Origin of the sequence: Streptomyces sp. NBC_01320 (assembly GCF_035974375.1) — a bacterium.
Taxonomy (GTDB): domain Bacteria; phylum Actinomycetota; class Actinomycetes; order Streptomycetales; family Streptomycetaceae; genus Streptomyces; species Streptomyces yanii.
The window spans coordinates 458,624-917,795 of sequence record NZ_CP108390.1 but is presented as its reverse complement, the minus strand read 5'-3'; the positions used below and the strand labels follow the sequence as shown (position 1 = coordinate 917,795).

393 protein-coding genes, 1 tRNA gene and 63 pseudogenes (2 of these 457 cut by a window edge) are annotated in these 459,172 nt (G+C 68.6%); 228 read left to right on the top strand and 229 right to left on the bottom strand.

The window, feature by feature from the left end:
• From OG395_RS04660 to OG395_RS04615, 10 genes are all read left to right on the top strand, one after another.
• On the top strand, positions 1-1,768 hold the 3' portion of the coding sequence (locus OG395_RS04660; protein WP_327241726.1) for a hypothetical protein. Its footprint begins 86 nt before the window's first position; only the last 1,768 of its 1,854 coding nucleotides appear in the window; the start codon falls outside the window, past its left edge; it ends in the stop codon at positions 1,766-1,768.
• Between the two features lie 3 nt (positions 1,769-1,771).
• On the top strand, positions 1,772-3,295 hold the full coding sequence (locus OG395_RS04655; RefSeq protein WP_327241725.1) for an SCO6880 family protein: 1,524 nt from the start codon (positions 1,772-1,774) through the stop codon (positions 3,293-3,295).
• On the top strand, positions 3,295-4,848 hold the full coding sequence (locus OG395_RS04650) for a type VI secretion protein (protein ID WP_327241724.1): 1,554 nt from the start codon (positions 3,295-3,297) through the stop codon (positions 4,846-4,848). Before OG395_RS04655 ends, OG395_RS04650 begins: the two co-directional genes overlap by 1 nt.
• Complete coding sequence (locus OG395_RS04645; RefSeq protein WP_327241723.1) at positions 4,848-6,578, top strand: type IV secretory system conjugative DNA transfer family protein; 1,731 nt, start codon at positions 4,848-4,850, stop codon at positions 6,576-6,578. The genes OG395_RS04650 and OG395_RS04645 overlap by 1 nt, the downstream gene beginning before the upstream one ends.
• Positions 6,571-7,086 carry a hypothetical protein gene (locus OG395_RS04640; RefSeq protein WP_327241722.1) on the top strand — a complete coding sequence of 172 codons (516 nt, stop codon included), beginning with the start codon at positions 6,571-6,573 and terminating at the stop codon, positions 7,084-7,086. Before OG395_RS04645 ends, OG395_RS04640 begins: the two co-directional genes overlap by 8 nt.
• 48 nt (positions 7,087-7,134) lie before the next feature.
• Positions 7,135-9,729, top strand: coding sequence for a hypothetical protein (locus tag OG395_RS04635; protein ID WP_327241721.1), 2,595 nt, complete (start codon positions 7,135-7,137; stop codon positions 9,727-9,729).
• 348 nt (positions 9,730-10,077) lie between these two features.
• Positions 10,078-10,440 carry a hypothetical protein gene (locus OG395_RS04630; protein WP_327241720.1) on the top strand — a complete coding sequence of 121 codons (363 nt, stop codon included), beginning with the start codon at positions 10,078-10,080 and terminating at the stop codon, positions 10,438-10,440.
• Positions 10,441-10,638: 198 nt separating this feature from the next.
• A complete protein-coding gene (locus OG395_RS04625) occupies positions 10,639-11,286 on the top strand; it encodes a transposase (RefSeq protein WP_327241719.1) in 648 nt (215 codons plus the stop codon).
• A 57-nt stretch (positions 11,287-11,343) separates the two neighbouring features.
• The gene (locus OG395_RS04620) at positions 11,344-11,781 is read left to right on the top strand and encodes a DUF4259 domain-containing protein (RefSeq protein WP_327241718.1); all 438 of its coding nucleotides are present in this window, start codon (positions 11,344-11,346) and stop codon (positions 11,779-11,781) included.
• Between the two features lie 475 nt (positions 11,782-12,256).
• Positions 12,257-13,072 carry a hypothetical protein gene (locus OG395_RS04615; RefSeq protein ID WP_327241717.1) on the top strand — a complete coding sequence of 272 codons (816 nt, stop codon included), beginning with the start codon at positions 12,257-12,259 and terminating at the stop codon, positions 13,070-13,072.
• A 399-nt stretch (positions 13,073-13,471) separates the two neighbouring features.
• Here the strand turns inward: OG395_RS04615 and OG395_RS04610 are convergent, their stop codons facing one another.
• The 3 genes from OG395_RS04610 to OG395_RS04600 form a co-directional block, all read right to left on the bottom strand.
• Positions 13,472-14,914, bottom strand: coding sequence for a hypothetical protein (locus OG395_RS04610; protein ID WP_327241716.1), 1,443 nt, complete (start codon positions 14,912-14,914; stop codon positions 13,472-13,474).
• A 156-nt stretch (positions 14,915-15,070) separates the two neighbouring features.
• Positions 15,071-15,487: an outer membrane protein assembly factor BamB family protein gene (locus OG395_RS04605; RefSeq protein WP_327241715.1), complete on the bottom strand. Its 417-nt coding sequence runs from the start codon at positions 15,485-15,487 to the stop codon at positions 15,071-15,073.
• Between the two features lie 26 nt (positions 15,488-15,513).
• On the bottom strand, positions 15,514-15,822 hold the full coding sequence (locus OG395_RS04600; protein ID WP_327241714.1) for an outer membrane protein assembly factor BamB family protein: 309 nt from the start codon (positions 15,820-15,822) through the stop codon (positions 15,514-15,516).
• A gap of 92 nt (positions 15,823-15,914) precedes the next feature.
• Here OG395_RS04600 and OG395_RS04595 point away from each other — a divergent pair.
• The 3 pseudogenes from OG395_RS04595 to OG395_RS04585 all read left to right on the top strand — a co-directional run.
• Positions 15,915-16,172: pseudogene (locus OG395_RS04595) on the top strand (ISKra4 family transposase); the annotation flags it as partial.
• A gap of 33 nt (positions 16,173-16,205) precedes the next feature.
• Positions 16,206-16,359 (top strand): annotated as a pseudogene (locus tag OG395_RS58070) (ISAzo13 family transposase); the annotation flags it as partial.
• Positions 16,360-16,646: 287 nt separating this feature from the next.
• Positions 16,647-16,823, top strand: a pseudogene (locus tag OG395_RS04585) (putative Ig domain-containing protein); the annotation flags it as partial.
• Between the two features lie 106 nt (positions 16,824-16,929).
• Here OG395_RS04585 and OG395_RS04580 read toward each other — a convergent pair.
• Positions 16,930-19,299: an Ig domain-containing protein gene (locus OG395_RS04580; protein WP_327241713.1), complete on the bottom strand. Its 2,370-nt coding sequence runs from the start codon at positions 19,297-19,299 to the stop codon at positions 16,930-16,932.
• A gap of 512 nt (positions 19,300-19,811) precedes the next feature.
• Between OG395_RS04580 and OG395_RS04575 the strand changes: the two genes are divergently transcribed.
• The 5 genes from OG395_RS04575 to OG395_RS04555 all read left to right on the top strand — a co-directional run bounded on the left by OG395_RS04575 (position 19,812) and on the right by OG395_RS04555 (position 24,801).
• On the top strand, positions 19,812-21,104 hold the full coding sequence (locus tag OG395_RS04575; RefSeq protein ID WP_327241712.1) for an ABC transporter substrate-binding protein: 1,293 nt from the start codon (positions 19,812-19,814) through the stop codon (positions 21,102-21,104).
• A 209-nt stretch (positions 21,105-21,313) separates the two neighbouring features.
• Positions 21,314-22,102, top strand: a complete 789-nt coding sequence (locus OG395_RS04570; RefSeq protein WP_442818731.1) for a carbohydrate ABC transporter permease — start codon at positions 21,314-21,316, stop codon at positions 22,100-22,102.
• Positions 22,099-22,932, top strand: coding sequence for a carbohydrate ABC transporter permease (locus tag OG395_RS04565; protein ID WP_326791543.1), 834 nt, complete (start codon positions 22,099-22,101; stop codon positions 22,930-22,932). The genes OG395_RS04570 and OG395_RS04565 overlap by 4 nt, the downstream gene beginning before the upstream one ends.
• Before the next feature lie 34 nt (positions 22,933-22,966).
• Entirely contained in the window at positions 22,967-23,947 is a 981-nt protein-coding gene (locus OG395_RS04560) for an aldo/keto reductase (protein WP_327241710.1), read from the top strand.
• Between the two features lie 11 nt (positions 23,948-23,958).
• Positions 23,959-24,801 carry an amidohydrolase family protein gene (locus OG395_RS04555; protein ID WP_327241709.1) on the top strand — a complete coding sequence of 281 codons (843 nt, stop codon included), beginning with the start codon at positions 23,959-23,961 and terminating at the stop codon, positions 24,799-24,801.
• Between the two features lie 80 nt (positions 24,802-24,881).
• Here the strand turns inward: OG395_RS04555 and OG395_RS04550 are convergent, their stop codons facing one another.
• Positions 24,882-25,925, bottom strand: a complete 1,044-nt coding sequence (locus OG395_RS04550) for an enolase C-terminal domain-like protein (protein WP_327241708.1) — start codon at positions 25,923-25,925, stop codon at positions 24,882-24,884.
• 674 nt (positions 25,926-26,599) lie between these two features.
• On the opposite strand from OG395_RS04550, the gene OG395_RS04545 reads away from it, so the two are divergent.
• Positions 26,600-26,821 carry a hypothetical protein gene (locus OG395_RS04545; RefSeq protein WP_327241707.1) on the top strand — a complete coding sequence of 74 codons (222 nt, stop codon included), beginning with the start codon at positions 26,600-26,602 and terminating at the stop codon, positions 26,819-26,821.
• On the top strand, positions 26,818-28,125 hold the full coding sequence (locus OG395_RS04540) for a beta-galactosidase (RefSeq protein WP_327241706.1): 1,308 nt from the start codon (positions 26,818-26,820) through the stop codon (positions 28,123-28,125). Before OG395_RS04545 ends, OG395_RS04540 begins: the two co-directional genes overlap by 4 nt.
• A gap of 28 nt (positions 28,126-28,153) precedes the next feature.
• Here OG395_RS04540 and OG395_RS04535 read toward each other — a convergent pair whose 3' ends face one another.
• Entirely contained in the window at positions 28,154-29,323 is a 1,170-nt protein-coding gene (locus tag OG395_RS04535; RefSeq protein WP_327241705.1) for a Gfo/Idh/MocA family protein, read from the bottom strand.
• Between the two features lie 337 nt (positions 29,324-29,660).
• Between OG395_RS04535 and OG395_RS04530 the strand changes: the two genes are divergently transcribed.
• Together OG395_RS04530 and OG395_RS04525 are read left to right on the top strand one after the other, a co-directional pair.
• The gene (locus tag OG395_RS04530) at positions 29,661-30,440 is read left to right on the top strand and encodes a FadR/GntR family transcriptional regulator (RefSeq protein ID WP_327241704.1); all 780 of its coding nucleotides are present in this window, start codon (positions 29,661-29,663) and stop codon (positions 30,438-30,440) included.
• Between the two features lie 597 nt (positions 30,441-31,037).
• Positions 31,038-31,484 carry a hypothetical protein gene (locus OG395_RS04525; RefSeq protein ID WP_327241703.1) on the top strand — a complete coding sequence of 149 codons (447 nt, stop codon included), beginning with the start codon at positions 31,038-31,040 and terminating at the stop codon, positions 31,482-31,484.
• 162 nt (positions 31,485-31,646) lie between these two features.
• Here OG395_RS04525 and OG395_RS04520 read toward each other — a convergent pair whose 3' ends face one another.
• Positions 31,647-32,297: an ABC transporter permease subunit gene (locus OG395_RS04520; protein ID WP_327241702.1), complete on the bottom strand. Its 651-nt coding sequence runs from the start codon at positions 32,295-32,297 to the stop codon at positions 31,647-31,649.
• A gap of 313 nt (positions 32,298-32,610) precedes the next feature.
• Here OG395_RS04520 and OG395_RS04515 point away from each other — a divergent pair, with 313 nt between their 5' ends.
• The 5 genes and pseudogenes from OG395_RS04515 to OG395_RS04500 all read left to right on the top strand — a co-directional run bounded on the left by OG395_RS04515 (position 32,611) and on the right by OG395_RS04500 (position 39,783).
• Complete coding sequence (locus OG395_RS04515; protein ID WP_327241701.1) at positions 32,611-35,292, top strand: SpoIIE family protein phosphatase; 2,682 nt, start codon at positions 32,611-32,613, stop codon at positions 35,290-35,292.
• A 297-nt stretch (positions 35,293-35,589) separates the two neighbouring features.
• A pseudogene (locus tag OG395_RS58065) lies at positions 35,590-35,683 on the top strand (DUF5655 domain-containing protein); the annotation flags it as partial.
• A gap of 119 nt (positions 35,684-35,802) precedes the next feature.
• Positions 35,803-37,272, top strand: coding sequence for a MocR-like pyridoxine biosynthesis transcription factor PdxR (gene pdxR / locus OG395_RS04510; RefSeq protein WP_327241700.1), 1,470 nt, complete (start codon positions 35,803-35,805; stop codon positions 37,270-37,272).
• Between the two features lie 130 nt (positions 37,273-37,402).
• Entirely contained in the window at positions 37,403-38,488 is a 1,086-nt protein-coding gene (locus tag OG395_RS04505; RefSeq protein ID WP_327241699.1) for a sugar phosphate isomerase/epimerase family protein, read from the top strand.
• A complete protein-coding gene (locus OG395_RS04500) occupies positions 38,485-39,783 on the top strand; it encodes an MFS transporter (RefSeq protein WP_327241698.1) in 1,299 nt (432 codons plus the stop codon). The genes OG395_RS04505 and OG395_RS04500 overlap by 4 nt, the downstream gene beginning before the upstream one ends.
• A gap of 172 nt (positions 39,784-39,955) precedes the next feature.
• On the opposite strand, the gene OG395_RS04495 is transcribed toward OG395_RS04500, so the two are convergent.
• The 12 genes and pseudogenes from OG395_RS04495 to OG395_RS04440 all read right to left on the bottom strand — a co-directional run bounded on the left by OG395_RS04495 (position 39,956) and on the right by OG395_RS04440 (position 55,289).
• Positions 39,956-40,102 (bottom strand): twin-arginine translocation signal domain-containing protein, encoded by a 147-nt coding sequence (locus tag OG395_RS04495; RefSeq protein WP_327241697.1) that lies wholly within the window; start codon positions 40,100-40,102, stop codon positions 39,956-39,958.
• 177 nt (positions 40,103-40,279) lie between these two features.
• Positions 40,280-40,447: a hypothetical protein gene (locus tag OG395_RS04490; protein ID WP_327249250.1), complete on the bottom strand. Its 168-nt coding sequence runs from the start codon at positions 40,445-40,447 to the stop codon at positions 40,280-40,282.
• 99 nt (positions 40,448-40,546) lie between these two features.
• Positions 40,547-44,587 (bottom strand): glycoside hydrolase domain-containing protein, encoded by a 4,041-nt coding sequence (locus OG395_RS04485; protein ID WP_327241696.1) that lies wholly within the window; start codon positions 44,585-44,587, stop codon positions 40,547-40,549.
• Positions 44,588-44,691: 104 nt separating this feature from the next.
• Positions 44,692-47,577, bottom strand: a complete 2,886-nt coding sequence (locus OG395_RS04480) for a LamG domain-containing protein (RefSeq protein ID WP_327241695.1) — start codon at positions 47,575-47,577, stop codon at positions 44,692-44,694.
• A 241-nt stretch (positions 47,578-47,818) separates the two neighbouring features.
• Positions 47,819-48,448 (bottom strand): bifunctional 4-hydroxy-2-oxoglutarate aldolase/2-dehydro-3-deoxy-phosphogluconate aldolase, encoded by a 630-nt coding sequence (locus OG395_RS04475; protein WP_327241694.1) that lies wholly within the window; start codon positions 48,446-48,448, stop codon positions 47,819-47,821.
• 259 nt (positions 48,449-48,707) lie between these two features.
• Positions 48,708-49,487 (bottom strand): annotated as a pseudogene (locus OG395_RS04470) (sugar kinase); the annotation flags it as partial.
• A gap of 128 nt (positions 49,488-49,615) precedes the next feature.
• The gene (locus OG395_RS04465) at positions 49,616-50,566 is read right to left on the bottom strand and encodes an aldose 1-epimerase (protein ID WP_327241693.1); all 951 of its coding nucleotides are present in this window, start codon (positions 50,564-50,566) and stop codon (positions 49,616-49,618) included.
• A 6-nt stretch (positions 50,567-50,572) separates the two neighbouring features.
• Complete coding sequence (locus OG395_RS04460; protein WP_327241692.1) at positions 50,573-51,439, bottom strand: SMP-30/gluconolactonase/LRE family protein; 867 nt, start codon at positions 51,437-51,439, stop codon at positions 50,573-50,575.
• Positions 51,440-51,472: 33 nt separating this feature from the next.
• Positions 51,473-52,243, bottom strand: a complete 771-nt coding sequence (locus OG395_RS04455; RefSeq protein ID WP_327241691.1) for an SDR family oxidoreductase — start codon at positions 52,241-52,243, stop codon at positions 51,473-51,475.
• 92 nt (positions 52,244-52,335) lie between these two features.
• Complete coding sequence (locus OG395_RS04450; RefSeq protein ID WP_327241690.1) at positions 52,336-53,325, bottom strand: substrate-binding domain-containing protein; 990 nt, start codon at positions 53,323-53,325, stop codon at positions 52,336-52,338.
• 93 nt (positions 53,326-53,418) lie between these two features.
• Positions 53,419-54,474, bottom strand: coding sequence for an ABC transporter permease (locus tag OG395_RS04445; RefSeq protein WP_327241689.1), 1,056 nt, complete (start codon positions 54,472-54,474; stop codon positions 53,419-53,421).
• The gene (locus tag OG395_RS04440) at positions 54,471-55,289 is read right to left on the bottom strand and encodes an ATP-binding cassette domain-containing protein (RefSeq protein ID WP_327249249.1); all 819 of its coding nucleotides are present in this window, start codon (positions 55,287-55,289) and stop codon (positions 54,471-54,473) included. Before OG395_RS04440 ends, OG395_RS04445 begins: the two co-directional genes overlap by 4 nt.
• Positions 55,290-55,430: 141 nt before the next feature.
• On the opposite strand from OG395_RS04440, the gene OG395_RS04435 reads away from it, so the two are divergent.
• The 4 genes from OG395_RS04435 (at position 55,431) to OG395_RS04420 (ending at position 59,105) form a co-directional block, all read left to right on the top strand.
• The gene (locus OG395_RS04435; RefSeq protein ID WP_327241688.1) at positions 55,431-56,150 is read left to right on the top strand and encodes a GntR family transcriptional regulator; all 720 of its coding nucleotides are present in this window, start codon (positions 55,431-55,433) and stop codon (positions 56,148-56,150) included.
• 97 nt (positions 56,151-56,247) lie between these two features.
• The gene (locus tag OG395_RS04430; protein ID WP_327241687.1) at positions 56,248-57,099 is read left to right on the top strand and encodes a fumarylacetoacetate hydrolase family protein; all 852 of its coding nucleotides are present in this window, start codon (positions 56,248-56,250) and stop codon (positions 57,097-57,099) included.
• Complete coding sequence (locus OG395_RS04425; protein WP_327241686.1) at positions 57,096-58,130, top strand: mannonate dehydratase; 1,035 nt, start codon at positions 57,096-57,098, stop codon at positions 58,128-58,130. The genes OG395_RS04430 and OG395_RS04425 overlap by 4 nt, the downstream gene beginning before the upstream one ends.
• Before the next feature lie 255 nt (positions 58,131-58,385).
• Positions 58,386-59,105 (top strand): GntR family transcriptional regulator, encoded by a 720-nt coding sequence (locus OG395_RS04420; RefSeq protein WP_327241685.1) that lies wholly within the window; start codon positions 58,386-58,388, stop codon positions 59,103-59,105.
• 186 nt (positions 59,106-59,291) lie between these two features.
• Here the strand turns inward: OG395_RS04420 and OG395_RS04415 are convergent, their stop codons facing one another.
• From OG395_RS04415 to OG395_RS04405, 3 genes are all read right to left on the bottom strand, one after another.
• The gene (locus OG395_RS04415) at positions 59,292-59,669 is read right to left on the bottom strand and encodes a hypothetical protein (RefSeq protein ID WP_327241684.1); all 378 of its coding nucleotides are present in this window, start codon (positions 59,667-59,669) and stop codon (positions 59,292-59,294) included.
• A 4-nt stretch (positions 59,670-59,673) separates the two neighbouring features.
• Positions 59,674-60,225 carry an extracellular solute-binding protein gene (locus OG395_RS04410; protein ID WP_327249248.1) on the bottom strand — a complete coding sequence of 184 codons (552 nt, stop codon included), beginning with the start codon at positions 60,223-60,225 and terminating at the stop codon, positions 59,674-59,676.
• A 325-nt stretch (positions 60,226-60,550) separates the two neighbouring features.
• On the bottom strand, positions 60,551-61,768 hold the full coding sequence (locus tag OG395_RS04405; protein ID WP_327241683.1) for an RNA-guided endonuclease InsQ/TnpB family protein: 1,218 nt from the start codon (positions 61,766-61,768) through the stop codon (positions 60,551-60,553).
• A 25-nt stretch (positions 61,769-61,793) separates the two neighbouring features.
• Here OG395_RS04405 and tnpA (OG395_RS04400) point away from each other — a divergent pair.
• Positions 61,794-62,204 (top strand): annotated as a pseudogene (gene tnpA, locus OG395_RS04400) (IS200/IS605 family transposase); the annotation flags it as partial.
• Between the two features lie 69 nt (positions 62,205-62,273).
• Here tnpA (OG395_RS04400) and OG395_RS04395 read toward each other — a convergent pair.
• Positions 62,274-62,408 carry a hypothetical protein gene (locus OG395_RS04395; protein WP_327249758.1) on the bottom strand — a complete coding sequence of 45 codons (135 nt, stop codon included), beginning with the start codon at positions 62,406-62,408 and terminating at the stop codon, positions 62,274-62,276.
• Between the two features lie 638 nt (positions 62,409-63,046).
• Between OG395_RS04395 and OG395_RS04390 the strand changes: the two genes are divergently transcribed.
• From OG395_RS04390 to OG395_RS04375, 3 genes and pseudogenes are all read left to right on the top strand, one after another.
• A complete protein-coding gene (locus OG395_RS04390; protein WP_327241682.1) occupies positions 63,047-63,808 on the top strand; it encodes a FadR/GntR family transcriptional regulator in 762 nt (253 codons plus the stop codon).
• A gap of 30 nt (positions 63,809-63,838) precedes the next feature.
• Positions 63,839-64,877 (top strand): annotated as a pseudogene (locus OG395_RS58060) (enolase C-terminal domain-like protein).
• Positions 64,878-64,952: 75 nt separating this feature from the next.
• Entirely contained in the window at positions 64,953-65,282 is a 330-nt protein-coding gene (locus tag OG395_RS04375; protein WP_326791483.1) for an L-rhamnose mutarotase, read from the top strand.
• Positions 65,283-65,346: 64 nt separating this feature from the next.
• On the opposite strand, the pseudogene OG395_RS04370 reads toward OG395_RS04375, so the two are convergent.
• Both OG395_RS04370 and OG395_RS04365 read right to left on the bottom strand, forming a co-directional pair.
• A pseudogene (locus tag OG395_RS04370) lies at positions 65,347-66,187 on the bottom strand (amidohydrolase family protein).
• A 61-nt stretch (positions 66,188-66,248) separates the two neighbouring features.
• Positions 66,249-66,777: pseudogene (locus tag OG395_RS04365) on the bottom strand (aldo/keto reductase); the annotation flags it as partial.
• Between the two features lie 319 nt (positions 66,778-67,096).
• Between OG395_RS04365 and OG395_RS04360 the strand changes: the two are divergent.
• Positions 67,097-67,928: pseudogene (locus tag OG395_RS04360) on the top strand (IS5 family transposase).
• A 209-nt stretch (positions 67,929-68,137) separates the two neighbouring features.
• Here the strand turns inward: OG395_RS04360 and OG395_RS04355 are convergent.
• From OG395_RS04355 to OG395_RS04345, 3 genes are all read right to left on the bottom strand, one after another.
• Positions 68,138-68,932, bottom strand: a complete 795-nt coding sequence (locus OG395_RS04355; RefSeq protein WP_327241679.1) for a carbohydrate ABC transporter permease — start codon at positions 68,930-68,932, stop codon at positions 68,138-68,140.
• Between the two features lie 41 nt (positions 68,933-68,973).
• Positions 68,974-69,870, bottom strand: a complete 897-nt coding sequence (locus OG395_RS04350; RefSeq protein ID WP_327241678.1) for a carbohydrate ABC transporter permease — start codon at positions 69,868-69,870, stop codon at positions 68,974-68,976.
• A gap of 173 nt (positions 69,871-70,043) precedes the next feature.
• Positions 70,044-71,333 carry an ABC transporter substrate-binding protein gene (locus OG395_RS04345; RefSeq protein ID WP_327241677.1) on the bottom strand — a complete coding sequence of 430 codons (1,290 nt, stop codon included), beginning with the start codon at positions 71,331-71,333 and terminating at the stop codon, positions 70,044-70,046.
• Positions 71,334-71,830: 497 nt separating this feature from the next.
• Between OG395_RS04345 and OG395_RS04340 the strand changes: the two genes are divergently transcribed.
• The 3 genes from OG395_RS04340 (at position 71,831) to OG395_RS04330 (ending at position 75,897) form a co-directional block, all read left to right on the top strand.
• Positions 71,831-73,621: a glycoside hydrolase family 35 protein gene (locus tag OG395_RS04340; RefSeq protein WP_327241676.1), complete on the top strand. Its 1,791-nt coding sequence runs from the start codon at positions 71,831-71,833 to the stop codon at positions 73,619-73,621.
• Positions 73,622-73,756: 135 nt separating this feature from the next.
• Entirely contained in the window at positions 73,757-75,541 is a 1,785-nt protein-coding gene (locus OG395_RS04335; RefSeq protein WP_327241675.1) for a transposase, read from the top strand.
• A 197-nt stretch (positions 75,542-75,738) separates the two neighbouring features.
• Complete coding sequence (locus OG395_RS04330; RefSeq protein ID WP_327241674.1) at positions 75,739-75,897, top strand: hypothetical protein; 159 nt, start codon at positions 75,739-75,741, stop codon at positions 75,895-75,897.
• 13 nt (positions 75,898-75,910) lie between these two features.
• Here the strand turns inward: OG395_RS04330 and OG395_RS04325 are convergent, their stop codons facing one another.
• Positions 75,911-80,749: a DUF7402 domain-containing protein gene (locus OG395_RS04325; protein ID WP_327241673.1), complete on the bottom strand. Its 4,839-nt coding sequence runs from the start codon at positions 80,747-80,749 to the stop codon at positions 75,911-75,913.
• 347 nt (positions 80,750-81,096) lie between these two features.
• Between OG395_RS04325 and OG395_RS04320 the strand changes: the two genes are divergently transcribed.
• Together OG395_RS04320 and OG395_RS58055 are read left to right on the top strand one after the other, a co-directional pair.
• Positions 81,097-81,255, top strand: coding sequence for a hypothetical protein (locus tag OG395_RS04320; RefSeq protein WP_327241672.1), 159 nt, complete (start codon positions 81,097-81,099; stop codon positions 81,253-81,255).
• A gap of 292 nt (positions 81,256-81,547) precedes the next feature.
• A pseudogene (locus OG395_RS58055) lies at positions 81,548-81,832 on the top strand (helix-turn-helix domain-containing protein); the annotation flags it as partial.
• Here OG395_RS58055 and OG395_RS04310 read toward each other — a convergent pair.
• Both OG395_RS04310 and OG395_RS04305 read right to left on the bottom strand, forming a co-directional pair.
• A complete protein-coding gene (locus OG395_RS04310) occupies positions 81,758-83,029 on the bottom strand; it encodes an IS4 family transposase (protein WP_442818511.1) in 1,272 nt (423 codons plus the stop codon). The pseudogene OG395_RS58055 and the gene OG395_RS04310 sit on opposite strands and share 75 nt — an antisense overlap.
• The gene (locus OG395_RS04305) at positions 83,030-83,278 is read right to left on the bottom strand and encodes a hypothetical protein (protein WP_327241670.1); all 249 of its coding nucleotides are present in this window, start codon (positions 83,276-83,278) and stop codon (positions 83,030-83,032) included. It lies immediately after the preceding gene.
• 662 nt (positions 83,279-83,940) lie between these two features.
• Here OG395_RS04305 and OG395_RS04300 point away from each other — a divergent pair.
• Positions 83,941-87,768: a discoidin domain-containing protein gene (locus OG395_RS04300; protein WP_327241669.1), complete on the top strand. Its 3,828-nt coding sequence runs from the start codon at positions 83,941-83,943 to the stop codon at positions 87,766-87,768.
• 168 nt (positions 87,769-87,936) lie between these two features.
• Here OG395_RS04300 and OG395_RS04295 read toward each other — a convergent pair whose 3' ends face one another.
• Positions 87,937-89,667, bottom strand: a complete 1,731-nt coding sequence (locus tag OG395_RS04295) for an IS1182 family transposase (RefSeq protein WP_327241668.1) — start codon at positions 89,665-89,667, stop codon at positions 87,937-87,939.
• A gap of 120 nt (positions 89,668-89,787) precedes the next feature.
• Here OG395_RS04295 and OG395_RS04290 point away from each other — a divergent pair.
• Together OG395_RS04290 and OG395_RS04285 are read left to right on the top strand one after the other, a co-directional pair.
• Positions 89,788-90,234 (top strand): annotated as a pseudogene (locus OG395_RS04290) (ISAzo13-like element transposase-related protein); the annotation flags it as partial.
• 129 nt (positions 90,235-90,363) lie between these two features.
• Positions 90,364-90,963: a helix-turn-helix domain-containing protein gene (locus OG395_RS04285; RefSeq protein ID WP_327241667.1), complete on the top strand. Its 600-nt coding sequence runs from the start codon at positions 90,364-90,366 to the stop codon at positions 90,961-90,963.
• A 224-nt stretch (positions 90,964-91,187) separates the two neighbouring features.
• Here the strand turns inward: OG395_RS04285 and OG395_RS04280 are convergent, their stop codons facing one another.
• The 5 genes and pseudogenes from OG395_RS04280 to OG395_RS04260 form a co-directional block, all read right to left on the bottom strand.
• Positions 91,188-93,557, bottom strand: coding sequence for a hypothetical protein (locus OG395_RS04280; RefSeq protein WP_327241666.1), 2,370 nt, complete (start codon positions 93,555-93,557; stop codon positions 91,188-91,190).
• Between the two features lie 118 nt (positions 93,558-93,675).
• Positions 93,676-93,814, bottom strand: a pseudogene (locus OG395_RS04275) (carbohydrate ABC transporter permease); the annotation flags it as partial.
• Between the two features lie 53 nt (positions 93,815-93,867).
• On the bottom strand, positions 93,868-96,285 hold the full coding sequence (locus OG395_RS04270) for an Ig domain-containing protein (RefSeq protein WP_327241665.1): 2,418 nt from the start codon (positions 96,283-96,285) through the stop codon (positions 93,868-93,870).
• A gap of 134 nt (positions 96,286-96,419) precedes the next feature.
• A pseudogene (locus OG395_RS04265) lies at positions 96,420-96,950 on the bottom strand (carbohydrate ABC transporter permease); the annotation flags it as partial.
• A complete protein-coding gene (locus tag OG395_RS04260; protein WP_327241664.1) occupies positions 96,908-98,065 on the bottom strand; it encodes an ABC transporter substrate-binding protein in 1,158 nt (385 codons plus the stop codon). The gene OG395_RS04260 and the pseudogene OG395_RS04265, both read right to left, overlap by 43 nt.
• 118 nt (positions 98,066-98,183) lie before the next feature.
• Between OG395_RS04260 and OG395_RS04255 the strand changes: the two genes are divergently transcribed.
• Positions 98,184-99,407 carry an ROK family transcriptional regulator gene (locus OG395_RS04255; protein WP_327241663.1) on the top strand — a complete coding sequence of 408 codons (1,224 nt, stop codon included), beginning with the start codon at positions 98,184-98,186 and terminating at the stop codon, positions 99,405-99,407.
• Positions 99,408-99,441: 34 nt separating this feature from the next.
• Positions 99,442-101,595 carry an alpha-galactosidase gene (locus OG395_RS04250; protein WP_327241662.1) on the top strand — a complete coding sequence of 718 codons (2,154 nt, stop codon included), beginning with the start codon at positions 99,442-99,444 and terminating at the stop codon, positions 101,593-101,595.
• 230 nt (positions 101,596-101,825) lie between these two features.
• Here OG395_RS04250 and OG395_RS04245 read toward each other — a convergent pair whose 3' ends face one another.
• The 4 genes from OG395_RS04245 to OG395_RS04230 form a co-directional block, all read right to left on the bottom strand.
• Entirely contained in the window at positions 101,826-101,978 is a 153-nt protein-coding gene (locus OG395_RS04245; protein WP_327241661.1) for a hypothetical protein, read from the bottom strand.
• 261 nt (positions 101,979-102,239) lie between these two features.
• Entirely contained in the window at positions 102,240-103,220 is a 981-nt protein-coding gene (trxB, locus tag OG395_RS04240) for a thioredoxin-disulfide reductase (protein ID WP_327241660.1), read from the bottom strand.
• Positions 103,221-103,225: 5 nt separating this feature from the next.
• Positions 103,226-103,642, bottom strand: a complete 417-nt coding sequence (locus tag OG395_RS04235) for an arsenate reductase ArsC (RefSeq protein WP_327241659.1) — start codon at positions 103,640-103,642, stop codon at positions 103,226-103,228.
• A gap of 44 nt (positions 103,643-103,686) precedes the next feature.
• Positions 103,687-104,325, bottom strand: a complete 639-nt coding sequence (locus OG395_RS04230; protein ID WP_327241658.1) for an arsenate reductase ArsC — start codon at positions 104,323-104,325, stop codon at positions 103,687-103,689.
• A 75-nt stretch (positions 104,326-104,400) separates the two neighbouring features.
• Between OG395_RS04230 and OG395_RS04225 the strand changes: the two genes are divergently transcribed.
• The 3 genes from OG395_RS04225 to OG395_RS04215 are packed head-to-tail and all read left to right on the top strand — an operon-like array spanning position 104,401 to position 106,595.
• Entirely contained in the window at positions 104,401-104,715 is a 315-nt protein-coding gene (locus OG395_RS04225) for an ArsR/SmtB family transcription factor (RefSeq protein WP_327241657.1), read from the top strand.
• A gap of 42 nt (positions 104,716-104,757) precedes the next feature.
• Entirely contained in the window at positions 104,758-105,540 is a 783-nt protein-coding gene (locus OG395_RS04220; RefSeq protein ID WP_327241656.1) for an MIP/aquaporin family protein, read from the top strand.
• Positions 105,537-106,595 (top strand): ArsO family NAD(P)H-dependent flavin-containing monooxygenase, encoded by a 1,059-nt coding sequence (locus OG395_RS04215; RefSeq protein WP_327241655.1) that lies wholly within the window; start codon positions 105,537-105,539, stop codon positions 106,593-106,595. Before OG395_RS04220 ends, OG395_RS04215 begins: the two co-directional genes overlap by 4 nt.
• Here OG395_RS04215 and OG395_RS04210 read toward each other — a convergent pair.
• Complete coding sequence (locus tag OG395_RS04210) at positions 106,578-107,051, bottom strand: MerR family DNA-binding protein (protein ID WP_327241654.1); 474 nt, start codon at positions 107,049-107,051, stop codon at positions 106,578-106,580. The genes OG395_RS04215 and OG395_RS04210 overlap by 18 nt on opposite strands.
• A 41-nt stretch (positions 107,052-107,092) precedes the next feature.
• On the opposite strand from OG395_RS04210, the gene OG395_RS04205 reads away from it, so the two are divergent.
• Positions 107,093-108,289 (top strand): RNA-guided endonuclease InsQ/TnpB family protein, encoded by a 1,197-nt coding sequence (locus tag OG395_RS04205; protein WP_327241653.1) that lies wholly within the window; start codon positions 107,093-107,095, stop codon positions 108,287-108,289.
• 151 nt (positions 108,290-108,440) lie between these two features.
• Positions 108,441-109,763: an IS701 family transposase gene (locus tag OG395_RS04200; protein WP_327241652.1), complete on the top strand. Its 1,323-nt coding sequence runs from the start codon at positions 108,441-108,443 to the stop codon at positions 109,761-109,763.
• A 323-nt stretch (positions 109,764-110,086) separates the two neighbouring features.
• Here the strand turns inward: OG395_RS04200 and OG395_RS04195 are convergent, their stop codons facing one another.
• Entirely contained in the window at positions 110,087-111,328 is a 1,242-nt protein-coding gene (locus OG395_RS04195) for a PP2C family protein-serine/threonine phosphatase (protein WP_327241651.1), read from the bottom strand.
• 278 nt (positions 111,329-111,606) lie between these two features.
• Positions 111,607-111,780 (bottom strand): hypothetical protein, encoded by a 174-nt coding sequence (locus OG395_RS04190; RefSeq protein WP_267008580.1) that lies wholly within the window; start codon positions 111,778-111,780, stop codon positions 111,607-111,609.
• A gap of 536 nt (positions 111,781-112,316) precedes the next feature.
• Between OG395_RS04190 and OG395_RS04185 the strand changes: the two genes are divergently transcribed.
• Positions 112,317-112,454, top strand: coding sequence for a hypothetical protein (locus tag OG395_RS04185; protein WP_327241650.1), 138 nt, complete (start codon positions 112,317-112,319; stop codon positions 112,452-112,454).
• 20 nt (positions 112,455-112,474) lie between these two features.
• On the opposite strand, the pseudogene OG395_RS04180 reads toward OG395_RS04185, so the two are convergent.
• Positions 112,475-113,520, bottom strand: a pseudogene (locus OG395_RS04180) (integrase core domain-containing protein).
• On the opposite strand from OG395_RS04180, the gene OG395_RS04175 reads away from it, so the two are divergent.
• Both OG395_RS04175 and OG395_RS04170 read left to right on the top strand, forming a co-directional pair.
• Positions 113,413-113,925, top strand: a complete 513-nt coding sequence (locus tag OG395_RS04175) for a PadR family transcriptional regulator (RefSeq protein ID WP_327241649.1) — start codon at positions 113,413-113,415, stop codon at positions 113,923-113,925. The pseudogene OG395_RS04180 and the gene OG395_RS04175 sit on opposite strands and share 108 nt — an antisense overlap.
• 216 nt (positions 113,926-114,141) lie before the next feature.
• The gene (locus tag OG395_RS04170; RefSeq protein WP_327241648.1) at positions 114,142-115,617 is read left to right on the top strand and encodes a multicopper oxidase family protein; all 1,476 of its coding nucleotides are present in this window, start codon (positions 114,142-114,144) and stop codon (positions 115,615-115,617) included.
• 126 nt (positions 115,618-115,743) lie between these two features.
• On the opposite strand, the pseudogene OG395_RS04165 reads toward OG395_RS04170, so the two are convergent.
• A pseudogene (locus tag OG395_RS04165) lies at positions 115,744-116,028 on the bottom strand (phosphatase PAP2 family protein); the annotation flags it as partial.
• Positions 116,029-116,055: 27 nt separating this feature from the next.
• Entirely contained in the window at positions 116,056-117,333 is a 1,278-nt protein-coding gene (locus OG395_RS04160) for an APC family permease (RefSeq protein ID WP_327241647.1), read from the bottom strand.
• Between the two features lie 171 nt (positions 117,334-117,504).
• On the opposite strand from OG395_RS04160, the gene OG395_RS04155 reads away from it, so the two are divergent.
• The 3 genes and pseudogenes from OG395_RS04155 to OG395_RS04145 all read left to right on the top strand — a co-directional run bounded on the left by OG395_RS04155 (position 117,505) and on the right by OG395_RS04145 (position 119,043).
• Entirely contained in the window at positions 117,505-117,789 is a 285-nt protein-coding gene (locus OG395_RS04155) for a hypothetical protein (RefSeq protein WP_327241646.1), read from the top strand.
• A gap of 3 nt (positions 117,790-117,792) precedes the next feature.
• A pseudogene (locus OG395_RS04150) lies at positions 117,793-118,803 on the top strand (DNRLRE domain-containing protein); the annotation flags it as partial.
• Between the two features lie 117 nt (positions 118,804-118,920).
• Positions 118,921-119,043, top strand: coding sequence for a hypothetical protein (locus OG395_RS04145; protein WP_327241645.1), 123 nt, complete (start codon positions 118,921-118,923; stop codon positions 119,041-119,043).
• A 583-nt stretch (positions 119,044-119,626) separates the two neighbouring features.
• On the opposite strand, the gene OG395_RS04135 is transcribed toward OG395_RS04145, so the two are convergent.
• Complete coding sequence (locus OG395_RS04135) at positions 119,627-120,295, bottom strand: transposase (RefSeq protein ID WP_327241644.1); 669 nt, start codon at positions 120,293-120,295, stop codon at positions 119,627-119,629.
• 54 nt (positions 120,296-120,349) lie between these two features.
• On the opposite strand from OG395_RS04135, the gene OG395_RS04130 reads away from it, so the two are divergent.
• Positions 120,350-122,287 carry a hypothetical protein gene (locus OG395_RS04130; RefSeq protein WP_327241643.1) on the top strand — a complete coding sequence of 646 codons (1,938 nt, stop codon included), beginning with the start codon at positions 120,350-120,352 and terminating at the stop codon, positions 122,285-122,287.
• A gap of 177 nt (positions 122,288-122,464) precedes the next feature.
• Here OG395_RS04130 and OG395_RS04125 read toward each other — a convergent pair whose 3' ends face one another.
• Positions 122,465-123,805, bottom strand: coding sequence for an IS701 family transposase (locus OG395_RS04125; RefSeq protein ID WP_327241642.1), 1,341 nt, complete (start codon positions 123,803-123,805; stop codon positions 122,465-122,467).
• 101 nt (positions 123,806-123,906) lie between these two features.
• On the opposite strand from OG395_RS04125, the gene OG395_RS04120 reads away from it, so the two are divergent.
• From OG395_RS04120 to OG395_RS58050, 3 genes and pseudogenes are all read left to right on the top strand, one after another.
• The gene (locus OG395_RS04120) at positions 123,907-124,044 is read left to right on the top strand and encodes a hypothetical protein (RefSeq protein WP_327241641.1); all 138 of its coding nucleotides are present in this window, start codon (positions 123,907-123,909) and stop codon (positions 124,042-124,044) included.
• Positions 124,045-124,138: 94 nt separating this feature from the next.
• Positions 124,139-124,348 carry a hypothetical protein gene (locus OG395_RS04115; RefSeq protein ID WP_327241640.1) on the top strand — a complete coding sequence of 70 codons (210 nt, stop codon included), beginning with the start codon at positions 124,139-124,141 and terminating at the stop codon, positions 124,346-124,348.
• Between the two features lie 95 nt (positions 124,349-124,443).
• Positions 124,444-124,635: pseudogene (locus OG395_RS58050) on the top strand (DNA polymerase III subunit beta); the annotation flags it as partial.
• Between the two features lie 24 nt (positions 124,636-124,659).
• Here the strand turns inward: OG395_RS58050 and OG395_RS04110 are convergent.
• The 3 genes from OG395_RS04110 to OG395_RS04100 form a co-directional block, all read right to left on the bottom strand.
• Positions 124,660-126,495 (bottom strand): glycoside hydrolase family 15 protein, encoded by a 1,836-nt coding sequence (locus OG395_RS04110; protein WP_327241639.1) that lies wholly within the window; start codon positions 126,493-126,495, stop codon positions 124,660-124,662.
• Between the two features lie 61 nt (positions 126,496-126,556).
• A complete protein-coding gene (locus tag OG395_RS04105) occupies positions 126,557-127,102 on the bottom strand; it encodes a hypothetical protein (protein ID WP_327241638.1) in 546 nt (181 codons plus the stop codon).
• Entirely contained in the window at positions 127,099-128,379 is a 1,281-nt protein-coding gene (locus tag OG395_RS04100; protein ID WP_327241637.1) for a molybdopterin-dependent oxidoreductase, read from the bottom strand. Before OG395_RS04100 ends, OG395_RS04105 begins: the two co-directional genes overlap by 4 nt.
• 574 nt (positions 128,380-128,953) lie before the next feature.
• On the opposite strand from OG395_RS04100, the gene OG395_RS04095 reads away from it, so the two are divergent.
• Together OG395_RS04095 and OG395_RS04090 are read left to right on the top strand one after the other, a co-directional pair.
• A complete protein-coding gene (locus OG395_RS04095; protein ID WP_327241636.1) occupies positions 128,954-129,670 on the top strand; it encodes a methyltransferase domain-containing protein in 717 nt (238 codons plus the stop codon).
• Between the two features lie 141 nt (positions 129,671-129,811).
• Positions 129,812-129,961 carry a hypothetical protein gene (locus tag OG395_RS04090; protein WP_327241635.1) on the top strand — a complete coding sequence of 50 codons (150 nt, stop codon included), beginning with the start codon at positions 129,812-129,814 and terminating at the stop codon, positions 129,959-129,961.
• Here the strand turns inward: OG395_RS04090 and OG395_RS04085 are convergent.
• Together OG395_RS04085 and OG395_RS04080 are read right to left on the bottom strand one after the other, a co-directional pair.
• Positions 129,930-130,229 carry a hypothetical protein gene (locus OG395_RS04085; protein ID WP_442818510.1) on the bottom strand — a complete coding sequence of 100 codons (300 nt, stop codon included), beginning with the start codon at positions 130,227-130,229 and terminating at the stop codon, positions 129,930-129,932. The two genes, OG395_RS04090 and OG395_RS04085, sit on opposite strands and share 32 nt — an antisense overlap.
• Positions 130,230-130,320: 91 nt before the next feature.
• Positions 130,321-131,505 (bottom strand): trans-sulfuration enzyme family protein, encoded by a 1,185-nt coding sequence (locus OG395_RS04080; protein WP_327241634.1) that lies wholly within the window; start codon positions 131,503-131,505, stop codon positions 130,321-130,323.
• Between the two features lie 155 nt (positions 131,506-131,660).
• Between OG395_RS04080 and OG395_RS04075 the strand changes: the two genes are divergently transcribed.
• Complete coding sequence (locus OG395_RS04075; protein WP_327241633.1) at positions 131,661-132,098, top strand: Lrp/AsnC family transcriptional regulator; 438 nt, start codon at positions 131,661-131,663, stop codon at positions 132,096-132,098.
• Between the two features lie 87 nt (positions 132,099-132,185).
• On the opposite strand, the gene OG395_RS04070 is transcribed toward OG395_RS04075, so the two are convergent.
• The gene (locus OG395_RS04070; RefSeq protein ID WP_327241632.1) at positions 132,186-133,034 is read right to left on the bottom strand and encodes a PhzF family phenazine biosynthesis protein; all 849 of its coding nucleotides are present in this window, start codon (positions 133,032-133,034) and stop codon (positions 132,186-132,188) included.
• Between the two features lie 174 nt (positions 133,035-133,208).
• Positions 133,209-133,472 (bottom strand): hypothetical protein, encoded by a 264-nt coding sequence (locus OG395_RS04065; protein ID WP_327241631.1) that lies wholly within the window; start codon positions 133,470-133,472, stop codon positions 133,209-133,211.
• A 173-nt stretch (positions 133,473-133,645) separates the two neighbouring features.
• Here OG395_RS04065 and OG395_RS04060 point away from each other — a divergent pair.
• Together OG395_RS04060 and OG395_RS04055 are read left to right on the top strand one after the other, a co-directional pair.
• A protein-coding gene (locus OG395_RS04060) for an IS5 family transposase (RefSeq protein ID WP_442818509.1) occupies positions 133,646-134,483 on the top strand; the annotation gives its coding sequence in 2 pieces (ribosomal slippage) (positions 133,646-133,879 and positions 133,881-134,483; 837 coding nt in all).
• Positions 134,484-134,904: 421 nt separating this feature from the next.
• Positions 134,905-135,171, top strand: a complete 267-nt coding sequence (locus OG395_RS04055) for a hypothetical protein (RefSeq protein WP_327241629.1) — start codon at positions 134,905-134,907, stop codon at positions 135,169-135,171.
• 130 nt (positions 135,172-135,301) lie between these two features.
• Here OG395_RS04055 and OG395_RS04050 read toward each other — a convergent pair.
• Positions 135,302-135,511 (bottom strand): annotated as a pseudogene (locus OG395_RS04050) (SMI1/KNR4 family protein); the annotation flags it as partial.
• A gap of 13 nt (positions 135,512-135,524) precedes the next feature.
• On the opposite strand from OG395_RS04050, the gene OG395_RS04045 reads away from it, so the two are divergent.
• Positions 135,525-135,764 (top strand): integrase core domain-containing protein, encoded by a 240-nt coding sequence (locus OG395_RS04045; protein WP_327241628.1) that lies wholly within the window; start codon positions 135,525-135,527, stop codon positions 135,762-135,764.
• Positions 135,765-136,012: 248 nt separating this feature from the next.
• Here OG395_RS04045 and OG395_RS04040 read toward each other — a convergent pair whose 3' ends face one another.
• The 4 genes from OG395_RS04040 to OG395_RS04025 all read right to left on the bottom strand — a co-directional run bounded on the left by OG395_RS04040 (position 136,013) and on the right by OG395_RS04025 (position 139,732).
• Positions 136,013-136,777, bottom strand: a complete 765-nt coding sequence (locus tag OG395_RS04040; protein WP_327241627.1) for a hypothetical protein — start codon at positions 136,775-136,777, stop codon at positions 136,013-136,015.
• A gap of 95 nt (positions 136,778-136,872) precedes the next feature.
• Complete coding sequence (locus OG395_RS04035) at positions 136,873-139,281, bottom strand: hypothetical protein (protein WP_327241626.1); 2,409 nt, start codon at positions 139,279-139,281, stop codon at positions 136,873-136,875.
• Between the two features lie 202 nt (positions 139,282-139,483).
• Positions 139,484-139,597: a mycothiol transferase gene (locus OG395_RS04030; RefSeq protein WP_442818730.1), complete on the bottom strand. Its 114-nt coding sequence runs from the start codon at positions 139,595-139,597 to the stop codon at positions 139,484-139,486.
• A 9-nt stretch (positions 139,598-139,606) separates the two neighbouring features.
• Positions 139,607-139,732: a hypothetical protein gene (locus OG395_RS04025; RefSeq protein ID WP_327249757.1), complete on the bottom strand. Its 126-nt coding sequence runs from the start codon at positions 139,730-139,732 to the stop codon at positions 139,607-139,609.
• 478 nt (positions 139,733-140,210) lie between these two features.
• Between OG395_RS04025 and OG395_RS04020 the strand changes: the two genes are divergently transcribed.
• Positions 140,211-141,074: a hypothetical protein gene (locus OG395_RS04020; RefSeq protein WP_327241625.1), complete on the top strand. Its 864-nt coding sequence runs from the start codon at positions 140,211-140,213 to the stop codon at positions 141,072-141,074.
• Positions 141,075-141,146: 72 nt separating this feature from the next.
• Positions 141,147-141,323: pseudogene (locus OG395_RS04015) on the top strand (group II intron maturase-specific domain-containing protein); the annotation flags it as partial.
• Between the two features lie 179 nt (positions 141,324-141,502).
• Here OG395_RS04015 and OG395_RS04010 read toward each other — a convergent pair.
• The 6 genes and pseudogenes from OG395_RS04010 to OG395_RS03985 form a co-directional block, all read right to left on the bottom strand.
• A complete protein-coding gene (locus tag OG395_RS04010; protein WP_327241624.1) occupies positions 141,503-144,145 on the bottom strand; it encodes an NPCBM/NEW2 domain-containing protein in 2,643 nt (880 codons plus the stop codon).
• Positions 144,146-144,881: 736 nt separating this feature from the next.
• Positions 144,882-145,263 (bottom strand): annotated as a pseudogene (locus OG395_RS04005) (fumarylacetoacetate hydrolase family protein); the annotation flags it as partial.
• Between the two features lie 113 nt (positions 145,264-145,376).
• Positions 145,377-146,315 (bottom strand): alpha-L-fucosidase, encoded by a 939-nt coding sequence (locus tag OG395_RS04000; protein ID WP_327241623.1) that lies wholly within the window; start codon positions 146,313-146,315, stop codon positions 145,377-145,379.
• A gap of 38 nt (positions 146,316-146,353) precedes the next feature.
• Positions 146,354-146,527 (bottom strand): hypothetical protein, encoded by a 174-nt coding sequence (locus OG395_RS03995; RefSeq protein WP_327241622.1) that lies wholly within the window; start codon positions 146,525-146,527, stop codon positions 146,354-146,356.
• A 523-nt stretch (positions 146,528-147,050) separates the two neighbouring features.
• Positions 147,051-149,108: an NPCBM/NEW2 domain-containing protein gene (locus tag OG395_RS03990; protein WP_327241621.1), complete on the bottom strand. Its 2,058-nt coding sequence runs from the start codon at positions 149,106-149,108 to the stop codon at positions 147,051-147,053.
• 495 nt (positions 149,109-149,603) lie between these two features.
• Positions 149,604-149,693: pseudogene (locus tag OG395_RS03985) on the bottom strand (VOC family protein); the annotation flags it as partial.
• Between OG395_RS03985 and OG395_RS58045 the strand changes: the two are divergent.
• Positions 149,682-149,849, top strand: a pseudogene (locus OG395_RS58045) (hypothetical protein); the annotation flags it as partial. The pseudogenes OG395_RS03985 and OG395_RS58045 overlap by 12 nt on opposite strands.
• A gap of 78 nt (positions 149,850-149,927) precedes the next feature.
• On the opposite strand, the gene OG395_RS03980 reads toward OG395_RS58045, so the two are convergent.
• The 4 genes from OG395_RS03980 to OG395_RS03965 all read right to left on the bottom strand — a co-directional run bounded on the left by OG395_RS03980 (position 149,928) and on the right by OG395_RS03965 (position 153,313).
• Positions 149,928-152,168, bottom strand: a complete 2,241-nt coding sequence (locus OG395_RS03980) for a recombinase family protein (RefSeq protein WP_327241620.1) — start codon at positions 152,166-152,168, stop codon at positions 149,928-149,930.
• Complete coding sequence (locus tag OG395_RS03975; protein ID WP_266977829.1) at positions 152,104-152,283, bottom strand: hypothetical protein; 180 nt, start codon at positions 152,281-152,283, stop codon at positions 152,104-152,106. The genes OG395_RS03980 and OG395_RS03975 overlap by 65 nt, the downstream gene beginning before the upstream one ends.
• Positions 152,284-152,377: 94 nt before the next feature.
• Complete coding sequence (locus OG395_RS03970; protein ID WP_266977828.1) at positions 152,378-152,881, bottom strand: helix-turn-helix domain-containing protein; 504 nt, start codon at positions 152,879-152,881, stop codon at positions 152,378-152,380.
• 174 nt (positions 152,882-153,055) lie between these two features.
• The gene (locus tag OG395_RS03965; protein ID WP_266977827.1) at positions 153,056-153,313 is read right to left on the bottom strand and encodes a DUF5372 family protein; all 258 of its coding nucleotides are present in this window, start codon (positions 153,311-153,313) and stop codon (positions 153,056-153,058) included.
• 47 nt (positions 153,314-153,360) lie between these two features.
• On the opposite strand from OG395_RS03965, the gene OG395_RS03960 reads away from it, so the two are divergent.
• Positions 153,361-153,528 (top strand): IS3 family transposase, encoded by a 168-nt coding sequence (locus tag OG395_RS03960; RefSeq protein ID WP_327241619.1) that lies wholly within the window; start codon positions 153,361-153,363, stop codon positions 153,526-153,528.
• A 178-nt stretch (positions 153,529-153,706) separates the two neighbouring features.
• Here the strand turns inward: OG395_RS03960 and OG395_RS03955 are convergent, their stop codons facing one another.
• The 9 genes from OG395_RS03955 to OG395_RS03915 all read right to left on the bottom strand — a co-directional run bounded on the left by OG395_RS03955 (position 153,707) and on the right by OG395_RS03915 (position 162,562).
• The gene (locus OG395_RS03955) at positions 153,707-154,693 is read right to left on the bottom strand and encodes a sugar kinase (protein ID WP_327241618.1); all 987 of its coding nucleotides are present in this window, start codon (positions 154,691-154,693) and stop codon (positions 153,707-153,709) included.
• An 11-nt stretch (positions 154,694-154,704) separates the two neighbouring features.
• Positions 154,705-155,574: an SMP-30/gluconolactonase/LRE family protein gene (locus tag OG395_RS03950; RefSeq protein WP_327241617.1), complete on the bottom strand. Its 870-nt coding sequence runs from the start codon at positions 155,572-155,574 to the stop codon at positions 154,705-154,707.
• Positions 155,571-156,218 carry a bifunctional 4-hydroxy-2-oxoglutarate aldolase/2-dehydro-3-deoxy-phosphogluconate aldolase gene (locus OG395_RS03945; RefSeq protein WP_327241616.1) on the bottom strand — a complete coding sequence of 216 codons (648 nt, stop codon included), beginning with the start codon at positions 156,216-156,218 and terminating at the stop codon, positions 155,571-155,573. The genes OG395_RS03950 and OG395_RS03945 overlap by 4 nt, the downstream gene beginning before the upstream one ends.
• Positions 156,206-157,072 carry a hypothetical protein gene (locus OG395_RS03940; protein ID WP_327241615.1) on the bottom strand — a complete coding sequence of 289 codons (867 nt, stop codon included), beginning with the start codon at positions 157,070-157,072 and terminating at the stop codon, positions 156,206-156,208. Before OG395_RS03940 ends, OG395_RS03945 begins: the two co-directional genes overlap by 13 nt.
• Positions 157,069-158,214 (bottom strand): galactonate dehydratase, encoded by a 1,146-nt coding sequence (gene dgoD / locus OG395_RS03935; protein ID WP_327241614.1) that lies wholly within the window; start codon positions 158,212-158,214, stop codon positions 157,069-157,071. The genes OG395_RS03940 and dgoD overlap by 4 nt, the downstream gene beginning before the upstream one ends.
• A complete protein-coding gene (locus tag OG395_RS03930; RefSeq protein ID WP_327241613.1) occupies positions 158,211-158,954 on the bottom strand; it encodes a FadR/GntR family transcriptional regulator in 744 nt (247 codons plus the stop codon). The genes dgoD and OG395_RS03930 overlap by 4 nt, the downstream gene beginning before the upstream one ends.
• A 40-nt stretch (positions 158,955-158,994) precedes the next feature.
• On the bottom strand, positions 158,995-159,753 hold the full coding sequence (locus OG395_RS03925; protein WP_327241612.1) for an SDR family NAD(P)-dependent oxidoreductase: 759 nt from the start codon (positions 159,751-159,753) through the stop codon (positions 158,995-158,997).
• Complete coding sequence (locus OG395_RS03920) at positions 159,750-159,989, bottom strand: twin-arginine translocation signal domain-containing protein (RefSeq protein WP_327241611.1); 240 nt, start codon at positions 159,987-159,989, stop codon at positions 159,750-159,752. The genes OG395_RS03925 and OG395_RS03920 overlap by 4 nt, the downstream gene beginning before the upstream one ends.
• Before the next feature lie 425 nt (positions 159,990-160,414).
• On the bottom strand, positions 160,415-162,562 hold the full coding sequence (locus tag OG395_RS03915; RefSeq protein WP_327241610.1) for a right-handed parallel beta-helix repeat-containing protein: 2,148 nt from the start codon (positions 162,560-162,562) through the stop codon (positions 160,415-160,417).
• Positions 162,563-162,862: 300 nt separating this feature from the next.
• On the opposite strand from OG395_RS03915, the gene OG395_RS03910 reads away from it, so the two are divergent.
• From OG395_RS03910 to OG395_RS03855, 12 genes and pseudogenes are all read left to right on the top strand, one after another.
• Positions 162,863-164,125, top strand: a complete 1,263-nt coding sequence (locus OG395_RS03910) for an ABC transporter substrate-binding protein (protein WP_327241609.1) — start codon at positions 162,863-162,865, stop codon at positions 164,123-164,125.
• A 124-nt stretch (positions 164,126-164,249) separates the two neighbouring features.
• A complete protein-coding gene (locus OG395_RS03905) occupies positions 164,250-165,092 on the top strand; it encodes a carbohydrate ABC transporter permease (RefSeq protein WP_327241608.1) in 843 nt (280 codons plus the stop codon).
• Positions 165,089-165,925, top strand: coding sequence for a carbohydrate ABC transporter permease (locus tag OG395_RS03900; RefSeq protein WP_327241607.1), 837 nt, complete (start codon positions 165,089-165,091; stop codon positions 165,923-165,925). The genes OG395_RS03905 and OG395_RS03900 overlap by 4 nt, the downstream gene beginning before the upstream one ends.
• 2 nt (positions 165,926-165,927) lie before the next feature.
• Positions 165,928-167,871 (top strand): hypothetical protein, encoded by a 1,944-nt coding sequence (locus OG395_RS03895; RefSeq protein WP_327241606.1) that lies wholly within the window; start codon positions 165,928-165,930, stop codon positions 167,869-167,871.
• A gap of 1 nt (position 167,872) precedes the next feature.
• A complete protein-coding gene (locus OG395_RS03890; RefSeq protein ID WP_327241605.1) occupies positions 167,873-168,661 on the top strand; it encodes a ribonuclease activity regulator RraA in 789 nt (262 codons plus the stop codon).
• Positions 168,658-169,596 (top strand): aldo/keto reductase, encoded by a 939-nt coding sequence (locus OG395_RS03885; RefSeq protein ID WP_327241604.1) that lies wholly within the window; start codon positions 168,658-168,660, stop codon positions 169,594-169,596. The genes OG395_RS03890 and OG395_RS03885 overlap by 4 nt, the downstream gene beginning before the upstream one ends.
• A complete protein-coding gene (locus tag OG395_RS03880; RefSeq protein ID WP_327241603.1) occupies positions 169,593-170,474 on the top strand; it encodes an amidohydrolase family protein in 882 nt (293 codons plus the stop codon). Before OG395_RS03885 ends, OG395_RS03880 begins: the two co-directional genes overlap by 4 nt.
• Complete coding sequence (locus OG395_RS03875) at positions 170,474-171,154, top strand: GntR family transcriptional regulator (protein WP_327241602.1); 681 nt, start codon at positions 170,474-170,476, stop codon at positions 171,152-171,154. The genes OG395_RS03880 and OG395_RS03875 overlap by 1 nt, the downstream gene beginning before the upstream one ends.
• Before the next feature lie 102 nt (positions 171,155-171,256).
• On the top strand, positions 171,257-172,288 hold the full coding sequence (locus tag OG395_RS03870) for an NAD-dependent epimerase/dehydratase family protein (RefSeq protein ID WP_327241601.1): 1,032 nt from the start codon (positions 171,257-171,259) through the stop codon (positions 172,286-172,288).
• A 72-nt stretch (positions 172,289-172,360) separates the two neighbouring features.
• Positions 172,361-173,323, top strand: a complete 963-nt coding sequence (locus OG395_RS03865; protein WP_327241600.1) for a 5-dehydro-4-deoxyglucarate dehydratase — start codon at positions 172,361-172,363, stop codon at positions 173,321-173,323.
• Positions 173,324-173,352: 29 nt separating this feature from the next.
• Entirely contained in the window at positions 173,353-174,639 is a 1,287-nt protein-coding gene (locus tag OG395_RS03860; protein ID WP_327241599.1) for a glucarate dehydratase family protein, read from the top strand.
• A gap of 139 nt (positions 174,640-174,778) precedes the next feature.
• Positions 174,779-175,336: pseudogene (locus tag OG395_RS03855) on the top strand (peptide-N4-asparagine amidase); the annotation flags it as partial.
• Between the two features lie 48 nt (positions 175,337-175,384).
• Here the strand turns inward: OG395_RS03855 and OG395_RS03850 are convergent.
• The 3 genes and pseudogenes from OG395_RS03850 to OG395_RS03840 all read right to left on the bottom strand — a co-directional run bounded on the left by OG395_RS03850 (position 175,385) and on the right by OG395_RS03840 (position 177,170).
• Positions 175,385-175,570 (bottom strand): hypothetical protein, encoded by a 186-nt coding sequence (locus tag OG395_RS03850; protein WP_326791727.1) that lies wholly within the window; start codon positions 175,568-175,570, stop codon positions 175,385-175,387.
• Positions 175,571-175,593: 23 nt separating this feature from the next.
• The gene (locus OG395_RS03845; protein ID WP_327241598.1) at positions 175,594-176,082 is read right to left on the bottom strand and encodes a hypothetical protein; all 489 of its coding nucleotides are present in this window, start codon (positions 176,080-176,082) and stop codon (positions 175,594-175,596) included.
• Positions 176,079-177,170, bottom strand: a pseudogene (locus tag OG395_RS03840) (integrase core domain-containing protein). The gene OG395_RS03845 and the pseudogene OG395_RS03840 overlap by 4 nt, the downstream one beginning before the upstream one ends.
• 280 nt (positions 177,171-177,450) lie before the next feature.
• Between OG395_RS03840 and OG395_RS03835 the strand changes: the two are divergent.
• Positions 177,451-177,603: pseudogene (locus OG395_RS03835) on the top strand (GNAT family N-acetyltransferase); the annotation flags it as partial.
• A 182-nt stretch (positions 177,604-177,785) separates the two neighbouring features.
• Here the strand turns inward: OG395_RS03835 and OG395_RS03830 are convergent.
• Together OG395_RS03830 and OG395_RS03825 are read right to left on the bottom strand one after the other, a co-directional pair.
• Positions 177,786-178,358, bottom strand: a complete 573-nt coding sequence (locus OG395_RS03830; RefSeq protein WP_327241597.1) for a dihydrofolate reductase family protein — start codon at positions 178,356-178,358, stop codon at positions 177,786-177,788.
• 372 nt (positions 178,359-178,730) lie between these two features.
• A complete protein-coding gene (locus OG395_RS03825; protein ID WP_327249246.1) occupies positions 178,731-179,012 on the bottom strand; it encodes a hypothetical protein in 282 nt (93 codons plus the stop codon).
• A gap of 173 nt (positions 179,013-179,185) precedes the next feature.
• On the opposite strand from OG395_RS03825, the gene OG395_RS03820 reads away from it, so the two are divergent.
• The 3 genes from OG395_RS03820 (at position 179,186) to OG395_RS03810 (ending at position 181,525) form a co-directional block, all read left to right on the top strand.
• On the top strand, positions 179,186-179,695 hold the full coding sequence (locus OG395_RS03820) for a hypothetical protein (RefSeq protein WP_327241596.1): 510 nt from the start codon (positions 179,186-179,188) through the stop codon (positions 179,693-179,695).
• Positions 179,696-179,819: 124 nt separating this feature from the next.
• Positions 179,820-180,785, top strand: a complete 966-nt coding sequence (locus OG395_RS03815) for a DNA-processing protein DprA (protein WP_327241595.1) — start codon at positions 179,820-179,822, stop codon at positions 180,783-180,785.
• Between the two features lie 41 nt (positions 180,786-180,826).
• The gene (locus tag OG395_RS03810) at positions 180,827-181,525 is read left to right on the top strand and encodes a ComF family protein (RefSeq protein ID WP_327241594.1); all 699 of its coding nucleotides are present in this window, start codon (positions 180,827-180,829) and stop codon (positions 181,523-181,525) included.
• Between the two features lie 224 nt (positions 181,526-181,749).
• On the opposite strand, the gene OG395_RS03805 is transcribed toward OG395_RS03810, so the two are convergent.
• Positions 181,750-182,670 (bottom strand): hypothetical protein, encoded by a 921-nt coding sequence (locus tag OG395_RS03805; protein WP_327241593.1) that lies wholly within the window; start codon positions 182,668-182,670, stop codon positions 181,750-181,752.
• Positions 182,671-183,084: 414 nt separating this feature from the next.
• Between OG395_RS03805 and OG395_RS03800 the strand changes: the two genes are divergently transcribed.
• On the top strand, positions 183,085-183,459 hold the full coding sequence (locus tag OG395_RS03800) for a reverse transcriptase domain-containing protein (protein ID WP_327249245.1): 375 nt from the start codon (positions 183,085-183,087) through the stop codon (positions 183,457-183,459).
• Positions 183,460-183,468: 9 nt separating this feature from the next.
• Here OG395_RS03800 and OG395_RS03795 read toward each other — a convergent pair whose 3' ends face one another.
• Together OG395_RS03795 and OG395_RS03790 are read right to left on the bottom strand one after the other, a co-directional pair.
• On the bottom strand, positions 183,469-185,676 hold the full coding sequence (locus tag OG395_RS03795; protein WP_327241592.1) for a recombinase family protein: 2,208 nt from the start codon (positions 185,674-185,676) through the stop codon (positions 183,469-183,471).
• Positions 185,669-185,863: a hypothetical protein gene (locus tag OG395_RS03790; RefSeq protein ID WP_327241591.1), complete on the bottom strand. Its 195-nt coding sequence runs from the start codon at positions 185,861-185,863 to the stop codon at positions 185,669-185,671. Before OG395_RS03790 ends, OG395_RS03795 begins: the two co-directional genes overlap by 8 nt.
• A gap of 620 nt (positions 185,864-186,483) precedes the next feature.
• Between OG395_RS03790 and OG395_RS03785 the strand changes: the two genes are divergently transcribed.
• The 4 genes from OG395_RS03785 to OG395_RS03770 are packed head-to-tail and all read left to right on the top strand — an operon-like array spanning position 186,484 to position 190,374.
• Positions 186,484-187,017 carry a hypothetical protein gene (locus OG395_RS03785; protein ID WP_327241590.1) on the top strand — a complete coding sequence of 178 codons (534 nt, stop codon included), beginning with the start codon at positions 186,484-186,486 and terminating at the stop codon, positions 187,015-187,017.
• 45 nt (positions 187,018-187,062) lie between these two features.
• Complete coding sequence (locus OG395_RS03780) at positions 187,063-188,076, top strand: hypothetical protein (protein ID WP_327241589.1); 1,014 nt, start codon at positions 187,063-187,065, stop codon at positions 188,074-188,076.
• A gap of 19 nt (positions 188,077-188,095) precedes the next feature.
• On the top strand, positions 188,096-189,430 hold the full coding sequence (locus OG395_RS03775; protein WP_327241588.1) for a Dyp-type peroxidase: 1,335 nt from the start codon (positions 188,096-188,098) through the stop codon (positions 189,428-189,430).
• Between the two features lie 59 nt (positions 189,431-189,489).
• Positions 189,490-190,374 (top strand): hypothetical protein, encoded by an 885-nt coding sequence (locus tag OG395_RS03770; protein ID WP_327241587.1) that lies wholly within the window; start codon positions 189,490-189,492, stop codon positions 190,372-190,374.
• 30 nt (positions 190,375-190,404) lie between these two features.
• Here the strand turns inward: OG395_RS03770 and OG395_RS03765 are convergent, their stop codons facing one another.
• Both OG395_RS03765 and OG395_RS03760 read right to left on the bottom strand, forming a co-directional pair.
• Positions 190,405-192,486, bottom strand: a complete 2,082-nt coding sequence (locus OG395_RS03765) for a SpoIIE family protein phosphatase (protein WP_327241586.1) — start codon at positions 192,484-192,486, stop codon at positions 190,405-190,407.
• A gap of 100 nt (positions 192,487-192,586) precedes the next feature.
• On the bottom strand, positions 192,587-193,837 hold the full coding sequence (locus tag OG395_RS03760) for an IS110 family transposase (RefSeq protein ID WP_327241299.1): 1,251 nt from the start codon (positions 193,835-193,837) through the stop codon (positions 192,587-192,589).
• A 398-nt stretch (positions 193,838-194,235) separates the two neighbouring features.
• On the opposite strand from OG395_RS03760, the gene OG395_RS03755 reads away from it, so the two are divergent.
• Positions 194,236-194,544, top strand: a complete 309-nt coding sequence (locus tag OG395_RS03755) for a transposase (RefSeq protein ID WP_266366366.1) — start codon at positions 194,236-194,238, stop codon at positions 194,542-194,544.
• A gap of 206 nt (positions 194,545-194,750) precedes the next feature.
• Here the strand turns inward: OG395_RS03755 and OG395_RS03750 are convergent.
• A pseudogene (locus OG395_RS03750) lies at positions 194,751-195,326 on the bottom strand (transposase); the annotation flags it as partial.
• A 190-nt stretch (positions 195,327-195,516) separates the two neighbouring features.
• Entirely contained in the window at positions 195,517-197,058 is a 1,542-nt protein-coding gene (locus OG395_RS03745; RefSeq protein WP_327241585.1) for an HAL/PAL/TAL family ammonia-lyase, read from the bottom strand.
• Positions 197,059-197,672: 614 nt separating this feature from the next.
• Between OG395_RS03745 and OG395_RS03740 the strand changes: the two genes are divergently transcribed.
• The gene (locus tag OG395_RS03740) at positions 197,673-198,602 is read left to right on the top strand and encodes a transposase family protein (RefSeq protein ID WP_327241584.1); all 930 of its coding nucleotides are present in this window, start codon (positions 197,673-197,675) and stop codon (positions 198,600-198,602) included.
• 136 nt (positions 198,603-198,738) lie between these two features.
• On the opposite strand, the gene OG395_RS03735 is transcribed toward OG395_RS03740, so the two are convergent.
• The 3 genes and pseudogenes from OG395_RS03735 to OG395_RS03725 all read right to left on the bottom strand — a co-directional run.
• Positions 198,739-199,224 carry a hypothetical protein gene (locus OG395_RS03735; RefSeq protein ID WP_327241583.1) on the bottom strand — a complete coding sequence of 162 codons (486 nt, stop codon included), beginning with the start codon at positions 199,222-199,224 and terminating at the stop codon, positions 198,739-198,741.
• Entirely contained in the window at positions 199,221-199,637 is a 417-nt protein-coding gene (locus OG395_RS03730; RefSeq protein ID WP_327241582.1) for a hypothetical protein, read from the bottom strand. The genes OG395_RS03735 and OG395_RS03730 overlap by 4 nt, the downstream gene beginning before the upstream one ends.
• Positions 199,638-199,841: 204 nt before the next feature.
• Positions 199,842-199,931, bottom strand: a pseudogene (locus tag OG395_RS03725) (transposase); the annotation flags it as partial.
• A gap of 234 nt (positions 199,932-200,165) precedes the next feature.
• Here OG395_RS03725 and OG395_RS03720 point away from each other — a divergent pair.
• The 3 genes and pseudogenes from OG395_RS03720 to ltrA (OG395_RS58040) all read left to right on the top strand — a co-directional run bounded on the left by OG395_RS03720 (position 200,166) and on the right by ltrA (OG395_RS58040) (position 204,602).
• A complete protein-coding gene (locus OG395_RS03720) occupies positions 200,166-201,365 on the top strand; it encodes an RNA-guided endonuclease InsQ/TnpB family protein (RefSeq protein WP_327241581.1) in 1,200 nt (399 codons plus the stop codon).
• Between the two features lie 835 nt (positions 201,366-202,200).
• Positions 202,201-203,661, top strand: a complete 1,461-nt coding sequence (locus OG395_RS03715) for an IS1380 family transposase (RefSeq protein WP_327241580.1) — start codon at positions 202,201-202,203, stop codon at positions 203,659-203,661.
• Positions 203,662-203,745: 84 nt separating this feature from the next.
• Positions 203,746-204,602: pseudogene (gene ltrA / locus OG395_RS58040) on the top strand (group II intron reverse transcriptase/maturase).
• A gap of 5 nt (positions 204,603-204,607) precedes the next feature.
• On the opposite strand, the gene OG395_RS03705 reads toward ltrA (OG395_RS58040), so the two are convergent.
• Entirely contained in the window at positions 204,608-205,873 is a 1,266-nt protein-coding gene (locus OG395_RS03705; RefSeq protein ID WP_327241578.1) for an ISL3 family transposase, read from the bottom strand.
• A gap of 96 nt (positions 205,874-205,969) precedes the next feature.
• On the opposite strand from OG395_RS03705, the gene OG395_RS03700 reads away from it, so the two are divergent.
• Positions 205,970-206,425, top strand: coding sequence for a group II intron maturase-specific domain-containing protein (locus OG395_RS03700; protein ID WP_327241577.1), 456 nt, complete (start codon positions 205,970-205,972; stop codon positions 206,423-206,425).
• Between the two features lie 340 nt (positions 206,426-206,765).
• On the opposite strand, the gene OG395_RS03695 is transcribed toward OG395_RS03700, so the two are convergent.
• A complete protein-coding gene (locus OG395_RS03695) occupies positions 206,766-206,939 on the bottom strand; it encodes a hypothetical protein (protein ID WP_327241576.1) in 174 nt (57 codons plus the stop codon).
• Between the two features lie 114 nt (positions 206,940-207,053).
• Positions 207,054-208,175 carry a PP2C family protein-serine/threonine phosphatase gene (locus OG395_RS03690; protein WP_327241575.1) on the bottom strand — a complete coding sequence of 374 codons (1,122 nt, stop codon included), beginning with the start codon at positions 208,173-208,175 and terminating at the stop codon, positions 207,054-207,056.
• Between the two features lie 272 nt (positions 208,176-208,447).
• Here OG395_RS03690 and OG395_RS03685 point away from each other — a divergent pair, with 272 nt between their 5' ends.
• The 4 genes and pseudogenes from OG395_RS03685 to ltrA (OG395_RS03670) all read left to right on the top strand — a co-directional run bounded on the left by OG395_RS03685 (position 208,448) and on the right by ltrA (OG395_RS03670) (position 211,820).
• On the top strand, positions 208,448-208,612 hold the full coding sequence (locus OG395_RS03685; RefSeq protein WP_327241574.1) for a hypothetical protein: 165 nt from the start codon (positions 208,448-208,450) through the stop codon (positions 208,610-208,612).
• A gap of 351 nt (positions 208,613-208,963) precedes the next feature.
• On the top strand, positions 208,964-209,467 hold the full coding sequence (locus OG395_RS03680; protein WP_327241573.1) for an IS3 family transposase: 504 nt from the start codon (positions 208,964-208,966) through the stop codon (positions 209,465-209,467).
• A gap of 44 nt (positions 209,468-209,511) precedes the next feature.
• Positions 209,512-209,721 (top strand): annotated as a pseudogene (locus tag OG395_RS03675) (transposase); the annotation flags it as partial.
• Positions 209,722-210,425: 704 nt separating this feature from the next.
• Positions 210,426-211,820 (top strand): group II intron reverse transcriptase/maturase, encoded by a 1,395-nt coding sequence (gene ltrA / locus OG395_RS03670; protein WP_327241572.1) that lies wholly within the window; start codon positions 210,426-210,428, stop codon positions 211,818-211,820.
• Positions 211,821-212,289: 469 nt separating this feature from the next.
• Here ltrA (OG395_RS03670) and OG395_RS03665 read toward each other — a convergent pair whose 3' ends face one another.
• Positions 212,290-212,859 (bottom strand): ATP-dependent DNA ligase, encoded by a 570-nt coding sequence (locus OG395_RS03665; RefSeq protein ID WP_327241571.1) that lies wholly within the window; start codon positions 212,857-212,859, stop codon positions 212,290-212,292.
• Positions 212,860-213,165: 306 nt separating this feature from the next.
• Here OG395_RS03665 and OG395_RS03660 point away from each other — a divergent pair, with 306 nt between their 5' ends.
• On the top strand, positions 213,166-213,735 hold the full coding sequence (locus OG395_RS03660) for a hypothetical protein (protein WP_327241570.1): 570 nt from the start codon (positions 213,166-213,168) through the stop codon (positions 213,733-213,735).
• Positions 213,736-213,928: 193 nt separating this feature from the next.
• The gene (locus OG395_RS03655; RefSeq protein ID WP_327241569.1) at positions 213,929-215,707 is read left to right on the top strand and encodes a S8 family serine peptidase; all 1,779 of its coding nucleotides are present in this window, start codon (positions 213,929-213,931) and stop codon (positions 215,705-215,707) included.
• Positions 215,708-215,885: 178 nt separating this feature from the next.
• On the opposite strand, the gene OG395_RS03650 is transcribed toward OG395_RS03655, so the two are convergent.
• Positions 215,886-216,284: an IS3 family transposase gene (locus OG395_RS03650; RefSeq protein WP_327241568.1), complete on the bottom strand. Its 399-nt coding sequence runs from the start codon at positions 216,282-216,284 to the stop codon at positions 215,886-215,888.
• A complete protein-coding gene (locus OG395_RS03645; RefSeq protein ID WP_327241567.1) occupies positions 216,281-216,586 on the bottom strand; it encodes a transposase in 306 nt (101 codons plus the stop codon). Before OG395_RS03645 ends, OG395_RS03650 begins: the two co-directional genes overlap by 4 nt.
• A gap of 385 nt (positions 216,587-216,971) precedes the next feature.
• Here OG395_RS03645 and OG395_RS03640 point away from each other — a divergent pair, with 385 nt between their 5' ends.
• Both OG395_RS03640 and OG395_RS03635 read left to right on the top strand, forming a co-directional pair.
• Positions 216,972-218,111, top strand: coding sequence for a PP2C family protein-serine/threonine phosphatase (locus tag OG395_RS03640; RefSeq protein ID WP_327241566.1), 1,140 nt, complete (start codon positions 216,972-216,974; stop codon positions 218,109-218,111).
• Positions 218,112-218,159: 48 nt separating this feature from the next.
• Positions 218,160-219,953, top strand: a complete 1,794-nt coding sequence (locus OG395_RS03635; RefSeq protein ID WP_327241565.1) for a transposase — start codon at positions 218,160-218,162, stop codon at positions 219,951-219,953.
• Positions 219,954-220,079: 126 nt separating this feature from the next.
• Here the strand turns inward: OG395_RS03635 and OG395_RS03630 are convergent, their stop codons facing one another.
• The 6 genes from OG395_RS03630 to OG395_RS03605 all read right to left on the bottom strand — a co-directional run bounded on the left by OG395_RS03630 (position 220,080) and on the right by OG395_RS03605 (position 222,607).
• Positions 220,080-220,436, bottom strand: coding sequence for a hypothetical protein (locus OG395_RS03630; protein ID WP_327241564.1), 357 nt, complete (start codon positions 220,434-220,436; stop codon positions 220,080-220,082).
• Positions 220,411-220,776, bottom strand: coding sequence for a hypothetical protein (locus tag OG395_RS03625; RefSeq protein ID WP_327241563.1), 366 nt, complete (start codon positions 220,774-220,776; stop codon positions 220,411-220,413). Before OG395_RS03625 ends, OG395_RS03630 begins: the two co-directional genes overlap by 26 nt.
• 196 nt (positions 220,777-220,972) lie before the next feature.
• Positions 220,973-221,185 carry a hypothetical protein gene (locus OG395_RS03620; protein ID WP_327241562.1) on the bottom strand — a complete coding sequence of 71 codons (213 nt, stop codon included), beginning with the start codon at positions 221,183-221,185 and terminating at the stop codon, positions 220,973-220,975.
• Between the two features lie 17 nt (positions 221,186-221,202).
• On the bottom strand, positions 221,203-221,829 hold the full coding sequence (locus OG395_RS03615; RefSeq protein ID WP_327241561.1) for an ATP-dependent DNA ligase: 627 nt from the start codon (positions 221,827-221,829) through the stop codon (positions 221,203-221,205).
• Positions 221,830-221,855: 26 nt separating this feature from the next.
• Positions 221,856-222,257 carry a DUF6233 domain-containing protein gene (locus tag OG395_RS03610; RefSeq protein ID WP_327241560.1) on the bottom strand — a complete coding sequence of 134 codons (402 nt, stop codon included), beginning with the start codon at positions 222,255-222,257 and terminating at the stop codon, positions 221,856-221,858.
• Between the two features lie 2 nt (positions 222,258-222,259).
• Positions 222,260-222,607 (bottom strand): hypothetical protein, encoded by a 348-nt coding sequence (locus OG395_RS03605; protein ID WP_327241559.1) that lies wholly within the window; start codon positions 222,605-222,607, stop codon positions 222,260-222,262.
• A gap of 542 nt (positions 222,608-223,149) precedes the next feature.
• Between OG395_RS03605 and mobF (OG395_RS03600) the strand changes: the two genes are divergently transcribed.
• Positions 223,150-224,754, top strand: coding sequence for a MobF family relaxase (gene mobF / locus OG395_RS03600; protein ID WP_327241558.1), 1,605 nt, complete (start codon positions 223,150-223,152; stop codon positions 224,752-224,754).
• Between the two features lie 215 nt (positions 224,755-224,969).
• Here mobF (OG395_RS03600) and OG395_RS03595 read toward each other — a convergent pair whose 3' ends face one another.
• The 3 genes from OG395_RS03595 to OG395_RS03585 all read right to left on the bottom strand — a co-directional run bounded on the left by OG395_RS03595 (position 224,970) and on the right by OG395_RS03585 (position 228,450).
• Positions 224,970-227,012, bottom strand: coding sequence for an ATP-binding SpoIIE family protein phosphatase (locus tag OG395_RS03595; protein ID WP_327241557.1), 2,043 nt, complete (start codon positions 227,010-227,012; stop codon positions 224,970-224,972).
• A 300-nt stretch (positions 227,013-227,312) separates the two neighbouring features.
• Positions 227,313-227,498 (bottom strand): hypothetical protein, encoded by a 186-nt coding sequence (locus OG395_RS03590; protein ID WP_327241556.1) that lies wholly within the window; start codon positions 227,496-227,498, stop codon positions 227,313-227,315.
• A gap of 184 nt (positions 227,499-227,682) precedes the next feature.
• A complete protein-coding gene (locus OG395_RS03585; protein ID WP_327241555.1) occupies positions 227,683-228,450 on the bottom strand; it encodes an SDR family NAD(P)-dependent oxidoreductase in 768 nt (255 codons plus the stop codon).
• 499 nt (positions 228,451-228,949) lie between these two features.
• Between OG395_RS03585 and OG395_RS03580 the strand changes: the two genes are divergently transcribed.
• A complete protein-coding gene (locus OG395_RS03580) occupies positions 228,950-229,519 on the top strand; it encodes a transposase family protein (protein WP_327241554.1) in 570 nt (189 codons plus the stop codon).
• Positions 229,520-229,726: 207 nt separating this feature from the next.
• Positions 229,727-230,017, top strand: coding sequence for a hypothetical protein (locus OG395_RS03575; protein ID WP_327241553.1), 291 nt, complete (start codon positions 229,727-229,729; stop codon positions 230,015-230,017).
• A 191-nt stretch (positions 230,018-230,208) separates the two neighbouring features.
• Here OG395_RS03575 and OG395_RS03570 read toward each other — a convergent pair whose 3' ends face one another.
• Positions 230,209-230,370, bottom strand: coding sequence for a hypothetical protein (locus OG395_RS03570; RefSeq protein ID WP_327249756.1), 162 nt, complete (start codon positions 230,368-230,370; stop codon positions 230,209-230,211).
• Between OG395_RS03570 and OG395_RS03565 the strand changes: the two are divergent.
• From OG395_RS03565 to OG395_RS03555, 3 genes and pseudogenes are all read left to right on the top strand, one after another.
• A pseudogene (locus OG395_RS03565) lies at positions 230,299-231,204 on the top strand (ISAzo13 family transposase); the annotation flags it as partial. The gene OG395_RS03570 and the pseudogene OG395_RS03565 overlap by 72 nt on opposite strands.
• Positions 231,182-231,664: pseudogene (locus OG395_RS03560) on the top strand (IS6 family transposase); the annotation flags it as partial. The pseudogenes OG395_RS03565 and OG395_RS03560, both read left to right, overlap by 23 nt.
• A gap of 242 nt (positions 231,665-231,906) precedes the next feature.
• On the top strand, positions 231,907-232,266 hold the full coding sequence (locus OG395_RS03555; protein WP_327241552.1) for a transposase: 360 nt from the start codon (positions 231,907-231,909) through the stop codon (positions 232,264-232,266).
• A gap of 26 nt (positions 232,267-232,292) precedes the next feature.
• On the opposite strand, the gene OG395_RS03550 is transcribed toward OG395_RS03555, so the two are convergent.
• Entirely contained in the window at positions 232,293-233,501 is a 1,209-nt protein-coding gene (locus OG395_RS03550) for an ROK family transcriptional regulator (RefSeq protein ID WP_327241551.1), read from the bottom strand.
• Between the two features lie 209 nt (positions 233,502-233,710).
• On the opposite strand from OG395_RS03550, the pseudogene OG395_RS58035 reads away from it, so the two are divergent.
• The 4 genes and pseudogenes from OG395_RS58035 to OG395_RS03530 all read left to right on the top strand — a co-directional run.
• Positions 233,711-233,836, top strand: a pseudogene (locus OG395_RS58035) (ATP-binding cassette domain-containing protein); the annotation flags it as partial.
• Between the two features lie 393 nt (positions 233,837-234,229).
• Positions 234,230-239,908 carry a ThuA domain-containing protein gene (locus OG395_RS03540; RefSeq protein WP_327241550.1) on the top strand — a complete coding sequence of 1,893 codons (5,679 nt, stop codon included), beginning with the start codon at positions 234,230-234,232 and terminating at the stop codon, positions 239,906-239,908.
• A gap of 208 nt (positions 239,909-240,116) precedes the next feature.
• A complete protein-coding gene (locus OG395_RS03535; protein ID WP_327241549.1) occupies positions 240,117-240,731 on the top strand; it encodes a hypothetical protein in 615 nt (204 codons plus the stop codon).
• 2 nt (positions 240,732-240,733) lie between these two features.
• Positions 240,734-241,246, top strand: coding sequence for a hypothetical protein (locus OG395_RS03530; RefSeq protein ID WP_327241548.1), 513 nt, complete (start codon positions 240,734-240,736; stop codon positions 241,244-241,246).
• On the opposite strand, the gene OG395_RS03525 is transcribed toward OG395_RS03530, so the two are convergent.
• The 4 genes from OG395_RS03525 to OG395_RS03510 all read right to left on the bottom strand — a co-directional run bounded on the left by OG395_RS03525 (position 241,241) and on the right by OG395_RS03510 (position 243,771).
• Positions 241,241-241,453, bottom strand: a complete 213-nt coding sequence (locus OG395_RS03525) for a hypothetical protein (protein WP_327249755.1) — start codon at positions 241,451-241,453, stop codon at positions 241,241-241,243. The two genes, OG395_RS03530 and OG395_RS03525, sit on opposite strands and share 6 nt — an antisense overlap.
• A 295-nt stretch (positions 241,454-241,748) precedes the next feature.
• Positions 241,749-241,919, bottom strand: coding sequence for a hypothetical protein (locus OG395_RS58030; protein ID WP_376669692.1), 171 nt, complete (start codon positions 241,917-241,919; stop codon positions 241,749-241,751).
• Between the two features lie 268 nt (positions 241,920-242,187).
• Positions 242,188-243,057 carry a class I SAM-dependent methyltransferase gene (locus tag OG395_RS03515; protein WP_327241547.1) on the bottom strand — a complete coding sequence of 290 codons (870 nt, stop codon included), beginning with the start codon at positions 243,055-243,057 and terminating at the stop codon, positions 242,188-242,190.
• A 144-nt stretch (positions 243,058-243,201) separates the two neighbouring features.
• On the bottom strand, positions 243,202-243,771 hold the full coding sequence (locus tag OG395_RS03510) for a helix-turn-helix domain-containing protein (protein ID WP_327241546.1): 570 nt from the start codon (positions 243,769-243,771) through the stop codon (positions 243,202-243,204).
• A 94-nt stretch (positions 243,772-243,865) separates the two neighbouring features.
• Here OG395_RS03510 and OG395_RS03505 point away from each other — a divergent pair, with 94 nt between their 5' ends.
• Positions 243,866-244,876: an NAD(P)/FAD-dependent oxidoreductase gene (locus OG395_RS03505; RefSeq protein ID WP_327241545.1), complete on the top strand. Its 1,011-nt coding sequence runs from the start codon at positions 243,866-243,868 to the stop codon at positions 244,874-244,876.
• Between the two features lie 126 nt (positions 244,877-245,002).
• On the top strand, positions 245,003-246,601 hold the full coding sequence (locus OG395_RS03500; protein WP_327241544.1) for an MFS transporter: 1,599 nt from the start codon (positions 245,003-245,005) through the stop codon (positions 246,599-246,601).
• Positions 246,602-246,805: 204 nt separating this feature from the next.
• Here the strand turns inward: OG395_RS03500 and OG395_RS03495 are convergent, their stop codons facing one another.
• Positions 246,806-247,528, bottom strand: coding sequence for an IS6 family transposase (locus OG395_RS03495; protein ID WP_327241543.1), 723 nt, complete (start codon positions 247,526-247,528; stop codon positions 246,806-246,808).
• A gap of 207 nt (positions 247,529-247,735) precedes the next feature.
• Positions 247,736-248,557 (bottom strand): TniB family NTP-binding protein, encoded by an 822-nt coding sequence (locus OG395_RS03490; RefSeq protein WP_442818729.1) that lies wholly within the window; start codon positions 248,555-248,557, stop codon positions 247,736-247,738.
• Between OG395_RS03490 and OG395_RS03485 the strand changes: the two genes are divergently transcribed.
• The gene (locus OG395_RS03485) at positions 248,539-249,816 is read left to right on the top strand and encodes an ISL3 family transposase (RefSeq protein ID WP_327241542.1); all 1,278 of its coding nucleotides are present in this window, start codon (positions 248,539-248,541) and stop codon (positions 249,814-249,816) included. The genes OG395_RS03490 and OG395_RS03485 overlap by 19 nt on opposite strands.
• A 27-nt stretch (positions 249,817-249,843) precedes the next feature.
• Here OG395_RS03485 and OG395_RS58025 read toward each other — a convergent pair.
• Positions 249,844-250,143: pseudogene (locus OG395_RS58025) on the bottom strand (ATP/GTP-binding protein); the annotation flags it as partial.
• A gap of 325 nt (positions 250,144-250,468) precedes the next feature.
• A complete protein-coding gene (locus tag OG395_RS03475) occupies positions 250,469-250,684 on the bottom strand; it encodes a hypothetical protein (RefSeq protein ID WP_327241540.1) in 216 nt (71 codons plus the stop codon).
• A 456-nt stretch (positions 250,685-251,140) separates the two neighbouring features.
• On the opposite strand from OG395_RS03475, the gene OG395_RS03470 reads away from it, so the two are divergent.
• Together OG395_RS03470 and OG395_RS03465 are read left to right on the top strand one after the other, a co-directional pair.
• Positions 251,141-252,535 (top strand): hypothetical protein, encoded by a 1,395-nt coding sequence (locus OG395_RS03470; RefSeq protein WP_327241539.1) that lies wholly within the window; start codon positions 251,141-251,143, stop codon positions 252,533-252,535.
• 205 nt (positions 252,536-252,740) lie between these two features.
• Complete coding sequence (locus OG395_RS03465) at positions 252,741-253,499, top strand: IS6 family transposase (RefSeq protein ID WP_442818508.1); 759 nt, start codon at positions 252,741-252,743, stop codon at positions 253,497-253,499.
• Positions 253,500-253,798: 299 nt separating this feature from the next.
• Here the strand turns inward: OG395_RS03465 and OG395_RS03460 are convergent, their stop codons facing one another.
• A complete protein-coding gene (locus OG395_RS03460; protein WP_327249244.1) occupies positions 253,799-254,167 on the bottom strand; it encodes a hypothetical protein in 369 nt (122 codons plus the stop codon).
• Here OG395_RS03460 and OG395_RS03455 point away from each other — a divergent pair.
• Positions 254,108-254,344 (top strand): annotated as a pseudogene (locus OG395_RS03455) (helix-turn-helix transcriptional regulator); the annotation flags it as partial. The gene OG395_RS03460 and the pseudogene OG395_RS03455 overlap by 60 nt on opposite strands.
• A 4-nt stretch (positions 254,345-254,348) precedes the next feature.
• Here the strand turns inward: OG395_RS03455 and OG395_RS03450 are convergent.
• Positions 254,349-255,149 (bottom strand): hypothetical protein, encoded by an 801-nt coding sequence (locus tag OG395_RS03450; RefSeq protein WP_327241537.1) that lies wholly within the window; start codon positions 255,147-255,149, stop codon positions 254,349-254,351.
• Positions 255,150-255,399: 250 nt separating this feature from the next.
• On the opposite strand from OG395_RS03450, the pseudogene OG395_RS03445 reads away from it, so the two are divergent.
• The 4 genes and pseudogenes from OG395_RS03445 to OG395_RS03430 all read left to right on the top strand — a co-directional run.
• Positions 255,400-255,630 (top strand): annotated as a pseudogene (locus OG395_RS03445) (IS6 family transposase); the annotation flags it as partial.
• A 226-nt stretch (positions 255,631-255,856) separates the two neighbouring features.
• Complete coding sequence (locus OG395_RS03440) at positions 255,857-257,053, top strand: IS110 family transposase (protein ID WP_327241536.1); 1,197 nt, start codon at positions 255,857-255,859, stop codon at positions 257,051-257,053.
• Between the two features lie 16 nt (positions 257,054-257,069).
• A pseudogene (locus tag OG395_RS03435) lies at positions 257,070-257,554 on the top strand (IS6 family transposase); the annotation flags it as partial.
• 284 nt (positions 257,555-257,838) lie between these two features.
• Positions 257,839-258,297 (top strand): hypothetical protein, encoded by a 459-nt coding sequence (locus OG395_RS03430; protein ID WP_327241535.1) that lies wholly within the window; start codon positions 257,839-257,841, stop codon positions 258,295-258,297.
• 272 nt (positions 258,298-258,569) lie between these two features.
• Here OG395_RS03430 and OG395_RS03425 read toward each other — a convergent pair whose 3' ends face one another.
• From OG395_RS03425 to OG395_RS03395, 7 genes and pseudogenes are all read right to left on the bottom strand, one after another.
• A complete protein-coding gene (locus tag OG395_RS03425; RefSeq protein WP_327241534.1) occupies positions 258,570-259,409 on the bottom strand; it encodes a ParB/RepB/Spo0J family partition protein in 840 nt (279 codons plus the stop codon).
• A 137-nt stretch (positions 259,410-259,546) separates the two neighbouring features.
• Entirely contained in the window at positions 259,547-259,861 is a 315-nt protein-coding gene (locus OG395_RS03420; RefSeq protein WP_327241533.1) for a ParA family protein, read from the bottom strand.
• Positions 259,862-259,901: 40 nt separating this feature from the next.
• Positions 259,902-260,198, bottom strand: a pseudogene (locus tag OG395_RS03415) (DEAD/DEAH box helicase); the annotation flags it as partial.
• A 64-nt stretch (positions 260,199-260,262) separates the two neighbouring features.
• Positions 260,263-260,724, bottom strand: coding sequence for a hypothetical protein (locus OG395_RS03410; RefSeq protein ID WP_327241532.1), 462 nt, complete (start codon positions 260,722-260,724; stop codon positions 260,263-260,265).
• 444 nt (positions 260,725-261,168) lie between these two features.
• A pseudogene (locus OG395_RS03405) lies at positions 261,169-263,070 on the bottom strand (Helicase associated domain protein); the annotation flags it as partial.
• Between the two features lie 95 nt (positions 263,071-263,165).
• Positions 263,166-264,482, bottom strand: coding sequence for an IS701 family transposase (locus tag OG395_RS03400; protein ID WP_327241531.1), 1,317 nt, complete (start codon positions 264,480-264,482; stop codon positions 263,166-263,168).
• 154 nt (positions 264,483-264,636) lie between these two features.
• Positions 264,637-265,419: pseudogene (locus OG395_RS03395) on the bottom strand (ISAzo13-like element transposase-related protein); the annotation flags it as partial.
• Positions 265,420-265,914: 495 nt separating this feature from the next.
• Between OG395_RS03395 and OG395_RS03390 the strand changes: the two are divergent.
• Positions 265,915-266,640, top strand: coding sequence for a reverse transcriptase domain-containing protein (locus tag OG395_RS03390; protein WP_327241530.1), 726 nt, complete (start codon positions 265,915-265,917; stop codon positions 266,638-266,640).
• A 9-nt stretch (positions 266,641-266,649) separates the two neighbouring features.
• Here OG395_RS03390 and OG395_RS03385 read toward each other — a convergent pair whose 3' ends face one another.
• Entirely contained in the window at positions 266,650-267,801 is a 1,152-nt protein-coding gene (locus tag OG395_RS03385; protein ID WP_327241110.1) for an ISAs1 family transposase, read from the bottom strand.
• Positions 267,802-267,942: 141 nt separating this feature from the next.
• Here OG395_RS03385 and OG395_RS03380 point away from each other — a divergent pair, with 141 nt between their 5' ends.
• Positions 267,943-268,644, top strand: coding sequence for a group II intron maturase-specific domain-containing protein (locus OG395_RS03380; RefSeq protein ID WP_327249242.1), 702 nt, complete (start codon positions 267,943-267,945; stop codon positions 268,642-268,644).
• 169 nt (positions 268,645-268,813) lie between these two features.
• Here OG395_RS03380 and OG395_RS03375 read toward each other — a convergent pair.
• Positions 268,814-269,002 (bottom strand): annotated as a pseudogene (locus tag OG395_RS03375) (ISAzo13-like element transposase-related protein); the annotation flags it as partial.
• Positions 269,003-269,150: 148 nt separating this feature from the next.
• Between OG395_RS03375 and OG395_RS03370 the strand changes: the two are divergent.
• A complete protein-coding gene (locus tag OG395_RS03370; protein WP_327241529.1) occupies positions 269,151-271,142 on the top strand; it encodes a hybrid sensor histidine kinase/response regulator in 1,992 nt (663 codons plus the stop codon).
• A complete protein-coding gene (locus tag OG395_RS03365) occupies positions 271,139-271,777 on the top strand; it encodes a response regulator transcription factor (RefSeq protein WP_327241528.1) in 639 nt (212 codons plus the stop codon). Before OG395_RS03370 ends, OG395_RS03365 begins: the two co-directional genes overlap by 4 nt.
• Here the strand turns inward: OG395_RS03365 and OG395_RS03360 are convergent.
• Positions 271,755-273,023 (bottom strand): MFS transporter, encoded by a 1,269-nt coding sequence (locus OG395_RS03360; RefSeq protein WP_442818507.1) that lies wholly within the window; start codon positions 273,021-273,023, stop codon positions 271,755-271,757. The genes OG395_RS03365 and OG395_RS03360 overlap by 23 nt on opposite strands.
• Before the next feature lie 104 nt (positions 273,024-273,127).
• On the opposite strand from OG395_RS03360, the gene OG395_RS03355 reads away from it, so the two are divergent.
• A complete protein-coding gene (locus tag OG395_RS03355) occupies positions 273,128-273,580 on the top strand; it encodes a winged helix-turn-helix transcriptional regulator (protein WP_327241526.1) in 453 nt (150 codons plus the stop codon).
• Positions 273,581-273,689: 109 nt separating this feature from the next.
• Here the strand turns inward: OG395_RS03355 and OG395_RS03350 are convergent, their stop codons facing one another.
• The 3 genes from OG395_RS03350 to OG395_RS03340 all read right to left on the bottom strand — a co-directional run bounded on the left by OG395_RS03350 (position 273,690) and on the right by OG395_RS03340 (position 277,085).
• Positions 273,690-275,177, bottom strand: coding sequence for an FAD-dependent monooxygenase (locus tag OG395_RS03350; protein ID WP_327241525.1), 1,488 nt, complete (start codon positions 275,175-275,177; stop codon positions 273,690-273,692).
• Complete coding sequence (locus OG395_RS03345; protein WP_327241524.1) at positions 275,174-275,683, bottom strand: EF-hand domain-containing protein; 510 nt, start codon at positions 275,681-275,683, stop codon at positions 275,174-275,176. Before OG395_RS03345 ends, OG395_RS03350 begins: the two co-directional genes overlap by 4 nt.
• Before the next feature lie 307 nt (positions 275,684-275,990).
• Positions 275,991-277,085: an endonuclease/exonuclease/phosphatase family protein gene (locus OG395_RS03340; protein ID WP_327241523.1), complete on the bottom strand. Its 1,095-nt coding sequence runs from the start codon at positions 277,083-277,085 to the stop codon at positions 275,991-275,993.
• Between the two features lie 278 nt (positions 277,086-277,363).
• On the opposite strand from OG395_RS03340, the gene OG395_RS03335 reads away from it, so the two are divergent.
• From OG395_RS03335 to OG395_RS03325, 3 genes and pseudogenes are all read left to right on the top strand, one after another.
• The gene (locus tag OG395_RS03335) at positions 277,364-278,086 is read left to right on the top strand and encodes a response regulator transcription factor (RefSeq protein ID WP_327241522.1); all 723 of its coding nucleotides are present in this window, start codon (positions 277,364-277,366) and stop codon (positions 278,084-278,086) included.
• Between the two features lie 10 nt (positions 278,087-278,096).
• Positions 278,097-279,188: a sensor histidine kinase gene (locus tag OG395_RS03330; protein ID WP_327241521.1), complete on the top strand. Its 1,092-nt coding sequence runs from the start codon at positions 278,097-278,099 to the stop codon at positions 279,186-279,188.
• A 372-nt stretch (positions 279,189-279,560) separates the two neighbouring features.
• A pseudogene (locus OG395_RS03325) lies at positions 279,561-279,719 on the top strand (DapH/DapD/GlmU-related protein); the annotation flags it as partial.
• 144 nt (positions 279,720-279,863) lie between these two features.
• Here the strand turns inward: OG395_RS03325 and OG395_RS03320 are convergent.
• Entirely contained in the window at positions 279,864-281,042 is a 1,179-nt protein-coding gene (locus OG395_RS03320) for an IS701 family transposase (protein WP_442818506.1), read from the bottom strand.
• 104 nt (positions 281,043-281,146) lie between these two features.
• Between OG395_RS03320 and OG395_RS03315 the strand changes: the two genes are divergently transcribed.
• From OG395_RS03315 to OG395_RS03300, 4 genes are all read left to right on the top strand, one after another.
• On the top strand, positions 281,147-281,269 hold the full coding sequence (locus OG395_RS03315) for a hypothetical protein (protein WP_327241520.1): 123 nt from the start codon (positions 281,147-281,149) through the stop codon (positions 281,267-281,269).
• On the top strand, positions 281,266-282,198 hold the full coding sequence (locus OG395_RS03310; protein WP_327241519.1) for a Vgb family protein: 933 nt from the start codon (positions 281,266-281,268) through the stop codon (positions 282,196-282,198). The genes OG395_RS03315 and OG395_RS03310 overlap by 4 nt, the downstream gene beginning before the upstream one ends.
• The gene (locus OG395_RS03305) at positions 282,195-282,542 is read left to right on the top strand and encodes a YciI family protein (protein WP_266992427.1); all 348 of its coding nucleotides are present in this window, start codon (positions 282,195-282,197) and stop codon (positions 282,540-282,542) included. Before OG395_RS03310 ends, OG395_RS03305 begins: the two co-directional genes overlap by 4 nt.
• A gap of 113 nt (positions 282,543-282,655) precedes the next feature.
• Complete coding sequence (locus tag OG395_RS03300) at positions 282,656-283,591, top strand: GNAT family N-acetyltransferase (RefSeq protein WP_327241518.1); 936 nt, start codon at positions 282,656-282,658, stop codon at positions 283,589-283,591.
• 62 nt (positions 283,592-283,653) lie between these two features.
• Here the strand turns inward: OG395_RS03300 and OG395_RS03295 are convergent, their stop codons facing one another.
• From OG395_RS03295 to OG395_RS03275, 5 genes and pseudogenes are all read right to left on the bottom strand, one after another.
• The gene (locus tag OG395_RS03295) at positions 283,654-283,968 is read right to left on the bottom strand and encodes a hypothetical protein (RefSeq protein ID WP_327241517.1); all 315 of its coding nucleotides are present in this window, start codon (positions 283,966-283,968) and stop codon (positions 283,654-283,656) included.
• 184 nt (positions 283,969-284,152) lie between these two features.
• On the bottom strand, positions 284,153-284,614 hold the full coding sequence (locus OG395_RS03290; protein ID WP_327241516.1) for a hypothetical protein: 462 nt from the start codon (positions 284,612-284,614) through the stop codon (positions 284,153-284,155).
• Between the two features lie 749 nt (positions 284,615-285,363).
• Positions 285,364-285,498 (bottom strand): annotated as a pseudogene (locus OG395_RS03285) (IS21-like element helper ATPase IstB); the annotation flags it as partial.
• A gap of 291 nt (positions 285,499-285,789) precedes the next feature.
• On the bottom strand, positions 285,790-286,086 hold the full coding sequence (locus OG395_RS03280) for a DUF6225 family protein (protein WP_327241515.1): 297 nt from the start codon (positions 286,084-286,086) through the stop codon (positions 285,790-285,792).
• Positions 286,087-286,222: 136 nt separating this feature from the next.
• Positions 286,223-286,438 (bottom strand): ParB N-terminal domain-containing protein, encoded by a 216-nt coding sequence (locus OG395_RS03275; RefSeq protein ID WP_327241514.1) that lies wholly within the window; start codon positions 286,436-286,438, stop codon positions 286,223-286,225.
• Between the two features lie 444 nt (positions 286,439-286,882).
• On the opposite strand from OG395_RS03275, the gene OG395_RS03270 reads away from it, so the two are divergent.
• The 3 genes from OG395_RS03270 (at position 286,883) to OG395_RS03260 (ending at position 288,347) form a co-directional block, all read left to right on the top strand.
• Positions 286,883-287,263, top strand: a complete 381-nt coding sequence (locus OG395_RS03270; RefSeq protein WP_327241513.1) for an RNHCP domain-containing protein — start codon at positions 286,883-286,885, stop codon at positions 287,261-287,263.
• A gap of 21 nt (positions 287,264-287,284) precedes the next feature.
• A complete protein-coding gene (locus tag OG395_RS03265) occupies positions 287,285-287,716 on the top strand; it encodes an RNHCP domain-containing protein (RefSeq protein ID WP_327241512.1) in 432 nt (143 codons plus the stop codon).
• A gap of 109 nt (positions 287,717-287,825) precedes the next feature.
• Positions 287,826-288,347, top strand: coding sequence for an FBP domain-containing protein (locus OG395_RS03260; RefSeq protein ID WP_327241511.1), 522 nt, complete (start codon positions 287,826-287,828; stop codon positions 288,345-288,347).
• 232 nt (positions 288,348-288,579) lie between these two features.
• Here OG395_RS03260 and OG395_RS03255 read toward each other — a convergent pair whose 3' ends face one another.
• Together OG395_RS03255 and OG395_RS03250 are read right to left on the bottom strand one after the other, a co-directional pair.
• Positions 288,580-288,930, bottom strand: coding sequence for a phosphotransferase (locus OG395_RS03255; protein WP_442818505.1), 351 nt, complete (start codon positions 288,928-288,930; stop codon positions 288,580-288,582).
• Positions 288,927-290,180, bottom strand: a pseudogene (locus OG395_RS03250) (IS701 family transposase); the annotation flags it as partial. The pseudogene OG395_RS03250 and the gene OG395_RS03255, both read right to left, overlap by 4 nt.
• A gap of 106 nt (positions 290,181-290,286) precedes the next feature.
• Between OG395_RS03250 and OG395_RS03245 the strand changes: the two are divergent.
• Together OG395_RS03245 and OG395_RS03240 are read left to right on the top strand one after the other, a co-directional pair.
• Positions 290,287-290,601, top strand: a pseudogene (locus OG395_RS03245) (transposase); the annotation flags it as partial.
• Between the two features lie 685 nt (positions 290,602-291,286).
• Complete coding sequence (locus tag OG395_RS03240; protein ID WP_327241510.1) at positions 291,287-291,991, top strand: transposase; 705 nt, start codon at positions 291,287-291,289, stop codon at positions 291,989-291,991.
• Positions 291,992-292,168: 177 nt separating this feature from the next.
• Here OG395_RS03240 and OG395_RS03235 read toward each other — a convergent pair whose 3' ends face one another.
• Positions 292,169-292,486, bottom strand: a complete 318-nt coding sequence (locus OG395_RS03235; protein ID WP_327241509.1) for a hypothetical protein — start codon at positions 292,484-292,486, stop codon at positions 292,169-292,171.
• Positions 292,487-292,884: 398 nt separating this feature from the next.
• On the opposite strand from OG395_RS03235, the gene OG395_RS03230 reads away from it, so the two are divergent.
• Complete coding sequence (locus OG395_RS03230) at positions 292,885-294,036, top strand: ISAs1 family transposase (protein WP_327241110.1); 1,152 nt, start codon at positions 292,885-292,887, stop codon at positions 294,034-294,036.
• On the opposite strand, the gene OG395_RS03225 is transcribed toward OG395_RS03230, so the two are convergent.
• The 3 genes from OG395_RS03225 to OG395_RS03215 form a co-directional block, all read right to left on the bottom strand.
• Positions 294,002-294,562: a hypothetical protein gene (locus OG395_RS03225; RefSeq protein WP_327241508.1), complete on the bottom strand. Its 561-nt coding sequence runs from the start codon at positions 294,560-294,562 to the stop codon at positions 294,002-294,004. The two genes, OG395_RS03230 and OG395_RS03225, sit on opposite strands and share 35 nt — an antisense overlap.
• A 414-nt stretch (positions 294,563-294,976) precedes the next feature.
• Entirely contained in the window at positions 294,977-295,426 is a 450-nt protein-coding gene (locus OG395_RS03220; RefSeq protein ID WP_442818504.1) for a DEAD/DEAH box helicase family protein, read from the bottom strand.
• Positions 295,427-295,528: 102 nt separating this feature from the next.
• On the bottom strand, positions 295,529-295,792 hold the full coding sequence (locus OG395_RS03215) for an AAA family ATPase (protein ID WP_327241507.1): 264 nt from the start codon (positions 295,790-295,792) through the stop codon (positions 295,529-295,531).
• 67 nt (positions 295,793-295,859) lie between these two features.
• Between OG395_RS03215 and OG395_RS03210 the strand changes: the two genes are divergently transcribed.
• Positions 295,860-297,365, top strand: coding sequence for a hypothetical protein (locus OG395_RS03210; RefSeq protein ID WP_327241506.1), 1,506 nt, complete (start codon positions 295,860-295,862; stop codon positions 297,363-297,365).
• Positions 297,366-297,487: 122 nt separating this feature from the next.
• On the opposite strand, the gene OG395_RS03205 is transcribed toward OG395_RS03210, so the two are convergent.
• The 13 genes and pseudogenes from OG395_RS03205 to OG395_RS03150 form a co-directional block, all read right to left on the bottom strand.
• Positions 297,488-297,898 carry a hypothetical protein gene (locus OG395_RS03205; RefSeq protein WP_327241505.1) on the bottom strand — a complete coding sequence of 137 codons (411 nt, stop codon included), beginning with the start codon at positions 297,896-297,898 and terminating at the stop codon, positions 297,488-297,490.
• On the bottom strand, positions 297,895-298,476 hold the full coding sequence (locus OG395_RS03200; protein ID WP_327241504.1) for a hypothetical protein: 582 nt from the start codon (positions 298,474-298,476) through the stop codon (positions 297,895-297,897). The genes OG395_RS03205 and OG395_RS03200 overlap by 4 nt, the downstream gene beginning before the upstream one ends.
• A 95-nt stretch (positions 298,477-298,571) precedes the next feature.
• On the bottom strand, positions 298,572-300,098 hold the full coding sequence (locus OG395_RS03195; protein WP_327241503.1) for a hypothetical protein: 1,527 nt from the start codon (positions 300,096-300,098) through the stop codon (positions 298,572-298,574).
• A 74-nt stretch (positions 300,099-300,172) separates the two neighbouring features.
• Positions 300,173-300,550, bottom strand: a pseudogene (locus tag OG395_RS03190) (transposase); the annotation flags it as partial.
• 172 nt (positions 300,551-300,722) lie between these two features.
• On the bottom strand, positions 300,723-300,998 hold the full coding sequence (locus tag OG395_RS03185; protein ID WP_327241502.1) for a hypothetical protein: 276 nt from the start codon (positions 300,996-300,998) through the stop codon (positions 300,723-300,725).
• A gap of 679 nt (positions 300,999-301,677) precedes the next feature.
• The gene (locus tag OG395_RS03180; protein ID WP_327241501.1) at positions 301,678-302,019 is read right to left on the bottom strand and encodes a hypothetical protein; all 342 of its coding nucleotides are present in this window, start codon (positions 302,017-302,019) and stop codon (positions 301,678-301,680) included.
• 360 nt (positions 302,020-302,379) lie between these two features.
• The gene (locus tag OG395_RS03175) at positions 302,380-302,889 is read right to left on the bottom strand and encodes a hypothetical protein (protein WP_327241500.1); all 510 of its coding nucleotides are present in this window, start codon (positions 302,887-302,889) and stop codon (positions 302,380-302,382) included.
• Positions 302,890-303,058: 169 nt separating this feature from the next.
• Positions 303,059-303,526 (bottom strand): group II intron maturase-specific domain-containing protein, encoded by a 468-nt coding sequence (locus tag OG395_RS03170; protein WP_327249240.1) that lies wholly within the window; start codon positions 303,524-303,526, stop codon positions 303,059-303,061.
• An 18-nt stretch (positions 303,527-303,544) separates the two neighbouring features.
• Positions 303,545-303,628 (bottom strand): annotated as a pseudogene (locus OG395_RS03165) (hypothetical protein); the annotation flags it as partial.
• Positions 303,629-304,488: 860 nt separating this feature from the next.
• A complete protein-coding gene (locus OG395_RS03160; RefSeq protein ID WP_327241499.1) occupies positions 304,489-305,691 on the bottom strand; it encodes a tyrosine-type recombinase/integrase in 1,203 nt (400 codons plus the stop codon).
• The gene (locus tag OG395_RS58020; protein ID WP_442818503.1) at positions 305,688-305,846 is read right to left on the bottom strand and encodes a DUF5999 family protein; all 159 of its coding nucleotides are present in this window, start codon (positions 305,844-305,846) and stop codon (positions 305,688-305,690) included. Before OG395_RS58020 ends, OG395_RS03160 begins: the two co-directional genes overlap by 4 nt.
• A 158-nt stretch (positions 305,847-306,004) precedes the next feature.
• On the bottom strand, positions 306,005-306,415 hold the full coding sequence (locus tag OG395_RS03155; RefSeq protein WP_327241498.1) for a DUF6415 family natural product biosynthesis protein: 411 nt from the start codon (positions 306,413-306,415) through the stop codon (positions 306,005-306,007).
• 91 nt (positions 306,416-306,506) lie between these two features.
• Positions 306,507-306,977 (bottom strand): ATP-binding protein, encoded by a 471-nt coding sequence (locus OG395_RS03150; RefSeq protein ID WP_327241497.1) that lies wholly within the window; start codon positions 306,975-306,977, stop codon positions 306,507-306,509.
• 254 nt (positions 306,978-307,231) lie between these two features.
• Between OG395_RS03150 and OG395_RS03145 the strand changes: the two genes are divergently transcribed.
• Positions 307,232-308,566 (top strand): DNA-binding protein, encoded by a 1,335-nt coding sequence (locus tag OG395_RS03145; protein WP_327241496.1) that lies wholly within the window; start codon positions 307,232-307,234, stop codon positions 308,564-308,566.
• Here OG395_RS03145 and OG395_RS03140 read toward each other — a convergent pair whose 3' ends face one another.
• The 7 genes from OG395_RS03140 to OG395_RS03110 form a co-directional block, all read right to left on the bottom strand.
• Entirely contained in the window at positions 308,567-309,580 is a 1,014-nt protein-coding gene (locus tag OG395_RS03140; protein WP_327241495.1) for an NAD-dependent epimerase/dehydratase family protein, read from the bottom strand. It lies immediately after the preceding gene.
• 69 nt (positions 309,581-309,649) lie between these two features.
• Positions 309,650-310,027, bottom strand: coding sequence for a toxin Doc (locus tag OG395_RS03135; RefSeq protein WP_327241494.1), 378 nt, complete (start codon positions 310,025-310,027; stop codon positions 309,650-309,652).
• Positions 310,028-310,031: 4 nt separating this feature from the next.
• Entirely contained in the window at positions 310,032-310,283 is a 252-nt protein-coding gene (locus tag OG395_RS03130) for an antitoxin MazE7 (protein WP_327241493.1), read from the bottom strand.
• A 68-nt stretch (positions 310,284-310,351) separates the two neighbouring features.
• Complete coding sequence (locus tag OG395_RS03125) at positions 310,352-311,098, bottom strand: tyrosine-type recombinase/integrase (protein ID WP_327241492.1); 747 nt, start codon at positions 311,096-311,098, stop codon at positions 310,352-310,354.
• A complete protein-coding gene (locus OG395_RS03120) occupies positions 311,095-311,553 on the bottom strand; it encodes a hypothetical protein (protein ID WP_327241491.1) in 459 nt (152 codons plus the stop codon). The genes OG395_RS03125 and OG395_RS03120 overlap by 4 nt, the downstream gene beginning before the upstream one ends.
• Complete coding sequence (locus OG395_RS03115; protein WP_327241490.1) at positions 311,550-311,735, bottom strand: hypothetical protein; 186 nt, start codon at positions 311,733-311,735, stop codon at positions 311,550-311,552. The genes OG395_RS03120 and OG395_RS03115 overlap by 4 nt, the downstream gene beginning before the upstream one ends.
• A 38-nt stretch (positions 311,736-311,773) precedes the next feature.
• Positions 311,774-312,100, bottom strand: a complete 327-nt coding sequence (locus tag OG395_RS03110) for a hypothetical protein (RefSeq protein ID WP_327241489.1) — start codon at positions 312,098-312,100, stop codon at positions 311,774-311,776.
• A 317-nt stretch (positions 312,101-312,417) separates the two neighbouring features.
• Between OG395_RS03110 and OG395_RS03105 the strand changes: the two genes are divergently transcribed.
• Complete coding sequence (locus OG395_RS03105) at positions 312,418-312,999, top strand: winged helix-turn-helix domain-containing protein (RefSeq protein ID WP_327241488.1); 582 nt, start codon at positions 312,418-312,420, stop codon at positions 312,997-312,999.
• Between the two features lie 207 nt (positions 313,000-313,206).
• Here the strand turns inward: OG395_RS03105 and OG395_RS03100 are convergent, their stop codons facing one another.
• A complete protein-coding gene (locus OG395_RS03100; protein WP_327241487.1) occupies positions 313,207-313,764 on the bottom strand; it encodes a GNAT family N-acetyltransferase in 558 nt (185 codons plus the stop codon).
• Positions 313,765-314,099: 335 nt separating this feature from the next.
• Here OG395_RS03100 and OG395_RS03095 point away from each other — a divergent pair, with 335 nt between their 5' ends.
• The 3 genes from OG395_RS03095 to OG395_RS03085 all read left to right on the top strand — a co-directional run bounded on the left by OG395_RS03095 (position 314,100) and on the right by OG395_RS03085 (position 315,585).
• Positions 314,100-314,372, top strand: a complete 273-nt coding sequence (locus OG395_RS03095; RefSeq protein WP_327241486.1) for a hypothetical protein — start codon at positions 314,100-314,102, stop codon at positions 314,370-314,372.
• A 257-nt stretch (positions 314,373-314,629) separates the two neighbouring features.
• Complete coding sequence (locus OG395_RS03090; protein ID WP_327241485.1) at positions 314,630-315,085, top strand: RRQRL motif-containing zinc-binding protein; 456 nt, start codon at positions 314,630-314,632, stop codon at positions 315,083-315,085.
• A gap of 26 nt (positions 315,086-315,111) precedes the next feature.
• Complete coding sequence (locus OG395_RS03085; protein ID WP_327241484.1) at positions 315,112-315,585, top strand: hypothetical protein; 474 nt, start codon at positions 315,112-315,114, stop codon at positions 315,583-315,585.
• Between the two features lie 458 nt (positions 315,586-316,043).
• Here the strand turns inward: OG395_RS03085 and OG395_RS03075 are convergent, their stop codons facing one another.
• Positions 316,044-316,214: a hypothetical protein gene (locus OG395_RS03075; protein ID WP_327241483.1), complete on the bottom strand. Its 171-nt coding sequence runs from the start codon at positions 316,212-316,214 to the stop codon at positions 316,044-316,046.
• 60 nt (positions 316,215-316,274) lie between these two features.
• Here OG395_RS03075 and OG395_RS03070 point away from each other — a divergent pair, with 60 nt between their 5' ends.
• The gene (locus OG395_RS03070) at positions 316,275-316,487 is read left to right on the top strand and encodes a hypothetical protein (RefSeq protein ID WP_327241482.1); all 213 of its coding nucleotides are present in this window, start codon (positions 316,275-316,277) and stop codon (positions 316,485-316,487) included.
• Positions 316,488-316,596: 109 nt separating this feature from the next.
• On the opposite strand, the gene OG395_RS03065 is transcribed toward OG395_RS03070, so the two are convergent.
• Positions 316,597-317,694 (bottom strand): MerR family transcriptional regulator, encoded by a 1,098-nt coding sequence (locus OG395_RS03065; RefSeq protein ID WP_327249239.1) that lies wholly within the window; start codon positions 317,692-317,694, stop codon positions 316,597-316,599.
• Between the two features lie 331 nt (positions 317,695-318,025).
• Between OG395_RS03065 and OG395_RS03060 the strand changes: the two genes are divergently transcribed.
• The 5 genes from OG395_RS03060 to OG395_RS03040 are packed head-to-tail and all read left to right on the top strand — an operon-like array spanning position 318,026 to position 323,415.
• The gene (locus OG395_RS03060) at positions 318,026-319,342 is read left to right on the top strand and encodes an IS701 family transposase (RefSeq protein ID WP_327241481.1); all 1,317 of its coding nucleotides are present in this window, start codon (positions 318,026-318,028) and stop codon (positions 319,340-319,342) included.
• Positions 319,343-319,383: 41 nt separating this feature from the next.
• A complete protein-coding gene (locus OG395_RS03055; RefSeq protein WP_327241480.1) occupies positions 319,384-320,052 on the top strand; it encodes a tyrosine-type recombinase/integrase in 669 nt (222 codons plus the stop codon).
• 17 nt (positions 320,053-320,069) lie between these two features.
• Positions 320,070-320,414 carry a helix-turn-helix domain-containing protein gene (locus tag OG395_RS03050; protein WP_327241479.1) on the top strand — a complete coding sequence of 115 codons (345 nt, stop codon included), beginning with the start codon at positions 320,070-320,072 and terminating at the stop codon, positions 320,412-320,414.
• Positions 320,411-322,837, top strand: coding sequence for a site-specific integrase (locus OG395_RS03045; RefSeq protein ID WP_327241478.1), 2,427 nt, complete (start codon positions 320,411-320,413; stop codon positions 322,835-322,837). The genes OG395_RS03050 and OG395_RS03045 overlap by 4 nt, the downstream gene beginning before the upstream one ends.
• A gap of 32 nt (positions 322,838-322,869) precedes the next feature.
• A complete protein-coding gene (locus tag OG395_RS03040) occupies positions 322,870-323,415 on the top strand; it encodes a GNAT family N-acetyltransferase (protein ID WP_327241477.1) in 546 nt (181 codons plus the stop codon).
• Between the two features lie 59 nt (positions 323,416-323,474).
• Here OG395_RS03040 and OG395_RS03035 read toward each other — a convergent pair whose 3' ends face one another.
• Positions 323,475-323,699 carry a hypothetical protein gene (locus OG395_RS03035; protein ID WP_327241476.1) on the bottom strand — a complete coding sequence of 75 codons (225 nt, stop codon included), beginning with the start codon at positions 323,697-323,699 and terminating at the stop codon, positions 323,475-323,477.
• 295 nt (positions 323,700-323,994) lie between these two features.
• Here OG395_RS03035 and OG395_RS03030 point away from each other — a divergent pair, with 295 nt between their 5' ends.
• Complete coding sequence (locus OG395_RS03030; protein ID WP_327241475.1) at positions 323,995-324,390, top strand: helix-turn-helix domain-containing protein; 396 nt, start codon at positions 323,995-323,997, stop codon at positions 324,388-324,390.
• Positions 324,391-324,675: 285 nt separating this feature from the next.
• On the opposite strand, the gene OG395_RS03025 is transcribed toward OG395_RS03030, so the two are convergent.
• The 4 genes from OG395_RS03025 to OG395_RS03010 form a co-directional block, all read right to left on the bottom strand.
• A complete protein-coding gene (locus tag OG395_RS03025) occupies positions 324,676-325,257 on the bottom strand; it encodes a dihydrofolate reductase family protein (protein WP_327241474.1) in 582 nt (193 codons plus the stop codon).
• A gap of 65 nt (positions 325,258-325,322) precedes the next feature.
• Positions 325,323-325,586 (bottom strand): helix-turn-helix domain-containing protein, encoded by a 264-nt coding sequence (locus tag OG395_RS03020; protein WP_327241473.1) that lies wholly within the window; start codon positions 325,584-325,586, stop codon positions 325,323-325,325.
• Between the two features lie 133 nt (positions 325,587-325,719).
• Positions 325,720-326,106, bottom strand: a complete 387-nt coding sequence (locus OG395_RS03015) for a DUF6233 domain-containing protein (protein ID WP_327241472.1) — start codon at positions 326,104-326,106, stop codon at positions 325,720-325,722.
• Between the two features lie 2 nt (positions 326,107-326,108).
• Complete coding sequence (locus tag OG395_RS03010; RefSeq protein WP_327241471.1) at positions 326,109-326,453, bottom strand: hypothetical protein; 345 nt, start codon at positions 326,451-326,453, stop codon at positions 326,109-326,111.
• A gap of 384 nt (positions 326,454-326,837) precedes the next feature.
• Between OG395_RS03010 and OG395_RS03005 the strand changes: the two genes are divergently transcribed.
• The gene (locus tag OG395_RS03005) at positions 326,838-327,341 is read left to right on the top strand and encodes a hypothetical protein (RefSeq protein ID WP_327241470.1); all 504 of its coding nucleotides are present in this window, start codon (positions 326,838-326,840) and stop codon (positions 327,339-327,341) included.
• A gap of 218 nt (positions 327,342-327,559) precedes the next feature.
• Positions 327,560-328,090, top strand: a pseudogene (locus OG395_RS58015) (relaxase domain-containing protein); the annotation flags it as partial.
• Positions 328,091-328,219: 129 nt separating this feature from the next.
• Here OG395_RS58015 and OG395_RS03000 read toward each other — a convergent pair.
• Positions 328,220-328,378, bottom strand: a complete 159-nt coding sequence (locus OG395_RS03000) for a hypothetical protein (protein WP_327241469.1) — start codon at positions 328,376-328,378, stop codon at positions 328,220-328,222.
• Between the two features lie 59 nt (positions 328,379-328,437).
• Here OG395_RS03000 and OG395_RS02995 point away from each other — a divergent pair, with 59 nt between their 5' ends.
• On the top strand, positions 328,438-328,566 hold the full coding sequence (locus tag OG395_RS02995) for a hypothetical protein (RefSeq protein WP_327241468.1): 129 nt from the start codon (positions 328,438-328,440) through the stop codon (positions 328,564-328,566).
• Between the two features lie 72 nt (positions 328,567-328,638).
• Here the strand turns inward: OG395_RS02995 and OG395_RS02990 are convergent, their stop codons facing one another.
• The gene (locus OG395_RS02990; protein WP_266993514.1) at positions 328,639-329,406 is read right to left on the bottom strand and encodes an IclR family transcriptional regulator; all 768 of its coding nucleotides are present in this window, start codon (positions 329,404-329,406) and stop codon (positions 328,639-328,641) included.
• 81 nt (positions 329,407-329,487) lie between these two features.
• On the opposite strand from OG395_RS02990, the gene OG395_RS02985 reads away from it, so the two are divergent.
• The 4 genes from OG395_RS02985 (at position 329,488) to OG395_RS02970 (ending at position 335,799) form a co-directional block, all read left to right on the top strand.
• Positions 329,488-331,158 (top strand): HAL/PAL/TAL family ammonia-lyase, encoded by a 1,671-nt coding sequence (locus tag OG395_RS02985; RefSeq protein ID WP_327241467.1) that lies wholly within the window; start codon positions 329,488-329,490, stop codon positions 331,156-331,158.
• A 218-nt stretch (positions 331,159-331,376) separates the two neighbouring features.
• Positions 331,377-333,092, top strand: coding sequence for a urocanate hydratase (locus OG395_RS02980; protein ID WP_327241466.1), 1,716 nt, complete (start codon positions 331,377-331,379; stop codon positions 333,090-333,092).
• On the top strand, positions 333,085-334,299 hold the full coding sequence (gene hutI, locus OG395_RS02975) for an imidazolonepropionase (RefSeq protein WP_327241465.1): 1,215 nt from the start codon (positions 333,085-333,087) through the stop codon (positions 334,297-334,299). The genes OG395_RS02980 and hutI overlap by 8 nt, the downstream gene beginning before the upstream one ends.
• A 102-nt stretch (positions 334,300-334,401) precedes the next feature.
• Positions 334,402-335,799, top strand: a complete 1,398-nt coding sequence (locus tag OG395_RS02970; protein WP_327241464.1) for a formimidoylglutamate deiminase — start codon at positions 334,402-334,404, stop codon at positions 335,797-335,799.
• 326 nt (positions 335,800-336,125) lie between these two features.
• Here the strand turns inward: OG395_RS02970 and OG395_RS02965 are convergent, their stop codons facing one another.
• From OG395_RS02965 to OG395_RS02930, 8 genes are all read right to left on the bottom strand, one after another.
• Positions 336,126-337,391, bottom strand: a complete 1,266-nt coding sequence (locus OG395_RS02965) for an ISL3 family transposase (RefSeq protein ID WP_327241463.1) — start codon at positions 337,389-337,391, stop codon at positions 336,126-336,128.
• A gap of 338 nt (positions 337,392-337,729) precedes the next feature.
• A complete protein-coding gene (locus OG395_RS02960; protein WP_327241462.1) occupies positions 337,730-338,728 on the bottom strand; it encodes an ABC transporter ATP-binding protein in 999 nt (332 codons plus the stop codon).
• Between the two features lie 4 nt (positions 338,729-338,732).
• Positions 338,733-339,584, bottom strand: coding sequence for an ABC transporter ATP-binding protein (locus OG395_RS02955; protein WP_266993526.1), 852 nt, complete (start codon positions 339,582-339,584; stop codon positions 338,733-338,735).
• A complete protein-coding gene (locus tag OG395_RS02950; protein ID WP_266993528.1) occupies positions 339,581-340,522 on the bottom strand; it encodes an ABC transporter permease in 942 nt (313 codons plus the stop codon). The genes OG395_RS02955 and OG395_RS02950 overlap by 4 nt, the downstream gene beginning before the upstream one ends.
• Positions 340,519-341,553: an ABC transporter permease gene (locus OG395_RS02945; protein WP_327241461.1), complete on the bottom strand. Its 1,035-nt coding sequence runs from the start codon at positions 341,551-341,553 to the stop codon at positions 340,519-340,521. Before OG395_RS02945 ends, OG395_RS02950 begins: the two co-directional genes overlap by 4 nt.
• The gene (locus OG395_RS02940; RefSeq protein ID WP_327241460.1) at positions 341,550-343,142 is read right to left on the bottom strand and encodes an ABC transporter substrate-binding protein; all 1,593 of its coding nucleotides are present in this window, start codon (positions 343,140-343,142) and stop codon (positions 341,550-341,552) included. The genes OG395_RS02945 and OG395_RS02940 overlap by 4 nt, the downstream gene beginning before the upstream one ends.
• Positions 343,143-343,196: 54 nt before the next feature.
• Positions 343,197-344,795, bottom strand: coding sequence for a hydantoinase/oxoprolinase family protein (locus tag OG395_RS02935; protein ID WP_266993534.1), 1,599 nt, complete (start codon positions 344,793-344,795; stop codon positions 343,197-343,199).
• Positions 344,792-345,865, bottom strand: coding sequence for a DUF917 domain-containing protein (locus tag OG395_RS02930; RefSeq protein WP_327241459.1), 1,074 nt, complete (start codon positions 345,863-345,865; stop codon positions 344,792-344,794). Before OG395_RS02930 ends, OG395_RS02935 begins: the two co-directional genes overlap by 4 nt.
• A gap of 90 nt (positions 345,866-345,955) precedes the next feature.
• On the opposite strand from OG395_RS02930, the gene OG395_RS02925 reads away from it, so the two are divergent.
• Complete coding sequence (locus OG395_RS02925; RefSeq protein ID WP_327241458.1) at positions 345,956-347,431, top strand: PucR family transcriptional regulator; 1,476 nt, start codon at positions 345,956-345,958, stop codon at positions 347,429-347,431.
• Between the two features lie 230 nt (positions 347,432-347,661).
• Here OG395_RS02925 and OG395_RS02920 read toward each other — a convergent pair.
• Positions 347,662-348,003, bottom strand: a pseudogene (locus OG395_RS02920) (transposase); the annotation flags it as partial.
• 133 nt (positions 348,004-348,136) lie between these two features.
• Here OG395_RS02920 and OG395_RS02915 point away from each other — a divergent pair.
• Positions 348,137-349,234: an integrase core domain-containing protein gene (locus tag OG395_RS02915; protein WP_327241457.1), complete on the top strand. Its 1,098-nt coding sequence runs from the start codon at positions 348,137-348,139 to the stop codon at positions 349,232-349,234.
• A gap of 673 nt (positions 349,235-349,907) precedes the next feature.
• On the opposite strand, the gene OG395_RS02910 is transcribed toward OG395_RS02915, so the two are convergent.
• The 6 genes from OG395_RS02910 to OG395_RS02885 all read right to left on the bottom strand — a co-directional run bounded on the left by OG395_RS02910 (position 349,908) and on the right by OG395_RS02885 (position 357,631).
• Complete coding sequence (locus OG395_RS02910; protein ID WP_327241456.1) at positions 349,908-350,666, bottom strand: hypothetical protein; 759 nt, start codon at positions 350,664-350,666, stop codon at positions 349,908-349,910.
• Between the two features lie 9 nt (positions 350,667-350,675).
• On the bottom strand, positions 350,676-351,515 hold the full coding sequence (locus tag OG395_RS02905; RefSeq protein ID WP_327241455.1) for a TniQ family protein: 840 nt from the start codon (positions 351,513-351,515) through the stop codon (positions 350,676-350,678).
• Positions 351,512-352,567, bottom strand: coding sequence for a TniB family NTP-binding protein (locus tag OG395_RS02900; protein WP_327241454.1), 1,056 nt, complete (start codon positions 352,565-352,567; stop codon positions 351,512-351,514). Before OG395_RS02900 ends, OG395_RS02905 begins: the two co-directional genes overlap by 4 nt.
• Positions 352,567-354,609 (bottom strand): Mu transposase C-terminal domain-containing protein, encoded by a 2,043-nt coding sequence (locus tag OG395_RS02895; RefSeq protein WP_327241453.1) that lies wholly within the window; start codon positions 354,607-354,609, stop codon positions 352,567-352,569. Before OG395_RS02895 ends, OG395_RS02900 begins: the two co-directional genes overlap by 1 nt.
• Positions 354,606-355,364, bottom strand: coding sequence for a TnsA-like heteromeric transposase endonuclease subunit (locus OG395_RS02890; protein ID WP_327241452.1), 759 nt, complete (start codon positions 355,362-355,364; stop codon positions 354,606-354,608). Before OG395_RS02890 ends, OG395_RS02895 begins: the two co-directional genes overlap by 4 nt.
• 614 nt (positions 355,365-355,978) lie before the next feature.
• The gene (locus OG395_RS02885) at positions 355,979-357,631 is read right to left on the bottom strand and encodes a PucR family transcriptional regulator (RefSeq protein WP_327241451.1); all 1,653 of its coding nucleotides are present in this window, start codon (positions 357,629-357,631) and stop codon (positions 355,979-355,981) included.
• Between the two features lie 144 nt (positions 357,632-357,775).
• Between OG395_RS02885 and OG395_RS02880 the strand changes: the two genes are divergently transcribed.
• From OG395_RS02880 to OG395_RS02860, 5 genes are all read left to right on the top strand, one after another.
• On the top strand, positions 357,776-358,663 hold the full coding sequence (locus OG395_RS02880) for an ABC transporter substrate-binding protein (RefSeq protein ID WP_327241450.1): 888 nt from the start codon (positions 357,776-357,778) through the stop codon (positions 358,661-358,663).
• Positions 358,660-359,607 carry an amino acid ABC transporter permease gene (locus OG395_RS02875; RefSeq protein ID WP_327241449.1) on the top strand — a complete coding sequence of 316 codons (948 nt, stop codon included), beginning with the start codon at positions 358,660-358,662 and terminating at the stop codon, positions 359,605-359,607. Before OG395_RS02880 ends, OG395_RS02875 begins: the two co-directional genes overlap by 4 nt.
• Positions 359,604-360,431 carry an amino acid ABC transporter ATP-binding protein gene (locus tag OG395_RS02870; RefSeq protein WP_442818502.1) on the top strand — a complete coding sequence of 276 codons (828 nt, stop codon included), beginning with the start codon at positions 359,604-359,606 and terminating at the stop codon, positions 360,429-360,431. Before OG395_RS02875 ends, OG395_RS02870 begins: the two co-directional genes overlap by 4 nt.
• Positions 360,428-361,606, top strand: coding sequence for an alpha-hydroxy acid oxidase (locus tag OG395_RS02865; protein WP_327241448.1), 1,179 nt, complete (start codon positions 360,428-360,430; stop codon positions 361,604-361,606). The genes OG395_RS02870 and OG395_RS02865 overlap by 4 nt, the downstream gene beginning before the upstream one ends.
• Before the next feature lie 84 nt (positions 361,607-361,690).
• A complete protein-coding gene (locus tag OG395_RS02860; protein ID WP_327241447.1) occupies positions 361,691-362,098 on the top strand; it encodes a RidA family protein in 408 nt (135 codons plus the stop codon).
• Here OG395_RS02860 and OG395_RS02855 read toward each other — a convergent pair.
• Positions 362,095-362,370: pseudogene (locus OG395_RS02855) on the bottom strand (HNH endonuclease); the annotation flags it as partial. The gene OG395_RS02860 and the pseudogene OG395_RS02855 sit on opposite strands and share 4 nt — an antisense overlap.
• Positions 362,371-362,471: 101 nt before the next feature.
• Between OG395_RS02855 and OG395_RS02850 the strand changes: the two are divergent.
• Together OG395_RS02850 and OG395_RS02845 are read left to right on the top strand one after the other, a co-directional pair.
• Positions 362,472-363,038, top strand: coding sequence for an SUKH-4 family immunity protein (locus tag OG395_RS02850; RefSeq protein ID WP_327241446.1), 567 nt, complete (start codon positions 362,472-362,474; stop codon positions 363,036-363,038).
• Between the two features lie 386 nt (positions 363,039-363,424).
• Positions 363,425-364,774, top strand: a complete 1,350-nt coding sequence (locus tag OG395_RS02845) for a tetratricopeptide repeat protein (RefSeq protein WP_327241445.1) — start codon at positions 363,425-363,427, stop codon at positions 364,772-364,774.
• 287 nt (positions 364,775-365,061) lie between these two features.
• Here the strand turns inward: OG395_RS02845 and OG395_RS02840 are convergent.
• Both OG395_RS02840 and OG395_RS02835 read right to left on the bottom strand, forming a co-directional pair.
• Positions 365,062-366,147: pseudogene (locus OG395_RS02840) on the bottom strand (integrase core domain-containing protein).
• Between the two features lie 282 nt (positions 366,148-366,429).
• Positions 366,430-367,299 (bottom strand): polysaccharide deacetylase family protein, encoded by an 870-nt coding sequence (locus tag OG395_RS02835; RefSeq protein ID WP_327241444.1) that lies wholly within the window; start codon positions 367,297-367,299, stop codon positions 366,430-366,432.
• 101 nt (positions 367,300-367,400) lie between these two features.
• On the opposite strand from OG395_RS02835, the pseudogene mobF (OG395_RS02830) reads away from it, so the two are divergent.
• Positions 367,401-368,333 (top strand): annotated as a pseudogene (gene mobF / locus OG395_RS02830) (MobF family relaxase); the annotation flags it as partial.
• Between the two features lie 69 nt (positions 368,334-368,402).
• Positions 368,403-369,803, top strand: a complete 1,401-nt coding sequence (locus OG395_RS02825; protein WP_327249237.1) for an SMI1/KNR4 family protein — start codon at positions 368,403-368,405, stop codon at positions 369,801-369,803.
• A gap of 130 nt (positions 369,804-369,933) precedes the next feature.
• On the opposite strand, the gene OG395_RS02820 is transcribed toward OG395_RS02825, so the two are convergent.
• A complete protein-coding gene (locus tag OG395_RS02820; RefSeq protein WP_327249236.1) occupies positions 369,934-370,425 on the bottom strand; it encodes an NUDIX hydrolase in 492 nt (163 codons plus the stop codon).
• 823 nt (positions 370,426-371,248) lie between these two features.
• On the bottom strand, positions 371,249-371,812 hold the full coding sequence (locus OG395_RS02815; protein WP_327241443.1) for a dihydrofolate reductase family protein: 564 nt from the start codon (positions 371,810-371,812) through the stop codon (positions 371,249-371,251).
• Between the two features lie 208 nt (positions 371,813-372,020).
• On the opposite strand from OG395_RS02815, the gene OG395_RS02810 reads away from it, so the two are divergent.
• From OG395_RS02810 to OG395_RS02800, 3 genes are all read left to right on the top strand, one after another.
• Positions 372,021-373,136 (top strand): aldo/keto reductase, encoded by a 1,116-nt coding sequence (locus tag OG395_RS02810; protein WP_327241442.1) that lies wholly within the window; start codon positions 372,021-372,023, stop codon positions 373,134-373,136.
• A gap of 78 nt (positions 373,137-373,214) precedes the next feature.
• A complete protein-coding gene (locus OG395_RS02805; protein ID WP_327241441.1) occupies positions 373,215-373,385 on the top strand; it encodes a hypothetical protein in 171 nt (56 codons plus the stop codon).
• 20 nt (positions 373,386-373,405) lie between these two features.
• Positions 373,406-374,335, top strand: coding sequence for a transposase family protein (locus tag OG395_RS02800; protein ID WP_327241440.1), 930 nt, complete (start codon positions 373,406-373,408; stop codon positions 374,333-374,335).
• Positions 374,336-374,422: 87 nt separating this feature from the next.
• Here OG395_RS02800 and OG395_RS02795 read toward each other — a convergent pair whose 3' ends face one another.
• Complete coding sequence (locus OG395_RS02795) at positions 374,423-374,587, bottom strand: hypothetical protein (RefSeq protein WP_327241439.1); 165 nt, start codon at positions 374,585-374,587, stop codon at positions 374,423-374,425.
• A 122-nt stretch (positions 374,588-374,709) separates the two neighbouring features.
• On the opposite strand from OG395_RS02795, the gene OG395_RS02790 reads away from it, so the two are divergent.
• A complete protein-coding gene (locus tag OG395_RS02790) occupies positions 374,710-374,979 on the top strand; it encodes a hypothetical protein (RefSeq protein WP_442818501.1) in 270 nt (89 codons plus the stop codon).
• 385 nt (positions 374,980-375,364) lie between these two features.
• Here OG395_RS02790 and OG395_RS02785 read toward each other — a convergent pair whose 3' ends face one another.
• Entirely contained in the window at positions 375,365-376,819 is a 1,455-nt protein-coding gene (locus tag OG395_RS02785) for an IS701 family transposase (RefSeq protein ID WP_327241438.1), read from the bottom strand.
• A 473-nt stretch (positions 376,820-377,292) separates the two neighbouring features.
• Between OG395_RS02785 and OG395_RS02780 the strand changes: the two genes are divergently transcribed.
• Positions 377,293-377,979 (top strand): hypothetical protein, encoded by a 687-nt coding sequence (locus tag OG395_RS02780; RefSeq protein WP_327241437.1) that lies wholly within the window; start codon positions 377,293-377,295, stop codon positions 377,977-377,979.
• A 1,615-nt stretch (positions 377,980-379,594) separates the two neighbouring features.
• On the opposite strand, the gene OG395_RS02775 is transcribed toward OG395_RS02780, so the two are convergent.
• From OG395_RS02775 to OG395_RS02765, 3 genes are all read right to left on the bottom strand, one after another.
• On the bottom strand, positions 379,595-380,401 hold the full coding sequence (locus tag OG395_RS02775; protein ID WP_327241436.1) for a hypothetical protein: 807 nt from the start codon (positions 380,399-380,401) through the stop codon (positions 379,595-379,597).
• 191 nt (positions 380,402-380,592) lie between these two features.
• On the bottom strand, positions 380,593-381,798 hold the full coding sequence (locus tag OG395_RS02770) for an MFS transporter (RefSeq protein WP_327241435.1): 1,206 nt from the start codon (positions 381,796-381,798) through the stop codon (positions 380,593-380,595).
• 1,173 nt (positions 381,799-382,971) lie between these two features.
• Positions 382,972-384,249 (bottom strand): ISL3 family transposase, encoded by a 1,278-nt coding sequence (locus OG395_RS02765; protein WP_327241434.1) that lies wholly within the window; start codon positions 384,247-384,249, stop codon positions 382,972-382,974.
• A gap of 508 nt (positions 384,250-384,757) precedes the next feature.
• Between OG395_RS02765 and OG395_RS02760 the strand changes: the two genes are divergently transcribed.
• A tRNA-Trp gene (locus OG395_RS02760) sits at positions 384,758-384,834 on the top strand.
• 211 nt (positions 384,835-385,045) lie between these two features.
• Here the strand turns inward: OG395_RS02760 and bla are convergent.
• The 5 genes from bla to OG395_RS02740 all read right to left on the bottom strand — a co-directional run bounded on the left by bla (position 385,046) and on the right by OG395_RS02740 (position 390,889).
• Positions 385,046-385,921, bottom strand: a complete 876-nt coding sequence (gene bla / locus OG395_RS02755; RefSeq protein WP_327241433.1) for a class A beta-lactamase — start codon at positions 385,919-385,921, stop codon at positions 385,046-385,048.
• Between the two features lie 238 nt (positions 385,922-386,159).
• A complete protein-coding gene (locus OG395_RS58010) occupies positions 386,160-386,537 on the bottom strand; it encodes a zinc ribbon domain-containing protein (RefSeq protein WP_442818728.1) in 378 nt (125 codons plus the stop codon).
• Positions 386,537-387,022, bottom strand: coding sequence for an RNA-guided endonuclease InsQ/TnpB family protein (locus OG395_RS58005; protein ID WP_442818500.1), 486 nt, complete (start codon positions 387,020-387,022; stop codon positions 386,537-386,539). Before OG395_RS58005 ends, OG395_RS58010 begins: the two co-directional genes overlap by 1 nt.
• Positions 387,023-387,860: 838 nt before the next feature.
• The gene (locus OG395_RS02745; protein ID WP_327241432.1) at positions 387,861-388,331 is read right to left on the bottom strand and encodes a transglycosylase SLT domain-containing protein; all 471 of its coding nucleotides are present in this window, start codon (positions 388,329-388,331) and stop codon (positions 387,861-387,863) included.
• 1,517 nt (positions 388,332-389,848) lie between these two features.
• Positions 389,849-390,889 carry a hypothetical protein gene (locus OG395_RS02740; protein ID WP_327241431.1) on the bottom strand — a complete coding sequence of 347 codons (1,041 nt, stop codon included), beginning with the start codon at positions 390,887-390,889 and terminating at the stop codon, positions 389,849-389,851.
• A 1,595-nt stretch (positions 390,890-392,484) separates the two neighbouring features.
• Here OG395_RS02740 and OG395_RS02735 point away from each other — a divergent pair.
• The 4 genes from OG395_RS02735 to OG395_RS02720 all read left to right on the top strand — a co-directional run bounded on the left by OG395_RS02735 (position 392,485) and on the right by OG395_RS02720 (position 393,974).
• Positions 392,485-393,072, top strand: coding sequence for a hypothetical protein (locus OG395_RS02735; protein WP_327241430.1), 588 nt, complete (start codon positions 392,485-392,487; stop codon positions 393,070-393,072).
• Positions 393,073-393,298: 226 nt separating this feature from the next.
• Entirely contained in the window at positions 393,299-393,640 is a 342-nt protein-coding gene (locus OG395_RS02730) for a hypothetical protein (protein ID WP_327241429.1), read from the top strand.
• Between the two features lie 53 nt (positions 393,641-393,693).
• Positions 393,694-393,816: a hypothetical protein gene (locus OG395_RS02725; protein WP_327249754.1), complete on the top strand. Its 123-nt coding sequence runs from the start codon at positions 393,694-393,696 to the stop codon at positions 393,814-393,816.
• Positions 393,801-393,974, top strand: a complete 174-nt coding sequence (locus tag OG395_RS02720; RefSeq protein ID WP_327241428.1) for a zinc ribbon domain-containing protein — start codon at positions 393,801-393,803, stop codon at positions 393,972-393,974. The genes OG395_RS02725 and OG395_RS02720 overlap by 16 nt, the downstream gene beginning before the upstream one ends.
• Before the next feature lie 40 nt (positions 393,975-394,014).
• Here OG395_RS02720 and OG395_RS02715 read toward each other — a convergent pair whose 3' ends face one another.
• Positions 394,015-394,596 carry a hypothetical protein gene (locus tag OG395_RS02715; RefSeq protein ID WP_327241427.1) on the bottom strand — a complete coding sequence of 194 codons (582 nt, stop codon included), beginning with the start codon at positions 394,594-394,596 and terminating at the stop codon, positions 394,015-394,017.
• Positions 394,597-394,715: 119 nt separating this feature from the next.
• On the opposite strand from OG395_RS02715, the gene OG395_RS02705 reads away from it, so the two are divergent.
• Together OG395_RS02705 and OG395_RS02700 are read left to right on the top strand one after the other, a co-directional pair.
• Positions 394,716-395,207, top strand: coding sequence for a hypothetical protein (locus OG395_RS02705; RefSeq protein WP_327249753.1), 492 nt, complete (start codon positions 394,716-394,718; stop codon positions 395,205-395,207).
• A gap of 161 nt (positions 395,208-395,368) precedes the next feature.
• Complete coding sequence (locus OG395_RS02700; protein ID WP_327241426.1) at positions 395,369-395,491, top strand: hypothetical protein; 123 nt, start codon at positions 395,369-395,371, stop codon at positions 395,489-395,491.
• A gap of 205 nt (positions 395,492-395,696) precedes the next feature.
• Here OG395_RS02700 and OG395_RS58000 read toward each other — a convergent pair.
• Positions 395,697-395,799 (bottom strand): annotated as a pseudogene (locus OG395_RS58000) (RidA family protein); the annotation flags it as partial.
• 276 nt (positions 395,800-396,075) lie between these two features.
• On the opposite strand from OG395_RS58000, the gene OG395_RS02695 reads away from it, so the two are divergent.
• From OG395_RS02695 to OG395_RS02685, 3 genes and pseudogenes are all read left to right on the top strand, one after another.
• Complete coding sequence (locus OG395_RS02695) at positions 396,076-397,134, top strand: NAD(+)/NADH kinase (protein WP_327241425.1); 1,059 nt, start codon at positions 396,076-396,078, stop codon at positions 397,132-397,134.
• 184 nt (positions 397,135-397,318) lie between these two features.
• Positions 397,319-399,163: a glycoside hydrolase family 15 protein gene (locus OG395_RS02690; protein WP_327241424.1), complete on the top strand. Its 1,845-nt coding sequence runs from the start codon at positions 397,319-397,321 to the stop codon at positions 399,161-399,163.
• Between the two features lie 389 nt (positions 399,164-399,552).
• Positions 399,553-399,654, top strand: a pseudogene (locus OG395_RS02685) (MerR family DNA-binding transcriptional regulator); the annotation flags it as partial.
• A 132-nt stretch (positions 399,655-399,786) separates the two neighbouring features.
• Here the strand turns inward: OG395_RS02685 and OG395_RS02680 are convergent.
• Positions 399,787-400,806, bottom strand: coding sequence for an alcohol dehydrogenase (locus OG395_RS02680; protein WP_327241423.1), 1,020 nt, complete (start codon positions 400,804-400,806; stop codon positions 399,787-399,789).
• Between the two features lie 1,347 nt (positions 400,807-402,153).
• Between OG395_RS02680 and OG395_RS02675 the strand changes: the two genes are divergently transcribed.
• Positions 402,154-402,639, top strand: coding sequence for a lamin tail domain-containing protein (locus tag OG395_RS02675; protein WP_327241422.1), 486 nt, complete (start codon positions 402,154-402,156; stop codon positions 402,637-402,639).
• A gap of 938 nt (positions 402,640-403,577) precedes the next feature.
• Here OG395_RS02675 and OG395_RS02670 read toward each other — a convergent pair.
• Together OG395_RS02670 and OG395_RS02665 are read right to left on the bottom strand one after the other, a co-directional pair.
• The gene (locus tag OG395_RS02670) at positions 403,578-404,738 is read right to left on the bottom strand and encodes a DUF3103 family protein (RefSeq protein WP_327241421.1); all 1,161 of its coding nucleotides are present in this window, start codon (positions 404,736-404,738) and stop codon (positions 403,578-403,580) included.
• A 600-nt stretch (positions 404,739-405,338) separates the two neighbouring features.
• Positions 405,339-406,223 carry an LLM class F420-dependent oxidoreductase gene (locus OG395_RS02665; protein WP_327241420.1) on the bottom strand — a complete coding sequence of 295 codons (885 nt, stop codon included), beginning with the start codon at positions 406,221-406,223 and terminating at the stop codon, positions 405,339-405,341.
• An 817-nt stretch (positions 406,224-407,040) separates the two neighbouring features.
• Here OG395_RS02665 and OG395_RS02660 point away from each other — a divergent pair.
• The gene (locus tag OG395_RS02660; protein WP_327241419.1) at positions 407,041-408,069 is read left to right on the top strand and encodes a serine hydrolase; all 1,029 of its coding nucleotides are present in this window, start codon (positions 407,041-407,043) and stop codon (positions 408,067-408,069) included.
• Positions 408,070-408,253: 184 nt separating this feature from the next.
• Here OG395_RS02660 and OG395_RS02655 read toward each other — a convergent pair whose 3' ends face one another.
• A complete protein-coding gene (locus OG395_RS02655) occupies positions 408,254-408,997 on the bottom strand; it encodes an SAM-dependent methyltransferase (protein ID WP_327241418.1) in 744 nt (247 codons plus the stop codon).
• Positions 408,998-409,479: 482 nt separating this feature from the next.
• Positions 409,480-410,535, bottom strand: a complete 1,056-nt coding sequence (locus tag OG395_RS02650; protein ID WP_327241417.1) for a LacI family DNA-binding transcriptional regulator — start codon at positions 410,533-410,535, stop codon at positions 409,480-409,482.
• A 191-nt stretch (positions 410,536-410,726) separates the two neighbouring features.
• On the opposite strand from OG395_RS02650, the gene OG395_RS02645 reads away from it, so the two are divergent.
• The 5 genes from OG395_RS02645 to OG395_RS02625 all read left to right on the top strand — a co-directional run bounded on the left by OG395_RS02645 (position 410,727) and on the right by OG395_RS02625 (position 415,560).
• Positions 410,727-411,629: an ABC transporter substrate-binding protein gene (locus tag OG395_RS02645; protein ID WP_327241416.1), complete on the top strand. Its 903-nt coding sequence runs from the start codon at positions 410,727-410,729 to the stop codon at positions 411,627-411,629.
• Positions 411,626-412,738 carry an amino acid ABC transporter permease gene (locus OG395_RS02640; protein ID WP_327241415.1) on the top strand — a complete coding sequence of 371 codons (1,113 nt, stop codon included), beginning with the start codon at positions 411,626-411,628 and terminating at the stop codon, positions 412,736-412,738. Before OG395_RS02645 ends, OG395_RS02640 begins: the two co-directional genes overlap by 4 nt.
• Before the next feature lies 1 nt (position 412,739).
• Positions 412,740-413,483, top strand: coding sequence for an amino acid ABC transporter ATP-binding protein (locus tag OG395_RS02635; protein WP_327241414.1), 744 nt, complete (start codon positions 412,740-412,742; stop codon positions 413,481-413,483).
• On the top strand, positions 413,480-414,250 hold the full coding sequence (locus OG395_RS02630) for a type 1 glutamine amidotransferase (protein ID WP_327241413.1): 771 nt from the start codon (positions 413,480-413,482) through the stop codon (positions 414,248-414,250). The genes OG395_RS02635 and OG395_RS02630 overlap by 4 nt, the downstream gene beginning before the upstream one ends.
• Before the next feature lie 323 nt (positions 414,251-414,573).
• Positions 414,574-415,560, top strand: coding sequence for a winged helix-turn-helix domain-containing protein (locus OG395_RS02625; RefSeq protein WP_327241412.1), 987 nt, complete (start codon positions 414,574-414,576; stop codon positions 415,558-415,560).
• 268 nt (positions 415,561-415,828) lie between these two features.
• On the opposite strand, the pseudogene OG395_RS02620 reads toward OG395_RS02625, so the two are convergent.
• The 3 genes and pseudogenes from OG395_RS02620 to tnpA (OG395_RS02610) form a co-directional block, all read right to left on the bottom strand.
• Positions 415,829-416,383 (bottom strand): annotated as a pseudogene (locus OG395_RS02620) (IS5 family transposase); the annotation flags it as partial.
• A 103-nt stretch (positions 416,384-416,486) separates the two neighbouring features.
• On the bottom strand, positions 416,487-416,840 hold the full coding sequence (locus tag OG395_RS02615; RefSeq protein WP_327241411.1) for a hypothetical protein: 354 nt from the start codon (positions 416,838-416,840) through the stop codon (positions 416,487-416,489).
• 760 nt (positions 416,841-417,600) lie between these two features.
• Positions 417,601-418,017 (bottom strand): IS200/IS605 family transposase, encoded by a 417-nt coding sequence (gene tnpA / locus OG395_RS02610; RefSeq protein WP_327241410.1) that lies wholly within the window; start codon positions 418,015-418,017, stop codon positions 417,601-417,603.
• A gap of 25 nt (positions 418,018-418,042) precedes the next feature.
• Here tnpA (OG395_RS02610) and OG395_RS02605 point away from each other — a divergent pair, with 25 nt between their 5' ends.
• The 3 genes from OG395_RS02605 (at position 418,043) to OG395_RS02595 (ending at position 420,555) form a co-directional block, all read left to right on the top strand.
• Positions 418,043-419,266, top strand: coding sequence for an RNA-guided endonuclease InsQ/TnpB family protein (locus tag OG395_RS02605; RefSeq protein ID WP_327241409.1), 1,224 nt, complete (start codon positions 418,043-418,045; stop codon positions 419,264-419,266).
• Positions 419,267-419,300: 34 nt separating this feature from the next.
• A complete protein-coding gene (locus OG395_RS02600; RefSeq protein ID WP_327241408.1) occupies positions 419,301-419,804 on the top strand; it encodes a hypothetical protein in 504 nt (167 codons plus the stop codon).
• A gap of 253 nt (positions 419,805-420,057) precedes the next feature.
• Positions 420,058-420,555: a hemerythrin domain-containing protein gene (locus OG395_RS02595; RefSeq protein ID WP_327241407.1), complete on the top strand. Its 498-nt coding sequence runs from the start codon at positions 420,058-420,060 to the stop codon at positions 420,553-420,555.
• 212 nt (positions 420,556-420,767) lie between these two features.
• Here OG395_RS02595 and OG395_RS02590 read toward each other — a convergent pair whose 3' ends face one another.
• Positions 420,768-421,118 carry an MFS transporter gene (locus OG395_RS02590; protein WP_327249235.1) on the bottom strand — a complete coding sequence of 117 codons (351 nt, stop codon included), beginning with the start codon at positions 421,116-421,118 and terminating at the stop codon, positions 420,768-420,770.
• Positions 421,119-421,194: 76 nt separating this feature from the next.
• On the opposite strand from OG395_RS02590, the gene OG395_RS02585 reads away from it, so the two are divergent.
• Entirely contained in the window at positions 421,195-421,773 is a 579-nt protein-coding gene (locus OG395_RS02585) for an IS607 family transposase (RefSeq protein ID WP_327241406.1), read from the top strand.
• The gene (locus OG395_RS02580; protein WP_327241405.1) at positions 421,766-423,409 is read left to right on the top strand and encodes a transposase; all 1,644 of its coding nucleotides are present in this window, start codon (positions 421,766-421,768) and stop codon (positions 423,407-423,409) included. The genes OG395_RS02585 and OG395_RS02580 overlap by 8 nt, the downstream gene beginning before the upstream one ends.
• On the opposite strand, the gene OG395_RS02575 is transcribed toward OG395_RS02580, so the two are convergent.
• Positions 423,389-424,327: an MFS transporter gene (locus tag OG395_RS02575; RefSeq protein WP_327241404.1), complete on the bottom strand. Its 939-nt coding sequence runs from the start codon at positions 424,325-424,327 to the stop codon at positions 423,389-423,391. The genes OG395_RS02580 and OG395_RS02575 overlap by 21 nt on opposite strands.
• A gap of 210 nt (positions 424,328-424,537) precedes the next feature.
• On the opposite strand from OG395_RS02575, the gene OG395_RS02570 reads away from it, so the two are divergent.
• The 9 genes from OG395_RS02570 (at position 424,538) to thpR (ending at position 432,044) form a co-directional block, all read left to right on the top strand.
• Positions 424,538-424,861, top strand: coding sequence for a rhodanese-like domain-containing protein (locus OG395_RS02570; RefSeq protein WP_327241403.1), 324 nt, complete (start codon positions 424,538-424,540; stop codon positions 424,859-424,861).
• Positions 424,862-424,951: 90 nt separating this feature from the next.
• On the top strand, positions 424,952-426,340 hold the full coding sequence (locus tag OG395_RS02565) for an MBL fold metallo-hydrolase (RefSeq protein ID WP_327241402.1): 1,389 nt from the start codon (positions 424,952-424,954) through the stop codon (positions 426,338-426,340).
• Between the two features lie 128 nt (positions 426,341-426,468).
• Positions 426,469-427,053 (top strand): rhodanese-like domain-containing protein, encoded by a 585-nt coding sequence (locus OG395_RS02560; protein WP_327241401.1) that lies wholly within the window; start codon positions 426,469-426,471, stop codon positions 427,051-427,053.
• Positions 427,050-427,988: a sulfite exporter TauE/SafE family protein gene (locus OG395_RS02555; RefSeq protein ID WP_327241400.1), complete on the top strand. Its 939-nt coding sequence runs from the start codon at positions 427,050-427,052 to the stop codon at positions 427,986-427,988. The genes OG395_RS02560 and OG395_RS02555 overlap by 4 nt, the downstream gene beginning before the upstream one ends.
• 54 nt (positions 427,989-428,042) lie before the next feature.
• Entirely contained in the window at positions 428,043-428,309 is a 267-nt protein-coding gene (locus OG395_RS02550) for a metal-sensitive transcriptional regulator (protein ID WP_327241399.1), read from the top strand.
• 573 nt (positions 428,310-428,882) lie between these two features.
• Entirely contained in the window at positions 428,883-429,029 is a 147-nt protein-coding gene (locus OG395_RS02545) for a hypothetical protein (protein WP_327241398.1), read from the top strand.
• 323 nt (positions 429,030-429,352) lie between these two features.
• Entirely contained in the window at positions 429,353-430,717 is a 1,365-nt protein-coding gene (locus OG395_RS02540; protein WP_327241397.1) for an MFS transporter, read from the top strand.
• Positions 430,718-430,749: 32 nt separating this feature from the next.
• A complete protein-coding gene (locus OG395_RS02535; protein ID WP_327241396.1) occupies positions 430,750-431,355 on the top strand; it encodes a TetR/AcrR family transcriptional regulator in 606 nt (201 codons plus the stop codon).
• A gap of 92 nt (positions 431,356-431,447) precedes the next feature.
• On the top strand, positions 431,448-432,044 hold the full coding sequence (gene thpR, locus OG395_RS02530; protein ID WP_327241395.1) for an RNA 2',3'-cyclic phosphodiesterase: 597 nt from the start codon (positions 431,448-431,450) through the stop codon (positions 432,042-432,044).
• Between the two features lie 373 nt (positions 432,045-432,417).
• Here thpR and OG395_RS02525 read toward each other — a convergent pair whose 3' ends face one another.
• Positions 432,418-433,998: an alpha/beta hydrolase gene (locus tag OG395_RS02525; RefSeq protein ID WP_327241394.1), complete on the bottom strand. Its 1,581-nt coding sequence runs from the start codon at positions 433,996-433,998 to the stop codon at positions 432,418-432,420.
• Positions 433,999-434,454: 456 nt separating this feature from the next.
• Between OG395_RS02525 and OG395_RS02520 the strand changes: the two are divergent.
• Together OG395_RS02520 and OG395_RS02515 are read left to right on the top strand one after the other, a co-directional pair.
• A pseudogene (locus OG395_RS02520) lies at positions 434,455-434,789 on the top strand (RNA-guided endonuclease InsQ/TnpB family protein); the annotation flags it as partial.
• A gap of 184 nt (positions 434,790-434,973) precedes the next feature.
• A complete protein-coding gene (locus OG395_RS02515) occupies positions 434,974-436,290 on the top strand; it encodes an IS4 family transposase (protein WP_327241393.1) in 1,317 nt (438 codons plus the stop codon).
• A 17-nt stretch (positions 436,291-436,307) separates the two neighbouring features.
• Here OG395_RS02515 and OG395_RS02510 read toward each other — a convergent pair whose 3' ends face one another.
• Positions 436,308-436,535, bottom strand: coding sequence for a hypothetical protein (locus OG395_RS02510; RefSeq protein ID WP_327241392.1), 228 nt, complete (start codon positions 436,533-436,535; stop codon positions 436,308-436,310).
• 91 nt (positions 436,536-436,626) lie between these two features.
• Positions 436,627-437,793: a permease gene (locus OG395_RS02505; protein ID WP_327241391.1), complete on the bottom strand. Its 1,167-nt coding sequence runs from the start codon at positions 437,791-437,793 to the stop codon at positions 436,627-436,629.
• A gap of 178 nt (positions 437,794-437,971) precedes the next feature.
• On the opposite strand from OG395_RS02505, the pseudogene OG395_RS02500 reads away from it, so the two are divergent.
• The 6 genes and pseudogenes from OG395_RS02500 to OG395_RS57995 all read left to right on the top strand — a co-directional run.
• Positions 437,972-438,255 (top strand): annotated as a pseudogene (locus OG395_RS02500) (zinc ribbon domain-containing protein); the annotation flags it as partial.
• A gap of 137 nt (positions 438,256-438,392) precedes the next feature.
• On the top strand, positions 438,393-439,136 hold the full coding sequence (locus OG395_RS02495) for a VOC family protein (protein ID WP_327241390.1): 744 nt from the start codon (positions 438,393-438,395) through the stop codon (positions 439,134-439,136).
• 423 nt (positions 439,137-439,559) lie between these two features.
• Positions 439,560-440,231: a DUF4232 domain-containing protein gene (locus OG395_RS02490; RefSeq protein ID WP_327241389.1), complete on the top strand. Its 672-nt coding sequence runs from the start codon at positions 439,560-439,562 to the stop codon at positions 440,229-440,231.
• A 588-nt stretch (positions 440,232-440,819) separates the two neighbouring features.
• On the top strand, positions 440,820-441,287 hold the full coding sequence (locus OG395_RS02485; RefSeq protein ID WP_327241388.1) for an SRPBCC family protein: 468 nt from the start codon (positions 440,820-440,822) through the stop codon (positions 441,285-441,287).
• Positions 441,288-441,853: 566 nt separating this feature from the next.
• Positions 441,854-443,440 carry a Na+/H+ antiporter gene (locus OG395_RS02480; RefSeq protein WP_327241387.1) on the top strand — a complete coding sequence of 529 codons (1,587 nt, stop codon included), beginning with the start codon at positions 441,854-441,856 and terminating at the stop codon, positions 443,438-443,440.
• Between the two features lie 48 nt (positions 443,441-443,488).
• Positions 443,489-443,715, top strand: a pseudogene (locus OG395_RS57995) (hypothetical protein); the annotation flags it as partial.
• On the opposite strand, the gene OG395_RS02475 reads toward OG395_RS57995, so the two are convergent.
• The 6 genes and pseudogenes from OG395_RS02475 to OG395_RS57985 form a co-directional block, all read right to left on the bottom strand.
• Entirely contained in the window at positions 443,693-444,241 is a 549-nt protein-coding gene (locus OG395_RS02475) for an oxidoreductase C-terminal domain-containing protein (protein WP_327241386.1), read from the bottom strand. The pseudogene OG395_RS57995 and the gene OG395_RS02475 sit on opposite strands and share 23 nt — an antisense overlap.
• Before the next feature lie 179 nt (positions 444,242-444,420).
• Positions 444,421-446,094: pseudogene (locus OG395_RS02470) on the bottom strand (IS200/IS605 family accessory protein TnpB-related protein); the annotation flags it as partial.
• Positions 446,087-446,662, bottom strand: coding sequence for an IS607 family transposase (locus OG395_RS02465; RefSeq protein WP_327249234.1), 576 nt, complete (start codon positions 446,660-446,662; stop codon positions 446,087-446,089). The gene OG395_RS02465 and the pseudogene OG395_RS02470, both read right to left, overlap by 8 nt.
• A gap of 147 nt (positions 446,663-446,809) precedes the next feature.
• Positions 446,810-447,964 (bottom strand): Gfo/Idh/MocA family oxidoreductase, encoded by a 1,155-nt coding sequence (locus OG395_RS02460; protein ID WP_327241385.1) that lies wholly within the window; start codon positions 447,962-447,964, stop codon positions 446,810-446,812.
• Positions 447,965-448,174: 210 nt separating this feature from the next.
• Positions 448,175-448,767 (bottom strand): annotated as a pseudogene (locus OG395_RS57990) (Tn3 family transposase); the annotation flags it as partial.
• 54 nt (positions 448,768-448,821) lie between these two features.
• Positions 448,822-448,902 (bottom strand): annotated as a pseudogene (locus OG395_RS57985) (hypothetical protein); the annotation flags it as partial.
• Between the two features lie 295 nt (positions 448,903-449,197).
• Between OG395_RS57985 and OG395_RS02445 the strand changes: the two are divergent.
• The 5 genes and pseudogenes from OG395_RS02445 to OG395_RS02425 all read left to right on the top strand — a co-directional run.
• Positions 449,198-449,686, top strand: coding sequence for a (2Fe-2S)-binding protein (locus OG395_RS02445; RefSeq protein WP_327241382.1), 489 nt, complete (start codon positions 449,198-449,200; stop codon positions 449,684-449,686).
• Position 449,687: 1 nt separating this feature from the next.
• On the top strand, positions 449,688-450,668 hold the full coding sequence (locus OG395_RS02440) for an FAD binding domain-containing protein (RefSeq protein ID WP_327241381.1): 981 nt from the start codon (positions 449,688-449,690) through the stop codon (positions 450,666-450,668).
• Entirely contained in the window at positions 450,665-452,857 is a 2,193-nt protein-coding gene (locus tag OG395_RS02435) for a xanthine dehydrogenase family protein molybdopterin-binding subunit (protein ID WP_327241380.1), read from the top strand. Before OG395_RS02440 ends, OG395_RS02435 begins: the two co-directional genes overlap by 4 nt.
• 85 nt (positions 452,858-452,942) lie before the next feature.
• A complete protein-coding gene (locus OG395_RS02430; protein ID WP_327241379.1) occupies positions 452,943-453,464 on the top strand; it encodes an XdhC family protein in 522 nt (173 codons plus the stop codon).
• Positions 453,465-453,544: 80 nt separating this feature from the next.
• Positions 453,545-453,718, top strand: a pseudogene (locus tag OG395_RS02425) (XshC-Cox1 family protein); the annotation flags it as partial.
• A 159-nt stretch (positions 453,719-453,877) separates the two neighbouring features.
• Here the strand turns inward: OG395_RS02425 and tnpA (OG395_RS02420) are convergent.
• The gene (tnpA, locus tag OG395_RS02420; protein WP_327241366.1) at positions 453,878-454,306 is read right to left on the bottom strand and encodes an IS200/IS605 family transposase; all 429 of its coding nucleotides are present in this window, start codon (positions 454,304-454,306) and stop codon (positions 453,878-453,880) included.
• 51 nt (positions 454,307-454,357) lie between these two features.
• Here tnpA (OG395_RS02420) and OG395_RS02415 point away from each other — a divergent pair, with 51 nt between their 5' ends.
• From OG395_RS02415 to OG395_RS02400, 4 genes and pseudogenes are all read left to right on the top strand, one after another.
• Complete coding sequence (locus tag OG395_RS02415; protein ID WP_327241378.1) at positions 454,358-455,557, top strand: RNA-guided endonuclease InsQ/TnpB family protein; 1,200 nt, start codon at positions 454,358-454,360, stop codon at positions 455,555-455,557.
• A 711-nt stretch (positions 455,558-456,268) separates the two neighbouring features.
• Positions 456,269-456,900: pseudogene (locus OG395_RS02410) on the top strand (reverse transcriptase domain-containing protein); the annotation flags it as partial.
• Positions 456,901-456,933: 33 nt separating this feature from the next.
• The gene (locus tag OG395_RS02405) at positions 456,934-457,443 is read left to right on the top strand and encodes a group II intron maturase-specific domain-containing protein (protein ID WP_442818723.1); all 510 of its coding nucleotides are present in this window, start codon (positions 456,934-456,936) and stop codon (positions 457,441-457,443) included.
• Between the two features lie 936 nt (positions 457,444-458,379).
• On the top strand, positions 458,380-459,172 hold the 5' portion of the coding sequence (locus tag OG395_RS02400) for a multicopper oxidase family protein (RefSeq protein ID WP_327241376.1). The gene runs 632 nt beyond the window's last position; 793 of the gene's 1,425 nt are visible here — the first part of the coding sequence; it begins with the start codon at positions 458,380-458,382; its stop codon lies off the right edge, out of view.

Below are 459,172 nucleotides of genomic sequence, written 5' to 3'. Positions count from 1 at the left end.
CCTCGCTGCGGACGACCCGTTTGCGACGCACAAAGACTACGGACCCCCCAAACCCCCACCCAAAGAATGGGACGCCGACGTCGGCCTGGACAGCAAGAACCACTACTGCCTGCTGTACAAGGACGACGACTGCAGCCCGGCCGATGCGGGGGAGATCCCTAACCCGGGCGTGACCGGTGACATCTGTGAAGGCGCCGACGGACGTGGCGCCGCCAACTGCAGCAAAGAAGAGCGCCTGGCGTACGAGAAGCGGCGCTTGGAGAAGTGGCGCAAGGACTACAAGGACAAGTCCGACGACCCGAACTACGAGAAGCTGAACAAGTTCATCGCCGCCTGCATCGACAAGGGCGGAGCCTTCGAGGACTGCAAGCAGGACGCCTCGTACAAGTACCCGCCCAAGGCGAAGACCCCGTTCACGTGGGTGGCCGGGAAGATCTCGGAGATGGCCTCGAACGCTCTGAAGGAGGCCGCCCGCTACATCGGCAAGGCCGTGGTGTGGCTGCTGGAGGAGTTCGCGAAGGTCTTCAACGAATCGTCCACTATCGATCTGGCCAAGACCGGCATCGGCAAGCCGAAGGGGATCATGACGGTCCTCTCCCTGCTGATCGCGACGTTCTTGCTGCTGCTGCAGTTCGGGAAGGTGGCGATCAGTCAGCGAGGCGAGCCAGCGGCGACCGCCGTGACAGGGCTGGCGAAGTGGGGGATCATCTCGTCGGTCTACGTGATCGCCACGCAGACCGCTCTGACCTGGTCGGATGCCATTTCCACCTGGATCATTAACTACAGCTTCCACGGCGGCGGATCGGGCGCGGGCGATGCGACCAAGGCGATGCAGCAGCAGCTGGGCACCCTGTTCGGCGGGCTGATTACCGGCGGAGGCGGCGCGGCGACCGTGGGCACGGCACTCATTACCGGTGAGAGCGTGGCGGCCGCGGCGGTCGGCGTGATCATCGTGGTCGGCGTCGTGTGCATCCTGGCGATCGCCGCGCTGTGGATCGAGGTGCTGCTGCGGCAGGCCGGAATCATGATCCTGGTGGCGACCATGCCCGTGGTGCTGGCCGGGCAGATGTCCGACGCGACGCAGGAATGGTGGCCCAAGGCCAGGAACGCGCTGATCGCGCTGATTCTGATGAAGCCGATGATCGTGCTCTGCTTCGCGATCGGGTTCGGTGCCATGTCCGAGGGCGACGGCGTGCAGAACATGTTCGTCGGTCTTGTCATCTTTATCCTGGCCTGCTTCGCGTGGCCCGTCCTGGCGAAGTTCATGACGTTCTCCACCGTCGGCGGCGGCAGCGCGATCGCGTCCGGACTCATGAGCTCGATTGGCTCGTCCGCCGCATCGATGAGCGGCGGCTACCGGCCCGAGATGGGCGGAGCCGGGGCGGTCGGCGGCGGCAGCGCCTACACCCGAGCCTTGGAGCAGGACACCGCCCAGACCTCAGCCAGCGGCTCCAATGCCATGCAGAGCGCGGGCAGCGGCACCGGGGCGGGGAGCGCGAGCGGGCGGACCTTCGGGCGCCGGGTCATGGGCACGGTCGGCCTGCCCCTGCAGGTCCTCGCCGCGGGCAAGGACACACTCGAGTCCGGCATGGCGAGCACCGCGGGCCACGCCGGTCTCGACCACGGTGCGGCTGGCGGCCGTCACGTCGTCATCGCGCAGCGGCGCCATTCCGCCTCCGCCGGACAGCCGCAGGAAGCGGACGACAGTTCCCCGCTACAGATCCCACGGCAGCCGGTGCAGCCTCCCAGCCCTCCGACTCAGGGATAGCCGATGACACAACCCATCACCTACAGCGGATGGCAGTCGGAGAAGTCCGGTTTCATGGGGCGGCTGTCCGGGCCCGGTTTCGCCTTGGTCGCCGTGGCCTGCGCGCTGTTGCTCACCCCCGTCAACCTGTCCAGCTGGGCCGCGGCCGCCGTGTGCGTGCCGCTGGCTCTGCTGTTGCTTCTGCTTGCCTTCGGGCGGGTGAGCGGGCTGAGCGCCGATGAATGGATCCTTCTGGCAGTGAGGCATCAGATCGCCGTGGCAAGAAAACAGAACATCTTCTTCAGCGGGCCGTTCGCCCCCCGATCCGCCCGCACCGGGCACCAGCCGATGGATCTGCCCGGCACCCTGGCCCGGCTGCGGATCCTCGAGGCCCCGGACGGGCTGGGAGGGTTTCTCGGTGTTGCGCACGATCCGGTGGCCGGTACGTACACCGCGGTTGCCCGTGTCTCCTTCCCCGGCCTTGCGCTGGTGGACAGTGACAAGCAGGCGGCCCGGGTTTCCTCCTGGGCTGCGCTGATGCGTACGTTCTGCACCGAGGACTCGCCCGTCACCCGCCTGTCCGTACACCAGCGGTGCCTGCCCGACGACGGGGCCGCCCTGCGGTCATGGACCGCGCAGCACATCACCGCTGACGCCCCGCCGGCAGCAGTGAGCGCCCTGGCCGATGTCATGGAAGGAGCCGGTCCCGCGGCGACCTCCCGGGAGACGTACCTGTCCATCACCCTGTCGGCGGCCCGGGCCCGTCTCGCCATCAAGGGCGCCGGCGGCGGCCAGGTCGGCGCCGCCGCCGTCCTGGTGCGCGAGCTCCACGCGCTCGGCGGAGCACTGAGCACCGCGAGCCTGCAGGTCGTCGAATGGCTCTCCCCGCGGGGGCTGGCCCAAACGGTGCGCACCGCGTACGACCCCGACGCCCAGGTCGCCCTCGCCACCGCCAACGCCGCCGCCCGGACACCCGGATGGGAAGGCACCGAAGAAGGCGTCGACCCGGACCTCGCCGGGCCCGCGGCCGCCGAGACCGGATGGGGCACCTACCGCCACGACGGGGCCTGGACGGTCACCTATCAGGTGCGTACCTGGCCGCAGGCCCAGGTGTACGCGACGTTCCTGCAGCCGCTGCTGCGCCCCCGGCGCAACGCCCGGCGCTCGATGAGCCTGGTCTACGAACCGCTCGGCCCGCGCCGGGCCCGCCAGGAGCTCGCGAAGGAGAAGAGCAAGCGGTCCTCGGCCCGGTACCTGCGGGCCAAGACCGGCCGGGACGAGAGCGAGGACGAGCGCCGCGAGGTCAACCTCGCCCGCACCCAGGACATGGCCCGGGCCTCGGGCCAGGGCGTGGTGCGGATGACCGCGGTGCTGTCGGTGACCGTCACCGACCTGGAGGAGCTGGAGACGGCCTGCGCGGAGATGCAGGCCGACGCCGCAGCGGCCGGCCTGGAGCTGCGGCGTATGTGGGGCGCCCAGGACGTCGGGTTCGCCGCGGGGGCGCTTCCGCTCGGCCTGGGGCTGCCGGACCGACGGACGGGATTCTGATGGGCCTCCTCACCCGTCGCCGACAAGGCGATGACACCCTGCTGGACGCCGCCGGGATCGGCGAGGCCACCGGCATCAACACGGCGCTCGTCCCCGCTCCGGCCGGGCCGACGGCGGCCGAGCAGCGCGCCGCCCGCCGGCTCGAACACGCCGACACGGTGATGCGGATCGCTCCCCGCAAGGGGTGGTCGCACCCGTATGCGGGACGGTCCGCATCCCTGCCCCGCACGGAGGTGGTGCGCGCCGACACCGGCAACGCGGCCGGCGCCTACCCGTTCCTGCACGCCGGGGCGCTGCCGCCGGTCGGCGCGTACATCGGCCACAACACCCTGACCACGCAGGCGTTCTCCGCCCATCCGGCGGTCTGGGTCCGCGAAGGACTGTGCACCAACCCCAACGTCATGATCACCGGCATCCCCGGCAGCGGTAAGAGCGCGCACATCAAGGCGTTGTGCTTCCGGCTGATGGCGTTCGGGCACCGCACCCTGATCGCGGGCGACGTGAAGGGCGAGTACGCGGGGCTGTGCCGCCACCTGGGAGTCGAGCCGGTCCGGCTCGGCCCCGGCCTGCCCGGCCGCCTCAACCCGCTGGATGCCGGACCCCTCGGCGCGGGCCTCGAACGGATCACGGACTCGGCCGAACTCCGCAGCCGCCTGCAGGAAATCCACCGCCGCCGCCTGACCCTCCTCAAGGCCCTGCTGGAACTCCAGCTCAAGCGGACACTGCAGTCGCAGGAGGAAGAAGCCCTGGACGTCGCGGTGCGAGAGGTCACCGGCGAGCTGTACGGGCAGACCCGGCTCGCGGTGCCCACCCTGCCGCTGGTCTACGACAAGCTGCGCGACCCCACCGACGCGATGGCCCAAGAACTCCGCGTCCGCGACGGCGAAGTGCAGCGGGCCCGCGAGCAGATGGCCACCATCCGCTCGGCACTCGGCTCCATGGTCAACGGCCATCTGGGTGGGCTCTTCGACCAGGAGACATCCATCGGACTGGACTGGGAGGCCCCCATCCAGTCCGTCGACATCTCCGCCCTGGAGCAGTACGGCGACGAGACGGTCGCCATGGTGCTGTCCTGCGTCTCCTCCTGGGCACAGGCGGCGATCGACCGGCCCGGACAGCGGCCGTGGGTCGTCGTACGCGACGAACTGTGGCGCCAGATGCGCTCCGGCGGTGCGGCCATGGTCCGCAAGATCGACGCCGACCTCAGGCTCTCCCGGGCGACCGGCACCATCCAGATCCTGGCCACCCACCGCCTGTCCGACTTCGAGAGCGTCGGCGCGGCCGGCTCGGAGGCCGTGGCAATCGCCAAGGACCTCATCTCCTCCTGCGAGACCCGCATCCAACTCGCCCAGGACACCCGCCCGCTGCAGATCACCCGCGAGGCAATCGGACTCACCGACGCCGAATGCGACCTGATCGGCTCCTGGGGTGCCGGCCAACGCGGCCGCGCCCTGTGGAAGGTAGGCCGCGGCGGCGGCTCCCACGCCGTCCAGCTCGTCCTCTCCCACACCGAGCAGAAGCTGTTCGAGACCGACGAGCGAATGGTCGTGTGATGGCGACGCAGAAGAGCGGCCCGTCCACCGCCGCCATGGACGACAACACCCTGCTCGCCGCCTACGGCGCGGGCGCCCTGGTCGCGGTCGGCGGCGCGGTGCTGCTGGCCGCACCCCTCGCCTCCCTGCTGTCCGGACGCGGATGGGCGACGCGCACCGACAGCATCCCCGCGACCGTCCTCACCGCCCTCGTACGCGGCCCGGGCGCAGCTTACGATCCGGCCCCGCCCGCCTGGCTGTTCTACCTGCTCGCCGTCCTCCTGGTCGTCGCCGTCCTCGCCCTGGCCGTCAAAGCCGTCAGCCTCCTCGACCGCAGCGGCCGCACCGGCGGCGCCCAGTGGGGCGGCGCGAAGGTGGAACGAAAACTTGCTGCACCGCAGGACCCGGTCAGGCGCGCCAACCGGATCACCGCCGGGCGCGGGATGCGGACCAAGAAGATCGTGGCCGCCCAGCCCAACATCAGTGCCACCGTGTTCGGGGTGCCCGGATCGTCGAAGACGACAGGGCTGGTGCTGCCGAACGCCGCCGAGTGGCAGGGGCCCCTGGTCGTGACGACCACCAAGGCCGCCGATCTGGACATCATTTACGCCCGCCGCCGCCACTTCGGCCCGGTCTGGGTGATCGCCCCCGCGGGAATCCCCGGCCGCACCACACAGAAGTGGTCCCCGGTGGACTACTGCACCGACGCCAAGGCCGCCGACCGGATGGCCGCGTGGATGGCAGAAGCCTCCTCCTCCGGCGACGACAAGCGCGCCGCCCCCTGGATCGACCAGGCCAAGAGCGTCCTCAAGGGCGTCCTGCTCGCCGCGAACCTCTCCAGCGGCGGCGTCAGCACGATGCGCCGCTGGCTCGGCCTCGGCAAGGACGCCGTCGACCACGTCCGCGCCGTCCTGCTGCAGCACGGCTACACCGAAGCAGCCGACGACTACGCATCCCCCTGGCTACGACTCCACGAAGACGGCATCGGCAGCATCCAATTCAGCCTCAACGTGCTGGCCCGCGTCTACGCCGACGAAGAAGTCCGCGAAACGTGCTCAGGCACCGACTTCACCGTCGAGGAGCTCCTAGACCAGAACGGCACCGTCTGCCTCATCGCGTCCGAAGCCGACGCCGAACGCTTCGCCCCGCTACTGACCTCGATCATCGCGTCGATCATCCACGGCGCCGAAGTCCGCTACAACACCACCGGAAAGCCCCTGAACCCCTCGCTGGGCGTCATGGTCGACGAGGCCGGCAACATGCTCCGCTACCCGAGGCTGCCGAACATCCTCACCACCGGGCGCGGCATGGGCATCGACGTCCTGACGGTGTGGCACGACCTGTCCCAGCTCCGCTACCGGCTCGGCACCCAGAAAGCCAACACCGTACTCTCCGCAAGCGGCCTGCGAATGCTGCTGCCCGGCTGCGGCGACCTGGAGACCCTGCGCTACTTCTCCGGCCTGTACGGACGCACCGAAGTCATGCGGACCTCCCACGGCCGCTCCCGCGGCGAGTACTCCACCAACACCTCCGCCACCGAGACCGACCTCGCCCCGGTCCACTCCCTGCAGCAGCTGCCCGACTTCACCGCGATTGCCCAGTACTCCAACCAGCCCCCGATCAAGGTCCGGATGCGGCTCACCTTCCGCGACAAGGATCTCAAGAAGCTGCTGACCGCCCCCGTTCCTCCGACGGGGACGGTCAGCTTCACCAAACCCGCCGCACCCGGGAAGGCCGGCACCCGTGTCTGACGCCCTCGACAACCCCGCCTCCCTGTGGCCGACACCACCGGCCGCTGCCACGCAGGAGCCTCAACGATGGGTGTGGGCGGCGATGGACCCGCCCGAGCGGCGTGCCCGGATGCGTGACCTCGCGATCTGGGTCGACTGGCTGCGCCGCACCTTCGAGCTCCACAACAACATCCCGCCCTGCTGGTACCGCCACCCGCCCGTCGTCGAGCACCTGACCGCCCTGTACGCCGGCTGGCTGCGTACCTATGCAGGCGAGCAGGCAGCCGGGCGGGAGCTCGCCGAGGCCGACTGGATCAACACCCTGCACAACTTCACGCCCCGACTGCAGCTGGCCGCCTGCGCCAGCGGCCGCCACCAGGACCCGCCGCCGCTGGTGCCGCCACCGCCCGACGCCGACGAGGCGTTCGAGGTGTACCTGGTCACCGCCGAGGCCACCACCACGGCGGCCGCGCATCCGGCCGCCGCCGAACTGGCCCGGCGCACCGCCGAACTGGACGCGCCGCTGTAGAGGCGCAGTCGCGCCGCGGAGACCGTACGCACGCGAGGGGAGGAATCGATGGGGGACGAGGGACGGTTTGCGACTGAGGGGGTGGCCCTGCAGGCCGACGCCCGCCCGACGGAACTCACCGCCTCCGAGCAGCAGCCCGGGGAACCCGCAGCCCTCGCGATCGCCCCGGTACCCGCCGTCCCCGAGGCCCCCGTACAGCAGCAGGCCCCCGAGCCCTCGGCACCGGCCGTCTCTGCGGACGCGCCTGGGTTCCGTGAAACCAGCGTCGGCGTCTGGCCGCGACGCGCGGTCGTCCGCACCGAGCAGACCGGCAGCATCGCCCGTCTGGAGCGCGAGCACACCAAGGCGGTGCGCGAGACCCTGCTCGCCCTGCACGTCCAAAACGTCGATGTCCATGAGACCGGCGAGATCGCTGCCGTCCACAGCCGGGAGTGGCCGGACAAGGAGGGCTTTCCCGGCTCCGGCGAACGCGCCCGCACCGAGGTGCTGCAGAACATCGCGGAACACGCCGCACGCGCCCGCAAGCGAACCTTCAAGGCGCCCCGCACCAACTGGGAAGACGCCCGCAAGGGATGGCCAGCGGTGCGGTTCAACCTCGACGTCGCCGATTCCCGCGTCAGCGAGTACCACGAGTACGTGCCCGAAACCGTGACGACGCCGGCAGCCCCAGAACCTCCGCCACCCACCGAGCCGGACACTGCGACACCGAACGCCGGCCCCGTGCCGGAAAGCGTGGCCGCCGCTGCCAGGCAAGCCCAGCCCGGCCTGTTCACCCCCAAACCCGCGGTCCGGGTGCCCAGTGCGGCCGTGCCACCCGCCACTTCTGAAACGCTCGGCCCGGGCACCGCACCGGCCAGCAGCCCGTTGCCTGTGGTGCTGACCCCCGGCGCACACCTCGGCCTCTTCGCCCAGGACGAGGACGCGGCCCCCATGAGCACCCCCACCGAGGAAGCCGAGCTGGCCACCGTCGACGTGATACGCCCTGCACGCACCCCGCCGCACGCCGAAGAGATCACCCAACAGCGAGATGACGTCCCGGAGATCGCCGAACCGCCCCTGCCGGCCAATGCTCCGGAGCCGCTGCTCCCGTCCGTGACACCCGACCGTATGGAGGAAGCCCCCATGGCCACACCCACCGTTGACCCCATCCAGGCGGCCGCCGAGGTCTCCCGGGTCAGCCAGCCGCCCGTCCCTGCCCCGCAGGCGGCGCCGCCAGCCCCGCTGGAGGAGCGGGCGCGGTTGAATGCCGAGGCGGCGATGCCCGAGGCGCAGCGCGAGCTTCCGCTGTGGACCGGAAACGACCTCCCGGGCGGGGCGGGGTGGACCGCACGTGACGGGGTCCTGTACGACGGCTACGGCGCTCCGACATGGAAGTTGAAGACACCCGCTGGCGTCCCGAACCCGACGCAGGTGCCAGCGGTCCCGCCCGCACCGGCCGCTGCTTCCCCGGAAGTGGGCCGCACCGATCCGGGGAACGCCTACGATCCCGCGGACCTGTGGGCCGCCGACCTCATCGAACCGGTGGGCCTGCCCGAGGCGTTCGAGCGGGTGAAGGAGGCATGGGCCGACATCGTCCCGCCCGTCCTGGGCACCGCCCAGGACCTCCGCGCCGCCGTCGACAACGACCTGCGCACCCTGGAACAGCAGTGGCGGCGCACGGTGCCCAGCCCACAGGTCGCTACGGACAGTGTGGGTCCGCAGCCCGCGGCCGCTGCCTCCGCCCCCGCCAGTGCGGCCGACGCCCAACAGGCAGCCGCCGCGGTCAACACCGCCCTGCAGGAAGCCGATCGTCATGCTCCGGCGCTCAAAGACTCGCCGCAGTGGCAGCAACTGCAGACCGTCCGCGGCGCTGCTGCCCATCTGTGGGACGTCATCAAGGAGAAGGCCGGCCCCTACTTCGAGCGGCTGGCCGACGACGTGCGCGTCCAGGGGTTCTGGCGGACAGTCTCCGCCCGCACCTGCGACACCATCGCCCGCTGGGCGCAGGCCGGGGCCGACCGGCTGCGCAGCGGTGTCAAGCGCCCAGCCCTGCCGGCGGCCGAAGCGCTGCTCAAGGTCTCCGACGCGGCCCTGGCCTACAGCAGTCCGCGCAGTGAGCGGCCCGATGCCGTCACTGTGGCCGCCGAGGACTCGAATCTCGCCGAGATCCGACAGCTGCGCAGCACCCTGCGGTCCAACGCCCCGCTCCTGTACGCCACGCGGGACGACGCTGTGGAGGCCTCCCGCGAGGTCGCCCGGGCATTTCAGGCATGGGCGGGCACCGACATGGGCAAGGAGCTCGGCGCTTCCACGCACCGCCGGGTAGCGGAGTTCCGCGAGGCATGGCAGCAGCTGCCGCCCTCACAGCTGCCCGGCGGTCCCGGGCCGGCGGCCGGGCCCTACAGCGCAGTGGCCGAACACGCGCAGGGAATCGTGGAGCGGGCCCAGGCCCAGCCGGGCCGGTTCGCGCCCTCCGATCTCGCCGCCCTGCAGACGGTGGCCGATCTCGCCGAGCACCACGGCGGACGGCTCGCGGCGACCCTCCCACTGGACCTCACCGGCCCCGCCACCCCGGCCGCAGTCGTCCAGCAGAGTGCTCCGTGCCCCGCGGTGGCGAACCCGGGACCGGCCGCCCGTCCGGGGTCACCCCGTCTCTCGGCCTGAGCCCGTGATCTCAGAAAGATGTCGTCGCGGATATCCCACCGGACCCGTAGGCGGCGGAAGCCGTTGCTCCAGGCGTTCGTGTGCCCCGATCCGCCGGCGCAGCGTCCACGCCGCGGGCGGCGGCCGTGGCTCATTCGTAACCGCCTGACCGGATTGGGAAGTTGTCCGCACCCGGACGGACCGAGACCCCCCGAACAGCCAGGCACGCTGCCACGCTGGCCTCGCCATGAACATGGCCGACACTCACGCGTCACCGTACGTCGGAGGGAAAGACCTTTGGATTCCCATGGAAGACCACGCGGCAGATTCGCCCGCCTCGTCGCGCTGGGCGCAGCTGCCATCACCGCCTTGGCCGTGCAACTGCCGGCCCAGGCGGTCGCCGCGAGCACAGTCAAGGCGGCCAACCCCAGTGCCACCCACGCGCCCAGCCCCACCGCTCGGCGCGATCACCCCTCGCACCGGGTCTGTGCGTTGCCCAAGCGCGCCTCGCAGATGAGTTGCCGCTCCTTCGAGCGGGATGACGTCAAGGTCCCCAAGGCACAGTTGGCAGCTGCCGCGACCCCGTCCGGCTTCGGGCCGGCCGACCTGCAGAGCGCCTACAACCTGCCCGCGTCATCCGCAGGCGGGGGGCAAACGGTAGCGATCGTGGACGCCTTCGACAACCCCAACGCCGAAGCGGAGCTGGCCGTCTACCGGCAGTGGTTCGGGTAGTCCTGCGCAGTCAGGTCTGCGCGTCCTGGTCTCCGAGGCGCCCGAGACCGATTCCCAACCCGCCACTATGGAGGGGGCGTCCGGTTCGTCCTGGCCGACGGGGCACCGGTTTGCTTACCGCACCGGGCCCGACACGCCACAGTCCACGCGCTGGTCGAGGCAGGGCACAGCCGCCGCGCGATCCCACGGCAGCTCGGCATGACCTGCCGAACCGTCCAACGCTTTGCCGACGCCGCCACGCCAGAGGAACTCTTCACCGGCCAGTGGCAGAACTGGGCCTCCGTCCTCGACGAGTACAAGACCTACCTCGACGGCCGCTGGAGCGAGGGCTTCACCAACGCCTGGAAGCTGTGGGAGGAGATCGTCCCGCTCGGCTACAAGGGCAGCTACCAGCGCGTTCGCGCCTACCTACGGCAGAAGCGCATCTCACCCCGGTCCGTGATGGCCCGGCCGTCCTCGCCCCGCGCCGTCGCCGGGTGGATCCTCCGTCGCCCAGAGACCCTCACCGAGTCCGAACAGCTCCATCTCAAGACCGTGCGAGCCCACTGCCCCGAACTGGATGCCCTGGTCCGGCATGTCCGGTCGATCGCGACCATGCTGACCGAGCGTCGAGGCGAGCGCCTGCCGGACTGGCTCGACGCCGTCAGGCAGGACGACCTGCCCAGCCTCCACACACTTGCCGCGGGCATCGATCGTGATCGCGATGCCGTCATCGCCGGCCTGACCCTGCCCTGGAACTCGGGCGTCGTCGAAGGACATGTCAACCGGATCAAAATGCTGAAGCGCCAGATGTTCCGCCGAGCCGGCTTTGATCTACTGCGCACACGCGTCCTGCTGGCCTCGTGACCCACTGTCGGCGGCCGATGCGACGATCCTCAGATCAGTATCTGGGAGGAGATCACCATGGGCACCTGGGGAGTCGGCCCCTTCGACAACGACACAGCCGCCGACTTTGCCGGCGACCTGGATGAGGCAGCCGTGGACGACCGCGAGTCTATGATCCGCAGCGCGCTCAGACGCGCCGCCAACCCTGCAGACCAACTGGAAGCACCCGACGCCGAGCGAGCCGTGGCCGCGGCAGCCCTGGTCGTCGCACAGCATCCTGACGGCGAAGCTACGTGTTCGAACTACGGCCCCTCGGGACCGATGCCGCAGTTTCCCGCAGACCTCCAAATGCTCGCCGTCGACGCCCTGGACCAGGTGGTTGCCGAGCCGTCTGGACTCGCCGAGCTGTGGGGTGAAGCCGTGAACGGCCCGAAATGGCGCCAGGACATCACCCGCCTCCGCGACGTCCTCGACCCTCCGATCCCGCCACAAGAGGAAACCCTCTTCGAGATCTAACCGGTGACGCACGATCGCGGGCCACAGAACCTGAGCCAAAACCCGAGTTTCGACTGCACCGTGCTTGCCTCGGGCCGGCTGAGGCACGGTGTCGTCGCTCCTCCGGATCGTTCGCCGCAGCGCGCGTCTTGGCGATCACCCCGGGCCGGAACAGTCCGAAAGAGACGGCCTGGACGCGATGATCACGGTATTCACAAACTCCGCTATCGCGCCGATACTGAAAGTAACGGATCAGCAAGGGGCCAAAGGACGGTTCCGCCAGACAAACGGGGAACCCATGATCTTCATTGTTTCCACGGTGGTTGTGCTCGCGGCCGCGGTCGGGGTGTGCTTGGTCGTACTGCGGCGCAGAGGCGGCTCGGGGGAAAGCGCGGCACCGCAGCGTGGGGCAGCGGACCAAGGACTCGCACAAGGGCTGGGCATGGCCCCCAGGGCATAACTACCACCCCATACGGACAACCTCTGGAGTGGCGAAATGTCACTGCCTGCCGACCGGACCGCCCTGGACCTGTTCGATGCGCACCTGGAGGCGCTCTGGGACGGAACGGACCTCCCGCTCCCGCTCCCGCAGGGGCTGGTCTGCCTTGCAGCGGAAGGAGGGGGCGAGCTCGCCCACTGGGCCCTCGACCAACTCCGGCGTATCCCCTGCGAGCCGCAGGACACCTTTGCCCGCCAAGTCGGCGGTCTGCTGGCAGAGTTCCGCTGCCGTCGCTGTCCCTGGAACGCGGCGGCGCTGCGGCTGCTCGACGACACGTACACCTTCGTGGCTACCGGCCCCCGGCGGCACGAGGACTGGGCGCACGACGCCCACGCCGTGCTGCACCGGTCGGTCCCTGACCCCCGGGGCTGGGTCCGACTGGACTGGGACCGCACCAACGCCGCTCGCCAGACGGTGCCCGCGTACCCCTTCGACCCCCCGGACGCATCAGAGTTCCCCGACCGCCTATACCCCCTGGAGGCGGAGGCGGCGGTCGCCGCGCTCGCCATCATGGCCGAGGAATGGCAGCCGGAGCCCGCCCCCGTCCGCTCCCGCCCGGACCGGGACGCCGTGCTGGCGGATGCCCGAACCCTGCTCGATCGGTACGGGCCCACCGCGCGCTACTGGACCAACGCGACGGCCGCCGCCTCTGACCCGGCCCAGGACTTCCTCGCAGCAGGCCTCCAGGGCACGGAATCCCGTGGTTTCCTCACCTCCGAATACCTCAACGGCCTCGACTTCTTCGAGAACCTGGGCCTGATCGCGGTGACCGACGACGAGGTGGGCGTCTTCTGGTCGTTCGGGGCGTACTGATGACGTTCGGAGAAGGCCACCCAGCGACCGTCCACCACCGCCTTGGCGACCCCGCGGCCGGGCACCACCGCCGTTGAGGCGGGCCGCGCCCTGGCCGACCGTTCCGACATACGCGGCCTTCCAGTCACTCGTATCGCTGATGCAGCCGCAACATCGGCGTCAGTCATCGCTCGTAGAGTCAACATCTCGGCACCGTGGGCGGGCCGCCCCGCCCGCGCCTGCCTCCTGGGGCTCCGAAGCGCAGGGTCTGCGAGGCAGAGCGGCCCGTCGTCCACCGGCAGGCCGCGCTGCTCCCGCCGTGCTGCGCGACCCGTTCCGAGTGCGTGCGTACGAGCAGGCTCACGGCGTGTGCCTACGCCACGCCCTGATCGGCGCATGCCCGTCGCGCCGCCCTTCAGGTCAGTTGTCCGCCGTCCACACAGTCGCCTCCGGAGCCGACTGCGTAAGCGTCCTTTCGCCCGTCCAGTCGATGAAGGAGGTGCCGGGCAGATAGTCCTGTTGGAGGAAGAACGCCCGTGTGATGCGTGTGACCGCCACGGACGCGCCGGTCTCCTGGACGGGTGTACGCAGCCCGACGACCTCCGCGACGTCCGACGGCTTCGTCCCCACAGGCAGCTCGATCGTGGTCGCGGCCGCGCCATTGCGCGTGATGGACCACGAGGCGACGTCGTGGTTGGACGTGTACAGCTTCTCGCTCCCCTTCAGCCGCACCCCGATGGACAGGCCCACGTTACCGGCCTGGTTCGACGGCGAGGTCGTGTGGGACACCGCGAGGTACAGGTAGGTGCGCTGATCGCCAAGGTCCGGAGTATCCGGGTTCGAGGGGGATTCGATCTGGCCCTCACGGGTCATCTCCTGCCCCATGACGGGGTAGAGCCACGGATTCATGTCCATCATGTGCTCCCGCGTCCGACCTGCGGGCAGCGACTCGATCGGTGCGAGGGAGAACCGCATGGGGTCGTCGACCTTGTCGCACAGGTTGTTGTTGGAGGTGCAGGTCTCCAGCAGCGGGCGGCTGTTCTCGTACGAGCCGGCGAATTTCAGCGTTTGGTGGTTGGGTGCCTGGTAGACGCCCGTGCCCGGGACCGGCTTGCCCTGGGCGTCGACTTCGACACGGTAGGCCCACTCGATGTCGGTGGTCCGGCCCCAGCGTGCCATCAGCGCAGGCGAGTTGGTACCGCCGTCCTCGTTGCTCCAGATCACCGTGTACTGGATCACCTTGTGGCCGGCGGTCTGCGCCGGGGAGATCTCGTGATAGGCGAAGACCGGGGTGTCGGTCGTGCTGCTCTGGAACCGATCACCCAGATCCGGCAGGTTCCGGCCATAGAGTACGGGTGCGTTCTTCAGCACGAGTGCTTCATCGCTCTCCTCCCCGTACATCCGGACCGAGACGTCGTCGAGCCGCGCGCTGCTCGCTCCCTGCGGAGAGCGGTCGTCGGCGAAGCGGAACCGCAGCTTGTGCGGCCCCTTCTTGAGGTGGCCCAGGGTGAAGCTGCGGGTGATCGGCTGATCCGAGGGGATCACGATGTCGGTCGCGTAGCGCCCGTCGACGTATGCCGATACGACCGCGGACTCACTGCCCTTGATCCCCCAGAGGACCCCGGGCGCCCGGGAGTTCAGCGATACCACAGCCTCCCCCGCCCGATCCGCGACGAAGGGAACGGTCCGTGCGGGCTTGCCGCGCATCACGGTGACGGTGGGTGTGTCCGGCTTCCGCACGTCTGTTGCCGCGGCCGGAGGTGTGAACAGCCCGACTGCCGATACGGCAAGGAGGACCGCTGCCGCGCCGCTCCCCAGCCCGACCGAGGCGGTACCGAGCCGTGACACGCGAGTCTCGTTCATCGTTGATTTCCTTTCAGGTTTTCTTACGCATGAAGCCTTGACGAGGGTGCAGCAGACCGGTGTCGGCCGGGCGATGTGAACGCCAAGCGCAGTTGAACTTCCCGGTCGGCGACGTCGTGACTTCGCCCAGGTTCCAGGGGGGTGAGCCAGGCGCGTTCACGGCAATGCGATGCCGTGCACGACGCCGTCCTGATCACCCACCACCAGAGTTTTGTTGATGATCGAGGGGCTGCTGAAGGTGAAAGCGAGCGTGTGCTGCAGCCACCCCCGCCGCGTGCCGTCAACGATTCGTAGGCCGATGAGTTTGCCGTCCACGGATTGGACCCAAGCGGTGTTCTCGTGGACGATCGCGCCCGCGTTGAACACTCGGACGTCCAGGGAGGTCTGCCAGATTGTGTGACCCGTGGCCAGTTCAACGCGGCTGACGAAGCCGTATTCGGTGGTGAACAAGGCCGTGGCGTCCCGGAGAACGACGGTAGGGGCGTACATAGCGCTCCCCGAAAACGTCCACCGCAACGCTCCGGTGGCGGCATCGAGTGCGTACGAGCGGGAGACGTTTGCGACAATGGCCACGTCGTCGCCGAGGCCACTACGTCGTCCTATCCGCTGTGCAGCGCCAGCGAGAACTCGTCGCCCGAGGCCAACTGGTACGACCACAACTCCTTTCCGGTGGCGGCGTCGTGGGCCCGCGCGTAGCCGTCGTCGGCCGCAGTGTAGACGCGTTGACCGTCGCATGCGGCCCGCCCTGCGGAGAACCCGCGGTCGGCCACGGACCAGACCTTGCGGCCCAAATCTATGGCGAGCGGCCTGGTGCCTGCACGACAGCGGCGATGCCTCCGCCGAGAGCTGGGTCGCCCGCCACGCCCGCATGCTGCTGGGCGGCGGCGTGCAGCAGACTGCCACCGCACTCGAGGCAGCCGCCCGCACCGCTGGACTGCGTGGCGCCCAGCGCAAGGGCATCGACGAGGCCGTGAACTACCTGACCGGCAAGGCCGAGCACCTGCACTACGACACCGCCCTGGAACGCGGCTGGCCGATCGCCACCGGGATCATCGAGGGAGCATGCCGGCACTTGATCGGCGACCGCCTGGACATCACCGGCGCCCGCTGGGGCCTCTCCGGTGCGGAAGCCGTGCTCAAGCTGCGTGCCGTCCGCGCCAACGGCGACTTCGACGCCTACTGGGCCTGGCACGAGCAGCAGGAATTCATCCGCAACCACCAGGCACGCTACCGCGACCGGCTCATACCCACCGCCTGATCGACAGCACCCTCATTGGATCTGCACCCATGGGGGATTGCGGCGGTGGCCCGGCTGGCGGAGGTTTCGGAGTCGACCATCGTGCGGGGCCGCGACGAGCTCGCGGGCGGTGCTTCGGTGCTGGAGCGGGTGCGCCGCCCCGGCGGCGGACGCAGACCGGCCGCCGAGCGCGCCCCACGTCTCCTTCCAGCCCACGGGCACTTCACGGAGCGCCATCCGCACGGCCGCGGTCTTGCCCCGGCCCGGGTCGCCGAACACACACACCGCGCCCTCCGCCGCCATCGCCCGCCCGACCGCATCGAACACTGAAGCAAGCGCCGCTTGGCCCACTACCCGAACCGATCAACGTGCCGGCGCAGATCAGGTATCTGGAAGTCCGCCGACGAAACCGACTCGGCGGCACCTCCACGAGTGCCAACATGCCGCCTGAACAGGCCGGATGATTAATCGGCACTCGCAACGCCGCAGACGGTCCGGTACGAGATCACGTCCGGCGTGCTGCCGGCCGGACTGACGCTCAACAAGGACACCGGCGGTGTCACCGGGATCCCTGCCAAGAAGGGCGCCGCCACGTTCACCGTCACCGCCCGCAACAGCGGCGGCGCCCCGGACGCTTCGGCCAGCTACCGGATGAACATGCAGGCCACGTAGGTGGGTTGACCCTCTCGGCCATGTGAAAGGACGCCCTCCGACATCGGGAGGGCGACCTTTCGGCTACCCGGCGGGTCATCGGAGCGACGCACCGCCGAGCGCTCGTTCACGGCGCCGTCGTCACCCGGTAGGTGATCCGTGCGTCCTCGACTCCGCCACTGTTGCGGGCGGTGATCGTGAACTTGCTGGTGCCCTTCCGGGTGGGCACGCCCGTGATGCCGCCGGTGTCCTTGTTGAGGGTCAGTCCGGAAGGCAGGCTGCCGGAGGCGATCTCGTACCGGACCGTCCGCGGCGTGCTCGACGTGACCTTGAACGCGTACAGCGTGCCGACCCGGGCGTCGGGCGGCTGCGGCGTGGTGAATCCCGGCGTCGGGGCCTTGACCGGCTGCGGCTCGCCGGTCGGCTGCCCCGAGGAGTCCGTCTGCTGCAGCGACCACTCCTGACCGGCTGTCACCTCGCTCAGGTGCCAGTACGAGTCCGGATCGCCCAACCGTGCCTTCTGATCGGCGCTGAACGCACCCGCCCCGCGCGCGGCCTCCCACACCCTGACCGCTTCCAGTAGCGCGGCCGTGTTCGTCCCCGAGGTCAGCGTCTGCACACTGGTCTCGAAGTTGATGCCCGCGTTCAGGGACGCGGCGCGCGCCATGGTGACTTCGATCTTCTGCAGGCTGTCGTTGCCGGAGAAGCCCTGCTGCCCCATCATCCCGGGCAGATAGTTGGCGCGGTAGAAGGTATTGCTGCGCAGCAGCTGCGCGTAGTCCGTCCTGCCGATCTCGCCCCAACTGGCCCGGGACTGGGCGTCCCAGGTGTTGGACGCGAGGTTGCTGCACTCCGTGACGAATTCCTTGGAGTTGAGCTGCCGGTAGACGCCGTTGACCAGGTGCGCGAAACCGTAGCCGCCCCAGCCGTTGTAGCCCGCCGACTCCAGGCCGTCGTACGACGTGGCCCGGATGCCGGTGTCGTTGTAGGCCGTGGCCAGCCGGGTCGCTATCTCGTCGATGATCGGCAGACCGCCGAGCGCGCCGCCGTAGCCGTCCTGGATGAGCCGGCTGACGCGGGTGCCGGCCGGACAGGCCAGTGCCGTCGATCCCCACTGCGCCCGCGCCAAGCCGTTGACCTGCCACTCACCGTCGCTCACCTTCGTGACGGAGCCGTACGTGAGGATCTCGTCGCCGATCCGCAGCCGCTGCCCGTCGACGCCCGGGCCGAGCGGGCGGTCGCCGTCCGCGTACAGCGTGGTGTCCGAGGCGCCGAGCGGACGGGTGAGCCCGACGCTTCCGCCCACGGCGAGGCGCGGATCCGCCGGGGCCTTCACATACGGGTCGTTCGCATCGATGAAGTCGGACAGGGTGTGCACGCCGACCTCGGTGTTCTCCTTCTTCGCCGCGGACACCAGCTGGGCCGCCGCGGCGTCGGAACCGCCGAACGCGCTGTTGAACTGGTAGTGCCCGTGCGAAGTCCAGGGCCCGTCACCGGAGATGGCGTAGATGTTTCTGACCCCGGCCTGCGCGGCGAACCGGCTCGCGGCCGTGACATTGCCCGTGTTGAGGTCGTGCACCCAGAAGTGGGACTGCGAGGTGCGCTGCGCCGCCTTCTGCCACTGGCCGTCGAGGGTCGGGTACGCCTGACCGTGCTGCGTGGCGATGTGGCTGAGCACGGTGAGGGCGAGATCCGGTGCGCTGCCGAACAGGGCGATCTTCGACCCGGCGATCCGGCCCTCGGGTGCGGGCAGCGGCCCGAGCGGGATCTCGTACCCGTTGGTTCGCTGCCGGACCCGCACCTGGCTGTAGTCGTAGGTGGTGGCGCGCAGCACGCTGCCCCAGGTCGTCTTCGCCGCGACATTGCTCGCCAGCCACTCGTCCTTCTCGCCGGTCTGCAGGCCGTACGGATTCCAGACGAGGTCAGGGCCGAACCCGTAAGCCAGATGCTCGTTCGGCCAGCCGCCGACGGTCTTGTCGTTGAGCGGGCGGACCCCCACGACGAAGTCGTCGCCGACGACCACACCGGCGGTCTCGCCGATCGTCTTGGTGAGCGTTGTCGGCAGCGGTCCCCACAGCAGGGTCTGCACATCGACACCGGGAGCGGCTGTCAGGCCGACCACCTCGAGCGTGGCGTGGGTGGGGTAGCTGACGACCTTTACCTCGACCGTCACCTTCTCACCGGTGAACACCAGTACGCGGCGGTCCCGCGGCGAGACCTTCACCTTGGCAGGGACCTCCTGCCGGCCGTCGGCCACCACGCTGACCAGCGGCACCGACCGGCCTGCCGCCAGGTGGTCGGTACCGCTGCGCAGGTCCACCAGGCTGGTCACCCGGCCGGAGCCGCTGAGGCCCAACGACAGGAAGCCCGCGGTGATCCGCTCCGCGCGGGGCGCCTCGCCGGTGGCGGCGTACACCGTCTGGGCGGGGGCGGCTGCGAGTCCCATCGCGGTGATCGAGCTCAGGCCGCTGACGGCCAGGAAGTGCCGTCTGTCCATGTTTCCTCCTCGTGAGGTGAATTTCGGCGAAGCATGTACGTGCTGAACGCGCTGCGAAGGGGGTGGTGAACGGCGCCCCTCCCCGCATAGTTCGTACTCTTGGGTGCGGGGCGGGGGTGCGAGGGCGGTGAATCGGTGCCCTCCGCAGTGCCTTGCCAGGAGGGTGAATCCCTTGTCCCTTACGGGTGGATGCTCAGCGCAGGCGCGATCTAGCGTGCAGTCGAGCCGGGGACTAGTCAAGACTTAGTTAGTATCTATCTTCTCGTTCTTTGATCGATGGTTATGTTTCATCCCTTGACACTGTCGCAAACCCGCTTCGATACTTAGGGCGCTCTCGACAGAGGAGCGCTCGGGAAGAGCGGTCGCGTTCGGGAGGGGGAGGACTCGGCCAAGAGTCTGAACCATATGGACGATTCGGCGGACGGCCGGGAGCGGACTCCCACCTCGTCGTGGCACGACAGGGCAGCCACACACCACCGCCTCCGACAACGACGGGCAGGGACAGAAACCACATGACTCGCTATTCGATGGTTCTGAGGGGCGCAGCCCTGGCAAGTGCTCTTCTCATCACCGGGTGCACGGCAGGCAGCGGCGGCGGCAGTGCGTCGTCGGGCGACAAGGTGACCCTGACCTTCCTCACCTTCGAGACGCCCAATCTCGACGCGAAGTACTGGGACGCCGCCATCGCCCGCGCCTCGGCGAAGGTGCCCGGAGTGAAGATAAAGAAGCTCGTCTCGCCCAGCGCCGACCGCACCGGATACGCGAAGCAGTTGGACAGCACCGGGCAGTTCCCGGACGTCATGATCGGGCTGAACCCCGCCGGATTCGCCGAATCGGGCAAGCTCGCGCCCTGGACGGACAAGGAACTCGCGACGTACGAGAACCCGCACGCCAACACCTACGGCGGCAAGGTCTACCAGCTGCCCTATGCCGCCCAGACCACACTGGTCTACTACAACAAGAAGGACTTCGCCGCCGCCGGCATCGCCACCCCGCCGCGCACGTACGCCGAACTGCTCGACGCAAGCGCCAAGTTGAAGAAGAAGGGCATCAACCCCTTCGTGGTCGGCGGTGGTGGCAAGGACTCCTGGGCCGACATGTTCCCGCTGATCTGCACGGTGGCCACCGACGTCTACAAGAAGACGCCGGACTGGCTGTCCCAACGCGGCAAGGGCAAGGTCAAGTTCACCGACGAGGCCTTCGTGACCGCCGCTCAGAAGGTTGCCGACCTGGCCGGCAAGGGCTACGTGGACCGGGCGGGGCTGTCTCGTTCCTACGCCGACACCGAGCAGGCCTTCCGCGACGGCAAGGGCGCCATGTACCCGATGGGCAGCTGGTTCTCCGCCTCGGCCGACGCGAAGAAGCCGAGCTTCGACACCGGGGTATTCGCATGGCCGACCGACCAGGGAGCCCCGGCGCTTCCCGGCGTCCTCGGCGGCGGGATGACGGTGAGCTCCAAGGCGTCGGACGTGCCGCTGGCCAAGAAGTGGGCGAAGGCGTTCATGGAGGACCAGAAGAACCTGGACGCCGGCGTCAAGGCCGACGGGCTCATCATCGACATCAAGGGCTACACCGCGCCGGACAATATGGGTCCGGTCTACAAGGACACCGTGAAGGCGTACCGGGAGGCCCAGAAGGGCGAAGGAATCGTCAACTCCTTCTCCCAGGAGACCGGTGACGGCTCCCTGCCGCCGGGCATGGCCGACAAGGCCGCCGCCGGCATGCAGAAGCTCCTCAGCGGACGCATGACGGCCAAGGAATTCGGCGCCTACATGGACGAGCAGTGGGACAAGGCCACCCGGTGATGCGAGTGCGTACCCCCAACCGTCCGGAAGCTTCTCCTGCCGAACCCGAGAAACTGGTGACGGCAGGCGTACGACAGCGGGACACGCAGGTGAAGCGGCCCGCGCCGGCGCCCCGGCAGGCCCGTTCGAAAGGCGGATTGAGCCGCTTCGCCGTCTTCGCGGCCCCGGGACTGCTGGCCTACCTGGCCCTCGTGCTGGTGCCGATCGGCATGACCATCGGCTACAGCCTCACCAACAAGAACCCGTTCAATCCGCCGACCCGATGGGTGGGCCTGGACAACCTGACGAGCCTGGTCTCCGACGACGATTTCCTCAAGGCACTGCAGAACACCGTCGTCATCACCGTGATCGTGACCCTCGTGACCAACGCGGGCGGGCTCGCGATCGCTCTGCTCCTCGACCGGCGCGGCTGGCTGTACAACGCCCTGCGCAGCGTGTTCTTCGTGCCGGTCGTGCTCAGCTCCGTGGTGGTCAGCGTCATCTGGCAGGCGATCCTCGTCGACGACGGTCTGCTCAACTCCATGCTGAGCCGACTGGGCGTGAGCCATCCGCCGGGCTGGCTGTCCGATCCGAGCCTCGCCCTCTACACGGTCTCGTGGGTCATCGCCTGGCAGGGACTCGGCTTCTGCGTGGTGATCTATCTGGCCGGACTCCAGGGAATCCCGCAGGAGTTGCACGAGGCGGCCGCGATCGACGGCTGCGGACCGCTGATGCGGTTCCGCCATGTCACCTGGCCGATGCTGGCACCCGCCGTCACCATCAACACGGTCATGTCGCTGATCGGAGGATTCAAGGCCTACGACCAGATCCAGGTCCTCACCAACGGCGGCCCAGGACCCGGCACCACCTCCACGCTCGCCTTCCAGGTGATCCAGACCGCGTTCAACGGCAACCACGTCGGCTACGCCTCCGCGATGGCCGTGGCGATGCTGGTCCTGGTCGCGGCGGTCTCCGTGGTCGCGCTCGGGCTGCTGCAGAAACGCGAGGTCTCATCGTGAACGTCAACAGGGCCCGGGCCTGGATCCGTCCGGTCGTCGCGCTGCTCGCGGGCGTCCTCTTCTTCCTGCCCATCTACCTCGTCCTGGTCAATGTGTTCAAGGACGGTTCGGCGATCGTGTCGAACCCGGTCGGCCTGCCGACCTCACCCAGCCTGGACAACATCCGCAGTGTGCTGGACCGCCCCGACCATCTCTTCTGGTACGGGCTGGTCAACAGCACGGAGGTCACCGTGATCTCCATCCTCGTCATCACCGCGATCTCCGCCATGCTCGGCCACTATCTGGCCCGGTCGACCGGCATCCTCGCCAAGGTCGCCATGGTCATGCTGCTGTGCGGCCTCATGGTGCCGCCGGCGGTCATCCTCACCCCGATCACCGAAGTACTGCGGGCGCTGGGGCTGATGAGCAGCGTGCCCGGGCTGATCCTGGCGTACGTCGGCTACTACATGCCCTTCGGGGTGTTCGTCTTCGCGGGCTTCGTCAAGACCATCCCGAAGGAACTGGAAGAGGCCGCGGCGATCGACGGAGCCGGCGCGTTCCGCGCCTTCTGGCAGGTCGTCTTTCCCCTGATGCGACCGGCGTCGGCCAGCGTACTGATTTTCCTCGGCGTCTGGATCTGGAACGACTTCCTCAACCCGCTGATCGTCCTGGGGCCGGCCGCCGGCACCACGGTGACCGTCGGCATCTACCGCGCCATCGGCGAACACCAGGCGGACTACGGCTCGGTCTTCGCCCTCATGTTCCTGGCGACCCTGCCCATCCTCGTCTTCTACCTGGCCTTCCAGAAGCAGTTCGTCAAGGGCCTCACCGGAGGAGCGACGAAGGGCTGACCAGTGCTCCTCAACGAGAGGTGAAAGCGAACTCATGCGCACCACCACTGTGGGCGGCGAACTGACCCTGGGCGCCGCCCCCTTGGGCAACCTTTTCCACGCGGTCAGCGACGAGGACGCCGTCGCCACCGTCGAAGCTGCCTGGTCCTGCGGGATCCGCAGCTTCGACACCGCCCCGCACTACGGCCTCGGCCTGTCGGAGCGCCGCCTGGGCGCTGCCCTGCGCACCCGGCCGCGCGACCAGTACACGCTCTCCACCAAGGTCGGCCGCCTGCTGCGCCCACGAGGCGTACCGTACGGGGACGACCTGGCGAACGGCTTCGACGTCCCGGCCACCCACGAGAGGGTGTGGGACTTCACCGCCCGCGGCGTACGCGTCAGCGTGGAGGAGAGCCTCACCAGGCTCGGCCTCGACCGGGTCGACACCGTCTACCTGCACGACCCCGACCAGCACGAGCGCGAGGCCCTCGACCGCGCCTACCCGGAGTTGGAGCGGATGCGCGCGGAGGGCACGGTCGGCGCCATCGGCATCGGCATGAACCAGACCGCCGTGCCGGCCCGGTTCGTCCGTGACACCGACATCGATGTGGTCCTGCTGGCCGGCCGTTACTCCCTGCTCGACCAGAGCGGAGCGGCGGACCTCCTGCCGCTGGCCGCGCGACGCGGGGTGTCCGTACTGGTCGGCGGGGTCTTCAACTCGGGTCTGCTGGCCGACCCCCGGCCGGGTGCGCGCTTCGAGTACGCCCCCGCCCCTGCGCCTTTGGTGGAACGAGCTCTGGTGCTGCGCACCGTGTGCGAGGAGTTCGAGGTGCCGCTGCGGGCGGCCGCACTGCAATTTCCGCTCGGGCACCGGGCGGTCGCCGGTGTCCTGCTCGGCGCGCGTACCGCTGCCGAGGTGACGGACGCGGCCGCGATGTTCCGCCACCCCGTCCCCCCGGAGATGTGGCGTGCCCTGCGCTCCAGGGGCCTGCTGCCCCGGAACGTGCCGGTACCCGACCCGAACCACCATTCCTAGGGGGAGTACCCGTGACCGTCATCGATGCGCACCAGCACGTCTGGGACCTGTCGGTCCGCGACCAGGACTGGATCGAAGGACCCGAACTCGCCCCATTGCACCGCGACTTCACCCTCGACGAGCTGCGCCCGCAGGCCGCGGCCGCCGGCGTCGATGCCACGGTGCTGGTGCAGACGATCTGCGTACCCGAGGAGACACCCGAGTTCCTGGCCCTGGCCGCAGCCGACCCATTGGCGGCCGGGGTCGTCGGCTGGACCGATCTGACCTCTCGCGCGGTGGGCGAGGCGCTGGCCGCACTGCGGGCACGGCCCGGCGGCGAGTATCTGGTCGGCATCCGCCACCAGGTGCAGGGGGAGGATGACCCGGACTGGCTGCTGCGGCCCGACGTGGACCGCGGCCTGGCCGCGGTCGCAGCCGCAGGGCTCGCCTACGACCTGGTGCTGCGCCCCGAGCAGCTGCCGTCGGCGGTGGCGGCGGCGCGTGCCCGGCCCGAACTCACCTTTGTCCTGGACCACTTGGGCAAGCCTCCGGTCCGCCCCCGTGCGCAGGACACCTGGGCCGCGGACCTGCGTTCCCTGGCCCGGCTGCCCAACACCGTGGCCAAGCTCTCCGGACTGCTCACCGAGGCCGACCGGCACCACTGGACCCCCGCGGATCTGCGGCCCTTCGTGATGGCCGCACTGGAGGCCTTCGGCCCGCGGCGGCTGATGTTCGGCTCGGACTGGCCGGTGTGCACGCTCGCGGCCGACTACGGGCAGGTGATGGACACGACCCGCGAGCTCTTGGAGGAACTGGCGGAACACGAGCGCGCGGAGGTGCTCGGCGGAACGGCCACCCGGATCTACAACATCTGATACGCGGCAGGCAGGGACAGGAGGGGCGGGCGCTTCGGCGCCCGCCCCTCCTGTCCCTGCCTGCCGGCCGTGGGCGAACGTCACCAGCCGGCCTGGTCGAACCCGATGCCGGGTGCCGTCGGCGCCAGGACCAGCCCGTCGGCACCCACCGAAGGCTCGCGTACCACGGGATTGGTGTACACCAGGGACTCGTAGTACGTGGTGTTCGGTATCGCCATGCACAGATGGGCGTTGACCACGCCGCTGCCGTGCACCTCGGCCCGCAGCTGGTAGCTGTCGGCCAGATGCGCGATGCGCATGGCCCCGGTGATCCCGCCCTTGTACTGCGCGCTGGTACGGACCCGGCCCGCCGCGCCCGCCATGATGAAGTCGCCGGCGTTGAAGTGCGCGCCGTCGGAGGTCTCCGCGACCAGCAGCGGAACGTCGACCTGTTCGGCCAGCCAGCGGTAGGAGGTAACGCTGAACTCGCGCATCGGCTCCTCGTACCACAGGTAGCCGGCTTCGCCGATCGCGCGGCCGAGATACACCGAGTCCGCGAGGTCGAACCCGGCCGAGCCGTCGTACATGAGGGGAACCTCGTCGCCGACGTGCGCCCGCAGCCTCTGGCACAGCTCCGCGTCCGCCTTCACGTCGCCCCAGCCGTGCAGCTTGATGCCGATGTACCCCAACTCCAGGCATTGGTCGGCCACATCGAGGTACTCCTTCACACTGCCGAAGGTGACCGTACTCGCGTAGGCGGGAACGGCCTCGCGGTACCCGCCAAGCAGCCGGTGCACCGGCAGCCCGGCCGCCTTGCCCGCCAGGTCCCACAACGCCACGTCGACCAGGCCGAGGGCGTAGATGGGCAGCTCCTCAATGCGGTCCAGCTCCCACAGCCGCTGCCACAGCAACTCGCGCATCAGCGGGTCGCGGCCGGTCAGATCCGCGCGGATGCGACGGGCGACCAGGTCGGAGACGATCAGCCCGCGCCTTGTGTGGGCCTCGCCCACGAGTCCTTCGTCGGTATGGATGCGCAGGATCCCGCCCACCACCGCCGGCTCCGAGCCGGGCAGCCCGGCCCTCCACCGGAAGGGCGGTTGGGCGGGCAGGTCGACCATTTTCACAGTCACATCGGTGATTCGCATGGATGTCCTTCACGGCTGGAGGTCTGGGGAGGAGGGCCGGGTGTGAGTGTCAGGCAGTGCATCTCATTGCCGGGTTCCCCCCTTGTGGGATCGCTGTACAGCATGGTCCGACCTGGACGTTCAGCGTATGTTTCCTATACATGCTGCGATCGTGGTTCAGTGAATCACATCCAATCCCTTGACGCCAGAATCCGGTAACCTCAGACTCTTGCCCGTTGCGGCCGGGGTCTTCTCTCGGCGGTGAGGTCAAGTCCTCCCTGGTGAGTGGATATTGAGTCCTCGTATATGTGTGACGGCCCACCAGGGAATATCCGTGCGATCCCCGCGTTTCGGACTCGGCATGTATCGGATCTATGTTCTTCCTGGGTTGTGTGTACGGCACCGACCGGTTCCACCACGGCGTCACCGACGAAAGGAGCGGGGATGGCTGCGACGCGAGCCGCGCCCGAGCAGGCGCACCGCGACACTCACCACGGCCCACGCGCCAAACTGAGCGCGGGCCGGTCCTTCCTGCTGCGCCGCCTGGGCTTCTACCTGGTGACCTCGTGGGCGGCTGTCACCTTGAACTTCCTGACCCCGGGCTTCATGCCGGGCGACCCCGCCGTCGCGCTGCTGAAGCACCTTCAGCAGACCACGGACAGGCACCGAACGCGGCGGCGGTGCAGGTGGTGCGGATGTTCTACGGGAACCCCCGGCAGAACCTCCTCCAGCAGTACCTGGAGTACTGGAACAGCCTGGCGCACTTCGACTTCGGGCTCTCGGTGAGCCACTACCCGACCCCGGTCTGGGATGACCTTGCAGCACCTGCGTTCGGCCTCTTGAGAACCCGGTGGGGCGAGCGGCTGACCGCCCGCCGCTCGCCCCACCGCCACATGACTTTTGGGGAACAGTTGTGACCAACCCCCGTCCCGCCACCGAGCTGACCGCCATCGATCGTGGCTTTCTGCGCGACGGCCACCCCCACCAGATCATCTCTGCGGCCATCCACTACTTCCGGGTCCACCCCGACCTGTGGGAGGACCGGCTGCGGCGCCTGCGGGCCATGGGCGTCAACACCGTCGAGACGTACATCGCCTGGAACCTGCACCAGCCGACGCCTGACCGGACGGAGTTCTCCGGTCCGGCCGACGTCGCGCGTTTCATCCGGAGCGCGGAACACCTCGGCCTGGACGTGATCCTGCGGCCCGGCCCCTATATCTGCGCCGAGTGGGAGTTCGGCGGGCTGCCGGCCTGGCTCCTCGCCGGCCCCGCGCCTCGGCTGCGCCGCACCGACGAGCGGTATCTGGCCGCCGTGGACGCCTGGTTCGACGAGTTGATCCCGGTGCTGCGTCCGCACCTCGCCAGTCAGGGCGGGCCGGTGGTCGCGCTGCAGATCGAGAACGAGTACGGCAGCTACGGCACCGACACCGACTACCTCGACCAGCTGCGCCGGGGCCTGATCCGGCGCGGGGTGGACTGCCTCCTGTTCACGGCCGACGGCGCCACCGACGGCAGCGTGGGGCTGCTGGACTCGCTGGATGCACTGTCCACCCGGGTTCACCGGCTTTCGCCCGAGGCGGTGGAGGCGCTGGGCCAGTCGCTCGGGTTGATTCATTACCGCACTAGGTTGGGCGGCCCGTTCCCCGACGCGACCCTGCGCGTGCACGGCCTCGCCGGCCGTGCTCAGGTGTTCCTGGACGGCGAGCCGCTCGGACTCCTGGAGCGCGACAGCCCGTTGGACGCGCTGCCGATCGACCTTCCCGAGGCCGGTGCCCGACTCGACCTCCTGGTGGAGAACATGGGACGGATCAACTACGGCCCCTGGCTGGAGGACCGCAAGGGCATCAGCGGCGGGGTGTGGATCGACGGCCAGTATCAGTTCGACTGGGAGATCCGCCCTCTGCCGCTGACCGGTACGGATCTGACCGCGCTGCGGTTCGGGGCCGCGCAGGCCGTCGAGGGCCCGGCGTTCCACCGGTCCGAGGTGGAGATCCTGGCCCCGGCCGACGGTTTCCTCGCCCCGCCGGGCTGGACCAAGGGCCAGGTCTGGCTCAACGGATTCGCCCTCGGCCGGTACTGGGACCGCGGCCCGCAGCGCATGCTGTACGCCCCGGCCCCGGTCTGGCGGGCCGGGCGCAACGAACTGGTGATCCTCGAACTGCACCGCCCCGGTGAGCGGGTCGAGATCCTGGACGCGGCGGATCTGGGCCCGACCGGCTGAGCTGCTGCTGCCCGGCCGGGCCACTGACTCAGCGCTGGCCGTGCGTGAAGTACGCGGCGACGTCCGGTGCCACGGGGGCGATGTCGACGGGCCTGCCCCCGTCCCGCAGCGACATCGTCGCCGCGTACCCGGCGGCCACCGCCTCGCGGGCCGCCACCGGCGAGGTGACGGTCGCCCCGCCCTCCCGCACGAACCGCAGGAACTCCGCGGCCAGGACCGGATCGGCACCCCCGTGCGTGCCGGTCGGGGTATGGACAGGCACGACCTGGTCGGCCTCGGCGCGGTAGTCGGAGCGGCGGTTCCACACCCGGACCTCCGCTCCCTCCGAGTCGCCGAAGTTCTCCAGGCGTCCCTCGGTGCCGATGACGGTGTAGTTGCGCCAGTAGTCCGGTGTGTAGTGGCACTGCTGGTAACTGGCGAGGACGCCGTTGTCCAACTGCATCTGCATCATGCTCAGGTCCTCCACGTCCACAACCGGGTGGAGGCCGGTCAGGCTGAGCGGGGGCCAGTTGTCCACCGACAGCCAGTCGGTCATCCGCTGGCCCGTGCGCTCGTCGCGCGACGTGATGTCCCCGTAGACGGTCAGCCCGCCCATCGCGTTCACGCGCCGGGTGTACCCGCCCGCCAGCCAGTGGATGACGTCGATGTCGTGGGCGCCCTTCTGGAGCAGCAGGCCGGTGGTGTTGCGGCGGTCGGCGTGCCAGTCCTTGAAGTAGAAGTCCCCGCCGTGGCCGACGAAATGACGGCACCAGACGGCCTTCACCTCGCCGATCGCCCCGCTCTCGATCAGTTCGCGCATGGCCACCACGACGGGCATGTGCCGCATGTTGTGGCCCACATAGAGCCGGGTCCGGTGTGCGCGGGCCGCGCCCAGCAGCCGGTCGCAGCCCTCGACGGTGATCGCCATCGGTTTGTCGAGGAACACCGGGACACCGGCTTCGAGGAAGTCCAGGCCGATCTGCTCGTGGGTGTGGTCGGGGGTGAGTACGAAGACGCCGTCGAGCTTGGCGTCGAGCAGCTCGCGGTGGTCCAGGGCGGTCCGCACCCCGGTGCCGAAGCGCTCCTCGGCGCGTGCGAGCAGCCCGGGATCGCGGTCGCAGACGGCGGCCAGCACGGAGCCCGCGCCGGGCCGGTGGACCAACTCCGCCAAGTCGCTCCGGATTCCCATGCCGATGAGACCGAGCCTGATGTCATCCAACGATCTGTCCTTTCAAGGGAGTTCAACGGTTACGGTTGCTGCTGGTGAGGGTCGACCCGGGAACCGGCAGGAAGGGCCCACGAGCGGAGCTCTGAAGTAGCGTTCATCCAATCCGTTCGCCCTACGATGACCAGAGATAAGTCTCATATATGTCGTGGTTGCTGGGGCGGGCCGGTGCGATCGAGGCGAGGAAGGCTCTGGGGTTGCCGGATTCTGGCGTCACGAGTGTGCGTGTGATTCACTGAGTATGGCTCACAAGATATATCCGAAACATATGGTCGGCGTCGAGACTGAGAGGCTCGGTCGGTGGCCTCAAGTGGGAAGCGAGGGAGAGCTGGTGACCGTGTCAGAGAAGACCTCCGCGTCTGCGTCCGTGCCGGCGGGTGTGGAGAGCGGTTACCGCCCGGGGTACGAGGTCGCAGCCGAACGCATCCTTGAGTACGTCGTCCGGACGGGGCTGCAGCCCGGCGACCGGCTGCCCACCGAGAAGGACCTCGCCGACGAGGTGGAGATGAGCAGGACCGTGGTGCGGGAGGCGGTGAAGATCCTCTCGGCCCTGGGTCGGCTGTCCGTGCAGAAGGGGCGCGGCATCTATGTGTCCATGCCCGAACAGTCCTCCTGGCAGCAGTCCCTCGCCAACTTCCTGCCCGCGGACCTGAGGCAGGTCGACGAACTCTTCGAGTTCCGGCGCCATCTGGAGACCACTACGGCGAACCTGGCGGCGCAGCGAGCCACTCCGGCACAGGTGAAGGCGGTACGGGAAGCCGCTCAGGAGTCCACGCGCGCGGCGCAGGAGGGCGACATCCATGCCTTCACGCTCGCCGACGAGATCTTCCACACGGGGATCGCGGCGTCCGCCGCCAACATGTTCTTCGCCTCCACCGTCGATGCCGTGCGGCGCCTGCAGCGCCAGGTCATGACCATAGGGATGGCCGGCGTCGCGGGCGGATCCCTGCAGGTGGCTGCCGCCCAGCACGAGGCCATCGCCGAGGCCATCGCCGCCGGCGAGACCGGCCGGGCCGAGGCGCTCATGGCCGAACACATCGACATGACCGCCCAGCAGTTCCAACAGGAGATCTGGCGTCGAGTCGTACCCGGGGACGACACCCACGCCTGAGTCGGGGACGTGCGGCGGGACCCGGCCACAGCCGCCTGGGCGGCCGTGAATGGTTCGCGGCGCCCAGGAGGCCATCGGGTGGGTCTCCTGGGGTCGTGGGGACGGCCGGATCCGCGCTGCGGCGTTCTCACAGGGAGGCGCGGCCGGGATCGGCCAGGCCGAGCCGATCACCGGCTGGCGAAATCCCGGAAGACCAGTCATCAGGACGGACCCCCGCGACCCGGCTGGTCTGCTCAGGAAACTCACGCGTCGACCGCGGCCACAAGGGTGTCGAGGCCCCCACCAGATCCCCACGCAGCCCGTATCTCTCCCAGTTCCGTGCGAGGGTGACATTTACCGAGGCGGTCATCTGAGGGGACCGGCAGGGGCGGATTGCGGGGAATCGTCAATAGTCGCTCACCCCTTGTTGGCCCCAACGTCAGGCCGCTGACGAACTGGCGCTGGAGGGCGAAGCTGCGGCCGGGCTGCGCGGCGTGAAGATCAAGGTGGGCAGGCCGTCTCCGGCCGAGGACGCCGAGCGGCTCGCGGCCGTCCGCGCGGCCGTGGGCCCGACCTCTTGGCGGCAGGAGCCGACATCCACGAGGAGTACCGCGCCAGGTGCTGCGTCGTCTCCGGCCTCTGGTACGTCCGGACACGGTGCTGCGGTGGCACCACATCTTGGTGAAGCGGCGACGCGCCCGCATCCGCCGCCCCAAGCGGCCCGGACGGCCGCGTACCGTCCGCTCGATCCGGGCGCTGGTCCTGCGCCTGGCCTGCGAGAACAGCGGCTGGGGCTACCGCCGTATCCACGGGGAACTGGCTGTGCTCGGCAACCTGGTCGCCCCGTCCACCGTCTGGGAGATCCTCGAGGCCGAGGGGGTCGACCCGGCGCCGGAGCGGACCGCCACCACCTTGGCCGGCTTCCTGCGCTCCCAGGCCGACGTCCTGCCGGCCATGGGCTTCATCGAAATCATCACCCTGACCGGTCAGCGGCAGTACATCCTGGCCGTCATCGAGCACGCAACCCGCCGCTCCAGGGAGTGCAGGGTGACCCCGGCACCTTGATCGTGCACACCAGCGCTCCGCAGCCGCTGCTGATGGCGAGTGTGACCGACCACCTCGGCGGGTGCGTCGATAGCAAACGGCAATTGCCGTCACAGCCTGGCCGGTGGAACCCTGACCTGGTTCTGCCGACGCATCCACGTCTCAGCCTCGGTTATCCGGTCATCAAGAGGGCTCTTTCCCGCCGCTCCGCCCGCGCGTGGTGCCGCAGGTCGGGTGTGCGCGGCAGTCGGGCAGACCGACGGCGCGCTCACTGTTGCGACGCTGCTGGATGACGACGGGGATCACCAGCAGGGCTCCCTCGGCGACGTTCTGCCAGAATGCGTTGACGCCCTGGACGCTCAGTCCGTTCTCCAGCGCGCCGAGCAGTGCGACGGCCAGTAGTGTGCCGCCGACGGTTCCCTTGCCGCCCTTGAGTACGCAGCCGCCGCGCGCAGCCGCGGTGATGGCCTTGAGTTCCAGGCCCTTACTGCCGGAGGTGGGCTGGCCGGAGCCGGTGCGCGCGGTCAGCAGGACCCCCGCCACGGCGGCCACGACGCCGATCACGGCGTAGACGGCGATCAGGTACTTGTTGATAGCGCACCGCAAGCTGCACGCCGCCGGGGCGACCGGGGCATGGGCAACCGCGACGGTGTCGACGGGGTCGGACTTGGAACCGGCGGCGACGTGCAGCTTGCGGTGGGCGGCCATGAGCCGGGGAACCCAGAGCACCTCGTGGCCGGCCAGCAGCAGGCCGTCGGCCAGGCGCCGGGCGAAGCCACGGCTGTCTCGATGGCCCAGCTGACAGGCGTGTCGTCGGCGATCGAGCGGATCCACTCGACAGGCGGGTTGGTCGGCCACTGATCATCAAGAACGACGTGGCTCTGATCGGCACCCTGAAGGTATCCGACCGCCGCCATTCGCCTTGCGGCGTATCGGTCGCCTCCCTGTGATCGGCAACACTGGACCTATGGATGCGCTCAGAGGTTTCCGCCGATCCTCGATACCGTATTCCCGCCGGTTCGCTGGTTGGCGTGCGCGGAGGCGGTGTGAGGTTCCACGTCCGGGAACGGAGCAGCCGACTCGTCCCGCGGACGAACGGGAGATCCAGCACCGGTCGCCCGGGCGGCGCCTGCGCTCCCTGGTGAGCGTGCGGAGCGTCGCCGGTCAGGTGTTCCTCCTGCAGCTGGCGGTCGTGGTGCTGCTCGTGGCCGCGACGGTGGTGACGCTGGCGGTCCAGGCCCGGCACCAAGGGACGGAGAAAGCCCGCGACGAGGTGCTTGCCGTCGCCGAGGCGTTCGCGAACTCCCCGGGGATCGTGCAGGCGCTGGACAGCCGCGATCCGAGCGCGGTGCTGCAACCGCTCACCGAGAGGGCCCAGAAGCGGTCCGGCGTCGACAGCATCGTGATCATCAGCCCGGACGGGATCCGGTACACCCACCCCGACCCGCACCAGATCGGGAAACACGTAGTCAAGGGCGACCCCTACCGGAAGGCGGTGAGGGGTACGGCCCTCACGGACTCCGAGGTGACTCCGCTGGGCGTTACGGTCTTCGCGGAGGTCCCCGTCTTCCGGCCTGACGGCTCGGTCGCCGGCATCGTGTCCCCCGAGATCAAGGTCAAGAAGGTGAACGAAGCGGTGGCCGGGCAGCTTCCGGTGCTCTTTGGCGCCGCGGGCGGCGCGCTCGCCCTGGTCGCGGGCGGGTCCGCGCTGATTGGCCGGCGGCTGCTGCGCCAGACCCGCGGACTGGGCCCCGCCGAGATGACTCGCATGTACGAGCATCATGACGCGGTGCTGCATGCGGTGCGCGAGGGCGTGCTCATCGTCGGCGGTGACGGGCGGCTGCTGCTGGCCAACGACGAGGCGCGGCGGCTGCTGGAGCTGCCGGCGGACGCGGAGCAGCGCCAGATCACCGACCTCGGCCTGACTCCGGGCGCCGCCGAGCTGCTTTCCTCGGGGCGGACGGCCACCGACGAGGTCCATCTGGCTGGCGACCGGCTGCTGGCCGTCAACGTGCGGCCCGTAGAGCGGTACGGCGGCCCGGCGGGCAGCGTGGCCACGCTGCGCGACACCACCGAACTGCGCACACTCGCGGGCCGGGCCGAGGTGGCCCGCGAGCGCCTGCAGTTGCTGTACGACGCGGGAGTGCGGATCGGCACCACGTTGGATGTGGTGCGCACCGCCGAGGAGCTGGCGGAGATGGTCGTCCCGCGGTTCAGCGATTTCGTCACTGTGGAGCTGCTGGAACCGGTGCTTCGTGGCGAGGAGCCGGCCGAGGCAAGCACCGAAATGTGCCGCACTGCCAGCAGGGGCGTCCGTGGCGACCCGCCTCTCTACCCCGTGGGGGAGCTGATCCGCTTCGCCTCCACCAACCCCATCGCCGCTGGGGCGGCGGGCGGCCACGCTGTGCTGGAGTCGGACCTCGCCGACTCCGACGGCTGGCGGGCCCAGGACCCGGAGCGGGCGCGGCGGGTGCTGGAGTACGGAATCCATTCCCTGATCTCGGTGCCGCTGCAGGCCCGCGGGGTGGTGCTAGGGATGGCCGACTTCTGGCGGGCGGACGCCTCCCCTCCCTTCGGGGAGGAGGACCTTTCCCTCTCCGAGGAGCTGGCCAGACGTGCTGCGTTGTGCATCGACAACGCCCGCCGCTACACCCGCGAGCACACCCTGGCGGCCACTTTGCAGCGCAGTCTGCTGCCCCGCACCCTGCCCGAGCAGACCGCCGTCGAGGTCGCCCACCGCTACCTGCCCGCCCAGGCCGGGGCGGGCGGCGACTGGTTCGACGTCATCCCCCTGCCCGGCGCCCGGGTGGCCCTGGTGGTCGGCGACGTCGTTGGCCACGGCCTGCACGCCGCCGCCACCATGGGTCGGCTGCGCACCGCCGTGCACAACTTCTCCGCCCTGGATCTGGCCCCGGACGAACTCCTGAGCCACCTGGACGAGCTGGTCGCCCACATCGACCACGACGAGGCCGATGGCCAGGGGGTCACGGGGGCCACCTGCCTGTACGCCATCTACGATCCCGTCTCCGGGCGATGCACTGTGGCCCGGTCTGGCCACCCCGGCCCCGCCCTGGTCGACCCCGACGGCACCGTCAGCTTCCCGGACGTACCCGTCAGTCCCCCGCTGGGCCTGGGCGGCAGCCTGCCCTTCGAGACAGCCGAACTCACTGTGCCCGAGGGCAGTCAGCTGGTCCTCTACACCGACGGGCTGATCGAGGACCGGGACCGCGACCTCGACACCGGAGTCGAGCGGCTGCGCACGGCCCTGGCCGATGCTGTGGACCGCACCCCGGAGGCCACCTGCCAGACCGTCTTCGCCACCATGCTCCCCGAGCGCCCCCGCGACGACATCGCCTTGCTGGTGGCCCGGACCCACCTGCTGGACCCGGCCCGGGTCGCGGACTGGGAGGTGCCCTCCGACCCGGCGGCCGTCTCCCACGTCCGTACCGACGTCACCCGCCAGCTGGAGACCTGGGGCCTGGACCAGGTCGCCTTCACCACCGAGCTGATCGTCAGCGAACTGGTCACCAACGCCATCCGATACGGCACCCAGCCCATCCGGCTGCGCCTGCTACACGACCGCAACCACCTGATCTGCGAGGTCACCGACGGCTCCAGCACCTCCCCCCACCTGCGGCGGGCGGCCACCACGGACGAGGGCGGCCGCGGGCTGTTCCTCGTCGCTCAGCTCGTCCAGCGCTGGGGCACCCGGTACGGCGCCCGCGGCAAGGTCATCTGGACCGAACAATCCCTCCACGACGCCGCAGCCGAACTCGGTGCAGGCCTCGGCGACAACCTGTTGGATCTATGGACTGACACAGAGCTGTGACCGCCCGTGTTGGCGCGAACTGCCGCGAGATCGATCCGCGCCTGTGCGAGCGGCGTTTTTGACCCGGAACCGACCGCTGCCACCGCAGCGGGTACTGCATTGATCAACTTCTGGGCAGAGGACCGGGTCCGCCTGGGACCGGGAGCTTCGCGCTCTGGCGCTGTGAAGACCTCAGTCCTGTGCCTGCGGCTGTAGTCGTGGAGCAACTGCCGTACACAGAACTGGGTCCGCCTACCTACGGGGCTCGGGGCCCTGGGCCTGTGTAGACCTTGGCTCTGCGGCCGCTTCGGTGCCCATTCGGCGCTGTGGAGCGGACCGAGGCTGATCTGTGTCGTCGGCGACTTCACGCGATGCGCCGGTGCACGCCGTGCGCGAGCACCGGCGCAGCGTCACCGCACAAGCCTGCCGCAAACGCCACCCACCATATGGGAGACACGCCCTATCTAGGATGAGGGCATGTCGTCAGACCCACCGGCGCGCTCGCGCATCATGAAAGGTGCCGGGGGCAGGATGCTGGCCGCGGTCGAGCTCGACCGCGGTAGCGTCCTGCCGCTGCACCTGCAGCTGTATCGGCAGCTGCGGGGACTCATCCTCGACGGCACCCTGCCGCCGGGAACCCGATTGCCCTCGACGCGGACGCTCGTCGCCGAGCTCGGCGTCTCGCGGCTGACCGTGGTCACCGCGTTCGAGCAGCTCACGGCCGAGGGGTTCTTGCGTGCACGCCGGGGGGACGGCACGTATGTGGACGCACTGTTGACGGCCGCGATGGCACCGGCGCCTGTTGCGCGCCCGCAGCTGTCCGAGCGCGGCGCAGCGACGTCGGCACGCGGTGCCAGTCTGTTCAGCGAGGTGCCGCACTCGTGGGATCCGAAAGAAACCGAGTCGTTCGTCCCCAGCCAGGTCGCGGCATCCGCGTTCCCTGCCGGCGTGTGGCGGCGGCTGCTGGCGCGGCACGCAGCGCGCACCGACTCAGCCGCCATCGGGTACGGCGACCCGCATGGGTACGAACCGCTGCGCCAGGCGATCGCCGACTACCTCAACGACGTGCGGGGCCTCGGCTGCGGCGCCGAGCAGATCGTGGTGACCTCCGGTGCCCAACAGGCCTTCAATGTCCTCGCGGTGCTGCTGCTCGACCCCGCCGACACGGTGCTCGTCGAAGACCCCGGCCACATCTCCGGAAGGCTCGCCTTCCAATCGCAGGGATGCCGCGTCCAGGGCGTGCCGGTCGACGACGCGGGCGCAGTGGCGGCAGGGGGCGACCCATCGGCACGCCTCGCCTACCTCACGCCGTCCCGGCAGCATCCCCTGGGCACGGTCATGAGTCCGGCGCGGCGCGGGGAGTGGATCGCGTGGGCGCAGGCGCACGGGAGTTGGATCGTCGAGGACGACTGCGACAGCGAGCTTCGTTATCATGGCACGCTGCTGCCCCCGCTGTTCGGACTCGACCAAGCGCGACACGTCATCTACGTCGGCACATTCAGCAAAGTGCTGGCGCCGTCGCTGCGACTGGGCTACGTCGTGCTGCCCCACGACCTCGTCGAGCCGTTCACGTCGGCCTGCTCGGTGATCGGTCGCACCCCCGCGACCGTGATGCAGGCGGCGCTCGCCGACTTCCTCGCCGAAGGGCACCTGCACACCCACCTCCGGCGCACGCGCCGACTGTACGCCGCCCGCCAGGACGCCTTGCTCGAACAGCTCGACACGCAGCTTGCGCACCGGCTGACGGCGAGGCCGGTCGCCGCCGGGCTCCACGTGATGGGGTGGCTCGAGGCATCCGCCAACGACATCGACTGCGCACGCAGCCTCGCCCGGCAGGGCGTCTTCACGTATCCCCTGGGGGAGTATCGCGTGCAGCGCCGGCTGCCGCCCGCACTGCTGATCGGTTTCGCCGGCACCGCAGCCGAGCACATGGCGCGTGCCGTAGCGCGGATGGCAGAGGCGTTCGAACGGCTCGAACCCGGCGGGGCTGCCGAGGCGTAGCCCGAGAGGCGGACCCGCCGAATTGGTCTACAGAACTGGGCTGTCAATGGCTCTAACGCACCATCCATTGCGTTGTTAGGAAGGGGGTGGCGGCGACGCACGGTCGCGACCCGCTTTCTAAGGAGACAACGTGCCCCATCTCGATGCGCAGTTCCGAGCGCTCCTGAGTCCGAACCTCACCGCAGCTGAGATCGAACAGATCCCCGACCTGACGATCGAGCGCGCGCGGGTGCTGATCGACCGGATCGACCGGGTCCGGCTCTTCGGCCACGCGTACGCCCTGCTCACCAACCTCACCTACGGCGCCTACGGCCCCGACGACGTCCTCGACTTCGCCCGAGAGCACGATCTGGCCGGCGTCTGCATCCACGTCCTCGACGGCGAGGAGCGCAGCCTGAGCCGAATGAACGACGACCAGCTTCGGGCCTTCGCCGCCCGTGCCCGCGGCTACGGCCTGGCCTTGCACCTCGAGATCAGCACGACCGAGCGTGAACCCGTGGACGAGGCCGTCCGGATCGCCGGCATCCTCGGCGTCCAGCACATTCGCGTCTACTCCCGTTACGAAGGGCAGCTGTCGCAGGTGCTGTCGCGCATCGAGGACGACCTGCGCCGCCTCGGCGACCTCGCCGACACTCACGGCCTGCACTTCTCATTCGAGCAGCACGAAGAACTGCGCTCCGGCGAGATCGCTCAGCTGCTGCGCACCGTCGGCCACCCCCGCCTGCACGCGATGTTCGACTTCGGCAACATGATCAACGCGTGCGAACGGCCGATGGACGCCCTGGCCCAGCTGGCCCCGCATATCCTGCAAGTGCACCTGAAGGGCGTGCACGTCCTTCCTGAGGGCGACGGGTTCGGCCACCGCGGCGTGCTGCAGGGCAGCCCGGAGGATGACCTGCCGGGGGCGCGGATGTTGTTCGACCTGCTCATGCTCGGCGACGACGAGCCGCAGGTCATCACCTTCGCGCTCGAACAGGAGAACCTGTACTACGCGCCCGCCTTCCGCCATCACAGCGAAGGCGACGACCCCTTCATCCCCTACCGGGAACTGAGCACCACGGGCCTTCCCGAAGGATGGACGCTGCACGACCTGCTCGCCGCCGAGCCCGGCTGGAGCGTCGACCAGGTCGTCCACGTGCGCGGGCTGCTTGCCCGGATGCGCGAACTCGCCGCGGCTCGCCTGTCCGCCGCCGACGCCCTGGCAGGTGCGCAATGACGAACACCATGATGAAGACCGCGCCGGCCAAGACCGGGTTCGACAAGGCCAAATGGGCGCGCTTCGCGGTCCTCGTGATGGCGGGCGGCACCATCTACAAGCTCGCCAACATCAAGGACGTCTTCTACGTCCCGATGCAGCAGCAGATGGGGCTGAGCAACACCGAGATCGGTGCGCTACTGAGCGTGAACTCGATCGTCGCGACAGCACTGTTCGTGGTCGGAGGGTACCTGGCTGACCGGTTCTCGACCCGCATCCTGATTCCGCTCGGACTGATCGGCGCGGGCGGGCTCGGGCTCTATATGAGCACGTTCCCCGGGTACGGGCAGCTGGTGCCGATCTTCGCGGTGCTGGCCGTCTGCTCCGACTGCCTGGTCTGGCCGGCACTGCTCAAGAGCACCCGGCGCCTGGGTGGGCCGGAAGAACAGGGGCGGCTGTTCGGCTTCCTCGAGGGCGGTCGCGGCGTCGTCGACACACTGGTTGCCTTCTCGGCCCTCGGCGTCTTCGCCCTGCTCGGCTCGGACGCCGCCGGCTTCCGTGCCGCGATCGCCTTCTACGCGCTGATTGACATCGCCGTCGGCGTGCTCCTGTTCTTCCTGCTGCGTGACCAGGGCCCCGAGTCCGCCGTGGATACGCCGAAGAAGAAGCGCGTCGGCCGCAGCGAGATCCTGCATGCCGCCCGGCTGCCGCAGCTGTGGTGGGTCAGTGCAACCGTGTTCATGGCGTACGTCGTGTACTGCGGTCTGACATACTTCATCCCCTACCTCACGTACGTGTACGGACTGCCGGCCGCCCTCGCCGGCGCCTACGGCATCATCAACCAGTACGGCCTCAAGATCCTCGGCGGCCCGCTCGGCGGCGTACTCGTCGACAAGGTCTTCAAGGGGGCCAGCAGGTACCTCCGTCTCGCGTTCGTGTGCCTGATCCCCATCGCAGCGATCATCCTGCTGCTGCCGGCCGGTGGGCAGAACCAGATCCCCGCGATGGCCGCCTGCCTGCTGTTCTCACTGATCATCTTCACGATACGCGGTGTGTTCTGGGCGCCCATGGACGAGGTCGGCATCCCCAATCAGGTCAGCGGCACCGCGTTCGGCATCGCCTGCCTCGTCGGTTACGCCCCCGGGATGTTCGCCTTCCTGGTGTACGGCGCGATCCTCGATGCCAACCCGGGTGCGGCGGGGTACCACCTGGTGTTCATCCTGATGGCCGCACTCGCACTGGTGGGTGCGGGAGTCGCAACAGGCCTGGCGCGTGTGGCTCGCGCGCATCGTACCGCCGCAGTGCGGGAGGGCTGAGCCCGCTCCGCGCACCGAGTTGACCTACAAGCATCCGGACCTGAGCCTAACGGACCCGACGAAGGGCTTCGCCCACTTCGTCCCCTACACCGAGCCATCTGCTGCACCGTCTGCGTGCTGTAGAAGACGCCGGTCGGGGTGGGCGCCTCGATGGTCAGGGCGGCCGCCGACGTCAGCCGGTAGCCCTCCGTGCCGAGGCCCCGGTCGTGCCCGTGGCCGCGTTGGCGAGGGCGGCCGGCAGGGCGGGCGCGAGCCAGGCCGCGGCAGCGGTGACCGCCGACCACTTCAAGACACTGCGACGGGTGGGGTGATGAGCCACGACGAGCCTCCTCAGGGCTGGGTGGAGCCGGGACGGGTGGGAAGGGAATCCCCTTGCCCGCACCCGGCCTCACTCGTCAGTTGAGGCCGGGCACGGGCAGGGGGTTCCGGGGTCCTGTCGCGATCTGCGCCCGCGGTGACCGCGGACGCCGGGGTGGTGAGAGAGCGGCGGCGCGGTTCACCGAGCGAGGGCAGCCATGAAGGATTTGGCGCGCCGGGTGACCTCCGCCCAGTCGCCGTTCGCGACCGCGTCCGGGGGAACCACGCCGGTGCCCGCACAGACGGCGGCGGCGCCGTGCGCCAGGTATGCGGCGGCGTTGTCGGCGTTGACGCCGCCCGAGGCGATGAGCGGGACGTCCGGGTAGGGGGCCGTGCAGGCCCTTCAGGTAGTGGGGCCCGAAGCCCCCCGCCGGGAAGATATTTCGGTCTTGGTTGTGCTTGCTGGTTATGGGGTGGTTTCGCGGATGGCGATGGCGTCGTAGACGTGCCATGAGCCGGTTTGGGTGGTGATGGTGATGACGTTCTTCCCGGCGCGGAGTTGGCTGGCGGGCAGAGGGAAATCGATGGTGGTGGGGCGGATGTTGCCACCGCCTCCGTCGCCCCAGTGGTAGCCGTCCCCGCCGCCTGCCGGGAGCTGGATGGTGGTGGCGGTTTGTCCGTTCAGGCTGAGGGCCAGTTTCGGAGGGGCGGAGGGGTGGGTGTCGACCAGCCATGCGGTGAGGGCGAGATCGTTTTCGGGGGTTTGGGGGAGGTCGAAGCGCAGAGTGAAGGTGTGGGATCGTTTTCCGGCCCAGGCGTCGTCGGGTCCGGGGTGGATGTAACTCCACGCGGATGCGGGGTCGCTGCTGCCGACGGTGAAGTCGACATCGTTGGGGAAGGTGCTGGGGTAGGCGGAGTAACGGTTGGGGGTGAGAGCGAATCCCGCGGTCGCCACATCGATGGTCCCGACCAGGGCGATCGCGTGGTGGACGGTGGCGGGGACTTCGTGGTTGGACGTGCCTGTCCCGTTCTTGACCTTCACGACGAGAGTCTGCGTCCCCGAGGCGTTCGCCGGCGGGGTGACGGTGAAGGTCGTGGTCGCAGTCGCGCCGGCGGCGAGTCGCTGCGTACGGGTAGCGGGTTGGACCTGCCAGCCCTCAGGAGCTTGCAGCGAGACTTCCGTGTCCTGGGCCTGGCTGTCGTTGTTGACCAGCTTGACCTGGAACGTGGCCGGGGTGTCCTGCAGCAGGCGCAGCTCCGCGGGTGTCGATACCGTGATCGCCGGTATGCCGTTCGCGTAGAGCACGCCGTCGGGGAGTTCGGTTCCGTCGGCGGCGAGGGCGGTGAAGGTGATCCGGTGAAGGTCTTCCGGAGTGCCCTCGGCGACCTGCAGGGTGAGGTCCTGGCCGGTTGTGCCGCCTGCTGGGATGGTCAGTGTGCCGTTGGCCGGTTCGGTACGCAGACCTGCGGGGGCGTTGGTCCGCCAGTTCACCGTGACCGCTTCGCCGGTGAGGTTCATCGCCTCCACCCTGATTGTGCGGTTCTCGCCGGGACCCACCCGGACCTGGTCAGGCGTGGAGTAGATGACCGCGGGTGCCTGTGGTGAGTGGGAGGGCGGCAGTTGCCCCACGCCCCATGCCTTGTTCGGCTGGTCGCCCATCCACAGTTCCAGCGTTCCGCCGCCGGTCAGCTGGTCGTGGTAGAACCAGGCCTGGTCCAGCTCCTGCCCGTTGAGCGTGGCGCGCTGGATGTACATGTTGGCCGCGGAGTTGTTGTGGGTGATGATGCGGAACTGCCGGCCGTCGTAGTAGCCGGTGTTGAGGTTTATGGTGACCTTGTCGAAGATCGGTGAGGTGATGTCGATGACCGGCCGTGACAGGCTCGCTCCGGTGACTTCGAACAGGCCGATCGCCATCAGTGCGCTGAGCGATCCCATCTGGCCCTGGTCCTCGTCGTGGTGGCCGTACCCGTCAGTGGTGGATATGGAGGAGTAGACCTTTTCCTTCACCTGTCGCACCCAGTACTGGGTCAGCCACGGTTTGCCCACGTAGTTGAACAGGTGCGCCAGCTGCAGTCCGGGCTGGTTGCCGTAGTTGACGTAGGCGCCGTCGTCGCCGTTCCCGCCCTCTTCGCCAATGAAATTGGTACCTTTGGAGTGGTCGAAGGCGTAGTTGAGTTTGTCGGCGTAGGCGTCCCTGCCGCCCAGCCGGTTGGCCAAGCCCTGCACATCGTGCGGGGTGTACCAGGTGGCCTGCCAGGAGTTGGCCTCCACGAATTCGTTGCTGGACAGCGGGTTGAACCCCGAGAGCCACCGTCCGTCAGAACCCCTGGGCCGGATGAACCCGGTGGACCTGTCGAACAGGTTCTGCCAGCTGCCTGACCGCTCGATCAGGTAGTCGCCGGTGTCGGTGGTGTCCCATACCTCGATCTCGTTCAGCCCCACGTTCTCGCCGGTGCCGCCGGTCACATCGAACCGTATCCAGCTGACCTTCCTCGGCCGGAAGGCCACCATCTTGTTTCTGCCGTCGGTGGGGATATTCTTCACCGCGACCGTCGTCCCGTCGCTGAATGTCAGAACGCCGGAGTTCGCGTTCGATCTCGGGTCCGCCCGATCGCTGATCACCACCTTGTGGACGCGCTTGTCCTCACGCCAGCTCAGCTTGATCCACGGGTTCTGTTCCGTGGACGCCCACTCCACATTCTGAGAGGGCACCATGCTGGAGCGGATCGGCCGACCGTCCACCGCCCGCACACCGGCGAAATTCGAATTGTTCACCTGCGAGGACACCGACACCCCGGCGAACTGCGAGATGTTGAGCCCCGACTTGCCCAGCCGCCGGGCCAACTGTCCCAACGTCCAGTCCTGGAACGCGAACTCCAGCGTCTCCCCGGCACCACGCGACTTCCAGGAATCCGGCATGTTGTGCGGCACATACCCGTAATCGAGATACGGGCGGGCAACCCCACCGTCTCCCATCCAGGACGCGTTCGCGTACGTGGCCTTGTCGAACAGGCCGCCGATGGACTGGGCGTCGAGCATCGCGTCGAAGGCCAGGTCGATGTCGAAGTCGCGGATGCCCTTGTTCCAGGCACCGGTGATGAACGACGTCACCGCCGAGCCAGTCATCACCAGCGAATCGTCGCCGAAGCGCGGGCCGCGCGGCAGCAGGCCGCCGTCCTTGTACATCTGCAGCTGCGAGTGGACGAAGCTGCTGTAGATTTCCGGATACGCGAAACCGAGCACGGTGTTGAGGTTCCACTGGGTCAACCAGATCGCGTCGTAGTTGTACATCGCGAACCGCGGCACACCGCGGTCATCCAGCGGGATCTGCTTGACCTTGCCGTTCCGCCAGGTGTTGTCCAGGTACTTGCCGTCCACGTCGCTGATCGTGCTGCGTCCGCACAGCACGTGGAACAGGTCGGTGTAGAACTTGACCTGCTGCTGCTCGGTGCCGCCCTCGACGTTGATGCGTCCCATCATCGCGTTCCAGTGCTGCTGGGAGGCCTGCTTCACCGCCTCGAAGTCCCAGCCCGGCAGCTCCGCTTCGAGATTCTTGCGCGCCCCCGCCGCCCCGGTGAACGACAACCCCACCTTCATCTGCACGACCGCACCGGCGTCCAGCTGCTCGTAGCAGGCGTACACCCCCATGTTGTCGCCGGACAACTCATCGATCGCCGCACCGCCGTTGGCCAGGCTCCCACCCGCCCAACCACGCAGCGAATCAAACGGCTTGTCGAACCGGATGCTGAAGAACAGTCGGTTCTTCTCCGGCGGCGTTTGGGGCCAGTAGAGGCCGTCGGTGAGATATCCCCCCTGGTCGACGTAGCCCTCGATCTCATTGTTACTGACCCTGGTGACCTGGGCGCCCTTCATCTTCGCTTCGCCCAGCATGCCGCCGAGGTTGATGATGATCTCACTGCGGCCAGCGGTGTCGTAGGTATAGCGGTGCAGGCCTACCCGGTCGGTGCACGTCAGCTCGGCGGTGACGCCGTACCGGTCCAGATGCAGCCGGTGGTAGCCCGGCTCGACGACCTCACTCACGTCGTGCTTCACAGACGACTGCCAGCCGGTATCGCCCTGCAGCTTCGACACACCCGCACCGGTGGTGGGCATCACCTGCACGCCGGCAATCTGCCAGCAATGCAGATGGCTGAAACCCTTGACGTTGTTCTCGTCGTGCCGATAGCCCGTCCCCCAAAGAGTGTGCGTGCTCGTGTCCGGCCGAAGCTTGATCATGCCGAACGGGTTGCTCGCCGACTGGAAGAAGAAGAACCGGCCCCGATCCGCTTCCACCCACGGATTCACCAGACTCATATAATCCCGGCCCGCCTCGGCCGAAACCGCACCCGGCTCGGCTGCCCAGGCGATGCCGCCGGAACCGCCAACTCCCGCAACGCCCGCGGCCAGCACTCCACCGGCGGACAACAGAAGACGACGACGGGCCAACTGACTACTTGCCTTTGACTCGGGCATTTCGTACTTCCCTTCGAGATTGATTCGGGTCATGAGGGGATGATCGGGGCCGCCTCACCCGCTGGCAGGCCTCACGGATCTCCTTGCAGGGCTATCCTCTGCGGAGCATGGGGGAGTTGGGGCGCGCCGCAGACGGCTCAGGCGAGCGACAGGCCGTCGGGGCCGCTGGTGATCGTCTGGCTCTTGCCGTTGAGGACGACGCCTTCGAGTGTCGCGGTGATTCCTCGGGGCTCGCTTGCGTTCCGCAACTTGGCGGTGGCGCCTTCGGGGTTGTAGCCGAACAGGTCGCTGATGATCACGTCTGCGTAGTTCCCGCCGGCGCAGTTGACGAAGACCTGCGATTCGCTGGCTGGGGCGATGACAGCGTGGTAGTCGGCCGTCGCGTCGGAGAGGGCCAGTGCGGAGCCGAATCCGGTTCGGCTACTGCCCCATGTTGCCCCTTCGATGGTGACGGCCTGGGCTGTGACCGACTCGGTGGTCTTTGTGCCGTCGCCTTCGTTGAACGGCAGGTGGAGTACCAGGGAGCTGTCGGTGGCGCCGGTGGCGGGGGTGGTGGCTTGGTACTGGGCATTGATCTCGGTGGCTGACAGCGCCCGCGTGTAGACACGGGCCTCGTCGATGCTGCCACTGAAACGGCGGTTGGAGTCGCTGGGGCAATTCCCCACGATGACCGGGGTGCCGGTGGAGGGGGTGATCTTCCCGGTGGCCGCTCGTGTGGCCTGGACGGTACCGTCGATGAAGATCTGTACCTTTTCGCCGTCGTAGACACTCGCGACGTGATGCCACCCCGACGTGGGGACCGTGGCGGTGGTGATCACATCGATGAAGCTGCCGTTGAGGGCGAGGACGAAGGAGATCTTGCCGCCGGCGCCGCCGCGGAGCACGTAGCCGACGTGCCCGCTCTCCCAGGAGTCCTTGGCGATGATGGTGCCCTGCCAGTGGTTCTTCGGCCAGCTCGAGGGATTGATCCATGCGGAGACCGTCACGGCTCCGGCGGGGTTCAACGCGGGCCGGCCGGTGACATACACCCCCGCGGATTGGACTATCTCGAGAGACTGGCCGAAGGGGCCGTTTCTGGTCACGCCCGCAAATCGTTTGAGCAGCGAGAGGAACGCCGGGTAATCGCCGAACCGGGCGAAGGTCTGGGCAGTGAGTGAGGGCCAGGCGTCGAAGGCGCCGCTGGTGCCGTGGTCGGTACGGGCGACCGGCGCCTGGGAGTCGGCAAAGGACAGGGCGCGCAGCCAGTCCCCGGCCAGCAGTTCGTCGGTGACGAAGTGCTTCATGTCGGTCTTCTGCTCGTCGGTCAGCGACGGGGCGAGCAGGTTGCCGGCGATGGCGAAGTCGAGGACATGCCGTACCGCAACGGTGGTGCCGTCAGGGTACCTGCAGTTCCAGACGCCCTTGTTGGCTTTGTCGTACAGCTTGAGAACCTCGCTCCGCAGGGCTTCGGCCCTGTCGGTGAGGTCTTCGGCGGTTGCCTTGTCACCCGCACGGTCGAACAGGCCGGCGGTCTGCTGCATCATCCACACATTGGCCGCGTTGAACGACGGCACCTGGTGGACGTATTTCGGCAGAACTTCCAGGAGGTTGTGGTTCTCGCCGTAGTCGGCCAGCGACTGCCCCTGCCGTAGCAGTCTTTGCCAGTTGGTGGCGATGGATTTCAGGTGTTCGAGGACGGTCTTACCGGAGCTGGAGATCGTGGTGTCGAGGAAGGACACGTCGCCGCTGTAGTTGACGTAGTTGAGAATCGTCGTGAAGACGGTGAGGTCGTTCGCGCTGTACCACGGGCCGACGGTCCTGCCCGACATCCAGTCGATGGCATATCCGGCATAGATGTCCTTGGCGAGCCAGTAGGCGGCCTTGGCCTTGATCATCCGCGGATCGAGCAGCGTCAGGATGATGGAGGAGTAGGAGGTGTCCCAGAAGTAGCTGACCGTATTCGCCCACTCGGGCGCCCCCGTCACATAGACGCGGTCGAGCCCTTGGAAGGTGCCGGGTGTGGTGGGTCTGCCGAGAAGGGTGGAGAACTCGGAGGAGAGATTGGTGCGCTCGAGTGCCAGCACTGACAGGACGCTCATGTAGTACAGGCGGGCGATGTCGGTGTCTTTGGTGTCCGTCAGGACGGGCAGGGATCCCGAGAAGTGGCCGTTTTCGGGTGTGAAGGCGTCTTGCCAGCGCTTTTCCCAGCTCTTGCGGGCGGTGCTGAAGGCCGCTCCGAAAGCGCCCAGCGTGGCGTTGCAGGCGTCTACCACGCCGTTGCCGTCGTTGATGTCCGCCAGTGGCGCCCCCGTCGAGGTCTCGCCCACCTCCATGACGATGTCGATCGTCGCTGACTGCCCCGCGGCGACCGACCACTCGGCGCGTCCGCCCGCCGATGCCATGGTGAGCGTGGGTGCCGGGGTGAACGCGAACGCCGTCACCGCCGAAGAGCGGCTGTCGGATATCAGCAGGTTCGATCCGGAGACCTTCGCGGAGGTGCGGTTGCCGCCGGGCCGTGGGGCACCCCACGACCAATCGGCCGGAATCGTCGCCTTGGCAATGCGTGCATTGGCATTGACCGATACCGTGATCGGTGCCGCGGTGGGGTTGGAGACGGCGATGTGCAGCAGCAGCTCGTTGCGTTCGAATGCGAGCCGGGTCTTGGTCTGGATCTCCACCCCCGAGGCGGTGGTCGCCTTACGCGCGATCTCATAGGCCGACCAGCGCGACTCGCTGGTGGTGACCGGCACGCCGTCCACGCTCAGCACGCAGGAGTCACTGCCGCTGTCCAGATAGGGCGCAAGGGTGAAGTTGCGGATCCCCAGCACATTGGGGGAGGACCCTACGGCTCCCCAGAAGTTGCTGACCGCGGGGAGGTGCTTCACTTCCCGCGCCAGCAGCCAGTCACTGGTCAGCGAGTCCAGTTTCGGCGGCCGGCCGGGTGCCGCTGCGGCCAGCCCCGCTCCGAACAGGGGGGTACTGAAGGCCGCCGCGCCTACCACGGCGGACCAGGTGAGGAAGGTACGGCGATTGACTTGCGACATGATCGTCTCCAGGAGGTAGACGCACAGGACGTTGGCACGTCCCGGTGGGAGATGCGGAAATCGGTTGGCGGGGCCGCCCCCGCTGTACGGCGGAGAGGACGCGACCGGCGGCTGTCTCAGGCGATGCCCAAGGCGTTGAGCACGCCTTGAGGCTGTTCAGCGCGGCGCCGGTAATCGCCCGGACCGTGGGCATGCAGGCGCCTGTGGCTGCGCGCCTTTGAATGCCCCCGGCGCGTGGGGACTACCGGGAGAGGGAGTCCATGAACGCTGCGGCACGGTGCGTGATCTCATCCCACTTCCCTTCGGTGACGGCTGTCGGGGGAACGACCTCGGTTCCGGCGCAGACGGCGAGGGCTCCGTGGGCGAGGTATTCGGCGGCGTTGGCGGCGTTGACTCCACCGGAGGCGACGAGGGGGATGCCCGGGTAGGGGCCGTGCAGGTCCTTGAGATAGCGGGGGCCGAATCCGCTGGCGGGGAAGATCTTCACGGCGGCTGCGCCCAGGTCGACGGCTTTGGCCACTTCGGTGGGAGTGAGGGCGCCGAGGACGACGGGCAGTCCCGCCTCGTGGGCGGCTTGGGCCACTTCGGGGCGGCAGCCGGGTGTGACGAGGAAGCGGGCGCCGGCTTCGATGGCGAGTTCGGCTTGCTGGCGAGTCAGGACGGTGCCGATGCCGACGTGGGCGCCAGTAGCGGCTGCCAGGGCGAGATGCCGGGTGACGTCGGGTGTGGTGAAGGTGAACTCGACGTGGTGGATGCCGCCTTCGGCGAGGGCCGCGCACAGGGCCGGCGCGTCGGCGATGTGGGGTGCGCGGACGACGGCGATCACTGGGGCGGCGGCGAGCTCCGCCGGAAGGGACAGCGGCGTGGTCATGGTCTGGTGCTCCCTGGTCGGGTTGTTGTTGTGGTGTGGGTGCGGAGGCCGATCCAGCTGTGCGGTCAGGGCAGGGCGGGTGAGTGGATTCCGGCGGCGGTGACCCGGGTCGCGGCCCATTCGTCGGGGGAGGCGGCGAGAAGGGCGGCGGTGAGGTCGGCGGAGGGCGGGGTGCCGTGGTCGCCGTGGGTGGTGAGGGCGCGGTTGCGGCGGTGAGGTGGCCCAGGCGCAGGCGGGAGCGCTGGTCCAGGCCGCGCAGGGTCGCGGCGAGATATCCGGCGGCGAACGCGTCGCCGGCGCCGGTGGGTTCGACGACCTCGACGACGAGCGCGGGTTCGCTGACGGTGGTGCCGTCCGCGTTCAGCGCGGTGACCTGGTGCTCGGAGTTCTTGACGACGACGGTCGCGGGGGCGGGGAACGCTGCCCGGATGGCGGTGTGGCTGCTGAGGCCGAAGGCGGCTTCGGCCTCGTCGGCTCCGAGGAGGAGGAGGAGGAGGAGGAGGTCGGCGGCGTTGGCGAGTTCGAGGAGGACGGCCGGGTCGCGGTCGCGCCAGAGGGCGGGCCGCCAGTTGAGGTCGAAGCTGACGGTGCGGCCGGGGCGGGGGGTGGTGAGCAGGGCCCGGATCAGGCTGAGGCAGCTGTCGGAGAGTGCAGGGGTGATGCCCGACAGGTGCAGTAGTGGGGCGCCGGACAGGAGTTGGCTGAACGCGGGGTTGGTGAAGGTGTCGGGGCCGAGGGCGGAGGCGGCGGAGCCGGTGCGGTAGTAGCGCATCCGGCTGTGCGGGTGGGTTTCCTTGAGGTAGAGGCCGGTCGGACGTACAGGATCGACTGCGACGGCCGAGACGTCGACCCCGCGTGCGGTGAGCTCGCTGGTGATGCGTCGGCCGAAGCCGTCGTCGCCGACGCGGCTGACCCAGGCGGTGGCGATCCCGTGCCCGGCAAGGCCGCAGGCGACGTTGGACTCGGCGCCGCCCACGCCGACCCGGAACTCTTCGACGGACTCGGTGGGGCCGGGGTGTCCGGGCAGCAGGACGGCCATGGTCTCGCCGAGGCACACCGCTTGCGGGTTGCGGACTGCCTTTTCGGTGCCGACGTAAGCCATGGTCTGTGGTCCATCCGTGTTCCATCCGGTGCCAGGGGGCGGTGTGCTGCGTGCGGCCGCCGGCTTCAGGGGAGGTCGGTGATGCTGAGGGTGATGTCGCTGGTCCAGCTGGTGCCGGCCGGCAGGAGGGGTGCCTGGCCGCGGGTGGGGCAGGCCGGGGAAGGGTCGCCGGGCAGGATGTTGGCGGGTTCGATGGCGACGAGGTAGGCGCGGCGGTACCAGGGGAAGCCGCTGCTCGCGTGGCATTCCTGCCACAGCCAGGCATGCGGCAGGACCGACACGTCCCACTCGACGCGGATGCCGAATCCCGCGCTGGGGCTTTCGATGGCGAAGAAACCGGACTCGAAGTCGGTGAGGCAGGCGAACACGGCGCGCCCGCTGTCCGGTCCGGGGCACTGCCGCAGGTCCAGGACGTCCCCGTCGACGGCGGGCGCGAGCGGGAACTCCGCGCGGACATCGGGCGGCAGGACCGTGCCGGGCTGCTCGGCGTCCGTGAGGACGGTGCGGGCCGCGGCCGTGATGGTGCAGTGCTCGTCGATGAACGGTGCCCCGAAGCCCGGGTGCTGGACCCACATCACCGGTACCGGTTCCCGGGAGGTGTTGTGGACGGTGTCGCGGACGTGCAGGGTCGGCCCGTCCAGGCGCAGGCTGCGGGTGAGGCGGAGCGGGGCCGTGATCAGGTCGGTGGCGAGACGGACTTCGGCCTCGTCCGCGCTCTCGACCGTCCAGGCGACGACGGCCGCTTCGCCGTGGTATCCGCGGCGGACGCCGTCGACGGTCCGCTCGGCGCCGGCGTTGGGCACGAGCTGCTGCCAGCCGCCGCCGTAGCGGGCGAGCCAGTCGGTCTGACTGTCGCCGGTGACGGGCGCCCCGGCCAGGTCGCGGCGCCCCCACGGCGTGCGCCACAAGACGTCGATGCCGCTGGTGCGTTCGGTGATGGACGTGATGTCCGCGCCCTTGCCGGGGCGTACTTCGACCGACAGGCGGTCGCCGTGCAGCCACACAGAACTGGTCATGGCTGGTCAGCCTCCGAACCGGTGGGCGGGCAGGCCGTGGACGCCCAGGCCGCGCACGGCCAGGACGGAGCCGGCGGGCCCGGCGGGGCTGGGTCCGAGGCCTTCGCGGGCCGTGGTGACGTAGAGGACGTCGAGGTCCGGGCCGCCGAAGGCGCAGGAGGCGGGCTGGTCGACGGGAAGGGGGACTTCGGCGAGGACGCCCCCGTCGGGAGAGAGACGGAGCAGCCGGCCGCCGCCCCACAGGGCGATCCACAAGCAGCCGTCGGCGTCGACGGTCATCCCGTCAGGTTCTCCGGCGGCTTCGGGGAAGCGGGCGAGGGTGCGGCGGCGGGCGGGGGCGAGCCGGTCGGGCGGTACGTCGAAGGCGTTGACCTCGTGGGCGACGGTGTCGATGAGGTAGAAGGTGCGGCCGTCGGGGCTCCAGCCGAGGCCGTTGGGCTGCGTCAGGCCGTCGAGGACCGGTTCCGTCGCCCAGTCCGGGGTCAGGACATGGAGAGCCCCGCGGCCGGCGGCGAAGTCCATGGTGCAACTGCCGGCCCACAGCCTTCCTTGCGGGTCGCACTTGGCGTCGTTCATACGGTGCCCGGGCGGCAGGACGGACAGGCGGGTGGTCCAGGTACCGTCGGCGCGGACATCCGTGAACCCCTCGGTGGTGGCCGCGACGTATCCGCCGGACGCCTTGGGTACCGCGGCGCCGACGAAGGTCGGCAGGGTGAGGGTGTGCGGGCGGGGCGCGGCGGGGTCGGCGGTGTGGACGCGGCCGGCGAGGATGTCCACCCAGGTCAGCTGTCCGGTCTCACCGTCCCAGAACGGTCCTTCTCCGACGCGGGCCTTACCGGGTATCGCGACGGTGATGTCGATGCTCAACTTCACTGCTCCGATCGTGGGTTGAAGAATCGTCGGTGATCAGTCGGGGAGGGCCACGGCGACTTGGGCGAGCAGGCCGCCGTCGACGGGCAGGGCGATGCCGGTGATGAAGGCGGCGCGGTCGCTCGCCAGGAAGGCGATGGCCTCGGCGATCTCCTCGGGACGGGCCACCCGCCCGAGTGGGTGGCTGCGGCCCCAGGTGGCGACGAGTTCGTCCGCGTCCTTCGGGCTGCCGGCGAACCCGGTGGCGGCGGTGCGCAGCATGGGGGTGTCGACGGAGCCCGGGCAGACGGTGTTGGCGCGGACGCCGAAGGCGGCCTCGTCGACGGCGAGAGAGCGGGCGAACGCGTTGAGGGCGCCCTTGCTGGCGGTGTACGCGGCGACGTTCTTCTGGGTGACGAAGGCCTGGACGGACGAGACGAGCACGATCGAACCCGCGCCGCAGGCGCGCAGGGCGGGCAGGGCGTGCTTGGCGGCGAGGAAGGCGCCCTCGACGTTGACTGCCATCACCTCCTCCCAGGTCGTGCGCGGGGTGTCGGCGGCGGTGCCGTAGCGCTGGATGCCGGCGCAGGCGACGAGGACGTCGAGTCCGCCGTGGTGCCGGACGGCGTGACCGACGGCGGCGGCGACCGAGGACTCGTCGGTGACGTCGGTCTCGACGTAGGTGATCGCGTCGTGGACGGCGGCCTCCGGCGGTGTGACGGACGCGCACACCACCCGCGCGCCGCGGGCGGCCAGGAGCTCGGCCGCGGCCAGGCCGATGCCGCTGGACCCGCCGGTGACCAGTGCGGACTTGCCCTCGAATTCCATGGGTGTGCGGTCCTTCTGCGAGGAGGCTGCGGGAGGAGGTCCCGGGGCCGATGGGGGGGCGGCCCCGGGGACGGAGCGCGGGAGGTGCGGTGTTACTTGTACAGGGCGGTCTGTGAGGCCGGGTCGTTCAGGTTGTCCTTGGTGATGACCAGCGGGGGGAGCGGCTGGTCCTTGGGGATGCTGCGGTCGCCCTCGATGTACTTCAGCGCGTTCTTTACGGCCAACTGGCCGATCTGGTACGGGTTCTGGGAGACGAGGGCGGTGAGGGTGCCGTTCTTGAGCTCGCGGGCCTCCTGCGGGCTCGCGTCGTAGCCGAGTACGGCGATCTTGCCGGTCTTGCCGGCGGCCTTGACGGCGTTGGCCGCGCCCTCCGCGGTGATGACGTTCGAGGCGAAGACGGCGACCAGGTCGGGGTGGGCGGTGATGGCGGACTGCACCAGGCCGGCGGCCTGTGTGGCGGAGTCGTTGCCGGCGTACAGGTTGGGCAGAACCTTGTACTTGGACTGGCCCTTGAAGGCCTCCCGGTAGCCCTTCTCGCGGTCGTCGAGGGAGCTGATGCCCGGCTTGATGTGGACGAACACCACCTTGCCGCCTTCGGGCTTCTGCTTCATGAGCTCCGCGGCGCCCAGCTTGCCGCCCTGGATGGAGCTGGCCGCGATGGCGGTGAAGATCTTGTCGCTGTTGACGTTGTTGCCGGTCGTCATCACCGGGATGCCCTGGGCGACGGCCGCGGCGATCGGGGCGGCGAGCGCGGTGGCGTCGGTCGGGTCGATGACGATGGCGTCAGGCTTCTTCTGGACGACCCCCTGGAGGACGGGGATCTGCTCGGAGGCCTGGAAGTTGGCCGGGCCCTGCACGATCGAGGTGACCCCGGCGGCCTTGGCCGCGGCCTTGAAACCGGCGATCTCGGTCGAGTAGTACGGGTCGCAGGTGCACCCGGGGATGAAGGCGATGGTGCGGTGCTTGCCGGAGCCGCCGCCGGTCGCGCTCGCGGGGGCTTGGGAGGAGGAACAGGCCGATAGGGCGAGGGCGGCGGCCGTGGCCGTGGCCGCCAGCGCGGCCCGGGTGATTCTGCGGGACATGGGCTGATCCGTTCGGTGTGTGCGGGGGAGGTCCGGGGTGGTGCGGGGTCCGGGGTGGTGCGGGGAAGGTGCGGGGTGGTGGAGCGGGGGAGGTCAGGACGCGCGCAGTTGCTGACGGCGTTTGATGTCGTCGATGGCGACCGCGACGATGAGGATGGCGCCGATGGCCACGGTCTGCCAGAACGGCTGGACGTTGACGATGACCAGTCCGTTGTTGAGTACGGCCGGGATCATGACGCCGACTGCGGCGCCGAAGATGGTGCCGCGGCCGCCGAAGAGGCTGGCCCCGCCGATGATGACGGCGGCGATGGCGACGAGATTGTCGGCACTGTGGCCGCTGACCTGGGTGGTGGTGTACCGGGCGACGTCCAGGACGGCGGCCAGGCCCGCGAGGGCGCCCATCATGGTGAAGAGCACGACCTGATGGCGGGTCACCTTGATGCCGCTGCGGCGGGCGCCTTCGGCGTTCGAGCCGATGGCGTAGGTGTACCGGCCGAACTGCGTCGTGGCAAGGACGAGGCCGGCCACGACGGCCACGACGGCGGCGATCCACACGGGCAGCGGCAGCCCGAGCACCTGGCGCATGCCGATGCCGGTGACCAGCTGCGGCGGCAGCCCGGTGACGTCGGTGCCCTTGGTGATGACCTGTGCCAGGCCGAGGCCCATGCCGAGGGTGCCGAGTGTGATGATGAACGAGGGGATCTTCAGCCGGGTGACAAGGACGCCGTTGAGCAGGCCCCACGCCGCGCCGACGGCCACGGAAACGGCGATGCCGAGCGCGATGGCAACACCGGCGTTGGGGTAGCCGCTTTCCGCGGACCCGCTGACCGCGACGATCGTCTTGGCGGCGATCACCTGGCTGAAGACCAGCACGGATCCGATGGACAGGTCGAGCTGGCCGCCGATGATCAGAAAGGCGGTGCCGACGGCCAGCAGGATCGTCCCGGAGGCGTTGAACAGGACGTTGCGGAAGTTGTCCGCGTTGAAGAACGTTCCGCCGGCCAGAACCGAGAAGGCCAGAACAAGGACGACCAGCGCCAGGAAGACCCAGTTGCTCGTCAGTGCGGCGACTGCGCGGCGCACACGGTTCGCGGTGTCCGGACCGGACACGTCCGCGCCGACCGTGGGGATGGGGAGATGGGGAGTCATGACGTGCTTCCCTGCGGGTCGGTCGGGGTTCCGGTCGCCGCGCCTGTGATGGCGGCGACGATCTCGGCGTGCGAGGTGGTGGCGGGCGACAGCGTCGCGGCGGTGGAGCCCAGACGGAGCACCACGATGCGGTCGGCCACGTCGGTCACGAACGGCACGCTGTGGCTGATGACGACGACGGCGATGCCCCGGTCCCGGGTGCGCTTGATCAGCTGGGCGACCTGCTCGGTCTGGACGAGGCCCAGCGCGGCGGTGGGCTCGTCCATGATGACCAGCTCGCGGGCCCAGATCCCGGCCCGGGCGATCGCCACGGTCTGGCGCTGGCCGCCGGAGAACATACGCACCGGGGCCTGGTAGTCCGGAACGCGGGCGCCGAGGGTGCGCAGGTAGTCCTCCGCCTCGGTCTGCATCCGCTTGTTGTCGAGGACGCCCAGCCGGCCCAGCGGCCCCGGCTTACGGCGCTCACGGCCCAGGAACAGGTTGGCGGGGGCGGACAGGTCGTCGGCCAGCGCGAGGTCCTGGTAGACGGTCTCGATGCCGGCGGCGCGGGCGTCCGAGGGGTTGGTGAAGTGGACCTGTTCGCCGCGTACGCGCAACTCGCCGCTGTCCGGAGCGAGAGCGCCCGAAAGGATCTTGATCAGCGTGGACTTACCCGCGCCGTTGTCGCCCATCAGGGCCACGACCTCGCCGGGGGCCACCTCCAGGGACACGTCGGTCAGTGCCGTGACGTGGCCGAAGCGCTTGGAGATCCCGGTGGCCGAGAGCACGGGGACGTCCGGGCCGGAGGGGCCGGGGGGTGGTGTCGATAGATGCATCAGCACGAGTCTTCCTCTCTCATTTGGCGACTCAGCTGCTCTCCGCAAGAAGTTCCAGGTGCATCCGCTTGTAACGCGGGGACCGCCTGGCGGTAACTCGGATGCTTGCATACAAGTTCTTCAGTATGCAAGGATCATGTCGTGAAATCGGATCGAAACCTCCCAGGCGGCCCGCCGGCCCTCGCGTCGGTAGGGCGGCTGCGTGTCCGCCAGCGCACATCCGACCGGGTGTACGAGGAGTTGGCCGCGGCCATCCGTGACCTGCGGATCGAGCCGGGTGCGTCACTGTCGGAGACGGATCTGGCCGAGCAGTTGCAGGTCAGCCGCACGCCGTTGCGCGAGGCCATCGCGCGGCTGGTGGACGGCGGTCTCGTTTCGGTCGTGCCTCAGGTGGGCACCCGAGTAGAGCCGATCCGGCTGCACGACGTGGAGCAGGCGCGCTTCGTCCGCGAGAGTCTGGAACTGGCCGCGTTCGCCGCGGCTTGCGAGAAGCCGGAGCGGGACGTCGCCGGGCTGCGCGCCCTTCTCGCCGAACAGGAACGCTGTCACGGGGCCCATGACCTCGGCGGTTTCTTCGCCGCCGACGAGGCGCTCCACCGGCAGATCTTCGAGATGAGCGGCTATCCGGGCGCCTGGCAGCTGATGCAGCCGATGAAGATGCACCTGGACCGGTTCCGGCGGCTCAGCCTGCCCGACCCCGAGACGGTGCGGGTCCTCATCGACGAGCACACGGCGATCGTGGACGCGCTGGAGTCCGGCGACGCGATACACGGCCACGCCCACATCAGCAGGCACGCCCGCAGGGTGCTGGAGACTGCCCCCGGCCTCCAGGGCCGCTACCCCGGGTACTTCGCCGGATGAGGACCGGACGAGCCGGCCAGGCCGGACCGACTGCGCCGGCCGCCGACGGCGGGCTCCGCACGGGGCCGGCCTTTCCTTCCCTGCGGAAAGGACCATCATGAGATTCCTGCGCATCGGCCCGCCCGGCGCCGAGACGCCCGTCGTGGCCACCCCGGACGGCGAGTGCCACGACCTGCGCTCCGTCACCGCCGACATCGACGGCGCCTTCCTCGGCAGCGGCGCAGTGGAACGCGCCCGCACCGCGCTCGCGGCCGGCGCCCTGCCGCCCTTCGACGTCACCGGCCTGCGCATCGGCCCGCCCGTGGCCCGCCCCGGCGTCGTGCTGTGCGTCGGCCTGAACTACGCCGCCCACGCCGCCGAGTCCGGATCGCCTCCGCCGGAGCACCCGGTGGTCTTCTACAAGGCCCCCAACACCGTCGTCGGCCCGTACGACGACCTCCTGCTCCCGCGCGGATCGGACCGGACCGACTGGGAGGTCGAACTCGCCGTCGTGATCGGCCGGAAGGCCCGCTACCTGGAGTCACCCGAGCAGGCGCTCGCCTGCATCGGGGGATACACCGTCTCCAACGATGTCTCGGAGCGCCGGCTCCAGCTGGAGACCAGCGGTGGCCAGTGGTCCAAGGGCAAGAGCTGCGAGACGTTCAACCCATTGGGCCCCTGGCTGCTGACGCCCGACGAGGTCCCCGACCCCCAGGCGCTCGGGCTGCGGTCCTGGGTCAACGGCGAGCCCCGGCAGTCCTCCTCGACGGCGGACATGATCTTCGATGTCACCAAGCTGATCCACCTGCTCAGCCAGGTCACGGTCCTGGAGCCCGGCGACATCGTCAACACCGGCACCCCCGAGGGCGTCGCGCTCTCCGGCCGGTTCCCCTATCTCACCGAAGGCGACCTCGTCGAGGTCGAAATCGACGGCCTCGGCCGACAGACCCAGAAAGCGGTACGAGCATGACCCTGAGGCTCTCCCTCGGTCACATCGACGTCTACGACGACAGGACGGCGACCTTCGCCCATCAGCTCGGGCTCACCGGCGTCCAGCTCCACACCCCCAACCTGCTGCCCGGCGAGGCGGGTTACTGGAGCCTGGAGGAGCTGCGGGCGCTGCGCGAGCGCTGCGACACCGACGGGCTGCGGATCGACGGCCTGGAGAACGTCCCCCTGGCCCACTTCTGGAAAGTCCAGCGGGGCCTTCCCGGCCGGGACGAACAGATCGAGAACTACCGCACGACCATCCGGAACATGGGCGCGGTCGGCATAAACATGCTCGGCTACAACTGGCTGCCGACGTTCGTGTGGCGCACCGACATGGACGTGGCCGGCCGTGGCGGCGCCAAGGTCACCTCCTTCGACCTGGCAGGCATCGGCGCCGGCAACGCGCTCGCCTCCTACCGGCTTTCGCCCACCGAGCTGCTGTCCGAGCCGATCACGGCCGAGCAGATGTGGGCCAACCACCAGTACTTCCTCGACGCCGTCCTGCCCGTCGCAGAGGAAGCCGGGGTACGGCTGGCACTGCACCCGGACGACCCGCCGGTGGACAAGCCGCTGGGCGGCGCGGCGCGCATCTTCAACTCGCCGGCCTCGCTGGCCGCAGCGCGCGAGCAGGCGAAGGGAAGCCTGGCCTGGGGACTGGACTTCTGCCTCGGCACGGTCTCCGAGATGGGCGGCGAGGACGCCGTCAACGAGGTCATCGACACGCTCGGTCCGCTCGGTGCGATCTTCTACGTCCATTTCCGGGACGTCCAGGGAACCGTCCCGTCCTTCCGTGAGTGCTTCCTCGGCGAGGGCAACTACAACCCGGCCCGTGTCATACGCCGCCTCCACGACGTGGGATTCGACGGCTTCATCATCGACGACCATGTGCCGGCCATGGTCGGCGACCCCGACACCTGGCTCGACATTTCCTCTCACGCCTACTGCAGCCGCGGCCGCGCCCACGCGATCGGCTATCTCCAGGGCGTCCTCAACGCCCTCGGCCTCGACTGACACGCGATTTCCCCCGGAAATTCCAGCGGAAAGCTCCGGACGCGCACGCGAAAAGACCGTGTCCACGTCCGCGCTGCGGCAGTTCGGTGGCAGGAATTCTCCGGGAGAATTTGGGAGTCTTGCCCGCCACTACGAGAGGCTGGGGAACCGGTCCGGACGCAGCAGCTCTCCAGGGGCCTCGTCCAGACCGGCCGGGCACCCTCACCCCGTAAGGATACTTGCATACAAGTGGGCGGGCGTGCGATGATGATCGACGTGAAGTCGGAGCGTAGTGGTCTGAGCGCGGTGTCGGCGCTGGTGTCGGTCGGTCGTCCCCGGACGCGCCAGCGCACATCCGACCGGGTGTACGAGGAGTTGGCCGCGGCCATCCGTGACCTGCGGATCGAGCCGGGTGCGTCACTGTCGGAGACGGATCTGGCCGAGCAGTTGCAGGTCAGCCGCACGCCGTTGCGCGAGGCCATCGCGCGGCTGGTGGACGGCGGTCTCGTTTCGGTCGTGCCTCAGGTGGGCACCCGAGTAGAGCCGATCCGGCTGCACGACGTGGAGCAGGCGCGCTTCGTCCGCGAGAGTCTGGAACTGGCCGCGTTCGCCGCGGCTTGCGAGAAGCCGGAGCGGGACGTCGCCGGGCTGCGCGCCCTTCTCGCCGAACAGGAACGCTGTCACGGGGCCCATGACCTCGGCGGTTTCTTCGCCGCCGACGAGGCGCTCCACCGGCAGATCTTCGAGATGAGCGGCTATCCGGGCGCCTGGCAGCTGATGCAGCCGATGAAGATGCACCTGGACCGGTTCCGGCGGCTCAGCCTGCCCGACCCCGAGACGGTGCGGGTCCTCATCGACGAGCACACGGCGATCGTGGACGCGCTGGAGTCCGGCGACGCGATACACGGCCACGCCCACATCAGCAGGCACGCCCGCAGGGCCCTGGAGGACGCCCCGGTCTTCCAGGCCCGGTATCCCGACTACTTCGCGGACTGAGTTCCGAGAATTCCCGCACTCGCCCGGTCGTTCCGACCTGCACGTGCCCGGCGCCGACAGCGCGTCATCTCCCTCCCCCTCGACCGCAACGCGGCCGAGACTGCCCACCGCCGTCTTCGACGCGGCCACCGCCAACCACGGACGCCCCGTCACCGGCCTGTAGAACCTCAACGTCCAACTCGACAGCTACGGTTGGAGCCGCCCCGCAGGTTCTTCTGGTTCAGCAGTGCGGCCACCAGTATCGCGAACGGGATGCCGGCCAGCTGGATCACGGTGTATAGCAGCGTGTTGACCACCGCCTGACCCACCGTCGGTCGGATTGCCGGTCAGCGCGTTGTAGTTGGCCGTGCCGGTCCAGGTGTGCCCGCCGAACGGGCCGGAGGTGGTGAAGCTGCAGTAGAAGGTCTGCGCGATGGGCCACAGGTAGAAGACCGAAAGGCCGATGGTCATCGGCGCGACCATGAGGTAGGCCCAGGCCCACTGGCGGCGGCCGGGGCGCCGCCCGCGCCGGGTGGCGGCACGGGCGGCACGGGCCGTGGGCTGGAGAGCCGCGGTGCGTGTCATGTGGTCACTTTTCCTTGTTCAGCGCCGTGTTCATCAGACCGGCCATCTTCTGCGCGGCCGCCTCCACGTCGGTCTTGCCGTCCCAGGCAGGGGCGAACGTGGTGGCCTCCTGGTTCATCCAGGCGGAGGTGTTCTTGGAGGTGGGGAACGGCACCGCGTAGGGCACCTCGTCGAGGAAGGCCTTCAGGTGGAACTCCGGATTGGCGTCCACCCAGGCCTGCTGAGTGTTGTTGAAGGCCGGGATGACCCCGCCCTGCTTCGCCCCTATCTCCGCGGCCTCCTTGGACCCGAGGAAGGCGAGGAAGGCGGCCGCGTCCTTGGGATGCTTGGTCTTGGCGTAGGCGACGTTGGCCAGGCCGTGGATCGTCACCGCCCGCTTGGTCCCCTGAGGTAGGACGGCGACGTCGATGTTGTTCTTCAGGGTGCTGTTCTTCGAGAACGCCAGGGTGTTCCAGCTGCTGCCGTAGTACATGGCGACCTTGCCTGACTCGAAGAGCTGGCTCGGGTAGGTGTCGGTCATGGACTTCAATGACGGCGAGGACCCGGTCTTGACCAGGTCCGTTCAGAACTTCAGGCCCGACTTGGCCGCGGGCTGGCCGTAGCCAGAGGACTTCCCGTCGGCGGAGATGACCGTGCCGCCGGCCTGGAAGATGGTGTTGTAGTAGTTTTCCTGGCCGAACGGCGGCGCGAGGATGCCGTACTGCCCCTTGGAGGCGTCGGTCAGCTTGCGGGCGGCGTCCTGGACGGTCTGCCAGGTCCAGGTGTCATCGGACTACTTCACGCCGGCCGCGTCGAACAGCTTCTTGTTGTACCAGAGCCCGACGGTGTCGAAGTCCTTCGGGATGCCGTACTGGGTGCCCTGTTGACTTCCGCTCCCCGGGCTAAAGTCCGGGGATTCCTACCACGGTCGTCTGACCGTCTCGGTGGGTTCCTGCTTCACCGCGCTGCGCCGGGACGAGTCCCGGTCTTACCTGCGCTCGACAGGCTGACACCGCCAGTCCGGCGGCCTTGGCGACGTTGACCGCCGCGTTGATGTCCCGGTCCAGGACGGCCCCGCATGCCCCGCACTCCCACACGCGGACGTGTAGGGGCTTGGGGCCGTCCTTGATGCCGCACACGCAGCAGACCTGAGAGGTCGGCTCGAATCGGCCGATGCGTACGAAGGTGCGCCCGTACCGGGCGGCCTTGTACTCCAGCATGGCCACGAACGCCGACCATCCGGCGTCGTGGACGGACTTGGCCAGGCGCGTACGGGCAAGTCCTTTGACCGCCAGGTCTTCCACGGCAACCGCTTGGTTATCACGGATGATCCGAGTGGAGAGCTGGTGGTGGAACTCGCGCCGCGCGTCGGCCACCTGCGCGTGAGCGCGGGCGACTTTGAGCCGGGCCTTCGTCCTGTTGTTGCCCTTCGCCTTGCGGGCCAGGCGTTGCTGTTCCCGCTTCAGCTTCTTCTCCGCCCGGCGCAGAAAGCGCGGGGATTCGATCTTTGTGCCGTCGGAGAGGATCGCGAAGTGCGACAGCCCCAGGTCGATACCGACCTGACCGGCGACCTCGGGCAGCATCTCTTCCGGGCCTGTCTGCACCACGAAACTCGCGAAGTACCGCCCGGCCGCGTCCTTGACCACGGTCACCGTGGATGGGGTGGACGGCAGTGTGCGGGACCACTTGACCCGTACGTCGCCGATCTTCGGGAGGGACAGGTCACCGCCGGTCGTGATCTTCCACCGGGCGTTGGCGGTGAACCTGACGGCCTGCCGGTTGTCCTTACGGCTCTTGAACCGGGGTGCGCCCATGCGGGGGCGCTTGCCCCCCAGGCCGTCGAAGAAGTTCCGGTACGCGGTGTCCAGGTCCCGCAGGGACTGTTGCAGCACCACGGCCGACACCTTGCCGAGCCAGGCCCGTTCAGTGGTCTTCTTCGCCTCGGTGATCAGCAGCCTGGACAGGTCCCCGGTCTTCGGGAACACATCGCCATGGGCACGGGCGTCCTCACGGGCGCGAAGCGCGTCGTTGTAGACCACCCGCGCACACCCGAACGCCCGGGCCAGCGCCGAGCGCTGAGGACCGTTCGGGTACAGGCGGAAGCTGTACCTCAACTGCATGCCAATCACCCTAATACAGTTGGTTATGGCTGAGTATCAGAACATCCGCACTGGTCGGCACTGTGCTTTCGTCCTTCACGCACACTTGGTTTTCGTGACGAAGTACCGGCACAAGGTCTTCACCGACGTCCACCTCAAGCGCATGGAAGAGATCATGCGCGCCGTGTGCGCCGACTTCGAATGCGAGCTGGTCGAGTTCAATGGCGAGAACAATCACGTCCACCTCCTCGTGATCTTCCCGCCCAAGATCGCCCTGTCCAAGCTGGTCAACAGCCTCAAGGGCGTCAGCTCCCGCAGGCTCCGCCAGGAGTACCCCGAACTGGTCCGGCACTACTGGCGGGCACAGCGCCTGTGGTCCGGCTCGTACTTCGCCGGATCGGTGGGCGGGGCTCCGCTGTCGATCGTCCGTCAGTACATCGAGCAGCAGAACCGTCCGCTCCAGCCCGCAGGTCAGAGCACTTCTCAGAATCGCTTCACCACCGGGCTGAAGCCCGGTGCACTGCGATTAATTCCGGTAGCTGTAGAGGCTGACCAGGCCCTCCGGGTAGTTGGAGAGGCCCACCTTGTTGGAGGCGAGCTTGTCCGACAGCGGCATCAGGACGCCGTTGGACTCGCAGAGCTGGGCGTTGGGGCCGTTCATCCAGAACACGTCCGGCGGCGCTGCCGCTGGTGGCGTCGGACTGGAGCTTGGTCCAGTACTCCTGGTTCGCGGTGAGCTGGATCTTCACCTTGACCGACGGGTGGGCCGCCTCGAACGCATCAACGATGTGCTGCATGGCCGGCCGCTGGGTCGAGTCCCAGATCCGGTAGGTGAGCTCGACCTTGCCGCTTGCCGATCCACCGTCCGAGCCGCCCGAACAGGCGGTGGCACCGAGGGCCAGAGCAGCGGCCGCGGCGGGTGCCGCCCGGATTCTACCGGCTTGGTCGGTGCGTCCACTGCTACGTCGAATGTGCATTGGGGTATCCCATCAGTGAAGCGAAGTGCACCATATAGATCTGATGTATGTCGCAGCCGTGGGGCTGGTATGGGCTGGTTATCCGGAGTATCGCTGCAGCTTGTGAGGTTTTGAGGCGGCCATCCAGAACGGATGTCGCGACGAAAAGCGGGTGAAACAGCCCTGATGAGATAGGGGAGAGTCTGAGTTCATCGGACCTTGGCGTCAAGGGTTTGGGTGTGGTTCACTGAACACGTACCAACTGATATATCGGAAACATAGTGCCCACAGGTGCCAAGACGAATGTGCGTCGAGTGGCGGCAAGAGCGAAGGGGGAGAGTCGTTGGCCCGCTCAGAGAAGAGCTCCGCGCCCGCGAGCGCGGAGGGTGCCTACCGGCCCGGCTACGAGGTCGCGGCCGAACGCATCCTCGAGTACGTCGCCCAAGGGGGACTTCTGCCCGGCGCGCGGCTGCCCACCGAGAAGGAACTCGCGGACGAGGTGCAGATGAGCCGGACCGTGGTCCGGGAGGCGGTGAAGATCCTCTCCGCCCTCGGGCGGCTGTCCGTGCAGAAGGGCCGCGGCATCTACGTGGCCGAGCCCGAGCAGTCCTCCTGGCAGACGTCGTTGACCAAATTCCTCCCCGCGGACCTGCGGCAGGTGGACGAGCTGTTCGAGTTCCGGCAGTACCTGGAGACCACCGCCGCCAACCTGGCCGCGCGGCGGGCCACCCCGGGGCAGGTCAAGACGGTGCGCGAAGCCTCGCGGCAGTCCGCCCTGGCGGCGGAACAGGACGACATCGACGCCTTCACCGCTGCCGACGAGGCGTTCCACATCGGCATCGCGGACGCAGCGGCCAACATGTTCTTCGCCTCCAGCGTCGACGCTGTGAGGCGCCTGCAGCGCCAGGTCACCGCCATCGGACTGGCCGGGGTCGCGGGCGGGTCGCTGATGGTGGCCGCGAGGCAGCACGAGGCGATCGCCGAGGCCATCGCCGCTGGGGAGCCGAGCAGAGCCGAGGACCTGATGGCCGAGCACATCGGCATGACCGCTCAGCAGGTCCAGCGGGAGATCTGGCGTCGCGTCGTGCCCGGCGACGACTCCTGACCTCCAGACTTCCACTCGTAAAGGACACTCATGCGAATTACCGATGTGACCATGGAACTGGTCGACCTGCCTGCTCAGCCACCCTTCCGATGGCGCGCCGGTTTGCCGGGCTCGGAGCCGGCGGTGGTGGGCGGCATCCTGCGCGTCCACACAGATGAGGGCCTGGTGGGCGAGGCACACACAAGACGCGGCGTGATTGTCTCCGACCTGGTCGACCGTCGCATCCGCGAGGACCTCATCGGTCGCGATCCGCTGATGCGAGAGCTGCTGTGGCAGCGACTGTGGGAGCTGGACCGGATCGAGGAGCTTCCGGTCTACGTGCTCGGTCTGGTCGACGTGGCGTTGTGGGACCTGGCCGGCAAGGCGGTCGGGCAACCGGTCCACCAACTCCTTGGCACCTACCGCGAGGCCATCCCCGCCTACGCGAGCACGGTCACCTTCGACAGCGTCGAGGAGTACCTCGACGTCGCCACCCAGTGCCTCGAGCTGGGCTACGTAGGCATCAAGCTGCACGCCTGGGGGACTCGAAGGCGGACGCGGACCTGTGCCAGAAGCTGCGGCGCACGTCGGTGACGACGTCCCGCTGATGTACGACGGTTCAGCCGGCTTCGACCTCGCCGACTCGATCTACCTCGGTCGCGCGGTCTCCGAGGCCGGATACCTGTGGTACGAGGAGCCGATGCGCGAGTTCAGCGTGACTTCCTACCGCTGGCTGGCCAAGCGGGTCGATGTCCCGCTGTTGGTCGCGGAGACCTCCGACGGCGCGCACATGAACGTCGGCGACTTCATCGCGACCGGCTCGGCGGGCCGGGTCAGGACGAGCGTGCAATTGAAGGGTGGGATCACCGGGGCCATGCGCATCGCGCATCTGGCCGACAGCTACCAGCTGCGGGCCGAGGTGCACGGCAGCGGCGTGGTCAACGCCCACCTGTGCATGGCGATTCCCAACACCACCTACTACGAGTCCCTGGTGTACACCAACCCCGTGCAGCGCGAGCCGGCGGTGGGTGCCGACGGGCTGGTGCAGGCCCCGACGGCACCCGGCATCGGCTTCGGCCAGCCGGGTTGATGAACTCTCGCCGGTCCCTTGTGGTGGCGCCGGCGGGATCTTCCCCGAACACTCTTCGCAGAAGGAGACGGCACCGTGCCCGTCCAACGCTACGCAGCGGTCATCCGCCTGCGTCCGGAACTGGAAGCCGAGTATCGAGCTCTGCACGCGGCAGCCTGGCCCGAGGTGCTGGCGACGATCAAGCGTGCCCACATCGGCAACTACTCGATCTTCCTGCGTGACGGCCTGCTGTTCAGCTACCTGGAGTACACCGGCGAGGACTACGCGGCCGACACCGCGCTGATCGCCGAGTGCCCGGTCACCCGCGAGTGGTGGGCCCGCACCGACCCCTGCCAGCAGCCGTTGGACAGCGTCGATGACGGCCAGCGCTGGGCGCCGACCGAAGAGGTCTTCCACCTCGACTGACATGGGGCCGATAACGAAGGGGGCGGGCGCATCAGCGCCCGCCCCCCTTTACGTATGCCGGGTGTCACAGACCGTAGGCCCGGGCAGCCGTGCCACCCAGGACATCGTTTCGTTCGTGCTCCGACAGGTCCGCCAGGAGCTCGCGGGTGGTGGTGACCACCCGCTCGTAGTCGGCCGCCAGCGTGCACACCGGCCAGTCCGAGCCGAACATCAGCCGCTGCGGGCTGAAGGCGTCCAGGGCCACGGATACGGCCGGCCGCAGGTCCGCGATGCTCCAGGCACGCCAGTCGGCCTCGGTGACCAGCCCGGACAGCTTGGCCACGGTGTTGGGAAGCCGGGCCAGGGCGCGCAGGTGCGGCCCAGGTGTCCGGTCGGCGCGGGCGGATGGGGGGCTTGCCCAGGTGCTCCAGGACAAAGGTGAGTTCGGGCCGTGCGCGGGCCGCCTCGACCACTGCCGGCAGCTGCTCCGGGCGCAACACGAGGTCATTGGCCAGGACGGCGGCCCCGACGGCGGCCAGGCCGCGGTCCACCTCGGGCCGCAGCAGCCAGTCCGGGTCGGCCTCGCCCTGTACCTGGTGGCGGATGCCGACCAGGCGGTCGCCGTCAGGCAGCGCGCGCAGGTTGGCCAGGACGTCGGTGATCGCGGGAGAGGTCAGGTCCGTCCAGCCGACGACGCCGGCCGCCAGCGGGTCGCCGGCGGCCAGGGCCAGGAATTCGGGAGTCTCTTCGGGTACACAGATCGTCTGCACCAGGACGGTGGCGTCGATGCCGGCGGCCGCGGTCTGCGGGCGCAGATCATCTAGAGTGAAGTCGCGGCGCAGTGGCGCGAGTTCGGGGCCGGTGAGCCAGTCCTGGTCGCGGACCGACAGGTCCCAGACATGCTGGTGGGCGTCGATGGTGCTCATGGGCACGTCCCCTGCCGGGTGAGCGGGTCGTTGCCGTAAGTGAGGAACAGCGGTGTCGGCATCAGGGTCCTTCGTGAGGGCGACGGGCGGGCAGCGGTACGTCCCAGGGCAGGAGTCCTTGGGAAAGCAGCGTGAGCCACATGTCCCGGGGGATGGGATGGTCGATCATCACGGCGGCGTCCACCACCTCGGCCGCGCGGCGCGCCCAGAGGAGGACGCCGGCGGCAGCAGGATGGCCGAGCGGGAACTGCAGTGCCGCTGCCCGCAGCGGGACGTCGAAGGCCTCGCACGTGGCCTTGAGTGAAAGGGCCTGGTCCAGCAGCCGCTGTGAGGCCGGGGCGTAGTCGAAGGTCGCGCCCGGCCTGGGATCGGCCAGCAGGCCGGAGTTGAACACCCCGCCGACCAGCACGGACACGCCGCGCTGTGCGGCCTGGGGCAGGAGCGAGTCCAGCCCGCTCTGGTCGAGCAGGGAGTAGCGGCCCGGCCAGCAGGACCACATCGACGTCGGTGTCGCGGACGAATCGTGACAGCATCGCGGTCTGGTTCATGCCGGCGTTGATCGCGCCGACCATGCTTTCCGCACGCATTCGCGAGCGTGTTCACCGGCGTCCGCATGCCAAGGATGAACTCGATCATGGAGAGATGGGTGCTCAGCCGAGCTCCTCGACCGCACCCTCATCTGGAACGCTCACCACCTGTGCCATGCCCTACGAGAGTACGAGCAGTTCTACAACGAGCACCCGTCCGGCCTTCCCCTTGCCTGTGACCTCCGGGTGGAACGGAGGCCTTGGGCGTCTCCTTCGAGCTTCGCACCCCGCCGTTGCCAGCGACGCACGCCGACGTGGGGACGGACTTTGAGCACTTGTCCGGGATAGCGCCTCCGGCCTCAACCGGCCCTCCTGCCAACGCATCCACTCACCGCGTGGACCATCGTGTCGCACGCCTGTCCTGCCATCATGCCTGGTCGACCCCCTGTGGGACCAGTTCGCGGCCCTGCTGCCCGAGCATGTGAACACCCACCCGCTGGGTTGCCACAACCCACGGATACCCGACCGGACCGTCTTCGAGTACGTCCTGGCCGCTCTCGTCCACGGCTCCGGCTACGAGCGCATCGCCACCATCGGCTGCTCGGACCGCACCATCCGGCGCCGCCTGGCCCACTGGGCCGATCGGCCTGGCCAAGCAGGTCCACGCCCTCGCCCTGGCTGCCTACGACCGCATGATCGGCCTCGATCTCGGCGAGCTGTCCGTGGACGGCTGCATCACCAAATCCCCCTGCGGCGGCGAGCAATCAGGCCGCTCCCTGGTCGTTCGGGGCAAGCAGGGTCTGAAACGCTCGGCGGCCAGCGAGGCACGCGGTGTGCCGCTCGGCCTGGTCTCCGCCGGAGCCAACCGCCACGACTCCCCACTCCTCGTACCGACCTTGGAAGCCGTGCAGACCCAGGTCGGCGAGCTGCCGGACGACGTGAACGTCAACCTGGACCGCGGCTACGAGAGTGCCAAGTCCCGCATTGCACTGGCCGAGTTCGGCTTCACCGGCGAGATCGCCCGCAAGGGCGTCCCGGCCCCGATCCAGGCCGGCAAGCGCTGGGTGATCGAGCGCACGCACTCCTGGATGAACGACTTCGGCAAGCTCCGCCGCTGCACCGACAAGCGAGGCATCGTCGTCGACTTCTACCTCTACCTTGCCGCCGCCATCGTTACGCTCCGCATGCTCATTCGGCGGGCGACACCGCTATAGCGCTGGGACGGCCGCCCGACCACCCGACGTCTCAAGTGATCCCTACTGCCGGAGGCTCGAAAGGCAGATCGTCGCAGGACCGTGATCCCGGCCCTGCGACGATCTGCCGCTCCGCGGCACGAGGTACTCGGCAACCGAGCCCTCTTCATTCTTTGTGCGCTGCCCCTCCAGCGCGAAGCCCGAGCCGGTATTGGTCGGGCGAACCGGGACTAGAGCTTGACGGCGCTGGAGGCCAAGCCGGCGCGCCAGAACCGCTGGAGCAGGATGAAAGCCAGGACAAGCGGAATGGTCGAGACCAGGCAACCGGTGACGACGACGTTGTAGTAGAGGGTCTGGGGCTGGCTGTTCCAGGAGAAGATCCCGAGCGTCACGGGCCACAGTCGGCGATCATTGAGCGTCACCAGCGGGAGGAAGAAGTTGTTCCAGATGCCGACGAACTGGAAGAGGAAGACTGTCGCCAAGGCGGGGGCCATCATCCTGACACCGATGGTGAAGAATATCCGGAACTCACCGGCGCCATCCATCCGCGCGGCGTTTAGGACGTCTTCGGGTACAGCGTCAGCAGCGTAGACCCGGGCAAGGTAGACCCCGAACGGGCTGGCGACAGTGGGGATCAGCACCGACCACACAGTGTTGATCAGGCCCATTTGCGAGAACAACAGGTACAGCGGCATCACCAGCAGCGACGACGGGAGCAGGACGGCCCCGAGGATGACTCCGAACACGACCTGCCGTCCGGTGAAGGTGTAGCGGGCCAGCGCGTAGCCGGCCATGCCCGACACCAGGGTCGCCGCGGCGGCGCCCACGCCCGCGTACAGCACGCTATTGACCATCCAGCGGCCGAAGATCCCGTCGTCCATGGCGAACAGTTGTCTGAGGTTGGCGACCAGGTTGAAGTGGGAGAACCACAGGGGCTGGCTGCTGAACAGCGCGGTGCTGCTCTTGGTCGAGGAGACGAGAAGCCACCACAGCGGCATCAGGAAGTAGGCGCCGGCGACGAACATCAAGGACGCGGGGAGCAGGCCGCGGCGGTTGGTCGGGAGCATCAGGTGGCGGACCTCTCCGTGAATCGGCGTGTCAGGTGCAGGAATCCGAAGGACAGGACGAAGGTGCCGAGGGCGAGCAGTACCGCCATGGCGGCCGACAGGTTGTAGTCGTTGAAGGTGAAGCTCACGTTCTGCACGGCCATGTTCGGCGTGTAAGTGGCGTTGATCGCCGGGGCCAGGGCGCGTAGGACGGTGGGCTCGTTGTAGAGCTGCACCGTGCCGATGATCGAGAACACGCCGGTGAGGACCAGCGCCGGGGCGACCAGCGGGATCTTGATGTGCCAGGCGATGCGCCACGGGCCGCAGCCGTCGACCTCGGCGGCCTGGTAGAGCTCGGTAGGCACGGCTTGCAGCGCCGAATAGATGACGATCATGTTGTAGCCGGTCCAGGTCCAGGTCACGATGTTCCCGATCGAGGCCAACACCAGGTGCCGGGACAAGAAGTCGACGTCGAGGCCGAACGTCGACAGGGCCTGCACGAACGGGCTGGACCCCTTCAGATAGAGGAACGCCCACATGATCGCCCCGATCACCCCGGGCACGGCGTAAGGGAGGAAGGCCGCCAGCCGGAACCACCGCGACAAGCGATCCTTCTTCGCGTCGACGACCAATGCCAGCAGCAGCGCGATGCCGAGCATGAGCGGGACCTGAACAGCTCCGAACAGCAGCACGCGCCCCACGCCCGCGGTGAAGCCGTGATCGTGCAAAGCCTGGGTGTAGTTGGCGAATCCTGTGAACGCCCGCGTCGGCGCGGTCAAACCCAGGCCGGAACGCTTCTGCTTGTAGAAGCTCTCGTATACGGCGTAGCCCAGCGGGGCGAGGAACGACAGCACGAACGTGACGGCGAACGGCGCGAGCAGGCCACAGACCGCGATGCGTCGACTACGTTGGGCCATGCGCCGTCGGCCACGTTGTCGGGAAGGTGCCGACCGTCGGTGGGCTGTAGCGGGAGGTACTTCGGCGACACGCGTATCCATGTTCTTCCCTGATCTTCGGGCCGATGGGGCGGCCGGTGAGTGGGGCGGGGGCTGTCGTGGGGTCCGGCGGCAGCGGACCCCACGACCTGGCCTCAACCCTTGGCGACCGACAGGCCCTTGGCCTTCATATCGGCGTGCATCTTGGCCTCGGCCGACGTCAGCGCGTCCAGGATGCTCGGCCCACCGGATTGCACCTTGCCGAGCTGGTCCAGGATGTTGCTGTTCATCTGGCTGTTCATCGGGCCCCACGCCCAGGTGGTCGGAATGGTGGGCATTTCGGCGCTGAAGACCTTGTAGACTTGCTGGCCGCCGTAGAACGGAAGCCCCTCCGCCAGCGTCGGGGAGTTCACGCCGGACTTCGCCGCCGGCAGGATGCCGGCGGCCTTGACGATCGGGTCCAGGCCGGCGGCTTCGGTGCTGATCCAGGTGGCCGCGGTGACGGCCTGCTCGGGGTACTTGCAGCCGGTCAGGACGGAGGTGGCCGAGCCTCCCATGTTTCCCCCCGCCGGATTGGCGGCGTCCCAGGAGGGCACCGGGGCCACAGCCCACTTCCCGCTGGAGGTGGCCGCGTTGTCCTTGAGGATCGGAGCGAACCAGACCGGCCCGATGTAGGAGGCGATGGTGCCGTCCTGCAGGTGGTTGAACCAGGTCGGTTCGTAGCCGTTCTCGGACAGGGCGAGCTTCCCGTCGAGCAGGTGCTGCCAGTAGGCGGCGACCTTCGCGGTGGCCGGGTCGTTGAAGTCCACCTTCCAGGAGTCGCCTACTGTGTCGAACCATTTGGCGCCGGCCTGCTGGGCCAGGGCGATCAGCCAGCTGACGTCGTTGCCGGTGTAGGTCGCGAGATACTTGTGAGGGTCAGCCTTGTGGACGGTGGCGGCCTGCTTGGCGTATTCGTCCCACGTCTTGGCCGGCTTGATGCCGTACTTCTTGAACAGGTCGGCGCGGTAGAACATCCCGATCGGTGAGGAGTCCATCGGGATGCCGTACACCTTGCCGCCGACCTGCACGCCGCTCCAGGCCACCGGGTAGAACTTGTCCTGCTGCGGTGATGCCTTCTCGGTGATGTCCATCAAGGTGCCGTCCATCACGAAGCTGGGGATCGACTCGTCGCCGACCTGCCCCAGACACGGACCGTTGCCGGCCTTCACGGCGGCCTGCATCTTCGCGTAGCCGCCCTTGCCGCCGGAGGCAATGGTGTTGTATTTGACCTTGATGTCCTTGTGGCTCGCGTTGAACGCGGCGACGGCCTTGTCGTAGCCCGGCGCCCAGCCCCAGAACTCGATGGTGACCGGTCCGGACGACGCGGCCTCCGGGGCCGAGCCGCCGGAGCCGCAGGCTGTCAGGACCAGACCTGCGGCCATGGCCACAGCTGCCACTCTCATGGCAGTGATGCGAGAACGTGCCATTTTGTTTCCTCCGACGGCTCAGGGAAGCGATTGGTGACGGGCAGGGCACCCGAGGAGGCCCTGTGGATGGGGTGGTGCGCAACCGTAGGCCCATCGGAGAGACTCGCGTTCCCCCGCGCCATGCCCAGCGCGCCGGGCCGATCGTGAGGCCCAGGGTCGATACATCGTCGCGACCCGTTGCTCGATGTATCTCACTTATTCGACCGGCGTGGTTGGGGCCAGTCATGTTTACTTTCAGTGGTTCTAGTCCGAAACTGTTGTAGATTCGGGCCTGCGGTGGGCATAAGTGTGCGGGTCTGTACCCGACGCGTCAAGAGTCAAGCCGGTCTATCGGCCCCTGGAGGGCCACTTAGATGGGAAACATGTGTGCCCACAGATGGGAATCATGCATGTCCGCGAGGCCAGCGTTCGGGCAGAGTCCCGACGCTCGGCATCCACCGTCCGCCACCCACAGCCACTGGAGATGAGGCACCATGAACCCCCAGCCAGGACTTACCGTCGACAGGGACCGTTTGCTGCGCAACGGCCGCGAACACCGCGTCGTCTCGGCGGCGATCCACTACTTCCGCATCCACCCCGGCCTGTGGCACGACCGTCTGGAGCGGGTGCGCGCCCTCGGATGCAACACCGTGGAAACCTACGTGCCTTGGAACTTCCACCAGCCGGCACCGGACGTCGCCCGCTTCGACGGCTGGCGCGATGTTGAAGCCTTCGTCGGCGAGGCTGGTGCTCTCGGGCTGGACGTGATCGTCCGGCCCGGACCGTACATCTGCGCTGAGTGGGACTTCGGGGGCCTGCCTTGGTGGCTGCTCGCCGACGACGCCCCGGGTCTGCGGTGTGCGGACCCTGACTTCCTCGCAGCGGTGGACCGCTGGTACGACACGCTGATCCCGATCATCGCCCGGCTTCAGAGCTCGGCAGGAGGTCCGGTTGTAGCGGTGCAGGTGGAGAATGAATACGGCAGCTACGGCGCCGACTCCGACTATCTGGCACACCTGCGCGACGGCCTGACGGCGCGCGGCATCGACTGTCTGCTGTTCACCTCCGACGGGTACGAGTCCTGGAACCTGGCGGGCGGGACCCTGCCGGGAACACTGGCCACGGTGAACTTCGGATCCCGGGCCCACGACGCGTTCGCCGCGCTGCGCGAGGCCCGGCCCGACAGCCCCCTGCTCTGCATGGAGTTCTGGAACGGCTGGTTCGACCACTGGGGCGAGCAGCACCACGGACGGCGGGCCGACGACGCGGCGAAGTCCCTCGAGGAGATCCTCGCCGCCGGTGCGTCGGTGAACATCTACATGGCACACGGCGGTACCAACTTCGGCTGGTGGGCCGGCGCGAACCACACTGGCGTCCGGCAGGGCGATCCCGGATATCAGCCCACGACAACGAGCTACGACTACGATGCCCCGGTCGGCGAGGCCGGCGAGCTGACCGAGAAGTTCCACCTGTTCCGCGAGGTCATCGGTCGCTACGTCGAGCTGCCGGACGGCCCACTGCCCGCGCCGCCGTCCCGTGTACGGCCGCAGACGGTCGCCCTGCGCCCGACGGCTGCGCTCCGCGACCACACCGATGCGCTGGCTGCGACCTACCGCCGGCGCACACCCGAACCGCTGGAGAAGCTGGGCCATGGCCACGGGCTGGTGCTCTACCGGCGCCGCGTGACCGCGGCCCCGGGACCGGCAACCCTCTACATCGAGGGTGTCCGCGACTTCGCGCACGTCTTCGTGGACGGCTGCCTGGTCGGACGCCTGGAGCGTGACATGCCGGTGCCGGGCCTCGAAATCGACGTCCCGGACGGTAAATTCGACCTGGAGATCCTGGTCGAACCTTTCGGCCGCGTGAACTACGGCCCCCATATCACCGATCGCAAAGGTCTGATCGGCAGCGTGCGGGTGCGGCAGCAGGCCCAGTTCGGGTGGGACATCCACGTCATGCCGCTGGATGATCTCAGCTCCGTGCCGACCGATGCGGCGGCGATCGGCACCGAAGGCCCAGTGTTCCGCCGCGCGGAGGTGGAACTCCCGGAGAGCGCCGATGCCTTCCTCGCCCTGCCGGGAACTTCCCGCGCTCTCGTCTGGGTCAACGGCCTTCTGCTCGGCCGGCATTGGGACCGCGGACCTCAGCGCACGCTGTATGCACCGGGCCCGCTCTGGCGCGCCGGAAGCAACGACGTCGTGGTGCTCGACATGGAGGGGACGGGGGCTTCGGTACTGGAGGTGAGGAGCGAGCCGGACCTCGGACCGCAGGATTTCCTCGCATGATCACCCAGGACCACGAGCGTCCTGCATCAAGACCCTGGTGGTCATTCGCTGAGTGTGCTGTTGGGCTGTCTGTCTGCGAGATGATCGTGGTGCGGCCGGTTTCTGCCTGCCTCCGGTCGCGGGGGTGGGGCCGGGATGACGATGGTGCCGCAGCCGTGGCCTGAGCCGACGGCGGAGGTCGCCAGGGCGGTACGGGCCAGGTTTCACGGGCGGGAGATGCCGCTGCCGGTGGCGGTGCGTGACCGGTTCGGGGAGTTGTTCGCCGACGTGGAGTTCGCGTCCGCGTTCGGGGTGACGGGTCCGTCGGGCTGGTCACCGGGGCGGCTGTCGTTGGTGACGGTGTTCCAGATGGCGGAGAACCTCACGGACCGGCAGGCGGCCGAGGCGGTGCGGGACCGCTTGTCCTGGGCATACGCGCTGGGGCTGGACTTGGCGGACACCGGGTTCGACCACACGGTGCTGTCCGAGTTCCGCTCGCGGGTGGTCGCCCACCACCTGGAAGAGAAGGTGCTCGACCTGCTGCTGGCCAGGCTCAAGGAGATGGGCCTGGTGGAGGCCGGGGGCAAGCAGCGCGCCGATTCCACCTCGGTGGTCGCGGCAGTGCGGGACCTGAACCGGCTGGAGTTGGTGGGCGAGTCGGTCCGCGCACTGGTGGAGACGCTGGCGGCGGCGGCTCCCGACTGGCTGGCCCAGGTCATCGACGTGCCCGGCTGGTCGCGGCGCTACGGACGCCGGGTCGACTCCTGGAAGATGCCGGCCTCCAAGACCAAGCAGGACGCCCTCGCGATCGACTACGCCCGCGACGGCTTTGCCCTGCTCGGCGCGGTCTACGCACCCGAACAGCCAGGGTGGCTGCGGGAACTGCCCGCAGCCCAGGTCCTGCGGATCGTGCTGCTGCAGAACTACACCCGCACCACCGCGAGGAACGGGCGGGAGGTGGTCAAGCGGCGGGAGAAGAACACCGAAGACGGTGACGGACTCCCGCCCGGCAGTACCCGCCTGGCCTCCCCCTACGACACCGACACACGCTGGAGCGCCAAACGCGACGCCTTCTGGAACGGGTACAAGGTCCACATCAGTGAGACCTGCGCCACCGCGGCCGACGATGCCGGCCGCACCGAGCACGTGCCGCCGACGGCGAAGGCCGCAGCCAAGACCCCGCGCAGGCCGAAGCCCGATCGGGCGCCGAGGCGGCCCAATGTGATCACCAATGTCGCCACCACCGCCTTGACGCTGCCCGACAGCAAAGCCCTGGAAGGCATCCACCAGTCCCAGCAGCGTCGTGGCCTGCTCCCCGATGAGCATTACATCGATTCCGGCTACCCCAGCGCCGAACTGATCACCGGCTCCGCGGCCCGCTACGGCGTCGCCCTGATCACCCCGGTCCTGCTGGACACCTCCCGCCAGGCCAAGGCCAAGGAGGGTTTCGCCGCTCACGACTTCACCATCGACTGGGAGAACCATCAGGCTGTCTGCCCCACAGGCAACACCAGCACCGCCTGGACCCCGAACATCCAAAACGGGGTAACCAAGACCGTCGTGTCCTTCGCCGCCCTGGACTGCATCCCCTGCCCCTTCAAACAGCAGTGCACGACCGCGAAGAGCAACCGCCGCCAACTGTCCCTGCACCCACCGCAGATGACCGAGGCCCTACGGCACGCTCGCGCGCGGCAGCAGACCAAGGACTGGAACACCGACTACGCCCTACGCGCCGGCGTCGAGGGCACCATCCGACAGGCAGTCGCCGTCACCGACCTGCACCAGGCCCGCTACCGCGGCCTGGCAAAGACCCACCTCGAACACGTCTACAGCGCCGTCGCACTGAACCTGATCCGACTCGACGCCTGGTGGAACGGCCACCCTCTCGACCGCACCCGAACAAGCCACCTCGCCCGACTCGAATTACGCCTCGCCGCTTGACCAAGCCGAATGACCACCAGGGTCCATCAAGGGCCGATAACAGCCCGGCCCCTCACACTCAGTGACGGTCAGTCAACGCAGACCCGGTGGGCACCGCTCAAGTTCGAAGATCCGGTATTCCAATGCGGCGCGCAGTGCCGCCTGGAGTAGTGCCCGCGCGTCCGGTTCAGCCGCTACCCGCTCGGCGCGTTCGGACGGTGGCACTGTGGATCCTGACCTTCGTCTTCCCGACGGCGTTCATCGACTATCTCTCGAGCGCTGCCCTGCTGGAGCGGCTCGACGGAGTCCCGCTGCCGCCCAGGCTGGCCTGGGCGGCAGCGGGAGCCGGTTTGGTCGTCTTCGCCCCCAGCAACTGAGTTGTCAGGCCGGCTACTCGTCGATCACGGTGACGACCGCTCGCGCCTTGACCGACGTGTCGGCGACCGTTCCGGCCACGGTGAACCATCCCTCCTTGGCCACCTTGTCCTCCGAGACGGGAGCCCAGGTCACATCGACCGACTTGGTCGTGCCGTCGGTGTAGACGGCCTCGGTCTGTGCAGGCAGCGTAGGCACGACGCCGACCTGCGTATCAACGGCAACGGTCTTGAAGTCGACAATGGACGTCACCTTCTGCGCCTCGTACACCTCAAACTCGGCCAAACCGGACTCCGCGCCGATTGGGTTGTCGTACTTGCCATCGGGATCGACGGTGAACTTCACCCAGCTGGTCTTGACGGGCGCATCAAGCGTCACGACATTGTCCGGTTGGCCATCCCACTGGATATCGGTGACCCGCTTGCTGCCACCTTCCCATTCCAGGACTCCTTCCGAGATCCGGTCACCAGACCCTCCGCGATCGACCAGATTGACGCGATCGATCTCCACCGCAGTGGGGAAGTCGAGTTTGACCCACGGAGTCCGGTCAGCCTTCTTCGCCGCCCAGGAGGTGGCTTTGGAACCGTCGATCGCCTTCGTGCCGAGATAGCGGTCGTCTTGATTGCCACCGTCCGGGACGCCGTTTCGATCTCGGACCGAAGAGACCGTCACCTTTGCCTGATCGGCAATGTTGGTGCTGCGCGCAACGATCACTTCCTGGTTCGACCGCACCTTCACCCCATCCAAGGTCACGCCCGCTTCCGCAGTCGCCTTGAATGTGCCAGTGATCGGCTCCTTCAGCACGATGGTGTTACTTCCCGTCACGTTCTCCAGACGGTCATCGCTGAACTCGTAGGCGACCGTCGCCTTCGACAGGTTCACCTTCTCGCCGGTGCTGAGGGTTCCCTCAACCGTTCCGACAATCGGCTCTCCCGTCTTGATATCGCTCTTGTTGAGCGACAGCTTCACTTCTTTGAGGCATGTCGGAATGGACAGCTTGCCGGATGCGTCCACGTCGACGTAGAAGTGATCGCTTGCGCGGTACCCATCCAACTCCGCGGTCACGCTGATTCTGGTGCGCCCCTTCCCGGCGGCCGATACCACGCCGTCGGCCCCCACTTCGGCCACGGACGGATCGTCGCTGATGAAAGCGAGCTTTGCAGCTCCCAGGTCGATCGGCTGACCGAGGAAGGAGAGTCCTGCTACATCGATCGCGGCGGTGCGGCCATCCGCATCGACTTTCGGATCCAGCTTGATGCTGCCGAGTGCGGTGAGATCTCTCGACGAGAAGGCCTGGACTTCGAGCACGTCGATCGGGCTGCCGCTCTGGCCACCGCCGGGGAACGAGACCCTCACATAGCGCGCCTGCACGCTGGAGTGGTCAGGATCGACCGGATAGTTGTAGTAGAGGCCTTCCTGCTCCCAGGCATACAGTGTCGTGTCGCTCTTCGGAACGGCGTGCGTGTCCCTCGACGTCGGCAAACCCGCCCCGGACAGGACCGACGTTTCGTTGCCCGTAGTCCACTTGACGCCGTCTTCGCTGTACTCGATCTTCACCTTCTTCGGCACGTTGTAGTAGGTCACATTGTCGGGGTTCGGCATGTGATGGTTGAAGAAGACGTTGACGCGGGTGAGTTCTTGCATCTTCCGCAGGTCGTAGGTGATGCTCGGAGATTCATCGCCGGCCGGCGCGACCCACTTTTCGGAATTGCCTCCCGACGCGTCATTGATGGTGCCGTCGGACAACGTGCTCGCGTGCTCGCTGTTGGTAGACACCTCCGGTGCGATCCCCTGCGTGACATTGAAATCGGGGAGGAGAGTGACGTAGTTACGGGTTGAGGTGTAGGTCTTCCCATCCACCGTGATGTCGGCCCAGTAGCTGTACATCGTCGGCTTGGCGACCTTGCCGGTGAACTTCATGGTGTTGCCTTCGACGACAAACGGCGATTCGTCGGCCGGCACCTCGGTGACCGTGATCTTGCCGGCCGCGTTGTCGCGCTTGCCGTCGACGGTCGCGTAGTGGTACTTGATCTCGGAAGGATTGAGGATGTCGACCGTGCCGCCCTTACGGGTGAAGGCCTTGAAGGTCACGGGGACGTCCTTGTTCGTCGAGAACTGACCCCAGAACGACGATCCCTTCGTGAACATGTTCACGCCGACAAGCGGGAGTGCCGCCGAGATCGCGCCGTTGTGCACCTTGACCGGATACGTGTCGGTCTTGACCTGGGGATCGTTCACACCGTCGTCGTAGGTCGCGGTCACCGTGATGATCGCGGTCCCGTCGCCGACAGCCTTGACCCGGCCGGAGCCGCCCACCTTTGCGACCTGCTCGTTGTCGCTGGTGAACTTGAGCTTCGCCGACGCGAGAACGTTGGTGTAGTCGTTCATGTAGCTCTCGGCCCTGAGCTGCAGGGCCTTTGTCGAGGTCTGGCTGCTGAACAGCTTGACGCTCGTCATCTTGTAGTCCCTGACCGGGCTCTTCGTCCTGATCTTGATGATCGTGTCAACAGGATCCGCGGTCACCTGGGACGTGTCTATGTTGATGTAGTACTTCTCGCCGTCCCGCTCCATGGTGAACGGCAGCGCGATCCCCTTGTTGAGCCACTCCACGGCGTCGACCTTGTAGTCGAACGGACCGATCCGGCTCATCTGATCCTGGCCGCTGAAGCCCGACTTTGCCACGCCGGAGATCTGGTTCTTGATCATGTGCATGTAGGCGTACTGGTCGCGAGCCATGGCGTAGCCCCACTCGGGCCCCTGACCGTGAGCGATAGCCTTCTGCGGATCGGTGTACCAGCCCGGCTTGCGCGTGTAGTCCATGCTGTACGGCGTGGTGCCGTACATGGACTCGCGCAGATCAGGCCCGGCGCTGTTGTCCATCCACTTCACGATCGAAGCGCGCATGTCCGACAGTTGCTGTGAGGAGACCGGCACCATCGAGAAGATGTTGGTGTTGTCCAGGTTGCTGCTCAGGTTGTCCATGCCGCGAGTCACGCTGATCGAGGAGTCATAGTTCATGACATAGCCGTGGCCGTACTGGTTGATCAGTTCTTTTGTTGCTTCGGCCCAGTTGTCCCGCTCATTGCCCCCGGCGTATTGGGTCCAGACGTCCAGGGCCGTGGTGTAGGGGTCATTCCATTCCTCATGGGCGACCTTCCTGCCCTGCGGCAGGATTCCGTCATGCCAGCCGCCGCCCGTGTACGGTTCGCTGTTCCAGAACGGCCGCTCGTGCAGCGTGATGTCCTGATCGCCGGTTTGCGCATTCGGGTTCGCGTCGATGAGTACCCGGTCGTTGTAGTTGCGGGCCGAGCTCCAGGCGACGTCGACGTTGGAATAGGACTCGGGGCCACCGTCGGCGAACACGTACGACGGGTCGTATCGCGCTACCAGGCTCTGGATGTCGCTTTCAAGAATCTCGGACCCCTCGTACAGCGATGAGAGGTATACACCGAACCTCAAACCGTAACGCTCGGCAGCCTCCTTGGCCTGCTTTACACGGTCCTTCACGTGCCAGGTGCCGTCATCGGCCTTGTACAGTGCGTTGTACTTGTACAGCTTGTTGCTGTCGTTCGGGGTCAGGTTCGCATTCGGCGACGGCCAGTAGTAGATGGTGTTCTGAATGCTTTCTGTCGAAAGCATGGTCATGCCCATCTCTTTGGCCTTCTGGGCCCATTCATCGTAGTTGTAGTTCGGGTCGTACAGGTTCGGCATGGTCCCTGTGGTGTGCGACAGGGCCGCCATCTTCCCGTTGATGAACCAGTCGACCGGGTTCCTCTTGACCGTGATGGTGTACTGCTTCGTCGCGGAGGCGCCCTGAGCGTCGGTCACCTTCACGGTGAAGGTGTAATCCTTCTGTGTCTTGCCTTGCGCACCGTCCGAGACCGTGCCGTCGATGTGACCGTCGGCCGCCAGTGTGAGCCCGGGCGGCAGTTGGCCATCGGCGACGGTCCACTTGTACCCAGGAGCTCCGCCGGCGGCCTGGAAGGAGAACGGAGCAGCCTGCGGGGCGATACTCGACGTGTTCTGCTTGCCGTCGATCGTCGCGACCATTCCGACGTACGGGTTCTCGTCGTAGGCGTACGGCAGACTGTTGGACGGATAGTCGTTCGCCGGCGTGTTCGCGTTGCGCTTCTTGAACGCCTCCTGATCAACACTGAGGCCCGTCGTGACAACGGACAGCTGATTGTTGGACGCATTCGGTCCCGCCACGGAGTGCGTCAGGCCGGGGACGAGGTCTCCGTTGCCGTCGCACAGTCTTGCGTAGAAGCCGAGGAAGTTCTTGTTCTTGCCGGTGTTCTTGTTCTGAATCTCGATCAGAAGCTTGTTCCAGCCCTGCTTTAGCTGAATGGGATACTTTGTACCGTTCTTGTTGACCCTGTTCACGACGCTGCCTTGCTGACCGACCTGAGCGTCGTTTGCGAACAGCCGGTACACACCCGAGCCGCCGACCTGCCACTGAACGTCCTTCGCGGTCGGGCTGTAGACGTAGCTTGCGGCCACAACCCACTTGCCGGTTGTGGCCTGGCCCTGCTTGACGTCGAAGTAGCCCATCAGGTCGTTGTAGTCGTCGTAGTTCCGGTTGAAGATGCGATCGTCGAAGTACTGCCAGGTCGACGTCTCGTTGCTTCCCGGGTCAGCAAGAGACTTGCCGATCGCGGGGACAACGGGTACGGAAGACCGCTCGACCACCGGATCGGTGTAGGGACCGGAGACCACCCACTGGTTCAGGTACGGCGCCGTGCCTCCGGTTTGAGCCGCCTGGGCTTGCGGCCCCGTGAGTACATTGCCCACCGCAAAGGCGAGCGCCATCGCGGTCGCGATGACGCCGCACTGGATCTTGCGCAAAGTTTTCATTTTACCTCCTTGTACTTGTCGAGATGGCCGATGCCCCGCCGTTGTGGATCTTCAGCGGCCCATCCGCCCCCCACAGCCGTCCTCAAGTCGCGGGATCGAAGCCTCCCTCCTGCCCACACCGCTGCATTCAGGGTTGCCAGGATGTTTCACATCCTGTCCAAGGGCGTGGGAAGTAGATCAGATCTATTCCCGCCCGGCAAGGGTTCTAACGGACGTACTTGTGGCGCCGGCATGCAGCGAAGCGAACCCATGACGATGGCCAGGCGCGCGCAACGGGTCCCGTGTCGCTCTCTCGTCGACTCGTGACCCGGCTTCCGTGCCTTCGATGCTGGCCATTGATCAGATCTATGCCGGGTCTTCGACCTTTCACCTTCGGGCCCGCCGGCAAGCTCTGGAGCGGTCTGGCCCACCGCCACTACCAGCTCGTCCACCGAGCCGAACTCCTCCACGACCCGGTCCGGGTCAAGGGGCCGACAGTCGAACCGGACAAGGCGGCCCCTGGCTGATTGCGGCCGGATATCCCGAACACATCACGCTGATCAGCCTGTTCTCATCAACCCACTGGAGACGCTCGCTCCTCAGTGACGACCTCCTCTTCGTCACACAGGCCCTCGCCGAATTCCACCGCCGCTTCCCCTTGCTGGCGCCCCTGCGGGGCGCCAGCCGCACATGGCTCAGCACAACCATCACGGCCACAGCCAGACAGATCGAAGCCCTCCTTTGCTGACTTCGGCCTGTCAGGGTGAACTTTCACGAAGTCGCTGATGGGCCTGGAGCGGTGGCTGTATCCCGTGCTATGTGAGGTATGCGGATGGGGGCGGACTGACCGCGGCGGGACGACGGCGCCGGGAGACGGTGCGGATGGAGGCGGCCCAGCTCTTCGAGCGGAAGATCAAGCCGGCGGAGGTGGCACGGCGTCTTCGGGTGAGCCGGAAGTCCGCCTATCAGTGGCACCAGTTGTGGCGGGATGGCGGTGCGCAGGCTCTCGCCTCCCGCGGCCCGAGCGGATCACGATGCCGTCTGTCCACGCACTGTCTGGAGAAACTGGCCGTGTACCTCGAGCAGGGGCCGGCCACGCACGGCAATGCGGTCCATGTCCAGGCCGGGCCGGGTGCAGGCGGTGTCGGCGGCTGCGCGGATCAGGGCCTGGTAGGTGGTGAGCCAAGCGTAGACCTCCTGGTCAAGCCCGGACAGGCTGCGCGAGCGCAGGATGCGGCCGTCGAGCATCGTGGCCTTGATCGAGAAATACGTGGTCTCGGCCTGCCAATGCTCGTGATGCAGGGCGATCAACTCGGTGGCGGGGTAACACGTGGCGTCAAGGAGGCTGGTCAGCAGCCGCCATTGCTCGTGGCGGACGGTGCCGTCGGCCAGGGTGAGGGTGACGTCGGCCTCGATGACGCGGACCCTCAGCAGGGCGGGCAGGACGCCGTAGCCGATCCGGGCCAGGTAGGAGCCGTCGGCGAGATGCCAGCCGGGGGTGGGGATGCGGCGGGCGGAGGGCCGCACCAGCAACTGCGCGCCGGTGGCGTGGACATCCCGGGCGAACTCGTTGCCGTCGAAGCCGGCATCTGCCAGCAGCAGCATCGTGCGGTCCAGCACACTCAACAAGCGCTGCGCATAGGTGAGTTCGCCTTCGCTCTCAGGTCCGAACGCGGCGGCCAGGATCGCGCGGGTGCCGCACTCCACCAGGACCACGAGCCGCAGCAGCGGATAGCCGAACTCCAGCCAGTAACCGGCCCGTTTCGGGTAGCGCCAGGTAATCGCGGGCTCGTCGGGCGCGTGCAGAAAGGTCCCGTCGACAGCCACGGTCCGCAGGCCGCGCCAGAAGGAGCCAGTCTGGCCGCGGTGGGCGAGGGACCCGGCAAGGACCTCGAACAGGCGCCGCAGCGGGGCTGTCTCTATCCTCCGCCGGGCCCGGGACAGTGAAGAAACCGCCGGCCGCACCAGGGCCAGTCCTTCCAGCCCGGCGACCAGCTTGCCCCACACCCCCCGGTAGGAGCAGTCCTCGAACAGGGCCACTGCGAGGACGAAGTAGACCACCACCCGCGACGGCAGCACCAGCAGCCGCAGCCGGCGCTCCTGCGTCCCGGTCTTCTCCAGCACCGCGTCCATCAGCGCGAAGTCCACGACCTGCGTCAGCTCGCCCACGTGCCCGGGCGCGTACACACCCCCGGCCACCTCGATCGTTCGCGTGATGACAGACTTCTCCGGCAATGGGACTCCCGATGATCGCTCTGCATCAGCAACAAGTTGATCCACCAGGACGTCCCGCTGCGTCATTCACCAGGGCTTGACCTGCCGCTCAAGACTCAAACGCAACGGTGTTGAAGCAGACGGGCAGATCTCGTACGAGCCGGGCGGGTCGTCCATAATCAGACGGCCGCAGCAGACGCAGGGGTATTCGCTCCCCTTGTCCGCCACCATCTGCTGTGCGACCAGCGTGCCGTCCTGCAACATCGCCCCCAGCACCATCACCGCCTGCCCGGCCGCGTCCCGCGAGCCCCGCAGGCACTTGCTGTCCACGGCCACGACCCGCGCCTTGTCCCCCGAAGACCCGCAGCAGCTTCTCCAGTCCGCCCGACATGACCGCGCTGCGGTGCCTTCGGCCTGGTGAAGGCACCGAACTCGGACACGATGCGCCGCGTGGTCACCGACCTGTAGTGGGTCAGATGTATCAGATCTATATTCCTGAAGGTGGCGGATAGATTCTGTTTGACTGCTTGACCGGCCTGCGATCAAACCACACACTGCTGTGGGTCTGGGGTGCATACGCAGGCCTGGGTGGGGAGGAGGGCTTCAGTGAGGACTGCCGACCGTCAAAAGAGTCTGAACCATGCGAGATCTGCAGTCAGTTGAAGTTGAGCATCTCGCATCCCGTCTCGGCGCGACATCGAGGCGCCGCCGCTCCCGTGCCCGGGGTGCCACCGTGGACTGGCACGTCGGTTCCCTCGCAGCAGAGGTAGCCGGCTGGTGCTGAACAACGACACTGGCGCTGTCGCCGGTGTTCTGAGTGAAGGAACGCCGACAGGTTCACCCTCACCTCCGCAACGGTAGGGGCCGTTCCTGACGCGTCGCGCGCCTGTCACTCCCGCATGTCCTGCAATGGCGGGGTGCGGAATGGTCACTGATGAAGAGGGGATCACTCGACAGTGAGAAAAAGTCATAGAAAGATTGCATCTTCCCTAGGGGTGATGATCATTGCGTCACTCCTATTTGGTGCATCAACGGCAAATCAGGCATCTGCGCAGCAGGTGACAGGGAACGCTCCGTTCCTCAACTCGTGGCTGGTGTCGGGCCCGTTCGATTCGCCGGTGGTCGACAAGCAGTACGACTGTGAAGCCGATGACTCGAAGCCCGGGTGGTCGGCCGTCGCCGACAGTGCCGAGACCGCGGCGGAGAACGGTGCCGCGGCCAACGCGGTCGACGGTGACCCGTCGACCATCTGGCACACCGCGTACTCCGGCGGTGTCGCACCCATGCCGCACTGGCTCGACATCACGCTGACCGAGCCGCACGTGATCGACAAGCTGACGTACCTGCCACGGCAGGGCGGCGGTACCAACGGGAACATCGCGAACTACGAGGTGTCGGTCAGCAACGACGGCGTCTCGTGGGGCACACCGATAGCCACTGGCACGTTCAGCGCCGGGGCCGAAGTGAAGACGGTCACCTTCCCGCCGGTCAGTGCCAAGCACGTGCGGCTGCGGGCCCTGAGTTCGCAAAACGGGCAACCCTTCACTTCGGCCGCCGAGGTCAACCTGTACGGTTCTGCGGGATTGCCGTCCGGCACGTACACCCCGGTCGACGGGAAGACGAAGATCACCCCGAAGGTGGGCGAGTCGCTGAGCTTCGGCGACGAAAGCGCCAAGTGGGAGTACTTCGACGACCGCATCTACAACCGGACCTACGACGACTACCAGGATCTCTACGGGTACTACTCCGTAAAGAAGGGTGTCGATACGCGGAACAAGTACGTGTACGCGCACACGTACGTCTACAGTCCGGTCGAGCGGCAGGCATATTTCAACGTCGGGGCGAGCGGTTCGTACCGGCTGTATGTGAACGATAGCTGCCTGACGGCCCCAAGCACTCCGGCGGAGGTGCAGAAGGATCTGACGAAGCAAGCTGTTCAGCTGCACGCAGGCTGGAACAAGCTGATGATTCAGATCAAGCACACCTACACGGAGGACGTGAATTCAAATGGCGTGCCGATCGCCAAGGACCAGAACGTAGCCTATCTCGGGTTCTACGGCCGGGTGACGGACCAGAACGGCAACAAGCTCAATGATCTGGTCAATTCTGTGGCAGGGCCGTCGGGAAGCCTGCAGATCGTGTCGCAAGGACTCTCGACTGACGATGCGATCCACACTTCGCTTCCGCAGGGCAACATGCCGACCGGCTACAAGGAATGGCCGTACGTCTGGAACAAGTCAGCCGCCTCCAACAAGTACGGCGTCTCCGCTTCGGCTTTCCAGTTCATGGCTGCTGGTGGCGCGCCAGGTTATACGTGGAAGGTCGTCAACGGGAAGTTGCCTGATGGTCTGGAGCTGGACCCTGACGGCTCCATCACGACTGGACTGGTCGACGGGAAAGTCGATCTGAACAGCGCCAAAGGCATCATCAGCATCAACTCCAAGCCGGGCAACTACCACTTCACCGTCCAGGTGGCCGACAAGGACGGGAACACTGCTTCAAAAGACTTCACCATCACGGTGAAGGAGCGCCCCAACAAGTGGTTCGAAGAAGGCAGGGTCGGTGCACTGACCCATTCCACCCCGACGTACAACTACTTCGTGGATCCGAACTACTCCGTTGACCGATGGGCAGAGAGAGCGAAGCGTCAAGGACACTCGCTGGTGTCGGTCGAGTCGCTGCAGCAGAACTACTTCTGGCCGTCCAAATTCGCAGACCCGAAGCACAATAGGGCAGAGTATCTTCCCAAGGATGAGAACGGGAAGGTGGTAGACGGACTGAGGCAGTACGAGCAAGCAGTAAAGCGTCACGGCATGAAGTTCGGCTTGTACTACGCAACCGAGGGTGGCGGTCTGCAGCATTACTCCACTGACGTGCTCGTGCAGAACGTGGAGGATCTCATCCACCGCTACGCTCCGGACTACCTGTACTTCGACGGTCCGCAGGCAATGCCCAACGCCAATTACGACGTGATGTACAGCCTCATTCGCAACTACAGCGACGAGATCGTTGTGAACTCGAACGCCTGGGGCGTCGAGTACGGCGATCCGGACCTGCGAACCGACGAGGCGTCAGGCATCTACTCCCCAGCGCATGGGAATCATCTTCTGAAGCGGACGGTCATGGAACCGTGGAAGATGATCCACACGAAGAACATGTTGTCGCCGTACTACGAAAAGCGCGACGACTTCAGGCAGGTCACCAAAGAAATGCTGATGAACGCTGGTCGAGGTCTTGTCGACAACAACGATCAAAGTGTTATCGACAGCCGGGGACCGAACTGGGACTCTCCCCAGGACATCGCCACGAGGTACCCGAAGGCTGTACAGGAGTTCATCGATGTAAGAGAAGGGCTGGCCGACTGGTTCGGGCCGAAGGGTAAGCCGGAGCGGCACGAGTCCACGACGGGCACAACGCCGTATTTCCTGGCCGGCTACGGCTACGAGGACGACGGACGAGGAAATTACGAAAAGTTCGCTCGCCCCAACAGCACGACTGGTCCGCAATGGGGTTACGCGACCGCCCGGGACAACAAGATCTACCTTCACGTCATGAAGGGGCCGGACGGCAAGAAGGGCTTCGATGCGATTCCCGGTAAGTCCCTGACCATTCGCCCGGTCAAGGGTCGGGTCAATTCGGTGAAATGGCTGAACAGTGACAGCCCGGTCACGTCGTTCAAGCAGGACGGCGACAGCCTGACCATCAACCTGGCTGATGTGAAGGAAGACCCGATCGACACGATCATCAAGATCGTGACCGACAATCCTGAGCGCAAGTACAAGCTGACCAACGTCGACGTGACCGGTGAGCAGTTGGCGCCGAAGGTGTTGAAGGTCAATGCCGAGGGCTACATGACGTATCCCGCCCTGAAGGCCAAGCTTTCGCACGTGACCTACAGCAGCGCGAATCCTGGGATAGCTGAGGTTCGCCCCAGCGGAATCGTGCATCCGGTGTCGGATGGCACGACGAGCATCACGGTTCGCGGCACTTATGAAGGGGTGACCAAGCAAGGTGAACTGAAGGTGACGGTCAAGGATGGCCTCGTCTATGCCGCCGACATGATCAGCGCATCGCTGATGGTGGAGGGGAAAGAGGCATACGGCGAGTTCGGCCTGAACGACGGGCTCGAGTACAAGCTCGAAGGCAGGTCGGCTACAGGCGGGCCCATCGGATTGGACGCGACACAGGTCAAATGGCATGGCGGAATCGTCGATCTGACCGGCGGGGACAAGTACAAGCCGGTCGCCATCAAGGAAACAGACACGTTCGCGTTCAAGGGGAACAAGGTCATCACCCCGCAGGTCGAGGCATCCACGAGAGGAGTCGTCTGGGCAGACGTGACACTGAACGGTAAGACCTACACGACAAACCGGGTATTCATGGACCTGCTGCCGTACCGGAACCTTGCGAAGGGTGCCGAGATCACGGCCGGCCAGGGCCAAGATGCGGTGTCGAACCTCACCGACGGCAGGCTCATCGACGGCGATCACTTCGATCAGTCGAAGTGGTCGGTACCAGGAAGCGAGCAGGCTTGGATTCAATTCAAGCTTCCCGCGAAGTCTGATGTCTCGAACATCGACATCAACTTCAACACGCTGGATCAGCGATACGTCAACACGCCCAAGACGATCAAGATCCAAACCAGTGTCGACGGCGTGACCTGGAACGATGCCAGCACCGTCAACGGCCCAACGGGCACTGCCTATTTCGGGTTCAGCGACCAGTACCCGCTTAGCGCACAGGCCCAGTACGTGAAGTTGGTGTTCGACGGCGGCTCGAACGGGTCAACTACCGACCTGCTCGAGGTCGCCATCAACGGAAGGTAGGTGACACGGTAGCCGGTCAGCGTCGTGGTCTTTACCAGTCACGACGCTGGCCGGTTGCCAACGAAGGAGAACCGGTCCCAGCGCCTCAGTCCGTGCAGGGAGCTGTCGATCAATAACTCCTCGCTTTGATGAGGTGGTTGACTCTGGTGCGCAATTCCGGGTGGGTGGTCAGGCTGTGAGTCGGTAGCTGAGGCGGGTGAGGTTGCTGGTGCGGCTGCGGTCCAGTGGATGCTCGGTCCAGTGGGCGTCGAGGCGGACGACGTTGATCGCGGTGGCGGAGAAGGCGTGCTGGAGGCGGACTTTCGGCAGCCCGCGGTAGCGGGCCCGGCGGATGCCGGTGATGTCGAGGGCCTGGTTGATGGTTCCTTCCACTCCGGCCCGCAGGGCGTACTTGTCCTTCCAGGTCTTGGTCTTCTGTTCGGTGCGGGCGGCGGCGAGGGCGGTGTGCAGGTGCTCGGGGTAGAGGGTGAGCATGCGGTTGCCGCGCCGGGCCGAGGTGCACTCGGGTCGGACGGGGCATGCCTGGCAGTCCGTCTTGGCGAACTCGACGACGATGGCGTCTCGTTCGCGTTGTCGCACCGGGTGCCATCCGGTGCTGGTGTTGCCCTGGGGGCAGCGGACCTGGCGGGCTTTCCAGTCGATCCGGAAGGCACTCTTGTCGTAGCCGGTGTGGCTCTTGGCCTGGGCGGATCGGTCGAGGAGGACGGGAGTGACCATGACGGTTCCGCGGCTGCGTGCGGCCTCGATCAGTTCGGCGGAGGGGTAGCCGGAGTCCAGGTAGTGCTCGGCGGGCGGGAGGCCGCGGTCGGCGAGTTGTTGCTGGATCGGCGCGGTGGCCTTCACGTCCGGCACCGTCGACAGGGTGGTGGTCACATCCGTGATCAGTTTCGGCAGTCCCCGGGCTTCGGCTTCGGCTTCGGCTTCGGCTTCGGCTTCGGCTTCGGGGGGAGTGTTGTCGCAGCTCTCGGTGAGGTGGACCTTGTAGCCGAGCCAGAACAGGTCGTCGCCCTTGGCGGACCAGCGGGCGTCGGGGTCGTAGGGCGAGGCGAGGCGGAGATGGCCGGGCGGGACACCGTCCTCGTCGGCTTCCCGCTTGCTGACCACCTCCTTGCCCCGGCTGCTGGTGCGGACGGTGTAGGTCTGCACGAGGACTTGGCGCATGATGTCCACGGCCCCGATCTCCCGCAGCCAGGCCGGCGCGTCGGGCGACCAGACGGCCCGGCACAGCCGCAACGCGTCCTGGCCGTAGACCTGGGACAGCTGGTCGCGCTTGACCTTGGAGCCGGGCAGTTTCCAGCTGTCGACCCGAGGTCCGTAGCGGTGGGCGAACTCCGGCACGTCCACGGCCCGGGCCAGCCAGTCCGGTGCCGCGGCCGACAGCGCCTCCAGCGCAGCCCGCACGCTCTCCCCGGCCAGTTCCAACCGGTTCAAGTCCCGTACCGCGCTGACCACATGGGTGGAATCGGTGCGCTGCTTTCCTCCCGCGGCCACCAGCCCGGCATCAACGCAGTGCTCAAGGAGCCGGTCGAAGACGACACGTTCCATGCCGTTGCCGACCAGGCGGGCCCGGAACCGGGGCAGCACACTGTGGTCGAAGCCGGTGTCCGTCAGCTCCAGGCCGAGGGCGTACTTCCAGTCGATGGCCCGTATCGCCATCGCCGCGGCCTGCCGATCGGTCAAATTCTCCGCGAACTGCAACACCGTGACCAGCGACAGCATCCCCGGCGACAGGCCCGGCGCCCCACGCACCCCGAACGCCTCAGCGAACGGCTCATCGGTGAAGACCTCCCCGAGCCGGTCCCGCACCCGGATCGCCAAACTCTCCTGCGGGAACGCCGCCCGCGCGACCCGAACCGTCTGCTCCGGGACCGGCGGCAGCCCCATCGGCCGCAACGACATCACAACCCACCCTCCACGGCCGGACGACACGTAACGACCGCAGGAACGATCATCACCTACCGGTCAAGCAGCCGCCGAGAATTGCGCACCAGAGTCGTGGTTGGGTCGTAAGATCCGGGTGTGGCGGACGGGACTGAGGCGGTATTGGCGGCACAGCTCGGCAAGCTGCTGCCGCATCTGGATGAGCGGCAGCGGCGCCTGGTGCTCGGGGCTGCGGCTGGCGTGTTCGGGCATGGCGGGGTCCGTGTTGTTGCCCGTGCCGCCGGAGTGGCGGAGTCCACGGTCTCGCGTGGTGTCGGCGAGCTGGACTGCGGACTGCAGCCGTCGGGGCGCGTGCGGGCGTCGCGGGCGGGCCGCAAGCGGCTGGCCGATATCGATCCGGGGCTGGTTCCGGCCCTGCTGTCACTCATCGAGCCCGATCAGCGCGGCGATCCGGAGTCCCCGCTGCGGTGGACGGTCAAGTCCACCCGGAACCTGGCGGCCGAGCTGACCCGTCAGGGGCACCGGGTCGGCCATGACGCCGTCGCGGCCCTGCTGAAGGCCGAGGGGTTCTCCTTGCAGGGCACCTTCCCGCAGCCGCCGTCGGCGGCGCCCTGTTGCGGCGCCGGTTGACGCCCCACAAGGTGTCGTCGCGTGCGGTGTCGGGCAGCGCACCATGACCTGGAAGGATTCCCCCGACTCGGACCGCGAGACGAAGTGGCCCGCGTTCGGCGGGCCGGTCAAGAACGGCCAGCCCGCGGGGTTCCCTCAGGCGCGGGTGGTGACGCTGACCCCGCCGCACGGACCAGCAGACTGCGCCGCCACACGCTGTTCGCCGCGAACGCCGTCGAGGAGGCGCTGCTGTGGTGCGACAGCCGCAACCCGCGCGAGGCGGTGCTCGACCCGCGGCTGCGCGCCGTACTCGAGAACGGCGGCGACCATCTCGAACGTCCGTACACCCTGGCCTTGTTGGCGAGGGCCGACGGCCTGTCCGCCTCCCGGCTGGCTCATCTCGCCATCGCCCAGCTCGCCATGAGCCTCATGTCGTACGTGGAACAGCAGCGGATGGAACTCGCCCGGCCACTCCTCGACCTCACGGACCTGCCTGTCGCCCAGATCGCTGCGCGAGTCGGCTTCGCCGATCCGCTCTACTTCTCCCGGCGGTTCCGGGCGGCGACGTCGATGTCCCCCTCCGGCTTCCGCACGTGGAGCCGGACGGCCCCGGCCGTCCGCCCGCGGGCCGACCGGCGCAGGGCGGATCTCCTGTCTCAGCAACGTCCGGGCAGACGGGTCATTGAACCTTGCGTGGGTTGGTGAGGGCACGCCAGCACTTCGGGTGGGCGAAGGTGTGCTCGCAGCGTCCCCGGATCACGGACACGATTCGTGCGCGCCGGACGCGGAGCGAAAGCACCTCGCAGAACGTGTCGACGCTCCCGTCGAACGCGACCGCCGCGCTGGTGTCACCCGGGCTCGGTGTTCGCCTCCGGTGATCCGGACGGCGTGCCGGTGCACGCCGTCCGGAGAGTCGAGCGGCGTGCCGGTCACCTGGACCCGGAAGGCGGCAGTGCAGCGGGCTTGGCCGGCGGGGCCACCGGCTTGACGCCGTGGGGGGTCACGACGTACCACGTGAAAGTCATCGGCGGCAGGGTCACCTCAAGTTGGACGTTGCCGTTGGAGTCGATCGTGAGGTTGCGAGGCCTGCCCTCCCCCTCGCGGTAGACGTCGACGCTGGTGCCAGTGGGTGTCGCGCTGGGGTAGCTGCCCGTCCAGCTCGGCTTCGGGAAGTACTCGACGACTGGCCAGGGGCCGAACACCGGGATGTCCTTGGTGTCTAGGTACGACCCCGGGACCGGCTGAGGCGCCTCGGTCACGTCGGTCATGCCCGTGTAGTACAGCGGCACGGTCAGGCTCTGGGTGCGCTCTTCGTCAGTCTGGTTGAACACCGCCACGAGAGCCCGCTCGTTGCCTTCGGAACGTGCGTGCATGAACGCGTCGATGCCGGCGCCGCGGGCCAGGTTGCCGGGCTTGTGCCGGGGCGGGATCAGATGCACGATGTCGGCGGTGACGAGGCCGCGGTAGGTCTTGTAGATGTCTGTCCAATACTTCACCACCGACCGGACGTCGGGATCGCCATCGTCCATCGTTGTGCCCCGGAAGGTCGGGTTGACGCCGGCCAGGAAGCTTTGGCCGATTCCCCAGCTGTAGTCGAACAGGTTCTTCTTGAGGGGCATGAAGGCGGCGGCGGTGCCACCGCCGTGGTAGACATCGATCGGCATGAACGTCCAGGTCGCCGACGGGACCCTCTCGTACGTGCCGTTGTAGATATACTGCCGACCGTGCAGCAGCTGCTGCTGACGCGGCTGGCTCCAGCCGTTCTCCTGGTAGCCGATGACGTTCTTGTTGCTGCCGTTGAAGTAGTGCAGGTCGGGCGCGTTGATGTAGACGCCGCGCTCTCGCATCATCTTGTAGAGGTCATTGCTGAAGGTCCACTGCTTGTAGACCGTGTCCGCACCGCCGTCGGCGTAGGCGTGATTGGTCTCCCCGCAACGGAACATGGGCCAGGGCCCGTCGAGCTCGACAACGCCCATCCCGGTGGCATCGATACTGTTCTGCACCCGACGCTGGAACTCTGCGAAGCCCGTGGTACCCAGGCCCATCACGGTTCCCCAGTCAGTGCCCGCACAGCTGCTCTCGGCCGGGTCGAAGATCTGCCCGGTGGTGAGCAGCGTGTACCCGCCCGGGTCGAGGCCCATGGCGCGCACGGCGTCGAAGTCGGCCTTCTTCCGGGAGAGGTAGGCCGGATCGGTGCTGAGCATGTTGAAGCCGCTCCCGAACGACTGGATCATCATCTCGAAGCCCATGGCGGCGCTGGCGGTCGCCGAGTTCCGCAGTGCGGTCGGGTCGTCCGATATCAGGTGGTAGAACAGAGGGTTCTCGGTGATCTGGGGCGCGAGCGTGCGGTACATCGCCTTGATCTCCATCTGCTGCGCCTCGTAGTGATCGGTGCTGTGCAGCAGGAGGAAGCTGCGGAAACCGTCGAAGTGCCCGCCCCAGTACGGCTCCTCGGTCCCGATGCGGTACGCCGGACCGTCCTTGTAGAGGACAGTGTAGGTCCTGTGGTCGCCCTCGTCGGTGGTGGTGTAGGTACGGTCCTTGTCGTTGTTGCGGTATGCGTTGTCGGTGCCTCCGTGATAGTCGGTGTCCAGATAGAGCCGCCCGGCCAGCTGCCTGTGCACGTGCAGCCGGTCGACCGTGAGGTGGTCGACCATGACCGGTGTCGCGCTGGTGTTGTCCACCGAGACCTTCTGCATGACGGTGGCGATGCCGTCGTAGATCTCATAGCGCGCGGTCACAGTGACGCCGCGCAGCTTCGCCGCGAGGCTCGGGTGGGGGCGGAAGGCGACCAGGAGTGCCTTGCCCTTGGCGGGCCACGGCCGCTTCTCGGCGTACGGCTTGAGGGTGACCCCGTCCTTTTCGTAGGGGGTCCATTCGTACGGCTTCTGCGTGCTGTCCTCGATCCGGTGCGAGGCGTAGACGAAGCCACCGGAGGCGTTCGTGCCTCCGACGTCGTACGTGGTGCCGTCCAGGACGATCGTGGCCTCCGGCTCACCGGTGTGGTCGAGCATCTCCTGGCCCGTGCCCAGGTTCTTCAACGAGGTGGTCGTGAAGTTGGGTGCGGTGTGGAAGGAGCGCCGCACGATCCCGTTGGCCATCGTGACGGAGCGACCGTGGACGGAGATGGTCGACGGCGTGGTCACCGGGTGGACGACCCAGTCCTGGGACAGCGCCGGGCTCGAAGTCGCGGCGCTCGCGCTGGCCCGGGCGGCAAGGGGGACGGCCGTTGCGACGAGACCGGCCGCGGCCATGGTGTGCAGCATCTTGCGACGTGTCAGTTGCTGATCACCGTACATGGGGATTCCCTTCGATGAGAACGACGCTCAGAACTGCCTGACCCTGCTGAGACGATGAGCGGATGGATGGTGACGAGCCGTGCCGGTCATGGACGTGCTCATGCCGTGGCAAGCCGACTCAGCCCTTGGTGGTGGCCCCGGTCAGGCCGCGGACGAAGTGCTTCTGAAACGCGAGGTAGAAGGCCAGCCGGGACGGGCAGTGTGGCCAGCAGCACGAAGGCGAACACCGCCCCGAAGTCCTGCTGGTAGGGGCCGATGGTGTGCAACACACGGCGTACGCCCCTCGGCTTACGCCACGTACAGGTCTCTTTCAGCGTGACGGTGATCCACCGCGCGCGTCCGGCTCGACCCGCTCACTGGCCACGTCGATCTCGTAGTCGCGCTGCGCCCGCGGTTGGCCGGAGCTCTGGTATGCCGTAATCGTGCACCGCGCTGTTCCCGCCTTGGCGGGCGTACCCACGATCCCTCCGGTGTCGGCATTGAGTACGAGCCCCGCAGGCAAGGCCCCCGAGGTCACCGCGTATCGCGTGGTCGCCGGCGTGTTGGTCTTCACGATCGCCTCGTACAGGTCTCCCTTGGCCGCCGCGGGCAGCGGTCCGGCGTCGAGCTCTGGGGTCGGAGTGACGACGACCTGGGGGTTGCCGACCGGCTCCCCGGCAGCGTCCAACTCCTGCAAAGACCATCGCTTACCCGGCTCGACCACGGTCAGGTGCCAGTTCGTCGTCAGGTCGCGGAACCGCGCCCGCTGCTCCGCGGTGAACGCACCCAGGTTGCGTGCCGTCTCCCATTGCTGGATAGCCTCGAGCAGCCGCGTCGTGTTCTCCCCGCCCGACACGACACTGGAGACCGAGCTCTGGAAACCTGCCCCGGCGTTCAGACCGGCGCCTCGAGCCAGCTTCCACTCCATGGTGAGCAGAGTGTCCGAGCCTTTGAGGCTGATCCAGCCGAGCATTCCGGGGAGGAAGTTCGCCCGGAGGTACTTGTTGTTCTTGAACACCTGCTCCATCGAGGTGCTGCCGACTTCACCCCAGCTGGCCCGGGTCAGCGCGTCCCAGGTGTTCGAGGACATCCGGCTGGTCTCGGAGATGAATCGGTCCTTGACATCGATTCGCCGGAACGTCCCGTTCACGAGGTGAGCCATGCCGTAAGCGCCCCAGCCGGACTCCGATGCCGACTCCAGGCCGTCCCACGACATACCGGTGATGCCGGTTTTGTTCCACGCGGTGACCAGCCTGTCGCTGATCTCGTCGAGGACGGCATGTCCACCGATCGCGCCGCCGTAGCTGTTGGCCACAACTCGGGCGGCGCGGTCGCCCGCAGCGTGTGAGACCGCGACCGATCCCCATCGCGCGCGCTGCACGCCGGTCAGCTTCCACTCGTTCCCGACCTGCGCGGCCGCTCCGTAGCTGACGAATTCGTCCCCGATGCGCAAGTAGCTGTGGTGCACTCCCGCAGCAAGCAGCGCGCCGGAGTCGAGGTACACGGTGGTGTCGCTGGCCGTCAACGGACGGTTGAGCGAGGCGCTGCCCCCCATTGCGAGCCGATCGTCGGCGGGTGGCGTGAGGTAGTCGTCTCGTGGGAACCAGGCCCAGTCGTAGGGCTCGTCGCCGGTGCTGATGAAGCCCGACAGAGTGTGTACGCCGAGCTGTACACCGTTGGCCTCGGCGATGTCCACGGCTGCCGCGGCCCCGGCGTCGCTCCCGCCCAAGCTCGAGTCGAACTTGTAGTGGCCGCTCGACTCCCATGGGCCGTAGCTGCTGGTAAGTGAGTAGATGCGGTTCATGCCAGCCGCCTTGGCGAATCGGGCCGCCGCCGGAATGTTGTCGGTCTGCAGGTCGCCGAGCACCAACCATGACTGGCTGCTCGCCTGGGAGGCCTTCTGCCACTGACCGTTCAGCCTTGGGTAGGGCAGCTTCTCGCCCGCCGCGATGTTGGACAGGATCGTCGGCGTCGCCTCAGGCGAGGCTCCGAAGAGTGCAATCTTGGAACCGGCGATCTCGCCGTCGCGGCCGGGCAGCGGCCCGACCGGGATCGGATAACCGTGTACCTTGCGCTGGCGTTCCTTGGTGTAGTCGAAGGTGAAGGCGCGCAGTACGGAACCCCAGGGGGTCACGCCTGCCGCGCTCCACTCCTCCAGAGAACCCACGCTCACGTGGTCCGGGTCGTGGTCAACCTCGCTCTCCCAGCCCATGTCCTGGTTCTCCTGCGGCCAGGCGCCTTCGGTACGGTCGGTCAGCGGACGGAGCCCGATGGCGAAATGGTCGTCGCGGACCACGCCCACCGATGTGCCGACCGTCTCGGAGATCGACGTGGCCAGTGGGCCCCACAGCAGGGTCTGCACGTCGGCTCCGGCCGGCGCGTCGACGGCGATCGCCTCGAACGTGGTGTAGCCGGCCTTGCCGACCATCTCCACCTGAATCGTCCAGTTCGCCGCCGTGTTCCTGAACGAGAGGATCCGGCCGCCGCGCCCGGACCGTTTCACCGCGGTCGGCCGTTGCTGTGTGCCGTCGACCACCAGGCTCACCAGGGACGCGGCACGATCGGACGCCATGTAATCGACCCCGGTCCTGACGTCAACGAGTCCCACGATCGTCCCGGCCGCGTCCAGCTTGAGTTTCAGATATCCGGCCCCGATCTCGATCGACGGAGCCATACCGGCGGGGAGTGCTTGCGCCGACTGTGCCCCGACCGCAGTCAGGGCGCCGATGGGCAGCATCGCGGCTGCCAACGCACCGGCGCCTCCGCGAAGTACAGCTCTGCGCGGGGTGTGCTGGGAACAAGGCGTGCTCTTTGAGAACCGCATGATGTTTCTCTCCCGTCACCACTCGATCGACATTGCATGGGACCGGCCTGTCGTGCCGGTCAGCCCTTCGTGGCACCACCGGTCAGGCCGCGGACGAAGTGCTTCTGAAACGCGAGGTAGAAGGCCAGAACGGGAAGTGTGGCCAGCAGCATGAAGGTGAACACCGCCCCGAAGTCCTGCTGGTAGGGGCCGATGGAGCGGAAGATCCCGACCGTCACAGTGTTCCCGGCTCCCGGGCCCAGGACGAGCAGTGGTGTCAGGAAGTCGTTCCAGACCCAGACCCCGAGGAAGATCAGCACGCTGGCCGAGGCCGGCCGCAGGAGTGGGAAGACCACCTGCCACAAGGTCCGGAACCGGCTGGCACCGTCGACCGCCGCGGCCTCTTCGAGCTCGCGGGGGACCGAGCGGACGAAGCCCATGAAGACGAACACGGCGAACGGCAGGTAATACCCGACGTCGACCAGCACCGCGCCGGGCATCGTGTGCAGCAACCCGATGGCGTCGAGGATCCGTGTGATCGGAAGCATGATCACTGCGGGCGGGATCATCAGACCGGCCAGCATGACACCGAGGACGGCACGGCTCCACTGGACTGGGCCTTCTTGTAGATGTCGAGGGTCGTGTCGTACAGCGGCGGCAGGCCGGCCGGCGGTGTGTAGCCCTTGAGGGCGACGAACAAGCCGTCGTACCGCGCCGCGCCGTCGGCGTTCAGCTTGGAGAACTCGATGGCCCACTTCTTGGCCTTGGCAACGTCGGCGGCCTTGGCGCTCACCGACAGACCGCCGCCGGTGTACACGGGCAAGGCGAGCGAGCCGTGCTGCGTGGTCATGGGGAAGACGACGATCTGCTTCTGCTGCGCCTTGTTCGGGGCCGTCGGGAACCACGAGCCCATCGGGTACATGGCGCCCTTACCGCCGAGGAAGGCGCCCTGCGCCTGTGCGTAGGTGGCCGACAGGTTGTCGACGTTCCCCTTGCCCGCCAGTGCCTTCATCTCGGTCGCCGCCTTGACGAACAGCGGGTCGCTGAAGTCAGTCTTCCCCGCGACCAGCTTGTCGAGCCACTTCGGGTCCTTGGCGTAGACCTCGTCGGCCCTCAGCTGGGCGAAGGTCCATCGCGGGCCGAGGCCGTCCGGTGCACCGCCGCCGATGACGAACGGCTTGATCCCCGCCGTCTTCAGCTTGCCGACCGTGGCGAGCAGGCCGTCCCATTTCTTTGGGGGAGCGGCGATGCCCGCCTTCGCGAAGGCCGCCTTGCGGTAGTAGATCTGCCAGGTCTGCGAGTTGGTGGGCAGCTGGTAGATCTTGCCGTTGAAACTGTTCGCGGTCGGATTGGCACAGTCCGCCAGCTCCTGCTTGCCGAACTGGGCGAGCTTGCCCGCCTCCGCCAGTCCGGCAGGGTCGATCTCGACCATGATGTCGGGCAGTGCGCTGGTCGAGTCGAGTTGGCGCGCGTACTCGTTGCGCTGCTCGGCACTCGGCGCGACGAGTTTCTTGATCTTCACCCCCGGCACCTTGGCACTGGTCTTGGCGATGATGTCGTCCCAGTACGAGGTGGTGAGGTTGGGGGTCTCGAAGGTGAGCAGGCTCAGCGTTACGTCACCGTCCGAACTCTTCCCCCCGCTGCCCCCTCCGCCGACGGCACAGCCTGTCAGCGCGACGAGGCCCAGTGGTGTGGCCGTCGCGACACAGTTGGTCCGCTTGCCCATCGAGACCCTCCTTCCGTGCTGGTCGAACCCACCGGGGGAGGTCGCTCGGCCAGAATTTAGATAAGGAAGTTTCTTGGCAATATTGCTGCTGGGGCGTCAATGTAGATAGCGTGACGCTGTGAGTCAAGACACACGTGAAACCCAGCGCAGCGCGGCTCCCACCGGCCGTGCGGGCGATGCCCACCTGCTGCGCAAGCTCAACCTCGCAGCCACGGTGCGGGCCTTCCTCGACACCGCGTCGCTGACGGTCAGCGACGTGCGTAAGATCGTCGGAGTCTCCCGCCCCACCGCCGAGGAACTGGTGGCTACACTGCTGGACCAGGGCTTCGTCCGTGAGGCGCTCGGCCGTCCGAACGGCGAGCGGTCCGCGGGACGGCCGGCCCGGTGCTACGAGCTCGTGGCCGAGAACTTCGCCGTCGTCGGAGTCGACATCGGCGCCCACAAGGTGGCCGCGGTCATCTGCGACCTGCGCGGGAACGTCGTGGCGGTGCGCAGGCGCAGCGTCGACTCCGGCCTCCGGCCGGCCGGGCGCATCGGGGCCGCGGCGCGTCTGGTGGAGGCGACCGTCCGGCAGACCGGGACGAGCTGGGAACAGATCCGCTCGGTGGCCTGCGGCATCACAGGCGTGACGGCCAACGGCTCGGAGGTCAAGGACATCCGCACCGTTCCTGCGGGCCAGGACCTCGACGTTTACTCACTCCCGGGCTTCGACAAGATCGACGTGGTCTCGGAGGTGTCGGAGCGCTTCAAGCGCGACGTGCTGATCTCCAACGACATCCACCTCGCGGCGGCGGCCGAGCAATGGCAGGGCGCCGCCACCGAGGCACTCGACCTCGTCTACATGCACGCCGGCCGCCGCCTCGGGGCCGCGATCGTCATCAACGGGCAGATCCACAACGGACGGCACGGCCTAGCGGCGTCCGTCGGCGCCATGAAGATCCTGGGGTGGGCCGACGTGATGGCGCAGCTCGACCACGAGAGCCGCAAGCTCGCGGGCTCGACCGCCGAGGAGTCCACCAGCGACGACGTCCGGGCACTCTTCGAGGCGGCCGCGAACGGCGACCGCACTGCAGCGCGCATCGTCGACCGCGTCGCCGAGGCCCTCGCCCTGGGCGCCTCCACCCTGGTCCACGCCGTCGACCCCGACCTCGTCGTGCTCGGCGGCGGTCTGTCGCGCGCGGGGAATGTGCTCGCCGGTCCGTTCGAGCGGCACCTGGCCGCGACCTCACTCGACTCGCCGGAGTTCCGCGTGTCCCTGCTTGGCGACGAGTCCGTCGCCCTAGGCGCCGCCCGGCTGGCCCTCGACGATCTCAAGGCGCGCCTGCTCGCAGTGCAGGCCTGATCCACCCCCTCTTGCCGAGCCAAGGAGCCACCGAATGATCGAGCCCGGACGCGTCGCCGTGCCCGCGCCCACCGCCCCCGTGTCCCTCTCCGGTCTCGGCGGGACCGAGACCACGACAATGGTCCTGCTGCCGAGGGCGGACGGCCTGCCCGACGTCGGGTGGATGGGGCTTTCCCTGGCGGCGACGGACGTCCGGTCCCTGACGATCCCCGCCCCGGTCGAGACCACGGCCTGGAACTCCTGGCTGATCGGCTCACCGGTCAGCGTGCTCCCGGAGCACGCGCGCGGCTACCTCGGACGGCCTGCGCTGCTCGGTCACCGGATCGGCCCCGAAAGCCCGGGGAGCGACTGGTCCACCGCGTTCGGTCCCGGCGCAGTGCGGTGTGACGACGGCTCGCTCGTGGTCCAGGCCACCGACGAGGCAGCGGGCCTCGAACTGCGCTTCGAGGCCGAAGCTGTCCCGGGAGGAGGCCTCCGCCTCCGGCACCTGCTGACCAACGCTGGCACCGGTCCCTACGTGGTCGACGCGCTCGACGTGGTCATCCCCGTTCCGACCGGCGCGGGCGAGATCCTCGACTTCACCGGGCGATGGGCCCGCGAGCGGCAGCCCCAGCGCCGTGCCCTCGCGGACGGGCAGTGGGTCCGGGAGCACCGCCGCGGCATGCGCAGCCTCGACGGCACCGGCCTGATCGTGGTCGGTACCCCTGGCTTCGGCTACGGCGACGGTGAGGTGCTCGGTGTCCACCTCGCCTGGAGCGGAAACCACCGGTATACCGTCGAGCAGCTCAGCTCCGGTGCCGCTGTCGTCCGGGCCGGCGAGTTGCTGCACCCGGGCGAGCTGGTACTCGCTGAGGGCGAAACGTACATGATGCCCTGGGTGCACGTGGCCGCGTCCGCGCGCGGGCTCGACGGCCTGGCGGACGCGACCCATCAGTACGTCCGGTCCCTCGCGGCCCATCCGTCCTCGCCCGCACCCGTCATGTTCAACCCGTGGGAGGCGGTCTACCTCGACCACGACCTCGACACGCTGACCGCGTTGGTCGACATCTCGGCCAGGCTGGGCGCCGAGCGTTTCGTGCTCGACGACGGGTGGTTCGCGGGCCGAACCTCCCTCGACGACGGCCTGGGCGACTGGACCCCGGACCCGGTGGTGTGGCCGGACGGGCTGGCACCGCTTGTGGACCGGGTGCACGAGAAGGGGATGGAGTTCGGGCTCTGGTGGGAGCCTGAGGCCGTCAACCCGAACTCCGCGGTCTACCGCGACCACCCCGACTGGATCCTGCGCACGGGCGACCGGTCGCCCGTGCTGGAACGCAACTGCTACCTGCTCGATCTCAGCCGGGAGGACGTGCGGGCACACCTGGTCGACGCGTTCGACCGCCTGGTGGCGGCGCACCGGATCGACTTCGTCAAGTGGGACCACAACCGCGACCAGATCGACGGCGGTGACTCGCGCGGCTCCGGCCGGCCCGCGTCACGGCGGCAGACCCTTGCCTTCCGCGAGCTCCTCGACGAGCTGGCCCGCCGCCATCCCGGTATCTCGTGGGAGAGCTGTGCCTCGGGAGGCGGCCGGATCGACCTGGACGTGCTCGAGCGGGTCCAGAGCGCCTGGACCTCCGACGTCACTGATCCGCTGTCCCGCCAGCCGATCCAGCACTGGACCGCCCAGCTTGCCCCGCTGGAGTACCTGGGCGCTCACGTCACCGCGCCGGTCTCCCACCAGACCGGCCGGACCAGCACCCTGGACCTGCGCGCGGCCACGGCGTTCTTCGGCCAGTTCGGCGTCCAGTGGGACCTCACGAAGGTGCCGGCCCACGAGCTGGACCGCCTTGCGTGCTGGATCGGCCTCTACAAGCGGCACCGCGCGCTCCTGCACACAGGCCGGTTGACGCGCGTCGAGCTGCCCGACGGCTTGCTCGCCCACGGAGTGGTCGCCCGGGACCGGTCGGAGGCGCTCTTCTCCTACGCCCAGCTCGACGAGATCGTGCCCGTGCCACCGCGGCTCCGCATCCCGGGACTCGACCCGGACCGCACCTACCGCGCCTCGCTCGTCGCTCCGACCGACCCGTCGGTGACCTGGGAGGTCACGGGCATCCAGGCCTCCGGCGCAGCGCTCGGAGCATTCGGGCTGCCGGGTCCTGCGCGCGCACCCCAGAGCGCGGCGCTGGTCCGCCTGCGGGCGGTCTGATCCGGCGAAGGCACACGGCGCCGGCCAGCCTCCTCCGCCGCTGCGACCGCATCGCCGACCGTCGCGAAGGTGTCGGTGAAGTCAGCCCAGGCGTACTCATCGGCTCGCAGTCGTCCGTTGAGGCCAGCTGTGGCATCTGCGCCACCAGCGCGTTGAAGACGGCGGTGTTCCGCGACGCTCGCGGTCCATCTCCACGCCGAGCTCCAAGAGCTCGGCTACCGCGGCAGCTATCAAACGATCAGCGATTGCCTGCGACCGAGGCGTCGCCGCAGTTGGTGCCGAAGTGCAAGGATCTCGATGTCTTTGTCCCGGTCGCTCATCGGCAGCAGGCGCAGGAGCGAGAAGGATTTGGTCGCGGCGAGGTAGGCCAGGCGCAGCAGCACGAGATCATGATGTCGTCCGCGTCTGTGCACGTGAAGACATCGGAGTGGTCGGCGAGCGCGACCTGAGGGGTCAGTCGATCAAGGCCTCCACCTGGGTGGATGATTTATCGGCACCCGCAGTGACGGGCAGGGTTGTCACAGGACAAGGCCCTGTCTGTGCTGGCCCGGCAAGTCGTGATGGCAATTCGAACAACGCGTGCTGAACCAACGTGTCCGACGAGGGCAGGCGGCAGAGCCCTGAGGGGCCCTGCCTACACGTGATCAGGCGGGGACGCCGACTGGCTCCACAGGAGAGGCCAGTGCGGCGAGGTAGCGCTCGGCGTCGAGCGCGGCCTGGCAGCCGGATCCGGCGGCGGTGATGGCCTGGCGGTAGGTATGGTCGACGACGTCGCCAGCGGCGAAGACGCCGGGGAGGTTCGTGCGGGTGGAGGGAGCCTCGACCTTGATGTAGCCCTCGTCGTCGAGGTCGATCTGGTCGGTGAAGAGTTCGGTGCGCGGGTCGTGGCCGATGGCGATGAAGAGGCCGGTGGCGTCGAGGTCGCCGGTCTTGCCGGTGATGGTGTCGCGCAGGGCGACTCCGGCGAGCATGCCGTTCTCGGCCTTGATCTCGGCGATCTCGCTGTCGAAGGTGAAGGAGATCTTGTCGTCGGCGAACGCGCGGTTCTGCATGGCCTTGGAGGCGCGCAGAGTATCGCGGCGGTGGACGACGGTGACGGAGCGGGCGAAGCGGGTGAGGAAGGTGGCTTCCTCCATGGCGGTGTCGCCGCCGCCGACCACGACGATGTCGCGGTCGCGGAAGAAGAAGCCGTCGCAGGTGGCGCACCACGAGACGCCCCGGCCGGAGAGCTCGTCCTCGTTCGGGAGGCCGAGCTTGCGGTAGCCGGAGCCGGTCGCGATGATCACGGCCTTGGCACGGTGGACCGTTCCCTCCGAGTCGGTGACGGTCTTGATGCCGCCGGTGAGGTCGACGGAGACGATGTCGTCGTCGATCATCTCGGCGCCGAAGCGTTCGGCCTGGGCCCGCATGTTGTCCATGAGCTCGGGTCCGTCGATGCCGGTGGGGAAGCCAGGGAAGTTCTCGACCTCGGTGGTCGTGGTCAGGGACCCGCCGACGAAGATCGAGCTGCCGAAGAGGAGTGGCTTCAGCTGGGCGCGGGCGGTGTAGAGAGCGGCGGTGTATCCGGCGGGGCCGGAGCCTATGACGATGACCTCACGGACGTCGTCGGAGGTGGGCTCGGTCACTGAGGTCACGCCTCCTGCTTCGCGTCGATCTCGGCGATGAGGCCCTCGATGAGGCCCTTGATCTCGTCGCGGATGGGGCGGACGGCCTCGACGCCCTGGCCAGCCGGGTCCTCCAGGGCCCAGTCGAGGTACTTCTTGCCGGGGAAGATCGGGCAGGCGTCGCCGCAGCCCATGGTGATGACGTAGTCGGACGCCTGGACGGCCTCGGTGGTGAGGACCTTTGGCTTCTGGTCGGAGATGTCGACGCCGACCTCCTGCATCGCCTCGACCGCGGCCGGGTTGACCTGGTCGCCCGGAATCGAACCCGCGGAGCGGACCTCGATGCGGTCGCCGGCGAGGTGGTTGAGGAATCCGGCGGCCATCTGGGAGCGGCCGGCGTTGTGGACGCAGACGAAGAGCACGGAGGCGAGCGGAGCGGTCATCGTTTCTTCCTTGTGGCAGGGGTGAGCGTGGTGCGGGGGAGGTCTCAGGCGCTGGGCAGGGTGTACAGCAGGGTGGTGATACGGGCGTCGATGGCGTCGCGGATGGAGCGCGCGACCGCGATGGGGGCGCCGTCGGGGGCGGGGACGGGCCAGTCCAGGTAGCGGTGGCCGGGCACCACGGGGCAGGCGTCGCCGCAGCCCATGGTGACCACGATGTCGGCGGCCTGGACAACCTCGTCGGTCAGCGGCTTGGGGTAGACCTCATCGATGGCGATGCCCGCCTCGGTGAGCGCCTGGACCACGTGCGGGTCGACGGCACCCGAGGGGTGTGTGCCGGCGGAGGAGACGATCACGTCCTCCCCGGCCCGGTGCGCCAGCAGGGCGGCCGCCATCTGCGAACGCCCGGCGTTGTGGCTGCACACGAACAGCACCCGCAGCCGGCCACCGGTGGCGACGGGGTTCTCGACGTGCGCCAGTGCGTCCAGGCGCTCGGCGGCGAATCGCTCCGCGAGCACGACGAGGTGGGTGCGGACGTGCGCGTTCGCGGCGAGCTGCTCGTAGGAGTCGGCGATCAGCCGCTGTACGGTCTCCACGGAGTACCGGCCCTGGTGACGCAGGGCGAGGCGGGCGACACCGGTCGCGACACGTTCGTCGGGAAGGACCGGGTACGAGGACTCGGTCATGGTGAGAACCCCCTGGGTTCAAAAGAGGTCAGCCCAGGCTGGTATCAGCTCCGGGTGATGTGAGAGTATCAGTCCATGATGACGTCAGTCGATACTGATCTGATCCGGGTTCTGGGTGATCCCCTGCGCTTCCAGATCGTGACCCTGCTCGCCCGCGAGACGCTCTGCACCACCCACCTCGTGGAGGAGACCGGTGCCAAGCAAACCAACCTCTCCAACCACCTGAGAGTGCTGCGCGAGGCGGGAGTGGTGGAGACCGAGCCGTGCGGCAGGTTCACCTACTACCGGCTCAAGCCGGACGTCATCGAGCAGCTCGCCGGGCAATTTGCCGCACTCGCGCAGAGCGCGCGCCTGACCGCCGAGGCGAACTTCAAGCGCTCCTGCCCCTGACCCTGCCCCCCTGCGCCTCACCTGCCCGAGGAGACCCAGCCCGTGACCGCCACCGAGCCCGCTGCGAACGACGCCATAGCCACCGACACGTCGCCGCAGCCCGCGCCCGGCGCCACCCCGCCCTGCACCCCGCTCGCCGCCCGGGCGGCCGCCGAACTCGTCGGCACCGCCGCCCTGGTGGCCGTCGTCGTCGGCTCCGGCATTCAGGCCACCGACCTCACCGACGACGTGGCGCTGCAGCTCCTCGCAAACTCCACCGCCACCGTCTTCGGACTCGGCGTCCTGATCGCCCTCCTCGGACCGGTCTCCGGCGCGCACTTCAACCCGGCCGTCACCCTGGCCGAATGGTGGACCGCCCGCCGCGGCCGTGGTGGTGTGAACGCCCGCGAGCTCGCCGCGTACGTCCCCGCCCAGATCGTCGGCGCGATTCTCGGCGCGATCCTGGCTGACGCCATGTTCGGCGAGCCGCTGGTGAAGTGGTCCACGCACGACCGCTCCGCTGGAAACCTCCTCCTTGGCGAGGTCGTGGCCACCGCCGGCCTGATCCTGCTGATCTTCGGTCTGGCCCGTACCGACCGTCTCCGCTTCGCGCCCGTCGCGGTCGCCTCGTACATCGGCGCGGCCTACTGGTTCACTTCGTCGACCTCCTTCGCGAACCCGGCGGTGACCATCGGCCGGGCCTTCACCGACACCTTCGCGGGCATCGCCCCCGCCTCCGTCCCGGCGTTCGTCGGCATGCAGCTGATCGGCGCGGCCGTGGGCCTGGCCTTGGTCGCCGTGATCTTCATGCGCGGCAAGGCCGACAGCGAGACCCCTTCGGCATGAGCCTCACAGATGTGGTGGTGATCGGCGGCGGCCAGTCCGGGCTCGCCGCCGGCTACCACCTGCGTCGCCTGGGCCTTGACTTCGTCGTCCTTGATGCGCAGTCCACGCCGGGCGGTGCCTGGCAGCACACCTGGGACTCCCTCCACCTGTTCTCCCCGGCCGCCTACTCCTCGCTGCCGGGAAGGCTCATGCCCCCGCAGTCGGGCGAGACGTACCCGGATGCCGCCCATGTCGTCTCATACCTGAACGACTACGAGCAGCGGTACGACCTCCCCGTCCACCGGCCCGTACGCGTCACCGCCGTCCACCGAGACGGCGAACTCCTGCAAGTCGTCACCGACTCCGGTACGTGGCGGGCACGGGCGGTCATCAGCGCCACCGGCACGTGGGCGCGGCCCTTCGTCCCCGCGGTCCCTGGGCGTACGGAGTTCCAGGGCACCCAGCTCCACACCGTGGAGTACCGCAGCCCGCGCGACTTCGCCGGACAGCGGGTGATCATGGTCGGGGGCGGCAACTCCGGCGCTCAGATCGCCGCCGACCTCGCGTACGACGCAGAGCTGACCTGGGTCACCTTGCGCGAACCCCGCTACCTCGCCGACGACATCGACGGCCGGGCCCTCTTCGACCACGCCACGGCACGCCGCCGCGACCTCGACGAAGGCCGCACTGACACCGGTGGCGTCGCCTCCCTCGGCGACATCGTCGCCGTCCCGCCCGTCCGCGCCGCCCGCGACGCGGGCCTGCTCAAGGCCCAGCCGATGTTCGACCGGATCACGCCCACCGGGGCCGCCTGGGCCGACGGCATGACCTCGGAGGCGGATGCGATCATCTGGTGCACCGGCTTCCGCCCCGCCCTCGCCCACCTCGCCCCACTCGGCTTGCGCGGACCCCGCGGCCACATTCCCACGGTCGGCACCCAGGCAATCGGGGAACCCCGCCTCCACCTCCTCGGCTACGGCGACTGGACCGGCCCCGCCTCCGCCACCCTCATCGGCGTCGGCCGCCCAGCACGCGAAGCAGCACGCCAGATCGCCGACCTACTTGGCGCTTTGTGAGCCAACCGGGCGCGTGAGGATGGTGCAGATGTCGCCGTCCGTGCATGTGTCCGGGTCGGTCACGGCGGCCCGGTGGGCCAGCTCACGCAGCGCGGTGCGGGCCTCGCGCAGCTCGGTCATGCGGTGCTCGATGTCGGCCACGTGCTGGTCGATGAGTGTGCTGACCTGGGCGCAGGGGGCCTGGCCGCTGTCGCGCAGGGCGAGGACCGAGCGGATTTCGGAGAGGGTGAGTCCTGCGGCCTGGGCGTCGCGGACGAAGGAGAGCCGGGTGGCGGCCTGCTCCGGGTAGTCGCGGTAGCCGCCGGAGGTGCGCGGGGGCGCGGGCAGCAGGCCCGCCTGTTCATCTGTTTCCTCCGTGGATACTCCGCCCTTCAGGGCGGAGAGGAAACGGACTCCTGCGGAGCAGGGCAAGGGCTGCGATTCGCCGCCAGGGCGGATCACAGTGCTCTGACCCACGCAGGTTTGATCTTTACATGCGGTCGCATTAGTTTGTGAGCATGACCACGAACCACGTGAAGCGGGCGTTCAAGTACCGCTTCTATCCGACGGATGTGCAGGCAGCTGAGCTGTCGCGCACGTTCGGATGCGTGCGGAAGGTCTACAACCTGGCGCTTGCGGCCCGCACGGAGGCGTGGACGCGGCAGCAGCGGGTCAACTACAACCAGACCTCAGCCCTGCTGACGGCGTGGAAGAAAACTGAGGAACTGGCCTTCCTCAACGACGTGTCGTCGGTGCCGTTGCAGCAGACGCTGCGGCACTTGCAGAGCGCGTTCACCAACTTCTTCAGCAAGCGGGCCAAGTACCCGCGCTTCAAGTCCCGCAAGAAGTCCCGCAAGTCCGCCGAGTACACCACCAGCGGTTTCCGCTTCCGGGACGGCAGGCTGACTCTGGCGAAGATGGCCGGGCCGCTGGCCATCGTGTGGTCGCGCCCGCTCCCCAAGGGGGCGAAGCCGTCCACTGTGACGGTCTCCCAGGACAGCGCCGGTCGCTGGTTCGTTTCCATGCTGTGCGACGACCCCACCGTCAAGCCGCTCCCCGCCACGGATGCGGCGGTCGGTGTCGATGTCGGTCTGAACCACCTCCTGACGCTCTCCACCGGTGAGAAGATCGCTAACCCGAGGCATGAGCGCACGGACCGTGCCCGGCTCGCGAAGGCCCAACGCACCCTTGCGCGCAAGGCCAGGGGTGACGGCGCCAACCGCAGGAAGGCCCGGCTGAAGGTCGCGAAGATCCACGCCCGGATCGCCGACCGGCGCCGTGACGGCCTGCACAAGCTGACCACTCGGCTCGTTCGTGAAAACCAAACGATCGTGATCGAGGACCTGACCGTGCGAAACATGGTCAGGAACCGGAGCCTGGCCCGCGCCATCAGCGACGCGGCATGGGCCGAGTTCCGCAGCCTGCTGGAGTACAAAGCCCAGTGGCACGGGCGGGAAGTGATCGCGGTCGACCGCTTCTTCCCCTCCTCCAAGCTGTGCTCCGTCTGCGGCGCCTTGCAGGACAAGATGCCGCTGCACGTCCGCACCTGGACGTGCGCCTGCGGCACGACCCACGACCGGGACGTGAACGCCGCACGCAACCTGCTGGCCGCCGGACGGGCGGTGTCGGCCTGTGGAGCTGGTGTAAGACCTCAACGGAGAACTCCGGGCGGGCAGTCGGCGATGAAACAGGAAGTCTCACGGCGCGAGCCGTAAGAATCTCCCTCCTTCACTCGACTTTCGTCGTTCTGACCAACTGTCAGATAGGTAGCTCGCACGGGTGACCTGTGGCCATCGGCCCGGCCGGGAGGCAGACGCCAAGGAAGCATCGGCGGTGCTTATGTCGCCTGCTGTGAGGGACCCGCCGATGCTTCCGGATCCGACCGTACCCGCATCTCTGCTCGCTGTGCTGGGCGCTTTGCGCGGCAGTTTCACCTCGCCGACCTTCTCCACGTTCGCCGCGCTGGTCACTGGGCTGATCGCGAACACCGGTCGGGGCACGGTCACCGGGATGCTGCTGGGCGCGGGGTTGACCCGTTGCTGGTCCCATGACCGGGCCCACTCCTTCTTCGCCCGCGCCCGCTGGGAGCCGCAGACGCTGGGCGCGTCGCTGTCCCACCTTGTGGTGCGCTCTGTGGTGCCCGACGGCACCCCGCTGACGGTGGCGGTGGACGACACGCTGTTCAAACGGCGTGGGAAGAAGGTCTTCGGCGCCGCCTGGCAGCACGACGGCTCCGCCGCCGGCCGCGACGGGATCGGCTACGGCACCTGCTTCGTCGTCCTCGGCCTGATCGTGGACCTGCCGTTCCTGCCCCGTCCGGTGTGCCTGCCGGTGGCCGCCCGGCTGCACCGCCCGAAAGGCGAGCAGACCAAGGTCGAACTGGCCGCTTCCATGATCCGATTCCTGGCCGCCTGCCACTGGAGCCGACGTATCGATGTGGTCGCGGATGCCGCCTACCACGGCAAGGCGCTGCGTGACCTGCCCGTATCTGTCACCTTCACTACCCGGCTGCCGTCCCACGCGGTGCTCTACCGCCTTGCCCCACCGCCGACCGGACGGCGCGGTAGGCCCCGCCTGAAAGGCGACAGGCTCGGCACTCCGGCCGAGCTGGCCGCCACGCTGGCGTTCACCCCGCAGGCCGTGACCCGCTACGGCCGCACCGAGACCGTGTTCACCGCCGAGACCACCTGCCTGTGGTACGGCTCCTTCCACACCCAAACGGTGAAGGTGCTGCTGCTCCGCGAGGATGCCATCGACACCGGCTACGACCTGGCGTTGATCTCCACCGACCTGACCGCGTCGGCCGGGCAACTGGTGGCCCGGTATGCCGCGCGATGGTCGATCGAGGTGACCTTCGGCGAAGCCCGCGGCATCCTCGGCGTCGGCCAGGCCCACCACCGGACCCGGCGCGCGGTCCAGCGAGGGGTTCCGTTCGGCCTGTACTGCTACACGATCACCGTGGTCTGGTACGCGCTGCACGGCCACCACCCCCAGGACGCGGCCGAGCACCGGACACGGGCCCCGTGGTACCTCACCAAGACGCACCCGGCGTTCTCCGACATGACCGCCAAGCTCCGCCGAACGATCATCGCGGCCCGATTTATGCCCATCGACGCCGGTCAGCCCACAGATACCGAAATCCGCGCCGTGCAAGAGGCATGGGCCGCAGCCAGCGCACACCTGGCATGACGATCAATCAGAACGTCGAAAGTCGAGAACTAAGGGCTGTCCCGCTATTCGGTGGTGCCGCCATCCGCGGTAGCCGAAGGGGGCAACACGACCCCGTTCATGGGGATTTGCCACGCGAACGCAGAAGCTCGTTCATGGTCAAATCGGATGCCGTGCGGACGCTGCCAGAGTTACGGGACAGCCCTTAACCGAGCAGCGCAGCGCACGACGTTGGTCGAGCTGCTGTCCGGCCTCATCGGCAAGGACACCACCGCCGACTGAACAACCGCATCTGCACGAGGAGGGTCGCTGCGGGTACGTAGGGGCTCTCCCTTCTTGTCGGCTCAATCGAGGGTGGCGAGATGATCGGCGTCGCCGCCCCGCCACTCGATGAGGAAGATGGTCGCGTCATCGCTGGTGATGCCGCCTCGTTCCTGTTTCAGGGCGTGGGAGAGCGCGCGCACCACCGCCCGCACCGCGGTGTGGTCACGGAGGATCCGGTTGGTCCACTCGATGAGTTGTTCCTCACCGAACTGTTTCCCGCCGGCTTGGTGCTCCTCGATCAGGCCGTCGGTGAAGCACAGCAACCGGTCCCCGGGTTCCAGGATCCGCTCGCTGACTTCCGGCTGCTCACCGCCGAAGCCGACCGGCAATGTGGTTGGGCTCTCCAGCCGGTCCACCACGGCGCGGTCACGGATCAGCAGCGGTGCCGGGTGGCCGGCGTTGACCCATTGCATCCGGCCCGTGGTGATGTTCAGACACATCATCTGTGCGGTGACGAAGTGGTCGGGGCCGAACTGCTCATTGATGGCCTTGTCCATGAACGCGTATACCTGGGAAAGATCGGTGCTGGCCCGTCGCGTGTGGCGATAGGCGCCGATGGCCACCGTCGCCATGGTCGCCGCGTCCAGGCCGTGGCCCATCGCGTCGATCATGGCCACATGAAGGATGTCGCCGTTGAGGGCGTAGTCGAAACTGTCGCCGGCCACGTCGTACGCGGGCTCGAGGATTCCGGCCACCTCCACCTGCGGAACAGTCATCGACAGCGGGGGCAGCAACGACCACTGGATCTCCGCGGCCACGCTCATCGGGGCGCTGCGTCGGGCCTGGAAGAACAGGTCGGTGTAGGCGTCCTTGGTGACGATCATGTCGGCGACCAAACCGGCGAGTCTGCGCAGCAACCGCCGGTCGTCGTCATCGACGCTGTCCAGGGTGACGGCCATCGCCCCGATCTGGTCACTGCCGTCCAGCAGCGGCAGATACATCCGCACACTGCCGTCCCGCGGCACCTCCACCGCTTTGCGGCTCAAGAACGCCTCGCCAGCGGGGGAGTCCTCGACCGGTTCGGCGTCACCGACCGTCAGCCGCCGGCCCGGCAGCGGCACCAGCAGCATTTGTTCGTAGTCCTGCAAGAGGATCGAGAGGTCCCGGCCACCGACCCTGGCCACCTCTTCCGCAACGAGCGGGGCGATCAACTGCGGCGGCATCTCGTGAGCCCGGTCCAGCAGCACGCCCAGCAACCGCTCACCGAACCCCTCCGACCGGTCCACCCCAAACTTGCTCGGGTTCCGCCCGCCTTCGGTCATCGCTGCTTGCATCCCTTTCGTTCCGCTGCCTCGGGGAACTCACTGGGCGACTGTCTCCCCGAGGTGTTCGCCAGGCGGCCTGATACTCGCCTTCGGGGGCCAGGCGCCGGTACGAGGCGATGCCAGCCAGGATGGAGATCGCTTTCTCCCACCCCTCGGCGCTGGCGCCTTCAACACCCCGACCACGCATTCCGGCTCACAATGCTGTCGCAGGGCATCCAGCAGTCCGCCGTTGCACTTTGGTTCGGTGCTACGGCGGCCGCGTCGGCAGGGGGTTACTACAGCTCCCGCTCGATCTGGTTCTCGCTGACCTTGTCTTCGCGCATGGTCGCCTCGTTCTGGACGGCGTAGCGAGCCTGCGCCCCGCTGCCTTCGGCACTGCGGATCTCGCCCCGCTGAAGCTCGTCCTGTTGGTCCCGGTACTCCACGTGCTGTCCCTTGCGATAGGGCATGAGGATCTCCAAGTCTCGTGTGGGTCGGTGGGGGCTGGCCCCGCTCGTTTCGGCAGGGGGCGCCCCGCGCCTCTTGGCGCCCGCGAGCGCTCTGCCAGCCCACCCCAAACTCCGCCCTACGGCAATCACTGCGGGCCGAATGGATGACGCCTCGCTCGCCGCCGCGTCAATGTCCTCTGGAGGTTCCTCTGCGACGGACGGTGCTACGAGCCCACCGCTCTCGCGGCTTGGCATCCGGTCCGGCAGCACGGTTGTTCCGCACCTCTCAGCCCGACCGATATGTCTGTTCTTCTCAGGGAGATCTGGGAGGTCACCTCCTTTGTTTGCCTGGTGGACGAGTTCGCGTGGGAGCCTGGGAGGCAGGCCAGGCCCTGGGGCGACGGTGATGAGGACAGTGGCTATGGAAGTTCCCCCAAGGCCAGGTAGTTAGCGTTTTCGCAGGTCACGCAAGGGGCGTTGAAGGATTTCTGACGTAGAACAACGGAGCTCGTTGGTACAGGCAGTCGACCAAGACAGCTTGTCTCCAAGGAGCTCCGTTGCCGGCTCATCATCTCCTGCATGCGCCGATGATGGCCATCACTCGTTCGGTCACCGTGGCTGCGGACAAGTTCGCGCCCGGTCATCTGGGCGAGCTGACGGCCTGTCCCGCTCGAAAATACGATTCGGTGCTGTGAGCTGCGGTGGTGTCGTTTGGTCAGGCGGCGCGGTGATACTGGTTGATCAATCCTCCGAGGATGGGCGGCCGGGTTGGACGGTTGGTCGCTGTCCGGGGTAGCTGCTGGCGGGATTGGTGGGGACGGTGTCCGTTGTAGTGCTGGATGTACTCGGTCAGTGCTTTCACGGCGTGGGTCTCGTTGTAGATGAGCATGCGGTCGAGGAGCTCGCGGCGGAGGGTGCCCACGACTCGCTCGCAGATCGCGTTCGCTTTGGGTGTCCGTGGTGGGCTGAGCGGAATCTCCACGCCGTCGGCCTCGAGGACGGCGTCGAAGGCGTGGGTGTACTTGCTGTCCCGGTCCCGGAGGAGGAATCGCAGCGAGTCGATGGGGCGGTCCGGGATCACGGCGGGGTTCCTGGCCTGCTGGACGGTTCATTGCGCGGTGGGATGGGCGGTGACGCCGGCGAGGTGGAGGCGCCGGGTGCCGTGCTCGATGACGACCAGGGCGTAGAGGCGCTTGAGTGACACGGTGTCGAGGTGGAGGAAGTCGGCGGCGATGATGCCGTGGGCCTGGGCGGTGAGGAACTGGCGCCAGGTCGGCCCGGAGCGCTGCGGGGCGGGGTCGATGCCGGCGGCATGCAGGATCTCCCGGACTGTGGACGGGGCGATCGCGTAGCCCAGGCGGGCGAGTTCGCCCTGAATCCGGTGGTGGCCCCAGGTGCTGTTCTCGCGGGCCAGGCGCAGAATGAGCTGCTTGACGGCGGGCGCGGTGGAGGGTCGGCCGGGGCGGCTGCGTTGGGTGAACGCCCACTTGCGGGCGAGGAGTTGACGGTGCCAGGCCAGCAGTGTGGTGGGGGTGACCGCGAAGACCTGACGCCGGCGTTCGCTGGGATCAGCCGGGAGAATGCGGTGAGCCAGATCCGGTCGGCGGGCTCGTGGCAGACCCGGGCGATCTGCCGGCGCAGCACCGCGTTCTCATGCCGGAGCGCGAGAACTTCCGCATCTTTGGCCATACGGCTGCGCAGTACGGCAGCGGGCACGGTGATCAGATTCCGGACGAGCGTGGCGACGACCGACAGCGACATCCGCAGATCGTCGCAGGCCAGTCGAGGCCTTGTTGCCAGGATCAGCAAACGTGCAGGCCACAGCCGCTAAATCGTATTTTCGAGCGGGACAGGGCCACAGTGCGGGAGTTCCAGCGGGTCGCGGTGCGGCTGCACATCCTGCATTACGCGGCCGAGGAGGAGATCCACGGCGCGTGGATGACCGAGGAACTGGCCCGCCACGGCTACCAGATCAGCCCCGGCACCCTGTACCCGACACTGCACCGCCTGGAGACGGATGGGCTGCTGGTCTCCGAGCAGCAAGTGGTCGACGGCCGGGTGCGGCGCGTCTACCGGGCGACCGAGGCCGGGAAACAGGCACTTTCCGAGGACCGCAAGGCGCTGAGGGAGCTGGCCCGCGAAGTCCTCGGCGACGACATCCCGTAGCTCGGGCTACCGGCCCGTGGGCGCGCCGGTCGAGATGGGCTTCGCCTGCCAGGTACCGGACTCGGGGCCGTCGGAGGGGGAGCCCGTCTGCCGTCCAGGCGTATCGGGTGTCGCTATCACCGCTCGCATTCACTCATTGAAGTTGCATTGCTACTCGAAGCGATGTGTGGTGGTCTACGGGCCGCCGGCGTGCCCTGGGAACGGAAGGGAGCGGCCGTGCCGATTGCCCGTCGTGATGTCCTCAAACTGGGTGGGCTGGGCTTGCTGGCCGGGGGCGGTGCGGTTTCCGCCTGCAATTCTGCGGAGTCGTCTGCCCGGCCCGATACCTCGGGCAAGGCGGATTACACGGTACGGATCGCGAGCGGGCGCGTCGAGCTCGCGCCGGACACGGTCGTGTCCACCACGGTGTACAACGGGCAGTTCCCGGGGCCGCTGCTGCGGTTCACCGAGGGCCGCCCGGTCGTGGTCGACGTCCACAACGACACCGGCACCCCCGAGCTGTTGCACTGGCATGGCCAGCGGATTCCGGCCGAAGTGGACGGGGCCTCCGAGGAGGGCACGCCGTTCATTCCCGCGCACGGGATGCGGCGGCTGGCGTTCACCCCCGGTCCGGCCGGTTTCCGCTTCTACCACACCCATGTCGCAGCACACGGTGACCTGGCCCGGGGCACCTACACCGGTCAGGCGGGCCCGGTCTACATTGAGCCGAAGACCAACCCCGGTGCCTACGACCGGGAGGTCTTCCTGGTGCTCAAGGAATTCGAACCCGCCCTCAGCCATGGCGGGGACATGGCCCAGCACTTCCTGGCCGGCTCCGAGGTGCCGGACCTCAAGCGCAGGGGCGAGAAGGCGACGGCCGACTCGCTGGCCCGAGGTATGCCGCACGGCTACGAGGTCGGCTACCGCGCCTTCAGCGTCAACGGCCGCAAACTGGGCCACGGCCGGCCGATCAAGGTCAGAGCCGGACAGCTCATGCTGTTCCACGTCCTGAACGCCAGCGCCACCGAGATCCGCAGCCTGGCCCTGCCCGGCCACACCTTCAAGGTGGTCGCGCTCGACGGCAACCCGGTACCCCGCCCGGCCGACGTGCCGGTGCTGTGGATCGGCACCGCCGAACGCGTCTCGGTCCTGGTCGAGATGAACCATCCGGGTGTGTGGGTGCTGGGCGACCTGTCCGACGACGACCGTAACAACGGCATGGGCACAGTGGTGGAGTACGCAGGCCGCAGCGGCCCTCCGCAGTGGACCGCACCGCCAGCCTTCACCTGGGACTATCGCACCTTCGCCCATGCTGGTGGCACCGGCCGGCGACCCGACCACACTTTTGACTTTCTGGTGGAGAAACGCAACGCCGCCGACAAGGGGTTCAACATCTGGACCCTCAACGGCGTGCCCTTCAACATGGACACCAACAAGCCGGTGCTGGACGTCGAGCGTGGCAGGCGCTACCGGATGCGGTTCCGCAACGCCACCGACGACATCCACCCCCTCCACCTGCACCGCCATACCTTCGAGGTCACCCACATCGCCGGCACTCCCACCCACGGCCTGCACAAGGACGTCGTCATGCTCGGCAGCTACCAAGCCCTCGATTTCGACTTCATCGCCGACCAGCCCGGCCTGTCCCTGTTCCACTGCCACCAGCAGCTCCACATGGACTACGGGTTCATGATCCTGCTGCACTGCTCCTGACCCGCACAGCCGGCAATCACAGTCGGGCAGCCGGCGCGCGGCAACCCCAACCCCTCGGGCCCACGCCTGAAACACTCCTGGGCGCCCCGTGAGGGGGCGCGCCCAGGAGGTGCGAGCGGCAGCCTGTCAGTTCGCCGCCATAAGTGGGCGGAGGCGTCCGGTGCGCAGGTTCTCGGTCAGCGGCGTGGCCACACGAGGCAGGGCGAAGCTGACGCCGAGGGTGACGGGGAACGCGACGAGGGCGGAGCCGAGCACATCGTGGGGGTAGTGCGCGCCGAGGTAGACGCGGGTGAACCCCTCCAGGAGCGCGAAGACAGCGGCGATCGCGCTCAGCCTGCGATCCAGCAGGAACAGCGCGGCCACGGTTGCCGCCGCGGCGGTGGAGTGCCCGCTGGGGAAGGCGTACCGCTCCTGCCGCCCGGGAGTACGAGCCGTTCGTCAACCCTGCGCGACGACGAGGCGGCGCACTCCGTAGGCGGCGGCGCCCAGAGCCAGGACCGCAGCCCCGGAGATCACCGAGAAGAGCGGCAGCGCAAAGGCGAGAACCAGGCAGCCGGCCAGCCCCACGACAGGGATGATCCGGGCCGGGCGGCCCTCGGCAGATGTGAGTGTGAAGGCGGAGGCGTTGGCGATGGCGTAGTAGACCAGCACGCCGAAGGACGAGAAACCGATCGCCCCGCGCACATCCACCAGCGCCACAAGCGCCGCCACCACCGCGCCCACCAGCAGCTCGGCCCGATGCGGCACCTTGAAGCGGGGGTGAACGGCAGCCAGCGCGTGCGGCAGGTGCCGGTCGCGGGCCATCGCCAGCGTCGTGCGGGAGACGCCCAGGATCAGCGCCAGCAGCGAGCCGAGCGCGGCCACCGCCGCACCGCCCCGCACGACGGGCGCGAGCCAGTCGCTCCCCGCGGCCCGGACTGCCTCCGACAGCGGCGCGGCGGCCTCCGCCAGTCCCTTCGGGCCCAGCACCGTCAAAACGGCGACGGCCACCACGGCATAGACGACCAGGGTGATGCCCAGCGCGAGCGGGATGGCGCGGGGGATAGTGCGCGCAGGGTCGCGGACCTCCTCGCCCAGGGTGGCGATACGCGCGTACCCGGCGAACGCGAAGAACAGCAGGCCCGCCGCTTGGAGGACACCACCAGCGGTGGCGTCCGAGCCCACGTCCAGCCGGGCCGCATCCGCGGTGCCGGAAGTGAGGGCGGCGACCACCACTGCTGCGAGCACTGCCAGGACCACGGCGACGATGACGCGGGTGAGCCAGGCTGACTTCTGCACACCGGCATAGTTGACCGCGGTCAGCGCCACCACCGCGGCCACCGCGACAGCGTGCGCCTGCCCAGGCCAGACGTAGGAGCCAACAGTGAGGGCCATGGCCGCGCAGGAGGCGGTCTTGCCGACTACGAACCCCCATCCGGCCAGATAGCCCCAGAAGTCGCCGAGGCGTTCACGCCCGTAGACATAGGTGCCGCCCGAGGCCGGGTAGCGGGCCGCGAGCCGCGCGGAGGAGGTGGCGTTGCAGTAAGCGACCACAGCGGCCAGCGCCAGACCGATCAGCAGCCCCGAGCCGGCGGAGCGCGCCGCCGGGGCGAGGGCCGCAAAGATCCCCGCGCCGATCATCGACCCCAGGCCGATCACCACGGCGTCGAACACGCCGAGGCGTCGATGCAGCTCGTCCGGCATCCCGGCGGCGGCGGCGGTCGATGGCTCGCTCATGGCCTACTCCCTCGGCGGCACGGCCGCATGCGTTACGAACCCCGATATCGGGAGACGATATGGCACGCCACCTGAGTGGCGACTCGGGGTCCCGGTAGGAACGGGACAGAAAACCGGCGCAGCTGTCAAAACTTTTGACGAGTCGTGAGTGGGGGTGTCAGGGTGGGGCGGGTGAGCGATGACCCGACGATCGGTTTCCTGAAGGCGGACGTGGCGCGGTTCTGTGCCGGTCTGGATGAACTGGCCCCGGCGATCCGGCTGCGCTTGCTCGTCCAGCTGCGGGCCGCGCTGGACGAGGTGACGGACGCGGCCCTTGACGAGGGGATGGCCTCGGCGAAGGCGGAGGGCTGGGGGCTGCGGCAGATCGGTGGCCAGGTGGGCCTGTCGCACGAGAAGGTCCGCTACCGGCTCTCCCAGCGCGCGGGCAAGGACGAGCCGGCTGAGGAGACTTCCTAGATCGTGGTGGCCGTTTCGGGCCCCGAACGTGTCTGGCGCGGCGGGAAGTGGCAGAAGGTCGACGTCACCCTCGCCCGCGGCGCGGGCGGCAGCGTCCAGGCGAAGAACCACCCCAAGGGCCTGCGCCTCGGTGGCAAGGGCGGCACGAAGGCTCAGTCGCTGCGCGCCGCGAAGGACGCCGCCCCGCGCGACCTCGTCACCCTCGGCCAGGGCGACGAGAGCGTGACCCTGCAGTGGAAGGGCGGACTGCCCGCCCCCGCGATCGACGGCACTACGGCCCGCTACCGCGAGGCCGTCCCCGGCGCGGACGTCATCGTCGAGGCGACCCGCACCGGCTTCGAGCAGTTCGTCGAGATACGCGAACGGCCCGCCGCCGGCGGCTACTCGTACACCCTCCCGGTCAGGGCCAAGGGCCTCAAGGCCAGGGCGAACAAGGACGGTTCGGTCACCTTCACCGACGCGAAGACCGGCGAGGCACCGGCCACCATGCCCGCCCCGGTGATGTGGGACGCGTCGCTCGACAAGCGGTCCGGGAAGCACGAGAACCGGTCCCGGGTCGGGATGAAGGTCGTCGACAAGGGCCAGGGCCTGATCGACCTCGTTGTCACCCCGGACGCGGCGTTCCTCGCCGACCCGAAGACCGTCTACCCGGTCACCGTCGCCCCCTCGACCTCCGCGCTGGCGAACACCTTCGACACCTACGTCCAGCAGGGCGAGACCGTCGACTGGTCGGCCGACACCGAACTCGACTTCGGCAACCCTGGCACCAAGAACGCCGACGGCACCTTCCGCACGGCCCGTTCCTTCCTCACCTGGAACACCTCGGCGATCGCGGACGCGCTGATCGTCGACACCAACCTGTCGCTGTACAACTTCCACTCCGGCAACACCGACTGCACCGCGCAGAGCTGGACCGTGTGGGACACGGGTGCCCCGTCCACCGCGTCCCGCTGGACCAGCCAGCCGGCGTGGAAACAGCAGTACCACTCCTCCACCGAGACCAAGGGCAACCCGTCCCTGAGGAACTCCACGCGCAGCTTCAGGAGCGTGCCGAGGCCGAGGGCACCACGGTGACCGCGCTCATCACGGGCCCCGTGGTGCACCACCAAGGCCGAGCCGGCCCTGTCCGACATGGTCGCCAAGCTCCGCCGGGTGATCATCGCCGCCCGATTTACTCCCACCCGCCCAGGCCGGCCCACGGATGAGGAAATCCGCGCCGTCCAGCAGGCGTGGGCCGCAGCCGGCGCAGCCTGATCACCCAAACCTGTCAGAACATCGAAAGTCGAGAGCCCCTTCTGGGGCGCATCAATGCCTACCTGATGCGCTGGATCCGCAAGACAGACGGTTGCGAGGACGCAAGAAGGCCCAGGACGCCTGGGCCAGGACCGTCGAAAGACGGCCCCGGTTCTTCGCCCACTGGGCCTGGGTACCAACAGTCCCCGTCGTCTGGTAACCAGGGCAGCAAGAGCGTATAACGAGAGATCGTTACGTACGGTTCTGTGAGGGCCGGGGGGCTGAAATGCCCCCGGCTACTCGACATCATTTTGATGCGGTTGACGTGGCCCTCGACGACGCCTGAGCTCCAGGGAAGGGTCAGGCCGGCGGTGACTGCTGCGAGGTCGCGTTCGAGGCCGTTGGTGAAGGTGTGCAGGCTGGGCAGGTCGTCGGCTCGGACCGCCGCGATCCACTCGGGGAGCTGTTCGCCATGGAGCTGGGTGAGCATCTGCCCGAAGGAGCGGATGTGCCGGGCGAGGGCGTCCAGTTCGGGGCAGCAGGCGCGGACGGACTTGAGCTTCAGACGCTCGGTCTCCTGAAGTGCGTCGGGGTGGGTCAGGATTCACCCGGCAACCGTCCGGGGGGATGGCGGTCGACCACCCGGCACGGCGTTGCGGAAGGGACGGAGGTAGGCGCGGACGGCTCCGTATCCGCCTGCGTATCCGTGGGTCTGGATCTCCTTCCAGAGGGGCCAGGCGTTCGTGCAGCCCTCCGCCCACCGCTCGTGCAAGTGCGGCTTGAAGTCGTCGAGTTTCGTCCTGCGGTTCTGCCACTGTCCTTGGAAGAGGTCTTCCGCGGTGGCCGCGTCGGCCAGACGCTGCACGGTTCGGTAGGTCATCCGCAGTTCACGGGCGACCGCGCGACGACTCAGCCCTCTGCCGAGCATCGCGTGGACGATGGCATGCTTCTCGCGGGTTCGGTCGGCGAACCGGTGCCCCTTCGGCCAGGGCGACGCACCAGCTTCGGGAGCCGGCGGCGGTGTGCCCTCGGAACCAGGCAGAGCGAATGGCACCCGCAGACAGGACCGATGGCGCGATACGCATCTCTCGGCGGCCTCACCGAGGTTGCGCCAGAGATGGAAGCGGTCTGCGACCTGCACCGCGGTGGGTGCTCCGGTGCTGGCCCCGTCGGCGAAGAACGGAGCGCGGTCGCGGCAGACCACCTCGATCCCGGGGCGTTCAGCAAGCCATGCGGCGACGGTGGCCGACTCGCGGTCGGGCAGCAGATCCACGGGTCTGCGGCGCCCCTGCGACCTGGGCGCAAACTCGGACCGATCGCCGACGGCGTGGGCAACATCCACCGCGCGTGGCTGGAGCCGCTGCGCTACCCCTACCTGAAAAGTGGACTGCCCCTCAGCGACCTCAGCACCGGGGTCCCGCTCGCCAAATCGAAGCTCTCCGAGCTGCTGCGAGGAACCGGGCTCTACCTCCGGTGGGAGATCATCCTCAGCCTGTCCCTCCAGCTGCAAATGCCCGGATGGCCCCTGTACCAGCTGTGGCGCCAAGCGGCGTTCGAGGCCCAAAAGTCCAGCGACTGGATTGAACGGTGCGGCGACAAAGCCTCGGTCACCACGTCTCAGGTGCCGCCCCTGGACCACCGCGCGTTCCGCGAGACCGTGGACAACGACTACCGCCTCTATGCGCAGGTCTTCCTCGACGACGACCAGCGCGACACCGCCGTCTCCAACACCTTCGACATCCTCTGGCTGCGCTGGAACGAGGCCCTCGCCAGCCCCGACATCCGGCGCTTCGCCTGGAACACCCTGCGCACCACCGTCATGGCCCGCACCCCGCACATCGGCGGCCGGCCCGAGTTCGCGACAGCCACAAGGCCGCTCCCGTCCCGGCCACCCGCTGACCGTCGCCCATCTGTTCGCCCACCGCATCACCGACGTCACCGCCAGCCTCGTGGTGTCGTCGGCCCTGTTGTCAGTGGCCTGCAGCATGATGCGGGGCATGTGACGGCCTGCCCGACGGGGACTCCCGAGGCCGTCCTCGACGAGGGGGGTGCTGTGCGTAGGCCGGTCACAGGCGAGGTGCACGTTCACTACGGTCAGATCTACGTCGAGGGCGATCCGGACAGCGCGAACCCGGACCTCTCCGAGACGTTCGCAGGCCAGAGCGGGGGGTTGTGCGGGGCCGCGGTCCCGGGTGTGCTCTGGCTGGTCACCGGACTGCACACGGGCAACGTCGGCTTCATCGTGGAGGTCCACGACGCAGCCCCTCCGCTGGACCCGGATTGGGAGGACGTGGTGGAGGTGTCCTTCCGACCGATGTCGGAACGCACCAGTTTGGTGCAGTGGGCGGGCGGGGCCGCGTGGGACCTGGATCTCACCCGGACCGACTACCGGGTACGGTACTGCGCCCGGCGGATGGACGAGGGACGGGAACTCGACACCAGAGTGACCGGGGAGCCACAGGCAGACAGCTACCTCCTGCAGTTCTGGCCCGCGTCGCCCCTCCCGGACCGTGTGATCCGCCAGACCTCGCAGAACGCCGCGTACTGGCACCGCTACGCGCGCGAACTTCCGCCCCCACCCACGCCCGAGCAGCGCGCCGAGGCTGAACGCCTGGCCCGCCAGGCGGATGAACGGGCCGCCGAGGAGCGGCGACTGCACCGCGAGCAGTGGGAGTGGGGCGGACGGCTGCCGAGCGAGGGGCTGCGCGGTGCCCGCGAGAGCAATGTCCTCGGTCTGCTCCGCTTCGACAGTGACCTGGTGCACGCCCTCGATGCCGGAGGTTCCGAGGTCCAGCGTGCAGTGGCATTGCTGGCCGCGCGGCGGGCCTGCGAAGCGGCGGGCCTGACCGATGTGTTGTGGGTCGCCCGGGCGCTCACCGAGTTGGCGGAGAGACGTCCGCTGCCGTCGCCGTTCGACGACACGGCCCGGATGTGGGAGACCCTGCGCTCCGACCCCCACGTACCGGGGCGGTCGGTGCTCGAAGCGATACCTCCCGAGCGACCGCCATACCGCCCGCCGATGTGTCCGGCGGCGGCCGGGTGGACGTGGGTCCCGGCCGCGGAGTCGGGAAACGACGGACCGAGGCGGCCTGGCCTCGGGCGGGCACTGGGCGCGCTCGTACCGGCGGTGTCCGGCGACGGGAGGTCGACACTGCCCGCAGACGTGGGGCACGACGTCGCCGTGGAGGTGCGCGCCACCGGCACGCCGCGCGCCCCCGAGCAGACCCTTCAGCTGGAGATCGACTGGTCCGCTGTAGTTCGGTAAAGGTGGGGTGGTGGTCGCGCTTCGGTGCTGGTGAGGGCCTTGTTGTGGTTGCGTCGGCGGTGGCAGGCGCGGGCGAGGGCCTGGTGGCAGCGGCGCCATCTTGACCAGTGCAGTGCGTGTCGGATGCGCTGGGCCGGGGCGGGATGCGGGGTCGTGATCGCCAGCAGGCGGCGGATCTCATAGGCCGTCAGGGGAATCGGGGTGAGACTGTTGCTGCTGGTGGGGCCTGGGTGGGCCCCCTCTCTGGGCCGGCGGTTCGGCGAGTCGGGCCAGGACGGTGAGCGGATCGCCGTCGGCGCCGGGGGCGCCGTCCTGTTCGTTGGCGGCGGCTGCGGCCTGGGCGGCCAGGAACGCGGCGGCGAGCTGGGCCAGGGTGATGTGCCGGTACCAGCCGTGCCAGGAACGCACCTCGTAATCGGCCATTCCCGCCGCCGACTTGGCCAGCTTGATCCCCTCCTCCACCCGCCACCTGGCCCCGGGCACCTGGACCAGTTCCTCCACGGTGGTCTGCTCCGGCCCCCAGGCCAGGTAGTAGTCACGCTTGGAGGGATCTGCCTCACCCGGGCGGCGGCGGGCGATCACCCACCGGGCCCAGTCCTGCCCGCCGGTGCCGATGAGCGCCTCGGGGTCCGGGAGACGGCGCACCCACCACTGCCACCAGCGGGAGTCCAGTTGGCTGGGGCCGGCCGACAGCTGGACCCAGTCCTCATCGTCGGCCGCCCGCTCGACCAGACGGGCCAGGTGACGCCAGCCCGGACGCGGCAGCACCGTCTGATCGGACGGCACGTTCACCACGTACGGCAGCTGCCGCTCCTCCAGGAAGGCGCGGAAGGCGCCGTCACGGCCGTAGACCTCGTCGGCGGCCACCCATACCCGCTCGGCGGGCAGGTCGGGCACGATCCGGGCGATCATCTTCTCGGCCAGGCGGGGCTTGGTGGCGAAGCCGACCTCGTCGGGAATGTGGGCGGCCCGGCAGCGCGCCCGGTCCGAAGTCCATTCCTTGGGCAGGTACAACTCCCGGTCGATCAGGGCCTGTCCGCGTGAGGTCGCCCAGGCCGCCATCACCCCGATCTGCCAGGGGAAGACCCCGCCCAGCGTGCCGGTGAACTGCCGCGCGACCCCGGCCGAGGCCCGGCCCTTCTTCGCGAAGCCGGTCTCATCGACCACCAGCACCCCGGCCCCGCCCGGGCCGGGACCTGCCCCGCCGTCGTCCAGGCCGGCCACCGTATAGCGGCGCACGAAGTCCCGCAGCTCATCCGCCTCCCAGTGGGCCCGGTCCAGCAGATGCTGCTGCCCCCACGGCTCAGAGTCACCCCCGTACTCGGCCAACTGCCAGCCGTTCTTGCGCGACAGCGGCGCCAGCAGCCCTCGCACGCACACAGCGGCCCGCCGCCGCAGATCCGCCCGCGGGAAGCACCCGCCGACCTCCAGCAACAAAAGCTCCAGCTGGTCACCGACCTCCTCGGCCCACTCCAGATCCGTGACGTCCAGCGGCACATTCAGCAACTTCGCCTGCATACCGGCCAGTTACCCGCACCGACAGATCACCGAACTACAGCGGACCAGTCGATCTCCAACTGAAGGGGCAGATCTCACAGCCGTATTTCGCTCTCCCCGCAATGCTCGCTGCCGCCGAGCCCACCCCGCTCAAGGCGGCACTGGACGCGGTGTGGCATGCGCTGAACACGTACGGCGAGCACTACCCAGAGCTGCTGGAAGAGATCCGGTCGGCGTGCGCCAAGCGGACGGGGGAGTAGGCAGACCCTTCGTTCCGTCGACGGTGCTTCCCGGCAACGGGGTTCAAGCGCCAATGGCGACACGAGCTCACCGGACACGGCCTCTGCGGACACAATGCCCGACGGATCCGTCTGCCCCCACAAGCTCACCAGCGCCGGAAAGCCGAGAGAAGGCGGCTGCGCCGGCCGTCACGGCTACACGGCGACCTGCTCCGCCTGCCCCTGGACCGACATGAGCCAGGTCAGGGCCGCACTGGAGTACGTGCGCGACACGCACCTGCGCAGCCACCTCACCCAGCCCGCGGCCACCCCCGCAGCCGTCTGAGAAAGAAGGACTGCCCATGAAGCTCCGCGTCGAACTCACCCCGTTCGCCGCCGTCGCCGACGCGGCCCGCGCTCTGCCCGCCCGCCCGCCCGCCCGCCCCCGTCCTTGCCGCGCTCAGGCTGGATGCCGCCGCCGGGCAACTGACGGTCGCGGCGTTCGACTACGAGGTATCGGCCCAGGCCACCCTCGCGGCCGACATCACCAAGGCCGGCAGCGTTCTGGTCCCCGGCCGCCTGCTGTCCGACATCACCCGAACCGTCAAAGGTAAGAACCCGGTCGACCTCGAACTCGTCGGCCCGCGCCTGGTTGATTCACCGATCTGTCTGGCTGATGAGTGTGTTCTCCGCCTGGTGGATGGCTCGTGCGGTGTTGATCAGGCCGATGTGGCTGAAAGCCTGGGGGTAGTTTCCCAGTGCTTCGCCGGTCGCGGGGGAGACTTCCTCGGCGAGGAGGCCGACGTCGTTGGCGCAGGTGAGGGCAGATTCGAAAACTTTGCGGGCGCGGGTGGTTTCCCCAGTGAGCGCCAGGGCGTGGGCGAGCCAGAAGGTGCATAGGAGGAATGAGCCTTCTTCGGATGTGAAGTCATCGGTGAGGTAGCGGCGTACGTGCCCGCGTGCATCCGTGAGCTGGTCGGCGATCGCCGTCACGGTGGAGCGGACGCGGGGATCGTCGCCGGGCAGGAATCCCACGAGGGGAATCACGAGTGCTGATGCATCGAGTTCGCTGGAGCCGAACGACTGCGTGAAGGCGCCCAGGTGCGGGTTCCATCCTCGGGTTTCGATGGCCGTGCGGATCTCTTCACGCGTGTCTTGCCAGGCTGTGACGGTTGCAGGAGTCGCTCCGAGGGCGGGAGTGAGGCTGATGGCGCGGTCCAGCGCGACCCAGCACATGAGTTTCGAGTAGAGGAAGTGCCGACTGGGCCCGCGCACTTCCCAGATGCCCTGGTCGGGTTCGCTCCAGCGGTGGGCGGCGGTCTCGGTTGCTTGGCGGAGGAAGGTGCGGATGGGTGGATCGAACCACTCGCCGTGGGGCAGTGTCTGGTGCGCTGCGTCGAGCAGTTCCCCGTAAACATCGAGCTGGTGCTGGCGCCAGGCGTCGTTGCCGGAGCGCACCGGTGTGCTGCTGCGCCAGCCGCTCAGGTGTGGCAGGGTGCGTTCGCTCAGGTCCCTTTCGCCCCCGATCCCGTACAGGACCTGGAGGTCCACGCCGCGTTGGAGCTGGGTCGCCGCGGCTCGTGCGAGGAAGCCGAAGTACGCGGCCTTTTCCTTCTTGCAGGCGGAGGTTGACAGCGCCTGGAGGGTGAAGCTGGCATCGCGTACCCAGGTGTAGCGATAGTCCCAGTTGCGGTCGGCGCCGACGCATTCCGGCAGTGAGGTGGTGGGGGCGGCGACGATGGCTCCGGTGGGAGCGAAGGTGAGGGCTTGGAGTACGCGTCCGCTATGGGCGACCTGGTCTTGCCAGGGGCCTTGGTAGCCCTGGTGCGCTCGTGTCCACGAGCGCCATCCGTTGATGGTGTCGCTGAGGCGTCGGCGGATGCGGCCAGCACGCCAGGGGGCTGGTTCCTTGTCCCCCCAGGTGGAGGCGGACTGCAGTGCTAACCCGAGCCGCTGCCCGGCACGAAGGACGATGTGGCCATGCGCTGTCGATCCGTCGGTCGTCAACGGGAGCGGGGCGGAGAGCACCAGCCGGTGAGTGCCACCACTGGCGGTGAGGCCGCCACGCACAGCGGTGAGTACCGGGTGGATGAGGCCGAACTCCGGTCGCGGTGCGAAGTTGGTCTCCACGGTCACTGAGCCGGCGGTGCAGGTGATGTGACGCAGCATGATGCCGGGCGAGGATGCCCCGAGTGTGTGTCCTCGTTCCCGGTTTCCCATGGCAAGGGTGTCGAGCAGGACCATTGTTCCGGTCGGTGTGCGGAATGTGGTCTCCAGCGTCAGGGTCTGCGGCACGTAGCGGCGGCTGACCTCGCTCGGACCGCGCGGGCGGATCGACCAGTGGCCTGCATTCTCGTCGAGCAGACGGCCGAAGACGGAGGGGCTGTCGAATCGGGGGAGACACAGCCAGTCCACCGACCCGTCCGTACCGACCAGCGCGGCTGAATGGCAGTCCGACAGCAGCGCGTAGTCACCAATCGGGCGCGTACTCATGGCTGGCTTGCAGCTTGGTCAGGGACCACGCGCTGCTGGGGGAGTGGTCCGATCCACATGCTCACGGGGCGGATTCCTCGCCCGGCCCGGCCTGGGGCCGGGGGGCAGGCTCTGACTTCGGTGTCTGCTTTGACGGGCGGGAGAGTCCCATGCGGGTCAATAGCACGAGGGCGGAGGCGCCGAACAGGACAGCGGTGATCAGGAGCCAGCGGCCGAGGAACACATCAGCGGGGAGCGTGGTGTACGCGGTGAAGTGGTCGACCTGCCGCAGGATCAGGGGAAAGTAGGTCAGGAGCAGGACACCGGAGAGGAAGACCGGCACTCGGACATAGTTGATCCATCTCCGCGTTGGCGTGTTGCCGTTGTTCTGTGCGCCAGGCTCCCGACGGTCGCCCAGCAGTGTCTGAGCAGCACGGTCGGTGATTGTGTAGAGGGGGAGCAGGACCAGGTCGTGCAAGAGGGCCGCTCCCACGAACCACGCGATGACCATCCACGGTTCGTCTCCGGCCAGCAGCCGGATCCCGGCGTAGCCGGTCAGGGCGAAGGAGCACAGCACCAGCAACAGGTGCAGGGGCGAGGCCCCGTAACGGGCTCTGAGACTGCTCATGCGTTCTCCCCGAACGTCAGTCGGGTGACCCATTTGGTGTTGTGGACCCCCGGGTTGGCCGGGACGATGATCCGCGCTGGATACCCGTGATCCGGTGACAGGTCGGCCCCGTTGACCCGTAGAGCCAACAGGGAGCGCGGATCGCGGACCTGGTTGTCGCGCAGCGTGGTCGAGCGGAAGGATCCGCGCAGCTGCGCAGATTGTACGAACACACCCGGCGCACGGTCGGTGAAGCCGACGAGTGCCGCCAGATCCGCGAGCCGCACCCCACTCCAGTCCTGGTCCTCGGTGGACCACCCCTCCACACATGCGATAGGCAGTGCGGCCCTGTGCTGCGGCAACGCCAGGAGCTGAGCACGAGTGAAGATCCGCTCGCGTCCCCCACCCCGCACAGACAGCCGCCAGGCGGGACCTACGTCGCGGGCCCGGATTCCAACACCCACCGCGGTCTTGTTGACCTGGAACCCGTTCGGCCCCGGTCCCGGGTCCTGGCCGCGCGGCGCAAGCAGCGCGGTCGCTCTGAGGAAACCGCCAATGCTCTGCCCTGCCGTCACCGCGAGCAGGACCAGGGAGCCCGCGCCCACCATGCCCAATGCGCCCCGCCGCGAAATCGTCGGCGCAGCGGGGTTCGGGGTCACCAGGCCACTCTCGTCAGCCTCTACTGCTGCCCCGCGGCCAGTCGGCCTGCGCAACTCCTCGCGCAGGCCACCGCTGCGCAGCATCCGGATCATAAGAGGAATACGGAACGCAACATGAAAGACGAAGGCACCGATGAAGACCCAAGCCCCGTAAAAGTGCAGCGGGTAGAAGGACCCGGGGAAGACGTAAGCCAACTGGATGTTGAGCACACCGGTCGCGAACTCGAACAGCACCCCGCCCACCAGCAGCAGCAAAGACAGCCGTTCGAGTACCTGGCCGACCGACTTCACCGGCGGCCAGGAAAACAGCCGGGGAATCACCGACCACAGCTTCGCCAACAGCACCGGGATCAGCACGATGCCGAGCGTCACATGAACGCCCTGGTTGAGCCGGTACAGCCAGTACGGATCCGTCGGCCAGGCAAACAGATAGAAGCCCAGCCACCCCCGATCGGGAGTCTTGTCATTGCCCCCGAGATCCGGGTTGTACGCGGCATAGGACAGCAGCCCCGTCACGAACATCACAGTAATGCCCACCAGCAGAACCGCACCGAGAACCGATGTCAGCCACGGCCCCCGCAATGGGCTACGCCAGAACCCGGGCCGCGACGGGCCGACCGGCGGGCCTACCCGGACCATTTCGCTGAGCCGCGCCTTCGACGACTTCGCGTGTGAGTCGGCAGGCTTGGCGGCAGGTCCTGCAGGACGGCCTTCCGTTTCCCACTCGCGGGGCGTCCCGCCCGCGGAGGTACTGCTCTGCCCGCTGCCGCTGTCCCCACGCCCTGCCGTCGGCGCGGGACCACCCGCTCTTTGAGGATTCCCAGGCGGCGCCTTCCGTTGCGGCTCCGCGGTCCCGCCCTGGACACGCCGGTCCGGGCCGTCAGAGCTCGGCGCAGCCGTGCCTTCCTGCGGAGGTTCGTCCTTGCCGTGCGAGTCACCCATGGAATTCCCTGTGCGTTCACGGAGCTAAAGACCATCAGCCAACATGCACATTAGACATAAATGGGACGCGCTTATGTACTTCTTCGGCTGATCGAGTGACGCGGCAGTGTGGGGCGCGGACGCACAACGCGAACGGCCGCATCCTTGCACCGTGACGGAACCGAAGATCCCTCCTGCGGCATCCGGGACGCAGGCGCGATCCGACCGCCCGACTCAGGCGCCAGACACGTGGCGGGCCGCTGAGCAAGGACACTTACGCTCCCGGTGCGCTATGCGCGCAGGTGGGCCTGCGGCTGAAGGCGGCCGCGCTACGAGTAGGAGAGGACCACAAGGCATCGCGCCCAGCCCCTGGCACAACGGACTTTTTGCCGACGCCATCAACTCCGGCCGTGGCCCCCTGTTCCTGCGCCGCACGGACGGAGAGCTGATCCCGCTGGACGTCGAGCGATGGTGTGAGCCCGCCAACGAGGACGACATGACCGTCCTCCAACGTTGCGAGAAAGCGGTGTTCGACATCGGCTGCGGACCGGGACGAATGCTTACCGCTCTCAGGGACCTGGGCCACACCGTGCTTGGCATCGACGTCAGCCCGGCAGCCATCAACCGAACACAAGGCAACGGCGGACCAGCCCTGCACTGTTCCGTCTTCGACCCCGTACCGGACGAAGGCCGATGGGGTACCGCGCTGCTCATGGACGGCAACATCGGCATCGGCGGCGACCCTGCGAAACTCCTCGAACGCGTGGCAGAGATCGTCGAGCCTGAGGGCCTTCTCCTGGTAGAACTCTCCCCGCTCGACGTCGACCAGCGGTTCCTGGTCACGCTTGAGAGCCAGACCGGCGTGTACGGCCAGCACTTCCCGTGGGCCAAAATCGGCATCACCGCACTTCTACGCGAAGCACGAACTGCGGGATGGAGACATGTTGAGCAGTGGGACGCGCACCGCCGCTCGTTCGTGGCCCTACGATCCACAGTTCAACCAAGGTGAGCCCCGAAGGGGGCGGCACTATTGGGGTGTGTACAGCGAGCAGACCGCCACCTTCCACGCCGGCAAGCTCGTCCCGGCCCTGCCGGCGGCCGACGCCGACGAGGACCTGCTGGACCGCCACGAGGCCGCCCCGAGCTGGGCGTGTCCGCGGCCAGCTGGAACAAGTACAAGAGCGACCCGAAGCTGACCGAGCACGTCGTCCTGGTCCCGGCCGGCGACGGCGGCACCGAGCACTGGCCGCGCCGCGTCGTCCGTGAGATCAAGGCATTCCGGCCCGGCCGCGGGGTTTGAGGGTGCCGTGCATGGCTGCGGCCCACTGGGGGAAGGTCCAGTCGGCGCCGATGCCGCGGAACGCGGTCTGCCAGGCGTGGCGGTGGTTGTCGACGAAGCCGGGCATGACGATCCGGTCGCTCGCGTCGATCACTTCGGCGTCCGGGGTGTCGATGCGCTCGGCCACCGCTGAGATGACGCCGTCTTCGATGAGTACGTCACCGCGGCCGAGGTCGCCGACGGACGGGTCCATGCTGACCACGGTGCCGCCGGAAAGCACGATCTTCATGGGGGGCTCCTTCACTTCGGGGTGGTTCACGGGCTCGTTGCGGTGGGGGCGGGTAGGCAGGGGCGTGTGCGCTGCATCGCACGACAGCCGTTCAGGCGGTTGCGGCTTGGGCAAGTACGGCGTCGGCCGCGGCGAGCGCGTCGGCGACCAGGTCGGCGGTGTCCTCCGTGCCGGCCGCCAGCCGCACCAGGCCCGGTGGCACGGCTTCGGTGAGTTGGTCGTCGCTGAGCATTCCGGCCCACATGGACGCCGGGTGCACGGCGAGTGATTCCACGCCGCCGAGGCTGGCGGAGCGGCGGGGGTAGCGCAAGTGTCCCAGGAACGCGTCGGCCATCGCGAATCCGCCGGTGAATTCGACGCTGAGCACTCCGCCGAATCCGTTCATCTGGTCGGCGGCGAGCTTGTGCTGCGGGTGGGTGGCCAGGCCGGGGTAGTGCACCTTCGTCACGGCCGGGTGCGTGCTCAGTGCCTCGGCGAGCGCCAGGCCGTTGTCGTTGTGCCGTGGCATGCGCAGCGGCAGGGTGCGTATGCCACGCAACAGGAGCCAGGCGTCGATCGGGCCGAGGGTGGCGCCGGTGAGGAGGCTGGTGTCCCAGATGCGGTCAAGGATCTTGGCCGGTCCGGCCAGCACTCCGGCGGAGACGTCGGAGTGACCGTTGAGGTACTTGGTCGCGCTGTGCCAGACCACGTCGATGCCGAAGTCCGCCGGCCGCTGGTTCAGAGGCGTGGCGAAGGTGTTGTCCGCCAGGGTCAGCACGTCGTGCGCCCGGGCCAGGTCGGCGACAGCGCGCAGGTCGGTGATCTGCAGCAGCGGGTTGCTCGGGGACTCCACCAGGATCAGGCGGGTCTTGGGGGTGAGGGCATTCTCGAACGCCTCAGGGTCCCTCTGGTCCACCAGCGTGGTGGACACGCCCAGGCGCGGCAGCAGGTTCAGCAGCACCGAAGCGGTGCCCCCATAGGTGGACTTCTGTCCAATGACGTGGTCGCCGGCGGACACCAGGGCGAGCACGGCCGTGGTGATCGCTGCCATGCCGGACGCGGTGACCATCGCCGCCTCGGTGCTCTCGAGTTCGGCGACGACGGCGGCGACCTGGGCATGGTTCGGGTTGCCGAAGCGGGTGTAGAAGTCCTTGCCGCGCGGCTCGACGGCGCCCGCGGCGAACGTGTGCGCGTCCTCGGCCGAGAACGCGGCCGTCTGGTAGATGGGCGGCGCCACGGCGCGGCTGGGGTGGGTCTCACGGTCAGTGTGAACGGTGACGGTGCTCTTGCCAGGCATGGCCAACCCTTCCGGGATTCGACGCTATGTCTGCAACCAGCATGGCTGCCGGTGACCCCGACATGACCCGGCTGACAGCAATCTTGGCAATAGATTGCGCCGGGTGCGGGCATACCGTTGTGCTAAAGAGTCGTCAGTAGCAATATTCTGCTGTCATGGATGAAGTGGACCGGTCGATCTTGGCCGTACTCGAACGGCATGGCCGCATCAGCAATAGTGAGCTCGCCGCCCGGGTCGGGCTGTCGCCCTCCCCCTGCCTGCGGCGCGTCCGCCAGCTCGAGGAGGCCGGGGTCATCCGCGGCTACCGGGCGCTGATCGATCCGGCAGCGGTCGGCCGGGGCCTGCGGGTGTTCGCGGGCGTGCGGCTGATGCGGCACACCCGCGCGGACGTGGTCGCCTTCGAAGAGGAGGTGATGGGGCTGTCCGAGGTGATCGCCTGTCACCACATCACCGGCAACTTCGACTACCTGCTCCAGGTGGAGGTGGCCGACCTGCCGGCCTATGAGGAATTCCACGCCAACCAGCTGGCCGCCCTGCCCGGGGTGGGCACGGTCAACAGCTTCGTCATCATGAAGACGCTCGACACCGCATGACAGCCCCGCCCTGCCCAGGCGGGCGCCCCGTGGCAGTCGCCTGTCGCCGGGGACCGGTGAGTGCCGCGGGGCATGGACGGTGGGCCGTCACACGGTGATGGAGCCCCGGATGCAGATGGTGGCGGCACCACTGACCCAGACGGTGCCGTCCGCCTCCGCGGTGATCTCGATGCTGGCGGCCCGTTGCAGCCGTGTGCCCTGGGAGACCCGGTAGGTGGTGGGTGCGGCGCCGGTGCTGGTGAGCCACTGACCGACGGCGGCGTTCATGCTGCCGCACGCGGGGTCCTCGGGAACGCCGGCGCCAGGGGCGAAGGTGCGCATCTCGAAGTGATGCTCGGATCCTTCGGGGTGGGCCCCGATCGCGCCGACCATCGCGGCCGGGATGAGGGACAGGTCGGGTTCGAGGGCGAGGACCTCCCTCGCAGTGGCCAACTGGATCACCGCCCAGCCGGGCCCGTTGTCCACCCACTGGTGGGCCAGGACCTGCTCGCGCGTGATGCCGAACGCGGCGACGATCTGGTTCAGGTAGGCATCGTCGAGCACGCCGTCGCGGATCCGGGGCGGGGCGGCGAAGGACAGGGCGTCCTTGCTGCGGCGCACGGTGACCAGGCCGGCGGCGCACTCCTGCACGATCCGGTCGGCGTGCCGGGGCATGCCGCCGCCCTCCAGCCAGGCGCGCGCGGAGCCGAGGGTGGGGTGCCCGGCGAACGGAAGCTCGTTCTGAGGCGTGAAGATCCGTAGCCGGTAGTCCGCCTCCGGGACGGTGGGGGGCAGCACGAACGTGGTCTCGGACAGGTTCGTCCAGCAGGCCAGGCGCTGCATGGCCTGGTCACTCAGGTCCGTGCCGTCCAGGACGACCGCGACCGGGTTACCGCGATAGGGAAGGGCGGAAAACACGTCCACTTGCATGAACGAGCGGGTGCGCGGCATGGTCATCAGGGGCCTTTCGTAGCGGCAGCAGACGGGGCCTGCCTCCGCTGCTCAGCGGAGGCAGGCCCATCCCACGGGGCGTCGGCCACAAGAGAACAGGGCCAGTTGAAACACAGTGGACTGGCTGGGCCGCCACGGCGTGCAGGGGCGGCGGCGTGAACGCCGAGAGCCCGAGAGTGTTTAGCGACCAGCCATCGGGTGGCTGTCAGCGGAGGCGGCTGTATACCGGGCCGTCCAGAGGCGGGCGGCCCCCGGCATCACGACGAAGACGAGCAGCGCGGTCGAGGCGAGGGCGAAGGGGAGCGGGCGCACCCACTGGTTCCAGTGCGCGAACTGATTGGCGACGGTCAGGGAGCACAGCCGGTCCGAGACGTAGATGGTGGCCAGCAGGGTGGCGAACTCGGCCCAGTGCGGCATGGCCGGCGTGCGGAACATGTGCGGCATGACGTTCTCCTAGTCTCAGAGCCTGTCGGGTGGCTGATCATGCGTAAAGCGTGACGGTTGCGATCTGCCCTCCGGGCATGGCGACGGCCCCGGAATGATCACGTGGTGTGTGCCAGTGCGACAACTCCGAGGCCGTCAGCGTCCCATGCTATCCATCCAGCCTGACCGATGAGATGTGGGAGATCATCCAGCCGCTACTTCCCGTGCGTAACCTGCGAAAAGGCGGCGGGGTGCGCAGGTACGGAGACTGGCTGGTACTCGACTCGATCTTCTACGTGCTGCGCTCGGGCTGCCAGTGGCGGATGCTCCCGCGCGACCTGATGCCCTGGGACGCGGCACACCGCTGGTTCACCAAGTGGCGCCGGGACGGCACCTGGGACCGCGTCCACGACGAGCTCCGCCGCCAGGGTCCGGATCCGTGCCGGACGCGATCCCGAGCCGTCGGCCGCCGTGATCGACGCCCAGTCGATCAAGACCAGCGAGGGCGGCGAAGCACGTGGATTCGATGCGGGCAAGCGAACGACAGGGCGGAAGCGGCACATGATCGTGGACACGATGGGCCTGCTGCTGGTCGTCGCGGTCACCTCCGCTTCCGTGCAGGACCGGGCCGGAGGCCGCACCGTCCTGGCCCAGCTTGCCGTCGGCTTCCGCACGATCAGTCTGGTGTGGGCCGACGGCGGGTACGCCAACTCCGTTGATTCCACGCTGCTTTCATGGGCCCGGGATGCGTTGAACATCGTTGTCGAGATCGTGAAGCGGACCGACGACGTCAAGGGCTTCAAGGTCCTGCCCCGCCGCTGGGTGGTGGAGCGAAGTTTTGGCTGGCTGGTCCGAAACCGTCGGCTGGCCCGCGACTACGAACGGCTGCCCGCGACATCCGAGGCCATGATCAAGGTGGCGATGATCCGCCTGATGCTCGTCCGGCTCGCCGGGCAACCATCGCGGTGGAGCCATGAATCCCACCGCAAGACGGCCCGAACCAAGACCGTCGAGGACCTCATCGCAACGTAATCAACTGGCCACCCGACAGGCTCTGAGCGTCGGCTTGCCCAGGGCAGGCCCAGCGGGGGAGGCCCAGGCACGACGGGCTAGCGCGCCATCGGGAAGGACTGCAGATGCATGCTGGTCATCTGCCGGCGAAGCTCCGTCAACTGGGCAATAGGTGTTTCCCGCTGGGCATCTTGCTGTGCCCGCTCCGCCTGTCGACGTGCCCGGTCGAGCTGCGCCGCCGAAGGCGCCACGGATCTGGGGCGCGAGGCCGTGCGGTGGGTACTCGTGCCGCGTCGGCTGCCTCCGCCGCGCAGCGAGCTGGAGGCATAGAAGGGGCCGAGACCGGACGAGATACGGGCTCCGCCGCTGCCGACGCTGATGCGTGCCGCGCGGGGACCGACCGACGTACGCACCCGGCACACCGACCCGGAAGCCAAATCCCATGGCAACTCCTTCTCTCCTCAAGGAGTCTGGCACCGAACCCGCCCACACCGACTGGGAACGCCGCAGGGCCAGCCTCGACGAACGGCAGCGCGCCCTGACCGTCCTCGCCGCTCTCGAGCTCGACGGGATGAGGATCGCCTTTACCGCTGTCGCCCGCGCCGCCGGCGTCTCCACGCGGCACCAGCAGCACTGTGCATGGAACTCGACCTGGGCCGCCAAAACTTCCCGTGCCCCGCCATGCCCGGGGCGACCGCAACGGCGCTGACGATGGGAGGCACTGCCAGCGGAGCGTCGAATGTCCAGGTGGTGCGCCCGTCTCACTCAGCTCATGAGGTCGATCGGAACTGGAGAAGACGACCTCGGTCCACACTCGCGGAGAGTCACGCAGCGTCATATCAGGGCTTGTTCGCTGCCCAGTGCTGGCCCCAGCCACCAAAGCCAGGTTCAGCGGTGGTGAACCCGAATTGCTCGCCGAAGGGGACAGCGCCGACGTCAGTGATCAGCCAGACGTGTCCTCGGTGAGGTCCGGCCACGATGAGATGCCAGTTCATCGCGCATCCGTCGGTGCCGAGCACGATCGAGCCGTGGTTGTAGACCTGCTCAAGGATTGAGCGCTGGGTGGGATCATGCAGGCGCGAGGCCACCGGCCGCATCCTGATCACGGGCGGACGACATCTGCGCCTCGTCGTCGACGAGTACGCCCACCACTACAACGATCATCGCCCCCACCGATCACTCGGACAACGATCTCCAGACTGTCTCCACGCGCCCCCACAACCCGCCAAAGACGAGCAGACCCGCATCATCCGGCACGACCGGCTCGGAGGGCTGATCCATGAATACACTCAGGTCGCGTAGGGGGTGACAAGGGTTGTCGGCGCCCATACGGTACTTGCCCGGAGCCAGACACTGCGAGTACTCCTCGTCCCGCACGGCTCCGTCGGCATGGGGATCGGACCAGGGCGGAGGGCGGAGTTTCCACCCTGGTGGCGGCGAACTCCGCATCGACGGTCCGACGGAGCATCAGCTGATCCATACGGGCACCATACGGTGCGGCCACGTGGCCGCCGCTCGTCCCACCATCGCACCGCCGGTGGACCCGGCGCTCAGCCCGTGGCCTCCAGATCCCCACACCCCCGCTCATGCGGCAACAGGGGCCGCAGCGTGAGCTGGAGGCGCGTACCGGCGTACGTCCACACCACCCCGGGCCCGGCCTCGGTGGCCAGGCGCTCGGCGTGGGTGAGGCGGGCGCCGGTGAGAATCGTGCAGGTGCCCTCTGGGGTCTCGGTGCCCGTCGACGGGTTGCCGAGGGGCCAGGGGCGGGTTGCGGTGGAGGCGTCCGGCCAGGGGCGGGCGAACACGGCGAGGCGGGAGGCCCGGTAGGGGCGGGCGGGTCCGAGGAAGACGTTCGCGGGCCAGCGGGACGGGTCGACTCGTTCCCGGAAGTCGCTCAACTCGTCGTTAGCCATGGGCAGTTGATAGGTATGGTCCGCGACCGTCAGGGCGAGCGAGGGGCCGTCGACGGCGTCCGGCTCGGTCGGTGCGGTGTGTGCCGTCGCGTGTACGTCGGCGTAGAGGGCGTCCGCCTTCGCGTCGGTGACCCGTCGTACGGTCGCCGTGAGCAGTGAACCCGCCGGGCGTCCGGGAACGATGACGCTGCGGTCCCCGTACAGCGCGAGGTCCGGCAGGGCCGCGCGCACGGGTGGGGAGGGGGTACCGGGGATGGTCCGGACTGCGGCCGCGAGCTCGCTTCGACCCGTCGGCCGTGCAGGTGCCGCGTCGTTCTCGCCCGTCGACCCACAGGCCGTCAGGGCGGCGGCGGTCAGGAGGAGAGCCGTCGCGCCGGCGACCGGGGCCAAGTGATCACGCATACCCCTGGGACGACGCGGCGGCGTGGACCGGTTCCGCCCGCCGGGTCCCCGGCCGCGTACGGGAGTACGGGGCCGGGGACCCGGCAGGGCGGGGGTCATGACTTGGTGAGGGTGCACGTGCCGTTGCCGGCCTTGTTCACGACCACCAGGCCGTGGCAGCCGGACGGCAGGTCGACGGTGACGGACTCCGGTGCGCCGGGGCCGCCCGCGTCGCCGGTCGCGGTGGCGCCGAGCCGGGTCACGACGTTGTCGCCGCTGCTGCGGTCGGCGTCCAGGACGAAGATTTCGGCGTCCTGGTCCGTGCCCGAGGGAGTGACGGTGTAGGTCGCCTTCTCGCCGTTCAGCAGGCAGATGTCCCAGACGGCGGCCAGCCGGTCGGTACCCATGGTGACCGTGGGCGAGCCGCTGAAGATGCCTTCCGTCTCGTCGGCCTCGATCCGGTAGTCGCCGCTGCCGGAGATGAGGGACACCCGCGGGTAGTAGTCGCCCGTCGGGCGCTGGTTGGAGTTGATCGCCACGAAGTCCGTGGCTCCCGCTCCGGCCACGCTGGTGGTCAGCAGGTTGTTCTGCGCCTCGTCGTCGTAGAGCCGCAGGTCGTAGTCGGCGGTCGTGGGCGGGCGGAGCGCCACCACGGACCAGAACACCTTGGTGGTGTCGAACCGGTAGTTGTGGGCCGGGTCAGGGGTGGGCCGGGTCTGCGACTGGTGGCTGGTCAGCGGGTTGCGGTAGCCGTAGTCGATGGTGTTCTGGAAGAGGCTGCCAAGGGCGGGGGCGCCCGTCTCACGGCCGTCCGCGACGCGCGCGTCCCAGTACTCGCGGAAGGTCGTCACCCGGTGGTCGAGGAAGGTGTTCCACACCGGGGAGAGGCCTTCGCCGTACGCGTCCCAGCCTTCCGTACCGGTGTCGACCAGGTCCCACAGGGCGCCGGCCACACGGCCCTCGACGGCGTCCCCGTCGTCCCAGCCGCCGGTGTCCCAGGTGTGTTTCTCGAAGTCGACGGTGAAACCGCTGGCGTCGTTGTTGGTGTCCGTGCGGTCCCGGTACACCGGGTCGCCGAACACCGCGACGCCGTACCAGTCGGCGAACCCTTCCGACCAGGCGCAGTTCACGTGACTGGTGCCCGTGATGATGTGCGGGGAGGGACAGTGCGAGTCGAAGTCGTCCTCCTCGTACGTGTCGTCCATGACCGCGTGCCCCATCTCGTGGACCACGACGTTGCGGTCGTCGGCATCCTGCGGCGGGAGGTAGATCTCGTCCTCGCTCGGCCGGTAGAAGGCGCCGCCCGGGTCGTCGTCCGGGTGCCAGTTGATGTCGGTGCGGCGGCAGTCCCAGTCCCGCTCGTCCCAGCAGTCTCCGGGCGTCCACTCGGAGGCGGTGTTGACGAAGTCGTAGGCGCGCAGGGCACCGTGCAGCCGCTCGTCGGTGGCCGTCTGGACGCCGAGGTTGGTGGTGGTGCCGTCGCCCCGGTCCTCGAAGTTCGCCGTACGGAACTCGTAGACGTCGTCGTCGTCCCGCTCCACGCCCCACTGGCCGTTCTGCGTCACGAACTTGAGGTAGAGGTCCTGTCCGCCCCGCGCGTCCGTGCCGTTGTCGAAGCAGAGCCGGTACGCGCCGTTGCCGTCGGTCAGTCCGACGGTGAGCAGGTCGTCGCTGTTCGCGGGGTCCTCGTCCCAGACCTGCACCTGGAGGTTGGCGGACGGGCGCGAGATGCCGTCCTCGTCGTGGTAGACGAAGGAGCCGCGCACGCAGGTGAGGGCGCCGGCGAGCGACTTCGCTGTGCTCGTGGCTGCGTCGTCGCTGTGCGGCTTGGCCAGACCCTTGGCGGGGATCTTGGAGGTGGGGCGGCCGGTCAGCGGTTCGGCTGTGGTGCCGTCGGGCACCGGGGCGGCGGTGTACGTCCCGGACTTGAGGCCGAGGCGGGACGAGGCCGCGTCCGCGCCGACGGTGACCAGGGCCGGGTCCTCGACACCGGCGCCGTACCCCTTGGGCGGCAGTACGCGGGCCCGGACCGCCAGGTCGCCGGTGGTGGCGGCGGTGACGGGGGCGGTGAAGGTGAGGGTGCGGTCGGCCTTGAGGTCAAGGGTGCGGGTGGCCCGGCTGACCGATCCGCCGTTGTCGGGCAGGGCGGAGGCGCGGCGGGCGATGTCGAAGCCTTCCGGCGCCTTGGTGAAGCGCAGGGCCGCCGGAAGGTCGATCTCGACCTTGGCCCCGGGGATGTCGATGCGGGCGTCGAGCGTCACGGTCAGGGTTGTCTTCTTACCCTTGGCGGGTGCGGTGTCGAGCGCGGTCTTCAGCACGACACAGCGCGGTCCCTGATCGCCGCCGTCGGCGCAGGCGGCCGTACGGGGCTTGGCGACGTCCGCTGCGGTCCCCGCCGGAGCGCCCGCGGCGGGTATCGCCTGGAGGCCGCTCAGGGTGAGGGCGGCGGCCGCGAAGGCCGCGCCTAAGGCGAATCGCGAACGAGATCTTCGCCGATCAAGACGGGAAGGGCGATGGGGTCGCACGTGAATCTCCTTTGCTGGAAGGGCAGTTGGAGCGTCAGGGGCAGATGATGAACCAGTGCCCTCCGGGTGTCACCCGGAGCGCCACCCTCCGGAAAGCTTTGGCGCATTTCCGACGTCTGGCGGGATGAGATCCGTACCAGGTGGGACGTTGCGTGGTCAGCGATGCCGTGGGCGGCGCAGTCGGGAAGGTGGCTGGCCGACGTCACGGCCCGACGCGTCTTCCTGCCGCGGCCCCGAGCCCCGTCCGGCCGTCGAGCAGTTCGCGCACGATGTCGAGATGAGCGGAGTGCCGCGCGGACTCCTCGATCATGTGCAGGACGATCCATCAGAGGTCGGTGACCTCGCCCCCGCGTGTACCCGGGTGGCGGCCACGAGGACGTGCCGACAGCGCGGTGGCGGCGAGGACGGCGTCCGAGCGGCGGCACTGCTCGCGATAGAAGATGAAGACCACGTCCGGCGTCTGTGGCGTCGCCGGCGGAGCGTCGTCATTGGCCGGGCCCGGGGCCCTGCGAGTGCCGATTAATCATCCGGCCTGTTCAGGCAGCATGTTGGCACTCGTGGAGGTGCCGCCGAGTCGGTCTCGTCGGCGGACTTCCACATACCTGATCTGCGCCGGCACGTTGATCGGTTCGGGTAGTGGGCCAAGCGGCGCTTGCTTCAGCGTTCGATGCGGTCGGGCGGGCGATGGCGGCGGAGGGCGCGGTGTGTGTGTTCGGCGACCCGGGCCGGGGCAAGACCGCGGCCGTGCGGATGGCGCTCCGTGAAGTGCCCGTGGGCTGGAAGGTGACGTGGGTGCCGGTGCCGGTGCGCCCGTCGGTGGCCGGCATGAGGCGGGCGGTGTTCGACGCTCTGGCGCTGCCGGGCCGCCGGCGATCATGCTTGTTCCCGCGCCTGTCGTCACGAGCAGGTCAGGCTGTATGTATGCCGTCATGGAATTCACGTGGCTGCCGTCCGGCAGCGGCCCACTTCTCGCAATGGGCTGGTTGCTGCTCGTTGGTCTGGCGATGGCGGTCTGGGGCCGTTGGATGGCGCGGAGAGCCGCCGCGGGGCACGGGGTCCGGATCTGGTGCAGGCTGCATGGCTTCGCGCCGCCGTACCCCCGGCGCTTCGTCCGCGGACGCGTGCGGCTGCTGCCCCAGGCGGGCGTCGTGGAATTCCGGCCGTACGGGCGCGGGGCCCTGCGGCTGGCGTGCGGCGGCACCGTGCAGCAGGTGAGCAAGGTGAAGTGGGGTGGCAGCGGCGGCATGTGGGGGCATCGGGAGGTCGACTATCTACCTGTACCAGAGGGCGGTGCCGTCCGGATCTGGGTGCCCACGCCGCACTCACGGACCCTGCTGGCGATGCTCACCACGGCTCCGGCAGTGCAGGAGAGCGCTCCAGATGCTCCAGCCCGGGCAGGGTCGCCGCTCTGGCGTTTCCTGGGCGGCGAGCCTGTCGCCCTTCTCCTGGTGGGTGCTGCGGTGCTGCTGCCAGTCGCTTTCGTCTACGGTTTGGGCCGCCCGGTCACCGCCCACGTTGCAACGACCGGACACGGTGCCGCAGACACCTGCCTGATTACCTGGACGGACCCCTGGGACGGCGATCGGCACGAGACCAGCCGCTACTGCGGCAACCGGCAGCCCGGCGACCCGATCGACGTCATCGCCCTGGAGCGCCCCCTACGCGGCTCGGCAACCGGGACTGTCTTACCAGCCGCCCTGTGGAGCTTCCTCTCCGCGCCGTTCCTGCTGCTGGGCATCATCCTCGCCCTCGTGTACGGCATCGGCGACGCCCGCAGCTGGCCACCCCGCTGACGGCACGGTGCCGGTGATCTCCTCCAGCGGGCGTGAGTCGTTCCTGGAGGAGATCCGGTCCGCAGAACGGCCACCGGCCTGCCGCTGGACGAACTGCTCATCCAGATCAACCGGATGTTGTTCGGCTGGTGCATGTACTTCCGCCCCGGTGTGTCCAGCGCGACCTTCCAGTACCTGAGCTCATACATATGGAGCCAGGTCATGAAGTGGCTGCGCCGCAAGCACCTCCGGATCGGGCCTGTACGGTGATCGGTGTAACTCCCGAGTTCGCTCGCCTCGATGCCCGGTACACCGGCACATCACTCGCCCGCACCCGGGTTCCCTCTTCGCAGCACTCCGCCCCACCGGATCATCAGACCCGATGAGGCGGAGTTCACCAACAGCGTTCGGGGATCGGCCGAGGCGGCGGTGCCTGTCGGTGCCGGATGTCAGTCAGTCGGCACCAGGCGGGCGTCGGCCCAGTCGGCGTGGTCGGAGGAATTTCCGTTGCCGCCGTCGGTGACGCGAAGAGTCAGCTCCCGGACCGAGGTGACATCGACGTCGATGGTGCGCGCCGGGTCGTTCCCGGTCATGACCGGGGTGGTCGCGATCACTTTGCCGTCGGCGACCACCTCGAAGGCGACCGAGCCATTGTTGCCCACCTCGTCGTCCACGCCCACCTGGGAGATGAAGCGCTTGTACCGGCCGTCGAGCTGGACGGAGACCGAGCTGGCGGCGTGCACTCCGAGCCCTTTGTCGAATCGGGTGCCGCCGATCTGCAGAGGGTTGCCGTCGCCGCCACTGTTCTCGCCGTTGGAGGTGTCACGCTCCACTGGGCCCCAGCCGTTGGACTCTGCGGCGAAAGGCAGCTCGCTGACGTAGGCGGTCCTGTCGCATTCAGGTGATGCCGGATCGCCGCCGACGGTCATCGTCAGGGGGCGGGAGACGAGTTGGCCGGTCTCCGTCTTGACGATCGCTGTCACCTCCGCGGTGCCCGCGGCGACCGCCGTCGCCGTACCGTCTGGTGCGACCCTCAGTACCTCCGGCTTGCTCGATCGGAACTTCGGTGCCTGGACCACCGGAAGGATGTTGTCCTGCCCGAACCGAATGTCGTCCCCGTCCACGGTGACCTGGTCGGCTTGCGTCGCCTCAAGGTCGCCCCGCAGGTTCAGCCCGTTGTCGTACTTATTGTCCTGGATGAGGACGTCACTCGAGCCGCGGAAGCGGAACAGGGACGAGGTGTTGGGTCCCTTGGTCGCGGAGGCGCGGACCGGCGTCGTGGCGCCCACCGCGGGACACGGGTTCTCGGCCCGCACGGCGACGAGTTGGTCACGGTCGAGGCGCTTGACGTCGTTGCCGAGGAACGTGATGTCGCGGACACTCTTGGCGTTCACCAGCTGGACGTTGCCGATACGGAAATCGTTGTGCTCGACGTGGATCCCCTGGTGCACCGGGTTCGCGGGGTCGAGCACCTGGTTCGTCGGATCAACGAAGATCACCGGGCTGGACGGTCGGAGGAAGGTGTTGCGCCGGATGAGCACGTCTCGCACCGGCCCCGACTCGTACCACTGGTAGCCATCGGCGCCGATGGAGATGCTTGACATGGCCATGCCGTCGAAGACGTTGTCCTCGATGACGACGGGTCGCCGCGTCGTGACGAGGATTCCCCGGGTCGGCACGTTCCGGAAGGTGTTGCCGGTGATCCGCGCCGAGGGCGTGTACGTCGTGTTCTCGACGACGAAACCGCCCGCGGTGACGACGTCGGGGATCGCCCGGTCGAATGTCACGGTCATGTTCGTCAGGGATTTGTCGTGGTCCTGACCAGACGGTCCGTCGACACTGCGGACCGTAGCGGTGCCGCCGGGTACGACCGCCATGGTGCGCTTGTCAGTGATCTCGACCTGGTCACCCGGATGGAACTGGGGGAAGCCTGCGGTCTCGTTGTGCATATAGGACAGCACCAACGTGTCCGGCGCGAGCCGCTGGGTCACCTGGAGGTACGTACCGTGGATGTTGATGGGGTCGTCATGCGGCCCGTCGAAGATGTTGTTCGTGATGGTCACGGCACCCTTGACCCCGGACATTTGGATGAAGTCGGCGAAGCTCGCGGTCGTGCGTCCGGTGGCGGGGTCGGTGCGGAACTCGTTGCCGTCGATGGTGATGTTCTCGCTCAACTGCCCGACGATGCCGAAGCCGTGCAGGTATCGGGCCGCGATCCCGCGGAGAGTCACGTCGCTCGACTCCCAGATCAACCCGCCTGCGGTGTCCCGATCCGTCTGCCGCATTTGGTAGACCAGTCCCCGGTCGGACGGCGCGGTGGAGGACTGGTAGTCGATGCGGATGCGCTTGTCGCCGAGGTCGGTGACCGCTGCCACGTTCTCGAAAAGCGGTCTTGGGCCGCGCCAGGTGCGCTGTGTTTTGGGGTCGTGGGTCTGGGTGTACTGCATCTTGTCGACGCCGCTCCAGTAGGGCTGGCCGGTCGTCGGGCTCGTCTCACCGAGCCAGGTCACGTGGTTGTCCGCGACGCGGTAGAGCGTCCCCGGCGGGAGGTCGAGGATCCGGTAGGCCCTGCCGTTGGCGGTGCCCGTTTCGGCCACCGTGGCGTCGATGACCTTCGGGGTCGTGTAGTCGAAGCTGAAGTTCGTCGCGGTGACGTGCTGTGACCGGATGACAGCGAAGGCGCTCATCAGCCCGTGGAACTGAAGGTGTGATCCATCCCCGTCGATCACGACATCCTTCATGTCCTCGATGAGGAGACCGATCCGCTTGTTGCGGTAGCGCTGGTCGGCGCCGGCGGTGTTGGAGATGTAGAGCTCCCGCGATTCCGCCTGCTCGGGATAGAGCTGGTACGTGCCGTGGGGGAAGAGCACGCGGACCGGGCCGTCGACCGACTTGGCATGCTTCAATGCGGCGGCCACCGCGGCGGCGCTGTCGGATCGCCCGGTCGGGTCCGCACCGAAATCGGTCACCCGTACGACCGTTGCTGACGCCCCCTGCGCCGCCCCGACAGGCGTCACCAGGAAGCTGAGGAGTACGCCGACGAGGAACATGCCAGCGGCGCGGCGGACGGCTCTAATGGATGGCAGGCGCATTGCGGGTGGTTGGCGCATCATGAATGACCTTTTCTGAGGTTCCCGGAACGAGCGGAGGAGGGTTGCTGGAATCGTTGATCAGGCGGGTGTCCAGAAACGGCGGGTCAGCTCGACGATCTGCTGCCCGACCCACGTGCACGGTCAGAGTCGGGCGGTGCCGAGGGGTGGGGGTGCCCGCTGCGGGCGGAGTGATGGAGGGTCTGGGCGGGGAGCGGGGCTTAACGGCCATGGTCGGTCCTCGCTTGTCGTAGACCGGCAAGTCGTGCGGGTCGCTTTCTCCACCGGAGAAGGCGTGTTCAGGGGTCGTGCGGTGAGGAGAGCGAGATGGCCGTCGAGCGGCCGGGTGCGGATGCTCGGAAGAGAGATGGAACCTCAAAACCAACCAGAAACCATCAGACTCAAACGGGCACACACATGACACTGCTCATTACGGGAGAGTGTCAAGCCTGTGTACGTGGGTGAGACGAGTCTGTGATGTTTCACCCGGGACGGGGTCGCTCCTCGGTCTTGGCGGCCTTCGGCATGCGAGGCAACTGCCGTGCTCCGCGCTGGTCTTGTCGTCGGGGGCCGCTGCGGAAGCGGCGCGCCGCACCAGTCACCCGACGCCGAGGCGACGCCCGAGGTGAAGTTGGCGGGCCCGCACCGATGGGCGGTGTGGCGAACTCGGTCCCCACGCCACCCTTGGGGCAGCGCCCTCAACAAGCGCGCTGTCGAATCACTGAACAAGGCCGGCGCCTTCGACCTCCCAGTTCGTCCGGGTCGAACGGCGCGGGATCAGCACCTGGTCGTACGCGCCGACCACGGTGGCGGGGTCCTTCATGAACACCACCGGGCGGGCCGGGATGGGTGCGCCGGTCTCCTCTGCGTGGTCTCGGTAGTTCAGCCCGATGCAGACGACCTTGCCGGGCCGGGCGATCGGGGCGCCCACCCGCAGTCCCTTGGTGTCCAGCACCGGCAGGGACTCCGAGGCCAGCGCCTCGCGGATCCGGCCGATTCCTCCGGCGGCGAGGAAGGCCCTGTCGATGTCGGCGGTGAGTCCGAGAGGCCGCACCCTTGTCGTCACCGGGTCGGACGGCTGGGATCTCCTTGCCGGGTGCGCCAAGACGCATCAGCTTCATGTCGTAGCTCCTGTCCTGGAGGAAGTTCCTCCACGCCTTGGCAGTTCGGATGTGGCGGGGCTCGGCTGACGGAGGGCCGGATGTGTTCGCCCGTCGCAAGGGAACCCGGGGCGTCAGTGGCGCCGCAGCGGGCCTGATCTGTCGGTGCGGCCTCGACGCGCGCGCCTCTGCGCCGCTGTCAGCGGCCGGTGGTGGGCGCAAGCTCGATCTTCACGACGGTGTCGACCGGGTCCGGCAGCGGGTAGATGAAGTGCCCGACCTCGCCGAACTGGACGAAGAGGATGTCGAGGTAGGAGGCCAAGACCCATTCCTCGCAGAGCTTGAGCTCGCGGCCGTCGGCGAGCAGGGTGACGCGTTCGATCCGGTCCTTGGGTACACCGGTCAGCGGCAGCGGGCCGATCGGGGCTCGCAGGACGTGCGCGTACACCGTCGAGCCGGTGCGGGTGTAGTAGCCACTCGGGGGTGCCGAGCCCTGCGGGGCCGGCGCCGTACACGGACTCGCCGTTGACGGCGAGCCAGCCACCGATCTCGCGGAGACGCTCGACCGCGTCGGGCTGGATGGTGCCATGCCGGTCCGGGCCGACGTTGAGCAGCAGGTTCCCGCCCTTGGCGACGCACTCTACGAGCTTGGTGACCATCTGCTCCGGCGACTTCCACAGTTCGTCGCCGGCGAAGTACCCCCAGTTGTTGTTGAGCGTGGTGCATGCCTTCCACGGCACCGGCGTGCCGTCGGGGGTGTGGAAGCCCTCGACCGGGATCACCTGCTCCGGGGAGACGAAGTCCCCGCAGTACGTGGTGGGCTCGTCGGTGACGATGGAGCCCATGCCCTCGCCGCTGGTCTCCAGACGGTTGTCCATGATGACGTCCGGCTGGAGTTCGCGGACCATCCGGACGAGTTCGGCGGCGCCCCACTCCTCCGGGCCCATCCCCTTGTACGAGAAGTCGAACCACGGGCCCATCCCGTTGTACGAGAAGTCGAACCAGAGGATGTCCAGCTTGCCGTAGTTGGCGCACAGCTCCCTGACCTGCCCGTGCAGGAACGGGTCGTTCACCGACGTGTGACCCGGTGCCGTCGGCTCTCCTTGGTCGGTCAGGCGGAGGTGTGAAGCGGGACCGTCAGCTGCTTGAGCCAGGTTCCGGTGGTGAAGTCGCGGGCCTTGATGACGACCGCGCGGGGGCCCACCTCGACCTGGAGGCCCTGGTTGAAGGCGCCGCCGAGCGAGACCTCGCCGCCCTTGCCCTTATCAGTGCTACGGGGGCTCATTCAAGAGTTTCCGGACGCTGTAACCGCAGGTCAAACCCTTGAATGCGTCTCCTTGGCTGGCCAGTGTGGGGGGCGCTGATCCGGGGTTGCGCCGCTAAGGTGTCCACCGCTCGCTGGGCAGCACGGTACGGGTGGCGTGGTCGACGACGGAGACCAGATGGGGCTGACCGCCTGCCCGACATCCCGGCCGACGCATGCCGCTCGGCCTCTTCGAATGGGCGTCCTATGACGCCGCCGACGTCGAGGGGCTGCTGACGGGGCCGGTCCGGAGGCGGTCCGGCCGGCGCCGCCGTGGCGGCGCCGGCTGGGGTCCGGTGGGTCAGCGGCCGTTGCCGCGCAGGTGGCGGGCGTTCCTGTGCGCATCATCCTCGGCTTGATAGTCCTTCGGTCTGCCGTGATGTGTCCGACCTGAGGTCTACGTGCGCCGAGGATGATGTGCAGAGATCGCTGGTGGGAACGCGGATCCGACTCACCGCGGCGAAATGTGGCTAACTGCGCGGGTGAGAACGGACCGGCGGGTGGCTCAGTCGCAGACCACCCGGGTGTCGGCCCAGTCGGCGTGGTCGGAGTTGTTGCCGTCACCGCCGTCGGTGACCCTCAGCCTCAGTACGCTGACCCCCGTCACGTCGACATCGATGGGGCGGGCGCTGTCGGTGCCGCGCACGACAGGGGTGTCGGCGATTTGCCGGCCATCGCCGAGCACCTGATACGCCACCGAGCCTCGCTGCGTATCGTCATCGACACCAACCTCGGCATGGAAGGTGCGACAAGCACTGCCGAGCCAGAAGGTGATATCGCTGGTCGCGTGCGCCCCAAGGCCCTTGGCGTACGTCTTCCCGCCGATGGTCAGGGTCTTTCCGTCGCCGGCGACGGCACCAGCGTTGGACTTGTCGCGCTCGACCGGGCCCCACCCGTTGGACTCGCTCAGGAAGGGCAGGTCGCTGAGATACGCGGTTCCGCTCGGGTTGTTGGGGGGCGGCGCCAACATCTGTCCGGACGCCTGGTCACCGTTTTCCGCGCCCTGGTAGGTGGCCTGCGCGGACAGCGGGTGGTAGCCGATCGCGGCATCCGCGGGTGCGGTGACGGTCCAGGTCGTCGTCGCCGACTTGCCGGGGGCGATGGCGTTGAAGGTGGTGGGGGAGGTGGCCTTCGCCGTCCATCCGCTGGGCACCGTCAGGCCGACGGAGGCGGACTCCAGCGCGGTGGGGCTGCTGTCATTGGTGTACGTGGTCGTCACGGTGGTTGTGGAGCCGGGCTTGATGACCCCTGAGCCGCCGATCGTGACCTTGTGCGGCGGGACGAAGCTGGGCACGTGCCACTTCTGGTTGACCGTGCCGTCGCAGTCCCGGAGTTCCGCCGGAGTTCCGTTGGCGATGTCCGCGCCGGGGACGGTCAGGCAGCGGCCGGACGCCGGGTTGAGCAGAGAACCGTCCTTTCCGGGCCGCCAGGTCTGCGCCGGGGCGCCGTCGCAGTCGGCAAGGTCGGTCTTCGCGTCCGCGGTGGCGGTCAGGCACTTGTCGGACTGGCGGATCGTGCCGTCCGCGTGCCTGATCCACTGCTGGTTGGCGGCGGCTTCGCAGGGCCACAGGCCGAGCGCGCCCGCCTTGGCCGGATCGGTCTGGTGGTTCTCCAGGCATCGCCCGGCCATGCCTTGCAGACGCTCGGTCTTGGACATGTCCCACACGTCGGTGATCGTGGAGACGTCCGCGTCGGCCGTGTGGTTGATGTGGTCCAGGCCGTACATGTCCAGCAGCGTGCGCAGCACGTTGTAGTGGTTGATCTTCTCGCTGTACTCGCCGGCCTTGGCCATCGGCCCGACCATGATCGTCGGGATGTGGTTGGCCGGGGTGAAGTCGTCCTCGTCCCAGGTCAGCACGAAGAGGCTGTTGTGCGTCTTGGCCCACTGGATGTACGACTCGAAGGTGTTCTTGACGAAGGCGTCACCCTGGGCGATGGTGCCGTCGTGCATGCTCTGCTGGCCGTTGCCCACGTAGAAGGAGACGGTGGGCAGCTTGGCGAACCCGTCCGGCGTGGTCGGGAACTCCTCCTGCCGCTTGTCCATCGGGTTCAGGTTGCCCGGTACGCCCGGGATGTTCTTGTAGCGGAGCCACTGGGTGGGCTGGCCCTGGTTGGCGTAGTCCGCGAAGTTGTACCCGTGGGTCACCAGCTGGTTGGGCAGGTTGTCGGTGTCGACGGACTGCGGGGCCGGCCAGTCGCTGGTCTTCACGATGTCCGAGCCGGACAGCAGCGAGTAGTAGTTGGGCAGGCTCGGGTGCGTAATGCCGTACGAGTTGGTGAACGACGCACCCTGGGCGGTCAGGGACTTGATGTACGGCGCCTGGTCCTGAGGTTTGGTGGACGGGTTGTTGAGGACGTCGTCGTAGCCCTTGTTCTCCATCATCACCATGACCACGTGGTCCGGCTTGGGAACCGCGGTGGATCCCACGACGACCGAAGAGCCGGTGTCCGAGGGTGCGGTGTCCGGGGTCGCCGCGGCCGCGGAGACCGCACCTGGAAGGGCGATGCATGCCAGCAGGACCGAGGCCATCATGCCTCGGATGCGTGTGCGCGGTATGCGCATCCTGTGCTTCCTTATTGTTTGTATTCGGTTTTGCCGAAATGGCCCGCGGGCTTCCCCCTCGACCGATCGCGGACGAGTCGGGCGATCGCGCACGGGCTGACGGCACGGTGAAGACCATCGCGAAATGCAAACCGCCGTGGCGTTCGCTTCTCGCTTTCCGCTCATGAAGCCCTAGCCAAATTAGAGCCGCTTGGTTGCCGACCCAGAACTGGTCGGTGAACTTCTCCCAAAATGGGAGTTCTCGTGTTGTTGTCCGGGGTGGTTCTCGTTTCGATGTCCAGCGGCTGATGCCGTGGGGTGGGCGGATTGGCTTGTCTTGCGGGGGTGTTCGGGGTGGAGGTTGAGGTGTTGGGTGTGGACAGCGAAGTGAGGCGAGTTGGTCGATAGATGAGAATTGCCTGGTCAACAGGGTGAGAACCCCAACAGCGAGGTCTTCTCGGCAACGTGACGGTTGCGGTGTGTGAAGGGGTGTGGGTGCCCGCTCGCGGCCTAGTTCTACGGTGCCAGGGTGCGTAGGACGCAGAACTCGTTGCCCTCGGGGTCTGCCATGACTACCCAGTTTCGGTCTGAGCCTTGGCCCACATCCATCTCGCAACCCGTGAGGAGGTCGGCTATGCGATCGCCGACCACCACCGCGCCGAACTCGTCGTCGACGCGCTCAAGATGGCCGTCGGCCGTGGAGCACTGAAGAAGGGCTGCATCGCACACTCGGACCGCGTATCGGAATACACATCGCGCGAATACCGTAAGCAGATACGGAAGTCGAAGCTGAGGCAGAGTATGGGCAGAACGGGCTCCTGTTACGATAAACCGTTGCCATCACACTGCGCTCCTTCGGGATTCTGCGGACAGAGCGGCCTGTTGGGCCGCGATGCGGTCGCTGAGCCTGATGCCCTGGGCGACCTCGGGTGCGGGGTGGTCGGGGCCGGGTGGGTGGAAGAGGTAGCAGTTCTTGTCGTTGTAGGCGATGCCGTGGATGAGGCCGGTGCGCCGCCAGATCTTGACGGTGGTTTCGCTGACGCCGATCGCGTCGGCGTACTCGGTGAAGCTGAGCAGGCCGCGTGCCCGCAGACGGTCGTAGCGGTGGGTGAGGTGGTAGACGTCGCGGATGTTGCGGACCAGCAGGGCGGTGAAGGGCTGGCCCTTGCCGCTGGCGTGACCACGCGCGTTGAGAATCGCGGCGATCTCGCGGTGGGTGTGGTCCTCCAGGAGCTGGTCGATCAGGTCGACGGTGGCCGCGGGGGTCTTCCAGACCTTCCCGCCGGCCAGCGGCATGGGGAGGTTCAGGGTGTGGTGCTGCCCGGCGGACAGCCGGATCTGCGCGGTGATCTGGTCGGTGCGAGTGAGGGTGACATCGGTGATCAGGAGGCGGGCGATGCGTTTGCGTTCCCGCATCGGGGTGTCGGCATCGGCCCACAGGCGGTGGACGTCGGCGGCCAGGGTGCCCAGCCGGTCGCGGACGGCTGCCTCGAGCGGGGCGGCCTCGCTCTTGGCGCGTTCGTAGGTGTCCTTGGCCTCGGTGACCTCGCGCAGGGCGCGGTTCCAGTCGGCTTCCAGGGCGTCGGCGACCAGGCGGTTGTCGGGGTCGACGGCGAGGTAGCGGCGCCGGGCGAGGTCGGCGTGGTGCTGGGCCCGTTTCACGTGGCTGGCCCTGAGCTGGTCGGCCTCGGCGGCGCGGGCGGTGAGCTGGTCGGTGACTTTCAGGGCGGCGTCGATGGCCAGCGGGGTGAGAGCGCCCAGGACGAGGCGGGCGACGGCGGCGTCCAGGGCCTTGCCGGGCAGGCGTTCGCAGATCCGGGCGCCGTCCTGGATGGCATGGGTCATGCACCGGTAGTCGGGCAGGAGTTCGCCGCGGTGCAAGCGGTAGCCGACCGTCATCCGCCGGCCGCACTTCCCGCAGATCACCAGCCCCTGCAGCAGCGCCGGCCCTTCCCGCGGCGGCCCGGCCTTGCTCCCCTCGCCCCGGCCGGTCGCGTTGGACAGGAGCAGTCGGCCGTTGTCCTCCCACTGCTCGAAGGAGGGGTAGCCCTCGTGGTGGTCCTCGATCAACGCGGTCCACTGCTCGCGCGGGACGTCGGACAGCGTGGTCTTCCCCTCCGGGGTGCGGCCGGAACGTTTCCGTCCGTAGACGAACGCGCCCGCATAGCAGGGGTTGTGCAGCATGTTCAGTACCCGCCAGTGCTTCAGCGGGCCCCAGACCAGCTCACCCTTGTGGGCGCCGGTGCGGATCCGGGCGGGGAAGGACAGCTGGTCGGCGGCGAAGGCGATGACGACCTGGCGGGCCGAGCCACTCGCCGCGAACAGGGTGAAGACCCGCTCGACAGCGCCGCGGACCGCGGCATCAGGGTCCTTGACGATCCGGTCCAGTGGATCATGGACATAGCCGATCGGCAGGCACTGCTTCAGCTCCCCGCGCCGGGCCTTGGACAGCTGACCGCCCCGAAGACGCGCCTTGAGCAGGTGCAACTCCGCTTCGGACATGGTGCCTTTGAGCCCAAGGACGAGACGGTCGTTGAACGAGCGGGGATCGTAGAGACCGTCCTCGTCCAGGATCAGCGTCCCGGTCATCGCGCAGATCTCCAGGAGCCGATGCCAGTCGGTGTTGTTCCGCGCGAGGCGGGACACCTCCAGGCCGAGCACGATCCCGGCCCGCCCGAGCGAGACCTCGGAGACCAGCAGCTGGAAGCCGTCCCGGCCCGCCGCGGAAGCCCCGGACTGTCCCTGATCGGTGTCGATCACGGTGATCTGGCCCTCGCCCCAACCCAGCGCGATGGCCCGGCCCCGCAGCGCGTACTGCCGCTGGGTGGACTCGGTGTTGTTGACGACCTGCTTCAGCGAGGACTGACGGACATAGAGATACGCCCCTCGCCGGAGTTGATCAGCGGTGACCTTCCCCGCTCCGGACGGCTGATCCTGCATGACGGACTCCCTTACGAGCGCAACACTCCCGGTGACGGTGACGGTGACGGTGACGGTGACGGTGACGGTGACGGGATCAGGGTGGCTGGAGGCGTCCCAGGACCAGCGAGGCCAGGGCGTCGACGAGTTCGGCTGCGACATCAGCGGTGACATCGCCCCCGGCCGCCGGGGCCGCAGGCCCCGGCGGCTTGTCACGGACGGCGACCAGAGCGAGGATCGCGCGACTCCAGGCGGCCATGCCCGAGCGGGCCAGCACCGCGAAACCGTGCCGCCATCCACCGCCGTGACCGTGAACGACCGCGGACCGCAGCCGCTCGTACTCCTCCGAGGTCCTTGTCCCGCCGTCCGCCTCAGCGGTCGGCGCCTCGTATGTTCTCCTCCTGGCCGTGGGCCCGGGCCTCGCGCCTGCGGGCCAGGGCCCGCTCGACGGACCGCGGGTGCACGGTGATCCCGAACGACTCGGCCACCACGACCGCCAAGGCCGGCGCCTTCAGCCCGGGGTTGGTCTCCAGCAGGGCCTCGAGGTGTTCCATGACCGGCCCGGTCAGCTTGCTGGGGCCCTTCGGGCCGGGCTTGCCCGGCGCCAGAGCCGCCGGGCCGCCCGCGTCCAGCGCGGCGGCGATCGCATAGAAAGACTGCCGGCAGAACCCGAACGCGGGCGCCGCCCGCGCCACGGGCACCTTGTCCACCCGCACCCGGCGCACCATCTCGTACTTGACCTGCACCAGATCGTACGGATCCAGGAACGGCGAGTTGATGAACGCCTCGTCCACCACCTGCTCGGGCCGCGGGTTGAGCGTCCGGGACTCCTCCAGGGCCCGCACCTTCGCCGGATCGACCACCCTCGTCGCCATGCCCGCCTCCTCTCCCGATGCCTGTCACCAGGATTCCGGCGCCACCGGGCCCGGCCAACCCCCAGGCCGATACCACGAGGAGTGAAAGAAGCAGGCCAGCGCATACCCCGGCGAAGAACGCGCCCCCATCCGGACCGGCGAGCTCCCCGAGCCACGGCACGAACACCACGACGCTCACGACGTGATCTCCCCGACACCCCGCAGCCGGTCGATCAACCCGGCCAGCTCCACCAGATCCTGCGTCCGGAACGGACACGAACCCTCGGCGGCGACCACGAACGCGTCCACCGGCGCCACCGACGTCCACTCCGTCGGGATCTTCGACCGGCCGCCCACCTCGTCGAAGTAGTACACCCGGTCCCCACGCCAGCACTGCCGACGCTCGATGAACTCCAACTCCAGCCCCGCCAGGGGATGGAACGGATGCGTCACCCGCACCCGCCCCTGACCTCCGTCTCCAGAGTCGGGATCACTTGCAGTTGACGGATCACGCCAACGCCGCAGCCGAGAGCTTCTTCGGACTGCTGAAAACGGAGATCGGGACCATCGTCTGGGAGTCCCACGAGGCCGCCCGTGCCGACGTCTTCCGCTTCATCGAGGTCGAGTACAACCGCACCCGCCTACGGAAACGCCCCGTCTACGGGTAGTCACCCCGCTCGAAACCAGAGTCCTGGCAACACAAGACCTCACCGCTGCAGCGTGACAGCCCGCTGTCCACGATCAAGGGGGAACTTCAGACCTGTGTTCTCCCATCTGCCGAGGCGATCATGCCTGGCTTCAGGGCCGCTACAAAATCCGGTTCAGCTCAGTGGCCGGATCGCCGGGTCACCCACCTTCTGCCCAATTCTCGGGTGCCGCGTCGAGTAGCTCGGCGAGGCGGGCGCGGTCCGGCAGCGGGCCGTGGTCGCCGGTCACCCGCAGTGCGGCGCCCACCGTCAGATGCCCCAGCCGCAGCGCCCGTACGGGTTCCTCGCCGCGCAGCAGCCCGGCGAGGAACCCAGCCGCGAACGCGTCACCGGCGCCCACCGGTTCGATGACTTCGCCCCTGGGCGCGGGCGCGGTGTGGACCCTGGGGCCGTCGAAGGCGGTGGCGGCCCGTGCACCGTCCTTGACGACGAGGATGGGCGGTTGCGGCAGCAAGTCCCGTACGGCGAAGGCGTCGGCCAGTCTGTCTCCCCACAGGGCCTGTGCCTCGTCGAGGCCCACGAACGTGATGTCCGCCCGTCGGGCGAGCCCGAGCAGCACGGTGGCCGCCGCACCGTCCGTCCACAGAGCGGCCCGGTGGTTGACGTCGAAGCTCACGGGGCACGGGCGTTCAGCAATGTCGGGCTCGAGCAGCGCGGTGACCAGGTCCCGGCAGCCTGCCGAGAGCGCCGGGGTGATGCCGCTCAGGTGGATGAGGCCTGCGGAGCGCACGGCGTTCTCGTCCAGGAGGTCCGGGGTCAGGGCCGAGGCGGCGGAGCCGCGGCGGTAGTAGTGGACCCGGGTGCCCTCGGTGCCGGGGTCCTTGACGAGGAGTCCGGTCGGGCGGTGCGGGTCGATGCGTACGCCGCTGATGTCGACACCGGACGCGGCCACCTCGGCGCGGATCCGGTGTCCGAACGGGTCGTCACCGAGCGCGGAGACCCAACGGGCGGGCACCCCGTGGTCGGCGAGGTACATCGCCACGTTGGACTCGGCGCCCGCGATCCGGATCCCGAGCAGACCGGCGCCGTGCAGCGGGGCGGCGGGTTCGGGGATCAGCGCGGCCATGGTCTCACCGATACAGGTCACCGGTCCCGTCACCGGCCGCCGGCCGGATTCGCGCGACATGTGAATCGCCGTCACTCGGTTCTCCCGAGGTGGTAGGTACACGTGGGCAGGCCCCGGACGCCGACCCGGGTGGTGAAGACCGCACCGTCCAGCGGTCCGGGTGCAGCGAGACCGTGCCGCGCGCTGGTGACGTACAGGCTGTCCCCGTCGAGGCACAGCCCGGCGGGCTGCGTCGCAGGAATTCGGATCTGCCGCTCCAAGGTGCCGTCGGCGCGGTAGCGGTGGACGGTGCCGGTGCCCCAGACCGCAGTCCACAGGGCGCCCTCGGCGTCCACCGTCATACCGTCGGGGCTGCCGCGGTCGAAGGCGGCGAAAGTGTCCGGCGTACCCGGCAGCCCGGTGTCCGGGTCGACCGGGTACCGGCGGACGATGCCCTTGGCGCTCTCGGCGAGGTACATCACGGTGCCGTCCGCACAGAATGCCGGGCCGTTGGGAACGGTGAGGCCGTCCAGCACCCGGATCACAGTGCCCTCGTGGTCGACACGGTAGAGGGAGCCCGAACCGTCCTCGGCGTCGTAGGCCATGCTGCCCGCCCAGAACCTGCCGTACGGATCGGCGGTCGCGTCGCTCATCCGCATGGCTGTGGCGGCCCCGTCCTCGGGGCGCGCGAGCCACTCGGTCCGCCCGTGCGCGGTGATCAGGCAGACACCGGTTCCGGCGGCCGCGATCCAGGTGCCGGGGCGTGCGTGGACGGGGGAGACCGCGCCCAGGGGCACGGACAGCCGGGCGAGTTGCGTCAGCGGAGCTGAGCGGTCCGCGGGTCCGGCCAGCAGCCGCCCGGTGAGGATGTCGACGAGGACGATGCCGTTGTCGACCGCGCGTATTCCTTCACCGAGCCCGAGCCGGTCCTGCCAGCAGACGGCCGGTGTGCCGGCGGTCATCGGCCGGCGTCCGCGGGGGCGGCGGCGCGTACGGCGTTGCGGAAGGCGCGCGCCCGCTCGCGGAGTGCTTCGAGGCTGCCGCCGTCGGCCGCGTCGCTGACCAGCGGCGAGCCGACACCCACCGCGGTAGCCCCGTGCGCGAGACAGGTCCCGGCCGCGTCGGCGTCCACCCCCCCGACCGGAACGAACGGCGCGTCCGGGAACGGGCCCTGCAGTGCCCTCAGATATCCGAGGCCACCGGCCTGCGCCGCGGGAAAGATCTTGAACGCGTCCGCACCGAGCCGCCGTGCGGCGACGATGTCGGTGGGGGTGATCACCCCCGCGAGGACGGGCAGCCCGAGGCGCTCGGCCTCCGTGACGGCCTCGCAGACGGCAGGGGTGACGACGAAGCCGGCTCCCGCGTCGCGAACCGCGTGTGCGTCCTCGGCGGTGAGGGCGGTGCCCGCACCGAGCGGTGCACCGGGGCCCAGCGCGGCGCGGGCCCGGCGGATGACGTCGAGTGCGTCTTTTCCGCTGAGAGAGACCTCGATGAGCGGGAGGTGCTCCTCCGCCAGGGTCAGTACCGTCCTGAGCGCGGCGTCCGCGTCGTCGCCGCGCACAATGGCGACGATCCGGTGGGTGCGCAGCGCGGTCAGCAGATCCACGTGCGAGTCCCCTTCCCTGTCTGTGTTTCTGTTGCTGTGTCTGTTGCTGTATCTGTTTCTGGCGCTGCTTCCGCGGTCACGGTCAGACGCCAGCGGACCTCGCCGCTGCGCGGGACGCACGCGGCGTCCCCGTCCTGCGCGGCAGCCAGATCGAAGACCCGGCCGAGCATGGGCTCGACCCCGATGGACCGGTACGGCTCCTGCTCGGGGAAGCCGCCCAGATTGCGCCAGAGCGCTACGGACACCGGCTGGCCTTCGGCCTCGACGGCCATGCGCAACGTGGCCGCGCCGTCGTGGACGTACACCTGGGAGGTGTCGACGATGGCGCCGACGGCCGTCCCGTCATCCGGCCCGAGCCGGTCGAGTCCCTCCGTCCGCCCGGGCTGCGACGGCCAGGAGCAGGGGGTCCACCGGGCGGCGCTGTCGGGATAGAAGCGGGTCGGCGTGCCGTCCCTGATCCCGATGCGGGCCTCCTCCGAGAGATCGAGCAGCGCGTGGGCGGCCCACAGGAAGCGGTAGCCGGGTTCGGCCGTGAGCCGGTAGTCGACGACTGCACGGCCGCCGTCGCTGCGAATCCGGCGACTGAGCCGGAAGTCGGCGCAGTCGACGGACTCGGTGCCGCCGGCCCGCTGCCAGGGCCGGGCCCAGGCAGCGCCGTGGTCGGGTGTGCCGCGTACGGTCGGGACGCATTCCTCCAGTCCACCGGCGTCGGCGAAGGCGTCGCCGGGAACGGCACCGGGGCGGCGTGGCTCGTCGCGGTGCCAGAGCCATTCGCGGCCGGCCGCACGCAGGGACGTCCACCGTCCGCCGTGGGCCGGGTCGGTCTCGATGCCGAGGGGGGTCACCGTGCTCACCACTCGGCGAAGGCGCCGTCGTCGTGCCGCCACACCGGGTTGCGCCAGGCATGTCCTGTCCGGTCGGCCGCGCGTACGGCGTTCTCGTCGACGGTGATGCCGAGCCCCGGCAGGTCCGTTCGCCGGGCCTGCCCGCCGTCGAAGCGGAACGGGTCGGTGTCGACGACGTACGACAGCAGGTCGGCGTCCTTGTTGTAGTGGATGCCCCGGCTCTGCTCCTGGATGAGGAAGTTCGGGGTGGAGAAGGCGACCTGGAGACTGGCGGCGAGGGCGATGGGGCCGAGGGGACAGTGCGGGGCGAGCTGCGCCCCGTAGGTCTCGGCGAGCGAGGCGATGCGGTGCACCTCCGAGATGCCACCGGCGTGCGAGAGGTCCGGCTGGGCGACCGCGATGCCGGCCGTGAGGGCGGGCAGGAACTCGGCGCGTCCGTAGAGCCGTTCACCGGTGGCGATGGGTACGGAGGTGGCGCCGACGAGCGAGGGCAGCAGGTGCCCCTGTTCGGGAAGGAGGGGTTCCTCCACGAACAGCGGGTGCAGGGGCTCGATGGCGTGCAGAATCCGGCGGGCGCCGGCCGGCCCGAACCTGCCGTGCATGTCGACGGCGACATCGCGGCCGGGGCCGAGCACCTCGCGGGCGGCGGCCACCCGGTCGACGACGGCGGCGGTCTCGGCGGGGGTGGCGAGGGGTGAGGTACGGCCCGCCGCGTTCATCTTGACGGCGGTGAACCCGGCCTCGACCTGGGCGCTGATCTCCTCGGCGAGCTGGGCGGGTTCGTCGCCGCCGACCCAGGCGTAGACCCGTACCTCGTCGCGGACCGGGCCGCCGAGCAGGGCGTGGACGGGGGCGCCGTAGGTCTTCCCCGCGATGTCCCACAGGGCCTGGTCGATGCCGGCGACGGCGCTGGAGAGTATCGGGCCGCCCCGGTAGAAGCCGCCCTTGCTGAGTACCTGCCAATGGTCCTGGATGCGCAGCGGATCCTGGCCGATCAGGTATTCGGCGAGGACGTCGACGGCGGCGCGGACGGCCTCCGCCCGGCCCTCGACCACGGGTTCGCCCCAGCCGACGACGCCTTCGTCGGTCTCGATCCGGCAGAACAGCCAGCGGGGCGGTACGAGAAAGGTCTCGATACGCGTGATCTTCACAGGGCCCCGGTCCCCTCGTCGGCGGCCGGTCGGCTGCCGTGCACCCGGTCGAGGTCGCGTACGGCCTGGTCGAGCAGGGCCCGCATGGCGCGTTCGGCGGCGGCCGGGTCCTGGTCGCGTACGGCGTCCAGGACGGCACGGTGGCTGGGTACGGGGTCCTCGCCGTACAGCGAGCTGTGCACGATCTCGTCGCGGTGCGCGAGGCCGGACTCGATGACCATCTCCATGCGTTCCAGCAGCTCGTTGTGGGTGGCCGCGAGGAGCGCGCGGTGGAAGGCGAGGTCCGCCTCGACCGCGTGGGCCGCGCCACCCTCCTGCTCGCCCATCGCGGTGAGGGCCGCTTCGAGTGCGTCGAGGTCGGTGCCGGTGCGGCGTTCGGCGGCCAGCCGGACGGCGGCCGGCTCGATGATGCCGCGCACTTCGCCGAGATTACGCAGCAGCCTGAGGTCGGTGCCGGATCCGGTGCCGCCCGCGAACTGCCAGCGCAGGACGTCCGCATCCAGGAGGTTCCAGTCGGAGCGGGCTCTGACGAAGGTTCCGCGCTTCTGGCGGGCGCCGACCATCCCCTTGGCCGCGAGCACCTTCAGCGATTCCCGCAGGGCGGTCAGGCTGACGTCCAGCTCGCCCTGCAGCGCCACGAGGTCGAGTGTCGCCCTCTCGGGGATCTCGCCGCTCAGCACCCGGCGCGCAAGAGTCTCCACGGTCTGGCCGTGCACCCCGCGGCGCGCGTATGGCGTCATGTCTGTGTGCCTTTCTGATGTGCGATGGGTACGGCGGCGATCAGGCCGAGGCCTTGACGACGGACCAGCCGCCGTCCACGAGCAGGCTCGATCCGGTGATGTAGGACGCCTCGTCGGCGGCGAGGAACGCGATGGCCGCCGCTGCCTCCTGGGGAGTTCCGAAACGCTGTGCAGCGGTCTCGGTGACACTCTTTCTGCGGTCCTCCTCCGAGACCCGGTCCCATGCCGCGGTGAGGATGGGACCCGGCAGTACGGCGTTGACCCGCACCTCGGGTCCGTACTCCACCGCAAGTTGTCCGCACAGGGAGAGCAGTGCCCCCTTGGACGCCGCGTAGGCGGAGTGTCCGGGGATGCCCTTGTGGGCGTGGACCGAGGAGGTGAGCACCGCGGCGCCGCGGCGTTCGCGCAGGTCGGGCAGTACGGCCCGGAAGCCGAGGAACGCTCCTGTGAGGTTCACCGCGAGTTGGCGCTCCCACGAGGCGACGGTCATCTCGTGTGCGGGGGTGACATCGACCGTGAAGGCGTTGCTCACCAGGACGGAGACGGAGCCGAAGGTGTGCGCCGCCGAGACGATCCGTTCCCAGTCGCCCTCGTCCGCAACGTCCGCGCGGACGAAGAGGGCCCGACCGCCCTGTGCGCGGATGCCGGCGGCGACGCTCTCGCCGGGGTCCGCGGCGATGTCGGCGAGGATCACCGCGGCGCCTTCCGCGGCGAGCCGTTCGGCGGTGGCCGCGCCGATGCCCGAGGCGGCTCCGGTGACCACGGCCACCTTTTCGGCGAAGCGGGTGTTTCCGTTCATGGGGCGGGGTCGACTCCTCGGGTGGTGAAGCTGTCGGCGATTCTGCTGGCGGTGCCGTCGGGCGGTTGGCTACTGCCTGACCAGTACGACGGGTTGGACTGCAGGGTGACCGCACCGCCGACGGCCCCCTTCTCGCTCGTCGACGGCGAGGCGACGCAGCCGCTCATCAGTGCGGTGGCTCCGACGGCCGCGGAGCCCACCAGAAAGGTGCGGCGGCTCTGTGCTGTGGTGTTCATGGGACTCCGTATGCGCGCCCACGGAACGGGGCCTGGCCTCCTGACCCTGATGGGCGGGCCCTCGCTCGGCTGGTACAGCTTGACGGGGCAACCGAGCCACCGTCAAGATTAATTAATAATTATCCCCTAGCTTTGACCAGGCTGGTTTCCTGCCCTGTGGCTCCCAGCCGTGCGGTTCACGTCAGAGCCCGCCCTGGCGGACGAGTCCGGCCACGCCATGGAACGCCGTGAGAACGGCACCGAACGGCCGTACTACGCACGTACTCCAGCACGCTGACCAGCGAGGTGACTTTTACCTTGTGGCCTGGTTCACGGGTAGGAGTCCCGGGCCGTGGCCGACGGCCGGTAAAGCCAGACGGCAAGCGGCCCGCCCGCCCAGCACATCCTCCGCACGGGGCGGGCGGGCCCTCTGCGTGTTCAGCAGGTCAGGAGAGCCCGATCCGGTTCATGGGTATCCGCTGGTAGCCGGGGAGCTGAGCGGCGATCTGGTCGTCGTTGCCCAGGGTCGGTTTCCCGTTGACGACTGTCACGACGCCAGGATCGGCAGTGAGTGTCAGGTTGTGGTCGACGGTTCCGTACGTGCGCGCGGACGGGGCGATGCTCAGCGCGGCGACGTTGTGGAGCGCGTTGTACTCGACGACGTTGTACTTCGGGTACGCCGGCTGGTCGTCGGCGATGTTCACGAGGTTCGGATAGCGCGACCGCCAGGGCTCTTCCTGGTAGGGAACGGCGGCCAGCATGTTGTACATCCCCCAGGCGCCACCGGGTGCAACGTTCGCCGCCGCCCAGTTGAGTCCTCGTTCGTCGAGCATCACTGAATGAGTGCACGACAGCATGATGTTGTTGGTGATGACGTTGTCCCGGCCGCCGCCGATCAGGAAGCCCATGTTGACCTTGTAGAAGATGTTGCCGAACATCGTCGTTCCGCAGAAGCAGTCGTCGAGGTAGACGCCCGAGGCGTAGAGGGATCCGGCGCTGCCCACGATGTCGTGCAGGAAGTTGTAGCGGATGACCGTGCCGCGTCCGGTCCAGTCCCGTCCCGCGTAGATGGCGCCGGCGTCGTTGGTCTGCTTCACCACATCGTTGATCTCGTTGTACTCGATCACGTGGTCGTTGCCGCGGAAGAGGATGGCGACGTGTGGCGCGTCGTAGATGTGGTTGTTGGCGGCGCGGTTTCCGACACCGGCGAGTTCGACCGCGGGGCTGTACGTTGCCTGGAGGCGGCTGTAGTCGTGGATCTCGTTGCCGACCGCCTCGTTGTGTGCCGGGGTGAGGGTGGGCCGGTCACCACCGGCGAGGGCGATGCCGCCCCGGCCGGTGGCGTGGATGTGGCAGCCGCGGACCTTGTTCCGCGATCCGCCGTGCGGGCCGGCCGCCGTACTCGCGTCGCCGATCGTGACCGCGCGACCGCCCAGGAGCCGCAGTGTGCAGTCCCGGACGGCGTTGGACACGCCGTCGGTGATGACGATGCCGTCGCCTCGCGCACCCTCGAATATCAGGTTCGAGAACGCCACGTTCGAGCAACCGTTGAGGACGGCCATCGGGTCGGCGAGCAGCGACAGCAGCACCGTCGCGCCGGACAGAGCGCTCGGCGGGTACAGGTACAGCTTCCCGGTGGCCCGGTCGAGGTACCACTCACCCGGCGAGTCGAGTTCCTCGAGGACGTTGTAGTAGTAGTAGCGCTGTCCTGCCTTGACGCTGTACATGCTGGCGGTCTTGGTGGAGATCGTCTGCGCTGCCGGGTCGATCGTCTTGACCTGAAGGTTGCCGTCGGCCCAGTCGTAGAACCAGTAGCCCTGCATCCACACGTCGCTGGTGTTGGTCCAGGTCGACGGCCGGGGGTCGGTGTACTTGAACGTGGCCCCCTTGGCAAATTCGGCGGCCATCTTGTCGGGGTCGCCGAGGACGCTGCGGGGGTTCCCGCCCGGGTCGATGACCTGGCCGACGGCGAGGAACCCGGTGCTCGGGTAACGGGCGAGGGTCATCGCCTTGCTGTTGAAGAACAGTTCGGGCGGGGTGACCGTGCGCGGCAGGCCGTATCCGGTCTGGAGTATCTGGCCGTAGTCGGTGATCCCGAGCGCCTTCAGGTCGAACTCGCGGACGATGTCGCGTGACCCGGCCGGGAGGCGGTTGCGTATCGCCTGGTCGCTGACCGGCTCGAAACCGGTAGCGGGCAGGTCCACGCCGCCGACGAGCCGGACCTGTTCGCCGTTGTAGGCGGCGTAGGTGACCGGCCGGCCCGGTGCACCGGAGTCCTGCGCTTCGAGGGTGAAGCTTCCCGTCCGCCGGTATGTGCCGCCCCGGAGGAAGACGGTCACCGGTTCCGTGGCACGGCCCGGCGCCCCCTGCCGCCAGGTCCGGATAACATCGCGTGCCTTCTCCAGCGTCGCGAGAGGCGCGGCCTGCGTGCCCCGGTTCGAGTCGTTCCCGTTCGTTGCCACGAAGAAGGACTTCTGGTCCTTGGGCCGGTCTCGCCGGTCACCGGTATCGGCGTAGGCCGGCCCGGCGATGAGGGCCGCCGACGCACCGGCCCCGGCGGCCCTGAGGAGATCGCGTCGAGAGAATCTGGACATGTCGTGCCTTTCGTAGGTGCCTACTGGAACCGGGCCCCCGGTTTGGGCGCATGGCGCCTCCCGGCCGAGCCCTCGTTGCACGATGCTCCGACTAATCGATAATCGCTGAGCGATAAGTAATGGGTCGGCGGTAGAGAGTGTCAAGGGGTCTTGCACAGACCGCTGAATGAAGTTGAGCCCCCCTCGCCCCACAGGTTGCGAAGAGGTAACGCTGCCGTTGACAGCTCTTGACCGCCGCCCTGCAGGTCCTCGATGGTGAGCACGCTATCGATAAGCGATTAGCGATCGAGGGAGCGTTCGATGGTTTCGGGTTCTCACCGGCGCCTGGTCAAGCTGGGTGCCATCGCTATATCCGCCGCACTGCTCACGGCCTGCTCGACCGGCAAAGACGCAGCAGGCGGCGGCGACACGAACATCCGCATGCTGGTCAACATCACCCCGGTGCTGACCAAGCAGGTCTACGAGGACCTGGTGGCGGGGTACGTCGCCAGTCACCCCGGGGTGAAGGTCACGATCGAGGCGCCCACCGGCAGGGGCATCGAGGACACGCTGAAGCAGCAGCTGGCCGCGGGCAGCCCGCCCGACATCCTCGCCGGCGGGCAGAACACGGCTCTCGCCGAACAGATGGAGCCGCTGCCCGACGAGCAGTGGGTGAAGGACGCACCGTTCGCGGAGGTGTCCAAGCTGGACGGCAAGGTGTGGATGGCCGGTACCGGCGTCCAGCTCCAGTCGCTGGTGTTCTACAACAAGGCTGCCTTCGCCAAGGCCGGTGTCACCGGGACGCCCAAGACGGTCGACGAGTTCACCGCCGCGCTGCGCAAGCTGAAGGGCGCCGGTTACACGCCGCTGCAGACCGGTGGTGAGTGGACCACCGGCGCGCAGGCCCTGATGATGGCCAACCCGAACGTGATGAACACCGAGCCGCAGTGGTACGCGAAGCGGAACAAGGGCTCCGTGACCTTCGCCGGCAGCAACTACGCCAAGTACCTGGGCGTCTACCAGTCCTGGATCAAGGACGGCCTGGTTCCCAAGGACGCCAACGGCATCAAGTACCAGGACATGATCAACAACTTCACGGCCGGCAAGTCGGCGACGATGGTGATGGGCAACTGGCTGGCGGCCTCGCTCGCCGAAGCGAAGCCGGGCATCGACGCGGGCGTGTTCCCCGTCCCCACGTTCGACGGCTCCACGCCGCCACAGGCGGCCAACCCGGCCATGCCGTACTCGGTGCTCAAGAGCTCCAAGCACGCGGACGCGGCAATAGACCTGGTGAAGTACCTGGTCAGCGACAAGAAGGCGATCACGAAGGCGCTGAGCGCGGAGGGCAACTTCCGTACCGGGTACAGCTACGAAGCCTCCCCGCTGACCAAGGACATCGCGAAGCTCCTCGACGAGGCCGGCGGCAAGACCGTGGCGATCGGCCCCGGACTGGGCGACAACTCCTCCCCGTCGGGCTTCCCCGCGGAGTTCAACACCCAGGTCCAGAGCATGTATCTCGGGACGACAGCCGATCAGGTGGCGGGTGCCATGGACAAGTGGTGGGCCGCGAATGCGCCCAAGTAACGTGACGCTTACCGCTCCTGGACCGTCGGACAACCCGCCGGCCCCCGGGCGCCCCCGTCACACTCACCACACTTCCCCGCGCCCGCTGCGCGCACGCGCCGCCCGCAGTCTGCCCAGCATCTTCATGGTCGGCCCCGCACTGGCGGCGATCGTGGCCTTCATCCTCATCCCCGTCGTGGTCGCCGGACGGCTCAGCCTCACCGACTGGGACGGTTTCTCCGACAACTCCGAATTCCTCGGCCTGGACAACTACGTTCAGCTGTTCCACGACCCGGACGTGGCGAGCGCGGCATACGTCACGCTCGTGATCGCGGTGGTCGGCACCGTGGCCTGCAACGTCCTCGGCCTGGGCCTCGCGGTCATGCTCAACGGCCAGGGGCGCGTCAAAGCGATGCTGCGGGGCTTGTTCTTCTACCCGCACGTGCTCGGCGCGGTCATCATCGGTTTCCTGTGGTCGGCCATACTGAGCAGCGAAGGAGCGGTCAACACCCTCCTGACCGCGGCACACCGCTCGAAGATCCCGTTCCTGTCCGATCCGCAGTGGGCGCTCGCAGCGGTCGTCTTCGTGGTGATCTGGTCGACGTTCGGGGTGAACGTGGTCCTCTACCTCGCCGGGCTGCAGACGATCCCTGAGTCGCTCCTGGAGGCGGCGCGCATCGACGGCGCCTCACGCTGGCAGACGTTCCGCCAGGTCGTGCTGCCGATGCTGGCACCCACGGTGACGATCAACGTGGTCCTCGTACTCGTCCAACTGCTGCGGGTCTACGACCTGGTACTGGCGATGACCGACGGTGGTCCGGCCGGCCACACGCAGACGTACGCGTACCTGGTCCTGTCGGAGTCGTTCCTGAACGGGAAGATCGGCTACGCCTCGGCCCAGAGCATCGTCCTCATGGTCGTCATCGCGGTGCTCGCCGTCGTGATCGTGGCGCTGCGCCAGCGCAGCGAGAAGGCGGTGGAACTGTGAACCGCAATGCAGGCAGCCGGGTCGGCTCGGTCATGCTCGGTCTCTTCGCACTGGTCATGCTGGCGCCGCTGTACCTCGTGATCGTCAACGCGTTCAAACCGGAGTCGGCGATCCGTCAACGGCCGTTCTCCGCCGACCCGGGCGCGCTGTCCACGGACTATCTCCGAGCGGCACTGTCGTCACCGGACTACAACATCATCAAGGCGTTCGGTGTGACGGTGATGTTCGTGGTCCTGGTCAACGCGCTGTCCCTGGCGCTGGCCGGTCCGGCCGCCTATGTCATCGCCCGGGGTACCCGCCCGTGGCACAAGGGGATGCTGCTGGTGTTCCTGGCCGGGCTGTTCATTCCCGGGCAGGTCCTGGTCATCCCGGTGATCTACGTGCTGCGCTTCACGGGCCTGATGGGCACGATCCCCGGATTCGTCCTGTACGAGGCGACGCTGACCCTGCCCCTGTCGATGTTCCTGTTCGTGGGCTACATCAAGTCCATCCCCCGGGAGCTCGACGAGGCGGCGCAGATCGACGGCGCGGGCCGGCTGCGCACCTTCTGGCAAGTGATCTTCCCGCTGATGCGGCCGGTCGTGGTCACCGCGATCGTCCTGCACACCATCGGGGTCTGGACGGACTTCGTGAACCCGCAGATCGTGCTGGGCCCGACGTCGGGCCTGTATACCGTGATGACCGGTGTGTACTCCGCGATCGGTCTGCACACCACCGACCTGTCCGTGGTCTACCCGACGCTGCTCCTGGCCATCGCACCGGTGCTGATCTTCTTCGTGATCATGCAACGCAAGATCGTCGGTGGCCTCACCGCCGGCGCGACGAAGGGGTGACCGTGGGTAAGCACATGGTGAGCGTGACGGCGTCCGTACCGGCCTGCGAACCGCCGGCCTGGGCCGTACTGCAACGACAGCTGTTCTCGGTGCTGGACGAGGCATGGCGGGTCTTCGAGGACCGGTACTGCCACCCCGACGGCGGTCTGCGCTTCGACGGGGAACTGAAAGGCCGTGACGGGGCGGACGACTTCTACGAACCGTTCTTCAACTGGCCGATGCTGTACATGCTCGGCGGGGCGGACGACCTGCTCGACGCCAGCAAGAAGCACTGGAACGGGATCACCCGGCAGCTTTCCGACGCCGGGTTCCTGGTCGACGAGTACGAGCGCGGGTACGACTGGTTCCACCAGGGCGAGTCGCTGCTGATGTTCTACGGGATCTGCGCGGCCGACCCGTCCGACGACACGTTCCGCCGGCGGGCGCTGCGCTTCGCCGACCTCTACCTGCCCACCTCGCCCGTCGGCAACGTCGACGGCTCGCAGCGGATCATTCGGGCCCCGCACACCGGGGCCGGCGGGCCGCGCCGGGGCGTGGACGACGCATGGGCGCAGGGGTTCGGCGCGGAACTGACCAACATGAAACCGTACGGCCTGCCCCTGGAGGATCTGCCCGGCATCGACACCTGGGACGACCTGGCCGACCCCGTCAACGCGCGGCGTATGGGCGAGGCGATGAACCGGCGGCTCGGCGACGGCGACGTCGCGGTGAACCTCGCCTCCACATCGCTGATCGCCAACGCGTGGCTGTACACGGGCGAGGACCGGTACCGCGACTGGCTCGTCGACTACGTGCAGGCCTGGCGGGACCGGGCCGCCGCCGCGGGCGGCGTCATCCCCGACAACGTGGGACCCTCCGGGGAGGTCGGTGAGCTGCACGACGGCCGCTGGTACGGCGGCCCGTACGGCTGGACCTGGCCGCACGGTCTGCACAGCGTCGGCGCGGTCGCGGTCATCGCTGCCATGAACGCCGCTCTGGTCACCGGCGACAACACGTGGTTCGACCTGGCCCGCGCCCCGCTGGACCGGGTGCTGGCCGAGGCGACGCGCGGGCCGGTTCGTGACGGTGACTCCAGCATGGCCGCGACCTGGCTCCAGCGCCTCGGGCCTGATGCCGACAGCGACCTGCAACTGGTGCCCTACCGGTACGGCCTGCACGGCTGGTTCGACCACCAGCCGCTGCAGATCGCCTTCCCGGCCTGGATCTGGTGGTGCTCCGGCGACCCGCAGGACCGGCAGCGGCTGGACCGCGTGGAGCGCGAATGCGGCTACGACTGGACGACCGTGCACGCCTTCCGCGACAAGGAGGAGGCCGGACACGAGGCGCCGTGGCTCGCCTACCTCGACGGTCGCAACCCCGACTACCCGGCCCGAGCCCTCGGCATGGCGCTGGGGCAGGTCGCCCGCAGGATGGCACTCGTCCGCGAGGATGCGACGACCACCCGCACCGATGACATCCACTGGTGGCAGCGGCTCAATCCCGTGGTGACCGAGATTCTGGTGCAGCTGACCACCGGCGCTCCCGCCGCCCCCTACAACGGGGGGCTCCAGCAGGCACGGGTGCGCTACTGGGACGCCGACCGCGGCCGTCCCGGCCTGCCGGCCGACGTCGCCGCCCTCGTCGAGGGCCTCGACGAGGCCCGAGTCGGCGTCCAGTTGGTCAACCTGAGCAATACGCGTGAGCGGCGTGTGGCCGTGCAGGCCGGCGCGTTCGCCGAGGACGGCATCGATCATGTCGTGGTGGATCAACTCGACAGCGGCTACCCCGGCCCGAACCGCGCCTACCGGGCCGACGAGCTCACGACCAGTACCCGGCGCATCGACGTGCACGACAACCACCTGCTGGTGATCCTGCCGCCCGGGACCCGGCTCGATCTGACCATGCAGGTGAGGCGCCGTCAGTTCACCCCGAGCCACCCGACGTTCGACCGATACCAGGAGAAGTAGAATGACGAACGATGAGCATGCCCAGCCAGTGTTTCCCCTTCCGGTGCGCGGCGACACATACCGGCGTGCCGATGCGGAGCTGGTGGATCAGATGGGCCAGGTGAGCAGCGCCACCGCGTGCGCGAAGCTCCATGGCCTGGGCATCAGGCGCACGTGGATGGAGGGGCCGCAGCCCCTCACGACCGGGCAGAAGATCGCCGGGTCGGCGTTGACGCTCCAGTTCATGCCACAGCGCGAGGACATAGCCAGCGGCCTGGCCCAGGAGGCCGTCGAACGCCAAACCGCCCTGTGGGCGGTCCTGGAGGCGGTACAGCCCGGCGACGTCCTCGTCATCCAGGCGTACGGGTCGGCGTTCAGCGGCTGCGTCGGCGACATGCTCGTCCGCTACTTCAAGCGCAAGGGCGGCGCCGGGATCGTCGTCGACGGTCGGATCCGGGACGCGCCGCGGGTCCGCGAGCTCGGCGTGCCGATCTGGTGCACCGGCACCACCCCGCACTACGCCTCCCAGTCGGAGCTGTTCCCCTGGGCGTACGACGTGCCGGTTGCCGCCGGAGGAGTGCTGTGCCTGCCCGGCGACATCGTGGTCGCCGACGACGACGGCGCCGTCGTCGTCCCCCAGGCGACCGCGCCGGAGGTGGTCGCCACGGCCCAGGACCACCAGGAGTGGGAGGTGTTCAGCCGGATGCGTCTCGACCAGGGCGCCCGGCTCGGCAACTACTACCCGCTGACGTCGGAGTCGCGCGCGGAGTACGAGCAGTGGCGCGACCAGCAGCGGGCGTCCCAGCGATGAACCGTGTCTCGGGCCCGGGTGTGCTGGGCCGTACCGGTCTCACGGTCGGCAGGCTCGGCCTGGGCTGCGCGCCCCTGGGCAACCTGTACGAGCCGGTTCCGGAGCAGGATGCCACCGGCACGGTGCGTGCCGCGCTGGCGGGCGGGACGCGCCTGTTCGACACCGCCCCCCGGTACGGCAACGGCGTGTCCGAACAGCGCCTCGGCCAAGTGCTGGCCGGGGTGCCCAGGTCGCAGGTCGTCGTCGCGACCAAGGTCGGATACCGTCTCACTGACGACGGGGCCGAGCCGGACTTCTCCTATGACGGCACCATGCGGTGCCTGGAGCAGAGCCTGACCCGGCTCGGCCTGGACCGCGTGGACATCGCGCACGTGCACGACCCCGACCACCATGAGCAGGAGGCCCTCACAGGGGCCTTCCGCGCCCTGGTCGACCTGCGGGAGCAGGGCGTGGTGTCGGCGGTGGGCGCGGGCATGAACCAGAGCGACATGCTGGAGCGGATCGTCGCGCGGGTCGACGTGGACTGCGTGCTGCTGGCCGGCCGGTACACCCTCCTCGACCAGGAAGCTCTGACGGGCCTGCTGCCTGGGTGCGAGGCTCGCGGTGTCGGGGTCGTCCTGGGCGGGGTGTACAACTCAGGCCTGCTGGCCGACCCGCGGCCCGGCGCGAGGTACGACTACCGGACAGCGGAGCCGTACCGGGTCGCCGCCGCGCTGGCCATCGAGGAGATCTGTGCCCGCCACGGGGTGCCGATGAAGGCGGCGGCCCTGCAGTTCGCGTGGGGGCATCCTGCCGTGTCCGCTCTGGTCGTCGGAGCCAGGACCGCCGATGAGGTGCGGGAGAACCTCGCCATGGCGCAGACCACCGTCCCCGCCGACCTGTGGGCGGAGCTGCGCGCAGCGGGACTGCTCCCACGGGAGGTGCCGACGCCGTGACCGCCATCGACGCACACGTCCACCTGTGGGACCCCAACCTGCACGACCATGCGTGGCTGCGGTCCGCAGGCGAACTGCATCGCCCCTTCCGTCTCGACGACCTCACCGCGGCCTCCGGAACGGTGACGGCTGTTGCCGTGCAGGCCGGGCGGACCGTGGACGAGGCCCGTTGGCTGCTGGGCCTGGCCGGGCGGTCCCCACGGCTCGCCGGCGTCGTCGTCTACGCGGATCTCGCCGACCCAGCCGCTGTGGACACGATCGACGCACTCCGCGCAGAGGACGGGGGTTCGGCGCTGGTCGGACTCCGTGATCCGGTCGGGGCCGGCGAGGGCGACCGCCTCGGCCTGCCCCAGGTGCGGCGCTCACTCGCGGCTCTCGGTGAGCGGGGCCTGGCCATGGACCTGCTGCTGGGCCACGGCACCCTGCGCGAGGCATACGCAGCGGCCAGGGACCTGCCGCAGGTGCGGTTCGTCGTCGACCACGCCGCCATCTCGGCCGTCGACGTGCGGCGCGAAGGCCTCAGCGAATGGGCCGTGCAGCTGACGCCACTGGGCCGACTGCCCAACGTGGTGTGCAAGCTGTCCGGACTCGGCAAGGCCACCGCCGAACCAGGCGGAGTGCGCCTGGACGCCGTGGCTCGGGTGATGCTCGACGTGTTCGGGCCGCACCGGCTGATGTTCGGTTCCGACTGGCCGGTCAGCACGCTGTGGTCGCCGTACGAGGACGTGGTCGGGGCCACGGCACGTGTGCTGGGTGGGTTGACCGCGGACGAAGCCGCCGCGGTGTGGGGCGGTACGGCCATCGGGGCCTACGGACTCGATCTGGCGGACACGCCCGCTATCGATAATAGAATGACGACGCGGCAGGGGGAGCACTGATGACTGGCCTGAACGATTTGCTCGAACAGAACAAGGGCTTGGCTTCCGGCGGGCTGCTGTCCGACCGGGTATACCGGCTGCTGCGCTCGGCCATCCTGAGCGGCGAGATGGTGCCCGACCAGCGGATCGTCGAATCCGACATCGCCAAGCGCCTGGGCATCAGCCAGGCCCCGGTGCGCGAGGCCGTCAAGCGGCTGGTCCACGAGAGCCTGGTCACTCACGTGCCGCGGCTGGGCAGCCGGGTCGCCCGCATCTCGACCGAGCAGGCCGAGCAGGCACGGGAGCTGCGCGGTCAGCTTGAGGAGTTCGCCGCCCGAGCCGCCGCCCAGCGCCGCGCCGAGGGCTACGTCGACCAGCTGAACGCCGTGATCGACGACATGCGGCGGGCGGCCCGGCAGGACGACCCGATCAGCTTCCGCGACAGCGACATGGCTTTCCACCGCCTCGTCTGCCAGGCCAGTGGCAACCACCTGCTCCCGCGGTTGTGGGAGGTGATGGAGCCCAGCCTCTGGGCCCTGCGCGTGGTCTCCGACCCGTTCTACACCGGCAGCCGCGACAAGCTGGTCGACGAACACGCACGCCTGCTCGACATGCTGGTGGGCGGCCGGGAAGAGGACGCCGCACAGGCCTTCCGCCTGCACGCGATCGGCGCGGCCCAGCTGGCGCAGCGCGACGAGTAGCCCGCCGGCTCGCACGCGGTAAGCGGCGCGATCCGTACCGCGACCGTGTTCACCAGTCACCGCGGTGGACGGTACGGGTCGCTATCGGCGTACGTCGAACCGGTGGGCGCGGGCAACGCGTTCGCCGGTGGGTACCTGTACGGCCCCCTCCTAGGGCTGACTGAGGTGGCCCGGCTACGGCTCGGTCACCTGGTCGCCGCCACGGCGCTGGGGCGTGACCGGGAAGTCGGGCCACTGCCGGCCATGGACGCCGCTCAGTCACGCATCGAACGACATCGGAGGTTCCGCATGACCCGGCAAGGCGCGCACGCCACCGGCTCCGACGACACCACCCGGATCCTGCTCACGGGCGCCGCGGGCAGGGTCGGCACGCAACTGCGGCCGTTGGCGGCACGGGAGGGCCGCACGCTGCGGCTTCTCGACATCACCACGCCGCCCGCCATCGAAGGGACCGGAGCGGAGGAGACCGTGATCGTCTCCCTCACCGACGCCGAGGCGCTGGCGGAGGCATGCCGGGGTGTCAGCGCGATCGTCCATCTCGGCGGCCAGAGCGTCGAGTCCACCCTGGACGACGTACTGGACCGCAACGTGCGCGGGACACTGAACGTCCTGGAGGCGGCCCGGCTGGCTGGTGTGCCCCGGGTCGTCCTCGCCTCCTCGGCACATGCTGTCGGCTTCCACCAGTACGACGGCACTCCGGTCGCCGCAGACGCACCGGCCCGCCCGGACACCCTCTACGGCTGGAGCAAGGCCGCGATCGAGTCCGCCGGGCAGCTCTACCACGACCGCTTCGGCATGGACATCATCTGCCTGCGAATCGGCAGCTGGTTCCCGAGGCCAGTCGGAATCCGCGGGCTGGCCACCTGGCTGTCACCGGCCGACGGGCACCGCCTCGTCGAAGCCTGCCTGAGCTGCCACGAACCCGGCTACCGGATCGTCTGGGGGGTCAGCCGCAACACCCGCGGCTGGGTGAGCCTGGCCGAAGGTGAGGCGATCGGCTACCACCCGCTCGACGACGCCGAGCAGTTCGCGCCCGAGGTGATCGCCCAGTACGGCACCCCGGACCCCGCCGACTTGACCGCAACCCGGCTCGGGGGCACCTGGTGCGCCAACCCCATGGGACAGGCCTGGTGACAGCAATCCGTTCCTGACAGTCGGACCGAGCACCTCCTCGGCCGACGCAACCCCTGAAGTGGAGATTTATCCATGAATACCGTGAAACACGAGGAACGAACGATGCGGCTCTCCGGACTGCTCTCCTTCCCTCTGACTCCCTTCGACGACGCCGACAAGGTCGACCTGGACGTCTTCGCCACCCACGTCGAGGCACAGATCGCTGCCGGCCCCAGCGGGCTGTTCGTGGCGTGCGGCACCGGAGAGTTCACCGCACTCGGGCTCGACGAGTACCGGCAGGTCGTGGCCACCGCCGTGACACAGGCCGCCGGACGCCTGCCCGTCTTCGCCGGGGCGGGCGGCGGCCCGCGGATCGCGCAGGAGTTCGCGCAAGCCGCGCAGGAATGCGGCGCCGACGGACTGCTGTTGCTGCCCCCCTACCTGCTGACATCCACCCCGCAGGGGCTGGTGCGCCACATCCGCTACGTCGCCGAGGCCACACCGCTGCCGATCATCGTCTACCAGCGGGCCAACGCAGTCCTCGATCCGGCCGCCGCGGTGGAACTGCTCGACATCCCGACCGTCATCGGCATCAAGGACGGCCGCGGCGACGTCGACGCGATGCTGCGCCTGGTCACCGCCGTACGCACCAGCGGACACCCCCGCGCCGCCGAGTTCGGGTTCCTCAACGGCCTGCCGACCGCAGAGCTCAGCGCGCGAGCCTACGCAGCGATCGGCGTCGAGAGCTACTCCTCGGCGGTGCACTGCTTCGCCCCCGACATCGCCACCGCGTTCCACCGGGCCGTGCGCGCCGGCGACGAGGAGGCGCAGCAAACCCTGCTGACCGAGTTCTACCTGCCGTTCGCTGCACTGCGCGACCGCGTGCCTGGCTACGCGGTTTCGCTGGTCAAGGCCGGTGCGCAGCTGGCCGGACTGGCCGTCGGCCCCGTCCGCCCGCCGCTGGTGGAGGCCACACCAGAACACCTCGCGCAACTCGCGACCATCGTGGACTGCGGACGCGCGGCAATCCACCGACTGAAGGAGCCCCGGGCATGACGACCGGTTTTCATACGAGGAGGGACCGCGTGGAGCTACAGAGCCCGTCAGGGCGCGCCACGATCATCGACGTCCGTATCACGCCCATTGCGTTCCCTGATCCGCCGTTGCTCAACGCCGTGGGCTGCCACGAGCCGTGGGCGTTGCGCGCGATCATCGAAGTCGACTGCGGGGACGGACTCGTCGGGCTCGGCGAGACATACGGCGACGCCACGCACCTGGCGGTGCTGCGTAGGGTGGCACCGTTGCTGATCGGGCTGGACCCGTTCCAGACCGAACACATCAAGTCCGTGGTGGATTCACTGCTCGGCACCGTCGACGCGCCGGCGGAGAAACTCGGTCCGGCCGGCGGCATGAGCCCGGAGAAGACGGCGCTGCGGGTCTTCTCCGCATTCGAGGTCGCCTGCCTCGACGTGCAGGGCCAGGCGATCGGCCGTCCGGTCCACGACCTCCTCGGCGGCCGGGTACGCGACGCGGTGCCGTTCTCGGCGTACCTGTTCTACAAGTGGGCGCAGCATCCGGGCGATGCCCCGGACCCCTACGGCGCTGCGCTCGACCCTGACGGGATCGTGGCGCAGGCCCGGACGATGGTGCAGACGTACGGCTTCCAGTCGATCAAGTTGAAGGGCGGTGTCTTCCACCCCGACGAGGAGCTCGACGCCATTCGCGCGCTGCGCGAGGAGTTCCCCGCGCTGCCGCTGCGAATCGATCCCAACGCCGCGTGGAGCGTCAAGACCTCCCGCCGGGTCGCCGCCGAGACACAAGGCCTGCTGGAGTATCTCGAAGACCCGACCGAGGGCCTGGCCGGCATGGCCGCCGTCGCCGAGACCGCCGGCATGCCACTGGCCACCAACATGTGCGTGGTCTCCTTCGACCACATTCCCGAGGCCGTCGATCGCGGCTCCGTTCAGGTCATCCTGTCCGATCACCACTACTGGGGCGGACTGCGGCAGTCTGTGCGCCTGGCGGGCATCTGCGAGACCTGGGGCCTTGGCATGTCTATGCACTCCAACAGCCATCTCGGCATCAGCCTCGCCGCGATGACCCACCTCGGCGCGGCACTGCCGCAGCTGTCCTACGCCGCCGACACCCACACGCCGTGGCAGCTGGGTGTCGACGTAGTAGAGCGCCCGCTGACCTTCGTCGACGGCGCCGTGCCGGTGCCGATGTCGCCAGGGCTCGGCGTGCGGCTGGACCGGGACGCGCTCGCCCGGCTGCATGAGAACTACCTGCGGCACGGGACCCCCGGACGCGACGACACGGGTTACATGCGCCGGTTCCACCCAGACTTCAACCCGACGAAGCCGCGGTGGTGACCGGGGACCCGGTCAGCCTCTCGGGGCACGCCTACTCTCGCCGACTCGCTCGGAGTCGGTGACCACGCATGGGTCGTGACAGCTCGTGTCGACACACGGAGGCTCGGGGACACGAGTGGCCGCGTCTGGCCCTCACAGCGACCTGGCCAACTCGACGACGGTCACGCCCGGTTCACTGAACCGGCTCGACACCAAGGGCGGCCACCGGCTGACCGTCGCCGGCTATGTCGAGACCTCGCATGGGCGCGTCGAGACCACCGTCTCGCGCACCCTCGCCAACACCTCCGTCCACCGCTGGACGGAGGACGAGAACACCGACGGGCTCACGGCCCGCTGGGACGACGACGAGACGGTGACCGTGGACGGCCGGGGCCCGGCGCGCGTCGCGCACACCCACCGCGTCTACACCATGGACGGCGAGACCACGATCGGCACGGACAACCGGCTGCGCACCGTCCTCACGCTCGGGGACCGCGCCGATACCTCGGTCGTACGCGCCGGCAAGCGCATCTCCTGGTCGCGGCTCGACGACACTTACACCGGCGACGCCACCTGGACGCTGGGTGTCCCGCGTGACCAGCGCCATGCCGTCGGCACGTCGAGCGAGCACTACCGGCTGGACGGGTCGGAAGGCTGCTACGACCGCACACTGCGGACCGAGCAGGGCACCCTGACGGAGGACCGTACGGGCTGCTGAAGTGACGCGGGGCCCTGCGCGCGCAGGGCCCCGCGTACCTCGCCGGAGCTATGCCGGCACACGGTCGTCCTGCCGCAGCGCGCCGCGTACGGTCAGATCGAAATGAGTGCGCAGTCGGCGTAGTTCCCACAGCGAGAGAAGCGTGACGGACAGCGGTGGCCCGACCAGGAACAGCCCGCGCACCCAAACCGGGGCGGCGACGGGCGCGCTGTCGAAGAGCTGGAAGACGAACATGGCCCACACCAGCACGGGCGAGATCAGCGGCGCAGTACCTTGTGCACATCGGCGGTACGGAAGACGTGGTGCACACACAGCACCGCCGCTGTGAGCACGAACGGCAGCCCGAAGAGAATCGACGCCAGCAGGGCCGGAATCAGCACGATCTGGAAGATGCCCGTCTGCGGCAACATCATCGCGTCGGTCATCAGGACCCACAGAATGAAGAGGGAGCCGAACAGCACCCCCATTCCCGTCGCCGGGCTGCTCAGGCGCCGCCGGTATACGGCTCGCACCGGCGGACGAGCGGCCAGCACGAACACGGTGAGCGCGATCGGCCCGACCACCAGCAACACACCGACGCTGCTGAGGACTTCCGTGAACTTGCCCCCGCGATGTCCCCCCGACTTCCGCAGCGGATAGCTGAAGATCAACCAGAGCGTCGCGACGAGTCCGATGACCGTGCGCGCCGCCTCGATACGGGTATCGGCGGCCTTGTAGGTGCCGAGAACCACATCCGTGCTGCTCACGCTGCATGTTGGTACTCGTGCAGGATGCCGCCGAGGCGGTCGCGTCGGTGGACGTCAAGGTGGACGAGCCGGTCGGGTTCGGTGATCGGTTCGGGCAGCCGGCGCAGGGGTGCGGCGCCGGCGAGGGTGCGGTGCGGGCGGTGCGCGTTGTAGAACGCCTCGTACTCGCGCAGGGCGTGCAGCAGGTGGGCATGGTCCCGGATCAGGGTGCGGTCGAGGAGTTCAGTCCGGCACGAGCGGATTCAGCGCTCCATGATCGCGTTCATGCGGGGCATTCTCACCCCGGTTTGCACGACCTTGATTCCCTCCTCGGCCAGGACGCCGTCGAAGCCGGCCGGGTAGCGCACGTCGCGGTCCCGGATCAGGTATTTGATCTTCGTTCCGGCGTCCTGGATATCCATGGCCAGGTTCCTCGCGAGTTGGGTGACCCATGCCGCGGTCGGGTGGGCGGTGACGCCAAGGACCCGCACGCGGCGGGTGGCGTGTTCGATCACCGCGAGGACGGTCAGGGTCGTTTTGGTGAGGGTCTTGGTCTCGAAGAAGTCGGCGGCCAGGATGGCGTCGGCCTGGGAACGCAGGAAGTCGGCCCAAGTCGTGTGCCCCTGTTCGGGTGCGGGCGGGATGCCGTGTTCCTTGAGGATGGTCCGCACGGTGGAAGCGGCGACCTTGATGCCGGGCGCGGCGAGTTCTCCGTGCACGGGCCTGTAGCCCCATTCCGGGTTCTCTCGCACGAGGCGCAGGACCAGGGCGCGGATGGAGCGGACGGTGCGGGGCCGGCCCCGGCGCTTGGGGCGGGAGGCCTTGGCGTGGCGTCGGCGCAGGAGCTCGCGGTGCCGGCGCAGCACAGTGTCAGCGCAGACGATCAAATGGATTTGACGAAGCCGCACCCGGGGGAGGCGGTGCAGCAGTGCGGCGAGCAGCGCCCGGTCGGGCCACGTCGGATGTGGCTTGCCTACCTGCCGCTGCAGCACGACGAGTTGGTGGCGCAGCGCCAGGATCTCCAGATCCTTCTCCCGCTCGCCCATCGGCAACAGCCGTATGAAGCTGAAGGCGGTCGACAGGGCGAGGTACGGCAGTCGCAACAGCACAGTTGAGCATCCTCGCAGTCGGTCCAGGCGTGCTCCAAGAAGCCCCTCCCCGCGCGAAAGGCTGACGCATCAGCTGCACACCGCTGACCCCGGATCAGGCCTGTGACCAGCACGGATGCAATATTCGGCACGTACAGGACCCTGGTGGTTAATTACTCAGCGTATCCAGGCACCGAAGGCGTCGAAGCGAGCGCACCCGCATTGCCGACAAACCAGACAGGATTCGGGACCCCACGACCCGCTGCTGTGACGCTGCGCCAATTAACCACCAGGATCGTACAGGGCTGCGCTGGCCACAGGCGCGACGGAGGTCGTGCTGTTTGTGGACTTGGCCAACCCCACCAGCAACGGCCTCTACCAGCGAATCGGGTACCTCCCGGTTACCGACTTCGCCGTGTACGACTTCTCGTATGCCGCGCCGGAAGTCAGTTAAGAACTCTGGCGGGTTCCGCGACGAGCACAGCGAACACCTCTGCCATCAGGGACTTCGCCGCCGACACCTCGCTGGGCTTCTTCAACGAACTTGTGGCGTAGGACACGCAGGTCGGTTCCGACGGGTGCCACGTCCGGGGGCGCGGTCGCTCCAGTCACGGCAGGGCGAGCGCGGGAGCATCGTCAGCGGACGACGTCGAAGACATTCTTCTGCAGGCCGTTGGCGTACGCCTCGTGCTCGACAAGCTTCAACTTCTGGGTGTCCTTGTCCGTGTCGCTGAACAGACGCTTGCCCGCGCCGAGCAGGAGTGGGAAGACGAGCAGGTGGTAACGGTCGATCAGGCCGGCGTCTGAAAGGTTCTGGTTGAGGGCGGCGCTGCCGTGGACGATGATCGGGCCGCCTTCGGTCTCCTTCAATGCGGCGATCTCGTCGAGCGAGCGCAGGATCGTGGTCTCGCCCCAGTTCGAAACCAGGTCGTCCTCGGTGAGGGTGGTGGAGACGACGTACTTCGGCATCACCTTGTAGTCGGCGAAGTCCTCCATGCCCGGCCACACCGGGCTGAATGCCTCGTAGCTGACTCGGCCCATCAGCATCGCGGTGGCTTGCTTCTGCTCCCGTCCTTTGATGTCGAATGCCTCGGGGAGGAACTCGACGCCCTTGAAGGTCCACCCCGAGTTCCGGTAACCGGGCTCGCCGCCCGGGGCCTCCACGACGCCGTCGAGCGAGACGAAGGCGGTGCTGATCAAGGTACGCATCTGAGGTCTCCTGGTGTCTCGTGGCTGGTTCTCAGCTGGTTCGGTCGATGCACGCTGCGACCGACCTCGCGGCCGCGGTGCACCAACTATCACTGAATGACTGCGGATCGCGGAAAAACTCATCGCTCATCGCCCCCCTCCCGGCGGTCTCGACCATCCGGATGGCGAGGTGTTCTTCCCGAAATGCACGGTGGCGCCTTTCGCGAAGCCCGCGCCGGAGATAGTGACCGAGTCGTTGGCCCTGCCACTGAAACGGATCGGGCTCCGCTGACCTGCTGGCCACGCAGAGGGCCCGCGCGACCGTGGTCGTCGCGCGGGCCTTCTGCGTCTGGCTTTACCGGGCGTCGGCCATGGCCCGGGACTCGCGCCTCGTCACCTGGAGGACGGGGAGGTGCCGTGCAGCTTCTCGAAAAGGAACTCGTGCTTGAGGAAGGACGTGCCGTACTCGTGCCCGGGAGCCGGCGGCAGGAGTTGTGCGGCCTGGAAGAGCCGCCAGCCGTCCTCCAGGGCCGCGACTCCGGTCGCGTAGGGCGGCTCGTCGCTGTCCCCGGTGGTCGGGCGGATGGTGCCCGTTCCGTCGTAGCGGGCCCATCCGACGACGTTCGAGTCGAGGGCAGAGTTGGCGAGATAGAGGACGAGAACCTGCTGCCTGATGTCTGTCATGCGTGGCTCCTGAGCTGGGGACGGTTGGTGACGCGGGTGATCCAGTAGTCAAGGTTCGCAGTTCCGGAATTCCGCGGGGGTTCCGTTGGCGATGTCGGAGCCGGGGACGGTCAGGCAGTGGTCGGATGCCGGGTTGAGCAGGGAACCCCTTCACCACCAACGACGTGACGGCGGCAGACTTCCTGACGACCAGCGGCCCCGGAGGAGCGGGGGAGGGGCCGTCGCTCTCCCTGACGGCGGCCATGGACCACTTTGCCGCCGCCGAGGAAGGCCCCGCCGCGCCCCAGACCTCGGAGCCAGCCACCGCCACTGCCCGCGTTGCCCATCCGGCGCCCCGCCCGGTTCCCGCAGGCAGGCGCTCATCCATGACCTCCTACAAGATCGCGCGGCAGGAGCACCTCGGCAGCATGCTCACCCACCTCCAGCAGGAGCGGTACCCCCTCGTCTGGCGCGGCGAGTACCTCGTTCCGGCCGGGAAGACAACGACCACCGCCTTGTGGTGGATTGCCCTGCCAGGACAAGTCGAGCAGTGGTACGACACCCGCGAGGCCGAGCGCCTGGTCAGCGGCATCTGTCTGGCGGTAGGGATCATCTGGGAACCGGTTGCCGCGCCCGGCGGGGCCACCCAGCTTGCCGAAGCCCTCGCACGCATGGAACAGCGGCGGCGCGCCTGAGAATCCGGCCCGGGCCACCCCCTTCCTGCCCGTACGCGGGCCGCGTACGCCATGATGGACGTGGCCCGAGTACGCCGTTTCATCCTTCGAACATCCCGGGGCCGCGAGTAGAAGGACACACCTGATGGACCTCGACATCACCGCTCACCAGCACGACCTGCTGACCCTGTGCGCGCTGCGCATCGGTGACGCCACCCTGGACTGGAGCCTGCTCGCCCGCGGCGCCCAGAGCCCCGACGGTCTGGCCGCCCTCCTGGACGGGCAGCTGCGCGAGGACTCGCGTGCCGCGACCAAGAACCGGCCCCTGCTGCAGCAGGGCCTGGCCGCCGGTCTCGATGCCGCCCGCGCCCGCGTTGACGACGAGCTGGCCGCGGCCGACAAGGCGGGCGCTCGTCTGGTCACCGTCCTCGACGAGGACTACCCGGCGAATCTGCGCGTGATCGGCAACCTCCCGCCGTTCCTCTTCTACCGTGGCGAGCTCGACCAGCGCGATGCCCGTTCCATCGCCGTCGTCGGCACCCGCCAGGCTTCCGAGGACGGACTGCGCCGGGCGGCCCGGATGGCACGCGAGCTCGTCGAACACGACGTCGTGATCGCCAGCGGCCTGGCCAAGGGCATCGACGCCGCCGCCCACCAGGCCACCCTCACCGCCGGAGGCCGGACTTTCGCCGTCATGGGCACCGGCATCGCCGCGCCCTTCTACCCGGCCGAGAACCGGCCGCTCGCCAAGGCCATCCTCACGGCCGGCGGCGCGCTGCTGAGCCAGTTCTGGCCTACCAGCCCCCCGGCGAAGTACACCTTCCCCCGCCGCAACGTCGTCACGAGCGGTACCACCCTGGGCAGCGTCGTCATCGAAGCCTCCAGCACTTCCGGCGCCAAGATGCAGGCACGCCTGGCCGCCGAGCACGGCAAGCTCGTCTTCCTGATCCGGTCCCTCGCCGACACCCAGCCCTGGGCCATGAAGATGCTCGATGAGGACCGCGCGATCCTGGTCACCGCCTCCAGCGACATCACCGACCGCCTCGGCCAAGCTGCCGACATCCAGCGCGCCGGACAACAGCGCCAGCAGCTCGCCCTGGCCGGCCTGTGACCGCAGGTCTCCCCGACCCTGCAGGCTTCCCTGACTGCCCGGTGTGCGCCTACGTCCTCACGGGCACCGCCCGCCTGTGTTCGGACTGCGCCGGGCACACCCTCCAGCCCGTCGCCGACCCCCACTGCCCGGTCTGCTCCCAGGCCGTCGCATCGGGTGGGCAGTGCGGCAACCGGCTGTGCGCGCTGCCGCAGGAGCAGCGGGGGTTCTCGGGCGTCGACGCGGTGGCCGTGTACTCCGGAGCCCTCCGAGACAAGATCCACAAGCTGAAGTACGACGGCGCGTACGGCTGGGCGATGATCTTCGGTCGGCTCCTCGTCGGCTGGATGGAGAGCCACCCCGAGCAGATGCGCGGCGTCGACTATGTCGTCGGCAACCCCACCCACACCGGCCGCCAGCCGATCCAGCACATCGAGGCGATCATGGACGCGGCCTACATCGAGGACGTCACCCGAGCCTTCCCGCTCAGCGCACCCGGCGCGCACCGCCTGGTCAAGACGACCGAGACGCCCCGCTCCGCCAACAAGAATCTGGACGACAAGCGGACGGCCGCCGTCGCGCACGCCGCCGCCCTGACGTGGACCGGGAACACCAACGACATCAAGGGCGCCACCATCCTCCTCGTCGATGATGTTCTCACCAGCGGGTCCCAGCTCCAGCACGTCGGACTCCGGCTCCGGGCGTCCGGCGCCGCCGACGTCCGCGGACTCGTTCTCGCACGAGTCCCCTGGAGCGGATGATCCCGCCCTAGACGCCGTGAGCGGGCCGGCTGGCGCCGGTCGGTGGGTCAGCGCCGGACGCGCCGTATCGAGCTCACGCGGCTCGCCCAGGGTGGTGGTCATGTGGCGGCTGAGGCGCTTCGGGGAGGTCTGGAAGCAGCCGCCCAACGCCACCATCAGCGGCCCGGCCCGCCGCCGTGGTCGGGGCGTCCGCGTCGGGAATCAGGACGATCCCGCCGAGGTGCTCAGTGACCCATGCCGGAGGAGTCCGGCCTTCCAGAACGTCGCGTACGTAGTCGGGGACCTCCGCCCGCAGACCGCGGAGCATGTGCGCGAGGTACGGCACCGAGAAATGCCCGTAGTCGTTGGGGACGTTCTCGAAAAGGGCGCCGGTGACCGGAGCAGCGCGCTCCATGACCGCCGCCCCGGCGAACTGGCTGTTCCTGATCCGCTGAATCGGCCGGAGAAGTTCCTTTGCCACACGGCGAGAACCCCGCTGCGGCTGCTGCAGGAAGCGGTCGAGGTCCTCGGCCAACCCGCGCGAGAGGCACGATCGGCGCGTCCAGGCCGTCGGGGCTTGCGATGTCTTCGACGGGGACCGCGTCGTGGAAGGCGCTCACGCCCGAGTTCCTGCCATCCAGGCCGACGGCGGTCCCCGCCATTAGGGCGGAGACGGTGGACACACCGACCCGGTCGCGTTCCTTGCAAGGAACGCCGTCATGGGTGCGGTCGCAGTCCAGGGTCGCTCGGTACTTCGAGTCACCGCAGTACAGGACGTAGGCCGCCGGGACGTCGAAGCGGTTCGCCACCTTGATCAGCTTGGAGATCTGCGTCCGGTCGTCGCCCTGCGTCTTGTAGGCGAAGTCGATGTTCCAGCGCTTGCCGTGCAACTTCAAGATCTTCGCCTCGATGAAGAGCCCGTAGCAGGTGCCGTCCCGGTCCACCCACCACCACAGCCAGTCGGCTCCGTTCTCCTTCTCCTCGTCACCTGTGAACTCGACGAACCGGATGCGCGGGCTCGCGGTGGCCAGGAGCACTTGGGTCGCCGCCACCTCACGAAACATCCCGCCGAAGTCCAGCATCCCCGTCAACAGACGATCCACTGCCGTCCGGCCCTGCCGGAGCTCCTCGTAAGGGCTGGTCTCATGACCGGGAATGTGACTCAACGTGGCTGCCCCTCTTGGTGACTTGGGAATGGTCTCCTCATCATCCCTTCGCGCCATGGCCGCCGTTCGAGCGTTCGTGAAGTCCGGACGCGACGGCGAAGTTGCGACGCCGTTCAGTCTCCTCGTCCTACTTCGCTTGGCATCCACGCGAGTCGTACCGACTCGTGCGGCCTGGCGGGTGCGCCTGTCGGCGACAGGGCGCCGCCGGACGTACGGTGCCCGCCGATTACGTGACCCCTGATGGGGACGTCGTGTACGTCTACGTGCTCGGGCGCGCGGAGCCCTACACCGTGACCTCATACCGCCCCCTCAGGGTCTATAGCCGGTAGACGTGCCCAGAGGCCACCAGGCGGCGGGGGAGTGGCACCCCCGCCGCGCCGACAACACACAGGAAGGCCCCCTGGCGTGGACGGTATGACCGTCGACGCGGTGGAAACCTCGGGGGTGGATGCATTCCGCCAGGACCTTTCGCAGAAACTGCGGATGTATACGTATCGTCCGTCAGTGTTGCGGCGGGTCCAGATTCCCAAACCGGGGCGGCCTGGGGAGCTCCGGCCGCTTTCGATCCCCACCGTGGCGGACCGTGTGGTGATAACGGCTGCGAAACTGGTCCTTGAACCAGTATTCGAGGCTCAGTTCACCGAGGCGAGCTACGGATTCCGGCCGAAGCGGTCCGCGATCGACGCCTGCGAGGCAGTGCGTATCGCGGCGAACCAGCGGCGGGAGCGGGTGTTCGAGGCCGACATCCGGGACTGCTTGGAGTCATCGACACACTGCTCCTTCCGTTGATGGAGTGGGTCAGAACAGACTGTCTGCGGGGACGGGGAGCTTGATACGCAGGCCTTTTCGGCGTCCGGAGCGGACGTGGACGGCTTCGAGCTCGCCGCGCTTGACACGCTGCAACACCGTCTGGCGGGAGACGCCGAGGGCGAGGGTGGCCTCGAGCATGGGCAGCCAGCCGGGCGGTGCCTGATCGGTGAAGCGGGACCTCAGGTCGTCGGTGAGCCGGATCCGCCAGGGGGCGCCGGGGGTGATCTGCTCCCCGGCGATGAACCCGTCGTTCAGCCACCGGTGCAGGGTGGAGGGGGCGACCTCGAGTTCTTTGGCGGCCTGTTTGATGCTCAGTGGCTCGGGTTCGTCGGCGGGTGGCGCGTCGTCGGGCCGGTGGCGTGGGATCTTCCAGTGGTTGCGGAGGTTGTTGACGCGGTTGTAGTCGAAGGGCAGGCCGCGGGCTGTGGTGCGGCCCTGCCGGTTGAGGATCCCGGCGATCACGGCGTCGGGGTAGTGGACGGCCAGGCGGCGCACGAGGTCGACGGTGTCGTCGCTGGTGCGGACCTTCGGTGGCTGCGAGCGGGGCAGGGCGACGGTGAGGTCGGTGAGCGCGCCTCCCTTCCAGCGCAGGGTCAGGTCGGCGCGCTTGCTGTGGCGGTCGAGGCTGATGACGACCTCTTCCAGCAGAGTGTGCAGAACTTCCTTGCGGTCACGGTCGGTTGTCGTCGGCGCGTGCCAGACGCCGGGCAGGTCGTCGCCCAGGGCGAGGACGCCAGCGCGTTCCTCGACGGTCAGGGTGGTCGGGCGGCGGGTCTCGCGGCGGGTGAGTTCGGCTTCGGCCGCGGCCAGAGCGGTGAGGGTTCTTTCCCACTCGGCTTCCAGGCCGCGGGCGACCAGGCGGTTGTCGGGATCGACGGCCAGGTAGCGGCGCTCGGCCTTGGCTGCCTGGAAACGGGCGCGTTCGACTTCGCGGCGCCACTGGGCGAGGGCGGTGTCGTGGCCGGTCTCGAGTTCGTCGGCGGCGGCCAGGCATGCTTCCAGGGCGGCGGGTTCGATGGCGGCGAGGAACGCCCCGGCGACGGCGGCGTCGATCTGTACTCCGCCCACTGTCAGGCAGCGTTGGCCGCGTCCGGCGACGAGTTCGGCGCCGTGGCAGTGGTAGCCGGGGGTGGCCCGGTGCTTGCCGCGGTAGTGGACCGCGATCTTGCGCCCGCAGTGACCGCAGACGGCCAGGCCCTGCAGCAGCGCGCATCCCTCGCGGACCGCGCCGGTCCCGGCTCCGTGGCGGTCGGGGCGGGTGTTCTGCCCGATGCGGGCCTGGTTCGCCTCGAAGGTCGGCCAGTCGATGAACCCGGCGTGGTGGTCGGGCAGCAGGACCTGCCACTGGTCGCGGGGCAAACGGCGGACCCGGGTGCGGAGTTGGCCGTTGTCGTCGAGGAACCGCTCGTGTCTGGTTTTTCCGTAGGCGTAGGCGCCGGCATACGCGGGGTGGGTGAGGACCTTGTGCACTGCGTGGTAGGTCGGCACCACCCAGCGGATCTCCGCTTCGCCGGTGCGCTGGAGCGGGAAGGACAGGCCCTGCTCGCGCAGCCACAGCCAAGTGGCCCGCGCCGAGCCGCACTCGGCGAAGCGGGCGAAGATCGCCGCGATCACGCCGGTGACCGCTTCGTCGGGGTGAAGGAGGATCTCTCCTTCCTCCTCGCCCCAGGCCAGGCCGACCGGCAGGGCCCGGCGCAGTTCTCCGCGGGCGGCCTTGTTGCGGATCCCGCCGTCCAACCGGGCCCGCAGCACGTGCAGTTCGGCCTCGGACATGGTCCCTTTGAGGCCCAGAAGCATGCGGTCGTTGAAGAGTCCGGGGTGGTAGAGGCCGTCCGCGTCCCCGATGAGGGTGTCGGTCATGCCGGCGACGTCGAGCAAGCGGTACCAGTCGCTGTTGCTGCGGGCCAGCCGGGATACTTCCAGGGCCAGGACCAGACCGATCTCGCCGAGCGCGACCTGGGCGGTGAGCTCAGCGAAGCCGGAACGGGTGGAGGTCACCGCGCCGGAGACGCCCAGGTCGGCGTCGATGACGTGCACTGCGGAGCGGGGCCAGCCAAGGGCTGCGGCGCGATCGGCGAGCGCGTACTGGCGCTCGGTGGACTCCTTGTTGCGTTCGAGCTGGCTGGCGCTGGACTGCCGGACGTAGATCACCGCCTTGCGCCGCAGGTGGGCGGCGCTCACTTTGCCGTCAGTCATCGCTGTCCTCCTCGGCCCAAGTCGGTTGCCTTGCTGCTGCTTTGGCGATCAGTCTGGCCAACGCCGTGACCGCGGCCCGCCGCTCGGTGGCGTCCAGAGCGCCGAGGATCCCCATCCTTGGCGCCGGTGCCACCACCGTGGCGTCGATCGGTACCAGGCTCAGCTGCACGGCCTGCCGCACCAGCATCCCCCTCCCTCGATGAACCGCCGGGCGGCGCGCCGGTATCGGCACGCACCGACAGCCCGGCCGCGACTGTCACGGCCCGCAGGAGGTCGGTGAGGTTACCGAGTGTCGCCCCCGCTGGGGCCGACTCGCCCTCGCCGGCTCCGCCCAGGTCCGTCCACGTGGCCGGGACCAGACTGCGGCTTCCGTCCGGCAGCACCAGGACCAGTTCCAGACTGCCGTGCCGACACATCTTCCCGAGAACTTCCAGGTCATACCCCTCGAAAGGGTGACGCGGCCGGACAACCCGGACCCGCGCCGGGACGTCGTGGAGACGGGCATTGTGTCGTGGTGTCGTTCGGCACGATCGATCATGAGGCGCTGATGGCCCAGGTGGCCCGGCGTGTGGTGGACCGGCCGATGCTGAAGCTGATCCGGGCCTGGCTGAGGATGGGAGTTCTGGAGGGCGGGGTGACGTCCCCGACCGGGGCGGGAACCGGACGCGCGGTGGACCAGCTGGTCGCCGCGGCGGGTACAACGTCTACCCGCGGGAGACCCTCTTGCTGCTCCCCAGGCGGGTGGATGTGGTCCGTGTGAATATGAGGGGGATTGTTCCCAGCCAGTAGATGGCGGCAGGAGCGGACATGGAGATCAAGCCGCAGGCGGCGATCATTCCCAAGGACACCGCCCAACTCGAGCAGGGGAAGTACGGCCCCGTTTTTCCGAAGACACCGGCGTGCTACGGGTTCACCATCGTCGCCAAGGTCAAGCCCGGCCGGGCCGACGCGATGCGTGCCTACGGCAACACTCTGGCCAAGGCTTTGGAGGGAGATCCCCACCTTCTCGCGCCACTGAAGTTGCACTATCTACGCTGGGTGCTTTTCGACGACGACACGCGCTTCATGTATCAGGGGATCTTCGACACCGACTTCGACAAGTACACCGAGGACGCCATCGCGCTTTTCAGTAAGGCGGGGGTGAACACGGCCTTCGAAAACCTCGAAGGGTTCCCCGAGGACTGGCGGACCAACCCTGATGCGTTCGTCCGGTTCGTGCGTGAACACCACTGTCCGAGCTTCATCGAGTACGGGGAGTACCCGTACGTGTCCGCTGATGAGATCAAGAAGGCTCTGCGGATCAAGGGTGCCCTGTCGGAGATGCTCGACCAGCTGCAGTGAGAGCGGGCTGTCGTGTGCTTGTCCCACTTGCGGATCGGAGACGAGATGAGCGAGGTCAGGACCGCGCGCACCTACAACCAGAACCACAACCCGCGCGAATACACCCCTGGTCGGCGACGGGTGAGCATCTACGTCTCGTGGAGCTATCCGGCCGAGGCGGGCAGGAGTCCGGCTGAGCTGGACAACCGGTTCTCCACGCTGACGGAGGTCAGACGGGTGGCGTGGCCTGCCTACGAGGACCCGAAGTGGTCCGACCCGATGCAGTTCCAGCAGGGCATCGCCGGCTCACTGGAATTGTTCTTCTGGGCCTGGGTGCCGTTCCAGGAGTTCGTCGAGGAGGTCACCGGGCACCCCGTCCCGGTGTATCAGCGCATCGACCAGGCCGGTTTCCGGACCCCGCTCGACGAGCGCGTACTGGCCGACACCGACACCCTTTTCGTCTTCGGCCTTGACCACATGGTCACCGGGCAGGATGCCCAGCCTGAGGAGATCGAGGCATTGCGGGCCTTCCTCGGCCGAGAGGACGCCTGTCTGGTTCTGGGACCCCACCATGACGTCGGGGCAACCGACGATCTGGCGGTGCGGGACGTGGAGTACCACCATCACGGCGATCCCCTGGTCCCCCGCCAGCAGCGATTCGCCACCTACGTCCGGGGCCTGATGCACGGCCTCGCGGTGCCGGTCGAGAACCGCTACGGCCTGCGCCCCGCGGTGCGGGAGAAGAACAAGATCGCCCCGCTGTCCACGGCCGGGGACCTGGACGCCAAAGGGTGGCTGGAGGGGGTGACGAACTTCAACTTCCACATGCATCTGCCGCACTACGCCGTGACGACCGACGAGCCGGATGCCATCCATGTCCTGGCAAGGCAGCCGATCGACACCTCCAGGCCGCATCCGTTCACTGATGCCGGCAACTCCGAGTTCAACATGTTCCTGTGGATGCCGCCGAGCGGTGAGCGGGCCGGCGATGTGCTGCTGGCGGACTCCACGATCTTCAGTTCGCTGTTCGGAGGCGACGAGAGTCTCAGGAACTTCTGGCGGAACCTCGTCTCGAAGTAGCACCGCAGGGAGGTGGACCGTGAGCGAGCCCAGGCAAATCGCGTTGGAACTCGACGACATCCAGCGCGGGGTTCTCAGCCCGCGGCCGACTCCCTACGCGGCGACCTACCTTGTGTTCCGCGTCGATGACCGGGCCGACGGGCGGGAACTGATGCGGCGCGCGAGCTCGGCGGTGACCCCTGCCGCCGACCCGGTCAGCCCCCTGGGGGACACGTGGGTCAGTGTCGCCGTCACCTGCCACGGTCTGGAGGCGCTGGGTGTGCCGCGCGCCTCACTGGACTCGTTCGCCTGGGAATTCCGGCAGGGGATGGCCGCCCGGGCCAAAACGCTGGGCGATGTCGGCGAGAGCAGCCCCGAGAACTGGGAAGCGCCCCTGGGCACGCCGGATGTCCATGTGGTGCTCGCGGCGGTCGCGCCTGACGTCCCGCGGTTGGAGGCGGCCCTCGACCGGGCCCGCCCCGTATATGACCGCCTCGCCGGTGCGACCGCGATCTGGCGGCAGGACTGTTACGCACTGCCCACCGAGACCGAGCACTTCGGCTATCGCGACGGCGTCAGTCATCCGGCAGTCGAAGGAAGCGGCATCCCCGGGTCCAACCAGCTGGAAGTGCCGCTGAAGGCCGGGGAGTTCGTGCTCGGCTGTCGGGACGAGATCGGCGGTATCCAGACCCCGCAGCCGGACGTGCTCGGACGCAACGGCAGCTACGCCGTCTTCCGCAAACTCCATCAGGACGTCGCAGCGTTCCGGCGCTACCTGCGGGACAACGCCACCGGCCCCGACGACGAGGAACTGCTCGCGGCCAAGATCATGGGACGCTGGCGCAGCGGAGCCCCCCTCGCGCTCAGTCCGCAGCACGACGACCCCGCCCTCGGGGCCGACCCGCACCGCCGCAACACCTTCCTGTACGAGCGCGACGATCCGGCGGGATTCATCACGCCCGGCGGCTGCCACATCCGCCGGGCCAACCCCCGCGACGCCTCGGTGGCGGGAGAGGTACGTCTGCACCGCATGATCAGACGCGGCGCCGCCTACGGTCCGCTGCTGCCCGAGGGAGTTCTGGAGGACGACGGGGCCGACCGCGGCCTGATGTTCGCGTTCATCGGAGCCCACCTCGGCCGGCAGTTCGAGTTCGTCCAGTCGCAATGGATGAACGACGGCGTCTTCTTCGGCGCGGGCGACGCCAAAGACCCCGTCACCGGATCCCACGACGGCGCCACCGGCTTCACGATTCCCCGACGGCCGGTGCGACGACGCCTTGCGCCCCTGCCGCGGTTCGTCGTCACCCGCGGCGGCGAGTACTGCTTCCTGCCGGGCCTGAGCGCCCTGCGCTGGCTCGGCGACCTCCGGGACTGACAGGGCGGCGACGCGCGCGCCGGCACCGGGGGTGCTCCGCCGACTGAGGGGAATGCCTCATGGACACCCTGCACATGCTGTTCAACGCCGTCACTGTGATCTTCATCGCGGCGACCATGTTCGCCGCCGGCCTCGGGGCCACCATCGCGGCGCTGCGCGGCATCTTCACCGACGTCCCGCTGCTGCTGCTCGCGCTGCTCACCAACATGGTGGTCATCCCGCTGCTGGGCTGGGGCATCGGTGCACTGTTCAGCCTCCCCTCGGCAGCGTTCATCGCGCTCGTGCTGGTCGCCTCGTCCCCGGGCGGGCCTTTCGGGGCGAAACTGGCTATGGTGCAGAGCGGCGACGTCGTCGCCGGCGCGGCCATGCAGGTGCTGCTCGCCACCGTCGGCAGCCTCACCTTCGCCCCGACCGTCAACGGCATCCTCACCGCCGCCGACCTCGGCAAGGGCATCTCCCTCGATGTCGCGACGTTGGTGCGGACCGTGGCCCTCCTGCAACTCGTACCGTTCGTCATCGGCCTGCTGCTGCGCCGCTACGCCGCGCCCACCGCACGGTCGTGGCACCCCGCGGCGGCCGCCGTGTCGAACGTGACCTTCCTGATCGTGCTGGCGGGCATGCTGCTCGGCAACTGGAGTGACGTGGTGGCACTCTTCGGCTCACTTGCCCTCCTCGCGGGCTTCGTGCTCGCAGCCGCCGCCTTCGCCGTCGGAACCCTGCTGGCGACAGGTCCGTCGGTGCGCCGCACCACCATGGGCGGCGTCGCCGCAGTACGCAACGTGGGGCCCGCCCTGGCCGCGATCGGCATCGCCTTCGGCGACCAGCCCGCCGTCCTGGGCGCGCTTGCCGCGGTCCTGCTCAGCGGTCTGGCAGCAGCCCTCCCGATCGCCACCGTGCTCAGTGGCCGCCGAAGCCGCCCCCCAGCACCAGTCGACACGCGCTGACCAGGCCGTTCGCTGTTCCGGGCAGCCCGGTCACGCTGGTGTTAGCGTCTGCTCGGTCCAGATGGTCTTGCCGTCGGCCGAGTAGCGGGCCCCCCAGGCTTGGGCAAGTTGCGCGGCGATGAAGAGTCCGCGCCCGCCTTCGTCGGTGGTGCGAGCGTGCCGCAGGTGCGGTGCCGTAGCGCTGCAGTCACTGACTTCGCAGGTCAGTGTGCGATCCAGGATCAGGCGCAACTCCAGTGGGGGGCTGCCGTAGCGAATGGCGTTGGTGACCAGTTCACTGACGATGAGTTCGGTGTTGAACGCGGTCTCTTCCTCCACGCTCCAGGCGTCGAGCTGGTCACGGGCGTACTTGCGGGCCGCTGAGGCGGTGGTGAGCTCGTCCTCGAGCTGCCATGTGGCGACGCGGTCGCAAGGAAAGGGATGTGTGCGGGCCAGCAGGAGGACGGCATCATCGGCCTGGATGTCGGCCGGGAGGGTGTACAGGATGTCATCGCACAGCTCCTGTAGCGGGCGATCCGCGTAGGCCGGGGCCGTGTGGAGCGGGTTGGCGGCAGCTGTCAGGTGTGAGGCCAGTGCCGGGGCGGCGGGGAAGGCCATCACGCTGCCATCCGGGATCTGGATGCGGGTCGCGGCGAAGGGCGCCTGATCGGTGCTGCCCAGCCGTGGTCCGGGCGACGTGTCGGGGTGGTTGACGGTGCCGTCGGAATGGACGATGACGGGCGCGGGGTGATCGGCCCGGGCGAAAATGCAGATCCGGGTCAGAGGGTCGTACACGGCGTACGCGCAGCTGGCGGTCACCGGCTCGCGATGCAGCGGGTTGCCGGACGGAAGCGACGCTCGCTCGGCCACCAGCAGCGCGGCGGTGTCGTTCAGACGCGCAAGGAGATCCTCGGGGTCCAGATCGAGGGCGGTCAGGGAGTGGACCACGGTGCGCAGCTGCCCCATGGTCGCTGTGGCGTGGATGCCTCCTCCGGACACCGTTCCGGCGACCAGCGCGACACGGGCGCCGGACAAGGCGATGGTCTCGTACCAAGTGTTCCCACCGTCACCGGACCGGGCGATGCTGGCAGCCTCCAGCGCGGTATGGGAGGTGGCTCGCAGCGGGAGTATGTGCTGGAGGACGATCGCCGCAACCGAGTGATCCCGCGTATAGCGGCGGGCATTGTCGATGCACAAGGCGGTGTGCCGTGCGACGTCGAGGGCGAGTGCGACGTCCTCGTCGTCGTACGGGCTCCCCGACCTGGTGCGGTACAGGCTTACCAGCCCGATCACTGCGCCGCGCAGGGCCAGGGGGACGGCAAGGAGGGTTTGCGCCCCCAGTTCCCGGACGGCCCGGGCCCGCGCGGGGTCGGCTGCCAGCCACGGCAGGCCGGAGTCCAGGGCTACAGCCCGGGGCAGCAGGTCGGCCAGAGCCTGGCTGTAGGGAGTCGGAGCGGTGAGGATCCCCGCAGCTCCGGCAAGGTGTGCCTGCGGCCGGCCCTCCCCGCCGCTGCTGCGAAAGGCGGCCCGCCGCAGCGTCACACCGCGGGCAAGAGGCGACAGCGGAGGATCACCGCCCCGGATCACAGCATCCACCAGCTCCACGACCGCGATATCGGCGAATGCCGGTACCAGCGCCTCAGCCAGCTCTTGGCAGGTCACTACTATGTCCAGGGTGCGGCCCACGCGCTCACGCACTGCATCGAGAATGCCCAGCCGGATACGAGCCCTCTCCCGGTAGGTGACGTCCACCACCGTGATGGCAACGCCGAGGACCGCGCCACGAGGGTCCTCAAGACGAAATGCCGAGAGCTCATACCGCCGTTCCTGGCCAAGGTGGGCGGGGGGTCGCGCGCGCACGACCTGCCCGTCCAGCGGATCACCGCTTTCCAGCACCCGGCGTAGGAGCGCCTCGACCGCCTCCGCCTCGACCACATAGTGCGAGCCGGGAAAACTGCGCCCGATGACGTCTTCTTCCCTCATGCCCTGCATGGCGGGCGTGGCGGTGTTGACCTGCACCACCCGCAGATCGCCGTCGAGCACCGCCAGGCCGACCGGCGACTGGGTGAACAAGGCATCCAGCATCACTGCCCCGGCCTCACCCGCGATGCCGACCCGACCAGGGTCTGCCATGGAAGTCACCTCCGGTGCCGTTGAGGTTCCCCCGAGATGCGGAAAGAAGTGACAGCGGGTCAGATGGGACTCATGAGAGACATCTCACGTGCCTAAGAAGTCAAGCTGCGACGGTCAACACCGCTGCCGAGGAGGTGAAGGCATGCTGTTCGTCGAAGAGTTGTCCGGTCTGCAAGCAGTGGTAGAGCTGGCCGATCATGCGGTTGAACAGGTGCCGCTGGGCCTGGGCATGCCAGTCCCCGTGCTCGCGTCGTCGGCGGTAGTGCGTGTCAGCCCCAGAAGAGGCTCTCAGCGAGGAGAAGGCCCAGAGAAATCCAGCGGTGATCAGTCGGTCGTTCTTGATGAAGCGCCGTCCGACGTAGCGTTTCTTGCCCGAAGCGCGAGTGATGGGAGCCGATCCCGCGTAGGCCTTCAAAGCGCGGGCGTCAGCGAAGCGGCTGCGGTCGTCTCCGATCTCGGCGAGCACCCGGGCGGCGAGCTGTACTCCCAGGCCGGGAAAGCTGAGGAGGATCTCAGCGTCCGGGTGCCGGCGAAAATGTTCCTCCACCGCCGTCGCGAGTTCCTCGGCGGCCAGGCAGGCTGCGTGCAACTGGCGTATCAATGCCAGAAGTTGATAGCCCATGGCATCCTCGACGGCCTGCGGCTGGTGGGCGTAGTCAGCGCGGAAAATGGTTCGCAGGCGATCGGCCTCGGCGTCGATGCCCCGGGTGCGGCCCGCGCGTTTCAGTGCCGCCCGCAGTTGGGCCGGGGTGAGTCTGGCGGCCCTGGCCGGGGTCGGTGCCGAGGTCAGCACCGCGCGGGCCTCGGGGCGGGCCAGGCCGTACTGCTTGCCCAGGAAAGCGTCCAGGGCGGCAGGGAAGAACTCCCGCAGCAGCGAGCGGACCTGGTTGACCAGCTGCTGACGCGCCCAGACCGCGTCTTGCTGGGCACGGGCGAGGACAGTGATCGCCCGTGCGAGATCGGTGTCGGCGGGCAGCTGGCGGTGCGCGTGTCCATCGGTTCGCAGGATGTTCGCCAGGACCAGGGCATCGCCGGCGTCGGACTTCTTGCGCGAGACACTGTGGCGGTCGCGATAGCGGGCCGCGGCGAGGGGGTTGATCGCGTAGATCGGCCGTGTTCCGGTGTTCAGGGCGGCAACGAGCAGACCCCGCCCGGTCTCGATGGCCACGGGAATCGGTTCCTCGGCGGTGTCGCCGTACTCGGCGAGCAGGTCCAGCAGCAGCCGGTAGCCCGCCGTGTCATCCGTGATGCGGCGCTTGGCCAGCAGCTGTCCGGTGTCATCGACCAGAGCCACGTCATGGTGACTCTCGGCCCAGTCGATCCCGCAGAACACGGTCACACGGTTCTCCATTCACTTGTTGTGTGCGCAGGTGGTGAGCCTGTGCGGGCCACGCGGCGACCTAATTCCAGGACTCTTCGGTCCGCCATCTCACTAGCCGTTCGCGGCACCAGCGCACCGCAGGGGCCTCCGTCTTACGAAGAGCTCGGCGGCTCGGGAGGAAGCGAAGAGGTCGCCCTGCGACGGGCTCACACCACAACGATCTACGTACGGGAGGCCGGGTTGGGTTCCGCAGCGGCCCGAAGACACCGGGCGCCACCGTTCTCTCATAAGGCCTCGACGGGCCGGGAACCGACAGGAGTCTGCCCGGTGCCCACGCGGCCGCTACGAACCCAACCCGCTTCAACAGTCCAGCAGCTCACCCACGAGCTGATCTGGAACCGCCTACACACGAATTAGGAACATCGACCATGGCTGCCCCCAGGAAATACTCGCTCGAGTTGCGTGACCGTGCAGTGCGGATGTATCGCACCGCGGACCCCAAGCCGCAGATCAAGAAGCTCGCCATCGACCTCGGTGTCCACCCCGAGGCCCTGCGCGGCTGGATACGGCAGGCCGAGGCGGACGCCGGCGAGCGTGACGACCGGCTGACCACCGACGAGCGAGCGGAACTCGCGGCGCTGCGCAAGGAAAACGCCCAGCTCAAGCGGGCGAACGAGGTTCTGCGGACGGCCTCGGCGTTTTTCGCGGCGCAACTCGACCCGACCCGGCCCAGGTGATCGAGCTCCTTACCGAGCATCGAGACCTGGGAGTCGAGTGCGTACTTCGGGAACTGCACATCGCCTCCTCCACCTACTACCGCTGGCGCCGCGCGGAGCGCGAGCCGTGCGAACGCGTGCGCCGGGACGCCGAGCTGACCGAACAGATCAAGCAGATCCCGCGAGGGCCGCGCCCGCCAGGCCGGGAACGCCTGCTTCGCGGCGTTCACCGCGCGGTCCACGTCCGAGGCCCCGGACGCGGGTACGCGGGCGATGATCTCGCGGCGGGTGACCTCGGTGGGATCGTCCTCGGGTCCCAACCGCACCGCGTCCAGCGGGCCGGTCCACGAGGAGCGGCCGCCGCCGAGGGCCGCCGCGACCTGGTAGGGCCAGCCCGGGATGGTCTGACGCGCCCCGTCGCAGCGGCACGAACGGTGGCAGTGCAGCCGCTGGGGCGAACACTCGGCGTCCGGACGTGGCCACGCGGTGACGTCCAGGGCGATGGACAGCTGCCCGTCCGCCCCGCGCGGCAGTACGAGCCCTGCCAGGGCCATCCGAAGCCGGGACACGGCGATATGTCCCTGGGCCAGCGCGTCGTACATCGCGCCATGTCCGCGGCGGTGCACTTCAGCGATGGACAACTCGGGCAACGAGACCACCGGGCCGTCAGTGCACAAGACCGCGTCCGTCAGCTCGAACAGGGCGTCCGCCCGCAGCGTCAGGCATGAGTGGAACTCGCGGCGAAACCGGGACAACCTCGCCAGGGCCTCGACGCGCGCAGCACCTTCTTGCAGACTGTCCATCACGGCCTTTGGGTTGATCGACTGTCGACTTCAGCGAGAAGACACGATCCCCCAAAGGCCGTCCAGCTGTCAGGCGAACGACAAACCCCACCAAGACATGATCTTGGTGGGGTTTAAAGTCAAGTTCAGGTCAGGTTGACCGTCGACGGCGGGCGGATAACGCACCGCGCCGCCGGTCCTCAGCCCGACCTCAGTGACCCAGCGGGCCCACCACATCCTCGGCGACCCGCAGCAACTCCCCGCTTCGCACGAGGTGGGTGATGTGCTCCATGTCGGCGTGGAAGACCCGGTCCTCGTAGACGGTCGGAACGGTCTCCCGGATCCTGGCCCGCAGCGCCTTTGCGGCCGGCGAGGGTGAGAGCGGCGCGAGCAGGTCGAGCGCCTGCACGGCGCACAACACCTCGATCGCTACGACGTAGCCGAGCTTGCGCGCCGCCCGGTAGGCCTTCAGCGCCGCCAGATAGGCGTTGCTGACCGTGTCCTCCTGATTGGCCGAGGTGGTGACGTTGTCCGCGGATGCGGGCATCGCCATGCCGCGCAGTTCCATGGTCAGCGCGGCGGCCGTGTACTGCGCGATCATGTAGCCGCTGTTCAGCCCCGGCCGGGGAGTAAGGAACGCGGGCAGTTCGCTGAAGTTGCTGTTCACCATGCGGTCGGTGCGGCGCTCGGACACCTTGGCCAGCACCGTTATCGCGTTCACCATGGAGTCGGCCTGGATGCCGACGTACGTGCTGTCGCAGTTCGCCCCCATCAGCGCCACCCCGTCCTCGCCCTCGGGGTGGATGACCGGGTTGTCGCCCACCGAGTGCAGCTCCTCGACGATGACCTCCCGGGCCTGCGCGAGCGTCCGTTTCGCACCGCCGTGCATCTGCGGAACGGCGCGCAGGGCCAAGGCGTCCTGGAGCCGATGGTCGAGGAATTCGGCGCTGAGCGCGCTGGATTCGGTCAGCCGCCGCAGGCTCTCGGCGACCGCGGCCTGCTCGGGGTGCCGCTTCCTCTCGTGCAGCCGGGCGTCGTAGGCGCGAACGGTGCCCTTGAGTGCCTGCACCGACAGGCTCGCGGCGATGTCGGCGGTGGCCGCCGCGACGCCGGCGTCATGGGCGGCCAGGACGGCGATCGCGGTGACCGAGTGTGTCCCGTTGGTGAGCGAAAGACCCTCCTTGCAGCCGAGCCGGGTCGGTTCCTCCCCGATCCGGGTCAACGCCTCGGCCCCGGGCAGCAGTTCGTCGCCATACCAGGCCCGGCCCTCTCCCAGCAGCACAAGAGCCATGTGCGCCTCTGGGGCCAGGTAGCCGACGGAACCCTCACCGGGTACGTGCGGCGTGACCCGGGCGTTGAGCATCCGCCGGATCAGCTCCAGGGTCTCGAGCCGGATGCCGGAATAGCCTTCGCCGAGGCCGACCAGCTCCATTAGCCCTATGGCGCGGACGATCTCAGTGGGCAGGGGTTCACCGACCGACACGGCGTGCGAGCGCACAATATTGCGCTGCAGTTGCTCGGCATCCGCCGGGGCGATCACCTCCGTGACGTTGTCGCCGAATCCGGTGGTCACCCCATACACCAAGCGGTTCTCGGCCAGGAAGCGCTCCACGAGCGCGCGGGACTTGCGCACTCGGTCGACATACGTCGCATCGAACTCGACCCGGGCGCCGTGCCGGGCGACCGCGACGAACTGCTCAATGGTGATCGGTTCCTCACCCAAGGTGACAGTGGTGATCTTGTGGGCGGCCATGGGGTCCTCTCAGATCGGCCAGCAGTCGGTGATGGACCCCTCAGCGGGTAGCCCGCGCTGTCGGCGCCGGTCCCGATGGCGCCGCGGGAGCGCTCGGCATTGACGGCGCGACAGCCAGGGCGCGACCGTCCGCAGCGGGCTCCGCCAGGTGGACGGCCACGGACATCTCCTCGTGCTTGACATACATCCATTCACTAGCCAGGCTGAATGAATCACTTTATTTAAAGCTTGGCAAGCGCCACATCACAGCGGACACCGGGCCCAGCACGGGGGTTGCAAACCCCAGCAGGGATCGGCGAAGACCTCGCCCGACTCGAGATGCTGCGTACCACCGTCGTGGCCAAGACGCCTCGCTGCCACGCCCGGCGGCTGCACTCATCGGCCCCGCTGATGGTCTGTGGCCCGCTTCTCTCCGCGTTACGTCGCCGCGCTCCTCGGCTACCTCGCAGCGAAGATCCACCCGGACATCCGGGTGCTGACCGACGGGGGCACGACAAGGCCCGGCCGGATCACCCACGCACACCCGCACACCGCAGGCGCCATCAGCGTTACGGCGTTGTGTACGACAGCGGTTTCGGCTGGTCGGGAACGTGAGGAGAGCCGTACGGGTTGGGATGGTTGTGAAGCGATCATTGGCCCGTACGGCTCTCTCGCATCGTATCTGCACGGGCATCTCGAGGCGTCGACTCGGGGCGCTCATCGTCGAGTTGGCCAGCCCGTGGATGGCGCGGGAAGAGTCCCGGCTGGGCGAATGCCGAGGCCATGAGCGTCTGCGCGCCGAGGGCGGCGGACCCAGCCATCAACTGGTCTTCACCGACCGGGTGATCGCGACCCTGGTGATCCTGCGGTTCCAGCTTCCGCACGTCGCCCTCGCCGTCTTCTACGGCGTGGACCGCTCCACCGTCACGCGGGCCGTCCATGAGATCCGTCCGCTCCTGGCGGCGCGGGGCTTCGCGGTCCCCGGCGAGGCGGGACTGCGTCTGCACACGCTGGCCGATGTCTTCGCCTACGCCACCGCGAAGGGTGTTGAGCTGCGCCTGGACGGCACCGAGGTACGGGTCCGGCGTCCGAAGGCGGGCCGCCCCGGCCGGCGTGCGTTTGTGTCCGGCAAGATGCGGCAGAACACCAAGAAGGCCACTGTCATCACCGACGGACAGGGCCGCACTCTGTGGACCGGCGCGGTCCGGCCGGGCCGTATGCATGATCATACGGCGGTCAAGACCGAGGGGATCGAGGCCCTCTTCGAGCAGTACCCGCAGGTCAAGGCCAAGGTGGATGCCGGATACCGGGGCCTGGCCAAACGGTTTCCCGACCAGGTCCAGGCGCCGCCGAAGAAGCCCGCCAAGGACGCGTCGGCCGCGGAGGTGACCGTCTGGGAGGAGGCCCGCAAGAAGCAATCCTCGGAGCGGATATGCGTCGAGCACGCCAACGCCGAGCACAAGCAGTGGAGGCCCCTCCAGCGGTACCTCGGCCGCCGCGAGTACTACACCGAGACCCATCTGGCCATCGCCGGCCTCGTCTCCGACCGCACCGCAGAGCGGTAATCACCCATCAGCCAACCCGCCAGGCCAACACGCCCCAACCTCAGTCGCGCACGACACCGTAAGGGCTTCCACGAGCTCATCGGGAGCTGAGGACGAACGCCGGAGCCCCGGACCCAGCAGGCCCGGGTCCTCCCACTCAGCTGGGCGGCGGGTCGAGCCGCCGCCTGGGCTGGGAGTGCCGAGGCTCCCGAGCCCGCATGTGTTCGCACAGATGGGCCTGCCGGGGGAATGCCACGCCCGTCGACTCGGTGATGACCGGGAAGAACGCCTGGGCGTCCTCCGACTGCGGCGTTGTGGTCCAGCGGTGCCCGTCACGCTCCCGCAGGGCGAAGCCCACCATGCGGGTGCCGTACCCGTGGCGCTGCCACGGCCCGGTGACTCTGATCTTCACGATCAGCCCGAGGCGGCACACCTCGCAGGCTTGCCAGACCAGGCGGGCGAAGTCGTACCCGTCCGGTGCGCAAGCCTGGATCTCCTGCATTCCGGCCGGGCCGCCGGGCGGCAGGTGCCACCAGGTCTCCGTGTCGGGGTCGACCCTCCACTCCAGGCTGTTCGGGAGGACGGCTGGCGCCGCGGTGTCCCGGCCGTGGAAGGCGGCGGCCAGCCGCTTCCAGAGCGTCATGCGACCCCGAATCCCGGCAGCAGCTCCTCCTGGCCGTGCACGATCCCGGGGAACAGCCGGATGCACTCGTACGGAACGCCGTGGCGGTCGACGGCCTGTTCCCGCACCCCCCACGGCGTCTCTCGCAGCGTCACCTTCTGTGTGTACGAGTTGCAGCCGTGGGTGCATGTGAAGTGGTCCTCCCACAGCGTCAGCTCATCCGGACTGCCCGGGATGCGCATGGTGTGGATCAGGAACGCTCCCTCCTCGCAGTCGCACTCCTCGACGTGGTCGGCATCCCCGCAAGGGCACGGCTGGCCCGGCTGCTGCTCGGGGTCGTCCCACGACATCTGCGCCGCCAGCGCGCGCCGGGCAGCCTCTTCCTCGTCGACGGCCGAGCCAGCCGCCGCGCCCTCCCCTTGATGCGTCGTCATGCCCTCGACGCTACCGGCGACTTCGGCGGCTGGCGGAAGACCGGGGCACCGGATTTCTTCCGCAACGGCGCGGGTCCCAGGGGCCTCCATCCCTCTTCTTCGGAGGGAATCCCCGCCTTCAGGCGGGGAGGGAATCCGATCCTGAACCCTGCGGCGCGGAGCGCCGCAGTTTCGCTCCGGAATGCCTCGCCCGCGGAGCCGCGCTCAGTCGGGCCGCTTCTGGTTCTCGATGTAGTCCTTGACCACGTGGAGGGGTGCGCCGCCGCATGACCCCGCGAAGTAGGAGCCGGACCAGAAGCGGCCGTGCATGATGGCCTGGTTGACGTGGCCGGTGAACTCCTCTCTTCGTAGCGTGTCAGCATCTCGTCGTTGAAGACGGTCCGCCGGTATCTGGTGACGAACATCAATTGCGTGTGGAGGTGGTGGATGACGTGACGGCCGCGCCGTACGTCGGGGTTTGGTTCCCAACGTGGTGACATGAACCAATGTTACGGTTAAGGTCGATTCGAGTCGGAGGGGGTGGGCTGAATGATCCGTGCGTACACGTTCCTCATGCGGCCCACCGCCCGGCAGGAACAAGCGCTCGGTGAGATGCTGCGCGATCACTGCTCGCTCTACAACGGCGCGTTGCAAGAGCGTCGTGACGCCTACCGGCATGTCTCGAAGACGACGGTCCGGTACGGGCAGCAGTCCGTGCAGCTCAAGGAGATCCGGGCATGCGACCCGGAGCGTCAGGGCCGCTGGTCGTTCTCCTCGCAGCAGGCCACCCTGCGCCGGCTGGACAAGGCGTTCGCCGCGTTCTTCCGGCGTATCAAGGCCGGGGACAAGCCGGGCTGTCCGCGCTTTAGGGGGATCGGCCGCTTCGACACGGTGGACTTCCCCAAGGACGGTGACGGCTGCCGGTGGGATGCCACCGCGCATGACCCGGTCACCCGCGTCCGCTTTCAGGGCGTCGGGCACGTCAAGGTGCACCGGCATCGGCCGGTGGTCGGCCATGTCAAGACGGTCTCGGTCAAGCGTGAGGGCAAGCGCTGGTATGTGGTCCTGACCGCTGAGCGGCCCCGGCCCGAGCCGCTGCCCGCGACCGGCAGCGTGGTCGGCATCGACCTGGGCATTGCCAACTTCCTCGCCGGCTCGAACGGCGAGTTCGTGCCCAACCCGCGTCACGGGCGAAAGGCCGCAGCGAAGCTCGAAGCAGCTCAGCAGGCACTGAGCAGGTGCAAGCGCGGAAGCAAGCGCCGCCGCAAGGCGGTAGAGGCTGTGGCACGTCTGCACCGCAAGGTGCGGTGCCAGCGCCTCGACCACGCCCACAAGACCGCCCTCGGCCTCGTGCGGGAACACGACCTCATCGCGCACGAAGACCTCAAGATCCGCAACATGAGCAAGGCCCCCGAACCGAAGCCCGACCCCGACCAGCCGGGCCGCTTCCTGCCCAACGGGGCAGCGGCCAAGGCCGGACTGAACCGCTCGATATCGGATGCCGGCTGGGGGGTGTTCCTCGCGATCCTGAATGCCAAGGCTGAGAGTGCCGGGCGGGAAGTGATCGCCGTGGACCCCCGCAACACCTCCCGGCGATGCCCCGAATGCGGGCACACCGCCAAGGAGAACCGGCCCACACAGGAGAAGTTCCACTGCGTCGCCTGTGGCCACAGCGCGCACGCGGACACCGTCGGTGCTCTCAACGTTCTACGGGCCGGGCTGGTCCGTCGCGAAGCCCAACCGGCATAGCGAGAAGCCACCCCGTTCACGGGGTGGAGGAGTCAGTACGCCCGACATGGGCAGCAGCTAAAGGGTGAAAGTCCCGATGAGAAGAGGTGAGACTAACTCGCTAGCCGAACGGCAAGGGCGTCATCGCGAGGTGGGGTCCGAAGGAAGCCGGAGGCAAAACCGGGTACCGATGTACAAGAACCGCATTTGAGGCTAGGCGTCTTGGGCAAGGTGGCTGACTGCATCGAAGCCCGTTCTCACCAAGAAAGACGCAGAGTATATGCGGCGGCGATCCGGGGAAAGTTGCTGTTCTTATTCGGGGAGGTCTGCCCGGGTGTCACCTGTAACGGTGTGTCGGCCGCGATTGTGACGACCGATGCCAGCAATGGCACTGGTTTGCCGGACAGAAGTCAGCAGAGGTCATAGTACCGAGACGGGAAGGCAGTAGGCCGACAAGGACTCGGGAAGGGCCGAACGTTTAGCGGATTGGAAGAAGGGTGTCTGCTCGCGCAGGTCACGATGACCGCCGTAAATCTGCCCCGGCAGACCCTGGGGTGACGGGGTCGGTGCATACGACCGCCCAGCCCAAGGGGCGCAGTGACCAGCCGGCGCTACACGCGGACAACAATCACCGCGAGGTCTCCCTCTGGGAGACGGTGTTCTCGAAGGAGAACCTTCTCGCGGCGCTCAGGCGCGTCGAAGCAAACCGGGGTGCCCCCGGCGTTGACCTCATGTATTCAGCTATAGCGTTTGTCCGCCTGTGAACTGACGTCTTGACAGTAGAAGGGTGCCCCTGGCCTGCGATGATCTGGATTGACTAGATCAAGAACGTCGCGGAGCAAGGGGCACCCAGAAGGTGAAGGGTAGCGGGTGGGATCGGCGGCTCGTGGTGCGGGCCGACGATCGCAATCTCGTCGGACATGCGGGCATCGTGCTGTTGCGGAAGGTCGCGGACCGCGTGGGGCTCACCATCGCGTTGACCCGCGCGTTGCCCCAGGGTGTCGGGCCCGGATGGCGGGACCGGGGCATGGCGCTGGTCCAGCTGGCCTGTGCGATCGCGCTCGGGGCCAGGAACGTCCTGGAGGCTGAGCAACTCCAGCATCACTGGCGGATGTTGTTCCCGCATCCCGTCTCGGACAGCACGCTGTGGCGCACTCTGGAGACGATCGACGGCCCGGTGGCGGTGCGGGTCGAGCGGGTCCGCGCCGCGATACGTCGCGTGGTGTGGACACTGCTTGCCCTGCGCCCCGGCGGCTTTCCCTGGATCACGGTGTGCGGCCGGGATCTGCTCGGCTGGTACGTCCTCGATCTCGACGCCACCATCGTCGCCTGCACCAGCAAGAAGGAGGGTGCGGGCGGCACGTTCAAGGGCACCTTCGGTCACATGCCGCTGGGGGCCTGGGTGGCCAACACCCGCGAGTGCGTCGCGATGCTGCTGCGGCCCGGCAATGCCGCTCCGAACGATGTCGCTGATCACAGGAGCGTCCTGGCCGCCGCGCTGCGGCAACTGCCGCTGCCGCTGTGGTCGAAGCTGCTGATCCGGATCGACGGCGCCGCCTTCAGCCACGGGGTTCTCGAGCACCTGCAGTCGCTGACCACGAGCCGGCGCCGGGTGCGGTGGGTGACCGGCTGGGCCGTCAACGACACGGACGAGGCCGCGATCGCGCTGCTGCCCGAGCACGTGTGGACGGCCGCGCTGCGACAGGACGGCGAGGTCCACGAGATCAACAACCCCGACGGAGAACGACTGTTCTACCAGGTCGCCGAGCTGACCGGGGTGCGCGACCTGGCCGGCTGGCCGGCCGGGATGCGGCTGATCGTGCGCCGGGTCAAGCCTTCGCGCCGGGACGCGAAGCAGCTGACCGCCTTCGAGAAGCGCACCGGCTGGCGCTACCAGATCGTCGCCACGAACATCCCCGCCCACCAGGGACTCTCCGGCGTGCCCGGATCCGGGCAGGTGTGGTTCCTCGACGCCTTGTATCGCGATCACGCCGAGGTGGAGGACCGGGTGAAAGCGACCAAGCGGATCGGTCTCGGGCTGCTGCCCTCGAAGTCCTGGCAGCTCAACGCCGCCTGGGTGCTGGCCTCCACCCTCGCCGCCGACCTCGACGCCTGGACCCGGCTCCTCCTCCTGCACGACGAGCCCGGCCTGGCCAAGTCCGAACCAGAGACGATCCGCAGGAAGCTGTACCACCTGCCCGCCCGCCTCACCTCCCACGCCCGCCGACGCACCCTCCACCTTGACCAGACCTGGCCCTGGGCGTCCGCGTTCACCACCGCCTGGCACCACGTAATGAAACTTCCCGACGTCACCTGACGACCGGACCCCGACCCGACGAAGACCAGGAAGGAGTAGCCGCACCACCCCTCGGGCCCGTGGAGCCCGACGCCCCCGCAGCGCATGCGAAGGCCCCACGTCCACACCGACAGGACAAACCAGGGCAACCCGCCGGATCAGATACGGCCGTCAGGCCGCAGACGAATCGAGGTTGATGGGATGACGACGGATGAACTCCGGCCATGGATCGCCCAGAACTGGCCCAAGGTATGGGCTGAGCTCGATGCGGGGACATATAAGCCCGCTCCTGTCCGTCGGGTGACCATCCCTAAGCCGAATGGTGGGGAGCGGATGCTAGGTATCCCACGGGTACTGGATCGCTTGATCCAGCAGGCAATTGCGCAGGCCCTCGTGCCCGTCTTCGATCCCCACTTCTCTGGGGCGTCGTTCGGGTTCCGACCAGGGCGTTCGGCCCACCAAGCCGTAAGGGTTGGTCGCCGGGCCGTCCAGGACAGAAACCGTTGGGCCGTGGACCTGGACCTCGACAAGTTCTTCGACCGAGTGAATCACGATGCGCTTATGGCGCGGGTGGCTCGCCGGGTGAGGGACAGAAAGGTCCTGAAGTTGATTCGGCGGTACCTGGAAGCCGGGATTATGAGCGACGGCGTGATGGTGAGGAACGAGGAAGGGACCCCGCAGGGTTCCCTTTGTCCCCGTTGCTGTCGAACATCATGCTGGACGACCTTGACCGCGAACTCTTCAAACGCGGACACCGGTTCGTGAGGTACGCGGACGATGTGATGATTTTCGTCCGGTCCGAGCGAGCGGCGCAGCGGACCCTCGCCTCGGTCACGGCCTTCATTGAGAAGACCTTGAAACTGAGGGTGAATCGTGAGAAGTCGAAGGCGTGCCCCATCTGGTGGACGTCACTCCTGGGATTCGGGTACTACCTCGCCAAAGGGGGCTCTCCTGCCGCATGAGTGGGTCACTCTGTGGCGGGTTGGCGTCCGGGGAGGGTGGGGCGGGGGCCGGCGAGGGTGAGCATGACGAGGGCGATGATGGCGTCGGCGCTGTGGAAGCCGAAGCCGCGTCGGATGATGAGCCGGGTCTTGGTGTTGGTGGACTCGATCAGCCCGTTGGACAGGCCGGTGGCCAGCGCGGAGCGGATGGCCTCGTAGCGCCGCATGATCTTGCGCTGGAGGTCGACGAAGACGTCGATGCGGCAGCGGCGGGCCCAGCCGATCCACCGGTCCAGGGCCCGCAGGGCGGCGGTGGGGCGGGACTTGGCCAGGGCGAACACGGCCCGCAGGGCCTCCTTCAGGCGCCAGGCCCGGTGCAGGCGCGGATCGGTGGCGGCGATCCAGGTGAGCTTGGCGGCCTGTCGGTCGGTCAGATCGTCGGCGTTCTTCCACAGCGCGAAGCGGGAGTCCTTCAGCGCCCGGGCCCTGTCGCGGTCGCCGAGCTCGCGGCGGGCCCGGTTCCACGAGGCCCGGCGCTCGGCGTCCAGCGCCTCGGTGGCCCAGGCGACGACGTGGAAGGGGTCCATCACCCGTATCGCGCCGGGGGCCCGATCGAGGAGGACCTCGGCGATCCAGCCGGCGCCGTCGGCGGAGATGTGCGTGAGGGTGCGGGCCCGTTCAGCGCCGAGAGCGTCGAAGAAGCGGTGCAGGACGTCCTTGCCGTGCCCGTCGCTCATCCACACCACGCGGGCGGTGTCGTGGTCGACGACCACGGTCATGTACTTCTGCCCCTTGCGGTAGCTGATCTCGTCGATGCCGATCCGCCACAGGCGGGCCAGCCGGTCGACGGCCCGGTCGCGGTCGGCGACCACCCGCTCCACGATCGCCCCGACCGTGCGCCAGGAAGTCCGCATCAACTGTGCGGTCGCGCTCTTGGAGCACTCGGCGGCCATCCAGGCGGCCTGCTGATCGAAGGCGTAGGTGTGTCCGGCAGCGTGACGAGCCCAGGGCACCGCCGTCACCGTCACTCCGTGTCGGCGGCAGTCCACCCGCGGCGCGTCGGCCTCCAGGAAGACCCGCATCACGCCGTGGTCGAGGTCCCGCCACCGACGTCGGCCCCGCCCGGCGTCGAACCAGGGCGCCGGGCGCCGGCACCGGCCGCACCGCTGCCGACGTCTCGTGTCAGGCCGTACCGACACGACCACACACTGTTCGTTCTCGTCGATCCGGACGCCCTCGACCACCGTGTGTTCGGCCGTCAGCGTCCGCTTCCATATCCTGAAGAAAGACACGCCGTTTCTCTGCTTGATCAAACTTGAGCCTAGACACCTCAAGGATCACAGGAAGCGGCGTGTTTCACGTATCAGCCCAGGTCACAGCACCCACACATGCGGCAGGAGAGCCCCAAAGGGCAGGTGAAGATCCGGGTGGACCGGAAGGCCGTGAGACGGCTAAAGTCCACCGTTCGGCGAGTCACCTCCCGGACGTGGGGCGTATCGATGGCCCACAGGATGGACAAACTCAACCGTTTCTCGGTCGGCTGGGTGGCCTACTTCAGTCTCTCCGACAGCCTTCGGGTTTTCGAGGAGATTGATCACTGGACCCGCCGCAGGCTACGGCAGGCCCAGTGGGTGCAGTGGAAGACCAGTCAGCGCAAGAACTCCATGCTCCAGAAGCTCGGTTACGAATTTGGAGACCAGGAGCAAGGCGTTGCAGTGCAACGCAAGCGATACTGGCGGGCCTCCCACCTGAAACCACTGGAAATCGCTATGAATAAAGCCTATTGGGATGCGCAGGGCTACAAGTCGTTCAAGGGCTCGTGGTCCCGCCTGAAGCTCGCCTGAGATCAGCTGGACGAACCGCCGGATGCGGGCCCGCATGTCCGGTGGTGTGGGGGGCGGGCCGGGCAAACCGGCCCGCCTACCCGATCGAAAGCCCCAAGCCCCGCCGTGCACTCGAACTCCTGCGCAAGTTGCGCAATCGGACGGCGTTGCGTCCGGATTGGTCCACGCGCGCGCCCGCATGGAGCGGTCCAGAAAGTCCAGAAGCCCCGTTGGCGGCCTATCGTTTCTGCCCCCTCGACTGCTGCGGCTGGTCCTGTACCGCCGCGGGAGCGCGCTGTCGCTGCGCGGCCTGCTGCGCCTGCTGATGGCTGTTGCGCCCCGAAGCCTCCCGGCTGTGCAGCTACAGGAACTGCTTGGCGATCGTGGCGCGCAGGGCCTTCTCCGCGCGGGCGTCGGCGGCCTGGGCGCGGTGGCCGGTGGCGAATCCCCGGAACTCGCCTGCCTTCCGGGTAATGCGGCCGACGGAGTCGCGGTCCCGCTTGTCCATGCTGTGGCCCCGCCGGACGGCGGCCAAGCGCATCTCCACGAGCCGGTGAGGCAGTCGTGTGCGTGGGCGGGCGCATCGACTTCGGCGCAGCGCAGTCCCGCGGTGCGACCACCCCGTCCCGGGCCCGGCGCCTCGCCAACTTCACGCTCTGTGCGACGCCGTGGAGGCCACCGCACGGATGGCGATGGCCGCGATGTCGTCGTCGAGATGGTTTTGGCTGTAGTGGACCAGGTCGCTGTGCAACTGCTTGAGCAGCCGGGACGGGGAGTCCGTGTCCCACTGTCCCGCGTGCTGCACCAGCGGGAAGAACGCGCCGGTGCGGTCGCGGGTCTCGGTGACGCCGTCGGTGTAGAGCAGCAGCTGATCCTCGGCGGTGAAGGAGACGGTGTCGATGCGGTAGTCCTCCCCGAGCAACGCGCCCATGTTGATGGGCGGCGAGGAAGCTGTGGGGGTGACCTCGCGGACCGCTCCCGCGTGGAACAGCAACGGAGGGGGGTGTCCGCAGTTGACGATTCTGACGGCCGATCCGTCGTCGGGAATCTCGGCGAGCACGGCCGTGGCGAAGGACTCCGTGTGGTCGCCGGGCAGCAACGCGGTGTAGCGGCCCATGCTGACGTCCAGTCGGCGTGCCAGCCGTGCCAGGTCCGGCTCGTCGTACGCGAATTCCCGGAAGGAGCTGACGATCGCTGAGGCCATGCCGACCGCGGAGAGACCCTTGCCGCGCACGTCTCCGATGACCAGGCGGACGCCGCGGGCTGTCTCCAGTGCTTCGTAGAAGTCGCCGCCGACGCGGGCCCGGGCCGCGGCGGCCAGGTACAGGGCCTCGATGTCCAACCGGCCGAGGCGGTGCGGCATGGGGCGCAGCAGGACTTTCTGGGTCGTCTCGGCTACGGAGCTGACCTCGGCGAGGGCCTGCTCCCGCTGCTGGCGCACATGGCTGGCGCAGGCGGCCGCGGCGGTGGCGCCCACGATGACCATGAGGGTGAACAGGTGTGTGTACGACCTCGCGTCCACAGGGCCGAAGGTCACGGCGACCGCCACGTCGATGGCCGCGGCGAGCACGCCGATGGCCACCGTTCCGGCCACTGGCCACAACGACGCGGCGAAAGCGGGAGCGAGTGAGAGAAAGCGGCTGAAGTAGAGATGGCTCGGAGTTGCGAAGGAAAGCACCGTGATGACGGCGATCAGCGCCAGAGGCGCCAGCAGCGTCAGCTCCTCCTGGAGGCTGCCCGCACGACGCCGGAATCGACCGGAATGGTTCACATAAGCAGCCTATGCGGGCGATTGAGGCGAACCGGTCAGGTGCAACGCCCGCGCCACGAACCCACCGCCGCCCCGGCCCGGCCCGGGAATTCCGCCGGACGGCGGACCGGCGACGTCACGCTGCACCCGCGGCCTGGTCGTCGCGGTGCTCACCGGCAAGACCAAGCACTCGGTGCGCAACGCAAAGCTCGCCTACGCGGCGGTCTGGTCCCCGACAGCGTCACCCGCGCCGTCAAACGAATCTCGAAGCGGGCCGGGGTAGCCACTGGACCGTGCACTCGCTGCGCATCGGGCTCGCCTCCACCGCCCGCAAGCGCGGGCGCGACGGCATCGCCATCGCCGACCAGGGCGGCTGGGCCCGCCACTCCCGCTCCATGCTCGGCTACATGCAGCGCGAGGGCGGCTGGGACGACAACGCCTCCGCCGGCCTCACCTGACCCCTGCCTCGGCCACAGAACCCGTGGCGTTGAACAACGCCAACGCGGTGTCGGGGCCGGGCGGGCAAGACGTCCTCCATTCGGCCCGTAGTGGTTGCTGTGGTGTGGAGGTGGGAGTGGGAGTGGGCTGTCAGTGCGCCTAGCAATGGTTACGGGCGCGAGGAGGGGCGTCCCCCGCCGAACGAGCGGGGCCAGCTCCCCACCGACTCACACGAGACTTGGAGAGTTCATGCCGTACAAGCAGGGACAGCGCGTGGAGTACCGGAACCAGCAAGGCGAGCAGGCGCAGGGCCGGATCGAGCGCACCGAGGGCCAGGGGTCACAGGCTAAGTAGGGTCGGGGACTGGCGCGGTGGCCTGTGAGGGCTCCGTTTCCAGCCCCCGCCCGTCAAACCGTGCATGCGCTTCTCGCGCACACGGCTTACCGACATCGTTCACCGGCTGGCGTGCACCGCCACCCTGCGCACGTTTCCAGACAGGCGAAAGGCTCCGAGCCTGGCGAACCACGCGCCGTCGTGGCGCTTGCCCCACTTTCTGCCCGGGATGCCGCGCTCGCCTACTACGAGCGGGGGTTCAGGCGTCCATGGGCTCGGTCGGGGACTCGTACGACAACGCCCTCGCGGAGAACCTGTGGATGATCATCAAGACGGAGTGCATCCGCGGCCGCGTCTTCGCCAGCCGGGCCGAGGCGAACCTGGCGCTGTTCGAGTACATCGATGGGTTCTATAACTCCCGGCGCATCCAGAAGCGGCTCGGCTACCTCAGTCCGATCGAGTTCGAGGAGAAGTACTACGCCGACCAGGCAACGGCCGAACGAACGAACCTGAAACCCCGTCAACCCCTCCTGACCAGCTGATCAGTATCTCCCGCAGGCCGGGGGAACCTCACACCCTGTGGGCAATGACCTACAACCTGCTGCGCGCCACCGGCGCACAAGCCTCCGCCTTCCACGCCAGGGCCACCACCGCCACGATCCGCACCCACCTGGTCCACGTCCCGGCCCGGATCGCCCGCTCCGCCCGCCGCATCACCCTGCACCTACCGCACAACTGGCCCTGGCAGCACGCCTGGACACACCTGTTCTCCACCGTCCACGGACCGGCCGGCTGATACGAACAGTCCCTGCCCGCCCCGCCCGCAAGGGCCCGACCGGAACCGAACCGTGGAAATGCTGGGCAGACCAGCGGACACAACCTGCCCTCACCCGGCCACCCGACCCGAAGCCGATCACAAGACCACTCTCAAACCCCCTCGGCGGATCAAGGCGTACGTCCAGCAGTCCGAAACGTCGGACGCGAAGGAGGTTCGATGTAATTCGGGCGACAAGTTCAGGGCAGCCAGCCGGTGCAAGTCCGGTCCGAGGAGACGCCAGAGTCCTCGGTAGCGGGGCTCCCGGCATCGGTCGAGAGGCCGGTGTCGAAGTGGAGCGACGATCACCCCTTGGGGGTGCGCAACCGGCCGGTCCGCAACATCAAGTGAAGCCTGCAGCGTCGTCAGCACCGACCCGCGTGAGCGGGGCCAAGGAGGAGCCGAGCCCGTGCCTTAGAGGGCGAAGGCCAGGGAAGACGCCTGGGAATCTGGAGCGGGCGTCGAAGAACCTCCCGGCGTAAGGGGCGTGGAACGGTCGGAAGGTTGTCCTGGGAACTGGAGAGGGCCTACTCGGCCCCGGGTCTGCGGCCCGGGAAGCAGGGCCCGCCTATAACCGGTGGAGCCGGGAAGTGGCGGGCTGCCGAGAGGCAGTCGGAGGGGGCCGTAGTAGTGCCGATCGGCGGGACAACACAACCCGTCAGGAGCGAAGGACCCCTGCTTCATCGATGCGTGTCGCGTGTGAGGAGGTGGCTCGGGTGAGTGCCGGATTGGCTAGTTCCGCCCGCCGGGAGGAAGGCGTCGCACGACTGGATGGCCGGCCTTTGGACAAGGTCCGTGCCTTGCAGTGGACGCTCTACCGCTGTGCCAAGCGAGATCCTGAACGTCGGTTCCATGCCTTGTACGGCCATGTCTCCCGCAGGGACGTCTTGTGGCGGGCCTGGTCCGGCGTGTGTGCGAACCGGGGCGCTCCCGGCGTGGACGGGTTGACCGTCGATGCCGTGGCCGCCGCCGGGGTGGAGGAGTTCCTCCGCGACTTGTCGCAGCAACTGCGGGCGTATACGTATCGCCCGTCACCGCTGCGGCAGGTCCTGATCCCCAAGCCGGGGCGGCCGGGAGAGTTCCGGCCGCTTTCGATCCCCACTGTGGCTGACCGGGTGGTGATGACCGCCGCGAAACTGGTTCTCGAACCGGTTTTCGAAGCGGACTTCCTGCCGGTCAGCTATGGGTTCCGGCCCAAGCGGTCCGCGATCGACGCGTGCGAGAGCGTGCGCGTGGAGGCGAACCGGGGCCGGGAGTGGGTGCTTGAGGCCGACATCCGCGACTGTTTCGGATCGATTCGGCATGACGCCCTCGTGGCCCAGGTGGCCCGGCGCGTCGTGGACGGCCCGATGCTGAAGCTGATCCGGATGTGGCTCCGGGCGGGGGTCCTGGAGGACGGGGCGACCGGCTCACCAGGAGCAGGGACCCCACAGGGCTCACCGATCTCACCGTTGCTCGCCAATATTGCTCTGCACGTCCTGGACGTGGCATGGCAGCGAGACGGGCACCGGCTCGGGGTGTTGGTGAGGTATTGCGACGACTTCGTGATTCTGTGCCCGACCAGGGAACGTGCCGTGCAGGCGCGGGAACTGGCCGGGGCGGTACTGGTCGGCCTCGGGTTGCAGCTGCATCCGGAGAAGACCGGCATCGTCCATCTCGCCAGGGGTGGGCAGGGTTTCGATTTCCTCGGCTTCCACCACCGGAAGGTGGAATCGTGGCGCCGCCGTGGCAGGTTCCACCTGCAACGATGGCCGTCTCAGCGGGCGATGGGGGTGCTGCGGGACAAGATCCGGGCGGCGACCGACCGTCGTCACGTGGGACGGTCGCTGTCGGCCGTGGTCGCCGACTTGAACCCGGTCCTGCGAGGCTGGGCGGCGTACTTCCGCAACGGCAATTCCGCAGGGAAGTTCTCCACGATCGACAGCTACGTCCACGAGCGTCTCGCGATCTTCGACAATCGCAAGCGCGGCATCCCGGGCAGAAAGTGGGGCAAGCGCCACGACGGCGCGTGGTTCGCCAGGCTCGGAGCCTTTCGCCTGTCTGGAAACGTGCGCAGGGTGGCGGTGCATGCCAGCCGGTGAACGATGTCGGTAAGCCGTGTGCGCGAGAAGCGCATGCACGGTTTGACGGGCGGGGGCTGGAAACGGAGCCTCACAGGCCACCGCGCCAGTCCCCGACCCTACTAAGTACACCGTCAAGAACGAGAAGAACATGCAAGACGAGCTGGTCCAGGAAAAGCAGATCCAGCGGGAGCTGTAGTAACGGCCCTGCCGACGCGGCCGCCGTTGCACCGAACGAAAGTGCAACGGCGGCTGCTCGTGTTTCACCGCAGCTGGATCCCGGCCATGGGTCTCCAGGCCCGAGTCTGGCAGCCACATCCGACCGGTTATCGGCCGATCATCTTGTGCAGCACTCCGACCCCTGCGCCGCTGGCTGACAGGCCGGCGACGACGGAGAGGAGGGCGTTGGCCGTGCCGAGGAAGGTGAGCGCTTCGACGACGAGGCCGATGAGCGCGGCCGAGACGAAGACCAGGGCCGCGTGAGCATTGATCAGCGGATCGTAGTCGGGTGGACTCTGTCGAGCAGGTAGGGGCTGGTGAGGCGTTTGGCGACGACGCCGTCGAAGCCCTTGCTGGCGCTCTGTTCCATGGCCTGGGCGGCGAGTGCAGGCCAGGCCGCGGGCACCGTGATGCCGGGACCAGTCAGGGCGAGGTCGTCGAGGAGGCCGCGGCGGGCGGTGTAGGGAAGCTGCACGGTCGGTTCGCCGAGGTAGAGGATGTCGTAGAGCATCAGCCGGACGGGCAGGTCTTCGAGGGCGTGGGTGACCGCCTCGGGGTGGTGCAGGCTCATCCGTTGCTGCAACCGCTCCACCGACGGCCGCCCCACGCCGTCGAGGGTGATGATCTCTCCGTCGAGGACCGCCTGTGGTCCGGGCAGCAGGCCAGACAGCGCCTTGAGTTCGGGGTACTGGGCGGTGACGTCCATCCCGGCCTGGGACAGAAGCCGCAGGCTTCCGTCCCCGGGCAGATGGGCGATGACCCGGGCACCGTTGAAGAGCGTTTCGTAGGCGTACTCAGCCTCGGTCTCCGGCCTGGGCGGCGGGCCGATCACCGCGAGCATCGGCGTTAAGCAACGGCAGCAGTGCACCATGAGCGCCTCGGGAGGGGTCCACGCTCATGGTTCCAGCCTGCGCCCGGCGGCCTGCTGCGGCCACCCACTCCTCCTGTCTGGTCGACACGTCTGTGAGCAGAGCGGATGCCGTGACTGCGGCGATCGTCAACGTGACCGGGACGTGGCTCCCCGCTTGGCGGTATGTCCCGGAATGTGTTCTTGGTCGGTTGGTGGTTTGCTGCTCGGTGGCGGCGGCCGGGCTTCTCGGCGCGCCGTTCATCGTGTGCATCCGCCAGGCTCAAGGAGGAGTTCCGCATGTCCGTCTACACCCCCCAGCAGATCAGCCAGCCGCAGACCCAGCAGCCGTACAACCAGCAGCAGCTGTTCGGCCAGCAGCAGCCCTGGGGCCAGGTCGGCCAGCCGCAGCAGCAGATCGCGCAGGTGGTCCAGCAGTCGATCCAGCAGGCTTGCCAACAGGCGAGCCAGCAGGTGGCGCAGCGCCTGCAGCAGACGCTGCAGCAGCTGCAGCAGGTCCAGCAGCAGCTGCAGCAGCAGGGCATTCCCCAGCACCACGCGCACCCGTACCTGGCTGTCGCGCTGCACCACACCCTGCAGCAGGGCGTGCGCAGCGCTGTGGAGCAGTCCGTGCAGCAGGCGCTGCCTATCGCGATCCTGACGCTGGTGCAGCAGAGCCAGCAGAGCCAGCAGAGCCAGCAGGGCCAGCAGGGCCAGCAGGGCCAGCAGGGCCAGCAGCACTTCGGCCAGTTCCCGGGCATGCAGCCGCAGGGCCAGTTCGGCCAGTTCCCTGGCCAGGGACAGTTCCCGGGCCAGGGGATGTTCGGGCAGCAGCCGCAGTACGGGCAGCTGTCGCCTCTGGGCATGTGAGACACCCGCCCGGGTAGCGCTCGTTCTCCCTCCCGTGTGGGGAGGCGGGCCTGCCTGGCCGGATGCCGCGGCGGGGCGAGGCAAAGGCGCGGCAGGCCGCTGGCCGGGGAGCTCATGGACGCCCGCTTTCCGGCCGGCCACTGAAGATCCAGGGCGTACGACGATGCTTTACGTTGAGATGGCGGTTGGCTGAATGCGTGAGCAGGGCGGCAACGGTGTGAAGCCGGGCAACGGCAAGGGCGGGAAGACCCCGCGTGCGCAGGGCACGGCGGGTGAGGCCGGGCAGCCGGCGGCGGCTGCGGGCGGGGCAGGTGAACCGGCCGGACGGATGAGCGGGGAGGCGCAGGCGCTGGGGTACCAGGGTCGGGGTGTGCGGGCGGGGTGGGGCCGCTATCTGGTGGCGCCCCGGCCGTTGAGGCTGCTTGCCGGTGGGGTGCCGCCGATTGAGGCCTCGGCGCTGTTCAAGCTGCTGGAGGAGGACCCCGATGTGGAACCCGTGGCGCAGGTGCGGCCGTCCCGTTCCCGCGGGTTGGGGGCGATTGCGGAGCCGCATCCGGCCTGCCCCCCGGTCGCGGTCGTGAAGATGCCCCAGGAGCGGGCCCGCGCCCTGGCCGGGAACCCGCAGGTGGTCGTGGAGATCGACCAGCCGCTGTCCTACACCCCCACCCCGCCGGTGGGTGTCGGCCCGGTGCCGGTACTGGACCCGATGCTGGCGGTCACCCTGGAGGAGCCCGAATATCTCACCCTGCGGGTGGTGGGCAGTGACGGGGACGCGGTGGCCGGCGCGCACGTGTGGGCCATCGGCACCGGCGGCCCGGTCCACGGAGTCACCAGCCCGGACGGACGCGTCACCATGACCCTGGCCGCAGACACCCCCGAAACGCTCCAGGCGCTCTACGTCCGCCCGGTGGCCGACTACTGGCCGGCCCGCACCGGCACCCCCCAACCCGCCGACAACGGCGAGGCGGTAGTTACGGTGCAAGCCCTGTCGGACACCTTCGAGGGCTTCCCCGGCAAGGCGCTCACCGGCTGGGGTACACAGGCAATGCGGCTCAACCAGATCCCGCCGACCTACCGCGGCCACGGCATCAAGATCGCGCTGCTCGATTCGGGGGTGAACACCGCCCACCCCGATTTGAAGGACACCGTCCAGCACGGGCACGACTTCACCGGCGCCGGCAACGGCACCTGGGGCCTCGATGGGACCGGGCACGGCACGTGGTGCGCCGGCATCATCGCCGCGGCGGACAACAACGCCGGCATCGCCGGGATCGCGGCGGAGGCCGAGGTGCATGCGCTGAAGCTGTTCCCCGGCGGGCACCTCAGCGACCTGCTCGAGGCGGTCGACTACTGCATCACCCACGACATCGACATCGCCCAGATCAGCCTCGCCTATCCCGTACAGTCCCAGCTGGCCGCCTGGAAACTCGCCGATGCGCACGCCGCCGGCACCACGGTCATCGCCCCGGCGGGAGACACCGCCGGCCCCCTCACTCAGCTGGCTACCCTGCCGGGGGTGCTGGCGGTGGGGGCGATCGCGCACACCGGCACCTATCCCGTGAGCAGCCCGCTCACCTGGGTGCAGCCGCCGTGGCCCGGCCCCTACCCGGCCCCGTTCACCCCCACCGGCCCGGGAGTGGACCTGGTCGCGCCCGGCGCGGCGGTCATCACCACCAGCCTGGGTGACGGCTATGCCGCGGTGGACGGCACGGCGATCGCCGCCGCCCACGTAACCGGGCTGGCGGCGCTGCTGCTCGCCCACCACGACCAACTGCGCACCCAGGCGGTGCCGCGGACCGCGGCCCGCGCCGACCCGCTGTACCTGCTGCTGCGCACCGCCTGCCGGCCCCTGCCCGGCGCCGACCCCCGCCTGGGCGCGGGGATCGCGGACGCCCCCACCGCGCTCGGCATCCCCGCGAGCTGGCAGCAGGCCGAGCAATACACGCCGGCCGGTCCGCACCAGCGGGGCTGACGGCACGACACATTCACAGACCTCCGCCCCCTTGCCGCCCTGCCGCCATCGGGCGGTGGGGGGCGAAGACGGCGGCCGGGCCCACATCAGCCGAACAGGTCGCGCACCCTGACCGTGCGCACCCTCAGCCACCGGGCCCGGCGCGCCGGCAGCAGGGCGTCGCCAAGAGATTCGGCAGCTACGGGCCGACAGGGATCGGCTCGGCACCGCTGTGCGCCATCAACTCGGCCAGCAACTCGACACCCTCGCCGCAGGGGATCTGACCGCCCGCGTCGACGAGCTCACCCAGTCCAACCAGCAGCTCACCGACCAGCTCCGACAAGCAACTGCCGAGAACACCGCTCAGCCTGCGCAGCTCGGCATGAATACGCGGCACCCCATAGGTGCACCGGGAGGCGATATGAATCACGGTGATCTCGTGGGCCAGGGCGTCGTCGGCGGCCCGGCGGTCGGCGCGGGCCTGCTCGCCGGCCAACCAGGCGTAGAAGGAGGACCGGGCCACCTTCAGCAGCCGGCACAACAGAGCGACTCCGTGGGTGGTCTTCTCCGCCTCGATGAACGCGTACACCTCGCTCATCGATCGCTCTCCTTCGCGAAGAAGACCGCCGCTTTTCGCAGCACCTCGATCGTCTCGGCCTGCTCACGGTTCTGCCGCCGCAGCCGACGCAGCTCCTCCCGCTCCGCGCTCGTCAGCTCGCCCGGCGCCCCCTGCCCGCGGTCGATCGTGTCCTGCTTGCCCCAGTTCCGCAGTCCCTCGGCGCTGACCCCGATCTCCCGGGCCACCTCGGTGACGGTCTTGCCGGAGGACCGAACCAGCGCGACCGCGTCGCGCTTGAACTCCTCCGTATACCGCCTACTGCGGTTGCTCTTGCTTCCCACCTGGCACTACTTCCTCTGGAACCTCACGTCCCAGTCTCGAGGTGTCCAACATCAAGGGGAAGCTTCACCTCGGGCTCTGACCCGCTGACCCGGACAGCGTTTCCACTCGCACAGTGACCTGAGCCAGGAGGGTGCCTGCCGCCGGTCGACAGCTCCCACTCGAACCATAAGAAACGACGTCTAATGCAGGCGGATGCCCTCTCCGCCCCTGATCAGATGTGGTGTGCGTCCGACGGCGACCGCCCCGATCCGCTGTTGTTCGGTGTCAGATACCGATGTCGCTGATGTGGACGCGCACGAGGTTGGTCCAGTCGCTGTCGGTCGGGGTGCGTCGGAGACTGGGACTCGATGACGATCCGCCCAGGAGCACAGGGACCGCAGGGTAATGACACGCGACCGCACACCTCTGGTCAGCTGGAGTCGATGGCCTTCTCTCCTGCCTGCCGCGGTGCTCCTCGTCGCGGTCGTCGTCGATGTACTGACCCCGTCAGGATTCAGCGTGTTTCCGCTGCTGGCGGCCGCTCCCGTGCTGGCCGCCCCCGTGTACTCGTTGTCGGGCACAATCGCTACCGGCGTAGTGACACAGCTGATCGGGATGTCCCTGTCGTACACGAAGGAGAACATCACCCTTACAGAACACTTCCTTCGGTTCACGACCGTCGTAGTCCTGACCGTTCTGGCCGCGATCCTCAACCAGGTAATGGCCAAAGACCGGAAGCAGTTGAAGGACACCCGCGAGGTAGCCGAGGCTGTCCAGCGGGCGGTGCTCCCCGCCTCCCCCGAGCGGGTCGGGCCGCTGGACGTGGCCTCCCGGTACCGGGCCGCCGCGAAGGAGGCTGCCATCGGTGGCGACCTATACGCCATCCACCCCACACCCGACAGCGTTCGGATGATGATTGCCGACGTGCGAGGGAAGGGGCTGGGCGCGGTCCGAACCGTCAACAGGCTGCTCGGCGCCTTCTACGAGGCCGCGGCTCACGTCCCCGGCCTGACCGATGTGGTCGACCGTCTGGAGGAGCTCATGCAGCGGGTCGATGCCGAGGAGGAGGGGGGCACTGAATCCTTTGCCACCGCCGTCCTCATCGACGTTCCCAACGACGGCTCCGCCATATACATGATCAATCTGGGGCATCCGGCGCCGCTCCTCGTCCACCAGGGCCGCGCGACTCCGCTGGAGCCGTCTGCCCCGTCCCTGCCCCTGGGTCTGGGCGACCTGGGCCGCACCCGGGTACCGGTCGATCGGTACACCCTGCCGCACGACGCGACCCTGGTGCTGTTCACTGACGGCCTGGTGGAGGCACGCGACCGCCACGGCACCTTCTACGATCCCGTGCCATTCCTGTCCCGTCCCCTCCCAACGGACCCCGGTGTGATCCTGGACACTCTCCTCGCCGATCTGACCCGGTACACCGAAGGACGCCTGGACGACGATGCCGCCCTCATGGCCGTTACCCGCCTGCCGGACGTGTCCGACGACGACTCTGCTGCGCAATTTCGTGTGGGGGTAGCGGTGGGCGGGGGATGATCGTCGGTACGGTCGTTGTCTTGTCGTGCGGCCGTGGGGGTGGTGCGAATGTCGATGCGGCCGAAGGGGTTGCCGGAGATCCCGGAGCAGACTGTGGCGGTGGCCCGGGCGGCGTTTCCGCAGGAGAGTCTGGCGATCCGCCTGCGGGATCGGCTCGCGGGGGTCTTCGCGGACGAGCCGTTCGCCGGGGCGTTCGGGGCGCGTGGCGCCCCGGGGTTGTCGCCGGGGGCATTGGGCCTGGTCACGGTGTTGCAGTTCGCCGAGAATCTGACCGACCGGCAGGCAGCGGCGATGGCGGTGCGGGCCATCGACTGGAAGTACGCGCTCGGCGTGGAGCTGACGGACACCGGCTTCGATGCCAGCGTGCTGAGCCGGTTCCGTTCCCGCCTGGCCGACAACGGCATGGAGCGGGTGCTCTTCGACCGGCTCCTGGAGCAGTGCAAGCTGGAGGGGCTGGTCGCGGCCGGGGGCAAGCAGCGCACCGATTCCACTCATGTGATCAGCGCGGTGCGGGACTTGAACCGTATGGAGCTGGCCGGGGAGAGCGTGCGGGCGGCGCTGGAGGCCCTCGCGGTCGCGGCGCCGTCCTGGCTGGCCGAGCACGTCGACGTCGCGGAGTTCGCGCACCGGTACGGGCCGAGGGTGGACGGCTGGCACATGCCCTCCTCGCAGACGAAACGTGACCGGCTCGCGCAGGTCTTCGGCCAGGACGCCCTGGTCTTGTGCCGGGCGGCCTGGTCACCCGGGGCTCCCGTGTGGATCCGCGAGATCGAGACGGTGCGGGCCCTGCGGCAGATCCTCGTGCAGACTTACTACATCCGCACCGACTCCCGGGGACGGGAGGTGATCACGAAGCGGGCCGCCGACGACGAGGGCGTCCCGCCCGGCCAACTCCGCCTCGCCTCGCCCTACGACACCAACGCGCGATGGGCGGCCAAGGGCGAGGAACTGTTCTGGATGGGCTACAAGGTCCACCTCACCGAGACCTGCGACACTCCTGCCGAAGCCGAAGCCGAAGCCGAAGCCGAAGCCGAAGCCGAAGCCGAAGCCGAAGCCGAAGCCGAAGCCGAAGCCGAAGCCGAAGCCGAAGCCGAAGCCGAAGCTGGTCCCCGGTCGGCGCCGAACCTGATCACGGACGTGCACACCACCGACGCCACCGTGCCCGACGTGAAGGCGACCGCCCCCGTCCAGCAGCACCTGGCCGAGCGCGGGCTGAAACCCGCCGAGCACTACCTCGACGCCGGCTACCCCTCGGCCGACCTCATCACCACCGCCCTGAAGCAGGGCATCCACATGGTCACCCCGGTACTGCAGAACCACTCCCACCAGGCCAAGACCCACGCTGGCTTCGACAAGAGCGCCTTCACCATCGACTGGAAGGCCCGGCAGGTCCGCTGCCCCGCCGGCAAGACCAGCGCGCACTGGACCCCGGTCAAGCAGCACGGCACCGACGCCATCGTCATCGCCTTCGGTGTGCTCACCTGCCGCCCCTGCCCCTTCCAGGAGCAGTGCACCAGCTCCGCGAACGGACGCCGCATGCTCACCCTGCGGCCCAGGGAACCAGAAGAAGCCCTCGCCCGGGCCCGTGCCGAGCAGAAGACGGAGACCTGGAAAACGAAGTACGCCCTGCGCGCGGGCGTCGAGGGCACGATCAACCAGGCCCTCGACATCACCGGCATCCGCCGGGCCCGCTACCGCGGGCTACCGAAAGTCCGCCTCCAGCACGCCTTCTCCGCCACCGCACTCAACGTGATCAGACTCGACGCCTACTGGAGCGGCCACGACCAGCACCACACCCGCAGCAGCCGCCTCGAAAGCCTCGCTTACCGACTCACGGCCTGACCCACAAATTGCGCAGCAGAGTCACTGGGGTCCTTGCCTGGGCAGCCCTCACACGCAGTGTTAAACGTGTGCCGCCGGCCGGCACCCGGCTCGGGCTGCAGGATGAGGCGGCGGCCCACGAACTGGTCAGCGTGCTGCGTCACGATGGCGTCCCGCTCCGCGGCCGACCAGGGTGAAGACGGCCAAGGCGACCGTCGCCGCGGCCCCCGTGGCCAGCGCGTCGGCAACGTACCGGCCCAGACTCGGACGCAGGACGTCGACGAGAGCGAACAGCACGACAGCCCCCGCGAGGCCCGCCGCGACCCCGGCCTGCCAAAAGCGGTGGCGCGCCCAGAACCACTGGACGAGCCCCGTGACGATGAGGGGCGCCACGGGCACGTGCGGCGCGTCGAGGGCGGCGAGCACGCCGTATCCCAGACCGCTGACCGCCCAGCAGGCAACGGCCACGAGCGCCGCCTCACTCCAGGTGACGGTCCGGTTCACGCCTGCCGCCCCCATCCATGGCCCGGGCCCGACGGCGCTCCCACCGCCGGGACAGGAACGCCGCCAGGAGCGAGCCGACCACGAGCGGTCCGGCAACCCAACGCATCACGTCCGCTGGCCAGTCCGGCTCCCCGCCGGCCATCAGGGTCACCGACTCGATGGTGAGGGAGATCCCCAGCAACACATAGCCGAGCCCCCAGGCGCGCACCACCCACACAGGTCGCCCCTCGAGCATCAGCGGCTGGCGCGGCCGGAGCACGGCCCAGCATCCCACCCACACGCAGCTCAGCCCCAAAGCCACCATGAGCACGTCCCAGGCCCTGTCGAACACCTCTGTCACGGTCCCGATCCCCCTCGCCTTCCTCTCTCACCTCCGGCGGACCTCAGAACGCCAGGCCCCCGGCTCATCATGATGACCGCCCGGACGCGGCCCCTCACCTGCCGGGCACGGCAGACTGCCTGCGCGACTGCTTTCCGATACCCGGCAATGTGGGCACCCTGACGTCACTTCTCATGAACATCCAGGGGCTTCAAGATCACCAACTGCTGTCCAAACCGGCAGATAAACGCTGCTGCTTGAAGTGAACGAAGCCACTCGGGTAGACGCTGACCGGCTCGATCTCACGGCCGGCGGCATCCACCACCAGCCACGGCAGCGACGGCGTCGTACCCGCGACCACAGCCCCGACCCGGGGCAGCCGTACCCGCCCGTCAATCAGATCTCGATGAAGTGAAGGAGTCTCATGCACGATCACATGATCAGAACTTACGGCCCCCGGGTTGAACGAACCTCAGAGTTGGTGCAGTTAACAGACCACCCCCGGCGCCCGGACGGATACGCGGCCGCGCCCCGCTTGGCCACCACTCCTTCCAGGCCCTGCTCCTCGAGCGCCTCGTACCAGTGCTCGGCCACATCCCGGTCGTCGGTTGCCGGTACGGGCTGGATCGGCGGACCGACCTCCGCGAGCAGTTCAAGGAGAAGGGCGCGCCGCTCGGTGTAGGGGAGAGGGCGGGTGTCGCCGATTGCCGGGTCGGGGTGCTGCACCAGATCCCAACAGGCGTACGAAGCCGGGTGCCGCGCGGCCAGCGCGCGGGCCCGGGTCACGGACGACGCGGCCCTTGACTGAGCCGCTCCGAAATCGAGCCGCCCATCCCGCCAGATCACCGCCTCGCCATCGAGGACCGTCCCCGGCCGCAGTGCCATGCCGGCCAGGGCCAGGTCCATCCAGTAGGGCGTGACGACCCGGCCCGACCGGGCGTACAGGGTGACCGTGTCCTCGGTGCGCACCATGATCATCCGGTGCCCGTCGAATTTGGGCTCGTACCACCAGCCCGGCCCCTGCGGCAGCACCGGTACGGCACGGGCCAGCGCCACGTTGATCGGGAGTTCCACGCTTTCATGCTGCGACCAGGCACTGATCACAGCGCGCCGAGCACCAGGTCCGGCCGGCACACCTCGCAGGCCTGAATTCCGTCACCGAGGGCGGCGAGGGCCTGCTCCCGGCTGATGGCCCGCAGCTGCTTTCCGGCGGCAAAACAGTCGCCACGGTGGACCTCGGACCGCAGGGTGCCGACACCGATGTCGGTGATGCCCCAGTCCGGGAAGGTACGCGGGCGCCGCTTCTCGCTCTCCCGTTTCTCGACCGGCGGCTTCCCCTGCTCCCTGCCGCGCTGCCGCTGCGGCGCCCGCCGCTCCTGGCCCTGCCGTTCTTGGGCTTCGAGCTGCTGGATCCGGCCCCGGGTCTGGCGCAACTGCCAGTCCAGCCACTCCTGAAGAGCCCGGAGCTTGTCGAGGCGGGATATCGACCCGGGATCGGACACGGCTACGCCGCCTCGTCCCCGGCAGTTTCGTGTGCGTGCTTGAGCGCCATCCGCGCCGCCACCACACCGCCGTCGAGGGTCGCCCAGTACGGGTGCGTCGCCACTTCGGTGCTCAGCCGGAGCAGTTCCGCCTGGAACCGGCGCACTTCCGCGGCCTGCTCCTGCGTGTAGCCGGGGCTGTCGGCCTTGCCGGAGCGGAAGCTGGTGTACGGCTGCCTCTCGCTGTCCCAGCCGGGCATCGGTTCGGCCGACCAGGGCAGGCCAGCGGCGTACTGCTCGTATGCGGCGCGGGTCTGGTGCAGCGCGAGCTGGGCGTCGCGCAGGTCCTCGGGAAAGTCGTACGTGGGCACACCTGAATGGTACGCATGTTCGATTTTTGAATGCGAGAGGCGCGCTGCCCATTCCTTCGCCAGCTGCGGGCAAGCCTGCGAGGACCGGCTTGCCCGGAGCCTGTAAAGAGAGTGTGGTGGAGTCGGTTCCGGCCCCTGACGCCACTGCCCACGGCGGTAGCGTCCGACCATGGCGATTGCCCCGGAACCGGAACGGCCAGCCGGGCTTGAGAAGCCTCTGCCGCATCCCGAGATCACCTCTATAGGGTGCGCTCAGTGCGGGACACAGATCGCGGGCCTCGATGGCCGGTACGAGTGCGCGGGTTGCGGCTGGGTCAACGACTGGTCCGCGGGCTACAGTCCGCTCCCCGGGACCGGGCGCCCGGCGTGAACTTTCCTTCGGCAGTGGAGCTCTGCCGGTCTGGAGCCGATGTGGGAAGCATGGCTGCCAACTGCCCGTGACGCGGGATACCGGACCAACGAATCCGTGGTTTCGTCTCGCCCCACGGGAGCCCCCGGTTTAGGCCGTTGACCAGCGCTTTTTCGGTGCTGTGCTGGGTCACATGATGACGTTCAAGCAAGTCAGCAAGGGCTCCGCGTACAAGTACTACGGGCGTCAGGTGGCGGTCGGCGACGGCCGTCGGCCCCGGGGGAAGAGCCTGGAGCAGGCGCAGGAGGATGCGGGTGTCCCGCCGGGTGTGTGGATGGGCCGGGCGCTGCCCGCGGTCGGCCTGGTGGCCGGGGCGCGGGTCACCGAGGGGCAGATGCGGAACCTGTTCGGCGAAGGCCTCCACCCGGCCGCGGAGCGTATCGTTGCCGACCGTCTTGCCGCCGGTGACAGTCCCGCAGTGGCCGCCCGGGCGTCCCGGCTCGGATACCGGGTGCAGAAGTGGTCCGGCAACGATCTCGTGTTCCGCCCGCCGGGCAGTGTCCAGGTCCTGTGGGCGCTGGGCACACCGCCGGTGCGCCGGCTCATCGAGGACCTGCAGACCCGCGTCACCGGCGAGGTCCTGGCCACCGCCGAGACCGAGCATCTGTGGGTACGCGTCGGTGGCGACAGCACCGTGCAACGCGCCCGTGCCGGTGTGATCGCCGCCCGCTTCCGCCACTACGAGAACCGCGACGGCATGCCGCTGCTCCACGACCACGTCGTGCTGTCGGTCAAGGTCCGCCGCCAGGACGACCGGTGGGGCACCCTGCACACCCGCTCGTTCCTCGAGTACACCGTCGCCCTCTCGGAGCTCTACAACCAACGCCTCCTGGAAGAGATGTGCCGCGCGCTCGATCTGGCGACGGTGCCCCGCTACCCGACCGCCGGACAGCGGCCCGTGATGGAGCTCGCGGGGATCCCCGAGAAGCTCATCGACTGGGCCGCCACCCGCAACGCCGCGACCATGCGCCGCCTGGCTGAACTCGCCGGCCAGTACCAGGAACGCACCCGTCAGCCCCTCACCACCAAAATCCGGCAGCGACTGATGGAACGCGCCTCCCGCGAGACCCGGCCCGCCAAGAAGAAGACCAGCCGGCCCCTGCCCGCGTTGCGGGCACGCTGGCGGGACGGCGCCGTTGCCCTGGTCGGCGAGGAGGTCGTCGACAACCTGCGTCTGGCCCGCCTCGCCGCCGCAGCGATCCGCACCACCGTCGGCACCGCCGTGGACGTCGCGGCCGCAGCCCTGGAGATCACCGCGATTGTTGCGGTCCATCACGGCGGCGGCTTCCGCCACCGCCACCTGCTCGCCGAAGCCCGCCGCTACCTCACCCGCACCCTCCACGGACACCCCGCCCCGCCCCACACCGACACCGCCATCACCGCAGCCGCCATCCGCGACCACTGCATCCCCGGCGCCCCGCCGAACCCGGACAAGCCGATGCCGCTCGCGCACCGCACCTTCACCCCGGCCTGGGCCCCCAAATCGCCCCGCAGCTCGACCACACCCGCCGCCCACCGGATCCACCACCGCGCCCGCGCCGAAGCCGCACAGCCCTCGCTCGCGCCGAAGCGCAACAGAGGCCGCCTGTACGGCAGCAAGAACACACCCCGCAGGCGGCACCACAGCAACCGCTGCCTCCCGCCCCGGGCCTGGCACCCGGCGGGCGAAGTTAGTGAATTGCCCAGGGGGCCACAAGCTGCGACCGACGCCACCCCCGTTCGATCTGATGAACTATGAGGCGTTCGGCGGCACCAAGTCGCCTCCCTACAAAGCACAGTGTGATGGGCGGCATGAATCTGTCACCACGGTGCGACATTCGCTTTCACCGCTGCCGTCTGCGCCGGTCTGGAAGTAGCGTGCTCCGGGCTTCATCGGACAAGTGAAGGCGGCTGTCGTTTCGTGCGCAGAACGGATGGCGCCCATCACCGGGCATGGAGCACGGTTGTGGAGTGTCAGGGCAGGGTCTGCTCGGTCCAGATGGTTTTGCCGCGTCCGGTGTGGAGGGTGCCCCAGTGCTGGGCCAGTTGCGCGATCAGGTAGAGGCCGCGGCCGCCTTCGTCGTCGTCTTCCGGGTGTCGCAGGCGGGGGGCGGCGATGCTGTTGTCGGAGACCTCGCAGATCAGTGCACGGTCGTTGATCAGCCGGAGCTCTGGCGGCCCCGTGGAGTAGCGGATGGCGTTGGTCACCAGTTCGCTGGCGATGAGTTCGGTGTTGAAGGTGAGGTCGTCGAGGTTCCAGGCGGTGAGCTGGCCGGCGACCAGGCGGCGGGCTGCGGCGGCGCTCTCGGGTTCGTGGGGCAGTGTCCAGGATGCCGTCTGGTCCGGGCCGAGTGAGCGGGTGCGGGCCAGTAGGAGCAGTGCGTCGTCGACGGGGTTGTCGGGGAGCAGTGAGTTCATCAGGGCGTCGCACATGTCCTGCAGGCGGCCGGTCAGGCCCGGGGGTGTGCTGAAGGCGTTCTGGAAGGCGGGAAGCCGGTCCTGATCGGTGTCCTGCAGGAGTTCCGCGTTGTAGAGGGTGAGGATGCTGCCCTCGGGCAGATCCACGCTGGCAGACCGGTAGGAGGCCATGCCGCGTCCCAGGTTCGGCCCCGCCGGGACGTCGATGACGTGGATGCTGCCGTCGGGCAGGGCGAGGACGGGCGCAGGATGTCCCGCCCGGGACAGGGTGCAGGTGCGGGTGGCCGGGTCGTAGATCACAAAGAGGCAGGTCGCCGTCAGCTCCGACTGGTCGGAGTCCTCGGCGGGCGGGTGTTCGCGGGCGAGCTGCTCGGTCAGGGCGTGGAGGTGTTCGAGGAGTTCGTCGGCCTGCAGGTCCATCGCGGTCAGGGCGCTGATTGCCGTGCGCAGCCGGCCCATCGTGGTCACGGTGTGCAGGCCGTGGCCGGACACCTCGCCCGCGACGAGCGCGATGCGTGCACCGGAGAGTGGGATGACGTCGTACCAGACGCCGCTGGAGGCCAGAGGCAGGAAGGCGAACGTGGTCTCCGCGGCGGTCTGCGAGGGCAGCCGGTCGGGCACCAGGGCCCGCTGGGTGAGGCGGGCGATCGTGCGTTCACGGGTGTAGCGGCGGGCGTTGTCGACGCATACCGCGGCCCGGGCGACCATATTGGTGGCGACGCCGAGTTCGGCGTCGTCGAAGGGCGGTGATCCTAGGCCGCGGTAGAAGGCCGCCATGCCGAGCACCACGCCGCGCGCGGCCAGCGGGACGGCGATCATCGAGTGCACCCCTGTCTCACGCACCCTCTCGGCGAGCACCGGATTCCTGACCAGCCAAGGGTCGTCGGGCCTCAGGACCGGGACGAGCCGGGGCCGCAGATCGCTCAGGGCCCGCGCGTACGGCGTGCCCAGCCCCATCACCCTCACACCCCCGATCTCGTACGAGCTTCCCACCGCCGACTCGTATGCCACCCGGAACCCCGCCCGGCGCACCGTGACCGGGTCGAACAGCGGCCCCGGACGTGGCGCCTCACCCTGCAGCACGGCATCAAGGACATCGACCGTCACGACGTCGGCCAGCTCGCCCACAGCGACATCGGCGAGTTCCTGCGCCGTACGGAACACATCCAGACTGTTCCCGATCCGCTCACCGGCCTGGCACAGCAGCTGCAGGCGCTGCTCGGCGCGATCCCGCTCGGTGATGTCCACCACCGTGCTGGCCACCCCCAGCGTGCGCCCCTCGGCGTCCTGAAGGCGGAACGCCGAGATCGACAGCACCTTCTCCACACCGCCCAGGACGGCCAGATGGCCCCGGTACCGGAAATCGGTCACCGCCTCGCCCGTCTCCAGCACTGTGCGGAGCATGCCCTCCACCTCGTCCGTGGTGATCCCCAGCTCGCGCCAGGTACGGCCGACCGCGTCCCTCATGTCGAGGCCCTGGGCACCGGGCGCGGCGGAGTTGAAGCGCACGATCCGCAGCTCCGGATCCAGTACATGCAGGCCGATCGGCGGCTGAGTGAACAGCGCGTGCAGCACCGCCGCATCAAAATCAGGGTCCATGCCGATGACAGCCTCCTTTGCGTGATGACAGCCAGCATCAACGCCGCACCGCCCTCCAGCGCGGCGACAATGCCGCAGGGGTGCCTGACGTCACCCCACCACCCTTCCCGAGTGTCCAGGAACGAGGGTCTATCGACACTCGAACTGGGCCACAGCAAAACCGCAGGTCGGCAGTGTCGAGAACCCGCGTCGAGGATCAGCGTCGGCAAACGGTTCATGTCGACGCCGTATCTTGTGGCTTGGGAAACGGATAGGAGCACGGGGCCCATCTGGGCCGCGAGGTGACCCGACAGATATGTCTTAGCCGAGGCGTTCCAGGATCCACTGGGGCCCGCTGTCGGGGCTGAGGATCGCGCGGTGGCCCGCGGTGGTCAGGTGGCCGAGCTCGCCCTGGCCGAGGGCGATGGTGACCGGCTCTTGCGAGGCCTGGCCCTGGATCGTCCACTGGTCGGGCGGCAAGGCGTACGCGGTCTCACGCAAACCCACCCCCCTCACAATCGAACACCGGGGTGACGCTCCGCGACGCCTTTCCAAGATCTGTGCCAGAACCGACTTTTGATGTCGCTCGTGTGCTGCGGGGCCGCCCGCTTGGGCATGATGAGAACCGGAATATCCCGTCAAGCGGGCACCACGCCGCCGAGGCCGACGCGGCCCGCGCCGACCTCGCGATTCACGAGCTCGGGAACAGGGGCCCGCCCGCCATGAGGCCGCCGTCGACCAGGAGGATGTGCCCGGTGACGTAGCTCGCCTTGTCCGAACCCAGGAACTGGACGGCTTCGGCGATCTCCTCCGGGGTGCCTGCCCGGTGCATGGGCAGTACCGAATCGACCGCGGCACGGGCCGTGTCGTCGCCGGTGAACCGCTCGTACATAGCGGTCCGGGTGTAGCCGGGCGCGACCGCGTTGACCCGGATACCGTGGGCGGCGCCTTCGAGTGCGGCCGCCTTGGTGATGCCGACGACGGCGTGCTTGCTCCCGACGTACAAGGTCGCCCCGGGGTAACCCATCAGGCCGTAGTTGGAGCTGACGTTGACGATGCTGCCGCCGCCTTGTTCCCTCATGACCCGGAACTCGTGCTTCAGGCACAGCAGCGTTCCCTTGACGTTGGTGTCGAAGGTGACCTGATACCCCTGGTCGGTCACCTCGGTGACAGGGCCGGGTGTTCCCTCGGTGCCGGCGTTGTTGAAGGCGACATCGATCCGCCCGAACCGTGCCACCGCACGGTCGACGAGGTTCTTCACATCGGCGTCGAAGCGGACGTCGGCACGCACGAACTCGGCCGGGGCGCCGAGGTCGGAGAGCTCCCCGGCAAGCTGCTCACCCACGTCCTCGTGGCGGCCGGAGACCACAAGGTTCGCGCCTTGACGGGCGTAAGCGAAGGCGGTGGCTCGGCCGATACCGGTGAGCGCGCCCGTGATGAGGACTACGGGATCAGACACGTCGAGGGTCCTTCCTACAACCACCCAGGTGAACGACGGGCAAGCGGTTTCGGAACCCGCACGACACCGGGTTCCTGTTCGGGCCGGGGCGTATCGCCCGGTACGCCCGCAAGGAAGGTGTCCCAGCCGGACGACAGCCGCATCGGACCCGACCGCCGCATCCGTCGAACGGCAGCACCCGATGACCCGTATGGCCCGCGGACGGCGGCCGGGACAGACGACCCGAAAGCTGATGATCTGCGGGGTTTTGTTGGTGGTGGTTCGGCAGTGTGGTGTCGGTGCGTCAGGTGTGGGGTGGCTTCGTCAATTGCTGAGGACAGCGTTTGTCGACCAGTTTCGGGTTCTGGCACAGATCTTGGGGAACGATCGCGGAGCGTCACCTTGGTGTTCGATTGTGAGGGGCTGGGTCGCGTGAGACCGCGTACGCCTGGTCGTCCGGTAGACGAGAATGACGCTCCGTCAAGTCTTTGGTCGTCTCTGTCGTGGTCGGCCGTGAACGGTGATCGTGCTGGTCATGCAGACCGATGCATCATTCTGGGACTCGCTCGTGTTCGACGGTATCGACGAGGTGGACGTCGAAGCGGTGACCGCTGTCTTCGGCACAGTCGAGGTGGTGGCGAGAGGCCGGGTGGCCGGGGCGGAGTGTCCCGACTGCGGCCGCTTCTCGAACCGCGAGCACGACCGCTATCACCGCAGGTTGAAGGATCTTCCGCTCGCTGAGCAGGGCTTCGTGATCCGGTTGATGGTCCGGCGTTTCATCTGTGGGGCGGCGGACTGTCCGCGCCGGACGTTCGCCGAGCCGTTCTCGCGGTTGGCCGCCCCGTACGCTCGGTTCACCACTCGGCTCAACCACGCCTTGGAGCGGGTGGGGCTCGCGCTGGCAGGGCGAGCCGGCGCCCGGCTGGCCGCCCAGCTGGGCTTCGGCGTGGGAAGGATGACCTTGTTGCGCAGGGTCATGGCGTTGCCGGATCCGCAGTTCAGCACGCCGCGTGTGCTGGGCGTGGACGACTTCGCGATCCGCCGCGGGCAGACCCAAGGCGACGTCGTTCAACGGATACGTCCGGATTGATGGCGATTCAAACACCAGATCAGCCAGGAGCGCGCAGATCGTGCCCGGATGGATGCCGACGCGACGCATGCCCGCACGGCGTCAAGTCGATAAGATCACGAACACCCGTGCGATATGTCCTGCGGGCATCCTCTGCTCGGGCGCACCATCTCGCGCCCGCCCACTTTGAATCGACTGCGCACGTTTGGCGCATCGGAAGGACCAGCCATGTCAAAGTCGCCACAGGTCGGCCCCCTTACGCCGCTCACCAAGAAGAAGTTCTTTGACGGACTCGCCCCGTGGCAGGTGGTCCTCTCCCTGCTCCCGCTGGGACTGCTCTTCATAGGCGGTGCGATCGGCGGTGGGCTGGGCGCTCTGGGCATGGTCGCCAACGTGAAGATCGCCAAGACACAGCTGCCGACTGCCGGCAAGGTGGCAGCCATGCTAGGGGTCGGTCTCGCGGCGGTCGTCGTCTTCCTGGTGGTCGCAGGATTGCTGTCCAACGCCTTGCACGGCTGATTCAACAGCCGAGCCGCGACAGCACGGCGAAATACGTCCGCCTCCACGAAATCCGCCAGGAACGCGATTTCCCCTTGGGCCGGTGGCGTATCGACGTGCCGGCCCTGAAAGTGTCAGCGGACGAGGTGCTCCTGCTTCTGGCAGCGGAAGAATCGCCGAACCAACCCTCCACGAGGCCAGGGAGCTGGCGATCAATAACTCATCGGTTTGGGTGGGCTGTTGGCCGGTAGGGTGCGGGTGTGTCGGAGGGGATCAAGGCGGGGCTGGTGGATGTGTTCGGTCTGCTGCTGCCGCATCTGGATGAGCGGCAGCAGCGCCTGGTGCTGGGGGCCGCGTCCCGTGTCCTGGGCCATGGCGGGATCCGTACGGTGGCCGGTGCGGCCGGGGTGGCGGAGTCCACGGTGTCGCGCGGGAAGCGGGAGCTGGAGCGTGGGGAGGAGCCCGAGGGTCGGGTCCGGGCGCCGGGTGCGGGTCGGAAGTCTTTACGGGAGGCTGATCCCGAGTTGGTGCCCGCGCTGTTGGCGCTGGTTGAGCCGGATCAGCGTGGTGATCCGGAGTCTCCGCTGCTCTGGACGGTGAAGTCCACCCGGAATCTGGCGGCGGAGCTGACGCGCCGGGGGCACCGGATCGGTCCGGACACGGTGGCCGCGCTGTTGAAGGCGGAGGGCTTCTCGCTGCAGGGCACCTCGCGGACCACCGAGGGGGCCCGCCACCCGGACAGGGACGCCCAGTTCCACTACATCAACGACCAGGTCAAGGCGTATCTCGCCGACGGGCAACCGGTCATCAGTGTGGATGCCAAGAAGAAGGAGACCCTGGGTAACTACGCGGTCATCGGAAGCGAGTGGCACCGTGCCGGACAGCCGGTCGAGGTCCGCGCGCACGACTTCCCGGAGAAGGGCGCCCAGAAGGCGGTGCCGTACGGGATCTACGACATCGGCGCGGACGCGGGCTGGGTGTCGGTGGGCTGCGACGGGGACACCTCCGCCTTCGCGGTGGCCACCTTGCGCCGCTGGTGGGACGGCGAGGGGCAACGCCGCTACCCCGCGGCATCCCGCCTGCTGATTACCGCTGACGCCGGGGGCTCCAACGGCTACCGCGTCCGTGCCTGGAAGAGCCAACTCGCCGATTTCGCCCACGAGACCGGACTGGAGGTGACGGTCTGTCACTTCCCGCCGGGGGCGTCGAGTAGGGCGGCACTACCTGTGGCGGGCCGTCGATCAGGACGGCGACGTCCTGGACATCCTCGTGCAGTCGAAGCGGGATGCGAAGGCCGCGAAGCGGTTCCTGGCCAAGCTCATGAAGAAGCAGCGCCGGGTACCGCGGGTGCTGGTGACCGACAAGCTCCGCTCCTACGGCGTCGCCCACCGCGAGCTGATGCGCTCGGTGGAGCACCGCTCCCACAAGGGCCTGAACAACCGGGCCGAGAACTCCCACCAGCCGACGAGGCAGCGCGAACGCGCGATGAAGTACTTCCGCTCACGCCGCGCCGCCCAGAAGTTCCTCGCCGCCTTCAGCCAGATCTCGCCCCACTTCCGACCCCGCCGACATCTGATGGCCGCGTCCGAGTACCGCGCCGAGATGACCGCCCGCTTCACCACCTGGGAGCAGATCACCGGCATCGCCGGCCTGCCCGCGGCAGCCTGACCGGCAGGCCTCCACCCGGTCCCACCACGCCCTCGACACCCCCACCCCGAACAAGTTGACAACGCCCCGTCGAGAACTCTCCCGTCTCCGCCGGCGCTGTTGATCGACGTGCCCAATCGGCAGTCGTTGCAGGGGCCGTAGCCGCGATCACCCCGCCGGCGCTTCGCTTCGTCCATGGCATCGCCGTCATCAGCCTGGCTCGGCGCCAGGGTCCGTCTTCAAAGATCACCGAACGGTGGTTCATGGTGGCTGATTTACGCTGCCATGAACTCACCAACCGGGAGTGGGAGTTCCTCGCTCCGCTGATACCGCGAGCTGCGACGGGCCGGCCGCGTGCAGCGGACCGGCAGGTCATCAACGGCATGGTCTACAAGATCCGTACCGGGATCTCCTGGCGCGACCTGCCGGAACACCACGGGCCGTGGAAGACGGTGTACGCCCGCTTCCGCCGCCACGCCCTGGACCGCGTGTTCACACGAGCCCTCCAGCAGATCCAGGCCGGACGCGGAGCAAAAGCGAGCGACCAGTGTGCCCACAACCGTTCGGGGCACACGGCTGAGCACGAGTCCTGGCACCAGGACTCACTCCCGCTCAGTTTTTAGGAACGGTTCCCGTCAATGCTCGATTTCTATCTGCGCAACCATGTGGACGGGTCATCGATGATGGCCCGGATGACCGAGCTCGCGGCCCCGAGCACGGAGGCGTCGGTGCCCGCGAGCGAAATCCGGACGCGGACCGGAGACCAGGATGAGGACAGCACCCGAAGATCGACCTCACGCTGCACCTCTGGCTGGATCCAGGGCCCCAGCGGTGCGTAGATACCGCCGAGGACGACGCAGCCGATGTCGAGGAGTTTGACGGCCCCGGCGATCGTGATGCCGAGAGCGCGGCCGGCCTGCCTGAGCGCCGCCAGGGTTTGCGAATGGCCCGCCTCGGCCGCCTGCACGATGCGGCCGACGGTAGCCTGTCCCCCCATCGAGGTGGCGGCCCGCAGGGGGAGTCCGGCGGCCCGCAAGATGGCCTCTTGGCCGGCCACCTGTTCCAGACAGCCGTGGGCGCCGCACTGACATGGTGGCCCGTCCATCCCGACGGCCATGTGCCCGATCTCACCGCTCCAGCCGTGCTCGCCACGAAACAGCGCACCGCCCATGACGATGCCGGCGCCCACCCCGATCTCGCCCGAGACATGCAGAAAATCGGTGGGCGCGGCGCCCCGGTCCATGCGCAGTTCGCCCAGCGCGGCGAAGTTCGCCTCGTTGTCGACCGTGATCGCCAGCCCGTCCAAAGCTCCGGTCCGGGCAAGCAGAGACGAGATGTGGACATCGCGCCAGCTGAGGTTGGGTGCCAGGCGCAGCAGCCCCTTGTCCACCAGTCCGGGAACGGCCACGCCCGCACCGGCCACGGTCAAGTCCAGCCTCTCGGCCGCAGTGATCGCGGTCGCGGCCATGTCGGCGACGGTGCTCAGCACCTCGTGCGGGGTCCGCCCCCGCTGGTCCTGCTGTACAACCTCCTGGTAACGGATTCCTCCGGTGAGGTCGATGACGCATGCCGCGATGTAGTCGACGTTGATTTCCAGCCCGAGTCCGGCCGCTCGATCGTCGGCGAGTACCAATCCGGTTGCCGGGCGGCCCGTCGGCCTGGTCTTGCGTGGTTCCAATTCGCCGACCAGACCACCCTCGATCAGGACGTCGACCAGAGCCGAGACGGTGGCCCTGGTCAGTCCGGTCGCCGCTGCCACGTCGGCACGCGACACCGGTTCCGCCGCGCCGGCGATCTGGTTGAGCACCAGCGACAGATTTCGCGTCCGCAGACTTTCTTGCCGGGCCGGACTGGTCATGCCTTCTCTGTTCCCGGGACCTGCCGAGTCTCCACCCTTCATAGGTGTTGACACTGCCACATCCCCACTCTAAGTTCAGCGACTAAACAAAGCTCATCCGACATGGATCTGACAAGGATCTCACCCTGGGGAACCACATGACCGTGCCGCGATTGCGGGTGTAGGACGTCAAGACGTTCCCCGGGGCCCGAGCGCTCGATGGCGTTGACCTGGAGATACTGCCCGGTGAGGTGCACAAGGAGCTCGGGCGGAACGGTGCCGGAAAGTCAATTCTGATCAAGGTTCTCGCTGGCGTGCACCAGGCGGACGGCGGTGAGTTCCATGGCCGCGGCGATGCGCCGTGGCCCGATGGACCGTGGTCCGGCGATGTCGGACCGCAGAGGGAGGGGCCGTCCATGCACGTAAAGCTCCTGCGATTGCTCGCCTCGTTAACCGCGAGTGGCTAGTAGGAGCCATCCACTGAGGGTGTCCCTCAGTCCCGGCAAGAGACCCCCGTAGCGCATTACGAGGGGACCCCCGACCCCGTCCCGGCATCTGCGGCCGGACGACCCCAGAACGTGGGGCGGGGCGCTGACGCTGACAGCACCCCGGCGCACCCCAACCAGCAATCGGCCCGATGAGTCCACACTCCCCCGAACCCCAGAGGAACAGTTGTGGCACACAGACATCGAACCCTACGTCACATAGCCGCGACGATGGCCCTTGCCCTCGTCCTCCCCATCCTATCGATGGTCGCCCCGGCGGCCCTGGCATCGCCGGCGCACGCCGCCACTGCGGCACCTGCCTTCAAGGTGCTCGTCTTCTCCAAGACCACCGGATTCCGACACGACTCGATCCCCGACGGCGTCGCCGCCATCCAGAAGCTCGGCCAGGAACACGACTTCGCGGTCGACGCCACCGAGGACAGTGCGGCGTTCACCGACGAGAATCTGGCGCAATACCAGGCCGTCATCTTCATGTCCACGACCGGCGACCCGCTGGGCACGCAGGACCAAAAGGACGCCTTCCAGCGCTATATCCAGCACGGCGGCGGTTTCGCCGGCGTCCACGCCGCTTCCGACGGCGGTTACAGCTGGCCGTGGTACGGCAAGCTCGTCGGCGGGTACTTCAAGTCGCACCCGGCGATCCAGAACGCCACCGTGAAGGTCGAGGACCCGGCGCACCCGTCGACCGAGGGTCTGCCGACATCGTGGAAGCGCAACGACGAGTGGTATGACTACCAGGCGAACCCTCGTGGCACCGTGCACGTGCTGCAGTCGATGGATGAGAAGTCCTACAACGGCGGCACGATGGGCATCGACCACCCGACCACGTGGTGTCAGGACTACGACGGCGGCCGGTCGTGGTATACGGGGCTCGGTCACACCAAGGAGAGCTTCAGCGAGCCGGAGTTCCTGAAGATGCTCCTCGGCGGCATCAAGACCGCCGCGGGTGTGGTGAAGGCCGACTGCGCGGCGTCGCAGAGCGCCAGCTTCGAGAAGGTCACCCTCGACAACAAGGCGTCGAACCCGATGATGCTGGACATTGCAAAGGACGGCCGAGTCTTTTACATCGACCGGCTGGGCGACGTCAAGGTCGTCAAGCCGACTGGCGGCACGGTGACGGCCGGTCACCTGAACGTGTTCACCGCCAACGAGAGCGGGCTGCTCGGGCTGGTGCTGGACGGTGACTTCGACTCCAACCACTGGGTGTACCTGTTCCACTCCCCGGTGGGCGAGAACGTGGACCGGCTGAGCCGGTTCACGGTCACGGGAGACACGCTCGACATGTCGAGTGAGAAGAAGATGCTCGACGTGCCGGTGCAGCGGGCGGAGTGCTGTCACCACGGCGGCGGCATGCTGATGGATCGCAAGACCGGTGATCTGTGGCTGGCTGTGGGCGACAACACCAACCCGTTCGCCTCGGACGCCTACACCCCGATCGATGAGCAGCCGGGCCGTGAGGCGTGGGACGCGCAGCGCACCTCGGGCAACACCAACAGCCTGAGTGGCAAGCTGCTGCGGATCCACCCCGAAGCGGACGGCACCTACAGCGTGCCGGCGGGCAACCTGTTCGCTCCGGGGACGGCGAAGACGAAGCCTGAGATCTACAGCATGGGCTTCCGCAACCCCTTCCGGATCGGCCTCGACCCGAAGACCGGGAATCCGATGGTCGCCGACTACGGCCCTGACGCCGGATCTCCGAGCGCCACGCGGGGTCCGGAGAACACTGTCGAGTGGAACCTGATCACCAAGCCGGGTAACTACGGCTGGCCGTACTGCACCGGTCCCAACACCCCGTACATCGAGTACGACTTCGCCACCAAGAAGTCGGGATCGGCGTTCAACTGCGCCGCCCCGGTGAACAAGTCGCCCAACAACACCGGGCTGACCAACCTTCCGCCGGCGATACCGGCGACGGTCTGGTACCACTACAACACCGACCCGAACCAGTTCCCGGAGCTGCAGGGCGGCGCGCCGATGGCGGGCCCGGTCTACCGGTATGACGCGGACCTGAAGTCGGACGTCAAGTGGCCGGCGTACTGGGACGGCAAGGCCATCTTCGGCGAGTGGAACACCAACAAGATGTTCTCGTTCCAGCTGAATGAGGACACCACCAAGCTCGTCAAGATCAACCAGATTCTCAAGGCCATGAGCTTCAAGCGGCCCATGGACATCAAGTTCGGCCCTGACGGTGCGCTGTACCTGATCGAGTGGGGGTCCGGGTTCGGCGGTGACAACGCCGACTCGGGCATCTACCGGATCGAGTACGTCAAGGGCAACCGGCCGCCCGTCGCCCGTGCCTCGACGGACAAGACCGACGGTCCGCTGCCGCTGACCGTGAAGTTCTCCAGCGAGGGGACCAAGGACCCCGACGGCAAGACGCTCACCTACGCCTGGGACTTCGGTGACGGCACGGACGGCACGACCGACGCCAACCCCACGCACACCTACACCAAGGCGGGCGAGTACAACGCGGTCCTGACCGTCACCAACGCCGACGGCATGACCGCCAAGGCCAGTGTGACGATCACCGCGGGCAACACCCGGCCCACCGTGAAGGTGGACCTGCCGCCCAACGGCGGATTCTTCGACTTCGGCGACCAGGTGAAGTTCAAGGTCACCGTCACCGACCCCGAGGACGGCCAGATCAACTGCAACGAGGTCCAGATCCAGGCGATCCTCGGCCATGACGGTCACGGTCACCCCCTCGACCAACTCAAGGGTTGCGAGGGCATCGTGCAGACCAACGAGGGCGGGCACGGCGCCGACGAGAACCTTTTCTATGCGATCGAGGCCAGCTACACAGACCACGGCGCCGCCGGCGGGGCCAAGCCGCTGACCGGGCGTGGTCAGGTCATGTTGCAGCCCAAGCACAAGCAGGCCGAGCACTTCTCGGCGACCGGCCGGGTGTCGGACAGCAAGGCCACCACCCCCCATGGCATTCAGACGGAGACCACCGGCGACCCGCTGGGCGGCGGCCGGAACATCGGGTACATCCGGGACGGTGACTGGTGGTCGTTTGACCCGGTGAACCTGACCAACATCGACGCGGTCCGGCTGCGGGTGGCCTCCAACAACTCCGGTGGAACTGTGCAGGTCCGGCAGGGTGACCCGGAGAACGGGAAGCTGGTCGGGACGGCCGATGTGCCGGGCACCGGCGGCTGGCAGAAGTACGTCGATGTCACGACGAAGCTGACCAACGCGTCGACCGACAGCGGCCCGCTGTACTTCGTCGTGCGCAAGCCGGCGAGCGCGGGCGACGACGCCTTCTTGATCAATGCCAACTGGGTCGACTTCATCGGCAAGGGTGTCACCGACAGCCAGCGCCCGGTGGTGACCGCGTCGGCGAACCCGACCTCGGGCACCGCGCCGCTGAAGGTCGACTTCACCGCGTCGGCCACCGACCCCGACGGCAACCTGCCGCTCACCTACAAGTGGGACTTCGGGGTGAAGGGAGCCCCGCAGCCGACGACCGCGAACGCGAGCTACACCTACAGCGCGCCAGGAACGTACACCGCCTCGGTCACTGTGACCAACGCCAAGGGCGCGGCGACGACCAAGGAGATCTCGATCAAGGTGGAGGCGTCGAACACGCTCTGCCTGACCGGACGTTCCGACGACTTCCTGGGCGCTGAGCTCAACCATGACCGCTGGTCGGTCATCCGGGAGAACCAGGACCTCAAGGTCGCGGACGGCAAGCTCGTCATCCCGACGTCGAACACCGACATCTACGGATCCAACAGCGGCTCGCCGAACATCGTCGTGCAGCCGGCGCCGTCAGGCGCCTGGATGGCCACCACCAAGGTCACGCTCAATGCCCGCGACGCCTACCAGCAGGCTGGCCTGATCCTGTACGGCGACGACGACAACTACGCCAAGATGGTGCTGCAGGGCCGCGGCACCGACAACCACGCCAACCGCGTCTTCCAGTTCATCCGCGAGGAGAACGGCGATCCCAAGGAGGTGACGGCCAGTAACACGGCCCAACTCGGGGACGCCTACCCCGACACCGTGTACGTGCGGTTCATCAGTGACGGCACCAACCTGACCGCTCACTACTCGGCGGACGGCATCAACTTCACCGCGATGCCGGAGACGAAGCCGCTCGCCGGGATCAAGAACCCGAAGATCGGCCTGTTCGCCATCACCGGGACCGGCAACCGCCCGGTGATCGATGCCCACTTCGACTGGTTCCACATCACCCCCGACGACACGGCGACCAAGCCGGGTCCGCACGACGAGTTCGACGGCACCACGCTCGACCAGTGCCGCTGGGACTCGATCGTGCGCCACGACCCGTCGGCCGCGCGGGTGACCGGTGGCAACCTGGAAATCGACACATCCAAGGGAGACATCTACGGCACCGACAACAGCAACCCGAAGAACTTCGTCCTGCAAAAGGCGCCGGCCGGCGACTGGACGCTGGAGACCAAGGTTGACGGCAGCGCCTTCAACGAGCGGTACCAGCAGGCCGGCCTGATCGTCTACAAGGACGACACCAACTACGTGAAGTTCGACTTCGTCACCGACAACCAGCCCGGCGAGGCCGTCGCCCGGCGGCTCGAGCTGCGCAGCGAGATCGGCGACGTGGTCCAGAACCCGCAGCCTGCGGTCAGCAACCTCACCAGCGGTGTGGCCTGGCTGCGACTGAAGAAGGAAGGCGACACCTTCCACGGCTACTACTCCGCCGACGGCAAGACGTGGACCGAGATCGCGTCGAACGGCAACCCGACACCGGTCAAGAACGACGTCGTCTCGGCGAACGCGAGAGTCGGACTCTACGCCTTCGGCGTCAACCAGACGGCGTCGAAGACGGCCAAGTTCGACTACTTCCACCTCACTCCGGCAGTCGAGGAGGACAAGAAGCCGCCGGTGACGACCGCGAAAACCGACCCGGCACAGCCGGACAGCGGCTGGTTCGCCGGTCCGGTCACAGCCACGCTGACCGCCGCCGACGAGGACAAGGGCAGCGGCGTCGACCGTACCGAGTACCAGCTGGACGGTGGCGACTGGACGTCCTACACCGGCCCGGTCATCGTCTACGGCGACGGCTCGCACACGCTGGCCTACCGCTCGGCCGACAAGGCCGGCAACGTCGAGGACGCCAAGACCCTCACGGTCAAGGTGGACGCGACGGCGCCGATGACCACCGCGAAGTTCGCCTCGGCGAACGACGACGGGTGGCACAACGGCGCGGTGCCGGTGACGCTGACCGCGGCGGACGCGACGTCCGGCGTGGCCAAGACCGAGTACTCCACGGACGGCGGCCCTTGGACGCCGTACACCGCGACGGTCACGATCACGGGCGAGGGGCAGCACGAGCTGCGCTACCGCTCGACCGACAAGGCCGGGAATGTGGAGGACATCAAGGCCGTCACGGCCAAGATCGACACGAAGGCACCGACCGTGTTTGTCTCCGGCGTGGCAGCCGGCGAGAAGTACGGCGACAGCCAGGACCTGGCCATCAGCTGGCAGGCCGTCGACTCCGGGTCCGGGATCGCGTCGGTGAGCGGCACGCTCGACGGCAAGCCGTTCACCTCAGGCACGGTCCTGGCCTTGCACGAGCTCGGCCTGGGCAAGCACACGCTCAGCGTCACCGCCGTCAACAAGGCCGGCAACCGGACCGAGCAGACCGTGAAGTTCACCGTCGTCACCTCGACGGCCGACATCGCGAGCCTGATCGACCGCTTCGAAAGCACCGGAAAGCTCACCCCGCTGGGCGCCCACAAGCTTCACGGCAGGCTTGATGGCGCGATCGACGCCGAGAACAAGGACAAGTCCGACGACAAGACCATCGATGAGCTGGAGAAGTTCAAGGCCTTCGTCAACGACGACAAGAACGTCTCCGACGACCAGGTCCGGGCCACGCTCCTGCGCGACGCCGACGCACTGATCATTCAGTACGGCGGCACACCGAAGGGCTGACCACCGGCCGCGACCCCGAAGAGGTGCCGGGCGACCGAATGGAACCCCGGCACCCCGCTGAACCGACCAGGGTGCCCCGCGACAACTGCCGCGGGGCACCCGCCCCGTTCCACTCTCATCAGTACATACGTCCAACGTTCATCAGGAGGTGGGCATCATCAGCCGACGCAGGGAACCGACGGTGGTCCGGAATTCGGCCCGAGGTCGGGTGCTCACACTCGCGGCCGCATTCACGCTCGGCGCGCTTCTCGTCGGCGGCCTGGTGTTCGCCGGAACCCGGGCGAGTTCGACCGAGCGGACGGCCGACCGGATTCGCGTCGAGGCCGCCCAGCGGGACAAGGCGCAGATCAAGACCCTTACCGAGCTGGCCCGTACGACCCGTGACCGGCTCGTCCCTGTGCTCGACGGCCTGGACCGGGCCATGCCCGCTGACGGCAGCACCCGACCCGCTGCGGTGACCTCCGCCGACGTCGCGGGTTGGCGGCGTGCGGCCACCGCAGCCGTCGAGGCCTTCGCCGATCCACCCTCCGGCGAGACCGCTACCAACGTGGCGAGGTCGAGCCTTGCCTCCGCCGTACGCCAGATCGCCACCACCGTCGACACTTACGCGACCTCGCGGGCACTGACCGGTTCCACCCGCGAGACCGTGGTGGCCCTCGCCGTACGGCAGCGCGCCGACGCGAACTTCACCTGGTCGACCGGGGCCACAGCGCTCGACGCCGTGAACGTCGACGCAGGCTACGGGCACCAGCACGTGTTCTTGCCGACATCCCCCGGCAACGGGGCACTCACCCCCGACGACGAACCCGAAGGGCGCCACTGATCGTGAAGATGACACTGCGGTACGCCGCGACGACTGTCCTGTTCGCCGGGCTCGTCCTGCTGCTCGGCGCACCGGCGGCGTCCGCCCATGGCGGACCGATCAAGCTGGAGGTGACCGGGGATGGCAGCCACGACATCAACGTGCTGGTCACCTGGAAGAAGGACGGTGATCCGGTCAGCGACCTCGTCGAAGCGACGCTGGTCGCAACCTCCACCGACGGCCGTTCCTTCGGTCCGGTCCGGCTCAACTCGGCACCCGAAGGCCAGAACCTCTACCACTCCGCCCAGCCGCTGCCGAGCGGCCAGTGGCGTGTCACGGTGACCACCACGAAGCCCGCCAGGGCGCAAGCGACGGCGAACGTGACGGCACGAGACATCGGCGCACCCAAGAAAGCGGCAGCCCTACCAGACCGTGGGAACCCGATCGGCATGGCACTCAAGATCGGCGTCAGCGCCGTCGTGGCGGCTATCGGCGTCGCGGCATGGAGACGCCTGGTTCATCGCAAGCGCCTATGAGCGGGCGATGACGGAGCCGTTGCTGCCGCCGGGCGATCGCAGCCCGATTCCTGACCTGCGGCGACTGGTGAACGGCGTGATGTGGCGGTTCCGTACGGGCAGTCCGTGACGGGACATGCCCGAGCAGGGGGCTTTGGCGCCTGGCGAGGCGGTGATCGCGGAGAAGGCCCAGAGATAACAGGCGTGGTTGAGGCGGTCGTTCTTCACCCACCGTCTGGTGATGCTGGACTTCGAGCATCTGCCGAGCGAGTACAGCGCAGGGCGGTCACGCAAGGACTCGGGACCGCGGAGAATCCGCGGCCCCGAGCCCGTTGGCGGCGTGGTCCGGCCCGAAGGCTCCTACCCACCAGCCGTTCCGGGAAGGCGGTTAGCGCCGACGTGGCTGACGGCGAGTGGGCGCTTGCGTGCAGCCACGCGCGGGATGCGGTCGGTGACGGTCAGGCCGACCTCGCAGGCGGCGGCGCGGTCATGGTCGGTTGGGTGAGGTGGTGCAGGCGGACTATCAGGCCACGGCGGGCGGTGACGGGGCGGCGATGTAACCGGCGAGGGCGTCCAGTTGGCGGGCGACGGCTTCGTGGGCTTTGATGCCGCAGGCGCCGTACAGGCCGAACTGTTCGTTCCGCGGGAAAACGCCCAGCGGCCGGGCGATGACGACTTCTGGGTCAGTCTGCACTGGGCAGTCGCTACCGACCGCGCCGGACTCCTGGAGGAGACATACATCGAGGGCGCCTCACGGTGGCACCGCCTCACCCGCGACACCATCGACACAGTTCGCGCCGGGCTCGCTCCCCGCGCCCGGCCGGCCGGACCTGTCCTCCGACATCGTCTCCGTCGGTCAGGAGATCAACGCCGAAATTCTCGACGTCGACCCAACCCATGAACGCGTATCACTGTCCCTCAAAGCCCTGCACGAAGATCCAATGCAGGGGGGATGCCGAGGATCAGGTGCGGCGTGCGGCCCAGACAGTGCGTTCGGTGCGCACTGCAAGGTCGTCGCGGCGCAGGATGCTGTGTGGGCCGTCGGTGTCGAGGAGCCGGTCGAGCGCGGTGAGGTCCTCGAGGGAGAGCACCCTGGCCGTGGTGCCGCGGAGGCGTTGCAGGCTGCCGAGGGCGTGGCGGCCGATCGCTCCACTGGGGGAGTCCTCGATGTTCACGGCGATGGTGCGTTCGCCTTCTACCGTGAATCCGGCGGCGGTCAGCATCGGCCCCCAGTCGGCGCCGCGGTGGGGCACGTGCTCGGCGTGGAAGCGGTCGGTCGCGGCGTGGGCGCGCTCTTCCAGGCCGGGCCGGTCCTCGGGGGCGCTTTCGGGCAGGAAGCGGGGGAAGCCGGCCAGCTCGACGACGGCGAACAGGCCGCTGGGCGCGAGCATGTCGTGGACGTTGCGCAGAGCGCGGCCGGGGTGGGCCATGTGGTGCATCGAGGCCGAGGCCCACACCAGGTCCGGTGAGCCGAGGTCGGGCCAGCCGGAGTCGTTGAGGTCGGCCTGCACGGTGCGCACGCGCTCCTCCACTCTGCGGGCGCATGCCTTCTCGCGCAGATGCTCGAGGTGTCCGGCCGATGCGTCGACGGCCGTGACGCGTGCCTCGGGGAAGCGGTTGAGCAGGGCGAAGGTGCCCGCCCCCGTGCCGCAGCCCAGATCGATGATCTGGCGCGGGCCGGTCTTCAATGGCAGCCACGCGATGATGGAGGCTATGTGGTCAGCAAGGACCTCGGCGTCCAGGTCGAGGATCTCTGCGTGCTCCTGGTCGTGGCCGTGCTGAGCGCCGTGCTGAGCGCCGTGGTGGGGGGCATGTGGGTGCGCTTGGGTCATGCCGTCACATTAAGACGATCATGCGCGTGCGGCACGATTGCTTTCCGTTAACGCAAGGCAATGGCCGTATGTGCTGCCCGACGCGCAAATTCGCGAGCCCATGGCGGGGCCCGCGATATGTCACTCGCGGGTGCCCTGAGCATCTCAGTCGCTGCCGTCGCGTTGGTGGCCGCGGCGGGCGTCGCGGTCGAAGATGCCCAGGATCTCGCACGGGCCGCCCTCGGCGCCGATCGCGTGCGGCATCATCGTAGGGAACTCGGCGGCTTGATTGGTCTCAATGCGGAAGCGGCGGTGGCCAAGCATGAGGATTGCGGTGCCGGACAGGACGACGAGCCATTCGCGGCCGGGGTGGGCGCGCATGCGCGCGGGGTTGTCCGGCGGCGGTTCGGTCATCCGCTGGCGCACGACGCTCATGCCGGGCTCGCCCTTTATGGGCCAGCGCATCAGACCGTGGGTGCCGTCGATCATCGGGCTGGTGACGACGTCGTCGGCGGCGGTCTCGACGAGCTGGTCGAGCGTGGTGTCCAGGGCGCGGGCGAGGGTGACGAGCTGATCCAGTGCGAGGCGGCGCTGGCCGTTCTCGATGCGGCTCAGCGAGGACTGGCTGAGACGGGCGCGGGTGGCCAGTTCTTCCAGGGACCAGCCCTGCGCGACCCGCAGGGCGCGGATCCGCTTGCGTACGAGGCTGTCCAGGTCACCATCTTCTTGCGTCATAGGCAACATCGTATGCCCTGAATGCAATGCGGGGTTAGCGTCGTGTCCAGATGGTCCGCAACGGCTGGGGCCACGCACGATGAAAGGGCACGACATGTCTGTGCGGACTTCCCGCTACGCGAGCGATGCACTGCCTGATGAGACGGTGGATGCTGTGATGATCGGTGGCGGCGCTGCGGGCTTGAACGGTGGGTTGATGCTCGCCCGCTCCCGTCGCTCGGTCGTCGTGATCGACAGCGGCACCCCACGCAACGCGCCTGCCGGAGCCATGCACGGCTTCATCGTGCTGGACGGCACGCAGCCTCCCGACATCCTGAAGCGGGGCCGGGAGCAGGTGCGCCAGTACGGCGGCCGAGTCGTTTTCGGCGAGGTGGCCTCGGCCGAACCGGCCGCCCCAGCCGCCGACGGTGACCTGCGGTTCACCATCACCCTGGCCGATGGTGACACCGTGACTGCGCGCCGCGTGCTGGTGGCCACCGGCCTGCGCGATGTGCTGCCGGACGTGCCCGGCCTCGCCGAACATTGGGGGCACGGCGTGGTGCACTGCCCGTACTGCCACGGCTGGGAAGTACGCGACGAGCCGATCGGCATCCTCGCCACCGGACCCGCCTCGGTCCACCACGCACTGCTGTTCCGTCAGCTGACTGACGACCTCGTCTACTTCACCCGCGGCACCGATCTCGACGAGGACACCCGAGCGCGCTTCACTGCCCGCCGCATTCGCATCGTCGACACCCCGGTGCAGGACGTTGTGACCGGCGAGGACGGTGGTATCGCAGGCGTGCGCCTGAGTGACGGCACGTTCGTTGCGCGCCGTGTCCTGGCGGTCGCCACCGTGATGCAGGCCCGCACCGACGGCCTGGACGGCCTGAAGCTGCCGATGGAAGACCTGCCCGACAACATGGGGCGCTGCTTCGCCTCGGGCATGGCCGGCACCACCGAGGTACCGGGTGTGTGGGTGGCCGGCAACGCCACCGACCTCACGGCCCAGGTGGGTGCTTCCGCCGCAGCGGGCGCTCTGGCCGGCTCCCACATCAACGCCCTCCTGGCCGCCGCAGACACCGACGCGGCCCTCGCCGCCGCCCAGGGCGGCACCACCGTCTGACGTGAGAGCTCCTACCGGGCCGCGCGCCCGCGATCAGCCGCGCGCAGGACCGGGCCCCACCCCCTCCACTTCGGCGACCGGTCCTGCTCCGGCGCTGACTCCGCATGCCCTTTTTGAGAGGAATCCATGAGTACGAACCAGCCTCCCCAGGTGACGGCCGCTGAAGGGAGCGGCGGGGGCGCACCGGATACGCGTCAGCTGCGCGCCATCCTGATTGCCGTCTCCATCGCGCTGATGGCCGTCATCGCGTCAGTGTCCGGGCTGAACGTCGCGCAGACCCACATGGCCGTGGAGTTCGGCGCCTCGCAGAACACGGTCCTGTGGATCATCAACATCTACACTCTCGCCCTGGCCGCGCTGCTGCTGCCGCTCGGCGCCGTCGGCGACCGCCTGGGCCGTAAGCCCATACTGATCGCCGGACTGGGTGTCTTCGGCGCCGCGAGCGTTGTTGCGGGCCTGGCCCCGTCGGCCGAGGTCATGCTCGCCGCGCGCGTGGCCAGCGGTATCGGCGCCGCGATGATCATGCCCATCACTCTCGCCGTCATCACCTCCACCTTCCCCGAAGAGCGGCGCGGAAAAGCGATCGGTGTGTGGACCGGCGTCGCCGGAGGCGGCGGCATCCTGGGCATGTTCCTGTCCGCCCTCCTCGTCGACGTCGCGGACTGGCGCTGGCTGTTCGTCCTGCCGGTGGTCCTGGTCCTCGTGGCCCTGGCCATGACGCTGAGGTCGGTTCCCAACTCCCGCGAGACCTCGGCCCATCGCTTCGACACCGTCGGCGCGCTGGTCTCCACCGTCGCCGTGATCGGCCTCATCTTCGTCCTGCAGGAAGGCCCCGAACGGGGCTGGACCGCCCCCGCGACTCTGCTCAGCCTTGCCGTCGGCCTCATCGCCGCCATCGGCTTCGTGGCCTGGGAGCTGCACCGCCGCGACGCCTCGCTGCTGGACGTGCGCCTGTTCCGTGAGCGCGGCCTGGCCGGCGGCTCGATCACGCTGCTGGTGGTCTTCGGTGTCCAGGCGGGCATCGCCGTGGTCCTCTTCCCGTTCTTCCAGGCCGTGCTCGGCTGGTCGGGACTGCTGTCCACGGTGGCGCTGATGCCCATGGCCGTCATGATGATGATGATCTCCGGCCTGGCCCCCAAGCTCGCCGCACGTATCGGCTCCCGCCCGACCATGGCCGTGGGCATCGCGCTGGCCGGCGTCGGCCTGGCGCTCATGGCTCTGTTCGTCTCCGTCGACGGCGGCTACCTGACCATCCTGCCCGGCATGCTCGCCATGGGCATCGGCATGGGCCTGTCGATGACCCCGTCCACCGAGGCCATCACTGGCTCCCTGCCGCGTGAGAAGCAGGGCGTCGCCTCCGCGCTCAACGACGTCACCCGCGAATTCGGCACCGCCCTCGGTGTAGCCCTGCTCGGGGCACTGCTGGCCAACGGCTACCGCAGCGCCATCGACGGCCGGTTGAGCGGCATCCCCCAGGGGACCGCGGACACCGCCCGGGAGGGCGTCGCCAACGCAGTCGAGGCGGCGGGCAGCGCCGGCCCGCACGCGCAGGACCTGCTCCACGCCGCCCAGCAGTCCTTCGTCGACGGCTGGCAGCACGCCATGTGGGCAGGCGTCGCCGTCATGGGCGTCCTGTCCGTCTACATCGCCTTCCGCGGCCCCAAGAACACGGCCCTCGCGGTCGCGGGCGAGACAGAAGCCACCGAGGCAGTCGCCGCCCGATGACCACATAGGAGCTGGGCGCACAGCGAGAAGACCGCTCGGGCATAGGCGGGTGTCCGGCATCGCGATCGCGGTGCCGGACACCCTGCCAAGGCCAGCTCTTTCGCACTCGCACCCTTGCCAAGCAGCATCGATTACCCAGGCGTTGTCAACTTGTTCGGGGTGGGGGTGTCGAGGGCGTGGTGGGACCGGGTGGAGGCCTGCCGGTCAGGCTGCCGCGGGCAGGCCGGCGATGCCGGTGATCTGCTCCCAGGTGGTGAAGCGGGCGGTCATCTCGGCGCGGTACTCGGACGCGGCCATCAGATGTCGGCGGGGTCGGAAGTGGGGCGAGATCTGGCTGAAGGCGGCGAGGAACTTCTGGGCGGCGCGGCGTGAGCGGAAGTACTTCATCGCGCGTTCGCGCTGCCTCGTCGGCTGGTGGGAGTTCTCGGCCCGGTTGTTCAGGCCCTTGTGGGAGCGGTGCTCCACCGAGCGCATCAGCTCGCGGTGGGCGACGCCGTAGGAGCGGAGCTTGTCGGTCACCAGCACCCGCGGTACCCGGCGCTGCTTCTTCATGAGCTTGGCCAGGAACCGCTTCGCGGCCTTCGCGTCCCGCTTCGACTGCACGAGGATGTCCAGGACGTCGCCGTCCTGATCGACGGCCCGCCACAGGTAGTGCCGCACCCCGTTGATCTTGATGAAAACCTCGTCGAGGTGCCATTTGTCCCCGGCCCGCGGCCGGCGACGACGCAGCCCGGCCGCGTACTGAGGTCCAAAGTGCGTGCACCACTGACGGATCGTCTCGTGGGAGACGGTGATCCCGCGGGCGAGCAGCAGTTCCTCGACCTCGCGGTAGCTGAGGGGGAAGCGGTGGTACAGCCAAACCGCATGCGCGATGATCTCCGCCGGGAACCGGAACCCCTTGTACGACGGCGCCGCTCCGGACTCCACGCTGCCCCTCCCCAACCCCGACAGGCGAACCCCAAGATCACCCTACCGGCAGGGTCCACAACAACCTGACAACGTCCCTGGTCGTAGTGGGGTGAGACGTCGGCCAGGTAGCTGGCACGGGCGGGGACCAGGACGTCCCACACCCGGTCGCGGAGGGCAGGGAATTCCTCGCCAGCTGGCGAATCCGTGGTCTTCTTCACGGCCGCATCATGCCGTTCTGGCCGGCTTGCGGGTGCGGGGATGCCTGTGTTCTTCGGCGAGGTGATCGAGCTGGATGGCTTCCAGTGAGGCTTTGGTGATGCGTTCGGTGCCGTCGCAGATGGCGGTGATGGCTGCTTGGCGGACGAGGCGGGCGAGGCTTCCGATGCGGCCGGCGGTGCGCTGGTGGAGGTAGGTGGCGTGGCGGGGGAGTGTGCCGGGGCGGTGTGCGTTGAGGTCGAGGGCGGTTTCCATGTCGGTGATGAGGTCGGTGAAGGGCCGGGCTTGCCCGTGGCAGGCGGGGAGGGGACCACAGGTGATGAGGCTGGCGCGGCCGGCGAGTTGGGCGCCGCGGACGCCGGCGAACAGGGGGGTGGAGGCGACGTCGATGCCTGTGTAGACGAAGGTCGCTTTGATGCGTTCGGTGAGGTCTTTGAGGAGGTCAGCGGCTTCGGCGCCGGTGGTGGTGCGGGGGTTGAGGCGGTGGATTTCGTCGATGAGGACCAGGCGGACGCCGACGGCGGTGTAGGTGTGGCAGACGGCGGCTGTGATCTGGGCCTGGGTCATGCGGGTAGTGGTGGGGATGCCGAGGTAGCGGGCGAATTCGGTGGCGAGGGTCTTGGCGGTGGCGCCGGGCGGCACCAGCAGGTACGCGACCGGTACCTGCTGGTGGGTGCGTCCGGGCGGGGCGGGGTTTTTGGGCTCTCCTGTCGCTTCCGTGGGTCGTTGACCAGGGCTGATACGCAGAACACGCCGTACCCGGGGTACGTTTCGACTGCTGAAGGTACGAAACGAATAAACCTGGATACGGCGTGCAAAGTAAGAGGATATGGGTTCGGTTGCTCGGTGTCGAAAAGACGCTGATCGAGCAGGTCGAGGCCGAGGAGGCGGACCCCGAGGGCGGTGTCCGGGGTGAGCTGGTGATCGTGGCGCATGTCCGACCGGCGAAGGGCCACAGGGAGCGGTGCGGGATCTGTCGGCGCAAGGTGGCGAAGTACGACGCCGGTGAGGGACGCCGCCGCTGGCGGGCCCTGGACCTGGGCGTCATCCAGGCATTCCTCGAGGCCGACGCGCCCCGGGTCTCCTGCCCCGAGCACGGCATAGTGGTCGCCTCGGTTCCCTGGGCGAGGCACGGCGCCGGACATACCCTGGCGTTCGACGCGCAGGTGGCCTGGCTGGCGACCTGCTGTTCCAAGACGTCCGTCACCCAGCTCATGCGGACCGGTTGGCGCACGGTGGGCAACATCGTCGCCCGGGTCTGGGCGGACGTCGAGAAGTCGGTGGACCTGTTCGCCGGGCTACGACGGATCGGTATTGACGAGATCAGCTACAAGAAGCGCCACAAGTACCTGACCGTCGTGGTGGATCACGACTCCGGGCGTCTGGTCCGGGCTGAGGCCGGCCGGGACAAGGCCACCCTGCGTAAGTTCTTCGACGCCCTGGGGAACGAGCGCGCCGCGAAGCTCACCCACGTGTCCGCGGATGCGGCCGACTGGATCTCCACGGTGGTCGCCGAGCGCTGCCCGCAGGCGGTACGGGTGATGGACCCGTTTCACGTCGTTCAGTGGACCACCGACGCCCTGGACGTCGTGCGCCGTCAGGTGTGGAACGCCGAGCGCGGAGGCAAGGGCAGATCCACCCGAGGCTCGAAGTCCCTGAAGAAGGCCCGCTTCGCGCTGTGGAAGAACCCCGAGGACCTCACGGCCGGGCAGCGGGCCCAACTGCTCTTCATCGCCAAGGCTCACCCGCTGCTCCACCGGGCGTACTTGCTCAAGGAAGGTCTGCGCACCGCCCTCAAACAGGGCCCCGACACCACCGAGGCGCTGTGGGACTGGGTGCTCTGGGCCCGCCGCTCACGAATAGCCGCCTTCGTCGAGCTGCAGCGCAGCATCGTCAGACACTTCGACGCCATCACCGCCGCCGCCGAGCACGGGCTGAGCAACGGCCTGGTCGAGTCCATGAACACCAAAATCCGACTGATCACCCGCATCGCCTTCGGCTTCAAGGACCCCAAGTCCCTCATCGCCCTCGCGATGCTCAGCCTCGGCGGCCACCGACCCCAGCTACCAGGCCGTCAACTCACGAACTGACCACCCACGGAAGCGACAGGAGAGCCGGTTTTTGCGGGTGTGGGCGAGGTGGCAGGTGCGCCCGACTTCGAGGAGTGCGGTCGTTTTCCCGGCCGCGGCGGGGCCGGTGACGATCAGTGAGGGACGCGCGGTGGTCTGCTGGTGGCGCCCGAGCAGCATCAGGGTGCGGACCTGGGTGGCGAGGGAGTCGATGGCGGGGGTGCGGACGGTGACGAACGCAGAGTGGTAGGCGAGGCGTTCTTCCGTGCTGCGGGGCGCATCGCCGGGCCGGGGCGGGGTGAGGGGTGGGGTGGTGGCGAAGTTGTGCCAGCCCTGCCAGGTGGTGATCGGCCACTCCGGCTCTGCTGTGTGCGTGTGCGGCCGCTCGGTGTCTGCTTCGGCGTGGGCGGGCTGGCTTGCCGGGCCGGGGGAGTGAGCGGTGGTGGCTGTGGTCAGTTTCTCTGCGTGTTGATCAGGTTCGTTGATTGCTGGCACGTGCTGGTTGTGGTGTTGGCCGGGTGGTTCAGCCGGTGCAGGGCGGTGTCCATGACGCGCGGGGCCAGTTGTGGATGGGGGCGGCGGCCAGGAGTTGGTCGATCGTTTCGATGTAGCGGATGTAGCGGCTGGGTGTGTGGCTGAGAGTGATGCCAAGGGTGTGGAGGGCGCTGTGGGCTCATCGGTCGTAGACGGCGGAGGCGGGGGCGGTGCCGGTGCGGAAATCTGGTAGCGAGGCCAGGACTGCTCGGCTGGCTTGTGCCGCGGAGCTGCGGCTGAGAGTGGTGTCCCGGGCGGTGGTCGTTGCTGCGGCGGTTGCGCGGCGTACTTCGGTGTCCGCGAGCGCCATGAGTTTGGCGGCCCAGGGCGTATCGGCTTTGAGTCGTTTCCACATCAGTCGTGCTCCGATGTCGGCTTTGCCGATGTCCCCGGTGGCGCGCGCGATCGAAACGTGGCAGACAGATCAGCTTCGACCAGGACCACAACACGCGGTGGGCGCCTGGGCCTTCGCTGGCTCTGCAGCGTGGGGCTGCTTTCGGCAAGGGCTGTGTCACCGCGTCGCCTTGGACGGAATCGTGCTGGCCATCGGGAGGAAAGCGGTGGTACCTGGATTCCCTCGTCCGATGTCAGTGGGGTCCGCTAGCGTCCGCTCATGGCTCTTGAACCGCTTTGGGAAGCGCTGGTGGACGCTCCCTCTTTGTCTCCCTCACAGCAGCGTGTCCTGGCCGAGCTTGTGGCTCAGCGGGGTGGCACCGAGACGGCAACTCGTTTCTTCACCCGGGCGGATGTGACAGCGGAGACCCGCGCTCACCTGATCCGGAAGGCCTACGACCGGCAACTGATCAAGGCCGTGCTGGCCACGTCCGTGGTGACTGCGGAGATGCTGCTGCTTGCCGCCGACAAGCTGGGCGCCGAGACCGTCCTGATCGAGGTGGCTCGGACGCGATGGGACCTCCAGGAGGCCCAGTTGCTGCTTGTTGAGAGGCTGGATCACGCTTCGGCTCGTCGCGTTGCGGAGTCGTGGGGTTACGTCGGTCACGAGCTGCGTACGGCGCTGATCGACGCCGCCGTTCGGGACATCCCCCAGGACCTCGAAGAGGGCGTTGCCTCCGATACCCGGCGCAAAGCCGAGCGCGATGCGTGGATGGCCAAGGTGGAGGCGTGGCACGACGACATCTGGGCGTTGCTGTCCGCTGAGTCCGCCAAGCGGATGTGGCCGGAGCTCATCGCGCGCGGCGCGGACCACGACAGCACCGGCCTGATTGTCAACTTCTTGCTCAGCAGGGCGAAGGAACTCACCGACGAGACGCTGTTGGCTTGCCTGAAGTCGGCGTTTGCCGATGATGCTCCTGAAGCCGACCCCGACCCCGCCCCCGACCTCCGGGGCTGGGAAGCATGGTTGGAGCTCGAGCGGATCGCGGACATCGTCAGCCGTCATCCTCGCGCTCTTCTTCTGCACGGAGTCGTTCTCCGCCCCCGGGTAGCGGCATTGACCGCAACGGCCGTGGCTCACTCGAGAGAGAAGGGCATATCGAAGTGGCACTGGTCGCACTTCGAGCCCCTGGCTGCCGTGTGCACGACTCCCGAGGTGCTCGACGAGGTCGCCGGTCTCGTGTCGACCGCCGTCCGGCCCTCCTGGCAGCGCGGTGAGGGGCCCGATCCTGAATGGGCCACTGGCAGGACAAAGGCCGCCGACGCCCTGGCCATGAACCTGTTGCTCCCCTCGGCCGCTCTGGCTCGCATAGCTCCCCTGCTCAGCCCCGCAGCCGCCGCTCGCTTCGTTCTGCACCCGGACGAACAGGTGCGGAAGGCGGCGGAAGAGATCGTCGCTCAAGCGATCGCAAAGAAGCAGAGCCAGCGTCACGGTGCAGAGACCTCCCGCAAGGAGCCTGAGCGTCGGTCGGTGCCTGCCGATGATGTCCTGGCCGAGAGCGGGGACCCTCGAGCCGAACTGGCTGCTTTCCTGCCCCTCAAAGGACCGGCGACGTACAAGCGGCAGGTCGCCGAGGCGATCGCCGCATCCCGGTTCGCGGATGCGGACCTGCTCCGGCAGTTGCCGGCCGCTGTCACGCTCGGCAGCACGGCGCAGGCTTCCAAGGTTGCTCTGCTGCTACAGAGAGAACTGGGCGACAACGCCGACGCGTGGGAGGCGCTCAAGGCAAAGCTGGGCCGCCTTACATCCAATGCCACCAAGAGCCTGTCGACGCTGATTGACGAGGCGCTCGACAGCGGGCCGAGGGCCTGATCGGTCGCTTGACGTGCCCGGCGGGAAACGATCAATCTTCGCCCAGGAAGTGATCTTGTGCGCTCCTGAGTAGTCGCTGACCAGCGCGCTCCGTCGGTTCCCCGAAGAAGGGAACGGCCTCGAGCGCGAGGCGGAGCGGGCCGAGGAGGCGGTGGGCGACGCCGACCTCAAGGAAGGCGTTGTCACGTTAGTTGACCGGCCTGGGATGATCTTGGAGTTGATCGTGCCGGGGAGGGGTTCACTCGTGTCGTCCGCGCCGCCGTCGTACAAGGGGCACCGGTACCCGGTGGAGATCATCTCCCACTGCGTGTGGCTGTACTTCCGCTTCCCGCTGTCGTTCCGCGAGGTCGAGGAGTTGATGCTCGAGCGCGGCGTGCTCGTCTCCTATGAGACGGTCCGCCGCTGGTGCGCCAAGTTCGGGCAGGCCTACGCCGGCGCGCTGCGCCGCCGGCGGCCCCGGCCCGGGGACGAGTGGCACCTGGACGAGGTCTTCGGGAAGATCAACGGAGAGCAGAAGTACCTGTGGCGGGCCGTCGACGCCGACGGCACCGTGCTCGACATCCTCGTACAGTCCCGCCGGGACAAGGCCGCAGCCCAGCGCTTCTTCCGCAGACTGCTGAAGAAGACCCGCACGGTGCCACGGGTGATCGTCGCCGACAAGCTGCGCTCCTACGGCGCGGCCCACCGCGAGGTCATGGCCTCGGTCGAGCACCGCTCGCACAAGGGCCTGAACAATCGGGCGGAGAACAGTCATCAGCCCACCCGGCAACGCGAACGCGCCATGAAAGGCTTCCGCTCCGTCGGCGGAGCCCAGCGGTTCCTGGCCGCGTTCAGCGGCATCTCACCCCACTTCCGGCCCCGCCGCCACCTGATGACCGCCACCGAATACCGCGCCGAGATGACCACCCGCTTCGCGGTCTGGGACCAGGTCACCGGCGTCGTCGGCCTACCTGCCACGGCCTGAACACGGAGTCGGAACCCAGTCCCACCGCACCGACACACCATCAGGCACTCACACACTCAACAACGTGACAGCGCCCCGCTGAACCCATCGGCAACAGCCTCTCCCGGCCCGCACACGCGTCCCGCACGGCACATCGCTCCGTGCGGGACGCCACCGGCTCCCAGGTATGCCAGATGTCCGCCCCGGTTCCTGCCGAAGCGTCACGCCGTAATACTTCCTAAAACCGGCGCTCCGGGAAGCTGTCCTATTTCCGTCCCCGTCGTGGTCTGGCCGTGCCCGTGAGGCAGGCACAGGTGTAGTCAGCCCCAGTCGCCGTTGATCCACGCGAGCAGGCGGGCGCGCTTCTTGTAGGAGCAAGGAGCGTAGACAGCGCCGGACGTGACGTACGTTTCGGACCCGCCTTGCAGGTCGTGCCCGTAGTCGCTGGGGCCGTATTCGCCGTCGCGGTGGCCGTCCATGTCGTCGGCCCAGTCGAGGAGACCGAAGTCGAGGTGGAGGTTCTCGAGGTACCGGGCGGGGTCGGCCGGTTCTACCGGTGTGGGACGACCGTCCGCCCCGGCGGTGAGCCGGTCTTCGAGGCAGCCGTCGGAGCGCACGGGCTGGCCCAGCCACCACCCGCCCATCTGGTACGGGTGTTCAGCAGGGCGTACGGCATCGCCCCGCACCATTACCTGATGTCCCGGCGGGTCGGCCGGGCCCGGCGCCTGCTGCTGGAGGGACGGGCGCCGGGCGAGGTGGCGGCGGCCAGCGGCTTCTACGACCAGGCCCATCTCACCCGGCACTTCGGCCGGTTGGTGGGCGTGCCGCCGGGACGCTACCGGGCGGGCGTGCGCGGAACGTCGTAGCCGCTCACTTGACGTCGACGTAGTCGCCGGCCGCGGTCGCCCCGCCGGTCGTGTCCGTCTCGCCGAAGGTCCAGCGCCAGTAGCCGTCGGCGGAGGCGGTGACCGTGGTCTTCAGGGCACCGGCCGAGTTCGCCTTCACGATCTTGACCGTGGTGTAGGTGCTGGTGCCGGCCTTGCGGAACTGGAGCTTGGCCGACTTGCCGCCGAAGCCCGTGTACTTGTGCCGCACCCAGTCGGCGCGGGTGATCGTGCCGGCCACGGTGAGCGTTTTGCCCTTGGCGACCGGCTCCGGGGAGGCGTTGACGGTGACCTTCGCCGCGCGCTTGACCCGGACCGTGCCGAAGCCGGTCAGGTACTCCGTGCTCTTGGACTGGCCGTTCTTCCAGATACGGGCCATGACCCCGATCTTCCAGGTCGTGGCGTCGCTGTTGGAGTCCAGGGTGTAGCGCGGGTCGATGTACAGCTCGCCCTCGCACTGGGAGGGCGAGTAGTCGGAGTAGGTGATGACGTAGCTCATGTGAATGCCGTCGTCGCCCTCGTAGCCCTTGGCGGCCGTGGTGTCGCGGTACAGGAAGGGGTACGTGTTCGCGTCCCCCGCCTTGACCCCGGACGGCCAGGTCTTCCGGAACGCGAAGTCGGGGGTGACCTCGGCGCTGGTGCCCACGATGATGGGCTTGCCGTTGTTGAGGACCAGGTTCGACACGGTGATGCCGGTGTCCGCCGCCTCCGCGGTCGGCGCGGTGAACGTCCCCAGGGCGAGGGTTCCCGCGAGTACGACCGCGGAGCCGGATCTGCCTGCGCGCATGCACTGCCTCTTCGTCGGTGGGAGACCGGTGTGGTCCCGGTGCGGAACGAGCCGGTCGTCCACGCTAGCAGGCGCTCAGGAAAGGTCAGTCGGATATTCGGGGCCCGAAGTGCCGGTCCCGCTGGGCGTCGTACAGGTTGCGCGGGCGTACGACGTCCGTGGTGCCGTACAGCTCCAGCCGGGGCACTGTCACGTTGGCTGACCGGGTGGGATGATCTTCGTGTTGATCACGCTGGGGAGGGGATCGCTGGTGTCGTCTGTGCTGCCGTCGTACAGGGGTCACCGGTACCCGGTCGAGGTGATCTCGCACTGCGTGTGGCTGTACTTCCGCTTCCCTCTGTCCTACCGCGAGGTCGAAGAGCTGATGCTCCAGCGCGGCGTCATCGTCTCCTACGAGACGGTGCGGCGGTGGTGTCTGAAGTTCGGGCAGGCCTACGCCGCCGGACTGCGCCGCCGGCGGCCCCGGCCCGGGGACAAGTGGCTCTACCTTCTTGAACGGGTTGATCCTCCCGTTCGTAGGGTGAGGACACCCAGGGGAGCTGGGTGTGGCTGACAAGTGGCTGCCGTTCGTGGCTTCAGGTGCTTGGCCGCCTGGCTCCCCACGACGACTCGGCCGCCGATTGGGAAGTGCGAACAAGTCGCTGTGTAGAGCAATGCCGGCGAGGTCGTCCGTGGTACGCAAGGCAAGTACGACCGAATGGAGCACGATGAGCCGGATATGGGCGGGGACCGACTGCGGCAAGACCCACCACCACTGCCTGGTCCTGGACAGCGAGGGCGACACGCTGCTGTCGCGTCGGGTGGCCAACGACGAGCCGGAACTGCTGAAGCTGATCGGTGACGTCCTGGACCTCGCCGACGGCGGCAAGACGACCTGGGCGCTGGACATGGCCGGCGGCGAGCCCGGCCTGCTGATCGCCCTGCTGGTCAACCATGGCCAGGAGCTCGTCTACATCCCCGGTATCGCGGTCAACCGGGCCACCGACAGCTACCGAGGCCAGGGCAAGACGGACGCCCGTGACGCCCGCGTGATCGCCGACCAGGCACGGATGCGCCGCGACCTGCAGCCGATCCGCCCCAGCGACGAAGCCACACTCGAGCTGCGGCTGCTGACCGACCACCGCGTCGATCTGGTCGCCGACCGCACCCGCACCACCAACCGGCTGGGGGCCCTGCTGAACAGCATGTTCCCGGCCCTGGAACGGGCCCTCGACCTCGGTAACATCGGCCCGATGGTGCTGCTGACCGGTTACCAGACACCGGCAGCGATCCGCCGCGTGGGCAGCCGGCGGCTGACCGCTTGGCTGCGCAACCGCAAGGTCTGCAACGCTGCTTCCCTCGCCGAGAAGGTGGTTGAAGCCGCCGAGCGCCAGCACACCGCCGTCGTGGGTGAGAAGGCCATCGCGACGATGGTGCACACCCTCGCCAAGGAGGTGATGACCCTCAACGAGAAGATCACCGAGACCGACAAACTCATCGAGGGCCGGTTTCGCGAACACGAACTGGCCGACGTGATCCAGTCCATGCCCGGCATCGGCACGATCCTCGGTGCCGAGTTCCTCGTTGCCGTCGGCGGCAGCCTGGACGCCTTCCCCACGGCCGACCGGCTCGCGGCCTTCGCCGGAACGGCCCCCGCCCCACGCGACTCCGGCCAGGTCAGCGGTAACGACCACCGACCGACGAGATACCACCGTCGTCTGCAGCGCGTCTTCTACATCTCCGCGCTGGTCAGCGTCCAACGAGACCCCAACTCACGGAAGTTTTACGACCGCAAGCGCGCCGAGGGGAAACGCCACGTCCAGGCCGTCCTCGCGCTCGCACGCCGTCGCGTCAACGTCCTGTGGGCCCTGATTCGTGACCGACGGTGCTACCAGGTCACACCCCCAGTGACAGCGGCGGCTTGACATCAGCATTGGGAAGCACCTGGACGAGGTCTTCATCAAGATCAACAGCGAGCTGAAGTACCTGTGGCGGGCTGTGGACCAGGACGGCAACGTCCTGGACATTCTCGTCCAGAGCCGGCGGGACAAGGCGCGGCCAGGCGCTTCTTCCGCCGTCTGATGACGAAGACCCGGGCGGTGCCGCGGGTGATCGTCACCGACAAGCTCCGCTCCTACGGCGCCGCCCACCGCCACGAGATGCCCTCGGTCGAACACCGCTCACACAAGGGCCTGAACAACCGGGCCGAGAACTCCCACCAGCCGACGAGGCAACGCGAGCGCGCGATGAAAGGCTTCCGATCGGTGGGTGCCGCACAACGGTTCCTGGCCGCGTTCAGCGGCATCTCACCCCACTTCCGACCCCGACGCCACCTCCGCACCGCCCCGAACTACCGCGCCGAGATGGTCATCCGCTTCGCGATCTGGGACCAGATCACCGGCGCGTCGCCAGCCTGCCCGCCGTAGCCTGAGCCGCTGTCACCACCGAAGCCGAAACGCGTCGAACCGGCTCACACCCTCAAGCACTCGCTCAACCTGACAAAGCCCGCGCTCGTCTTCGGGCACAGCGGCGACCCTGCCTGAACCCTTCGAGTTCGAGGCGAGTGGTTTCGGGCAGGGGCGGAGTGAGTAACGGCTTGGACTCGTAACCCCCTAGCCCGTCTGGGCACCGGCATGCTCGAACCATGGGAAGACGCGACGGGGTGCGCAGTGGGACGGCCTGGGGGTGTCTGTTCAACGGTTGTCTGGCTGTGCTCGTGCTGCTTCTTGTGTGCTTCATCGGACTGTGGGTCTGGGCGGCCACGGCGGATGACCGCGCCGAAGGAAAGGCCCGCGCTGATATGCGGAGTGCTGCTGAGGCTCGGCAGGAGAGGCTCGCCGAGGCAGCGGCCGACGGTGTGCTGGACGACAGCGAGATCGCCCGGGTTTTCCCACGGGGAAAGCCAGCTCAGGGCCTGGTCAGCATCGAGCGGCAGGGCCCTGATCTCACGGTGACGGCAGAACTGCTGGGCGTCGGGCCGGGGGTCTTCCTCACCAGCGAGACTTTTGTGACGGGGTGCTTCGCTTTCGAGGTCGCACTGGACGGCAAGCCTAAGCCTGCGGTCACCGTGAGGGAACTGGCCGTAGAGAACCAGACGAAGTCCGCGTGCACGGCGGCAGGAGTGCCGTCTCCCAGCGTCTTCCCAAGAGAGGATCTCACCCCATCGTGACTCAGGTCACATTCGCTTGGTGGTGTGGGATCCGCTCTCGGACCACGGCTGCGGATGCGAGTGGGACGAGGCCTTCTGGGCCACCGAACCCGGAGCCGTCCCGATCACCGCTGGCCTCCTCCTCAACCCTGACCACGGCGAACCTGCGTCCTGGGCGATCTGACACCTGCGATTGAGCGCAGAGAAGGCCCGTACTCCCCACGAGTTCTTGGGAGTACGGGCCTTCTCTGCGTTCCGGGCCTTAACCGGGTTAAGGCCCGGCGAGTGGAGAGTCAGCCGTCTGCCATGAGCAGCAGCACCAGTTCTTCACGGTGCTCGGCTGACATGTGCGCCCGAAGCTGGTCGTTGAACCACGTCGGGTCCTCCCACGGGAGGTCAGGACCGGCGACGGGCTCCGGTTCACCCTTAACCGGGTTAAGGCCTTCGGGGGCGGGGTCCGTGACCGTCGCCGTTCCGGAGTTCTGCGGAGGGATCGGAGATGCCGACTGATCTCCGGCAGAATCGCTCGCGTTCTTGGCTCTGGGCTTCCGGGGGGCCTTAACCCGGTTAAGGGCTGCGGCAGCCTCCGTTTGCTGCTGTTCGGCGGGGAGTCGGCCGATGCGACGCCCGTCCTTCACCGTCAGCTCACCCGCTTCGACCTTTTCCTGCAGGTCCTCGGACAAGCCGAGTAGCGCCAGACGCTGCGACACCCACGCGCCGGACTTCCCCAGCCGCTTGGCCACCTTCTCCTGGCTGGCGTGCTTGCTGAGCAGTTCCTTGATCGCCTTCGCCTGGTCCAGCGGCGGGACGTCGACCCTGTGGACGTTGGCGATCAGCGCGCCTTCGAGTATGTCCTCCGCGCTGACGGCGAGATCGTCATTGACATCGATCCGCAACTCCGCCAACCCGGCGACAGCAGCAGCCGCCAGCCGCCGGTTGCCGTCGATGACGACGTACTCAGCCTCTCCGGTCTCCTCCTCTTGGCCGGGATGCACCGCCAGGAACGCTGCACGCCGGACGACCGCGACAGGCTGAAGCTGGCCCTTCTCCTTCAAGGAGCCCGCGGTCTCGTCGATCTCCGTGAGCTCATCGCGTGGGTTGAACGGGTTGTGCGCGAGCTCCTTGAGAGCCACGGCGGCCGGGGGCCGCTTTCCCTCGCCGTTGATGATCTGCTGCCGAGCCCTGACCCGGCGCGGTGCAGGCTTCCCGGCGTCCTTGCCGTCATCGTCCATGCTGAAGCCACGGGTGACCCGTGTCGGCTTGCTGCTGCTCATACCGCCAGTTCCTTCGCCAGGTCGCGCATCGCCTGGGCATGTTCGCTGTCCGGGGCGTACTCCAGCAGCGGAATCTCTCCGTCGGCCGCCTCACGCCCTTCCTTCAGGTCGCCGATCACAGCCAGCACCGAGGGGGAGGTGCTGAGCTCCCACTGGTCCTTGTTCTCCTTGACCAGCTTTCCGCGCCGACTGTCGTAGGCGTTGACGACCAGCCCGAGGTAGTCCACCTGGATCCGCCCCTTGCGGCACAGGTCGTCCTTCTGCGACTTGAGCAGCCGGAACGCGCGGTGGCTGGCCTTGTTCGCCCACACCGGGGTGATGACCCCGGACCGGTCGGCTAGTTCCCCGTCACGCCGCAGGGGCAGGAGACGGCGACTGGGCGGGCTTGATGCCCAGCACGGTCAGCCGCTCCTGCTGCTCGGACAGGAGCCGCGCCCAGGTGCCCGGCCGCTTCTGCTGCTCCAGTCACAGTCCGATGTGGTCGCCGTCCATGAGGACGCCGGGTGTGATGCCGGGCAGCTGGCCGTCGGCATCGGCCAGGTCGGCGAGGACGCGGTGGTGGCGCTGCCAGTCCAGCGGCCAGGGGCAGTTGCAGTCCGGGTCGATAGCGGTGAGCTGCGCCGCGCGCTCCGCCGCCCGCTCCGGGTCCTACGCTGCCCACTCCAATCCGAGGTCGACGAGGGGCCTTGACCCCGGAATCCTGCTGATGCCTCTACGCCGCTGCGCCTCCGAGGATCCTCAGTGAGTACCTCCCGTATGCGCGGTGCAGAACCATCCTCACCGGGCCCGAGACCAACACTCCGCTGACAACGTAATCCTGTTCGATTCCCGTCTTGGTCACCTGCTTCTCGTACAGGGAGTCGGTCTCCTTCTTCGCCCGGTCGAGCCACGAGGACGCCTTGTCATGGTCGATTCCGGCGACGTCGAGACCTGTGCAGGAAGCCAGGAACTCGAAATCGCCTGGTTCCTTCGTACCCGCGCGGCACAGCAGGGAGGACATGTTCTTGTGATCGGCGTAGCCGGCCGACACGGTCATCCCGTTCTTGCCGCGCCCGTGAACGTACGTCCTCATTTTCCCGTCGGGCATCTCCTGCTCGACGGGCTTTTCGAGTCGGACCTTCCAGTCCTTCGCCAGTCCGGTGAGGAAATCGTTCCCGGTGTATCCCGTGGCCATCGTCCTGCCCGGGCTAAGCGTGGCCTGTTTGTCCCTGGTCACCGCATGCTTGGGCAAATCAGAGGCCTGCGGCAGGGTCTGTGTTGCGGACGGCTCGGGACGAGGTGCCACTGTCCTCGGCGCTTGTGGCGATGCCACGCCGGGGCTGTCCTGGCCACAGGAGGCGGTTCCCACCGCGCCGGCGACGAGAGTTATCAGTATGACGGGAACGCGGAGGGCGGCCGGTGTCGTCCCGAGCCACTGTCCACCCGAAGGCGCCCTCTGGATCTGGGGTGTCACCGAGAGCCCACTCCTGCCGGGAACTTGAAGCCGTCCTGGACGACAGCCGCCAGCATTCCGGATACGGCCATGATTCTCTTGCGTACTTCTCTCATGTGCACATGCTCTCCGAGGGTGATGTCTGCCGATGCGGAAGCGACTTGCTATGGAAACCAGCACCGGACGCTACACGGCCCACTCCACCCCGAGCTTCCGGAGTGCGTCGCGCTGGTCGGTGGTGAGTCTGTCCCGGCGTTGTTTCTGGTTGGCGTACCAGACGCCCAGCTTGTGTTTGTGCTCCTGGCCGTCGATGACGACGGCTTCGACGTGCCCGCGTGGCACTGCCTTCTGGGCGCCCTCGCGGGCGATCCACTGGGCAAGGGCCTGAATGCCCCTCTGGAAGGCCGCTGACACCTTCCCCGGCGCCTTCTCGCCGCCCTTGGCGGCCGGGGCCGGGGCGGGCCGCACAGTGGGCGTTACGCCCAGTGCCGACAGCCGCCGCTGCTGTTCCTCCGACAGCTCCGCCCAGGAGTTCGCCTGCCGCTGGAGCCACCGCCCGAGGTCGTCGCTTTCGAAGAGGACGCCGGGTTGGATGTGGGGGAGTGTGCCGTCGGGTTCGGTTTCGGCGAGGTCGGCGAGGACGCGGTAGTGGCGTTGCCAGTCCAGTGGCCAGGGGCAGTTCCAGTCCGGGTCGATGGCGGCCAGTTGCTGCGCGCGCTGCTGGGCGCGTTCGGGGTTTTTGCCGAGGCCGCCTTTCCTGCGGAGGTTGGCCATGTGCTGCCCCACGGGTACGAGCTCGTTCTCGGCGTCGCCCCATACCGCGTCCTGCCTCGGGGCAAGGTGCCCGTGCGCACGGTGGTACGAGCGCAGCATCGCCAGCTTCGTCTCCCAGGCTTCCTCGCCCGGCTCCCACACCATTTTGGCCTCGTCTAGCAGTTCCTTGCGATGGTCGTCCATCTCGCCCGCCCGCAGGGCCTTGCGCTGTTCGTGGACCCACCTCCCCAGGGGAAACGTGGTGACCCCGAGCTCGGTCTCCGTGTCATAAGGAACGGCGTAGAGCCCGGTGATCTCGTTCTCGGCCCGCCAACGTCGCGGGGCTTGGTAGCCCTCGAGCCAGACCAGGGATTCCGGCCGGTACACCCGCGTGCGCAGGAACGCCGCGATCGTCGCCGCGTCACGGGGAGAGGAGAAGTGCAGCAGCGCCGACTCCACCGCGGCCTCGGTGCCGTCCTGCTCCTGGTCCTCGCCGCCGGCCCCGACGATCCGCCCTTCGTCGTTACGCTTCACGTGCACCTTGCGCTCGTGCTTGCCGCGGGACAGGGCACGGGAGGCGAGCTGCTCAACGAGTCGTTCATCATGAGAGCGCAGCCCGTTCAATATGGCTACCAGGGGTGCAAAGCTGGCTGAGGCGACCATGTTGTCGGGGTCTTCGCCGGGTTCCAGGAAGACGGGCACGATGATGCGGGCGATCTTTGTGGTTCCGTCTGGGTTGGGGCGGAGTGCGCGGCCGATGTTCTGGACGATTTCGATCTGGGAGCCGCGGGTGTCGGCGAAGCAGATGGCTTCGACTCCCCGTTCGCCGACGATGTCGACGCCTTCGCCGAGGACGCGTACGGAGGCGAGGAACGCCCGGTGCACCCGCCGGTTCTGGGCGTTGATGCCGCCTGCGAACTGTCGTAGGACGTCGCGCCGCTCGGATACGAGGTGGTCGCCGCACAGCCAGTTTGCCCACACGCGGTCGGCGGGTACGTGACGGTCAGCCTCCAAGTCGTAGAACTTTGCGGCGATAGACGACTTCGGAAGCTCCTCAGCGTCCTTCAGCGTCTTGTCGGACGCCTCGCTGCGGTAGAGCTCGGCCGCCGTCTCGGGCAGCTTGGCCGCGAACGCGGCGGCCTCCTCGACCCGCTGATGGAAGGTCATGACCGTACGCAGATTGTTCGCCGCGGCGTGCTCCAGGAGCGCGGTCTGCAGGAGGGCCAGACGCCGGCCCCGCAGCGCCTCTTCCGAGAGTCCCAGGATCGGGTCCGGGTCTCGAATTTCGAGGACATCAATCTCAAATCCTGCCAAAATGCCCCGTTCGATCGCCTCCTGCGATCTCTTGGTTTCGTGGCAGTGGTGTGAGAGGCAGTGGGCTTTGGTGTGTTGGTGCTCTCGACTTTCGATGTTCTGACAGGTTTGGGTGATCAGGCTGCGCCGGCTGTGGCCCACGCCTGCTGGACGGCGCGGATTTCCTCATCCGTGGGCTGGCCTGGGCGGGTGGGCGTAAATCGGGCGGCGATGATCACCCGGCGGAGCTTGGCGGCCATGTCGGACAGGGCCGGCTCGGCCTTGGTGGTGTACCACGGGGCCCGCTCGCGGCGCTCGACGACGTCGCGGGGGTGGTGGCCGTGCAGCGCGTACCAGGCCACGGTGATCGTGTAGCAGTACAGACCGAACGGGACGGTGCGCTCGACGGCCGAGCGGGTGCGGTTTTGGGCCTGACCGACGCCGAGCAGGTCGCGGGCCTCGGCGAAGGTGACCTCGATCGACCAGCGTGACGCGTAGCGGGCGATCAGGCCGGCCGCGCGGGTGGTGAGGTCGGTGGTGACCAGCGCCAGGTCGTAGCCGGTGTCGGTGGTGTCGTCGCGCAGGAGGATTACGCGGACGGTGCGGGTGTGGAAGGAGCCGTACCACAGGCAGGTGGTCTCGGCCAGGTGCACGGTGTCGGTCCGCTGATACCGCTTGACCTCGGTCCTGGTGAAGGCGGCGGTGGTGGCCAGGTCCTTGGGTGTGCCAAGGCGTTCGCCCTTGAGGGCGGGTCGGCCGCGGCGCCCGGTGGGCGGCGGGGCCAGGTCGTACAGCACCGCGCTCGCGGGCAGGCGGGTGGTGAACGTGCAGGTCGCGGGCAGGTCGCGGAGCGCCTTGCCGTGGTAGGCGGCGTCCGCGACGACGTGGATGCGCCGCCCGTGGTGGCAGGCGGCCAGCAGGCGGATCATGGACGCGGCGAGGCCGACCTTGGACTGCTCCTGCTTCGGGCGCCACAGCCGGGCCATCACCGGCAGGCACACCGGCCTTGCCAGGAACGGCAGTTGGACCACGATGCCGACCACCACGAAGCAGGTCCCGCGCCCGACCGGCTTCGGACCCCGGGCCGCGCCGTCGTGCTGCCAGGCCGCGCCGAAGACTTTCTTCCCGCGCCGCTTGAACAGCGTGTCGTCCACCGCCACTGTCAACACCCCATCTGCTGGCAGGAGTTGGCGCACAACCAGATGGGAGAGGGAGATGCCCAGCAGGTCGGGGTTCCAGCTCGCGCGGGAGAAGAAGGCGTGGGCACGGTCGTGGGACCAGGCGCGCGTCAATCCCGCGCCCGTCACCATGCCGGTCACCGTGCCCCGGCCGGTCTGCGCGATCAAGCCCGTGACCAGCGCGGCGAAGGTGGTGAAGGTCGGTGTGGTGAAACAGCCCCGCAGGAACGTCAGCACCGCCAGCAGCGAAGCGGGTACGGTCGTGTCCGGAAGCATCGGCGGGTCCCTCTCAGCAGGCGACGCAAGCACCGCCGATGCTTCTCTGCTGTCCCGCCCCGCACCGCCAGATCAGGCCCCCATCACCCACCCGAGCGACCCCAACGACGATCAACGGAAACGTCGAAAGTCGAGTGGTGCTGGGGGCTGGCGATTAATTACTGATCGTTTTGGTGCCGTGCTGTCCGATGAGGTTCGCGAGGTCCTGGGCGGTGGCTGCGGTGATCGGGGCGGGCTTGATGGGGTGGCTGAGTCCTTCCAGGACCGGGGTGATCTCGTGGACCGCGTCGCCGACCGCCTCCCTGGGTGAGCCCAACAGTGCGGTCAGTGTCCTGACTTGTGTCTTCCAGCGGTGTCGGATCACGGTGGTCAGCAGCCGGTCGGACAGCGAGAGCGGGCCGCGCCGCAAGGTGCGGTGCCGGGCCCGCTTGTGATGCAGGCTGATGGGTGGGTGGTCGAGGATGTACTGCTCGACGTCGGCCAGGAGCGCGGCGAACTCGTGTGTTTCCATGCCGCAGATCACCGGGTGGTGCAGCCAGTTCGGGGCCCGGTCCTGCGGCTGGGTCCGATCCTCGCTGCGCGGCGCCGCGACCGCGGCGGGCGGTTCGGGCCGCAGGGTGTAGTTCCACTTCCCGTGCCACTCGTGCTCGGTCAGCGGCAAGGAGTCCATCACGGCGTCGGGCACGGTCAGGCCGGTGGGGTAGGAGCCGGGGTCGAACTCGGCATGGATCGCAAGTCCGGTGCGCGTCGTGGTGGCGCCGATGGTGTTGACCACGATTTCATGGCTGGTCAGCGGCCTTCCTCGCCAGTTGATGCTGATCTGAGAGAACAGTCTGTGTTCTATTTTGTTCCATTGTGCGTCCAGAAGCCTGGAGGTCGATCGTGTTAGGTGATTGATCGTCAGTCGTAAGCTCGTCGTCGCTTGCCGGTGCAAGTCCGGTCCGGGTAGCTGCCAGGAGGCCCGGTAGCAGGCTGGCGGCATCAGGGGGAAACGCCTGGTGTCGAAGCCCAGCGTCGAAAGCCCTGTGAGGGGAAGCAAACGGACGGTCCGTAGCATCAAGCGAAGCCTGCCGCGTCGTGAAGATCCCCGTGAGAGCGGGGAAAGGGAGAGCCGAGCCCGGAGTGTCGGGGCGAAGGCCATGGAAGCGGTGAAGACCCTGGAAGGCAGCCGCGAAGAACTCCCCGGCGTAAGGGGCGCGGAACGTTCGGATAGTGACGGCGGGAACTGGAGAGGCCCTCTCCGCCCCGGTGACGTGCGGCTTGATGTCACCGGAAGCACCGTCTTCTATAACCGGTGACCCCGGGAAGTGAAGACGAGGCGGATGGGTGTCGGAGGCGGCCGTAGTACTGCTTGACCCGGACGGACAACATAACCGCCGGGGAGGGAAGGGCCGCTACTTCGTTGACGCGTGATGCTGAGTGGAGGGGCTCGATGAGTGCCGACGTGGCTAGTCCCATCGCCGGAGGACGTTCTCCCCTGGATCCGGTCCGTGCCTTGCAGCATGCGCTCTACCGGGCGGCCAAGGCCGATCCCGGACGACGGTTTCACGCGCTCATGGACAAGGTCTGGCGCACAGACGTCCTTGCGCGCGCGTGGGTGACGGTGCGCCAGAACGAGGGCGCGCCGGGGATCGACCAGGTCACCTTGCCCGATGTCGAGGAGTACGGGGTCGATCGGCTCCTCGGTGAGCTGGCCATGGAACTGCGGGAGGGCCGTTACCGGCCTCTCCCGGCGCGCCGGGTGTTCATTCCCAAGCCCGGCCAGCCGGGGGAGTCGAGGCCGCTTTCGATTCCCGCTGTCCGTGATCGGATCGTGCAGGCCGCGCTGAAGATGGTGCTGGAGCCGGTGTTCGAGGCGGATTTCCTTCCGTGCTCGTTCGGGTTCCGGCCCAGGCGGGGCGCGCATGATGCCCTCCAGGTGCTGATCGATGAGTCCTGGAGGGGCTGCGGGTGGCTGGTGGAGACGGATATCGCCAACTGTTTCGAGGCGATTCCGCACATCGAGTTGATCAAAGCGGTGGAGGAGAGGGTGTGTGACCAGTCCGTGCTTACGCTCCTGCGGGTGATCCTGCGCGCCGGGGTGTCGGAGAACGGGGTGGTGCGCAAAGCGGACAGGGGGGCTGCCCCAGGGGCGCTGCAAAGTCTCTTGATCTTGTGAGTGCGCCGGTCAGGCGATGCCCAAGAGGTCGAGTGGGCGGGTGAACGGTTCGTAGGAAGCGTGGCGGAGACCGGCGGCGATGTTGCTGTGCCCGGCGTCGCGGAGCGTGTTGATCGCCAAGTTCCGCAGGCTCGCCATGTTGTCGGGCCCGTGGCCGGTCCGAACCTTCGAGGCGTCCTCGCGGAAGGTGGTGTCGCGGACGAAGTGCAGCCGGTTCTCGATGGTCCACTGCGACCTGGCGAGTTGGCCCAGGCGTTGGGGCGAGGCTTGATGCGAGGTCAGGTCGGTGATCGCGTAGACGGTCTGGCGGGTGCACGCGCCGGTCTTGAGGTCGGTGCGGTGGCGCAGGATCCGCACGGCCTGGACGGCGTGGGGGAAGTCGAGTCCGAGGTCGGTGACCGTGAGGACCCTGGTGACGCGGGTCTCCTTGCGTCCGTGGCCCCTCTCGCGGTCGTAGCGGCGTGCGGTGACGTCCTTCCACGGCAGTGACCGCACCTGTCGGTGCAGACCGGGCTGGTTGGCCTTGACCACCAGCAGGTAGTGCGCGTTCTTCTCCTCGACCAGGAAGCGCGCGTGGGCGCGCTGGGTGTGCAGAGCATCGGCCGTGACGGTGACCCCGGTCAGGTCGTAGGGCTCCAGCAGGGCGGCGAAGCAGGTGATCTCGTTGGTCTTGTCGGGCACCCGCAGCTGGGTGACGGTCCGCCCCTGGTCGGTCATCGCGGCCAGGAGATGGGCGGCCGGGCTCTGGTCGTGACGCGACCCGCGGGCGGCCTTGCCGTCCACGGCCACCGACTGTGCGCCTGCGGGATCGGCGCCGGTCAGGTCGGCCAGGCCGCCCGGGCAGACACGGCCGAGGACCCGTCGGATCGTGGCAGCGCTCGGCGGAACGCGCACGCCCAGCGCGCCTACGGTCCGGGCGCCCAACCGGGCCAGCGTGTGCTGCGGGGCGCTGGTGGACCACTGCCCGATCGCCGCGTACGACCGGGCGCCTGCCACCACCGCCGAGGCAGCGACCAGCAGCACCGCCACGAACGGGTGACGCACACCGCGCCGGCGCCGGGGATCAGGCAGCAACCGCAACCGCTCCACCAGCGGAAGCACTGCGACACCCGCCAGGGTGGGCGGCTTGACCAGACAGACGGTGGCAGACTGACGACACATCGAAACTCCGGCGAAGCAGGGCGACTTGGGAAGGTCACCCCGTTCAACCGGAGTTTCGTTGCTTCCGTGACGGGTCACCCTCGACACCCTGCAGCACCATGACCTGCAGACTCACCTGATCATCGGGACTTTGAAACGCCCCTGGGGGCTGCCCAGGGTGGGGTGGTTTCTCCGTTGCTCTGCAACGTCTATCTGCATCGGATCGATCGGGCCTGGGACGTGCGTAAGCACGGTGAGCTGGTCCGGTACGCCGACGATGCGGTGGTGATGTGTCGTTCCCGTGGGCAGGCCCGGGCCGCTCTTGAGCGGTTGACGGCTCTGCTGGCCGGCCTCGGCTTGGAGCCGAAGGCGGCCAAGACCCGGATTGTGCACCTGGCGGTGGGTGGGGAAGGCGTGGACTTCCTCGGTTTCCACCACCGGTTGGTGCTCGCGCCGGGACGGGGCGGCAGGGCGCCGTTTCCCTTCCTTGCCCGCTGGCCTGCGGACAAGGCCATGCGGCATGCCCGGGATCGGATTCGGGAGATCACCGACCGGTCCCGGCTGTTGCTGCCCGTTGAGGTGGTGGTGGCGGAGTTGAACCGGTTCCTGACCGGCTGGGCCGGGTACTTCAGGTTCGGCAACTCCGCCGATCGCTTCGCGGTGATCAGGGAGTTCACGCGGATGCGGATGGTGCTGTTCGTTGCGAAGAAGCACAAACGCTCCCGTGGCTTCGGGCGGTGGGTGGTGTCCTACGCCTCCCCGGACCATCTGGGCCTGGTCGGTCTTGCCGGGAACGTCGTCGCCCCCAGACCCTTTCGGGACTGGCGGGGGAAGCCGAATGCCGCCGGTGAACAGCGTCGGTGAGCCGGGTGCGGGAGAACCGCATGCCCGGATCGAGGTGGCGGGGGCTGGAAACGGAGCGAGGAAGCAGGTCACGGCCACTGGGGTGGCACAGCCGACCGGGAAACCGGCGAAAGAAAGGCCCCAGGTCCTACCGCCCGCTGAAGCAACCGCGCCAGTCCCCGACCCTACTCGACGCCCCCGGCGGGAAGTGACAGACCGTCACCTCCAGTCCGGTCTCGTGGGCGAAATCGGCGAGTTGGCTCTTCCAGGCACGGACGCGGTAGCCGTTGGAGCCCCCGGCGTCAGCGGTGATCAGCAGGCGGGATGCCGCGGGGTAGCGGCGTTGCCCCTCGCCGTCCCACCAGCGGCGCAAGGTGGCGCCTGAGCGGGTCACCGAGGACGGGCCCCGGTGCGGCGCCGCACGTGCCACCGCACGTGCCGCCGCACCGGGAGCCTACTCGTACGTGTGTGCTACAACAGACGTCAGCGGCTGTTTTCACTCCGGATCGAAGTGATGGGTTGCGTCAGTGATCAGTGAACGGTCATCGAACGGAAATCGACCGCGGGCCGGCCAGCCGCACGGCACACTGGGGCTGCTCGCCTTCCGGCACTCCCCGGTCCCCGACGTCGTGGTCCGCCCCGGGCCGGACGGGCACGCCAGGATTGTCGCGGCGAGCGAGACGTTCGAGACTCTGGTCCGCGCCGAGCCGAACAGCCTGACCGGCCGACGCGCGGGCGAACTGCCCCTCACCCTCGACGGCGGCGGCGATCTCGAAAATGCGCTGACGACCTGCGGTGACGATGCCGAAAGGGTCCGGGTGATCACCGCCGACCGGCAGACGATGCGGCTGCGCACCCGCGCGCTGCCCGCCACGGACGGCGACGACGGCGCCGCCTACGTGGTCGCGCAGCTGGAGCGAATGAGCGACCGGGACTGGCGCGAACACGAACTGCGCAGCGCGGTCCGCCAGCTCCAGGATCTGGTCGACAACTCGACCGCGCTCATGTATGTCAAGGCCCTCGACGGGCAGTACCTGATGGTCAACCGCTACTTCACCCGGCACTTCGGGATCTCCGGCGAGGCCGCGGTGGGCCGCACCGACCACGATCTGTTCCCGGCGCACATTGCCGAGACCTACCGGGCGCACGACCGCCAGGTCATCTCCACCTGCCGCTCCATCGAGGTCGAGGAGCCGTTCGCCGACATCGGCCCGCCCGGACCCGGCAGCGTCGCCGCGGACGGGAGCTGGCTGTCCATCAAGTTCCCGCTCCTCGACGAACTCGGGCGACCGTACGCCCTCGGCGCCATCTCCACCGACATCACCGACCGCAAGCGGGCGGAGGCGTCGGCCCGCCAGGCCCGCGACGAGGCGGAGCGCGCCAACCGGGCCAAGAGCGAGTTCCTGTCCCGGATGAGCCACGAGCTGCGCACCCCGCTGAACGCCATCATCGGCTTCGGCCAGCTGCTGCGCCTCGACGACCTGGCCCCGGACGCGACCGAGAGCGTCGAGCACATCCTCGACGCCGGGCAACACCTTCTGGCCCTGGTCAACGACGTCCTCGACCTGACCTGGATCGAGGCGGGAGCCCCCGGTCTGTCCACCGAAGAAGTGCATGCCTGCGCGCCGCTCCAGGAGGCCCTTGAGCTGATGCGCCCGCTCGCGCGGGAGCGCGGCGTCGAACTCGCCAGCGATCTGCACAAGGCCCTGCACCGGTACGTCATGGCCGACCCGCACCGGCTGAAGCAGGTATTTCTCAACCTGATCGCCAATGCGATCAAGTACAACCGGCCCGACGGAGTCGTCCGGGTCTGGTGCCGCATCCACGGCGACAGGCTCCGCTTCCTGTTCACCGACACCGGCTCGGGGATCGTGGAAAGCGATGTCGCCCGGCTGTTCATCCCGTTCGTACGGCTGTCCCAGCAGCTTTCGGAGACCGAAGGCACCGGTCTCGGCCTCGCGCTGTCCCGCAGGCTGATCGAGGAGATGGGCGGCGGGATCGGCATCCAGCACACCGCCCCCGGCGAGGGGTCGACGTTCTTCGTCGAACTGCCCCTGGTGGACAGGCCGGGACACGAACCCGACGTACCGGCCCCGGCGACCGGCGTCCTGCCCCGCGGCACCGGCAGGGAACCCGGCGCGAAGGCCGCGAAGGTGCTGTACATCGAGGACACCCACGCGAATCTGCGGCTGGTGGAGAACATCGTCGCCCGCATGGGCGACCTGGAACTCATCACCTCGACGCAGGGCACTCTGGGCCTTGAGCTGGCCGTCCGGCACCGGCCCGCGCTCGTCCTGCTCGACCTGCACCTCGCCGACATCTCCGGCGAGGAGGTCCTGCGGCGTCTCACGGCCGACGAGCGGACCCGCGACATCCCGGTCATCGTCGTCTCCGCCGACGCCATGCCCGCGAGGATCATCGAACTGGAGAGGGCCGGCATCGTCGACTACCTCACCAAGCCCTTGGATGTGCACCGGTTCGCCCGAGCGGTCCGCACCGCGCTGGAGCCGCGGCCATGAGCGGCGTGCGCGTCGTCGTCGCGGACGACCATCCGGTGTACCGGGACGGACTCGTCCGGGCCTGGGAGGACCATCCCGCCATCGAAGTCGTGGCGGCCGTCGGCGACGGGCGTGCGGCGCTGGCCGCCATCCGCCGAGAGGCGCCCGATGTCGCCGTCATCGACCTGCGCCTCCCCGAGATCGACGGCCTCCAGGTCCTGGAGACCCTCCAGCAGGAAGACCTGCCGACCCGGGCGGTCGTGCTGACCGCCTACGTCGACAGCGCCTCCGTCTACCGTGCCATCGCGGGCGGGGCCAGGGCCTATCTGGAGAAGGCGGCGTCCTCGGAGACGATCAGCGACGCCGTCCTGCTGGTCGCCGGAGGCGGAACGCTGATCTCGCCGCTGGTGCAGGACGGTCTGGCCAACGAGATCCGCAACCGCCGCCTCGGGGCCGCCAGGCCCACCCTGACCTCCCGTGAGACCGACATCCTCAAACTCGCCGCCGACGGCTGCCCGGCGCAGGAGATCGCCGACCGCCTCCACATCAGCATCGCCACGGTCAAGACCCACCTCCAGCACATCTACGAGAAACTGGAGGTATCCGACCGGGCGGCGGCAGTGGCCCAGGCCATCAGACGCGGGCTCCTTCAGTGAGCGTGGGTGTGTCGGTGTCCGGGGTGGTGTGTCGTGTGAGTGCCCACAACGCGAGTCCGAGGCAGCTGAACGCGGCGCCCAGTGCGCACACAGCACCCCAGCCGGCCACCGCGTAGAGGGAGGTCGAGGCGATGGCGCCGGTCGCGCTGCCGATCGAGTAGAAGACCATGTATCCGCCGATCAGTCGGCTGCCCGCCTCCGGGTGCAACGCGCAGATCAGGGTCTGGTTGGTGACGTGGACCGCCTGCACGGCGAGGTCGAGAAGGATCACGCCGATGACCAGGGCCCACAGCGAGCTGCGGGTGAAGGCCAAGGGCAGCCACGAGACGGCCAGCAGTGCGAGGGCGGTTCCGGTGGTCTGCCGGGAGAGTCCGCGGTCGTTGAGGCGGCCCGCCACGGTCGCGGCCAGGGCGCCGACGGCACCGATCAGCCCGAGGGCGCCGATTGCGCTGTGGGACAGGGAGTACGGGGCTTCGCTGAGCGGCAGCGCGACGCTGCTCCACAGGGTGCTGAAGGCGGCGAAGGTCAGCAGGGCGAACAGGGCACGGAGCCGTAGCAGTCGTTCCCGTGCGAACAGGGTGATGGTGGAGCGCAGGAGTTTTCCGTAGCGCAGGGTTGTCGGGGGAGTGTCGCCGTGGTGCGGCAGTACTCGGTGCAGGACCAGGGCCAGCAGGGCGGTGAGCGCGGCCGAGGCGAGGTAGACGGAGCGCCATCCGGCGAGGTCGGCCATGAGGCCGGACGCGGTGCGGGCGAGCAGGATTCCGATGACCACGCCGCTGGTGACGAGGCCGACGACCCGGCCGCGTTCGGCGGGAGGGGCCAGTGATGCCGCGAACGCCACCAGGGTTTGGGTGACGACCGCGAGGAGCCCTGTGGCGGCTATGCCCGCGAGCAGGATCGCCGCCGTAGGGGCGGAGGCGACGACGGCCAGTGCCGCCACCAGGAGCAGCAGTTGGGCCACGATGAGCCGTCTGCGGTCGGCCATGTCGCCCAGCGGCACGAGGAAGAAGAGTCCCAGCCCGTATCCGACGTGTGTGAGGGTGACGACGCTGCCGACAAGTGCAGGGCTCATGGCGAGGTCGTGGCCGATGGTCACCAGGAGCGGCTGGGAGAAGTACACGTTGGCCACCGCGGCCCCGCAGGCGACGGCGAACAGTAGGACGACGCCACGGGACATGACGAACGCGGAACTTTCGCCGTTTCGGGCCTCGACCCGTCGAGTCACAGCCTCACGGTTGCCGGTCATCGGCACCCCTCCCTCACATCTGGTTTCATCTTGCCACCAATGATGACGGCGACGGTAGCCTCATTTGGTAGCATGTTGCAACCGTTGTGAAAGTGAGGGACGCCATGGTGACCAGGACGCGCTTCGACGACAGTGAATGCCCCGTCGCCCGGTCGGTGGACGCGATCGGCGACTGGTGGTCCCTGCTGATCGTGCGGGACGCCTTCGACGGAAGCCGGCGCTTCGGAGAGTTCCAGCGCAGCCTGGGCGTGGCAAAGAACATCCTCACCGCGCGTCTGCGCACCCTCGTCGCCGGTGGTGTCCTCGAATCCGTCCCCGCCTCGGACGGCAGCGCCTACCGCGAGTACGTACTGACCGCGAAGGGCAAGGCGCTCTTCCCCGTCATCGTGGCACTGCGGCAGTGGGGCGAACAGAACTTCTTCGCCCCCGGCGAACCACATTCGGAGCTGGTCGACCGCGGGCAGGGGGATCGCCTTCGCGCATTGGAGGTGCTGTCTGCGGACGGGCGGCGGCTGGACCCCGACGACACCGTCGTCCACAAGGTCTCCGCCCAGTGATCCGGGCCGGAGGCCCGGCGCCGGCGCGCTCGGATTGTCGGCCTCGGCTCCCTGCGGGGCTCTGTTTTCGACCCTGGGGTACCACCACGTCCGCAGTGCAGCAGGTCGGTCATCGGTACGTCGAACGCATGCCAGGACTTTCGGTAGATCCGACTGCCCTCAGACAGACGTGGACGTCCGCCGGGTCGTGGGTGGCCAGGCCGACGTACCCGTCCGGGCGGATCAGGAACAGACCTTCCCCGTAGATTTCACCCACGGCACTGTCGCGTGCCCGACGGATACGCACCACGTCGCCGGGCGCTGCGGGCAGCGCGCAGCCGACGGCGAGCAGAGTGAAGTGCGGCCCCCGGAAGACGTCGAACAGTCTGTCCCGCGTGTCGGGAGCACGGTCGCCGGCCTGGAGGGCGTCCTCGGCGAGTCGGCCCCGGGCCTCGACGGCCAGTGGTCCGTGGCGGTAGCCAACGCTCAACTGACTGGTCATACGGCCACGTTGGACGGCTCGGCCGGCGCTACCGACTTCAGGGATGCGGCCGGCACGGTAGAGCTTGGTACTGAGGTCCAGGACCTCGGCGGCCACCGGCAGCCGCTCCGCCTGATAGCTCGTCAAGAGTTCGGGTGCCGCGCCACGGCGCAGTACCCGCCCCAACTTCCAGCCCAGGTTGTACGCGTCCTGCACACCGATGTTCAATCCCTGCCCGCCGCCCGGGGGGTGGACGTGCGCCGCGTCGCCGGCCAGGAACACCCGACCGTCCTGGAACCGCTCGGCAAGGGCGGCCTGGGGCCGGTAGTACGACGCACACCTCACCTCAGTGACCGCGCCGGGCGGCAGATGACTGCGGGCGGCGATGATGCCTCGCACACCGTCGGGGGATGTGTCCGGCTCCACGTCGACGTCGAACTGCGCGGAGAGCTGGAAGTCCTCGGTTCCGGGCAGCGGGCAGAGCAGCATGCTGCCGCCCGGCGACTGCGGCCAGACATGCCAGTTGTCCCGGTCCAGACCGTCGACCCGGACGTCGGCGATCAGCGTCGCCCGGAGGTCGACCTCGGCGCCCGTCATCGGAATGCCCAGCGTCTGCCGTACAGTGCTGTGCCCGCCGTCGGCGGCGATCAGGTACTGAGCGGTGACCGTGAACGCCGATCCGTCGGGGCGGACGAGTTCGGCCGTGACATGGTCCGATGTCTGTTCCAGCGCGACGAGTTCCGTGCTGAACGCAACGCTGCCGCCGAGCTTCACCAGCCGGGTGTGGAGGATCTGCTGGGTGCGCCACTGCGGAATCATCAGCACGTGCGGGTACGGGGCGAACGGCTCGTCGGTCCCCCGTCCGATCAGATCCCACTCGCCCCTTCGCCGGCCGTCTTTCCAGGTCATCATCCGTGGGAAAGGGGAAGCGCCCGCCTGGATCGCGCTGATCACGCCGAGGCCGTCGAAGACCTCCTGGGTGCGCGGCTGGAGGCCCTTGCCTCGCGAGCCGGGGAACAGCCGGTCGGACTTCTCGACGAGATGAGCCTTGACTCCGTGCCGGGCGAGGTCGCACGCGAGGGTGAGACCGGTCGGCCCGGCACCGACGACAAGGACCTGGGCGGTGGTGCCTCTCACCGAACGGCGAAGCTGCTGTTTGCCCGGTGGAACTCGTCCAGGGTGATACGGCCGTCCTTGTCGGCGTCCGTCTTGGAGAACAGAGCGGCCACGCCGTCCCTGGAGTAGCCCAGGCGAGTCCTCCAGGCCATGAACTCGTCCCGGTCGACGGTGCCGTCGCCGTCACTGTCGATGATCTCGAACTGGGCGCGATGCATGGGCAGCAGCACATCCTCGATGCTCATCGCGTCGGGTCCCTGCGTCGCCTTGATCCACTCGTGGAACTCCCCGCGGCTGATCACTCCGTCGTGGTCGTGGTCGACCAGCGCCGTGCAGCGCTCCCACATGGCACCGCGTGCGCCGAGCAGAGCCTTCCCCTTCGGCGAGTCCACGGGCACGTCGTACGCGTCGAGAAACCGGTGGCCCTCGGTGAGGTAATCGTCTCTGTCCACTGCTCCGTCGCCGTCGGTGTCGAGCAGCGTGAAGAGAACGTCGGCCTTGTCGTCGAGCGGCGAGTGCTGGCTCATGTGGGACATTCCCCTCTTTGTAACAGTAAGAGACCAATTTATCACTAAACGTATCATGTGTTCCTTGTCCGGCCGCTTTCTGACGTCGCGCCTTCTTTCACTTCACCGCTTCGGCGAATACTCCACCCACGAACTCGGTCTTGAGCCCAAGGCGTACGGCCCGTACTTGGGCGCCGACATCAGCCGCGCGGAGGGACGTGTGCGGCTCGGGACGGCTACGGCCAGGCGGCCCGACCCACCATGCCCAGGCGAGTCATGAGGTGCGTGTTGCCGGATTCCGGGACGGAGTCGGAGCCTTTGCGCGGTGTCACCAGGTGATTCCGGCTGCCACCGGGCGGTGGTCGCTGCCGGTGGTCGGCAGTACCCAGGAGTTGTCCGGCTCCACGCCCCTGACCAGGATCTGGTCGATCCGTACCACCGGGAACTTCGCCGGCCAGCTGAAGCCGAAGCCATTTCCGGCCGCGTCCTGGGCCGACTGCATCTGCGAGGTGATGCCGGCGAAAGCGCGGTCGTCCATCGTGCCGTTCAGGTCGCCCAGCAGCACCACCCGCTTGTTCTGCTCGGCAGCGATGGCCTTGCCGAGCGCCTGTGCGCCTCTGTCCCGCGAGTCTGTCCAAAATCCCGTCCTGGGAGTCACCCGTGCGGACCCCAGGTGGGCCACATACACCGCCAGCGGACCCTGGTCCGTGGCCACCGTGGTGCGCAGCGACCGGTTGTAGGCCATCTTGATGTCGACGGGCTTGGTGTCCGCCAGCGGCCCGTAGTCCATCTCGATGTCGACCGCGCGGGTGTCCGACAGTGGCAGCTTGCTCCACAGCCCGACCGTGCCCTGCACCGTGTGGTACGGGTACGCCTTCGCCAGTTCCTTCTCGTACTGCGGCTTCGCCTGCGGGGTGATTTCCTCCAGGGCCAGCACGTCCGCGCCGGATGCGGCCAGGTCGCGGGCGGTGCCGGCCGGGTCGGGGTTGTCGGCGCCGACGTTGTGGCTGGCCACGATGAGGTCGCCGCCCGGGTGGGACTTGTTACTGAGCAGCCCGCCGAAGAGGTTCAGCCACGCGAGGACCGGCAGGAGCAGCGCGACCACCGCTGAGGCGGAGCGGCGCCACAGCGCCCCGGCCAGCAGCAACGGGATGAACAGGCCGAACCACGGCAACACAGTCTCCACCAGGCTGCCGAGGTTCCCGATCCGGTTCGGGATCTTCGCGTGCAGCAGCATGACCAGGCCCAGCAGCAGCGCCAGCGCCGCGAGCACCAGACCGCGCTTCCATGGCCCCGGCCGGGAGACGGTGCGGATCGCGCGGCGGACGGCCGCGCGCCGGGTACCTGGGTGCCGGATACCCGGGCCGGTGTCCTGGGGTCCGGCGCCGCCCTGCCCGGTCTCCGCCGTGTCCACCTGCGTCATCGTCTGTATCGTCCGTCCTCGTTCACTGCCGGTCACTGCTGCGTCCTCGGGTCCTGGGTGGGGTCGGCACACATACGCGGGCAACCGCCAAAATCTGCGGTGATCGCTGCGATGACGACTGTCAGGCCGATGGCGAGGACCCAGGGAGTCCGGCGGGCCGTTGTTCGTGCTGTTGATGGGCTTTGAGCCATGCCGCCAGTCAAGGCGGCGCGGTGTTGTCGGCACGTATGCGGTTTTCGATACGCGGACGATATGCGCCGACTCGTAGCATCAGCAGCATGCGTGTGTTGATCGTCGAGGACGAACCCTATATGGCAGAAGCCATCCGCGACGGCCTGCGCCTGGAAGCGATCGCGGCCGACATCGCTGGTGACGGCGGCACCGCACTGGAACTGCTGAGCATCAACACCTACGACATCGCCGTCCTCGACCGAGACATTCCCGGACCGTCCGGTGACGAGATCGCCACACGCATCGTCGCCTCCGGCAGCGGCATGCCGATCCTCATGCTCACCGCGGCCCACCGTCTCGACGACAAGGCATCCGGGTTCGAACTCGGCGCCGATGACTACCTCACGAAACCCTTCGAACTCCGAGAACTCGCACTCAGGCTCAGAGCGCTCGACCGCAGACGTGCCCACAACAGGCCGCCGGTGCGCGAGATCGCAGGTCTGCGGCTGGACCCGTTCCGCAGAGAGGTCTACCGGGACGGCCGCTACGTGGCGCTGACCAGGAAGCAGTTCGCCGTACTCGAGGTCCTCGTCGCCGCCGATGGCGGTGTCGTCAGCGCCGAAGAACTCCTGGAACGCGCGTGGGACGAGAACGCCGACCCGTTCACCAACGCCGTGCGCATCACCGTCTCGGCACTGCGCAAGCGTCTCGGCGAACCCTGGATCATCGCCACGGTGCCGGGCGTCGGCTACCGCATCGATGCAGCACCTGGCACGAGAGGCGAGGACGGCGAGGACGGCGAGGGAGGCGGGGGAGGCGAGCGTGGATAGAGCACCTGGGTTGAGCGTTCGCCTCAAACTCGCCCTCAGCTACACCGGATTCCTCATGCTCGCCGGCGTCATGCTGCTCGGGGCGGTGTGGGTGTTCCTCCTGCGATACGTCCCCGAGCGTGCGCTCATCATCCCCGGCTCCACGGGCACCCCCATTCATGATGTCTTCCCCGTCCGGTCCAACCTCCTGCACGTTTTCGCTCCGAGGGCAGCCGCAGTGTTGGCAATCCTGCTGCTGTTCGGCCTCCTGGGAGGGTGGATCCTCGCCGGCCGGATGCTTGCCCGGCTGACCCGCATCACCGGCGCCACACGCATGGCCTCGAACGGATCGCTCTCCCACCGCATCCGGCTGCCGGGCCGCAAGGATGAGTTCCGCGAACTCGCCGACGCCTTCGACACGATGCTTGCGCGGCTCGAAGCCCACGTCGCGGAACAGCAGAGATTCGCCGCCAACGCCTCTCACGAGCTGCGTACCCCGCTGGCGATCTCGAAGGCGCTCCTCGACGTGGCCCGCACCGATCCGGACCACGACGCCGGCGAAGTCATCGACCGCCTCCATGCGGTCAACACCCGAGCGATCAACCTCACTGAAGCACTGCTCGTGCTCAGCCGCGCCAACCAGAGGTCCTTCACCCGAGAACCTGTCGACCTGTCTCTGCTGGTGGAAGAGGCCACCGAAACACTCCTGCCCCTCGCGGAAAAGCGCGGCGTCACCATCGAGACCTCCGGCGACATCACCCCCACGATCGGATCGCAAGCGCTCCTGCTGCAGCTGACCACCAACCTGATGCACAACGCGATCGTCCACAACCTGCCTGATCAGGGCACCGTGTGGGTCAATACGAGCGTCCGCCCCACCACTGTGTTGCTCACTGTCGAGAACACCGGTGAAAAACTCTCTCCCGAGCTGGCCTCGACACTCACCGAACCATTCCAGCGCGGCACCGAACGCGTACACGCGGACCACGCAGGCGTCGGCCTCGGCCTGGCAATCGTCAAGACCATCACCGACGCACACGACGGAACACTCACCCTCACCCCGCGCTCCGCCGGCGGAATGCGCATCACCGTGGAACTACCCGCGACAGCCCCGCACGCCTGACAGGTCCGATGGCCGCCCCGGTGCATCCGGCGAAGGTCCGTCGGCGCATCGACCTCATGTATTCAGCTATAGCGTTTGTCCGCCTGTGAACTGACGTCTTGACAGTAGAAGGGTGCCCCTGGCCTGCGATGATCTGGATTGACTAGATCAAGAACGTCGCGGAGCAAGGGGCACCCAGAAGGTGAAGGGTAGCGGGTGGGATCGGCGGCTCGTGGTGCGGGCCGACGATCGCAATCTCGTCGGACATGCGGGCATCGTGCTGTTGCGGAAGGTCGCGGACCGCGTGGGGCTCACCATCGCGTTGACCCGCGCGTTGCCCCAGGGGAGTGGGCCGAGCAGACCCTCGACATCGTCACCGGCATGCCCAGCCGCGGGGACACGGTGGTCGGCAACGACGTGTGGTTCGGATACGGAGCCACCGTGATGCCGGGAGTACGGATCGGTGACGGTGCCGTGATCGCGGCCGGTGCGATGGTCACCGCCGACGTGCCGCCGTACACCATCGTGGGCGGGAACCCGGCCAGAACGATTAGTACTGCAACCGCATCTGGAGAATGTGGCCTCGGCGTTTGTAGTGGGAGCGGCGGGCTCGGGCCTGGCTGCGTCGTCGGAGGCGTGACCAGTGCAGATGGTGCTCGTTGCTGTGACAGTGGCGCGTGACGACGACGTGGCCCATCAACCGGCGGATCTCCGGGACGCTGAGGGGTATGAGGTCTTGCTCGTCGTCGAGAGTGCCCCTTTTGTGGCTTCTGCGGCGCGGATGGCGGTCAGGTAGGCGAGGGCGGCCATGGCCAGGGTGATGTGGCGGTACCAGGCCCGGTAGAGCCGCACCTGGTAGTGGTCCAGACCGCACTCTCCCTTCGCGGTCTGGAAGCACTCCTCCACCGCCCACCTCGCGGCAGCCACTTTGACCAGGTCTTTCAGTCGGGAGGTGACCGGGCCGTAGCAGACGTAGTAGGCGATCTCGCTCGGGTCGCTGACGCTGCGTCGGGCCAGCACCCAGTGCCCGAAGCCGTTCTCCCAGTACGGGCGGATCGCGACACGCGCCCAGTCGTAGATCCGCTCACCGTGCGCGCCGGCCCCGCCGGAGATCCGTTTCCACCGCTGGCGGGGCAGCACGGCGACCAACTGGTCCACCCGCGCGTCCGCCCCGCGCGCGGCGATCACGGTGTCGTTGACCTTCGTGGCCAGCACGTGCGCGACCCGACGTTCCTCCAGCCACACGCGCAGGTGCTTGACCTGCCCGTATGCCTCGTCAGCGGTGACCCACGCGAACGGGACACCCGCGTCGATGGCGCGTTGCAGCATCCACTTGAAGTGCTCGTTCTTGGTCGCGAAGGGAACTCCGTCGTCGATCCCGGCCGCGCGGCAGCGGTCACGGTCATCCGTCCAGGAGACAGGGATGTAGAGCTCGCGGTCGATCAACGCCCGCCCCCTGGAGGAGGCGTAGGCCAGGAATGTTCCGATCTGGCTGTTCTCCGTGCGGCCGGCCGTGCCGGTGTACTGACGCTGGACGCCGGCGGACTTGGTGCCCTTCTTCAGGAAGCCGGTGTCGTCACCGATCAGCACCGCGTCCTTGGCACCGATGGTCTCCACGACGAAGTCCCGCACATCGTCGCGGACCGCGTTCTCGTCCCAGTCGGAGTGGTTGAGCAGCCGCTGGACGCCGTCGGGGCGCAACTGCCCGACCTGCTCCGACAGCGTCCACCCGTTCTTCTTCTCAAGCGGCGCGAGCAACCCGTTCAGGTAGTCCGACGCCCGCTCGCGGGGCTCCGACCTGCCGAAACGATGGGCGAACCGGGCATGGAACCCGGCTATCCCCTCGGACCACGACTCGACCTGCTCAACCGTCAACGATTCATCGCACAGACGGAACAACGAGCCACTCCGCCACCTGTCACGGCAGATGCGGTTGCAGTATTAGACAGCGCTTCGACGACAGCGACATCGAACGGCTCGTGCGCGCAGCCTGGTGGGACTGGCCCGTCGAGCTGGTGACCGCGCACGCGCGCACCATCATGGCCGGTTCTCCGCAGGACATCGAGCGCATCGCCGCCGCCGAAGGTCTGGAGCAGCAGTGACGACGCGGACCGTCGAAGAGTACGCGGTGTCGGGTCGCGACAGCGGCCCGTGCGCGATCACCACCGGCCCGGACGGCGCGCTGTGGTTCACCATGGTGCACAGCGGCCAGATCGGCCGGCTCGTCCCGGGACAGAAGCCGACCAGCCATCAGATCGCCCCGGACAGCGGTCCGACGGTCATCAGTAATGGGCCGGACGGCGCCCTGTGGTTCACCCAGTACCGGGCGCACCGGATCGGCAGGATCACGACGGCCGGCCACATGACGGAGTTCGCGCTGCCGACCGCGCAGTGCGGTCCCTTCGGTATCGCCGCGGGCCCGGACGGCGCGCTGTGGTTCACCGAAACCGCCGCCGAGTGCATCGGCCGCCTCACCACCGACGGATCGGTTACGGAGTATCCGCTGCCGTGCACCGGCGCGTTCCCCTCCGCGATCGCCGCGGCCGGGGACGCGATGTGGTTCACGATGAACCAGGCCAATGCCATCGGCCGCATCGGCATGGATGGCCGCATCACGATTCACGATCTGCCCACCGAGGCCGCCGCCCCGGTGGGTATCGCCGCGAGCCATGACGGTGGCGTCTGGTTCACCGAGATCGCCGCCGGTCAGATCGATCACCGTGCGCCCGACGGCCAGATCACCGAGTATCCGCTGCCCGACCGCTCGGCCCGGCCGCACGCCGTCACCACCGACACCGACGGCACCGCGTGGTTCACCGAGTGGGCCGGCAATCGCGTCGGCTCGATCACCGCCGACGGCACGGTCACCGTCCACGGCCTGCCCACGCCGGCCTCGGAACCGCACGGGATCACGGTGGGCCCGGACGGCGCCCTGTGGACGGCCCTGGAGACAGGCGCACTGGCCCGTATCTCACCCACCACCAGAACCAACATCACCACCAGGAACACCGAACAGAGGAGCACCCCATGAAATACGCACTCGTGATCTTCGAGACGCACGCGTCACGCGCCCGGATCCAGGCCGACCGCGACGCCTACCGCAATGCGTACGAGACGTGGATCGGCGAGCTCGCGGCAGCGGGCAAACTGGCGGGCGGCGACGCCCTTGACACCGAGCACCAGGGCCCCGTCACCGTGCGCAAAACGGCGGACGGGTCCGTGGCCGTGACCGAGGGACCCGTACACAGCGGCGAGGAGACCCTCGGCGGCTGGTTCGTCCTGGAGGTGGCCGACCACGCCGAGGCCATCGAGCTGGCCCGCGGCTTCCCCACCCCGGAGGCGCTCGAAATCCGCCCCGTCCTCGAATCGGCCTGAGCAGCAGGTGGCCCTCGCCGCCCTCTGCCCGGACACCCGGCGTGCCTGACCAGCACCCCGGATGAGTCCAAGCGCTGTACCCCTTCACAGGAGTTGACTTGATACCGACATCGGTGAGCTACCGACCTCTGACCGGCCCCGAGGAGATCGAACTCTTCTGCCGGCTCCGCTACGTCCTAGACCACGAGCTGACCGACGACTTCGCAAACGGATGCCGCCGCCCTGAGTGGACCTGGGTGGCCCTGGACGGCGACCGCCTCCTCGCCCGGCTCGCCTGGTGGGCGACCCCAGGCGGTGACATCCCGCTGCAGTTCGACTTCTTCGACATCGACGACACGCTGCCCAAGGCCGACCGCGACGAGATCGGCCAGCGACTGTTCAAGACAGCGACGGCGACCGTCTTCCCGGCGGGTGCCCAGCTGCCGGAGTACGGCCGCTTCGTCCCGCCCGACTGGCATGAGGACCCCGCAGCCCGCGAGGTGGTCGAATCCCGCACGCGCGTGCTGGAGAGCACCGGCGCACGGCTGCTAGTCGAGCGGCTGCGGCTGCAGTGGACCCCCTCGTCCCCACTCCCGGAACCCAAGGAGCGTCTCGTCTTTCGCCCGGTGGTCGGCCGCGAGGACCTCCTCGCCCTGATGACCCCGGTCATGGAAGGCACCCTCGACGCCCACGGCCAGGCGGACCTGGCATCCGGACTGAGCCCCCGCGAGGCCGCCGAACGGCACTACGACGGAGAGTTCGCCGGATTCAAGAGCCCGCATGAATGGTGGCGCATCGCCGAACTGCCCGACCGTAGCGGCCCGGTGGGCTTCGTGATCCCGGCCCGCAACAGCTACCACCCGATCATCGCGTACATCGGTGTCCTGCCCGCACACCGCGGCAACGGCTACATCGACGAAATCCTCGCCGAGGGCACCCGTATCCTGGCCGCCGAGGGCGTCGACCGGATCAGGGCATCGACGGACCTCGGCAACGTCCCCATGGCAAAAGCCTTCGCCCGAGCCGGATACGCCAACTTCGAACGCTCCCTCAACCTGGTCTGGGACTGACCCCACCCGCTGCTTCTCCGGATCTCTCCTCAACCTTCGCCCGCGCGACCTTCGCGTGTGCGTCAGCTGCAGGAGCCGATGGTCTGGCTGCGACCGGGAACGGGCGTAAGCCGGGCCACGGGGGGCGTATCGGGATCGGGCTGAGAGCTGCGCACCCGGGTGATCTCCTCGTGCTGGGCGGCGATACGGGAAAGCGCAAGGGTCTTGAACGAGGTCAGCTCCTCGATCGTCGCGCTCTGGCGGGCGAGACGATCGCGGAGGGTGTTGTTCTCGGCCTTCAAGCGGGCGACCGCCCGGGCGGTGACGCGCGAGCGGGCGGCGTGTTCGTCACCTGGTTGGTCCGCGGCCGGCTCGTCTGCTGGTGTCTGGTCGGTCATGGGGCGTGGTGAGTGGTGTCCGGTGCGGCACCAGAGCTCTGCCGGTCTCTGTCCTCACTATCGAGCGTGCTGTCCGCTACTCACCATGACCGCTCGCGTTCCGGACGCGGGCTGGTGGGGTGAGTGGCCGGTGGGTCGGGCAAGCCTTTAGGGCCTTCCTGCGGATCCTCCACCCGCCCCGCCTTCATCTCCGCTCGCGCCCGGTACTCGTCCAAACCCCCACTGCGAGCACCGACAGCACCGTGGCCAGCGCGAAGGCTGCGGCCAGGACGTTCAGCAAGGTGTAGGGGCCGTCGGCTGCGACGACGCGACCGCCGTTCAGAAGACAATCGAAGCCCAGCGGGAAGTAGGACGGTTCGTGCCCGGCGAGCTGGTCGAGTGCGCCGGGCGGGAGGGAGCGGCAGGGAACGGCGGGGGCCGACCCCGCGCCGGACTCGGCTTCGCTCGCGTCCCACTGGACCAAGCCGAGCCCGATCGTGTACACGATGACGGCCGCGGCAGCCGCCATGCCCGCACTCCAGCGCAGCAGGTCCCTGGCCCAGTCAGGACGGCGCCCAGGAACGACGACCGATATCAGCTTCACCACGACCACAATGGCCCAGAGCGGTACGGCGAACATGGCGCCGTACATCAGCAGGACGAACATGTTACGGCCGCCTTTCGGGCGTTCCCCGACTCCGTCGATGACCTGGTCGTCCTGTGCCAGACGTCGCGCTGTGCCAGTCGGTTCCCTCGCGCCGCTGGCTGCCCCAGCGGATCCTCATGTTCAGCAAAAAGGGCGGTGGCCGCCGTCCCCCGTGAGCGGCCGGCGTTCGTCGGACGACAGGCCAGCCGAGCGACGGGGTTCGAGCTCAACCCAAGGATCGAACACCGAGGTGACGCTCCGCGACCGCTCCCCAAGATCTGTGCCAGAACCCGAGAATTGAAGTCAGTTACGAATCTTGGTGGCTGAAGGGCCGCTGTCGGCCGTAAGCGCTCGGCCGGGCAAGGGCGGCTGATCGCCTGCTTTATCTTTCCGCCATGGCGAACTGGCGGCAATCTCTGAGCGATGCGTTCTGGACTCTGGATCGGGTCCTTGGTGGGCAGCGGCGTCCGACTTGGATCCAGAAGTGGGCGGCGTGACACCCGACCGGCACCGGTCTCTGCGTGGCTGTTCCCTTCGCACTCTTCTTCTGGCTGGTGTCGCCTGAGGAAGAATCAGGCAACCTCCTGGAAGCTGTGCTCCTTGGGCTGGTTGTGGGACTTGCCTTCGTTCCATTTGTCGCTTTGGAGCGGCTCCGGCAGCGTCGTCTCATGCGTCTGGGCATATGGGACGGATCTTGAGAGGGCCGGGTGCTGGAGGGATGGGGTCTGCCTCACCAGCGCCCGGTCCCGACGGTGCTGATGTGCGTGGTGTCAGCCAGCCTTGGCGGGTTCTTCGGCTCGGGCTCGGGTGCTGGCGAGGCGGTAGGAGTCGGTGCCGGTTTCGATGATGGTGCCGTTGAAGGTACTGCGGTCGACGATGGCCGCGCAGGGGCGGGGGTCGGTGAAGGCCCCAGCACGTCGACGAGAGGTCGGCCGATCTGCGGGCTGTGCACGGGTGTGTCCGGTAAAGACCACCTACGCAAGATCGGCGTCCCACCGCAGCGCGGAAGGACCTCTGCGATTCGGCACCTTGTCCTCCAGGCCCCGGCACCCGTCATCGCGAAGGCCCTCGGCTACCACGACAAGACCGCCACCCGTCTGGTCACCGAAGCCGGCGGCACCTGGAGCCGATATGCCCCCGGCGACCATGCACGGTGACGCCACCCCCAAGGCGAACCCACCAATTTCACTGGCCGGTCACCGAACGTCGGTGGGGCGGCGCATGTAGGTGGCGGAGGGGTAGTCGGCAAGCAGAATCATCACCTCATCACCATCGCGCAGCAGCGTGTCGTAGCGCGGGGCCGCCTTGCTGGTGCCGGTCACCACATAGCGGGCGTCCTGCTCCTCGTCAGGACGCAGGGTGGTGGGTATCTGCGGCACCGCAACCCTCACCGGCAGCGCGTCGGGAAGGTCGGCCAGCCCTTGGCGGAGCTCGCCGACGGTCCACTCGGGCACGGCGTGCTCATAGGGCTCCAAGTCATCAAGGTTCGTCACGCCCAGGATCGTAGCGGCGGGAAAGTGCTGAGGATCAGGTACAGGCGCGCGATCGGGCGTGATCGATACCACCCACGACGCTCAGTAGCCACAGAACCGGTTTCCCGGCGGATACGCGACACATGAACATGCGGGCCTACCAGTCCCGGGGCCGGTCCACCACCGTCACGGGCACGTCGGACCAGCCGAGTTCACGTACGGCGGCGAGGCGGCGCTCACCGGCGATCAGGTCGTGGGTCTGGGTCACGACGACGAGGTGGAGCAGGCCAACGGCGGTGATTGACGCCTTGAGGTCGTCGAGGTCGCCGCTCCCGGCGTGGGCGGGGTGCGGCTCGGAGTTGTCGTCTGCCACGAGAACGTCAGTGGTTCTGTCATCGGAAGTGTCAGTCGGTCGAGCGGGGCCTTGTCACCCGGGGCATCGGCTCGGGGTACCCAACCGCACGTCTTCGCTGCTCACTGGGGATGAGGCGGTGTCCGATATTCCGTTGGCACCGACCTGGGAGCTGTTGTTACTCTGGCGGAGTTCCTTCGATCTGCTCTGGGCTTTCTGTGCCCTAGAAAAGAGATTTTGTGTTCCGGCCCGCGCCGAGCGCGCCTCGCTGCACCGCCTAGCCGTCCGTCTCCTTGATGCCGTCCCTCCGGGACGGTGACCGGACGCGATTTTCCGGTGCTCTGACCCAGCCCACACCCCCATGCAGGCACGCATGCCGCAACGTCCGGGGGTAGGTGGCCTTCGTCGAGGCTGCTCGGCCTGCTCTTGCTGTCATTACAGACTTCTCGGCAAGGAGCACCCCGGGTGTCCAGCACTAAAAAGACTCTCTCAAGCACTCCACACACCGTCCTGACCGGCACTTTCGCCTGCGCGTGGTGCGGCCTGACCGTGTCCGCCGTCGCCGGAGACGGCACACGACGCAATCACTGCCCGTCGTGCCTGCACTCCCTGCACGTCCTCGACCACATCGAGGGCGGCGCCAGTGACTGCCAGGGCCGGATGTCGCCGATCTCCATCGCCGTGCTGCGCACGGGCGACTGGATGGTCATTCACCGGTGCGTGCGCTGCGACGGGCTGACCTCCACCCCCATCTGCGCCGACGACAACCAGCTCATCTTGATGCGGATGGCCGTGCGGCCACTGGCACAACCACCCTTCCCGCTCGAAGCCTTCGGCGACCTCTGAACCGGAAGGAGAAGACCGACCATGCCGAGACGAGCGAAGAAGCCCCGTAGCCGTGCACAGGCTGCACGGCGGCCGCAGCGCCACAAGGACGTCCTGCACAACCAGGGAGGACACCGGGGACACGATTTCCGGTGCGCGGACTGCCGACTGGACGTGTCCCTGGACGCGCCCGGCACCACGCACCGCAATCACTGCCCGAACTGCCTGGCCAGCCTGCACGTCGACCGACGAGTGCCGGGCGACCGGGCCGCGGACTGCCGCGGCCGGATGGAAGCACTGAGCATGTCGGTTAGGCCCGACGGCGAATGGATGATCATCCACCAGTGCCTGTCCTGCGGCGAGCTCAGCGCCAACCGCATCGCCGGTGACGACAACGCACTGGCCCTGGTGCGCCTGGCGCTCAAACCGCTGCGGGATCCCAGCGTCGCCCATCGCATGCAGCTCGCACTGTGACCCGGCCGCCACTCGCGACGTCGTGTCACAGGGCGCCGCGACGCTCGGGATTCCGTCAGCCCCTTTGTCGATACACGTTGCACCCGTGTGCAACTCGCTTGGAGAAGCCATGCGCCCCATGACCAGGGAAGAGGTGCGCGGCGCGATCGTGAACCTGGACCCAGCCGAGAAGAAGGTTCGTCTGCCCGCCTGGTTCGACGACATTCGGTGGCATCGGATCGACTACCTCGGGTGGCGGGATCTGCGGGCCCCGAAGCGCGCCTACCTCGTCACCGAGGCCGACGACCAGGCGCTGGGAGTGCTGCTGCGGCAGGCCCCGAACGACGCGGCGCACGGTTCGCGCGCGATGATGTGCGACCTGTGCCGGTTCGCCCGCCGGTTCAACGAGGTTTCGCTGTTCACCGCTCAACTCCCCTCACGTGACAAACGCGAACGCCTGAACTCAGTCGGTCTTCTCCTGTGCACGGATCTCGACTGCGTGGTGAAGGTGCACAGCAAGCCGGTCCGTGAAGCCTTCGATCGCCCGGTCGACGAAATCATCAGGTCGCGCCGCGAAGGCTTGCGCTCGCGGACGATCACCTTCATTCGTTCGGTCTCGGACACGGAACGAACTACGAGACACAGAAGGTGATGTGATCGCGAGGTAGATCCCCCCGGTAGGTCCAGGTCTGCGAAGACGGGCCGTAGCAGCACCAGTGGACTGGTCTCACGGTGAGGCTGGCCCGCTGGTGTTGCTCGCCGTAGGGAGCCGGCCGGGCCGGTGACTTCGGTATTCGGTGACTGCTTTGAAGCGGCGCCGGTCGTTGCTGGCTGTTACCCGAAGCGTTCGAACACGGCCTGGAGGTAGTTCTCCAGCCTGGCGGTCAGCTTTTCCGCTGTGAGTTCCGTGCGGCCCAGTGCGGCCAGGGGGACAGCGAGCCTGTCGACATTGGGCGCGTACACCAATGCGGCCAGCAGCCGCCAGAGAGGTGGGCGGCCGGATCCTTGGCCAGCTGCCCGTCGGCCGCCAGATAGAGGTCCGCGAACCGCATCCCGGCCGGGACGCCGTGCAGCACAGCCAGGGCGGTGGAGCAGTGCGCCACGTCCAGGTCGGCCGGCCCCCATGAAGTCTCCACCCAGTCGACGACCCCGCTGACCCGAGGATTGCCGTCGGGACCGGTGAACAGGACGTTCCCGGGGTGGACTCGACTTTCGACGTTCTGATTGATCGTCATGCCAGGTGTGCGCTGGCTGCGGCCCATGCCTCTTGCACGGCGCGGATTTCGGTATCTGTGGGCTGACCGGCGCCGATGGGCATAAATCGGGCCGCGATGATCGTTCGGCGGAGCTTGGCGGTCATGTCGGAGAACGCCGGGTGCGTCTTGGTGAGGTACCACGGGGCCCGTGCCCGGTGCTCGGCCGCGTCCTGGGGGTGGTGGCCGTGCAGCGCGTACCAGACCACGGTGATCGTGTAGCAGTACAGGCCGAACGGAACCCCTCGCTGGACCGCGCGCCGGGTCCGGTGGTGGGCCTGGCCGACGCCGAGGATGCCGCGGGCTTCGCCGAACGTCACCTCGATCGACCATCGCGCGGCATACCGGGCCACCAGTTGCCCGGCCGACGCGGTCAGGTCGGTGGAGATCAACGCCAGGTCGTAGCCGGTGTCGATGGCATCCTCGCGGAGCAGCAGCACCTTCACCGTTTGGGTGTGGAAGGAGCCGTACCACAGGCAGGTGGTCTCGGCGGTGAACACGGTCTCGGTGCGGCCGTAGCGGGTCACGGCCTGCGGGGTGAACGCCAGCGTGGCGGCCAGCTCGGCCGGAGTGCCGAGCCTGTCGCCTTTCAGGCGGGGCCTACCGCGCCGTCCGGTCGGCGGTGGGGCAAGGCGGTAGAGCACCGCGTGGGACGGCAGCCGGGTAGTGAAGGTGACAGATACGGGCAGGTCACGCAGCGCCTTGCCGTGGTAGGCGGCATCCGCGACCACATCGATACGTCGGCTCCAGTGGCAGGCGGCCAGGAATCGGATCATGGAAGCGGCCAGTTCGACCTTGGTCTGCTCGCCTTTCGGGCGGTGCAGCCGGGCGGCCACCGGCAGGCACACCGGACGGGGCAGGAACGGCAGGTCCACGATCAGGCCGAGGACGACGAAGCAGGTGCCGTAGCCGATCCCGTCGCGGCCGGCGGCGGAGCCGTCGTGCTGCCAGGCGGCGCCGAAGACCTTCTTCCCACGCCGTTTGAACAGCGTGTCGTCCACCGCCACCGTCAGCGGGGTGCCGTCGGGCACCACAGAGCGCACCACAAGGTGGGACAGCGACGCGCCCAGCGTCTGCGGCTCCCAGCGGGCGCGGGCGAAGAAGGAGTGGGCCCGGTCATGGGACCAGCAACGGGTCAACCCCGCGCCCAGCAGCATCCCGGTGACCGTGCCCCGACCGGTGTTCGCGATCAGCCCAGTGACCAGCGCGGCGAACGTGGAGAAGGTCGGCGAGGTGAAACTGGACTCTGGTGCGCAATTCTCGGCGGCTGCTTGACCGGTAGGTGATGATCGTTCCTGCGGTCGTTACGTGTCGTCCGGCCGTGGAGGGTGGGTTGTGATGTCGTTGCGGCCGATGGGGCTGCCGCCGGTCCCGGAGCAGACGGTTCGGGTCGCGCGGGCGGCGTTCCCGCAGGAGAGTTTGGCGATCCGGGTGCGGGACCGGCTCGGGGAGGTCTTCACCGATGAGCCGTTCGCTGAGGCGTTCGGGGTGCGTGGGGCGCCGGGCCTGTCGCCGGGGATGCTGTCGCTGGTCACGGTGTTGCAGTTCGCGGAGAATTTGACCGATCGGCAGGCCGCGGCGATGGCGATACGGGCCATCGACTGGAAGTACGCCCTCGGCCTGGAGCTGACGGACACCGGCTTCGACCACAGTGTGCTGCCCCGGTTCCGGGCCCGCCTGGTCGGCAACGGCATGGAACGTGTCGTCTTCGACCGGCTCCTTGAGCACTGCGTTGATGCCGGGCTGGTGGCCGCGGGAGGAAAGCAGCGCACCGATTCCACCCATGTGGTCAGCGCGGTACGGGACTTGAACCGGTTGGAACTGGCCGGGGAGAGCGTGCGGGCTGCGCTGGAGGCGCTGTCGGCCGCGGCACCGGACTGGCTGGCCCGGGCCGTGGACGTGCCGGAGTTCGCCCACCGCTACGGACCTCGGGTCGACAGCTGGAAACTGCCCGGCTCCAAGGTCAAGCGCGACCAGCTGTCCCAGGTCTACGGCCAGGACGCGTTGCGGCTGTGCCGGGCCGTCTGGTCGCCCGACGCGCCGGCCTGGCTGCGGGAGATCGGGGCCGTGGACATCATGCGCCAAGTCCTCGTGCAGACCTACACCGTCCGCACCAGCAGCCGGGGCAAGGAGGTGGTCAGCAAGCGGGAAGCCGACGAGGACGGTGTCCCGCCCGGCCATCTCCGCCTCGCCTCGCCCTACGACCCCGACGCCCGCTGGTCCGCCAAGGGCGACGACCTGTTCTGGCTCGGCTACAAGGTCCACCTCACCGAGAGCTGCGACAACACCCCCCGAAGCCGAAGCCGAAGCCCGGGGACTGCCGAAACTGATCACGGATGTGACCACCACCCTGTCGACGGTGCCGGACGTGAAGGCCACCGCGCCGATCCAGCAACAACTCGCCGACCGCGGCCTCCCGCCCGCCGAGCACTACCTGGACTCCGGCTACCCCTCCGCCGAACTGATCGAGGCCGCACGCAGCCGCGGAACCGTCATGGTCACTCCCGTCCTCCTCGACCGATCCGCCCAGGCCAAGAGCCACACCGGCTACGACAAGAGTGCCTTCCGGATCGACTGGAAAGCCCGCCAGGTCCGCTGCCCCCAGGGCAACACCAGCACCGGATGGCACCCGGTGCGACAACGCGAACGAGACGCCATCGTCGTCGAGTTCGCCAAGACGGACTGCCAGGCATGCCCCGTCCGACCCGAGTGCACCTCGGCCCGGCGCGGCAACCGCATGCTCACCCTCTACCCCGAGCACCTGCACACCGCCCTCGCCGCCGCCCGCACCGAACAGAAGACCAAGACCTGGAAGGACAAGTACGCCCTGCGGGCCGGAGTGGAAGGAACCATCAACCAGGCCCTCGACATCACCGGCATCCGCCGGGCCCGCTACCGCGGGCTGCCGAAAGTCCGCCTCCAGCACGCCTTCTCCGCCACCGCGATCAACGTCGTCCGCCTCGACGCCCACTGGACCGAGCATCCACTGGACCGCAGCCGCACCAGCAACCTCACCCGCCTCAGCTACCGACTCACAGCCTGACCACCCACCCGGAATTGCGCACCAGAGTCAAACTGCCGCGCAAAGCGCCCAGCACAGCGAGCAGAGATGCGGGTACGGTCGGATCCGGAAGCATCGGCGGGTCCCTCACAGCAGGCGACATAAGCACCGCCGATGCTTCCTTGGCGTTTGCCTCCCGGCCGGGCCGATGGCCACAGGTCACCCGTGCGAGCTACCTATCTGACAGTTGGTCAGAACGACGAAAGTCGAGGGATCATCAGCTGCTGTGACCAGACGGCCGAACTCTTCCTCCTCGACATCCGGGTCGAGACGCGGGAACTCGACCAGGTCCAGGAAGGTCTCGTGGCCCACGTCCTCGACTGTGTGCAGGAAGATCTCGAATCTTCCTGCCTTCGGCCTGACCTCCACGTAGCGGACGCCGAGCCGTTCTGCTGCATAGACCGGTCCGAGGAACTGTTCGACGGGGCGTCCACGTCGCAAGGCGCCGAGAACGAATGATTCTGCCAAGTAGCGCATGTCCGCAGGGTAGACACCGGTTCCGATAGAGCGGCGACCGCTACCTTGCAGGCCGCCCGAGACACGCACAGGCCAACTCGACCACTCATAGGCCAACTGCACCGCTCAGGCGGGGCCGAGGCTTCCTCAGAGGATCGCGTGGGTGATCCGCGGCCGGTCCAGAGGGCGAGGAGCTCATTTCAAGTTGTGCGGTCAGGGGCCGCTGTTCCCCTCGAAGTCGCCCAGGTTGATAAAGCTCACCCGGTCCTCCCAGGCAGGGGCGTTTCAAAGTCCCGATGATCAGGTGAGTCTGCAGGTCATGGTGCTGCAGGGTGTCGAGGGTGACCCGTCACGGAAGCAACGAAACTCCGGTTGAACGGGGTGACCTTCCCAAGTCGCCCTGCTTCGCCGGAGTTTCGATGTGTCGTCAGTCTGCCACCGTCTGTCTGGTCAAGCCGCCCACCCTGGCGGGTGTCGCAGTGCTTCCGCTGGTGGAGCGGTTGCGGTTGCTGCCTGATCCCCGGCGCCGGCGCGGTGTGCGTCACCCGTTCGTGGCGGTGCTGCTGGTCGCTGCCTCGGCGGTGGTGGCAGGCGCCCGGTCGTACGCGGCGATCGGGCAGTGGTCCACCAGCGCCCCGCAGCACACGCTGGCCCGGTTGGGCGCCCGGACCGTAGGCGCGCTGGGCGTGCGCGTTCCGCCGAGCGCTGCCACGATCCGACGGGTCCTCGGCCGTGTCTGCCCGGGCGGCCTGGCCGACCTGACCGGCGCCGATCCCGCAGGCGCACAGTCGGTGGCCGTGGACGGCAAGGCCGCCCGCGGGTCGCGTCACGACCAGAGCCCGGCCGCCCATCTCCTGGCCGCGATGACCGACCAGGGGCGGACCGTCACCCAGCTGCGGGTGCCCGACAAGACCAACGAGATCACCTGCTTCGCCGCCCTGCTGGAGCCCTACGACCTGACCGGGGTCACCGTCACGGCCGATGCTCTGCACACCCAGCGCGCCCACGCGCGCTTCCTGGTCGAGGAGAAGAACGCGCACTACCTGCTGGTGGTCAAGGCCAACCAGCCCGGTCTGCACCGACAGGTGCGGTCACTGCCGTGGAAGGACGTCACCGCACGCCGCTACGACCGCGAGAGGGGCCACGGACGCAAGGAGACCCGCGTCACCAGGGTCCTCACGGTCACCGACCTCGGACTCGACTTCCCCCACGCCGTCCAGGCCGTGCGGATCCTGCGCCACCGCACCGACCTCAAGACCGGCGCGTGCACCCGCCAGACCGTCTACGCGATCACCGACCTGACCTCGCATCAAGCCTCGCCCCAACGCCTGGGCCAACTCGCCAGGTCGCAGTGGACCATCGAGAACCGGCTGCACTTCGTCCGCGACACCACCTTCCGCGAGGACGCCTCGAAGGTTCGGACCGGCCACGGGCCCGACAACATGGCGAGCCTGCGGAACTTGGCGATCAACACGCTCCGCGACGCCGGGCACAGCAACATCGCCGCCGGTCTCCGCCACGCTTCCTACGAACCGTTCACCCGCCCACTCGACCTCTTGGGCATCGCCTGACCGGCGCACTCACAAGATCAAGAGACTTTGCAGCGCCCCTGTCCTCCCAGGCGTCCCACGTCACATGCTTCCGAGCACCCCAGTAGTAGGTCTCGTAGCTCATGAGGTCGCCGTATGCCTCATTCTCGTGTATTCGATCAGGCTGGCCGAACACCGTCAGGAACTCCTCGTACGAGGTCAAGTGTGCGAAGTGGGACAGATGCGGGCCGCTGATCGCGAAGCCGACCACTACTCCGGTGCACACTTTGTAGTTGATCTTGTCGGCGCCGTACAGGAATCCGTCCGACCGGACAACGTCTTCAATGACCTCGTTCAGCGTCAGACTCCGTCCATCAGCGTCGTAGTACTCGCTTTCGATGTTGGTCCCACCGCGATACCGGGCGATGACGGAGGACACGCCGCCCACAATGCGCTGCCGTGGAACGGCGGCGCCCGGCGCCCCCAGGGCGATGCCGTTCACCTCGACACTGGCGAGGTCGAGGTTCGGCCGGGACAGCAGGTCCAGGTTTTCGAGGATCTCGATCATCGATGGAGTCTAGAGCGACCAATCCGAGCCTTGACGTTCGCGACTCAGGAGAATGTTCCGTAACCGCAGGTCAATGGCATGCCGCTACCGTGTGCGACTGAGCCCGCAAGGCTTGGTCACCGGGAGTCAGTGGCCGCCGAGGCCCCATGCGTCGAGTCCGCCGTAGATGGGGGCCTCCCGGCGAGGGGGGGCGAAGCCGTCGGCTTCGCCGCAGTAGATGCCGATGCAGCCAGGTGCTCAGCCGGTCAGTGGAACCGGACGACGAGGCGTACGTTTTCGGCTCCATGGACTTCAGAGACGTCCCGCACAGGGTCATGTAGAGGCGCCGCTCGGCGGGGATGCGGGCGTTGTCGTGAACGACGGCCCAGGGCTTGCCCATCCGGCCGGAAACACAGTGCGCCTCGTCCACGATGATCAAATTCCACAGGGGGAGACCTGCGATGTGGGCCTTCTCCAGGAATCCCAGGCCCAGTGACGCGTAGGTCGCGAAGATTGTGACGTGGCCCCGACGCGGGTGAGCCGGACCAGCTCGTCGGCGTCGGTCGTGTTGGGGAAGCCCGCCTCTTCCGACTTGAGGGAGGAGACGCCGAAGTGCGGGCTGGGCCGGCCGCCGTCACGCCAGGCACGGGCGGTCTGCTCCAGGAGGTCGAGAGAGGGGACCAGGACCAGGACGCGGTCGGCGGTGAGCTCTTCGGCCGCGTGCACGGCACCCAGGGTCTTGCAACTGCCGGTGGCCATGATGACCTGCGTGCGCAGCCCAGCCGGCGGCAACGGTGCGTCCTCCGGCAGCTCGAGCTCGCGCACCGTGGCGACGACCCTCTCGGCCTGGTGCTCCCGCAACGGCTTCAGCATCTTCTGTCTCACTCTCTGAGCGTTGGATCAGGCTTCCAGGTGGGGGCGGCTACCGTCCAGCTCACCCCAAGGTTTCGCATACAGCGATGCACTCGGCGGGCGGGCTCGGCCAGGTCAGCTCCGGTCGCCGCCTACGGTGCGGATGTCGGTGAATCCCTCGGCGGCGAGCAGCGACATGGCGGCCAGCGTCTGCTCGCGCTGCCGGCGCAGGACGGGGGAGGGGACGCGCCGGCTGGGCGGCCGCTGGGCATTGCGGGCCTCGCATGTGTCCAGGCCGGTCAGGAAAAGGACGGCTGAGACGGGCCGGCCGTGCTGCCGCGCCTGGTCAATCAAGGCGCGGCGGACACGTGCTTCGACGTTGGTGGAGTTCCCTGTCAAGTTCTTCCGTTCAGTCGATGAAGCTCCGGACTTCCCGCTTCCTTCGGTCATTGAGAAGATCACCAGCATGACCTTCTGTATCGACCGGATCCTTGGTGACCGTCCCTTCGCCGAGGTTGGTAATCCTGCGCTCGCCGTCGCCGACGAGCGCCGCGCCCTGTTGGCGGTGGCAGGCGTACACGAATTCGACAGCAGCGCGCCCATCGGCGTCTATTGCACCGACAATCTGGCCTGCCGCACCCTTCTCCGTTCGCACTACCCCGTGCAAGCGATGGCCTTCCACCCCACGCTTCCACTCCTCATCGTCGGCACAGGACGCTACGACGGCGGCTACTTCTTCGAAGGGGAGTTGCTACTGCTGGACCTGGAGACGAGCAAAGCGACATCGCTTATCGAGCACGAGTTCGGACGCCAGATCTTGGGCCTGGAATGGCTCAACGAGCAGGAGCTGCGCGTACTTATGGCGCCGCCTGACGACTGGGACGACGAAGACGCACACGTTGAGGGGCACGTTGCGAACGTGCTGCGGCCTGACTGGAGAGTCGTACCGCCCAGGTCGATCACTCCTCAAGAACTGGCCGGTCCACAGGTGGCGGCCCCGCGGGCCGACGGACGAGAGGAAGCGCGACGCACAGTCTCCGCTCTGAGCACCGACTGGGATCCGCGGCGCAACATTCGAGCGGTACAAGAACTGTCGGACGGAAGGATCCTCGCGACGCTCGACGGGGTCCAGTTGGAGTGCTGGCTTCCGTCTGGGCAGCGGCAGTGGGCGGTTCCGGATCATGAGGGCGGCCGTGACATCGTCATCGCCGCCGACGAGCAGTCGGCATGGGTCGGTCTGGTACGTCCCATATGGGAGGAGTATCCTCAGTCCGCCGTCCGGCTGTCGCTCCAGGACGGGAGACAGCTCGATCATCTTCAGCCGTCCGCCCCGGTATCCGTGGTTCGCTGTGCCGACGGCCTGCCGGCTTTCGCACCCGCTGGGCGCAACGGAAGGCGGAGCAGGCTGCACATTCGTCGTGGCAGTCGGATCTACTTCCGGGCGACAGTCCGTAAGGATGGGGTCCGGAACCCTGATCGGGGTGAAGCATGGCTCGCCGCAGTCGACCTGGACGTCATACCCGCTGCTGAACGCCCGCGCGAGCCAACGGAGGCGGAGGTCATCTGGCTGTTCCCGTACTCCTGGATCCCAGGCGAGTCACACTTCGCCGGCCCGGGTGCTGAGGTCGCGGATGGATCTCTGGTCCACGCGGGCACCGTGTACAACGGCCACGGTTTGCAGCCCGGTGGGTCGTTCGTCGTACGGTGCGAGGTAACTGCTGGGCAGCCGAGCTGGGTCTTCAGAACCGACAGAAAGGCCACCGACCTCGACTGCGACACGGAGACCGTCTATGTCACCTACGACGACGGCGAGATCGTCGCGCTGGATCTCCACGACGGCACCGTGCGCTGGCGCCGCCACCTCAACGTCGCCGGAGTGCTGGTTATACCCACTGCACTGACCATCGCCGGGCCGAGGCGGCTGCTCATCGGCACCAGCGACGGGCGTCTGCTGGACTGCTCAGCTGGATAGCGGACTTGCCCAATATGTCCTGCCTGGCCTTGAACACTCCAGCCAGGAAGACACCGAGCGTTCGAGGGGCGACGCGGTACTCGTGCAGCGAGTCCGCAGTGAGCACCGGGGTTTCAGCTCCGTCAGGTTCTCGGTCCAGGGAACGGAAGGATGTTGTCGCCGATGGGAGCATCTTTCATCCGCCTGCCGGCATCTTGAGTCAGCACGGCGGCAGCCAGGGCCAGTCTGGTCACCTGCTGTCGTAGGTCTTCGATTTCGGACTTCTGGTTGGCGATGGTCTTTTTCAGCTTGCTGACGGTTTCCCGGAGCCGCCTTTCGGACTCCGGGATTTGCTGTGTTTCGTTGCGGACCCGTTCGTAGAACTCGTTCTTCTGGTCAGCATGCCGCTTCATGAGGGCTATGTGGTGGACACCGGCCTCGGCGGCGAGGGCGACGACGCCGAGGCTGCCGTTGGAGGCGGTGGCCTGTCCGGCCAGGAGCCGGTCCATGGCCTGGCGGATGCGGATGCGTTCGTCCTGGTGCTGTTGGTTCATGCGAGGCGATCGGCGGTATGGGCGGTGTGGGCGGTGCCGTCGTGGGTGTCGGCCGTCTCGCGAAGCCGGTTCGCGTTGGCGCGCAGGCGTGTGCCGAGCGGGCCTGGGGTGCGAGCGGCGAGCTGGTCGAGGTCGTCGGCGCGTTCACGGAGGAGACGGGCGTGGGCGTCCATGCGGGCGGTGTTGCCGCAGCCGGGCCAGCAGTCGTACTGCCGCGGGGGAGTGGCGCCGGGGTCTGGTTCGCACAAGGCGTTGTCGTGTTTGACGACGCAGATCAGGAACGCGTCGGGGCTGTCGTAGAGCACGATGCCGTCCCTGGTGAGGAGGGCGCTGGCCTTCTTCGCAAAGGTCCCCGGGACTATGCGGCCCTCGAAGCGCGGGGCGTGGGCGGCGGCGGTCAGGGCCCGGCGTGCGGCAGGGCCGGAGATCTTCTGCCCGCCTGCGACGCCGTCACGTAGCCGGGCGGCGGTGTCGGCGGCGGCCAGAGCAGTTTCGACGTCGAGGATGGCGTGGACGCCGCGACGGGCGCGGGAGCCGTAGCCGCTGGAGGTGCCCGCGTCGAGGACGGTGCGGCGCACCGCAGGGTGGCGTGACTTGCTGTGGGAACAGGCCGACTACCTGGTCCGCCGTGCCCACGGCTTCCTGGCGGACCGCCCGTCCGCCGTGCCCGTCCTCAGTTGGCCTCCCGCACTCTCGCAGCGGTCCGCTCGGCGAGCTCGCGGACGCCGTTCGCGGCGTTCTCCGAGAGCTCGCCGAGTATGGCGTCGGCGGCCGTGAGGAGGGCACAGGTCTCCTCGGGGCGGCCCGCGTCGGCCAGGGCGAGGGTGAGCCGGTAGTGCTCCTCGGCGATGTAGCGGCCGAGGTTGACCTGCTGCCAGTGGCGCAGTGAGTCGTCGCCCGGGGTGGCCAGGGCGTCGCGCACGGCGGCCAGGCTGTCCGCCGCCTGCGGCAACCGGCCCGCCTCCCGCTCGAGGCGGGCCAGAGTGTGCCGGGCCGAGGCCCGGTCCCATGCCGTCTCCTGAAGGGCGGCGTACAGGCGCTGGGCGCGCAGCGCCTGGGTAAGGTCGCCGAGTTCCTCGAAGTCCCGGGCGAGCCCACTCAGCGGAGCCGTGGCCAGGGTGCGGGGCGCTTCGGGGCGGCGGAGTCTGCTCTGGTCCATGAAGATGTTGTCGAGTTCGCGGATCAGCGTCACCCGAGCGAGGCCCGTCATCCCCTGGTCCCACGCCAGGTCGGTCCATGTGGAGACCGGCTCGTCCGACGGGTCCGTCCCGAACATCGACTCGTCGAGCGCCCGCGCCCACTGTTGCAACTCGTCCGCGCTTGCACCCGGTTCTGGCATCCCGCCCAGGCCGCACGCCGTGTCGAAGTCCGTCTCTCGGACCTCAAGCAGCAGCGGCAGATCTCCGGTGTCCCCGCGCAGCCCCACCAGCACGGCCGCGAGCCGCAGTTCGTTCGTCATCGATGACCGTGTCTCGTGCCGCAGCAGATGCCGCAGCAGCTCCAGATCGTCCTTGGCACGGTCGAACTGCGCGGCCCGCAGGGTGATCCGGCGCCGCACCGGGTCCTCGGCGACTTCACGCCATGCCGTGCGGTCGCCCTCCCGCAACCAGGCGAGATCGGCGCGGCCCGCGGCGAGCACCGGCTCCCACAGCGGGGGACCGGCCGGGCCTATCCGGTCGTACGCGCACCCCTCATCCGCGTTGAGCAGTACAAAGTCCGGCTCGGTGCGCAGCAGCGCGGCACGCAGTCTGCCGACCAGCTCGACCGGGGAGCGTTTCGGGAAGCCCAGCGCCGCACGGAGCTCGGCCCGCTCCTCATCGATTCCGTAGTACTCGCGGATCTCGTCCTCGGTCTCCGCGATGCACGCCAGGATCTTCTCCTCGCTGTCGTCCGGCGACAGATGTGTGTAGCCGCGCCAGCCGGGCAGGCCGATCACTAGCTCCAGGGTCTCGTCGACACTTGAGCCGATGATCCCCGCGGCACCCTCCGAGTCGGCGTAGAGCACCGAGCCGTCCGCGCACACGAAGTACGTACCGCCGGTATCATCCCCGGCTACCGTCTCCAACGGCCCGCCCGAGGCGAGGCGGACTTCCTCGACATGGCCATGGGCGGCGCGGTCCAGGTCGAAGTTGAAGGGGAAGGCGGCCAGTTCGGCCAGGCGGCGGTCCTGCCGCAGCAGCCGTAGCGCGTGATCGGTCATGTCACAGAACGTAACACCGTCCACTGACAACGGACTCGCGGCCTCTGTAGGAAGCCGTGCGGATAGTGGTGCGATCATGGTCGGCGGTTCGTGCGTTCGTGCCAGCGGTGGGTCGTCCATGCCTGTCGGATCAGACTACGCACGGTGATGATCGTGTCGGCGAGGTCGAAGAATGCGTCGATGACGGTGGTGCGCCGCTCGTAGCAGCGGGCGAGGCGGTGGAAGGCGTTCTGCCAGGCGTGGGTGCGTTCGACATGCCAACGCCGACTGGCCTGGATGGGCGCTTTCTCACCCTTGTGTGCGATGCGGCCGTGCAGGCCGCGTTCGCTGAGCAGAGTGCGGGTCTTGTCCGAGTCGTAGCCGGCGTCCAGATGCACGGTGATGTCGTCGGGTAACGGCCCCAGGTCGTCCAGGCGGTCCAGGGTCGGGGCGAGCAGCGGGGAGTCGTGGCAGCGAGGAGCTCCCACGCAGGTCAACGACCTCGCAGGTCAGCAGGCATCCACGTACGGGGTCTTCCAAACTGGTGATGCACAGCAGCAAGGTGCAGCAACTACCGCGCCCGCAGCCGACCGCTACCAGCCTCGGCAGGCCGACGATGCCCCCGCAGACCACAACGCTTTCGGCCTATATCGCCCAGGTTTCAAAAATGCCCGACTCCTTCCCGATGAAGAGCGCTGCCGAAGTAGGAACCAGCAAGCAAATGCCGATGCCGCCAAGCACATATGGCGCCACTGGCGTCGCTTTCGGGAAGTGGCCATCGGGTCGACGCTTGCGCGCAATAGCGAAGCGCCGGATAAACAGAGCGGCACTCAACATGAGCAGGAACGCGCCGACAATCTGCAGCGCCATCAAGCCGCATTCAATAAGGAAAAGGACCAGGTACGAGAGCAGCACCCCCACGACTACCCTCACTTACTCAGATTTCGGCATTAATCAGAATCCGGTCGGCTTTCATTGCCGTCGGCTGCAACCACGCGCAAGGCGGACAATAGGATCATGGCCTGGACTGCGTCAACCCGTGCAGTTGAACGCGTGCCCGATGTGTGCCCGACCGGTTGGTAAGTCGCGGCCATCTACGGGCTCCCCCGCCCTGGACCAGCAACCGCGACAAGCACCACCACGGCAGGTCAAGGGCACTTACCCCGCTGGTGGCTCTGGTGATGATGAGGCGCACGCCCCCCTCCGTACAACAGAGACAGCAACCGACAGCGCCCGCCATGAAGTCGACAGCGGCCCGAAAGCGGCCGCAATGACTCTGGATGACCGATCCATTCTTAGCTACGGATCAGAAGGCTTCTGACATCCACGGCTGACATTAACGACGCCGGACGAAGGTGTACGCCAGCACCCCTGTCCGGCTGTCGCACCCGTCGACGACGGCCTCCGGAGCGGGTTCGGATCGAACTCCTAAAGCGGTGCTCGCGACGAGTCTCACCAAAGCACGAGCGCCCTCCCGGGCCGTCCTGGGGCCGTGGAAGGGCGCTCAACGATGACCAACGTCGACAACTCAGCAGCAGGTCAGGGCGTTGATCGATAAGACAGCTGCAGGTCACGGCCGCCGATGGTCAGTCGTGGCTGATCAGACGGGGATCCAGTCAGGCCACTGTGGCGGGACGTTACTCACGGGGCAGAGGCCAGAGTCGCCGGGATAGCCGTCCAGCGTCCCTTGAGTCGCGAAGAACCACCATGCCAGCCACACCGTCGCAACGACCACCAGTAGCGTCGGCAGTGAAACGCGGACCGCCGTTGGCGCGCGAAGCACCAGACGTCGGCCGATGGCCCGCGCCACGAGTCCAACGAGCGCTTCGGATCCCACGACCAGCGGGAGCAAGAAATTGAGTTCGAGGCGTCCGCCGGCTTCGTAACCCGCGTCGCAGTACGCGCGCGCCCAGACCGTCAGCGACCAGGCGACGAAGCCCATAGCAGCTCCGAACAATGCGGAGACCGCCCAGGGGAGACAGGAGTTGGATCTTGGCTTGGCTGTGTCCACGACATGACACGACATCGAACACACCATTCACGGTTCCGAGATGGGCGGGTGAGTGTCTAACTGCGTGACAACGCCGACAGACAGAGGCGGACAACCACGCACACCTCTGGACCATCACAGTAGGTGGCAAGGGGACCAGCCCAAGATAGAGCGCGTGCCCAAGTTGCTTCGGGACGAAGAGGTCGTGGGTTCAAATCCCGCCACCCCGACAGCTGAAGCAGCAGAGCTCAGCGCCGGTTTCCTTCACGGGAAACCAGCCCTGATGCGTTGTGCGCCCTTTGTGTGCCCTCCTCAGCCGGGGAGCTTCGCCAGCTGCGCCTCCAGCAGGGGCCGCGGAAGCGTGTCCGTGATCACCATCATCGTGGTGAGGATGTGGTCGGTGCGGACGACGGCGTAGGTCGCGGGACTGCTTACGCCGGAGAGGCTGGTGGTGAACCGGAAGCCGACGGATTCGTCCCCGAGATCCGGGGCCTGGGCCGGTTCGAGGTCGCGGTAGATCATGGGGGCGCCGGGAACCTTGAAGCTGCCCGAGCACTCCGTGAGCGCCTTGCGGACATCGTCGAGCGCCGAGCGGGCATCGTCTCCCTGATGGACAGTCACCCACGGCTCCCCGACGGTGGAGTTCAGCTCGCCAGGGCCCGAGAATTCGCGGACGGCCCGGGCGGTCGCGGGGCGCGGCGTATCGGTGAAGGCCAGCTGCGCAATGGGTAGGCACTCGTCCTTGTCGGCCCGGTACGCCCCCTCCGGAAGCGAGTCCTCGGCCGGCTCGGTCACCCGAAGGCCGGCGACGGTCCCCACCATGGTGAGCTTCTCAAGGGTGGCGTCGGACAGGGAGGGCCTGGCCGGTTGAGTCGGCCTGAAGCGCGGTTCCGGTGTTGCCACCGGCCCGTTTCTCCAGGCCGCTCTCCGAACCCGGCGTACCCGTCTCCGAGTACCGGGCTCTCCACAGTTCCTCTCGTCGGACTGGTTGTCAGGCTGTGGGCCAGGGGCTGGGGATCGTGTCGCCCCGGTAGCGGTACCGGGTAATCGCCGGTGTCCGCGCCAGATTGATCAGTTCGACCCCGTCCACGGTGATTGGCAGCCATGACCCGTGAGGGCCAAGGAGCCAGCTGCGGACGTCCTTCCACGACCAGCGGTGCATCGTCTTGAGCCACATGATCACCCGATGCCAGAGGAAGGACCCGAGCATGCGGAATGTGTGCTTTGCGACGGCATGCCGGAAGTAGTTGGCCCAGCCGCGCATGATCTGGTTGAGTCGGATCAGCACGTCTCCGGGGTCAGCCTGTGACGTCCTGCGGGTCAGGGCACGGATCTTGTCGTTCACCGAGCGGATGGGCCGCGCGGCGATGAACGCGTAGACGTACCACTTGTCACTTCCCCGCTTGGGGCGCCGCCGGATGCGGAACCCGAGGAAGTCGAACCCGTCCTCTATGTGCACGATTCGGGTCTTGGCTGGTGACAGCCTCAGCCCCAAAGGTTCGAGCACGGAGGCTACTTCGTTCTGGAGGGCCGCAGCGTCCTCGGCGGAGCCATGCACCATGATCGCGAAATCGTCCGCGTAGCGGACGATCCGCCAGTTGGTAGCGGTCGACGAGCTGGGTGATGGTGAGCTGGCCGCGGTAGACGTAGGCCCGCAGGGTGGGCGGGGTGCCGGGCGGGAAGTGGCCCATCTGGTGCAGCACTTGCCAGGCGCCGAGGCCGGCGAAGCGTGTCGCGCCGGACGAGCTGCTGTGGGTGAGCCCCAGTCGCTTGGATTCCAGACCGTGGTGCAGCAGCGCTGCGGGCGTGAGGTCTTCCAGTGCGATGCCCTGGGTGGTCAGCGCGGCCGTGAGGTCGAATTTCGCGCGCAGGCGGTGCATTTGGTTGAAGCCGAAGGCGTCGGCCGCGGCGAAGTACTTGTCCAGGTAGGGGTCGGACTGCAGTTCGCGGAACCGGTCGGGGTAGTCCAGGAACCTGTTCGCGCGAAACCCAGAGATCGACGGCCGGATCACGCGCAGACAGAAGGCGAGCTTGATGCCCGCGGTCAGATCGGCGCTGAAGACGCGGTCTCCCTCGGGTGCCAGGCTCCGCACCGGTCGGGCGCCCTCACTGTTGAAGCCGCTGGCTTCCCACCGCTCCTGCCAGGTAGTCCCCGGCGTCTTTTCGAGGAATGCGAAGGTCCGCTGGACGGCGTGCCGCCGACGGCCCGGGTTGGGCCGCCCCTTCGTCTCCCGCTCGGCGATGCGGACGATCTCACTCGCCGGAGTCGTGGACAGGTCGCCAAAGGGCCCGGGCGGAGTGCTCGGCACTGGCGCAGGCGCCGCCTTCAACTCCGCGCCTGCGAAACGTGAAACGGGTGCCGGGATGAACGGCCCGTCCTGGTAGTCGACGCGGCGGTTGCGGGCCGTGAAGGTCTGCGTCTCAGCCACCGAACACCACCTTGAAGTCGTCCGGGTCGTAGCCCGGCGCGATGCTCGGCTCGACCCGTGGCCGTTGGTAGTGGGCCTGAAGGGCATCGAAGAGGTCCTCGACCCGGGCATGCAGATAGCGGCCGGTGGTGGCCAGGTCGGCGTGCCGCAGGATCGCACGGACCTCTACGAGGGTCAGGTTGGGGTCGTTCGCCATCCGCTCGGCCGCGGTGTGGCGCAGATCGTGAAGGCTCCAGTTCGTCCTGAGCTTGTCGTTGGCGCGCTGGATCACCCGGCGCATCGCCCAGTAGGTCAGCGGCCCGTCGGGGCCGCGGCGAGTACGGAAGACCGGCTCGTGCGGGGCGGGCATGCCCATCGCGTCGAGATAGCCGGCCAGCACCACCAGGGACTGCGGGCTTGCAGGGACGGGCTCGCGCAGCCTCGTGCCCTTGGAGACGACGTAGACGATCTGGCCCGACCAGTCGATGTCGGCCGGGGTCACCCCCAGCAGTTCCGAGGCGCGGGCACCACTGGCGACATAGAGCAGCACCGCGGCGCGGTCGCGGTCATGGTTCATGGCCTCGAAGAACTCGTCCCACATCGCGTCGGGCATCGCCCGCGGCTCGGTGTCCGGGACGCGCTGACGCAGCCGTGCCCGGCGGAAGACCGGCATGGCCTCCATCGGACCGCGATGAGCCAGGGCCCGGCGGCGTGCCTCCGAGACCGGCACCGGGTTCATCAACGGGCCGCGGCCCAGGTCTCGGTGGAAGTCATAGAAGCTGCTGACCACGGTCAGGGCATGGTTGATCGTGGATGGCGCATACCCGGCCCTCAGGTACCGCTTGCCGGTGCGCGGATTGACCGACCCCGGCTCCGGCGCATCCGTCCGGGTACGGCGGCGCTGCGGATTCGGCGCGGTACGAAGCCATCCCACTATCACTGCCACCTCCCCTTCCGTTGCCTTGTCCCAGGACACGTTCAGCAGCCACAGAAACCGAAACCAACGCAGCAGGTCGTTGGCGTAACTGCGGCCGGTGGCCGGGCTGTTGTCGTTCAGAGCGAGATCCCGCAGGTACGGCACGACGGACACGACCGGCTCGCTGTCCGGGCCGAGTACGGCGTACGGAGGGTGCTGGGTCTCCAGCTCGACGACGGAGCCGATACGGGGCAAGAGGGTTCGCCCCTCCATCAGCTCGTTGCGCAGATGCGACGTCACACAGAACTCCCTGGGCAGTTGGACATCGCAGTGCCCAACGACCTCAAGAAGGTGCAGTTAACACACCAGCCCAGGACGTCGTCTCGTGCAACGGTCCTGGCCGCCTCGCGATCCGACGCGACCGCGGCGGGGCAGGGGGGTTCGTGCTGGCACATGTGCGTCGCTCTTCCTCTCGGACGTGTTTTGGTGGGGGCCCTCTTCGGCGGGATCTACGAAACCGCGGGGGACCGGAGTCGCACCGCCGAAGAGGGAGATATAGGCCGCCCGGGGCGGTGTCGGTGCGCAGGCTGATGAGGCGCATTGGGGTCGTGCATCAGTCGGCGTCCTTGATCTGCCGAGCCGCGATCAGACGTTCGATCAGGTCCGATGTCACCCAGGACAAACGACGGGCGAGCCCAAGAGCCGACCGGTAGTCGCGGGGCATCTGTTCGTCCCGCAGGCTTCGCCCTCGGTCGATGAGCTGCAACGTCCCGGCATCTGCGGGGAACTTCGGGTCGGCTACCGCGATGGCACTGAGCTGCTTGAGCGTGCCACGTAGCCGTTTCGCGAGTTCATCGACTTCGTCCGCCCCTGGCGTCTGGTCCCCTTGGGCCATGTCCAGGTCATCGAAGACGGCCTCGACGACGAGAGGATTCCAGGCCCGTACCTGGTCCAGGAGGCGCGCCAGGGCGTCCGCGCTGAGTGGGGGAGTCCACTGCGGCTCCTTCGGCCGGCTCGCGCTCACGCCGTTCTCAAAGAACGGGGCGGTGGGGAGCATCACTTGCTCTCAGGGCTGGCGAGGGCGCACCAGGCGCGTGTTCGTAAAGCGAGGGTGCTCATGCCGGCACCGGTCCCGGCCTCATGTGCGCGCGGACAGCCTTGCCGCCGCGTTCGCAGAGGTGCCAAGAGAGTGCACCGCCAAGCCGGCCGACTTTCCAGAGGCCGCGGCCGAGCTCGCCGGCGGATGCTTGCTCAAAGTCCGGGAACGTGGGCAGCGGGTCGTGGACGTCGATAAGAAGGGTGTGGTCTTCGGTGATGGCGAGCCGGAGTCGCACGCGTCGGTTCTCGTGGTTCGGACCCGGGTCGGCGTGGAGCACGGCGTTGCCGACAAGGATCCCGGCGGCCTCCGTGGCGGCCTCAACGTTCCCGGGCCACCTGAACATCGTCAGCCGTGTCCGTGCGTGTAAGCGAGCCAGCGGGGAGGCACCCGACAAGAGATCAAAGGTTCTTGACCATTCCTCGGCGACCGGCGCAGTTCCCGTGAGGGAGGTGACCGGTGTCGCCGGCTTGGCGTATCTCGGATACACGACTCTCACTCCTGACGTCGGAATGTGTTCGAATCGCCACACTCAGCAGCGGCTGGCGATCAGAGTCCTCCCGACCCGGGTGGCTTCACCATGGCTTCCGGGGTGGCTTCCACGACACTTATGGGCGACAGACGTGGCCTCGGGGTAGCTTCTAAATGCCTTTTGCACAGGACCTGTTGTCCTGTCGACGGCACGCGGTATCCCCTCGTGAGGAGGGTTCCGCCGACGACTGGTCGAGGACGACGCTCAGAGACTTGGGGGCCGAAGTGGTCAAGCCGAGGACGCTACTCAAAGTCCTGATTGATCAGCGACAGTGGACGTGGGCGATCTTCGAGCTGGAGTTCGCGAAGGCAGCAGACAAGGTCATCGACCGCGGCACACAGAACCCCACAGTCGGCGAGACGCAGTACCGACGGTGGACGAGTGGCCAGCTCAAGGGGCTGCCCAGCCCGGATGCTTGCCGCGTCCTGCAGGAGATGTTCCACGTCGAGGCGTCGAAACTCTTCGCGCCCCCGCCGGAGTCGACGGATCCCGATGTACCGACGTTCGACCTGGAAGCCGAGATCGCAATGACCGCACGTGAAGCACAGGATGATGCCGGCGCCGCTGCCGCATCCTCCGTCTCTGACCTGACCGTCGACCAACTGCGTGACGACCTGCACGCACTGGCCAGGAGCTACAGCAACCAGTCCGCTCGCGACGTCTGGCAGAGAGCCAAGGAACTGCGGGAGCAGGCGGAGAACGACCGCGACCGCACCGCCGTCCCGGCCCAACAGCAGGCTCTGCTCATCCTCGCAGGACAGGCATCCGCCCTGCTGTCCACCGCCGCGTTCGACCTGGGTTCTTTTGACGGCGCCAAGCGCCTGGCGCGCACGGCTGCGCTCTACGGCGAGACCGCGCGGTACGAGCCGCTGCGCGCCTACGCAGCGGGGAGCCTCGCCTACATCGCCTACTACTCGGGCGAGCAGTCTCAGGCGTCCGTCCACGTTCGGCACGCGCTTACATACGGCGGCCTTGGAGATGTGGCGGTGCGGCGTCTCCACTCGATCGAGGCTCGGGCCTACGGGCACCTAGGGGATGCAGTAGCAGCCCGACGCGCACTGAGCATGTCGGAGGAGGTGGGCACCGACGCTACGGACGAGCTGCACGACGCAGTAGGCGGTGAGTTCGGGTTCAGCGACGAGCGGCTGGCCATGTCGAACGCCTCGACCGCGCTGCTCCTGGGCGACGGGCGCGCCGCAGAAATGTCAGCACGGCGCGCGCTCGAGCGTGTGGCTGCCAGGCCGGCCAAGGATCGATCCACCGCCGTTTTCGGAAAGGCCGCGGCCGACCTCGCTATGGCCCGGCTGCTGTCGAATGATCTGGAGGGCGCCGCGGAAGCCCTTGAGGCGATGCTGTCGATCGCCAGTACGCATCGGGCGACCGGGCTCGTGGCGAGGGCCATGGACTTACGGCGCGCCCTCACCCAGCGGCACCTGCAGGGCACGGCGCTCGCCGCCGATCTTGGCGAGCGGCTGGAGGAGTTCACCCGTCTTCCGGGCCAGCGTCAGCTTGTTCCCCCGTACGGAATGCTGGTGCTGGATGCCTGATCAGAGGGAGGCGAGGATCTTCGCCTCCTTCTCGGGGGCGATCCCGTGTTCCGCCCACCGCGGGTGGTCCACGGGACCGTCGTTCTGCAGCCAGTTCCAGGTGTCGCGGATGGTCTCGCGCAGCGGCCTGCAGCGGAGTCCCGTGGCTACGGCGCGGCTCGAATCCACTGACCAGACACCGTTGTGGGTGCGCCACAGGGGGAGTTCGGTCCACTGCTTCACACCGTGGTCGATGAGGACCGAGGGGTCGACCCATACGGGGTGCCCGGCTCCGCCCGTGGCTTCCAGGCAGGCACCCAGGAAGTCCTCGAACGTAATGCCGTCCGGGTGCGCGACGTTGTAGCTCCCAGGCTCGTATTTGCCGGCGGCCCGGTCCAGCGCGAACGCAGCAACGTCGCGAACGTCCACGGGCTGGATCCGCCGCTGGGCCGGTGCCGGCGCTACAAAGGGGCCTCCCTGGTGCGCACGGCGTAGCCACCATGGCAGGCGTCCCACGTACTCGCCGGGGCCGAGGATCACGCCAGGGCGGAGGAACACGGCTCGGCCGGCGAACGACTCGGTCACGGCCCGCTCGCCGCCCGCCTTCTGGAAGCCGTAGATGGTGGGACTGCCGTCCTCGCCGGTATAGCCGTAGTTCTCATCCGCGTCCGCTGGGCACTCCAGCAGCTCGGAGTCGTCTGCCAGGTGGCTGTGGGGCCAGCCCCTATATACGGACACCGTGGAGACGTGAATCCAGCGGGCAGCACAGTCCTTCAGCACCGAGGTGGCCAACATCACGTCCCGTGGCGGCAGATCGGAACTCGACGTGTCGATGACTGCATCCCATGGGCCGTGCGCTGCGAGCGTCCGAACATCGGCGATGACGGTTCGGTCCCCGTGAACAGGCGTGACCCCGGGAACGTCCTTCCCGGAGCGGCCCCGGTTGAAGGTGGTCACGTCCCACCCTCTGGCCAGGGCCGCTTCGGCAATGTGCTTGCCCAGGAACCAGGTACCACCCATTACGAGGAGTCTCATGGTCAGAGATCTTGCCCCGTGGATGCCGCTGAACGAAAGGGAACCCGTGGCCCCTGATCGGGCGGATGGTCAGGGAGCGCGCCAGGACCTCAGCCGATCGGCGATGCCGTACGAGTCCACGCGGAGGGCGCGGATGTCGTTGATCAGGTCGCGCCACGGCTCGTACGTGGTGTCGACGGGTTCGCCGGAGGCCTGCAGGTAGGCGATGGCGACGCCGTACCCGTAGGCCTCATTGCGGGCGGGGAGGGGACGCAGCAGTGCGCACTCTTCCAGGAACACGGCGGCCCGCCAGAAGGCATCCGGGTCCGCCTGATCCAGGCGCGGGGTGTTCACCCGGTGCCGGGCCGCCATGCCGACGAGTACGGACAGGTCGTTGACGGTGAGGTCGGTGCGGAGGATGTCTTCCTGGCGGGCCAGAAGCCATCGGTAGTCGACGAGCAGTTCCACAGGTTCAGGCCGCCCGCTGAATCTCGTGCGCGGCCGCCGACGGGAGCCCGCCGAAGTCGGCGTCGAACCGGTCCAGGATGCCGGGCTCGCCGATGACGCGGCGGAATGCGGCCGTCGCGGAGTCGAGCAGCTTCTCGTGCTCCTTCTCCGCGGCCACCTTGGCGAGGTAGTCCTTCATGGACATGCCCGCCCCGTCGGCCAGGGCCTTGAGCCTGTCCCTGGTGATGTCGTCGATCTTGACGCTGGTGTCTGCCATGGTTCGAGTATGCCGCCGGGCATACCGATCTGGCTACCCGATCCGAAGAATGGCTCTGACCTGCGTCTTTATGGTGAAGTGGGGTCCTCCTTGAACCTACCGAAGAGCGGCACGGCGTCCAGCGGGTCGGTCTCGGTGGCGTCCACGGTGTCGTCCGGCCGGTTGTAGCGGGAGTCGGGCAGCGGAGATTTCTCGCCCCAGTCGCCTGCCTCGCGCCGGTCGGCGAGGGGCACCTTGGCGCGCTTCATGTCGGTGTTCGGGCCGGCCCGCAGGGAGTGGCTCGTCACCTTCAGGCCGTTGATGTACGTCACCCCGGCGGCGGCCGCGCGCTTCTTCACGATCTCGTTGATCGCCCTGCCGGACAGGTGCAGGCCGCGCACCGTGGCGTTGCCGCGCCCCTTCAGGTTGCCGGTGGTGGACAGGGCCCGGAACAGCGGAAAGATCGGGTTGTCGGCGTCGAGCTCGCGCAGGTCACCGAGCCAGGCCCGTACGCGCCGCACGATCTGCAGGTCGGCCCGGTCGCGGATGAACCGCCACTTGCCCTCGCCATCGCGGCGGGTCTTGGACTTCGCGGTGTAGACCCACACTCCGTCGTCAGTCACGCGGAGGTTCTTCACGAGCAGGTCAGCGACCTCGATACCGCGGGACAGCTTGCCGTAGGCGACGGCGAGGAGGGCTGCGTCCCGGCGGCCGATCCGGGTGCTCTCGTTGATTTTGACGAGTACCTGGACCAGGTAGAAGAGGGTGAGGCCCGCGGCCTGGTCCCGCTCCCCACCGGCCGGGATGTACTCCTCGATGCGGTAGTCCTCGATCATCTGCCGGACGAGGGAGCCGTCGGGCCGCTTGCCCGCGGGGTACCAGGTGACGATGCGGGAGTGCCGACCTCCATCAGGTGGTCGAAGTAGGCGACGACGTTCGCCGTGGTGGTGGCCGGCCGGGCGATCCGCCCCTCTTTCACGCACCACTCCTCGAAGCGGTCTCGCGTGGTGTCGCGGTTGACGCGAGTGTTCCTCGCGCCGCGCTCCTCGGCCCGCCGCTTGGCGGAGGGCGGCACGATGAAGTCCCGCTCGGTGAAGGCGGGTTGCTCATCGACGCGCGGCGGCAGCTCCCCTTCGACGAGCAGCGTGTCCCGGGTGATGCGGTACTCGGGAGAGGGCCCGGGGACTGCGACGGTGGCGGGCAACCACCGGGCAGGCTGGTCGTCGTCGACCAGTTCGGCATCGACCACTTCCGCGAGTTCGGTCCCTTCCGTCCCTGCAGCGGCCGTCACCGGCTCGCCGCCTCATGGTGGCGCTCGTGCGCGGCGAGATAGCGCTCGGCCGTCTGCTCGTTCACGCCCAGGCCGTCGCGCACCGCCAGTACGAGGAGTCGGCGCAGCATTTCCGGCTCCTCGGTGATGTCGTCCGGGACCTTGGTCACCGTGACCGAGTCCGGCGAGATCTTCCCGGACACGACCGCACCCTGGGGGAGCGGCCTCGGACGGTCCCAGCTCACTGCGGCCACTCCGAGGCGAGGGCGGGCGCCTGCGGGTGGAACCGGGACTGGTAGTCGGGGTGGTGGTCCCAGGCGGTGGCGATGTGGCGCAGTCCTTGGCCGAGACCGTCGGCGACGCCGGTTGCGTAGTCGGGGCCGGCGTCCTCGAGGTGCGGCAGGATCTCCTCCCAGAGGGCCATCAGGCGCCGGACGCCGAGGACCAGGTTTTCCGTCGCTGCGCTGCGCGGGCCCAGTGCATCGAGCTGCCCCGTGATGAAGGCGAGCAGCTGCTCATTGGTCACTCGCTCGACGAGAAGAAGTTTCTTATGGTCACTAACTGTCAAGGTCTCAATCCTTGCTGACGCTGGGTTTCCTGACATCGCCCGGCTATCTCCGCTCAAGCACAGGAACCTCAACGTCTTGGGCCGCTACAGCTTCACCGCCTCCACCCCGGCCAGCGGGGGCCTGCGCCCGCTGCGCGACCCGGGCGCCCCGGAACTCGACGAGGACGAGGAGCACTGATCACGCCAACTGGCGGGCGGCTGTCAGCCCGACGCCGACGCCGTTGGGGGCGCTCATGAACACTCAGCTGGCCGCATGTTCCTATTGGTTGTAAGATTTTCCAACCAATAGAGATTGATGCAATGAACGGAGCCAGTCGATGAGCACACAGAGATCCGATGCGCCGCCTCCCCGGTGGCGCGGTGTGCACAAGGCGCTTGCTGATCCCCTGCGCATCCGGCTCCTGGAGGCGCTGTGGGAGACGCCGCAGTCCGCACGTGAGCTTGCCGACCGCGCCGATCTTCCGGCCGACCGGCTCTACTACCACCTGGGACAGCTCGAACGGGCCGGGCTGATCGAGATCGCCGAATACCGGCCGCTAGCCCGCGGCAAAGTCGAGCGGGTCTATGCCCCCGCGGTCACAGAACCCCCCAGTGATGCCGCGAGCCCGGAAGAGATGGCCGAGTTCCTTGGCTCGATGCTGGACGCCACTCGGGCCGACATCAGCGCCGCCTACCGGTCCAAGCAGGCCGGTGGTCGCCGAGAGGTCGATGTTCACCGTGGTGCGCTGCGGCTGACCGACGAGGCGCTCGCCGAACTGCGTGAACACATCGCACGCCTCGCCAGCCAATTCGGGGACCGCGACACCCCCGGGGTCTGGACACGAGTAGTTATCGCGCTCGTCGACCTGCAAGACCGCCCATCCCCGGGTGCCACAGCCCTGCCTGAGAGGACGTCATGAATGACAGCGAGGAGCACGCGCCCAGCGCGCCGATACGGGCCTCGGACGCCGAGCGCGACCGGGTTGACTTTATTCGGCAGTAGTGAAGTCAGTTGTCGATGGGTTTGGGAGGCGCCCCAATCCACAGAAGGGTGGTGTTGACGAGTTCGGGAGGCACTGGACCTCTTGCCAGGGCAGCATCGGGATGCTCCTGGTGAAAGGTGCTGGTCATGCCGCGTGGTGTAGCCCGTGGGCATTCCGGCGGGGGGTCCGGTACAGCACACACTGGCGAAGCGGCCCTTCGGGCACGCTCGGATCCTCGAAGTCGTCGGCCGGGTCCCGGGTCATACCGATCCGGCGCATCACCGCCTGGGAACGAAGGTTGTTGACGGTCGTCGACGCAACGACCTCCGGCAGTCCGAGGGCCTCGAAGCCGAAGGCCAGGCAGGCCAGGGCGGCCTCGGTGGCGTAACCGTGGCCCCACGCCGAACGCTTCAACCGCCACCCGACGTCCACCCCCGCGAACGGCATGTCCTCGCCCACCTCGTCCAGGCCGGCGCGGCCGATGAACTCACCAGTCTCTCGTGCTTCGAGCGCCCACCACCCAAAACTTCGCTCGTCGAACTCGGCCTGCATGAGTGCCACCGCGGCATCACTTTGCTCCCGCGTCAGCAGTTCCCCCAGATATTTCCGAACTTCAGGATCGGCGTTCATCGCCGCCCACGGTTCGAGGTCGGACTCCCGCCACCGACGGAGCAGGAGACGATCGGTACGCAGTTCTGGCATGCCGACCAGCCAACGCCATCACGATCGGGGTGTCGATCGGTTATGTCGCGCCTCACGGTCGCCCTGGAGGCCCAGCCGCTCGCCAACGCCAGCCCCCTGCACAGATCTTCACGGCCTACACCAGTCGTCACAGCGAATGGTTGACGCGCCGCGGGCAGCGACCGGCAGTGCCGTCATTTCTCGTCAACAATCCGGGTTCGGTTGATCACCAACTGCCGTCGAAACCCGTGCACAAGTGCTGTCACTAGACATCGACGAAGCCAACCATCTACACGCTGTGGCTGCTCACCGGCATCGTCGGCCTGGTCCTCGGCTACCTCTCCCGGAACAACGGCGTGCGCGCGATGTGGGCCGGGTGGGGCGCGGCCACCGTGTGGATGGTCTGGACGGCCACCCCGGACACCAGCCGCCCCGTCGCGGCCGGGCTTGCCGTCCTCGCCTGGACGTTCCTCTCCGCGTTCGCGATGCGCGGGCTGACCCTGCGCCGCCGCGTCATCGCCGGGCGCCCGGCCAAGGTCACCGTCAAGCCCGAGATCCACGTCCCGGTGCAGCCCCCGGCCCCGCCCGTCGACCAGCACCCCCACACCGGATGCCCCTTCCGGGACTGACCTCCGGTCGCTCCGCCTGGTCCTCGCCCACCCCGACACGGGGCGGGCGAGGACCGGACCGGCCGACCGGCCGCCTCGCACCGCGCCCGCCGACGAACGACGTCGGCGGGCGCGGTGCTTGCTGTCCACCGACATCTGGAGGAACCGATCGTGCTCATCCCCCGCCCGCGTCGCCGGATCGGCCGGCCCCGCCCCTTCCGCCCCGGTCCCCGCTACCCGCACCGTTCCGCCCGGATCCGTGGCTCCTGGGGCAAGTGATGGCGCGGACGCGACGGAAGCGGCGTCGCGAGATCAAGCGCGTGCCCCGCACTGGCGCGACCCTGCCGGAGCACGATCGCAGGGCTTGTCCCGCTGGTCTGCTTACCCGGCGGCAGTTACGGGAGAAGGGGCTGAGCCCCGGCGGACACGACCCGGTCGCGGTCCTGCGCTGCAAGCACTGCTCGTACCGGCCCGACCAGTCATGCACCCATCCCACCCGGGCCTGGCTGTGGCGCGAGGACCTCGCCAAGCCGAAACGCGTGCCGACGCTCGCTCAGGAGTGGGCGCTGGACCGCGCGATGGCCGCGAGGCAGACCTGCCCCGACTGCAGGCGTCGCTACATCTTCTGCCTCCCGCTGCGCACCCAGGGCTGTTGCAACGCATGCAACACCGGCACCGAGCCCACCCCCGGCACCTACTTCACTCCCCCGGCCAAGCACCTGCTTGCCGCCTGACCGCGCCACCTGAAGGAGAGATCGCTGTGACCGAGACCCTCACCCCGCCCGTCACCGGACTGCTGCCCGACTCCCCGCTGGCCGTCCTGTTCGACATCGTCGCCACCACCGCCCGCATCTCCCAGGATGAGGAGCGCGACGGTGCGGAGACCGCGGCCGCCGACCACGTCTACCGCGCATACGCCGACACCCTCGGCAGGGCGCTCGAGGAACACGAGTGGACCGGCTACCCCGCCCTGCGGGACAACGCGTTCGAGCCGAGCGCGGTGGCCTACCTGGACGGCGGCCTGTGGCTGCACCACACCATCACCCACGACGCCGACTACCACGACGTCCTCACGCTGATCGTCCCCTGCGCCTGCGGGCGCGGATACGTCGACTCGCAGCTGGAAGACGAGAACGACCTGCTGGAAGTCCTGGAGGAACTGCGCGGCACCAGCGGGCGCAGCGCGCACGACGGCGACACCGGCGGCCTGTACTGCGCCAGCACCACTGCCTGAGCCGATGCTCACCCGAACCGGTTCCCTGATGGCGGCCGCTGCGGTGCCCCTGGCGCTCGCCGCGGCCGCCACAGTCCTCAAGGCCGGCCACTGGGAGCTGTACGCCGACCAGCACCGCATCGAGCTGGCCCCCAGGCCCCGCCGGTCCTGCCCCGACTGCCGGGGCGCGGGCGGCTGGTGGACCAGCGGCCCGTTCCCAGACACGGAGGCGTGCGGCTGCTGGTTCGACCGGCGCACGCTGCGCCTCCCGCTCCTGCCCGTCCGCGCCGCCGATCTTCCTGAAATGGACCACGAGCCGTCGACTCACCCGCGAACTGACTGTCCCCTCCATCCCGAGCCAGGAGCCCCAGGACCTGCTCGACGACGACGATCGCTGGCGGCTCCTCCAACGCTGCCTGACTGACGACGCCCTGCCGACGGATATCCGGGCCGGCGGCGCGATCACCCTGCTGTTCGGCCTATCCACCGAACGTCTTTGCCACCTGACGCCTGAACACCTCAACTTCGGTGACAAGCACGCCCACCTGGTCCTGGGCCGCCACCCCGTCCTGCTGCCTCCACGGCTCGCCGAACTCCTTCGGCAACTTGCCGAACAGCCCCGACTCCGGCCGCAGCTCTCGAGAGCCCACCCAGGTCCTCAGTGGCTCTTCCCGGGCATGGTCCCGGGCAAGCCGATCTCGACGCACGGCATGACCCAAAAACTCAACCGGCACGACATCCCGGTTCGCACCGCGCGCAACGGGGCGCTGGCCGCCCTCGCTGCTGTTCTCCCCAGCCCGATCCTCGCCGACGTGACCGGGATGTACCGCCACACCGCGCTCCGCTGGGTCGCCTACGCCAAACGCGACTGGGCCGAGTACCTCGCAGCTCGGGCCGAGGACCAGCAGGAAGGCAGACGATGACCGACTCGACTGGCCACAACGATGACCGCTCGGTCCAAGAAGTGCTCGATTACCTGGTCAGGCACTTGAACGGCGCCCAACCGTTCGGCATCCACCCCTGCGACGCGGTTCAAGCTATAAGCAGACGGAGGCCGAGTTCTGCCGCGTCGAGGTCGGCGAGGACGCTGTTGCGCTCGGCCCACCGGCCGGAGTTGAGGTCGTCGCTGAGGCTTCGTACTGCCCGCTGCTCGGCCTGCGGCCCGACCCTCGTCCACACCGACATCGCACGGCGCACGTGATTCTCCAGATACGCCCCCGGTCGGCGCCAGTACGCCTCGAACAGGCCGTCAGTGCAGTCCCACGGGATGGGCACCGGCTCAGCGCGGGCGCCGATCGCGTCGGCCATCCCCGCAAGTGAGGGAAATTCTGCCAGGACGGCGGCGAACTCGGGCAGGTAGTCGCGGGTAAGCCAGAACCGGTCCTGCCATCCGGGCTCGTCGGTGTCGAACGTGAGCACCACCACGCGGCGGGCCACGCGCCGCATCTCGCGCAGCCCCGCTATCGGGTCCCCCCAGTGGTGAACGGTGGAGACGGCCATCGCGACGTCGAAGGAGTGGTCCTCGAACGGCAGGTTCTCCGCGGCGGCAGCTATGCACGGCGCCGAGCCGGGAGGCCGCTGCCCCCGCATGACCGCCGATGGCTCTACCGCAGTCACGTCGCGATCAGCAGGCTCGTAGGAGCCGGTGCCGGCCCCGACGTTCAGCACCGTCTGCGCGTCCCCGAGCGCGTCCCAGATCTGCGCGGCGATCCGCGGATCGGTACGCCGTGTCGCGGTGTAGGCGCCGCCGATCGCGTCGTACAGTCGTGCACCGAGCATCTCCAGTTGCTCCTCCGGTGTCACCTTCAGTCCCTTCGCTCGTGCCTCAAGTTCCCTGTCGATGGCCGCCGCCATGGCGTCAGCGCGATCACGCCGCTCCAGCAGCAGGCCGCGCAGTCGGCGCAGGTGCGCGACCGCGTCGGTGGACGGGTCGCCGACCAGTTCCGCGACCTCCCGCAGCCCGAAGCCCAACCGCCGATAGGCCAGCACCTCCCGCAGCCGTTCCACGTCGCCCGCCGAATAGGCCCGGTACCCGGCCACGGTCCGCGCCGAAGGCCGAACGAGTCCGATCTCGTCATAGTGATGCAGCGTGCGGACGCTCACGTCGGCCAGCTCGGCCACGCGTCCCACGGTCCAGTGATCCTCCACGGCACCGACTATGCAGCCTGACGCCACGTGAGGGTCAAGAGCCTTACCCACGGCAGCAAGAGCCGAACGCGAAGCAACGGTCTGAGGCGACTCCTACGGCTTCACCTTCACGCCCGAGGGAGCCGCCCGTCGCTCGCCGAGCCCACACCTCACCGAATACGAAATCAATCGAGGGAATCTCGACTTTCGACGTTTCCGTTGATCGTCGTTGGGGTCGCTCGGGTGGGTGATGGGGGCCTGATCTGGCGGTGCGGGGCGGGACAGCAGAGAAGCATCGGCGGTGCTTGCGTCGCCTGCTGAGAGGGACCCGCCGATGCTTCCGGACACGACCGTACCCGCTTCGCTGCTGGCGGTGCTGACGTTCCTGCGGGGCTGTTTCACCACACCGACCTTCACCACCTTCGCCGCGCTGGTCACGGGCTTGATCGCGCAGACCGGCCGGGGCACGGTGACCGGCATGGTGACGGGCGCGGGATTGACGCGCACCTGGTCCCACGACCGTGCCCACGCCTTCTTCTCCCGCGCGAGCTGGAACCCCGACCTGCTGGGCATCTCCCTCTCCCATCTGGTTGTGCGCCAACTCCTGTCAGCAGATGGGGTGTTGACAGTGGCGGTGGACGACACGCTGTTCAAGCGGCGCGGGAAGAAAGTCTTCGGCGCGGCCTGGCAGCACGACGGCGCGGCCCGGGGTCCGAAGCCGGTCGGGCGCGGGACCTGCTTCGTGGTGGTCGGCATCGTGGTCCAACTGCCGTTCCTGGCAAGGCCGGTGTGCCTGCCGGTGATGGCCCGGCTGTGGCGCCCGAAGCAGGAGCAGTCCAAGGTCGGCCTCGCCGCGTCCATGATCCGCCTGCTGGCCGCCTGCCACCACGGGCGGCGCATCCACGTCGTCGCGGACGCCGCCTACCACGGCAAGGCGCTCCGCGACCTGCCCGCGACCTGCACGTTCACCACCCGCCTGCCCGCGAGCGCGGTGCTGTACGACCTGGCCCCGCCGCCCACCGGGCGCCGCGGCCGACCCGCCCTCAAGGGCGAACGCCTTGGCACACCCAAGGACCTGGCCACCACCGCCGCCTTCACCAGGACCGAGGTCAAGCGGTATCAGCGGACCGACACCGTGCACCTGGCCGAGACCACCTGCCTGTGGTACGGCTCCTTCCACACCCGCACCGTCCGCGTGATCCTCCTGCGCGACGACACCACCGACACCGGCTACGACCTGGCGCTGGTCACCACCGACCTCACCACCCGCGCGGCCGGCCTGATCGCCCGCTACGCGTCACGCTGGTCGATCGAGGTCACCTTCGCCGAGGCCCGCGACCTGCTCGGCGTCGGTCAGGCCCAAAACCGCACCCGCTCGGCCGTCGAGCGCACCGTCCCGTTCGGTCTGTACTGCTACACGATCACCGTGGCCTGGTACGCGCTGCACGGCCACCACCCCCGCGACGTCGCCGAGCGCCGCGAGCGGGCCCCGTGGTACACCACCAAGGCCGAGCCGGCCCTGTCCGACATGGCCGCCAAGCTCCGCCGGGTGATCATCGCCGCCCGATTTACGCCCACCCGCCCAGGCCAGCCCACGGATGAGGAAATCCGCGCCGTCCAACAGGCGTGGGCCGCAGCCGGCGCAGCCTGATCACCCAAACCTGTCAGAACATCGAAAGTCGAGAGGGAATAGTGCACGGTCGGAATAACCCCCTCCCGCCAGTAATCAAACACCTGAAGCGCGGCTGCCTGAGCCTCCAGCGCACCCCCGACGGCACCGTCTACCGCCACCGCCTGCACAGCCTCGCCTTCAAGGGCGAAGACGCCCACGGCGTGCCCGCCACCTGGATCGTCACCGCCCCAGTCGCCCGGGCCATCGCCGTCCTCGAACGCCTCCAACCCGACAATCAGCCCTACCTGTTCACGTTCCTGCCCAGCTACGTCCGCTACGGCAAGGCCAAGAAGGGCCAGCCGCCGCGGCGCCGGAACGTGCTGTCGATGATGGACTGGGCGACCGATGCCGTCGCGGACTACGTCGAGAACATCCGGCCTCGCTTCGGATTCCCCGATCAGCCGGCGCTCTGGATCACTGAGCGCGGAGGACGTCTCCAGCCAGGCACGATCAACGACCGCTTCGAGGCATACCGGGACGCACTCAAGCTGCCGAAGGCGTTGGTCCCCCATTCCCTAAGGCATTCGTACGTCACGCATCTGACTGAGGACGGCGTCGACCGGCGCTTCATCCAGCAGCAGGTCGGCCACGAGTGCGACAGCTCCACCGCCATCTACACGCACGTCAGCGACGACTTCATGAACACTGCTCTGAGCAAGGCCCTGGCCCCGGCGTTCGCCGGCGTCTGACGAGGAAGGACCCGAAGATGGCCGCCAAGCTTGACTACCACTGGCATCTGCGCAAGGTCATGGCGGACCGCGGCATGTTCTCCACCACCGACCTCCTGCCGCTGCTGAAGGAACGCGACATCACGCTGTCGTCCAGCCAGGTCTACCGCCTTGTCGTCGAACGGCCCGAGCGGCTCAGCCTCAAAATCCTCATGGCCCTGCTGGACATCCTGGACTGCACGATGGACGACCTCATCGAGCCGATCACCGGTGCCGGCATCGCGGCGAAGCCGAAGAAGGCAGCCACTGGCGGGACCGCGGCCTCCGAAGGCATCGGCGATCTACGGCCAAAGAGGGCCCGGATTACCGGAGTTGACCGGTGACCGGTAGTGCCGAGGAAGTCCTCGCAGACCCGGTCGGTCTGGTGGTACGACTCGTCGGCAACGTCGAAAAACACCTGGACGCTGCCCGCGTCCGCGACATCGTCCACGCAGTCGTACGCGCACGAGCAGGCCGCCGCAGCCTCGCCCAGGCCCTGCACGACGACCCGTCGCTACTGCGAACCGGACAGCCACCGGCGCCCTACTGCGTCGCGAAACTGCTGATGGCCCTGCACGACGCCGGCGCCCAGGATGTCGCACTGCCCCGCTGCGGCGAGTGCGGACGTGCATGCGGCTACGTCGGCAGCAGCACCGGAGGACGGTGGGGGTGCTCGCGCTGCTTCGACAAGCCTGCCGTCTGCGCGGGCTGCCGCGAAGAACGACGCGTCGTTAGCCGGGACCGTCGCGGCGAGCCGCGGTGCGCGAACTGCCCTGACACCGGCGGCGATCCGCTTCGGGAACTCACCGAGCTCATCACGAGCCTCGATCCCGCCCTCAATGCCGACGCGGTCCTGGCGGCGCTCGCACGCGCCACCGTCCGGCCCGCCGGGCAGCGGCGCCTGGCCTGGGCCGTCGTCGCCCGCCCCGAGCTGCTGACCAGCGCCGGTTGCGAAGCGCCCACCCCCGCCGCCCTGCGGTTCATCGACGAACTCGTCAAAGCCGGGGCGACCAAGGTCGTCCGACCGGCCTGTCCGCGCTGCCACGGAGTGAAGGCGCTGTCCAAGCTGCTGGACGGCAAGAGGATCTGCCGGGCCTGCTTCGCCCACCACGCGGCCGTCCCCTGCTTCGGCTGTGGCGCCGTGCGTGAGCCCGCTACCCGCGATGCCGAGGGCCGGCCGCTGTGTCCGAACTGCATGATCAGGCAGCCCGCGAACCTGGAGGAGTGCGTCGGCTGCGGCCGCCGCAAGCCCGTCGCGAACCGGCTGCCCGATGGCCCACGTTGCCAGAACTGCCGGCCGAGAATCACCGCGGAGTGCGGCATCTGCGGGCGGACGGCGCTCTGCGACATGTCCCGGGCTACCGGCCAGCCCTGGTGCGACCGCTGCCAGCAGCGATGGGTGGCCTGCAGCAGTTGCGGCACCGTCGCCCAGGCCCGAAGCGGCACCTGGGAGGCACCGTTGTGCGCGAAGTGCACCAACCCCGATCCGGACTTCTGGGGCCGCTGCCCGGTCTGCACCGTCACCTGGCAGCTCAGCCCCCGCCCCTGCCAACGATGCGCCCTCGACCAGCGAGTACGCGACCTCCTCGGCAACCCCACCGGGGCCATCCGGCCCGAACTCGGCCCGTTCCATGAGGCATTGACGAGTTCCGAGCGCTCGGACGTCGTCTTCGCCTGGGTCTCTCGCTCGAAGGCCCGAGACCTCCTGGAGCGTATAGGACGCGACGAGAGGACCGTCACCCACGAGGTCCTCGACGAATTGCCCCCGGGCAAAGTGCTGGCCCACCTGCGCAGTGTCCTGGTCGCGACCGGCGCCCTGGCACCCCGCGACGAGCGACTTATCGCCCTGGAGAAATGGATCACCGCGACGGTCCAGGCCCGCACCGACCTCGCCGAGCGCCGGATCCTGCACGGCTACGCGGTCTGGCACCACCTACGCCGGCTCCGACGACGCCTCGGCGAAGACCACACCACCCGCCTCCAAGACCTCAACGTCCGCTGCCACGTCTCCGCGGCCGACAACTTTCTCACCTGGCTCGGAGGCGAAGGGCTAACGCTGGGGATCTGCACACAGCCGGACCTGGAACGCTGGATGGCCGAGCCCACGGTCAGCTACCCCGACGAGACCGGCCACTTCGTCCGCTGGTCGCTACAACACCGACATGCCAGCGGACTCACCTACGGCACCGTCCGCTGGACCGGCCCCCAGGGCACCATCGACAGCGAGAAACGCTGGGCCGACGCCCGGCGCCTCCTCAACGACGACACACTGCCGACACCGGACCGCGTCGCGGGACTGCTGCTGATCCTCTACGCACAGAAGATTGCCACCATCAGCCAGCTCACCGTCGACGATCTCCAAAGCGACGGTGACACCGTCGCGATCGCGTTCGGCACCTCGCCGGTTGTCCTCCCCATGCCGCTGGCCAGTCTGGTCCGCGAGCTCGTCGCGACCCGCCGCGGCAAGGCCAAGATCGGCACACCGGACGAGGCCCCCTGGCAGTTCCCGGGAGGGCACCCGGGGCTCCCGCTCACGGACAGCCAGATCGGCAAGCGCCTTCACAAGATCGGGATCCGGCCCAAACAGGATCGGTCCACAGCCCTGTTCACCCTCGCGACCGAAGTCCCCGCCGCGATCCTTGCCCGGATGCTCGGGATTCACATCAAAGTCGCCGTCCAGTGGCAGCAGGCATCGGGCGGTGACTGGGCCGCCTACGCCGCAGACGTCGCCCAGCGGAACCCTGACCAGCACAACTCGAAAGCCTAACCGTGACCGACCCGAAAGCGACACTTCCCGCTATGACCAGCACGAACACCCCTGCCTTTCACCAGATCGTCCGCCCGCACGAGATCACAGCAGAACTGAAACGCGAACTGATCGACTGCTGGATCACGGTCACCAACGCCGGCGGCGCCGCCGGGTTTCCCTTCCCACCCGTCGACACAGACCATGTCGCTCCCGTCGCCGACCGGCTCATCGCGGACCTCGATCCCGATCGCAGCCGACTCCTCCTCGCCGCCATCGACGGCAGCCTCGCTGGCTGGCTGAACATCCGCCGCGACATAAACCCGGTCGTCGCGCACTGGGGCACCATCAACCACCTCCAGAGCCACACCAGTTTCCGCGGTCGCTCTATCGGCACTGCGCTGATGAACCGGGCCCGTGAGATCGCCCGCGACGAGATGAACCTCGAGCAGCTGCACCTCGCTGCACGGGGCGGGGTCGGGCTCGAAGACTTCTACGGCCGTCTCGGCTGGAAGGAGATCGGACGATGGCCTGGTGCCCTTCGGCTCGCCCCAGACGACGACCGCGACGAGATCCTCATGATCCTGGCGCCGCTGTGATCCGTTCCCGCCTCCCCGCCGAGGGGGTATTCGGACGGTTCCAATACCCGACTCCACCATTAGGCACCAGCACCTCCGGCTTCCGCGACGAAGTCGAAGCCGAGGAAGCCCTCACCCGCGGCCAGGTACTCGCCGACATGGCCGCCGACCCCGACCGGCCCCGGCTGACCGGACCGGCCGGCGCCGAAGCCGAAGCCCGCCTCACCGCCCTGGCCCAGCACGCCGTCTCCGACGGCCAGGTCGTCACCGACGAAGCCCGCCTGCGCCGCATCATCGCCCGCCACGACCCCCACCTCTACCCCGGCCGCTTCCTCACCTGCGTCTACAACCCCGACCGCGCCCTGTGCCGCACCCCGGCCAGCTCAGCGGACACCCCAGCCATGGGCGACTGCCAGCCCCTGGCCTGCCGCAACACCGCGCTGACGCCCGACAACCACCGCGCCCTCACAGAGCACCTAGCAGAACTGACGGCATCCATCGCCAACGGCGACCGCCTTGCCCCTACCTCCGCCACCGGCTCACCGAACAGCGCACCGCCACCGAAGCCTTCCTCACCCGCCACACCCCGGAGACCAGCCCGTGAAACGCCCGCTGCCAGATGCCGACACCGTCAAGGCGGCCATCGACACCGTCCTCAAACAGGCCCTCGCCACAGGGCGCCGCCCCACCGTCACCGCAGTCGAGCGGCACCTCGGCATCCCGCACGCGACCTTCCACCGCCACTACCGCGACCTGGTCGAGGAACACTTCCTGCCCCGCGTCCCAGCGCCCGCACAACCGGCCCCAGCCGAAACGATCAGCGGGCGCACGGAGGAGAACCTGAGCCGGCTACGGCGGGAAGACACCGATCTACGCCACACCCTGGCCCTGTACGAGGAAGCCATCCGCCAGCTCACCCTCGAAAACGACGCCCTCCGCCAGCACGCCGCCATCGTGCCCCTGCCTACCGGCCGCGGCACGCCTGCCCGAGCCTGACCAGTCCGTGCACATGCATATCCGACTCCCCGCAAACGCGTTCAAGCCTTCGTCAGATGAACGCCCGATCAGCCATTGCGGCCCCCCTCATCCCTTCCGGGGGGTCGGCCAAGATACGACGGAAACCGGCAACCAGTGATCTTGAGTTGAACTTGCCGCAGGTGAGGTGCTGGGGCGGATCGGCGTCGGCTGCCCGACCAGGGACAGCGATGCGCAAACGCAGCCGGTGGCCCGATCTTGTGTCACCGTTCGCAGCGGACTTCTTCGCGTACCCGCTCAGATCGGTCAACGGTGCACCCGATAGCGCAGGTGAAGCACCCGGTTGCCCTGAATCACCACGTCAGGATCCTCCAACAGGTGCTGCGCGTGGACCGACCCGAAGTAGCGCTTGCCGGACCCGAACACGACGGGTACGACGTCCATGCGCACCTCGTCGATCAGGCCCGCGGCAAGCACCTGGCCACCGACGTCGCCGGCGGCGACCTCGACCATGCGGTCACCCGCAAGCTCCTGCGCCTTGGCCATGGCTGCCTCGACGCCGTCGACGAAGTGAAACGGCGCCTCGGGGTCCCAGCCCTCGGGCTCCGGCCGGTGCGTCACGACGACCACGTGGTCGATCCCGCCCGGCGGCTTCCCGTCCCAGCCGTCCGTCAGGTCGAAGACGTGGCGGCCGACGATCGTGACTCCGATCTGGTCCCAGTACGGCCGGGTGTAGTCGTAGGACGTCTGCGACACCTTCAGCTCGCCGCTCTCGTCCAACGGGACGTCACCGCTGGACAACCAGTCGAACAGCGGTCCGGGCTGGTCATTCTCGTCCGCGACGAAGCCGTCCACCGACACCGAGCTGTACATGACCACCTTGCCCACGGGGCTCTCCTCTGCTTTGGGGTGCCCCAAATTAGCGTGTCGTGAGCTGTCGCTCTTGTAAGAAATCAATCGGCCGGCAGCGGCCAGCCGTCCAGCGCGTGGCCGGGATGTTCGCCCAGGAACCGTCGCCGGACTTCGACGTACCGGGTCGGCGTGAGCCCGGTGAACGCCCGGAACTCGTGGCCGAAGTGGGCCTGGTCGAAGTAGCCTGCGCCACCGGCGAGGTCGCCCCAGTCGATCGGTCCGGCAGGGTTGATCGCGAACACGGTGGCGGCGAAGCGGTAGGTGCGGGCCAGCCGCTTCGGCGTGACGCCGATGAGTTCCGACAACGGACAGCACTCAACCCTGTCCATAACTTCGGCTCGTACCACCAGCCCGGCCCCTGCGGCAGCACCGGTACGGCACGGGCCAGCGCCACGCTGATCGGGAGTTCCACGCCTTCATGCTGCGACCAGGCACTGATCACGGCGCGCCGAGCGCAGTGTCCGGCCGGCACACCCCGCAGGGCGGGGCCCCGTCAACGAGAGCGGCGAGTGCCTGCTCCCGGCTGATCGCCCGCAGCCGCTTTCCCGCGGCGAAACAGTCGCCACGGTGGACCTCGGACCGCGGGGTGCCGACACCAATGTCGTCGATGCCCCAGTCCGGGATACGCGGGCGCCGCTCCCCGCGACGCCGCTCCTCGACCCGCGGCTTCCCCCGCTCGCTCCTCTCCCGCGCCCGCTGCTCCTCCTGCTGTCGCTCCTGGGCCTCGAGCTCCCGGATCCGGCCCCGGGTCTGGCGCAACTGCCAGTCCAGCCACTCCTGAAGAGCCCGGAGCTTGTCGAGGCGGGATATCGACCCGTCGGACATGGCTACGCCGCCTCGTCCGCGGCTTCGTGTGCGTGCTTGAGGGCCATCCGGGCGTCCACCACCCCGCTTTCGAGGGTCGTCCAGTACGGGTGCGTGGCCACCAGGGCGCTCAGCTCGCGCAGCTTCTCCTGGAAGTCGGCGACCGTTGCGGCCTGCTCCGGTGTGTACCCGGGGCTGTCGGCCTTGCCGGAGCGGAAGCTGGTGTACGGCTGCTTCTCGCTCTCCCAGCCGGGCATCGGCTCTGCCGACCACGGGAGCGTGGCGGCGTACTGCTCGTATGCGGCGCGGGTCTGGTGGAGGGCGAGCTGGGCGTCGCGCAGGTCCTGGGGGAAGTCATACGTGGGCACACAGGAATGGTACGTGTGTTCGATTTTCGAATGCGAGCGGCGCGCTGACCGTTCCAGTGAATCCCTGTGACTGAGCACGCTAATTGGCTATTGAGCCCGTCAGTTGACCACTTTGGCGTTCGGGAGCCGTGCATGCTGGGGCTCTCCGCTCTTGTTCTCCATCCAGCGAGTGGCCGATGCGTGTGGAGCAACAGCTCGTGCCCGAGGAACTTGGCCAGGCCCTCGCCTGCTGGAGCCGCTGTGGATTCGACGCCGACGTGCCAACATGCCTCACGAGTCACACGCGGCAAGCGAAACGGGGGATCAGTGGGCGAGGAGACGCGTATGGGCGCCTGGTCCGGCTGGCGGAACCGGACCATCGAAATTCCCGGGGGTGGAGCCGGTATGCCCATACCGCTGGAGTTCCGCGGGGGCGTCACGTCCGACTTCGACGTGGTCGCGGTCCGGAAGGGGGCGTACCGCCAACGCGCCCGATCCGCCATAGCCAGGATCCACCGACGCGGCCCCTCACGCATCGTGCTGCCAGCAGACTGCGATGCCGTCATCATCCAACGCATCCGGTATCACGAGGGTGCCGGAGGCTTCAGCGGGTGGAAGCTGCGCGTCCTGGAGCCGGACGCGCTCCCGCAGCTCCCCACCGACGACTCCGAACGAAAGGGCACCGATACTTTCGGACACTTCGCCCCGAAGCCCTATTACGAGTACACGCCGGTCCTGCACTACGACTTCGTCGATGCCCCGGGGACGCTCATCTACACACCGGCCAGGGGCGGCGAACAGGTTGTCCGCCATACCTCCGCTGTTGATCAGAGGGGCACGCTGCGGCTCCCTCAGCACGGCTACGTGACCCTGTCCGCCCACGGGAAATGGCGCATCTCGGCCACCTGACAGAGACACACGGCTACATACCAACCACCTCGCAGGACGTGTACGCGCGACGTCGCGGCATGCCCCCTTGTGAGTTCCTGCATTCCGGGAGAACCGGCGAGATCCACGAGACAGGCACTGGCCGACGAGCCCCTCGGTGGTGAGCGGACAGTCGCGCAGTCTGTGTGCGGTACGGCGGGTGGTCGCCTCTCGGCGGAGGGCTCCATGGGGCTTCAGCGATGCGATCTTCCCCATGGGCTATAGGTGAGGCCCGGGGACACTGTCCCCTCCGTACCCACAGGCTGATGAACAGTCAACCAGTCAGGATCATTCCCCGTCACAGGCTCCGGTCATTGGGCGCCGACCTCTCGCAGCACCGGAGCTCTGCCGGTTCCGGGCAGGATGGGAAGTGCGGGTACCGGCTGCCCGTGGTGCGGGAGGCCTGCCCATGTTGTCGACGTTTTTCTCCCGCCGGGCGGGAGCGCTTGAAACAAGCCCTTGACCAGTGCTTTTTAGGTGCCGGGCTGGGTTGCATGATGACGTTCAAGCAAGTGAGCACGGGCTCCGCGTACCGGTACTACCTGCGCCAGGTCGTGGTCGGCGACAGCCGCCGGCCCCCGGGGAAGAACCTGGACCAGGCGCAGGAAGAGGCCGGGGTCCCACCCGGGGTGTGGATGGGCAAGGCCCTGCCCGCGGTCGGCTTGACCGCGGGATCCAGGGTGCCCCACCGGCAGATGGCGAACCTGTTAGGCAAGGGCCGGCACCCCGCCTCCGAGCAGATCATCGAGGTCAGACTCGCTGCCGGCGACCCCCGCGAAAGCCGAGCGCGCCACCCGCCTCGGTTACCGGATCCAGAAGTGGTCCGGGGCCGATCTGGTGTTCCGCGCGCCGGGCAGCGTTCAGATCCTGTGGGCCTTGGCCAGCGACGCGGTCAGGGAGCCGACCATCACCTGCTCGGGGCCCAGGGCTTGTCTGACCTGGCGCTCGATCAGGCTGAAGACCAGCAGGGCCAGGCAGATGACCTGGATCAAGGCGGCGACGCGGTGGTTGTGCTGCACGAACAGCGGGGTGACCGCCAGGGGGCCCTTACCGCGCCACGGAGGCGCTCCTCCCCGGTGTGCTGGCACACGGTTCCGGACTCACCGAAGCGCGGGCCCGTACGATCTCCCGGAGCGTCGCGGTGACGATCACGGCGATGATCGACAGTGCGTTCGCCGTCGAACCGTGCGACACCGCCCAGATCTAGGAGCTCAAGCACATGATCACGTGCTACCTGGGCGTCTACCTCGACCGAGCCCGCTGACAGCCCGCCGGCCGCTCACCGTCCGTCGATGACGACCTGGGCCAACGACTGTGCGGCGCTGTCCAGTTCCCGCCGGGCGTTCAGCTGCCACGTGCTCGGACAACGGTTCCGCGGACCTGCCACGCACAGGGCCGCCACGGCCTCGTGACCGACCAGCACGGGCACCGCCAGCGACACGGCACCCGGTGTCAACTCCCCCCGGGAGATCGCGAAACGCTGGGCGCGAACGGTCTTGAGGAGCCGGAGGACTTCCTCGCGGTCGGGTGTGTCGGGGGTGAACGCGCGCAGCCCGGTCTGCAGGACGCCGCGCACGACCGGCTCCGGGGCGAAAGCCAGCAGCACACGCTCGCCGGCGCCGGCGTACAGCGGCAGCAGCTGTCCGACCTGGAAGGCCAGCCGGATCTGGTGCGTCGACTCCACCTGCCGGGCGCAGATCCCGTGGTGGCCCAGGCGCATGATCAGCGTCACCGTCTCCCCGGTGGCGTCGGCCAGTTGCTGCAGGAAGGGCTCGGCCAGCTCGGCGATGCGGTCGGCCGGCGGTCCGGAGGTCCTTCCCGGGAGTCGGGGCCCCGCCCGGAAGGCACCCTCGGCCTCGCTGACGAAGCCGTACTCCCTCAGCGTCCGCAGGTAGCGGTAGGTGCTGCTCAGGGGTAGGTCCAGGGCGGCGGCGAGGGCGTCGGCGCGGATGCCGTCCTCGGTGAGGACCCGGGCGAGCACCGACAGGCCCTTGCCGAAAGAGGAGTCGCGTCCGGGCGGGACCGACCCATCATCAGATGTTTCCATGTGGTGAGAATAGTTATTTGCAGTATCTGGAATCAACCGGGGAAGCTTCTGTCGAAGCCGCGGTATACGAGGGAGGAATTCATGAATGCCCTTCAGATCGGGGCGATCCCGCTGACCATGCGGGATCTGATTGACGTCGCACGCCGTGGGAAGCGCGTGGAGCTGGCGCCCGGGTCGGCCGACCGGATGCGGGCGAGTCTGGACTGGGTCAGCGACGCCGTCGCGGGGCGGCTGCGCGACGATCCCGGGGCGCCGGTGGAGCCGATCTACAGCATCAACACCGGATTCGGTTCACTGGCCGGCCGCAAGGCGTTCGAGCGTCCGGAGCAGGCGAGCGACCTGTCGCGTCGCCTGATCATCTCCAACGCCTGCGGCGTGGGACGCCTGCTCGAACCGGACCTCATTCGCGCCGCCATGCTGATCCGTGCCGTCAGCCTGGCCCGCGGTCACTCCGGCGTTCGGGTCGAGGTGGCCCAGGCCATCCTGGACATGCTCAACCACGACGTGCTGCCGGCGGTTCCGGAGTACGGCAGCCTGGGAGCCAGCGGCGACCTCATCCCGCTCGCCCACCTCGCGATCGTGCTGTCCCGGGCGCCCGAGGGCGAGGACCTGGACGAGGAGAGCGGCCAGGCACTCCTGAACGGACAGGTCGTCTCCGGCCTGGCCGCGATGAAGGCCGCAGGCCTGGAACGGCTCAAGCTCGGCCCCAAGGAGGGCCTCGCGCTCACGAACGGCACCTCCTTCTCCACCGCCATGGCCGCCCTGGCCGTCCACGACGCCCGTCAGCTCGCCCTGACCTCCGAGGTCACGGCAGCCATGACGATCGAGGCGCTGACCGGCTTCGGGGACGCGTTCCTGCCGCAGATCCACGAGGCCCGCGGGCACCCCGGCCAGATCGCCTCCGCGGCCCACCTGCGGGCGCTGCTGAAAGGCAGCGCCTTCATCGACGGCAGCGAGGAGGAAGACCCGCGGCGGCAGCCCCCGCAGGATGCCTACTCCCTGCGCTGCGTGCCCCAGGTGCTCGGCGCCGTCCGGGAGAGCCTGGAGTTCGTCGGTTCCGTCGTCGAGCGGGAGATCAACGCCGCCACCGACAATCCGCTCATCTTTCCGGAGCTCCCGGCGAGCCGCCGGCTCAAGGCGCTCTCCGGCGGCAACTTCCATGCCGAATACCTCGCCTTCGCCTCCGACTTCACCGCGATCGCGGTGACCGAGATCGGCAGTATCGCGGAGCGGCGGCTGTTCCGCCTCGACGACGGGACGCTGAACCGCGGCCTGCCCGACATGCTGGTCCGGTCCGAGGACATCGGCATGGACTGCGGCTACATGCTCCCGCAGTACCTCGCCGCCGCGCTGGTCTCCGACTGCAAGACGCTGGCCCACCCGGACAGCGTCGACTCGATCCCCACCTGCGCGAACCAGGAGGACCACGTCTCGATGGCGAACAACGCCGGCCGGCACGCCCGGCAGGTTGTCGCCAACATCGAGAACGTGATCGGCATCGAGCTCGTCATGGCCGCCCAGGCCCTCGAACTGCGGCTGGAGGTCAGCGGCAAGGGCCCGGAGGCCCTGTCGCCCGCCTCGCGGGCCGTCATCGAGCTCGTCCGCTCCACCCCGACCAGCGACGGGCGCGGCATCACGCACCTCACCCGCGACGTCGTGATGTACCCGCGTGTCCGTGCGGCCACAGAACTCGTCCACGCGGGCGCCGTCCTCGACGCCGTGGCGCCGATCACCGGGGGAGAAGGGCACTGAGGGCGCTGTGATGCCCAACCGTCCCGTGCCGGCTCCACAAGTTTGACGTCGCATCAGTTCGGCGGCGGGTCCGGCGACATGACCGTCGCCATGGATCCTGCCTTGCCGAACCGTCGCCACCGGGCGATACGTGGCGTGACCGATCCGCTACGCATCCGGGATTCCGGATGCGTTTCCCTCCCGGCCGAAGCCCGGGACATTCCACGCAGGGAGTACTGATGACAGCAGTGGTCCGACCCGCTGACCCGTCCAAGCCCGAGATCCTCTACCAGGTCAGGGCGGAGCGCGGGGACACCCTGCGCTGCAAGGGCTGGAAGCAGGAGACGATCCTGCGGATGCTCGAGAACAACATGGAGGTCGCCGAACACCCCGAGAAGCTCGTGGTCTACGGAGGCATCGGCAAGGCCGCCCGCAACTGGGAGTCCTACCACGCGATCGTCGACGCGCTGAAGAATCTCGCGAACGACGAGACCCTCGTCGTCCAGTCCGGCATGCCCGTCGCGGTCTTCGAGACGCATGACCTGGCGCCGCGTGTGGTCATGGCGACGACGAACTTCGTCCGCCCCTCCTGGCAGCGCTTCTACGAACTGCAGGACAAGAACCTCACCATCTTCGCCCAGTACACCGCCGCGCCGTGGGAGTACATCGGCACGCAGGGCGTCATCCAGGGCACGTTCGAGACGCTGCGCTCGGTCGCCGCCATCCACCTCGACGGAGACTGGGCCGGCAAGATCCTCATCTGCGCCGGGATGGGCGGCATGGGCGGGAACCAGCCCCGCGCGATGACGATGCTCGGCGGCGTCTCGGTCTGCGCGGACGTCGACGAGCGGATCATCAAGCGTCGGATCGAGGTCGGCTACTGCGACGTTCTCGCGGACTCCATACCGCACGCGCTCGAACTCGCCCGTCAGGCCGCCGATGAGAAGCGTCCCCTCGGCATCGCCGTCGTCGCCAACGCGACGGAGCTGTTCGAATACTGTCTGGAGCACGACTTCCGCCCCGACGTGGTGACCGAGATGACCCCGGCGCACGACCCGGTGGCCTACGTCCCCGTCGGCCTCACCGTCCACGAGGCCGAGAAGCTGCGCAGGAGCGACCGCGACGGATACTTCCGGATCGCCCGCGACGCGATGGTGCGTCAGCTCAAGGCCATGAACACCTTCTACGACAACGGCGTGCCCACCTTCGAGTACGGCAACCAGATCCGCCGCCAGTGCGAGGAGCACGGCTTCGAGGACGCGCTTAAGATCCCCGGCTTCGTCGCGGCCTACCTGCGCCCGCTCTTCCTCGAGGGACGCGGTCCGTTCCGCTGGACGTGCACCTCCGGCGACCCCGCCGACCTGGCCCGGCTCGACGACCTCGTGCTGGAGTTGTTCGCCGACGACGAGCTCGTCACCCGCTGGATCAACCTGGCCCGCGTGCACGTGCCGATCGAGGGCCTGCCCGCCCGGGTGTGCTACCTGGGCTTCGGGCAGCGCAAGAAGTTCGGCCTCGCGGTCAACGAGTTGATCAAGCGCGGAGAGGTGAAGGGCACGGTTGCGTTCTCGCGCGACAACCTCGACTCCGGCTCGATCATCAACCCGACGTTCGAGTCCGAGAACATGCCCGACGGGTCCGACTGCATCTCGGACTGGCCCTACCTCAACGGGCTGCTCAACGCCTCGGGCATGTGCGACCTCATCGCCATCCAGGCCAACTACGCCATGGGCGACTCGGTCCACACGGGCGTGACGATGATTGCCGACGGTACCGACGAGGCGGCCTTCCGGCTCAAGGCATGTCTCACCGTGGACAGCGGCATCGGCGTCGTGCGCCACGCGCAGGCCGGCTACGCGCGCGCGAAGGAGGTGGCCGAGACGGTCGGTCCGGACGAGGGCATGTCGGTCCCGCTGTGGTGGACGCCCACGGCCACGTTCGGACCCGACGATGAGTGACGAGTCCCTCCGGCTCGTGGACCTGCTCGTCACCGGTGCGGCCGAGGTCCTCACCTGCGCCGGCGACGCGCCCGACCTGATCGGGCGCGTCGCCGGCGGCGGGGTCGCGGTGGACGGCGGCCGGATCGTCGCCGTCGGCGACGTGTCCCGGTACGCCGGGCGGCGGGTACTCGACGCCGCGGATCGCGTGGTGATGCCCGGGTTCGTCGACGCGCACACCCACGTCGTGTTCGGCGGCACGCGGGTCCAGGAGTACGCCGCTCGCGTCGCGGGCCTGGAGCCTCCTCCGGGCGCCCCCGCCGGGATCCTCGGCACCACGCTGGCCACACGGGCCTGCGCCACCCCGGAACTGGTCGAGCAGGCCGGCCCCCGGATCCTGGAGATGCTCGCGCACGGGACCACGACACTGGAGAGCAAGAGCGGCTACGGCCTCGACACCGCGACCGAGCTGCGCATCCTGGAGGCCGGACGTACCCTCGCCGCCGACCTGCCGGTGGACATCGTGTCCACGTACCTCGGGGCACACGCCTTCCCCCCTGGCGTCGAACACGCCGCCTACGTGGACCGCGTCGTCGACCTGATCCCCGCGATCGCTGAAACAGGGCTCGCCCGGTTCTGCGACGTCTACTGCGACGAGGGGTACTTCGACCTCGCCCGGACGCGGCGCATCCTCGAAGCCGGCATCGCCCACGGCCTGAAACCCAAGCTGCACCTTGACGCCTACAGCCACACCGGAGCGGCGCGGCTCGCTGCCGAACTCGGTGCGACCAGCGTCGACCACCTGAACCTCACCACCATGGGCGAGTTGGAAGCACTGGGGGCGGCGGGAGTCGTCGGGGTCTATTTGCCCTGCCTGGACTTCGCGGTCGCCCACCCGGCCCCGCTCGACCCCCGCCGCATCCTCGACGCGGGCATGGAACTCGCTCTGGCCACCGACATCTGCCCCGGCTGCTGGACCACGAGCATGCAGCTGGCCGTCGTCATGGCCTGCCGCCACGGCGGCCTCAGCGTCCCGCAGGCGCTGCGGGCCGCGACGTACGGTGCGGCCCGGGCGCTCGGCTGCGACACCGTCACCGGGTCGCTGGAACCCGGCAAGCGCGCGGACCTGATCATCCTCGACGTCGCACGGCACGAGGACATCGCCTACCGGATCGGCCGCAATTCCGTGACCACCGTCGTGTCGGCGGGGACCGTCGTCGTCGGCTGAGGCCGGTCACCTGCCGGTTCGCCGCCGGTCCACTGCCGGTCCTGGAAATTCCTACGATCCGCAACACGAGCGCACGCGCTCTTTCCTGTCGAAGGTGCTTTCATGACGCCACCGATCCGCTTCCACGCCGAGTTCGCCTGGCTCGGCGGTACCGCCGCCGAGGCCGACGTTCTGATCGAGACCGACGGTGACCGCATCACCGCCGTGACGCCCGGGGTTCCGGCGCCGCCCGGCGCCCGGAGGCTGCCCGGCCTGACCATGCCAGGGCTGGCCAACACCCACTCGCACGTGTTCCACCGCGCCATCCGCGGCCACAGTCAGAGCGGGGTCGCGGACTTCTGGCGCTGGCGTGACCTGATGTACGGGGTGGCCGAGCGGCTCGACCCCGACCTGCTGTACGAGCTGGCGCTGGCGACCTACGCCGAGATGGCGCTCAGCGGGATCACCAGCGTGGGCGAGTTCCACTACGTGCACCACGGACCGGACGGGCGGCGCTACCGTGACCACAACGCCATGGGACGGGCCGTCGTCCGCGCCGCGAACGACGCCGGCCTGCGGATCACCCTGCTCGACGCCTGCTACCTGCAGGCCGATGCCGGTGGCGCACCCACCCGAGGCGTGCAGCGCCGGTTCGACGACGGTTCCTGGCAGGCGTGGGCGCGCCGGATGGACGGGCTCACTGACACGCCCCGGTCACGCGTCGGAGCAGCGATCCACAGCGTCCGCGCGGTGCCGCGCGCGGCGATGGGGCCCATCGCCGACTACGCCAGGGAACGCGGCCTGCCACTGCACGTGCACCTGTCCGAGCAGCCGGCCGAGAACGCCGCGTGTGAACAGGTGTACCGGATGACGCCCACGGAGTTGCTCGACACGGAGAAGGCGCTCGGCCCGCGCACCACGGCGGTGCACGCCACTCATCTGACCGACCGTGACATCGACCTGCTGGGCCGGTCCGGCACGACGGTCAGCATGTGCTGCACCACCGAGCGCGACCTCGCCGACGGGGTGGGACCGGCCGTGCGCCTGGCCCGTGCGGGCTCGCCGTTGTGCGTCGGCAGCGACGCCCACATGATGATCGACCTGTGGGAGGAGGCCCGTGCCATCGAGCTCGACGAGCGGCTGGTCAGCGGTCGGCGCGGACATCTGAGCGCGGGCGCTCTGGCCGCCGCGCTGACCGCGGACGGGGCCGCGTCGTTGGGCTGGGACTCCGGGCGCCTCGCCGCAGGAGCACTCGCCGACCTGGTGAGCGTGCGCCTCGACTCGCCACGCACCGCCGGCGCCCGCCATGGCGACCCGCTGGCACATGTGCTCTTCGCGGCGACCGGGGCGGACGTCGACACGGTCGTCGTCGCAGGCGATGTCGTCGTGGACCACGGCCGGCACCGGCACGTCGCGGACGTCGGCGCCGCGCTCGACCGGGCGATCGGCGTGGCGCTCGGCGCGCGCCGTCCAGCACGGCCGGTCGGAGGACAGCCGGCCGAGGGGCGGGAGGCGTGGTGATCACGCCCGCGCGGGGGCTTCGGAGCGGAGGTCAGCCCGCCGTCCGGACGGACGAAGCGGTGCAGCTGCGCTCCGAGTTGATCCGGCAGCGGCTGGTCCGCGACGGCCCGAGCTGTGCGAGGGCTGCCGGACCGCCATCGGTGAGGGCGGCGGCTGGAGTTCGTGGGTGTCGGCGGACACCCGGATCCACCCGGTCCACACCGCTGGGCCTGCGGATCTGACGCTGCATCACAAGGCGGCGTATATCGCCTAATTGGGAGGCCTTTCAAGGCGGTTCACCCCTCGTGGGTGGGCCGCATTTCGGGCTCTCCTGCCGTATGTGTGGGTCATCGGGTTGCGAGTTGACGGCCGGGGAGGGTGGGTTTGTCTCCTGCGAGGGTGAGCATGACGAGGGCGATGATGGCGTCGGCGGAGTGGAAGCCGAAGCCGCGGCGGATGATCAGGCGGGTCTTGGTGTTCGTGGATTCGATCAGCCCGTTACTCATCCCCGTGATCAACGCGGCCCGGATGGCGTCGTAGTGCCGGACGATTCGGCGTTGGAGACCGACGAAGGCATCGATGCGGCAGCGTCGGGCCCAGCCGATCCATCGGTCCAGTGCCGTGAGGGCCGCGGTGGGACGGGTCTTGGCCAGGGTGAACACCATCCGCAGGGCCTCCTTGAGGCGCCAGGCGCGGTGCAGGCGGGGGTCGGTGGCTTGGATCCAGGCGAGTTTGGCGATCTGCCGGTCGGTGAGGTCGGCCTCGTTCTTCCACAGCGCGAAGCGGGAGTCCTTCAACGCCCGGGCCCGTTCGCGGTCGTCGGCTTCGCGGCGGGCGCGGTTCCAGGAGGCCCGGCGCTCGGTGTCCAGGGCGTCGGTGGCCCAGGCGACGATGTGAAAGGGGTCCATGACACGCACGGCGCCGGGGACGCGTTCGGCGAGGACGTCGGCGATCCAGCTCGCACCGTCGGCGCTGATGTGAGTGAGCCGCGGGGCGCGTTGCTCTCCCAGGGTGTCGAAGAAGCGGTGCAGGACGTCCTTGCCGTGACCGTCGGCCATCCACACCACCTTCGCGGTGTCGTGGTCGACCACCACGGTCATGTACTTCTGACCCTTGCGGTAAGAGATCTCGTCGATCCCGATCCGGCGCAGACCGGACAGCCGGTCACGATCACGGTCGCGGTCGGTGACGTGCCGCTCGACGATGGCCCCGACCGTCCGCCACGAGGTCCGCATCAGCGCGGCCGTCGCGGACTTGGAACATTCGGCAGCCATCCAGGCCGTCTGCTGGTCGAAGCCTCGGGTGTGTCCCGCACCGTGCCTCGCCCAGGGCATCGATGTCACCGTCGGCCCGTGCACCCGGCAATCCACCCGGGGCGCGTCGGCCTCCAGGAACACCTTCACCACCCCGTGGTCCAGATCCCGCCAGCGGCGCCGGCCCCGCCCGGCGTCGTACCGGACCGCGGGTCTGCGACAGATCCCGCATCGCTGCCGACGTCGCGCGTCGGACCGTACCGACACGATCACACACTGTTCGGACCCGTCCCAGCGGACACCCTCGACCACGGCGTTTTCGACCGTCAGGGTCCGCTTCCATATGCTGAAGGTAGACACGCCGTTTCCTTGCAAGATCAAGCTTGTGACTAGACACCTCAAGCCTTGCAGGAAGCGGCGTGTTTCATGTATCACCGCAGGTCACAGCACCCACACATACGGCAGGAGAGCCGCATTTCGCTTGGTCGGGCCTGGTGCGGGGTTGAGGGGGCATGGTGGGGCACCGCGCGGCGACGGGGCGCCGTGACCCGTGTGCCGAGCTGCGGTTTTCCGCGGCTTCGGGGAATCCTGCGGGTGCTGGTTCCGGCGGCCGGGGGTGCTCGCTGCGCCGCGGATGAGTTCGGCGGGACGCCGTTCTTGCGCATGCGCTCCAGAACCCAGGAGGGACTCGGCAGCACTCACACGGTCGGAGCGTCAGGGTGTGGACCGGTTTCTCCGTCCGCCGCGTGGCAGGCCACGTTGCGGACGCTGGTCAGTGGGCGCAGGGCGGGGGTTGAGGTGGCGCACCGGTCGAAGGCCGCGGGGCAGCGGTGGCGGAAGGGGCAACCGGAAGTGGCGGCTTGGGTGTCGGTGCGCTCTGTCCGGGGAGGAGTGGCGCTGCTTCGGCCCTCGCTGTTCGTTGTGCCGAGGCGAGGTACGGCGTCGCGCAGGGCGACGGTGTAGGGGTGTGCCGGGGAGGCGAGGACCTCGGAGGCGGGTCCGGACTCGATGACGCGGCCAGCGAAAAGGACGTGGACGGTCTCGCAGAGCCGCGGGACGACCGCGAGGTTGTGGGTGATCAGCAGGTAGCGCAGGCCCGCCGTGGTGCGCAGGTCTTCGAGCAGGTCGAGGACACGGGCCTGGACGGTGACGTCGAGGGCGCTGGTGGGCTCGTCGAGGATCAGCAGTGCGGGGTCGACGGCCAGCGCCCTGGCGATGACGACGCGCTGCCGCTGGCCGCCGGAGAGTTGGTGCGGGAGGCGCCCGGCGAGCTGCGAGTCGAGGCCGACGGACTCCAGCAGCACCTCGATCGAGGGGCCCTCGTCCTTGCGCAGGCGCAGGGCCTCTCGCAGCGAAGTGCCGATGGTCATCCGTGGGTTGAGGGCCTCCGAGCCGTCCTGGAAGACGGGCTGGACGCGGGAGCGGTAGTCCCTCCTGGCGGCGCGGTGCAGCTTGTGGATGTCCTGCTCCGCGAACCGCACTGTGCCGGCGCTCGGCTTGACCAGGCCGAGGAGGGCGCGGGCGATGGTGGTCTTGCCCGACCCGCTCTCGCCGATGAGTGCGACGCCGCCCCTCGCGCCGGCTCCGGCGGACTCAGCGGCCGAGTCCGGAGCCGTCCCGGCGCTGAGGGAGAGCGAGACGCCGTGGACCACGGTGTTGCGCCCGTAGGCGACGGTCAGGTTGTCGGCGGTCAGCATGCGCTCACTCTCCAAGGGTGGGAACGGCGGCGAGCAGTTCCCCGGTGTAGTCGGCCGACGGGGCGGCGAGCACGTCGGTGGCCGGGCCGGACTCGACGACGTGTCCGTGTCGCATGACGACGATGTGGTCGGCGATCCGGGAGACCACCGCCAGGTCGTGCGAGACGAGGACGAGGGCGATGCCATGCTCGGCCCGCAGCCGGTCCAGCAACTGCAGTACCGCCGCCTGGACGGTGACGTCGAGCGCGCTGGTCGGTTCGTCGGCGAGGACGACGTCCGCGCGTAGCGCGACCGCCATGGCGATGGCGAAGCGCTGGGCCTGGCCGCCGGAGATCTGGTGCGGGTAGCGGCGCAGCAGGTCCGGGTCGAGCATGACGTCGCGCAGCGCGTCGTCGGTGCGTTGCCGGACCTCGGTGCCGCGGATGCCGTGGCGGGCGAGGACCCGCCGGATCAGCGTGCCGAGCCGCATCGTGGGGTTGAGGGAGGACTGCGGGCTCTGGCTGATGAGGGCGATGCGGGCGCCGCGCAGAGTGTTGAGAGTCTTCTCCGGAGCGCTGACGACATCGGTGTCGCCGAGCATGATGCGGCCGGAGACCCTCAGCCCGTCGGTCAGGCCGAGCATGGCGTGCAGGGTCGTGCTCTTGCCGGAGCCGGACTCGCCGACGATGGCCACGCAGGCCCCGGCGCGGACGTCGAGGTGCGGCAGGGAGGCGAGCAGCCGGGCGTCGTCACCGTCGCCGACGCGGACCTGGAGGTCGGTCACGGTGAGGGCGGACCGGTCAGGGCGGGGACGGCCGGAGACGATGCCCGCGGTCCCGCTGTCCTCGTCTCCGTCGCTGTCGCGGTGAGGTCTCATCTGGTCAGCTCCCGGTGCGGGTCCAGGGCGGAGCGCAGGCCCTCGCCGAGCACGTTGAAACAGAAGGCGGTGAGCAGGATGGCCAGGCCCGGGAAGGCCACGACCCACCAGTCGGTGATGAACAGGTCCTGGCCCTGCTGGACCATCAGGCCCCACTCGGCGGTGGGCTCCTGCGGGCCCAGGCCCAGGTAGGACAGGGCGGCGGAGGTGAGGATCACGCCGCCCGCGTCGAGTGAGAGCTGGACCAGGACGGGCGTGACGGCGTTCGGGAGCACGTGGCGCAGCACGATCCGGGTCCGGGTGACGCCGAGGCAGCGGGCCGAGTCAACGAAGCCGCGTGTGCGGATGGTGGTCGCCGCGACGCAGGTCATGCGCGCGTACCAGGGCCACCAGCCCACCGAGATGGCGATGATCGCGCTCCCGGTTCCGGCCTGGAGTACGGCGGCCAACGCGACGGACAGCAGCAGTGCGGGGAAGGCGAGGAAGATGTCCGTGATCCGCATGATCACGTCCCTGACCACGCCACCCGCGTACCCGGCGACCACGCCGAGCGGTACGCCGACCAGAGCGGAGAGGGTCAGCACGGCGGCCGCGACGGTGAGGGAGGTGCGGGCGCCGTACAGGACGCGGGTGAGCAGGTCGCGGCCGACGGCATCGGTGCCGAACCAGTGCTGTGCACCGGGGCCTGCCAGCGTGTCGAGGGGGTGGGTCGCGTGCGTGCCGTCGGCGGGATAGGGGGCCAGCCACGGGGCGAGGACCGCGCCGAGCACGATCAGGATCAGCACCACCGCTCCGACGTGCCGGGACCAGCCCAGGAGCCGTCGGACGCGTCCGCGCCGCGGCGCGGACGCGGGCCCCGAGGCGCTGTGGGGGACGGGGACGTTGCCGGTTGCCGTGACGGGGAGCGGGGGAGCCTGCGTGGGGGAGCCGTCGGTCATGACAGTCTCACTCTCGGGTCGATGACCGCCTGGGTCAGGTCCACCAGCAGGTTGGTCAGCACGTACGTCAGCGCGACGACGACGGTGACGCCGGCGACGGCGGGGGCGTCGGCGGAGGTGATGGCCGACGAGGCGTAGCGCCCCAGACCCGGCCAGTTGAAGACCTGCTCCACCAGGAACGCGTTCACCAGGGAGAACGCGAAGACCAGGGCGAGCAACGCCAGCAGCGGACCGGAGGCCGGTCGCAGCGAGAACCGGGTCAGCACCTGCCATCGGGAGAAGCCGTAGGCGCGTTCGAGTCGGGCGTGCGGGGCGGCGACCTCCTCCAGCAGCGCGGCGCGGGTCATCTGTGCGACCACGCCGACCGGGTAGGCGGCCATGACCAAGGCCGGAAGCACCAGATGGGCGAGGGCGCTGCCGAGGACGGGCCAGTTGCCGGTCAGCAGTGAATCGAGCAGCGTCAGGTGGGTGAGGTGCTGGAGCGGGCTGGTCTGGTTCAGGCTCGGCGTGTACTCCCCGGCGACGGGGAACCACCCCAACTGCGCGGCGAACAGGTTCTGGACGGCCAGGGCCAGCAGGAAGGCCGGCACCGACACCGCCAGCATGGAGGTCATCCGCACCGAGCCGTCGCCGACCGCGCGACCCCATCGGCCCTTGCCACGACGCAGGTGCGCGCCGAGCAGGCCCAGCGGCACCCCGACCGCGACCGCCAGTACCAGGGCGCAGCCGACCAGTTCGAGCGTGGCGGGGAGGGCGGTCGAGATGTCGGCCAGGACGGTGCGCCGGGTGTGCAGACTGGTCCCCCAGTCGCCGCGGATGAGGCCCGTGACGTAGCGCCACAGCTGCTCGGACAGCGGTGCGTCGAGACCGAGCTGCTTGCGGACGGCGGCCAGCTGCCTGGCCGTGGCGCGCGGGCCGGCGTAGGTGACGGCCGGGTCGCCTGGAACGAGACGGGTGATGGCGAAGGTCAGGGCGACGACACCCGCGACGACCAGGGCGGATTGGGCGAGGCGTTGGGTCAGGTACCTCATGGCGACGGCTCCAGGTCGTAGACGAAGACGACGTCCGGGTAGGCGGGGTTGTCCCGGTAGCCGGTGATGCCGCTCGCGTAGACCCGCTGGTAGGTGTTGACGAACAGCGGCGCCGCCGCGGCGTGCTGCTCCAGCAGTTGCCGCTGCAGCAGGGCGTAGTTGGCCCGTGCGGCGGCCGGGTCGGTCGCGGTCAGCTGCGGGATCGCGTCGATCTCACGGTCGACGACCGGGTCGTCGAGGTAGCTGAGGTTGAAGGAGACCGGCTGCGCGGAGTGGAACAGGTTGATGAACCAGCCGTAGGCGCTGGCGTAGTCCGCGTACCAGTACATGAGCAGGATGTCCTGGCGGTGCGCAGGGTCGGCGAACTTGGCCTGCGCCCACTGCGCGTTCCACTGCATGGGCCTGGCGTCGAGGGTGATGTTCAGGCCCTGCAGGTCGGAGGAGAGCAGGGTGACGAGGAGCTGCTGGGCGTCGTCCCCTTGCGCGTAGGTGAGGTTGAGTGTCAGGTGCTTCCCGCCCGGGCCGTAGCCGGCCTCGGCCAGCTGTTTCCGGGCCAGGGAGAGGTTCTGGTGCCGTGTCAGCGAGGGGTCGTTGCCCGGGAGGCCGCTGGGGATGAGCCCCTGGGCCGGGCCGACGGAGCCGTGCAGGGCGGCGAGCAGGCCGTCGTAGTTGATGGCGTTCTGCACGGCCTGCCGCAGTCGCACGTCCTTGAGCGGTCCGGCGGCGGTGTTGAAGAACGCGATCATGTTCTGCAGTGACGGGGTGGCCTGGGTGGCGAGCGATCGGAAGTGCGTCGCCTCCTTGAACAGCTCCGGGTTGAGCTGGGCGACGAAGTTCACTTCGCCGGTCTCCATGGTCTGCCAGGCGGTGGTGACGTCGGGGGTGTGGTTGAAGACGATCTGGCGGTAGTGCCGCCCGCTCCAGCCGGCCCAGTACCCGGTGGAGGCGTTGAGGGTGACTTCGGCCTCCTGTCCCTGGTTCCAGGCGGCGACGGTGTACGGGCCGGTACCGGTGTCGTGGCCGGCCTCCAGCCAGTTCTTGAGCGCGCCGGGTTTCACCCCGGGCGGGGTGGTGTCGTAGATGTAGGCGCCGTAGTCGGAGGAGGCGATGACGTCCATCGGCGCCGCGTAGGAGAGGTGGAACACCAGCGTGGCGGGGTCCGGGGTGTCGATGGAGCTGACGGCGTCCCAGATGTAGGCGGCACCGCCCTGCGCGGCGACGGTCCGTTCGATGGCGGCCTTGGCGGCCTGCGCGGTCACCGGGGCGCCGTCGTGGAACCGCACGCCCCGGCGCAGGTGGAAGGTCCAGGTGCGGCCGTCCGCCGAGGAGGCCCAGGAGGTGGCGAGCTGCGGCTTGACGGCCCGGGTGGCCGGGTCGTACCGGGTGAGGGACTCGTAGACGTTCTGCAGGACGATGAGTTCGTTGGAGTACGAGGTCGCCGGGTCCCAGTCGGTGACGACGTCCCGGTGGTAGGAGTAGGTGAAGGTGGGGGAGAACGCGGTGGCGGCCTGGGGTGTGCCGCCGGCGCAGCCCGCGACGCACAGGGCGACGGCCGCGGCGAGCGTCGGCAGGCGAAGTCGCCGTGCCATGGGGGCCTCCTGCTGTGGTTGGGGAGAGGGCCGGGGGGTGCCGGGGCTGGGCGGTTACAGGTCGCCGAGCGGGCCTGCGGCCTTGACACGCAGGCGCAGGGCGGGTTCGTTGAGGTAGCTGAGCGGGACTTCGTTGATCTCGACGACCTCGACGGCGGAGGGCGCGCCGCCGGCCTGGATGGCGCGGTGACGGGCGGCCTCCTCGGCGGCGGCGATCGCCTCGGCGCGCCCCTGACCCGCCGGGATGATCGTTTCGACGGTGCCGCTGACCATGGCGATCGCGGCGCCGACGGCGTTGGCCACATCGCCGTGGTCGGGGCGGACCACCTCGCTGACGCCGGGCAGGTCGTCGGGGATCAGGAAGGCTCCGCCGCCGACGACGACCAGCGGCCGGTCGGCCTTGCCGAAGGTGATCCGGTCCACCGCGTCGGCGAGCCTGGCGTCGGCGTCGGCCAGGGCCTGGCGCAGCCGGGCGTGGGCGGCGCCCGGGATCCGGCCGGCCGACAGGCCCGCGCCGCGCCCGGCCAGTACGCCGGCGTCGGTCAGCGTCGCGGTGCCGCCGCCGAAGACGAACGCCTCGCGGCTGATCCGGTAGCCGACGGACTCCGGGCCGATTTGGCCGTCGGGACCGATGACGGTTCCGCCGCCGAGAGCGAGGGCGAGGATGTCGGGCATGCGGAAGTTGGTGCCGACCCCGCCGATCTCGACGCCGGCCGCGGACTCGCGCGGGAACCCGGCCACCAGCGCGCCGAAGTCGGTGGAGGTGCCGCCCACGTCGGCCACGATCGCGTCGTCCAGCCCGGACAGGCAGGCCGCGCCGCGGATGGAGTTCGACGGACCGGAGCCGATGGTCAGGACCGGGTAGTCCGCGGCGTAGTCCATCGTCATCAAGGTGCCGTCGTTCTGGGCGAAGTACGTCGCCGCGTCCAGGTCGCGCGCGGCCAGGGTCTGGTGCAGTCCGTCGCGGACCGTGGCGATCACCTGGTAGAGCGCGGCGTTGAGGACCGTGGCGTTCTCCCGCTCCAGCAGGCCGAGCGAGCCGACCTCGTGGCTCATCGAGACCTGCACGCCGTCGCCCAGGTGCTTGCGGACCAGCTCGGCGGCGGCCAGCTCGTGGTCGGTGAAGGCCGGACTGAACACACCGGTGAGCGCGACCGCGTCGACCCGCCCGGCCACCGTGTCGAGGAAGGCCCGCAGCCGGTCCTCGTCGAGCCCGCTGATCGGCCGCCCGTCGACGTAGTGGCCGCCCGGCAGTACGGCCGACCCTGCGGCGATCGCAGACGCCAGGTCCCCCGGCCATGACTGCAACGGCGGGACGGAGGTGGTGGCCGGACCGCCGAGGCGGACCGCGGCGACCCGGCCGAGGCCGCGCCGCTCCAGGATCGCGTTGGTGGCGTGCGTGGTGCCGAGCATCACCCGGCCGACGCGGCCGGCGTCCTCGCCGACCGCGTCCAGCACGGCGGTCAGCGCGCTGCGCAGTCCGGTGGTGACGTCGGCGCTGGTGGCCTGCTTGGTGCGGGCGATGACCGTGCCGTCGGCGGTCAGCACGACGGCGTCGGTGTTGGTGCCGCCGACGTCGATGCCCACGCGCAGGTCGCGGGCGCCGGGCGTGGTGCGCGCCGGGACAGTGGCGCGGAGCGTGGTCGTGGTCATCGCAGGTCCTCCACCGGGGTGTAATCGAGGTCGTAGCCGAACGCCCTGGGCCCGGCGATCTCCAGTCCGCGTGGGGTGCGCCACAGCGGGTGACAGGGCCAGGACAGGACGGTGATGCGCTGTCCGTAGCGCAGTGACTCGGTCGAGACCGCGTCGGCGGTCTCCGCGTCCACCACGGTGATCAGGTCCGGGACGCAGGCGCGGACGCGGCCGTCCTCGAACGCGACCAGGTTCTCGTTCTGGATCTCCACGCGCAGCATCCGGCCGCGGTCGCCGCCGGTGCCGTCCACGATGAGACTGCCGCGGACGAAGCCGCCGCCGGTGCGGCGCTCCACGTCCACGACCTTGCCGGTGATCAGCGTCGTGGCCCGCAGCAGCTCCGCGAGAGCCTTGACCGGTTCCCCGCTGTCGGCGACGGTCCGGCCGATCCACACCGCCGAGCTGACCGAGCCCTCGACGACCGCGCCGTGCAGTTGTCGGCCGGTCATCACGTAGTCCGCCATCAGCGCCGAGCCGCCGCAGGCGACGGCCACCGCCCGCGCGATGGCCTCGGACCACGGTCCGTCCACCGGGCGGATCGTGGAGAGGTTGCCCTGCACGTCGGCCAGCACGATCAGGTTGACCGGCAGGCCCGCGATGTTCTGCGAGACCATCTGGACCTCCGGGAAGGCGCGGCCCACGCTGTCAGCGTCCACCAGCGGCACGCCCAGCCGGGCGGCCCACGCCACCGCGCCGACGCCATTGCTGCCGCCGATCTCGCTCGCCATCACCGCCGAGACGGGGCGGCCGAAGATGCGCTCCACCTCGGCCGCGATCAGCACGGGCTCCTCGCCGCTCATCGGCATCTCGTGCGAGACGGTGGGCGCGCCGATCCCCGAGAGGGGCAGCACCAGCCCGTCGTCCGGAACCTTGGCCAGCGGGACGACCAGGACGTCGCCGTACCGGCTCAGGGCGTGCCCGGCGGCCAGCAGACCGCTGTCGACGCTCCCGCCGCCACCGGTCCCCAGCACGCCACAGCCACGTGCGAACGCGGGAAGGTCGTCGGGTGTGATCCGATCAATCGGTTGCATGCCGATCAGGGTGGCCGACAGGTGAACCGACCGGATAGTGGCAGCAACACAAGTCTTTCCAGACCGTTGTGACACTGGCACACTCCAGGCATGCCGTACGTCGCCGACCTGCTCGGACGCGGGTCGCCCATCCCCTTCGCGCTCCTCGCGGGACCCGCGGCGGAGACCGAGCTGACCTCCGTCGCCGCCGTGGAGTCGCTCCGCTCGCTCGAGCACGTGCCGCCCGGCGCGCTGGCCGTCGTCACCGGTCGCTCCACCGCGCGGGCGGCCGGCTACCAGGTCGACGTCGCCATCCGCACCGCCGCCGAGCGCGGCGTCCCGGCCCTCCTGCTGATCGGCGTCGCGGATCTGCCGCGCACCGCCGCGCACCTCGCCACGCGCGCGGGCATCGCCGTGCTCTCCGTCCCCGAGGACGTGGACGTGGCCAAGGTGGTGCTCCAACTCGGGCAGGTCATCCGCGGCGACGCCGCCGACACACTCGCCCGCGCCGACGCCGCACTCGACGCGCTGCGCACCCCGGGCGAGTCACCCACCGAGTTGCTGGCCCGGGTGAGCGAGGCACTGGGCTGCCCGCTCACCCTGACCGACGAGCCGGACCAGGGTGAGCCGGTGTGGGTCGCGGGTCGCTGCCGAGGCAGTGTGGCGGGACCGAAGGACGACGCGGTCCGCCTCGTGCTCCCCGCCGTCGCCGCGGCGGTGTCCCTGCAGCGCACCCACGCGCTCGAACGCGAGACGGCGCCCGGAGCGGCCCGCTCCGAGGTCGTTGCCGAACTGATCCTCTCCGAGCGCGCCCAGGCCGGCCAACTCGCCGAGCGGGCCCGGATGCTGGGCTTTCCCGTGGACGAGGTGCACACGGTCGTCCGAGTCCGGACCGGAGCGGCGACGGGTGTCACGGCCGGCACTTCGGACGGCGGCGGAACCGCCCATGCGGACCTGGCCGAGGACCGGCGTCTCGCCGAGACGTTCGCCCTGCTCGTCCACCAGACCCGGCACCCCACGCACGAGAGGTGGAACGCCGCCCGCCTGGCCGATGACCTCCTGCTGATCGCGACCGGTCGCGCCGAAGTGCCGGAGCACCGGATCCGGGAGGCTCTCACCTCGGTGCGGGCCGCACTCGCCGTCGAACATCCCGCCGCAGACCTGCACTTCGGAATCGGCACCGCGCACCGCGGCATCGACGGCCTGCGGCAGTCCGCGCTCGAAGCGCGGGCCGCGGCGGACGTGGCCGCACGCAAGCACATCGCCGTTCACGCCTTCGACGCCACAGGGCTCAGCCGCATCCTGGCCGCCGTGTCGGGTTCGCCACTCTCCCGCCGCGCGGTCGACGACCTGCTCGCCCCCCTCGACGTCTTGGGCCAGGACGAAGCCGTCGAGGCCATCACCACCCTCGGCGCCTACCTCGCCGCCCGGGGCTCCCTCAAGGCCGCAGCCGCCCGGCTCCGCCTGCATCCCAACACCGTCGGCTACCGAGTCCGCCGCATCACCGCCCGGCTCGGCGCCGACCTGGACGACCCCGACACCGCCTTCGCCCTTCAACTCGCCTGCCGAGTCCGCCTGCAGGACTGACTCTTAATCAGCGGGTCTGGGGTTCGAGTCCCTGGCGGCGCACATTGCTCAAATTGCAAGCTCCGCCGGCGTCACGAGTGTCCTGCAGCTGATGGTGCGTGCCCTGGCCAAGTAGAACGCCGACGGCACCAAGGAGGGCCGGAACGTTGCTGACGTCCTGGACCGCCTGCTGGACGAGTCCTGCGGCGTCACCGTCATCGCGGAGCTAGGGTGCGTTTCGAAAGTGCTGGTCACAGCCACTCGTTGATGGCTGCGACCAGGACGGTCACCTCGTACCGGACGGCGAGCTTGTCGTATCTCGTGGCGACCGCGCGGTGGCGCTTGAGGCGATTGATGCCGCACTCCACCGCGTGGCGCTCTTTGTAGTCGGCCTTGTCGAACTTCGGCGGCCGGCCACCGTGGGGGCCGCGTTTCTTGCGGTTGGCGAACTGGTCGCGCTTCTCCGGTATCGTGCAGCGGATACCGCGCTTGCGCAGGTAGGTGCGGTTCGCGCGGGAGCCGTACGCCTTGTCGGCACGAACCTTGTCCGGCCGGGTGCGCGGGCGGCCCGGCCCGAGCCTGGGCACCCGGATACGGCGTTGCGCTTGCCGATAACCTCATCCGCCCTGGTCGGAGCTGGTGTGCGGGGTGTACGGGATGTCGAGCGCGGTCGGTCGAGTCTGCGCCGTCGCGCGGCTATCGATCAACGCGGCATGATGACCAACCGTGCTGCTGCGACTGGCTTACCTCGGTGTGACGAACACGTTCGCCATGCTGCGCCTGCTACCGATGAGCGATCGGGACAAGGACGTGGAGATCCTCGCCCTGCGCCACCAACTGTCGGTGCTGGAGCGTCAACTCGGCAAGGCGAAGGTGCGGTTCAACCCGAGCGATCGAGTGTTTCTGGCGGCGCTGCTGCATCGGCTTCCGCTGGACGTACTGCGCCGGCTACGGCTGCTCGTTCAGCCGGACACCGTGCTGCGCTGGCACCGCGACCTGGTCGCACACCGTCACGCTGCCGCGTCACGCCCGAAACGACCGGGACGGCCGCGTACCGTGCAGTCCATCCGCGTTCTTGTCCTGCGCCTGGCACGGGAGAACCCCAACTGGGGCTACCGCCGCATCCACGGCGAACTACTGGTCCTCGGCGTGAAAGTGGCCGCCTCCACCGTCTGGGAGATCCTGCGGGACGCCGGGATCGACCCGTCACCCGAACGGAGCTCGAGTACCTGGGCGGACTTCCTGCGTTCCCAGGCCGAGGCCCTGCTGGCCTGCAACTTTTTGGAGACGGTCTCCTTGTCCGGGGCGCGGCTGTTCGTGTTCGCGGTGATCGAGCACGGCAGTCGCCGGATCCGCATTCTGGGTGCGACCGCGCACCCGTCCTGCGCTTGGGTGGTGCAGGCCGCGAAGAATCTGGTCATGGACTTGGAGGACACAGGCTGCCGGGCGCGGTTCTTGATCCGGGACCGGGACGGAAAGTTTTCCGACCTGTTCGACACGGTCCTGCGGGATGCGGGGATAGAGGTCGTGCTCAGTGACGTCCAGATGCCGCGAATGAACTCGATCATGGAACGCTGGGTGCAGACCTGCCGACGCGAACTGCTGGACCGCACCTTGATCTGGAACCAGCGACATCTGATCCACGCCCTGCGCGAGTTCGAACACTTCTACAACTCCCATCGGCCGCATCAGGGCATCGCGAATGCCCGCCCGCTGTATCCATTGCCCACGCCGATCACCGATCCGGACGAGATCACCCGCCTCGACATACGCCGCCGCGATCGCCTCGGCGGCATTCTCCACGAGTACCGACATGCCGCATGACCTCAATGGATGACGTTTTCGGCAAGGGCAAGATCCTGGTGGTTAATTGGCGCAGCGTCACAGCAGCGGGTCGTGGGGTCCCGAATCCTGTCTGGTTTGTCGGCAATGCGGGTGCGCTCGCTTCGACGCCTTCGGTGCCTGGATACGCTGAGTAATTAACCACCAGGGTCGGGCAACACCGGACGGCGCATTGACGGATCCCAGGTCAACGTAGGTCTCAGGCATGCGCCGATTGTGCCTTCCCAGTACGACGGGGGTCGGTGGGGGGTATCGGCACCCGTCGCCGGAGCCTCCGCGCTCTGGTGACAGGGGCACACCGTCACGGCTTCACTCAAATGAGTGACAGTCGCTGTCCCGTCTCATTAGATCTTGCAGGGATGGGGGCGTTGACCTGCGGGGTGACAGGTTGGAGTGGGACACAGGGAGGGCTTGAGGGGGCGTCCTGGAGACCGGTGCACGGGTGCTGATCGCATGTCTCGTCGATCATGACGAGGAAGGTTCGCCTGAGCTGGGGAGTGTCAGGAAGCCGGGACGTCCGTTGGCAAAGTTCTCATCGAAGGTGGCAGTTTCCGGGTCGGACCCCGCGGCAGCTCGTGACGTTCAAAGACGGGTGGTCGTGCTCAGCGATGGTTGGCCACTTGGGTTCGATCGGTGATTGCTGAGACTGGGCGCGTCAGCGGGCGGGTGCGGGGCCATCGGACTGTGCGAGTTCGGTCAGCATGGGCTGAAGACGCGCGGCCAGAGCCGGGTCAGTGCGCTCAAGCTCCTGGTCCAGCGCGGCAGCGACGGCTTCGAGTGTGCGCCGGAGCTCCGCCTCGTCGAGCGATCGGACCAGGGTCGTCTCCAACGGTCCAGTCACGTTATGCGACAGCAGGTGAGCCCCCTTGGCGTAGCTGGTGGGGTGCCCCAGGCGAAGGCAGGCCAGCGCAATCACCTGGTCGCGGACGGCGCTGATCCAGTGCTCGGCCTGCCACCACCTGCGCCTTTCGATGCATACGCGTGCGTGGAGGGCGTGGTGCCAAGCCAGGCCGGCGAGATGGTCGCGGGCGGGCGGACCGGCGGTTTCGAGCTGGGCGGTTTGACCGAATACGGTGCGCCAGGTGGGTCCGAGCGGGCCGAAATCGTCCGAGGGAGTGAAGGCGACGTCGACCTCCAGCCAGCCCGGGAGGAGGAATACCCGGTAGGTCGTGGAACCGGACGGCAGGTCCCAGTGGTGCTGGGCGGCGAATTCTCGGTAAAGCGTTTCGGTCCAGCGGGCCAGAGCCGGGCCGAGCTCACCGTTGATGGCGAACGCCAGGTCGATGTCCGACCAGCGGTCGTCCCCACCGACTGCTGCGGAGCCGGTAATCGCGGCGCCTGCGACGTCGGGATCAGCCTCTGCCAGCGTGAGGAGCTGCGCTCGGACCTGTTCCCGGTGATCGACGTCGAACATGGCGCAACCCTATCCGCTAGCAGTAGCCAACTGCCGCTGAAGATCACACAGTTGTTGAGGAGGGATGCCCAAGCGTCGTGCTGCCTCGGCAGGCAGCTTGGGGTGGTCTCGCCAGTGCGGTGCGGCGAACAGGCTGGTGAGAACGATGGCTTCGGGATAGGTGACCAGTTCGATCCGGGCCTCGGAGGGACGGTGGGGATCACCGAACGGGTCCTCGCCGAGCACGTCGAGGCGATGGTTCCAACGCTGCTGAAGCGACGGGCCGCTGACCTCGTTGGTGAACCACTTGATCAGGCGGTCGCGGGCATCGACGTAGGCCAGCGCAGTGGACGGGTGGGTGCCTCGGCGGGTGATCCGCTGATGTCGTCGGTTGGCCCGAAGGATCTCGGGCAGTCGGGTGAGCCCGTGTTGCTCGTCTCCGAGGAGCCAGCGGTGATGCCGGTGGCAGACGCCTTCATGGTGAGGGGTGCTGCGGATGACGAGACCGTGGATGTGGCGGCGGGCCATGCAGAGCCGACAGGCCGGGCGGCGCCGAGGCTCGATGACCTCCTCGGTGGCGGACAGCGGCAACCGCCGGATCGGGTCGCCGATTGTGCCGAGCGGGGGCATCGCGTGGATCAGGGAGGGCGGGTTCCGGCTGGTCAGGGCTGTGAGCCGCAACAGTCCCTCGGGGGTCCAGTAGCCGACTCGGTTGTCGCCACGGCGGTGCTGTCGCGACGGGCCGATCAGGGACGATAGGTGCCCGATGGTGAGGTGGTTGGCGTCGGCGAGCCGGTTCAGATAGGAGCCGATGGTCTCGCCGTGGACGGGCGGTAGCGTGAGCGGCAGGGCTCGCAGCCGGGTGGTCACGCGGTGCGTTTCTCGTTGCGGGCCCGGCGCCGGCGTGGGCGCGGGAGGTTCTGCTGCTCGGCGCTCTCGTCCAGATCGACCCGCTCCAGCGACGCTTTGGTAATTCTTTCGCTGCCGTCGAGGATGGCGTCCAGTGCGGCTTCACGGACGAGGTGGGACAGGCTGCCGATCATGCCGCCGGTGCGGTCGTGGAGGTAGCTGCTGAGTTTCAGCAAGGTGCCCGGCCGGTGGGCGTGCAGCCGCAGCGATTCCTCGAGCGTCGCGACGAGGGACTGCCAGGCCCCGCGTTGGTCTGCGGTCTTATGCCGGAAAGGGCTGGTGGGGATGAGGCTGTAGCGGCTGGCGATCTGTCCGCCGCGCCGTCCTGCGAACAGTCCGGTGCCCTCAACGTCGACTCCCGCCAGGACGAAGGTCGCCGGGATGCGTTCGGAGAGGTACTTGATCTGATCGGACGCCTCGGCGCCGACCCGCGTACCGATGTCGAGATTGTGCAGTTCGTCGATGAGCACGAGGCGGCAGCCGAGTGTGCAGAGCACGTCGCAGACCTTGTTGGTGACCTCGACCTGGCTATAGCGGGACGGCAGTGGCAGGCCGATGAACCGGGCGAACTCGATGGCCAGCATCTTCGGGGTGGCGGCCGGCGGGACGGTGACATAGACGACTGGCAGGGCCTTCGGCTGGATCTCTCCCCGGCGCCGTCCCAATTGTTCGTAGTTCTTGCCCAGTTGGGTGATGGCGGTGGTCTTCCCGGTCCCCGCCGGGCCTGAGACGATCAATCCCCGGCGGGCGGAGTGCTGGTGCCGGTTGAGCAGGATGCGCTTGCGGCTGGTCGCGGCGACATGGCGGATCGTCGGAGTGGAGACGACAACCAACTGGGAGTGATAGTCCTCCCGTGCCCGGTCATACTCCGCCCGCTCGGGCTCCGGCAGCCGTTGCAGGGTCGCGGGCGGCAGGACGACCGGCGGCGCGACGGTCTCCGCGACGAACGCGGCCCAGCCTTCCTTCGTCGTCAGCGGGTAGTCGACTTCTTCCGGCTCCAGGAAGTGCGTCATCAGCGGCTCCCGTCGGTGAAGGCATCGAATACGCCGAAGGGGATGACTTTGCCCACTGCCTCGTCTTCGTCCGGCTCCGCCTCATCGACCGTCTCCGGCGAGACCTCTGCCGCCGGGCGGCCGGGGAGTGCGGAAGCGGCCCGGGTGCGGGCGGCGATCCGCCGGTCCGGTCCTGCCCCGGCCCGGGTCAGCAAGTCCTCGACCGCCGCCGCGATGGCACCCTCGTCGGTGGAATCCGCTCCCCGCGCGGCCAGCAGCGACCGTGCATGGCGCCAGGTGAAATCGGCAAACGGGGCGGACACGGTGCCCAACCGGGTCCACGAGACCGTGATCCATCCTCCGGCCCGGGTGTCGCGTACCCAGACGTGGGAGAGGTCGTAGGGGTCGTAATGGACCTCCCAGAGATTGCCTTTGACGTCGACACCAGAGGGCTGACGCCGGTAAGGGCCCAACTCTCGGCAGTCGTAGGTGCGGTAGTCGATGGTGATCCCGTAGTCGTTGATCTTCCGCCACTCCACCGGCAGCAGCTCGATGTAGTCGTCTCCGCTCAGGCAGACAGGCAGAAGCCCCGAACGGGAGACCAGCAGCGCGTAGACGTCGTTCGGCGACAGCGCCCGGCCAGGCAGGAACGGACTGCGCAACCCGTCGTGGGGCCGGGTCTGCCAGCAGGCGACAACCCACTCCTGGAAGAGGTCGGCGAGTTCCGCGATGCTCCAGACGGCTTCGACGTCCTGCCCGCGACGAGTGACGTTGGAACCGACGTAACCGGCGACGTGCTGGCAGAACAAGGTGTTGATCGAGGAGAAGGTGCGCTCGACCACACCCTTGTCGGTCGGGGTGGCCGGCCGTGCGGGCTGGACCGAGATGCCCAGTGTCCGGCAGGCCGCGATGAAGGTGTCGGAGATGAAGACCTTGCCGCGGTCGACGACGATCGTGTCCGGAACGATCACCGGCTTGGCCGCGGCGTGCTCCAGCCGGGCGTCGATGCTCATCAGACGGGCGTGCGGGATCAACGAGGCCGACATGCGCAACGCCTCCGCCCAGCCGGGCCGCATCGGCTCGGGCACCAGTATCCGCGCCAGCAGCAAGGCGGCATCGACCGCCTTCGTGCCCGCCGGCCGCAGGATGGCCGCGCAGATGGTCCTCGACGCGATATCGACCGCGATGGTCAGTTCGACCCTGCCGGTCACCCCGTCGTCCAGGACCGCCAGCACGTCCAGTGGGGTGGTGTCGATCTGCACCACCTCGCCGGGCCGGACGGCCATGGTCGGAGTGAACGGCGCCTCCGGCCGCCGGGCCTGCGACCGCCTGGTCGTGGCCGCCTCGAAGCTGTGCCGCCCCTCGGCCAGAGCCTTGACGAGCCGGTAGAGCGTCGCTCGTGAAGGAATGGGCACCACGCCTTCGCCGTGGCGTTCGGCCACCAGCTGCTCGGCCTGTCGCATCGCCCGGGTGCGGGTACCGGTCGACTTGTTCTCCTGCGCGGCAAGCACCTCGATGAGGGCTTCCACCAGCCGTTCATCCACTTGTCCCGTACTCGGCATGGACAGCCGTGTGGCCCGCCGGTCCACCAGACCCCACACACCCTCGTCGCGCCATCGCAGCCGCATGCGGTGCAAGGTCCGCTCCGAGACCGGCGTTCCCGAGGCGGTCAGCTCGGCGGCCTTGGCGGTGATCCGCTCGTTGATCGTGCGCCACTTCGGGTCGAACTCCGGCCGGGGACTGGTGCCCGCGGGTGCATCCGGCGGCACTCCGGTCTCGACCTCGATCAGGTGCCGCTCGAAGAACTGGGCCTTGCGCAAGGCGGGTTCGGGAACCGTGTCGAGTTGCCCGAACGGCGGCAGGCCCGGCGTACTGGCCTGCGAGTCGAGCAGCTCGAAGTCCTCGGCGGCCATGAGGTAGGTGAACATCATCAGTGACGGTGCCCCGTGGCCGTCGACCAGCCGGACCGTGGTGCCCGCGAGCCCGGCCACCGTGTGAACCTGCCCGTCGAAACGGACGCGGTCGCCGACACGCAGTGCTCCGCGTGGACTTGTCCGGCTCATCGCTCCTCGCTCCGGCTCACCAGCGTGCGGTCGCTGAGCGGATAGGACAGGTCGGCAGCCAGGCGTCCGCACCACAGCAGGTGGAACACCACCGGGAGCACCTGGAGGGGATCGCCGACGGACGCGGCCTGGGCAACCAGCGGCGCGGGGACGGCAAAGGACGCGGTCACCGCCGCATTGAGCCCCTCCGACTCCCCGTAACGGGGGTGGCGGTAGCCGGCGAGCCAGCGCAGGTTCGCCACCCGCACCGCATCGATCTCCCCGGACAGCCGATAGGCCCATCCCAGCTGGTCGCAGGCGCGGCGCATCGCGGCGAAAGCCACCGCGGACCGGGTATCGATGCGGTCCGCCGGGCGGCAGTCCACCACCAGGCCCGTGCCGTCCGCTGCCCGCGCGAAGAAGTCCGGCGCGTGCGACCGCCCACGGCCCGACGCCTCATCGCGCCAGAACAGCCAGAACGGCTGCGAGGCGAACCCCACGACCTGCGGATCGAAATCCATCAGGATCGCGTGATCACGCTCCAGCCAAGACTCGAACCCGACATGCCGACCCGCCGTCGCCGACCAGTACAAGCCCGGGAAATGCCGCTGTCCTCGATACGACGGAAAGTCGCGGACCGGCGCAACCTCCTCGAAGGCCACCTCCGCCGCGTACCCCAACGGCTTGCGTACCTCGTCGCCATGCTCCAGCCAGGCCAGATCGAAATCCGAGACCTCCGGCGGAGCCCCACCCTGCAGGACCTGTACTCCACCCATGACTCGACCATCAGGGATGCCGTGAGACAAGCCACGTGGAACGGGACGCGGGTCACCCCTGTGGGTGACCGCACCCTCGACAACAGCCACGGGACATGAGATTCGAGGCCGCCCCACTCAGATCAGTGAGACTCCTCCAAACTCAGCGAGACGGGACAGTCGCGACCTGCAAGTCTCAGCTTGGTGTCGCATCCGACTCTGATCCGACATCAGCTCCGAGATTCCGACACGAAATCTGAGACCCTACAGATGGGTGTAGGGTCTTGCTGCTCGTGGCGCAGGCGGTGTTCGCTGACCTGCGCTTCTTCGGTTGTCTCGGGCTGATGGCACAGCCGCTCAGTCTCACGAACGTGGCACTTCTTCGCGGTCTCGGCTGACAGGCCGCAGCCAGTGCTGATCTGCGGTTTCCGCGTTCGATGCCAAGATCGTGAGATTGTGCTGCGCGTTTGAGACCCCACAGGGTTGTAGGGTCTCGCGGCTCGTGTCCTCCGGCGACGCTGTGACCTGCAGGTGTCCGGCTCCATAGACCAGTTTGTGTGTCGTAGGTCGTTGCGCTTGGCGAGTGACTGAAACGACTTGCCAGTTGACATGACGTGCCGCCATGAAGAGGGACGCTAGACCGCGTCGGGGCGGTTTGTGTGCGCGGTAAATTCGGCGAAGCGAAATTGCAGGAGGAGCCAGGCGAAGACGTCGATGTCGTTGAGGTCGAGATCGAAGATCGTCTGTAGCTTGTCGATGCGGTAACGGACCGAGTTCACGTGGATGTTCAGGGCGGCTGCTGTGGCGGGAATGTTCTTGTTGCTCTCGACGTAAGCCTTGAGGGTTTCGAGGTGCGCAGAGCCGCGTTCTCGGTCCATCTCCCTCATCTGTTCGAGGACAGGGACGCGCAGGTGACGCGTCGAGCGGTGCCAGTCGGCGATCATGGCCAGGTCGAGCCGGGGAAGGTGCTCGTCCATGAGCACGACGGCACTGCTGCGGCGGCGGGGCACGAGCCCGAGTGCGGTCAGCCGGACCAGGGTGCGCAGGTGGGTGTAGTTGCTGCTGAGCTCGTGGGTGTCGTGGAGTTCACGGCCCACCACGACTGCCAGTGGCGGTGCGGTGAGCTCGACGCGGCGGAGGAAGTCGTCGAGGTTGTGCTGGAGGGCCGCCCATTCCTGACTGTGCCGGCCGCTGAACAGCATGACGAACTGGGAGTCGACCTCCGCCACGATCGCGTTCGGCTGAATGAGGTGCAGCCAGGTCGAAGCACGTTGGATGAGCCGGTGAGCGGCGACTTCAGTGGTGGGTGTGGGCGGGGCGGTCGAGGTGATGATGGCCAGGCGGTACCACTGCTTGCCGGTGATCTCCAACGCGAATGCGCATGCGGTTGCCTGGTCAGGGTCGCGCAGGAGGGTGGCGAGCAGGTCGGCTTCTCGCCGCCGTTTCACATCGACATAGGAGCGGGCGTGGTGGAGGTGGAGGGAGGCGGTGTCCAGCAATTCCTCCAGGGCTCGCATGACGCGGTGGCGCTGACCGGGGTCGGTGACGATCACCCAGATGGTGCCGAGCACTTCGCCGTCGCTGCGGACAGCGGCGGCGACGCGGTCATACGTCTCGGCGTCACCGGGGACGTGGACACTTCCTGTGCTGCTGTAGGTGAGGCGGTAGTCGGGGTCGGTCGACGGTGAATCGACCTCGCTCATCAGGAGGGTGACCTTGCGGCGGTGCTCGTCGACGGGCTGATCGGCGAGGTTCGAGAAGCCGAGCACCCGGCCCGCGGGGTCGACGATGCTGGTGGCGCCGCCGACCATGGTGGCCACGGCGTTGGCGAAGGTGAACAGGTCGCCGAGCCGCGCCCCCGCGACACCGTCGGCCGCGGAGATGGACACGCTCGCCCTCAGGAGCGCCGCCAGTTGCAGCCAGTCGCCGGACTGGCGCGCCAGCACCGTGTTGACCTGATGCAGTTCACCCAGCGAGCGCAGGGACTCGGGGTCGGCCGTGGACGGCTTGGCGATCACGGCCGCGGCCCCGGCCTCGCGGGCCCGGACCAGCAGCTCGCCGAAGGCGGGCCCCTGCGCGGGAAAGCCCACGGCGAGGAGCACGGCCCCCCGCGGGATGTACTCGTCGCCGTCGGCCGGCTCGCGCAGCACGACCGACTGCACCGGCAGGTCGTCCTGCTGATGCACCGGCCACAGGTCCGCTCCGACGTTCACCAGTACGTCCGACAGGGACGTCGGCGGCCGGCCGCCCACAGCCGAGACGCCGGGGTCCAGGGTTCCACTTGCCATGTTTGGAGAATTTAGCATCAGAACCGCGAATCCTTTGTAGATCGCTCCGTACCGATGAGTGCTGTGCCCTCCTACGCTTTTCCCACGCCGCCCCCTTCGTCCGGGGCCTGGCCACCACCTTTCCCCCTGGCGTAGGAGCCCACGATGACGCCTGTCTCCTTGCGGTACGTCGCCGCCGCCCTCGTCGCGACGTCAGCCGCCCTCCTCACGGCGTGCGGCTACCAGCCGGCCGCGGCGGGCGGACCGCCGACGGCCGCGAGCGGCGTCGTGTCCCGGATGGTCGAGCAGGCCGGGGTGCTGCGCGTCGGCACCAACGTGCCGTTCGTCCCGATGGAGTTCTACGCACCGGACGGGTCGACCCTCTCGGGCATCGACATCGACCTGGCCACAGCGGTGGCGGGGCGGCTCGGGCTGAAGGCGAGTTTCTCCAACGCCTCATGGGACGGCTTGATCCCCGCGTTGACCGCCGGCCGCCACGACATGCTGGCGTCGTCGTTCGGTGATTTCCCCGAGCGCAGGAAGCAGGTCATCTTCGTCGACATGCTCAAGGGTGGCATCGCCGGCATCGTGCGGGCCCCTGACAAGTCCCGGTATCCGCGGTCCTCGGCGTTGTGCGGCGAGACGGTCGGCGTCGCGAACGGCTCGGCGACCGTGGCCGTGGCGCAGAGCATCTCGGCGAGGTGTGTGAAGGGCGGCGGCAAGGCGGTCTCCGTACAGGTCTTTCCCACCGACAGGGAAGCCACGGTGGCGATCCGGAGCGGGCGTGCGGACGCGGCCCTGGTCGACAGCGTCGTGGCGCAGCACCTGGCCGGCAGCCAACCCCGGCACTACGCCGAGGTCCTCGACGACGTCTCTCCGGCCTTCCATTACGGCTTCGTGGTCGACAAGAACAATCCGGCTCTGGCCCGGGCGATCGCCAAGGCACTCGACTCCCTCATCGCCGACGGCACGTACGCCGAGATCTGCGCGAAGTACGGGGTCTCCGGCAGTGCCCTGGTTACCAGAGCCACCATCAACGGAGGCAAGCAGTGATCGACTCCACCCTCACGGAATCACAGACCCAGTACGAGGAACTGCGTACCGTCGCACGACGCCACCCCTGGCGCTGGGTCTCGGCGCTCCTCGCCCTCGCGGCCGGCCTCGCGATCGTGTGGGCCTTCGCCACCTCGCCCAACCTCCAGTGGGGCGAGGTCGGTTCCTACCTGACCGCCGGATCCGTCATCGACGGCATCGGCCTCACCGTGCTGCTCACGGTGGTGGCCCAGGGCATCGGCATCGTCGGCGGCATCGTCCTCGCCGTCATGCGCAGGTCGAGCAACCCCGTCCTGAAGACGATCAGCGGGCTCTACCTGTGGATCTTCCGCGGGACACCGGTGCTCATCCAGATCATCTTCTGGTACAACCTCGCTCTGGTCTTCCCCGCCGTCGCCCTGCACATCCCGTTCACCTCGATCGGCTTCAGCGTCGCGACCAATTCCCTGATCACGCCGGTGGCCGCGGCCATCATCGCGCTCGGCCTCAACGAGGCCGCGTACATGGCCGAGATCGTGCGAGGCGGCCTCATCTCCGTCGAACAAGGCCAGAGCGAGGCCGCGGCCACCATCGGCATGACCGGCGGCCAGGCCATGCGCCACGTGATCCTCCCGCAGGCCCTGCGCACGATCGTTCCGCCGACCGGCAACGAACTGATCAACATGCTCAAGAACACCTCGCTCGTCAGCGTCATCGCCGCCCGCGAGCTGCTGACCGCGTCCCAGCAGATCTACGGGGTCAACTACCTGGTCATCGAGCTGCTGATCGTCGCGAGCATCTGGTACCTGGCGCTGTCGACGGTCGCCTCCCTCGCGCAGAGCTACCTCGAACGCCGGCTGCAGGTCGTGCTCCGGGTCCGGCAGCAGCCCTGGACCACCCGCGCCGTGAAGTACCTCGCTTCCCTGCGGTCACCCGCCCATCTCCCCTCGGACGGCACGTCATGACACTCATGCTCGAGATACGGAACGTCAAGAAGAACTACGGCCCGAACGCCGTCCTGCGCGGTGCCTCACTCGACGTCCGGCGCGGCGAGGTCGTCAGCGTCCTGGGGTCCTCCGGGGCGGGCAAGTCGACCCTGATGCGCTGTGTGAACCATCTCGAACCGGTGGACGCCGGGACCATCAGCGTCGACGGTCAACTCGTCGGCTACGACCGGCGAGGCAAGCACCTGCACGAGGTGAAGCCGTCCACCCTGTGCCGGCAACGCCGGGACATCGGCATGGTGTTCCAGCACTTCAACCTCTTCGGCCACCTGTCCGCCCTGGACAACGTGATGCTCGGCCCGCGCAAAGTCCTCGGCAGGCCACGCGCCGAGGTCGAGGAAGAAGCACGGGACCTGCTCGCCCAGGTCGGCCTCGCCGAGCACGCGGACTCCTACCCGCGCCAACTGTCCGGCGGGCAGCAGCAGCGCGTGGCGATCGCCCGGGCCATGGCCATGCGCCCCAAGCTCATGCTCTTCGACGAGCCCACCTCTGCCCTCGACCCGCACCTGGTCGGCGAGGTCCTGCGCGTGATCCGGCAGCTCGCCGACAGCGGCATGACGATGGTGATCGTCACCCACGAGGTGCGGTTCGCCCTCGACGTCTCCGACCGCATCGTGCTCATGGACAGCGGCACGGTCGCGTACGACGCCGGTCCGCAGGAGTGGCTGACCTCCACCGATCCGCTGGTCACCACCTTCATGAGCCACTTCAAGGCATCACTGACCTCGACCGCCCCCACTACCGCCACCGGTTCCGGTTCCGACGACAGGAGCACCGCGTCATGAGAGCACCCGTCAGCATCAACGACTTCCGCCGGGTCGCCCGGCGCCGCCTGCCGCGGATCGTCTTCGACTACCTCGAGGGCGGCGCACTCGACGAGATCACGCTGCGGAGCAACATCACCGACCTCGCCACGCTGCACCTGCGTCAGTCGATCATGAGCGATGTCTCCGGCATCGATCTGAGCACGACCGTTCTGGGGCAGACCCTGCGGACGCCGGTGCTGATCTCGCCGATGGGCCTGCTGTCGCTCTTCCACCGCGACGCCGACATCGCGCTCGCCCGAGCGGCCCGTGACGCGGGAACGGTCTTCGTGCACAGTGCCTGGTCCGGCATGCCGCTGAAGAAGGTGGCGGCCGCGGCGCCGGGCGCGGTCTGGTGCCAGGCCGCGATCTGGCCGGACCAGCGCCTGGTCGACCAGCATCTCGACCGTGCAGAGGAGGCCGACATCCCGGTCCTCGTCCTCGCCGGCGACGTCTCCGTGTCCAGCAAGCGCGAACGCGACCTCCGCAACGGCTTCACGATGCAGGCCCACCCCACGCCGCGGAGTGTGCTGAACGCCGCGACGAAGCCGCGATGGGTCGCCAACTTCCTGTTCGGCCCGAAGATCACGTTCGGCGATCAGAGCATCGACGGCCGGGCGATGAACCTGCGCGAGATGGGCGAGTTCATGCACGACGACAATGACACGATGACCTGGGACGACGTCATACGGATCCGCAAGCGCTGGCCGGGAAAGCTCGCCGTCAAGGGGGTGATGTGCGCCCAGGACGCACGCCGGGCGGTCGACGCCGGCGCCGACGCGGTCTTCGTCTCCAACCACGGCGGCCGGCAGTTCGACGCACAGCCCTCGACGGCCGCCGCGCTCGCCGAGATCGCCCAGGCCGTCGACGGCCAGGCCGAAGTGCTCGTCGACAGCGGCATCCGGCGCGGCAGCGACATCGTCAAGATGCGGGCCCTGGGAGCGACGGCGGGCCTGATCGGCCGCCCGGCCGTCTACGGACTGGTCCACTCCGGCGAAGCCGGCGTCACCGCTGTGCTCGACATCCTGCGCGACGAGACGGCAACAGCCCTCGCCTTCACCGGCAACACCAACCTGAACAACCTGAACGCCTCAGCCCTGGCGACCAGGACCGACGGCGCATCCCCCTACGCGGCGCACACGCTCCACACGCCCTGAATGCCGCGACCGGGCGACGGTGGTCAGCCGGTCCCGATCCCGCGACAAGATTTCGCCCACCCGTACCGAGACGAACGGAACACCATGAGTCCTGGCACGATCCGCCGCACTGAGGCCGGAGCAGCCGAGTCCGAAGACACCCTGTCCGCCGATGCCACCTGCTTCGCCGGCCTGGTGTGCACCACCCAGATTCCAGACCGCGAAGATGGCTCGATCGAACTGGGCGACATGCGGGAGCAGACCAGGCAGACGCTCACCAACTTGGCCAACGCACTCAGACGGGCGAACAGTGACCTGAGCCGGCTGCTGCACCTGACGATCTACCTCACTGACATCGAGGACCGCGGCATCTTCAACGAGGTTTACGCCGAGGTCGTACCACAGCCCTATCCGGCGCGTTGTTGCGTCGCAGTCACCGCACTCGCCATCGAGGGAATGCGCGTCGAAGTGACTGCCCTCGCCGCGCAGGCACACGGGGCCGCAACCGCCTAGAAGGAACGTTCGGCCTCGGGGCAGGCCGTGGCGAGCTCGGTCATCGCGGCCTTCTCCGCGGTGTCGGCGGTGAGCTTCCAGCGGAGCTTCGTGGCGGTCCAGTCGGAGGCGTGCGTGCACTTCGCGGACGCGGCCGGCGGCAGCCACTGTGCCGGGTCCTTGTCCGCCTTTGACCTGTTCGTCTTTGCGGTGACTGCGACGAGGCTGCGGGCCGAGCCGAGGTCGTTGGCGTGCTGCTCGCGACGCTTCGCATCCCAGCCCGAGGGCCCAGCTGGCGGGGAGCGTCATTTCAACCTTGCGGTATTCCTGGGCCCTCGCGCGGTGCTCGGCATCTCGTTCGGGCGATAGTGTGCGCTCCTGGAGAGGGAGGACCGTGCTGTTCTACGAGGGCCTCGCGTACGACGATCTTGTCGACTGGGCCGGTGAGGGAGGCGTTGCGCGGGCCGATCACGAGACAGTGGCTGCCTGGCGTATCTCGAAAGCGGACAAGACCGCACTCGTCGACATCGGTATCCCCAACAGCGACGGCATCCCCATTACACGAGTGTGCTTCCAGGCGGAAGCGGAGCCGACGCTACCGACAGCTGACGGACGACTACTCTATCTGGTGGCGGAAAGGGTGCTCCAGGGCGCCAATAGCCTTGTCGTGACCTGGTCATGGGCCGTGGAGCCGGGGACCGGTTTCGTGTATTACGTGATGCCGGACGGCGAGGCATGGTTCGCCAACTTTTCCGTCGTTCTGTGGGTGCAATGCCTGCACCACTATGGGCTGCGCGTCGATACCTGTGACCTGCTGCTCAACGCGGACTTCCACGAGGAGGACGCCGTCTTGGCAGAACTCGAGGAGCTGGCGGTGGAGCTGGAAGAGTGTGACCCGCCCGCATTCGCCGGTTACACAGGTTTCATCTGGCCGGAGTTCCTTGCCCGCTGGCTCTGGTAGCAGAGCCTTCATGACCGCCCCGACTGGGCAACGTGTCTGCGTGCCTGGAGTACGCGGTCCAGTCGGTGGCGGCGCGTCGGCGCCAGTGGGCGGCGGGACGGGGTGGAGGTCGAGCATCGGTCCGAGGACTGCTGGGGGCAGGCCCTGGGCGAGGGCGACGAGAGCGGTGGCGCGGGCCGGCCGGTTGGGGATGTGGTGGGCGGCCAGGCGGCGGCTCAGCGAGGTGGCGGAGAGGTGCTGCCCGGGGCGGTACCCCAGGAAACAGCCAGCCCCGGGAGGAGTTCGTCGCCCAGTTGAGTGGCGGGACGTTATTCCCACGGTGCTGTATTCGACGCCGCCGGTGGTGCCGGCAAGGGTGTCAGGGGCGAACGCTAGGGTGCGTGCTCGTGGACGCTACTGATCTTGACTACCGGGCCCGGACGCGGTCCGGCTGCATACCGCCGGAATTGGTCTCGCGGCTGCTCGAACGCGGCTACGCCGGCGTGGTGGAGGTGCAGGCCGGGCGCGGGGAATGGTTCTGCGCGCTGGCGTGGGCGCGGTTGCTGGATGAGCAGGGGCGGCAGGCCGACGCGTTGGAGGTGCTCGCTCCGTACCTGGCAACTGGCTGGTGGACGGCCGTTGTAGCCTCGGCCGAGCTGCTGGAGGGTTGGGGCCGCGCCGACGAGGCGATCGAGACCATCCGGGTCCGTATGGAGGCTGGACACCCGATGGCACTGGAGTACTACATCCGTTTGCTCGCCCGGCACGGCCGCGCCGAGGAAGCGTTCACCTTGCTACGCCCGCACATCGGCGAGCTGCTCCTTGCCATGGCGCTGGTCGACGTCGCGGCCGCCGCCGGCCGCGACGAGGAAGCCGCCGCGCTCCTCACCGCCCGGACCGAGCACCGATGTTCCGACTTCCCGTGGTGCTGCCGAGGCCTCGATCGGGACATGGCGATCGGGCTCCTCGCCACAATCCGCGAACGCCAGGGCCGCACCGACGAGGCGATCGCCTTGCTGCGCACCGGCAGCACCACGCTGGTCAACAACACTGAGCAACTGGCCGCAATGCTGGCACGCCACGGTCGGCTCGACGAGCTGCGGGCAGCTGCGGCCACTGATGACTCAAGGTACGCCGTACAGCGGCTCGCGAGGTTGCTGGAGGAGCGCGGCGACGTGGAGGGGGCGATCGCGGCATACCGGCAGGCCGGTGGATCCGCGACCCGCGATCCCAACTCGACCTTCGAACTCGCGCAGCTCCTGGCCAGGCACGGCCGGGGAACCGAAGCGATCGACGTGATGCGCGTCCAGGCCGAGGCCCGCAACGGGGACGACTGGGTCCTCCATGCTCTCTCCGACCTGTGCCTCGACCAGGGCCGTTCCCAGGATGGCCTGGCGTACCTCGACGCCCTCGCTGCCGCCCGCGGGGGCGAGGAGGAGTGGGACCTGTACTGGATACGACTGCCGCTGATCGCCGCCTGCAGCGGAGTCGACGAAGCGATCGCACAGGCCTGCTCCCACCCCGAAGGTGCTACCTGGTACGCGGCGCCGCACATCGCCGAGCTCCTCGCCGGTACCGGACGCACCGAGGACGCTGTTGCCGTCCTCGATCAGGACGTCCCCGCGAACAGGCTCGACCTGGCCGGGTACCTCATCGACCTCGGCCGCGTCGAGGACGCCCTGGCCGTTCTCCAACGGCCCGCCCCACGGCCGCCCGAGTACTGGGGCGGCTCCGGGCACGACGAGCCCCCGTTCTGATTCACCGCCCTGTTCGGGCCCGCTGGGGTGGTGGCCGCTCAGCCATCGCAGGTTCATGCCCGGCGCGTGCAGCCGACGGCCAGCTAAGATGCTGGCCACGTAGTGCGACTGCTGGTTATGGGCCGGGTCTCCTTGAGAACGCAGGAGATCCCGATGGACCCGTTCGAGCTCCCCGACGACATCACCACCCTCGACGACGAGCAGCTCGCCGAAGCTCTCGCTGGGGCTGTCGCCTGTCCCGCTCGAAAATACGATTCGGTGCTGTGAGCTGCGGTGGTGTCGTTTGGTCAGGCGGCGCGGTGATACTGGTTGATCAATCCTTTGAGGATGGGTTGTCGCCGGATCTGGTGGGTCTGGAGGTCGGTGATGGCGGCCGGGTTGGACGGTTGGTCGCTGTCCGGGGGTAGCTGCTGGCGGGATTGGTGGGGACGGTGTCCGTTGTAGTGCTGGATGTACTCGGTCAGTACTTTCACGGCGTTGGTCTCGTTGTAGATGAGCATGCGGTCGAGGAGCTCGCGGCGGAGGGTGCCCACGACTCGCTCGCAGATCGCGTTCGCTTTGGGTGCCCGTGGTGGGCTGAGCAGAATCTCCACGCCGTCGGCCTCGAGGACGGCGTCGAAGGCACGGGTGTACTTGCTGTCCCGGTCCCGGAGGAGGAATCGCAGCGAGTCGATGGGGCGGTCCGGGATCACGGCGGGGTTCCTGGCCTGCTGGACGGTTCATTGCGCGGTGGGATGGGCGGTGACGCCGGCGAGGTGGAGGCGCCGGGTGCCGTGCTCGATGACGACCAGGGCGTAGAGGCGCTTGAGTGACACGGTGTCGAGGTGGAGGAAGTCGGCGGCGATGATGCTGTGGGCCTGGGCGGTGAGGAACTGGCGCCAGGTCGGCCCGGAGCGCTGCGGGGCGGGGTCGATGCCGGCGGCATGCAGGATCTCCCGGACTGTGGACGGGGCGATCGCGTAGCCCAGGCGGGCGAGTTCGCCCTGAATCCGGCGGTGGCCCCAGGTGCGGTTCTCGCGGGCCAGGCGCAGAATGAGCTGCTTGACGGCGGGCGCGGTGGAGGGTCGGCCGGGGCGGCGGCGTTGGGTGAACGCCCACTTGCGGGCGAGGAATTGACGGTGCCAGGCCAGCAATGTGGTGGGGGTGACCGCGAAGACCTGGCGCCGGCGTTCGCGCGGGATCAGCCGGGAGAGTGCGGCGAGCCAGATCCGGTCGGCGGGCTCGTAGCAGACCCGGGCGATCTGCCGGCGCAGCACCGCGTTCTCATGCCGGAGCGCGAGAACTTCCGCATCCTTGGCCATACGGCTGCGCAGTACGGCAGCGGGCACGGTGATCAGATTCCGGACGAGCGTGGCGACGACCGACAGCGACATCCGCAGATCGTCGCAGGCCAGTCGAGGCCTTGTCGCCAGGATCAGCAAACGTGCAGGCCACAGCCGCGAAATCGTATTTTCGAGCGGGACAGGATGGGGCTCTCACGTGCCAGACCCCGAGCCCGTGCGCATCAATGACGGGGTGACGACTTCGGAATGAGACCACTGATAACCGATCCGGACCGCAGGTCAGCGACCCAGTGCACCTTCGGTGCGCGCCTTGGGGCCGGCAAACCGAAGGCCACGGTACGTCGATGACCTTGGAACCGACCCGTCCGCGCGTCAGAGGTAGTCCTCCAGGCGCGCCACCGCAAAGCCCTGCTCCTGGATGTGGCGCAGCATGTTTGCCGTCATCTCGGTCATCGAGTGGCCCTTGAGCTCTTCGGGCCCACGGAAGTGGGCCAGGATGATGTCGCCGGGGTGGAGCTTCTTGTCGGCACGCTGGTACTGCATGTTGGTGATCTGCATGGACTCGCGCCACAGCACGATCACCTCGACTCCGCACTGCCCCGCGGCGATGCGGGTGTTCTCGTTCCAGTTGCCGTAGGGCGGCCGCAACAGACGCGGGATGGTTCCGTACTCCTTGCCGAGCCTGGTCTGCTGGCCGCAGATCTCCTCGCGCTGCGCGGCAGCGCCCTTGGTGCGCAGATCGGGATGGGACAGCGTGTGGTTCTGAATCGTGTTCCCGAACTGTTGCAGTGGCTTGAAGTAGCCGTAGTCGGCGCTGATGGCCGAGTCGGTCAGGAACATCGTGAAGGGGACCTTCAGTTCGCGCATCATTTTCACGAACCCGGGGTCCTTCTCGGCGCCGTCGTCGAAGGTGATGAAGACGACCTTGTCCCTGGTGGGTATGTCGCTGATGACCGGCACCGGTTCGCCCGCCCGGCGCTTTACCGGCTTGACCTTCGGAGGGGCGGGCGGCGCGGCAAGTGGCTTGAGGCCCCAGGCGCGGAAGGCCGCGGCCTCGTGCGCGGCGTCCGCGACGGGCGCATTGCCGCCCGCCCGGGGGGACGCCGCCGGCGGACGAACGGAGTTCGAAGCGGCAGGCCCTGCCGCCTGGACGCGCGACGAACAGCCCGATATGAGGAGAACGCCGGTGAGCGCCAGCCCCGCGATTTTCTTGTCCACGAGAACCCCAAGTCCCGAACACATCTTCTATGGCGTCCTGCTTGACGGAGGACGTGGCCGCCGGGTTCCCGCGGGTCGATGTGACGTGAATGGGGTTCACCGGGTTGACGAACGAAGGCCCGGCCATTTGGTCTGCCACCGTCCCCACCTGCCCGCCGCCCTGCACCAGGCCCTGCAGGCGGCCGACCACACCCTCACCACCGACTACGCGGCCGCCCGGGTTCTGGACGGGGCGGGGACTTGCCGCGCTCGGTCTCACGGCTGGGGACGAGATGACCGAGCGGCAGGCCGAACTGCTCCTGGGGGAAGGCCGGCACCCGGACGCCGACCGGATCGAGGCGGAGCTCCTGGAAGCGGGTGACGATCCGGTGAAGGCGCGGCGGGCGACGGTGCTGGGGCGGCCCATCGAGCACATCAAGGGGCCGCACATCGAGTCGCCGTGGCTCGCGATGGACCTGGTGTTCCGGGCGCCCTCAACTGCTCAGTCCGCGTGGGCACTGGTTGATGACGAGACCCGCCGGGTGCTGGAGCTGTGCCAGGACATCGCCCGGGACAAGACGCTGGCGCGGATGGAGGAGTCGGTCGCGCAGATCCGCTGGGGCAGCGGTGGCAAGCACCGCGCCCCGGTGAAGGACGGGCTGATCATCGCGGTCTTCCGGCACTACGAGTCGAGAGCCGGAAAGCCGCTGCTCCATGACCACGCCGAAGTTTCGATCAAGGCGCGGCGGCCGGACGGGAAGTGGGGGAACGTGTCCACCGACGACCTCCGCGACAACATCGTGGCGGCCGGCACGCTTTACACCCTGACCTTCATGGAGGAGGTCTCCGCCCGGCTCGGGTGGGCGTGGGAGCCACGCGAGGTGACGTTCGGCAAAAGACCGGTCATGGAGATCGCGGGCATCGACCAGCGGCTGATCGGCTGGCAGTCGACCCGCCGTCAGCAGATCGCGGACGTGATGTCCGTCCTCGAGGCCGACTACGAAGACAGGCAGGGGCACCCGCCGGGGGAGCGGGCCGCCTACGCGCTGGACCAGCAGGCCGCCGACCGGACGCGCCCGCGTTGTTGGCCCGGACGGTGTGAGGGGCCGACGGGATCGGGTGTCAGCGGCCCCGCGTACGGTCTGCGCATGGATGATCAACGGAACCCCACTCCCTCGATTCACGACTTTGCGACATGGGAGCCCGTACTGCGGCTCCTGCGGGCAGAACATGCGGAGCGCCTCTCGGTCCCGGGCGGTCGCGTGGCGGGCCGTATCGGCCAGGGGGGATGGAGCGTGCCCCTGAAACGACGGTTGCCGCCGCTTGGCCGAGCCGCCCAGCTGGAGGACATTCGGGACGAGCACGATGCCGTGGAGCGGGTGCGCAGCGCTCTGGCGAAGGACGGCGTCGACGCCGTTTCGTTTGCGGTGGAGATCGAGCCGGCGGGGAGGACTCTGCTTCACCTGCTCGAGCCCAGCCCAGCCGTGGAGTCGGGCATCGGCCCGCATCCTGGGGCGCTCGTCCTGGTCGAGGACTCGCTTCCCGAGCCCTGGCATCGCCTTCCCGATCCGGTGCCAAGGGCGGCGCCGGCGCCGTCGGCGGACCCGGCGGTGCTGGAGCAGACGCTCCGCGAACGGCTGCCCGGCACCGTCGGTGCCACGGAAGCCGAGATCGCCGCGGCGGAGGTGCGCCTGGGCGTCGCCCTACCCGACGAGCTCAAAGCGCTCTACCGGGTGACACGGGCGAACTGGGAGGACTGGCGCGGCGACTACGAGGCGGCACGCCGCCATTCCGAGGCGGTCCGCTGCGAACTCTTCGGCTTGGACGACCTGTACGTTGCCGAGGCGGCGACCCGCTACTGCCCCTGGCAGTTCGCGGCGATGGATGCGGTCGACATCCGGCCCGACGCCGTCGTGCAGGGGCTGGTCGGCTCACCGGGCTGGATCGTCTTCGGTGACAACGGAGGCGGCGACCGGCTGGCCGTCGATCTGACTCCCGGCCCCCGCGGACACACCGGACAGGTCATCATCCTCTCCCACGAAGAGAACGTCGGCGCCGGACTCGTCGCCGACTCCCTCACCGACCTGGTCCTGGACCGGCCCAGCGCGGAACCCAGTAGCGAGGAGGTTCGGCGGCCACCGGCCGTGGCTTGGGTCAACGCATCGAGCCTGCGGAGCATTGAGGCCGCCGTCCACCCCGGCCTGGAAGTTCTGGCCATCGGCGTGTGGGACGGTCCGCCGCTCAGCCTCGCGCCCTTGACCGGGCTGCCGCGGCTGCGGACCCTCACCGCCTACCCCGGCACGCTCGCCGACGTACTGGAAATCGCCGAGCTCACCGGGCTGGAGTACCTGGAGCTCGGGCCGCAGGAGTGGCGCGTCCTCCTCGATGCCAAAGCAGTCCCGCGCAGCCTGTCGGCTGCCGCCATCAAGGTGCGCCACGACGAGGACCCCCTGGCCGTCGCGGACCTCGCCAACGAACTCCTCGCCCTCTGGGACCGGCCCCTGATCATCCGGACTGTCATCGAAGGCGACCTCGGTCCCGTGGCGTAGGCGGCGGGGTCGCACGGGGACGACGCCGTCCAGGCCGGCCGGGAAGGTGGCTTTATTCACGAGTAGCGCCGTCGGTTGTTCACGGGTTTGGGTTTGGGAGGCACCCAGATCCACGGTCGGGGATGCGCGCTCAGCCGTCTACGGGGATCGGTCGGTCCGGTGGGCCGTCGGTCAGCAAGGACGCCAACAGTTTCGGCAGCTCAGCCGGCCGCAACACATCCGACGTCGCGGCCAGTTCCGCTACGGTCCACCAGCGGTGCCCGGTGATCGCGGCCTTCTCGATCTCCTCGAAAGCCGAGGTATCGACCTGGAACGCAGGCACCCGGGCCATGTAGTAGCGCTGGCGAACCTCATAAGCGACGCTGCCCCGGACCGCTGTCCACGGACGCCCTCGCCAAATCTCCGGACCCAGCAAGAGGTTCGTCAGCCCGGTTTCCTCCTGCAACTCCCGCAGGGCTGCCTGCTCGTGGCTTTCGCCTGGCTTGAGCCCGCCTCCAGGGGTGAACCACCGGACGGAACCGTCCCCCTTGTTCAGGGCGGAGAACAGCAGTAGCCGATTAGCGTCGTCCAGCAACACCACGCGCGCGCTCGGGCGCGGCACCAGTCTCCCCTCCGGTTTCATCACCTCGTCAGATTAGAACCGCGGTCCCTGGGCGACCAACGGAGTTGGTCACCGGGCTGAGCTGTCACGCAATTCCGGTCAGAGCCGGATTCAGAGAGGATCCGCTCAAAGATCCACTCACGCGACCTGTACACCCACGGGCTCCTGACACGACCGACTCTGCTGCGCAATTCCGGGCAGGCATCGCTCGGGCGGATGTGACCTGCGGCGATGCCTGGTCTCAGGCCGCTGGAAACGGCTGGAACCGCAGGTCCCGCGAATTGCGCAGCAGAGTCACGACCGTGATCAAAGAATCACAGCGTGACCGGCCAAACAGCCCACACACCCCATTTCAGACCGGGTGGCTCCCAATCCCGTTGCCCGAACTGTGGCTCCCCATCCGACCGACCCACCGGATCTACTTCACCCTGTCGAGAACAGTACTGGCCCAGCAACTTGTGCTTGAGAACACTCGGCAGCGCCTGCGAGGCCCAATAGTCCTTGTCCGTACCCGTTGCCATGGCTTCCTCCCCCACCCCAGAATCCACTGTGATAACTGATATTGGGGTAAGCGTCACGCACCGTAAAGAGGGCGCCAGGCCGTGCTGGCCACCGACCCGTACTGACCCCACCAGCTCCGGGAGCACGGACCGTGGGTGAGGCATGTTGGGCGGCCGCGGCTTGAACGCTCTGGAGCATCACAAGGCGTCGTCGGCCGACGCGCCAGCCGGGCCTTCGCGCTCGAGCGGGTTGCCGACGAAAGAGGGGTGTGACCGAGGTACGCGCCAAAGGGGCAACGAGTCCTTGGGTGGCCCGAAGCCCGCGCCGATCCGACGTCGAGCGCTCAGCGCTTGGTCTCGTACCTGGTCAGCACCACGCCGTCGGGAAACGTCCGGGTCTCCACCAGGCTCAGGTTCACCCATTTGTCCAGGGCTGTGAAGAACGGCGTGCCGCCGCCCACCAGGACCGGATGGGTGACGATCGCGTACTCGTCGATCAGCCCGGCCCGCATGGCCGCACCGGCGAGTGTGGCACCGCCGATGTCCATGGGGCCGCCGTCGTCGGCCTTGAGCCTGGTGATCTCGGTGACTGCGTCGCCGGTGACCAAACGGGTGTTCCAGTCGACCGTGCTGGTCGTAGAGGAGAACACCACCTTCGGCATGTCCCGCCAGCGGCCGGCGTACTCGATCGCCGCCGGTGTGGCACCCGGCTGCTTGTCGGCGGTCGGCCAGTGGGAGCTCATCGTCTCCCACAGCTTGCGCCCGTACAGCGCCAGGCCCGTCGCGTCCACCCGGTCGGACCACCACTGGAACAGCTCGTCGCTCGGCACGCTCCAGCCGAGGTCGTCGCCGGGCGCGGCGATGTAGCCGTCCAGGCTCATGTTCATGGCAAAGGTCAGTTTCCGCATGGCGTCAGCCTCCCGTGAGTCGGTATTCGACGTACAGACCAGCACGGCGCGGAAAAATCATCGGTCAGGCCACCTCGACTTTCGTCGTTCTGACCAACTGTCAGATAGGTAGCTCGCACGGGTGACCTGTGGCCATCGGCCCGGCCGGGAGGCAGACGCCAAGGAAGCATCGGCGGTGCTTATGTCGCCTGCTGTGAGGGACCCGCCGATGCTTCCGGATCCGACCGTACCCGCATCTCTGCTCGCTGTGCTGGGCGCTTTGCGCGGCAGTTTCACCTCGCCGACCTTCTCCACGTTCGCCGCGCTGGTCACTGGGCTGATCGCGAACACCGGTCGGGGCACGGTCACCGGGATGCTGCTGGGCGCGGGGTTGACCCGTTGCTGGTCCCATGACCGGGCCCACTCCTTCTTCGCCCGCGCCCGCTGGGAGCCGCAGACGCTGGGCGCGTCGCTGTCCCACCTTGTGGTGCGCTCTGTGGTGCCCGACGGCACCCCGCTGACGGTGGCGGTGGACGACACGCTGTTCAAACGGCGTGGGAAGAAGGTCTTCGGCGCCGCCTGGCAGCACGACGGCTCCGCCGCCGGCCGCGACGGGATCGGCTACGGCACCTGCTTCGTCGTCCTCGGCCTGATCGTGGACCTGCCGTTCCTGCCCCGTCCGGTGTGCCTGCCGGTGGCCGCCCGGCTGCACCGCCCGAAAGGCGAGCAGACCAAGGTCGAACTGGCCGCTTCCATGATCCGATTCCTGGCCGCCTGCCACTGGAGCCGACGTATCGATGTGGTCGCGGATGCCGCCTACCACGGCAAGGCGCTGCGTGACCTGCCCGTATCTGTCACCTTCACTACCCGGCTGCCGTCCCACGCGGTGCTCCCGGTCGCGCAGGAGTTCGGCATGGGCACACTGGTCTGGTCCCCGCTCGGTGGCGGGATGCTCACCGGTCGGTACCGCAAGGGAGAGCAGGCTGCCACGCATCGGTCGCGGTACGGTTTCCAGCAGCTCAAGGACGACCAACGCCTCGATGTCGTGGAGCAGCTGATCCCGCTCGCCGACGAGGTGGGACTGCCGCTGACCCACCTGGCGATGGCGTTCGTCCTCACCCACCCGGGGGTCACCTCCGCACTTATTGGTCCGCGGACAATGGAGCAACTCGATGACCTGCTCGCCGGCGTCGAGGCCGCCGTTGGCGACGACGTCCTGGACCAGATCGACAAGATCGTGCCGCCGGGCACCGACGTCGGCACCCTCGATATGGCCTACCAGCCACCCGCCGTTCTCGTCTCGACTCTGCGTCGACGCCCGCACGGTGAGCGCTCGGCCGCATGATCGGACGCCGCACCAGAACAGGTCCTCGCCTTTCGCCGCCCAGCGCGCTTCCGGGCCGTACGGGGAGGCAAGGCGCAGATGGCCGGGTGGGACGCCGCCCTGCTCGGCCTCCCGCATGCGGATCACCTCCCCTCCCCGGGAGTCGGTGGCGACCAAGTGGGTCTGCACCGTGATCCGCCGCAGGAGCGCGACCGGCTCCAGGGTAACGGCGTGGTGTACGACAGCGGTTTCGGCTGGTCGGGAACGTGAGGAGAGCCGTACGGGTTGGGATGGTTGTGAAGCGATCCTTGGCCCGTACGGCTCTCTCGCATCGTATCTGCACGGGCATCTCGAGGCGTCGACTCGGGGCGCTCATCGCCGAGTTGGCCAGCCCGTGGATGGCGCGGGAAGAGTCCCGGCTGGGCGAACGCCGAGGCCATGAGCGTCTGCGCGCCGAAGGTGGCGGACCCAGCCATCAACTGGTCTTCACCGACCGGGTGATCGCGACCCTGGTGATCCTGCGGTTCCAGCTTCCGCACGCCGCCCTCGCCGTCTTCTACGGCGTGGACCGCTCCACCGTCACGCGGGCCGTCCATGAGATCCGTCCGCTCCTGGCGGCGCGGGGCTTCGCGGTCCCCGGCGAGGCGGGACTGCGTCTGCACACGCTGGCCGATGTCTTCGCCTACGCCACCGCGAAGGGTGTTGAGCTGCGCCTGGACGGCACCGAGGTTCGGGTCCGGCGTCCGAAGGCGCGCCGCCCCGGCCGGCGTGCGTTCGTGTCCGGCAAGATGCGGCAGAACACCAAGAAGGCCACCGTCATCACCGACGGACAGGGCCGCACTCTGTGGACCGGCGCGGTCCGGCCGGGCCGTATGCATGATCAGACGGCGGTCAAGACCGAGGGGATCGAGGCCCTCTTCGAGCAGTACCCGCAGGTCAAGGCCAAGGTGGATGCCGGATACCGGGGCCTGGCCAAACGGTTTCCCGGCCAGGTCCAGGCGCCGCCGAAGAAGCCCGCCAAGGACGCGTCGGCCGCGGAGGTGACCGTCTGGGAGGAGGCCCGCAAGAAGCAATCCTCGGAGCGGATATGCGTCGAGCACGCCAACGCCGAGCACAAGCAGTGGAGGCCCCTCCAGCGGTACCTCGGCCGCCGTGAGTACTACACCGAGACCCATCTGGCCATCGCCGGCCTCGTCTCCGACCGCACCGCAGAGCGGTAATCACCCATCAGCCAACCCGCCAGGCCAACACGCCCCAACCTCAGTCGCGCACGACACCGTAAGCAGCGCCTCCGGGGCGCCAGGCGCCTACACCGCCCTCAGCAGGGCGACGGGGTCCTGCCCGAACACGGTGGCCCGCCGGTCCCGCTTGGCCTGTGAGGACGGCAGCTTCCAGCTGTTGACGCGCTCCCTGGAGCGCAGGGCGAGCTCAGGTACGGCCACGGCCCCGGCCGGCCAGGACGGGGCGACCACGACCAGTGCCTCCAGCGCCGCGCGAACCGACTCCCCAGCCAGCTCCAGGCGGTTCAGGTCCCGCAGCGCGGGCGGCTGCTCCGTCCGGAGTCGACGTCGTCGGGCCGCGGGCGCTGACGGCGGTGTACCGGGCGATACGCAAGTCCTATGAGGATTCCAGCAACGAACCCGGCACCGCCGACTTCTACTACGGCGAGATAGAGATGCGCAGAGCCGACACCGGCACCGACTGGGCCGAGCGCGGCCTGCTCAACGAGTACTGGGCCGTGTCCGGCTACGGCCTGCGCGCCACCCGCGCCCTTGGGTGGCTGCTGGCCGCGGTCACCGTCACCATGTTCGTGATGATGCTCTGGGGACCTTGGGTGCGGGATGATCGTGTGTGCGGTCGCTGACCTGTCGTTCGGCTGCGGGGGTGGTGTGGATGTCGCTGCAGCCGGACGTGCAGCACGCCCTGCACCAGGTCAACCGGGGTGGGGGAGAGCCGTACCGGTCGCCCCGGAAGAGTGCCGTGCCATCGGCGGTCCCTGGGTGCGCCTGGTCTGGCGTGTGAGTGATCTGCCGGGTGCTTTGCTGCTGGCCTGTGCTGGCGGGTGGGGCGGGTGAGCGTGCTGTGGCAGGTCGGGTGGTGAGAGGTCCGGGCGGGGGGTGTCCGGCTTGCCGGTGTTGTCATCGTGTTCCACGTGGCTGTGGTCGGTTGTTGGAGTGGTCAAGGCGGTGCACGGTCGGCCGCGGTGACGAGGATTCAGGTCGGGGTTGGTATCTGGTGGTGGGCGTCTTTCAGGGTGGGGTCGGTGTCTGGTGGTGGGTGTCGTTGAGGTCGGGGTTGGTGTCTGGTGGTGGGTGTGGTTTGGGTGGGGGTGTTTTTCGGTGATGGTTGTTCACTCGACTTTCGACGTTCTGATTGATCGTCATGCCAGGTGTGCGCTGGCTGCGGCCCATGCCTCTTGCACGGCGCGGATTTCGGTATCTGTGGGCTGACCGGCGTCGATGGGCATAAATCGGGCCGCGATGATCGTTCGGCGGAGCTTGGCGGTCATGTCGGAGAACGCCGGGTGCGTCTTGGTGAGGTACCACGGGGCCCGTGCCCGGTGCTCGGCCGCGTCCTGGGGGTGGTGGCCGTGCAGCGCGTACCAGACCACGGTGATCGTGTAGCAGTACAGGCCGAACGGAACCCCTCGCTGGACCGCGCGCCGGGTCCGGTGGTGGGCCTGGCCGACGCCGAGGATGCCGCGGGCTTCGCCGAAGGTCACCTCGATCGACCATCGCGCGGCATACCGGGCCACCAGTTGCCCGGCCGAGCGCGGTCAGGTCGGTGGAGATCAACGCCAGGTCGTAGCCGGTGTCGATGGCATCCTCGCGGAGCAGCAGCACCTTCACCGTTTGGGTGTGGAAGGAGCCGTACCACAGGCAGGTGGTCTCGGCGGTGAACACGGTCTCGGTGCGGCCGTAGCGGGTCACGGCCTGCGGGGTGAACGCCAGCGTGGCGGCCAGCTCGGCCGGAGTGCCGAGCCTGTCGCCTTTCAGGCGGGGCCTACCGCGCCGTCCGGTCGGCGGTGGGGCAAGGCGGTAGAGCACCGCGTGGGACGGCAGCCGGGTAGTGAAGGTGACAGATACGGGCAGGTCACGCAGCGCCTTGCCGTGGTAGGCGGCATCCGCGACCACATCGATACGTCGGCTCCAGTGGCAGGCGGCCAGGAATCGGATCATGGAAGCGGCCAGTTCGACCTTGGTCTGCTCGCCTTTCGGGCGGTGCAGCCGGGCGGCCACCGGCAGGCACACCGGACGGGGCAGGAACGGCAGGTCCACGATCAGGCCGAGGACGACGAAGCAGGTGCCGTAGCCGATCCCGTCGCGGCCGGCGGCGGAGCCGTCGTGCTGCCAGGCGGCGCCGAAGACCTTCTTCCCACGCCGTTTGAACAGCGTGTCGTCCACCGCCACCGTCAGCGGGGTGCCGTCGGGCACCACAGAGCGCACCACAAGGTGGGACAGCGACGCGCCCAGCGTCTGCGGCTCCCAGCGGGCGCGGGCGAAGAAGGAGTGGGCCCGGTCATGGGACCAGCAACGGGTCAACCCCGCGCCCAGCAGCATCCCGGTGACCGTGCCCCGACCGGTGTTCGCGATCAGCCCAGTGACCAGCGCGGCGAACGTGGAGAAGGTCGGCGAGGTGAAACTGCCGCGCAAAGCGCCCAGCACAGCGAGCAGAGATGCGGGTACGGTCGGATCCGGAAGCATCGGCGGGTCCCTCACAGCAGGCGACATAAGCACCGCCGATGCTTCCTTGGCGTCTGCCTCCCGGCCGGGCCGATGGCCACAGGTCACCCGTGCGAGCTACCTATCTGACAGTTGGTCAGAACGACGAAAGTCGAGTGTTCAGGGTGGGGGGGTGTTCGTGGAGGGTGTTCGGGGTGGCGGGGGTGGTTGTGGTTTTTGGTGTGTTGGGTTCGGTGGTCTGCTGCTGACAGGGTGACTGGGTGTCAGTGTGTCGCCCGGTGGGCCTAATGATGTGCCAGGCATGCTTACTGTCCTACTTTTTGATGGTCTATCAGGTAGTGGTGGGGTGTGTGGTGGGTGCTGTGTGTACACCCGGTCGGCTCTCTGGGGTCACACTTTCGGTATTTCCGATATGACAGCTATTGGGGTCGTCAGTACGTTCGTCTCAGGTCGGCTGTCCGGTCGACGGCGTCTCTGAGACAGGAAGAAGTGACATGACCACGCGTACCGTGGCCGTGGCCGCCGCGGCAGTAGGCGCAGCGGTCCTCGCCACCACCGGCATTACCTATGCTTCGGCGGCCGGGTCCACCCAGGTCGCCCCGTTCGTCCAGCAGGCTGCTCCCGCCGCGGTTGCCTTTGGTGATGAGGGCGGCGGGAATGGCAGGGGGAACGAGGGCCGTGACAACGGCCGTGACAACGGCCGGGGTAATGGCCGTGACAACGGCGGTGACAACGGCCGTGGTTACGGCGGTGACAACGGCCGTGGTTACGGCGGTGACAACGGCCGGGGTGACGGCGGTGACAGCGGCCGGGGTGATGGCCGTGGTTACGGCGGTGGCAATGGCCGGGGTGATGGCCGTGGGGGTGACTACGACGACGACTATGGCTACAGGGAGGGACGGATCCAATTCAACGAGCGGACGTATTCCGCTCACACGGACGGCTGTATCACCGTGGTCAGCGGTCTGGGCTCGCGGAGCTTCAACGTCCGTAACGACAGTCGCAAGACCGTTGAGGTCTTCAGCGGGGTCACCTGCGACGACGGGTCCCCGGTCGCGACGGTCGGTCCCTGGAGCACCAGTAACGGTGTCTTCACTCGTTTCGTCCGCGGGGGCGTGTGGGTCAAGCACGGTGTCGTGGGGAGCTTCCGGGTTGTCGACAACTACCGCGACAGGTGGTAGCCGGGCCTCCTGCGCATGGAAATCCCGGCCCGTCGGAATCGGGCCGGGGTTTCCGGCATGGGGGGCGTCGCGGCGGGTGCCCGGTCCCGGGCGGCCGCACCATGTGTGCGGCTCACGCCCGGTGTCCCATAACACCTGCTAGGCCATACTAAGTGTTTGCCGAGTCCCCCGCGTGTCGCGCTGGGTGGACCCGGTCGGCCATGGTCCTGCGGGCTTTGTTCCAGGGTCCGCGGGCCGAGGTGCCCGGTGGTTGTGGCGGGGTCGTCCCGGTGGCGGCCGGGCGGCCGCAAGGGACGCGCTCACGGTCAAGAGCGCGCAGTTTCTTCCGTATCAGGGGGCAGGGCGGCCGGGCCCGGCGCGGGGGATCGCCCTGGCGGCAAGGGCTTGGATCTGCGGTCCCTTTTCCTGCGGCGCTGCGGCCGTGGGGCGAAACCTGCGTCACCGGCCCTGGTGGTCTGCTCCTGGGCATCCGGCGCGGCCGGTGCGGTACCCCGTGTCGACTGTTTTGGTGAGCCTGCCGGGCTCGCCCGGGGCCGGGGTCATCGTCCTGCCGGGACCCGCGGTCGTGTCCGGTCCCCGGCCGGCGTGCGGGGAAGCGGTCTGATCCCTTCGTGGCGGCCGAAGGCACCCGCAATGCGGCGACGTGCCTGCGCGGACCCGGACCGTCCTTGACGGCCCGGGCACCGGGTTTCACAAACCGCGCCCGCCCGCCCGCCGCGCCTGCGTGTCCGCCCCGCCTGCCGCGCTCGTCCGCCGCCCGCCGCCCGCCGCGCCCGCTGCGCTCGCCTGCCGTGCTTGCCGCGCCTGCTGTGCTCGTTCGCCGCGCCTGCGTGTCCGCCCCGCTGCCTGCGCGTTCGCCCTGCCTGCTGTGCTCGTCCGCCGCCTGCGCGTCCGCCCTGCCTGCTGTGCCTGCTGTGCCTGCTGTGCCTGCTGTGCCTGCTGTGCCTGCTGTGCCTGCTGTGCCTGCTGTGTCTGCTGTGCTCGCCCGCCGCGCCCGTGGGTTCTGCTGCCTGCGCGTTCGCCCTGCCTGCTGTGCCCGTCCGCCGCCTGCCCGCCCGCCGCGCTCGCCCGCCGCGCCTGCTGCGCTCGCTCGCCGCGCCTGCTGTGCCCGTCCGCTGCCTGCGTGTCCGCCCCGCCGCCTGCTCGCTCGCTGCGCTGCCTGCGTGTCCGCCGCGCCTGCTGCGCTCGCCCGCTGTGCCCGCTGTGCCCGCTGTGCCCGCTGCGCCTGCCGCGCCTGCTGCGCTCGTCCGCTGCCTGCGTGTCCGCTGTGCCTGCTGTGCTCGTTTGCCGCGCCCGTGGGGTCTGCTGCCTGCTCGTTTGCCGCGGCTGCTGTGCTCGCTGCACCCGTTCCCGCCTGCTGCGCTGCTGTGCCTGCTGTGCTCGTTTGCCGCGCCCGTGGGGTCTGCTGCTTGCGCGTCATCCGGGGGTGAGCGCTTCCGTTGCCGCCTTCGTCCGGGTGGGGGCCGTCCCTGACGCGCCGTTGTAGCTTCCTGCTCCTGTGCTTCTATCTCCCGGGGCACGGGCGTTGGCCGGTCTTTGACGGGTGACCCCCGTGGGCGCAGGGTGCGGGGACCGGCCGGTGGCGGGCGGGCGCCTGCCTGAACACGGGGTCCGCTCATCGGGGAGGGCTTTGAGGTACTCGTCGCGCAGGGGCACGACGCCCGCGGTGACCAGCAGATCGCGGGCATGACAGGTCGTGGGCATGGCAGGTCGCGGGTAGCGGGTCGTGGGTGTTCCGGGCGGGTCGTGGAGGTGCTGGTGGTCTGGCTTGCGGCAGTGCACGAGCGGGACCAGCGGGTTGGTGACGATCTCGCGCGACAGCCAGGAGACCACCTTGTGCGGCCGTTCGGTACCGGCCAGGGTCCTGCGGGTGCGCCGGCAGCGTCTCCTCGTCGTTGCCGAACCTGTTCGGCGAGCTGGGCCTTGAGGTAGCGCTGTGGGCGCAGATACTCGCGGTCCATGCCACTGCTGCCGGTTCCGCGTCCGTGGCCGGGGTGCCGGGTTCCGTGGGCGGGGTGCCGGGTTCCGGTTCCGTCGAGAGCAGGAACCCGATCAGCAGCATTCCCGCTACCGCGGCCCGGGTGTGTACCGCGAGCAGGGTTCCGGCCGTCACGAGGATCCAGCCGGCAGGGAGCACCTGGGCCACGACGGCGGCGTGCTGGTGCCCGGTGCCGGGGATGCGGGACAGGCCGGCCATCGCCACCGCTGCGAACAGCGCGTATGTGGCGGTGACGGGATCGTGCAGGCCGTACAGGCCGGTGTAGAAGGCGGCGGCTGCGAGGGTGACCCGGGCGGCCCGCCGGGCCGTGCGGGCCGTGGTGCCGGTGCCGTGCCGCAGTGCGGTGGTAGCCCGGCGCAGCGTGGGGCCGGGGCTTTGATGTGCCCGGGCTGTGGCACTGCCGGTGTTCTCCTCAGGGCCCATGGCTGGTACCCGTGCCCGCTTGTCCTGGTTCCAGGATCACATCCGTCCCGGACCGTCGCACGGGTGCGGGTGCGGGCGGGGGCGGGTGCGGCGCACTCGGGTCTGGGTGGTGCCTGCCCCCGCCGGCGGGGGTGTCGGGCGGGGGTGTCGGGCGGGGGTGCTGGGCGGGGGTGTTGGGCGGTTGGGGGCGCTCAGGTGTGTGTGGGTGGGTGCCGCCATAGGTAGCCGCCTGCCGTGGCGGCGAGCAGTATCACGCAGCCGGCGAAGACCAGGCCTGCAGTGCGTAGTCCCAGTGCCGCGGCGAGTGCGCCGATCCCGATGACGGGCACCGAGATTCCCGCGTACGCGAGGACGAAGAACGCCGAGATGGTGGCGCCCTTGTGGGTGTCGGGAGCCGCTGTGCTCACCACGCTCAATCCGGCCCGGAAGGCCAGGCCCTGGCCGGTGCCGCCGGTCGCGGCACCCAGGAGGAGGACCGGCAACGACGCCAGCAGCAGCGATGCCCCCACCACGAGCAGCCCGGCCACCAGCATCAGGCAGCCGACGGGCAGGGCGTTGCGTGTGCCGACGGGGCCCATCAGTAACTGCCCGCAGGCCGAGGCGCAGAAGACGCAGAAGACGACGGCGCCGGACACGGCCAGGTCGTGCACGCCCAGGGTCTGGGTGAGGAAGGCCGGCGCGACCGCGGTGAACAGGCCCAGCAGCGAGAATCCGGCGAAGGCGGCGAGTGCGCAGGGCGCGAACACACCGCGTACCTCGGTGGGGACGACCATGCCCTGTGGCCGTAGCGGGGGCCTGGCGCCGCTGCGGTGCACGGTCTCGGGCAGCAGCGAGGTGACAGCCACCGCGGCCGCCAGGAGCGCCAGATGGGTCAAGAACGGCAGCCGCAGCGGCCATGGCGCGTACTGGGCCAGGGTCCCCGCGACCAGGGGGCCGAGTCCCAGGCCGCCCATGTTGGCCGCGGTCGCCGCGAATCCTGCCCGGGCACTGCGTCCGGCGGGTGCCAGTTCCAGCACAGCGGCCGTGCCCGTACCGCTGAGCAGTCCGGCCGACAGCCCTGAAAGGACACGGCCCGTGAACAGCAGCGGCAGTCCGTCCGCCAGCAGGAAGCACACCGCGCTCAGCGCGGCCAGTGCCAGCGCGCCCAGCAGGACCGGGCGGCGGCCGAGAACATCGGAGAAGCCGCCGGCCAGGAGCAGGGCGGCGATCACACCGATGGCGTAGACGGCGAAAACCACGGTGACGATCAGTTCGGAAAAACCGATCTGCTCACGGTAGAGCCCGTACAGCGGTGTCGGCAGGGTCGTGCCCATCATCCCGACCGCGAACACACCCGCCGCGGCCAGATATCCGGGCCGTACAGTGCTCCGCTGACGGTCCGTGTCCTGGTTGATCACAACTCACCATAGGCATCGGGTCAGGCGCGCGGAGGCGTTGACTTCGCCCGGGGACGGGCCGGTGCACAAAAGCCACCGGCACACGGCAGAGCCTGCGGCACCCCTGCTGCCGGCCCGCAAGGCCCCGCAGTCACCCCGCGGCAGCCGGGTGCCTTCGTGGACCTGCGGACGCAGGCCGCCGGCACGAGCGGGGGACGGCGGCAGGACCAGGAACATCAGCAGACAGACCCCGGCTGACAGCTTCGGATCGCCTGCACCCCCGGCCGCCTCGTCGGCGGTTGCCTCCGCGTCCGCCCCAGCCCCTCCCCGGGTCCCCCAGCCCCTCCCCGGGTCCCCCTGGCCTCCCCGGGTCCCCTTGGCCTTCCTGCGGCCCCTGCCCGACACCCCCGGCCGCGGTGGTGTCCGCCCGGCCAGGGGAGTCGGGCCCGCCGCAGCCCGGAACACGCCCCCTGTCAGGAAGGACGCCTCCCTGTCAGGAAGGACGCCTCCCGCCGGCCGGGGCGCTGCCCGGGGCCCGGCCCGGTGCCTGCGAACACCGCGCGGCGACCTCACCCGTCGCGGTCACCGCCGGACCCGGCCCGACGCCCGGAGCCGGCCAGGATCTCGCCCAGCGGCTTCCCCCGGCCCCGGGGGCCTGCTGCCGGTACGCGGGGGGCGCGGGCGGCCACCTCCTTCGGGCCGCGTCCCGGCCCACCGTCGAGACCGCCGGACTGGAGGCTTGACGGCCTTCGGTGTCACCCGACTGTGCGGCAGCTGCGACCTCATTCGGCCCCGTCTGCCGCGCGGCCGCACCCGAGCGGCAGGGCTCGGGGGCAGCATGGAAGCGGAAGCCCGCCCGGGAGCCCTTCGCACGTCGACCGGGCGGGCCGCCGTTGTGCAGCGCGCCTGCGTGCGCGGCGGCCGCCGCGCAGGGCCGCGATGGCCTGCCGGCGCACGGTGCGGGCGCGAGCACGACCGGCCGGCCGGGCGGCACCGATGAGGTCCGGCGGCCGGGCCGTCACCGCACGCGCCGCCCCTGAGAGCACCGCCGGCGGTGCTCTCAGGGCCCGTCCCGCGGTGATGGCCGCCGCCGGACCGGCCCGCACCTTCTGCCCTCACCGCCGCACCGGTGCCCGGTGAAAGGAAAAGAAGGAAAAGAAGGAAAAGAGGCTCTCCTGTCGCTTCCGTGGGTGGTCAGTTCGTGAGTTGACGGCCTGGTAGCTGGGGTCGGTGGCCGCCGAGGCTGAGCATCGCGAGGGCGATGAGGGACTTGGGGTCCTTGAAGCCGAAGGCGATGCGGGTGATCAGTCGGATTTTGGTGTTCATGGACTCGACCAGGCCGTTGCTCAGCCCGTGCTCGGCGGCGGCGGTGATGGCGTCGAAGTGTCTGACGATGCTGCGCTGCAGCTCGACGAAGGCGGCTATTCGTGAGCGGCGGGCCCAGAGCACCCAGTCCCACAGCGCCTCGGTGGTGTCGGGGCCCTGTTTGAGGGCGGTGCGCAGACCTTCCTTGAGCAAGTACGCCCGGTGGAGCAGCGGGTGAGCGTTGGCGATGAAGAGCAGTTGGGCCCGCTGCCCGGCCGTGAGGTCCTCGGGGTTCTTCCACAGCGCGAAGCGGGCCTTCTTCAGGGACTTCGAGCCTCGGGTGGATCTGCCCTTGCCTCCGCGCTCGGCGTTCCACACCTGACGGCGCACGACGTCCAGGGCGTCGGTGGTCCACTGAACGACGTGAAACGGGTCCATCACCCGTACCGCCTGCGGGCAGCGCTCGGCGACCACCGTGGAGATCCAGTCGGCCGCATCCGCGGACACGTGGGTGAGCTTCGCGGCGCGCTCGTTCCCCAGGGCGTCGAAGAACTTACGCAGGGTGGCCTTGTCCCGGCCGGCCTCAGCCCAGACCAGACGCCCGGAGTCGTGATCCACCACGACGGTCAGGTACTTGTGGCGCTTCTTGTAGCTGATCTCGTCAATACCGATCCGTCGTAGCCCGGCGAACAGGTCCACCGACTTCTCGACGTCCGCCCAGACCCGGGCGACGATGTTGCCCACCGTGCGCCAACCGGTCCGCATGAGCTGGGTGACGGACGTCTTGGAACAGCAGGTCGCCAGCCAGGCCACCTGCGCGTCGAACGCCAGGGTATGTCCGGCGCCGTGCCTCGCCCAGGGAACCGAGGCGACCACTATGCCGTGCTCGGGGCAGGAGACCCGGGGCGCGTCGGCCTCGAGGAATGCCTGGATGACGCCCAGGTCCAGGGCCCGCCAGCGGCGGCGTCCCTCACCGGCGTCGTACTTCGCCACCTTGCGCCGACAGATCCCGCACCGCTCCCTGTGGCCCTTCGCCGGTCGGACATGCGCCACGATCACCAGCTCACCCCGGACACCGCCCTCGGGGTCCGCCTCCTCGGCCTCGACCTGCTCGATCAGCGTCTTTTCGACACCGAGCAACCGAACCCATATCCTCTTAATTTGCACGCCGTATCCAGGTTTATTCGTTTCGTACCTTCAGCAGTCGAAACGTACCCCGGGTACGGCGTGTTCTGCGTATCAGCCCTGGTCAACGACCCACGGAAGCGACAGGAGAGCCGGAAAAGAAGGGGGGTTGCCTTGCCGCGGCTTCGTCCTGCCTCCGCGGACCTTGCGGGCGCTGTGGAGCTGCGGGCGCGCTCAAGAGCCGGGATGCCGGGGCCACTTCCTGGTTGGTGTGTGCCGGACCGGGGTCTCGCGCCAGGCCGCATATGTGGGTGATGCGCTGCGCGTGCACGGCCCGGACGGAAAGGGGCTGCGGCCTCCTGCGATTGCTCCGGCGTGTGAGCCGGGCACCGGGCGATGCGTCAGGTTGGCGTGCAGGCCCCCGTGGACCGCCCCCGCACTCGACGCGGTCGGTGCGGCCGAAACCGTCCTCCTGTTCGCGCCCGGCGAGCGACCGCGAAAAATTGTGTGGAGCCGGGCTCGCCGGGCATGACAGGCTGACGCACACCGAAGGGGTGTAGCTCAGATGGCCAGAGCGCCGGTCTCCAAAACCGGATGCCGCAGGTTCGATTCCTGCCACCCCTGCCACCGTTCAGGGCTCCCCGGCCCCACGGCCCCGGCCCTTGCTCACGGTCCGGGACCACCGGCGCGGTCACGTCCCGGCCGGGACGACCGCGGCCCGGATACGGCGGGCCGGATACGGCGGGGTGCCCGGCTGACGGGCGCGGGCCGGTCCGGGAACCGTATCGCTCGGGCACATCGCGCCGGCCGGCCTGTCCCCGGATGCTGCTGCCGGTGGTCAGCTCAGGGCCGCAGCCAGAGCCCCGGCCGCCTTGGCGACCAGCGGATTGTCGGCGGGGGCGTCCCGGTCGGGCTTGGTGGTTATGACGGCCAGGACGACCGGCGGCCGGCCGGGGGGCCAGGCGACGCCGGCGTCGTTGTTGCCGCCGTAGCTGCCGCCGCCGGTCTTGTCGGCGACGCTCCAGCCGGCGGGAATCCCGGCGCGGAAGCGTTCACCGCTGGTGGTGTTGGCGAGCAGCCAGCCGGTCAGCAGCCGGCGGTCGCGGGGGACGAGCACGTCGCCCAGGACGAGGCGGGCGTAGGTTTGCCCGATCGCACGAGGTGTCGTGGTGTCCGTCTTGCGCCATGGCTCCGCCGAGTTCAGCTCGGGCTCCCACCGGTCGAGGCGGGTGACCGGGTCGCCGGCAAAGCGGCACAGGCGGGTGACGGCGGCGGGGCCGCCCAGCTCCCGGAGCAGGAGGTTGGCCGCGGTGTTGTCGCTGTGCGTGATGGAGTACCTGCACAGGTCGGCGACCGTCATCGCGCGCGAGAGGTTCTCGGACGTGCCGGTGATCGGCGAGTGGCCGCAGGCCCTCACGTACTGCGCGGTGTAGTGGATACGGCGGGCCAGGAACTCGCCGCTGCGGTCCAGATCGCGAAGGACCGCAGCCGCGCCGATGGTCTTGAACAGAGAGCACATCGGGAAGCGCTCGTCCGCCCGGTACACCACCGTGCGGTGTGTGGCGGTGTCATGGGCGTACGCGCCGAGCCGGGCAAAGTGCTCCCGCTCCAGGGCGCGCAACTGCCCGGTGACGTGGGCCGCCGCGCCGGGCGCGGCGAAGGCGGTGGGCGCGGGGGGGCGGCGGGGATACGGCGGCCGGAGCCGCCCCGGCACCGGCCCCGGCGGCCAGGGCGGCCAGGACTGTCCGGCGGGTCGCGCGGGCTCCGATGGATCGCACAGCCATGTGCCTTTCCTTCGTACGGCAGACGCCTGTCATGACATCAGCTCCAGCCCGGCTTGGTGGCAATGACGCACCAACCGCTGCCCGACGCCCTTGGCCGTGGGCCGCTCGCAGCAGTGGCCCACGCCCGCCCCTGCTGCGACCAGACCTCCGAACTTTGCCGAACGGCCGTCACCACCCTTGCAGCACACCGATGGAGGGGACGTGTGACGACAGACCCCGGCGGCGCCGGCGGGGCCTGGGCGTGAGCTGAACGGGGCAGCCACGGTCAGCTGCCGGGCGCTCGCCCATAGCCGCGGGCAGCGACCGCAGACACTCGCTGAGATCAGCCCCCGCGTGACTCCTCCACCCCTTGAAGGGGGGTCTCGTTATGCCGGTTGGGCTTCGCGACGGGCCGGCCCGTACAACGTTCAGGGCGCCCACTGTGTCGGCGTGCGCGGTGTGGCCGCACACGGTGCAGTGGAACGTGTCCTGGGCGGGCCGGTTCTCCTTGGCGGTGTGCCGGCATGCGGGGCACTGCCGGGAGGTGCTGCGGGGGTCCACGGTCATCACGTCCCGTCCGGCGCTTTCAGCCATGGCGGTCCAGATCGCGAGGAACACCCCCAACCGGCATCGTTGATCCAACGGTTCAGCCCGGCTCTGCCCGCGGCTTTGCTGGGCAGGAAGCTGCCCGGCTGATCAGGGTCGGGCTTCGGTGCGGGGGCCCGGCTCATGTTGCGGATCTTGAGGTCTTCGTGCGCGATGAAGTCGTGTTCGCGTACGAGGTCGAGCGCGGTTTTGTGCGCGTGGTCAAGGCGCCGGCGGCGGACCTTGCGATGCAGGGCGGCGACTTTCTCCGCGGCCTTGCGGCCGTGACGCGGGTTCTCGACGAACCCGCCGTCCGAGTCGGCGAGGAAGTTGGCTATGCCCAGGTCGATGCCGACCACGCTGCCGGTCGCGGGCAGCGGATCGGGTGCGGCCTGTTCGGCGGTCAGCACGACGAACCACTTACAGCCCTCGCGCGTGACCGAGACCGTCTTGACCTTGCCGGCCACCGGCCCTTGACCTTGCCGGCCACCGGCCGGTGCTGGTGCACCTTGACGTGCCCGACCCCCTGGATGCGCATACCGGTGACCGGATCGTGCGCGGCGGCATCCCAGCGGCAGCCGTCTGCGTCCCTGGGGAAGCGGCGTAAAAACGCCCTCGGATGACGCCGTGCCCGGCGCATGACCGCCGTGCACACCGGGACCGCGTGGACGCGGCGGCCGGGCGGGGCGGTTGAGGAACAGCGAAGCCGGCCTCCGCGGTTGCCGGGGCCGACTGGTCTGGTGTGTCAGGCGGTCGCGCTGAGCGCCTTCCTGCGGGGCGGCAGTGCGAGTGCGGTCACGGCGAAGGCCGGCGCAGTGACCGCGGGCGGTGGTCAAGAAGGGCTGCGAAAGCGCCGGGGCGGCATCGGTGCAGTACACCGGCACGTCTCGGCGTCCGGCCCGGACACACCTGCGCAGCCTGCCGCTCGGCCTGCTCGTGGGGCGCTTTGGCACCACCATCCGCGGCCTCCACCGCAACAGCACCGGGCAGCGCCCGGTGGGCGGCGTTGGTACCTCGGCACAGCTCTTCCCGGAAGCGGCGCGGGGCCGGGCCGCCTCGACCGCGGCCACGATGCGTCTGCGCGCCGCACAGGGCAGGATGTGCCGCCGGTGGATGCGGGAACGCTGCCACCGGCAGGCCGGTCACGAACACTGCGCCTGCAGTGGTCCGCCCGGTCGGCCTGCTTCGAGGGCCGACCGCCCAGGTCTGACTGGGCAACTGGGGGCGGGTCCGCATGGCCGGGCCCGGACAGGTCCTGACCGGGTTCGGCTGTGCAATCGGCACGTCTTGTCAGTAGGCCGATTGTCAGTAGGCCGAGTTGACGTTGTCGATGGAGCCGTAGCGGTGGGCGGCGTAGTTGGCTGCGGCGGTGATGTTGGCGACCGGGTCGTAGATGTTCTTGGAGGTGCCGCTGACGTGGTACGAGTTGAACGTGGGGTCGATGACCTGGAGCAGGCCCTTGGACGGGATGCCCTTGGTGGCGTTGGAGTCCCAGTTGTTGATGGCGTTGGGGTTGCCGGAGGACTCGCGCATCAGGTTTTTGCGGATGCCTTCGTAGGTTCCCGGGATGCCCTTCGCGTGCATGACCTTGAGCGACTCGTTGATCCAGGTGTCGACGTTGCCGCCGCCGGACTGGGCGGGGGTGGCGGCCGAGGCGGCCGGGGCGCCTGCGACGGTGCCGGCCACGACTGCGGCACCGGCGGCGAGCATGCCCATCGAGATCTTCTTGGTCTTGGTCATGCGGGCGAACTTCGTGGACATCGCGGTGAACTGCATTCGGTAATTCCTCTTCCGTCGGGGGGTGATGCCAAGAATTGTTAATCGAGGACAAATCCCCGGTCAATGACCCCCCTTTACTAACCGGATTCGTACTGGGTGCCGGAAATGATCGGGAGAAGCGCCGTCAAGGCTGCGGACAGGGTCCCAGTGGCTCTACTATTCGGCTTCGGAGTGACGGCCGTCACGTGGCCCACTCCACACGGCAAATGCCTCAAATCGGCACAAGGGTGGCGTGGGTCACGTGACCTGCGTCATATAAAGGACACCGTATTCGCTCCCCGTAATTCCGGATAAACGCACTGTATTGATGGTGGTGTGGCGGTTATCGGCGCGAATCCGAGGGGAATCCTGATCGGGCGGCCGGCGTGTGACCGATCGCGTGCCGCCCCCTAACAACAGGGCTGATCCGGTGTCGCGTGGCCGTGTGAACGGGCTTGGCCGGGGGAGGCCTGCGAAGCCCGGGTGGGAGGGGGCGGGCGGATATCGGTGTGCCGCACGGCCTGGGGGCTGCGGTGGCCCGTGCGGTTGCGTCAACTGTTCGCGCCGCCGCCTGGACCTGCACCACCGAAAGCCGGCCCGGGCGGCGGGTGGACCCGACGAGCACCGCCAGTGGTCACCCGGGCCACCGCCGGCATCGGCACACCTCCCGTCTTGGAGGAGCTCACACAATGGGCGCCCGGCTCGCGACGCCTGGCACGCACGCTCGCTGCGTTGCCGAAATGCCCTGGTAGCTCTTTCCCCGAGCTCTCGGCTTCGCTCGAGCAGGGGAGACCCCGTCCGAGGACCTTCCAGCGCGTTGTGATCGCACGCACCGGACGCCGCGAGCTGATCGGACTCCCCTTTTGTGAGCTCCTCCTAGGCGGGCACGGCCCCCGCACCCGCCAGGCGATGGCCGTCCCGCCCCGGCGGGGCCACCGCAGGCCCCGGGGCTGAGGAGCTGCCGGCCCGGTGCACCTGGCTCCGGCCACGAGATCGAGCAGCACCTCGGCAGCGGTCCGGGAGTCACTCACCGCTGACGCGGCATCGGATTGTTCACGACTTTCGGTCTGGCTCAGTCCCTGTGGAGCGGTCACGCACTGCCCGCCGGCGCCGGCCGTGCCGAGATGATCGGTTTTCACCCCTCGACGAGGAACCGGGGCCCAGGATGAGCAGCTGGTTGCCACAGGTACGTGAGGTCCTGGCTCGGGGCGGGCGCCCGGACCAAAGAGGGACACGAGCCGCCGGCGATCCCTGTTCGAAAGGACCGGCCCCGCCACGCACGACGCTGCGGAGAGCTTCCTGCAGGAGTTCGGCGGTCCGACCGTGAGCATCAGCGGGCCAGGGATCGGTTGTGCACGCACACCGTTCGAGCCGGACCCGACGGAGCCGGCCACGCGAAGGCGATGTCAGCCCAAGACCGCCGGCTGGCGGGGTACCGCACGCAAGGAGAAAGGGGAGCAGCGAGGACTGAGGTGGCCCGGCCCTCGCTGCAGCCCGCACGCACACCGGAAACTGTGCTGCGTATCGCTACGTCATCAGGCAGAGCAGTACGCGAACGCCACTGCGCCAAGGACGTCATCGGTGGGATTGTCGAAGGCGACAGTCCAGCTGTCGCCGAAGGTATTGGTGGTGGTCTGCAGAGAGGCACCCGGAACAACTCCGTAGCCCGAGCCCCACCCGCCGGAGACAGCCGTCTGGCCCGCAGGGCAGACGGCCGTACTCTCCACATGAATCCCGCCCGCAGGCACATTTACGAGGGGTCCCTGCCATTGGGTGAGGCTGGCGATACCGCTAGGGCCCTGCTCACCCTGCTTGCCCTGCTCGCCTTGCTTGCCCTGCTCGCCTTGCTTGCCCTGCTCGCCCTGCGCACCGGGTGTGCCCTGCTCGCCCTTCGGTCCCTCTGGTCCGGGCTCGCCCTGCTTGCCCTGCTCACCGGGTGTGCCCTGCTCGCCCTGCTTGCCTTGTGCGCCGGGCTCGCCCTGCTCGCCCTGCTTGCCTTGTGCGCCGGGCTTGCCCTGCTTGCCCTGCTCGCCCTGCGCACCGGGTGTGCCCTGCTCGCCCTTCGGTCCCTCTGGTCCGGGCTCGCCCTGCTTGCCCTGCTCACCGGGTGTGCCCTGCTCGCCCTTCGGCCCTTCTGGTCCAGGCTGGCCCTGCTGGCCCTGCTCACCAGGTGTGCCCTGCTCGCCCTGCTGGCCCTGCTCACCGGGTGTGCCCTGCTCGCCCTGCTTGCCTTGTGCGCCGGGCTCGCCCTGCTGGCCCTGCTTGCCTTGTGCACCGGGTGTGCCCTGCTCGCCCTGCGGTCCCTCTGGTCCGGCCGGACCCGGCTCACCCTGCGGGCCTGGGGGGCCCGTAGGGCCGGTCGGACCCCTCTGGCAGCGGTCCTTGCCTTTGCCGTCATGCGGCCTGTGCTTGCAGTTGTCGCCTCCGCCGTCCCCCGGGCCGGAGGCGATCGTGGGTGCACCAGGGGCCCGGGCCGCCGCCGCAGCCGTGCTGCTCACCCCGGTAGTCAGGACCAGCGTGAGTGCGGCGATCGTGCCGCCGGCCACCCATCGGCCTCGTCGGGGCTGGGATCTCATCTGGGCCCGTGTCCTGTTGGCAGGACGCATGTGAGTGCTCCTTGGTTCGATCGTTTCGGGAATTCCAAATCCGAAGTCAAGGAGGAGCTTGAACCGCGCGCAGCCGGTCGGGCATCAGACTCCGTCGCGACGCGCCGATGATCAGTACAGCAGACTATTTGTTACGTGATCCGCGCCGGCGTGACGGGCAGGAGACGGAGAACGGCCTCGACGATGCAGAGGAGCACAGGGCCGCGATCTTCTGGTGCGCGCCGCGTTCGAGGGGTTCACAACTGTTGGGCCGGCACATCGTTTTGGCGAGCATGGGCACGATGGGGTGATCGGCGCGATGAGCTGCGGGTATGCCCGGCGGGGTGTGGGTGACGTTCTCGGTGCGATCTGGGACGCCGGGTGTGGTGTCAGCAGTCGGGGCCCCCGTGTCACCAGCGAGATGGTTCGGGGCCTCCCCGTCGCCTCTGGCCACACCCATATGGCCGGGTCGTAGGGATTCCGCCCGCCTGGGACGGAGCGCATACGGGATATGCGTCGCCGCCCGGGATGCGAAAGCGGAGGACCAGTGCGCCCAAGACCGTTCGGGGCGTGCCGGTGAGCCAGGACTCACTCCTGCTCACTGCCCAGGAACGGTTCGCCCATCGGTTCCGGATCGGGACCTGTCTCCGGCGTGCGGTCAAGGGGCGGTGACCTGTCACGGCTCGGACCGCAGGTGCGACTGCCTGCGTCACTGCGCGCCACCCGGGGTTGTTGGATGAGTGCCGGTGTCACCTCCGGCCGGGGCCGGGTGTCCTGTCGCGCCGGTCCTTGACCGGTCTGACCGAAGGCCGGCCGGTGCCGCGGCGTTGCGGTCGAAGCCCCCGCGCCTGCGGCCAGGAGGGGGCGGGGTCCGTCGACGTGGCGACCTGAGCCGCATGGGCCGATGCTTCCACGGCCATGCTCCAGCGCACCGGCAGGCGGATCGGCGGGCCGGAGGCCTCTTAGGCCTGCGGGCCGGTCGAGCGGGGCCAAAGTGTCGTTGTCCTCAGCAAGGCCGGGCCGTCGCTTCAGGAGCAAAAGACTCCGATGAGACGGGACAGGCGCCATCCGCGCAGAAGGGAATCGGTGCCGTGCGGGCATTCCACGCGTGCAAACGTTCAACCGCGGCGCCCACGGCTCCGAGGCACCGGACCGAACCGGATGATCGCGACGACGGCCGCCGCCGTCACCCCGCCCGGCGCCGCCACGGTCGTCCACCGCGCCGACAAGGGCAGGCCCGCATCCGGTCGCACGCGCTGTGGTCGGTCGGGGTGGTGGGGTGGGTGCCGGTGACGGCTGTTCAGGGCGGTGGGGTGAGGTTTTTCGGTGTGCGGGGCCGGGCGACATGCTGCCGACAGGGTGATCGGGCGTCATCAAGTCGCCCAGAAGGCCTAATCGTGTGCCAAATAAGCTTACTTTCATATGTATTGACGGTATGTCATGTGCTGATCGATGCGCGGCGCGGGGCGTGCGTACACCCGGTCGGCCCTCTGGTGATACGTCCGAGATGCCAGTTAAAGGCGCCATAAGTACGTTCGTCACAGGCCGGTTGCCCGGCCGACCCTCAGAGACAAGGGAGAAGTGACATGAAGACGCGTACCGTCGCCGTGACCGCCGCCGCAGTGGGCGCCGCGGTCATCGCCACTACCGGCATCACCTATGCTTCGGCCGCCGGATCCACCCCGGCTGCTGCCCCGTCCGTCCAGCAAGCCGCCCCGGCTGCTCAGCAGGTCGCCCCCGACGCGGCTCCGCTCGGTGGTGAAGGCGGTGGCAACGGGGGCAACGGTGGCAAGGGGAACGAGGGCGGCTACGGTGGCGGCAACCGTGGCGGCAACGAGCGTGGCGGCAACGAGCGTGGTGGTTTCCGCCACAAGGAGGAGGGCCGGATCTTCATCAACGAGCGCTCCTACTCGGCTCGCGGTGAGGACGGCTGCATCACGGTGGTCAGCGGTCTGGGCGCCCGGAGCTTCAACGTCCGTAACGACAGCCGCCGCACTGTTGAGTTCTTCCGTGGGGCAACCTGCGACAACGGTTCCCCGGTTGCGACGGTCGGTCCCTGGAGCACCAGCAACGGTGTCTTCACCCGTCACCACATCCGTGGCGGCGTGTTCGTCAAGAACGGTGTCGTGGGCAGCTTCCGGGTCGTCCGGGACCACTACGACAGGGAGTGGTAGGAGACCACTACGACCGGTGGTAGAGCAGGGTCTGCATGACATGGAAACCCCGGCCCGTCGGAATCGGGCCGGGGTTTCCGGCATGCGGGGGTATCCCTCGGCGCACCCCCGGACCCCCCCGCACCCGCTACGCCCTGCCCGGCGTTCACCGAGCGCCCCGCACGACCCCGTCACCCGTGTCCGCCTCCAGGGCGTCGGGCACGTCAGGTTGCACCAGCACCGACCGGTGGCCGGCAACGTCAAGACGATCAGCGTCAAGCGTGAAGGGCGGCGCTGGTACGTCATCCTGACCGCCGGGCAGACCGCGCCTGAGCCGCTTCCCCGGACCGGTTCCGTGGCCGGCATCGGCATGGGGACAGCGAACTTTCTCGCCGACTCGGGCGGCGAGTTCGTGCCCAACCTCCGTCACGGAGCGAAGGCCGCCGCCAGGCTGGAAGAGGCCCAGCGGGCCCTCGCCCGGGTGCAAGCGGGGCAGCAAGTGTCGGCGCAAGGCCGTGGAGACGGTGGCGCGGCTGCACCGCAAGGGTCCGCCCTCAGCGCCTGGACCACGCGCACGAGACCGCGCTGAACCTCGTAGGCGAACACGATTTCATCGCGCACGAAGACCTCCAGATCCGCACCATGAGCAAGGCGCCGGCCCCGGAGCCGGGCCCCGCCACGCCGGGCAGCTTCCTGCCCAGCGGGGCCGCGGCCAAGGCCGGACTGAACCGCTCGATCGCTGATGCCGGATGGGGGTGTTCCTGACGATCCTCACCGCCAAGGCAGCATGCGCCGGACGGGAAGTGATGGCCGTGGCCCCCTGCAACGCCTCCCGGCGGTGTCCTCGGTGCGGGCACATTGCCAAGGCGGCTCTGTTCACGAGAACGCGTTCTGGCTCGCTTTCCGTGACGCGTGCACGGTGAGTGATCTCCACTGGGAGACCGGTGGGACCGACGATGGGTCTCAGGTGCAGATGATGGGGCAGCCACGCCGGATCGAGTGCTGGGCAGCGCGCAGGAACAGTGCGACGTAGAAGGCTGTGTCCAGGTCCTTGCTCCACAATCCTGTTCGAGTAGTGGCCAGTTCCTTTGCCTGGTGCCTGAACCACATGCTCAAGTCGAGGTTGTCGCATGTCGCCGGGGTTTCGGGTGGCAGATCGATGACTGCCGCCAGCTTCTCGGCGAGCGGTAGTACCCGGGGAGCGCCGGCGACCATGGACTCGTAGTCGCCGGAGTCGATGGGCAACCAGATCTCCTCATCGAGCGAGAAGGGCACGAGCACGGTCCAGCCGCAGAGGATCTCCCATTCCTCTCGTGACAGGTGCGTCTGGCACAAGGCGAGGAACCCGGTCATGGAAGAGGCCAGCTTCTCCTCGAAGGCTTGCCCTGAGCCAGCTGCGAAGTCCGTCTCTGGGGGTACGTCCTGGTAGGGCGGCAGGCCCCGCCGCCTGAGTTCAGCGTTGAGAGCCGAAGCAACTTCGCCCCATCCCTCTTCCTCCTCACCGAACCATTCCTCCGCGCCGACGCTCACCAGGTACACACCCATGCGGGGAAGTTACAGCGCGCATCTGACATCGATCAGTGAGCCAACAGGACTCGCTTGCGTAAGAGAGCGAAGCCGGCCCGGCCGGACATCTGTCTCTTGAGCATCTTGATGCGATTGACGTGCCCTTCGACGACGCCGGAGTTCCAAGGCAGGGTGAGACCGGCGACGACCGCGTCGCGGTCTTGATCGATGCCTGCCGCGAGAGCGTGGAGGCTGGGCAGGTCGTCCTGGCGGACGGCGTCGGGCCATTGTGGGAGCCGTTCGCCCCGGCGCTCTGGCGGCGGTGTCCGACGCGTTCGCCCGGCTGCCGGCGGACGCCGCCTGCGTGCCGACGCCGCTGGGCCCGCTGCCCGTCTGGCTCGGGGCTGTGGCAGCAGCGTTGGACGCCGGTATACACGCCTGGGGTCATCGCGGTCGCGACCGGCCAGGACCTGCCCCTGGAGCAGGAGTTGGCCGAGGGGCTGTGGGCTGCGGCGGATCAGCTCGTCGACCGGCTCCTCGACTCCTTCGGTGTCTTCGCCCCGGCCCTGCAGCAGGCGCGGGGCGGCGACCGGGCAAACACGCTGCCGGCCTTCGTCGGACGCGACCCGCACTGGCGCCCGGCTGCCTGAAACACAGGCCGCAGTACCCGCCGGTCCCCACTGTCTTCGTTGACGGGGGACGGCGAGAAACCGCACAGCGAGCGAGCGACCACAAAGCGGTTCCGCCACCGTGGTGTCACAGCGGCGACGCCCGGCGGCGAAGAGAAATCGCCCCGGACCACGCCTACCCCATGCACGACGCCTACGTCTCGGAGACCGAAATGGCCCCGGTCGGGAAGTTTCTTGCGGGCGAGGCCGCACGATTTGGTGCCGACATCCGGGTGTTCGAAGCAGCGGAGAACATCGGACTGTGAAGGCCCGAGCGCTGCCCCAGGACGAATTCCTGGTGGCGCGACGAGCCCGGCGGACTCGTTCACCTCGGCCCTCGGGCGCTGTCCGGACGGCGACGGCGCAGGCGCGGGGAGCACCGGGATCGCACCGGCGGGACGGCCACGACCGGCGGCTCGAACACGGTTGGCGGTGGCCCGCCGTGCGTACACCCGATTCCGCTCTTCATACGGGGTCGGCGAGGCCGCACATGAGCATCGTGGCAGCAGGCCTGACCTTGCCGAAACGGCCGGCACAGGACCGGCCGGCAGCCCTCGAAGCCGGCCCGGCCGGGGCCGGCAGCAACCCCCCATGGGAAACCCGGCGGCCACAGTGCGCAACGAGCCAGCCCGCCGCACCCTCGCGGACCGGTCCGCCGCCCCCTTGCGGACCGGCTCAGTGGGCGAGGACTCCTGCGCCCGACCCCCGCCCCGCCCCTGATCAGGCGCACCCTTGTCCCCGGCGTGCCACCACCCGCACCGGGCGGTGGCACGCCGGGGACAAGGGTGCGCCCCGGGGAGGATCTGTTGCGATCTGCGCGGCGGGTGGGGGCGGTCTACGGTGAGAAGTGATGCCTTTGAATCGGCTGGGTCTGGTTGTCCACCAAGGCCGGCCCGCCGCCGTCGCGGCGGCGCGGGCCGCCCGCATGTGGTGTGCCGCGCGCGGCGTCGCCTGCACCGACATCGACGTGTGGCGGGACGGGGAACCGCGGCACGGAGGCCAGGAGGAGGCCGAGGCAGCGGGCCATCCCGAGCTGATCATCACGTTCGGCGGTGACGGCACGTTTTTGCGCGGGGCGCGGATCGCCGCCAAGGACGGGGCGGCGGTGCTGGGCGTGAACGTGGGCCGGCTCGGCTTCCTGACCGAGATCACCACCGACCAGGTGGAGGACGCCCTGGACGTTCTCCACCGCGATCAGGCGGTGATCGAGGAGCGGATGGTGCTCACGCTGCGCGCGTCGCGCCCGCTTCGGACGCCCGTCGGCCTGGACACGGTGCTGTGCTACGGGCGCGGTCCCGCGCTGCCCGCCCCGGCCGTGCGCCCCGCCGGGGCGCAGCCGGTCGGCTGGGGTGTCGCCCTGGACGTCACCGCCGTCAATGACGTGGTCCTGGAAAAACTCGCCCGCGACCGGCAGGCGAGCGTGGCCGTGTACCTGGCCGGGCAGCTGCTCGCCTCCTACTCGGCCGACGCGGTGATCGTGGCCACCCCCACCGGCTCGACCGCCTACAACTTCGCCGCGGGAGGGCCGGTTCTGGACCCCGCCGCCGACGCCATCGTCTTCACCCCGGTCGCTCCGCACATGGCCTTCGACCGCACCGTGATAGCCGCAGCCGACGAGGCGGTCGTGGTACACGTGCTGCCGCATTCCGGCCGGGTGGCCGTGAGCATCGACGGGCAGACGCGCGGAGTACTGGAGCCGGGGGACTGGGTGGCAACCTACCGCGCACCGTACCGGCTGCGCCTGGCCCGTCTGGCACCGCTGGAGTTCTACCACCGGCTGCGCGAGCGCTTCCAGCTGGCCGACGCCCCGGCGGCCGCCGTCGACCAGACCCCCCTCTTCCACCGGCCCGACACCCCGCCACCCGACGATCTGGCCCACCTGCGCCGGCCCACGCCGCCCGCCGCATGAACGCACGGCCGGTGATTGTGCCGGCTCTGCGAGGCCGGCGAACCGCCGACGCAGTCACGGCACGCCACACGGCGGTGGCGGCTGAAGCGGCAGAACGCAGGAACAAATACGTGGCGATTTAAACTGTTATCAGGGTTGTTTTCGGCTTCGTGGCGGTGGCGTCGCGTTGGCAGGGAGGCCTGGCATGGCGTTCGAGAGTGCCGGATGCAGTGGAGACGGGCAAGGGGCAGGCTCCCCGCGCTACCTGCCGATCGCCGACCACGGCCTGATCGGTGACCTCCGTACCGTCGCGCTCGTGGGCACCGACGGCACGATCGACTGGTACTGCTGCCCGCGATTCGACGCACCCAGTGTGTTCGGCTCCATCCTGGACGCGGACCGGGGCGGATCGTTTCAGCTGGCTGCCGACGTGCCCGCGCGGACCCGCCAGTTCTACTTTCCCGACACCAATGTGCTGATCACACGGTTCTTCGCCCCGGACGGGGTGGGCGAGATCCAGGACTTCATGCCCATCGGCGACGAATCGGGCGAGGTCCACCGGCACCGGCTGATCAGACGCGTGCTCTGCGTCCGGGGCTCGCTACCGTTCACCGCGCGGGTGGCTCCCCGCTTCGGATACGGGACCGAGCCGCACAGCGCACGCCTGGAGGGCGACAGGGCGTACTTCGAATCCAGGAACCTGTCCCTGGCGCTGACGGCCACCGTGCCGCTCGAATGCGACGGCACGGACGCCTGGTCGCACTTCAAGCTGCTGGAGGGTGAGTCCGCGGTCTTCGCCCTCGACCGGATCGGGGCCGAGGTCGCTCTGCGGGGGTGTGCCCGGCGCGAGGCGGAGGACGAGTTCCAGGCCACGGTCCGCTTCTGGCGGCACTGGCTGAGCGCCTCGCGCTACCACGGACGGTGGCGGGAGATGGTGCACCGCTCCGCGCTGACCCTGAAGCTGCTCGTCTACGCACCGACCGGCGCGATCGTGGCTGCGCCGACGACGAGCCTGCCCGAGGAGATCGGATGCGGGCGTAACTGGGACTACCGGTACACGTGGGTCAGGGACGCCGCCTTCTGCATCTACGCCATGCTCAGGCTGGGCTTCACCTCGGAGGCCGAAGCATTCATGGGCTTTCTGTCCTCCTGCATCATGTGCGAGGACGAGACCACCGGACCGCTGCAGATCATGTACGGCATCGACGGACGCCGCGAGCTGCCCGAACACGAACTATCGCATTTCGAGGGCTACTTGGGATCGTCCCCGGTGCGGGTGGGAAACGCCGCCGCGACCCAGCTCCAGCTGGACATCTACGGAGCGCTCATCGACTCCATCTACCTGTACGACAAGTGGGGGCAGCCCATCAGCAGCCACCGCTGGGACGAGGTCGGCGCCGTGGTGGACTGGGTCTGCGACCACTGGGACCAGCCCGACGAAGGCGTGTGGGAGATCCGCGGGGGACGACGGGACTTCTTGTACTCGCGCCTGATGTGCTGGGTGGCGATCGAGCGGGCCATGCGCATGGCGACCCGGCGCGGCCTGCCGGCCGATCTGGTCCGCTGGGGGCAGAGCCGTGACGCGATCTACCGGCAGATCATGAGACGCGGCTGGTCGGCCGAGGCCGGTGCCTTCGTCCAGCAACTGGACGGCGACGTCCTGGACGCCTCCGTGCTGATGATGCCCCTGGTCAAGTTCGTCTCCCCGGTCGACCCGAAATGGCTCGCGACGCTGGACGCCCTTGGCACGAAGCTGGTCGCCGACTCGCTCGTCTACCGCTACGACACGGGAGCCAGCCCGGACGGCCTGCCGGGCACGGAGGGCACTTTTTCGATCTGCTCATTTTGGTACATCGAAGCCCTCACCCGGGCCGGCCGCCTGGAGGAGGCCCGCCTGGCCTTCGAGAAAATGCTCACCTACTCCAACCATCTCGGCCTGTACGCAGAGGAAATCGGACCGACGGGAGAACAACTCGGCAACTTCCCGCAGGCCTTCACCCACCTCTCCCTCATCAGCGCCGCATTCAACCTCGACCGCGCCCTCGGCTGAACCCGCAGGACCCGAGGGACGCCTGAACCCGCCGCTCGACGCCGCCCGGCCTGCGCCCACGGCCGTCGCGGTTGCGCGAGGAGGTGCGCTGCAACGCCGAGGGCGCCACGATCGGTCACCGGCCCGAGGAAGGCGGCGGACTGTGCGGTGGATGCCCCCCTGGTGGTGACGCGTCCCGGCGCACCCACCCCAGCCGCATACCGCTGCCACGGGCGGTAGACGCAGGTCGGACCGCACAGGGGGCCGACGGCGCCGGCCGGCGGGGCGGTGCACGCACACGAAGGGCCCGGCGGGGCGCAGATTCCGGGTGCCGGGCTTGAAACGTTTGCTGCGGCAGCTTCCACCGTCCTTACCTGCCGGCCCGCTGAAGCACTCGTGAGGGGGCGGCGATGACCTGGCCGATCGCGGAGGTTGCCCGGATGCCGGGCGTGACGGTCCGGATACCGCGGCACTACGACGAGATCGGCCTGCTGCCACCCGCCCGGATCGGCCGATACCGGTTGCGCCGCCGGTTACCCCCGCAGAACCCGTGCCGTCCGCCATCCCGGTCAGGGGAGAAGGGGATGCGATGCGGCAAGGGAAGGCTCGCCGATCCGCTCCACGCACCCGGTTGCAGCCGGCGGTCAGTTGCCGGTGGTGAGCACCATGCGGAAACGGGCTGCGCCGCTGAGCATCCGCTGGAAGGCGTCGTCGACTTCCTCCAGCGGCACCGTCTCCACCATCGGCTTCACCCCGGTCTGCGCGCTGAACGCCAGAGTGTCCTGGACGTCCTGGGCGGTGCCGGACGGGTGGCCGTGGACGGAGCGGCTTTTTCCGATCAGCTGCAGCGGGCTGATCTGCAGCGGCTCGGGGGTAACACCGAGGACGATCAGCTGCCCGCGGTGACGCAGGCCGTCGACGGTGGCAGACATCGCGTCGGAGTTGGCTGCCGTGGCGAGCACGACGCGGGCGCCCCCCAGCGCTTGGAGGGCTTCGGCGACGTTGGCGGCGCTGCTGTCGATGTAGTGCCGGGCGCCGAGCTCTCGGGCCAGCGGCTCCTTGTCCCGGCCGCGGGCGATGGCGACGGTGTCGAAGCCGAACTGGTTGGCGTACTGGACTCCGAGGTGTCCCAGACCGCCGACGCCGAGGATCGCCACGAGGTCACCAGGCCGGGCAGAGCTGTGCCGCAGAGCGTTGAACGTGGTGACGCCGGCGCAGCCGAGCGGCGCGGCCAGGACGGCCGGCAATCCGTCAGGAATGCGCGAGAGCGCGGTATCGGGGGCCACCATGGCGTCGGCGAAGCCGCCGGGATAGGCCCAGCCGGGAACCTGAAGGTTCTGGCAGTCGATGAAGTCGCCCTCACGGCAGGGCAGGCAGTGGCCGCACTGGCCACCGAACCAGCCGACCTCGACACGCTCGCCGACCTGCCATCCAGTCACCCCTTCGCCGAGGGCGTCGATCCGCCCGGCGACCTCGTGGCCGGTGACCAGCGGGAACTGCACGCCGGGAAGGCCGGCGTAGACGAAGCCCGCATCGGTGTGACAGATGCCCGACGCCTCGACGGTGATCCGGACGTGGCCGGGGCCGGGCTGCGGCAGCTCCCGCTCGACGATTTCGAACTTCTCGCCCGCGGCGCTGACCTGGGCGACACGCATCGTGTTCATGGATCTCTCCGTTGCAGGGCAAAGGGACGGGGGAGGCATGAGACCGGTCCCATGCCGGCCGAAACCAAGGCTCGTACGGCTGTTCCAGGGAACGGAATTCCCGAAAGGCATAACCGGTCAAGAGATTACTGTTCAGGATATTCCCGATCCCCTGAAAGACCCGGCAGGCCGGGCGCACGAAGAACTCCCGGAAAAGAATGTCCGTGCCGTTCCAGGTCCTGACCGGCCGATCATGCGCGGAGCCGGACCATGACGGCTGCGGCTGCGGCCGTGCCGAGGAGGACTGTCCGGCTTCTTGCGTGCCCGGCCCGGCCCGGGCCGGGCAACCCGGACCGCGCCCGGCACCGGCTCCGACAGTGCCCGCCGCGCGCGGAACCGTGCACCGGCCGAGCGTCTCGCCCATGCCGAGCGGGTAATTCTCCCGGGCGTCACCATGTGGTGCCGCTGGAGAATCCCTCCCTCGTCGCGCAGACCATCCCCGATGTCATCCGCCTGCACCCGTTGGAAGCCGTCCCGGGCGGACCACGCGCTCGCGTCGATGAAGCCGGCTCCTGACGGGTCGTCGGCTGAACCACCCATCCGCCCGCCGTAGCGGTGGCGCTACCGAAACAACCGCCCTCCGCGTGATCATTTCTCTTGTCGTCGGTGCGTCCTCGCCGGGCCGGCCGACCACGTCGCCGGGGTCGACGTGCGCAACCGCGCACGCTCGGCCCGGGTATTCGTCAACATGCCCGATCCGCTCCCGGCCCGAGCCGGGAGCGGTGGATGTGACCCGTGGCCGCCCTGTCGTAGGGGGCAGTCGGCGGCATGAGCAGAGCCGTATCGAACCGAGTCGGCATGCTCGGTCGTTTACGGCCGAGTGGTTGACGCACGGGCGATCCGTACGACCGGTGGGGATCGGGCCCCGCGAACGCCCCCCGCTCCTCATCCGGACATGCGAGCCCGCCGGCCTCGAACCCCGCACTTGGCGGGCGGATGTTCGGCCACACGACGGGTGTCTGAATTGCGCGGCATTGTGGCTGTTACCGATGGGCGTGCTGCTGGACGGGCGGCGTGCGGGCCGGTGCGGTCGGGGTGCCTGAGGGGCCGGAGAGGCTTCCTTCCGGCCTCGGGGCGGATGCGTGGATCCGGCAGCCGATGTCAGGGGCACGCCCGGGCGGGATGTGTGAACAATGCAATCGCGAGTTACGGAAATGTCCGCATTAAGTAACACGAACCGGAGTCGCTGCCGGTGGCGGGGGAGGTGCTCCAGGCTGTGGGTTCTCGGCCTGAGAGGCCGGGACCCGCACCGCGCAGCATGGCCCTTGACCGGGCCCTGGGCGCCCTTACCTGCTTGAGGGGACATCAATGTCTGTTTCTCGTACCGTCCGCCGCATTGCCGCTACCGCCCTGGCGGCCGGCTCCGTCGTCGCCGCGGCGGCGATGCCGGCATCCGCCGACAGCGGCCACGGCCACGGATACGGGCACGGCCGCCACGAGTCGTACTCCACGGTTGTCCTCGGCGACATCCAGTACAACAGCCCCGGCCGCGACGACTGGTCGAACCGGTCCCTGAACCGGGAGTGGGTGGAGGTCACCAACACCGGCCGCCGCGCGGTCGACCTGGACGGATGGACGCTCTCGGACCGCGACGGCAACCGCTACCGCTTCGACGACCTGCGCCTGCCCGGCCACGCCACGGTCCGCGTCCACACCGGGCGCGGCTACGACACCCGTCGGGATGTCTACCAGGGCAGCTGGGACTACATCTGGGGCAACTACGCCGACAAGGCCACCCTGCGCGACGACCACGGCCACACCGTGGACACCCAGTCCTGGGGCTACCGCCGCTGACCGGCCCCTGCACCGCCACTGACCAAGGGCGCACCTTCTGACCCCGGCGTGCCGCCCTTCCGAGTCGGCGTGCCACCACCCGCACAGGGCGGTGGCACGCCGCTCTCGTATGCCGGCGGCCGCCGGGTTCTCGCCGCTTGTCCTGCCCCTGGAAATGCTGCTGGGCCCTGGTCCAAGAGCCCGGGCGTACGCATCCCGAGGGGCCGAAGGTGCGCACACCAGGGCCCGACTGCCGCGACGAGCGGCACGTCACGGGGTCATGCCCCGGGGCCGGCGAAGACTCACAGGCGCTGGCTACGAGGACGCCTGGCGTACGGTTCACCCCCTGCCGGGCTCACCCCGGCAGGTCACGTGACCGACCGGGGCTGCTCGGCCATTGCGTCGAACGGCCCCGGGTCCGCGGTGGGGGTTCACAACTGCTGGGCAGACACACCGTTTTGGCGAGCATGGGCACGATGGGGTGATCGGCGCGATGAGCTGCGGGCATGCCCGGCGGGGTGTGGGTGACGTTCTCGGTGCGATCTGGGACGCCGGGTGTGGTGTCAGCGGTCGGGTCCCCGTGTCACCAGCGAGATGGTTCGGGCCTCCCCGTCGCCTCCGGCCACACCCATATGGCCAGGTCGTAGGGATTCCGCCCGCCTGGAACGGAGCGCATACGGGATATGCGTCGCCGCCCGGGATGCGAAAGCGGAGAACCAGTGCGCCCGAGACCGTTCGGGGCGTGCCGGTGAGCCAGGACTCACTCCTGCTCACTGCCCAGGAACGGTGACGAACACCCCGGCGGGAGCAATTCCGGCCGGACGGGGCAGCGTTTCATCAAAGCGGTGCCCCGTCCCGCCCGCCGCGTCATGAGTCCTGAGCCGGGCCAGGGCCCGAACGATGAGAGTCCGGGCCCTGGAGGTGGCGGCGAGGAGGCGCCGCAGGTTTGAAAAGGGAGGTCAGAACTGCTGGACCCAGTACTTGGAGACCTGCATCCAGCCGTTGCCGCGAGCTCCGTGCAGGGTGCCGGTGGAGTTGACCGCGAGTGTGTACCAGGAGTCCACATAGTCGGGGTCGTTGGTGTACCAGGACGTGGGGATGGCGTCCAGGACCGCGTTCACCAGGGGCACGTACGCGCCCTGGTCGGTGATCGTCAGCAGCGCGTTGGCGATGGCCTTGGTGAGCGCGGCGTAGTTCGTGTCGCCGTCGTCCTCCATCATCACCACGTCGGCCAAGTTGTACTTGTAGTTCGACCAGTTCACCAGGATCTGGTTCGGGTAGTACGTGTGACGGTCCGTGTCCAGGTAGGGCATGTCGACCGAGTCCACCCGTACCTTGCCGTCCAGCCCGAAGCCGCTGACCAGCGAGAAGATCTCCGCGTCACCCGAAGTCCACGGCTCCTCGTCGTCGTTGAGGTACACCGCGTCGACCTTGGTCGTCCAGAAACCGCCGGTCGCCGCCGTTGCGCTCGCCGCCGTCCCCCGGTCGGCCGCCGGTGTGGTCAGGCCGTCCTTCGCCAGCTCCTTGTCCAGCAGGTCCAGGCCCGCCGCCACCGCCTTGGACACGTCCAGGTCGATCACATACACCGCCTGCTGCGGCGCCTTCGTCGCGTCCAAGGTGTGCGCCCGGCCCCGGCTGTCGTACGCCGTCACCGTCGCCGCGTCGTCATCCTGCGTCGTCACCGCCACCAACGGGCTTGTCCCCGCAGTCAGTTCCTTCTTCATCGCCTGCGTGCCCAGCCGCAGCCGCAGCAGTGAACCCACACTGCTGTCCAGCCCCTTCGCTGTCACGATCCGCCGGTCGGCGCCGGCCACCGCGCCCGCCAGCCCCTTGCCCGCCGCGCTTGCCGCACCCGCGGTCACCGCGCGCAGATCGACCTCGTTCGACTTCAGTACCGCCGAACGCAGTTCCTCCCGCCACTGAACGTTCGCCAGCGACGCGGCCACTGCCTTTGCCGTCCGGTCCTCGACGCGGGTCACCGTCGACGACGAAGCGGCCGCCGGGGTCTGCGGCCGTGCCGCTGCGCCCGCCGCGGGTGCGGCGGCGCCCGCCAGCGCGACGACCGTCGTGGCGCACAGGGTGAGCGCCAGGGCGTTGCGTCGCGTCATACGTCTGTTCAAGGTTCCTCCTGTGAGCGTGCGGCGCCCCGTGTGGTGGCGGGGCGCCGGCGAAAGGGGGGTGCGCGTTCAGGATGAAGCCGTGTTGCCGTCGGCGGATCTATGCGAGTAGAACTCGCGATGACTAGCATGTGCATGTCGGGTGTGCTGTGCAAGAGGGTGTAATCGATCCGTGAACGGCCGTGACCGCAAAGGATGATGATGGTCCGTCAGCTACTTGGCTGCGCGACGCCGTGAATGTGAGGAACTTCGCCCGGCGCGCGGGTGAGATCCCAACGGGGCCGTCGGGGATCTCGGAGGCCCTGTACGAGGATCACGCCGGGGCAGGACGGGCCGCCAACTGGACGCGGTCGCCCCGAGTGCCGCTGCAATGGCCTCGGGGCCGGCGCGGCCGGCCACGCCACCGGCCCCGGCGGCTGCTCGCCGATCGCGGCTACGACTTCGACACGTAGCGGCGCCTCATTCGCGCGCGCGTGGGGGCACCCGGAAGAGCGCCCGCCGCGCCACCCCGCACGGCATCGACGCGCAGCTCACGGTCCGCAGCGTTCCCGGGAAAGGCGCGGCCTGGTCCTGGAAATGCCCGCCGGGCCCCTGCGGCACCTTTCAAAGTTCCAGCGCGGCAGCCAACCGCCGCCAGTGCTCCCGGGGCAGGGCGGCTTGATCGCCGGCCGGGGCCAGCGTCTGCACGGCGACGTGGTCGGCGCCCGCGTCGAGGAAAGCATCGATCCGCTCGCGCACCCGTTGCTCGTCACCCCAGCCGAAGAGCGTGTCGATCAAGTGGTCGCTGCCGCCGCCTGCGAAGTCGTCCTCGGTGAACCCCAGGCGCAGCCAGTTGCTGGTGTAGTTGGGCAGGAGCAGGTAGAACGCCAGCATCCGGCGGGCGGTCGCCCGTGCGCGGTCCGGATCGGCCTCCAGGACCACGGTGAACTCCGGTGCGAGCAGCGGGCCCTTGCCGAGCTTCTCACGTGCCTGGGCGGTGTGTTCCGGGGTGACCAGGTACGGGTGGGCGCCCGCGGCGCGGTCGCGGGCGAGCTCGAGCATCTTCGGACCGAGGGCGGCCAGCACCCGGCGGCCGGCCGGGACTCCGGCCGCGTCCAGTGCGCTCAGATAGTCGTTCATCGCCGCGTACGGGCGCTTGTACTGCTCGGCGAGCCTGGCGTGGCTGACTCCGAGGCCGAGCAGGAACCGGCCGGGGTGGGCGGCCTCCAGGGCGGACCAGCGGGCGGCCGTGTCCTGCGCCTCGTACTGCCAGATGCTGAGGATGCCAGTGGCGACGGTGATGGCCGAGGTCGCCTCGATCAGCGGGGCCGCGTGCTCGACGCCGCTGCCGCCGAGCCACAGGGCGCCGTAGCCGAGTTCCTCCAGTTCCGCGGCGGCCTCGGCGACTTCCGTATCGCGGGACGAGTCCGGGGCGTGCAGAGCCGTGGTCCACAGACCGTACCGGCCGATTGCCCTGGCCCGGTGCGCGCCGCTGTCGCTGAAACCCATGGGTCCGTCCTGCCGCCGGGTGAGTGAGGTTCGACGTCGGTTGTACCAGCGACGGCAGACCCGTCTTCGTATTCCGCCGGTGAGCGGCGCGCCCTCGCCGGCCTGCCGGGTGCGCAGCGTCGCATGCCGCTCGGCGAACCTCCGGCGAGGAGCGCATCCGGTCCTGCCCGGACGAGACGGTCCGTGCCGGCCGAACGCGCGCTCTCGACCGAGTCGCCGCAGCAGCAAAAGGGCTTCTTCCTCGGCCGTTCCCGTCATTCCCGTCCGTCGTGGGAGAGGAACCGTTCCTGGGCAGTGAGCAGGAGTGAGTCCTGGCTCACCGGCACGCCCCGAACGGTCTTGGGCGCACTGGTCCTCCGCTTTCGCATCCCGGGCGGCGACGCATATCCCGTATGCGCTCCGTCCCAGGCGGGCGGAATCCCTACGACCCGGCCATATGGGTGTGGCCGGAGGCGACGGGGAGGCCCCGAACCATCTCGCTGGTGACACGGGGGCCCCGACTGCTGACACCACACCCGGCGTCCCAGATCGCACCGAGAACGTGACCCACACCCCGCCGGGCATGCCCGCAGCTCATCGCGCCGATCACCCCATCGTGTCCATGTTCGCCAAAACGATGTGCCGGCCCAACAGTTGTGAACCCCGTCATGGTCGCTGTGAGCGGCTGGACCCGCACGAAAAGGTCATTGATGACCTCATTGAGCGCTACTTCCTCATGGTCCTTTTATGAGTGGGTGTGTGCGGAATCACGAACTGCGTCACGTAGCTGTTACGTGGGACATAGCTATTTCACGGATGGTCTTTTTATCCTCGCGCCATGTCTCGCCATTCGTTCGCTCCGCTGGTCGCCACGTTCGCCCGGCACCACTCTTCGCGCTACGCCCTGGCCGCGCTCGCGCTCGTCATGACCGGCTGGGCGGCGACGGGCGGCTTCGCCGACGCGGCCAGGGCCGACGCGGCCAGGGCCGTTTCGCGGCCGGGCCCGATGGCGGAGCCGGCGCCCGGCGTCGCCCGGGCGGCCGCGAGCCTCACGCTGCCGTCCGCGCCGGCCACGGTGGCGCACTCGCCGTCGGTGTCCGCGGCGGCCCTGCGGACCGCCGGGACCGGTGTGGCTCCCGGTGTGGCTCCTGACCAGGCGCTGGCCCGGCGGCTCGCGCCGGTCGTGGCGGCCACCCCCGCCTCGCTGTCGGTGGCGGTGCTCGATCCGGCTGACGGCCGCGCGGCACGGTACGGCGTGCGGGCGGGGACGACGTACGACACGGCGAGCATCGTGAAGGTCGACATCCTGGCGGCCCTGCTGCTCAAGGCCCAGGACCAGCACCGCGGGCTCACGGCGCAGGAGAAGGCGTCCGCCGCGTCCATGATCCGGATCAGTGACAACGCGTCCGCCGACGCGCTGTGGCGCGTGATCGGCCAGGCGCCGGGCCTGGACGCCGCCAACCGCAGGCTCGGCCTGACCGGCACGACCGGCGGCGGCGACGGGCACTGGGGGCTCACCCAGACCACCGCGACCGATCAGCTCGCCCTGCTGAGCGCCGTCTTCGGCACCGACTCCCCACTGGACCAGGCGTCCCGCGCCTACCTGCGCGGCCTCATGGGCGGCATAGCGGCAGACCAGGACTGGGGCGTTTCTGCGGCCGGCCCCGTCACCGGCCTGAAGAACGGCTGGCTGCAGCGGACCGCGACAGGCCGCTGGGACGTCAACAGCATCGGTCTGGTCCGGGTGGACGGACACGACCGCCTGGTGGCCGTGCTGTCGCGGGGCAGCGTCAGCATGGCGGACGGCGTCCAGCTGGTGGAGAAGGCGGCCAAGGCGGCCGTCCAGGCCCTGGACGGGACGGCCTGACCCCGCACCGCCACCAGGGCCCCGCACCCGCCGGCTGCCACGGCTCCCGCGGCCCAGGTCGTGTCCTGGCACGTCCCCTCGTCCTGCCCCGGGATCACCGGCCCTGCAGCGCAAGCGGCTGGGCCGGCCGCCGCGTCGCAGCGGTGTGATCTGCCGGGACGGGCCCTGAAGCACCGGGGCTGGTTCACGGGCGGTCGGACGCCCGGCGCAGGACCAGACAGACGAAGCCCCAGGTGTCCCGGTAGACGCGCAGCCATTCGGAGCGGCGGGTGGTGGCTGTCGTGAGCGCGTGCGAGCTGTCCGGATCGGCAGGGTGGTCCAGGGCCCATGAGGCCAGCGACCCCCAGCAGGCCCATTCGTAGTCGTCCAGCTCACGGCGTGTGCTGACGTGCCCGTCGACAGGAGTCCACCCGTCGGCGACGACGCGGTCGACGGTGGTCGCCAGGTCGGTGAAGTCCCCGAGCATCTCGACGGCCTCCTGGGAAGGGGCACGGTCCCAGAACCCCTCACCGATAAGGACGCGGCCGCCGGGAGCCAGGTGCTTGCGGGCCGCCGCGAGGGTGGGGAGCAGACCGCCGAAGGCATGCGTGGCCCCGACGCTGAGCACCAGGTCGAACGAGTGCGAGGAGACGAAGTCCCCGGCCTCCTGGTGATGGAGGGTCAGGCGCTCTTGGACGCCGAGGTCGCTCGCGGCCCGGCGGGCCTGTGCCAGGGCGTCCTCGGAGATGTCCACGCCCTCGGCGTGCAGGCGCGGGCGCGTGGCCAGGGCGCGCAGGAGCCACTCCCCGCCGCCGCAACCAAGGTCGAGTACACGCTCGTCGCCGCGCGGGAGCCCCCGTTCCAGCAGCCGGCGCACCGAGTCGTCGTCGAGCGGAGACTTTATCGGGTGATCAGCATGGGCGATCCTGGATATCTGTTCACGGTTCACCGGCGCAGTTTGTCAACACCGCAGGTCACGCGCACCTCGATTTCGTCCGCGGGCTGGAGCCCTTCGCGGCAACCGCCGATCCGCAGGTCTTGATGCTGATGCCCCGTACCGGCACGGACCCGTGTCCCGCCCGGGACCCCGTCCCCGACCGCGGCCACAGTACGCAGGCGCGGTGGCCGGCCTCCTCGCGGATCCGGTGGATGAGGACAAGCGCCGGCATGTGGGGGAGAGGCAAGCAGGACAAGCACGAGCCCACGCCGGCCGGGCTCCTGTCGTCGGTGCGGGCTCGCCGGCCCCGCCGGTCACGTCGCCGGGGTCGACGTGCGCAACCGCGCACGCTCGGCGTGGGTTCTCGTCAACGGACCCGTACCACAAAGGGCTTGACCTCCCTGGCTGGTGGATGCGACCCGTGACCGCCCTGTCGTAGGGGGCAGTCAGGAGCGCGACAAGGCGTAGACGACTGAGCCGACAAGCTCGGTCGTCTACGGCCGAGAAGCTGACGTACGCAGTGTGGACCTCCGGACCACGACGGTGCACGGCACCATCACATTGCGCGGTGTTTTTCCGTCCAGGACATCGATCAGCATCGTCACGGATTCGGCGCCCAGGCGGCGTGCGTCCAGGCTCAGGGCGGTCAGCGGTACATCCCAGTCCTCGGTGCCGCAGGACTGGTCGCTCTCGCGCATCACGCTGACCATCAGGTCGTCGGGGATGCGCAGGTTCAGCCTCCGGGCCGCGATCACCAGGGCCTGGCCGTATGTCTCGTTGAGGCCGTGGACCGCGTCCGGGCGGTCGGGGCCGGACAGAAGCCGTAGCGCCGCCTCCACCGGATCCTCGGCGGCAGCCGGTGTCTCGACGAGCGCCGGCCGGCCGGCCGCGGCGCACCACTCGCGGTAGAGGCGCTCGCAATCCTGGGTGTACGCGTCGGGTTCCGGGCCCGACAGGAGGCCGACCCGTCTGGCGCCGGAGTCCCGCAGGTGGTCGAGGACTTCGGCCATGCCATGTTCCAAGTCGCTCTCCACGGTGGGTACATCCTCGTATCCCGGGTCGATGGGGCGGCCGTCGGTGACCACCGGCATGCGGCGGCGCGCGCAGTCCGCGAGCAGCGGGTCCTCCCGTACCGGGTCGACGATGATGAGGCCGTCCATGGGGACGCGGGCCCACAGCCCGGAGGCCGGATCGCTCGGGACGACGACGAGGGCGTAGTCCCGCTCGACGGCGGTCATGGTGGCGCCGGCGGAGAACGCCGCATAGTACGGGCGGTAGGTGCCGGCCCACGGGCGGTCCGACATATGGCCTACGGCCAGTCCGAGGATGCCGGTGCGTCCGGAGACCAGTCCGCGGGCCACGGGGTCGGGGCGGTAGCCGAGTTCCTCGGCGGCGCGGCGGACGCGCTCGCGGGTGGCCGGGGCGATCTGGCCCTTGCCGTGCAGGGCGTGGGACACGGTGGTGATGGACAGGCCGGTGGCCTGCGCCACGTCGCGGATACCGATCCGCCGGCCGACCTCCCCGGCCCGTGTCGATTTCCGGCTGGTCATGCTTTGGTCGCCCCTCCGTGTCATCCACCGAGCTCCAACGCGCGGCGGCCTCAAGAGTGCCAGAGAACGGTCTGTCCGCACCCTCGAACCCCAAAACGTTTTTCTTTCGCTGACCTCGAGGTCTTGACGTACAAAAACGTTTTGGGCAATGTGGCGCCACTGCTTCCCGGCACCTCTCCTCTAGGAGCTCCATGCGCAGCGTCCGTACGTTTGCCTTGCCCGCACTCACCGCCGCGTTGCTCGCGGCCCTCACGTCCTGCGGCGGTTCCGCGGTCGGCAGCGATGACTCCACCACCCACACCACCGATGCCAAGGGGTCCCGCGCCTACGGCACGTGCAAGGTGACCGGCACCCGCGGCTCGATTCACCTCAAGACCGTCGAGAAGGGCACGCTCACCGTGGTCGGTGACCTTCCCAGCCCCGGCTGGTGGAACGGCGACACCGTGCGTCAGATCGACAGCGGATACGAGTACTGCATGGCCGCGAATCTCGCCTACCGGGCCGGCCTGTCCAAGCTCACCGTGCGCAATGTGTCCTTCGACGCGCTCGTCGCGGGCAAGGCCCAGGACTTCGACATGGCGCTCGCGGAGATCTCCATCACCGAAGCCCGCCGCAAGGTGGTGGACTTCTCATCGCCGTACTTCTCCTCCGACATCGGCGTGCTGGTCAAGTCCGGGTCCAAGGTGACCAAGGACAACATCGGGGGCCTGCGGCTCGGCGTGAAGCAGGGCACTACGGGCGCCGACTTCGTCCGCGACCGCCTCCACCCGAAGAGCCGGCCGAAGGTGTTCGCGGGCGATGTCGAATTGCAGGCCGCGCTCCAGGCAGGCCAGATCGACGCCGCGCTCACCGATGTCGCCATCGTGCTCGGCAAGGCCCAGGAGTCCAAGGGCAAGCTCAAGGTGATCGGACAGTACGACACCGGCGAGTCCTACGGAGCGCTGTACCCCAAGGGCGGCAAGAACTCCGCCGCCCTCGATGGGGCCATCGACGCGATGAAGACGGACGGCACGCTCGACAAACTCTCCTCCACCTACCTGGCCGAGGCCTTCGGCGGGGACCCGGCGGCGATCGCGATGTGGAGCGCCAAATGACCGTTTCCTGCGACCTGTTGACTGTGTTGAAGGCCGAGCGGACCGAGCCGCCGAAGGCCACCGGGCCCCGGCCGGCGCTGCCGCTCGCGGCCGCCGCAGTGGCGGCCGTCCTGGTCACCGTGACACTGACCGCCGCCACTGCCCAGTCCGTGAGCAAGGCCCTGCCCGGCTTTGGCCTGCCGGTCGCCGGCGGTGCGGTCGTCGTGGCCGTCGCCGTGCTCACCCTGCTGAGGCCCGCGCTGCGGGCTGTGCGCTCGGGCCGCGCGGCCGCCGCGGCCTGGTCCCAGGACCGGCGGGCCGACGCCCGGCGGGCCGCGTCCGAGGGCCGTGAGGACGCCCGGACCGTACTGGGCTGGTGTCTGGCCGCGCTCGTCCTGCTCGGCGCGGTCTGGTTCCTGTTCGCCAATGACCGTGCCGTGCAGCGCACTTTCCTCGACGGCGAAGTGATCGGGATCAGCCTGCGGGAGACCGCCTCCGCGTTCGGCACCAACCTCTTCATCGCCGGCGCCGCGCAGATCCTGATCCTCCTCTGGGGACTGGCGCTCGCTCTCGCCCGGATGGCACCGGGGCGTACCGGCCGCCCGCTGCGACTGCTCGCCACGGCGTACATCGACGGTTTCCGCGCCGTACCGGCGATCATCGTCATCTATCTGATCGGCTTCGGACTGCCGCTCGCCGAAGTGCCGGTACTCAGCTCGCTCAGCCCGGTGTGGTTCGCGATCCTCGCGCTCACCCTCACCTACGGCGCGTACGTCGCCGAAGTGTTCCGGGCCGGCATCGAGTCCATCGCACCCGGCCAGAGCGCGGCGGCCCGTTCACTCGGCCTCTCGCACAGTGCCACGCTGCGCCATGTGGTGCTGCCGCAGGCCACCCGCCGCGTCGTACCACCGCTGCTCAACGACTTCATCAGCCTGCAGAAGGACACCGCACTGGTGAACGTCATCGGCACCATCGACGCCTTCAACCAGTCGAAGATCTTCGCGTCCAACCACTTCAACCTGTCCTCGGTGACCGTGGTCGCGGCGCTCTTCATCCTCATCACGATCCCGCAGGCCCGGTTGGTGGACCGGCTGGTGGCACGTGAGCAGCGCCGCGCCAAGGGAGCCTGACATGGCCTTCATCGAGATCGACGGGGTGCACAAGAGCTACGGGCAGACCCCCGTGCTCCGCGGCATCGACCTGACCGTGGCCCAGCACCAGGTGGTGACCCTGATCGGCGCCTCCGGCAGCGGCAAGTCCACCCTGCTGCGCTGCATCAACGGCCTGGAGGAGATCAGCGGGGGTGAGATCCGGGTCGGCGGTGATGTCGCCTCCGGCCGCGGCACCGATGTGGACCGGCTGCGACGCGATGTCGGCATGGTCTTCCAGCACTTCAACCTGTTCCCGCACATGAGCGTGGTGCGCAATGTCGCCCTCGCGCCGATGCAGGTGCGCGGGATACCGCGCGCCGAGGCCGAGGAGCAGGCGCGCGCCCTGCTCGCGCGCGTCGGCCTGGCCGACAAGGCCGACAGCATGCCCGACCGGCTCTCCGGCGGTCAGCAGCAGCGGGTGGCCATCGTACGCGCCCTGGCCACCGGCCCCCGCGCACTGCTCCTCGACGAGATCACCTCGGCCCTCGACCCCGAACTCGTCGCCGAAGTACTGGCCATCGTCCGCGAACTGGCCGAGGGCGGCATGACCATGCTGCTGGCCACCCATGAGATGGGCTTCGCCCGGGAGGTGTCGAACAAGGTGTGCTTTCTTCATCAGGGCGTACTGCTGGAGGAAGGGCCGCCCGAGCAGATCTTCGGCGACCCCCAGCAGGAGCGCACCCGCGCCTTCCTGCGCCGCATCGTCGAGGCGGGGCGGCTGTGAGCGGCGCGCGGGTGCTCGTCGTGGAGCACGAGGACGGCACGGGCCCGGCCCAGTTCGGTGAACGCCTCGCCGAACAGGGCCTGGTGATCGACCTCTGCCGCCCCTGGGCCGGCGACACACTGCCCCGAACCCTGGACGCATACGACGGGCTGCTGGTCCTCGGCGGATCCATGGGCCCCCACGACGAGGAGCAGGCACCTTGGCTGCCGCAGGTGCGCAAACTGCTGCGGCAGGCCGTAACCCGGGACCTTCCCACACTGGGGATCTGCCTGGGCATGGAACTGCTGACAGTGGCCTGCGGGGGCGAGGTCCGGCACGCCGCCCTGCCCGAAGTCGGACTCAACGACCTGATACCCCATCAAGCAGCCTTCACCGACCCACTGTTCGCGCCACTCCTTGACCAGGACAGCTGGTTGCGCGCAGTGCAGTGGCACTGGGAGGAGACGGCCACCCTGCCCGAGGGCGCCGTTCCGCTGCTCACCAGCGAGCGCTGCACCCACCAGGCGTACCGGATCGGCACGGCCGTGTGGGGTGTCCAGTTCCACCCCGAGGTGCTGGCCGACGACATACGCACCTGGGGCGCGGCAGACGTCGCTCCGCTGCACGCCCTGGGCCTTGAACCGGGCGGAGTCGTTGCCGAGGCGGGGCACGAGGAGAAGCGGCTGCGCACGCTCTGGGGGGCTTTCGCCGAGCAGTGGGGGTGCATGGTTGCCGACGGTCCGGGCCCGTCCGCCCGACAGCGCATTCCAGTGGAGCGGCGGCCATGAGGGCCCGATGCCGGTCGGACCGGTCGGGCTGCGGGCGTGGCCGGTCCAACCGGTCCTCCCCGCCGGGCAACACTGGTTAGGAACGGTGTCGGAGACGACGTAGGTGCGAGGCAGCGGGCGGGCGACGGCCCGCTCGGGAGTACCGCCGAAGACGGCCGCGAGGACGGCAGCGAGGAGACAGAGGAATCGTGAGGTGGCGCGCATCGTTGGGACCTCCAGGAGTTCGTGGACCGGCGTGCCGCACGGGAGCCTGGCCGATACGTGATCCGGCCACGCCTTTCGGCCCTCGCGCAAAGGCGTGGCCGGGCCGATAATCAGGCGGCGTGATCCGCTTACACTTCACCGACGCCGACCTGCGCCGGGTCACGGTGGCCCAGGCTCCCGACGCCCTGCTGGAAACGGCGCTCAGCGTGCGACGTCTGCGGGGCGGGACGGCCACCGGGGGCCCCACGCGCCCCGCCCTCAGCCAGTGGCACAAAGCGATGCAGGAGACCCGCCCCCGGCCCGGTGTCCTGCTCGACCTGGTTCCCCGCAACGGATTTCTGCCGGACTTCCTTCAACAGCCGACGGCCCGGGACTTCGCCACCGCACTCGACCTCGTCACCGCAACTTCCGCCGAACAACTGGCCCTGGACCTGGGCCTGGCGGACACACCCGGGTGGAACGGTTCCCTGGAGCAGCCGAGCCGGTGGGCGCGAGAGCTCGCGAACGGCTTACCGGCGGCACGGCGGGCCCTGCAGCGCGACCTCCAGGCGTACTTCACCTCAACGGTCGCCCCGCTGTGGCCACGGGTGAGGGCCGACGCCATGGCCGACCGGGCGGTGCGCGCCGAGATGCTGCTACGCGGCGGGGTCGACGCCCTGCTCACCACGCTCAGCCCCACATGGAGCTGGCAGGCGCCCGTACTGACCCTCCCGTCGACGTCCCGGCACGACATCCCACTGTGCGGCCGCGGACTGCTGCTCGTACCGTCCTGGTTCGCGGTGAGCGCCCTGGTGATGTACCGGCCGGAGAAGCCGACGGTCCTGGTCCATCCGATGCTTCTCGCCGAGGAGCCGGCCTTCTCGTTCGACGTGCTGGGACCACTGCTGGGCCGGACAAGGGCAGCTGTGCTCGCCGTTCTACGCGTCCCGGCCACCACGACCGAGCTCGCCGAGCGTGTCGGGATCTCCCTGGCAACGGCCAGCCAGCACGCCACCGTTCTGCGGAACGCCGGACTGGTGGACACCGCCCGGACGGGCCCGTCCGTCCTGCACAGCCTGACCCCGCTCGGACTGGCACTGCTGGCGGGTGAGGAAGCGTCGTTCTGAGGCCCGCCCCGGCTCAGAAACGGTGACGCAAGCAGGCGTCACCCGTCGGCCCCCACTTCTCACCAGCAGACACCGGCAACAGCGTGAGGAGTCCGGCGCGGCAGACCCCTGCGAGGCGACCTGCGCCGTGGCTCAGCAGTTTGCCTCCGGGATCAGCGTTCCCCATCGCCCGCCCAGGTCACCGCCGTTGCATGCTCACAGCTGCTGCTGCGGGCCCCTCGCCATGCCCGAGGTGTCACACCCGGCGTGCCACACCTGTCCACACGAGGCGGCGGTACTTGTTGTGGTCGTAGCCGCGGTCGCCCAGCACCGCGTCGGGGCGGCGCGTGGGCCGGCCGCGTTTGCCCCGCACCGGTGGCACTGCTTCGAGCAGGGGGATGAGCTGGGCGACGTCGTTGCGGTTGCCGCAGGTCAGGGTGGCGGCGAGCGGGATGCCGGTGGCGTCGGTGATCAGAGGGTGCTTGCTGCCGGTCCTGCCCCGGTCAACAGGGCTCCGTCCCGTCGTGGAGCCCCTTTTGACGCCCGGACATGGGAGCCGCCGACCGCCGCCCCGGAGAACTCCAGGGCGTTCGCGCCCCGCAGCTTCGCCAGGAGCACCTCGTGCAGACGGGGCCACACACCGGCCTCGCTCCACTCGGCCGGGCGGCGCCAGCACGTCATGCCCGAGCCGGAACCGAGTTCCTGCGGCAGGTGTTCCAGGCGATCCCGGGATGCAGCACGAACAGGATGCCCTGGAAGACCAGCCGGTCCGTATACCGCCTGCGCCCGGGATGCCGGGTCCGGCGCTCGCCTTCGGCAGCAGCGGCTCGATCACCGCCCACAACTCGTCATCGACTTCTCACGGCTTCGGCCCGACCCACCCCCCACCCCTGGATCGTCAGTCCCGGAGTGATCCCATCACCCCGAAGATCATTTCGCTGGGAGTTCTAAAAGCCCGCGAGTTTCAGGACGACCGCGATGTACAGAGAGAGGGACGTCACCAGCACAAGGAAACTGAGCGCGGTGTGCACGGTCCGATGCCAGGCAACCCCGAAGCCGAGATGAGCCCGTGCGGCCGGGCTGACGCGCGGCCCGCCTTCCAGGCCGCCGCGTGCCCCTTCCAACGCACGCACAAGGGCTCGCCGGCTCCTGGCTGAGGTGAGGCCGACGCGTACACCGTCCCGGTCACGCACCACGACCGTGCGGGAAGCGCTGCCGTAGCTGAAACCGGTGAGCAGCCGGACGTCCTTGATACGCGTGAGGTCCACGGATCGCTGCCCGGTCAGCGTGCGGACGGTCACGCGTGACATCGAGCAACGGATCAACCGGGTTTCCTGGCACAGCTCCGCAAGCAGGACGAAACCCGCGAGCCCACCGGTTAGCGCACAGACGACGGACGCACCGGCAGGCACCAGGTCCGCGAGCGCCAACAACCACGCTCCAAAAGGCGACAGGATGAGAACCACCGCCACGGCCGCACCGAGCCGAGCCCGTGACCGTGCCACAGCAGACGTTCTCCCGGTGGACCTGCTCTGCTCCATGACCACGGCGGTCACCACTTCCCTCATCGATCGAACGGGGGCGGGGCGAAGTTCACCTCGGCCGCGGCAACGCGCGGACATTCCGGCCGAGGAAACAGATGCGACAGAGGTTCGCATGTGTATGGGGCAATCGACCACTTTGGTGAGGCAATATCGCTGGAGTCGGGCCGCACGGACGTGGTAGGGCCAGCCATCGGCGACCAGCGCCATGTCGTACCAGCGGCCCAGCGCCCGCCGCCCCCTATGGCGTTGCCGGGAAGCGCAGCTGCTGGGCGCGGCACGCCATCCGGGACCCTGACGGTTCGAGGCCGGGGCCGTCGCATCTGACGGCCCCCGTTCCGGGTGATCAGCAGCTGGTGGCGGTCACGGCGTCGATGCAGGGTGCGTTGCTGCTGCCCGGCAGGTCCGGGGGTGCCGGACCCGCCGGGCAGCGGGATCGCGCTGCTACCGGGATTGATCGCAGTGCATCGGGCTTCAACCCGGTGGTGAAGCGATTCTGAGAAGTGCTGTGACCCGCAGGTCATAGCGGACGATTCTGCTGCTCGATGTACTGACGGACTATTGACAGCGGAGCTCCGCCGGCTGATCCGGCGAAGTAGGAGCCGGACCACAGGCGCTGTGCCCGCCAGTAGTGCCGGACCAGTTCGGGGTACTCCTGACGGAGCCTGCGGGAGGAGACGCCCTTGAGGGAGTTGACCAGTTTGGACAGGGCAACCTTGGGCGGGAAGTTCACGAGCAGGTGCACATGGTTGTTCTCGCCGTTGAAGTCGGCCAGCTCGCATTCGAAGTCCGTACACACCGCGCGCATGATCTCCTCCATCCGCTTGAGGTGTGCGTCGGTGAAGACCTTGTGCCGGTACTTCGTCACGAAGACCAAGTGCGCGTGGAGGGCGAAAGTGCAGAGACGACCAGTCCTGATGTTCTGCATGTCAGCCATAACCCAAGTATGTATGGTGATTGACATGCAGCTTCGGTACAGCTTCCGCCTGTATCCGAACGGTCCTCAGCGCGCCGCGCTGGCCCAGGCGTTCGGGTGCGCCCGCGTCGTGTTCAACGACGCGTTGCGCGCCCGCAAGGATGCCCACGAACAGGGCAGGTCGTATCCAAAGATCGGGGACCTGTCCAAGCAGGTCATCACCGAGGCGAAGAGGACCCCCGAGCGGGCATGGCTCGCCGAAGTATCCGCCGTGGTGCTGCAACAGTCCCTCCGGGACCTGGACACCGCGTACTCGAACTTCTTCGCGTCGATGCACGGCACCCGCAAGGGGCCGAAGATCGCCGAACCGCGTTTCAAGTCCCGCAAGGACAACCGGCACTCGATCCGTTTCACCGCGAACGCCCGGTGGAAGATCGCCCCCGGCGGGGACCTGTCGTTGCCGAAGATCGGTGATGTGCGGGTGAAGTGGTCCCGCGCTCTGCCTTCGGTCCCGTCCACGGTGACCGTGGTCAAGGACGCGGCCGGCAGGTACTTCGCGTCCTTCGTCGTCGAGACCGCTCCCCGGACGCTGCCCGGCGTGGAACCGGTCGTCGGCATCGACCTCGGTCTTGGACACTTCGCGGTCCTCTCCGACGGCACGAAGATCTCCGCCCCGCGCTTCCTGCGCCGGGCGGAGAGGAAACTCAAGCGGGAACAGCGACGCCTGTCCCGTAAGACCAAGGGCAGCAACAACCGGGACAAGGCCCGTATCAAGGTTGCCCGCGCTCACTCACAGGTGGCCGACGCGCGGCGCGAGTTTCACCACCAGCTCTCCACACGGATCATTCGCGAGAACCAAGCGGTGGCAGTGGAAGACCTGGCGGTCAGAGGACTCGCGCGCACACGCATGGCCAAGTCGGTGCACGACGCCGGATGGTCCGCCTTCGTCGCGATGCTGGAGTACAAGGCCGCGCTGCACGGGCGGCAGTTCTTCCGAATCGGACGCTTCGAGCCCACCTCTCAGGTCTGTTCGGCCTGCGGCGTCAAGGACGGCCCCAAGCCCCTGCACATCCGCGTATGGACCTGCGCGGCCTGCGAGACTGTCCTCGACCGGGACATCAACGCGGCGGTCAACGTCGCCAAGGCCGCCAGACTGGCGGTGTCAGCCTGTGGAGCGCAGGTAAGACCGGTACTCGTACCGGCACAGCGCGGTGAAGCAGGAACCCACCGAGACGGTCAGACGACCGTGGTAGGAACCCCCGCCCATTAGGGCAGGGAGCGGAAGTCAATACGACCGGTACACCGTGTTCCGCTCCGCCGCCCCGGAGCTGCGCAACCTGTTCGAGGGTGTCGCGGACACGGGTCCGGACGCGGACACGGGCCCGGCGGCCGACGCCGGCCGGGGTCCCGCGCCGCGCCCCTTCCGCGCCGGGGACATCACGGCGCGGCTCGCGGCCTGGAACACCGAGGACGTCGACGCTCTCGTCGGCGGCGCCGGACACGGCCGCCTGACCGCACCCGGCCTCGCCGCGCCCCTCAGGACCGCCGACGGCAAGGCGGCCTATCTCCGCCGGCTCTTCGACCACGCCGACGTCCGGCTGAAGCCGGGCCAGGTCGCGTTCGGTCGCACGCACACCTTCGTGGAGTGGCACGGCACCGTCACCAGTACGAAGGGCACGAACGTCCCCTTCGGGATCGTGGAGCGCTTCGGTCCGGCGGGCGAGTGGGAGCTGTACTTCGACACTCTGCCCCTGATCGCCAACCAGGCCCAGATCGAAGCCATGTTCCAGCGTCTGGCCCAGTCCTGACAGCGACGCGGCCCGTCGCGGGCCCTTGGCCCCTGGGGCGGGCGAGCTTGCCGGCCGCCCCAGGGGCCAAGGGTTCCCTGGGGGCCCATGGCCCGGACCGGATCGCCGGCTTCTCCCCGATCCAGGCGTCCCAGGTCCTTCACGCGGCTGGTGCACATGTTCAGCGCCCCGCTGCAGTAGCGTTCCACCCCGGCATCGTCTGCCGCCGCCGCGAGCCGTGACGCCTGGGCCCGCGTCCGCTGCGTCCTGGGTGGTGGCGCATCGGCTCCTGAGCAAGGGCGGTTTCCGGGTGTGTCACTACTGCGGCTGCCGCGAGATCTCCTTGATCAAGGACCTCATCGTCGAGCACGAGACGGCGACCGACCTCGCGGGGAGCGCGGTCCGGGCGCCGGCACGAGGCGAGACCGCCGCGGCCCAGGGTCTGCTGCGCGGCATGGCCGAAGTGCTTCGGGCGCACTGGCGCGGCGAGGAGAACGGCCTGTTCGCGGTGATGCGGCAGGACGCCGAGTACGCGGCGTACATCGCGAACCTCGAACGCGAACACCGTGAACTGGACCAGTTGCTGGCCGCGGCCGACCTCGGTGATCCGGACGACCGCCGGAGGTTTCTCGACGCCGTGGACGAGCTGTACCGGCACATCGCCAAGGAGGAGGACGGGCTCTTCCCCGCCGCGCTCACCGCGTTGACCGGAGACGACTGGAACCGGGCGGTGGCCGCCTGGCGCGAGGCGCACCCGGAGGCAGGGGAGTAGCTCGTCGACGCCGATGGCGCGGTCTGCCATGTCTGTGCAGGCTCCCGCCGTCGGATGGTTCGACCCGCGCGGAGCGGAGGATCTGGCGCAGGGCCGTCGAGACCGCCGGGGCCGAGGTGCGGCGGGCCGCGTCTCAGCGAAAAGAGGCAGCCCGGGGGCAGATCGGCGTCAGGAGCTGTTTCTGAGCCCTGCATTCGACGGGCCTGCTGGTGTCAGTGGCCTGGGCGGCCGGTGATCCAGCGGGCGGCGAGTACCCCGGACACCGCGGTGAGGCCGGCGGCGGTGAGGACGGTGGCGTTCAGGCCGAGCGTGTCGGCGAGGAGGCCCGCGACGAGGGCTCCGGCCGCGTAGCCGATGTCGCGCCAGAAGCGGTAGGTGCCCAGCGCGTTGGCGCGCCAGGTGGGGTGGGCGTGGTCGGAGACGGAGGCGATGAGCGCCGGGTAGACCATCGCGGTGCCAAGGCCCAGGGCCACGGCGGAGAGGATGCCGGCGAGAAGGGGGCGGTCGAGGATCGCCAACGCGAGGAGGAGACCTGCGGCCTGGACGAGCATGCCGGTGACGATGAGGGGTCAGGAACTGCTCTCGACTAAGTGTCCATGAGTGTCCTTCAGGTGTCAGGAGTGTCGTATGATCTGGTGTATGAACCTGACGGAATGGGCACGCGCACAGGGGGTCGCCCCGCGTACTGCGTACCGCTGGTTCCGTGAGGGCACGCTGCCGGTCCCTGCGGAGCGAGTGGGGCCGCGCACGATCCTGGTGAACATCGACGCGAACACCTCACCGTCCGTGACCGGTGGCGTGGGCCTGTACGCCCGCGTCTCCTTCCATGACCAGAAGGCCGATCTGGAGCGGCAGACCGCACGCTTGTCGGCATGGGCCGCGAAGGCCGGGCATAAGGTCGTGCGCGTCGAATCCGAGATCGCTTCGGGCATGAACGGCGCCCGCGCCAAGGCCCGTCGCCTGCTGGCCGACCCGGCGGTGACCACGGTAGTGGTGGAGCGCAAAGACCGGTTGGGCCGTATGAACGTCGAACTCGTTGAGGCCGCTCTGGCTGCAACCGGCCGTCGACTCGTTGTGCTGGATGACGGCGAGGTCGAAGACGACCTGGTGCGCGACATGGTGGAGGTTCTGACCTCGTTCTGTGCTCGCCTGTACGGCCGCCGCGGTGCGAAGAACCGTGCCAGGAAGGCACTGGAAGCGGCGGCTGCCGATGGCTGACAAGAAGAAGCAGCTCCGTACCATCGACTTGCCGTTCGTTGCTGTCGGCCCGTCCGGTGTGGCGTTACGCGACCGCCTCAAGCACCTCACACCAAAGGACGAGAAGGTGTTGCGTCTGGTCGGCGAGCACCAGGGCCGCCTGGCCTCCCTCGACCTCAAGGCCCGTTGCGAAGCCGGGCACAAGCACGACAACGACGCGTGGGCGTCCCGCAAGCGTGACCTGACCGAGCAGTCGTCGTCGCGTATCGCGGGTGCGATCACGAAGGCTACGCATGACCAGTACGGCCTGGCCCGACGCTGCCTGCTCGCCCATGTCCACAACCTTGAGGCCGGTATCCGCACGCTGCGACACCGCCTGTCCCTCCCGATCGGGGAGAAAGGCAGCAAGCGGGGGCCGGGCGGGTACCGGTCCAAGGGCGAGTGGTTCCACAAGTCCCGCCGCCTGGCCACCCTGGAACACCGCCTCGACGTGGCCCGCGACGACTGGAAGACCGGACATGTCCGTGTCGTTCGCGGCGGCCGGCGGCTGCTCAAGAACCGGCACAACCTTCAGGCCGCGCAGCTCACCGAGCGCGAGTGGCGTCAGCGTTGGGAGGCTGGGCGCTGGTTCCTCGCCGCGGACGGCGAGTCCGGAAAACGCTTCGGGAACGAGACGATCCGCGTCACTCCTGACGGCGAAGTGTCGATCAAGATGCCCGCCCCGCTCGCCCACCTGGCCAACAGTAAGCATGGCCGGTACGTTCTTGCCTCCAAGGTCGCGTTCGCGCACCGTGGGGACGAGTGGCGCGACCGCACCGAGGCCAACCGTGCCGTCGCCTACCGCATCCACTACCACGTTGAGCGGGGCCGCTGGTATCTCACCGCTTCGTGGACCAGGCCCGCCGTGCAGACGATGCCGCCGGCCACCGCCCGCGCCAAGGGCATGGTCGGCGTCGACACGAACGCCGACCACTTCGCCGCCTACCGGCTCGACCGGCACGGCAACCCGGTCGGCGACCCGCGCCGCTTCCACTACGACCTGTCCGGCACCGCCGACCACCGCGACGCCCAGATCCGGCACGCCCTCACCCGCCTCCTGCACTGGACCAAGCAGACCGGCGCGCAGGCGATCGGCATCGAAAACCTGGACTTCGCCGCCGAGAAGACCCGCGAGAAGCACGGCCGCAAGAAGCGGTTCCGGCAACTCATCTGCGGTATGCCTACCGGCAAGCTCAAGGCCCGCATCGTCTCCATGGCCGCCGAACACGGCATCGCGATCGTCGCCGTCGACCCGGCATACACCTCGATGTGGGGCGACCAGCACTGGCGCAAGCCCCTGATCAGCAAGACTCGCAGCATGACTCGCCATGACGCCGCCTCGGTGGCCATTGGCAGGCGCGCCCTCGGGCACCCGATCCGGCGACGGACGGCACCGCCCCAGCATCACCAGAGTGATGGTGCTGGGCATCGGACCCTCCAGGCCGATCATGGTGACCGAGGGCGTGAGGAAACCCGCCGCCCCGTCGCGGAGCGTGCACACGATGCGCGTCGCCGGACAGGGACAACGAGAACGCGGGGGACCAGCGCATCCAAAACCGTTCGGGATGCGCGCAGTTCCGGGACGTGGGTACAAGGCTCACTCCTGGACACTGTTTAGGAACGGTTTGCGGCCGATCCGGTCGGCGAGTTGGCCCGCGGGGATCTGGCCGATGCCCCACAGGAGCGGGTAGAGGCCCTTGATCAGGCCGATGGCGGCGATACCGAGGCCGTGGTCGGCGAAGAGCAGAGGGAAGACACCCCAGGTCAGACCGTCGTTGAGGTTGTTGACCAGACCCGCCTGGCTCGCGCCGCGCAGGGAACGGTCCCGCCACGAGGTGCGCGCGAACGTGGTCGCGAACGACGCCTTTCGTTCCTCCCCGGTCGGGGCGGGGTGCTGGGCGAGTTCGAGGGCGACATGGGCGGCGGTGTCCCGGGCCAGGAGCGACAGGCCGAACCCGGCGACGACGAAGATGACGCCGATCAGCTCGGGCGCCGGCCGCAGGCCGTGCGCGGTGGCCAGGTAGCCGGTGAACAGGGCCATTGCGCCGACGGCTGCGTAGCCGGCAGCCTCGTTCAGGCCGGTGGCCAGGCCCCGGCGGGCCGGCCCCACGAGGTCGATCTTCATGTTCACGGTCATCGACCAGGTCAGGCCCTGATTGGCGCCCAGCAGGACGTTCGCGGCCACGATCCACCACCAGGACGGACCCCAGGCGAGGACGAACGGCACCGGTATGCCGATCAGCCAGCCGGCCAGCAGGAGCTGTCGGCGGCGGAAACGGGCGGTGAGCGCTCCGGCTGCAAGGTTGGTCAGGGCTTTGGTGAGGCCGAAGGCGATGATGAAGGAGAAGACGGCCAGGTTGCTCGTGAGGCCGAAGACCTCGGCGCCGATGAGCGGGACGGTGGTGCGCTCCAGGCCGACGAGCGCGCCGACGCAGACGGTGACGGCGACGAGCAGGGTGAACTGCGCCCAATTCTCCCGAAGCCCCAGCCGCACCGGCCTGTGCACGGGTGCGACCGCAGCGGTCCGGTGGCCCATGGCATCCCTCCTGCTCATCGGCCGCGAATCTGCGGGCCGGAGCGCATCTGTGTGACTATCCGCAGGCCAACATACCCCCACGGGTATTAATGAGCCGCGGTTTCCGACGTGATCCAGGATACCCAGGGGGGTATTTGACTTGGTGTCGCCGACCTGTCTACGGTCGGAGGTGTCGATACCCATGGGGGTATTTGGAAGCGAGGGGTCTCCATGCGTGAAGTGGATCTGGATGTCTTCGCGGCAAAACTCGCGAACGGCGCGTTCGTGATCGACGTCCGGGAGCCCGACGAGTACCGGGCCGGTCATGTGCCGGGTGCACGGCTGGCGCCGCTGTCCACGCTCGGTGCGGTTGCGGACGATCTGCCCAGCGACCGGCCGGTGTACGTGATGTGCGCGAGCGGCAACCGCAGCGGCCGGGCCGCCGAACACCTTCAGGCCATCGGCGTGGACGCCGTATCGGTCGCGGGCGGTACCGCCGCACGGGCCCGGGCCGGCTGCCCGGTCGCCCGCGGCGCGGCGGCTGAAGCCGCCTGAAGCCCCAGCTGCCCCAGGGTGCTGACCTGCGACTTCGGTCATCTTCCCCGTACCCGGCCGGGTACGCCATCGTCAAACGAAGGGTTTGCCGTGTTCTTCAGCCAGTACTACCTCGACTGCCTCTCCCAGGCGTCGTACATGATCGCCGACGAGACGACGGGGCAGGCCGTGGTCGTGGACCCGCGCCGGGACGTCTCGGAGTACCTCGCCGACGCCGAGGCCCGCGGATTCACCGTGGTCGGGGTGATCAACACCCACTTCCACGCCGACTTCGTCGCCGGGCATTTGGAGATGGCCGACCGCACGGGGGCCTGGATCGGCTACGGTCACCGCGCCGAGACCGAGTACCCCATCCGCAAGCTCGCCGAAGGCGACCGCGTCAGCCTGGGCGACGTCACCCTGGAGATCTTGGAGACGCCCGGGCATACGCCGGAGTCGATCAGCGTGCTGGTCTACGAGCACGCCGACGACACGGTTGCCCACGGGGTGCTGACCGGTGACGCGCTGTTCATCGGGGACGTCGGCCGCCCGGACCTGCTCGCCTCCGTGGGGGTGACCGCGGATGAACTCGGCGCGATGCTCCACGACAGCGTCCAGAACAAGCTGATGGCCCTGCCCGACGAGGTCCGCGTCTTCCCCGCCCACGGGGCCGGATCGGCCTGCGGCAAGAACCTCTCCACCGAGAAGCAGTCCACCATCGGCGAGCAGCGCGCCACCAACTACGCCTGCGCCCCCATGACCGAGGCCGAGTTCGTCGCCCTGGTCACCGCCGGCCAGGCCGCGGCGCCCGGCTACTTCGCCTACGACGCCGAGCTGAACCGCAAGGCGCGCCCGCTGTACGACCGGGTTGCCGCTCCTCGGCCGCTGCGGCTGGAGGAATTCGCCGAGCTGCGGAAGGGCGGCGCGGTCGTGGTCGACGCCCGATCGCCGCAGGAGTTCGCCTCCGGTCACCTGCGCGGTGCCGTCAACGTGCCGGCCGAGGGCCGGTTCGCCGAGCAGGCGGGCACCGTCCTCGATCCTTCCGGCGAACTTCTCGTCATCGCGCCGGAGAACCGGGAGGAGGAGGTCGTCACCCGCCTGGCCCGGATCGGTTTCGACCACGTGGCGGGCTACCTGCGCAACCCCGAGGACGCCTTCACGGAGACGGCCGAGGAGGTCACCCCCGCGAGCCGACTCACGGCCGCGCAGCTGCGGGCCGCCCTGGCGGGAGACAACCCGCCGCTGATCGTGGACGTCCGCACCTGCGGCGAACGCGAGGCGAACGGATTCGTCGACGGTGCCGCACACATCGCCCTGAGTGAACTGCCAACCCGCCTGGACGAGATCCCCACCGACCGGCCCCTCGTCCTGCACTGCGCGGGCGGCCACCGCTCCTCGATCGCCGCGAGCCTGCTGCGCCACCGCGGCTTCACCGACGTCTCCGACATCCTCGGCGGCTACGCCGCCTGGGCCCTGTCCGCCGAACCCGCCAACGCCTGACCGCTTCCCTTCCACAGCATCCCGGCATACCCGCGGGGGAGGGGCGCCCCCCCCCCCCCCGCGGGCCGCCCCGGGCCCCTCACTCACCCACATATACCCCCCAGGGTATTTTTCGATTGGATCCCTTCATGACCGAGAACGCCGCCCAGACCTCGTCGATCGCCCCGGCCGTCCTCCACCGGCTGGTCGAGGAAGACCGTGCACCTCGCGTCCTGGACGTGCGCACGCCGGGCGAGTTCCGCACAGTTCACATCCCCGGCGCCTACAACGTGCCCCTCGACACCCTGCGCGAGCACCGGGCCGAGCTGCTGACCCACCTCGACGAGGACGTCGTACTCGTCTGCCGCTCGGGAGCCCGCGCCGCCCAGGCGGAACAGGCACTCGCCGAAGCCGGCCTGCCGAACCTCCGCGTCCTTCAGGGCGGCATGAACGCCTGGGAGATGACGGGCGCACCCGCGAACCGCGGCGCCGACCGGTGGGACATGGAGCGTCAGGTCCGGCTCGTCGCCGGTTCGATCGTGCTGGCCACCGGCCTGGTAGGCGTCTTCGTCCCCGGCGCGCACCTGATCGGTACGGCGGTCGGCGCCGGCCTGACGTACGCGGCCCTCAGCAACTCCTGCGCCATGGGCGTCCTGCTGTCCAAGCTCCCCTACAACAAGGGGCCGCGCGTCGACATCCGTACCGTCATCACGGAACTGCGGGGCAAGCCGTGACCGCCCTCGTCGTCGCGGCGTCCCTGTTCGTCGGCGTCAGCCTCGGCATCCTCGGCGGCGGCGGTTCGATCCTGACCGTGCCGATCCTTGTGTACCTCGCCGGACAGGACACCAAGGAAGCCATCGCCACCTCCCTGTTCGTCGTCGGCGTCACCAGTCTGGCCGCCCTGGTCCCCCACGCCCGCGCCCACCGGGTGCGATGGAGGACCGGCCTCCTCTTCGGCGCTTTCAGCATGGTCGGCGCGTACGGCGGAGGGCGTGTCGCCGAGTACATCCCCGGCACCGTGCTCCTCGTCGCCTTCGCCCTGATGATGCTCGCCACGGCGGCGGCCATGCTCCGAAAGCCCCGCCGGCAGGACAGGCCCAAGCCGCAGCGCCTCGACCTGCCGCTGAAGCACATCGCCGTCGAAGGCCTGATCGTGGGCGCCGTCACGGGCCTGGTGGGTTCCGGCGGCGGATTCCTCGTCGTGCCCGCGCTCGCGATCCTCGGCGGACTGCCCATGGGCATCGCGGTCGGCACATCCCTGCTGGTCATCGTCATGAAGTCCTTCGCAGGCCTGGCCGGGCACCTCTCGGGCGTGCAGATCGACTGGGGCCTCGCGCTGGCCATCACCGCCGCGGCCGTCGCCGGCAGCGTCCTCGGCGCCCGGTTCGCCGGACGCATCCCCCAGGACACCCTGCGCAAGGCCTTCGGATGGTTCGTCGTCGTCATGGGCCTCTTCGTCCTCGGCCAGCAGCTCGACACGGCTGTTTGGACCCATCCCGCCACCTGGACCGGGATCGGCACCGCGCTGCTCGCCGTCGCCGCCGCGCGCGTGCGGCGGGACCTGCGGACACGGCATCGCTCGCACGACTCGCAACTGCCGGCGCCGCCGGACGTGCGAGGTCGGCCGGAGCCGAAGGCACGCCGTCGTGCGACCGCGGGAAAGCCTTGACGTATACCCCTTGGGGTATTATGGAAGCTCGGGTTCGGGCGAAGGAGGACTCCCGTGCAGGTGGAAGAAGGGGCCGTGGGGCCCGTCCTGAACCGGCTGCGGCGCGCACAGGGGCAGCTGGCCGGCGTCATCGCGATGATCGAGGCCGGACGCGACTGCAAGGACGTCGTCACTCAGCTCGCCGCCGTCTCCCGGGCACTGGACCGGGCCGGCTTCAAGATCGTGGCCGGCGGGATGCGACAGTGCCTCGCCGAGAGCGCCGCCGACGCACCTCCCCTGTCGGAAGAGGAACTCGAAAAGCTCTTCCTCGCCCTGGCCTGACCAGCGGTGGGCCGGCCGCGCCACACGGCGCGCCGTGACACCGGGGGTGCGGCGGACGCGGCGGCGAGGCGGGTTGTGGTGTCGCCGAGGCGGGCCGGTAGTTCGTCGGGTTGCAGGTCCAGGGCGGCGACTGGTGGTTCCTGTCCGTCGTGTCACCCGGCCCGCGGGTGGTGGTGCTCGTTGAACTGCCGGCGGCATGACGGCACACACGAAGGCCTCCGTGTGCGGTGGAGACCGGACATCTCCACCGCACCGGAGGCCTTCGTCATGAGTGTCAACACCACTCGTGCAATACACCCAGGTGCTGTGTCAGGTGACGTCAGCGCAGGCCGAAGGCCCGGGTGATCGTCTGCGAGACGCTGTTGCCGGCAGCGTCCCGGGCAGTGACCCGGAGGGTGACGAAGCCGGCGGACTTCGGCGCGTGCAGGGCCGTTCGCCATCCGCTGCCGTCCCGGTCCAGCCCGGGCCGCTGCCAGGTCGCTCCGTCGTCATACGAGATGGCGAGGGAAGGCTTCCCGATCGCGGCTGTCGTGCCGGGCAGGGCAGGTGGGAGGCGGCCACCGTCAGCTGGGCGTGCCGGTTCGCCCGGACACCAAAACCCGCCTGATCATCCGACGCGGCTTCGGCTTCCACACCGCCGACGCCATCATCGCCCTCGTCATGCTCACCCTCGCAGGCGACGGCCCCACACTGCCAGGCCGCCAACCCGCCCCAGGATGACCCACACATACGGCAGGAGAGCCGCAAAAGGGCCGGTGTGCCGCCGCCCGGGCTCGCGGCGTCGTTGGCCCCGCCCCACGCACGCGGCGTCTCGCGGCGTCGCCCAAGGCCGGCGGCCCGCTCGCCGGGTGCCCCGGGGCTCGGGCCCGTCCCGTCCACCGACACCTCCTGCGGCCGCAAAGAGGGGAGTGTGAACAAAAGGATCAGACCGCTCGGTAGAGCCGCGTGACCTGAGGAATGAACCTTCTGCTTGACCAGATCAGACAGATCTGTCTAGTCTTTTTCCTGTACTAGACAGACCTGTCTAAACCTGAGGGTGACCCATGAGTCTGACACCGACTGCGCGCTACGCCGCCCGTGCGAACAGCCCCGTACGACGGTCTCCTGCGTACGCCGCCCACCGGCGACGACGGGGCCCGGGAACCGTTGCCTCCCTTGCCCTGCTCGCCTCGATCGTCGTGTCGCTGCTGGCCGCATCCAGCGCCCCGACCCCGCTCTACGCGATCTACCAGCAGCGCTGGGGCTTCTCGCCGATCACCACCACCACCGTCTTCGGCGTCTACGCGCTCGCTGTGCTGGTCTCGCTCCTGGTCCTCGGCAAGATCTCCGACCACGTCGGCCGCCGGCCGGTCCTGCTGGCGGCGCTGACCGGGCAGGCCGCGGCAATGGTCGTCTTCGCCACCGCCGGCGGGGTGGACGCACTGCTGGCCGCCCGTGTCGTCCAGGGCGTGGGCACCGGCGCCGCGCTCGGCGCGATCGGCGCCGGCATGCTCGACATCGACCCGCGCAGGGGAGGATTCCTGAACTCCTTCGCGCCCGCGGTGGGCACCGCCGGCGGCGCCCTGGTCTCCGGGCTGATCGTGCAGTACCTGCCCGTGCCCACCCGCCTCGTCTACTTCGTACTGCTCGGCATATTTGTCCTGCAGGCACTCGGTGTACTCGCTCTGCGCGAGACGGTGAGCCGCAAGCCGGGCGCGCTGGCCGGCATGGCCCCCGAGATCAAGCTGCCCAAGGCCGTCCGCACCCCGGTGGCGATCGCCGCCCCCGTACTGTTCGCGGTGTGGGCACTGGCCGGCTTCTACGGCGCGCTGGGCCCGGCCATCATCCGGACCCTGGTGCACTCCACCTCCGTCGTGTGGGGCGGGCTGCCGCTGTTCGTGCTCGCCGGTTCCGCGGGCCTGGCCGTCCTGGTGCTGCGCGGTACCTCGACGCGCACGGTGATGCTGCTCGGCGCCGGCGCACTCATTGCCGGTGTGGCGATCACCCTGGTGTCCATCGGCCCGGGCACCGGCGGCGCAGCCGCCGCGACCGGGTTCTTCGCGGGCAGCGCGATCGCCGGCTTCGGCTTCGGCAGCGGGTTCCAGGGCGGCATCCGGATGGTGATGCCGCACACGGAGCCGCACGAGCGGGCCGGCGTGCTGTCCCTGCTGTACGTGGTGTCCTACCTGGGCCTGGGCGTACCCGCAGTGATCGGCGGCGTGCTGGTCGTGCACGGAGGCGGGCTGCTGCAGACCGCCCGGGAGTACGGCAGCGCCGTCATCGTGCTGACGGCCGCTGCGCTGGTCGGCCTGCTGCTCAGCGGCCGCCGCGCGGAGCCGGTGGCAGCGCTCCGGACGGCAGCCGGTCCCATCTCCGAGGCCGCACCCGCACCACAGACCGCACGGGTGCCGCAAAGCGTCTCCGGCTAGAATAGACTGATCTGTCTGAAGGGGTGATCGTCATGGCGACCAGGACCGCAACGAAGCCGTCCGCACGGGAGCGCCTGCTCGAGGCCGCCAACGAGCTCTTCTACAGCGAGGGCGTGCAAACCGTCGGCATCGACCGCATCATCGAGCATGCCGGAGTCGCCAAGGCATCCCTCTACAACACCTTCGGGAACAAGGAAAGCCTGGTCTGCGCCTACCTGGAATCCCGCAAGACGCGCATCCAGGACCGGATCCTGCGGACCCTGACCCGCTTCAGGACCCCCCGCGAACGCCTGCTCGGCGTCTTCGACGCACAAGGCGAGTCTTTCACCGCCCCCCAGTACAACGGCTGCGCGTTCGTACGGGCCACCGCCGAGGCGCCGGACGACAGCTCGATCAGCCGCGCGGCCGACGACTACCGGGCCTGGGTGCGCGGCCTGTTCACCGAACTGGCCACCGAGGCCGGGTACGCCGACCCCGAGGGGCTGGCCCGCCAGCTGCACCTGCTCTACGACGGCGCCGCACTTTCCGCGCGGATGGACCGCGACCCGTCGGCCTCCACCACCGCCCGCGCCGCCGCGGCCGTCCTGCTCGACGCGGCGCCGCTCTCGGAGCCCGCGACCACCGGCCCGGAAAGCTGAAGACCCAGGGGGACCGTTCCCGCCCCCCGACCGCCGCCGGCCCACTGGGCCGGCGGCCGTGTCCACTGCCCCGATGCGGTACGAAGTCCGGTGTGAACGAACAGACTCAGCCCGCGACCGTTCGCGTGTTCATCGCCCTCGCCCCGCCCGATCACGCGAAAGAGGAACTGGCCCGGGAGCTGCGCCCCGCCTATGACACACACCCTCACATGCGGTGGAACCGCATTGAGGACTGGCACATCACCCTGGCGTTCCTCGGGGAGCTGCCGGCCGGGACAGTTCCGCTCCTGCGCCCGCCTCTCGCCGGCCTGGCAGCGGACCGCCAACCATTCTTTTTGGCACTGCGCGGCAGCGGAAACTTCGACGACCGGGTGCTGTGGAGCGGAATCGACGGAGACCTCGACGAGCTGCACAGGCTCGCCGCCGATGTGCGTACAGCGGTCAAGAGCTGCGGTGTCGCCTTCGAGGATCGGCCCCTGCGCCCACATCTGACATTGGCCCGTGCCCGCCGGGGAGACCGGTCCTCGGCAGGAGAAATCGCCGAAGGGTTCGCCGGATTCACCGGCCGCCGATGGCCTGCCGAACGCCTGCACCTGGTCGGCAGCAACGTCGGCCGTAGCCGTGGACCGATCCACTACCGCGACATCGAGGCTTGGCCCCTCGGCAACGGGAACTGCACTGGATCCTGAACGAACCAGCCAGGGCCGGCCAGCAGGCAGTACTCGACCTGCGACGAAATGATCGAGTGCGGCGCGTCGTCCGGAGCCGGGGCTCACCATTCCATCAGCGCGTCCCAGGGGGCCGGTGCCGGCGGGGATCGGTGGCAACAGTCCAGGTCCGTTGTCACGGGACACCTGCCGCATGCGGGTCGTGACCGACTTGTCCGGGCTCAGGCGGCCTGCGTCTGGCATCCCCGCCGGAGCTTGAGTGCGTGCCGCCGGAGCCTGAGCAGACCAGAGGTCCTCCGAGCTGATCCGGGTGGGTGCTTACGCGGTGGGGAGGTATGCCGTAGATGCATGCCTGCAGGGGAACGGGGCAAGCGCTCGTGCCCCAGGGGGCGTATTACCAGCACGTCGTGTCGTGCCTGGGGGGCGTGCCGTCGAGGAGGTACGTGTTGACGGCCCTGGTCGCGCAGCGGTTGTGGGGGTAGGACCCGTGGCCCTCGGCCCGCACTGTCAGCAGGACGCCGACCTCCTTGCCCAGTTCGCCCGCCATGCGCTTGGCGCCTGTGTACGGCGTCGTCGGGTCGCCGGTGTTGGCGACGACGAGGATCGGGGAAGCGCCGTCCGCACTGACGTCGGGGGTGACGCGCTCGCCTTTGAACGGCCAGTCGTAGCAGAGGTAGACGCCCGGGGACCATGCCTCGCCGAAGACGGGGGAGGCCGCCTCGGTCCGCTTGATCATTTCCTCGGCTCTGGTGAATCCGGGGCGCAGGCTGGAGTCGGCGCAGGTGATCGCGACGAAGGCGGACACGCCGTTGCCGCCCGAGGTCTCGCTGCGGGCGCTGCCGCCGGCCCAGGGCCGGACCCGGGCGCCTGGGGCGTGGTCGTACGCCCTCTGGAGCAGCTTGCTGCCGGTGCCCCGCTCCATGACCTCGCCGAGCGCCTTCACCAGCGGCCCCCAGCCTTCTTCGCCGAGGTCCAGGTAGTTCGCGATGGCGTGAGCGGCGAGATCTTTGTCGAGTTTCTCGCCGCCGTCGGTGGGGGCGGGCTCTTTCTCGAGCTTCGCCAGCACCTCGATGACGCGTTGGCCGGCCTGCCCGGGGTCGCTGCCTGTGGGGCAGTCGTCGTAAGTGCTCGCGCAGTGTTGCGCGAAGCGGTCGAAGGCGAGCTGGACGGCCTTGACCTGACTGAGGTTGTCCAGCAGGCGATCCTGCGTCGGGTCGACGGGGGCTTCGAGCACGAGTCTGCCCACGTTCTTCGGGAACAGGTGGGCGTAGACGCCACCCAGTTCGGTGCCGTAGGAGACGCCGAAGTAGTTCAGCTTCTCGTCACCAAGGAGATAGCGCATCAGGTCCAGATCGCGCGCCGTCTGCGAGGTGCCGACGTACGGCAGGAGCCCACCGGAGTGCTTCTCGCAGGCGTCGCTGCCCTCGAACTTCTTCTCCCCGCAGTTGACGGGGGCGGTCCTGCCGACACCTCGCGGATCGAAGCTGACCAGGTCGTAGCGCTCGCCCAGCGTGGCGTAGTCGCCCGCGTACTTGGGGAGCCCCATGACGCCGGACTGGCCGGGGCCTCCGAAGTTGAGGAGGAGCGACCCGATCCGCTTCCGCTCCCCTCCGGTGGTCCTTTTCCGGATCATGGCGACGTCGATCGTGCCGCGGCCGGGCCGCCGGTAGTCCAACGGCGCCTTCATCGTGGCGCACTCCCAGCCGTCGCCCGGGACGTCACCGTCACCCTGCGCCGCGGACGGTGCCGGGCAGGCCGACCAGTCGAGCCGCTGGCCGACGGTGAAGGCCGCGGGCAGTCCCGGTGGCGGGTTCGTCGCCCTGGCCTCGGCCCGGCGGGTCGCCTCACCGCCCTCGGCCGATGCGGACGGACCCGAGCCCGAGCCCTCGATGACATCGCACCCGGCCCCTGCGGCCACCACGACCACGATGGCGAGCAGGCCCGCGGCAGCGCGGCGGCGCAGAGCGGCGGACACCACAGCAAACCGCGAGCGACCACCGAACCTGTCCGGCCTCTTGCGGAAAGCCCGGGTCGAAGGCTCCGAGATCCGCGTACGCATCCGCAAGTCCCCCTGCCCCCGGCACACCAGAACGCCATACCGCTCAAGCTTCGACGGCACGAACCTACTGATCGTCAATGCTCGATGGCAATCGATCGGGCTTCGCCGGCACTGGACAACCACGGCTGGTCAGCACGATCGGCAGCGTCCGAGTCGACACCGAATTCGAGCAAGCAATCTCATACCGGTATGGGTGCGACCTGCTTCCCTGACGACTTGGTGCAGACGCAGCACGCCTGGAACGTGTCCCGCGTGAAAACTCGGGTTCGAGCCGCTGAGCTGGAGCATTTCTCTGCGGGAGCGGTGTCGGCCCGCGGATGATCGAGGTTCATGCGGTGGTCATGGATCTACTTGCTGACACGTAGGTCGCTGGAGCTTGCGGGCTTGCGGCTGCCGGGCAGCGCAGCCAAGGAGGCCGAGCTGCGCAGCATTGCCGACGCCGGATGGGGGTGTTCCTGACGATCCTGCACGCCAAGGCCGAAAGCGCCGGACGGGAAGTGATCGCCGTGGACCCCCGCAACACCTCCCGGACCTGCCCCGCATGCGGGCACGTCTCCAAGGAGAATTGGTTCACACAGGAGACCTTCCACTGTCAGTCGTGCGGCCACACGGCGCACGCCGACACAGTGGGAGCACTCAATGTTCTGCGGGCCGGGCTGGTCCGTCGCAACGCCCACACGGCTCAGCGAGAAGCCCCGTCCCTTTAGGGCAAGGCCGTGAAGTTATGACTCTGGGGGCGTTGGCAAGCGCGCTCTGATTTGCGGTGAGTCCTGACGTGAGAAGCGGAGCCCCGGTAGAACTGGCAGTCGACCAAGACAGCCGTTCACAGCACCGGAGGCTCCGCTGTCCGATCAGTGTGTCATCACGCGTGAAATCACGGTAGCCAAGGGCTTGTTCGCCCCCGGGCACCTGGGGGAACTCACCCAGATCGTCCCGTTCGAGATGGTCGATGCGGCCCTCACCGAGACCGGTGCCGTCCAGCAACGACTGCGGAAGATCCCCGCCCGGGTGGTGGTCTACCTGCTGCTGGCCGCAGCCCTGTTCGAGGACTGCGGCTACCTGGCCGTCTGGCGCAAGCTCACTGCCGCGCTGGAGGCGATACCGGTCGCGAAGGTCACCGGCACGGCGCTCTGGGACGCCCGGACCCGTCTCGGTGTCCGCCCCATGCGGGCCCTGTTCGACCGGCTGCGCGGGCCGGCCACAGCGATCCGTACCGTCGGCGCCCGTTTCAAGGGCTTACTGACCGTCGCGATCGACGGCACCTACCTCGACGTCCCCGACAGTCCGCTGCACCGGGCCCGCCTGGGCAAGGGCACCAACCAGTACGCGGCCTCCGGCTACCCGCAGATCTGCCTGACCGCGCTGGTGGCCTGCGGCACCCGGGCGGTCCTGGACGCCGCCTTCGGGCCCCGGTCCAGCGGCGAGACCGTCTACGGCAAGCGACTGACGCGCTCCCTTCACGCCGGAATGATCGTCCTGCTGGACCGGGGCTTCTCCAGCAATACGTTCCTGGCCGCTGTCGCCGCCACCGAGGCCGCCTTCCTGGCTCGTGTTTCGGCCGCCCGCAAGCCCCCGGTCCTGGCCCGCTTCGACGACGGCTCCTACCTCTCCCGCTTCGGCAGCACCGAGGTCCGCATCATCGAGTGCGAGATCACCATCACCACCAGCCAGGGCCGTCAGACCGGGCTCTACCGACTGGCCACCAACCTCCTTGACCACCACCGATACCCGGCATCCGACCTGGTCAGCCTGTATCACGAGCGATGGGAAGTGGAGTCCGCCTACTTCGCGATCAAGAAGTCGATGCTGGGCCGACGGGTCCTGCGCTCGAAGACCTGGGCCGGCATCGCCCAGGAGGTTTACTCCCTGCTGAGTGCCTACCAGGTCCTGCGGATCGCGATCGCCGACGCCACCGGGACCACACCCGGAGCGGACCCGGACCGGGGCAGTTTCAGCATCGCGCTCCGATGCGCCCGCGATCAGATCGTCCAGGCCGCGGGCATCATCGCCGACACCGTGATCGACCTCGTCGGAACGATCGGCCGAGCCGTCCTGGACCAACTCATGCCCACCCGCCGCCTCCGCGTCAGCCCCCGCACAGTGAAACGGCCCCTGTCCCGATACGCGTACAAAAGCCTCAGGGTCGACCGACGCACCTACACGGCCACCCTCAGCATCAACATCTTGCAACCACCGATCAGCCCATAACTTCACGGCCTTGCCCTTTAGGGCGGGGAGGAGTCACCTGGGCCGGAACCCACGGCAAGCTCGATTCGATCGCCGTCGAGGGCATCCTGCGCTTCGAGCGCCAGCTGCTCGACCACCTCCGCCACACCACACCCATCCTCGACACGCTGCGCGAGACGAACGTGCTGGACGACGACACCGCCACGGCGCTGGAGAAGGCCATCGACGCTTTCGTCCTCGAATTCCAGGCAGGACCGGTACGGCACGGGCGAGCGCCACTTGGAGTGGGAACTTTACGAACCAAGCCCGCGAAGACCGCCCCGCGCCAGCACCCGGAGCGGTCCGTACGGCCCTACGTCAGTGCTGCATGTGGTCGCCGTGGCCCCGACCGGTGTCGGGAGAGCCGCCCATCATGTGCAACATGGTCAGCCCGCCGGTCCGCAAGAACCGCACCAGGAGCACGGCTGCGAGGACGAGGAAGGCAATGTTGAGCCAGGTGGTGTAGTTCCAGCTGACGCCTTCCATGGGGACCTTCGCGTCGGCCTGGTCGGGGATCAGACCGAGGCCGCCGAAGGCGAACTCCACGATGTATCCCGCAATGACCATCGCGAGGTAGAAGGTGCCGAGGAGGAAGGCGGCCATCTTCGCGCCGTAGTACTTCCGGTAGATGTTGAGGATCGGCAGGATCAGCAGGTCGGCGAAGATGAACGCCACCACGCCGCCGAAGCTGATCCCTCCCTTCCACAGCACCACTGCCAGCGGCACATTCCCGATGGAGCACACGAACGAGGCGATCGCCACCAGCGGGCCGACGATGGGCCCCCACAGTTTGGCGGCGAGCGGGTGGCCGTCGAAGAAGAAGGTGCGCCAGAACGAGTCCGGGACCCAGGCGGCGATGGCGCCGGCGATGAGCAGACCGACGACCAGGTCGCGCAGGATCGCCGCCCATTCCATGACGAACACGTGGCTGGTGGCGGTGAAGCCCTCGCGGGAGAACAGGCGCCGGGTGAAGGTGCCGTTGCGCTGCACGGACATGTCCATCGCGGCATGGCCCTCCATCGACCCGGCAAGGCCCCGCTCGGCCTGTTCGCGGGCCTGGCGCAGGAGCCCCGTGCGCAGGAACAGCCGGAACAGGACGGCCAGCACAATGATCATGATGGGGCCGCCGGTGAACTCTGCGGCGGTGAACTGCCAGCCCATCAGCAGCGCCAGGATGACACCGAGCTCGACGACGAGGTTGGTGGAGGCGATCTCGAAGGCCATCGCGGCGGTGAAGTTCGCGCCCTTGCGGAACAGCGATCGGGCCAGCGCCACTGCGGCGTAGGAGCAGGACGAGGACGCCACGCCCAGGCCCGCGGAGACGGCGAGGGTGCGAGGCCGGTCGTCGCCGAGCAGAGAGACGATGGTGGACTTGCGGACCACGGCTTGGACGACGGCGGACAGGGCGAAACCCAGGATCAGGGCCCAGGTGATCTCCCAGGTCATGGACCCCGTGATCGACAGTGCGTGCAGTACGGCGTGCATCCGTGAAGCCTTCCCTCCAAGGTGCGGCGTACGGCCGGCGGACACGCCCAATGGCAGGCAGCCCTCCTGTCGGCCGGGGTGCGGGGCGCCGCCGCAGGGAGCGGCGGCGCCCCGCCGGGGTCAGCCGACGTGCAGGGTCAGGGCGGCGGTGTGGCGGAAGCAGGCCGCGACGTCGACGGGCAGTTTCCTGCCCGGCGGGGCCGCGGCCAAGGCCGGGCTGAACCGCTCGATCGCTGATGCCGGATGGGGGTGTTCCTGGCGATCCTCACCGCCAAGGCAGCATGCGCCGGACGGGAAGTGATGACGGTGGACCCCCGCAACATCTCCCGGCGGTGCCCCGTATGCGGGCACACCGCCAAGGAGAACCGGCCCACCCAGGACAAGTTCCACTGCGTCTCGTGCGGCCACCAGGCACACGCGGAAACGGTGGGCGCCCTGAACGTTCTACGGGCCGGGCTGGTCCGTCGCGAAGCCCAACCGGCACAGCGAGAAACCCCCACCTTCGGGTGGGGGAGGAGTCACTGCGCTGGTCAGAGAGTTGATCTCTGTTTGGCGACGGTTCCTGCGTCGTTGCAGACCGGGTGCATAGGATCGCCGGCATGGCACTGCGACCTGTTCAGGTGAACATAAAGGCTCTTGATGACTCGGCGGTCGGCCGGTTCTGGGCGGAGGCGCTCGGCTGGAGTGTTTCCAGCGAGGGACCCGGCGTGACCAACGTTGAACCCGGCGGCGGCTTCGTTTGGCCGGACCCGGTGGCCGTCTGCGTCGACGTCGTTGCCGTCCCGGAAGCCAAGACGACAACAAAGAACCGTGTGCACCTCGATCTCGCCACCACCTCTGCGGCCCATCAGGCGGAGTTGGTCGCGCGCCTTCAGGCTCTCGGTGCGACGCCCGCCCACGTGGGCCAGGGCGACGTGCCGTGGACGGTCCTCGCCGACCCGGAGGGTAACGAGTTCTGCGTGCTGGAGCCTCGGGAGATCTACCGGGACACCGGGCCGATCGCCGCGGTGGTGGTCGACTGCGTGGATCCGCGGGCCATGGCCCGGTTCTGGGGTGAGGCGATGGACTGGACTCTGCACGAGGTGACTGACGATCATGCGGTATGGCGCTCCGCCAAGGGTGTCGGCCCGTATCTCGAGTTCCTCCGCACCCCCGGCGTGAAGACCGTGCCGGACCGCGTCCATCTTGACCTGCTGCCGTACCCCGGTGACGACAAAGCAGTGGAGGTGGCCCGGCTGCGGGCCCTCGGCGCCACCGACCTCGACCTCGGCCAGGGCGACGTCCCGTGGACGTGCCTGGCCGACCCGGAGGGCCACGAGTTCTGCGTCCTCGGCCCGTCCTGACGCGGAGCCTCAACGACACCCCGACACGTGAGCCCTGTCTGCTCATCCGCCATGACCCCGGGTGGGTGGGGCTGTGGCGTCTCGGTCGATTCGGGCGGCGAGAGCCCCCGTGCCGGGGACGACATCAGCTCGCTCGCCGACCACAACACTCAACTCGCCAACTGAAGTGCCCAGGTAAAAGAATTGAGCCGAAGCACGATAGTTGTCACCAAGGCAGGCGTGTTGTCACCAGGACCACCGAACGGGCCGCACTGGACTGACCCCGGTTCTTCCACTTCGTGATCATGTCACCGGTCTGCGACAGCGATGTCCTGGAACGAAGACGCCGGGTCTCCTCGGCTCCCAACCCCCTCATAGTGATCAAGCAAGCACCAAGAAGCCGAAACCGCTTCGGCCTCAACCACTGATTACCAAGGGGATTTCATGTCCGGCAACGGTCGCAAGACCTTTCTCGTCTCCGCAGTCCTCGTCGGCGGCGCCATGCTGATGACGGCGTGCCAGGATTCGGACGCGGCCACGGACACCGGCGCTGCGCAGGGTTCTTCGTCCCCCACTCCGGCCGGCAACGCGGTCACCCCGTCCGGCTCGTCGACCGCGGGCAGCAACCAGGGCACCGGCAAGGGCTCCGACGCGACGGGCAAGGGAACTGCGGACGGGTCCGGCGCCGACACCGGCAACGGCGAGCGGGAGCCGGTCGGGCAGAGCTGCGGCGCCAACGACATCTCCTGGAGCACCAGGTCCGAGACCCAGGCCGGCGGATACATCCTGATCATCGCGAAGGCGAAGTCGGGGATCACCTGCTACCTGCCCGCCGCGCTTCCGACCGTGGCGTTCGGATCCGACGGCACCGAGGCGGGTCCCGCGGAGCAGACCTCCGGCAAGCAGATCAAGCTGAGCGGGAGCACCACCGCCTACGCCGGGGTGAACCCGAAGACCACCAACGCAAACGGTGGCAAGGAACTGGACAGCATCATCGTCGCCGTCGGTGACGACGACCCCAACCCGGTTTCCCTGCCGGTCGGCACCATCACTGTCGATCACCCGATCGTCACCAACTGGCACACGACCCCGACGGACGCCGTTCCCTTCAACTAACGGACCCGCAGCTCGTGACCCATGCTGGTGACGCGCAGCGTGTTCGTAAGCACTTCTTTGGGGTTCTGGCACACGTTCCGTGAGCGATCTCGAGTCCGGCCTCACCGGACCCCGGTGACGCGTGGTCCGCGCAGCTCACATGACGCGCGCGCCTCCTGCTGGCGAGAACCAGCAAGATCTTTCACGGAATGTGTGCCAGAACCTCCTTCGGGCTCCACCGCACGGAATGGAAGTGGCTCCAGGGCATGAGAAGTTGATCTGGCTCCACTCTGCGCTCATAGCGATGCGGCGGATCTTGGACGTTGGACAGGGTCCGGTGGGAGGTGCGGGGGATGAGCTTCCGGCCGGCGGCGTACGCCGTCTTCAAGGGATAACCATGAAGCCCGCCACGCCGCTCACCTCACCCGCCGCGCCCGATAGTCGACCACGGTTCTGGCACCGAGCGAGGGCACCAGCACCACACCGCCTATCGAAGCGGTCGTGGTCACCTCTGTGCGCATCGAGACAGTCATCCGGTTGCGAGCGCGCACCTACGCCGCCCTCGCCGTGGAGCACGCAGAAGGCCCTTCCTGGCCATAGACTCGCGCCATGGCCAGGACTGACCGTGCCAGCCGGGTTCTCGCGGCACCACCAGCGACCGTCTACGGAGCCCTCCTCGACCGGGAGGCCATCGAGGCATGGCTCCCGCCCGACGGCATGCGCGGGCACATCGAGCGGTGGGACCCCCGGCCCGGTGGTGGGTTCCGGATGGTCCTCACTTACCTCGACCCCGCAGACAGCCCCGGCAAGACCTCGGCGGCGGAGGACATCGTCGACGTCAGATTCACCCAGCTGGTACCACCGGAGCGTGTAGTGCAACAGGCGGTGTTCGAGGCCGACGACCCCGCATACGCGGGCACCATGACGATGACCTGGGACTTCGCCCCCTCCAGCGAGGGAACCGAGGTGACGGTCACCGCGGCGGACGTGCCACCAGGCATCAACCAGGCGGCCCATGAAGCCGGGATCGCCTCCTCATTGGCCAACCTGGCGTCATACGTCGAAGCAAACGCCTGAACCGAGCACCGGGACCCGCCACGACCGGAACTCCACTTCGTGGGCACCTTCGTCGGGATTTCAGTCTGACTGACGGCAGCCTCGAAGAGCCGGTTCGAGACGTTCACGGAGACTCGCAGGATCACCGCCCATCCGACGCCAGCCGCGTATCCCTTCCGGTGCCCCGAGGACCGGGATAGGTGAATGTCGCGCATCATCGGATGACCGGTTCAGCTCCGAAAGGATCTGACATGCCCCACCGAGAGCGGGTGCTCTACCAGGGCATTCGAAAGTACTGGTCGGTTTCAGGACCCGTGAGGTCGTCGACGCGCTCGCGCCCGACTCCGCCGCGCTGACCGAACTGCGCTGCGCGGGCCTCCTGGTCCTGGACGACCGCGCCGCGGACGGGTCACAGTTCCGGGCCCCTCAAAGCGGGGCCTGAACCAGGGGCGGGTGCGCCGCCGGAACGACTGCCGCGCTCTGGACGGTCGCGGCTGCATGTCGGCTGCATCACCGCTCGAGGTCGGTTACGTTGATAAAGCACCTGGTCAGAGAGGGAGCAAGTCGTAGCCCACTGGGGGCGTTCCGTGACCGGCCTGACCGTCATCCTGCTGCTCGTGGTCCTGGCCACAGCCGTGACGACCGGTGCTCGGCGCTGGAGCATGCCCGCCCCTTCGCTCCTGGTGATAGCCGGTCTGATCGTTGGGTTGATGCCCTGGGTTCCCGAGGTTCGCCTGCCGCCTCATGTGATCAACGTGCTGGTGCTGCCGCCACTGCTCTTCGCCGCGGCCGGGGAAATCTCTGTCCGCGACCTGCGCACCGTGTGGCGGCCTGTGACCGGCCTGGTCTTCGGGCTGGTCCTCGCGTCGGCCATCGCTGTCGGGTACGTCGCCCAAGCGATCACACCGCTCACCGCCGCAACCGCGTTCATCCTCGGCTCTGTCCTGGCCAGCACCGACCCCGTGGCCGTTTCCGCGCTCGGCCGGCGCCTGTCTCTCCCACCGCGCGTGCAGGTGATGGTGCAGGCGGAAAGCCTGTTCAACGATGCCACGTCCCTGGTCCTGTACAAGGTCGCCGTGGCCACCGCGGTTTCCGGCAGCGCCCTCACCGTGTCCGGAACCGTCGAGCAGTTCCTGATCCTTGCAGGCGGAGGAGCCCTCATCGGCGCAGTCGTCGCCGGAGTGGTGACCCTCATCCGCAGACGGACCGAGGACCCCGTGCTGGAGACCGTCATCGCGTTGGTCACTCCGTACGCCTCGTACGTCATCGCGGAGGATTCGCATACCTCCGGCGTGACTGCCGTCATCGTGTCCGGGGTCGTCCTCGGCAGCGCCGGCCACAAGCTCAGCAACGCCCCCATCCGCCTCCAGGTCCACGCCGTCTACGACACCGTGACCTTCCTGCTGGAGAGCGTTGTCTTCGCTCTCATCGGCCTCGAGCTCCCCTCCGCGGTCCGCCAGCTCGCGCACGACGAGCATGGCTGGCCGCTGTGGGTCCCGGTGATCGTCTTCGCTCTGCTGGCTATCCGCCTGCTGTGGATCTTCCCGCTGTCCGCCCTGATCCAATACCGGCGCAGGGAGGGTGACGGTCGCCTCTCCTGGCGCGTTCCAGCCGTCTTGTCCTGGGCAGGCACCCGAGGCGTCATGCCGCTGGCCGCCGCACTCTCCATCCCCCTGGCCACCCACACAGGGGCGCCGCTGCCGCACCGGGCCCTCATTCTCGTGCTCACCACCGGGGCCGTCGCGCTCACTCTCATCTTCCAGGGGTTCACCCTCGCCCCTGTCGTCCGCCTCTCCGGCATCGCTCTGGAGCCAGAGCACTCCGCGCGCGAGGAGGCCCGGACCCGCCGACACCTTGCAGAGGCCGCTCTCGAAGAGCTCAAACAGCTTGGCGATCTGGATCAGCTCGCGGATCTGGGTGCAGCCGCCGATGCCGCCCTGAAGCAGGCCCGTCGCCATTTGGAAGCGCGTATCCACCAGGTTGAAGATGCCCACTACAGCGACCCGGACGCCCGTCCTGTCGATGCCTACCGAGAGATACGTCGGACACTCATCGCCGTTGAGGCGGCCGAGCTCCAGCGCCTCTACGAAGCGAACAAGATCAGCAACGCCACCCGGCGTCGGATCCTGCGGGAACTCGACCTCGAAGAAGCCAGCCTCCGGGACCGCGGCTGACTGCCAGTCCCGGTACCGATCGCGGAACACGAGCATCGTCACCCCTAGAACCGGATCCTGGCCGCCCGCGCGACGGGACTGCGCAACCTGCCCCCGCACGTGGCACTGCCCAGAACAAGGTCTGGGCAGTGCCGTGCAGATCGCGCTCGACCTGCTGGCCAATCATCGGCCTCGCCCGCCACTGGGCCTGGACGAGCCAGATCACCACTGCTCTCGATCGGCTCGCTCTCCTGCTGAACCTCGGCTTGCGGGTCAGTTCAGGGTTGCCGGGCTGAGTGCGGGTGTGGCCGCGAAGGCGGCCCACGATGCGCGTTCGACGACCAGGCGGCGCAGCGTGCGTACCTGGCGCGGGGCGTTCCAGCCGAGTACGCCGACCACCCTCCCGTGGTGACCGTAGGCGGCGGCGAAGTGGCCGTCCGACGGGTCGCCGTAGACGATCTGCATCTCCGCGTCCGGCGGGAAGATCCCGTACGCCTGGATCCTGATGTCGTACTGGTCGGTCCAGAAGTAGGGCACGGGAGCGAACGGAGTTGCGTCGCCGAGCAGGTTGCCGGCCGCGGCCATGGCCTGTTCGGTGGCGTTCATCCGGTGCTCCAGCCGCATGCGGGTGCCGAAGTGTGCACTGGGCCAGGAGGCGACGTCGCCGGCGGCGTAGATCCGGGGTGCCGCCCGGCAATACGCGTCGCACTCCACTCCGTCTTCCAGGCGCAGGCCCGAACCTTCCAGCCAGCCGGTCGCGGGCGCGGCGCCGAGGGCCAGGACGACGTCGGCCGGCAGCGTGGTGCCGTCGCCGAGGTCCACTCTGGGGGGCCTCGCAGGTGGGTGTCCTGCCCGCGCGGTCGGGTCCGGCCTCTCACCTGAGGTCATCGCTCCGAGGACTCACTCACGCCTGAACAAGCCGACCTTCGCGAACACCTCCAGGCCCAGGTACAGCTCGTCATCACCTCGGGCAAGAACCAGGGCAAGCACCGTTCCTGGCCAGTGTGCATGAGTGAGTCCTGGACCCACTGCTGCGTACTGGGCGCATCCCGAACGGTTTTGGATGCACTGGGTTCCCGCGTTCGCTTCCCGCTCGGCGACGGCCCTCCAGGGGGCCGGTCCGTTGTGGGTGGGCGGGTTCCCTCACGCCCCCGGTCACCTTGATCGGTCTGGACGGTCCGATGCCCTGCACGATCGCTCCGGTCGTGCGGGGGCGGTGCCGTCCTTCCCCAAGCTCTCAACTACGTTCGAGCAGGGGATACCCCATCCCGGATCGGGTGCCCGAGGGCGCGTCGTCCGATCGCGATGCCCGCGGCATCGTGACGGGACATCTTTCGATGCGCGGTGGCCAGCGGCTTCTGCCAGTGCTGACCACCCCACAAAGTGGTGTAGGCCGGGTCGACCGCGACAATGCTCAGGCCGTGTTCGGCGGCCATTGACACCAGCCGGGCCTTGAGTTTCCCGGTCGGGATGCCGGAGATGAGCTGCCGGAACCGTTTCCTGCGGCCGTGTTTCTCGCGGGTCTTCTCGGTGGTGAAGTCGAGGTCTTCGATGCCGATCGCGGCGACACCGACTCGCTTGGCCCAGTGGATGAGCCGAGTGAGGGCGTGGCGGATCTGCGCGTCGCGGTGACTGGCGGTCCCGGACAGGTCGTAAGGGAAGCGGCGCGGGTCACCGGCTGGATTGCCGTGCCGGTCCAGGTGGTAGGCGGCGAAGTGGTCGGCGTTGGTGTCGACGCCGATCATGCCCCGGGCGCGGGCGGTGGCCAGCGGGATGGTCTTCACGACGGGGCGTTGCCAGGATGCGGTGAGGTACCAGCGGCCGCGCTCCGTATCGAGGTGGATGCGGTAGGCGACGGCCCGGTTCGCGGCGATGCGGTCGGCCCACTCCGCGCCCCGGTGCGCGAACGCCACAGTGGAGGTGAGGACGTAGCGGCCGTGCCCGGCGTTGGCCAGGTGCGCGAGCGGGGCAGGCAGCCTGATGCTGACTTCGCCGTCCGGGGTGACGCGGATCGTCTCGTTCCCGAACCCCTTTCCCGACTCACCGTCCGCAGCGATGAACCAGCGCTCCGCCTCCCAGCGTTCCCGCCACTGGTCTTCGGTGAGCTGGGCCTGGGTGAGGTGGTGGCGGGTGTTGAGGAGACGTTTGCCGCCCCGCACCACACGAACCCGTCCGGCCTGCCACTCGGCGACAGCAGCAGCATGCCGATCTTCCAGCATCGCGAGACGGCGGGACTTGTGGAACCACTCACTCCGGGAGCGGTAGCCGCCCGCGACCCGCTTCGTTCCGGGCGCCCCGACCGGGAGGGACAGGCGGTGCCGCAGCGTTCTGATCCCGGCTTCCAGTGTCTGGATGTGTGCTGCCTGGCAACGGCGTGCGAGCGCCCACTGATCGTGTGTGGCCTTGGTGATCGCACCCGCGATCCGCGACGACGACAGCGGCGTCAGGTCCCGCTTACGCGTGGCCCACGTCCGAGCGCTGTGATCGTGGCCGTCCGCACAGCGTTCCTTGAGATCACGCGAACACAGACGGCCTTGGTGCTCACCGACCGCGCGGAGGACTCTCCCGTCCTGGGATGTGAGGTGCCCCAGCCGGTCACGTATTGCCACACCTGTGGGTCCGACGGCGACGAACGGCGGGGCGATGGTGCGCAATTGGTTCTTCGACTCAGCCATGCTCGGCAGCTTCCAAGGCTTTCCTCGCCCGGTTCTTCGCCGAACGGCGCCCGTACAGGCGGGCACAGAACGAGGTCAGCACCTCCACCATGTCCCGCACCAAGTCGTCTTCGAGCTCCCCGTCATCCAGCACAACCAGACGCCGGTCCGCGGCTTCGAGTGCCGCTTCGACAAGCTCGGTGTTCATTCGGCCGAGCCGGTCACGGTGTTCGACCACCACGGTGGTCACGTCCGGGTCGGCCAGCAAACGCCGGGCCCTGACGCGGGAACCATTCATACCTGACCCGATCTCGGACTCCACCCGCACCACCCGGTGACCCGACTGCGCGGCCCACCGCGACAGCCGAGCCACCTGGCGCTGGAGATCACCCGTCTGGTCGCGCGAGGAGACACAGGCACACAACCCGACACCGCCGACCGTTCCAGGCACCGCAACGGCCTCCACATTTACCAGAATCGTCCGAGGCCCGACCCGCTGAGCCGGCACCGGCAACGTGCCCTCACGAAACCAGCGATACGCCGTCTGCGGATGCACACCCTGCACCCTCGCCCACTCCGTCAGATTCACACCCTGAACAACGCACTCACCAAACTTAGTTACGCACACTCGAACGGCCTCGAAAGCCAACAGTTGCTCACCCCTCGGTCGCCACGGCCTACCGCATCCTCGCCGAGGGCGAAACAGTCGAGCTCACGACCTGACTCGCTTCGGGGTCTACGCGCCTTGCTCTGTGAGTGTGACCTTTCGGCCCGTGCGCGCCGCCTCTCGGATCCGCTCCAGCATGCGGTGTCGCCGGACGGCGTGCCGGAAGTCGGGAACGCCGTCCTCGTCCGGCGCGAGGCTCCCGGTGATCTGGTCGCGCAGAAGCGCGTACTCGTGGGCGACGTTGCAGGCGGGCTCGGCGGATCGCTCGGTCCATTGTGTCAGCGACCGCTGATAGCGGGCGGGAACCGGGAGTTCGGCCAAGGCGCCGTCCTCTCCTCGGGCGCCGTACAGCCGCAGCCGCCCCTGGAACCACAGAGCCTGGTCGGCCTTGACGACGAGATCGCCCTGGGTGCCGTTGATCTCCCAATGAAACGCGGTGGCGCGTGACGTCCCACCGCGGATGTGCATCGTGGCCACGGCCCCCGACTCCAGCACACCGGTGACGGCGATCTGGTCCTCTGCGCTCTTGGCCGCGACCGCCCCGCTCGTGACGTGGGTGACCTCCGGGCGCAGGTTCTCGATGTGAGCCGACACCTCGCGGAACTCCCCGAGCACCATGGTCAGCGCGTCGACCGAGTGCCCGAAGGGGATCGACATCAGCGTGGCGCCGCTCGTGACGTCCAGCACGTATGCATGGCTGTCGTCGTAAGTGGCGCCCCCGATCCAGCCCGATCCGAGCATGCTGGTCGACAGCACCCGCCCCGCGTAGCCGTCGGCGACCAAGTCGCGCAGATACCGAAGCGGCGGAGCCGACCGGGCCTGCAGGCCGACAGCCGTGAGCACGCCCCTGCGATGCGCGAGGTCGGCAAGTTCCTCGGCCTGCGCGAGGTCGGCACCGAGCGGCCATTCGCTGAACACCGTCTTCCCCGCTTCCAGCGCGGGTCGGATGAGCTCCAGGTGATGCGGAACCTTCACCGTCACCACCACGAGATCGACCTCCTCACTGCGGGCGAGCTCCTCTGTGCTGCCGAAGGCGAGCGGCACCGCATACTTCTCGCCGGCCGCACGCGCCGACTCGGCGCTGCTGGCGCTCAGCGCCCGCAACTCGTATCCGTCGAGCCCGGCCAGCGCCGGCACATGCGCGGTCGCCGCCCAACCACCGCTCGCGCTCAGCCCTACGACACCGACACGAATCAGCTCCCGATGAGGGGAAATGGACATCATGTACACCCCAACATTCGCGACCGGCTGTTCTCTCACCTCAAAACGGCCCATAGCCATGGAGGACACGGTCTGAGTATCGCGTTCAGCCACATGCCGATTGGTTCGCCGTTCGTCAACGGCACCTCAACTCGGAGAGTTCGCTCCGCCGCGCCCCGCCCTGCGGCTCGTCGGCGCCTCCTGCCGCGATGCTCTCGGCGTAACGTGCTCCTTGACCCGCCGTCGCGACAGCGCAGGGAGCCGGCGGACCGCCTTCAGGATGCGCTTGCCGCCCAGGGCGGCGCCCAGCGCATTCGACTCGTCCAACAGCGACACGAACGGGCGCACGGTGTTGTAGCGCAGGGCCAGCTCCTCGCGCATCGCCGCCTCGGCCGACCCGTCGTCCTCCGGTACCAGGGCCTCGACCCAAGCCACCGAGCCGGACACGGCCTCGCGCGGCACGGCCTCCTCCACCGCCGCCCACAGCGCCGCGACATCCAGGTTCGCGTCATGCTCGGCGACCAGGTCCAGCTCCTCGGCGAGGATCTTCGACGCCTTCGCCAGGATGCGGGCTGCCTTCTCCAGCTGCGGCAGCACCGCCAGGCGCTCCTTGTCCGACGCCCGCCGCGCCGGGCGGTCGGCTGAGTGGCCATCAGCAGCACGAACAGGTCCAACGCGTCCTCGACCGCCTGGGCCTCCCGATTGCGCACCACCGCCGTCAGCAGCGCCGTCTTCCGCGGCTCCGGCGCCCGCTCGATCGTCTGCGCCTTGCTCAGCTGCCCGTACCGAGCCGGCGTGTTCAACCGGTTCACCGGCACCCGGGACAACGTGCCGATGTAGCGGACGGTGCCGATCTGCGCCGCCACCTCCAGGCGGTGCCCGTCGGACCGTCGCAGCACAATCAGGTCGCGGTCGTCGTCATCCAGGAAGAAGAACCGCTCCAGCTCGGGGCGCGTCGGCACCTCACCGAAGGCCCCGTAGAGCGGCCTGCGACTGTCGCCGGTGCGTACGGTCAAGTCAGGGGCAGCGGTCCGGGACCCGTGACTACTGGGCCGCGACGGCCGGGCTGCGGTCTGCTGGCTTCGTGGCAGCAGCGAAACCGCAGAACGGTCCTCTCACGTCAGCCGAAACACCACCACATGTCAGCAAGGCAGCGAGTCACCGGCATCCGAGTCCGTCATAATATGCGCATATTGCTCATTCGTTGCGAAAAATGCTTCCTTCCTAAGATCTGCTGCCCTCCCCAGGAGCGATGCAATGCCGAATGAGAGTCTCATCCCGGAAACGACACTCACCTTGCAGGTCAACGGGACGACCACGCAGGTGACGTGCGATGCGCGCACGACCCTCCTCGATCTTCTCCGCGAGCGGCTTCGGTTGACCGGGGCGAAAAAGGGATGCAACCGGGGCGAGTGCGGTGCCTGCACCGTCCACCTCGACGGGCGCCGGGTCAACGCCTGCATGGTGCTGGCTGCAAGCACCGACGGCTCCGAGGTGACAACCGTCGAAGGACTCGCCCGGGACGGCGAACTGCACCCCGTCCAGCAGGCATTCATCGACGCGGACGCCCTCCAGTGCGGGTTCTGCACACCTGGTCAGATCATGTCGGCCGTCGGCTGTATTCAGGAGGGCCATACCGGATCGAACGATGAGATCCGTGAATGGATGAGCGGGAACATCTGCCGCTGTTCCGCATACCCGCAGATCGCCGCCGCCGTCGAGGCAGCAGCCGGAAAGGGGCGGTGACATGCACCCGTTCACCTACGTACGAGCCGAGTCCCTGCCCAGCGCCCTGGACAGCGCGCGTACCGAGGACACCATGTTCCTCGCCGGCGGCACCGAACTGCTCAACTGGGCGCGGATCGGCATCGAGTCGCCGAGCCACCTGGTCGACATCGGCCGCCTGCCCCGGCTGCACGAGATCACCTCCACCGGCGACGGCCTGCACATCGGCGCGCTGGCCCGGCTCAATGACGTGGCCCAGGACCCGCGCGTCGAGACTTCGTACCCGGTGCTCTCCCAGTCCATCCTCAGGGCGGCCTCCGCGCAGCTGCGCAACCTGGCCACCATCGGCGGCAACCCGGTGCAGCGCACCCGGTGTCCCTACTTCCGCTCCAACGGCCCGGTGGCCTGCAACAAGCGTGTCCCCGGCTCCGGTTGCGCGGCTCTGCATGGCGCGAACGAGCGGCTGGCCATCTTCGGATGGACCGAGGACTGCGTGGCCGTACAGCCCTCGGACCCCGCCGTCGCTCTCGCCTGCCTGGACGCGGAGATCATCACCGAGCACGTGGACGGCGGACGCAGGATTCCGGCGACCGAGTTTCACACCCTGCCTGCCGAGGACCCGTCGGCGCACAACGTGCTGCGCCCCAGCGAGCTGATCACCGGCATTGAGATCGGCGCGCCCGCGCCCAAGTCGGCGTACGTCAAGGTGCGCGAACGCCAGAGCTACGAGTTCGCCCTCGTGTCGGCCGCCGCCGTCGTCGAGGTCCAGGACGGCGTGATCTCCCGCGCACGGCTGGCCCTCGGCTCCGTGGCGCTGCGTCCCTGGCGCCTGTACGACGCAGAACAGGCACTGGTCGGCCTGCGCCCCGGTAGCCCCGAGGTGATGGACGCCGTGACCTCCGGATTCTCGGCCAGCCGCCCGCTGTCCTCGAACGCGTACAAGATCCCTCTCGCCCGCAACACCGCACTGCGCGCCCTCGAACTGGCCCTGGAGGCAGGATGACCGGCATGCGTGGCGTGACCAGGCAGGACGGCCCCGCCAAGGTCACTGGAGCAGCGATGTACGCGGCCGACTACAACGCCGCCGACCAGCTGTATGCGGTCCTGGTCGGCGCGACGATCACCACAGGCCGGGTCGCCGGCTACGCCGTCGAGGCGGCGCAGCGGGAGCCGGGCGTCGTCCACGTGCTGACCGAGCTGCCCACCGTCGACAAGGCGTTCGCCGCCCTGCCGAGCCCTCCGCTCGCGACCCGTTTCCTCCCTATGCAGGGGGATGTCGTCAACTACTGGGGCCAACCGGTGGCCATGGTCCTGGCCGATTCCCTGGAAGCGGCAGAGGGCGCGGCGGCGCGGGTACGGGTGTCGTACGAGCGGGAACCATTCATCAACCCAGACACGGCCGTGGCCGTACCGCCATCGCCGGAGAGCGGCTACGGCATGCTCGACGCACTGGAGTTCCGTAAGGGCGACGCGGCCGGCGCGTTCGCGGAGGCGCCCGTGCGCGCGGCCGGCACCTACACACAGCCGTCCCGGCACGGCAACCCGATGGAACCGAGCGCAATCGTCGCCGAGTGGCACGACGGCCGGCTGACAGTCCACGACTCCGTCCAGCACGTGTACGCGGTGCGAGACGCCCTGGCCGCGACCTTCGGCATCGCCTCCGACAAGGTGCGGGTGATCGCTCAGCACACCGGCGGCGGCTTCGGTACCAAGGCGTTCATCTGGCCGCACGAGATCCTCGCCGCCCAGGCCGCCAGGGCCGTCGGCCGGCCGGTGAAGCTGGTGCTCACCCGCCAGGACATGTACAGCATCGTCGGCTACCAGCCGCTGATGGAGCACCGCGTCTCCCTGGGCGCCAACGAAAGCGGCGAACTCCAGGCGGTCGTCCACGAAGTCGACAACGTCACCGCCATCACCGACGACTATGTCGAGTTCGGCTCCGTGCCCTCCAAAGCGCTGTACGCCTCCCCGAACATCTCCACCAGCCAGCGGGTGCGGCGCGGCCACATCAACCTGTCGTCGTTCATGCGTTCCCCCATCGACGGCCCCGGCACCTGGGCGCTCGGCTCCGCGATGGACGAACTGGCCCACACCCTGTCCATGGACCCGCTGACGCTGCGTCTGGTCAACTACGCCGAGAGCTACCCCGCCGACGGCACGCCCTGGTCCTCGAAGAAGCTCAGGGAAGCGTACGAGGAGGGTGCCCGCCGCTTCGGCTGGTGGGACCGGCCCAAGGGCGGCACCCGCGACGGGCACTGGCTCATCGGTTGCGGCATGGCCGACTGCACGCAGGGCCAGTTCCGGTTCACCTCCAACGCCCGGGTGCGGATGCGGGGCGACGGCACCGCAAAGGTCGAGGCCGGCTACACAGACATCGGCGCGGGCTCCACCACGATCTTCCCGCAGATCGCCGCGGAGACCCTCGGCATCGACATCAGTTCCGTCAAGGGGATCTCAGGCGACACGGACCTGCCGTACGCCGGTCCTACCTACGGGTCGGGCACCACGATCGCCATGGGCACCGCTGTCCACCTGGCCGCCAACGACGTCCTGCGCCAGCTCGCCGACGTGATGTCCTGGCCGACCGATGAGGTGCGCGCCGACTCCGGCGCCCTCACCTGGCGCGACCAGCGTCGGCCATACGCCGACATCCTGCGCGCGGCTGAGTTCGACGAGGTGGTCGGCAACGGCGAGATGGTGCTGCCCGGCGGCGCATCCGCCGACGCGGGAGCGCCTGGTGTCTCCTTGCGCACCTTCGGCGCCATGTTCATCGAGGTAGGTGTCGACCCGGACCTCGGCCTGCTGCGGCTGCGCCGCGCGACCGGTGTCTACAGCGTCGGCGCGGTCGTCAACGAGCGCACCGCCCGCTCCCAGTTGATCGGCGGACTGGTGTGGGGCTGGGGCATGGCAGCCATGGAGGCCAGCCACTTCGAGCCGAACCTGGGCCACTGGCTGTCTCAGGACCTCGCCGGGGTGCCCCTACCGGTGAACGCCGACATCCCATCCCATATCGACATGTCCTTCGTCGACGAGTTCGATCCGCATGCCGGGCCGCTCGGCGCCAAGGGAATCGGGGAGCTGTCCGCCACGGGTATCGCAGCGGCCGTCGCCAACGCGGTGTTCGACGCGACAGGGCGGCGGGTGCGGGACCTCCCGATCACGCCCAAAAAACTCCTGGATCCCCGTATGTGAGCTCCGGGCACGGCCCGGACAAGACACCAAGCCCCGGAGGAAAAAGGTGCTGGACATCGCAGCCGAGGCGCTGCCCGGATGAAGCGTGCGAGCCGAACCCTCCGCGGTCGCCGCTGTGGTGTCGACCAGCGGCAGCGCGCCGCGTCCGGCTGGCACGGCCATGGCCGTCGACGCCGTTGGCAAAGCGGTCGGCAGCGTCTCTGGCGGCTGCGTCGAGGGCGCGGTGTACGAGCTGTGCCAGGAGGCGCCGGCTGGGCGCGGCCCCTCCCTGGAACACTTCAAGTACACCGAGGATGACGCCTTCGCCGTCGGGCTCACCTGCGGCGGCGCCTCGACGTGTTTATGCAGCGCGTCGTACCCGACGAGCAGCCGGAGATCGCGGCGGCCCTGGCAGCGACGGTCGCCTGCGAGTCCGTCGCCCTCACCCAGGTGGTCTCCGGCCCCTCCCACCTGCTCGGACGGGCCATGCTGGTACGGCAGGGCAGGGAAGCACCGGGCACTCTGGACGGCGGAGGCCTCGACCGCTGGGCCGCACACAAGGCGGGCGCCCTGCTGGGCGCGGGCGTTACGGGCCTCGTCCACCATCTGTGCGGCGACGAGACCGTAACGCTGCTGGTCGAGTCGCAAACGACGGCGCCCGGGCTGCTTGCCTTCGCCGCCGTCGACTTCGCCGCCGCGCTCACGCGCGTGGGCGCCCTCCTCGGCTACCGGGTGACCGTGTGCGACGCCCGCCCGGTCTTCGCCACACCGGGGTGGTTTCCCGCGGCCCACGACGTAGTGGTGGACTGGCCGCACCGGTACCTCGCCGCGACACCGACCGACGCCAGGACTGTGGTTTGTGTGCTCACCCACGACGCCAGGTTCGACATACCGCTGCCGACCAGAGCACTGCGGATGCCACTGGGGTACGTCAGCGCCATCCCTGATCTTGCGTGGGTATCCCCGGCTTCAGTCGGGGAGGGAAACGCATCCTTGGTCCGGAGGCGCGAGGCGCCGGAGTTCGCTGTGCCTGGGGGATGGTCAGGCAGGCCGCTTCTGCTCTTCGATGTACTGGCGGATCATGGTCAGCGGTGCGCCGCCGCAGGATCCCGCGAAGTAGGAGCGGGACCAGAACACCGATCCCATGCCGATCCGGTTGATTCGCCCGGTGTACTCCGCTCGCAGGTACCTGGAGCTGACGCCCTTGAGGCTGTTGATCAGCTTCGACAGGGCGACCTTCGGCGGGTAGTGCACCAGCAGGTGCACATGGTCGGCTTCGCCGTTGAACTCCCGCAGCTCCGCCTCGAACGTGCCGCAGACCTCGCGCATGATCTCCTCGCACCGCTTCAACATGTCGTCATCGAACACGCCGCGCCGGTACCTGGTGACGAACACCAAGTGGGCATGGAGGTGGGAGACGACGTGGCGACCGGTACGAATATCGGGGTTTGGTTCCCATCGTGGTGACACACGCCAAGCGTAGTATGATCTCCGAAGCGGGCCAGGAAGGGGGTGGGCCGGATGATCCGTGCGTACAAGTTCCTGATGCGGCCCACCGTGGGCCAGCAGGGCGCGCTCGCCGAGATGCTGCGGGATCACTGCTCGCTCTACAACGGCGCGTTGCAAGAACGCCGCGATGCCTACCGGCACAGCTCGAAGACGACGGTCCGGTACGGGCAGCAGTCCGCCCAGCTCAAGGACATCCGGGACTTCGACCCGGAACGCCAGGGCCGTTGGTCGTTCTCTTCTCAGCAGGCGACGTTGCGACGGCTGGACAAGGCGTTCACCGGTTTCTTCCGTCGGGTCAAGGCCGCAGAGGCACCGGGGTATCCGCGCTTTCGTTCGGCCAAGCGGTTCGACACCGTGGACTTCCCGAAGGACGGCGACGGCTGCCGCTGGGATGCCACCCCGCACGACCCCGTCACCCGCGTCCGCCTCCAGGGCGTCGGGCACGTCAAGGTGCACCAGCACCGGCCGGTGGCCGGGAAGGTCAAGACGATCAGCGTCAAGCGCGAAGGTCGGCGCTGGTACGTCATCCTCACCGCCGACCAGGAACAGCCCGAGCCCCTACCGGCGACCGGCAGCATGGTCGGCATCGACCTGGGCATAGCGAACTTCCTCGCCGACTCCCACGGCGAGTTCGTACCCAACCCCCGGCACGGGGCGAAGGCCGCCGCGAAACTCGAAGCCGCGCAGCAGGCCCTCGCCCGGTGCAAGCGCGGCTCGAAGCGCCGACGCAAGGCCGTGGAGGTTGTGGCGCGGCTGCACCGCAAGGTCCGCCGTCAGCGCCTGGACCACGCGCACAAGACCGCGCTGAACCTGGTGCGTGACCACGATTTCATCGCGCACGAAGACCTCAGGATCCGCAACATGAGCAAGGTCCCGGCTCCGAAGCCGGACCCCGCCACGCCGGGCAGCTTCCTGCCCAACGGGGCCGTCGCCAAGGCCGGGCTGAACCGTTCGATCGCTGATGCCGGATGGGGGGTGTTCCTGACGATCCTCACCGCCAAGGCAGAATGCGCCGGACGGGAAGTGATGGCCGTGGCCCCCCGCAACACCTCCCGGCGGTGCCCCGTATGCGGGCACACCGCCAAGGAGAACCGGCCCACACAACAGAAGTTCCGCTGCGTCTCGTGCGGCCACCAGGCACACGCGGACACGGTGGGCGCCCTGAACGTTCTACGGGCCGGGCTGGTCCGTCGCGAAGCCCAACCGGCATAGCGAGAAGCCCCCACCTTCAGGTGGGGGAGGAGTCAGTACGCCCGACATGGGCAGCAGCTAAAGGGTGAAAGTCCCGACGAGAAGAGGTGAGACTAACTCGCTAGCCGAACGGCAAGGGCGTCATCGCGAGGTGGGGTCCGAAGGAAGCCGGAGGCAAAACCGGGTACCGATGTACAAGAACCGCATTTGAGGCTAGGCGTCTTGGGCAAGGTGGCTGACTGCATCGAAGCCCGTTCTCACCAAGAAAGACGCAGAGTATATGCGGCGGCGATCCGGGGAAAGTTGCTGTTCTTATTCGGGGAGGTCTGCCCGGGTGTCACCTGTAACGGTGTGTCGGCCGGGATTGTGACGACCGATGCCAGCAATGGCACTGGTTTGCCGGACAGAAGTCAGCAGAGGTCATAGTACCGAGACGGGAAGGCAGTAGGCCGACAAGGACTCGGGAAGGGCCGAACGTTTAGCGGATTGGAAGAAGGGTGTCTGCTCGCGCAGGTCACGATGACCGCCGTAAATCTGCCCCGGCAGACCCTGGGGTGACGGGGTCGGTGCATACGACCGCCCAGCCCAAGGGGCGCAGTGACCAGCTCGGCGCTACACGCGGACAACAATCACCGCGAGGTCTCCCTCTGGGAGACGGTGTTCTCGAAGGAGAACCTTCTCGCGGCGCTCAGGCGCGTCGAAGCAAACCGGGGTGCCCCCGGCGTTGATGGGATGACGACGGATGAACTCCGGCCATGGATCGCCCAGAACTGGCCCAAGGTATGGGCTGAGCTCGATGCGGGGACATATAAGCCCGCTCCTGTCCGTCGGGTGACCATCCCTAAGCCGAATGGTGGGGAGCGGATGCTAGGTGTCCCACGGGTGCTGGATCGCTTGATCCAGCAGGCAATTGCGCAGGCCCTCGTGCCCGTCTTCGATCCCCACTTCTCTGGGGCGTCGTTCGGGTTCCGACCAGGGCGTTCGGCCCACCAAGCCGTAAGGGTTGGTCGCCGGGCCGTCCAGGACAGAAACCGTTGGGCCGTGGACCTGGACCTCGACAAGTTCTTCGACCGAATGAATCACGATGCGCTTATGGCGCGGGTGGCTCGCCGGGTGAGGGACAGAAAGGTCCTGAAGTTGATTCGGCGGTACCTGGAAGCCGGGATTATGAGCGACGGCGTGATGGTGAGGAACGAGGAAGGGACCCCGCAGGGTTCCCCTTGTCCCCGTTGCTGTCGAACATCATGCTGGACGACCTTGACCGCGAACTCTTCAAACGCGGACACCGGTTCGTGAGGTACGCGGACGATGTGATGATTTTCGTCCGGTCCGAGCGAGCGGCGCAGCGGACCCTCGCCTCGGTCACGGCCTTCATTGAGAAGACCTTGAAACTGAGGGTGAATCGTGAGAAGTCGAAGGCGTGCCCCATCTGGTGGACGTCACTCCTGGGATTCGGGTACTACCTCGCCAAAGGGCAGGTGAAGATCCGGGTGGACCGGAAGGCCGTGAGACGGCTAAAGTCCACCGTTCGGCGAGTCACCTCCCGGACGTGGGGCGTATCGATGGCCCACAGGATGGACAAACTCAACCGTTTCTCGGTCGGCTGGGTGGCCTACTTCAGTCTCTCCGACAGCCTTCGGGTTTTCGAGGAGATTGATCACTGGACCCGCCGCAGGCTACGGCAGGCCCAGTGGGTGCAGTGGAAGACCAGTCAGCGCAAGAACTCCATGCTCCAGAAGCTCGGTTACGAATTTGGAGACCAGGAGCAAGGCGTTGCAGTGCAACGCAAGCGATACTGGCGGGCCTCCCACCTGAAACCACTGGAAATCGCTATGAATAAAGCCTATTGGGATGCGCAGGGCTACAAGTCGTTCAAGGGCTCGTGGTCCCGCCTGAAGCTCGCCTGAGATCAGCTGGACGAACCGCCGGATGCGGGCCCGCATGTCCGGTGGTGTGGGGGCGGGCCGGGCAAACCGGCCCGCCTACCCGATCCGAGGAACACACCTCGCGCGGGCCCGGCGAGGTCATGCGCATGGTGGACCCGCAGGAGAGCGCCGAGCAGGTGCGGCCCGCCGCGCCGTAGGCGGCCCGAGGCAACTCACCCTCGAAAACGAAGCCTACGCACGGGCGCCACCGTCGTCCCCCTGCACAACTGAAGCCGTCCCCCACCACCGGCACCGCCCTGACCCTCGATGGCCTGGGCGATGAAGTCTTCGAGCGGCATCGCCTGCCCCGCGCCCGTCGAGCCCCGACAGTGGAGCGGATCACTGCCGAACTGATCGTTCAGGATGCCGTCCTCCGGCGGAGACGACGGAAGCCCCTGTGGAACGCCCGGCACCGAGGAAGGCACCGACCGGCTGCTGCCCGCCGACATCGCCCAAACCGCGCGGGCGACGGCGCGATCCGGGGTATCTGCCCTGCCGGACGAACCGGACCCGGGACCAGACCCGGTCAGCCGCGTGCACATCAGCTGGCAAGCCGCGGACAACGAGCTGCGGCGACCGTACGGGACGACGGACCCGGCACTATGGCACGCGCTGTACCGGAGGACCGCCACATCATCGACCGCTTGGCGGGCCTGGGGGGACGGCTGTCGGTGCGCGCCGGCTCGCCCCTGAGCAGACCCGTCGCCTGGCCCACAGCACCACCGTTCCGCCCAGCACGTCGGAGTGGAACGCCCGGGAGCGCGGCACATCGGAGACGGTGAGAAAGTGCGTGAGCCAGGGGTGGCATCGGGGTGTAGCTCGTCGCTCGAACGGTCCAGTCGGCGCGCGCACGGCTTCGCTCGGGTGCTTGCCGGTGGTCAGCTACGCGTGATGCGGATGTCCGTCAATGGAGGCGTCATGCGATCCCGTTTCGTGCTGCCGCGCGTTGCCATGCTCCTGATCCTGTCCATCGGCGCCCTGATGAGCGGCTGCGCCGGCGACCCGTCCCGGTCGTCGTCGCCGGCGCCCTCGTTCGCGGAAGGTTCTCCGCTCAAGGAACCGGCCCAGATGGTCAGCCACAACGGGCTGCTGCGGGCGGAGATCGCTGTGGAGAGAAGGCGGGTGGACCTGGGTGGCCACAAGTTCTGGGCTCTCACCTACAACGGTGGTTACATGCCGCCCACGCTGCGGATCCGGCCGGGGGACAAGCTGGAGCTGGACCTGAAGAATACGCTGAACGAGGTCACCAACCTGCATGTCCACGGACTCCACGTGTCACCGAGCGGCAACGCCGACAACATCTTCATCCACATCGATCCAGGGCAGACGTTCCACTACTCCTTTCAGTTCCCCAACACCCTGCGAGCCGGTACCTATTGGTACCACCCGCACCCGCACCACACCTCCGCAGCGCAGGTCGCCGGGGGCATGTCGGGCATCCTCATCGTCGACAGCCTGCAGCAGTACCTTCCGGCGAACCTGCGCCACATCACCGAGCACGTCATCGCGCTCAAGGACTTCCAGGTCCAGGGAGGCGCGATCAGGACCGAGAATCTCCACATCGGCGCGCCCACCCATCGCACCGTCAACGGCCAGCTGAACCCGACCGTTCGTATCCGGCCAGGTGAGACCCAGTTGTGGCGGCTGGCCAACATCAGCGCCAACATCTACTACAAGGTCCATCTGAAAGGACAGAAGTTCCATGTGATCG

Excerpts from the sequence above, each read along its gene's own strand:
- OG395_RS04655 (WP_327241725.1), top strand. The coding sequence starts at position 1,772 with ATGACACAACCCATCACCTACAGCGGATGGCAGTCGGAGAAGTCCGGT.
- OG395_RS04650 (WP_327241724.1), top strand. The coding sequence starts at position 3,295 with ATGGGCCTCCTCACCCGTCGCCGACAAGGCGATGACACCCTGCTGGAC.
- OG395_RS04645 (WP_327241723.1), top strand. The coding sequence starts at position 4,848 with ATGGCGACGCAGAAGAGCGGCCCGTCCACCGCCGCCATGGACGACAAC.
- OG395_RS04635 (WP_327241721.1), top strand. The coding sequence starts at position 7,135 with ATGGGGGACGAGGGACGGTTTGCGACTGAGGGGGTGGCCCTGCAGGCC.
- OG395_RS04625 (WP_327241719.1), top strand. The coding sequence starts at position 10,639 with ATGACCTGCCGAACCGTCCAACGCTTTGCCGACGCCGCCACGCCAGAG.
- OG395_RS04620 (WP_327241718.1), top strand. The coding sequence starts at position 11,344 with ATGGGCACCTGGGGAGTCGGCCCCTTCGACAACGACACAGCCGCCGAC.
- OG395_RS04615 (WP_327241717.1), top strand. The coding sequence starts at position 12,257 with ATGTCACTGCCTGCCGACCGGACCGCCCTGGACCTGTTCGATGCGCAC.
- OG395_RS04610 (WP_327241716.1), bottom strand. The coding sequence starts at position 14,914 with ATGAACGAGACTCGCGTGTCACGGCTCGGTACCGCCTCGGTCGGGCTG.
- OG395_RS04580 (WP_327241713.1), bottom strand. The coding sequence starts at position 19,299 with ATGGACAGACGGCACTTCCTGGCCGTCAGCGGCCTGAGCTCGATCACC.
- OG395_RS04575 (WP_327241712.1), top strand. The coding sequence starts at position 19,812 with ATGACTCGCTATTCGATGGTTCTGAGGGGCGCAGCCCTGGCAAGTGCT.
- OG395_RS04570 (WP_442818731.1), top strand. The coding sequence starts at position 21,314 with ATGACCATCGGCTACAGCCTCACCAACAAGAACCCGTTCAATCCGCCG.
- OG395_RS04560 (WP_327241710.1), top strand. The coding sequence starts at position 22,967 with ATGCGCACCACCACTGTGGGCGGCGAACTGACCCTGGGCGCCGCCCCC.
- OG395_RS04550 (WP_327241708.1), bottom strand. The coding sequence starts at position 25,925 with ATGCGAATCACCGATGTGACTGTGAAAATGGTCGACCTGCCCGCCCAA.
- OG395_RS04545 (WP_327241707.1), top strand. The coding sequence starts at position 26,600 with ATGTTCTACGGGAACCCCCGGCAGAACCTCCTCCAGCAGTACCTGGAG.
- pdxR (WP_327241700.1), top strand. The coding sequence starts at position 35,803 with ATGCTGGCCGCGGTCGAGCTCGACCGCGGTAGCGTCCTGCCGCTGCAC.
- OG395_RS04500 (WP_327241698.1), top strand. The coding sequence starts at position 38,485 with ATGACGAACACCATGATGAAGACCGCGCCGGCCAAGACCGGGTTCGAC.
- OG395_RS04485 (WP_327241696.1), bottom strand. The coding sequence starts at position 44,587 with ATGACCCGAATCAATCTCGAAGGGAAGTACGAAATGCCCGAGTCAAAG.
- OG395_RS04480 (WP_327241695.1), bottom strand. The coding sequence starts at position 47,577 with ATGTCGCAAGTCAATCGCCGTACCTTCCTCACCTGGTCCGCCGTGGTA.
- OG395_RS04475 (WP_327241694.1), bottom strand. The coding sequence starts at position 48,448 with ATGACCACGCCGCTGTCCCTTCCGGCGGAGCTCGCCGCCGCCCCAGTG.
- OG395_RS04465 (WP_327241693.1), bottom strand. The coding sequence starts at position 50,566 with ATGACCAGTTCTGTGTGGCTGCACGGCGACCGCCTGTCGGTCGAAGTA.
- OG395_RS04455 (WP_327241691.1), bottom strand. The coding sequence starts at position 52,243 with ATGGAATTCGAGGGCAAGTCCGCACTGGTCACCGGCGGGTCCAGCGGC.
- OG395_RS04450 (WP_327241690.1), bottom strand. The coding sequence starts at position 53,325 with ATGTCCCGCAGAATCACCCGGGCCGCGCTGGCGGCCACGGCCACGGCC.
- OG395_RS04445 (WP_327241689.1), bottom strand. The coding sequence starts at position 54,474 with ATGACTCCCCATCTCCCCATCCCCACGGTCGGCGCGGACGTGTCCGGT.
- OG395_RS04440 (WP_327249249.1), bottom strand. The coding sequence starts at position 55,289 with ATGCATCTATCGACACCACCCCCCGGCCCCTCCGGCCCGGACGTCCCC.
- OG395_RS04430 (WP_327241687.1), top strand. The coding sequence starts at position 56,248 with ATGAGATTCCTGCGCATCGGCCCGCCCGGCGCCGAGACGCCCGTCGTG.
- OG395_RS04425 (WP_327241686.1), top strand. The coding sequence starts at position 57,096 with ATGACCCTGAGGCTCTCCCTCGGTCACATCGACGTCTACGACGACAGG.
- OG395_RS04415 (WP_327241684.1), bottom strand. The coding sequence starts at position 59,669 with ATGACACGCACCGCGGCTCTCCAGCCCACGGCCCGTGCCGCCCGTGCC.
- OG395_RS04405 (WP_327241683.1), bottom strand. The coding sequence starts at position 61,768 with ATGCAGTTGAGGTACAGCTTCCGCCTGTACCCGAACGGTCCTCAGCGC.
- OG395_RS04395 (WP_327249758.1), bottom strand. The coding sequence starts at position 62,408 with ATGAACGGCCCCAACGCCCAGCTCTGCGAGTCCAACGGCGTCCTGATG.
- OG395_RS04355 (WP_327241679.1), bottom strand. The coding sequence starts at position 68,932 with ATGTTCGTCGCCGGCGCCTACTTCCTGATGCCGCTGTGGTGGCTTCTC.
- OG395_RS04350 (WP_327241678.1), bottom strand. The coding sequence starts at position 69,870 with ATGGCCCAACGTAGTCGACGCATCGCGGTCTGTGGCCTGCTCGCGCCG.
- OG395_RS04345 (WP_327241677.1), bottom strand. The coding sequence starts at position 71,333 with ATGAGAGTGGCAGCTGTGGCCATGGCCGCAGGTCTGGTCCTGACAGCC.
- OG395_RS04340 (WP_327241676.1), top strand. The coding sequence starts at position 71,831 with ATGAACCCCCAGCCAGGACTTACCGTCGACAGGGACCGTTTGCTGCGC.
- OG395_RS04335 (WP_327241675.1), top strand. The coding sequence starts at position 73,757 with ATGACGATGGTGCCGCAGCCGTGGCCTGAGCCGACGGCGGAGGTCGCC.
- OG395_RS04325 (WP_327241673.1), bottom strand. The coding sequence starts at position 80,749 with ATGAAAACTTTGCGCAAGATCCAGTGCGGCGTCATCGCGACCGCGATG.
- OG395_RS04320 (WP_327241672.1), top strand. The coding sequence starts at position 81,097 with ATGCCGGGTCTTCGACCTTTCACCTTCGGGCCCGCCGGCAAGCTCTGG.
- OG395_RS04310 (WP_442818511.1), bottom strand. The coding sequence starts at position 83,029 with ATGACGCAGCGGGACGTCCTGGTGGATCAACTTGTTGCTGATGCAGAG.
- OG395_RS04300 (WP_327241669.1), top strand. The coding sequence starts at position 83,941 with ATGATCATTGCGTCACTCCTATTTGGTGCATCAACGGCAAATCAGGCA.
- OG395_RS04295 (WP_327241668.1), bottom strand. The coding sequence starts at position 89,667 with ATGTCGTTGCGGCCGATGGGGCTGCCGCCGGTCCCGGAGCAGACGGTT.
- OG395_RS04280 (WP_327241666.1), bottom strand. The coding sequence starts at position 93,557 with ATGTACGGTGATCAGCAACTGACACGTCGCAAGATGCTGCACACCATG.
- OG395_RS04260 (WP_327241664.1), bottom strand. The coding sequence starts at position 98,065 with ATGGGCAAGCGGACCAACTGTGTCGCGACGGCCACACCACTGGGCCTC.
- OG395_RS04250 (WP_327241662.1), top strand. The coding sequence starts at position 99,442 with ATGATCGAGCCCGGACGCGTCGCCGTGCCCGCGCCCACCGCCCCCGTG.
- OG395_RS04235 (WP_327241659.1), bottom strand. The coding sequence starts at position 103,642 with ATGACCGCTCCGCTCGCCTCCGTGCTCTTCGTCTGCGTCCACAACGCC.
- OG395_RS04230 (WP_327241658.1), bottom strand. The coding sequence starts at position 104,325 with ATGACCGAGTCCTCGTACCCGGTCCTTCCCGACGAACGTGTCGCGACC.
- OG395_RS04225 (WP_327241657.1), top strand. The coding sequence starts at position 104,401 with ATGATGACGTCAGTCGATACTGATCTGATCCGGGTTCTGGGTGATCCC.
- OG395_RS04215 (WP_327241655.1), top strand. The coding sequence starts at position 105,537 with ATGAGCCTCACAGATGTGGTGGTGATCGGCGGCGGCCAGTCCGGGCTC.
- OG395_RS04205 (WP_327241653.1), top strand. The coding sequence starts at position 107,093 with ATGACCACGAACCACGTGAAGCGGGCGTTCAAGTACCGCTTCTATCCG.
- OG395_RS04200 (WP_327241652.1), top strand. The coding sequence starts at position 108,441 with ATGCTTCCGGATCCGACCGTACCCGCATCTCTGCTCGCTGTGCTGGGC.
- OG395_RS04195 (WP_327241651.1), bottom strand. The coding sequence starts at position 111,328 with ATGACCGAAGGCGGGCGGAACCCGAGCAAGTTTGGGGTGGACCGGTCG.
- OG395_RS04190 (WP_267008580.1), bottom strand. The coding sequence starts at position 111,780 with ATGCCCTATCGCAAGGGACAGCACGTGGAGTACCGGGACCAACAGGAC.
- OG395_RS04175 (WP_327241649.1), top strand. The coding sequence starts at position 113,413 with ATGCCGGAGCGCGAGAACTTCCGCATCTTTGGCCATACGGCTGCGCAG.
- OG395_RS04160 (WP_327241647.1), bottom strand. The coding sequence starts at position 117,333 with ATGAGCGAGCCATCGACCGCCGCCGCCGCCGGGATGCCGGACGAGCTG.
- OG395_RS04145 (WP_327241645.1), top strand. The coding sequence starts at position 118,921 with ATGGTCGCCAAGCTCCGCCGGGTGATCATCGCCGCCCGATTTACTCCC.
- OG395_RS04125 (WP_327241642.1), bottom strand. The coding sequence starts at position 123,805 with ATGCAGGCGAAGTTGCTGAATGTGCCGCTGGACGTCACGGATCTGGAG.
- OG395_RS04120 (WP_327241641.1), top strand. The coding sequence starts at position 123,907 with ATGCTCGCTGCCGCCGAGCCCACCCCGCTCAAGGCGGCACTGGACGCG.
- OG395_RS04115 (WP_327241640.1), top strand. The coding sequence starts at position 124,139 with ATGCCCGACGGATCCGTCTGCCCCCACAAGCTCACCAGCGCCGGAAAG.
- OG395_RS04110 (WP_327241639.1), bottom strand. The coding sequence starts at position 126,495 with ATGAGTACGCGCCCGATTGGTGACTACGCGCTGCTGTCGGACTGCCAT.
- OG395_RS04105 (WP_327241638.1), bottom strand. The coding sequence starts at position 127,102 with ATGAGCAGTCTCAGAGCCCGTTACGGGGCCTCGCCCCTGCACCTGTTG.
- OG395_RS04100 (WP_327241637.1), bottom strand. The coding sequence starts at position 128,379 with ATGGTCCGGGTAGGCCCGCCGGTCGGCCCGTCGCGGCCCGGGTTCTGG.
- OG395_RS04095 (WP_327241636.1), top strand. The coding sequence starts at position 128,954 with ATGCGCGCAGGTGGGCCTGCGGCTGAAGGCGGCCGCGCTACGAGTAGG.
- OG395_RS04085 (WP_442818510.1), bottom strand. The coding sequence starts at position 130,229 with ATGAAGATCGTGCTTTCCGGCGGCACCGTGGTCAGCATGGACCCGTCC.
- OG395_RS04080 (WP_327241634.1), bottom strand. The coding sequence starts at position 131,505 with ATGCCTGGCAAGAGCACCGTCACCGTTCACACTGACCGTGAGACCCAC.
- OG395_RS04075 (WP_327241633.1), top strand. The coding sequence starts at position 131,661 with ATGGATGAAGTGGACCGGTCGATCTTGGCCGTACTCGAACGGCATGGC.
- OG395_RS04070 (WP_327241632.1), bottom strand. The coding sequence starts at position 133,034 with ATGACCATGCCGCGCACCCGCTCGTTCATGCAAGTGGACGTGTTTTCC.
- OG395_RS04065 (WP_327241631.1), bottom strand. The coding sequence starts at position 133,472 with ATGCCGCACATGTTCCGCACGCCGGCCATGCCGCACTGGGCCGAGTTC.
- OG395_RS04055 (WP_327241629.1), top strand. The coding sequence starts at position 134,905 with ATGGCAACTCCTTCTCTCCTCAAGGAGTCTGGCACCGAACCCGCCCAC.
- OG395_RS04040 (WP_327241627.1), bottom strand. The coding sequence starts at position 136,777 with ATGCGTGATCACTTGGCCCCGGTCGCCGGCGCGACGGCTCTCCTCCTG.
- OG395_RS04020 (WP_327241625.1), top strand. The coding sequence starts at position 140,211 with ATGGAATTCACGTGGCTGCCGTCCGGCAGCGGCCCACTTCTCGCAATG.
- OG395_RS04010 (WP_327241624.1), bottom strand. The coding sequence starts at position 144,145 with ATGCGCCTGCCATCCATTAGAGCCGTCCGCCGCGCCGCTGGCATGTTC.
- OG395_RS03995 (WP_327241622.1), bottom strand. The coding sequence starts at position 146,527 with ATGAGCCCCCGTAGCACTGATAAGGGCAAGGGCGGCGAGGTCTCGCTC.
- OG395_RS03990 (WP_327241621.1), bottom strand. The coding sequence starts at position 149,108 with ATGCGCATACCGCGCACACGCATCCGAGGCATGATGGCCTCGGTCCTG.
- OG395_RS03980 (WP_327241620.1), bottom strand. The coding sequence starts at position 152,168 with ATGTCGCAGCCGAACTCGTCGACGCCCTGGCCTCGCTGGTCCTGGGAC.
- OG395_RS03970 (WP_266977828.1), bottom strand. The coding sequence starts at position 152,881 with ATGGCGACGAGGGTGGTCGATCCGGCGAAGGTGCGGGCCCTGGAGGAG.
- OG395_RS03955 (WP_327241618.1), bottom strand. The coding sequence starts at position 154,693 with ATGTCGCGCGAATCCGGCCGGCGGCCGGTGACGGGACCGGTGACCTGT.
- OG395_RS03950 (WP_327241617.1), bottom strand. The coding sequence starts at position 155,574 with ATGACCGCCGGCACACCGGCCGTCTGCTGGCAGGACCGGCTCGGGCTC.
- OG395_RS03930 (WP_327241613.1), bottom strand. The coding sequence starts at position 158,954 with ATGACGCCATACGCGCGCCGCGGGGTGCACGGCCAGACCGTGGAGACT.
- OG395_RS03925 (WP_327241612.1), bottom strand. The coding sequence starts at position 159,753 with ATGAACGGAAACACCCGCTTCGCCGAAAAGGTGGCCGTGGTCACCGGA.
- OG395_RS03920 (WP_327241611.1), bottom strand. The coding sequence starts at position 159,989 with ATGAACACCACAGCACAGAGCCGCCGCACCTTTCTGGTGGGCTCCGCG.
- OG395_RS03915 (WP_327241610.1), bottom strand. The coding sequence starts at position 162,562 with ATGTCCAGATTCTCTCGACGCGATCTCCTCAGGGCCGCCGGGGCCGGT.
- OG395_RS03910 (WP_327241609.1), top strand. The coding sequence starts at position 162,863 with ATGGTTTCGGGTTCTCACCGGCGCCTGGTCAAGCTGGGTGCCATCGCT.
- OG395_RS03905 (WP_327241608.1), top strand. The coding sequence starts at position 164,250 with ATGGTCGGCCCCGCACTGGCGGCGATCGTGGCCTTCATCCTCATCCCC.
- OG395_RS03890 (WP_327241605.1), top strand. The coding sequence starts at position 167,873 with ATGACGAACGATGAGCATGCCCAGCCAGTGTTTCCCCTTCCGGTGCGC.
- OG395_RS03885 (WP_327241604.1), top strand. The coding sequence starts at position 168,658 with ATGAACCGTGTCTCGGGCCCGGGTGTGCTGGGCCGTACCGGTCTCACG.
- OG395_RS03875 (WP_327241602.1), top strand. The coding sequence starts at position 170,474 with ATGACTGGCCTGAACGATTTGCTCGAACAGAACAAGGGCTTGGCTTCC.
- OG395_RS03865 (WP_327241600.1), top strand. The coding sequence starts at position 172,361 with ATGAATACCGTGAAACACGAGGAACGAACGATGCGGCTCTCCGGACTG.
- OG395_RS03850 (WP_326791727.1), bottom strand. The coding sequence starts at position 175,570 with ATGTTCGTCTTCCAGCTCTTCGACAGCGCGCCCGTCGCCGCCCCGGTT.
- OG395_RS03830 (WP_327241597.1), bottom strand. The coding sequence starts at position 178,358 with ATGCGTACCTTGATCAGCACCGCCTTCGTCTCGCTCGACGGCGTCGTG.
- OG395_RS03815 (WP_327241595.1), top strand. The coding sequence starts at position 179,820 with ATGGACCTCGACATCACCGCTCACCAGCACGACCTGCTGACCCTGTGC.
- OG395_RS03800 (WP_327249245.1), top strand. The coding sequence starts at position 183,085 with ATGACCGTCGACGCGGTGGAAACCTCGGGGGTGGATGCATTCCGCCAG.
- OG395_RS03795 (WP_327241592.1), bottom strand. The coding sequence starts at position 185,676 with ATGACTGACGGCAAAGTGAGCGCCGCCCACCTGCGGCGCAAGGCGGTG.
- OG395_RS03790 (WP_327241591.1), bottom strand. The coding sequence starts at position 185,863 with ATGCTGGTGCGGCAGGCCGTGCAGCTGAGCCTGGTACCGATCGACGCC.
- OG395_RS03785 (WP_327241590.1), top strand. The coding sequence starts at position 186,484 with ATGGAGATCAAGCCGCAGGCGGCGATCATTCCCAAGGACACCGCCCAA.
- OG395_RS03780 (WP_327241589.1), top strand. The coding sequence starts at position 187,063 with ATGAGCGAGGTCAGGACCGCGCGCACCTACAACCAGAACCACAACCCG.
- OG395_RS03770 (WP_327241587.1), top strand. The coding sequence starts at position 189,490 with ATGGACACCCTGCACATGCTGTTCAACGCCGTCACTGTGATCTTCATC.
- OG395_RS03765 (WP_327241586.1), bottom strand. The coding sequence starts at position 192,486 with ATGGCAGACCCTGGTCGGGTCGGCATCGCGGGTGAGGCCGGGGCAGTG.
- OG395_RS03760 (WP_327241299.1), bottom strand. The coding sequence starts at position 193,837 with ATGGAGAACCGTGTGACCGTGTTCTGCGGGATCGACTGGGCCGAGAGT.
- OG395_RS03755 (WP_266366366.1), top strand. The coding sequence starts at position 194,236 with ATGGCTGCCCCCAGGAAATACTCGCTCGAGTTGCGTGACCGTGCAGTG.
- OG395_RS03745 (WP_327241585.1), bottom strand. The coding sequence starts at position 197,058 with ATGGCCGCCCACAAGATCACCACTGTCACCTTGGGTGAGGAACCGATC.
- OG395_RS03740 (WP_327241584.1), top strand. The coding sequence starts at position 197,673 with ATGGTTGTGAAGCGATCATTGGCCCGTACGGCTCTCTCGCATCGTATC.
- OG395_RS03735 (WP_327241583.1), bottom strand. The coding sequence starts at position 199,224 with ATGACGCTCTGGAAGCGGCTGGCCGCCGCCTTCCACGGCCGGGACACC.
- OG395_RS03730 (WP_327241582.1), bottom strand. The coding sequence starts at position 199,637 with ATGACGACGCATCAAGGGGAGGGCGCGGCGGCTGGCTCGGCCGTCGAC.
- OG395_RS03720 (WP_327241581.1), top strand. The coding sequence starts at position 200,166 with ATGATCCGTGCGTACACGTTCCTCATGCGGCCCACCGCCCGGCAGGAA.
- OG395_RS03700 (WP_327241577.1), top strand. The coding sequence starts at position 205,970 with ATGCGGCAGGAGAGCCCCAAAGGGCAGGTGAAGATCCGGGTGGACCGG.
- ltrA (WP_327241572.1), top strand. The coding sequence starts at position 210,426 with ATGCGTGTCGCGTGTGAGGAGGTGGCTCGGGTGAGTGCCGGATTGGCT.
- OG395_RS03665 (WP_327241571.1), bottom strand. The coding sequence starts at position 212,859 with ATGCTCGCGGTGATCGGCCCGCCGCCCAGGCCGGAGACCGAGGCTGAG.
- OG395_RS03660 (WP_327241570.1), top strand. The coding sequence starts at position 213,166 with ATGTCCGTCTACACCCCCCAGCAGATCAGCCAGCCGCAGACCCAGCAG.
- OG395_RS03655 (WP_327241569.1), top strand. The coding sequence starts at position 213,929 with ATGCGTGAGCAGGGCGGCAACGGTGTGAAGCCGGGCAACGGCAAGGGC.
- OG395_RS03650 (WP_327241568.1), bottom strand. The coding sequence starts at position 216,284 with ATGAGCGAGGTGTACGCGTTCATCGAGGCGGAGAAGACCACCCACGGA.
- OG395_RS03640 (WP_327241566.1), top strand. The coding sequence starts at position 216,972 with ATGACACGCGACCGCACACCTCTGGTCAGCTGGAGTCGATGGCCTTCT.
- OG395_RS03635 (WP_327241565.1), top strand. The coding sequence starts at position 218,160 with ATGTCGATGCGGCCGAAGGGGTTGCCGGAGATCCCGGAGCAGACTGTG.
- mobF (WP_327241558.1), top strand. The coding sequence starts at position 223,150 with ATGATGACGTTCAAGCAAGTCAGCAAGGGCTCCGCGTACAAGTACTAC.
- OG395_RS03595 (WP_327241557.1), bottom strand. The coding sequence starts at position 227,012 with ATGGACCCTGATTTTGATGCGGCGGTGCTGCACGCGCTGTTCACTCAG.
- OG395_RS03575 (WP_327241553.1), top strand. The coding sequence starts at position 229,727 with ATGTCAAAGTCGCCACAGGTCGGCCCCCTTACGCCGCTCACCAAGAAG.
- OG395_RS03570 (WP_327249756.1), bottom strand. The coding sequence starts at position 230,370 with ATGGCCCAGGACACGGGACGCGGCCCCCAGCACCAGGCGCTGCTGCCG.
- OG395_RS03555 (WP_327241552.1), top strand. The coding sequence starts at position 231,907 with ATGGTGGCTGATTTACGCTGCCATGAACTCACCAACCGGGAGTGGGAG.
- OG395_RS03550 (WP_327241551.1), bottom strand. The coding sequence starts at position 233,501 with ATGACCAGTCCGGCCCGGCAAGAAAGTCTGCGGACGCGAAATCTGTCG.
- OG395_RS03540 (WP_327241550.1), top strand. The coding sequence starts at position 234,230 with ATGGTCGCCCCGGCGGCCCTGGCATCGCCGGCGCACGCCGCCACTGCG.
- OG395_RS03515 (WP_327241547.1), bottom strand. The coding sequence starts at position 243,057 with ATGACCCAAGCGCACCCACATGCCCCCCACCACGGCGCTCAGCACGGC.
- OG395_RS03510 (WP_327241546.1), bottom strand. The coding sequence starts at position 243,771 with ATGACGCAAGAAGATGGTGACCTGGACAGCCTCGTACGCAAGCGGATC.
- OG395_RS03505 (WP_327241545.1), top strand. The coding sequence starts at position 243,866 with ATGTCTGTGCGGACTTCCCGCTACGCGAGCGATGCACTGCCTGATGAG.
- OG395_RS03500 (WP_327241544.1), top strand. The coding sequence starts at position 245,003 with ATGAGTACGAACCAGCCTCCCCAGGTGACGGCCGCTGAAGGGAGCGGC.
- OG395_RS03475 (WP_327241540.1), bottom strand. The coding sequence starts at position 250,684 with ATGTGGAAACGACTCAAAGCCGATACGCCCTGGGCCGCCAAACTCATG.
- OG395_RS03465 (WP_442818508.1), top strand. The coding sequence starts at position 252,741 with ATGATCTTGGAGTTGATCGTGCCGGGGAGGGGTTCACTCGTGTCGTCC.
- OG395_RS03460 (WP_327249244.1), bottom strand. The coding sequence starts at position 254,167 with ATGGTGCGGGGCGATGCCGTACGCCCTGCTGAACACCCGTACCAGATG.
- OG395_RS03450 (WP_327241537.1), bottom strand. The coding sequence starts at position 255,149 with ATGCGCGCAGGCAGATCCGGCTCCGCGGTCGTACTCGCGGGAACCCTC.
- OG395_RS03440 (WP_327241536.1), top strand. The coding sequence starts at position 255,857 with ATGAGCCGGATATGGGCGGGGACCGACTGCGGCAAGACCCACCACCAC.
- OG395_RS03410 (WP_327241532.1), bottom strand. The coding sequence starts at position 260,724 with ATGGCCACGGGATACACCGGGAACGATTTCCTCACCGGACTGGCGAAG.
- OG395_RS03400 (WP_327241531.1), bottom strand. The coding sequence starts at position 264,482 with ATGCTTCCGGACACGACCGTACCCGCTTCGCTGCTGGCGGTGCTGACG.
- OG395_RS03390 (WP_327241530.1), top strand. The coding sequence starts at position 265,915 with ATGAGTGCCGACGTGGCTAGTCCCATCGCCGGAGGACGTTCTCCCCTG.
- OG395_RS03385 (WP_327241110.1), bottom strand. The coding sequence starts at position 267,801 with ATGTGTCGTCAGTCTGCCACCGTCTGTCTGGTCAAGCCGCCCACCCTG.
- OG395_RS03365 (WP_327241528.1), top strand. The coding sequence starts at position 271,139 with ATGAGCGGCGTGCGCGTCGTCGTCGCGGACGACCATCCGGTGTACCGG.
- OG395_RS03360 (WP_442818507.1), bottom strand. The coding sequence starts at position 273,023 with ATGACCGGCAACCGTGAGGCTGTGACTCGACGGGTCGAGGCCCGAAAC.
- OG395_RS03355 (WP_327241526.1), top strand. The coding sequence starts at position 273,128 with ATGGTGACCAGGACGCGCTTCGACGACAGTGAATGCCCCGTCGCCCGG.
- OG395_RS03345 (WP_327241524.1), bottom strand. The coding sequence starts at position 275,683 with ATGAGCCAGCACTCGCCGCTCGACGACAAGGCCGACGTTCTCTTCACG.
- OG395_RS03340 (WP_327241523.1), bottom strand. The coding sequence starts at position 277,085 with ATGACGCAGGTGGACACGGCGGAGACCGGGCAGGGCGGCGCCGGACCC.
- OG395_RS03335 (WP_327241522.1), top strand. The coding sequence starts at position 277,364 with ATGCGTGTGTTGATCGTCGAGGACGAACCCTATATGGCAGAAGCCATC.
- OG395_RS03305 (WP_266992427.1), top strand. The coding sequence starts at position 282,195 with ATGAAATACGCACTCGTGATCTTCGAGACGCACGCGTCACGCGCCCGG.
- OG395_RS03295 (WP_327241517.1), bottom strand. The coding sequence starts at position 283,968 with ATGACCGACCAGACACCAGCAGACGAGCCGGCCGCGGACCAACCAGGT.
- OG395_RS03290 (WP_327241516.1), bottom strand. The coding sequence starts at position 284,614 with ATGTTCGTCCTGCTGATGTACGGCGCCATGTTCGCCGTACCGCTCTGG.
- OG395_RS03265 (WP_327241512.1), top strand. The coding sequence starts at position 287,285 with ATGCCGAGACGAGCGAAGAAGCCCCGTAGCCGTGCACAGGCTGCACGG.
- OG395_RS03260 (WP_327241511.1), top strand. The coding sequence starts at position 287,826 with ATGCGCCCCATGACCAGGGAAGAGGTGCGCGGCGCGATCGTGAACCTG.
- OG395_RS03255 (WP_442818505.1), bottom strand. The coding sequence starts at position 288,930 with ATGACGATCAATCAGAACGTCGAAAGTCGAGTCCACCCCGGGAACGTC.
- OG395_RS03235 (WP_327241509.1), bottom strand. The coding sequence starts at position 292,486 with ATGCGCTACTTGGCAGAATCATTCGTTCTCGGCGCCTTGCGACGTGGA.
- OG395_RS03230 (WP_327241110.1), top strand. The coding sequence starts at position 292,885 with ATGTGTCGTCAGTCTGCCACCGTCTGTCTGGTCAAGCCGCCCACCCTG.
- OG395_RS03225 (WP_327241508.1), bottom strand. The coding sequence starts at position 294,562 with ATGATCGAGATCCTCGAAAACCTGGACCTGCTGTCCCGGCCGAACCTC.
- OG395_RS03210 (WP_327241506.1), top strand. The coding sequence starts at position 295,860 with ATGACCTTCTGTATCGACCGGATCCTTGGTGACCGTCCCTTCGCCGAG.
- OG395_RS03205 (WP_327241505.1), bottom strand. The coding sequence starts at position 297,898 with ATGAACCAACAGCACCAGGACGAACGCATCCGCATCCGCCAGGCCATG.
- OG395_RS03195 (WP_327241503.1), bottom strand. The coding sequence starts at position 300,098 with ATGACCGATCACGCGCTACGGCTGCTGCGGCAGGACCGCCGCCTGGCC.
- OG395_RS03180 (WP_327241501.1), bottom strand. The coding sequence starts at position 302,019 with ATGGGCTTCGTCGCCTGGTCGCTGACGGTCTGGGCGCGCGCGTACTGC.
- OG395_RS03175 (WP_327241500.1), bottom strand. The coding sequence starts at position 302,889 with ATGGTGGGGACCGTCGCCGGCCTTCGGGTGACCGAGCCGGCCGAGGAC.
- OG395_RS58020 (WP_442818503.1), bottom strand. The coding sequence starts at position 305,846 with ATGTGCCAGCACGAACCCCCCTGCCCCGCCGCGGTCGCGTCGGATCGC.
- OG395_RS03140 (WP_327241495.1), bottom strand. The coding sequence starts at position 309,580 with ATGAGACTCCTCGTAATGGGTGGTACCTGGTTCCTGGGCAAGCACATT.
- OG395_RS03130 (WP_327241493.1), bottom strand. The coding sequence starts at position 310,283 with ATGGCAGACACCAGCGTCAAGATCGACGACATCACCAGGGACAGGCTC.
- OG395_RS03125 (WP_327241492.1), bottom strand. The coding sequence starts at position 311,098 with ATGATCGAGGACTACCGCATCGAGGAGTACATCCCGGCCGGTGGGGAG.
- OG395_RS03105 (WP_327241488.1), top strand. The coding sequence starts at position 312,418 with ATGAGCACACAGAGATCCGATGCGCCGCCTCCCCGGTGGCGCGGTGTG.
- OG395_RS03100 (WP_327241487.1), bottom strand. The coding sequence starts at position 313,764 with ATGCCAGAACTGCGTACCGATCGTCTCCTGCTCCGTCGGTGGCGGGAG.
- OG395_RS03090 (WP_327241485.1), top strand. The coding sequence starts at position 314,630 with ATGGCGCGGACGCGACGGAAGCGGCGTCGCGAGATCAAGCGCGTGCCC.
- OG395_RS03070 (WP_327241482.1), top strand. The coding sequence starts at position 316,275 with ATGACCCAAAAACTCAACCGGCACGACATCCCGGTTCGCACCGCGCGC.
- OG395_RS03060 (WP_327241481.1), top strand. The coding sequence starts at position 318,026 with ATGCTTCCGGACACGACCGTACCCGCTTCGCTGCTGGCGGTGCTGACG.
- OG395_RS03050 (WP_327241479.1), top strand. The coding sequence starts at position 320,070 with ATGGCCGCCAAGCTTGACTACCACTGGCATCTGCGCAAGGTCATGGCG.
- OG395_RS03040 (WP_327241477.1), top strand. The coding sequence starts at position 322,870 with ATGACCAGCACGAACACCCCTGCCTTTCACCAGATCGTCCGCCCGCAC.
- OG395_RS03015 (WP_327241472.1), bottom strand. The coding sequence starts at position 326,106 with ATGTCCGACGGGTCGATATCCCGCCTCGACAAGCTCCGGGCTCTTCAG.
- OG395_RS03005 (WP_327241470.1), top strand. The coding sequence starts at position 326,838 with ATGCCCATACCGCTGGAGTTCCGCGGGGGCGTCACGTCCGACTTCGAC.
- OG395_RS02990 (WP_266993514.1), bottom strand. The coding sequence starts at position 329,406 with ATGGAAACATCTGATGATGGGTCGGTCCCGCCCGGACGCGACTCCTCT.
- OG395_RS02985 (WP_327241467.1), top strand. The coding sequence starts at position 329,488 with ATGAATGCCCTTCAGATCGGGGCGATCCCGCTGACCATGCGGGATCTG.
- OG395_RS02980 (WP_327241466.1), top strand. The coding sequence starts at position 331,377 with ATGACAGCAGTGGTCCGACCCGCTGACCCGTCCAAGCCCGAGATCCTC.
- hutI (WP_327241465.1), top strand. The coding sequence starts at position 333,085 with ATGAGTGACGAGTCCCTCCGGCTCGTGGACCTGCTCGTCACCGGTGCG.
- OG395_RS02970 (WP_327241464.1), top strand. The coding sequence starts at position 334,402 with ATGACGCCACCGATCCGCTTCCACGCCGAGTTCGCCTGGCTCGGCGGT.
- OG395_RS02960 (WP_327241462.1), bottom strand. The coding sequence starts at position 338,728 with ATGCTGACCGCCGACAACCTGACCGTCGCCTACGGGCGCAACACCGTG.
- OG395_RS02955 (WP_266993526.1), bottom strand. The coding sequence starts at position 339,584 with ATGAGACCTCACCGCGACAGCGACGGAGACGAGGACAGCGGGACCGCG.
- OG395_RS02950 (WP_266993528.1), bottom strand. The coding sequence starts at position 340,522 with ATGACCGACGGCTCCCCCACGCAGGCTCCCCCGCTCCCCGTCACGGCA.
- OG395_RS02945 (WP_327241461.1), bottom strand. The coding sequence starts at position 341,553 with ATGAGGTACCTGACCCAACGCCTCGCCCAATCCGCCCTGGTCGTCGCG.
- OG395_RS02940 (WP_327241460.1), bottom strand. The coding sequence starts at position 343,142 with ATGGCACGGCGACTTCGCCTGCCGACGCTCGCCGCGGCCGTCGCCCTG.
- OG395_RS02935 (WP_266993534.1), bottom strand. The coding sequence starts at position 344,795 with ATGACCACGACCACGCTCCGCGCCACTGTCCCGGCGCGCACCACGCCC.
- OG395_RS02930 (WP_327241459.1), bottom strand. The coding sequence starts at position 345,865 with ATGCAACCGATTGATCGGATCACACCCGACGACCTTCCCGCGTTCGCA.
- OG395_RS02925 (WP_327241458.1), top strand. The coding sequence starts at position 345,956 with ATGCCGTACGTCGCCGACCTGCTCGGACGCGGGTCGCCCATCCCCTTC.
- OG395_RS02910 (WP_327241456.1), bottom strand. The coding sequence starts at position 350,666 with ATGTTCGACGTCGATCACCGGGAACAGGTCCGAGCGCAGCTCCTCACG.
- OG395_RS02900 (WP_327241454.1), bottom strand. The coding sequence starts at position 352,567 with ATGACGCACTTCCTGGAGCCGGAAGAAGTCGACTACCCGCTGACGACG.
- OG395_RS02895 (WP_327241453.1), bottom strand. The coding sequence starts at position 354,609 with ATGAGCCGGACAAGTCCACGCGGAGCACTGCGTGTCGGCGACCGCGTC.
- OG395_RS02890 (WP_327241452.1), bottom strand. The coding sequence starts at position 355,364 with ATGGGTGGAGTACAGGTCCTGCAGGGTGGGGCTCCGCCGGAGGTCTCG.
- OG395_RS02885 (WP_327241451.1), bottom strand. The coding sequence starts at position 357,631 with ATGGCAAGTGGAACCCTGGACCCCGGCGTCTCGGCTGTGGGCGGCCGG.
- OG395_RS02880 (WP_327241450.1), top strand. The coding sequence starts at position 357,776 with ATGACGCCTGTCTCCTTGCGGTACGTCGCCGCCGCCCTCGTCGCGACG.
- OG395_RS02870 (WP_442818502.1), top strand. The coding sequence starts at position 359,604 with ATGACACTCATGCTCGAGATACGGAACGTCAAGAAGAACTACGGCCCG.
- OG395_RS02865 (WP_327241448.1), top strand. The coding sequence starts at position 360,428 with ATGAGAGCACCCGTCAGCATCAACGACTTCCGCCGGGTCGCCCGGCGC.
- OG395_RS02860 (WP_327241447.1), top strand. The coding sequence starts at position 361,691 with ATGAGTCCTGGCACGATCCGCCGCACTGAGGCCGGAGCAGCCGAGTCC.
- OG395_RS02835 (WP_327241444.1), bottom strand. The coding sequence starts at position 367,299 with ATGTGTTCGGGACTTGGGGTTCTCGTGGACAAGAAAATCGCGGGGCTG.
- OG395_RS02825 (WP_327249237.1), top strand. The coding sequence starts at position 368,403 with ATGGATGATCAACGGAACCCCACTCCCTCGATTCACGACTTTGCGACA.
- OG395_RS02820 (WP_327249236.1), bottom strand. The coding sequence starts at position 370,425 with ATGAAACCGGAGGGGAGACTGGTGCCGCGCCCGAGCGCGCGCGTGGTG.
- OG395_RS02815 (WP_327241443.1), bottom strand. The coding sequence starts at position 371,812 with ATGCGGAAACTGACCTTTGCCATGAACATGAGCCTGGACGGCTACATC.
- OG395_RS02810 (WP_327241442.1), top strand. The coding sequence starts at position 372,021 with ATGCTTCCGGATCCGACCGTACCCGCATCTCTGCTCGCTGTGCTGGGC.
- OG395_RS02805 (WP_327241441.1), top strand. The coding sequence starts at position 373,215 with ATGGCCGGGTGGGACGCCGCCCTGCTCGGCCTCCCGCATGCGGATCAC.
- OG395_RS02800 (WP_327241440.1), top strand. The coding sequence starts at position 373,406 with ATGGTTGTGAAGCGATCCTTGGCCCGTACGGCTCTCTCGCATCGTATC.
- OG395_RS02785 (WP_327241438.1), bottom strand. The coding sequence starts at position 376,819 with ATGCTTCCGGATCCGACCGTACCCGCATCTCTGCTCGCTGTGCTGGGC.
- OG395_RS02780 (WP_327241437.1), top strand. The coding sequence starts at position 377,293 with ATGACCACGCGTACCGTGGCCGTGGCCGCCGCGGCAGTAGGCGCAGCG.
- OG395_RS02775 (WP_327241436.1), bottom strand. The coding sequence starts at position 380,401 with ATGGGCCCTGAGGAGAACACCGGCAGTGCCACAGCCCGGGCACATCAA.
- OG395_RS58010 (WP_442818728.1), bottom strand. The coding sequence starts at position 386,537 with ATGACCGTGGACCCCCGCAGCACCTCCCGGCAGTGCCCCGCATGCCGG.
- OG395_RS02745 (WP_327241432.1), bottom strand. The coding sequence starts at position 388,331 with ATGCAGTTCACCGCGATGTCCACGAAGTTCGCCCGCATGACCAAGACC.
- OG395_RS02740 (WP_327241431.1), bottom strand. The coding sequence starts at position 390,889 with ATGAGATCCCAGCCCCGACGAGGCCGATGGGTGGCCGGCGGCACGATC.
- OG395_RS02735 (WP_327241430.1), top strand. The coding sequence starts at position 392,485 with ATGAAGACGCGTACCGTCGCCGTGACCGCCGCCGCAGTGGGCGCCGCG.
- OG395_RS02725 (WP_327249754.1), top strand. The coding sequence starts at position 393,694 with ATGAGCAAGGCGCCGGCCCCGGAGCCGGGCCCCGCCACGCCGGGCAGC.
- OG395_RS02720 (WP_327241428.1), top strand. The coding sequence starts at position 393,801 with ATGGGGGTGTTCCTGACGATCCTCACCGCCAAGGCAGCATGCGCCGGA.
- OG395_RS02715 (WP_327241427.1), bottom strand. The coding sequence starts at position 394,596 with ATGGGTGTGTACCTGGTGAGCGTCGGCGCGGAGGAATGGTTCGGTGAG.
- OG395_RS02700 (WP_327241426.1), top strand. The coding sequence starts at position 395,369 with ATGCACGACGCCTACGTCTCGGAGACCGAAATGGCCCCGGTCGGGAAG.
- OG395_RS02695 (WP_327241425.1), top strand. The coding sequence starts at position 396,076 with ATGCCTTTGAATCGGCTGGGTCTGGTTGTCCACCAAGGCCGGCCCGCC.
- OG395_RS02690 (WP_327241424.1), top strand. The coding sequence starts at position 397,319 with ATGGCGTTCGAGAGTGCCGGATGCAGTGGAGACGGGCAAGGGGCAGGC.
- OG395_RS02680 (WP_327241423.1), bottom strand. The coding sequence starts at position 400,806 with ATGAACACGATGCGTGTCGCCCAGGTCAGCGCCGCGGGCGAGAAGTTC.
- OG395_RS02675 (WP_327241422.1), top strand. The coding sequence starts at position 402,154 with ATGTCTGTTTCTCGTACCGTCCGCCGCATTGCCGCTACCGCCCTGGCG.
- OG395_RS02665 (WP_327241420.1), bottom strand. The coding sequence starts at position 406,223 with ATGGGTTTCAGCGACAGCGGCGCGCACCGGGCCAGGGCAATCGGCCGG.
- OG395_RS02660 (WP_327241419.1), top strand. The coding sequence starts at position 407,041 with ATGTCTCGCCATTCGTTCGCTCCGCTGGTCGCCACGTTCGCCCGGCAC.
- OG395_RS02650 (WP_327241417.1), bottom strand. The coding sequence starts at position 410,535 with ATGACCAGCCGGAAATCGACACGGGCCGGGGAGGTCGGCCGGCGGATC.
- OG395_RS02645 (WP_327241416.1), top strand. The coding sequence starts at position 410,727 with ATGCGCAGCGTCCGTACGTTTGCCTTGCCCGCACTCACCGCCGCGTTG.
- OG395_RS02640 (WP_327241415.1), top strand. The coding sequence starts at position 411,626 with ATGACCGTTTCCTGCGACCTGTTGACTGTGTTGAAGGCCGAGCGGACC.
- OG395_RS02635 (WP_327241414.1), top strand. The coding sequence starts at position 412,740 with ATGGCCTTCATCGAGATCGACGGGGTGCACAAGAGCTACGGGCAGACC.
- tnpA (WP_327241410.1), bottom strand. The coding sequence starts at position 418,017 with ATGGCTGACATGCAGAACATCAGGACTGGTCGTCTCTGCACTTTCGCC.
- OG395_RS02605 (WP_327241409.1), top strand. The coding sequence starts at position 418,043 with ATGCAGCTTCGGTACAGCTTCCGCCTGTATCCGAACGGTCCTCAGCGC.
- OG395_RS02585 (WP_327241406.1), top strand. The coding sequence starts at position 421,195 with ATGAACCTGACGGAATGGGCACGCGCACAGGGGGTCGCCCCGCGTACT.
- OG395_RS02580 (WP_327241405.1), top strand. The coding sequence starts at position 421,766 with ATGGCTGACAAGAAGAAGCAGCTCCGTACCATCGACTTGCCGTTCGTT.
- OG395_RS02575 (WP_327241404.1), bottom strand. The coding sequence starts at position 424,327 with ATGGGCCACCGGACCGCTGCGGTCGCACCCGTGCACAGGCCGGTGCGG.
- OG395_RS02570 (WP_327241403.1), top strand. The coding sequence starts at position 424,538 with ATGCGTGAAGTGGATCTGGATGTCTTCGCGGCAAAACTCGCGAACGGC.
- OG395_RS02560 (WP_327241401.1), top strand. The coding sequence starts at position 426,469 with ATGACCGAGAACGCCGCCCAGACCTCGTCGATCGCCCCGGCCGTCCTC.
- OG395_RS02540 (WP_327241397.1), top strand. The coding sequence starts at position 429,353 with ATGAGTCTGACACCGACTGCGCGCTACGCCGCCCGTGCGAACAGCCCC.
- OG395_RS02535 (WP_327241396.1), top strand. The coding sequence starts at position 430,750 with ATGGCGACCAGGACCGCAACGAAGCCGTCCGCACGGGAGCGCCTGCTC.
- OG395_RS02505 (WP_327241391.1), bottom strand. The coding sequence starts at position 437,793 with ATGCACGCCGTACTGCACGCACTGTCGATCACGGGGTCCATGACCTGG.
- OG395_RS02495 (WP_327241390.1), top strand. The coding sequence starts at position 438,393 with ATGGCACTGCGACCTGTTCAGGTGAACATAAAGGCTCTTGATGACTCG.
- OG395_RS02490 (WP_327241389.1), top strand. The coding sequence starts at position 439,560 with ATGTCCGGCAACGGTCGCAAGACCTTTCTCGTCTCCGCAGTCCTCGTC.
- OG395_RS02485 (WP_327241388.1), top strand. The coding sequence starts at position 440,820 with ATGGCCAGGACTGACCGTGCCAGCCGGGTTCTCGCGGCACCACCAGCG.
- OG395_RS02460 (WP_327241385.1), bottom strand. The coding sequence starts at position 447,964 with ATGATGTCCATTTCCCCTCATCGGGAGCTGATTCGTGTCGGTGTCGTA.
- OG395_RS02445 (WP_327241382.1), top strand. The coding sequence starts at position 449,198 with ATGCCGAATGAGAGTCTCATCCCGGAAACGACACTCACCTTGCAGGTC.
- OG395_RS02440 (WP_327241381.1), top strand. The coding sequence starts at position 449,688 with ATGCACCCGTTCACCTACGTACGAGCCGAGTCCCTGCCCAGCGCCCTG.
- OG395_RS02435 (WP_327241380.1), top strand. The coding sequence starts at position 450,665 with ATGACCGGCATGCGTGGCGTGACCAGGCAGGACGGCCCCGCCAAGGTC.
- OG395_RS02415 (WP_327241378.1), top strand. The coding sequence starts at position 454,358 with ATGATCCGTGCGTACAAGTTCCTGATGCGGCCCACCGTGGGCCAGCAG.